The organism is Paenarthrobacter sp. AT5, assembly GCF_032764245.1.
In the GTDB taxonomy this organism is placed as follows: domain Bacteria; phylum Actinomycetota; class Actinomycetes; order Actinomycetales; family Micrococcaceae; genus Arthrobacter; species Arthrobacter ureafaciens.
The window spans coordinates 170,256-628,892 of the sequence record NZ_CP136441.1; the positions used below are offsets into that span (position 1 = coordinate 170,256).

The following is a 458,637-nucleotide window of genomic DNA, read 5'->3' on the forward strand; positions in this document are numbered from 1 at the left end:
TTCGCGGAGCACACTCCTTCGGGTGTGCAGCCCTGATCGACGGACACCGAGCCGGGGTACAGCGCCACGTCACCTTCCGTGCACACTCCGTCCTGGCAGGCTTTGAGGTAGAGCTTGCCCACTGAAGCCGAGTACCCGGACGACACCGCCACTGATACTCCGGCAACTTGCGCCATGGCAGGGCAGGCAACAGGGCCTTCCCAGCAACCGTGCAGCAATCCCACGGTTCCCGCCAGCGTCAACGCCAATGTCATCCTGCCCATGGCTTCAGGGTAGGCGCACACCCCGGCGAGGACTAGGCCGGAAGCCGCAAACCGCCGTCGTGCATTTCTGCCAGACCGTCCTTCAACAGCCCGTCCAGGGCGCGCTCAAGTTGTTCGGGGGCTGAATTGAGCCGGTGCAGCGCGGCCAGCGGAACTCCGACGCCGCTGGGCGCGAACCCGAGATCCGCAGGCGCCTGCTCGAACATCTCGCGCGGAACGGGACCCGCGGCTTCGCGGAGGACGGCCATCACGGCACCGCGGACCTGCCGGTCGGTGCCGTGCCACGCCTGGCCCTTGGGGGTGTACGACGGCGGCGGCTCACCTGCCGCGAGCCACGCGCAGCCGGCGCGGACCGGGCAGTCCACGCACTTGGGATTGCGGGCCGTGCAAACCATCGCGCCAAGCTCCATGGCGGACGCGTTCCAGCGGACGGACAGCCCACGGTCCTCGGGTAGCAGCGCCTCCGCGAGGCGCATTTCCGCCGCCGTCAGGGCCGGTGCCGGGAGGGCCTGCCCGGAGATGAGGCGGGCATGCACCCGCCGGATGTTGGTGTCCACCACTGTTTCCCGTCGACCGAATGCAAAAGCCGCAACGGCGGCTGCGGTGTAGGAACCCACGCCGGGCAAGCCCAGCAGTTCCGCGTAGTTGTCCGGCACCTCACCTTTGTGCTGGTCCCGGATGGCGACGGCGGCGGCGTGCAGTCGGAGGGCCCGGCGCGGGTAGCCGAGCCGGCCCCAGTGGCGGACGGCGTCGCCCGACGGGTGGCCCGCGAGATCCGCAGGAGTTGGCCAGCGCTCCATCCAGTCGCGCCAGACAGGGAGCACGCGGACCACCGGGGTTTGTTGGAGCATGACTTCGCTGACCAGGATTCCCCACGGGCTGCAGTCAGGCTCACGCCAGGGAAGGTCGCGGGCATTGGCGTCAAACCACTGGTCCAAAGCCTCATGGAGCAGCGACAGATGGCCGGTATTTTTCGGTGTCATGCTGCCCTCTACTGTAGTTGACCCGGGGCCTCCCGTTTGGCGGCCGGGGCACCATGGCGGACGTCACATTGCCCGCAGGCGGCGTGGTGGTGAGGTCCCTTGAGGGTCAGCCGCCTAGCCTAGAAATATGGCCACCCAGGGTAAGCAGCAGTCGTCAGCGCGCTCTTCTGCGCCGACGCAAAAGCGGCGCCCAAGCCCGGCCGTGTACCGGCGTCGGCGTCTTGTTGTCCTCATCGGCCTGCTGGTGGTGGTCGCCTTGCTCGTTGCTGGTATTTCAGCCATCACCCGTGCGCTTGCCAGCGGTTCCGAGCCCGAGGCTGTGGCTACACCCTTCCAAACCACGCCGCCGTCCCCGGCTGCTGCTCCGTCCGGCGCGACCGCCACGCCTTCTGCCTCCCCAACGCCCGTTTGCGACTTCAACGGCATGACGGTGGCGGCAAAAACCGACAAGCCGGCATACGGGCCTGAGGAAATGCCGTTGCTCACCATGACCATCACCAACGGCGGATCCGCGCCCTGCGAGGTGAACGTGGGCACGTCCCAAATGGAGTACCTGGTGATGAGCGGATCGGACCGCATCTTCTCCTCCAAGGACTGCCAGACAGGCGGCGTGGACCTCATCAAGACCATCCAGCCAGGCAAGAGCGAAACCGCGAACTTCCCATGGCAACGCAACCGGACACTGGAAGGCTGCGGTGCGATCAACGCCAAGCCGGGCGGGGGCGGTGCGTACTACACGTTCGAGGCGCGGCTGGGAAACAAGACCAGCCCGAAGGCCGTGTTCCAGCTGAACTAGGCCCGTCTCCGGTTGTTTAGAGGAACCTGTCCAGCAGGCTTGCCTCTGCCATGCGGCTCAAGCCTTCACGGACGGTGCGGGCGCGCTGGTCTCCGATGCCGTCCACGGTCATGAGGTCCTCAATGGTGGCTGCCATGAGGTTCTGGAGGCCGCCGAAGTAATCCACCAACCTGTCGGCCACGGCCTTGGGAACGGACTTCAAACCGGACAGAAGCCTGTAGCCGCGCGGCTGGACCACGGCGTCCAGCTGCTCAACGCCACCGGCGAAGCCGATGATGTGGGCGATCTTGCTGAGGTCGATGAGTTCGGTGGGGCCGAGGTTCAGAAGCGCTTGAACGGAGGCCTCAATGTCTTCGGGCGTTGCGTCCGGATCGGCATAATCGCGGATGATGACGTCGATGCCCGGGCCGCGGCCCATGGTGAGTTCCTCCACCTGGAGGGACAGAAGGCGGCCGTCCTCGCCCAGTTCCAACACGTACTGGGCGATTTCCTCGGAGATCCGGCGGACCATTTCCTGGCGCTGCAGCGTCACCGCAACATCCCTGACCGTGACTAAGGCTTCAATTTCCAGGGCCGAAAGCGAGCTGGTGACCTGGTCCAGGCGGGCGCTGTAGCGTTCCAGCGTGGCGAGGGCCTGGTTGGCGCGGGCCAGAACCTTTTCCGAACCCTCCAGAACGTGGCGCAAACCGTTCACGTAGAGGGCGATGATCTGCATTGACTGGCTGACCGAAATGACCGGTACACCGGTCTGGATGGCCACGCGCTCGGCCGTGCGGTGCCTGGTGCCTGATTCCTGGGTTTCGATGCTGGAATCAGGAACCAGCTGGACAGCGGCCTTGATGATGTTGCTGGCGTCCTTGTCACAGACGATTGCGCCGTCCATCTTGGCGAGTTCACGGAGGCGGGTGGGAGAGAACTCAATGCCGATCTCAAACCCGCCCGAGCAGATCGAATCGATGGTGCGGTCCGAGCCCAGTACGATCAACGCGCCGGTACGGCCACGGAGGATGCGTTCCAAACCGTCACGCAGGGGAGTTCCGGGTGCGACTCTGGCCAGAGTCGCCTTGAGCGATTCTTCCGGGCTCCGGGCCATAGGGTTTCCCTTCGAAGGTGCAAGCCACGGCTCACAGACAAGCTGAATCCGGCATCCGGCGGCGTGGAACAAAAATGCCCTGATGACGGCTAGCACCATGATATGGCTTCCGGACACCCTTAACCGCACCAGCAAGCCCCAAAGTGGGCCATTTCGTTATGTTTGGGATGGCTCCGAAAGTGGATGGCCGGCGTTGTTTGGGGAGCGCACTTCCTGCCCAAGAGTCTGGACATCGGCTGATGCCACGTCAGCCGATGATCGGTCTTTCTTCGGGGAGTTGGTAGAGACGGGGCCGGTTGGAGAGTGCGAGGGCGGAGGCAACTGTGATGGTCCCGATGCGTCCGGCGAACATGAGTGTGATGAGGACCCATTGGGCGTCCGCGGGCAGGTCGTAGGTGATTCCGGTGCTGACGCCGACGGTGGCGAATGCCGAGATCGCTTCGAAAAGGACCCGGTCCAGGCTGTGGTCGGTGAAGATGAGCAGGAGCAGGGTGCCTGTGATGACGGCGCCGACGCCGAGCAGTGCCACCGATAAGGCCTGGCGTTGCGCCGATGAGCTGATGGAGCGGTGGGCGATGGTGACGTGCTCGCGTCCGCGGATTTCGTTCCAAATGGCGAAGGCCAGGAGAAGGAAAGTGGTGACTTTGATGCCGCCGGCGGTCCCGGCGCTGCCGCCGCCGATGAACATCAGGATGTTAGTGACCATGAGTGTTTCGGGTGATGCGACGCCGTAGTCGATGGTGTTGAACCCGGCGGTGCGCGGGAACACAGTTCCGGCGAACACGGCGAGTAGCTTTCCTCCAGTGGGCAACTGGCCAATGGTCTGGTCGCGGTTCCATTCAAAGGTGCCGAAGAGTACTGCACCGAGTATGAGTAGGCCTATGGTGCCGTAGATGGTCAGGCGTAGGTGCACGGACCAGGCTTTGGGTCGGAACCCGTCCTTGTAGAGGGCGATAAGCACCGGGAACCCGAGTCCGCCTGTGATCACAGCGAGGCAGATGGGGACGATGATCCAAGGATCTGAGGCAAATCCCATGAGGTTGTCGCTGTAGAGGGCGAAGCCGGCGTTGTTGAAGGCGGAGATCGCGTGGAAAACCCCATGCCAAAGGGCAGTGCCGGCGTCTGCGTCGTAGGCGAGCCAGAACCTGCCGGCCAGGACCAGTGCGGTGACCGCTTCGACGGTCAGCATAATCCGTGCCACACGGAAGAGGACGGAGCGGACATCACCGAAGTTCAGGGTGTGCGTTTCTGTCTGGGCTACCAGTTGTCCCCTGAGGCCGATTGTCTTGCGGACCAGCAGTGAGAGCAGAGTCGCCAGGGTCATGATCCCGAACCCGCCAACCTGAATTAGTCCCAGGATCACGACATGCCCGAAAGGCGTCCAGTAGCTGGGGGTGTCAACGGTGATCAGGCCCGTGACGCACACCGCCGACACTGACGTGAACAGGGCCGGGAGCCCGGCGTCATCACCTGTAGCTGTCCTGGATATGGGAAGAGTGAGCAGCCCTGTCCCGAGAAGGATGACGGCGAGGAAGGCCAGGGGAACGGACCGGACCGGGTGAAGAGTGGCGCGGGCCAGCTTACCGCTGTGCCGTCCTGCTTCCTTCCACCACTCATCAGTGCTTATGCCAGCGGCTCCTGGTTTCGGTGTTACCTTACGCAACCTCATGTCGCTTCAGCTGACGTGCCGCGTAGGCACCGGGAACTGTCCGGCGGGAGAAAGCCTATGGTCGTGCAAGGTGTCGTGTGCGTGCATTCGGGCGTCGCCTCGTTGTCGTTCCGCTCTGGGCCTGAGCAGCGTAGCACCGGGCTTGGCGGCATTCGGGGGGAAAGTCCGCAGCCTTTACGAATCCTTAACGCCTTGGGTAGGGAAGGCCAAAGGATGGCGGCAACGGAACGTGCTCCGCGCACTGGCAGCCGTGAACCCGGCAACTGTGTCCCGTAGACTTGGATCCAGGTGAGCCGGGAAGTCTGCTCGGCATGGTTACTTGTCGTCTTGCTTAGGAGCATCCCATGCCTTTGCCACCTGCCGGTGCCCGGCCCTCAATCCTTGGTCGTGGCAGTTATTCGGAATCGTTGCGTATCGGTGCGATCCTCCGGAAAGAGACCGTCGGCGGCGCACTGTTGGTCGTTGCCACCGTGATCGCGTTGGTGTGGGCAAATTCGCCGGCGTCGGAGAGTTACTTTGCACTGCGCGACTTCAAGATCGGGTACGAACCGTGGCATCTTGAGTTGAGCCTGGGCGCCTGGGCGGCCGATGGGTTGCTGGCGATCTTCTTCTTCTTGGTCGGTCTTGAGCTTAAGCGCGAGTTTGTTGCCGGCGACCTGCGGGAGTTCAGTAAGTCCGTCGTCCCGATCACTGCGGCGGTCGGCGGCGTGGTGGTACCGGCTCTCATCTATGCCCTCGTCAACGCAGCCAGCCCGGAAACGCTGCGTGGATGGGCGATCCCAACGGCAACAGACATCGCCTTTGCGGTCGCCGTCTTGGCGATCATCGGCTCCCACCTTCCCGGCGCTTTGCGGATATTCCTGCTGACCTTGGCCGTGGTCGATGACCTGATCGCCATCACCATCATCGCTGTCTTTTACTCCACCGACATCCAACCGGCCCCGTTGTTATGGCACTCATACCACTTGGGGTCTACGCGTTCCTGGCGCAGAAGTACCGTCGATTCTTCGGCACCAGAGCTGCCGCTGCGTGGCTGATCCTGCTGCCTCTGGGCGTTGTGACTTGGGCGCTTGTCCATGCCTCGGGAATCCACGCCACAGTCGCTGGTGTTTTGCTGGGCTTGGCCGTACCGGTCATCCGCTCCAAAGCAAGCGGCGGCCCAACCGCCGGTCCGGGGTTATCCGAGATCTTCGAACACCGCTTCCGGCCCATCTCCGCCGGTATCGCTGTGCCGGTCTTCGCTTTCTTCTCCGCAGGGGTGGCCCTGGGAGGATGGGACGGACTGGCATCGGCCATGACCGACCCGGTCGCTGCGGGCATCATAATCGCCTTGGTGGTCGGAAAACCCGTCGGGATCCTGACGACTACATGGCTCCTGACCAAAGCCACCCGGGCCGCACTGGACAAGTCACTGGCGTGGATCGATGTGCTGGGCGTGTCGATGCTGGCCGGGATTGGGTTCACTGTCTCCTTACTGGTTGCAGAGCTAAGCTTCGGGCAGGGCAATCCCCATGATGACCACGCGAAAGTTGCGATCCTTGCCGCATCCCTCGTGGCAGCGCTGCTCGCTGCGGCAGTGCTCAGCACCAGAAACCGCTACTACCGCATGGCTGAAGCCGAAGAAACAGCTGACGCCAACAATGACGGCATCCCCGACGTCTACCAGCAAGACAAACCACAGAACAACGTTGGTGGCGCCGCTAACCAGCCAAAACCGTGACCTTTGTAGTGCCTGGGCCGGCTCTTCCGCGCGTTGTACGGCGATTGTAGTATGTCGCTTGGAGAGCCGGGAAGCCTGGTCGGCCCACACGCGTGACGGCGTGCGGTTCGCTGCGGCTACCGCCGGGGCGTGATCACTGCGACCCAAAGGAACGTGTCCGGCCATGCGCACACATCCCTCTTCTGTCATCCAGATTTCCCGTCTCGTCAAGAACTTCGGCAGTACCGTTGCCCTTTCAGGGCTGGAGCTGTCCGTCCGTGCCGGCGAGGTTCACGGCTTCCTCGGTCCCAACGGCGCGGGAAAATCGACGACCCTTCGCATCCTCCTCGGGTTGATCCGACCCACTTCCGGTTTGGTGCATGTTTTCGGGACTGACCCATGGGTTGATCCCGTAGCAGTGCACCGGGACATTGCCTACGTCCCGGGAGATGTGACGCTCTGGCCTAACCTGACCGGCGGGGAAGTGATAGACCTGCTCGGCGGGCTCCGCGGCGGAGTCGATGAGGCCCTGCGCCGGGAGCTCATCGACGAGTTTGAGTTTGATCCTTCGAAGAAGGCGCGAACTTACTCAAAGGGAAACCGACAGAAGGCGGCCCTGATCGCTGCGTTTTCCCGCCCGGCCAGGCTCTATCTTCTGGACGAACCCAGTTCCGGGCTGGACCCCGTCATGGACGCTGCGTTCCGGCGGCATATCCGCCGGGTCAAAGCGGATGGGGCTACGGTCCTGCTATCGAGCCATGTTTTGGCCGAAGTGGAACAGCTCTGTGACCGAGTCACGATCATCCGGTCCGGGGCCGCGGTCGAAACCGGAACCCTCACGGAATTGCGGCACCTGACCCGCACCAGGTTCCAAGTCACCACGACCGCAGACCCGCACTCGCTTGCTGCGTGGCCGGGTATCCGGGACTTGCATGTTGACGGATCGACCATTGTTTTCGACGCCGACACTGCGGATCTGCACTCTGTCCTGGATGCCTTGGCGTCAGCCGGAATCACCGCGATCACGGCCGCGCCTCCGTCTTTGGAGGAGTTGTTCCTGCGCCACTACGGCGACCAAATCCGGGCAAGGAAAGTGAGGCACGGTGATGAGCGCTGTCGGCACACTGGCCCTGCTTCAAGCACGCAGGGACCGTTGGGAACTAGCTGTTTGGATCGGAGGCATCGCAGGGCTGGGATTCGCGGCAGCGACCGCCATATCCACCCAGTTCGGGGCGGACAATGAACGCGCTGCCCTGATCACGGTTGCGGCTGCCAGCCCGGCTTTCCTGTTCCTGCGCGGACTGCCGGACGGCATCAGCACCGGGGCGGTCACCTTTTTTCAGGGCTATTCCTTTATGGCGGTCCTCGCGGGGCTGATGAGCACGTTCCTGGTCATCCGCCACACCCGCGATGACGAAGACCAAGGCCGTGCAGAGTTCATCGGTTCCACCCCAGTGCCTCGCCCGGCGCCCCTGTACGCAGCCCTGCTACTGGGATTATCAGCCAACGCCATGCTGGCTCTTACTGTCGCGGTGGGATTCATTGCGGCAGGTCTTCCTGTTCGCGGTTCCCTGCTGGCGGGAGCAGCTGTCGGAGGAGTGGGACTGCTTTTCACCGCAGCTGCTGCGGGGGTCGCGCAGATCATGCCCTCGGCCCGAAGCGCTAACGGTACGGCAGCGGCATTAGTCGGGGTGGCATATCTGATGCGTGGCGCGGGGGACTCCCTTGGCACCCCGGATCAGTCCATGTTGCGCGTTGTCCCAGGGTGGCCCTCGCTGTTCTTACCCATCGGCTGGGGCCAACGTATCCGTCCTTATACGGATACAGACCTGTCTCCCTTGCTAGTTCTCACTGGCGCCGCACTGGTTTTGGCGGCAGTTGCCGTGACACTCAGAAAAGGCAGGGACCTGGGGGACAGCTACATCCACGCACGAGATAACGGTCCCGAACGCGCAGGGCCGGGCATAAGGTCCGTGATGGGCCTTGCATGGCGGCTCCAGCGGGGAACACTGGTTGGGTGGTGCTTCACGGCGGCCGTGCTGGGTCTGGTGGCCGGAGCGCTGGGGCCGGTGATCAGGGACGCCCTCGTAGGAAACCCCTCAATCGCCGAGCTGATATCCCGGCTAGTCCCCGTCAAAGCCAACATGATCGACCTGTTCACCACCGCCATGCTTGGCCTTGGTGGTGTGATGGCAGCTGCCGCCGGTATCCAGGCCGTGCTCCGGCTTCGGGTTGAAGAAGTCGAAGGGCGGGCCGAACTGCTGCTGTCAGTGCCCACACCACGCATCCGCTGGCTTACAGGCACCTTGGCCGTCGCAGCGCTCTCCACTGCCGCCATTCCTGTCATCACCGGCGCCGTGGCTGCCACAGTGCTTGCGGTCTCACAAGCAGGCGGGAGCAGCCCGGACATAGTGGTGGCCGCGTCCCTGGCGCACGTCCCTGCAGCACTGGTGTTCCCAGCGCTCACCGCGCTCGTGTTCGCCTTCACGCCCCGATTATCCAGCCCCGTCGGGTGGGCGGCACTGGGGGTCGCGCTCGTCCTCGCACAGTTCGGCGAACTTCTCGGCCTGCCCGCCTGGCTCCGGGACCTTAGCCCGTTCCGGCATTCCTCGGCCATGCCGGTCGAAACTTTCAACCTCCAGGGCGCCCTGCTTATGTCCGGTACGGCCCTCATAGTGGCTGCGCTCGCGGGCCGCGCTATCTACCGCAGAGACCTCGCCGTCCCATAAGAGGCTTTATTGTTCGCAGTGCAGATCGTCCACGGACGATCTGCACTGCGGCGCGTTCAAGGCCGTACCGCGCAGCTCGAGCCGGCCTCGATCAGGTGCGTCACGTACGAATGCCTCAACGTGTGCAGGGAAAGTTCCTCCGGGAGCCCGGCGATTTTCCTCACCCGCTGGAAAGAGCGGTCAAATTGCGGAAAACAGTGGAGCCGGAGCGTTCCGAGGGCCACAGGCTGGCTGACCGGTCGGCGGTGGGGAAACGTTTCCGGCCGTCAGGGGAGAGCCAATACTCAAGGAGCCCGACGACCCAATCGAATTCGGGGACAGTCAGAACCGTGCGTCGGCGGGGGCCTGAGCCCTTGGTTCCCTTGGCCCAGCGCACCTGGAGCGCCCCGAACCGGCCGAAAGACTCAACGTGCGGGTTGGGCCCGAAGTCGACATATTCGAGCATCGCCAGCTCACGCCGCCGCAGCCCGTAGGCGTAAGCGACCTTGAACGCCGTCGAGTCCCTCAAGGCTGGAAGCCAGCGCTTGGATCCCTTGGCAAACTCAGTGTCCACCAAGTCGTCGGCGGCGTCGAAGAACGCCTGCAGCTCGGCCCTGGTAAACGCCCGGCGGCGTGCCGGCATCGCATCATCCGTTGTATGCCGGGGCGAGTTCCACTCGAATACGACCTGCACCGGGATGTCCGAGAAAACCCGTTCGCAGAACGCCGCCCAACCGTAGCGCCCATCAGTCAGGTATGAGCAGAACGCCCTGATAGCCCCGGAATTAGCCCGCAGCGTCGATAACGCCAAACCTTTCTCGGAGCTCCGCCGGTCCGCCAGGAACTCATCCACGTGATGCGCCGACCACGTCCACGGGTACTCATTCGCATGCTCCTGAAACCGCTGGACCGTCCCGCACGAGCTCTTGATATACGACGTCGACAGCCCGCGTGCCAGCATCTGCGCCCGCCAGCCATCTAGCATCGCTTCAAAGACGCGGTCCTCGGCACGCAGCAGCCCGACATTCACGTTGGTTAGAAAGGACGGAATCCGCCCAGGTTCGATGCTCACCGACCTAACTGTACGCAAAATTCTCTCATCTAATGAGAGATTACGTCGCCGAGCCGCACGGCCTCGCGCATTCACTCGCGACAAGCCCATGGCGCTTCAGTACTGCAACGCCTACCTGACCTGCGAAAACACGAGAAAGCGGGATGGGACGGGTTCTCTCATCTACTTCTACTCGTCCTACTTCAACGCCGATAAGCACCCATACGTCGTTCTTTCCTCGGTGGTGTCTCATGAGATAGACAGGTTAGAAGCGTTGCAGGTTCGTGTGAGGAATTGCTTCCTTAACTGAACGAGATAGATCCCCGGGCATACGACCGGTCGTGTCATCGATGAGTTCGTGTGTTTCTCCGAGCGGGACTGTGTGGTCGATCTGAAGTGATTAGCTGGACCGTCCGTGCTTGGTTATACGAATTCCACTGTTATGAGACAGAACACTCGGATGCAGCTGATTCTCTAGCCCATGAACGCCTGCTGTGTAGCTGGTCGGGGAGACACAGCAACCGGGCCTGTTGGAGCAGCTCCAACAGGCCCGGTTATGTAGAAAGTTCGAAAAGTTTGCGGCGAAGGGAGTCTAGAGACCGAGGTGCTTGTTCAACTCGTCCAGGGACTTCACTGTGAAGATGTTGTAGCCTTCCGTGAAGGGTTCAGCGCCGCGGTCCAGCATAACGAGGTCTCGGAAGCCCAGGTTGTACATCGGGATGTGGTCATACAGTGGGTGCGCGGAGACATGCAGGAAGTCCTCAGGCTTGGCGTTCAGGGTGTCCAGCATGTATTCAAACGCCTGGAGGCGTGGCTTGTAGGCCCCGGCCTGCTCAGCGGTAAAGACCGCGTGCCAATCTGCACCGAGTTTGGGAATGCTGATGTCCAGGAAGCTGTCGTCGGCGTTGGACAAAGCCACCAGCTTGAAATTGTCACCTTGGAGCTTCAGGGGCGCCGGTACATCCTCGTGGGCTACTGCGTTCCGAACAGCCTCAGCGAGGGCTGCGCCGGCACCAGGGGTCGGTCCAATGCCAAATCGCTTGCATGCGCGGTCAAAGGCATTCTGAAGGACCTGCTCGTAGGGCTTGTATTCCTTGATCTCGTCGAACCGGTATGCGCGGAAGATTTTCTTGAAGGCAAGCCACTGCTCATCCGGTATCCGGCCATCGAGCAGGCGCTGGGTTGTGGGATAGATGGTGAAATTGATCAGCGTGCCGTAGACGTCGTAAGAGATGTACTTCGGCCGGAAGTTTGTGTTTGCCATGATTAATCCGTTCGTTGTTGTTGCTGTTACTTTTCGTGGTCGAACCGGTTTTCCTCAGCTCAGAGCCAAGGAGGTGAGTCGGGTATCCGGTCCGAGGAACCTGCCGGGGTTCATGAAGCTGACGTCTGTTGCGGTTGTTCCGTCCAGCAGGAGTTCGGCTGCGATAGCTCCGAGCCCGGAAGCCATCTTGAAGCCGTGGCCGGAGAATCCAGCGGCCACGATGACGCCTTCCATCCCGGGTATTGGGCCGAACAACGCGGTCGTATCAGGTAAATGACCGTCCGCGCATGTGGCAACCCTTACGGGGTCCGGAATCAGTCCTGGCATGAATTCCCGGACCCACGCCCGGATCGTATCCAAGTGCCGGGGATCCCACGTCGGGGGCTTTTCCATGGATTCAACCTCGTCCAGGAATATGCTCGCGACGACTTTCACCGTCCAACCATCTGCGCTGGGGAAACCGTAGAATTGGGTTTTGTCCGACCTGCCCTTCTCCTCTGCCCTCCTTACGAAGACCGGCATGTCTGCCCTGCAGAACGCAGCCGGGTCCACTATGGGGAACCACGTCAGGATCTGTGGCAGGACTGAAAGGTGAACACCGAGGTCCTTGCATACTGGGCCGGCACCGTTTCCCTGCGAGAGCACTACCCGGGAAGCGATGATTTCTTCTCGATCGGTGCGCACGATGTACCGGTCACCGTAGGGTTCAACGCTGTGGGCTTTCCGGTCCCCCAGGAATTTGGCACCAAGCCGGGTAGCTTCGGTGAGTGCGGCGGTCACGGCCTTCTCTGAACTTACATACCCGCCATCAGGGTCGAAGATGGTGACGTCAGTGTCCCTGAATACATGTTCGGGATACTTTGTCCTGGCCTCGTCACCCCGGAGCACCTCGTAGTCAAGGCCATTGTTCTTTCCTGCTGCAAGGAGCGAGGCCAACCGTGGATTGTGCTCGTCGTAGATCGTGACAGCGCCGGTAGTGTTGAGCAGGCGGGTTCCGGTGTTTTTTTCAAGAATTCGCCACAGATCCTGTGACCTTTGCAAAAGTGGTGTGTAATGCCCGCCTTCGGCGTAGATCTTGCGGAACATGCGCGATTCGCCAGCGTAGGCAGAGAACGGTCCAGGGATGGAAAACCTGTCTACTCCGATAACCCGCTGACCACGGGAGGCGATTTGCCAGCTTGCCATGCTCCCTACCGAGCCGACTCCGACGATGACGACGTCCGTTTCGAGTGTACTCACGCGTTATACCTTGCTTCCCATACTGCACGCCGTAATGCCAATTCGTGGTGTCCCGTTGGAGGGCGCTACTTCGGCTGTGCTTCCAGTCAGATCAGCATAAGACACAAGAAGCTTATGATTAATAGGCCGTTAGGGAATACATTGTTTCCAAAAACGAAAGAAGTAGTCATGGACCTCACCTCGATCGACGATCTGGATTTTTTTGAACAAATCTCCCGTTCCCAGAGCCTTACTGAAGCTGCCAGAAACTGGGGAAAGTCAGTGTCAGCGGTGAGTAAACGCCTCAGTGCACTGGAAGCGCGCCTGGGGGTACAACTAATCAGGCGCAGCACCCGCCGGCTGACCCTCACTGAAGAGGGGCAGCTCTATGCGGCAGGCGCTTTGGCCATCTTGCAACAGAAGACTGATCTTGAAGAAGCACTGTCCACTCAGCATGGTGAGCTCAAAGGCAGCATCACTGTGCATTCGAGCCTGGGTATTGGACGTAAGCATATTGCGCCGCTGCTGGGGGAGTTCGCCCGGCAGCATCCGTTGGTCCGGGTAGACCTGGAGCTCTCTGCGCTGCCGTTGAACATTTCGGGTACCAACTTCGATATCGCCATTCGCGTTGGAGGCCTGTCGGACTCCAGGCTCAAGGCAAAGCTTCTTGCGCGGAACCGCAGGATTGTGTGTGCGGCGCCCAGCTACCTGGACAACGCCGCACCGCTGCGGACTACCCGGGACCTCGAAAGACACAACTGCATCGTCCTACGGGAAAACAACGGCGACTACTCATTGTGGCGCTTTGGGGAGAGGGGGCAGGAATACGTAGACGTCAGCGGCAGCATGATCAGCGATGACGGAGATGTGGTGACCGACTGGTGTATGCAAGGACATGGCCTGATCATGCGTTCCACTTGGCACGTCAACCCGTTGATTCACCAAGGAGTGCTGCAGCAGGTCCTCCCGAATGTCCCCACACCCAGCGCCGATATTTACGCCCTCTATCCCTCCACCGACAGGACCCCACGCCGGATCGGTGCAGCCATTGAGCACCTCCGACACGGCCTCGCCGCGAGAATAGGCGCATAAACATTCTTCTTGCCCTATTGGAAACAATGCCTTCTACCAAGCTCCCTTAATTGGCATCTTCTTGTGTCTTATTCTGAAAAACATGAACCTGCCCCTGAACACCATTGCCATGCTGCACACGGTGCCCGGCCTGGTACCGGACATGGAAGCCAAGGCAAAGGATGCCGTTCCCGGCCTACGGGTCATGCACTACGTAGACGAGTCATTGCTCCACGACACGATTGCCCTTGGAACAACGCCCGGACATGTTCGGCGCCGGCTGGTCAACTATGCTCGCTACGCCGAAGAATCCGGCGCCCAGGCCCTGTTGGTGACCTGCTCCTCCATCGGCGAAGCGGCCACCGCCGCCACTGACTTCGTCTCCATCCCTGTCCTGCGCATTGACGCTCCAATGGCAAAGCAGGCCGTACTGACCGGCGAGAGGATAGGCGTGCTCGCGACCCTGTCCGCAACACTGGGACCGACCACCAGACTCGTGCAAGACTCAGCCAAAGAGCAGAACAAAAAGCCCACTATCAACCCCCGGATAGTCGGGGGCGCTTTCGACGCCCTGCGCGCAGGTGACCGCGGGAAACACGACAGTTTGGTGCTCGCCGCGTTCTCTGAGCTGGCAGGGGAGTGCGACGTCGTCGTTCTCGCCCAGGCGTCAATGGCCCGGGTCCTTAACGAAACCCTGGTCTCGCCCGACGGACCCACTGTTCTTGCTTCCCCCGACTCCGGGGTGGCCCAGCTCAGTGGTCTTTTTCCTTCCAAAGACTCGTAGCACCGTCCCTACCCGAGAAGGACATCACCATGTCAACCACTCAAATGAATACGGATGCCCCATGGTTGGGAGTTATCGCCGACGACTTTACAGGAGCCTCGGATGTGGCCGGCACTCTTGCCGGCGCCGGAATGCGGGTAGTACAGACCTTCGGCATCCCCGACTCCTTGATGCAGTTGGACAACGTTGACTGCATAGTGGTTTCCCTGAAGACCCGCAGCGTTCCCGCCGCTGAGGCAGTGAAAGAGTCGCTGGTGGCGGCACGTGCCCTCAGGTCCCGAGGCGTTCAGCAGCTCTACTTCAAATACTGCTCAACGTTCGACTCAACCCCCGAAGGCAACATCGGCCCCGTAGCAGATGCCCTTCGCAAAGAGTTCGTTCCCGCAGGCCAAGTCACTGTCGTCGCTCCCGGAACCCCGGCACTACAGCGGACCGTGTACAACGGCGTGTTGTTCGCAGGCACGGACCTCTTGCAGGAATCATCCATGCGCAACCATCCGCTGACGCCGATGACGGACTCGAGCGTGCCAAGGCTGCTCCAAGCCCAAACTAGAAACGTCGTGGGGCACATCGGTTACAGCGTTCTGGAAGCCGGTACTTCGGCAGTTCAATCCCGACTCCGGAGCCTGAGCGACAAAGGTGTCCATTACGCCGTCATCGACACACTGACTGACCGCCACCTCGCCGTGCTGGGCGCCGCAGCGCTCCAGCACCCGCTTGTCACCGGCGGCTCTGGGCTCGTCGGAGGACTTGCTGTTGCCCTTGGGCTCCGCGACACGCCAGACTCGAGGCGCGACGCCCGGCCATCAGGCCCGGCCGCCGTCATCGCAGGCAGTTGCTCGGAGATGACGAACGTCCAGATCGACACATTCCGGCAGTCCCGTCCCTGTTTCCTGGTGGACCCCGTGGCCGCCGCAGAAGGACGGGACGTCGTCGGCGAAGCGCTGCTGTTCGCGCGCGAAAATCTCGCGGACGGACCCATCCTGATCCATTCAACCACCACTCCACAGGAAGTCTCGAGGGCTCAAGAGGAACTGGGCCAGGCCCGGGCGGCGCAGATAACCGAAGACAGCCTTTCCGCTATCGCCGAAGGACTCGTCGCCTTGGGTGTCCGCCAACTCATAGTCGCTGGCGGAGAAACCTCCGGCGCTGTAGTCCGCAGGCTCGGCATCACCACGGCCCGTGTCGGGAAAGAGGTCTCTCCAGGCGTGCCATGGCTGACAACGAAAACCGGGCCGGGGCTGGCCATCCTACTCAAATCCGGAAACCTCGGAACGCGTACCCTCTTCCTTGATGCGTGGGAGCACAACCGGTGACCGAAACGGAAATCCGCACTGAACTCGTTCGACTGGCCAGGTCCCTGCACCAAAGAGGCTTGACCCGAGGAACCTCCGGAAACCTCAGCTCACGCGTGGACGGAGGAATGCTGATCACCCCCACCAACGCCTCCCTCGGTGACCTCAGAACAGACGATCTGGCCAGGGTCTCCGACACCGGCGAACACATGTCCGGGGCCAGCCCCTCAAAAGAGGCATTCCTGCACCTAGCGATGTACCTAGCCAGGCCTGAGGACAAGGCCGCAGTCCACCTGCATTCCCCCTATGCCACTGCCCTTTCATGTCTAGAGGACCTGGACGAGGGTGACGTTCTGCCACCTTTGACGGCGTACTTTGTAATGAGGGTTGGACGGCTTGTCCGGTTGCCATATTTTGCACCGGGAGACCAAGGACTGGCAGGGGTAGCCGAAAAAGCCGCGGCATCGAGCCGTGCCCTGCTGCTGGCCAACCACGGACCGATCGTTTCCGCGCCTTCCCTGGCAAAGGCAGTGGACGCCGTTGAGGAAGTAGAAGAAACAGCACGACTGTTCTTTCTCCTTCAGGGCCACGCCACACGACCCCTCCAACCAGCCCATGTGGCCCAACTCCACGCGAGCAGCACCTAGGAAGGGTGCGCATCGGATCACATCTTCTGATCCGGTGGAAAGATGGCAAATTGGTTGAGGGTTATCTCAGGGGAACACTCATATGTCTCAACAACGACGACATAGCCATCGTCGTACAGCATCGTGCAGGATTGTCCGATCTTGGTGGCATCTGCTGCAGGCAGCTAGGCGATTCTTCCGTCGAAGGCGCTGGCGAAGGCATTCAGGGCCGACTGCCATCGTGCGGCTCCATGGTAGTGGTCCTTGACCTATTCGATGGCACAGGTGGTGCAGATGACCCGGCAGATTTCCACGTCTAGCCTAGTCAGGGCACGAACTCGCTCCAGGCGTTCGCCCCAGCCGATGACTATGGTGTATATCGGCCGAGATTGTGGAGAACTCCTCGAGTGGTTCTTTGCTCCTACCTCTGGGGGTGTGGTGGAAGGAGACATTTCGTCCCAGTATTGCCGGGTGGGGGTAGCGGAAGGGACCCAGTTCAGGTGAATGATGCAGGTTTGGACCGCCGCCAGGGACCAGACCGGTGATGGCCTCCGGCAGGTCCTTGCGCCCGTCGCAGACCGTGATGCAGACGTCCTCCACGCTCGAGTCTTACGGTCAGTATAGAGAGTCAGAACTTTGCCTCTTCGCCGCCGCCCCCGCCGCACCGCCAAGTATGTCCAGTTCTCCGTTGACCGTGACGCCGAAGCGACGTAGACCTTGCCGGTATGTGCGCTGCCCGTCGCAGACCTCGTGGTGCATAGCATCAACAAACATCGGGTGGCCCCGGCTGTGGCCGGTTCCACCACTCATTCATGTCGCCGATGACCTTCTCAGTGATGGGTGAGATGGCACTTTGGAATCCCGAGCGCCGAATTACCTCGGCGAAGCGTGCCGCAATTTCACCCGAAGCTGCTGCAGTCGTGTGTCCTCTGAGTTCCGAGAGGATGGTGCTGGTGAGCCGCACGACTTCGTTGATGATCAGTAGCTCGATGCGCTTGGTGTTGCTGGCAACGACACTTGTGATCCAGCCGGTGATACGTTCTGCGCAACTGCTGATCCCGGCCTGCAACTGCTGATGTCGTGCATGAGGTTTGGGACTAGGTAGCAATTGGAGCCGCCAGATCCGAGGTGGTTGGGCAGAGAAGCGATGACTTCGGCATTCGGTCGAAACTACAAAACTGGCCCCTTCACCTTGTCGGGGGTTCAGCCGCGGCTGGGCAAGACGTTTGGAGGTGCAGCCAACTGCGTTTCACGATGTCCGGCCCAAGGGGCTGTCTTGCCTTTCTTGGGCAGCAATGAGGTGCTCGGCTGCCTTTTGGATGTGTCGTCTGATGGATGCGAGGAGGCCTTCCCTGTCACCAGCTTCCAGCAGATCAAGGATGTTTTGATGTTCTTCCACCAAGACTTCCATTTTGGGGTAGGAGACTTCCAAATTCAGGATGCACATCCGTGATTCAGTTGCCAGCGACGTGTAGATGCGGTCCAGACGGGAATTCCCCGCTGCGGCAACGAAAGATGAGTGAAACTGCATGTCCAGCCCGGCGATGGCTTCCCAGTTGGAATCGGCCGCATGCTTTGCCATACCGCCTACAATCTTCTTTAGGATTTCGATGGCGTGCAGGACGCTTCCCGGGCCACGATCCAAGAGGATGCAGGCAGCGGCGGACTCAATAGTTTCCCGGGCCGAGTAGATTTCCCTAAGGTCCTCCGGTTCAATCTTCAGGACAAATACCCCGTAGTTGCGCCGATAGATAAGGATCCCTTCCTGGCACAGGCGTTGAAGTGCTTCCCGGAGGGGACCCCTGGACGTGTTGAGCTGGCTCGCCACGAGGGATTCATTGATCTGTTGTCCAGGTCGGATGGTTCCTCGGACGATTTGTTCGCGCAGGTGGTCCGCAATCAGCTGCGCCGTCGGTCTCCCTTCCAGCGCAAACCGTCTTTTCGTTGCGGCCATTGATAGCCTCCTCGTTTCAGCGAATGCGTACTGCGTTTGGTTTAACAGCCATTGCCGGGATGAACCGTTGGGCGCGGACCGCTATTCGTGGAGTCCGGCGAGCCTGCTGCCGAATTTGGCCAGGAGGGAGGTCTCTGTGGAATCCCTGCGCTCTTCCCACCGGTCCGCGAAGCCAAAGAGGCTGTACATGCTGTGGACTCCCAGCCAGCGAAGGGGCTCGGGCTCCCACTTCGGTGCGCGATATCCCACCCAGGGAAGTGAGGTTCGTTCCGTCGTCCTGTCAAAGGCCAGTTCGGCCAGCGTCCTAGCGCCCAGATAGGCCGCTGTCACGCCGTGTCCTGCGTAGCCTGTCGAGGACCCTATTCCGGATGCTGAGTCCCATTGCACACCGCCGTTCCAGTCGCGGGTGACACCCAGGACTCCGGACCAGGCATGGTCCACTTCGAAGTTGATGCCTGGGAAGAAGGCGCCAAGCTTGGTGGTCAGCAGGTCAATTGTGGATTGGGCAGTCGCGCCTGCGCCCCCCGTGCCGGAGCCGTAGCGGTACGGCCGGCCCCTGCCGCCGATGGCGATCCGGCCATCTGCCGTTCGCTGTGAATAGATGAAGGTGTGCGCGGAGTCGTTGAGGTTCTGCGGCCCGTTCCAGCCAATCTGCTGCCACGCCTCCTCTGGCAACGGCTTGGTCACGATCATCGAAGAATTGATCGGAATGAGGCTCCTGCTCCCGAGCAGCTGTCCGGAGTACCCTTCGGTGCAAACGAACGTTTTGGCGGCAGTGACCCGACCGCCGTCCAGAGTGAGACTGTGGCCGTCTATGGCTCCTATCCGGCTGCCCTCGTAGATGCTCACTCCCATGCGGGTGATGGTGTCAGCGAGTCCGTAGACGAGTTTCGCTGGATGAATCCGGGCGCAATGTTTGTAGAACATTCCGCCGTGGACTGTGGAGATGTTGACTTCCTTCTGGAATTCTTCACGGGTGAGCAGGTAGACGTCCTCGTCGGTCAATCCGTACTTGCGCTCGGCGTCCCGCCTGGCAGCCAGTCGGCCGAGCCCGGCCTTGGTGTGGGCGGCTATCAGCGCACCGCTCTTAATCTGATCCGCATCAATGCCTTCGGCGTGAAGGATTTCCATGACGGCATCGACAGCGGCTATAAACTCTTGCTGCAGTGCACGGCTCGCCTCAATGCCGCCTTCGGACGCGCGGGCGAACTTGGCACGGTTACCGGCTGGCATTGCAGAGAGCCACCCGCCGTTCCGGCCGGACGCGCCGTAGCCGATCTGTTCCGCTTCAAAAACCGCGACCGAGAGTGAGGGCTCGAGCTTCTTGGCGAAGTACGCTGCCCAGAGTCCCGTGTAGCCGCCGCCGATAATGGCCAGGTCTACTGAACCTTCCCCGGTGAAACGGGGGTATGAGGGCCTCTTGTCCGCGAGTCCGGCCATCCAAAAGCCGAGCTCTCCGTTCCGGGGTTCTGCTGCAAGGGCTGTCATTGTTGTCCTTATTGTTTGTTGAAGCGTTGAGGTGTTCAGGCAGCGGTGTATCCGCCGTCGACGGGCAAGACCGCCCCGGTGATGTAAGAGGACTCCGATGACGCCATGAAGACAACGGCGTTTGCTACCTCTTCGGGTGTGGCGAGACGATGAAGTGGAATCTGCCCCTCGCGCTGCCGACGGTAGGCCTCAGGGTCTTCCCTGCGCTGGAAGGACTCTTCAATGATCGGGGTGGCGGTCAGTCCCGGGGCGACGACGTTCACACGGATATTCCGCTCAGCCCACTCGATCGCCGCACCCTTGGCAAGCATGATCAGCCCGCCCTTAGCCGCGGAATACAGGACTTCCTCGGGCTTGCCCACCATGCCGAGCCGTGAACTGATCAGGACGAACGAACCACCGGAGGCGGGCATCAGCGGTGCGAAGTGCTTCATCACCAGGAACGAGCTCAAGAGGTTGCTGTGAAGCGTGTTCTTCGCGTCCTCATAGGACATCTCCGTCAGCGGACCGCTGACCTGCAAGCCATGGTTGAGCACGACGACGTCAACGGTGCCGTAGGTCTCGGCGGCCTCCCGCGCGAGGCTTTCTACGAAAACTTCGGTATTAAGGTCTCCAGGGACATAGAGGTCCCCGGGTTGCGCACCATCGATCTGTTCCCTGCGACCGGTGAGCAGAAGGCGTGCCCCTTCGCGTCGGAATTGGGAACACACCGCTTGTCCGATTCCGCTATTGGCACCTGTGACCAAAGCTGTTACTTTATCGAGTCTCATGTCTGATTCTCCTAGTTGGGGTTTCTCAAGTGGGGCAGACCCGGGGGAGTCGTACCCGATGTGGTTAGCCGCAGGCTTCGACGGGTCCCGCGTTCCGCGGTGGTACCTGTGCAAGACCCCGGGTGAAAAAGCGATGAAGATGACATCAAGGCCGGCCGAGGCGAACACTTCCGCACCGCCAGATTGCCCGCATTGATTCCTATGCCCCCTTCCTTGATCTCAGGTCCTTGTTGAAGCACTTTCTGGCGAACAAAGTTTTCTAAAGCCTGTTGAAGCCTTATCCAGACTCGGAAGAGCAGGTTGGGCCCTGAGAAGCGGCCGCGCAGATCATCTGGATCTCGACAGGGGTGTTCAAAGGCAGTCCAGCGACTCCGATGGCGGTGCGGGAGTGCCGTCCATTCTCGCCCAGCACCTCGATGAGCAATTCGCTCGCCCCTTCCGCGACCTTGGACTGTAGACCGAAGTCCGGCAGGCTGGCCACGAACACCAACATTTGAACCACCCGGACCTTGTCAAGGTCCCCTACTGCCTGGACAGCGGCAGCGAGGCAATTCAGCGCGGCATGACGGGCCAACTCTTTGCCTGTTTCCAGGTCAACGTCGCGGCCAACGATGCCTTGACCCAGCAGCTTGCCGTTCCTGAAGGGCAGTTGGCCCGAAATGTGTATGCTTTCCCCGACCGTGTTGTGGTCCACGTAGTACGCATTGGCAGCCACTAGGGGTAGCTCCAGTCCGAGGTTAGCCAACCTTTCCACGGCAGTGTCACCCTTGACCGTTTGCGGCAATGGAGGGCTCATGCTGTAACCACCTCTCTATGAATCATGATTGAAAGTCCTGCTCCAGCTTGGTGTAGCCGTAAGCCCTTCGGCACGAAGTCAATCGTCCGAGCAATCCTCCAGTGAAGCTGAACGAATTCGTTGGCTGGGGTTGTTACGACATGAGCCTAAAGACCCTCTCTGGCCAATCGTTCAGTCGTCTTCAGAAAGACACGCCCAAGATGATATGTATGATTGTTGACAATCTTCAATCAGCGTACCCTTATCCCAAAAGCTCCGCAAGACTGCTCAGTGCTCAAATCTGCTAGTTGTTTTCCTACCTTGAATAGTCAACAATCATACGTATTAGGTATTCCGGGCCAGCAGAGGGTGAGTAGGACATGAGCAACTTTGAGTCGCAAGGCGGCGTTCAAGCCCAGACCGCTAAGGTGCCGGGGGCGGAATGGCCTGAGACGCTTATCAGCGTGCAGGACCTCAATCAAGCTCGACAGCGTATAAGCGGAGCATGTCTGCGCACCCCGGTCCTTTCGGTGCCAAATCCGTCCACCGGGGATGCCCTCTGGGTGAAAGCCGAGGCATTGCAGCGAACGGGTTCCTTCAAGCTTCGAGGCGTCGCCAACGCCATTGCAGCACTTGACTCCAGCGAGTCAACCAAGGGCGTCATTACCTACTCCGCCGGAAACCATGGGCGTGCGCTGGCATTTGCTGCAAGGCGCGCGGGGATTCCCGCAACCGTGGTCATGCCCGAGACAGCCTCGATGCTCAAAGTCCGCCAGACCAAGTCCGAGGGTGCAACCGTCCTACTTCTGCCCCCCGACGAGATAGTGACTCACACGGAGCATCTTTCTGCAGAACGTGGGATGACCTTTATCCCTCCCTTTGACGACGCGCAGGTGATTGCCGGCCAGGGAACAATCGGACTGGAACTACTGGAGCAGGTCGAAGGTCTGGATGTAGTCCTAGTTCCCGTCGGAGGTGGCGGACTTGCCGCCGGCGTAGCAACGGCAATAAAAAAGCACCGCCCCAGCGCGAAGGTCATCGTCGTAGAGCCAGAGCTGGCGGGAGATCTCGCAGAGAGCTTTGCTGTGGGCCGCCGAGTGGCCTGGACCAGGGAACAGACGCGGCGGACAATCGCTGACGGACTGCGCTCTCCAATGGTCGGCGATCTGCCCTGGGAACACATCAAATTCCTCGTCGATGATGTGGTCACCGTGTCCGATGACTCCATCGTGTCTGCCATGCGCTGGCTGGCAGAGCACGCCAAAATAATCGTCGAACCAAGCGGCGCAGTCGCGACCGCCGCCGTTCTCCAGCACTCTCAGAAACTCCCAGCCGGGACCACCGTTACGGTGGCGACCGGAGGCAACATCGACTTAGAGACGTTCGTTTCGATAGTGGGCACCTGATACGCCACTACGGTGACCAATAGGCTTATGATCGACCACCCCAGGCGGGCGGACCGCACAAGAACACGTGAAGAGGTACATATGAAGCTCAGTGATCAGATCGTGGATCACTTGCAGCGTGCCATCGTGCGCGGCGACTACGCTGCGGACAGTCGGCTCCCAACAGAAGCGGAGCTGTGCGAGAGTCTGGGAGTTTCCCGGTCCGTTGTCCGCGACGCATTGCGCACTCTCTCATCCCTGGGGCTCATCGCAGTTCGCCAAGGTCATGGTATTTTTGTGACCAGCCCAGACGATAATCAGCTGCTCCGTGCCCTCGCACTGCGACTACACAGATCAGATCTGAAAATGGGCGAGGTCATGGAAGCCCGGCGCATGATTGAGGGGGCCATCACCGCGGAAGTCGCCCACATAGGAACACCCGACGATTTCGCGAGGATTCGTGGCTTCTTCGAGCAATTTCGAACAGCGGTTAAGAACTCCCAGTGGAAAGATGCGCACATCGCACATTCGAACTTCCACCTGGCCATCGTCAAAGCCCTCCGCCTGCCGGTCCTGGAACTCATCCTGCCCCCACTCCAAGGGCTGATCCTCGGCAGTTCACTGCCTCCCGAGACCGACAAAACCGACATGTGGGATGTGGAGGCACACGAACCAATCGTGACCGCCCTCGAATCCGGTGACGCCGAGCTTGCCCGAGCTGCGATGCGCACACATTTCGACTACATCGACACACCGGAATATGCCGATTACAAGACCCTGCTCTTCCGGGACGCTGCAACCCTGCCCAGCGTCGTTCCCCAACCGGGCCCGCTCACTAGGACCGTCTCGAACTAGTACCACAGTCGCGTGTATTGGCACGTTTGTCATTTACGGTACTGGTGTTCGCATGTCGGTGTTGGATGTTTTTGGCGCCACTGTGAGCGGTGCAGGACGGATCCCGGGTCTGGGGGATGCTTACTCAGGCAAAGTGGTACGACGCCGGAGCTTGGGCCAAGAGAGTGTTCCGAGGCCCTTCCAGTCCGATTGCGGGGCCCCTTCCTTGCCCTTGACTGCGGTGAGGAATTCTTAGGCGAGCATCGAGAAGGTGTTAGGCCGGGAGTGGCCCGTATATTGGCGGACCTGATAGTCGTCCATCCCCGCCTCGCCTTTCGAAGTCTGGAAGGTTTCCTCGATGGCCCAGCGGTTCCCGGCGAAACAGGCCATCTGGTTAGGGTGACGCGGGCGCGTGGCAGATGAAACAGGCGAGTTAGTCTCTCTTGGCCAGCGAACGGCGGACCAGTACCACTGCTCCACACCCTCGTCCTCGACATAGTTGATTCGCGCTCTGGCCCAGGCGTGGTCTTGCACGCCCTTGGATCCCTCGCCGCCCGACCGGGTCCGCCGCTCTCCATGCGAGGTCTGCCCCGGCAGAATCGGCGCGTTATTGGTACCCAGGCAAATAGTGCAGCCCTAAGGTGCACGCCTCGCGCAAACACGTATTCCAACCAAAGGACTATCGTCAATTGTTGACAATTGTTAGAATGAGAGCACTTCCGAAGCCAGCGGGTTCGGGCCCGCGTAGACGAAAGGTTTGCCATGAAGAAGCGGCCAGTGTGTGGAATGCTCGGGACACGAAGCGAGACATCGCGAACAGGGCACTATTGCCCTGTATCGGGTTGGTGGACCGCCGCTGGAAGCGACGCAATGCCCAGGCTGATAGTCAAAGGTGAGATTATGCCGGCAGTGGGTGGGACAGCTGTCCTGTGGATCCTCAAGCCCGCCCAGGCACCTGGGCGCTCCGGCGCGCTTTGACCCCGGTTTCCTTGAGCAGTTCAAGCCCGTCCTCAATACTTGTGTGATGCCTCTTCCACAAACTCGGCCATCCATGGACGGCGCCCTCGGTGGAACACCATGCCTTCAGGAGGCCCCCGTACTTCGGGCATGGAGCCGGTGATGCCGATCGCCATTCGTCCCCTCGGCTGTGGGGGGCGTTGGGTCGTGTGCAGATCGCCAAAGGGGGGTGGGAGGTGCCGCTTCATCCAGAATCTGCCGCGAGAGACGTGCGCGTTGTAGCGCATGAGACTGGTGATCAGCTGGCTGGGAGTGGTTGCGACCCACGCTTGCGGCGAGCAGGCAGGCTGGCGGGGATCCGGTTCACCGTAGTTGTCCCGACTGAAACCGCAGAAAAGTTCAGGAAGGCCGCCTGAGTAGTCGGCTGCCTCCAAATAGGGCAGTAGCGATGCGCTGAGCTTCGTTGATGAAGCCAGTTACCGGCAGCGATGACGGCGTTGTCCCGCGGCCATGCAGAGCCGTTGTGGTAGCGGCAGGATTGTGTCGCCCGAGATGTTCAGCGGATGGGGGTTCGGACCCTGGCGACGGACGTGGGGTTCTTGGAAGCGGCGGCGGAGCATCACGCAGTCGTCCGCAGGGACTAGTGTTTCAACCAGACGCTACTCCTGCAAGATTCCCTCGATTTGGGCCGGAACAGTCTAAGTGCGTGGCGCCAGGTCAAGCTCAAGATCATCCTCGATGTGGAACAACCTCCGATCCCCAAGCCGGTCTATAACCCAAATCGTGGATCCGTCCTGGGTGCGGTCATCTACGGTGCCTCGATGATGAACAAACCCGTGCATGCGGAGCAGTACGTTGTCGCCTGGTTCAAGTGAGGTCCAAAGCGCAGTTCGCCTGCTTCGGGCACTGGAAGAGTCAGAGAAAGTCACGCTTAAGACTATCGTAAATTGTTGACAATTACTAGGGCTATGCGCAGAAAAGCCTCTGCCCGGTCCATACCAGGCAGAGGCCCTTTTCAAGGCTCAGTTTGGATGCTGACGCCTCAGTGTTCCGCGGGCGGGAGTTGCTAGGCGGTAATTTCCGTCACTTCCGGCGTGGAGGTCAGGTCTTCCACGGCTTTTTTCATGTGCCGTTTGATGGCCTTTTGCAGGCCTTGGCGATCCGCAGCTTCCAGATGGTCGAGGATCAATTGGTGCTCCTGGACGAGCGCGTCTATGCGGGGGTAGGCAACTTCCAGGCTGAGGATGCACATCCGCGTCTCCGCTGCCAGGGTCTGGTAGATCCTGATGAGCCGCGTGTTCCCCGTGCCGGAGACAAAGGCAGTGTGGAATTCCATGTCCAGCCGGGCCAGCGCCTGCCAGTCGGAAGCGGCAACCTGCTTTGCCATGTTCTTGATGATTCCTTTAAGCACACGGCAGGTGTCGGAAATTTTGTCTTGTCCCGAGTCAAGAAGCGTAGTGGCGGCAGCCAGCTCAACAGCTTCCCTCACCGCATAGATTTCGCGGATGTCGTCTTCGGAAAGTTCGGCAACGAACACCCCGCGGTTCCGTTTGCTGACCAGAATTCCTTCCTGGCACAACCGCTGCAAGGCCTCCCGAAGAGGGCCCCGGGAGGTGCTGAGCTGGCTGGCCAGCGCAGATTCATTGACCTGTTGTCCCGGGCTGAACGCTCCCTGGACTATCAGCTCCCTTAATTGATCGGCGATCAACTGTGCAGTAGGCCGGCCCTCCAATACGAACATCGTCTCCGGTGCCGCCATGACATCCCCTCATCTCGTTCTGTGACACATCGAATCTACTAGACCGCTATGGCCGTGTACTTGTACTCCAGGAATTCATCGATGCCCACCTTTCCACCTTCGCGTCCGAGGCCGGACTGCTTGACTCCGCCGAAGGGAGCCGCGGGGTTGGAGACAAGCCCGGTGTTGATTCCTACCATGCCGACTTCCATACCGGCGGAAAACTTCAAGGCTTTATCCATGCTTTCGGTGAAGACGTAGCCAACCAAACCCCACTCGGTGTCGTTGGCCTGCTGCAGGACCTCTTCTTCACTGTCGAAGGCTGTGATCGCGGCGACGGGGCCGAAGATTTCGGTGCTCATCAATTGCGCGTTGCCCGGAACGTCCACCAACACGGTGGGGGAGTAGAAGTACCCCTGCCCCTCCGGGCGTCCGCCGCCGGTGAGGACGCGCGCGCCCTTTGACACGGCATCATCGACGAGGCTTTGTACTTTGTCCAAGCCCTTTTGCTCGATGAGCGGTCCCACGTCGGTCCCGTCCAGTGCACCGTTTCCGACGCGAAGTTCAGACATCTTCTTGGCGAACTTTTCGCTGAACTCGGTCAGGACGGAGCGGTGGACGAAGAACCGGTTCGCGGCGGTGCACGCCTCACCCATGTTCCGCATCTTGGCTTTCATGGCCCCTTCCACCGCTTTCTCGATGTCAGCATCGGCCAGGACAATGAAAGGTGCGTTTCCACCCAGTTCCATGGAGGAGCGCATCACATTATCTGCCGCCTGCCGCAGCAGTACTTTGCCCACTTCCGTGGAGCCGGTGAAGCTGATCTTCCGCGCGAGGCCGCTGTCCGTCCAGGTCCTGACCACGACGGAAGCGGACGATGTGGTCACGACGTTGAGTACGCCGTCGGGCAGGCCTGCCTCCTTGAACAGTTCCACCAGCGCCAGGGAGGTCAGGGGTGTCAGCTCTGCCGGTTTGAAGACCATAGTGCAGCCGGCTGCAACGGCCGGGGCGATCTTCCGGGCGCCCATCGCCAAAGGGAAGTTCCAAGGCGTGACCAGGACCGAAGGGCCAACGGGTTCCTTCGTGACCAGTATCCGGGTGTTGCCGTCCACGGAGCCGGTGGCGTCTCCGCCGACGCGTACGGCTTCTTCGGAGAACCAGCGGAGCATGTCGGCGCCGTAGGCCACCTCGCCGCGGGCTTCGGCCAAGGGTTTGCCCATCTCGGCAGTCATGATCGCCGCAAGCCTTTCGGTGTTGGCGATGACCAGTTCGAACGCCCGGCGCAGGATGTCAGCACGCTCACGCGGGGTGGACCTGGCCCACTCTGCCTGGGCCCGTCCGGCCGCTTCGATAGCACGGGCGGCGTCTTCCGGGCCTCCGTCGGCAACGTGGGCAATGACCTCGTTGGTGGCTGGGTTCTCCACCGCAAACGTGGCGCCGGAGGCAGCCTTTTGCCACGTCCCGTCAATGAACAGGTCTGTTCGCAAGCTGCTGGGATCAAAGGAGGAGTTCATGCTAATTCTTTCAGTGAGCAGGTGGTCAGGACGTGGCAGTTTTGATCGCCTGGGTAAACCTGGCGAGGCCGGTCTGGATTTCGTCAGCGGTGACATTGAGTGCCGGTATGACCCGGATGACGTTGCCGTGGGGACCGCAGGTAAGAAGCAGGAGCTCCTCGGCGACGGCCGCCTGCTGCACGGCAAGTGCAGTGGCTGCGTCGGGTGTATTGTCCGGGGCGGTGAACTCGATGCCCTGCATCAGGCCGCGCCCTCGGACGTTGCCGATGACGGCGAACTCGGTCTGCAGCTTATCCAGCCCCGCCCGCAGCTCGTTGCCTCGGAGCAGGGCGTTTTCCACGAGGTTCTCGCGCCGGATGACGTCCAGGGTTGCCACCCCGGCTGCAGCTGCGACTGCGTTTCCTCCGTAGGTGCCACCCTGGGATCCAGGCCAGGCCTTGCCCATGAGTTCGGATGACGCGGCAATGGCCGAAATAGGGAAGCCGCTTGCCAGGCCCTTGGCCGTAATGACGACGTCGGGGCGGATTCCGGCCCAGTCATGTCCCCAGAACCTGCCGGTGCGGCCGACACCGGCCTGCACCTCATCGATGATGAGCACAATGCCGTGGCGGTCGGCCCTTTCCCGGAGGCCCTGAAGGAAAGCCGGCGGGGTGGGGATGTAACCGCCGTCACCAAGCACAGGTTCAATGATGAACCCGGCCGTGTCGCTGGGGTTGCTGATGGTCATCAGCAGGTAGTCAAGTTCCTTCAGTGCGAAGTCGACGGCGGTTGCCTCGTCCCAGCCGTGCCGGTACCAGTGGGGGAACGGGGCTATATGGACGCCGCTCATCAGTGGGGAGAACCCCGAGCGGAACTTGGTTCCGGCTGTGGTCAGCGATGCCGCAGCTACAGTCCGGCCGTGGAAGCCGCCCTGAAAGGAGATGATGTTCGGGCGGCCCGTGGCCATGCGCGCCAAGCGAATGGAGGCTTCCACGGCTTCGGAGCCGGACGTGGCGTAGAAGACGCTGTCCAGCCCTTCCGGCAGGACATCGCCAAGGAGTTCGGTGAGTTCCAGGAGGGGCTTGTGCATCACGGTGGTGTATTGGGCGTGCACGATCTTGCCCACTTGCTCGCGGGCTGCGGCGACCACGTCCGGGTGGCAGTGACCGGTGCTGGTGACACCAATTCCGGTGGTGAAGTCGAGATACTTCTTGCCATCAGTAGCGTGAATCCAGCTGCCCGCCGCATAGTCGACCACCACGGGGGTCGCCTGCTTCAAAATGGGACTGAGAGTTGCCATGTCGTCATACTTTCTTAGTAACTGTAGATTGTCAACAATAGGCGATGCATGTCACAGCCTATTGCTTCGCGGGGTTTGTTCAGCGGGGGCTGAAACGCTGGGGTCGGACGAACTCCAAGCCGTTGAAGATCTGTTTGCCGAGTGCCTCAGCAGCCGCTATCTCGCCATAACCCGAGGCCATTTTGAAACCAGCGCCAGAGAAGCCTGTAGCGGCATAGACCCTGCCGGTGTCTCCCACGTATCCCAGAAGCGGGTTCCGGTCGCTGGTGAAGAGGTCGGGGAAGGCATCCGAGCGAACGATTGTGGGCACCAGGCCGGGGAAGAACTCGGCGACGGTTTCCATGGTTTCGGCGATTTCTTCTTCGGACAGTTCCCGGTTTATGGCTGCGGGGTCCAGGGCCGGCCTGCCGCGCCCGTCAAGGGTGGCCTTGACGGTGGCACCATCCACGGCCGGCGCGCCATACATGGAACGGTCTTCGTAGATGCGGCTGAAAACGGGGAAACGTTCGGGCGCGAACTCCTTGGGTTCCCGGGCTACGAACCAGGAAAGGAAAACCCGTCGGGTTTCGACGTGTTCCTTTGCGTACACCGGCAGCAGTTGCCGGGACCATCCCCCCGAGGCGACAATAACCTGCTCAAATGTCCAGGACTCCCCACCGGCTGTGATGACGACGCCGTCCTCCGTTTCGGTGATGCTGTCAATTGCCGTTTTGGTGTGGACCGTTGCGCCATTGGCCCGGGCTGCGGCAATGGCGGCGGTGACGGCCCGATCGGTTCGTAGGGCGCCGGAATTCGGGTCGAAGACGGCGACGTCGTCGGACCGCAGATTGTGCTGCGGGTAGCGTTCGGCCAACTCCCGGTGGGACAACAGATGATGCTCTGCTCCCGTTATCCCGGTCGTTTCGAGTACGCTGGCAAGGTACGCCCCTTGGGCTGCTCCGATGGAGAGCCCTCCGCAGCGTGTGAGGATGTCCTGGCCGGTTTCGGCCTCAAGTTCAGCCCAAAGTTCCTTGGAGCGCTGCATGATGGGGTAGTAGCCCGGATGCCCCTTGTAGATCATGCGGAACAGACGCGTATCACCGCCGACGGCGCTGCGTCCGTGGGCGGGATGCTTCGCTTCAAATCCGGTAACGGAGTCCGTCAGTCGGGAGGCCTGCCAGAGGGCCATACTGCCGATGCTGCCCAGGCCGATGACGGCGAGTTTTCCATCTGTCATGGTTAGAGGACCTGCTTCAGGAATGCTTGCGTGCGGGGTTCTTTAGGGTTGCTGAGGATTTCGCGGGCGTCGCCTCGTTCAACCACGATGCCGTCGTCCATGAAGATGAGGGAATCGGAGACTTCGCGGGCGAAGCCCATCTCGTGGGTGACCACCACCATGGTCATGCCCCTCTTGGCCAGATCCTGCATGACGCTGAGGACTTCACCAACCTTCTCGGGGTCCAGCGCCGAGGTGGGCTCATCAAAGAGGATGATGTCAGGGTCCATCGCCAGGGACCGTGCGATGGCCACGCGCTGCTGCTGGCCGCCGGAAAGCTCAGCGGGATAGCGATCCCCGAACTGACCCAAGCCAACGCTGGTGAGCAGCTCCTGGGCTCGCTTGGCTGATTCCTTCTTGTCCGCCCGCTTGACCAAAACGGGCCCGGACATGACGTTCTCCCGGGCGGTCATGTTCGGGAACAGGTTGAACTGCTGGAAAACCATTCCGACGCGTGTCCGCTGCTGTGCCAGCTTCTTGGGCGGCAGGGCGTGGTAGGCATGATCGGTTTCGTAGTACCCGAAGTCTTCACCATTGACTTTCAGGACGCCGGAATCAACAGTTTCGAGGCCGTTGATGCAGCGCAGGAGAGTGGACTTGCCCGAGCCCGAAGGGCCGATAATGCAGCAGATCTCACCGCTGGCGACCTCGAGGTCCACGTCTTTGAGAACCGTCTTGGGTCCGAAGGACTTTCGGATGCGGCTGGCTTGGATGGTACCGGCGGTGCTCATCGTGCGATTCCTTCCGGTGCGGTCAAAGTGACTTTTTTGGATTTGCGGGGGATCCGGACGGAGGTGTGCGAGTACTTCTGTTCGAGCTTGGACTGCGGGTAGCTCAACACCAGGGTCATGACGAGATACCAAAGGCTGGCCACAATCAGCAGCGGAATGGTCTCGTACGTGCGGGCGTAGATCAGCTGGGCGCTCTGGAGCAGTTCGGCCACGCCCAGGACGGAGACCAGGGAGGTTTCCTTGAACATGCCGATCACCTGGTTGCCCGTGGCCGGAATGATGGAAGGCATCGCCTGGGGGATGATGACCTTGCGCATCTTCATGGCACCGCTCATCCCCAACGAATCAGCCGCTTCGATCTGTCCCTTGCCCACGGCGGAGAACCCGCCACGGACGATCTCGGCCATATAGGCGGCCTCATTCAAGGTCAGACCCACCAGCGCGGCGGTGATCGGACCCATCAAGGCGTTCGTATCAATCGCGGTGCCAATATCAGTGAAGGGAATACCGATAGACAGGTTCGGGTAAAGGGCGGAGATGTTGAACCAGAAGATCAGCTGCACCAGCACAGGGGTCCCACGGAACAATGTGATGTAGGCGCCCGCGGCGATGGCGATGGGTTTGACGCTTGATGCCCTCATGATGGCCAGGAGCAGCCCCAGCAGGGTACCGAGGGCCATGCTCGCGATGGTGAGGAAGATCGTCAGCATCAGTCCGCGCAGGATGGATTCCGCCGTGAAATACTTCGCTACCGTTCCCCATTTGAAGTTCGGGTTGGTGGCAACGGAGTAGAGCATGCCGGCACCCACGAGGATCGAAACTGCCCAGGCCACGTACTCGAACGTGCTGCGCCGCTTCAGTCGCGGCTTCAACGCGGGATCCATGCCGTCCACTGTCTGTCTGCTCCGGTCAAGGGTTGCTTGCTTCATCATGAACCTGCTAGTTCAATTTGGCGTCAGTGATGGCGCCTGAATCCAGGCCCCAAGTCTTCAGAGATTCCTGATACTCCGGGGTCCCAAGGACCGACTGGATAGCCGCCTGCATAGCCGGGGTCAGCGGCGAACCCTTTTTAAGGCCGGCGGCAGATAGGTCGCTGGAGCCGACGTTGACCCGGCCCAGGAGAGTGAAGGAGTCCGGCTGCTGCCTGGCTGCCCAGCCGAGAGCGGTTGTGTCATAGAGGATGCCGTCGATGCGCTTGGAGTGCAGCTGCGTCAGAGCTTCCTGAATGTTGGGCAGCGTTACAGCGTTGATCGCGGGCTGGCCCTTGGAGGTGCAGGTCTGCTCGCTCAGTGCCGGAAGGCGCTTGAGCTGACCGGTAGAGCCCTGCGTCACTGCAACATTCTTGCCACACAGGGTCTCCATAGATAGGTTCAGCGGGTTCCCTGCCGCCACAACGACCGAGTTGCCGGCCTTGAAGTAGTCGATCATGTCCAGGACCTTCAGGCGCTCTTCGGTCTTGGCCATTGTGGTGACGGTAAAGTCGAAACGTCCGCCGTCCAGACCCGGGATGATCGTGTCGAACTTCGTGTCCACGAACTTCAGTTTCAAGTCCAGCTTCTTGGCGATGAGCCGGGCGACGTCCGGGTTCAAGCCGATCGGTGTGCTGTTGTCCTCGGCCAGGAACGTCGTGGGCGGGTAGTGAAGGTCCATGGCGACCGTCAGTTCACCCTTGTCCTTGATCGACTGCGGCAACAATGCCACCGCGGCTTGGTCAGGCTGCACACCCTCGGAGATGTCTCTGGTGTTGTTGGTCAGGCTGGTGTCCGCCGACTCACTGCTGGCGGAGTCGCTGTTGGCGGCACCTCCGCATGCGCTCAAAGCAAGCAGCAGGGCTATGCCTGCAGCCGTTGTCTGTGCCTTGAATATGGTCTTCATGATGCTTCCCTTCGAGGGTTTCAGCTGGGGGAGGATGTGACAGTCATCAGGAGAGTTATGTGCGTCCCGTCGATGTTCGATGGAGCGGGAATGTGATGAGGATCTCTCCTGTACCTAAGAGCAATGCAACCCCTAAAGAGGTCGATTGTCAACAATCCACAGATAACTTTTTGGTGATATGTTACGTTGAGATTTTGGATTGAATGTCGAAAACTGTTGACAATTGACAATTTTCCCTTCTACAGTCGAGTATCTGGCAGCAACCCCGTGGCCGCTCCAGCCCGGTCTGGTTCGCTCCCGTTGAACATGTCCATATCCAGGGCAGACCCGCCCCGCCTCCCGAATGAACGGAAATTGCCATGGCAGAGACCAACTTCCGCCCGAAGTACATCTCCTTCGATGTCTACGGCACGCTCATCAATTTCGACATCGATCCAACTACCCGTCGACTCCTGGATGGTCGCATTTCCGAGGATCAGTGGCCGGAGTTCAAGAGGCAGTTCCGCGGCTACCGGTTTGACGAGGTCCTTGGTGACTACAAGCCGTACGAGCAGATCCTGCAGGACTCCTTCGATCGCGTGTGCAAGCGGTGGGGAATCGGACCCACTGAAGGTGCAGGGGCGGCGTTTGCAGATGCCGTGCGCGGTTGGGTTGCGCACGACGACGTGCCGGCTCCGTTGAAGCTGATGGGCGACAACTACAAGCTGGTGGCTCTCTCCAACGCGGATGACAGCTTCCTGGACATCAGCATCCCCAAGCTCGGCGCCGAATTCCACGCAGTGCTGACCGCGGAGCAGGCACAGGCCTACAAACCGCGCTACCAGGCCTTCGAGTACATGCTGGACACCTTGAACGCCAAGCCTGAGGACTTCCTCCACATTTCTTCGCACACCCGGTATGACGTGCATCCGATGCACGACCTGGGCTTCCGGAACCTTGTGTTGCTCGACCGTGGCTATGACCCTGTCACTACGGGCTACGACATGTTCAGCGTGAAGTCCCTCGACGAGATCAATAAGCACCTCGGTCTCTGATCCCGATTCCCTGAGGCGAAAGGCCATCCCGTGAAACTCATCCCTTACTGGCTGGACACAGCCGAGCCTTCCGGTGACTACCGCAGCACGCCCGTGCCGGATAACGTCGACGTCGCGGTTATCGGTGCCGGCTTTACAGGCTTGTCCGCTGCGCTTGAGTTTGCCCGGCAGGGCGCGAGCGTCGCGGTCTTCGAACGCCACACCGTGGGCTGGGGGGCATCCGGCCGCAACGGCGGAATGGCCACGACCGGGCTCGCCATCGGTTTCAGCTCAGCGGTCAAGCGGTACGGCGAGGCCCGTGCCGTGGAGTACTTCCGCGAGTACAATGACGCGATCGACAGCATTGAGAAGCTGGTCCATGACTACGCGATCGATTGTGACTTCAACCGCTTCGGCAAGCTCTCGCTGGCCTACCATGAGTCGCACAACGACGGCTTCAAAAAGTCCCAGGAGTTGCTGGCCAAGCTCGTGGACCACCATGTCACGCTGATTCCGAAGGCCGATATCCATAGCGAGATCGGAACCAACTTCTACCAGGGCGCCATGATGGACCCCTTGGGAGCCGGACTCCACGTGGGCAAGTTCGCCCACGGACTGGCCGGCGCGGCAGCCAACGCCGGCGCACAGATCTGCGAGAACGCAGGCGTGACGGAACTGAAGCGGGTCAACGGCACGGTTTATGACGTGCATACGACGCGCGGCATCGCGCGGGCGAAGCAGGTGCTCGTGGCCACCAGCGGATACACGGGCAACGTCACCCCGTGGATGCAGCGCCGGGTGATTCCTGTTGGCAGCTTCATCATCTGTACCGAACCGTTGCCGGAAGACGTGGTCAACCGGATCCTGCCGAATCGCCGGATGGCTTCCGACAGCAAGATGCTGACCTACTACTTCCGGATCACCCCGGACAACAGGCTTCTTTTCGGGGGCCGTGCCAGGTTCGCGCTTTCCAGCCCGGACTCGGATGTCAAGAGTGCCGCAATTCTCCGCAAGGCCATGCTCGAACTCTTCCCGTACCTGTCCAACGCAAAGGTGGATTACATCTGGGGCGGACTGGTGGACCTGTCCATGGACCAGATGGTCCACGCCGGGGAGCACGATGGACTTTTCTACTCGCTCAACTACAGCGGGCATGGTGTCCAGATGGCGGCCCACATGGGCAAGCGCATGGCCCATTACATGGGAGGGGACAAGTCCGCGAACGTGTGGGGCGACTTGAAGAACCCCCCGGTGCCGGGCCACTTCGGCCCGCCGTGGTTCCTGCCCTTCATCGGCGCTGCGGCCAAGATCATCGACCGCGTGAAGTAACCCCGCTTCAGGCAACACAGCAAGTATCAATCAGTAAGGCTTCGGATGACGACAAAGACAACCGTGGGTGGGCTGCGGCCAAAATCCGTCGGAGAGACCGCCTACCAGCGGACACAGGTCGCAGACCTGCAGGGAGGCGCCTTCTTTGAAGGAACCTGGCAAACGACGGACATGACCGTCGAAGTCCGGGATCCTGAAGATGGGCTCCTGCTGGGAACCGTCTGTTCGTCCACCCCGGAGGACGTGCGACGCGCCGTTGCCCACATCCACCGGCATTTGCTGGAGGTTGATTGGCCCCTGCGCCGGCGTAGGGAGTCTTTGGAAAAGGCGGCTGAATTGCTTCGCGGACAGGCGGTACGTTTCGCCAACATCATTGCTGCAGAAAGCAGCAAGACCATCAACGAAGCCGAACGTGAAGTCCTCCGTTGCATCGAGACGCTCAGGCTTTCGGCTGCTGCCTCCGGAGAGCTCCAGGGCGAGACCCTGGCTTTCGAAGACAGTTTGGCAGGCACGGGAAAGCTTGGTTGGTACAACCGCAAGCCTGTGGGAATCGTTGCAGCCATCACGCCGTTCAACGATCCGCTGAACCTTGTGGCGCATAAGCTGGGCCCGGCGCTCATCGGAGGCAACGGCGTCGTGCTCAAACCTTCCGGACGGACGCCCCTGACAGGGCTGGCCTTCATTCAGTTGCTATTGGACGCTGGAGTACCCGCCGGGCGGGTGGCTGCAATCGTTGCGGGCCCGGGCGTTTCCGAGGCCCTTGTGACTGACCCCCAGGTGGACTTGATCTCTTTCACCGGGGGGCCAAAAACGGCGGACAGGATTGCTTCATCCGCCGGCGCCAAGAAAATCCTCTCGGAACTTGGCGGCAACAATGCCACGATCGTCTGCGCTGATGCGAACGCAGGAGAAGCTGCGCAGGCGATCGTGGCAGGGGCTTTCGGCGTGGCTGGCCAGAACTGCCTGTCCGTCCAGAGGGTCTACGTACACATTTCACTCTTCGAACGGGTCCTTGATGACGTTGTGCGCGGAACCAAAGCGCTGCGGTCCGGCCCGAAGCTGGAACGCACAACAGATATCGGGCCCCTCATCAGCGAAGCGGAGGCGCGGCGCGTGGAGGATTGGGTGGAAGAGGCGAAGGCCGCTGGTGCCACCGTCCACGTCGGCGGACGCCGGCATGGTGCACACTATGCGCCAACTGTCCTCACGGACGTACCGTCCGCGTGCCGTGTGATCCGGGAGGAAGTCTTCGGCCCGGTGGTTAGTGTTCTCCCATTCATCGAGGTCCAGGATGCTGTTCGTGCGGCCAACGACACGGAATTTGGCCTTCACGCCGGCGTCTTCACTGAATCGTTCAGAGAGGCCCTGGCCATCGCGGAGAAGCTGCACGTGGGATCGGTGGTTATTAACGAGACCAGTGATGTGCGGATCGACTCGATGCCCTTCGGCGGCTTCAAGCGCAGCGGCGTAGGAAGGGAAGGCGTCAAGCACACGGTTCGCGAAATGACCGAACCAAAGAACACCATCATCCAATTGCCTGAGCCATCGCCAGGCTGGCAGCAGTTCGCCGCAACCACGATCGGAGCAGTATGACCACCCACAAAATTGCCGTTATTGCCGGTGACGGGATTGGCCAGGAAGTTGTTCCGGCCGCGCTGGAGTGCCTGGAACGAATCGCCCGTCTTCATTCCCTGGACCTGCAATTCACGCACTTCGACTGGGGTTCGGACTACTACCTGCGCCACGGCCGGATGATGCCTGAGGATGGCCTTGAGCAGCTGGCCCAACATGCGGCTATTTTCCTGGGTGCTGTCGGCTCGCCCCAGGTCTCCGACGCGGAATCGCTGTGGGGTCTGTTGATCCCCATTCGCCGTGAGTTCCAGCAGTACATCAACGTGCGTCCGGTCAAAACGCTCGACGGCGTGAAGTCGCCGCTGGCGTCGAAGGAACCGATCGACATCCTCATTGTCCGTGAGAACAATGAGGGCGAATACTCGGAAATCGGCGGACGCATCTACCGCGGGCAGCCGCACGAAAGCGCCGTACAGGAGACGATTTTCACCCGCCTGGGAGTCTCCCGGGCAGCACACTACGCGGCATCCCAGGCTTCTTCACGGGGCCGACGACTGACTTCGGCCACCAAGAGCAATGGCATCATCCACACCATGCCGTTCTGGGACGAGATTGTTGAAGAAGCGGTCCGGCTCTATCCGGAAGTTACCCTTACCAGCGAACTGGTGGACGCCTTGGCCGCCCACTTGGTGTTGAAGCCGTGGACTTACGACGTGATCGTGGCATCCAACCTGCTCGGGGACATCCTGTCGGACCTCGGGAGTGCTGTGACAGGGTCCATCGGCGTAGCTCCGAGCGCCAACTTGAACCCCGAAGGCGACTTCCCGTCGCTCTTTGAGCCGGTACATGGTTCAGCGCCGGACATTGCGGGCATGGGACTCGCGAATCCTGTCGGCCAGATGTGGTCCGGGGCAATGATGCTGGAACACCTCGGCCACCCGGAAGCAGCCAGGCACCTGCAGACGGCGTTCGAGTCAGTCCTCCGTGAAGGACTCGGAACCCGCGATGTCGGCGGGACATCGTCCACCTCCGAGTTCACCGCAGCGGTCCTGGCCACCATCGACGCCATCGATGCCGTTCCGTCCGTCGACGCTGCCAACACCCCCGTGGCAGTACCGGCATCGCCATCATCGTGAGCACCGACACAGCGACCAACATCCGCCCCAACCATCACTTCGGCCAGTCCGTCAGCGGTGGTGAATCGCACGCCTGCCTGTTCGCGGACATCATCCAAGAGGGCCGCCAGCGCTTTCCGATGCAGAAAGGCTACAACCGGGGCATCACCCAGGCATCGGAGACGTGGACCCATTTGAAAAAGAACGTCGCGTGCCAGTTTTGCCGAAGCGCCAGCGAAAACGAATGCCATTGGTAAGGCACGCTTGACATGCGTGCATTTGCAACTGTGATGGCAGTCCTGGCTGTTACCGGCGGCACCACCTGCATCTTCGCGAACGGCGCACTCAATCTAGTGGGCGGGCTGTTGCTCCTGACGATCGGCGGGGGAGGACTGTCGGCGGCCTGGACCACGCATGCGGGGGAAAGGCGCGCCTCGAAGGTACCAGAAGATACCTCCAGCTGAAGGGACACCCATATGCCTTCGCAGGCCAGGGCTGACATCGTTGAGTCGCCCACCTCGCCTCGTCGTCCCGGGACCATCATCCGCAGGGATCCCGGCGATCATAAGGTGCTGACCATCCTCTACACCGGTTTCTGCCACTTCGACATTCACGCCGCACGAGGAGAATGGTCTCAGGTGCGATATCCACTGGTTGTAGGACACGAAATCGTCGGCGTCGTGGGGTCCATAGGCGCAGGGGTGACGCGGCATTCCGTTGGAGACGTCGTCGGAGTGGGATGCTTTGTAGATTCCTGCCGGGAATGGATGAACTGCCTTGCCGGAGAAGAACAACACTGCCTAAAGGGATTAACAAGCAAATATAACTCCACTGGGTCGGATGGGCTGCCGACCGCCGGCGGTTACAGCACCAGTATCCTCGTGGATGAAAATTACGTACTGAAGATCCCGGATGGACTGACGCCGCAAGCGGCTGCTCCGCTCCTGTGCGCAGGAATCACCATGTATACGCCGTTACGTCAGTGGAAGACCGGACCCGGCAAGCGGGTGGCGATAGTCGGTATGGGTGGCCTAGTACATCTGGGCCTGAAATAGCTGCCGCCATGGGAGCAGAAGTAACAGTGCTGAGCCAATCCAGGACGAAGGAAAAGGACGCACGTCGACTCGGAGCGGATCACTTCTTTGCAACGTCGGACCCTGAAACATTCGCAGCGCTGCGGGACAAGTTCGATCTCATCATCAACACCGTCTCCGCTGAGATCGATGTGGACCAATACCTTTCTCTGCTGGGTTTGGCGGCACGCTGGTCCTGGTGGGGCTTCTGTCCAAACCCCTTAGCCAACGCGCATGGTCCCTGATCTCGGACCGGCGAAACCTCAGCGGATCCAAGATGGGCGAAATCCGGCAAACCCAGGAGATTCCGGATTTTTGTGCCGCCCACAATCTTGGCGCGGAAGTCGAAGTGGCGGACGGTGCTCACATCAACGAAGCTTTCGACCGTGTTTTGGCCAGTGAGGTCCGGTTCAGGTTTGTCCTGGATGCCACCACGCGTTGACAGGGAGCCTGGGTCGCTGCCACTCAACTGCGGTCCGTGGCCTCTTCGCCTTAGAGCGCGTTATGCAGCCCGCTGGGTCTCGATACCGTAGACACAGCAAACCCCAATGCCGAACAGTCAAGGATAAGAACGCCTGCAGTGCAGAGATCCTGTGGGTAAACCCCGGAAGTTGCTGGTTCACGGGGATGGCGTTTTCGAATACGCCTCGTATAGCCGAAAGGCGATAGGGAGGACCACGGCTAAGCTTGACTCACTGCGGAACCGGTTCCTCGAAACACAGTAGTTCTCGCAGCTACTTCTACTCCCGTGTTGACCGAAATCTCACTTGCGTCATCTTCGTTTCTTTGATTTAGGGCGATGAATGAACGCGATTCGGTGCCAGGGGCCGCGGTGTGAAGTGTCGAATCGATACGGCTGAGATGGCTGCAGTCAGGGCCAGGAGAAGCCACGGTGCGCTGGCGTGTGCTGACGGAGTGACGGCGTGTTCGTAGAGCGGGGCCAGCGCGGCGTTTCCGATGACCACGGCGAGTCCGCCGGCACTGGCCAATAGCCCGTAATATGCACCTGTCGGGCGGCCTGCGGAGAACTCAAGGACGAGCCCCATCGCCACGGGCAGTACGCACATATTTCCGAGGGCAAGGCCTGTTACCAGGGCAATGGCGGGTATAACGGGGATGGCGGATGGCGCAGGGAATACGGCCATCACCGCGAGGGCAGCGAAACCCATCGCTTGAAGGAAGAATCCAAGGGGGAGTGCCAGCTTGGGCCCGTAGCGACCCATGATACCGGCGATCGGCCATTGGAGGGCAATCGTCAGGATTGAGGCGTAGGCAAAGACGACTGCCAAGGCATCTACGCCCACCCCGCTGCGCTCCATTTCGATCGGGAGCCCAAAGTACAGTTGGTTGGTTGCAAGCAGATTTACGCTGTAGAAGGCAGCAAAACCGATGAACCTCTTTTCCCGAAGGCAAGACCAAAGACCGGCGGGCCTGCCATTACTCGGTGTGTTGGCTCTGGTTCTGCAAGCACGTGGCTGGGTTCTGGGCAGAAAGAGCCAAAAGACGGCTGCCATCAACGCAAAAACTCCGGCGCCCGTCACCAGTGAGGTGTCAAAGCCAGTGTTTAGGAGTAAGGAGCCCATGAGTGGGCCGAGTACGGTGCCCACTTCGCCGCAAACCACAAGCAAAGCAAAGAGGGAGGAACGTTCGCGCTTCGGCCGGGTTGCGGATGTCTCCGTATCGACCAACTCTTTCCGATAGTCCGGTTTCCCCTGACCGCTCTCTGCGGCTGTTGCGACAAGGCTCTGCATAGCGGGGGAAAACAGCGCGCCACCAATGCCCGTGACGACAGCGCCGAAGAGAAACATCGGAAAGTCTGAGGCCCACGCAAGGAGCAAGAACCCAGAAACACGTACCAAGCAGCCCGTGATCATCGACTCTCTCGCCCCCCAATGATCGGCCAGCGCCCCACCAAAGAGAAACAGACCCTGCTGAGCGAATGTTCGCGCCCCGAGAACAACACCAACCGCCATCGCGCCCAGACCGAAATCGTTCCGCATCGCAACAGCCAAAAAGGGTACCACTGCAAAGAAACCAATGTTGAAAATCAGTTGGCTTCCTAGAAGCAACTGCGGGGCAGCCTCAACTCGACGTGTACCTAGACGGCTTGACTTGGCCTTATTTGGGAATCTCGTGTTCGAAATCACTCGTGGCTCGCAAATCTGGCAACCATAAGCGCGGCCAAGACGGCTCCCGGAGACGCTGCGCGCCGGCCATAGCCAATGCTGCGCCGAAAACCCTCCAAAAGGTGGGAATAGTGCAAGGCGATCCTCCAGGGCGTGCGATGAGATGCCCCACAGCGTATGCGATAAGAAGAAGATGATTAGCTGCACGCCAAGCAATGCAATGTTTCTTTTGCGGAAAGAAACATAAACCGGTCGATGAGTACGGTCCGGCATGCAGTGTGAGCCGCCTCCGCGGGCCCCGTGTTGATGCGGGAAAACCGACGTTCTCTTTCCTTCTGTGCCGGGAGCGGCACGTGAAGTTGAGGGCAAGCGACTGCAATGATGCGCCCTGCTGGCTTCTCCTCGCGCTTATTTCGTTGTTGGAAATATTGCCTTGCCTCTTGAAGGCCTAATTGGCGTCTTCTTGTGGCGTACGCTTGCAAATCCGAGGGCTAACCCCTTCAAAGGCCGACCGCGAGGCGGGACAACGGTGTTCAATAAAAAAAAGTAAAGAGGGAGTAGTTATGGTCAAGGCCATCGTTATGCGCAACACAACAACAGCCGATCTAGGGGAGCACACCCCCAAAAAGAATTCGGTTACACCCGGTCAGACGGATGCCGACTTCCGCCTTTGGGCCAGGGGCGACTTCAAGACGGGTATTTGGGAGGCAACTCCGGGAGTATCCAATTCCGTGCGTCAGAACGACGAGATCTGCCAGATACTGAGTGGGTCCGCAACCATTACTGAAGCGGACGGCACCAGCTTCGACATTGGTCCGGGCACTCTGTTCGTGATGCCGGCTGGCTGGGAGGGCTCGTGGACTATCCACGAAACCGTCCGCAAGATGTGGGTTGTCAACAACGTACCGACGACGACATCCTAGTCCGAAAGAGAGAAAGCCTGCCGGACTGCTTGCAGCCAACGCTGAGGTAAAACGCTCATGGCTGCTTCCTGTGGACTGCGCTTCACCAACGCGGGCCTACTAAATAGTTTATGGCCAGTGCTGAAGGCGAGTACGCTGCCTTGAATAGCCCTTTACGTTCGACGGGGCAACAGCCAACCGTGAGGACGCATTCGAGACTGGGAAACTAGGTCTGAGCGCGTCAGCATATATGCGGCCAGAAAACATACTGGAGGAGCGATAAGAAGCGATTGTTCCGACTTTATGCACGGGCTGGTGGCGTAGGTTGAACCTCAATCATTACACCAGGAGGAGGCTGTCTTTGGCGGCCTGTCATCATTGGAGAAAGAACCTCGTAATTGAACTGGACTTCCTGCAACGACGGTTCATGACGGCGCAATTCGATGCAATGGGCCGCTCGCGTGCAGATGTCGATTTTGCCGGGTTGGCTTTTCCCATTCGAACCCGACACGTTGGCTGCAATAGCATCTGTTCAAATCATTCCATTGCAGCTGAAGCAGGTTGACCCGCAAGTAAGAACTACCGTCGGCGAGGCCTCTTGGGTTCGATATGAGATAAGGAGGCCCCCAATCGTCCATGGCGGCCTGCTGAAAAGTCAAAATGAAAGGCAATCATGATTAACGATGACTTTGCGGCCCCGGCGCTTCTCTTTTACGACCCTTTAGACGGAAGTAAATCCCGCCCCCTATCGAGTACCTCATCACCAGCGAGAAGCAGAGGTTCAAGGAGAACTGAGCTCGGCCGGAAGCAACCCCAGCAAGCACGTCAGACTTGGCGCACACGGGCTCTTGCCGATGTAGCGCGCGACCTCGAGCATCTCATGGACTCGTATCGGCCGAAATTTTAAGTGCATCCCGTCGGGGTGAGTGGAATTACAGCAGAGTCTGGCTCCTAAGCCCGTTCCCTACCCGATGCTGGCTAGTGACCTCGGGGACCAGGAACTGGCTCTTATGCGTCCTGGCGCTCGTCCGAGTGCGCCCATGCGGAGGAATTACGGGGCGGCGCTGCTACCGAAGGTCGGACCTGTTCATCTGCGTCCGAGTCGGCCGCCGGAGTGCGAAGAGTCTCAGCTCCAGCTCGCGCAGTGGTGCAATGAGGGACAGCAATTCTTCGATATCGGCCTCCTCCGTTGCCTCTATCATAACCTCGCGCAGTGCTTTCCGAAGCCGCTCGAGCGCGATTGCGGCAGCCTTTGTCGGCCGGACGACGACGTTCCGTCCGGTCCGTTCGGTGCGATCGATGAGCCCTTTGGCCTCAAGGCTGCGGAGCGCAGCGCTGACATTGGGCCGCTGGAGGACGGACCGGTCCGCAATTTCGCTTGGCGTCGACCCTGGCGCGAGGTCGACAACGCGCATGACCATCTGTTCCGTCTCAGTCAAGATTGGTACCTCGCCGAGAGGTTCGACCATTCGAATAAGCCGTGCGACGTCGAGTAGCAGGTCAGCCAGCGTGCCGAGATCGTCCGCATCCTCAATCTTCATCGTTCAACCTTTAGTTGTGCGTGCATAATTATGCTGACATAATAATTCATGTCATGCTCATAGTCCACTTGAGGAAACAACAATGGATGCGCTTCTAATCGGCTTGTCGCTCGGCGCTACGGCGGGCATCAGCCCCGGGCCGCTGCTCGTTCTCGTTGTGGCACAGACACTCCGCCGCGGTTGGCGTGGAGGAATGGCGACGGCCGTGGCGCCGGTGCTTTCGGACGCGGTCGTCGTGGTGCTGGTAGTCCTCGCGCTCGAACGACTACCGTATTGGACGCTCTCGGTGATTGGGTTGCTGGGAGGTGTCTACTTGGCCGTCTCCGCCGGGCTGCAGTGGCATCGTAATGCAGCGGTCGAGCAGGTCGCGTCTGATATCGTGCCTCCGCGGACGGACGGGTGGCGTACTCTTCTCCAGGGCGCCTTGGTGAACTTGCTCAGCCCTCACCCTTGGATCACGTGGGCGACCGTGCTTGGACCACTGTTCTTGCGCGAGTGGAAATCGGCACCGCTCGGCGCGTTGTCTCTGGTTGCCGCGTTTTACCTAGCCCTGATCGGGGCGAAAGCGGTCGTGGCGCTGCTGCTCGCGCGCTTCCGCGATCGTTTCACCCCGCGGGCGTACACAATAACAATGCGCTCGGCGACGGTCGTACTCGGCGTTCTGGGGATCGTACTGACCGGGCTATACGCGGTCGAACTCGCGAGGACCGCTGCCGCGTAAATCAAACCGTGAGTCCATGTACACGATGTTCAAGTTGTTATCACCACTCCAGAGTTGGCCTGCGCTGCAGCAGAAGGGCCGGGCGACAGGTCTTTTGGTGTACTAATTAAGTCGTTGAGTTGCTTCGGTTGCGAAGTCAACGATGCGTTGTGCCCAGGCTTCCACTGTTGCTCCTGAAACGCCCTTTGGCGGGTAGAGCAGGCGCAGGATCAGCTGCGGTTCGCTTTCCGGTTGGTGAATCGGCACGGTGATGGTGGCAACGTCGTGGCTCGCCGCCTGGTCAAGCTCACCTACCGGGAAATAGCCAGCGGATTTGACAATGCGTTGACTGATCTCCCGCTGTTTGGCGGGCAGTTGATCGCCTACGCCATACTCTCCGATGGCGGCCTCGAGCAGGTCACGCCGCCCATAGCACAGCTTAGGTGATCAGCAGTTCCAGCGCCTCCGCAAGATGCCCAACCTCACGCACCGAGAAGCCTTCGGGGATGACCCCGGCTCCCGCAGGACTGGCCGGAACGATCGCGTGCGTGAAGCCGAGCCGATGGGCTTCCTGGATCCGCTGGTTGATCCCGGGCACAGGACGGACTTCACCGGCCAGCCCCACTTCGCCAAAGGCGATCAGACGCTGTGGGAGGGCCCTGCGGGACTTGGCGGATGCGACAGCGAGGGCCACCGCCAAGTCCGTTGCGGGTTCGCTCAGTTTCACCCCGCCGACTGTCGCCACATACGAATCATCCTTATGCAGCATGCATCCGGCCCGCTGCTGGAGCACGGCCAGCAGCATGGCAACGCGGGAACTCTCCAAGCCGCTGGTGGCCCGCCGCGGCTGGGCGTTGGCGCTGTCCGCCAAGAGCGACTGCACCTCTGCAAGGAGAGGGCGGCGCCCCTCCATAGTGACCGTGATGCAGGTACCCGAGACGGGTTCGCGGGTCCGCGAAACGAACAGCCCGCTCGGATCAGCCAGCCCCTCGATTCCGGCCTCGTTCAGGTCGAAGCAGCCGACGTCGTCCGTGGCGCCGTAGCGGTTCTTGACGGCGCGAAGCAAGCGAAGCCGTGAGTGGCGCTCGCCTTCGAACTGGCACACAACATCCACCAGGTGTTCAAGGAGCCGCGGCCCGGCAATGTTTCCGTCCTTGGTGACGTGGCCGACCAAGAGAGTGGTCATGTTGCGGCGTTTGGCAGCGGCGATGATTGAAGCCGCGACTTCGCGCACCTGGGAAACACCGCCAGCGCTGCCTTCGACGTCGGCACTGCTCAACGTCTGCACCGAGTCCACGATGAGGAGTTTGGGTTCCAGCTTTTCCACCTGGCCAAGCGCCTGGCCCAGATCCGTCTCTGCCGACAGGTAAAGGGTGTGCGCCACCGCATCGATCCGCTCGGCCCTCAACTTCACCTGTGCAGCGGACTCTTCACCCGTGATGTAGAGGACGTCCTGCCCGGTGCGGGCAAACTTCGCGGCGACGTCCAGCAGGAGGGTGGACTTCCCGACGCCGGGTTCCCCGGCGAGCAGGATGACGGCGCCGGGGACCAGCCCTCCTCCCAGGACGCGGTCGAGTTCGTCCACGCCTGTGGGCAGGAACGCTGCGGTTGTCCCGTCTACCTCAGCGATCCGGCGGGCCGGCTCCAGCACTGTAGCCGCCGCCGTCGTACGCGCAACCGTGGCGCCGTACTCCTCGACGGTTCCCCAGGCCTGGCACTCGCCGCACCGACCCACCCATTTGATGGCCGTCCAACCACATTCGGCGCATTTGTAAGCGGGTGTCTTGGAAGCACGGGACGTCTTGGAAGCCATGCGTTCAAGGTTAGCCGGGGGGACTGACAGGATAAGGCAGCGATCTGTTCCCGGGGTTGTTCCGGCACGGCGGCGCGGCACGGATCATAGGGCATCAGCTGATTGATTCGAGCCGCCAAGCGACGTCCAGCGGCTCCCGGCGAAGTGTGAAAGTCCGCAGTTCCGCCCCTGCCGTGGGGAGTTTGGCTTGGACTTGCCAGTGCTCGCGCGGGGTGTCACCTGCGGAGTCCTGCGTAAACCAGTGGTCGGCGTGGATGTCCGGGTCCACCATCCAGATCACTCCGTCATGGCGGATGGCCATCGGGGTGCCGCCTGGGCTGAACCGGACAGCGACCTCATGGAGTGTGCAGTTCGGGTGTTCGGGAGCCAGGGTCATGGGGGCTTCTTTCTACTTGTCAGCAGGGTCAGGCGGCTTTGACGAGGGGGAGTTCGTCCCAGTGGGTGGTGTATCTGGGGGAGAGCATGTCGCGTTTCATGGTCCAGTCGGGTCCGCCGCGGATGCCTGCGTGCCCGAGGCCGATTGTTCCGCGTCCATAGCGTTTGGAGACGTCCTCGAGCAGGGTCCCGATGCCGCGTTCTTCGTGGGGATTTTGGAACAGTTCCAGCGGCTTCTGGTTCCCGGTGGGACGCAGGTCGGTGACCATGATTCCCGCCCGCACGTACTTCACGTTTTCGTGGATCTGGGGGAGCAGTGCATGGGCGGCCCTGGTGAGCAGCACGGGGTCGGCGGTTGGTGCGGGCAGGGTCAGGCAGACCGACGGGAAGGATTTCTCGTTGGGGTTGAAGTGGGACGTAGCGGCGAACGCGGTCAGGACCTTGGCCTGCAGGTCGTGTTTGGCCAGGCGTGCAGAGGCCATCTGGGCGTAGACGCTCATGACCTGCCGCAACCCTGCCGCCGTGGTGATCGGCGTGGAGAAGGAACGGGAGAAGATCAGTTGGTCCCTGCCGACGCGTTCCTCTTCCATGGGGATGCATGGTGTGCCTTGCAGTTCCAGGACGGTGCGCATCATGACGATGGAGAATCTGTCCCGGATCGCCACGGGGTTCGCCCGGGCCAGATCCAGAATCGAAAAGATGCCCATCGCGTTCAGGCGCTTGGTGAGCCGGGTGGCGACTCCCCAAATTTCGATCACGGAAAGCCGCCCCATCAGCGCCTCGCGCTGTTCCGCGGGTACTGATTCCCACCTGCATACGCCGCGGAAGGCCGGATTGTGCTTGGCCCATTTGTTGCACAGCTTGGCCAGGGTCTTGGTGGGGGCTATGCCGACACAGACGGGCACGCCGACGTGCCGCCGGCAGGCCGTACGAATGGTCCGGCCCAACTCCAGCAGTTGCTCCGGTTCGCCTTTGACGCCCAGGAATGCTTCGTCGATTGAGTAGACCTCCAACCAGGCCGAGTAGCGGCCCAGCAATTCCATGACCCGGGCGGAGATGTCGCCGTAGAGTTCGTAGTTGCTGGAGAGGGCCACCAGACCCCATTCCTTGGCGCGGGGCCGGAGTTTGAACCACGGCTCGCCGAGGCCGATTCCCAGCTTCTTGGCTTCAGGGGAACGGGTGACGGCGCAGCCGTCATTGTTGGAGAGCACGATTACCGGTTTGCCTTCCAGGGAAGGGTTGAAGGCGCGCTCGGCCGAAGCGTAGAAGCAGTTAACGTCCACGTGCGCGATTTCCTGCATCCGGCGCATTAGTGCTGGCCTAGACATGGTGCAGGCACCTCGTGGCCACGCCCCAGATGGTGATTTCGGACAGCGCCGGAACCACGATGTCCGGAAAACGGGGATTGTCCGCCTGCAAAAGCACGGCCGTGGGAGTGATCCGGAGCCGCTTGATGGTCAATTCCCCGTCAAGCACCGCGATCACCACGGAGCCGTCCTTCGGTTCCAAGGCACGGTTGACGATCAGCTCGTCCCCGTCACTGATCCCGGCCTGCTCCATCGACTGCCCGGTGACCCGGACGATGAATGTGCTGGTCACATCTTTGATCAGGTGCTCGTTGAGGTCGATCCGGCCCTCAAAGTAGTCCTGCGCCGGCGAGGGATAACCGGCGGCCACCGCGACCGGCGCCACCAGGATCCTCACCAGAGACAGTCCCGCATCTATCACGCGGGGGCCAACTATCACGCCCACAACACACCTTTTATTCGAATTTATGTTCGAATTAACTGTACTGCAGGCGGCCGACAAAATAGCTTCTTAATCGAACGCATCCGAGGCGACTCTTCGCCGTGGCCCGGCCGGCAGTGCTACGAGGCCATCAGATCAGTGCGGAACGCCGTTCGATGAGGAGTGTGTCGCGCCATTGCCCGGCGAGTGGACCGTGCGGCATGCGGGCGATGCGATTGCGGCGTCCGACTACTGTGAAGCCGTGGGTCTGGTGGAGTTTGAGGCTGGGTTCGTTTTCGGGGAAGACGCTGGATTGAATAGTCCAGATCCCTGCGCTCTCGGTGGAGGCGATCAGTGCCTGGAGCAGGGCGGCGCCGATGCCCTGACCGTGGGCGTCCGTGCTGACGTAGATGGAGTGTTCGACCACTCCGGCGTATGCGGTCCGGGATGACACCGGCGTGACGGCTGCCCAGCCCAGAGCGGCCCGGCCTGGTAGGCCGGCGACGTGGCGGTGGCCGGGGAGCCGCGTGGTGTTGAACGCCTCCCAGTCGGGGGCGGTGGATTCGAACGTGGCGTGGCCGCCGTCGATCCCTTCCTGGTAGATCCTTCGCACCGCGGGCCAGTCCCCGGGCTGCATTGCCCTGATCGGCGCTGCGGGGCTCACAGCGTGGCGAGCGTCGCGGCGACCTCATCGAGGGCGCCGGGGACGAGGGAGAAGTAGGCCCACGTGCCGCGCTTCTCCCGGTGCAGCAGCCCGGCCTCTACCAGCACTTTGAGGTGGTGGGACACGGTAGGTTGGCTCAGTTCCAGCGGCCCGGGGAGGTCGCATACGCACGCTTCGCCGGTGGATGAGGCCTTGACGATGGAGAGCAGCCGGAGCCGGTTCGGGTCGGCCAGGGCCTTGAAGACCATGGCCCGCTGCTTGGCTTCCTCGGCATCGAGGGCAGCAGCATCGGGGGCGCAGCAGCCACGGTCGGCGGTAGTATCCGGTTCGAGGGTCAGCGGAGAAGTCATCTCCCCATTATGCCCGAATATTGACAAGCATCAATATCAAGTTGCGGTCAGGCCGTCTCTTTGGCGGGGTGCGGAACGACGACGTCGTCCGCGGCACTCCCAGCCGCGGGGAACAGGGCCAGTAGTAGGCCCAGGCCCAGTGCGGCGCCAGTGATCTGGGCGAGGATGAAGCCGGGAACGGAGGCCGGGGCGATGCCTGCGAAGGTATCGGTGAAAATCCGGCCGATGGTCACGGCTGGGTTCGCGAACGAGGTCGAGGACGTGAACCAGTATGCGGCCCCGATGTATGCCCCGACCGCCGGGGCGGCCAGCAGTCCGCGGTTTGTGCGGGCCAGGGAGAAGATGAGAAGGATGAGCCCGGCGGTGGCGACGGCTTCAGCGACCAGGTGCCCGGGCGTGGTGCGGTCCTTGGTTGAGGTCGAGGTCCCGAGGTCGAACATCACGTTGGCCAGGACGCTGCCGCCGATCGCACCAGCGACTTGCGCCACTGCGTAGATGCCGAGTTCGGTCAGGTTCAGTCCGGTGCCATGGCGCCGGCCCAGGAACCAGTCCGCCGCGGAAACGACCGGGTTGAAGTGCGCCCCGCTGACGGGGCCGAACACCAGGATCAGCACCGTGAGCCCCAGCACCGTGGCGGTGCTGTTTTCCAGCAACTGCAGGCCGACGTCGTTCGGGGACAACTGCTGCGCGGCGATCCCGGACCCGACCACGACGGCGACAAGCAGGCAGGTGCCGATCAGTTCGGCCAAGGCGCGGCGCCACAATAGCGGCTGCTGTGAAGTCATGCCACAAGCTTGACCCGGAAAATTATCTCAGTCAAAATTGAACCAATGGAAACTGAGCGAACCACCTTTGACGTTCGGCTAGCGAAGCATGCGGCCCTGGCCGACGCTGCCCGGCTGCGGATCGTGGATCTGCTCACCTTGGGTGACTACTCGCCCAGCGAACTGCAGGCCGAGCTTCGCATCCCCTCCAACCTGCTCTCCCACCACCTGCGCACCCTCGAGGTTGCAGGCCTGGTCGGGCGGCACCGCTCCGAAGCAGACAAGCGCCGCAGCTACCTCAGCCTCACCCCTGGCTCCCTGGATGGTCTCACTCCCGGTGTCGGGCATGCCGTGCGCCGGGTGTTGTTCGTGTGCACCCACAACAGTGCCCGCTCCCAACTGGCTACCGCCCTCTGGCGGCAGGCCAGCGATATCCCGGCCGCTTCCGCGGGCACCCACCCCGCCGAACGCATCGCTCCCGGGGCCATCGAGATCGCGGCCCGGCATGGGCTGGACCTCGGCCACCGTGCTCCGCAGCACCTGGATGACGTCGCCGACGGGCGCGACTTCATCATCACCGTTTGCGACAGTGCCCACGAAGAGCTCGCCGCCCCGCCAAGCAATATTCACTGGTCCGTTCCGGACCCCGTCCGGTCCGGCACCCCCGCCGCTTTCGAGCACGCCTACCAGGACATCACCCGCCGAATCAGCGACCTCGCCCCACGTTTGCACGCCGCCTGAACACCCACGCCAACCACCCAAACGCCGGGGCCAAACCTCGCCTCATCTAAATATTGACAATCATCAATGTTTTGGGAAATACTCCCTACATCGACGAACATCAATATCTGGAGGGTGTGGGTTGCGGCCCCGAATAGCCAAGCCGAACAGCTCACCCAACCCAAACCCAGGAGAACTCCTTATGAGCACCGAAACCGTCAAGAAGCCGTCCGTTCTGTTCGTCTGCGTCCACAACGCCGGCCGGTCCCAGATGGCCGCAGCGTTCCTGACCACTCTGGCGCACGGCGCGATCGAGGTCCGCTCCGCCGGTTCCCAGCCTGCGGACAAGGTCAATCCCGCAGCCGTCGAGGCCATGGCCGAACTCGGCATCGACATGTCCGCCGAGATCCCGAAGGTCCTGACCACCGAGGCCGTGCAGGCCTCGGACGTTGTGATCACGATGGGCTGCGGGGACGAATGCCCGTACTTCCCCGGCAAGCGCTACGAGGACTGGGTCCTGGAAGACCCGGCAGGGCAGGGTGTGGAGGCGGTCCGTCCGATCCGGGACGAGATCAAGAGCCGCATCGAGGACCTGATCGCTTCCCTGATCCCAGCCGCCAAATAACCCGGCCCTTCCAGTCTCTCTCTTAGGAGCAGTTTCGTGAGCACCGAACAACTGATCATCATCGGCTCCGGCCCTGCCGGGTACACCGCAGCCATTTACGCCGCCCGCGCCGGCCTCAAGCCTTTGGTCCTGGCCGGGTCCGTCACCGCCGGCGGGGCGCTGATGAACACCACCGAGGTGGAGAACTTCCCGGGCTTCCCAGGCGGGATCCAAGGCCCCGAACTGATGGACGGTCTGCAGGAACAGGCTGAGAAGTTTGGTGCGCAGGTGGTGTTCGACGACGTCACCGAAGTTGATCTCACCGGTCACCTTAAGCGCGTGGTCACGGGCGCCGGCGAGACGCATGAGGCCCCGGCTGTCATCCTCGCGACTGGCTCGGCTTATAAGGAACTCGGCCTGGCCGAAGAGAAGAAACTGTCCGGTCACGGGGTGTCCTGGTGCGCCACCTGCGACGGGTTCTTCTTCAAGGACCAGGACATCATCGTCGTCGGGGGCGGGGACTCGGCCATGGAAGAAGCGACATTCCTGACCCGCTTCGCCAAGTCCGTCACCGTCGTGGTCCGCAAGGACGAACTCCGGGCCTCCCGGATTATGGCCCAGCGCGCCAAGGACAACCCCAAGATCAGTTTCGCCTTCAATTCCGCCATCACCGCCATCCACGGCGACACCAAGGTCACCGGTGTCACCTTGACAGACACCCGCACCGGGGAAACCCGCCACCAGGACGCGACCGGGATCTTCGTCGCGATCGGTCACCTGCCCCGCACCGAACTGGTCACCGGACAGGTCGAGCTGGACAACGAGGGCTACATCAAGGTTGACTCACCCACCACGCTCACCAACCTCTCCGGTGTTTTCGCCTGCGGGGACGCCGTGGACCACCGCTACCGGCAGGCCATCACCGCCGCCGGCACAGGATGCGCGGCAGCATTGGACGCCGAACGCTACCTCGCCGCGCTGGAGGACGCAGACAGCATCGCCACCGCCCTGGTCGAAGAACCCACCCACGCCTAAGCACACGATCAGGGGGTGAACTGGATGCCCCCGCCGGACCGGCAGGCACCCCGAAACCGCCGCACCAACGGACACAGAGAACAGAGGACAGTCATGGATACAGCCACCAGCGCCCTTCCCATCGCCGTGATCGGTGCAGGCCCGGTAGGGCTCGCCGCCGCGGCGCACCTGCTCGAACAGGGCCTGGACCCGGTCATCTTCGAAGCGGGCCCCACCGCGGGCTCCGCGATCGAGCACTGGAGGCACATCCGGCTGTTCTCCCCGTGGCGGTTCAACACCGACGCCGCAGCCGTGCGGCTGCTCGAACAAACCGGTTGGGAGCACCCGCGCCCCACCGCCCTGCCCTACGGCGGCGAACTCATAGACAACTACCTCACCCCGCTGGCCGCCACGGAACCGATCGCGTCCCGCCTCCACACCAACGCACGGGTCATTGCCGTCACCCGGCAGGGCCTGGACAAAACCCACAGCAAGAACCGGGACACCACCGCATTCACCGTCCGCGTTGACCACGGCAACGGGGAGATCCGGGACCACACCGTAGCCGCGGTCATCGACGCCTCCGGAACCTGGTCCACGCGCAACCCGCTGGGCACGTCCGGCCTGCCCGCCATCGGCGAAGAACAAGCCGGTGCGCGGATCTCCTCGCCCCTGCCCGACGTGACCGGCCGGGACCGCGAAGCATTCGCCGGCCGCCGCGTGCTGGTTGTCGGTGCCGGCCACTCGGCGGCGAATACCCTGATTAACCTGGCCGACCTGGCCAAAGCGGAGCCCGCCACCCGGATCCTCTGGGCCGTCCGCGGCGCGAGCGCTGAGAAGGTTTACGGTGGCGGTGACGCCGACGGGCTCCCGGCCCGCGGCCAGCTCGGCTCCCGGCTGCGCCGCCTTGTCGAGGCAGGCACCATCGAACTGCATACCGGGTACGGGATCAGCACCATCAAAACCCTCAACACGGGTGTCACGGTCGAGGCCGTGGACGGGCGCACCCTCGAGGCCGACGTCATCGTCCCGTGCACCGGTTTCCGGCCCGATCCGGATATCCTGCGGGAACTGCGCCTGAACCTGGACCCGGCCGTTGAAGCACCCACCGAACTCGGCCCCCTCATCGACCCCGAATTCCACTCCTGCGGGACCGTCCCACCCCACGGCGCGAAGCTTCTCGCCCATCCGGAAAAGGACTTCTACATTGTCGGGATGAAGTCGTACGGCCGGGCCCCGACGTTTCTGCTTGCCACCGGCTACGAGCAAGTCCGCTCCGTCGCGGCCGCCCTTGCCGGAGACCACGAAGCCGCCGACACTGTCCATCTGGATCTGCCCGAAACGGGTGTTTGCTCCGCCGATATCGGCGCCAGCTGCGACGTCCCCGCCAACACGACCCCCGCGACCGAAGAGCAAGAGTCCCAAGGTTGCTGCTCGGCTCCGGAGCCGGCGTTCGTCGGGTTCCCGACCGGGCTGGCGCACGGGCGTTCGGGCCAAAACCAGCCCAATTAAAGTGATGAAGTGACGGCCAGCCGGCCTTGAAGCCGGCGGCGGCTGGGGGGAGAGTCTCGGTCTCAGAAGACTCTGTCGCCGCCGGCTTCGTCATGGGCCGGACCGCCCTGCGGCGGCCGGAGCACCGGTTGTGGAGACCACCGATGCGGTGTTGCGAAGTGGAATTCCGGCGATGCTTGGGGCTTGTCCGGCCTTCCATGAAACAGTTAACCGTCCGGCGGAACCGGTTACACCAGTAGTCGGTACTCGTTATATCGGTGCCTCACAGGGGCCCACTACTTGGTCCTACTCGTCGGCCGCAAGAACCTACCCGCCCCGCCCGTTCCTCGCGGCGTCCACGAACACCGCCAAGCCCAAGACACCAAGTGCAACTCCCAGTGAAGCCACAACATCGGTGAGCCAGTGATATCCCAGGTAGAGCCGGCTGTAGGCGACCAGCAGCGTCAGGACAGCGGCGGCACCATACGCCAGGACCGCCGTCGTACGCGTCCAGGAACGGGAGCACAGCAGGTAGGCGAGGACGAACGCCAGTACCGAGGCGCCGAGGGTGTGGCCGGAGGGGAAGGACAGGGCGTCGTCGGGCCCAAGCAGGAAATCCGTGGAAGGCGGCCGGGAGCGGGTCACTTCCAGTTTGACCACGGTGGCAAGCACCACTGAGACAAGCATGGCTCCCAACAGCACGGCAGGACGCCACAGCTCCCGCTTCCATACAGCCCAGACCACGGCAATCACTCCCGCGGCGATCGACGTGACCGTTGGCGAAGTCAGTCCGGAAACCGCCGCGAGGAAGCCGTTTACCTGGGGACTGCGCGAATCCACGACCAACGTGTGGACTGTTCCGTCAAGGGTTGCCAGCCCGCTGGAGGACAGGACAGCGGCAAACATCAACCAGAAGATGGCATCTCCGGCCACGAACAGGGCGCCGGCCCAAAGGAACAGCACACGCTGGCGCGGCCGCAGGGGAGGGCCGGGCCGGAATCGCGCCGGGGAACGCATTGATGACGCAGGGAGCATCGCTCCATTATCCACAGCGGACTTGGGCCTTCGCTGGGAGCGGGCGCGCAAGGCCCAAGTCAGAGCCGCGGCAAAACCGAGCGCGCCTCTTCCGGATCCAGGCCGCTGGCTTCAAGCAGGTCCACCAGGAGCGGCCTGAACAGCATCACCACGGCCTCCCCCTCCAACCGCTGCACATCGAGCATTTTCGGGTGCACGCGCGAGGCCACCATGGTCAGCTCGGTGCGGGCACGCCGCATGTGGGCCCGTCGGGCGCCGTCGTTCTGCTCCGCCAAACCGAGGGTCAATTCATCGATTGCTGCGGCGGTCTCCTGCAGGACTTCGGCGATGTTGTCGATCGCCTCATCGGAGAGCGCCGCGTGGTTGATCGCGCTGGTCAGCCTGCGGGCAAAGACCCGGCTGTTACGCAGCGCGAGGTCGATGTACTCCAGGGAATGCTCCAGCCCGGCCAGTTCATCCCTGTGCCGTCGATGCGCGGGAGCGAGCGTTGCCACCTCCCCGGATGCCCGCAGCGTCTGCCGCATACGATCCACCAGCGCCTGGCAGTTGCGGCCGCGGATCAGCGCATGCCACGCGGCGGTGGAGTCACTGTCGATCATCGCCTTCGCGCAGTCGCGCAGGATTTCCGCGAGCTCGTCCAAGATCTTCCGGATGTCCTTCCGCGGCTCCCGGCGTGGGTCCTTCGGCATGAGGACGGTCACCAGGAGCGCGAACACTCCGCCCACCACTGCGTCCAGGCTGCGCGTGAACGGCCCGCCGGCCGGCGCCGGCAGCAGCACCACCAAGAGCGACTGCAGGCCCAGCTGGGTGGTGAAGATGGTGCCGCTGTCCAGGAACCTGGCCAGCAGGATGGAGAAAAGAAGTACGACGGCGGCCTGCCAGATCCCGGCGCCCAGCCAGTGGAGCAGGAGGTCGCCTACAACGATGCCGAGCGTGCAGCCCAAACCGACCTCGATCACGCGACGCAGGCGTGGATCGCGGGAGAACCCCAGCGCAATCAAGGATGACGTTGCGGCGAACAGGGGGCCTTGGTGGCCGAGGACGTATTCGGCAAACGCGTAAGCACCCACCGCGCACACGGTCATCTGGATGGCGGGCACCAGTGAGTTCCGGCTCCGCACCAGGCCGGTCCTCAGCCGGGTACGCACAAACCTCTTGCTTGCGGAGAGTCCCTTCGTGGCGGCCATGCCTTCCAGTCTATTTGCGGAAACCTGCCACCAACCTCAAGGTGGCACGCGCCACATAACCCAATGGTCCGCCGTCGTTCACTTTCCGTTCACTTTCCGCCACAGGTCCCGTTACCTGCGCTCCATACCTTCAGTTAAGGCACAAAAGGTCCACAGATCACCCGCGCCGAAATCTCCGTTCGGCAGCATCTGAAATCCCTGGAAGGGGCACATACAAGTGAAGGCAACTCACTTCGGCCGTACCGCGGCCATCGCGGTCATCGCAGCTGGCGCACTCGCGCTCACCGCTTGTGGTTCCGACAACGCAACCGGCACCTCCGCCGGCACGCAGTCCGCCGCATCCGGTACCAAGGTCACCGGCACCCTCACGGGCATCGGCGCCTCCTCCACCGGCGCCGCCATGGACGCATGGAAGGCCGGCTTCTCTGCCGCCAACCAGGGCGCCACGGTTCAGTACTCTCCGGATGGTTCCGGTGCAGGCCGCAAGGCCATCGTCGACGGTTCGGCCCAGTTCGCCGGTTCCGACGCCTACCTGAAGGATGAGGAGCTGGAAGCCTCCAAGGCCAAGTGCGGTCCCGATGGCGCAATCAACATCCCGGTGTACATCTCCCCGATCGCTGTTGCTTTCAACGTTCCGGGCATCACTGAACTGAAGCTTGACGCCACCACCGTAGCCAAAATCTTCCGCGGCGAGATCACCAACTGGAACGATCCCGCTATTGCCGCCCTCAACGAAGGCGTCAGCCTGCCGGACCTCAAGGTCACCCCGGTCAACCGCTCTGACGACTCCGGTACCACCTCCAACTTCACCGACTACCTGGCAGCTGCTGCTCCCGAGGTTTGGACGGATAAGGCTGCAGGCGTTTGGCCCGCATCCCTGAAGGGCGAGAACGCCAAGGGCACCTCCGGCGTCGTCAAGACCGTCACCGACACCCCCGGTGCCGTGACCTACGCTGATGACTCCGCCGTCTCCGGCAAGCTGGGCACCGCATCCATCAAGGTCGGCGAGGAGTTCGTCAAGATCTCCGCTGAGGCCGCTGCCAAGGCTGTTGAAGCAGGCAAGCCCGTTGAAGGCCGCGCCACCAACGACGTTGCCATCAAGCTGGACCGCAAGACCACCGCTTCCGGCGCTTACCCGGTAGTGCTCGTCTCCTACCACGTTGTGTGCACCACGTATGAAACCAAGGACGTGGCTGACCTGGTCAAGGCCTTCGAAACCTACGTCGTCTCCGACGAGGGCCAGAAGACCGCAGCTGACGCCGCAAAGTCCGCACCGCTTTCCAAGGCGCTGCAGGACAAGGCCAAGGCCGCCATCGACACCATCAAGGCCAAAGCCTAAGGTTTCCCGGCGGGCTTGCCCGGACCGGCTGAACACTGAAGTTCCCTGTCCCGGATGCCGGTGGCCAGAAGCCACCGTTCCGGGGCAGGGAACTTAGCCATGCAAGACCAGTTCACTCCAGACTTAAGGATCGTGAAGTGACCACCAACTCCCTGACAACCTCCCAAGGCGCAGGACGCGCCGGGGACAAGGTTTTCTCCGGGGCCGCCTTGGCCGCAGGGTGCCTGATTCTCGCGGTTCTCTTCGGAGTCGCGCTGTTCCTGGTAGTCCAGGCCATCCCGGCACTGGTCGCACCTCCGGAGGACATCCAAGGCGGGCACGGCTTCTTTGCCTACATCGCCCCGATCGTGGTGGGTACGCTCATTGCCGCCGTGATCGCCCTCGTCATCGCCACGCCTGTGGCAATCGGCGTCGCACTGTTCATCTCGCACTACGCACCCCGCCGGCTTGCCGCAGGCCTGGGCTACGTGGTGGACCTCCTTGCCGCCATCCCTTCCGTTGTTTACGGTGCGTGGGGCGCGGCGTTCCTCGCCAAGGAGATCTCCCCGGCCTACGACTGGCTGGCCAACAACCTGGGCTGGGTCCCGATCTTCCAAGGCCCGGCCTCCGCTACCGGCAAGACCATCCTCACCGCAGGCATCGTACTGTCCGTCATGGTCCTTCCCATCATCACGTCCCTGTCCCGCGAAATCTTCCTGCAGACCCCCAAGCTGCACGAGGAAGCCGCGCTGGCCCTGGGAGCGACCCGTTGGGAAATGATCCGCATGGCCGTCTTCCCGTTCGGCCGTCCGGGCATCATCAGCGCCATCATGCTGGGCCTGGGCCGCGCGCTCGGCGAGACCATGGCCGTCGCTCTGGTGCTCTCCTCCGGCGCCCTGACTGCGAGCCTGATCCAGTCCGGCAACCAGACCATCGCCGCCGAAATTGCCCTGAACTTCCCGGAAGCAAGCGGCCTCAAGGTCAACACGCTGATCGCCGCAGGCCTGGTGCTGTTCGTCATCACCCTTGGCGTGAACATGATCGCCCGTTGGATCATCACCAAGCACAAAGAATTCTCGGGAGCCAACTAAATGACCGCCACAGCAGTCCGCAAGCGCTCCGCGCTCACCAGGGGCCAACTGCCGAAGTTCGCGCCCTACGTAGTCCTGGCCGTCGCGCTGATCGTTGGCGCGGCCATCCTGGCCTTGATCGGCTTCAACGCCTTCGGCTGGGGGCTTGTCTCCGCGATCCTCTTCACCGTCGGCCTGGTGGCATGGAGCGGTGTTGTTGAAGGTGCCCGCAAAGCCAAGGACAAGCTGGCCACCTGCCTGGTGGTCGGGGCCTTCCTGGTGGCGCTCCTGCCCCTGGTTTCCGTGATTTGGACCGTCCTGGTGAACGGCATCCCCGGGCTTGTCACGCCGGGCTTCCTGAGCACGTCAATGAACGGGGTCACTGGCGCCTACGACAACAAAGCAGTCGAGGAAGGCGGCGCGGTCTTCGGCGGTATCTACCACGCACTGCTGGGCACCGTACAGATCACGCTCCTGGCCACCGTCATTTCCGTGCCCGTCGGGCTCCTCACCGCCATCTACCTGGTGGAGTACGGTGCCGACCGTCCATTGGCCAAGGCGATCACCTTCTTCGTGGACGTCATGACCGGCATCCCGTCCATCGTGGCCGGCCTGTTTGCGGCTGCGTTCTTCTTCGCAGTCGTGGGCCCCGGCACCAAGACCGGTGCGGTGGCCGCCGTCGCGCTTTCAGTCCTGATGATTCCGGTGGTTGTCCGCTCCAGCGAGGAAATGCTCAAGATTGTCCCGAACGAGCTTCGCGAGGCGTCCTACGCGCTCGGTGTCCGGAAATGGCGCACCATCCTGAAGGTTGTTATTCCGACGGCGATCTCCGGTATTGCTTCGGGCGTCACCTTGGCAATCGCCCGGGTCATCGGCGAAACCGCGCCGATCCTGGTGACGGCCGGTTTCGCTACCACCATCAACAACAACGTGTTCGGCGGCTGGATGGCCTCCCTGCCCACGTTCATTTACACGCAGATCCTGAATCCGACGTCGCCGTCCAACCCCGGCCCCTCGGACCAGCGTGCGTGGGGTGCGGCCTTGGTCCTGATCATCCTGGTGATGCTCCTGAACCTCGGAGCACGCCTGATCGCCCGTCTCTTCGCTCCGAAAACAGGCCGCTGACCGGGCCCACGGCCCGTCCCGCCCCAAAACTTCCAGACCCCCAAGGAACAAAGGAACACCATGTCCAAGCGCATCGACGTCAAAGACTTGAATGTCTACTACGGCAACTTCCTGGCCGTTGAGGACGTCAACATCAACATCGAAGCCAAGTCCGTCACGGCCTTCATTGGCCCGTCAGGCTGCGGCAAGTCCACCTTCCTCCGCACCTTGAACCGCATGCACGAGGTCCTTCCCGGCGCCCGTGTCGAGGGTGAGGTCCTGCTCGACGGCGATAACCTCTATGGCCCCGGCGTGGACCCCGTGACCGTGCGCACGCAGGTTGGCATGGTCTTCCAGCGCCCCAACCCGTTCCCCACCATGTCCATCCGTGACAACGTGCTGGCGGGCGTGAAGCTGAACAACAAGAAGATCTCCAAGGGCGCAGCCGACGCACTCGTGGAGAAGTCCCTGGTGGGCGCCAACCTGTGGAACGAGGTCAAGGACCGCCTGGACAAGCCCGGTTCCGGCCTTTCCGGCGGCCAGCAGCAGCGTCTGTGCATTGCCCGCGCCATTGCGGTGGAGCCGCAGGTGATCCTGATGGACGAACCGTGCTCCGCGCTGGACCCGATCTCCACCCTCGCCGTGGAGGACCTCATCAACGAGCTCAAGGACCAGTACACCGTGGTGATCGTGACCCACAACATGCAGCAGGCCGCCCGCGTTTCGGACAAGACGGCGTTCTTCAACATTGCCGGTACGGGCAAGCCGGGCAAGCTCATCGAGTTCGCGGACACCACCACCATCTTCAACAACCCGTCCCAGAAGGCCACCGAGGACTACGTGTCCGGCCGCTTCGGATAAGGGTTGTCCAGGCTCCGGTTTCCGTAGGGGACCGGCGGATCACGACGGCGGCCGTCGCCTTGGGGGTACGGCCGCCGTCGTCTTTTCCGTACCCGCCCCCGCACCCAACTAGGTCGCATTTGTGCGCGTTTTGACCGCTTGTCATGTCTCATGACCTTGTAGACACTTCATGTCTCATGACTTCGTGGACGGTTGTTGTCTCACGACTGTGTGGACACTTCGTCTTGGGACTTTGTTTGTCGGCCTCTGCGGGGCGGGTACTTTGTTCGTTTCTTGCGGGTGCCTTGTGGGTCTGCGACGACTCCTGAGGGTTTTCCGTTGCCGACGTAGGTGGTTCCGTGCGGAGGTCTGGGGTGAGTGATGATCTCGGTGCCTTGTGCTCCGAAGAACATGATGGTGGTGTCGTCGTAGATGATGTGCACGGTGGTGCCGGTGTGTTCTTTGCCCATTTTGAAGTGGGTTCCTAGGATCGTCACGGACCCGTTCCGGTTCACTGTTCGGTGCGCGCTTTGCCTGTCCGTTGCGGGCGTGACTTGCTCAGGAACGGTTGGCGGGGGCGTTTTCGGGGTGGCGTTCCAGGCCTCATAGGGCGTCGTTCCCGCGGGTAGGCCTTGATGTTCGCGTTCGTTGTTGTAGTAGAGATCGAAAGCGTCGACCTGCAGTTGCAGGGCAGCCATTGAAGGGGCCGGGAGTTGCCTGTGCAGGTATCGGTGCAGGGTTTGGTGGAAGCGTTCGTTCTTGCCTTGGGTGGTGGGTTTGTAGGGTTTGCCCGTTATCGGTTCGATGCCTTTGGCTTTGAGGAACTCCACGAGGGCCCCGGTGCGGCCGCGGCGGGTGGGATTCAGTGCCGAGCCGTTGTCGGAAAGGAACTTCTGCGGTGCTCCGTGGCGTTCGATGGCCTGGGTAACGACGGCGATTGCGGCGGCGCTGGTTTCGCCGGGTGCGACCAGGGACGCCAGCGCCAAACGCGAATGATCATCGATGAGTTGGAAGATGGCTACCTTCTTGCCGCTGGCGAGCTGCCATTCGGTCGAGTCGATTTGCCAGCACGCGTTGGGTTGCGGATAGACGAACCTTTTGTAGGCGCTTCGAGGCTTCTTCCGCGGTTCGGGCATCACGACACCGGCCCGGGAAAAGATCCTGGCCACGGTGGCACGCGAGGGCGGTGTGAAGCCTTGTCGTGAGAGCTTCGCGATGACAGAAAGCGGACCGTGGTCCTGCCCGCTCTCCTGCAGTTCCGCCCGGGTACCGAGCAGCAACTCGATCATCGCCTGTGGGGTCAGGGCCGGCATGGTTCTTGGAATCGTGGGCTTTTTCTCCAATGCCTTCACCGGCCCCACCTCGGCAGCCGCCGCCCGGACCCGGTAGAACCAGGCCCGGGAGACATTGTGCTTCCTGCAGAACGCAGTAACCGCGCCTCTGGGCGAATCCTCGGACCACGTTGCCACAGCATGCCGGATCTTGATGTCCGGTTGGGGTTTGCTCATGCATAGCAGCAAACCCGCAAGCTAAGTGTCCACGATGTCCTGAGACAGAGTGTCTACGAAGTCATGAGACAGAACTGTCTATTAAGTCATGAGACTCCACACGCGTTTTGACCGCTCTAAACGCGCACAAATGCGACCTAGTTGGGCAGGGTCGCGAGGGGGGACAGCGCCAGCTCCAGGACAAAGGCGACGGCGGCGGTCACCAAGGGCGTGAGCACCCAGAACAGGAGAATCCTCCGGACCAGCCGGCGGTTGGTCACATGGAACCTTTGATTGGTGCCCGCGCCCAGCGCCGACGCCGTCAACGTGTGGGTGGTGGAGAGCGGGAACTGCAGGCCGATCGCGCCCACGAACAGCATCACCGACGTCAGTGTCTGGGCAACGAAGCCGCGTAACGGATCGATCCGGATCATTCTGTACCCGAGGTTGTGCGAAATACGCCAGCCCCCAAAAAGCGTGCCCCCGGTCAACATGACGGCGGTGAGCAGGAGGATCCAGAAAGGTACGCTTCCCCCGGATTCCAGTCCGGCCGCCACCAGCGCCAGGAGGAGCACCGCCGTCGTGCGTTGGCCGTCCTGCAGGCCGTGACCGAACGCAACCGCCGCCGAGGACACTGCCTGGGCCCGGCGGAAGCGCCGGTTGATGACGTCCGGCTGGGCATACCGCGCAGCCCACGTGACGGGCCAGACCAGCAGGTACGCGGCGACGAAAGCCACCACCGGGGAGACCACCAAAGGCAGGACCACCTGGGTCAGCAGGACCGAATCCACGCCGTCCACAAAGTTTCCGCCCACCAGGACGCTTGCACCGCCTGCCCCGATCAGTCCGCCCATGAGGGAGTTGGTGGAGGAAAGCGGTATGCCCCGCCACCACGAGTACACGCCCCACAGGATCGCAGCAGACAGCGCGGAGGCAAGCATGGTCAGCCCGCCCGTTCCGGACGGCAGCGTGATCCAGGATTGCGTGAAGGCGAGCACGAAGCCGCCGCTCAGCATCGCACCAACAAAGTTGAAGATGACCGCCAGCAGTACGGCAACAGAGGGCGTCAGGGCGCGGGTCCGCGTGGACAGTGCGACGGCGTTGGAGACATCGCGGAAACCGTTGAGGAACGCGAATCCCGCGGCCAACCCCACCACCAGGACCAGGACGGCAGTGGTCACGTCAGGATTCCTTGACGATGATGCTGCCTACCTGGGTGGCGATCCGGCGCATGTCCTTGGTGACTTCCACCAACTGGTTGGCGATGTCCCTGTTCCGGGCGTACTGTGCGGACTTCATGTCCTGCAGCATCTCCGCCACCCATATGCGGTGCGTCCGCTCCGCGCGTTTGGCGAGCCGCAGTATCTCGATCCAGTAGTCCTCGAGCTCGTCGAGGTCCTCGAGCTTGCGCATGGCATCGACGGTGAGCTCGGCTTGGCGGCTGATGATCTCCAGCTGGTCCGCCGCGCGCTTTGGCAAGCGGTCCAGTTTGTAGAGGGCCACCAGTTCGCCTGCCGCATCCAGCTTTTCCATGGCCTCGTTCAGGAACCGGGACAGGGTGTACATGTCTTCGCGGGGGAGCGGATTGACGAAGCTCGTGCGCATGTGTGTCAGGAGGGCAAAGTGCAGGTCCAGGGACTTCGACTCGTGCTCGTGCAGTTCCTCGCTGAGCCGTTCATGTTCGCTCGCCGGAGCGCCGAGGATTTCGGACAGCGTCCCGGTGGCAGCCACGATCACGCCGGCCATCTGCGAGAGCAGGGCAAGTCCGGCGGGCTCTTGGGGAAAAAGACGCAGCTTCATGACGCTTCCGGTTCGGGGCGGATGGGGAGTGGGCTGCTCGACGTGATGCTGCCCTTTCCGTCATAACTTTACCGGCAGCTGCAGGCCCGTTGACGGCAGGGCGGTGCGGGCGTGGGAAGTTCTCCCCATGGAAAGCCCGCTTACTTTTATGAAAGGCTGAGGGCGCCATTCAATAAATCAACTCAATGGGGGAATTGTGCGTATCAACAATGTAGTGAAGTTCACCGGTGTTGCGCTCGCCGGCCTGCTCGCGCTGACTGCCTGTGGTTCCAACGAAAGCACGACGGCGGCCGGTTCCGAGTCGTCGCCGTCCTCCTCTGCGTCGGCTTCTTCGTCAGCCTCGCCGTCTGCCTCTGCTTCGGAATCCGGGGACGCAGGCACCTCCTCCGGCGCTTACAAAGCCGCCTCCTGGGCCCTGCCCATCACTGATGCCGGCCAGAAGCTGGGCAGCATCAAGGGCGAGAGCTTCAACGTGGACATCTTCCAGGTGGCTACCGACGTTGCCAGCAAGGACAGCATGTTCGTGGACAAGGAAACCAAGGAGAACCTGCTCAAGAAGGGCGATCCCGTGGTGTACCTGAACTACGTGGTGACCAACACTTCGTCCGCTGAGATTCCGCTGAGCCACTCCTTGGTCTCGCCGAGCGCAAAGTACACGGACTGGAAGTACCTTGGCGGCATGCCCTCCGACTCCAGCAGCGACCAGTTCGAAAAGCACGGGCTCACCAGCCGCGGAACCAAGCTCAAGGAAGAGGCTCCCTTCAAGCTGGGCCCGGGTGAGTCCTTCAACATCGCCGAAAACTTCGCCTACACCGCAGGCAAGGAAGCGGAAGTGAAGGCAACGCTGACGCCGCAGGGTGCCGACGGCAAGCTCGACCACGACAAGAAGGAACAGGCCGAAACGACCATCACCCTGAAGTAGGGCATAAAAATGGTGCCGAACCGGATACGCCTCTCGGCGGTAGGCCGCTCGAAGCGGCTATAAGTTGAAGCCCGGGGGTTTCGCGGTTCGACACCAGTTTCAGTGTTCTACGTCGTGGAAGCTAAGTCAACATTGACAGTTAAGGCCGGAAGTGGGTAACTTCCGGCCTTTCTGTTGCCTGCGTTTGGGTGGGTCCGGAGGGTTAGTCCAACTCGCCCAGGCGCCACGCGTTCGCGGCATGCTCAAGGTCTTCGGCAGTTTTCACCAGCTGGTGCGAGTTCCGCGTGAGCTTGCTGGCGTGGCCCTCGTTGGCGTGTTCGGCGCCGTCGGCGAGTGTCGCCTGGCCGAGTGCCACAACCCGGCAGAAGGCCGCCGAACGTTCCAGCGCGACGTCGAAATCGCCGTCGAAAGCTCCTGAGAGGATGGCGTCCGCCATGGTCTTCATCTCGTCGGCGCCCGGTGGCTCAGCGGCTCCTGCCACCACATTGGAGACCTGGGCGGTGTCGCGGCCTGCGCGGAAGTAGACAGAGATCCGCTCCGGGTTCTGGATGGTGGCTGCGCGGAGTGCGTAGAGCCGCCACAGTGCGCCGGGCAGCGAGCGGGCAGGGCTCTCGGCCCACATCTCGGCGATGGCGTCCAAGCCTTGTTCGTCAGCGAGCTTCACCAGGCGACGGGTGACCGTGGGATCATCGCTGTCCCTGCCGCGGCGGACCAGTGCTTGGGCCGCCAAGTGGGCAGCCTCGGAGACCCTGGCCGGGTCCGCGCCGCCCGCAAACGGCTCAAAGTCGATGGGGGCGAAGGGCTTCGGCTTGTGGTGCCGGTTTGCTCCGCCGTACGCACGTGATCCTGGCTGTTCGCTCATGTGTTCACCGTACTCCTGTGCCCTGACGGGGTCGAGTAACGGTTGTCCCGGCCGGAACGCGTTCAGACGGTGTGCCGTCACGACCCACTTTGCCGCCGTCGGCCGGCCGACACGCCGCATTGGCTGCGCTCCGCCGTCGTTATCTGCCCAAAGGGGGTCGTAGCCGCACGCGAGTTACTGCGTTCTACTGCCCCGCAATCAGTGAGGTACAGTATTCATGGCTGTTTCTACAGCTGGAGGGCCTTTAGCTCAGTTGGTAGAGCATCGGACTTTTAATCCGTGGGTCGTGGGTTCGAGCCCCACAGGGCCCACCCTCGCAGAAACCCCCGGAACCACACGGTTCCGGGGGTTTCTTTGTGGCCCATCAGGCGATGGCTTGGGTGCCATCGTGGAAGATCGGATACAGCGAAAGCGGCGTAACCGTTGCGACGGCGGCAGGTTCCGCAGCCGGCGCAGGTGCAGGAGGCAGCCCATCGCGGACAATGTCCAGCGATTCCACGTCCAGGAGCCGCCGGTTGCCGCCGTCGTCCTGGAGCCAGAACAACCCGGTTCCGGAAATCGTCTTGACCACGGTTCCGCGGTGGTAGAGCCGGCCGTTGTGCCAGGCCTCGATGTGTTCGCCCTCGGTCAGCGGATGCGGTTCCTCATCGCTGCCCGGCAGCGTGCCGAAGGCCTGGGCCAAACTGGCTTGAGTCTTCAATGCTTGGAACAGGTCTGTATGTGCGATGCCCATGGTCGCTCCCCTCAGCTGGCTTCTTTGGCTATGGAGCCAGCCTCCCGCATCCATGTTGCAGACTCATTGCGGGGTGATGTTCTGCGTGTGAAGATGCGGGGTCAGGGGAGAACCGGAGTCGTAGCCGGCGGGTCAAAATCGATGGCAAAGGGAGCGCGAAGCGCGAAGGGGCCATCCGATAGTTCGTTGGCGGCCGCCGCAAGGACGTCCCGCTGGAAGGTCGGCACGGACAACAAGCCCTTCACGTAGGCTTCGACTTCCACTACCCCCAGCATCCCGCCGATGCTTACGTAGTGGAGCCATAACGACTCAGTACTGATGTGTCCTGCTGTCAGTACTTCCTGGAGCCCCCGACTCTGCTCTGGTTCGTTGCGGTCGAAGCCCATGTCCTGTGGCCTTTGGGTAGCCGGCTACCCGAGAATCGCTAGCTCCCGGGCATTTCTTCCAGACTATCCCTTATGCCCCTCAAGGCCTATAGCTTCCGGCTGCGGATACGCCAACGACGGCGGACGCGTGACCGTGGGGCGCGCGTCCGCCGTCGTGGGTGGCGGAGTTAGCCGTTGATGGGTGTTGGTGGTTGTTCGCCGCCCAGAACGGCGAGGGTGTTGGTGGCGGCGAGGACTGCCATGGCGGTGCGGGTTTCGACGGTTGCGGAGCCGAGGTGCGGGACGAGGGCTACGTTTTCCAACTCGAGGAGCCAGGGGTGGACCTTGGGTTCTTGTTCGAAGACGTCCAGTCCGGCGCCGGCGATCTGGTTTTCGCGCAGCGCCAGGGCGAGGGCGGCTTCGTCAATGATGGGTCCGCGGGCGGTGTTGACCAGGTAGGCGGTGTCCTTCATGGCAGCGAGTTGTTCGGCGCCGATCAGGTGGTGGGTGTTCGGCCCGTAGGGGCAGTGGAGGGAAACGACGTCGGAGACCGCCAGGAGCTCGTCGAGTTCCACGCGGCGGGCGCCGAGTTCATCGGCGATCGCGGGGTCGATTTCGCTGCGGGATTGGTAGACGATCTCCATGCCGAAGGCCTTGGCGCGGCGTGCGGTGGCGATACCGATGCCGCCCATGCCGACGATGCCGAGGGTTTTGCCTTGCAGGCTGGATCCGAGGAGGAAGAACATGCCCCATTTCCAGGGCTGTCCGGCGCGGATGAGCCGTTCGCCCTCGCCGAGCCTGCGGGTGGCCATGAGGATGAGCCCGAACGCGATGTCGGCGGTGGCTTCGGTGAGCACGCCGGGGGTGTTCGTGGCGATGATGCCGCGTTCTGTGCAGGCCGGGACGTCGATGTTGTCGTAGCCCACGGCGACGTTGGAGACGACCTTCAGTTGGGGCCCGGCGGCGTCGAGCAGTTCAGCATCGACGCGTTCGGTGAGGAGGCTGACGATCGCGTCGGCTCCGGCCACGCGGCGGAGGAGTTCCTCGCGGCTGATGGACCCTTCGCTTTCCCAGGCGATGACGTCGTGGTTGGCGCGGAGGTTTTCGAGGGCGGTTTCGGGGATGCGTCCCGTGACGACGACGCGGCTCATGCGTTCTCGATCCATTCACGCAGCCGGCCCAGGCCTTCTTCGATGGCGGGGGTTTCGATGCCGGAGTAGGCCAGGCGGATGTATTGGCGGTCTTCGCCGGGCAGGCGCCGGCCGAAGTGTTCACGGGTGCAGAAGGACACGCCGGTTTTGTAGAGGGCGTCGGAGGCGAAGTCGCCGACGGCGGTGTACCCGAGTTTCTGCATGGCCTCGGTGGCGTCCGGGAACAGGTAGAACGTGGATTGCGGAACAGCCACGCTCATGCCGGGGATGCTGTTGACGATCCCGCAGGCAGCATCGCGGCGGTCCTTGAGGATGTCCAGCATGTCCTGGACGGGTTCCTGGGGTCCGCGGAGCGCTTCGATGCCGGCCCACTGCACGTAGTGGGTGGTGCAGGATTCATCGTTGGTGTTCAGGGTGGACAGAACCTGCGCGATGTCGCGCGGGGCCACGGCACAGCCCAGGCGTGAACCGGTCATGGCGAACTTTTTGGAGAACGTGTAGAGGATCACGGTCCGTTCGGCCATGCCCGGGATGGAGGTGATCGAGGAGGAGACGCCTTCGTACCGGGTTTCGAAGTAGGCCTCGTCGGAGAGGACCCACAGGTCGTGCTCGATCGCGATCTGTGCGATTGCTTCGCGTTCGGCCGCAGTGGACTCGGCCGAGATGGGGTTCTGCAGATCGTTGTAGATGATCGCGGTGGTGTTCGGGGTGATCGAGGCCCGGACCTGGTCCAGGTCGATCGCGAAACCCTTGGACGTGGGCACGTAGCGGTAAGGCACGGCGGTGCCGCCAAGGTATTCGATCTGGGATTCGTAGATCGGGAAACCGGGGTTGGGGTAGAGGACTTCCTCGCCCGGGTTCATCACGGCCTGGAGGAACTTGGTGATCACGGGCTTGCCGCCGGTCATGACCACCACGTTCTCGGGAGAAAATTCGATGCCGCGGCGGGATCCGATGTCTTCGGCCAACGCTTCGCGCAGCTGGGGGATGCCGGGGCCGGGGCAGTAGCCGGTGTATCCATCGGCAATGGCCTTGTTCATCGCCTCAATAATGTGCGGGGCGGTGGGGATGTTGATGTCGCCAAGGTGGAAGGGGTAAACGAGGTTGCCCTTCGCCTTCCAAGCGGCGGCTGCCTGCGCAACGCTGAAAGCAGTTTCAGTGCCCAGGCGCTCAAGCCGGCGTGCGAGTTTCTGCATGTGCTGGTAACTCCTCATCGAGCTGATCAAAGCGGTAGCTTGAAGTACGCAACTAATATATTAGAGATGTATTAGCCTGTCTACGGTTTTCGGGAACCAACGCCGTTGTCCGGGACCTGGGTCCCCGACGCCGCTGAGCATCCGACCCCCGCCTGAGACATTCCGGAAATACAGCTGAAACCTCCGCTCCCTAGGCTGGCAATCAACCCGTCCGGATGATGCCGAAGCCAGAGGAAACCCATGCATCTTTTACCGCGTGAGCAGGAAAAGTTCATGATCGTGGTCGCCGCCGATCTCGCCCGGCGCAGGCAGGCCCGGGGGCTGAAGCTGAATTATCCGGAGGCAATCGCCATCATCAGCTACGAACTCGTCGAGGGCGCACGCGATGGCAGGACCGTGGCAGAACTCATGAGCTACGGAACCACCCTGCTCGGCCGCGAAGACGTGATGGAAGGCGTGCCGGAGATGATCCACGACGTCCAGGTGGAGGCCACGTTCCCCGACGGAACCAAGCTCGTCACCGTCCACAACCCCATCCGTTAGGAGGCTGCCATGATTCCCGGAGAGTACCGGCTTCAGGAGGGTGTGGTCGTGTGCAACAGCGGACGCGAGTCGATCGCCGTCGACGTCGTGAACCGCGGCGACCGCCCGGTCCAGGTTGGCTCGCACTATCACTTCGCCGAAGCCAACAGCGCCCTTGAGTTCGATCGCGAGGCCGCCTACGGCCGTCGCCTCGACATCCCGGCGGGCACCGCTGCGCGGTTCGAGCCGGGGGACCGGAAGACGGTCCGGTTGATCCTCCTTGCAGGCAAGCGGCAGGTCTTCGGACTCAGCAACGCCGTGAATGGAAGGCTCGACGGCGGCACTCCGGCACCGGCCGACGTCGCCGGGGAGGCTGCCCAGTGAGCTTCGAGATTCCTCGCCGGCAATACGCAGAGTTGTACGGCCCCACCACCGGCGACGCGATCCGCTTGGCTGACACGGAGCTGTTCCTGGAAATCGAGAAAGACTTCACGGCCTACGGCGAAGAAGTGGTCTTCGGCGGCGGCAAGGTGATCCGCGACGGCATGGGCCAGAACGGGCAGCTGACCCGCTCGGAAGACATCCCGGACACCGTCATCACCAACGTGGTCGTTGTGGACTACAGCGGCATCTACAAAGCTGATGTGGCCCTTAAAGACGGCCACATCTTCAGAATCGGCAAGGCCGGTAATCCGCAGATTACCGGCGGCGTGGACATTGTTATTGGATCAAGCACGGAGATCATCGCCGGGGAACGGAAGGTCCTCACTGCAGGAGGCATCGATACCCACATCCACTTCATCTCTCCGGAACAGGTGCCCGCAGCACTCTGCAACGGCATCACTACTATGGTGGGCGGTGGAACCGGCCCGGCCGAGGGCACCAAGGCGACCACCGTTACGCCCGGGGCATGGCACATCTCACGCATGCTCCAAGCGGCTGAAGGCCTCCCCGTCAACATCGGCTTGTTCGGCAAGGGCCACGCATCCGCCGTCGAGCCCCTCGCGGAGCAGATCCGCGCCGGTGCCGTCGGACTGAAAGTCCATGAAGACTGGGGCTCAACCACCTCCTCGATTGACATGTCCCTGCGCGTCGCCGACGAATTCGACGTCCAGGTTGCCATTCACACCGACACGCTCAATGAGTGCGGCTTTGTGGAGGACACCATCCGGGCGATCAATGGCCGGGTCATCCACACCTTCCATACCGAAGGCGCCGGCGGCGGGCATGCGCCGGACATCATCAAGATCGCCGGGATGCCGAACGTGCTTCCAGCCTCCACCAACCCGACTCTTCCGTACACGCGGAACACGGTGGAAGAGCACCTGGACATGCTGATGGTGTGCCATCACCTCAACCCTGACATTCCGGAAGATGTGGCGTTCGCGGACTCCCGCATCCGTGCTGAAACCATCGCCGCAGAGGATGTCCTGCACGATCTTGGCATCTTCTCCATCACCTCGTCCGATTCCCAGGCCATGGGACGCGTCGGCGAAGTGGTGACCCGTACGTGGCAAGTAGCCGATGCCATGAAGAGGCAGCGTGGTGTGCTGCGGGACCCGTCCGGCGCCGCCCACGGATCCCCGGACAACGATAACTTCCGGATCAAAAGGTACGTTGCCAAATACACCATCAACCCTGCCATCGCACAGGGCATGGCGGACGTGGTCGGCTCGGTGGAAGCCGGTAAGTTTGCCGACCTGGTGCTGTGGGATCCGGCCTTCTTCGGGGTAAAGCCCGAACTGGTGATCAAGGGAGGCCAGATTGCCTATGCGCTCATGGGCGACTCCAATGCTTCCATCCCCACGCCCCAGCCGCGCACCATGCGGCCCATGTTCGCGGCCTATGGAAAAGCACTTCGGCAGACGTCCATCACGTTCCTGTCCAAAGCCGCGATCCAAGCCGGTGTTCCGGAAGAACTGGGACTCGAGCGGATCATCAAACCCGTATCCGGTATCCGCACGCTGAGCAAAGCGGACCTGAAATTCAACGGCGAAACTCCGGACATCGCCGTCGACCCCGAAACCTATACCGTCACCGTTGACGGCCAGGAAATCACCTCCGAACCCTCCGACGTGCTGCCCATGGCCCAGCGGTACTTCCTCTTCTAGGACTCACATGATCATTGAAGAAATCCTTGGCAACCTCCACGAGCTGCCCCGGGACGCTTACGCGGGCCGCCACCAAGAGCGGGTGGTCCTCCCCGGCCCGTTGCTGGTAAAACGCATCCAACGCGTCACCACCGACCACGGCAAGGAGCTGGCAATCCGGCTCCCCTCCGGCTCCGGCCACCTTCGCGACGGCGACATCCTCGCTGCAGACGAGGCCAACCTGATTGTCGTCTCCGTGCTTCCCACCGACGTCCTGGTGATCGCCCCCGGTACCATCCATGAAATGGGCGTCGTGGCGCATTCCCTCGGCAACAGGCACCTGCAGGCGCAGTTCTTCGATACCGCCTCTGAATATCAAGCCGACGTCATGGTGTGCCAGTATGACCACACGGTGGAGGACTACCTCAAGCATGTGGGCGTGCCCTATCAGAGGCAGGAACGGGTGATGCCGGTGCCATTCCGCCATGCCGAACACACGCACTGACTACCAGCTGGCCCTCCAGCAACTCACCGATTCCGCCTTGCCCACAGGTGCGTTCGCACACTCCTTGGGTTTTGAGGGGTACATCGAACGCGGGGTAGTGCGCGATCACCGTACCTTCAGCATCTGGCTCCATGCCTACCTGGCCCAGCAGCTCACCTACTCCGACGGGCTCGCCATCCGGTTCCTGTACGAGGGCGCCGGCCTTGAGGACTTGGACGGCAGGCTCTCCGCCTGCCTCCTGGCCCGGGAAGTCCGGGAGGCCTCGCTGAAGATGGGTGGCCGGCTATTGGATATCGGGGCGGAGGTGTTTCCGTCCGCCGAACTTTCCGGGTACCGCAACCAGGTGCGGGAGGGCGCAGCGGCGGGGCATCAACCCCTGGCATTCGCCGTCGTCGCGCGTTCACTGGGGGTTCCCCTTCCGGAAGCGCTCGCCGCCTACTTCTTCGCCGCCATCACCTCCCTGACGCAAAACGCCGTCCGCGCGGTTCCGCTCGGCCAGAACGCCGGGCAGCGCGTCCTCCGAAACGCGCACGACGCCGTTGCTGCCGCCGTCCAGGATGTAGCACGGCTGTGCTGGGACGACTTTGGGGCGGTTGCCCCGGGCCTGGAAATTTCACAAATGCGGCACGAGCGGCAGCGTGCCCGCATGTTCATGAGCTAAACCAAGGAGGACACATGACAGAGCCCATCATCATCGGCGTCGGCGGACCCGTCGGAGCAGGAAAGACCCAGCTCGTAGAGCGCATCACCCGCCACATGAGCGGTGACATCTCCATGGCCGCCATCACCAACGACATCTACACCATCGAAGACGCCAAGATCCTGGCCGCCAACGGGGTCCTGCCCGAAGACCGCATCATCGGCGTCGAAACCGGAGGATGCCCGCACACCGCCATCCGCGAAGACACCTCCATGAACACAGCTGCCATCGAGGAACTCAAAGCCCGGCATCCTGACCTGCAGGTGATCTTCGTGGAATCCGGGGGCGACAACCTCTCCGCCACGTTCAGCCCGGAACTCGTGGACTTCTCCATCTACATCATCGACGTGGCCCAAGGCGAGAAGATCCCCAGGAAAGCCGGCCAGGGCATGATCAAGTCCGACCTCTTTGTCATCAACAAGACGGATTTGGCGCCGCACGTCGGGGCGAACCTGGCTGTCATGGAGCGGGATTCGAAGGAGTTCCGCGGGAACAAGCCCTTCTGCTTCACCAACCTCAAAACCGACCACGGGCTTGAAGGAGTCCTTGGCTGGATCAAACGGGACGTCCTGATGCTCGACTTGGCGTCGTGAGTAGCGCTGTCGCGGCTCCGGCGGCTTCCCCGGATCGCCCCGTGCGGGGGCGGTTGGAGCTTGGCATCACTATGTGGGCCGGCAGGTCCGTTGCCTCGCATCAATTCCATGAGGGCGCATTGAGGGTGTTGCGACCGCACTATCTGGATGGGAGCGGCCAGGTTTGCTATGTCGTGGTCAATCCTGGCGGGGCCTATTTGGGCGCCGATCTGTTCGTCATCGACGTGGAGGTCGGGGACGGGGCGGAGTTGTTGTTGACCACGCAATCGGCCACCAAGATTTACCGGACGCCGCGGTCATGGGCCGAGCAGCGCATGACCATACGCCTGGGGGAGGGGGCCAGGTTGGAGCTGGTTCCCGACCAGCTCATCGCCTACAGGGAGGCCCGCTACAGGCAGGTTTCGCACGCCAGTCTCCACCCGTCGTCGAGCCTTGTCATGGCGGAAGTCATCACTCCCGGGTGGTCGCCGGACGGAGCGTCGTTCGCGTTCCGGGAGCTGGGGCTTCGGAATCAGATCCACGTGGAGACGGAAGGCGGTTCCCGGCTCCTGGTCCTTGACAACCTCGTGATCCGGCCGCCATTGGACGATGTGACAGGCGTGGGCTTCATGGAGGGATTCAGCCATGTGGGCTCCCTCGTGGTGGTGGACCCGCGGGTGGACCAAGCGCTCACGGATGAGTTGGACCGAATTACCCGTGACTACGGTGCGCATTCGGGTGTTTCATTGACCCAGAGTGTGGGCGGGACATGCGGGCTTGTCCTGCGTTCGCTGTCGAACAGCACCGGGGAACTCAACGGTCTGCTCGACGCCTGTATCGGATTCCTCAGGGGACGCTGGTACGGGCAAGAACCCTTGAATCTAAGGAAGTACTGATGACGACGCTCACCGGGTTTGCCGCCCTGTACCGGGACCGTGAAACGCTGTCCCTCCGCACCCGGCTCTTTTTCACCTTCGGTGCGGTGGCCGCCTTGCATCTTGCCGCCGTCGTACTTCTGTTGGTGGGCACCACCGGCGGCGCCGAACCCCTGGCACTTGGCCTGGTGGCCACGGCTTACGTTGCCGGCGTCAAACACAGCTACGACTGGGACCACATTGCTGCGATCGACAACTCCACGCGAAAGTTCGTTGCGCAACGCAAAGACCCGGTGAGCGTCGGATTCGCCTTTAGCCTGGGGCACAGTTCGGTGGTGGTATTGGCCGGGATGCTGGTGGTCCTGGGCGTTACGGTGATCGGACAGTTCATGGAGGATGGCACCGCCGGGAACAAGATCCTTGGATTGATCGGAAGCGGCGTTGCTGGGCTGTTCCTGCTGATCATGGGGTTGTTCAACGGCTCGGCGTTCATCCGTGCAGCGCAGTTGTACAGGGAGGTCCGAGCAGGCGGCGAGGTCCAATCCGAGGATCTGGAGACGAAAGGTTTCGTTGCGAGGCTGCTCGCCAAGCCGCTAGCAAGGGTGGAAAGGCCGCGGAACATCTACGTCATTGGCTTCCTCTTCGGCTTGGGGTTCGACACCGCCACGACGATCGGGCTCCTGGTCATCACCACCACAGCCTCGCTGGCCGGAGTCTCACCCCTTGGACTCATGGCGCTGCCCCTCGCGTTCACTGCAGCCATGACCCTCTGCGACTCAGCCAACGGCGTGGTCATGATGAAGATGTACGCGTCGGCCATTCACGATCCCCAACGGAAGCTCGGGTTCAACGCCGTCATCACCGGCATTTCGGCGGTCTCGGCGTTGTTCATCTCCGTCATCACTTTGGGCGGGTTCCTGAACGAGGCGTTTGACTTGGAAGATCCCATAACCACCTGGCTCGTCGGGATGGACCTCGGTGACGCCGGACTGATCCTGGTTGGGCTCTTCGTGGTGGCGTGGGGATTTTCCGCATGGCGCGGCAAGAATAAACCAAATATTTCCGGCCACCTGTAACCCCCGCGGTTGAGCCGGAAACTATACGGGTATCCTGCAGGTTCCGGGCTCTACAATCAGGGGGAAATCGTGCTTTCCGAGCGCGAACTGGCGTTTATCGCCATTCACAAAGACAGCTATCCAGCGGTTTTTAGGTTTGTTGGCCGACGCGTCGAGTCGGCCGAAGCGGCAGAAGAAATAGCCGCCGATGTCTTCCGGGTGGTCTGGCAGAAATGGGCCGACGATTCACATCCGGAGTTGCCCTATTTGCTGAGCATCGCCCGCAACCTGGTGGGTAACGCTTACCGCAGCCGGGACCGCCAGCGGGCGCTCCAGGAGAAGCTGCGTACGACGGCGGTGGAGCGTGTCGGGAACGACTCCGGCAACGTTGCGGTACAGGATGCAATGTCCCGCCTCCGCGACAAGGAACGCGACATCCTCCAGTTGGCGTACTGGGACGGGCTCGGCCCCGCCGAAATCGCCCAAGTGCTCCAGTGCAGCGAATCCGCAGCCAAGGTCCGGCTCCACCGTGCACGCACAGCATTCCGGAAACAACTGCCTGCAGGTTCCGCATCCGCTACAGAAAAGTTGGGGGTCTGAACATCATGGATCCGATCAAGAACCAGATAGCCGCAATCGACCCGTTCGAACCCGGGACGGAACCAAGCGGTGAAGAAGCCCTCCACAGGATGCTTTCCGGCTCCACCGTCTACAGCGACACCAACCCGCTGCGGAACGTTTCTTCGCTCGAGGACAAACGACGCCGGAAAGCCCGGATTGCCGGCGGCCTGCTTTTGGGTGCAGCTGCCGTCACCGCCGGAGTCCTGGTGGCATCGAACTTTGGCACGGTAAGCCCGGCACCCGCGCCGGCAATATCGTCCGAGGCTGCAGCGCCGACACCGAGCACTTCAGCCACGCCATCACCCAGCGCTACCGCAACGCCTTCGGCCACCCCGACGGCGGTACCCACCCAATCGGCAACCCCCACCGCTCCCGCTGTGGCCACGACAGCACCGGTGACGCCCCCGGTCCAAGCACCCACGCTCAAGACTTTCACCTTCCCGGACGGCCACTTGTCCTTCGAATACCCGGCTGACTGGACTATCCGAACCGAACAGGGGCCATACGCTGCGCCGGAGGACCAAGCGAACTCAGTCATTGCCCGTGTCTCCGACGGTGCAGGATCCGAAGTTGCCCGGGTGTTCAACGGAAACTACGGCGATGGCACAGCGGGTCCAGTGGAGAGGACGATTCTGGACCGCGCCGTGGTTGCGGGAGTCAGGGACAACTCCGGTGAGAAGGTCGAATTTGGTTTCTCCTCGACTCAGTCCCGATACGTTCCCTACGACGGGCCGGCCTACGAGGGAATGCCAACCGCGCCAACGGCCCCGGTAAACGATCCGCCTGTTTACATCATGGATGTCAGGATCTCCTCGGAGTTGCAGGCGGGAGCTACGACCTCGGGAACCAATCAGGTGAGGGTGCCGAATGGGATCATGAGCGCCTACGTAGTGTTCGATTCCACCAAGCAGCCAACCTTCGCCACCCCCGCCGCCGCAAAGGCATGGATAGGAACCCAGCAGTACGCCCGGCTCAAGGCCATGCTGCTTAGTTTGAGCTACAAGTAAAAACCCTATGGGCAATTGCACGCCGTCACTAAAGAAGGTTGTGCAGTTGCCCATAACAAACGTCCCCTAAGTTTCATAGGCTGGAGGAGATCTGCTTCACATAGGCAGAGCCAGACCTACCCAAGGACGAGTTTCAACGATGAAGAGCATCGCCCTCCTGCGCGAACGAGCCACCCGCGTCATGCCTACCGGTTCCCACTGCCCGGCTTCTGGTTTGTGGAGCCCGGACTCCGATCCGGAAACGGTGCACGTCTTTACTGAGGGCCACGTCCTCCCGGCCCACAACGGCGTACCCACTGTGTGGCGTCGTCGCCCGGCAGCGTCATGACGGCGAGCCTTCTTAACCGGCCTGACGGCTACCGGCACGTTCCGGCGTCGGAGTGGACCGATCTCCAGTCCGGCGACCGCGTGTGGATCTATGACGTTGCGTGGGGTGTGGGTACCGGGCGCGTGGACGATGTTTCCCAGCACCAGGAACTCCTGTGGGTGATCCTCGAGCCGGGCGGCCGAAGGCTCATCTGCGGCACGGACGACGTCGAAGTCTGGGCTGCCTAGAACCAACACCGAGATGGCATTTGGTGCCAATGTTTGAGCGGAGCATTGGCACATAATGTCATCTCGGCGTCTTTAAGAGGCAGGCACCAGCACGCTCGGCGAGCCGGTTTCCACGCGGCTGACAGGGCCGTCGGGCAGGCCGGAGGCGGGGTCCAGCTTGTAGCTCACGACGTCGTTGGACCCCTCGTGCGCTACCAGCAGCCAGCCGTCGCGAACCAAGTGGTGACGTGGCCAGTCGCCACCGGTGGAAACGTCCGCCAGGGGTTCGAGGCTGGTTCCTTCGGCGCTCACCTTCAGGATGCACATCCGGTTGGAACCGCGAACCCCCACGTAGGCGAAGCGCCCGTCCGGTGAGAGCGCGATTTCAGCCGCGGCATCGCCGTCGAACGGCTTGTTCACGCTCACGGGAACCATGGCCGTGAGCTCGAAGACGCCTTGCGGTTCGGAGCGGATGGCCGCCACTTCAAGGGAGTATTCCGTGTCCACGAACACTGTCCCGCTGGAATGCCGGACCATGTGCCGGGGTCCGCTGCCCTTGGGGAGGACCACGTGGTGGTCGGCCTGCAGGCCACTGCCGGGCTGGTAAGTCCAGACGCGAACCAAGTCGTTCCCCAGGTCCGCCGTCAGGATCCGGCCGTCGGGGAGCATCAGGCTGGAATGCGCGCGGCTTGGCCGCGGCTGGTCGGTGGGTCCGTTGTGGTGAGGGACGACGGCGGCTTCCGCGCTGAAGCGCGAGGTGATGGCGCCGTCGTCGTCCAGTTCAAAGAGAATGACCTGCCCATCGCCCCAACAGGTGGCGATGATGAAGCGGCCCTGCGGGTCTGCTGCCACGTGGCACGTGGCCTCACCCGTGGGCCAGGGCTTGCCGAAGGGTTCCAGTTCGGCCACTCTGGTGCGGCGGTAGGCCTGCACCGTGCCGGCCTCCTCGGCTACCGCATAAAGGATGGGCAGTGTGGGGTGCGGTGCCAGGAATGAGGGCGAATCGGCGGAGACGGCCAGGCCCAGGGAGGTGAGGTTTCCCTGTCCGTCGATGGAGATGGCGCCGATGCCTTCGCCCTTGGCGTTGCGGTCTGCTGTGTAGGATCCGGTCCAGATCATTGATTCCACGCTCAGTTCCTCCCCTAGTGTCCTTGGACGTCGGAATCGACTCCCGCGTCTGGCCCGGCGTCGAGGGTTTGCAGGCGGTCCAGGTCCTCTCTGTCCAGTTCGAAATCGAAGACGTCGAGGTTCTCCTGCATGCGCTTCGGGTTGGCCGTCTTGGGGATGGCAACCAGGCCCTGCTGGACGTGCCAGCGAAGTACCACCTGGCCGGGGGTCTTTCCGTGCTTTTCGGCGAGACTGGCCAAAATAGGGGCGTTCAGGAGATCGCTTCTTGCGCCGAGCGGGCTGTACGACTCCGTGACGATGCCGTTGCGTTCGTTGAAGGCGCGGGCGGCTGTCCGCGGAATGGCCGGGCTGATCTGGATCTGGTTGACGGCGGGAACCACGTCCGTCTCCGCAAAGAGCCGGTCCAGGTGGGCGGGCTTGAAGTTGGAAACTCCAATGGAACGGACCTTGCCCGATGCCTGCAGTTCTTCGAACGTCTTCCAGGTGGAAACGAACTCATCGCGCCGGGGGAGCGGCCAGTGGATGAGCAGCAGGTCCACGTACTCAAGGCCAAGACGCTTCAAGGAGCCGTCCAGGCCGGCGACGGCCTTGCCGGAGCCTTGGAACTCACCGTCGAGCTTGGTGGTGATGAACAGTTCGCCGCGGTCCACCCCGCTGTTCCGGATTCCTTCGCCCACCCCGGCCTCGTTGCCGTACTTCACCGCGGTGTCGATGTGCCGGTAGCCGAGCGACACGGCTTCCTCAACGGCCTTCGCAACCTGGGTGTCATCCAGCGGCCACGTGCCAAGGCCCAGTTGCGGGATCTTGTATCCGTCATTGAGTTCTATGAGCGGGGCTGACGCCATGGGCACGATCTCCTTTGCTGAACGAAAAAGACAGATTCCTTGCTTTTCTACGCCGCGGACGTGGTGCTTGGCAACAGTGTCCGCCGCGACCAGTCGTAGAGCTGGTCAGTCAACTCCATGTAGTCATCCTTCACCACCTGCAGTTCAGGATGCCGGTCGTGCCACTCCACGATTTCCCGGGCACCATCGGCAAAAGGAATAGTGGCAGTGAAATCCGGTACAAGGGCTTTGATCTTTGAGTTGTCGAACACAACCGAGTGGGAACGATCGCCCAGCAGGTTGGGACCCAGTTCCGCGCTGTGGGCCGCAATGGTCTCCGAGGACACGTGGAACAACTCCGGCTCCGCAACACCCGCGGCCCTGGCGAAAAGCCCATAGATCTGGTTCCACGGCAGGAACTCATCCGAGGTGATGGTGTAGCTCTCGCCGATTGCCTGCGGACGCCCGAGGAGCCCGACGAATGCCTTGGCAAAGTCGCGGCTGTGCGTCAGCGTCCATAGCGACGTTCCATCGCCGTGGACCAGCACAGGCAGTCCTGCACGCATCCGGTGGATGTCCGTCCAACCACCCACCATCGCGATCTTGGTGCGATCGTAAGTATGGGACGGGCGCACCACCGTCACGGGGAAATCCTGTTCACGGTACGCCTCCCACAGGAGTTCCTCACAGGCGATCTTGTCCCGCGAGTACTGCCAGAACGGATTCTTCAGGGGCGTGGATTCCCTGATGGGCAGGGTGGTAGGCGGCTTTTGGTAAGCCGACGCTGAACTGATGAACACATACTGGCCCGTGCGTCCACGGAACAACTCCATTGCAGTCCGGGCCTGGTCCGGAGTGTAGGAGATAAAGTCCGCGACGGCGTCGAACTCCCTGCCGCCAAGTACCTCACGCACCGCTGCCGGTTCCCGGATGTCCGCATGCAACACTTCGGCGCCGTCCGGGACCGGCCGCCCGGCTGACCGTCCCCGATTAAGGATGGTCAGCCGGTGGCCCAGCGCCACGGCGCGTTCAGCCGCCGAGGTGCTGATGACGCCGGTCCCGCCGATGAACAGGATGTTCCGCGGCGAGACGGTGTCCGCTGCTTTTCCAAGGATGCCTGTGTGAAGGTCGGTCACCAGGCGTAATCCTCGGGAGCGGGGCGATGGCCCGGGAAGATGTCATCCAGCCGCTTGAGGGCGTCGTCACTGAGAGTGACGTCCAGGGCGCGGATGGCGGAGTCCAGCTGCTCCTGGGTGCGGGGACCCACAATCGGTGCCGTCACCGCGGGCTGGTGCAGCAGCCAGGCGAGAGCCACGTCGCCGGGTGCATGGCCCAGTTCGTCAGCAAAGTCCTCGTACTGGCGGATCTGGTCTTCGTGCTGGCGCAGGGTCTCCAAGGCGCGTCCTTCGGTGCGTCGGACGCCCTCTTCTTCCTTTTTGAGCACGCCTCCCAGCAGGCCGCCCTGCAGGGGAGACCACGGGATCAGGCCCAGGCCGTACTGCTGCGCTGCCGGAATCACTTCGAGTTCCAGCTCGCGGCGGAACAGGTTGTAGATGGACTGCTCGCTCACCAAGCCCGTGTAGTTCCGCCGGTGTGCTGCCTCCTGGGCCTGGGCGATGTGCCACCCGGCAAAGTTGCTGCTGCCCGAGTAAAGGATCTTGCCCTGCTGGACGGCCACCTCGATGGCCTGCCAGATCTCGTCCCACGGAGTGTCCCGGTCGATGTGGTGAAACTGGTAGATGTCGATGTAATCCGTCTGCAGCCGCTTCAGGCTGGCATCCAAGGCGCGCCGGATGTTCAGGGCGGACAACTTGGACTCATTCGGGCGGTCCGTCATGGTGCCGTAGAGCTTGGTGGCGATCACCGTGCGTTCCCGGCGCTCGCCGCCCTTGGCGAACCAGCGGCCGATGATTTCCTCGGTCCAGCCGCGATGTTCCGTGCCGCCGTAGACGTTGGCGGTATCGAAGAAATTGATCCCGGAATCCAGCGCGGAGTCCATGATCGAATGGGACGTCTCTTCCTCGGTCTTAGGGCCGAAGTTCATGGTGCCCAGGCAGAGGCGGGAGACTTTCAGGCCGGAGCGGCCAAGATGCGTGTACTGCATGCTGTTGTCCTTTGTTAGTGCCGGGCTTACATCTGGGTGAAGGAGGCGACGGCGGGATCGGAACCGATGCGCGCGCCCGCCTCAAGGGCGGTGATGGCCGCAAGTTCGGACTCGGTAAGGCTCAGGTCCGCAGCGCCGAAGTTCTCGCGCATGCGGCTGGAGTCCGCGGACTTGGGGATCACGATGGTTCCCTGGGCCAGGTGCCAGGCGAGGATCACCTGGGCGGGAGTGGTTCCGTGTGCCGCTGCGACGAGCGCCACCTGCTCGGCGTTGAGGTCCTTGCCCTGGCCGAGCGGGCTGTAAGCCTCGACGGCGATGGTGAGGTCGCGGCATTTGGCGGCCAGGTCGGCCTGTTGGTAGGTGGGGTGCAGTTCGATCTGGTTGACGGCCGGCACTACCTCGGACTCGCGCAGGAGGGTGTCCACGTGGTCGGCGAGGAAGTTGGAGATACCGATCGCGCGGATCTGCTTGTCATGGTAGAGCTTCTCCATTTCCTTCCATGCCTTGGTGTACAGCCCTTGGGACGGGACGGGCCAATGGATCAGGTAGAGGTCCAGGAAGTCCAGGCCCAACGCGTCGCGGCTGCGTTGGAAAGCGTCGTAGGCCTCGCCCTGCTCGCCGTTGCGCAGCTTGGTGGTGATGAAGACCTCGTCCCGGGAAAGTCCGGAAGCTGCAATTGCGGCGCCAACGCCGGCTTCATTGCGGTAAGCCGCGGCGGTGTCGATATGACGGTAACCGGCCTCGAGGGCGTCTTCCACTACCTTCTGGGTCTCTTCCGGAGGCACTTGGAAGACACCGAATCCAAGCTGCGGAATGGTGACGCCGTTGTTCAATGTCAACTCTGGCATGAGGGTCTCCTTCGAAAGTGGTGTGCGTTGTCGGATCTCCGGAAAACGTTTTCGGAGGCTCTGCTTTGAGCCTATTCAGTTTTGGCCACTACGTCAGCAGAAGTGCGTGATCCTGTTTTTCCTAGGTCTGCCAGTCCTACCCAAAGAGGTGGTGGCGCCGGCTGTTGCACCGGCAGAATGGATGGATGGGTCAAAGCGCTGAGTTCGGAAAGTTCCTCAAGGTCATGCGTGCGCGCCTTTCCCCGGAAGACGCCGGCACGCTCGGTTCAACCGGCTCCCGCCGGGTCCCGGGGCTTCGCCGGGAGGAAGTGGCCAGGCTGTCCGGAGTAAGCACCGACTACTACACCCGCCTGGAGCAGGGGCGGAACATCCATCCGTCCAAGGCGGTGCTGGACTCCGTGGCGAGGGCACTCCGCCTGGATGCGGGGGAGCGGGCCCACATGATGGACCTTCTTGCGCACTGCGCCAACTCGGCCGCGGGGCCGGGGCCGGTTCAGAAAGTGCGTCCGGCCGTGCGGCAGTTGCTGGACGCAGTGGGCGACGTGCCGGCGATGGTCCTTGGACGCAGGACTGACGTCCTGGCCGCCAACCGCATGGCCAACCTGCTGTTTACCGACTTCACCTCCTTGCCCGCCGCGGAAAGGAACCTGACCCGTTGGCTCATCCTGGATGCCAGCGCAGGAACGCTGTTCCGGGACTGGAAGACCGTTGCCGCCGAGGCCGTTGGAGCGCTGCGCATGGATGTGGGCCGCCACCCGAACGATCCCCAAACCAACCAGCTGGTAGGCGAACTCGCCGTTCACAGCGAACAATTCCGCCAATGGTGGGCCGGGCACAGGGTAGCTTCGCGGTCCGCCGGAACAGTCCGATTGCACCATGCCGTGGTGGGCGACCTTGAACTGAACTTCGAAACCCTGAGTCTCCCGGACGACGCCGACCAGCACCTGCGGGTCTATTCCGCAAAGGCCGGTTCGCCGTCGTCGGACGCTTTGACGCTGCTGAGCAGCTTCGGCGAGCCGGACACGGTTACTGAGGTTCCAGAACCCGCCCGCCGAGATGACAGTTAATGCCAATGTTCGCGGTGATTATTGGCATTAACTGTCAATTCGGCGAGCGGTTGGCCGTGGCTGGCGCCTAGCGCTCCAGGCGGAAGCCAAGCTTGATGGTGACCTGCCAATCGGCAACCGCACCATCCTCGAGGTGGCCGCGGATTTCCTTGACCTCGAACCAATCAAGGTTGCGCAAGGTCTGCGACGCTGTGCCGATGGCGTTCTTGATGGCGTCGTCGACGCCCTCGGTGGAAGTTCCTACAATCTCGGAAACGCTGTATGTGTGGTCAGCCATGGTGCTCCTCATCATCGTGTTACGAATCCTGGAAATCGGGCCTGCGCGCAGGCCGTCCATGCAGACTAGCCCACGGAAGTTCGTGCGGCCAGAGCTAGTTTTCGCGCCAATCGTTGCTGGTGATGTGCGAACCCGCTTGTGGTCCCATTTGCAGCATCCCGCCGTCCACGGGCCAGGAGGCGCCATTGACGTAGCTGGATTCGGGGGACGCCAGGAAAGCTACGACGGCGGCAATCTCGCGTGCGTCGCCGGGGCGGCCCACGGGTACTCCGGGACGTTCTTCCCGGTGCGGGTCCTCGTCCGTTTGGCCCGTCATGGGGGTGGCGATCTCACCGGGTGCCACGTTGTTGGCCGTGATGCCGTACTGCGCCAGCTCCAGTGCCATGGTCTTGATGAGGCCACCGAGTCCATGCTTTGAAGCGTCGTACGCTGATGCGCCTACCCGCGGCTGGAACTCGTGCACGCTGGTGATCGCGATGATGCGCCCGCCGCGGCCTGCGTCCACCATGCGCTTGGCTGCCGCCTGCATGGCTACGAAAGCACCGTTGAGATTGGTGTCCAACGTCTGCATCCACGTCTCAAAGTCCAGCTCCAGGAACTTGGTTCCGTCTCCGGTTCCTGAGTTGTTGACGAACACATCCACGCCGCCAAGTTCGTCGGCCAGCCGATCGATCGTCGCCGCCGTCTCCTGAATCCTGGTGGTATCCAGCTGCTGCACTACTGCCTTGCGGCCCAGGCCCCTGACTTCTTCGGCCGTCTCCTGGGCGCCCTGCTCATCCGAGTGCCATGTGATTCCCACGTCCATGCCTGCTTTGGCCAGCGCGACCGCCGTGGCGCGGCCAATGCCGGAATCCGAACCCGTGACGATCGCTGTCGTCGGGTTGAAAGCTTGCTGTGCCATGATCCTGCCTTTCGGTTGTGATCGAGCCGATACCGTATCCCTACCCGTTGGGACACGGCCGTAAACAAGGAGCAGCGGCAACTGGTGATCGCGTGTAAATTTCTTTGAAGTACCACCGGACCACCACCCATGAATCCATCAATGAGGAGAACTCATGTCAGAAGTGATCGTCGTCGGCGTTGACGCCAGCGAAACGGCCAAGCGGGCAGCCGTGGCGGCAGCCAAGATGGCCAAAGCACTCGGCGCGGAACTGCACGTCATCAGCGGCTTTTCTGATGACCGGATCGAAGAGTTCGGCAGTGGCAGCGATCGCATTACGGTCTCCTCGGCGGACTCCGCCGAGTACGTTGCGCGCAAGGTGGCCGAGGAACTGGACATCCCGGACAACAGCGTGAAGTACTACGCTGCCCGCGGTACGCCGGCCAACGCCCTCATCAATTACGCCGAGTCCAACAAGGCATCCCTGATCGTTGTGGGCAACAAGCGCATGAAGGGCCTTGGCCGCGTGCTGGGCAGCATCGCCAACAGCGTGGCCCACGGCGCCCCGTGCGACGTCTACATCGTGAACACGGAAGTGGACGCCTAAGACCCAAGTAGCTGGCAGCAGGGGTTGTTCTGAGGGCTCAGAACAACCCCTGCTGCCAGTCAGATGGGCTACCGCTCTTCCACGGGACCACTTTCCACCAGCGCGTAGACGCGGCTGGGGCTGCCTGTGCCGCCGACGATCGGCAGGGGAGCAACAACCAGGGTGGCGCCCGTAACCGGCAGCCGGTCCACGTTCCGGAGCGAGGTCACGCCGTACTTGTCCGCACCCAGGAGGAAGGAGTGGACGGGGAACATCGGGTCCAGGGAGCCCGCCTGGCCGGCGTCGATCCCCACGGTTTCAACGCCGAAGCCGCTGATGGAGGCGTTGCTGGCAAGCCATTTGGCACCTGCCGCAGAGACCCCGGGAGTGTGCGGGCCGGCGTCGTCCGCGTTCACGAAAGCGGCAGCATCGGCGCCCCGGGCTGCCCAGCCGGTCCGGAAGATCACCCAGCAGTTCTCCGGGAAAGGGCCATGCTCTTCCTGCCACTGTTCAAAATGTTCCGGTTCCAGGAGGAAGTCCGGGTCTGCGGTGGCTTCCGCAGTTTTGTCGAGCACCACCAGCGGACCCACGAGGCGGTGCGGCTCGATCTTGTCCACGGACTTGCCGTCCTTGCCCGTGATCCAGTGGACCGGAGCATCCAAGTGCGTTCCGGCGTGCTCGCCCACCGTGACGTCGTTCCACGCCCACGCCGGGCCGGCGTCGTCGAAGTTGCTGACCGGCGAGACCGACAACCCGACCGTGTTCGCAAAAGGCTGCGGCAGGTTCAGGATGGGGGTTTCGGGGCTGAGCGGGGTAGTGAGGTCGATGATTTTCACCGAGCCGTTGGAAAGGGCTGCAGTGAGCCCGGCCAGAACAGACATTGTTCTCCTATCGCTGGTTTCGCTTGAAAGGGTTGGATTTCCTGGTTGTCAGACGCTGTGCCACGAGGTGGCCTGAACCGCCGGAGAGGCCCGGGCCGGGGTGGGTGGAAGCCCCGATGTGCCAAAGTCCTTTGACGGTCGTGTGGTGCCCGGCGGCTTGTGGAAACGGCCGCCAGAGCAGGTTCTGGAAGAGCTCGGCCGAGCCGCCGTACGGGTCACCGCCAACAGCGTTCGGGTTGATTGCAGCGAGGTCCGTGGGGGCGATGATGTCCGAGGCCAGAACGGTAGCCTGCGTTCCCGGCGCGAACTGCTCAAGCCGCTCAAGGACACGGTGCAGGTAGGCCTGCTTCAGCTTCTCCGACCAACCCTCGGCCACGGACAGCTCACCCGCAGCGTCCCCTACCGGCTCGAACGGAACCTCCTGGAGCTGCAGCCACAGCGTCGCTTTGCCTTCCGGTGCCCTGGAGGGATCCAGGACGCACTGCTGTCCCACCACGATGGTTGGTTCCACCGGCAAGAGTCCCGCCTCAGCCTGGGCGCACGCGATGCCCGTGCTGTCCGATCCGTTGCTGATATGGACCAGCGGAACCTTGTTGAGGCGGGGATCCAACCATTGGACCGGCTTGTCCAGGGCAAGGTGGACCTGCATGGCGCCGCGGCCGTTTTGATACCTGCGGGCGGCGTCGGCCAGGTGTGCCGGGGCATCAGGCAGCAAGCGGGTGTAGAGGGCCTGGGGCGAGACGTTGGCCAGCACGGTGTCCGCTTGGACGATCCCCTCGGAGGTGCGGACCCCGGTCACCGAGCCGGACACCGAAAGGATTTCCCGGGCTTCGGTGCCAAGCATGATCCGCACTCCGTTGTCCCGGAGCAGCGATTCAAAGACCGCAACAAAGCGTGCGGCTCCGCCCTTGACCACCGGCAAGCCGAAAGTGTGCATGCTCATGGCCATCACGGGCAGCATCACGCCACCTGTTGCCTGGTCCGGGCCGAGGCCTGCGTGCAGGAGCCAGGGCGACCACAGCTGGTCCGTTTCCCAACCATCGAAGCGGCTGCGGAGATAGTTGCGGCCGCTCATCACGGCGTCCCTGAGAAAGGCCTCGTTGGCCTTCACTTTGCCGGTCCGCACAGCGCCAAAGCCCAGCCGTGCGAGCTCTTTGGGGGACCGCAATTCCGCCCCGAACGCCCCGAAGACGGTCCCGGCGTGACGGCCCAGGTCATCGAGCATGGTGAGGTAGGCCTGTTGATCCGCCGGGTGCTTGAAGGTCTTCGCCGTCTCCGCAGGATCCCGGTGGGCAAGGGCCACCCTGTGCTCGCCGGTCACAGGGTCCGCAGCCACTGACGCGGTGACGGCGCCGTCCGTGTTGCAGTACTCCAGGCCCCTCTTGTGCAGTTCACTGCCCAACACGGCGTACGCGCCCCCGGAAACAAAGAGCGGATGCCACGACGAAAACGAATCGTGGATAAACCCCGGCAGAGTCCGTTCACCCGAGTGGATGAAGCCGCCCAGCCGGTCGGATTGCTCGATCAGGCAGACCTGTTGTCCGGCGAGGGCAAGCTCCGCAGCGGCAACCAGGGAGTTGATACCGGAGCCGATGACGGCAACGTCGTTCATGGATGATGCCCTCTCAGAAGTCGGGGTGGCTGGCTGTCGCGTGGTACTTGCCGCTATGGAACACAAGGGGAGAACCGCCGTCGTTGCTGTACTTCTCCACTTCGCCAACGTAGATCACATGGTCGCCTGCGTCGTGGCGCGACACTGTGCGGCACTGGAAGGTAGCAACCGCGCCGTCCAGCACGGGCACCCCGGCAATGCCTTCGGTGGTTTCGGCACCTTGGAACTTGTCCGAGGCCGGCGTAGCGAACTGGCGGGACAGCACGTGCTGATCGCTGGCCAGGACGTTGATGGCGAAGTGCGTCGATTCCTCGAAATCCGTCAGGCTCGGGGCCCGCTTGCTGGGGCACCACAGGACCAAGGGCGGTTCCATGGACACTGACGTGAAGGAGTTCGCCGTCATGCCCACCTTCCGGCCATCCGGGGAGACGGTGGTGACTACCGTGACGCCGGTTGCGTATTGGCCCAATGCGCTGCGGAAATCACGCACATCGAAGACGGCGGAGTCCTCTTCCTTGCGCGCCTGCATGAAGTCCGCAGCCGCCGTCGGGTCGAACCACCACGGGTAGGAAGTCCGCGGATCGTCGAACCCGGCCACGATGCTTGCGGCCAGGGCCGGATGCTCGGCGGCTTCGCGCAGGAGGGTGGCCTGATGGTCCCGACGCGGCTTGAGCAGGTCATTCGTCCACGCCACCGACCACTGGCCCCACCCGCGCCAGAACTCGTCGAACGTGCGCTCCATCCATTCCCTGTTGAACGGTTGCCGGCCACGGCGCACGATCGCATCGAGGTAGTACTTGGCTGCCAGCGTCGCGTTGTTTGACCCCTGGCCGGTCAGTGGATCGTTCAGGACCACGGCGTCGCCGAGCCCGAAGACCAGGCTGCCGTTCGCCAGTTCCCCTACCGCGGACCGCACCGTCGGAGTGATGCGTCCCAGGAGCGTGGCGCCGTCGTCGGTCAGAGCGGCGCCTTCGAAAGCGGCGGCCTCGTGCGGGAAATGGTCCCGGAGCAGCTGCAGCGAACGCTCCAGCTGGTCTTCGGGACTTACGACGCCGGACCAACAGTCCATGGGGCCGCCCACCACTCCCTCGAACACCATCATGCGGCAGGGGCCGGACGCGGTGAGCCCCGGGAAAGTGAAAAACTCACCCACTCCCGGCGCCATGGACATCCGGATGGCGGCAGCCCCGCCGTCGTCCGTTCCGGTAGCGGTGACGTAATTGAGCGCCAGCACCCGCTGGGGACGGTCGAACGGCGACTTGGCCTTGTCCCGGGGGAACACCTGCCCGATTTCGCCCTTTCCGGTGCTGACGATCACCAACTCGTAGTCCCGGGCCAGTTCTTCCAGGAGGCGGGGAGTGACTTTCTCGATCCGGAAGTCGCCGCCATTCGCGACGAACCGTTCGATCCAGTGCGCGCTCTTGAGCCGCTGGTCAACGGACCTTGCCGGGCCGTCCAGGGGGGCTTCCCACTCAATCGGTTCCTGGCCCTCAACGCGCAGGTGGATGGAGCCGATGGCGGGGGCAGCTCCTGAGTCGGGAATCGCGGTTCCCATTTGTGCTTCGGCGTCCAAGGCGGGTGCGAACATGCACTGGCTGGACATGACTTTTCCGGACCTGATTTGGGCTGCCGAGCGGTCCGAGAACAGCGTGACGGCGTAGCCCTCCCGTTGCAGGCCCAAGGCCAGCTGGGCGCCGGATTCGCCGGCTCCGATGATTGCGATTGTGCGCATGGTAAATCCTTATTAGCAGGGGCGTGCTATGAAAATCCGGGGTCAGGAAACCTTGGCACCCAGGGCTGCGAGGTAGTCCTCGGCTTTGTCCGGGTACATGAACCACTCCTGGAATTCCGGCGGGTGGTTGAAGCCGTTGGCAAAGCGGTGCGCGATTTCCGGAACCTGGTTTGCCGCGCCCAGCAACTCAAGGACGTGCGGCGGGGGAGGAGCCAGCAGGGCATTGGTCCAGTGTGCAACGTGTCGGGCGTAATCCCAATAGCGTTCGAACGTGGCCTGCATGAATGCCGGGTCATAGCGGCGGTCGCCGTGCTCAATGATGCTCTGCAGGTACGACGCCGCGCACTTGCTGGCGTTGTTGGAACCCTGGCCGGTGATGGGATCGTTCAAAACCACGACGTCGGCAAGGCCAAGTACCTGCCTGCCGCTGGGGAGCGCGGCAATCGGGTGGCGGACGGTGGGGGCGAAGCGGCCCTGCAGGATGCCGTTGGGGTCGGTCAGATGGACGTCAGTAGCCCGTTCGGCTTCCCATGGAAGGAAGGTCTCAAGGATGTTCTTGGACGTTTCCAGGTGCTCGTCCGGAGTAAGGCCCTTCCACGCGTCCATGGGACCGCCCGGGACGCCTTCGAAGACCATGATTTCGCAGGGGCCGGTGGTGGTCAGTGCTGGAAAAACGAAGTACTCGCCCACGCCCGGGATGAGGTTGAAGGAGACCGCTGAGTACTCTTCGCGGGGCTTCAAGCCGGTGACGTAGGTGAGGGCCAGAGCGCGCTGGGGCGTGTCATAGGTGCTGCGTTCAGCGTCCCGGCTGAAGAGTTGGGCGATCTCGCCCTTGCCGGCGGCCACGATCACCAGGTCCGAGTTCAGTGCATAGCATTCCAGCTCATCAACGCCTGCATCCTCGAACACCAGCTCGCCGCCGCGTTTGATGAACTCCTCCATGAACCTTGGGAACTTGACGCGCTGGTCGATGGACTGGGCGTGGTTGTCCAGCCTCGAGGCCCAGCTGATGGCCTTCTCACCCGGAAGTTCGGGGTGCGGGACGGTGAACGAGATCCCGTCAACGGTGGGTGCATCGGGCCGCAAATCAAGTCCCAACGCCCGCTCGTGCTCCAGGGCGTTGTGGAAGATGCACTGGCTGGAGGCAACCTTTCCGTCCCGGATCTCTTCCGGCGTCCGGTTGGAAATGGTGGTTACCTGGTAGCCGGCGTTCAGCAGGCCGATGCCCAGCTGAAGGCCGGACTGGCCTGCGCCGACGATCGTAATGTGGCGTTGCGTCATGGTTCTTGCCCTTCTATGGTGGGGACGTTTTCGAAGCGGTCGGGTGGATTTTTGGGGGTTAGTTGGCGGCCAGGAGGGGGATGGTCTCTTCGGCGCGCTCCGGGCCCAGTGCCGAATAGCCGCCATCCACGGCCCAGTCTGCGCCGGTCACGAAACTGGCCTGGTCACTCGCCAGGAAGGCGACGATGTCACCCACTTCGCGTGGCCGGCCCACTCTTTTGAGGGCGTGGAAAGGCGCGGCAACAGCGTCCGTCTTGTCGAGGTTTCCGTTGCTGAGGGAATCCATGATGTTGCTCCATACCCAGCCGGGGCTCACCGAATTGACCCGGATGTTGTCCGGGGCGAAGTCGACGGCCATGCTGCGGGTGACCTGGACCAGCGCAGCTTTGCTGGCGGGGTAGAGCCAGCGGCCGGTCTGGGCAACGGAACTGGAAATGGAGGTGAAGTTGATGATCACACCGTGTCCGGACTTTGCCAGATGCGGCCTGGCCGCGTTGGCGGCCATTACTGCGCTGACCAGGTTGACGTTGAGGGCCTCGAGCCAGTCCTCACGGCCGGAGCCTGCGCCTTCGTCCTTGTAGGTGCAGGCCAGGTTCACCAGGATGTCCAGGCCGCCGTGGCGGACCACTGTCTCCTCGATCAACTCGTTGAGGGCGGAGTCGTCCGTGATATCCGTGTGGGAGTAGTGGATCCCTTCCCCGAGCGCCTTGGTGACCGTACCGCCGTCGGGGTCAATGTCGGCTACCACCACAGTGGCTCCTGCATCGCGCAACGCAGTGACAACGCCTTGGCCCACCTTGGTTGCTCCGCCCGTGACCACTGCGGTCCTGCCTTCGAGTCCTGACATGGCCAAACCCTCTCCTTTGTGGATTCTGCTGATGAGCGAATGTGGCGTGCTTCATATTCGCTGTGAAGTGACTCTAGGTAGCCGCCGGCCTCCCGGAATATCCACTTGGCGCGGACGTCATCCGGAATGCGCAACGGAGGCGGAATCAATCGCCGGGGTACTGGTCGTCGTCTTCCTCGAGCCACCCAACCCAAGGAGCGGACGTCACCGTTGCCTCCGGCGTGCGCAGCTGCTTTTCCCAGGCCTCAAAGTGCCGCTCCCACTCATGGCGGCGGTCGTGAACCAGCTTGATGTTCTTCACGGAGTTTCACCTCCCTTCAGTGCTGTTGCGGAAATATGACGTACGTCATACTTGGTCTAAGAGCGACTTTAGGCAGCTGCTCAGGTTCGGAATATCCGCCAGGCGTAAGGATCATCCGGAAAGCGAAATGCCGTAGCCAGACCCTAGGTAGGTGCCATGTGGTGAGGATCCTTCCCCGCGACGTCTTGCGTGGGCGGCCGACGACTGCCACCAGGGATGTTGACGAGGCGCACGCGAAAATTGCCGAGCTGTTCTGCGGCCATGAACTTGCGCCCCGTGCCAGCAAGGCTGCCGTGGACATGAAGCTGCGTTCGCTGCACCGCGGGGATGTAGGGATCGAGTTCCTGGATTACGGGGCCGATGTGCGGATCGAGCCGGAGGGCCTGCAGGATTTCCATCTGGTTCAGATCCCATTGGCGGGCCACGCCTCCATGCAGGTGGGGTCAGCCAGTGTTGAATCAACCCCGCGTATGGCTTCCGTCCCGCCTGTTGACCGCCCCTTCAGCATGTCGTGGGATGCGGGCAGCCCGCACCTGATTGTGTATGTTCGCCGGACTGCGCTTGAACGGGTGGCCGCATCACTCAACGGTGGCCTGGAGCCCAAAGGCGGGCTCGGCTACGGCATGGACCTCACAACCGCGGCCGGCAGGGCGTTCCTGAGGTCCGTCGTCGAACTTCACCATGACCTGATCAGCAAGCCGCAAGCGGCCACGCCTGCGTTCGTGCAGGGATTGCTGGCGGACAGCATGATGTCGCGGCTGCTGATGGCCATGGAAGCTCCGGAGCCGGGGATGCGGGATGTGGAAACGGAGAGTCGCTTGGTCAGGGAATGCCGCGAGCTGTTGGAGCGGCATGCCTTCGAGGAACTCACAGTGCCGGACATCGCGGAGTGCCTTGGTGTATCGGTGCGCACGCTGCAGACGGCGCTCCGGGCCGAATGCGGTGCTACGCCGTCGGAGTTGTTGCGGTCGATCCGTCTGGACCGCGCCCGCGAGATGCTCTTGGAGGCCGATCCGAGGGAGCAAACGGTGACCGCAGTGGCCGAGCTGTGCGGGTTTACCCACCAAGGACGGTTCTCGGCGCTGTACCTGCAGACATTCGGCGAATTGCCGTCGGAGAGTCTGCGCCGCTAGCCCAACTGACTGGCATTAGGGGTTGCTCTGAGCCCTCAGAACAACCCCTGCTGCCAGTCAGATCGGTGACGCGCTAGGCCTCCAGCACGTACGTCTTCAGATCGTCCAAAGTCTGCTGCATGTGCTCATCCATGGCCAGCCGGGCGTCGTTGGCGTTGCGGGACTCCAGAGCCGTGGTGATGCTGCGGTGGTGCTTGATGGCGTGTTCCTGGATCTCGGGAACCGCGGATGTCTGCGTGCGGCGGGCCTCGAGCACGCGATGCAACGGCTCGAACAGTACGGCTACGAACACGTTGCCGGAGGCGTGCAGAATGACGTCGTGGAAGGCGAGGTCGGCCTCGACGAACGCTGCAACATCGTTGATCTCATGGGCGGACTGCATCTGCTCCACGTGATCCTTGAGGACCTCGAGGTCCTCGTCCGAAATGCGGCCGGCGGCGAGCTCACAAGCGCCGGTCTCCAGCATGCGCCGGAGTTCGATGAGCTGGATGGCGGCCGCCGCGTCCTTGGTACCTTCGGACGCCGCACGCAGCACGGCCTCGAGTGAAGTCCACTGATTCAGGGGGTTCACGAACGTTCCCCGGCCGCGTTCAACACTCAGGATCTTCTGGGCTTCAAGGGTTTTCATGGCTTCGCGGACCGTCATGCGGCTCACCTCGTGGCGCGCGCTGAGCTCCAGCTCGCCCGGGACTACAGTGCCGGGCGGAAACTCGCCGGCGACGATCCTGTCCAGCAGCTCATCAGCAACGACGCCGACCAGCGACTTGCGTGCCATGGGTCCCCCTTTCCTTGCTTCCGATCTCCCATCCCGCGGTTCCCCCTTGGGCAGGATGGTTGTCAGACATCTTACGCTGGCAGTGGCCGGCTTGTTTTCCAAAACTCCATCAGCGTCACAGCGCATGCCTCCGGCTGTTCCCAGTGGACGCTGTGCCCCGCGTTCTCCACCGCTTTGAGCTGCCTGCCTGGAGCAGCCGCTGCAAAGTCAGCCATCTGGTCGATGGAACGCACGCGGTCGCCCACTCCGGCGATGACCAGCAGGGGCGCCAGGACGCGCCCGGGTATTGAAGGCCCGACGCCGGTCATGGCCGCCAATGCGCTCGGGGCAAGGACCCGGAAGGGCAGGTCAAAGCCTTTGCTGAGCTTCTCTTGATCCTCCGCAGGGAGATCCCCGTACCAGGCCCTCATGCACTTCCCGACGAACCCTGCGTCGAAGTGTCCTTGCTCCACCTGCTCCCGGATCAGGTTGCGGAAACCGGCGTTGGGCGGCGCGGGCACCATTCCCACGAGCGTCAGCGTAGCCACGAGGTCCGGCCGTGCTGCGGCCAACGTCAGGGCGATGCTGCCTCCCATGGAGTGACCCAGCAGGTGTACGGGGCCGGAAGTCATTCGCCCGATCGTGGCTCCAACCGATGCTGCAGCCGTCTCCAAGGTCCACTCAAAGTCCTGCGGAAGTTCCTGGCCGGCGTGGTAACCGGGGAGGTCCAGGATCCACACGGTCTGACCGCGCTCCACAAGCTTCGAGGCCAAGGGCTCCCAGTAAGCCGAGCCGGATGCCCAGCCATGGATCAGGACTGCAGGGGGCTGGTTGTTCGGGGCCTCGGAGGGCTCGCGAACGTCAACAAAGCAGGGCGGGACCCCGATGTCAGCCATGGTCCCTAGCCTAGCCAGCGTGATCGCCTTGCGCGGTAAGGAGCGCTGTGTCACACTGGCATTGAAATGTTAGATGTCTGACATCTTACATTCACAATCATTGCCGCTTAGATTTCCCACGATGGAGTGTTCCGTGATCCCTGAAGCCGAAGTCCTGGCCGCCTTCCCGGCGGAAGTTCAGATCCCTGCGCAGCTGGTGGCCGACGCCGTTGCAGCGTCCTCGGCGAACAGCCCCCGCATCCTGGTTGTCCTGGACGACGACCCCACGGGTACCCAGTCCGTTGCCGACCTCGCGGTGCTGACCCGCTGGGACGTGGAAGATTTCACGTGGGCCTTCGATCACATCCGCCGGAACCAGACCAAGCCCGCCGTCTACGTCCTGACGAATACCCGCAGCCTGGACCCGGCCGAGGCGGCGGCGCGTAATGAGGAGGTCGTCCGCAACGCCCTTGCCGCAGCTGCCGGCGACGTGACCCTAGGCTTCGTGAGCCGCAGCGACTCCACCCTTCGCGGCCACTACCCGCTGGAGCCTGACGTCATCGCCGCAACCGTGGCTGCAGAAACGGGCGGTGCCACGGACGGCGTCGTGATTGTTCCCGCCTTCCCCGACGCCGGCCGCGTCACCATCGGCGGCGTGCACTACATGCGCGGCTCCGGGGACGACGCCGGCTCACTCACCCCGGTTGCTGAGACCGAATTCGCCAAGGACGCCACGTTCGGGTTCTCGAATTCCCGGATGGCCAAGTATGTGGAGGAGAAGTCACAGGGACGCTTCCCCGCGGAGGACGTGATTGTCCTGGACCTGAACATCATCCGCGCCGGTGCCTCGGCACAGGATCCCGCCATCTCAGCCAAGGCGATCGCCGACGCCATCGAGCCGGCCACCGACTCCACCCCGATTGTGGCGGACATCGTCACCGAGAATGACTTCCGTGCGCTGGCCCTCGGCCTGGAAGAAGCGGAACGCCGCGGCAAGAAGCTCCTTTACCGCGTTGGCCCGCCGTTCGTCCGTGGCCGCATCGGCCAGGAGATCCGCGAGGCCCTCACTGGAGAAGAGGCCTACGCCGGCAACACACCCTCCACCGCCGGGGGCCTGATTGTGGTCGGCTCACACGTTGGCCTGACCACCCGCCAACTCAACGTCCTCACCAGCGAACACAGCAGCGCCCGCATCATCGAGATCGACGTGGAAAGACTCGTTGCCGAAACCAAAACAGCAGCGGAAGCTGAGCAGTACATCGCAACAGTGGTCAGCGACGTCGTCGATGCCCTCCGGGAAGGCGACGTCATTGTCCACACCAGCCGCCTGCTCATCAAGACCGACGATCCCGCAGCGAGCCTGAAGATCGCCCGCACTGTTTCTGCCGCCGTCGTATCGGTCGTGAACCGGACCCTGAAGACCTTCCCGCCGCGCTTCGTCATCGCAAAGGGCGGCATCACTTCCTCCGACGTTGCAGCGCACGGCCTGGAAATCCGCCACGCGATTGTCCGGGGGCCGATGCTTCCCGGAATCGTCTCCCTCTGGGAACCCGTGGACGGCCCCGCGAAGGGCATCCCGTACATCGTCTTCGCCGGCAACGTGGGCGACGACCAGTCACTGGCCCACGTCACCCGCAAACTCAGCAGCACTTTCTAGAAACACCTTCAACGGAGAACATCATGACCAGCAACTACACCGTTACCGTCCTCGGCCTGGGTGCCATGGGCCTGCCGATGGCAACCCGCCTTGCATCCGAGCTGACCGTCCACGGCTTCGACATCGCCGAAGCCCGCCTGGATCTCGCCGCCGCGGCAGGCATCAAGACCTTCAGCACTGCCCGCGAAGCCTCCGAAGGCGCGGACGCCCTGCTCCTGGCGGTCCGCAACGGCGAGCAGCTGAACGACGTCCTGTTCGGTGAGAACGGCGTGGCTCCCGTCCTGAAGCCGGGCGCCGTCGTGATCCTCGGCAGCACCGTGGGCACCGAGGCCATTCCGGCAACGGTGGCCAAGCTTGCCGAATACGGTGTGTCCCTTGTTGACGCCCCGCTGTCCGGTGGCCCGAAGCGCGCCGGGGAAGGCGACCTCCTGATCGTCGTCGGCGCCGAGCCCGAGGCGCTCGGGAAGGCCCGTCCTGCCCTTGAGCTCCTTGCCTCCACCCTCAGCATCGTTGGCGACAAGCCCGGTGACGGCCAGGCCCTCAAGACCGTCAACCAGCTCCTGTGCGGCGTCCATATTGCCGCTGCTGCCGAGGCCATGGCCCTCGCCGACGCGCTTGGCCTTGACCAAGCCAAGACCCTCGCCGCGCTCGAAGCCGGCGCTGCGGGATCCTTCATGCTCTCCAACCGCGGCCCGCGCATCCTGGAGGCCTACACTGAAGAAGGCGCCGAAGTCCTCAGCCGCCTGGACATCTTCGTCAAGGACATGGGAATCGTCGGCAAGGCCACCCGCGCCGCCGGCCTGGCTGCTCCCGTCGCAGCCGCCGCCGAACAGCTCTACCTCCTCGGCCAGGCCCAGGGCCTCGCCGCTGCCGACGACTCCGCCGTCATCAAGGTTGTGGCACCCGCCAAGCGCACCGCCTAAGCGGAGCCGCAACCCCGCCAGCGTCCGCATGGGCGCTTCAGCACCTCAGTAAAACCCGCGACGACGGCGGTCCCCCCTCCGTCGTCGTCGCCACCTTTCGCCGGTCCCCGGACCGGTATGTCATAGGAGACATTTCCCCCAATGAACCCCCTCATTAACTCCTTGATGGTTCGCGCGGCCGACGCGCCCGCCATCAAACCCGCAGTGGAGCTGGGTACTCCGCTGCTGCTGACCATCGCCGCTGCAGGCATCGCACTGCTGCTGGTGCTGATCATCCGCTTCAAGATCCAGGCATTCGTCGCACTCCTGGCCGTCAGCATCCTTGTAGGCGTCGCGGCGCAGATCCCGCTGAAGGACATCTTCACGGTGGTGACCACGGGTGTGGGCAGCACCATGGGCAAGGTTGCGCTGCTGATCGCCCTCGGTGCCATCCTTGGCCGCATGATCGAGGTCTCCGGCGGCGTGCAGTCGCTGGCCACGCACTTCACGGAGAAGCTTGGCGCCAAGCGGGTAGCCATCGCGCTGACCGCGGTCGGCTTCCTTGTTGCCATTCCCGTGTTCTTTGAAGTGGGCGTCATCGTCCTCGTCCCGATCGTCTACGCCTTCGCCAAGATCGCGAACGTGCACCCGATTAAGTTCGGCCTGCCCATGGCCGGCATCATGCTGTCCATCCATGTGGCCGTCCCGCCGCACCCGGGCATCGTTGCCGGCGCCGGCGTCTTCGGCGCCGACATCGGACTCATCACGCTTATTTCGCTCATCATCTGTGTCCCGCTCGGCTTCCTGTCCTACTGGGTTGCCAGCATCATGAACCGCAAGGAGTACGAGTTGCTCCCCGGCGTCAAAGCACAGGTGGAAGAGTTCGGCTCGGCCGAAACCCTGGTTCACGTAGGCCACGACGGGCCCGGAGCCCGCGCCATCGCTCCTCCGCGTCCCGGCCTGATCATGTTCCTGATCGCCGCTCCCATCGTCCAGATCCTCCTTGGCACCGTCGGCACGCTGACCATCCCCAAGGACAACTACTGGTACGGAGTGGCGTCGTTCATCGGCAACCCGTTCTTCGCTCTTCTGGTTGCCGTTGCTTTGTCCTTCTTCCTGCTGGCGGTCCGCCGCCACTGGTCCCTGAAGGAAACAGGAGAGATCTTCGAAGGCGCACTTCCTCCCGTCGCATCCATCCTCATGGTTGTTGCAGCCGGTGGCGTGTTTGGCGAAGTCCTCCGCACGTCCGGCATCGGTGCCGCACTGTCCCACACCCTGGACAGCCTTGGCCTGCCGGTGATCGTGCTCGGCTTCATCATCTCCCTCGCCCTCCGCGCCGCGCAGGGCTCGGCAACCGTCGCAATCGTCACGACGACGGGCCTGCTCACCTCCGCGGTCATGGAAGGCGGCTACTCGCCGGCCCAGATCGCCGTGATCGTGATCGCCATCGGGTTCGGTTCGCTCGGCTTGTCCCACGTTACGGATGCTGGCTTCTGGACCGTGGTCCGCTACTACGGCCTCACCGTGTCCGACGGACTCAAGACCTGGACCGTTCTCACCACCATCCTGGGCTTGGCCGGCTTCGCCCTGACGTACGTGGCGTGGATCCTCGTGGGCGGGCTGGGCCACTGATGCGTGCCCAACTCGACCAGCTGGTCAGCTCTGCCCTGGCCGCCAGATCCGCCGTTCCCGCTTTCACGTGCTACGACTTCACCACCGCCATGGCCGTGGTTTCGGCGGCCGAGGAAGCACGGTCAGGCGTGATCCTGCTGGTAGCCCCGAAAACCGCGGCAACGCCCAACGGGCTGCGGCTCATTACAGCCTTGCGGGGACTGGCAGACAATGCCGGTGTTCCGGTCTCCGTGCAGTTGGACCACGCCTCCGACCTGCAGGTCATCCGTGACTCCGTGAATGCCGGTGCGGACGCCGTCCTGGCCGATGGTTCGTCCCTGGCCTACGAGGACAACATCGCCCTGGTTCGCGAAGTCCGTGCCATGCTCGACGCCGACGGCCATGCCGACGTCGTCATTGAAGCGGAGCTGGGTGGCTTGGCAGGGGACGAGGACCGGGCGTTCGGCGCCTCGGGTGAAGCCCCCGACGCCGGTCCTTCCGTTGCGGGTTTGACGGATCCGGAGCAGGTGAGCGACTTCGTCGGGCGAACCGGCGCGCAGTTGCTGGCAATTGCGGTGGGTAACGTGCACGGAAAGTACACGGGCGAGCCCAACATCCGCTGGGACGTCCTGCAGGACGTCGCCGCCCGGACCGATGTTCCGTTGGTGCTCCATGGCGCGTCCGGCATTCCAGCCAGTGAGCTCTCCAAAGCGTCCGCCATGCAGGTGGGCAAGGTGAACTTCAACACCGAGCTCCGCACCGGGATCCTCGCCACGCTCGAGGCTGAGACCGCGGCGCACCGTGCGGACGGCGAGAACCTGCAAGGCTTGCTGGCGCGTTGGAACGGCTCGGCATGGTCGTTCGCCGGTGCCACGCTGGCGATGTTGAACGCCTGACGGCAAGCGCACCAACAGTCCTCAAACGGGGACGAGGGGAGGCTAGGATCAACTCATGATCCTGGCCTCCCTGATTTTTGCCCTGGTGGCAGCGTTGTTGCACGTCTACATCTTCACCATGGAGTCCATCACCTGGACCAAGCCGGCCACTTGGAAACGCTTCAGCATCACATCGCAGGCGGACGCCGTAACCACCAAACCGCTCGCGTACAACCAGGGCTTCTACAACCTCTTCCTCGCAGTCGGGGCTCTGGCAGGCATTGTTGCCGTCTGGGCCGGGGCTCCGCAGGTTGGCTGGACCCTCGTGTTCAGCTCGTGCGGATCCATGCTGCTGGCGGCCCTGGTCCTCGCGGCCAGCGGGCGGAAGTACCTTCGCGCCGCGGTGCTTCAAGGCACAACCCCGCTGCTCGCCGTCGTGCTCGGGATTGTGGCCCTCCTGCTGCCGTAGAGAAGTCCTTGCCGCTAGGACGCGGGCGGACCATCCTGGGCTGCGGCTTGGTCCATCCAAAAGACTTCCCAGTGGTGGCCGTCGAGGTCCCGGAATGCGCGGCTGTACATGAACCCGAGGTCCTGGGCGTCATAGGTTTCCGTACCGCCCGCTTCCAATGCTTTGGTGGCAAGCGCATCCACAGCTTCACGGCTGTCGGCCGAAAGCGCAACGATGGCCGCCGTCGAGTTGTGAGTGTCGGCGATGGGTTGCTTGGTGAACTGGGAGAACTTGTCGTGCGTCAGGAGCATGGTGTAAATCGTGTCGCTGAAAACCACGCAGGCTGCGGTTTCATCCGTGAAGTTCGGGTTGATGGTGTATCCGAGTGCGGTGTAGAAGGCCTTGGACGCCTCGAGGTCGCTGACAGGCAGGTTCACAAAAATGGAAGTTGTCATGGCTTTGATCCTGCCGGTTGCAGGTGGCTCCGTCCAGACTTGGTCCACGTTTTGTGGACAAGGATCATGAGCCGTCCCTCCACAACGGCAGCCCCCCGGACTCTGGTCCCACCAACCGCTCGGGCGGACAATGGTGTAGCACCACAGAGCATGCATCCTAGGGAGAGCCATGGAAAGGGCAAGGCAGAGTCAACCTGCGCAGCGCGACCCGGCAATCGACCTTGTGCGCTTTGTCTGCCTGCTCTTGGTGGTAGTGGCCCATTGCATGATGGTCAGCCCGGTACTGCACCGGGACGGAACAGTCACCACTGAGAACACCCTCATGGAGCAAGCGTGGTTCACGCCGGTGGTGTGGCTCCTGATGATTGTTCCTCTGTTCTTCGTCCTGGGCGGCGTCACCGGGCTGCAGTCATGGCGGCGCTTGAAAGCGCGGGGTGGCACAGGCTTTGACTTCGCACAGCTCCGGCTCCTGCGGTTGGTCCGGCCTGCCATGGCTTTGCTGGCCCTAATGTGGGCGGTGCTGTGGGCGGCACTGCTGCTGGGCGTCCATCCGCAAGTGATCCAGCTGATGACTACAGGCGCCGCAATGCCGCTCTGGTTCCTTGCGGCGTTCCTGACCGCGCAGCTCAGCATCCCCCTGCTGGCCCGTCTCCATGACCGGCACCCGCTGGCGACCTTCGGGGCGCTCGTTGCCCTGATCATCGCCGTCGATTCCTTGAGGGGCGCCATCCCCTTGCTGGCCTTCACCAACCTGATTTTTGTCTGGTGCGCGGTGCAGCAACTGGGCTTCTTCATGGTGGACGGCTATTTTGAGCATCGCAGCCGTCCGTGGTTGCTCGGGATGGCGGTCTTCAGCAACCTCCTGCTCGGGCTTGCCACCGGGGTGGGCCTCTATCCAGGCAATATGGTGGTGAACATCAACCCGCCCAACCTGTGCCTGCTGCTCTTGGGCGTATCCCAGGCGGCAACGCTTCAGCTGCTCCGGCCCGGTGTGCGCTGGCTCGGCTCCGTACGCTGGGTGCAGCGGGTCGTTGCTGTTGCCGGTCGCCGTTCCATGACGGTCTACCTGTGGCATCTTCCCCTCCTTGTGGGCATGTCCGCGCTCCTGTTGCTGACCGACTTTCCAAAGCCTTCAGCCGGCACTGCCGAATGGTGGTGGGCGCGGATCCCCGTGTTCTGCGCGGTCGTGGGCCTCTTGCTACCTACCGTCGCGCTTCTTGGACGCCTCGAGGACCGTCCGACGGCGGCCAGTCACGCCCGGGGCCCCTCCAGGATCGCAGTGGTAACTGCCGCCGTCGTCGTTTTTGTTCCCGTCGCTGACGCCGCGTTCAACGGCCTGACGCTGGCGCTGCTGGGTGGCGGAGCTGCCTGCTTCGCGCTCGCGGTCCTGCTGCTTGGCAGGGTTCCGACGCCGGTGCTGCCGCCGGCTCCGGTGGGAGCTTCCGGCGAGCGGAACCACCAACTCTCCGCATTGCCAGAGCAGGGTTTACGTGCCAATCTCGAATCATGACCGAGCAAACCGACTCCTTGGCAGACTCGTTCCGCGCTGGCGTGACCACAGTGCGCAACGACCAATTCCACCGCTACGAGCTGCGTGTCGACGGTGAACTGGCGGTGATTGCCCAGTTCATCAACCGGCCCGGTCACATCGATTTCACGCACACGGAGACCAAGCCCCAGTTCAAGGGCCAGGGGCTGGCCAAGGTTCTGGCGCACTTTGCGCTGGACGACGTGGTGGCATCCGGAAAGCGCATCATTCCCCACTGCCCGTATATCGCTGCCTACCTGCAGAAGCACGAGGGTTACGAGCTGGACGTCGACTGGCCGGCGGAGAAGCCGGTGGGGGAACCGGACAACGAGTAGGCCCTAACCCAACCGCCCGGGACGTCGGCGGGGCTTGAGGGAAGAACCGCGGCTGGAAGGGCGATAGGCCACCTCCGGGCGCGCTGGACCGGACATCCATCCCGTAGGCGCTCCGTTGAGCGAAACGATGGCGTCGTGTTCGTCGGCGATAATTTCGCCGCGGCATGTAGCTTGCACCTGCATCGCACTGATCAGGCTGCCTCCGTGGAGGTGGTCCGCATCAGTGACCCTGTACGAGAAAGTCCTCATCATGGTCTGGCCCGGCTCCAGGCTTGGTACCTCCAGCTCCTCGGATCCGGGGTTGGAGGTGTAGTTGAGCGAGTCCATGCCCTCGTTGGTGAAGGATCGCGGAATGAGGCGCACTTGCCTTAGGTGGCTGCGTGAGTCATTGGTGACCCATGCGGTGAAGATGACCGTATCGCCCGGGACGGCGTGCGCCCTGTCAGCCCTGTAAAGGAGCGCCACCCGGCCGGCATGCTTCTTGCGGATCAAGGCTCCGGAACGCCGTCCGGGCAGGCCTCTCGCAACCTTTTCCGGCCGTCCCGGCGTGCCTTGATTCAGGGCGCGGACGAGCTTCAGCGTGTGGCGGTTACCGCGGAGGTCCATTGATCCTCGATCCACTTGGGGGCGTGATATTCCCCTTAGTGGGCCTTAGGGGCGAATCGTGACGCAGATGACGCGATCGTATTATCCGGTTACGCATCTTGTTTCAAGTGGCCCGCAATCTGATGTAACACTATTGTTTGTGGATCAAGTATCGGAGGTCGGGGGTGACGGTGGTGCCCCGACCTTGGCGTTGGATGATTACACCGACCCCCAGGCGATCGCCCTGGTGCGGGAAGGCAGCCAGGAAGCCTTCGATGTCCTGTACCGGCGCCACTTGAACGCAGCCCTCTATGTCGCGCGGACGCAGGCTGACAATTTCAGCGATGCGGACGACGTCGTGGCAGAGGCCTTCGCTTCCATTTACCAGTCGTTGACTGAGGGCAAAGGCCCCAAAGAGTACTTCCGATCCTATCTGCTCACCGTCGTTCGGCGCACAGCCCACGACCGGAACCGCAAGTCGCGCCGAGTGCCGGTTGCGGGTGACAACGGCGTTCTGGACTCCGTCGTTATAGATGAAGACCGCATCATCAATGAATTCGAGTCAGCCGTCATGGCCAAGGCGTTCAGGTCATTGCCCGAGCGCTGGCAGGCAGTCCTGTGGCACGTCGACATTGAAGGCTTGAAACCGGCGGCTGCGGCTCCTTTCATCGGGTTGAGCCCGAACGGCGTGTCGTCACTTGCCCTCAGGGCGCGGGAGGGCCTGCGGCAGGCGTACCTTCAGTTCCACATCGGCGGATCACCCGACGACGGGTGCGCAGAGTTCTCCAGCCAGTTGGGGAAGTATGCGCGGAACGCCTTGAAGCGCACTACCCGCGAAAAAGTGGACGCGCACTTGGCCGGCTGTGCCAAATGCACCGCCTTGCTCGTGGAACTCAACGACATTCAAAGCGGCATGCGCACGCTCCTGTTCCCGCTGCTCACGGGTGTTGCCTTCACTCCCGACGTCGTGGCGGCCTACTTGTCGGGGACAGCACCCCTTCCCGGAGGGACGTCTGTAGCAGCGGCTTCCAGTGATGCCCGGAGGTCCGGGAGCCCGGGAAAGATCACCGCCGCGGTGGTGGCGGGAGCCCTCGCTATTGCCGGGCTGGCTGCTGCGCTGGTCCCCACCGGTTCCGAGACGACGGCCGCACCGGACTCCGCGACAGAAGCACCGCCCGCGGTCGTCGAGCCTTCCGCCACGCCTTCCGGCCGCGCCGAACCGCCGGCTGCCACCCCGACGTCGGTCCCTCCTGCGGCGGCCCCCACGGAACCTGCGGCGTCCCCGGCTCCGCGGCCCGCCGTCGTCGTGGTCCCGATTGCGCCCGCTGCTCCAAGGGCGGCATCGGTTGTGGACTCACCGGTTGTTCTTTCGACATCGAGGCCCGCACCTTCGAACGCGGCCTCAGCCGCGGCTGCCCGAACCGTTGACGCGACTTTCACCGCGGTTCGCGGTTCCAATCCCACGGAAAGGGAACTGAACCTCGTGTTCTCGCTGATGGACAACGGGGCTGCGGAATCCGCCGAGGCAATCTTCAGCCTGCCGGACCAAGCCACGTTTGTTGCCGGCAAGACCACCAGCCCCGCAGGGTGGACATGTTCCAGCGCGGCGGAAAACAGCCGGCAGATCCGGTGCGCAACTCCTGCTCTTGATCCTCACGGCCTTGATTTCAAACTTGTGGTCGCCATGCCGGTAGCCGCGGACCGGGGCACCCTGCATTACCAGTTCGGCGGCCAGGGCATCGTCACCAAGACATTCAGCAACGCCTTTCATTAGCCAGTGCCTCGCGAATCCGGCCGCCAGACATGCCATCACCTCGTGGGTTGGCTGAATTAACCAAAAAAACTTCGAAATTCGCGACACGAAAGCTGTCTTGCGCCCACAGATAAGTGGTGAGCCGACTGTCGGTCTCTACTGCTGAAGTATGCCGCAGCTTTCGGCGACACGAGTCTCCCGAAACCGGCGCTTGCCAGGTGGTGTGCAACCACCGCAATGCCGGAGCCGTGAAGTCCGCTCCGACCCAGCGGAGAGGACTTCTCATGGCCGGGAGAAGTAAGCGAGCCCGTGAGACATTCCTTACCCATGAAGCTGCTGGCAAGTGTGCTCGCCACAGCTGTCTTTTCGATGGGGCTGGGTGGTGCATTAGCGTCATCAGCCTTGGCAACAACCCCAGGGGCGCCGGGTGTCGCACAATCCGGCACCGTTGTCTTCAACGAGGACTTCGAAAATGGGACGGATGACACCGCGCTTGGAGCCCAGTCCTATTCCGCCTCCGGATCAACCGCCTACACCGGGGCCTCAGGACAGACGTACACGGGGTCGCCTCAACGGATCAACGGGATTCGATGCAACGGCGTCATCCTGAGCCATGACAACACCACCACACCCGCCTGGGCCGTCTCCGGAAGCGCCGGTACAGCCACGAACAACCGTTGTGCCGATTCCAGCGGTGTTCGCAGCTACCAGTTCCTGCGCATGCTGGCGCTGGCCATGGGCCAGGAATTCACGCCCAACTCGCCCGCCACGAACCATGTAAACAGCTCGTACACCGAGTGCCGGTCCACCAGCACATCGAGTGGCACGTGCGATACCCTCCCCACGGGGCCCACCGACGGTCTCATGTTCAAAACAGCGGCGCCTATCGCAGTGGCTCCCGGTCACTACTACACGTTCGGTGTGGATACGGCGTACATGAACTGTGGCTTGCCGGCGGGGGACCCCTCCTATCAATTCGCACGGAGCGACGAACTCGGAAACGTGACACTAATCGGCGCTCCCCTCAACGGCTGCCAATCGACAACGGATCCCAATGTCACCTCATCCGAGCAAGAAGTAACCAGCAACGTCGGCGGCGTCTTCGGCACTGTGACCAAGTCGGTCCGCATCAATTCCATGACCTCCGACGTTGCCTTCCAGGCAACCACCGAGTCGCTGGGCCTGGAGATGTGGAATACGAATGGAACCACCGACGGCAACGACGGTGCCTTTGACAACGTGCGCTTGGTTGATGTCACGCCGCAGTTGGACAAGTCCTTTACCCCGGGCCTTATCGGTCCGGGCGGGACGTCCACCCTCACCCTGACAGTCACCAACACCGATGAACTCAATGCCAAGAGCGACTGGACCATCACGGACACGCTCCCGGCCGGCGTCGTCGTGGCCGATGTGCCGAACCTCGGCGGAACCTGCGTCCAGGCGCCGGGAACCGACCCGTTCCTGACGACGGCCAATCCCGGCGGCAACGTCATAACGGTGACCGGCGGAGATCTGGCCTCCCGAATGGTGTCCTGCACTATCACGGTGGATGTCACCGCCGCGGCCGAAGGCACGTACGTCAACGGTCCTGCCAACATCGCGACCAACCTGAACCCGCCGGCGGACGCCAGTCTGGTGGTCCGCGCTCCCCGCCTGGCACTGAGCAAAGCACTGGGCGCTGAACGAACGGCAGCCGCAGACCAGTTCACGGTTGAAATCCGTGAGGGCTCCGCCACGGGAACGGTGGTCAATAACACAGCTAACTCAACCACCACCGGCTCGGGCGCTGCCGTCTCGGCTGGTACCGGGGTTACGGGTCAGTATGTGGCCAACGCCGGTAGTACGTACTATCTCACCGAGTCGGGCCCCAACCTGTCGGGATACGCCAAGGCCATTAGTTGCACGGATGCCAACGGTTTGCAGACAGGCCTGCCTCGCCGGGCAGCCTTCGGTGGTTCGTTGGAGTTGGTTCCGGTGGCCGGGGCGGATATCAGTTGCGTGCTGACCAACACAGCCGTTCAGGCCCCTCAGTTGACGTTTACCAAGATGGCCAACCCGTCCGGGATACAGTCCCCGTCGCAGGTTGGTGACGTGATTAGCTACACGTTCACGGCCGCGAACAACGGTAACGTCGCGCTATCGGGCGTAGTCATTGACGACCCCCTGGCCGGCCTTTCGCCGTTGGTTTACACTTGGCCCGGAACTCCCGGAACGCTGCTTCCGGGCGAGACTGTCACAGCGACGGCAACGTATGCGATCACACAGGCCGACGTCGACGCCGGTCACGTTGCCAACTCAGCGGTAGCTACTGGTAATCCTCCTACCGGGCCTCCGTTAACGACGCCGCCGTCGGGTACGGATACTCCGTTGACCAAGGCTCCGGCGTTGCAGTTCAGCAAGATGGCGGATACTTCGGCGATCCACAAACCGGCCGTTGTTGGTGACGTCATCACGTACACGTTCACCGCAAGGAACACCGGAAACGTGAAGCTGACTGATGTGACGATCGATGATCCGATGGCTGGGTTGTCCCCGTTGGTTTTCAACTGGCCGGGCAACCCGGGGGAGTTGTTCCCGGGCGAGTCGGTCACGGCGAAGGCCACGTACGCGATCACCCAAGCGGACATCGACGCTGGCCACGTGGTCAACTCGGCCACGATCACTGGTGCTCCGCCCGCAGGTCCCGCTGTGACGCCTCCTCCGGGAGTAACGGATACCCCGTTGACCTCTGCCCCGGCGATGGAATTCAGCAAGACAGCCACGGCCGCGGCATCTGATGGACCGTCCCGCGTGGGCGATCACATCGTCTACCGGTTCACGGCCAAGAACAACGGCAACGTGAAGCTGAACAAAGTGTCGATTGATGACCAAATGGAAGGATTGTCGGCTCTGACCTACGTCTGGCCGGGCACCCCGGGGGAGTTGCTCCCGGGCGAGTCGGTCACGGCAGAGGCAACGTACACGGTCACGCAGGGGGATATCGACGCCGGTCACGTCGCCAACCTGGCGACCACCACGGGAACGCCACCTACGGGTCCCGTAGTTGCACCGCCAGCTGCCGGCACCGACACTCCGTTGTCTCCAGACGCGGGTTTTGCGTTCTTCAAGACCGCTGACGGTTCCGCCATCGGAGATCCCGCGAAGGTCGGTGACATTATCACCTTCAACTTCACGGCGAAGAACACCGGCAACGTTGTCCTGACGGACGTCGCCATCCGGGACGCGATGCCCGGTTTGTCCGCGCTGGATCACCGCTGGCCTGGAACTCCCGGCGTGCTGAACCCGGGTGAGACGGTCACTGCCAAGGCGACTTATGCGATCACCCAGGCGGACATTAATGCCGGCCAAGTGTTCAATACGGCCACGGCGTCGGCAGGTTCGACAACGGGAAGTCTGGTGTCAACGCCGCCGGCAAACGTTGTGATCAACTTCCCGACGACGGAGGCGACGGGTCCGGACCGGGCTGAAGAACCGCTGGCCTTCACAGGTGTTGTCCTCACCGTGCTACCCATCAGTGTTCTGATAGTTGGCGCTGGCTTGGTCCTGTTCCTTGTGGGACGCCGTAAGAAGCAGGCAGCACGTCCATGAAGAAGTCAGTCGCGTGCATGACAGCGCTACTCATGTCGGCAGTGCTTGCCGGCTGTTCGTCTGGAAGCGGCGGCCAGTCGCCGTCGAACACTACAACGCAAGCGGCTACTACTGGTGAGGCAAAGCCGGCGAACCCGGGCACCGGGATCATCGAAGCCGCCAAGATGACTTCCTGTGATACCGCCACCGGCAAAGTGACAGCCAAGGGGATAGTGACTCCGCCGGACGGAATCAAGGGCACCGTCAAGGTCTCGGTGAGTTGGGTGGACCCGGCAACCTCGGCAGTACTGGCACGCGGCGAGCGATCGTTCACGGGTGCGCAGCCGGGGAAGGCTTTGGATTGGTCGGTTGAAGCTGAAATCGCCAAGCCAGGGACAGAGGCCAAGTGCGTCCTCGGAGCCAGCGTGCTGTAGCCGCGCTGCTCAAAAGCGCGGGCTCTTGCAGTGGGGCCTGTGCGGCGCTGGAAGCGGCTGTCCGGATCACCCTCCGGGCAGCCGCTTTTCTTTGACTTCTGAAGCAATTAGGTCACAAGAGTTTGACGTTAAGGTAAACCTAAGTAAGGTTTGCCTATGCTAACTAGTGCAACGGAAGGAAGCTGACGTGACGTCACCAACTGTCGAGGAGCGGATAGCTCAGGAGCAGGATTTCGGCTCCAAAGTGGAGCTGGCTCTCGCTGCCACCAGCCAGCTGTTCAACGCGCGAAATTCGCCCAATTATGTGGCGCAGGTTCTGCAGGGCGTCAACGCTGTTTCCACAAAAGTGCAGAGAACCGCCCGGCCGTTCACCGGCGTCGCACCTTCAGCGCTGAAGGCGAAAGTGGAAGCCGTGGACCTGGACCGTCCCCTGCCGGATACGGCTGCAGCCCTCGACGAGCTCGACGACCTCTACCTCAAGGACGCCATCTACTTCCACGACGCCCGATACGCGGCCCACCTGAATTGCCCCGTGGTCATTCCGGCACTTGTGGGCGAAGCAGTCCTTTCTGCCGTGAACTCGTCCATGGACACCTGGGACCAAAGTGCCGGGGCCACCATGATCGAACGCCGCCTCATCGATTGGACTGCTGAGCGGATTGGTTTCTCCGCAGAGGCCGACGGCGTGTTTACCTCCGGTGGAAGCCAGTCAAAATTTCCAGGCGCTGTTGATCGCGCGCAACCAGGCGGTGGCCAAACTCCGTGCGACCAGCCCCGAAGTGCGCCTGCCGCACCTGCTGGATCGCCTCCGCATCTTCACCTCCGCAGACAGTCACTTCAGCATCCAGAAGTCGGCCTCCATGCTCGGCCTCGGATTCGACGCGGTGATCGCGGTTCCCACCTCCGAAGACCACCGCATGGATCCCGCTGCGCTGGCGGCAGCCCTGGCGGAAGCGCACGATGCCGGGCTGGTGCCCATGGCGGTTGTGGCCACTGCGGGGACCACCGACTTCGGTTCGGTGGATCCGCTTGCCGAGGTGTCGGCGCTCGTCCGGGCCTACGATTCGTGGCTCCACGTCGACGCTGCCTACGGCGGAGGATTGCTCGTCTCGCGCAGGTACCGGCATCTTCTTGACGGCATCCACGTGGCCGACTCGGTGACCGTCGATTTCCATAAAACGTTCTTCCAGCCGGTCAGTTCCAGCGCGGTGCTGGTCCGGCGCGGTGCCATGCTCGGCCATGTCACCTACTACGCCGACTACCTGAATCCGGAAAGTGCGGCCAAAGCCGACATTCCCAACCAGGTGGACAAGAGCATCCAGACCACCCGCCGCTTCGATGCGTTGAAGCTTTGGCTGACACTCCGGATCATGGGGGCGGACGCTATCGGCGTGCTGTTCGACGAGGCGATCGAGCTCGCTGGCCGCGTGGGCACACTGGTGGCTGAGGATGCAGAATTCGAACTGGCTGCCGCACCGCAGCTCAGCACCCTGGTGTTCCGCTACCGCCCGTTCGTGGATGGAGTCGCCGTGAACGACGATGCCGCGGACCTTCTCAACCCGGCCATCCGCGCAGCAATCTTCGCGTCGGGTGAAGCCGTAGTGGCCGGCACCAAGGTGGCAGGGCATCACTACCTCAAATTCACCCTGCTCAATGCTGAAGCATCCCTGGGGGATATCCAGGAAATCATCGAACTCATCCGCCGGACGGGCGCCGGCCTGCTCGCGAACACGACGGAGGCCGCTGCATGAGCACCCCGGACAAAGGCAGGATCTACGACGTCGCGGGAATCGGCGTCGGGCCCTTCAACCTGGGTCTGGCCGCGCTGAGTGAACCCGTGGAGGAGCTGGACTGCGTGTTCCTTGAGCGTCGGGACTCGTTCGACTGGCATCCAGGCATGATGCTCGAGCCTGCACACCTGCAGGTCCCCTTCATGGCCGACCTCGTAACCTTGGCCGATCCGACGTCGCCGTATTCGTTCCTGAACTTCCTGAAACAGACAGGGCGCCTGTACCGCTTCTATATCAGGGAGAACTTCTACCCGCTCCGCGCCGAGTACAACCAGTACTGCCAGTGGGTAGCCGGCCAGCTCGATTCCGTCCGTTTTGGCACGGATGTGCTGGATGTGGCCTACGACGACGGCGTGTACCGGCTTTCGGTGCAGGGCCCGGATGGCGCTGAGGTGCTTCGCGCCCGACGGCTGGTCCTCGGCACGGGTACCTCGCCGTACATTCCAGCGTCCTGTGCAGGGGTAGTCGACGGCGGGGGACTCGTCCTCCACAACGCCGAGTACCTGTCGAGGAAGAGTGAGGTGCAATCCAAACGGAGCATTACGATCGTGGGCAGCGGACAGAGCGCGGCCGAGATCTACTACGAACTGCTCCAGGAAATCGACGTCCACGGCTATCAACTCAACTGGGTCACGCGGTCCGGGCGCTTCTTCCCCTTGGAGTACACCAAGCTAACGCTCGAAATGACGTCCCCGGAGTACGTGGACTACTTCCACTCCCTGCCGTCCGAGCAGCGTGACTCATTGATCAGGAACCAGAAAAACCTCTACAAAGGCATCAACTCGGACCTGATCGACGATATCTATGACCTCCTGTACACCAAGAGCCTTTCCGGGATGGTGGACACCCGGCTGCATACGCATTCTGCACTGAACGCTGCCGAATGGGATGCGGGCAGGAGGACCCATACACTTCAGCTCCGCCACGAGGAACACGGACGCGACTACCAGCTGGAGTCCGAAGCCGTGGTGCTGGCCACCGGTTATGCCTACAGGGAACCGGCATTCCTGGCCGGCATCAAAGACCGCCTCCGCCGTGACCACAAAGGGCGGTTCGACGTCGACCGTAACTACGGGACCGGCGTCGAACCCGGCGAAATCTTTGTACAGAATGCGGAACTCCACACCCACGGCTTCGTTACCCCGGACCTCGGCATGGCCGCGTACCGCAATTCCTGCATCCTGCGTGAAATCACGGGCCGGGAGATCTACCCGATCGAGCGCAGCATCGCTTTCCAGCAGTTTGGCGCACCTGCCGCAGTGCAGGCCGAAACCGTAGGGGCACGTGTATGAGGTTCACGTTCCGTCCCGTCGATCCGGTAGCCGATGCACCCGTCCTCCACAGCTGGGTGAGCCGGGAGTACGCGCGGTTCTGGGGCATGGCCGGATGCACGGAACAGGACGTTGTTGAGGAGTACTCAGGCATCGCCGCCTCCGGACACCACCAGGCATTCCTGGGGCTCGACGGCGGTGTGCCCGCCTTCCTCATGGAACGGTACCTTCCGGAAGCGTCCCCGTTGGCGGACGTCTACGAAGTACAGCCCGGGGACGTGGGAATGCACCTGCTGGTATCGCCGCCGAGCGGAACCCCTCAATCCGGCTTCACCACGTCCGTCATGCAAGCCGTGATGACAGAACTCTTCGATGATCCCGCAACCCGGCGGGTCGTCGTCGAGCCTGATGCCCGGAACCACAAGATCCATCTCCTCAACCAGAAGGTGGGCTTCCGCCCGCACGGCGTGGTGACTCTTCCCGCCGTCGACCCTGCTGAGGACCACAAGCAGGGGCTCCTTAGCTTCTGTACCCGCGAGGACTTTCTCGCCACCCTGACCCCGATTCCGGCCGTGCCCGCCGCGGCGACCAAAGGAGAAACCCAGTGACAAGCACAGCCGAGGCCGCAACAGCACAGTCGCCGGTTGCCCACCTGACGCCGGAGCGTTGGGCCGTTGCCAACAGGCACCTGGTCCGCAAAGCGCTCGCAGAGTTCTCGCATGAACGCATCCTTGTTCCCGAACTCATCCGCGAAGAGGCGGACGGAATTGGTCTCTACAAGGTGGTGAGCGACGACGGTTCAGTGGAGTACCGCTTCCGCGCCCGGGTCTTGGAACTGGAGCACTGGTCCGTGCTCCCGGACTCGATCGGCCGGCACGGGGATGGCGGGAAGCTGCCGCTGGATGCCTTGGATTTCATTGCCGAGTTCCACCAAACGCTCGGCATCGGGATGGACATGCTGCCGGTGTATCTGGAAGAGATCAGCAGCACCCTGGCCGGCCACGCGTACAAGCAGGGCAAACCCTTCGGGTCCGTTGAACTGGCCGCCGGCGTGACGGGTGGCTCGGATGTTGCGGCTGACTTCCAGGCAATCGAGCACAGCATGGCCGAGGGCCACCCCTGTTTCGTGGCCAACAACGGGCGGTTGGGTTTTGGTATTGAGGATTACCACGCTTTTGCACCCGAGGCCGGGGCTACCGTCCAGCTGCAGTGGATCGCGGTCCATCGGTCCAAGGCCGTGTTCACGTCGAGTGCCGGTTTGGACTACAAGGCGCACTTTGAAGCGGAATTGGGCCCGGCTACCGTGGCTTGGTTCAACGCGGGGCTCTCAGCCTCAGGGCTGGATCCCGAGGACTACTTCTTCATGCCGGTACACCCCTGGCAATGGGACAACAAACTCACTGTGACTTTTGCTGCGGAAATCGCACAGCAACACATCGTGCACCTTGGCCATGGCGAGGATTCTTACCAGGCCCAACAGTCCATCCGGACGTTCTTCAACGCCACCTCGCCCGGGAAGGCCTACGTGAAGACCGCGATGTCCGTGCTGAACATGGGCTTCATGCGAGGGTTGTCGCCGCAGTACATGAAGGCCACGCCGGCCATCAACGACTGGCTGCAGGAACTGATCACCAAAGACCAGGAGCTCCAGGACCGGGGCTTGGCCATGATCAAGGAAAGTGCGGCGATCGGCTACCGCAACGACTATTTCGAGGCTGCGTCGGCCAAGGATTCGCCGTACCGGAAGATGCTCTCTGCCCTGTGGAGGGAAAGTCCCCTGCCATTGCTTAAGGATGGCCAGCAGTTGGCAACCATGGCATCCCTGCTGCACGTCGATGCTTCCGGCGCCTCGATGGTTTCGTCGCTGATTGCGCGCTCCGGGCTGGAGCCCACGCAATGGTTGCGCCGCTATTTCGACGCGTACCTTGTGCCATTGGTGCACTGCCTCTACAACTACGAGCTCGCATTCATGCCGCACGGCGAGAACGTGATCCTGATCCTTGAGGACGGCGTACCGGTGCGGGCGATCATGAAGGACATTGCCGAGGAAATCGTGGTGATGGGGGACAGGCTGGAACTGCCCGGGGAAGTTTCCCGCATCAAGGCAGAGATCCCGGCCGAACAGATGGTGTTGGCAATCTTTACGGACGTCTTCGACTGCATCTTCCGCTTCCTTTCCGCGATCCTCGTTGAGGACGGAACGATGCGCGAAGACGAGTTCTGGGGGACTGCTGCATCGGTGCTGCGGGAATACCAGGCCCGCCACCCCGAACTCGCCGATCAGTTCGACAGGCACGACCTCTTCGCCCCGGACTTCGAGTTGTCCTGCCTCAACAGGCTGCAGTTGCGGAACAACCAGCACATGCTGGATATCTCCGATCCCTCCGGGGGCCTCCAAATGGCGGGACGTTTGGCCAATCCTCTGGCAAAGTTCGCCTGTACCTCGTTTCGTCCCCTCGCCCTGAGCCGAGTTGACACTTAATGACAATCCGCCGCGCCAACATTGTCATTAAGTGTCAACTCGGTGGGGTGGCGGAGGAGTTGCGGGACGCTAGGGTAGGGCCATGACCACTCGAGCCAACGAACTCACTGCCCTTGTCACCGGAGCCACCGCCGGCCTGGGCGCGGAGTTCGCCCGCGAGCTTGCCGAAGCCGGGCACCATCTGGTCCTGGTTGCCCGCGATGAAGAGCGACTCAAAGCCAAGGCCGAGGAACTCGAGCGCGACTTCAGTATCTCGGTGGAGGTGTTGCCGGCGGACCTGACCTCCGACGTCGGGGTTTCCGCAGTGGCGGACCGCCTGCGGGACGCAAGCAGGCCCGTGGACGTGCTGGTGAACAACGCGGGGATCGGGCTCTTGAAGTCGTTCGAGGACAACGATCTTGAGGAAGAGCGGGCGCACTTGCGCCTCCACGTCCAGACTCCCATGGAGCTATGCCACGCCGTCCTTGAGGTCATGTTGGCGCGGGGCAAGGGCCGGATCATCAACGTGGCCAGCGTGGCGGCCTTCGCCAACCGGGGCAGCTATTCCGCGGCCAAAGCCTGGCAGGTGACATTCAGCCGCTGGGCGAACACCGCTTATGCAAAGTCAGGCGTACAGGTCACCGCAGTCTGCCCGGGGTTCACCCACACGGAGTTTCACGATCGCATGGGCATGGATAAGTCCGTGGCGCCGCGATTCCTCTGGCTGAAGGCCGAGCGGGTGGTTCGTGAAGGCCTCGAGGACAACGCCAAAGGCAAAGCTGTGTCCATCCCGACGCGGAGGTACAAGGTGGTCACCTTCTTCGCGCGCGTCCTCCCGGCAAAGCTGACCGCAGGCCCGCCGAGGCGCCCGGCGAAGACGGAGGACTAACGGCCCAAAGCTGGTAAATGCCCCACATGAAGTGGGACATTTTGGGCATCGCCCCTTGAAGTGGTCCAGAGCATGTTGGGGCGACTGCGGGGCAGCGCCGAATAGTCCAAAGTTCTTTGGCTCTGCCTTCTCCGGAAGCGATTTCTGCAGCGCTTGAGCAGGGAACAGTGCCAGACGTCCGTGACGTGACTGACAACGGAGTCGGTTTAGCGCCGCCGCTGCACCACCACGGCAACGGCAATTCCGATGACCGCTCCCACGAACGTCTCAACGGCCCGCTCCAGCACCAGCACTCCCGGATCCATGGGTGCCGCCAGCTGCGCGATCAGCAGGATTACGGGGGTGAAGAACACCATGGCCCAGCCGTAGTGCCTGGCCATGAACAGCTCGGTGGGGAACTGGCATAACATCACGATCACCGCGAGTACCACCGGGCCGTGGCTTGGGAAGTACTGAAGCGGCGACACCGGACTCGGGAAAAGCACGACGGCGACCACCCCCAAGCCGAGGAACGTCCCCACGATCCTGTGGATGCCCCGGTGGACCCGGCTTGGCAGATCGGCACCGGCCAGCGGGACGGCCGCTGCTGCCATGGCCCAGTGCGGGTGGCCGCTGCCACTGAGTACGCCGCAAACCCCGGCCGCGCTGACTGCAAGGACGTAGCGCGTCGCATGGACCAGGGCTGACTGCCGTAGAGGCCCGCGCAACAGTGGTACGTCCCGGACCGCACCCCGTTCCCATGAGCGGGTTCGCAACCACCCCGCAAAGCCAACCACGATCGAGAACGCTGCCGAGGCAGCACCGATGAGCACCGCCGTCGTAAATGGAACGCTGGTCGGCACCGAGGCGCAGGCGCCCAAGGCAAGGATTCCGAAGAACGGTCCTACGGGCCTTAGCTTCGCGGCATCACAGAAGAAAGAGCCGGCCCCCGCGAAAAGCGTAGCCACGAGCACGAGCCACCACGAATGAATATGGTTGACGGACAGGAAGGTGCCGATGGACAACCCGCCCACCAGCAAGAGCGCCGCCTGTGCTTGGTGCCTGAGCCGAAGTTGGTGCGATTCATTGCGTCCGTACATGCCTGTCAAGGCACCGAACACCGCGTACATCATGAGCTCGGGCCGGCCGATGGCAATGAGGAAGAGTCCAGGCACAACCACGCTGAGCCCGACGCGTACGGCCGATAGCCTGTCGTTGTTCGCCGGACCGATCCGGTGAAGTTCCCGGGCGTGCGTCATGAACACGGACATGGGAACACCACCAATCATCAAGGGCTTGTGGGCTAAAGGCTCACGTCCGAAAATTATCAGGATTGCCGCGCGAGCTGCCATAAGCCCGGTCACAACGCGTAGCAAGGACTGTCAGAGGAATCTGGAAAGATCGAGATATGCCCGTAGCTTTCGTCTGCAGAACCCGCTCCACCATGTCGTGGCAGGCCCCTGCAACACCGGATCCGGGCCGATGATCCGGCTGGCGCATTCGGATGACCTCGGGCAGCTGCAGACCATTGAGCGCGCCGCGGGGGAGGCCTTCCGTTCCTTGGGCATGGACCAGATTGCCGACGACGAACCCTTTCCCGTGGACGTGTTGCAGGAGTATGTCTCTGCGGGACGGGCCTGGGTTTACGTCGACGGCCTCGACTACCCCGTGGCCTACATCCTTGTGGACGTGGTGGACGGAAACGCCCATGTGGAACAGGTGAGTGTCCACCCGGACCAGGCCCACCAAGGCATCGGCCGGGAACTGCTCCATGCCGCCCGGGTTTGGGCGAGGGGCCACGGCATGCACCGGCAGACCCTCAGCACCTTCCGGGACGTTCCTTGGAACGCGCCGTACTATCGCCGCCTCGGTTTTGAGGTGTTCGACGCCGGACGGTGGGGCCCGGAGCTCACCCGCCTGATGGAGCATGAGGCGGAGTTGGGACTGACGCGCTGGCCGCGGGTGGCGATGTGGCGCCCGGTGGTCCCGCCCGCGTAGGCTCCGCCACCGCAGGCGAATGCGCCTTGGCCACTCCTGGACGCCTCATTGCCGAGTCTATGAGTTCCGTGCCCGCTCAACGTCGGCTGCGCTGGCAGCGTCGCCTACCGACCGGAGTCCGGCGATGACGCCTTCCACATCAGCCGGCGTCCGGTTTTGGCTGAGTTTCGCTTTCGCCTCCACGCGCGTCATCACAAGTTCGACGCCGACTATCGCCTTCAGCTGCCCGGCAATGAAGCGCTGCGGTGCTTCGTCCACCGACCAGGGACGTGCCATCGCCGACTCGTGGTGATCCGAAAGCTGCCGGACGTGCTTTCCCAGCCACTCGCCGTCGTCATGGATCACCAGCCGGCCGTAGACGTGGGCGGTGGAGTAGTTCCACGTGGGAACCACCCGTCCATGCTCGGCCTTGGAGGCGTACCAGGAGGGGGAGATGTAGGCGTCCGGACCTTGAAGGATCATCAACGCCTCACCCGTCACCGGCGTTGACCATTGGGGATTGTTGCGCGCCATGTGGGTTTGCAGGGCGCCGTGGTCCCCAACGGAGGGGTCGTAGATGAAAGGCAGGAGCGTGGCGAGCAGGCCGTCCGGTGTCATGGTCACGAGGTTCGCGGCCCCGGAGTTGCGGAGCAGCGCCTCAATGGCCTCTTCGGAAGCGGCGAAGTGGGCGGGGGTGTACATGGAAGTGTCCTTTCGGCTTGGGTTAGGGGCGCGACGGCGGCGCGAGCCTCACGCGCACGGCGGCAGCTGCGCAGAGGATCACCATGAGACCGCCGATGACGGTGGTCAGGGTGAGGGACTCGCCGAGCAGGAGAGCTGCCCACGCGATGGTCATGACGGGCTGTACCAACTGGATCTGGCTGACTTGGGCCATGGGTCCGATGGCAAGCCCGCGGTACCAGGCGAAGAAGCCGAGGAACATGCTGACCACGCCTAAATAGGCAAAGGCCGCCCATCCGGCCGGCGTCGTGGAAGGGAAGCCAGACGCCAGCGACATGGCTGTCAACAGGATCATGACCGGGGACGCCACCACCAGGGCCCAGGAGATGGTCTGCCACGAACCCAGTTCGCGGGCCAACAGGCCGCCTTCCGCGTAGCCGATAGCGGCGGCTACAACGGCTCCGAGCAGGAGAAGGTCAGCCCAGTGAAGTGACTCAAAGCCGCCCGACTGCGCCAGGGCGAAAACCACTGCGGCCACCACGCCCACCCCCGTGAGCACCCAGAACAGGGGCCTCGGACGTTCGCGTCCCCGCATGACGGCCACGGTCGCTGTTGCTGCCGGGAGAAGGGCAATGACCACCGCGCCGTGGCTCGCGGAAGTGCTGGTCAGGGCAAAGGTGGTGAGTAGCGGGAACCCGGCCACGATTCCGCCGGCTACTACTGCCAGGCGCAACCACTGCATGCCTTGGGGAAAGCGTTGCTTGGTGATTGCCAAGGCAGCGGCAGCAAGGACGGCGGCTATGACTGCCCGGCCGGCTCCAATGAACAGGGGCGACATCCCATCCACGGCCACCCGTGTGAAGGGAACCGTGAAGGAGAAGGCGAACACGCCCACAAGCCCCCACCAAATTCCGGATGCGGTTGGCGTGGGTAACGCTGGCGACTGAATGAGAGTAGCGCTACTATTATGGTTCATGAACAACGATAGCAGTTCACGGATAGTCTCGCGACTGAAAGAGTGGATTGCCGCAGCCGCCCCCGGGGCCCGAATGCCTTCTACCCGCCAACTCGTGGCGGAGTACCAAGCGAGCCCTGTGACAGTACAAAAGGCACTGAGGACACTCACCGCCCAAGGGCTTATCGAGAGCCGTCCCGGCGTTGGAACGTTCGTCCGCGCCTACCGCACCGCGCGTCCGGTGGATTATGCGTGGCAGACGGCTGCCCTTGGCGCGCTCCAGGCACCCAGGCTAACCAACACCGCTGCGATGCGCAGTGCGTCCAATGATGTGATTGCTTTCCACTCCGGGTACCCGGCGCGTGAGCTCCTCCCAGAGAGGCTGGTTCGTTCGGCACTGACGCGTGCGGCGCGTGGCGAGGCCGCGTTGTCCAGGCCGCCCGTCGCGGGTCTGCCGGAGCTGCAGTCGTGGTTCGCGCAGGAGCTTAGTACCTCAACGCCGGTTGGCGTGACGCCGCCCCAGCCCGGCGACGTCGTCGTGCTTCCCGGAAGCCAAAGCGGCCTGAGCTCGATCTTCCGCGGCCTGGTGGGTCACGGCCAGCCGCTGCTGGTGGAGTCGCCCAGCTATTGGGGCGCGTTGCTTGCGGCCGCGCAGGCGGGTGTCCGCGTGGTCCCGGTACCGAGCGGGCCGGACGGTCCTGACCCCGCACAGCTGTCCCGTGCTTTCGAAGAGACGGGCGCCCGCATGTTCTACGCCCAACCCAACTTCGCGAACCCAACCGGTGCCCAGTGGTCGGTTCGGCGCGGCGAGGAAGTCCTGGACGTGGTGCGGGCCCATGGCGCTTTCCTTGTGGAGGACGACTGGGCCCACGACTTCGGGATCACCGCCCCATCCGTACCGGTAGCCGCGAAGGACGACTCAGGGCACGTTCTCTACATCCGTTCGCTAACCAAGAGCGTGTCCCCGTCCATCCGCGTGGCGGCGGTGGTCGCCCGCGGCCCGGCCCGGGAGCGGATCCTTACCGCGCAGGCCGCCGAATCAATGTATGTCAGCGGCCTCCTGCAGGCGGCCGCGCTCGACGTCGTCACCCAGCCCGGGTGGCAAACCCACCTCCGGGGAGTCTCGGCCCAGCTGCAGTCGCGGCGGGATCTTCTGGCCACCAGCCTCAGCGAACACATCCCGGAGGCCCATCTGCCGCACCTGCCCAAGGGCGGCCTGAACCTCTGGTTGCGGCTTCCGGACGGGGTCGACGCCGAACGCCTCACCAAGGATTGCGAGGCAGCCGGTGTCCTGATCGCCGCAGGTACCGAGTGGTTCCCTGCCGAACCCGAAGGGCCGTATGTCCGGCTCAACTATGCCGGGCCCAACCCGGGAGCGTTCCCGGAAGGGGTGCGAATTATCGGTGGGGCGCTGAAGCGGCAGAGGTAGTTTGGGGTCGTTTCGCGCTATCGGGTATGCAGGTCTGTATCCAGGCCAGGAAAATCCAAGGGCGATTCGAACTCCGGTTCGCCGCTCCTCAAATCAACGTCGGATTCGCGGATCGCGTACCGCATTGCGGCCTCGGCCGCTTCCGGATCACCCTTTTTGATGGCATCCAGGATGGACCTGTGGTCCGGTACCGGGTCCAGCCAGTGACCTCCCGGGTGATGCTGGATGCGGTTCCGGGCGCTCAGTGCGTGCACGATCACAACGTCGAGGCGCATCATCAGTTCATTGTGGGTTGCCCGAAGCAGGCTCAGGTGAAAGTCATGGTCCGCTGCGGCGAGCCGTTCAACATCGCGGCCTGAGGCTTCGAATTCGGCAAATGCCTTCTCAAGGGCTTCCAGGTCCTCAGGTTTCCTGAACCGTGCAGCAAGCTTTGCCGCGGCCGGCTCTATGACATCTCTCAACTGGGAGAGTTCGGCCAGGAGGCGGTCGTCATCGCGCCGGGCTGCGCGGCGCCATTTAATCACGTCGCTGTCCAGCAGCTTCCATGACTTCCGGTCATTGACGATTGTTCCGCGGCGCGGCCACGAATCGATCAAGCCCTTTTCCCGGATCACTCGCAGCGCTTCCCGCATCGCCGTTTTGCTGACTCCGAATTCCGGCTCCAGGGAGTCCACATCGATGCGCGTACCCGGAGGGTAGTCTCCGCGCACGATGCGTAGCCCGAGCATGTCTACCAGCTCGGTGTGCAGGTTTGTCATAGCGGTACCCTACCCCTTCAACCTGACTATTGCCTTTATACCTATTATTAGTAATAATACTCAAATATGTGGGCTGCGTCTCACGGAAAGATGCATACGAAGGAGTAGCTATGCCATTTCGACCCAACCGCCGCGCGAAGACCTTCTCTGTCCTCGCCACCGTTGCAGTGGGAGCCACCGTTCTTGTTGGTTGCTCGCCATCCCAGGCGAATAACTCCGGCTCCCCGCAGCCGGCGACCATCACCTTCGCCGCCTCCACCCTCGGGGACCCGGGCCGCGGACCGGGCTTGCAAAAGCTCATCGATGAGTACAACGCGAGCCAGAGTACGGTAACCGTCCAGGCTGCTTCGGTCCCTTACCCGACCTTCGGCCAGACCGTCCTGACACAAATGGGCGGTGGAGAAGGTCCGGACTTGGTGCGTTTTGATATGCCCGAGTTCTCCACGGCAGCAGCTTCTGCCCTGCTCGAGCCCCTGGACGACAAGATCGACGCGTCCAAGCTCAACTTGATTGCCGGGCCGGACAAGTACCTGAACGTCGACGGCCACCGCTACGGCGTTGTCTTCGAGAACTCCAACTACGGCATGTTCTACAACAAGGACCTCATCCCCGAGGCTCCCAAAACCTTTGACGAGTTCATGCAAACGGCCAAGGCCACCACCAAGGGTGACGTGTACGGCCTCGCCTTCCGTCAGACTCAGGCAGAAGAAGCAGGTGTGTGGCAGGACATCTACAACTACGTGCTCGGTTTCGGCGGTGACTGGTCCGACGGCGGGAAGCTCACCCTGGATTCGCCCAAGGTGATTGAAGGACTGGAAAAATACAAGGAGCTTTACGACGCCAACGTCATTCCCAAGGGCGCGGATGCGGCCACCTTCCGCAAGATGTTCGCCAACGGCAAGGTTGGAATGGAGCTCAACAACGGCGGCTACGTGACCGCTACCAAGTCAGCCAACCCGGCACTGAATTTCAGCGTTGCCCGGATCCCGTTCCCTGAGAAGAAACAGGGTTCCCTGCTGGCCCCGATCGTCATCAACGCGAACAGCAAGCACAAGGACGCCGCCCTCGACTTCATCCAGTGGATCCTGAACCCCGAGCAGCAGGTCAAGCTTCAGGAAGTGCTGGGTGCCAGCAGCGTGGCCACGCCCACCGAACGCAGCGCCGAGAGCCTGGAGAAATACCCGTTCCTCCCCGAATTGGACAAGCTGACCGAGTCCGGTGTTCCGCAGATCGTCAACGGCTTCGGTCCCCAGACCGCGGACATCCGCCGCATTGTTGTCACTGAGGTGCTTTCTTCCCTTCAGGGCCAGCAGGACATGAAGACCGCCATGGAGAAGGCCCAGAAGCAGGCCGAGGAGCTGGTTAGGTAATGAGCGGCCAAAAAGGGGGACCGCGTCTGCTGTCGCGGTCCCCGGGGCCCGGGAACACTTCCAAACCCGCTTCCCCGTCCCCACGCAAGCGCCGGCGCAGGAGCGCGGTGGGCAGTCCGTGGACACCGTATCTTTTCCTTGCCCCGGCTGTCCTCTACATCGGCATCTTCCAGCTCTTCCCGCTCCTGCAGGAAGTCTGGCTAAGTTTCACCCGGACAACGCTGCTTAACCCGACCCTGAACGTTTGGGTCGGCCTGGCGAACTACCAGTCCGTTCTCGGGGACCCGTCGTTCCGGCAGACCCTGCTCACCACCCTTCTGTATGTCACCGCTTGCGTTGTCGGGTCGGTGGGACTGGGGTTGGTAGTGGCTCTCCTGTTGAACGGCAGGTTCCCGGGCCGGGCAGTGGCCCGGTCCTTGGTCACCGTGCCGTGGGCTGCTCCCGGAATCGCCGTGGCGCTGATAGCGGTGTGGATGTTCAACCCGCAATTCGGCCTCCTTACCCGGGTGTTGAAAGGCTTGGGGATAGACACAGGCGAGAACGGCGTCCTGGATAATCCCAGCCTGGCTCTCGCGGCCATTCTCATGACCACTATCTGGCAGTTGGTCCCGTTTGTTGCCGTCGTCCTGCTCTCTGCGCTGCAAAGTGTGCCGCAGGAACTCGTCGAAGCAGCGCAAGTTGACGGCGCAGGGCGCTGGATGATCTTCCGCGTGGTCACCTGGCAGGTGCTGAAACCGACCATCGGCTTGGTGGCCGTACTTATGACCATCTGGTCTCTGCGGCGATTCGAGCTGATCTGGCTCATGACGCGCGGTGGGCCCCTGGGTTCCACCCGGACCCTTGTTATCGACCTCTATTCGCAGGCATTCGAGTCAAAGCAACTCGGCACAGCCGCCGCGATCGGGATGGTGGGCATCGTCATCTCCCTCATCGTCATTATCGGTAGTCGACTGGTCGCACGTGCGGCCGCTAAGGAGGCATGATGCGCCGCTTACACCTTGGCGTGACTGCACGCATGCTGGCCGTCCTGGTTGTCTTGGGGCTCGCTATCTTCCCGGTCTACTGGATGTTCGTCACGGCACTGACATCTGATCAAGACCTGTTCGGCCCATCGATCAACCTGCTTCCGGACTTCTCCCGACTCAACGTTTTCAGCGAAGCCCTGGCTGACGGCCAGGTTGTCGGATGGCTCACCAACAGCCTCGTCGTTGCCGCGGGCACTACCGTACTGTCCATCGCCTTGGGTGTGCCCTTGGGCTATGCGCTGTCCCGGTTTGGCTTCAGGGGGAAAGCAACTGTTGGCCTCGCCTTGCTTTTCACGCAGATGCTTCCGGAAGCGCTGTTGGTGGTTCCACTGTTCGCCGTATTCCGCAGATTTGACCTGCTGAATTCCTTGCACGGTCTTATCCTTGCGGACACAGCCTTCGCCCTGCCAGTGGTGGCTTTGATTCTGAAGGGAGCCATTGACGGAGTTCCGCGGGATCTCGACGAGGCTGCACGCGTGGATGGAAGCAACCCGCCCACGGTACTGTTCCGCATCATCCTGCCGCTCATCGCGCCGGCAATCGCCGCCGCTGCCGTCATCGCGTTCTTCAGCGCCTGGAACGAATACGTCTTTGCGGTCACGTTCGTCTTCGACAAGTCATTGCAACCGGCCTCGGTTGGCGTGGCCGGCTTCATCGGGGAGCAGGACACCTCTATCCAAAGCATCATGGCGGTCGGTCTGCTGTTCACGCTGCCCGCAGTCGCTTTTTACCTTTTTGCACAGAGATACGTCGTCAGCGGCATGACTGCCGGCGCGGTTAAGGGATAAAGACTCACTTATGAAAATAACCAACCTCGATACCGTAGTTGTCGATTTTTATCGGACAAACCTTATTTTCGTCAGGCTCAGCACCGACGAAGGAATTACTGGAGTAGCCGAGGCGACCCTTGAAGGACAGGAGCACGCCGTGGTGGGTGCCGTGGCTGTCCTCGCGGATGCGGTTCGAGGCAAAGATCCAACCCGCATCACGGAAACGATCTACCAGCTCAACAGAGATGCCTACTGGCGGGGCGGGCCCGTTTCCATGACCGCCTTGAGCGCATTGGAAATGGCAATGTGGGATGTCTCTGCCCGTGCACTCGGGGTGCCGGTTCATCGCATGCTCGGCGGCCAGGTCCGCGATAGGGTACGGGCCTATGCCAACGGGTGGTTTTCCGGAGCCCGCACCCCGGAAGACTTTGCCGAGGCCGCCGTGCAGACCATCGGACAAGGGTTCCGGGGCCTCAAATGGGATCCGTTTGAAGCAGCAGATCTCACCCTCGAACCCCGGGACCTGAAACGGATGCTGGAACCAGTGGCCGCCGTACGGGCGGCGGTGGGGGACGACGTCGAACTGTTCATCGAGGGGCACGGCAGGTTCGACGTTCCGACCGCTATCAGGGTGGCCCGCGAACTCGAACAATTCAACCCCGTGTTCTTCGAAGAACCGTGCCCGCCTGACGGGATCGATTCCCTCGTGGAGATCCGTTCCAAGTCTCCCGTGCCCATCGCTGCGGGGGAACGTTGGATCGGACGGAGCACGTTCGTGCCGGCATTGGGCCGGCACGCCGTTGACTACGTACAGCCGGACGTCACGCATGCCGGTGGACTGATGGAACTGCAATTCATCGCCACGCTTGCTGCCTCCCAGTACATTCCCTTCGCCCCGCACAACCCCAGCGGACCTCTCAGCACGGCCGCCACGTTGCAGCTCGGCGCCATGGTGCCGAACTTCCGCTACTTGGAAATCATGGCCACTGACGTGCCGTGGCGAAGCGAAATTTCCAGTGAACGGCTGACGCTGACTGAGGACGGCGACGTCCTCATCCCGGAAGGACCTGGTCTGGGCATCGAACTCGACTTCGACGCCATCGCGGAACACCCTTACACACCACACCCCATGCGCATTTTCACCGATGCGGTTGCGGACATCCGTCCTCCGGACGCGAGGTCTTTCTTCAACCTCGAAACCACCCCGGTGGGCTAGGTGGCAAGCGATTACATGCAAGCCCAAAAAGAAATCGTGGAAGGAGGGACAATGTTCACCACAGTCGAGGAAACAAACACCAGGACCACCGCCGCCCACGCGGCCTACGAACAAGCAAGGGACATCGACCCGGGCACGCGTGCCGCATGGTTAAGGGGCATCGCCGCTGCATTGGAAGCGAATGCAGATGAGCTGGTGGCCCTGGGACAAGAAGAAACCCACTTGGACGAGGGAAGGCTTTCCTTCGAGCTCAAGAGGTCCGTCTTCCAACTACGGTTGTTCGCGGAGGAGGTCGTCCGGGGAGAACACCTGGACGCAACCATCGACCACGCCGATCCGACGTGGGGGATGGGTCCGCGGCCGGATATCCGTCGCGTCTCCGTGCCTCTGGGCGTCGTAGGCGTATTCGGGGCCTCCAACTTCCCCTTCGCGTTCAGCGTCATGGGTGGAGACAGTGCATCTGCGCTCGCCGCCGGGTGTGCAGTGGTGCATAAGATCCACGAAGGCCACCTGCAGCTTGCCCTGCGCACAGGTGCGATCGTGGAGGAAGCGTTGGAATCGGTGGGTGCTCCGCAGGGGCTTTTCTCCACCATCATCGGACGGGCGGCAGCTGAATGCCTGGTGGACCACCCGTTGGTAAAGGCTATTGGCTTCACTGGTTCCACCGCCGGAGGAAGGGCGCTGTTCGACCGTGCGGCACGACGTTCCACACCCATCCCTTTCTACGGAGAACTGGGCAGCATCAACCCTGTGTTCGTCACTGAAGCTGCTTGGAAGTTGCGCCGCGATGAGATCCTGGCCGGTTTCGCGTCGTCGTTCACTATGGGGATGGGCCAATTCTGCACCAAACCTGGGCTTCTCTTTGTCCCGGGGTACTCCTCCGCCTTAACCGGCAACGGTGATGACGTCTCTGACATTCTCAATCGGGAAGTCGCAGGCAAGCCGCGCCGCCCGCTCCTTAGCCCCAGACTGCGGGAAGGCTTCGATCGGGCCGTGGAAACCGTGCGGGCCGCACCCGGCGTAGACGTGCTGTTGGCAGGGGACGATTCCGAGGCGCCCCACCCTACTATCCTGAAGACCACGGCTGATCACGTCCGCAAACATCCCGGAATCCTTGAACAGGAGATGTTCGGACCGGCTGCGGTAGTAGTGGAGTATCACCCAGGTGATGACCTGGTCTCCCTGGCAGGATTAATGGTGGGGCAACTGACCGGCACCGTTCATGCCGAACCCCACGAAGACGTCTCGGATCTGCTGTCCACTCTGCGGGAACGCTGCGGCCGGTTGCTGTGGAACGCCTGGCCCACAGGTGTGACGGTGAGCTATGCACAGCACCATGGCGGACCCTACCCGGCCACCACGGCAACCACCACGTCCGTGGGAACGGCGGCGATCGCTCGGTTCATGCGGGCTGTGGCCTACGATTCCTTCCCGCCGTCCCAACTGCCGGCACCGTTGCGTGATGACAATCCGTGGCGGATCCGGCGCCGGGTGGATGGAGCTTGGGATTCACCAATCCCGGAAGGAAAAGTCAGTGAATAAGTCAAACATGCCGGACATCCTGCCATCGGACGGCGCGGACTCCGTGCTGGTTGGGCGAATCTGGGATCCGAATAGCCAAGGCCCGCGGGTAGTGGCGGTCCGGGGTGAGGAACTTGTGGACCTGACCCCGATGTTCGGCACTGTCTCGGAACTCCTGGAAAACGACGATCCCGCGGACCTGGTTCTCAGCAGTGGCTCGAATGTTCTTCCATGGGCACTGGAAGAGGTGGTCCAAAACTCCGCGACAGGGGACCGCAACCTCCCTTTCCTTCTGGCGCCCTTGGACCTGCAGGTGATTAAAGCCTGCGGCGTGACCTTCGTGGAGAGCATGGTGGAACGTGTCATCGAGGAACGGTGCGAAGGTGACTTCAACCGTGCTGCGGAAGTAAGGAAGAGCGTCAACAAAGCCCTCGACGGCGGTTTGGCTTCTGTCCGTCCCGGATCCAAACAGGCCCTGGAGGCCAAGAAAATCCTGGCCGCCCAAGGCATGTGGTCCCAGTACTTGGAGGTGGGGCTTGGCCCGGATCCGGAGGTATTTACTAAAGCTCCTGTGTTGTCAGCCGTGGGTTACGGTTCCGGCGTTGGTATTCCCGCGTTTTCTTCGTGGAACAATCCCGAACCGGAACTCGTCCTCATGGTCGATTCCGCAGGCAGGGTCAAGGGCGCTGCGCTCGGCAATGATGTGAATCTCCGGGACGTGGAAGGGCGAAGTGCCCTCCTGTTGGGAATGGCCAAGGACAACAATGCCTCGTGCGCGGTTGGCCCGTTCATCCGGCTGTTCCATGGCGGATTCACGTTGGAGTCCCTTCGCACCGAAGAGATAGCCCTGACTGTGGAAGGGGTGGACGGTTACCGTCTTGAGGGCCGGAACAGCCTTAGCCGGATCAGCCGTCCCTTCGAGGAACTCGTAACTGCTGCGCACGGCCGGCACCACCAATACCCGGACGGTTTTGCCCTTTTTACCGGAACGCTTTTCGCCCCCACACAGGACCGCGACGCGGAAGGGCTCGGCTTCACCCATAAGAACGCTGATGTTGTAACCATTAGCAGTGCGCAGCTTGGAACGCTGGTGAACCAGGTCCATGCCACGGAAGACATGGAGCCGTGGACTTTTGGGATCGGGGCTTTGTTTAGCTATCTGGCTGGAGTGAAAAAGGTTTAGTTAACAGCCGTAGCCACCAACCTCAAGGAGAGCGCCTTGTGGTTGGTGGCTACGGTGGGCGGTTCGGTTACCGCGAACTATCGGGTACGCGCGCAGAAGTCGCAGGCAAGTAAGTCCTAAGCAGGTGTCAGGTCCTTCTTGTCCCGGCCAAAGGCCACATCGCTGACGGGCTGGCCATCGAACGGCATCTCGTTCAGGTTGATGAGCGGGTTGCTGTCCTGGGTTTCCACGAGTTCACGGGCTTCGGCCTCGGTATCCACGCTGGGCATGGAGCCCGGAAGCGGACGCTTCGCGGATTCACGCAGGAAGAAGATCGCGATCCCGCCAACAATGGACGTTGCCATCAGGTAGTACGCCGGCATCATGTCGTCACCGGTACCTTCGATCAGGCCCTGCACGATGAACGGGGTGGTGCCGCCGAAGATCGCTACCGAGAAGTTGTAGGCAATGCCCATTCCGCCGTAACGGCTGGACGTGGGGAACAGGGCCGGCAGAGCCGAGGCCAGGTTGGATACGTAGAACGTCACGGGGAAGGCGATCAGGGCGAGGCCGAACAGCGTTGACCATACGTCTCCGATGCCAATGAGCATGAAGGCAGGAATGGAGAAGACGACCGTGCTGCCTGCGCCGATCCACAGCACGGGGCGGCGACCGATGCGGTCGGAAAGCTTGCCGGTCAGCGGAATGCAGAGGGCCATGATCACCAGGACCGGGATGGTCAGCAAGGTGCCGTGGACGGGGTCGTAGCCCTTGGAGTCCGTCAGGTATGTGGGCATGTACGAGGTCAGTGCGTAGCCAACGGTGTTGGCTGCTGCGGCAAGAATCATGGCCAGCAGGATCTGGCGCCAGTAGGCCTTGATGATGCCGATCGGGCCCTTGGCCACGTGCACGTCATGCGAAGCAGCGTCCTTTGCGAGGGCTTCCTGGGCGTCCAGGGTTGCCTGGAACTGCGGGGATTCCTCGATCTTCGTCCGGAAGTACACGGCGATGATGCCCAGGGGGCCGGCTACCAGGAACGGAATCCTCCAGCCCCATTCCTCCATGGCTGCCTGTCCCAGCGTGAGCTGCAGGACTGACACCAGGGCGGCACCGAGCGCGAAGCCGATGTAGCTGCCCATGTCCAGGAAGCTCGCGAAGAAGCCGCGGCGCTTGTCCGGTGCGTATTCGCTCACGAACGTGGTTGCCCCGGCGTATTCACCGCCGGTCGAGAAGCCCTGGACGAGCTTGAGGATCACCAGGAGCGCGGCTGCCCAGATACCGATCTGCGCATAGCCGGGCAGGAGTCCGACGGCGAACGTACTTGCCGCCATCAGCATCAGTGTTGCTGCGAGTACCTTCTGGCGGCCGATTTTGTCGCCGAGCCAACCGAAGACCACACCGCCGAGCGGGCGGGCGATGAAGGTGGCGGCGAACGTACCCAGAAGGAAGAGGGTCTGGACGGACGGGTCAGCTTCCGGGAGGAAAACGGGTCCCATGGTGGTGATCAGGTAGCCGAAGACACCTACGTCGTACCATTCCATAGTGTTGCCGACGATAGTGCCGCCGAGTGCTTTCTTCAGCATCGGCTGGTTCACGACGTTCACGTCGGATTCCTTCAACCGGCGCTTCGTCCGAAGCTTCGGCATTTTGGTGCTTTTACCAACTTTCGCAGCGGCCGGTTCGTGGCCTGCCGCTACCTTGTTTCCGGAGGCGTTCCTTGCGCCGTCCGGAGAGACGGTGTTGCTTTGGTCTATGGGCATTTGGGCTTCTCCTAGGGAGGTCATTTGCTTGCGACTTCTGCTGCCCCGCTCTGGGCAGGTGTTCAATTTTACGCGGTTTTGCCCACCAATCCGAGTTGGGATCGGGTTTTGGGGCCACTTCGGGGTACGTATTGCTAAGCAAACTTACTTCTCTTTGCCCGGTTTTGCCCCGTCATAACAGGGAAGTAGGTGCCGGCCGCATGCCGTTATCAAATTGTTTAGTGAAGTACATCAAACGGCAGCTTTTTCACCGCGAAAGCTAACCTATTGCACCCTTAGGGCCACCGTCCGAGGACCACCGTTGCCCCAAGATCCCCATCGAAAAGGACGCTCGCCCGGAGCCCCACGCCGACCATCAACGCGGCGGTCGCCGACGCCTGTACGTCCGAGGTCTCAATCAGCAGTGCTCCACCGGGCGACAACCACTCCGGAGAGTCCCTCACGACGCGACGCTGGACGTCCAAACCGTCACCTCCGCCGTCGAGCGCTACCATCGGTTCGTGAAGGCGGGCCTCAGACGGCATCATGGCGATCGAGCCTGTGGGAACATAAGGGGCGTTGACCATCAGGACGTCCACGCGGCCCCGAAGTTCCGGGGGCAGTGGCTCGAACAGGTCACCCTGGAATACCTGGCCGCCACGCGGGCCGATGTTCCGGGCGGCGCATGCGGCAGCCAGGGGGTCGATGTCCGCGCCGTACAGCTGGCAACTGCCCAGCAGGTCGCCCAAGGCAGCGCCAATAGCGCCCGAACCGCAGCAAAGATCGACGACGACAGCGCCCGGCTCGGCGACCAAGGCCGCCTGACGCACCAGGAACTCCGTGCGACGCCGCGGCACGAAAACGCCCGTCTCCACCACCATGCGGCGTCCGCAGAATTCGGCCCACCCCAGGATGTGTTCAAGGGGTATCCCGCTGATGCGCTGCTGCACCATCGACGCGAAGTCTTCATCGCTCCGGGCGGCTTCCATGAGCAGCCCGGCTTCCTCTTCAGCGAAGACGCAGCCGGCGGCACGAAGCGCTTGGACGACGGCGGGATCCGGAGACATTGGGGTCATGCTAACAAAATCACGGTGCCCGGAGGGGTTCACAAACACCGGGCAAGGTAGCTAAGGTGTGACGCATGGGAACACTGATTTTTGAGTAAACCGGCCTGTGCCTTTGTGCGCCGCCGAGTTTCACCCGACAAAAATCCACGCCTGTTGAGGCCCTGCCTCCATGCCGTTCCCGTTGTCGCCTCTTTTACATCATGATCGCACCGTGACGCCGTGGTTCGTGCGCCTCTCCAGGATTGTAAAACCTTTGAGGAGTTCACTAATGACTGCCAACACCCCCGACAACAACCAAGCCGCCTCGGGCGGCATTAAGTCCAAACTGACCGACGCCCAGAGGGCCATGCTCGCCAGCAAATCCGGCGGCGGCACCCCCGATGGCTGGAAAAGCACCGGCAAGGGCCACAAGCCAACGCACGCCAGCGGAAAGCAGGCCAAGACCATGAAAAAGGTCCGCTGGTAGGCCTAAAATTGAAGTCCCTTCGTTTCATAGGAGAAAGGAAGAACCATGACCGCCAATCAAGAATCCGGCAGCATCAACCCCGAGGTAGCAAGCCATTTGGTGGAGTCCATGGACATGGCCCCCATGCCTGAGCCGACCGCCATCGTGGCAACCCTCGGCACCGGACAAACGAGGCAGTGGCCGGACGGAAACGGCAAGAAACGTCATCCCAAGGACCGCAACCAGGCCCACGGCCGGATGGGACAAGGCGCAGCTGTGACAGCGATCCACCGGACCAGCCGACCGCAGATGCCGCACTCCTCCTAATCACCACTTTCCAGCCCAACTGACTGGCATTTGTGGTTGCTCTGAGCGCTCAGAACAACCCCTATTGCCAGTCAGTTGGGCTGGTTCACGTCCTCAGGAGACTTGTCCGGCCGCCAACCCCGCCACACCGGGTGCCGCAAACGGCCCGGGCCGGTCCACTCCCCGAAAGTCACCTCAGCCACAAGCTCCGGATCCACCCACCGTGCGCCCGCGGCATCCTCGCGCGGAATATCGAGGAAGGGCGATTCCTCCGCGGCACGGGCCTCGAGCTTGCCCACGATCTCCTTCAGCTGCCAGTCCTTGAAGCCGGTGCCCACGCGTCCCACGTAATGCAGCTTCCCGTCACGGGGGACCCCCAGGAGGAGCGAGCCGAACGTTCCGCTCCGGGCTCCGGCGCCCGGACGCCAGCCTCCAACCACTACCTCCTGGCTCTGTTCGAGCTTCAGCTTGATCCACGCCCGGCTGCGCCGCCCGGGGGAGTAGCGGCTCCCGGCCTTCTTGGCCATCACGCCTTCCAGCTTGAGATCGGACGCCACATGCAGGAGGTCGTCCACATCATGGTCCAGTACCTCGGACAAATGAAGCGGGCGACCGCCAGTCAGGCGTTCGGCAAAGGCTGCGAGCCGCTCCCTCCGGCCGCGGAAGGGCAGCCCGGTGAGGTCCGCGCCGTCGTCGTACAAAAGGTCGAAAAGCATCAGTTGCACGGGAACCGAAGCCCGGGCCCGCTCAATGTCCCCGGCTTTGACGAGGTTCATGCGCTGCTGGAGCAAGCCGAAGTCGGGCCGCGAACCCTTCCCGAGGGCAACTATTTCGCCGTCCGCCACGAAGTCGCCGTCGGGCCAACAGGACCGGTCCGTCAGCTCAGGGTAGGTGGCCGTGAGGTCGTTGCCGTTGCGGCTCATCAGCCGGATTTTGCCTTCGGTTCCGGTGATGATGGCGCGGATGCCATCCCATTTGAGTTCGTAGAGCCAGTCACCTCCGTGCAGATCATCGGTGGTGCCCGACGTCGCCAGCATCGGCGCATAGTCCTGCATCGGTCCGGGTTTGGGTGGTTCTGGTGCCGCTTTGGGCGCCCTGCGGCCTCCGGGCTGTTCCTTCATGAGGTGGATGAGCCAACGGTCGCCGGTGTTGATGAGGGCGAGCCGCTTTGTTCCGCCCAAGCCACCGCCTGGTTCCCCCGTGAGGGTGGCGATCACTTCCTTGCCTTCGCGCCATTTTTCGCACGTGTATTCGCCGCGGTCCCAGATGGTCATGGTCCCTGCGCCGTACTCGCCTTTGGGGATGACACCCGCAAAATCGGCGTACTCCATGGGGTGGTCTTCGGTATGCACGGCAAGGTTGTTCCGGTCCGGCGTTTCCGGGACGCCGCGCGGCAGCGCCCATGAGGCCAGTACTCCGTCCCGCTCCAGGCGCAGGTCCAAGTGGTATCGCCGGGCATGGTGTTCCTGGATGACGAAGATACCGCCGGGCGGGGCAGGGTCTCCGGGCTTGGGCTGTTCGGACGACCTCCGGGACGCGTCGCCTACGGAAGGACCGGACGACGACGGGAAAGGTTCCGGGGTCTTGCCCGGATCACGCATTCCTACGTACTTGGACAGGCGGCCCTCCACCGTCAGCTTCTCCCGACCACCCGGGTTCGCATCCGATGACGCGGAACCCGGCCTTCCGACGTCGTCGTTTTCACCGTGCGGCGGGAGGTGCCGGCCGGAAATCGGCGCGAAGAAGTCCTCGCCAGTGCTGACCCGTTCCATCACTTCGGTGTAGTCGAGGTGGTCCAGGTCCGGGTCTTCAAGCTCCGCCCAGGTCCTCGGAGCGGCGACGGTGGGATGCGCCTTGCCGCGCAGGGAGTACGGGACAATCGTGGTCTTGTTGCCGCTGTTCTGGCTCCAGTCAACCAGGACTTTTCCCTTGCGGAGGGACTTCTTCATGTCACTCACAACCAACGCCGGGTGGTCCGATTCCAATGCCCGGGCAAGTTCGTGAGCGAAGGCGGAGACCTGCTCCGACTTCAGCGTTCCCTCCAAGCCCGTGTAGAGGTGGATGCCCTTGCTGCCACTGGTGACCGGCACCGGCTCCATGCCCATGTCCTGAAGGATGGACCGGGCCAGCCGGGCAACTTCAACGCATTCGGGCAGGCCTGCGCCCGGCCCGGGATCGAGGTCGAGGACAAAGCGGTCAGGGCGCAACGGATTGCCTGCAGGGTCCACCTGCCACTGCGGTACGTGGATTTCCAATGACGCGATCTGCGCCATCCACGTCAGCGTGGCGAGGTTGTTGACCATGGGGTAGACATTGGCGTGGTCCGAATGGTGAATGGTGACCCGCGGAATCCACCTGGGCGCCGAGTCTTCCAGGTTCTTTTGGAAGAAGACCTCGCCCGGGTTTTCTGCCGTTCCAACGCCGTTCACCCAGCGCTTGCGCGTCACGGGCCGGTTGGCTGCCGCGGGGATCAGGTACGGGGCAACCGCGGCGTAGTAGGCCAGCACTTCGGCCTTGGTGGTGCCGGTCTCCGGGTAGATGATTTTGCCCAGGTTCGTGAGGGTCAGCTCATGACCCTCAACGACGACACGCTCCTTCTGCTTTCCTGCCACCTCTTCTCCTCCGTTGCCTTGTGCTGTTGACTGGGTTCATGAGGGCCATCTGGAAGGGATCTATCGCGTTCGGTCTGGTCAACGTACCAGTCAAGCTCTACAGTGCCACGGAGGACCATGACATAAGCCTTCACCAAGTGCACAACAAGGACGGCGGACGGATTCGTTACCAGCGCAAATGCGAAATTTGCGGTGAAGTTGTGGCTTATGAGGACATTGATAAAGCCTACGAAGAAGAAGGGCGAACGGTAGTCCTTACGGCAGGGGAACTGAAATCCCTGCCTGAAGAGAATAGCCGGGAAATCGAGGTAGTGGAGTTTATCCCTGCCGAACAGTTGGACCCGATCATGTATGAGCGAAGCTATTTCCTCGAACCGGATTCCAAGTCCCCCAAGGCCTACATGCTCCTGCGGCAAACGCTGGAAGATACGGACAGGATCGCCATTGTCCAGTACGCCCTCCGCCAGAAGACGCGGTTGGGAGCACTGCGTGTGCGTGGCGACGTCCTGTTGCTGCAGGCGCTGCTGTGGGGAGATGAGGTCAGGGAAGCCAAGTTCCCCTCCCTTGAAACCGATATCAAGATTTCGGACAAGGAATTGGAGATGTCTTCCGCGCTTGTTGAATCCATGGCGCACGATTTCGACCCCGACGAATACACCGACGACTACCAGGTCCAGCTCCGAACGTTGATTGAGGCCAAGCTTGAAAAGGGTGAGGCGTTGGATACGGAGGCCACCTTCGGTGCCACGGAAGGCGAAGCCGAGGGCGGCGACGTCATCGACCTGATGGAAGCGCTGAAGCGGAGCCTGGACAAAAAGCGCGGCAAGGAAAAAGCGTCCGACGACGAGGCTGCCGCAAGCAAAACCAGCAAATCGACCACAACTGCCAGTAAGCCAAAGGCGCGTGCCAAGAAAAAGGCGTGATCCGACGTCGTTATCCCCGGCCTCTCCCAACCAGGTCGCAGTAGATGCCGTTTTGAACGCCCAAAAAGGCATCTACTGCTACTTACATGGGTTGGGGTCAGTGATTCCGGAGCATTGAAATGAGTTCGGACTTCTTCTTGTCCGAATACCCTTTCAATCCGAGTTCCTTGGCGCGGGACTTGAGTTTGTCCACGGTCCAATCGTCGTAGTCGCCGGACTTCCCGCCCTTGCGTCCCACTTCCTTCCGTCCCTTGGCGGCAGCGGCATTGGAAATCCGCGCGGCCTTTTCCTTGGAAGCCCCGTCATCGCGGAGTTCTTCGTAAAGCTCCGGATCCTTCAGGCTTGGATTCTTCTTTTCCGGCATGATGCTGATCCTTTCTTTGGGCGCGACTGCGTTTGTCAGGCGACTGCGTTTGTCAGGCGACTGCGTTTGTCAGGCACCCGTTTCGTAGTGCGGTTCGGCAACGGGTTTGGATTCGGGAGAGCCACGTTCGCGGAGGTAGGCGGAAGCTCCCACCAGTACGGCCACGGCCAGGAATTCGCTTTGCCAGTTCTGGAATGACTCGAACCAGAACTGGCTGGAGCCGAGGTACTCCCAGACGGATACAGTGGCTTGGCCATGGCTGAGTTGTTCTTCGTTATAGGCGGACGTGCCGCCGATGGCATGCAGCGTGAAGGAAGCCAGGAACAGGATGCCAAGAAGCGCCGACAGGGAGTGCTCATAGATCTTCAGTACCCAGCCACCCCGGCGCACAGGCCACGGGGTTTTGGCTGACTTTCCAGCGTCCCTGGGATCTTCATCCTGGGGAGCAGCCTTGTCCACGGGCTTTGATTCCGAGGAACCCCGTTGGAACAGGAAGACCGTGAGGACCACGTACATGGCCATCTGCAGGAACTCGGACTCCCAGTTTTCAAAGACGGCCTCAACGAAGTCGCCGGTGGTGATGTATTCAAGGATGCCTACCGGGGATCCTCCGTGGGTTTGCTGCTCTTCGCTGTAAGTCTTCGCCCCGGAGATGATCATGCCGCCCAGGAATGCGACGAACAGGCCCGCGTTGGCAAGCAGCAGGCCGTGGTCCTTCAGCCAATTCCGATTGGGACGGAGGTCGGTTGACGGTTCGGAGTGCTTGGTCGGTTTGAGCATGACTCACTCCTGAGGGGAGTTCCCGTTGTTGTTGTGCACGGCGCGTCGAAGAATCCAGAAAGGCATTCCCACAACGATGACCAGGACAATCAAAATAATGGTCCCGCCGGTGACCAGGCCTGCGGTGCGCCCTATTGTCACATCGAAAACCAGCGCGGCCGAGCCCACGATCAGCAGGGCCACGCCGCCCAGGGCAAGTTTGGTCACCAGATCCGCATTGGACACGAGGGCGGCCTTCAGGCCCCTGCGGAAGAGACGCCGATGCACACTGACGGGCATCACTATGAGGATGGTGGTCAGTGCAGCAACGAGGACGTTGCAGAGATAGAGAGTGACCTGCCACTCGTCGAGTTCCTCGAAGCGCTCCTGGAACGGCAGCGTCAGGAGGAAGCCGCCCAGGATCTGCACGCCTGTCTGCAGGACGCGCAGTTCCTGGATCAGTTCCATCCAGTTGCGGTCCATCCGCTCCTCTGTGGATTCATTCCTCCCGGTGCGGGCGACCGGATCGGACTCTGCCATTCAGGCACCTCCAGCGGGTATAGTGCGCCGGAGGACTGCCCCTGCAGTCAGCTGCGCTGCTGCTGGAACAGCCCTCGCGGTAGACGGATGTTCAAGGCTTTCCGGCATCCTGCGCCGGCGTGGATTGATGGTGGCGTACGCCTAAACGGTGTGGCCCCTGCGTCCGGACATGAAGCTGAGAAGCCACCCGATGGCTGCGACTACCAGGAGGACGATGCCCACCCAGAGGAGCCAGTTGAGGGCTGAGGAGAAACCGCCCACCAGAAGAAAAACAATTGCCACAACACCAGCAATGATCAGAAGCGTGTTCATGGTCAGCACATTCCTTTCTGCGTGAACCCGGAATGAAATTTACCGGGTTCCTGACTATGCATTTCCTGTTACTTCGATTGAGTTATGCCGGTACCTGAAAACCCCTCCAGCTCCCAAGGTGCCAGTGCCGCCGTCGAAAACCGATCCTCGCTGGTGCGAAGTTCGCCAGTTGTGAACAGCGACACTCTCCATTGTACTACTAAGCATCCTTATGAAAGTCTTATGGAAGTCGTCACCTGATGATTGACCGATTTTCCGCAGAGCGGTTGGCGGTGTCGGTTTGTCGTTCAATGGCCGTCAAAGAGAGGAACACATGAAAGCGTCACAGCAGCTCGCAGACAACCTTCAGGTCGTCCTGACAGACCTCATCGAACTCCAGCTCCAGGGCAAGCAGGCCCACTGGAATATCGTGGGGCCCAACTTCAGGGACCTGCACCTCCAGCTGGACGAGTTGGTCCTCGCCACCCGCCAGTTCGCCGACGACACCGCCGAGCGCATGCGTGCCCTGCACGCCCTGCCGGACGGCCGTAGCTCCACAATCGCCAAGGGCACCCGCCTGGAGGAATTCCCCGGCGGCCTGGTCAACACCAAGGACGCCGTCAAACTGGTTACCGAACGCGTGGAACGGGCAGTCCAGACCATGCGCGACGTACACGACGAAGTGGATGAGGAAGACCCCACGACGGCGGACCTCCTCCACGAGTTCATCGCCCGCCTTGAGCAGCTGGTCTGGATGATCAACGCCGAAATCATGGGCGCCAACGCCAGCGTGACGGACCCGGACGAAGCATAAACGACAAAGCATCAACGCGGCCCAACCGGACAGGCGGAGCAACCATGGTCAGGCTACGGCGGAGTGATCTTTCCAAGCCGGGCATCGTGCGGCGCCGCTCCGGTAAAGGGTTCAGCTACCGGCATCCCGACGGGACATTGCTGGACAAAGAGGATCGCCAGCGCATCAATGCGCTGGCGATCCCTCCTGCATGGACCGACGTCTGGATCAGCCCGTACGAAAACGCCCATATCCAGGCCACCGGGGTGGACGCGGCCGGGCGGAGCCAGTACATCTACCACCCCCGGTGGCGGGAGCGTAAGGACAACGAGAAGTTCCAACGCGCAGCCGAACTGGGCTCTGCTTTCCCGTCCATCCGCCGCGCCGTGACGTTGCACTTGAAAGACACTTCCGATCCCAGGCAGCAAACCCTGGCGGCCGCTGTCCGGCTCATGGACCTTGGAGCATTGAGGATCGGATCTGAAAGCTACATGAAGCAGAACGGGTCCTACGGACTGACAACCCTGCGGTGCCGCCACGCGCGCGTCAAGGAAAACGCCGTCGGCCTGAAGTTTCCCGGCAAGAGCGGCCAATGGTGGGACACCTCCATCAATGATCCGGCGTTGGCCGCTTTCCTTGAGCCACTCTCACGCAGGCCGGGCAAGGAGCGGCTGTTGGCTTACAAGGCCAACGGCTCGTGGGTTCCCTTGGATGGCTCCATGGTCAACGAGTACCTCCGCAGCATCGCGGGGGAGGCCTACAGTTCCAAGGACTTCCGCACGTGGAAGGGGACCGCAGCAGCGGCGCTATGCCTCTTGAAAACGGAAGGCACCATGACCCGTCCGCAGGCATTGGTGAGGGCCATGAAGGAGGCGGCCGAGTTGCTGGGCAACACGCCCACCGTGGCTCGTACGTCGTACGTGGACCCGCGGATCGTGGAGGCATATCTGTCCGGCGAACTCATGGACGTGAAGCCCACCGAGCCCTCCATTGCCGAGTTCCTCATCGCAAAGCAAACCTGACTGACTGCCGCTGTAGACAAGAAAGAAGCCTGGCAGCACCCTTCCGGGTACGGCCAGGCTTCCTGGTCAGGAGGTGTGCTTAGGCGTCGTGGTCCGTTTCGAGGATCTTCACGAGGTTCTCCAAGGCAGCATCTGCACCCTCGCCCTCTGCGCGAAGAACCACCACGTCACCGTGCTCGGCACCAAGGCTCATGAGCGAAAGGATGCTGGCAGCGTCCATGGCTTCGTCGGCAGGCTCTCCCTGGCGGGCGATGGTCACCTCAAGGTCGAGCTCGCCGGCAGCCTCGGCGAAGATGGCCGCAGGGCGGGCGTGGAGGCCCACACGGCTGGCAATGGTGGCGGTACGTTCGGTCATTTCTTACTCCTTGGTGGTTTGGGGACGTTTAGACGGTTGCGGGAACTGCTTCGGCCTCGGCCGCGGCTGGCTTGCGAACGGCCCAGCGCTTGAGGGCCACCACGATGAGGGCCGAAACCACGGTGCCTGCCAGAATCGAGATGACGAACATCGGCAGGTTTCCGATGGCGAAGAAGACGAAGATTCCGCCGTGCGGAGCCTGGGACGTCACTCCGGTTGCCATGCACAGGGCGCCGGTCAGTGCGCCGCCCACCATGCTGGCGGGGATGACGCGGAGCGGGTCGGCGGCCGCGAAGGGGATGGCGCCTTCGGAGATGAACGAGGCACCCAGCAGCCACGCCGCCTTGCCGTTCTCACGCTCGGCGAGGCTGAAACGCTTCTTGTCGATCAGGGTGGCGAGTGCCATTGCCAGCGGCGGAACCATGCCGGCAGCCATCACGGTTGCCATGATCTGCCACGGAGCCTGGTTGGCAACTGCGCCCGCACCCAGTCCGGCAACTGCGAAGGAGTAGGCCACCTTGTTGACGGGGCCGCCAAGATCGAAGCACATCATGAGGCCGAGGATGATGCCAAGGACCACTGCCGACGCGCCGGTCATGCCGGAAAGCCATGCGTTCAAGCCGTCCGTCAGGTTCTTGATGGGGCCGCCCAGCACAAGGAACATCAGGCCGGAAGCGACGATCGATCCGAGCAACGGAATGATGACCACAGGCATGAGCCCACGGAGCCAGCGGGGCACCTGCCACGTGCCGATCCAGTGCGCCACGACGCCCGCCAGGAGGCCGCCCACCAAGCCGCCGAGGAACCCTGCGCCCATGAATCCGGCCACGGCACCGGCCGTGAAGCCGGGTGCGATGCCGGGACGGTCGGCGATGCCGTAGGCAATGTAACCGGCCAGCGCCGGCACCAGGAAGCCAATGGAAAGGGCACCGATCTTGAATGCCACTGCGCCGAGGTAGATGGCCAGGCCGCCTTCGGGCAGGTTGCCGAGGTTGTTCTCCAGCACCACCTTGTCCGCCACGGCCGTGATGTCGTAGCCGCCCAGCAGGAACCCAAGGGCGATCAAAAGGCCGCCGCCTGCGACGAACGGGATCATGTAGGAGACACCGGTCAAGAGGGCACGCTTGAGCTTCTGCCCGATGTGCTCACCCTTTTCTTCGGCTTCGCGCTCGGCCTGCTCCTCCGCACCGAAGTGGGGGACGCGGCGTGCGTGCGGATCGTCGGCGGCCGCGAGGGCTTCCTGCACCATCTTGGCGGGCTCGTCGATGCCACGCTTGACTGGCGCGTTGATGACCGGCTTGCCGGCGAAGCGCTCCTTGCCGCGAACGTCGACGTCGACGGCGAAGATCACCGCGTCTGCCGCGGCAATCACCGCCGGGTCCAGCGGTTTGGCGCCGGAGGAACCCTGGGTCTCCACCTGCAGGTCTACGCCGGCCTCCTGTGCGGCGGCAACCAGCGAGTCGGCTGCCATGTACGTGTGCGCAATTCCGGTGGGGCAGGCGGTGACGGCCACGAGGCGCTTGGGTCCGGTAGCCGCCGTCGTGCTTTCAGCGGCGGCAGGTGCGGCCGCTGCAGCAGGTGCCGGAGCAGCGTGCGCGGCCGGCTTGTCAGCAAGGGCGCCGTCAACGAGCTCAACGATCTCCTGCTCAGAGGAGGCAGCACGCAGTGCGGCCGTGAAGTCCTTCTTGATGAGGGAACGGGCGAGCTTGGAGAGAAGCTTCAGGTGCTCCTGGTCCGCGCCGTCCGGGGCTGCGATGAAGAAGATCAAGTCCGCAGGGCCGTCCTTGGCGCCGAAGTCCACTTTGTGGGCCAGGCGTGCCATGGCCAGGGCGGGCTCGGTGACAGCGGCCGAACGGCAATGCGGGATGGCAATCCCGCCGGGTACGCCGGTGGCAGTCTTCTGCTCGCGGGCAAAGGCGTCGGCAAAGAGGCCCTCCACTTCGGAAGCCCGGCCGGAGGCGGCAACCTTGCCGGCCAGGACGCGGATGACGTCGGCGGGGGAGTCGCCCAGGTTCTGGTCGAGGGTGACCAATTGGGGTGTGATCAGCTGGGTCACTGTTAGTCCTTCTGGAGGGCCGTGATGGTTACGGCGTCTGGGGTTGTCTGGTGGACTGCCGGGACAGTGGAGCCCGGCAGCGATGCGGCAGCGGCACCATGTGCCACGGCTTGACGAAGGCAGTCCTGCGGGGAACGGCCTTGGGTTGCAGCCAGCAGGTAGCCGGCAAGGGACGAATCGCCGGCACCTACTGTGCTGACTGCTTGGATGGGCGGGTGCGTGGCCAGCCACGCACCCTCTGCGGTCACAAGGACGGCGCCCTTGGACCCAAGCGTTGCGAGGACAGCGCCCACACCGCTTTCGACGACGGCGGCGGCTGCTTGTGCCGCCTTGGCCGGGTCCGCTTCGAGTTCCTCAGCCGTGGAGACACTTGCGAAGCCTGCTGCGGCTGCGAGTTCCGCAAGTTCCTCGGCGTTGGGCTTGAGGAGGTCCGGCTTTCCTGCAGCGTCGGCTTTCACGGCAGCCGCCAGCGGCGCTCCTGAGGAGTCGATGGCGATGCCGGGAGCTTCCGTGCCATCGGCGCGGGAGCGAAGCCGCCGTGCAATTGTGGCGTAGTAATCGGCCGGCACTCCTGGTGGGAGCGAACCGGCGAGGACCACCCAGCTGGCGCCACGGGAGCGGTCCAGCAGCAACCCGATCAGGGCCTCCTGCTGTTCGTCGCTCAACTCCGGGCCGGGCTCGTTGATCTTTGTGGTGACGCCGTCCGGCTCGGTGAGCGTGACGTTGCTGCGCAGCGCCTGGCCGATGGGCAAGGCCGCAAACGGAACTTTTGCGTCGTGAAGTCCGGCAAGGACGGGATCCGCATCGGCGCCGGGAAGAACGGCCACCGTTTCAAGTCCCGATGCCACCAGGGCGCGGGAAACGTTCACGCCTTTGCCGCCGGATTCCTGGTGGACGTGGAGGGCGCGCTGTACCTCGCCCCGGGCAAGTGCCGCGGGAAGTTCCACGGTGCGGTCCAGGCTCGGATTCGCCGTAAAGGTGACGATCATGCGACCACCACGTCAACGCCGGCTTCTGCCAGGGCAGCTGCAAGATCGGCAGGGGGTTCGTTGTCAGTTATCAACGTGTCCACATCCTTCAGGGTGGCGAACTGGACCAGGGTCTCCGTGTCCAGCTTGGAAGAGTCGGCGAGGGCTACCACGCGGCGGGCCGAGGTCACGAAGGCGGCCTTGACGGCGGCCTCCTCCGGGTCGGGGGTGCTGAGACCGAACCCGGCGTGGAGGCCGTTGGTGCCGATGAAGGCAATGTCAGGGCGGAGGCGGAGGGCGGCCTCCACGGTGGACTGCCCGACGGCGGCCTGCGTCAGGCCGCGGACCCGACCGCCAAGAACCTGCAGGGAGATTCCGGCGACGGTGGAGAGTTTGCCGGCGATGGGCATGGCGTTCGTAATGACTACAAGCTCGTCCGAACCGTTCGCCGCGGGCTGCTGGGCCAGCAGGTCCGCCAGGGTTTCCGTGGTGGACCCTGCATCCAAAAGGACGCTGCCCGAGGAAAAGTCCGGGATCATGGCCAACGCCGCAGCGGCAATGCGCAGCTTTTCCGCCTTGCGCTTGATGGCGCGTTCCTGAATGCTTTCTTCGCGCGTGCTCAACTTGTCGGACGGGACTGCCCCGCCGTGGACGCGCCTGAGGTTGCCTGAAACTTCCAGTGCCGCCAGGTCGCGCCGGACGGTTTCGGTGGTGATGCTGAATCGGTCCGCCAGCTCAGTGACGCTCACCCGTCCACGCTCTGTAACGAGTGCGGAGATCAGTTGCTGGCGCTCTTCGGCGAACACTTACCCTCCATTGCGTAAAGCTTCGAGTCGGTTGATTCGTTGGTTCCACTGCCGTGATGACTGTCACAACTAATGTGGAATTGCTTGACTCTATCTTTGTTTATGTGGGTTCGTCAAGGGTAAAGCCACATAAACACAGATCTGTAGGTGGGAGCAGGTGGGAATGTGTGGGAACGCAGCAAGGGCATGTCGCACTCCCTGTAGTGCGACATGCCCTCTTTGGGATCCTGACTGGGGGATTTACCAGGATCCGGTCCATGGGTTGTTCTGAATGGTCATCTCAGCCGACCGGGCAAACCCGGCCGGTTGTGACCTCGTTTCTTTGGCTACTCCGGCGGCGAATCCCCGGGTTCCCGTTCCGGCGTCGGCTCAGGAACCGGCGGAGGGCCGGGCTCGGGGAGGGGAACGGGCTCAGGAGTGGGACTTGGCTCCCGCGTTGGCACGGGTGGGTCTTCCGGTCCGGGACTCCGCGCAGCAGTACCCTCTCCGTGCGCTTCACTCATGGCTTGGTGCTCCGGCCACGGACATAGTGCTGCGGCCGCAATGTCCGGGGTGTCGCTGAGGGGAAGCTGCTGGAATCCCAGCCGGCTCCAAGATAGTCGATGGGGAGGTTGTCCGGATCGGGCGGATCCGGCAGCTTGTGCTTGAGCCCTGACCGGGGTTCGGAGCTGGCAACCCGTGGCTCTGTCCTGCGCTTCTCTGTTTGCATGTCACTCTTCCCTTTTGACCGGTTTAGTCCGGAATCTCCATCCGGAAGCCACATTTGCACCCAAGGATGCGTGTGTTGAGGTGGACCTCGTAAGACTGGGGCTGGCCCTTTCCCAGGGCCAAGGTCGCCTCGATGCGTCGAAGCTCGCAACTGCGCGTTTTCATGGGCTCCCCGCAGTGGAGGTACTGGCCGCCGAACTTCAACATGCCCTGAGGTGAGCCCGGGCGGTTGACGATGATGGCTACCTTTTGGACACTGGCCAGCTGAGAGTAGATGTAGCGGCATGCAGCGCATTCGTAGCTGACATTCACCATGTTGGGCGCGGGCGGGTAGTGCGACTGGATCGAGTTGACCTGCAGGAACTGGTCGGAATCGCACCGGGAACACCACAGGGGCTCGTCAGGGGGCTGATGCGCTTCGTCGGGAACTCTCGAAGCCGGCTGGGCGGGCATGGGACGCACCTTTGCACAGTGATGCTGGGCGCCCGTCTGCATGAGCTGTGAAGCCGGGTCCGTCAACGCGGACTGTAGCTAGATTGTGCACATAGGCGCACAGCAGATGCAAGGATTTTGCCAACACCTAACCTCACGGAACCGGACACTCCTACTATGGGAGCATGGATGAAATGCAGCATGGAGCGGTGTCTTCCAACAATGTTGCGGCTCCGGATGAAGCCGGCTTCCTAGGTGGCGAAGCGGGCGTCCCCGTCGCCGAACACTTGCAGGACCTGGTGATCGACAGCGAAGACGTGAACGGGTTCCTCAATGAACTCGCGGTCTTTTCCTCCGGGGCGGTTTCGGCTGAGGTTGGCGTCGAAGTTCTGTGCGGGGTGACCCTGAGCCGACGCCGCAAAGCCCTGACCGTCGCCGGAAGCAGCCCTGAGGCGCGCCTCATCGACGAGGTCCAGCAGGCATACGGTGACGGTCCCTGCCTGCACGCCATGCGGGAGCGCAAGACCGTGATTGTCCACGACACTTCAACAGAAGAACGCTGGGCAGATTACTGCTCGGTCATCGCCCAACGAGGTCACCTCTCAGCCCTTTGCGTTCCGCTTGAACTGGACGAGGGTGCTACGGCTGCCCTGAACTTCTTCGCTCCCAAGGCCCGGATCTTCACGGACTCCATCATCCGGGGCTGTGATCTTTACGGCAGCCAGGCCGAAAAGGCTTTGCGTCTGGCCGTTCGAATCGGGACCAGGCAGCAGCATGCGGAGGACCTCCGCGAGGCGATGTCTTCGAGAACGGCGATCGACCTCGCGTGCGGAATCATCATGGGTCAAAACCGTTGCAGCCAGGAAGAGGCCTTCGAGATTCTCAAGAAGGCGTCGAACGGGCGGAATCAGAAGCTGCGCGACATCGCCGAGTCGCTCATCAAATCGGTAGCTGGTGCCGCCCCTGTGTCGCACTTTGAGCCTTAGCACCTGGGGACTCCGGACGCCATCCCTTGTGAGGCCGCGCACTGTTGAACTAAATTCATAGGTGGGTTAAGCCACCAGCCCCTGGAGCCTCATGACTTGGACCATCCGCGATGATGGTCCGCAGTGCGGCGCAATCCTTCGTTAGCATTCGCCGCCATTTCACATGCAGCTCCTACAGGAGCAATCGCTTCACCCGACGCTGTTCAGTGCGTCCCGCAAGGGACGGTTGTCGGAAACCACCGGCCCCGGTGGTGCTTGCAATAAAGGAGAATGGCAATGACGCTTGGTTCCCCGCTTCCCGCCCCGAAACGCTCTACCGGGGCGACACCCGCGATCGGAGACACCGGATCCCGTCCCTGGTGCACCGTCTGCGATACCGATTCCTACATCTTTGTTGAAACCGTGGTTGAAGCCGCGCCGAACCAGTCCGAAATTGTTGAAGTCAGCTACACCTGCAGCGAATGCGATACGTTCTACGCCCACGCTGTCCGTTTGGCGGAGCTCGCGCCCCACATCCAGGCGGAATTCCTCTCTTCCACCGCAACAGGTCTCTGGTACAGCTGCACCCATTGCGGTGAGCCCATGACCTTGGGCCGCCCGGCCGAACAATTCATCGAGGCGCCCCGGAACACTGACGATCCGGGCGGGCCAAGCTTGTTGGAGGTGTACCTGCAAACCCAGGTGCTGCACTGCCGCTGCGGCTTCCAAACGGAGGTTCCGCACGTCGGATGAGGCCGGCTCTATAGACGTATCCGGTGGGGAGGGGTGGCCATGCGTACGTTCGGCGTAGAGGAAGAGTTGCTCATTGCCGATCCTGTGGACGGGATTCCGCTGGCCCTTGCCAACGGAATCCTCGAGACCACAGGACCGGATGACGGGCCCTCGCTCAAATCGGAGTTCAAACAGGAACAGATTGAGGTGAACTCCCGCCCCTGTACCTCGGCCGTTCAGTTGCGCGAGGAGATCCACCTTGGCCGGGCGCTCGCGGATTCTGCCGCCCGGACCCTGGGCGCCCGCGTTGCGGCGCTGGCAACGCCGCCGGTATTCCATGCGACGCCCACCCTGGGAAACCAGCGGTACGCCACCATGGGAACGGAGTTCGGGCTGGTCTCCAGGGAGCAGCTCACCTGCGGCTTCCACGTGCATGTTGCCATCGAAAACCCCGAAGAAGGCGTAGCTGTCCTTGACCGCATGCGGCACTGGTTGCCCGTGCTGCTCGCCCTCAGCGCCAACTCCCCGTTCTGGATGGGCGTCGATACTGGGTTTGCCAGCTACCGGACCCAGATCTGGAACAGGTGGCCAACTGCCGGCCCCATGGACGTCTTCGGTTCCGAGCATGGTTACAGGTCCGTGCTGGAGGAGCTGCTCAAGACGGGCGTGCCTCTGGATGAGGGCATGATCTACTTCGACGCGCGGCTTTCGCGCGGACACCCGACTGTCGAGCTGCGGATCGCCGACGTGTGCCTTTACGCCGAGGATGCCCTGACCATTGCTGTCCTTGCGCGGGCCTTGGTAGAGACGTCGGCGAGGCAATGGCGCGAGGGGGTTCCGCCGTCGGGCGTTCTCACCAGCGTGCTGCGCATGGCCAACTGGCGCTCCAGCCGCTTTGGGGTTGAAAACCATTTGCTGCATCCTGCGGAACTGCGTCCGTACCCGGCAGCCGAAGTGCTCGAAGCGCTGCTGGCGCACGTCCACGAGGCGCTCGCGGACGCGGGCGACCTCGAACCCGCGCGCGCCGGAGTGTCGGCGATACTCCGGCGCGGAACGGGCGAGCGGCTCCAGCGAAAGGCCTACGGCCGGGGGATGCGGCTGGCGGACGTCGTCACGGAGGCCATTGATTCCACGCACCGGTACGGAGTGCCCGACGCCGGCCTCCTCACCGGGTGACCGACGGCCTCCACCGGATGCCCCGGCGGAAGCGGATCCCTAGCCCTGGTTAAAGCGGATCAGATTCCCAGAGGGGTCGCGGAACGCGCAGTCGCGGGGACCCCACGGCTGGTCGATGGGCTCCTGCAGGACTTCCGCGCCGGATGCGCGGAGCTTCTCGAACGTGCCATCGAGGTCATCGGTGGTGAAGACCAGCATGGGCATGACGCCCTTGGTGAGGAGTTCCTGGATGGCATCGCCGTCGGCCTGGGAGCGGCCGGCATGCGGGGGCGAGAGGACCAGTTCCAAGTCGGGCTGCGCGTCGCTGCCAAGGGTCACCCAGCGCTGCCCGTCGGAGCCGACGTCGTTCCTCACCTGCAGGCCCAGCGCGTCACGGTAGAACGCCAGGGACTCGTCGATATCAGTGACAGTTACATGTGCGTACTTCAGGGAAATGTTCATGAGGCCCACGCTATTGCAGCGGTGAACGCCGTGCTTCTTCGATCCTGCTCAGCTTTTGAGGGCTGCTGCAGGCGGGTTCCTGGCCGGGCGTGTGTGCTGCTTTGCGATGCAGTTTGGCATGGCTTTCACGGCCTCGTGTTCCAGCGCGCGGTACTCGCTGGGCGGCATTCCCACGATTTCCGTGAAACGCGAGCTGAAGGAACCAAGGGACGTACAGCCCACCTCCATGCAGGCGTCGGTGACGGTGGCACCGGCGCGGAGGAGCGCCATGGCCCGCTCAATGCGCCGGGTCATGAGGTAGTTGTACGGCGATTCACCATAGGCGGCCTTGAACTGGCGCGAGAAGTGGGCCGGCGACATGAGGGCGCCGGCTGCCATGGTGGGAACGTCCAACGGCCGCGCGTACTCGCGATCGATGAAGTCGCGGGCCCGCCGCAAGTGGGCCAGGTTGGCCAGTTCCTGCGGAGTCATGCGGTCAGTCTACTAGGCTCATGCCCATGGATTCAGTGGTTTGGTCGAAGCCGGAAAACGAGCGCGCGGGTACGCCGTTGTTGGTGATGCTGCACGGTTACGGCACCAGCGAGGAACGGATGGCGGCACTCTTCCCGCACCTGCCGCAAGAGTTCACCTGCGTTGCCTTGCGCGGACCCAAAGTCATTGGCGACCACTACGGATGGTTCCTGCTGGACTACTTCCTTACCAATGACTTCGCGGACGTTATCTCCTCCACCAACAGGGTGTTCGACTGGATCAACACCGTCCGGAACAACCACAGCAGCGTCAGCCTCCTGGGGTATTCCCAAGGCATGGCCATGGCCAGCACGCTCCTGCGCCTGAAGCCGGAGCAATTCGTGGCTACGGTTGGGCTGTCCGGTTTCGTGCTGGACAACGACCTCCTGGCCCTCAGCGAGTCCTTCGACGCCCCGCCGCCCTTCTTCTGGGGCAGGGACAAGGCCGACCCCGTGATCAATGACGAAGCGATCGAACATACCGACGGCTGGCTCAACGCCAACACCGCCCTTACGGCCCGGACGTATCCCGGGATGGGGCACAGGATCGAGCCCGCTGAATTGGTGGATGTGGGCGCCTTCCTGCGGTATTACGTCCTCGGCCCCCGCTAAACCGGCCCAACTAGGTCGCATTTGTGCGCGTTTTGAGCGCTCAAAACGCGTGTGGAGTCTCATGACTTAATAGACAGTTCTGTCTCATGACTTCGTAGACACTCTGTCTCAGGACATCGTGGACACTTAGCTTGCGGGTTTGCTGCTATGCATGAGCAAACCCCAACCGGACATCAAGATCCGGCATGCTGTGGCAACGTGGTCCGAGGATTCGCCCAGAGGCGCGGTTACTGCGTTCTGCAGGAAGCACAATGTCTCCCGGGCCTGGTTCTACCGGGTCCGGGCGGCGGCTGCCGAGGTGGGGCCGGTGAAGGCATTGGAGAAAAAGCCCACGATTCCAAGAACCATGCCGGCCCTGACCCCACAGGCGATGATCGAGTTGCTGCTCGGTACCCGGGCGGAACTGCAGGAGAGCGGGCAGGACCACGGTCCGCTTTCTGTCATCGCGAAGCTCTCACGACAAGGCTTCACACCGCCCTCGCGTGCCACCGTGGCCAGGATCTTTTCCCGGGCCGGTGTCGTGATGCCCGAACCGCGGAAGAAGCCTCGAAGCGCCTACAAAAGGTTCGTCTATCCGCAACCCAACGCGTGCTGGCAAATCGACTCGACCGAATGGCAGCTCGCCAGCGGCAAGAAGGTAGCCATCTTCCAACTCATCGATGATCATTCGCGTTTGGCGCTGGCGTCCCTGGTCGCACCCGGCGAAACCAGCGCCGCCGCAATCGCCGTCGTTACCCAGGCCATCGAACGCCACGGAGCACCGCAGAAGTTCCTTTCCGACAACGGCTCGGCACTGAATCCCACCCGCCGCGGCCGCACCGGGGCCCTCGTGGAGTTCCTCAAAGCCAAAGGCATCGAACCGATAACGGGCAAACCCTACAAACCCACCACCCAAGGCAAGAACGAACGCTTCCACCAAACCCTGCACCGATACCTGCACAGGCAACTCCCGGCCCCTTCAATGGCTGCCCTGCAACTGCAGGTCGACGCTTTCGATCTCTACTACAACAACGAACGCGAACATCAAGGCCTACCCGCGGGAACGACGCCCTATGAGGCCTGGAACGCCACCCCGAAAACGCCCCCGCCAACCGTTCCTGAGCAAGTCACGCCCGCAACGGACAGGCAAAGCGCGCACCGAACAGTGAACCGGAACGGGTCCGTGACGATCCTAGGAACCCACTTCAAAATGGGCAAAGAACACACCGGCACCACCGTGCACATCATCTACGACGACACCACCATCATGTTCTTCGGAGCACAAGGCACCGAGATCATCACTCACCCCAGACCTCCGCACGGAACCACCTACGTCGGCAACGGAAAACCCTCAGGAGTCGTCGCAGACCCACAAGGCACCCGCAAGAAACGAACAAAGTACCCGCCCCGCAGAGGCCGACAAACAAAGTCCCAAGACGAAGTGTCCACACAGTCGTGAGACAACAACCGTCCACGAAGTCATGAGACATGAAGTGTCTACAAGGTCATGAGACATGACAAGCGCTCAAAACGCGCACAAATGCGACCTAGTTGGGAGGGGGAGGGGGGTAGGTGGGCCGGGGGATTAGACGTCACCCGCGCCGTCGAATCAAGCTTTCCGTGAGATTCGCGTCACAATACAATGTTCGACCACACAGTGTTGAATGACAAAATTGTAAGCGCTTACACTTTTGGCTGCGGTGGCCGGCGGCGCCGCCCCGCAAAATGTTGCTCAAGCATGGAAAGGGTTGAGGCCGTGTTGCATGGTTAGGACTCACAGGGTGACCATACAGGACGTGGCAGTCCTCTCCGGACTGTCCATCTGCACCGTCTCCCGGGCACTCCGGAATCTCCCCAACGTTTCGGAGAAGGCCCAACGGCAGGTGGCGGAAGCCGCCAGCAAGCTCGGATTCAAGGCCTCGGCCGCTGCTTCGCGGCTGGCCGGCGGCAGCACAGGATCCGTAGCCATCATTGCTCCCACCGCCACCACCTGGTTCTTTTCCCAGGCAGTGGAAGCAGCAGAAGAAGTATTCGGCGACAGCGGCTATGACACCATGCTGATCAGCCTCCGGAACAAGAAGACAGTGAAACAGCAGGTGTTCGGCCGGCTGGAGTCACTGGCGCAAAGAGTCGACGGCGTGCTGCTGCTCAATGTTGACCTGGACCCCTCCGAGGTGGAAGCCTTGGAAGCTTCGGGGCTGGCAGTGGCCAGCGTCGGCCTGCGGAATGTTCCGTGGGACAATGTTGGAATCGACGACGAACATGCGGCCTGGCAGGCAACGTCACACCTGCTGGAGCTGGGTCATTGGGACTTGGCGGTTCTCACGAATACCGAACCCGTCCTCAGCGACGTCGCTCCGGCACAGCCGGCAGGACGCGGACAACAGGCAACAACAGCGAGGTTCCGTGGTTTCAGCCGTGCCTTGGATGACCACCACCTCACCGTCCACCCGGACCTGGTGGTTGCCTGTGCTCCCGGCATAGACGACGGCCGACGGGCCATGACCGAGCTCATTGCACGGGGTGCAAAGCCAACCGCCGTGTTCGCCCACTGCGACGAGGCGGCGTTCGGCGCGTTGATGGCGTTGCGCGAACACGGCTTCTCCGTGCCGAAGAACATGTCCGTGATTGGCATTGACGATCACCCCATGAGTTGGTTCCTTGGCCTGAGCACCGTGGCCCAGCCCGTTGCAGACCAAGGCGCCTTCGCGGCCAACCTGCTCTGCGAGCGACTTTTGAATACCGATACCCCCAACCAACCTGCAACCCACCTCCTCGACACCAAGCTCATCGAACGCAAGACCACGCGCCACCGGCGCTGAAACGGAAAACGCACATGACTGAACTTCGTACTGCCTGGACCGGCGCTTCGGCGCTGCTCTTCGACCTCGACGGCGTGCTGACGCCCACTGCCGTGGTGCACGAACAGGCGTGGCAGGAACTCTTCGACGGCTACCTTGCCGAGGCCGGCCACCCCGACGGCTACCGGGAGAGCGACTACTTCGACCACATTGACGGGAAGCCGCGCTTCGACGGCGTCAGGGACTTCCTGACCTCCCGCGGCATCACCCTGCCGGAGGGACCCGCAGACGACGCCCCCACGAATGAGACCGTGCAGGGCCTGGGCAACCGTAAGAACGCGATCTTCAACCAGATCGTGGATACGCGCGGCGTGGAGCCCTACCCAGGGTCGGTCAAATTCATCAATGCAGCACTGGAACTGGGCCTGAAGGTGGCGGTGGTTTCGTCCTCCCGCAACGCACCGGCAGTCTTGAAGGCCGCCGGGCTTGACCACCACTTCGAGGTGGTGGTTGACGGGCAGGTTGCCGCCGCCGTCGGGCTTCCCGGAAAGCCGGACCCCGCAACTTTCACCTATGCCGCCTCGCTGCTGGGTGTTCCCACGGAGGAATGCATCGTGGTGGAGGACGCCGTCTCCGGAGTGCAGGCCGGGAAGGCCGGGAACTTCATGTCGGTGATCGGCGTGGACCGCGGGGCGGGTCGGCAGACGCTGCTGGACGCTGGTGCCACTTTGGTGGTCGACGACCTCGATGATCTTCTCTAACCCTACTTTTTCGAAGGAATTCAACAGCCCATGGCACTGATCAGCTCCGACCGGCTGCGCTTCCCCTGTGAACCGTGGAAGCTCGTGGAAAACATCCACGTCCCCGGTGATGAAGGGACGCTGGAGACGCTTTTTGCGCTCGGCAACGGCCACTTGGGTGTGCGCGGCGCGCACTCCACGCGCGGGGACGGCGAACTCCCGGGTACGTTCATCAACGGGTTCCATGAGATTTGGGACATCAAGCACGCGGAGAACGCGTACGGCTTTGCCCGCACCGGCCAGCGCATCGTGTATGTCCCGGACGCCAACAACTTCACGGTGACAATCGACGGCGAAGCCCTGAGCCTGTCCGAATCCACAGTGCTGGACTACCACCGGAGCATCGACTTCTCCACGGGTGTCTACGAGGAATCAACCACGTGGGCCTGCCGCTCCGGCGCAGTGGTCACCACCGTGGAGCGGCGCGCGGTGGGGTTCGATTCCCGCGGCTGCCTCGGGCTTGAACTGTCCATAACTGCGGACCGTGACGTGTCCGCGGACATCACATCCGCCGTCGTGAACCGCCAGGACCAGCCCGTGGAGGACCATTCGGTCCACGATCCCCGGCGTTCCGGACGCCACGCCGGCCGCGTGCTCCTCCCCCTGCACCTGCACGGAGCCGATGGCTCGCTGCGCCTGGCGTGGGAGACTTCCGAGTCCCGGCAGCGCGTGGCCATGGCAGTGGACCACTGGATTTCCTCGCCCGAGCAGCCGTTCGAGACCGTCGTGGCCGAGGATGAGTCCTCGGTGCGTTACGTGCTGGCCATTACCGGCGGCGGGCCGTTCCGTTTGGAGAAGACGGTCAGTTACGTCGTGGCCGGTTCCGCGGACGACGCCGAAGACCGTGGCGAGAGCCTGGCCGCGGAAGCGGAAGCAAACCTGGTGCCGTTTTCCGACATCCTGGCCCAGAGCCAGGCCCACTACAACACGTACTGGACCACCGCGGATGTTGCGATCGGCGGACAACCTGAACTCCAGCAGGCAGTCCGTTGGGCACTGTTCCAGCTCTCCCAGGCCACGGCGCGTGCCGGTGTGGCAGGTATCCCGGCCAAGGGCGTCAGCGGTTCGGGTTACGAGGGCCACTACTTCTGGGACCAGGAGGTCTACCTCCTGCCCTACCTCACCTACACCAACCCGACCGGGGCCCGGAAAGTCCTTGAGTCGAGGCATGCCATGCTTCCCGACGCCCGTATCCGGGCCAAGGAGCTAAGCGTGGACGGAGCCCTTTTCCCGTGGCGGACCATCAACGGACTGGAAGCCAGCGCCTATTACGCCGCGGGAACGGCACAGTTCCACATTGCCGCCGCCATCGCTTTCGCGGCCAACCGCTATGAGTGGGCCAGCGGGGATGCGGCCTTCGAAGCCGAGGTGGGCGCGGACCTTCTCATCGAGACGGCCCGCATGTGGGCGTCGCTGGGCTTCTTCGGCAAGGACGGTTTGTTCCACATCCATGGCGTGACGGGCCCGGACGAGTACACGGCCGTGGTGAATGACAACCTCTACACAAACGTCATGGCGCGCTTCAACCTGCGTGCGGCAGCGGCGCTCGAGCATGAGGGTATTGCCGATACCGAGCGCCTGGTGTGGCGGCAGGCCGCGGAACGCATGTCACTGCCGTACGATCCACATCTGCAAGTCCACAGCCAGGACAACGACTTCATGACACTGGAGCCCTGGGACTGGAACACCCCCAAGTCCAAGTACCCGCTCCTGCTGAACTTCCACCCGTTGGTCATCTACCGCCACCAGGTCCTCAAGCAGGCCGATACGGTCCTGGCCATGTTCCTTCAGTGGCAGGACTTCTCCGCTGAGGAGAAGCAGCGGGCGTTCGACTTCTACGATCCCATCACTACGGGCGACTCCACCCTGTCCGCTTGCGTGCAGGGCATCATGGCGGCCGAGGTGGGTTACGGCGACGTGGCGCTGAAGCACTTCACGGAAGCGCTCTTCATCGACCTGGACAACTCCCACGGCAACACCATCGACGGCGTCCACATCGCGTCGACCGGTGGCATTTGGAGTTCGCTGGTGTGCGGTTTCGCGGGCATGCGGGACCAAGGCGAGGTGCTGCGCTTCGATCCGCGCCTGCCCACGGAATGGGACGGCCTGGCGTTCCGGCTCAAGGTCCAAGGGCGCCTGTTGTCCGTGGAACTGTCCCAGGGATCCATCGCGCTGACCTTGGTCCCCGGACCTGAGTACAGCCAGGAACCGTTGCCGGTCAACGTCCGCAACCAGGAAGTCCAGGTGGGCACGACGACGACGGTCACGGTACCGCTGGATGCGGTCCCCGTGCCGCCGCCGTCGATCTTCCCGAGTTCATTCCCGACGGCGGGACTCCCGATCGTGGGGCAGTAGCAGTCCCGCCGGGGCCGGCCGGGTGTGGTCCTCGATGAGGCCGCTGGCCGCGATTTCCCGTAGCGAATAGATCCCCTTGGCTGCGGAGTCCTTGTCATGGAAGCACATGGACAGGGCCAGTTCGATGCCGTCGGCGTCCACCAGGCGTACGCGACAGTCGCCGCCGGCGGCATCGATCAGTTCAAAATGTCCTGCCATCAGGCGGCGCTCCCCTCTCGCCGGTCCGGTGACTCCTGACGGGGCGGCGACTTCCGCGCGGCAGGGGACTCCCGCCGTGCAGTCGACTCCCGCCGTGCAGTCGACTCCCGCCTTGCTGTCGACTCCCGCCTTGCGGGGAGAGTCGGCGTTTCCGTGCGTGCGGCCCGCGGCCTGCCACTTGCGGGATGGGCCGCCATCGCGGCGTTCCTGCGGCGGTCGAGCTCCGATGAGATGAGCTCCAGCAGCGCTTTGGCAGGTTCGGAGAGATGGTGCGAGTCCGCCGAGCCCAATTGGTCGCAATGGACCAGGACGTGGCGGATGCGTTCCAATTCCCTCGTCGGGACCAGCGGCCAACGCCGGAATAGTTGGCGGACCGCGATGGCGCCAAGGAGCGCGTCGGGTTTGTTGGGCAGGTCGTGCGGCCTTGATGCTCCTCGTCGAGCAATGGGGGCCGCGAACGGCGCTACGCCATGCGAGTAGGTGGTTTTGACGGTGTTGGGGGCCATGCGGACCTCCCCGAAACGTAGAGCGAAGGAAGCCGGCTGCGTGACTATGAAAAGTAGCTTACAGAATGTGAGTTATGTCATTCAATGATTACGAAAAAGTTCGTAAAACGAGTTTATAATACCCAGCTTACTGACTACTCGCCTTGCTGATTACTCGTCGAAATGTGCGCTGTTCGTCTGCGGCGTCCCGGCAACCCTGTCAACGATTGCCTGGGCGACGTCGCGCAGTTTGCGGTTCCCGTTGCCGGAAGCACGCCGGAGGATCAAAAAAGCTTCGTCGTGTGAGCACCGGTTCTGCGACATGATGATGCCGCACGCAAGGTCAATGACGGTCCTGCTCTGCATGGCCGACTGGAGGTCGTCGCCGCGTTGGTTGGAGGCTGCCATCCGGACGGCAAGGTGGAGTGCCTTGCTGGACATCTTGACGAAGAGGACCGCGTCGGCGATCGCCTTGGTGGTGAAGACCCCGGGCCTGGGAGCGAAGAAGTTCAGGACCGCCCTGGAGTCGTCCCCCAGTTCCATGGGCACGCCCAGTGCGCTGGTGATGCCTTCGGCGAGCAGCTCCTGCGCGTACACGGGCCACCGCGGATCCTTGTGCGCGTCCTCCAGGACCTTCGGTTCGCCGGATTCCAGTGCATCCACGCACGGGCCCTCGCCAAGGCGTTGTTCGATCCGGTCAAGGATGATGGCGCGTTCGCTGTTGCCGCCGATGGTCGCTGTGCGCTTGCGGCGGCGCAGCGTCACGGCGCACTCGATGTCCACTCCGGTGGCGCGCCTCATCATGTCAGCTGAGAAGTTGGTCAGGCCATCCAGGAAATCCTTGATGTCTTCCGTGCCGGAGATAAGGTCCACCAGTTGCTCGAAGTCGTCGGACCTCTCTTGGTCACTCATGGCTCCAAATGTAGGAGCCTGCCCCTCACCTAACAAGCGAACTACCTTTCCTGCCCGCTGCGCACACGCGCAAGGGCTGTCATGGAACGGGTCCGCACAATGATCGCGGCTCCCAGGACGGCGGCTGCGGCTGCGGCTGCAGCTATGGCCGTCGGTGCGGACTCGGGAGAGTCCGCGCTCCTGCCTACAGTAATCCAAGCCAGCCCCCACGCGATGGCGGCTGCCAGTGCCAGCCGACCCTCACCTTTGACGGCCACAGCGATTCCGACGGCGGCCACCACCACCAGCACGGCGATGGACCAGACTTCCGGTCGCCAACCAAAGCCGGAGAAGCCGGCGGCCTTCAGGGCGGCGGCAATGTTCGCGCAGACGGCAACGCTCGCCCAGCCAAGGTACAGGCCGAGGGTTCCGTCAACCACCACGGCCTCCGGCACTGACGCGGGCCGCCGGGAAATGTAGCGCCGGAAAGCGACCACCAAAACCACAAGCAGGGCAACGATCACCAGCACGCTGACCGGCAGCCAACCCGCCTGGACCGACAGGATCCACGCGGCGTTCAGCAGCATGGAGCAAGCAACCACCCAGCCCAGGGACCGTTGGCGTGGATTGCTCTTCTGCGAAGGCAGCCACTGCCATGCCGTGTAAGCCACCAGCCCTGTGTAGATCACGGACCAGATGGAGAACGCAGGCGTGGCCGGCGCAAGCAACGTGGAGTCCGCGCTGAGGGCGCCGCCCGCCGCCTGGGCGATGGGAATTCCGCCAAAAACTCCGACGCCGATCATGGAACCAACAATGCAAACAACCAGGCTCAGGGTCACAAAAACCTGGCGCGCAAGGTCATTCCGGGCCGTCGAATCGGTGGATTCTGAAATATTCACTCTGTCAGCCTCTTTCCTTCCGGCACGTGCAGGGACTTAGTATCAGATGCTAGGGAAACGAGCTTCAAGCTGATCGAAGGAAACACAGGATGGACGCGGACCACCACGCAAAGGGTTATTGGTACGGAAAAGACCCGGTGCAGAAGGAAAAGGCCGTGGACGTGCTGAACGCCCTGCGCGACTACAGGGTGTCCGAGCAAGCCATGCGGCGCCGGACGCGTTCATCCATGCTGATGGGCGAAAAGGACCTGCTGGCCCTGCGTTACCTCTTCGAGGCCGAGGCCGACGGCCGCGTAATGAAGCCGAAGGATCTGGGCGAGCGGCTCGGGATAACCTCGGCGTCCATGACCACCCTGATTGACCGCCTCGTGGAGTCCGGCCACATCCGCCGCGAACCGCATCCGACCGACCGGCGGGCACTGATCCTCCGGGCCACTCCGGCTTCGGACCAGGAAGTCCGGCATACCCTGGGCGGCATGCACCGCCGCATGATGGACGTGGCCAGCGCGCTGAGCCCGGAGGAAGCTGCCGTGGTGACGGCTTTCCTGCGGGATATGCGCCAAGCCCTGGACACAGTGGACGACGAGAACACAGTGGATGGCGGGGCCGGTCACGGTGAACCGGGTGCCGCAGCGGGGGATTCGCAGCCTTCATGACGTGAGGCTCCACTGGAGGATGAGGATCAGCGTCACCAGGAAACCCGAGCCGTAATTGAGCCAAATGAACCGCCGCCACGCCACATTGGTGCGCGCCGCCGTCGTATCCGTCACGTTCCACCAACGGGCACAATTGACGATGTAGGGGATGGCGATCAGGGCCGCCAGCGGCCCGGGCCAGGGGGTGGCCAGCATGGCAAGACCGGCAAGCAGCCACAGCACGACGGCGGTACGCACGGTTCGCCGGGCACCGAAGACTGTGGCGATCGAAGCGATATCTGCCTGCCGGTCCGGTTCAATATCCTGCACGGCGCCGAACGCGTGGGCGGCCATGCCCCACATAAAGAATGCTGCCAACAGGATGACCAAGCCGGGCGTGACCGTGGCTCCGGCGATAGCCAGCCCCACCACTGCCGGGCTCACAAAGTGCGTGCTGGACGTGATGGAATCCAGCACGGGGCGTTCCTTGAACCTCAGCCCCGCCGCCGAGTAGGCAACCACCGCGAAGGCGCTCACCGACAGCGGCAGCCACGAGGCCGGGCCGCCTGCGGCAGCGAGGACCACCAGGAACGGGACGTTGGTGACGGCCGCGAGCCACAGCATGGGCCGGTGCAGCCGCGGCGCAAGGAGGGCACCCTCGATTCCGCCTTTTCGTGGATTCTTCAGGTCCGAGGCGTAGTCGAAGACGTCGTTGATGCCGTACATGGCCAGGTTGTAGGGAACCAGGAAGTAGAACGTGCCCACTATCAGGACCCAATCGACCTCGCGGGTGGTTAGCAGCATGGCCGCGGCGAACGGGTACGCGGTGTTGATCCAGCTGATGGGCCGGGACGCGACGAAGGCCTGGGGGAGCAGCCCCGTGAGCCCGTCGGTGGAACCGGCTTTGGCGTCGGCGTGCGGCGTGGTGGGGTGGCTTCCGTCCGGTGTTCGCCTGCGGCGCGTCATCCAGGCCCACAAGCCGGGAAGAGCCAACACGCCGGCCAGCGGATAAGCGAAGTCTTCAACAGGCGCCAGCCCGATGCTTGCGCCAAGCAGGTGCTGGGAATCGTAGTGGAACAACTCCATGCCGATCATGACGGAGTCGAACACCGCCGTGAGCACGGCCAAAGCGGCGAAGGCGATACCCGTGGCCTGCCAATGCCGGCGGCCGGCACCCCGGGCAAACGCGACTCCTGCCACCGCGGAAGCAACCACGAAGGCGAGGGCGAGCCACAAGTACGTCATGCGTTCTCCCGTTCGCGCGCCGGCTTTCCGTGCGAAGAGCGTGCGGCTGCTGACGCGCCGCCCGTCCCTTTCCGGTCCGCCGCCCGCGCCAGGACCTCCCGCGCGCCCGTAAAGAGGACCATGGTGCACAGGATGAGGAAGAGGAGGAACACGGGCTCTTCAAGGGGAAGCTCGGGGGCAAGCAGGATGCCGGTGGCAATGGCACTTTCTCCACGCAGGAAAATCCCCAGCCCGATTCCAGCGATGTCCCAGGCCAGGAAGAACGCCAGCCCGACGGCGGTGACCACCGTTGCCGCTTTGGCGTCATGCCAAAAGAAGAGCCGGAAACGGTGGTCCAGCAGCAGCATGCAAACGATGCCGGCAAGAAGCGATGCCAGATAGATGACTCCCATCAGCCCACCTTGCCTGAAACCCAGGCAGGATGCTGCACCCGGGTTGGTCCGGGGCTGTGATCGCCGCGGATCCTCTTGAGGACCAGCTCGGCGCTGATGAGGCACATGGGGACACCGACGCCGGGAGCCGTGGTGGCACCGGCGTAGTAGAGGCCGTTGACCTTCTTGGACGCGTTCTGGGCCCGGAACATGGCGCTTTGGCCCAGTGTGTGGGCAGGGCCCAGCATGCCGCCGCGCCACGAGTTGTAGTCCCTGGCGAAGTCGGCGGGCCCTATGGTGTGCCGGACCACGATGCGCTCGCGGAGATCCGGGATGCCCGCCCAGTCCGCGATTTGGTCAATCGCGGCATCAGCAATGCCCTCGATGAGTGCGTCTCCGCCCCCTTCTGCTCCGCCGGCGCCCAGCGAGGGATCGGCGGGAATGGGGACGAGCACAAAGAGATTCTCGTGGTCCTTCGGGGCGACGCCGGGGTCTGTTGCGCTGGGTTTGCACACATAGATGGAAGCGGGGTCCGGGACGCGGGAAGGCTTGCCGAAGATGGCCGAGAAGTTGGCCTCCCAGTCGCGGGTGAAGAACAGCGAGTGGTGGGGCAATTCAGGGAGGTTGCCCCGTACGCCCAGCATCACCAGGACAGCTCCCGGCCCGCTGGTGCGCCGCTGCCACCAGGCGCGGGGGTAGCTGCGGTCCGGGATGTCCAGCAGCTTTGTTTCCGTGTGGTGCAGGTCGGCTCCGGAGACCACGATGTCCGCGACGCTGAAGTGTTCGCCGCCCTCACTGTCGCGCCACTTGACGCCGGTAACCTCGCGGGTTTTCCGGACCCGGAGCGGGGCGGGCCTTTGGAAACGTCCGCGCGGGGTGAACCGCTCCCGGGACTTGGCTGGGGCCTCGCGCGTGGTGATCTGGAGGACCTGCGCCTCGGTCCGGATGCGTACCCCGGCTTCGAGGGCGAGTGCCTCAAGGCGTTCCACCAACTGCCAGAAACCACCCATGGGGTATTGGACGCCGTCACCGAGGTCCAAGGCGCTCATCAGGTGGTACATGGCGGGAGCATCGGCCGGGTTGGTCCCCAGGAAGACCGCAGGATAGCCAAGCACCTGACGCAGCACCGGGTCCTGGAAGCGGTTTGCGATGAACTTCTCCAGCGGCATGGCCAGCAACTTGGCCAGCTCGGGGAGGCTCCGCACCACCTCGGGCTGCATCAAGGCCTTCAGCCTGGTGAAGGGGTTGTAGAGGAAGAACCGCTCCGCCATGTCCGAGGTGTTCCGCGCGGAGGCCAGGTACGTTGCCAGCTGCTTGGAACTGCCGGGCTCCACGCGTTCGAAGGTTTCCATGACCTTGTCACTGCCCAACGGAACCGTCAGCGGGACCGGACAGCCGCCGTCGTGCGGTTCGCTGAAGACGCGGTAGGCGGGGCTCAGCGTTCGCAGGTCAAGCTGTTCTCCGGTGCTGGTGCCCAGCAATTCGAAGAAATGGTCGAACACATTGGGCATCAGGTACCAGGAGGGGCCGGTATCGAAACGGAAACCGTCCCTCTCCAGGGTGCCTGCGCGGCCTCCGACACGGGGGAGCCGTTCGAGGAGCTGGACCTCATGTCCTTCGCGGGCGAGGAGGGTCGCTGTGGCAAGGCCGGCGATGCCGCCGCCCACTACTACGGTCCTGGTGCTGCAAGTCATGCGCGGGGCTCCAACCACGTGGCGGCGACTGCGCGGGCAGCCAGGCCGGCTTTGAAGACGTCCGGAACACGGACGCGGGATTCGTAGAGTTCGGCGATGGATGTCCGCTCGAGCCGGCGGGTGAGCGCGGCAAAGAGGGCCAGGGCGCTCCTGACGGCGGCACGGGCGTCATGCGGCAACAGCGGGATGACGGCGTTGGCATCGGCCAGTTGGGCGTGGATGGTGCTGATCCATTCCATCCGGTCCCGGTCCTCGAGATGGTCCGCCGTGCCCAGGTAGCTCCTGCCGAGCCGGGCGGTGTCGTCGGAGAGGTCTCGGAGGAAGTTGATGTTTTGGAAGGCGGCCCCGAGCCTTCCCGCGCCGTACTCCAGTGCGGCGGCATCGGCGTCGTCGATTCTTTGGCCCCGCATGAAAACGCGCAGGCACATCAGGCCCACTACTTCTGCCGAGCCGTAGACGTAGCCCTGGTGGGCTGCGGAGTCGAAACGCAGAGGTCCAGCCGGGGCAGCATCCTGCCCGCCCAGGTCCGTGCGCATCGACGCGAAGAACGGATCCACCAGTGAAGCGTCGATGCCTGCCGCGCGGGCTGTCTGCGCGAAAGCGTGGATGATGAGGTCGCTGCTGTAGCCAAGCTCCAGCGCACGGTGTGTTTCGTCCACGAAGTGGTCGAGCGCTTCGCTCTGCTGCCGTCGGCTCAGGCCAGCCTCCGCGGTAACTCCGTCCACGAGTTCATCGGCCACCCGCACCAACGCGTAAATGTTGCGTACGTGCTGCCGGTGGCGCGGGCCCAGAAGGCGGGTGGCCAGCCCAAAGGAGGTCGAGTAGGCGGAAATCACCTGGTTGGCCGCACGCTCGGCCGTGCGGGTGAATTGCGTAAAGGAAGTGTCGACGTCGACGCTCATGATTGCCGTCCTTCAAGCTGTGCTGCCAGGTCCAGCAGGACGTTGCGGACCTTGTCCGGGATGGGGTTGGTTGTGTCGGCGAGGACGTCGTGGAACGCCCGCGTCTGTTGGTCGATATGGCCTTGGACGAACGTCTCCGCGCCGCATTCGGAGAGCTGGCGGCGGACATTCTCGCCGTCCTGGGTGCAGAGATCGGGCCGGCCGAACCATGGCTCGATCTCCGCCCATGCGCTGGTTTTCCGGGCGTAGGCGATGATGGCGGTTTGCTTGCCTTCGCGGAGGTCGGAAAAGGGATCCTTGCCGTGCCGGCGCGGATCCCCGAAGGTTGAAAGGAAGTCGTCCTGGAGCTGGAAGGCCAGGCCCAGATGCCGTCCCGCCGTCGCAAGCGCGGACTCCACGGAAGGTTCGACGCCGGCAAGGGTCGCCGCTGCCCGCAGCGGCAGCTCAAAGGTGTACGTTGCCGTCTTGTAGCCGCACATGGTGAGGATGGTTTCGAGCTCCGGTGCGATGATGCCGTCACCGAGTCCCACGTCCAGTTGCTCGCCCGCCACGGTTTCGTTGATGGTGTGTTCCAAGAGGTCCAGGAGCCGGATGCGCAGCGGGTGGGGAAGGTCCACGCGGGCGAAAGCCTGGTGGGTAGCGGCGAGAAGCATGTCGCCCATGAGGATGCCACCGGTTTGTGCCCAGTGCAGGGCGCTGTCCGGACGGCCGGCGTCGGGCCTTTGGTCCATCGGCGGCAGTTGGCCCGCCTCGGCAAGGAGGGCTCCCACCAGGTTCGGGCGGCCGCGGCGGACGAGGTCGCCGTCGATCACATCGTCGTGCAGCAGGAACGCGTAGTGCAGCAGCTCGATCGCGGCTGCAATGCTGATGGCTGTGCTGCGGTCCCGGGCGTGTTCGTCGAAAGCGTCATAGGTTTCCACGAGCAGCAGCGGCCGCACGAATTTTCCACCGAGAATGTTCTCGCCGGCAATGTCCCAGAGCCGGCTGAACTCCGGTCCGTAGGCCCGTGCCGAGTTGGAACGCGTAGATATGAGGCCTGTCAGTTCGCCTTCGATGGCGGAACAGAGGTGTGAGCGGGTTCGGACGACGTTCGCCATGAGCGTCATGCCCTCGCTCCGGCCTGGAGGGCCCCGGACTTTATGAGCTGGGGGAACTGCATGGCAAGCCACGGGCTGAATGCGGAAGCGGAGTGTTCCAGCGCCCCGGACAACAGGTCCGGCGTCACCCAGACCCAGTCCGCGACTTCCGTGGGGTTGGGCTTCAGTTCGCCGTGGATAAGGGCTGTGTAGACGGGGCAGATCTCGTTCTCGACAATGCCAAAGGGGTCCACCGCCCTGTAGCGGAAGTCGGGGAGCGCCAACTCAATCCGCGTCACGTCGGTGCCCAGTTCGAAGCGGGCCCTACGCATCACGGCCTCTTCTTGTTCTTCTCCGGGCCCCGGGTGGCCGCAGAAACTGTTGGTCCAGATTCCGGGCCAGGCTTTCTTTTCCGGGGAGCGTCGCGTCAGCAGGACTTCACCCGCGTGGTTCATGAGGTAACAGGAGAAGGCCAGGTGGAGCGGGGTTTCGGTCGTGTGGACCTCGGACTTGCGTGCCTCGCCGATGTGCCGCCCGGCGTCGTCTAGAAGGACCACCATCTCTACTGTGTTCATTCCTGAGCCTTCCTTCAACGCCGATAATTGCTAGACAAGCTAGAAAGAAGACTACCATGTAGGCAGATAGGTGTAACATACCCATATGCTTAAAAGGGAAGAAGTTGACGGCCAGCCCTCTTCCCGTCTCTATAACCTGGATGCCAACGATCCGTTGCATGAGCTTGTGGACCGGGAGGGGCTTAGTGAGGACGATCTGAGGCAGATCAACGAGCTGATGGCTGCCATGGGCAGGCTCAGCGAGGCCGAACAACGGTTATCCGAAGCTTCGCTCAAGTACATGCGTCTTAACGCCTCCGACATGCGGGCACTGCACTACCTCATTGTTTGTGCCAACAGTAATGTGCTGGCGACGCCCGGCGCCATAGCCGCGCACCTGCATATATCGACGGCGTCCACCACCAAATTGCTGGACCGCTTGGAGCGTGCCGGGCACATCACGCGGGAGCCCCACCCCTCCGACCGGCGGGCCCTGGCCATCTTCATCACCCCGGAAACGCATGCGGCGGCGATGCGGACGGTGGGACGCCAGCACGCGCGGAAGTTCATTGCGGCGGCTCGGTTGACCCCCGCCGAAAGGGACGTTGTGATGCGGTTCCTGGATGACATGGCCAAGGAGATCTCCTTGGAGAACACCAGCTGGGAGTAGTCCCTTCATCGCGGCTGCGGTTCCGGGGGCGCAGCAGTTCCGGGAGAGCCGCGTCCTCAATAGATGAAGATCGGAAGCCAGTCGCGGTTGTGGGCATGCACCAAGGCAAGGAACAGCACAAAGTCGAAGATCAAGTGCACTGACACCACGTAGGTGAACGACTTGGTCAGCTTGAACGTGTAGCCCTGCAGCAGAGCGAAGGGGAAGGTCAGCAGCGGCCCCCAGGCCTGGTAGCCGATCTCCCACAGGAATGATGAGAACACCACGGCCTGCAGCAGGTTCGCCAGCCAGTCCGGAAAGTGCTGCCGCAACAGGGTGAATGTTGTGCAGATGAAGAACAGCTCGTCCCAGATTCCCACAGTGTTCACGCCAAGGAACAGCCGCCAGAAGATGGTGGGGTCCGAGGCGTCCGGCCAGTTCGTGTACACGCCCGTATTGATCAGGTAGGCGGGCAGGATGAAGTAGCCGAGCGCTACTACTCCCGCCAGGTAAAGTTTTGCTGCGAGCGGCCACTTCCGGCCTGTGTTGACGGGGAACCGGATGATTTTTTCCTGGTAGATGAAGCGCGAAACAAGCCAGGGAACCAGTACCGCCAAGGCCAAAGCGCCCCCCATCAGGGCCATGTGTTCCAGGCTGAGGTCCGCGTTGAGCGGGACGAGGCTGATGATCACCACGCCTGCCGCTACCAAGGCCAGATGCCGTAGAAGCTGACGATCAATGAACGCTGCCGTCACCAGGCTGAGGGCGAGCAGTGAATACCCCGCTGCGTCATCGCGGATGGCAAACAGCGGCACTGCGGAAGCGGAGAGAAGGGCCGCGGGCAGCAGCTTCCACGTGAGGGCTGTCCGCGGCACTTCAGTCGAAAGGTTCGTCACTACTCCAGCATGTCAGGACGATCACATTTCCGGCTGGATCAAAGTGATTGACATCTCAAGTTTATTTCCAATCTGGAACTACCGTACGAAATGCGCAAGAGCTGTACGGAATGCGTACGCACAACGATGTGAATACTCCAAGAGGAACCGATAACGGTACTGGCAGAGAAGCCGCCGGGCACCGACCAGAACGGCGGACGGCGGATTCTGGGCCGCGACGGCGCCGCGTGTCAGGTCCGAGATCCTTCGCCGTGCCTTTGAACTCGTCACCGAGAGGGCGGACGGGTTCGCCCTGTTGATGACCTTGGAAATGGGCAAACCCTTGGCAGAAGCCCGGGGCGAGGTCACCTACGGTGCTGAATTCCTGCGCTGGTTCGCGGAGGAGGCCTTCCGGGACTACGGACGGTACCTGACCACGCCGGAAGGCAAGAACAAGATCCTGGTTCAGCAGAAGCCGGTTGGTCCCTGCCTGCTGATCACGCCCTGGAACTTCCCCTTGGCGATGGCCACCCGCAAAGTGGCGCCTGTGCGGCCGGTTGCACCATGGTCCTCAAACCCGCCAAGCTCACGCCCCTGACGGCTCAGTACTTCGCCCAGACCATGCTCGACGCCGGGCTTCCGGCAGGCGTCCTCAACGTCGTTGCGTCCTCTTCTGCCTCCGGCATCTCCGGCCCCCTGATGAGGGACTCGCGGCTCCGGAAGGTTTCCTTCACGGGGTCGACGCCGGTGGGCAAGCGACTCTTGGCGGACGCGGCAGGCAATGTCCTGCGGTCGTCCATGGAACTGGGCGGAAACGCTCCGTTCATCGTGTTCGAGGACGCCGACGTGGACAAAGCCGTCGAAGGGGCCATGGCCGCGAAAATGCGGAACATGGGGGAGGCCTGCACGGCCGCCAACCGGTTCCTGGTGCACGAAGCTGTTGCCGCGGAATTCACGCGCAAGTTCGCCGCGGCCATGGGGTCCCTGAGCGTAGGCCGGGGAACCGCGCCCACTACCCAGGTCGGGCCGCTGATCGACGCCGGCGCCCGCGCCGACGTGCACGCCTTGGTGACTGCCGCCGTCGACGCCGGAGCTACCGCCCTGACTGGCGGGAGTCCTGCGGACGGCCCCGGCTACTTCTACCCGCCCACCGTCCTGGCGAACGTTCCCAAGGATGCAGCGATCCTCCGCCAGGAGATTCCTCATGCAGATTTTCACGGACATTCGAGTCAAGCAACCAGCTGAGATCGACGAAAAGCTGGAAGCCGCAGTTCGCGCGGCCCAAAGGGACGCGCGAACAAAGGGGAGCGATGGAGTGCTTGTCATCCGGTATAGCTTCGAACACTATTCAGTGGCCCTGTCACCTGATGTGCCGTTCGGGCAGACCTATTAGCGCGATCAGGCAATTCGGAGCTAGCTCATCCCTGGTCGCGGAGGTACTGCCTCAACCCGGGGATTGCGAAATCGACTTTCCCGTAGCCGGCGGACTCGATCAGGCCCGCGGCAATGAGCCGTTTCCGGTACTTGGACACCACGTTGGGTTTGGCTTTCAGGATCGCGCCGATCTTGCCGGCCACGGAGGGGCCGTCTTGGGCGGCCACGGCATCCAGGAACGCGCGGTCCTCATCGAGAGCCCACCCTGCCTTGCCCGCTTCCAGCCAGAGGAAGTATCCAACGAGCTGGCAGGCCGGCGAAGATCAACCCGACGGGCAGCCCTTCGCGGATGAAGTGCTGGACGTCGGCGGCAGCTGGGTGGTGAGCCCGAACCCCGCTGCGGAGAAGGCGGTGATCTTCCGCGACGGAGGGCCATCCCCGAGCTCATCGAGAAGGTGCAGCATGTCACCAACCCCGCCCAGGAAGCCGGGAGTTGCTGTCCGGGAAATGACGGCCCACCCTTACTCGCGTGCGATGCCTTCCGCCTCATTCAACATCACGGTCTTGCCGATGCCCCTGGAGCCCGTGATGATGGTCAAAAGCCCCGGCGTCCCGGAACCCTGCTCCGGCGGCAGCTGGGTGGTCACGGTGAAACCTGCCACCCCCAAGGCCGTGATCCTCCGCTGAGCGGGGCCTTTGCCAAGTTCTTCCAAGTGCAGTCGCATGGTTTCGCCGATCCGTCCGATGAATCCAGAGGTGGCCGTCTCGGCAACGACCCACCCTTGCTGGACGGCCTTATCCTGGGCTGCGCCGAGCAGCGCTGTCTTGCCGATGCCGCGGGCGCCTGTGATGATGGTCAGCAATCCGGGCGCTCCCGAGCCAATCTGCAAGCCATACTCAAATTCATCCAGTGTGCCCTCGCGGCCAATAAGTTCAGGGGGAGTGGCGCCGGCTGTCGGCCGGAAAGGGTTCATCATCAGGGATCCTTGTGAGTCCTTGTGAGTCTACGTGACCCAAGCCATGTCTTGGCTCCTCCAACTCCGACTCTCAGACTGCTTTCGCGGCAAACTACCCAGCAGGCCGGTGTGCAGATCAATCAGACCCGGCCGCGAGCACCTGCAGGCCAGACCCGCGACGAGAGTAAACACGCCAGTCGGCACTTTCTGGCCACGGCGGGGATCGTGAAGCGCCGATAAGCACCCATATGTCGTGTGCATCTTATGTGCGTCGGGCTTGAGGTCTGGGAGCTTCTCGACCTGGCGGCCCGCATGTGACCCCTACTTTGGCGATGATGTCGGCAGCGTCTGTCGTCCGGCTGGGGTGTGCCCTTAACTGAGCCATCTCCCAGCACTCACTAAGTCCGGGAGATCACGTAGACAACGACCCGGATCAGCAGAACTTCGAACAGGGTCCTCAGATGGTTATAAGGCGCCGTTAGCTCTTGGGCCGTATTACAAGCACGCCAGTAATGGATCCTTCTATGGCATGAGCGCCTCTGGGCAACAGGTGTTTACGCCGGTCCTGTTCTGGATGCGCCTGACTACACGGTACTTACCCGTAAGGCACCGGCAAGAACCTTCATTCAACCTCGAGAGCTTGGGAAGGAACTGGGGGTGACTCCGGGAGTCCCTGCAATTCAGGGGGTGTCTTTGGTTACGTGGTCCTCGGTCTCTGTTCGCACAAGTTTGCCTGGGGTGGCTGGCTCGCGTTTGACTACGCCCCCTCATCGCTCCACCAAAATCCCATCGAGGTCGCAGTACACCATGGCGCCCGGCCTAACTACGACTCCGTAGAGGTTCACTTCCACATCAGTATCGCCTGTGCCTGCTTTCGTGCTCTTCCTGGGGTTGCTGCCCAATGCCCTCACGCCGATCGGAAGCCTCGAAATTGCCTCACGATCGCGTATGGCGCCGTTGATAACCACCCCGGACCAGCCGTTGGACGCCGCAATTTCGGCGATCACGTCGCCCATTAGTGCGCAGGAAAGCGATCCGCCTCCGTCCACGACGAGGACGGCGCCGTCGCCGGCGGACGACACGACCGATTTGAGAAGCGCGTTGTCCTCGAAGCAGCGGACTGTTCTAGCGGGCCCCGAAAAATGGGATTTTCCGCCCAGCGACATAAATTGTATGGCGAGGGATTGGAGGTTTTCTCCGCGTTCATCGTAAAGGTCCGCTGTGCTGATGGCTTCGTTTGTCATGGTCCTCCTTGATAAGCACCCTTCAGTTCTTGGCGCCAACTGATGTGAGGAACGTTGAACTGCCAGAAGGGGGACCTACCCGCCAGGCGGATCCGCACTCGAAGGGGTTAGGCTCCTTTGAACCACTTTCCAGCATTTGAGGCCTTCTTTTAGCGGAGCATTCGGAATTATGTCTTCTTCTCTTCATAGTGAAAGCACTAACTCGGGGCACTTAGTCACATTTTCATTGGTCGGGAATTCCTGATATTCCAAGCCAATTTAAATCCAAAATCTTCATTCAACCCGACACGCCGCCGCTATTACATACTGGAAATCTTCATCCATGCGTCATTCTCCTGCACTTCCCACGGCGGCACCTTTCCGCTGACCGCAAGTGTGAAGGTATGTGTTTCATGCCGCGTAAGGGAGAGACCGCAATGATGATGGCGGCTTGCTCTTTCTAGTTCCGCCTCGATTATCCAAGTGAGTTCGTGATCCAATTGCGATGCGGTTTCGACGTCGAATCTGTATGTTGCGATTTTTCCGTAGGACGGCGCAGAACTCATCTGCTTGTGGCTACTTGTGCCCAAGAGTACCCGTTTTGCTCTACTTGACCTCTCTGGCAACGGGTCAGATGTCAAAATTCTTCCTAGTCCTAATTTGAACGGCGACGCGTCCCGACAGCGATGAAGCACAGAGTCCAGGGCACGTTGCGCCGCCGCATCCAGAACGGACCATGCTGGGATCCTCGCCGGCAGGGGCGCTTAACTGGCACATCAGGACGTGTTCACCCTTGTCGATCTGCGGATTTGGGACTTCTTCTTCTCGCATGTTTGCCTCCAAAGCTCGGAAGAACTTGAAACTGGGGACGCCGAAATGCATAGGGCGTCGTCTGTGAGACAGGGTTTGGTAAGCCAGGCCAGATGGTGGTCGGAGAGTGATGCTCGCGTGCGAGCACCACTCTCCAAAGGCTGGTAATTAGGAGTTGGCCTTAGTCCAGCGAAGGTAGCGGCTCGTCCGACATGAATCTGCGTATAACGTTCTCAGTCATCTTGGAGACGTTGTTGTTGCAATCGTTTTCCAGCAGCGAGCCGCACCAGGCGATGGAGCTGGAGGAGAACATTCCACCTCCTTCTTTGGTGGTGAAGTAGGTGATGTCGGCCCGTACATTCGGGTCCATGGTTCCACCGACCATGGGGATGTTGAAGAGGATTTCCTCTACCACCCTTGGATAGTTGTCCGAGTGGCCCTCGCTGTACGCAAGAAGCAAGGTCTGCGGTGGAGTCCCTAGCGACAGATCGTACCGGTCGAGCTCACTTCCTCCTGCGCCGCCACCAACGAGACCAAAATCGCCGATCTTCTCATCAGGGGCAATGCCCTCCATGATGAAATCAGCCCGCGGGTCGCGGGCGTCCGGCATCTGGACGTAGTACGAGGATTCGTCGAACCCCTCTGATGTGAACCCGGTCCCAAATACCTTTTGCGGGTGGCGAGCCCGGCCACGCCACAGCCCGGACCGCTCAGCATTGGTCTGAAGGTAATACTCGCCAGGCTCTGCCTGCCAGGCGCGTGAACCAAACTCCGCCTTCCGAACTTCCATGAGGTGCTGTTTCTCGGGGTGCCAGTTAGCTATCCAGTAGAAACCGTTGGCGCCCAGGTACATGCCCCTTCCGCCCGAGGCCAGATAGCTCTCCCAAGCATCAAGCATTGGTCCCGAATAGTATTCCGGGTGCGAACCGGTGAGAACGACCTTGTAGCGCTTCAGAAGTTCAGCGCCTTCATCATGAAGTTCGCGGTCAGTTGCTACATCAAATTCGATGCCTTGTGCATGGAGCCACGCTGAAAGGTGGAGATCAGCTGGGAATTGCCACGGACCGCCGGATGCCGTACGGAACTGTGGCCGCAGATTGACGATGGGACGCAAATACGACGAGTAGTGGCAGCCGCTGCCATCTGTGTGGGTGTCGTAAGTGGAGAGACCGAACTCGTTGTGTTCATGCAACCAGAAATCGAGCTCGTTGATGATTGCAGTGCGTCCAAAGATGGACTGCGCGACCGAAATGTCATTGAAGTGCTCGTTGGCGTAGGCCAAGTAACTGGTGGTGGGAACGAGCATGAGCACTCGGGCTTTCGCCGTGCCCCGCGGTGCGAGGATGAAGAACGGGATCCAGTCCTCGGCTTCTTCCTGGACAAGCCTCAGGGCATAGATGCCTGATCGGAAATCCTCGGGAACCTGCCATGCGATGTCCGTGTCCCACCGGCAATCCTCCAGGTCATCATCATGGAAGTGGATTGCGCCGTACTCCTCTGGTGCATGAGCGAAGTTTTCTTCGCGGCCTTGCCAGTTCCACCCGGTCATCGCCCGTGCAGGGAAGTTGACGCATTCACCGTGCAGGTTGAACGGACCGATATCCGATGCTTGGTCTGTAGTGATTCCATCAGGACCTATGCCATCGCTGAAATCCCAGTGGGCGACGAGACCGGCAGTGGCCGGAGCACCACCGTTGGTAATCGAGTCGAGCTCCTCAACGGAAAGTACCCTATCCCAAACTTTGGGGGAGTCGATCTTTCCGTTGTAATGAGAGTCAATGGTTGATGACGTACTTGAAACCGGGCAACCCGCGATCACGAACGGACCACCGCTGTGGGCAGGAGCCGCGTCAAGTGTTCCATTGGTGACTCCCTCCCCTGTGATGGGCACGATCGGCGACAAGAGGCTGTTGACGGAGTTGACCACCGATCGAACGTACAAAGTAGTCTGGCGGGAATCTGGGTCATAGCTCACCGCGACGGAATACCAACACTTGCGATGAAGTAGTGAGTTGCTCTGGAACACTGAGGTCTTTTCGCCATCTCCCACGAGGAGAGACAACTTGCCGCTCTGAATGGCCAAAGCATAGCCGGCATGCTCTCGTTCCGAGAAACGGCCCATCACGATCTGGTTTTCGTTCTGGGGTGTCGTGGGGCAGATGAAAGCGTGCAGCGTGAACGCGCCGCTAAAGCTCAGGCGTCCATCGTCATTGACCACCACATATGACCCGGGGTCGGTCTCCTGGAACCTTGCCTGATACTCGCCATTGAGAGCTGCCGCGGTTACCTCCAAGAGGCCGGGACCTTCTGGGTTAATGTCTCCGTTGATCAGTTCAACGATATCGGCGCGATAGGTACCGGGCTTGACACTGCTCACCTTAAATTCAATAGTCTCGCCGGGGGCCACGGAGAATCGGTCGGCGTAGCCCCGTATCGAAGTGTCTTTCAATATGGTCATGTCAATCACCCTTCATCAGGTCACGTATGCGGCGAAGAAAGATGCCGTGAAGAACGGCCTCTTCAGTGGGAAAACTCTCGTCCATGAGAATCTCCGCGGGCTGACCTCGCACTCCTGAGAGCACACCGATGCGATATTCTTCCCACGGTTTGGTCATCACGCCGATGTACTTCCCCTCCTGGGGTTGGCGCCGAAAGTACTGCAGTACCCGTTCCAAATTATCGGAATGCTGACCCAACGGTTTGGTGCGGTGCTCTTCGATGAGGCTGTCGGATATAAGTGCCCGGATAGCTTTACGTTGCTTTTTTCCCCAGTTCTCATAAACCTGCAATTGCCTGTCTACGGGCTGGGATGTTGTGTCTGCCATGGTTACAGCTCCTTTCGTTGATTACACTCTGGTGCCAAGGAAAGACAGGATCAATACGTCAGTTGACCCACGTCCGGAAAGTGCATCAAGTGGTCGTCGCGCGTAAGCCCGGCGACCGCAGCTGGTATCCGGACACAGGGTCGGGCAGCTTACGATGGCCGACGAAGCGCGATTGTCTGCTCGGTGCAGCGGACTCAGAATTATTGACGAAGGCATCGGGTGGTTTGATGGGATCGCCGGCCGCCCAAAAAGCCGTCGGTCGCAAGCCTCCAAGACGCGATCTTTTTCTTCAAGCCAGAGTCTTACGCTGTGGGGTCCTCAAGGAGCAGCACGTTCGCTCTCACAGCGGTGACCGCAAGTTGAGACCTTGAAACACAATTCAACTTTTCAAGCAGATGCTCAACGTGTGTGGACACGGTCCGTGGACTAATGCGGAGCGCGGCCGCGATTTGAGGATTCGATAGGCCGCTTGCCACCAAGTGCAGGACCTGCGCCTCGCGAACAGTGAGACCAAACGGCCAGGGGATTACCGTCTCAGTCACAAGCGCAGTGCCGCCGTAGCATGGGAACGTGTCAATTCGGTGACAGAGGCCATCTGGGTCCGCCCAAAGGTATCGGCGGCGTCCGGGTTTCTTGCCGTGCCTGCTTACGAGACGCCCCACCAAACCGTCCGGACCCAGAAGAGGCCCGGAGGATCTACCGGGCATCTCCATTACCTTGCCATCAGTAGTGATCAAGGCGGCATGCCCTTGGGGGCCGATGCGCTCGACGTTCAGCTGCGGAGCACCGAGCAGGTCGCAGACAAGGGCAAGTATGGGGCGGAAGCCTTCTATAATGTCGCGAACCTCATCGCGCGCGTCTCTCTCAGACTCCCAGCTCACATGTAAAGACCCCGTGTATCGCCCGTCGGGCAACCTCAGGCACATCGTAGTTCCCTCACGGTAACCGGAAGGGATCAGGAACTCCTCAGCCGCGGCCGTGACAGGAAAGTCAATATCCCAGTCTCGTCGAAGATCCGACCACCTCAGTGCTCGAGGCACTCGAAGGTGCAGCAGGTTAAAGGCGGGATTGTTCTCGACGAATTCGCCGTTCATGTGGTCCAACACCGCCGCTGAGTAGCCTTGGCTGGCTAGTGTCACATGCCGGTGGTCACCGGAACCGGCATCCCAGCCGCAAAGGGCGTAGCCCGCCCATGGAATCAGATTGCTCAAGGTCCGGGTAGCAGCTGCTGCTCGAGCAAGTATGTCGTCCTGGACGTTGTGAGTTTCGCCCCAGTCCCCAACCATGCTTGGCAGAACGGCCTCGATAGTCAACGCATTGCCTCCAACCGGGTACTAGCGGTGCTCCCCCGGACGGCTTGACGCCGCGACACCATTGCTCAGGATGACGCCACTGGACTTGGCCAGATGGCATCGCTGTCGATCAAAATATTGCTCCGTCAGGGCATGCCAACCACGGGTCTGAAGTCAAGACCGCGGCGTACCGCTGCCCTCAAGCAGGCAAACAAAAAACGGAGGTTGCTGCACCGGGGCGAATGGGACGACGAGCCACTGGCCGCCGTAAAACTCCACGTACGACCCTTCAGGCATCGCTCATAAGCTTCATCCCTGGTCATGGGCTTCCCTCAGTCATGGTGACCTGCTGATCACATGGCAAGTTTATTTTCGAGTTGGCCACATGGTCAAGAGTTTTTCACGATACGTGAGCATGCCAGACCCCGCAATTGTCCAAGGTGGCGAACGACAGTTTGTAGTCCAAGGTCAGCTGGCTTGGCCAAGAGCCCCGCATGGTATCCACAGGCCGGTAAGCAGCCCTCGCCAGAATACGGACCGACCGCGGAGCAGACATAGCGAAAGCCCAGGCCTTCAGGAAGCCCGGGCGCGGCGGCGCCGCAGATTGAAGAACCAGAATAAACTCGCGAAGATGGCCATCTGATCAAGTACACTGGGCAAGAGGAGTTCAAGTAGTTGACGCAACCTTGGTTCGAGGACGATGACAAGGAGACCAAAGTGCGCCAGGAGCATCAACCGATCAGCTATCGCCGCAGACAGTTCGTAGAGGCGGCAATCCTCGTGATAAGCAGGGAGGGTGTGGCGCGGGCGACGACCCGCCGTATCGCTGAAATGGCAGATCTTCCCACTGCCAGCCTTCATTACTGCTTTGCAACGAAGGAAGATCTGTTTCATGCCGTCTACGAAGCCATAACCGGTGCAGGCTTCGCAGAAGTTGGCGCCAGCGTCCGGCAGGACGTCGGCCTCCACCAAGGTGTCGCCGACATCACGCGCTCCTTCGCAAGATGGTTCCAAAGTAGCCGTGACATGCAACTGGCAACCTATGAACTTACAGTATGGTCTCTGCGAAGTTCAGACTCCCGCCACCTGGCTCGCCGCGTCTACCGCAGGTACCTGGACGGTTGCACTCAACTGCTTCGGGAAGTCAGGACTGACAAAGAACTGGACGTCGACATCCAGACCCTTTCGCGGATGCTGATCGGCGTTCTGGATGGTCTCATGCTGCAATGGCTGTCCTTTGATGACGATCCAAACGAAGGAATACTGACCGAGGAATCAGTGAGGATGCTGCAGAGCGCCCTTCCCACCATGAAATACGATGGCCTCCCCTTGACTGCCGACGCGTAGGCACGCTCCCTCGTTTTTCAATGTCCAAGCCCAGCATGGCGCAAGACCCCGGGACTGAAGCGGACGGAAAAAGTGGACTGCTTCGCCCTGTCGGGAGAGTTCGCTCACCTGCGTAGGCAAATGCGTCAGGATCTCAGAATCCTGCCAGGATATGGCAAAAACTCCCTTGGGTCAGCCGTTCCCTTGATAAACGGAAAGCCCCGCTCGGAGGTGTTAGAGGCTTGCCGGCCCGGACGCTCTCGCATGCGCTAACCTTACCTCGCGCTGCCTTACCCGCACTTGCACGAAGGAAGCTTCACCGTCTCAAGAGGATGAGTGTTTGGATTTCGAGCTAACTTGGTCCCCCTCCCATAGAAGGGTGCCGGCCGCCACAGACGTTAATATCGCTCTTGGCCAAGCCGTTTAATACTGGACCCGCTGGCTAGCCACTGCCGCCAGGACGGAATATGCGGACAAGCAGTAAAACCTTCCTTGCATTGTTGCCGTACCGAACGCAGACGGGCGTTGACAGACTGGAACCCGGCTAATATCCGTTCCTTGCCTGCTCACTTTGACTTGTTGAGCAGTATGCTCATTCAGGTCGAACGGCCGAAGCAAACGCTGATCAGCTAGTAAAGTTCTCCAACCAACTCGATCTACTAAGCGAAGACTACGCGTCCGGGAAAACCGGATGCCCCAGCAGCTTTTCGCAAGAATTCCAGCATCTTGCGTTAATGAGGGCTGCCGACGCTGCACACGGAGCTGATCGCCTAAGTCTGCAGTTCATGCTGAATGATGACGGCACGCCTCATCTGGGCCTCGGAAGGCCCGGCCTTTCCCTGCTCCATCATCACCATCGGCACCCGTCGGATGCTGATACTGACGTCTCACAGGACGTCATCAACTCCACGTCAATCCGACGCCATATGTCTTTACCACTCCAATAGGATGACGCACGTACGTCAGTTGACGGATTTTCCAGAGGCAATTGGAGTCATAAGATCATTGATGTCCTCCAAGTATCCGAGGACATCCCGGAACCTGGCCGATGGAAAGTTCATGAACCTCAGGCAATTCTAATGATTGTCTTAAGGTCTTTGAATCTAGGCCGCATCGAGTAACCCAAGACCGCGGATTTCTGTTTTCATGTGGATATTTTGTAATCGTACCTCAATGATGAGGCATTCCAGATTCAGGAGAAAGAATGACTGTTTATGCACAGCCAGGTGCAGAGGGTTCGAAGGTCACTTTCAAGGACCGTTACGAGAACTGGATCGGCGGGGAATGGGTTGCGCCGGTCAAGGGCGGCTACTTCGAGAACATCACCCCCGTGACGGGCAAGGCTTTCTGTGAGGTTGCAAGGGGAACGGCCGAGGACATCGAGCTGGCGTTGGACGCGGCACACAAGGCCGCGCCGTCCTGGGGCAAGACCTCAGCGGCCGAACGTGCTGCCATTCTGAACAAGATCGCGGACCGCATCGATGAGAACGTCGAGCTGCTGGCGGTGGCGGAAACCTGGGATAACGGCAAGCCGATCCGCGAAACCCTCAACGCGGACATTCCGTTGGCCGCTGACCACTTCCGCTACTTTGCCTCGGCCATCCGCGCCCAGGAAGGCCACCTCTCACAGCTCGATGACGACACCACGGCCTACCACTTCCACGAGCCGCTGGGCGTTGTAGGGCAGATCATCCCCTGGAACTTCCCCATCCTCATGGCGGTGTGGAAGCTCGCCCCTGCTCTCGCTGCCGGCAACGCCGTGGTCCTCAAGCCTGCGGAGCAGACGCCGTCGTCCATCCTGGTCCTGATCGAACTCATCGGTGACCTGCTGCCCGCGGGCGTGGTGAATGTGGTCAACGGGTTCGGCGTAGAGGCGGGCAAGCCGCTCGCTTCCAGTTCCAGGATCCGGAAGATCGCCTTCACCGGCGAAACCACTACGGGCCGGTTGATCAGCCAATACGCCTCCAACAACCTCATCCCCGTCACGCTGGAACTTGGCGGCAAGAGCCCGAACATTTTCTTCGACGACGTTGCCGCGCAGAACGACGCCTTCTATGACAAAGCCCAGGAAGGTTTCACGCTTTTCGCCTTCAACCAGGGTGAAGTGTGCACATGCCCCTCCCGTGCGTTGGTCCAAGAAGGCATCTACGACACCTTCATGGCGGACGTCGTCGCCCGGACCAACAAGATCATCCAGGGCAACCCGCTCGACACCGACACCCAAGTGGGCGCACAGGCCTCCAACGACCAGTTGGAGAAGATCCTTTCCTACATTGACATCGGCAAACAGGAAGGCGCCAAGGTCCTCACCGGCGGCGCCCGGGCCGAGCTGTCCGGTGACCTGGCCGGCGGTTACTACGTCCAGCCCACCATCTTCGAAGGCCACAACCGGATGCGGATCTTCCAGGAGGAGATCTTCGGTCCCGTGGTGTCCGTGACGAAGTTCAGCGACTACAACGATGCGATCGGCATCGCGAACGACACCCTTTATGGCCTAGGGGCCGGGGTGTGGTCCCGCAACGGCAACGTCGCCTACCGCGCCGGGCGGGAAATCCAGGCAGGACGTGTGTGGGTGAACAATTACCACGCCTACCCTGCGGGAGCGGCGTTCGGCGGGTACAAGTCATCGGGCATCGGCCGTGAGAACCATGCCATGATGCTGGACCACTACCAGCAGACCAAGAACCTGCTGGTCAGCTACAACGAGAACAAACTCGGCTTCTTCTAAGCCCTCTTGGACACGGTGGGGCCCGACGCGTCCGGGCCCCACCGCACCAATTCTTTACGTTGACCACGCCACATCAAGCATTTGCCACAAGCGATCAGGGGGTTCACCCATGACAATGACTCGGATCGAGGCCTCAGCGACTCTCCCTGGGGAGCATTTCTCCAGGGTGGCGCTCACCGCAGAGTCAGTGGCGCTGCTGAGGAAACTGTGGGAGCAGCACGGACCCCTCATGTTCCATCTGTCCGGCGGTTGCTGCGACGGCTCAGTTCCCATGTGCTATCCCGCTAGCGACTTTCTGACCGGGGAGATAGACGTACTACTGGGACGGTTCGACATTTCCATCCGCGATGGCCGCTCTAATCCTGCTCCCCAATTCGTGGATTTCTGGATGTCCAAGGAGCAATTCAGCTACTGGAGCCACACCCACCTCACAGTCGATGTGGCGGTAGGTCGAGGAAGCGGATTCTCGTTGGAATCACCCCAAGACAAGCGCTTCCTCATCCGTTCTCGGCTGATGGACTGGCCCGCCTAAAGAAGCGCTCACCAACACCAACGCTCTGCCAAAGAGATGCAGCTTACGAACCCGCCTACCGGCATATGTCAAGGAGAAAGACATGACCCTCAACAGTGAAGCCCCGACGTCTGTCAGCATCACCCATCCCTTGGACCCGCTTTCCCGGGACGAAATCTCCCAAGCGGTATCGATCCTGAGGGAAGGACCCGCCGCTGCCCAGACCTTCCGATTCGTGAGCGTTGAACTGCGTGAACCCTCCAAAGAGACACTCCGATCCGGCACCCTTCCTGCCCGGGAGGCCGACTCCGTCCTCATCGATCGGGCAACAGGGCTGGCTTATGAAGCTGTAGTTGACCTCGAGTCAAATACCGTCACCCAATGGACGGAACTCAGCCACGGCGTCCAACCGCCGATCATGCTGGACGAATTCGAAGAATGTGAAGTCAACTGCAAGAAAGACCCCCGCGTCGTGGAGGTACTCGCAGACCGTGGCATGACAGACCTCGACCTGGTCTGCATTGAACCATGGTCCGCCGGCTACTTCGGTGCCGATGCCGAAGGCAGACGACTGATGCGCTGCCTGGTCTTTACGAGGCTTGACGCGGACGACAACCCGTATGCACACCCCGCCGAGAATCTCGTCCTGATCTATGACCTTAACTCCGGAGAGGTCGTAAAGATCGAAGACAACGGCTTCATCGACGTGCCCAAGGCTGCCGGCAACTACCTTCCCCAACACGTTGGACCTGCCCGTGACGACATTAAACCCATCGAAATCACCCAGCCGGAGGGGCCATCGTTCGCTGTCACCGGAAACCACGTCCAATGGGCCAACTGGTCATTCCGCGTTGGTTTCACACCGCGTGAGGGACTCGTCCTTCACCAGATGAAGTTCCGGGATAAGGATCAGGACCGTTCCGTCATCAACAGGGCCTCCCTCGTTGAAATGGTTGTGCCCTATGGGGACCCCTCACCGGTGCAAGCCAAAAAGAACGCCTTCGACGCCGGCGAGTACAACATCGGCGTCATGGCGAACTCGCTGAGGCTCGGCTGCGACTGCCTGGGCGAAATCCAGTACTTCGATGGCATCGTTTCGGACAGTTACGGAAATCCCATGACTATCAAGAATGCTGTCTGCATGCACGAGGAAGACGACAGCATCATGTGGAAGCACTTCGACTTCCGTAACAACTCTGCTGAGGTCAGGCGTTCGCGCAAACTCGTCATTTCGTTCATCGCCACTGTCGCCAACTACGAATACGGCTTCTACTGGCACCTCTACCTGGATGGCACAATCGAATTCCTGGTAAAGGCCACCGGCATCCTTTCAACCGCCGGCCAGGCGGCAGGATCAAAGAACAAGTACGGCCAGACCCTGAACAACGACGGTCTCTACGCTCCGATCCACCAGCACATCTTCAACGTCCGCATGGACTTCGAACTCGACGGCCCGCAGAATGCGGTCTATGAAGTCGACACCGAAATCCCTACCGACAACCCCACTCTAAGCGCCTTCTACACGGTAGATCGCCTTCTCGAAACGGAGCAGCAGGCCATTCGGAAAGCCGACAGCTGCAAGCATCGCTTCTGGAAGATCGTCAACCACAACAGCCGAAACCTCGTGGACGAACCCGTTGCCTACCGGCTTATGCCTACCGATGCGATCACGCTCGCCGCCGATGAGAACTCATACGTAAGCCAGCGGGCCCAGTTCGCCCGTAACAACCTGTGGGTCACAGCCTACGAGCGTTCTGAACGATTCCCCGCAGGTGAGTATCCGAACCAAAGCACCGGGGGCGACGGCCTGCCGATTTGGACCGCGGCAAACCGCAACATCGCCGACCAAGACCTGGTGGTCTGGTACACCTTCGGGATGCACCACGTGGTACGCCTGGAGGACTGGCCCGTTATGCCACGCCAGCACGTCGGGTTCATGCTCCAGCCGCATGGATTCTTCGATCAGAACCCCACACTGGATCTCCCACGCACTGAAGCCCGAGCGCAGGAAACCCCCACGCACTGCTGCAAAGCGGACTAAATGTGTTCTCCGGCTTCGTCTCGTGCGCCATCCTCGGCTGCCCGCAGGACGGCGTGCGAGCAAGCTGAAACAGACATTAGGAGACTGATCTCCGCATCAGTTGGCGCGGGAACAGGATTCAGTCACGGGCGCTGGAAGGCCAAGCCGAGTTGGATAATCAAATCTTCAATTGGACGCTGACAGGAATCCTGTTGGTTACCGGAACGTACCACGCGGTCGGTGTGTTACTTACACCTAGTTTGGTGGGCAAAACGAACAGTGCCCTGCACACAATGATGAGCCTTTCTATGGCAGCAGTATTCTGGCGCCAAGGGCAATGGGTCACACTGGGGACGGTGCTGCTTCTCTCCTCCGGAGCGTTCTGGTTCATTGTCCAGGCGGTTGCCCGTCCGGAATTCAGGAATCTCTGCACCGGAGGGAAGGATCGGGCCAGATGCATATATCACGGAATAACAATGGTTTCCGGTGCGTACATGGCCACAGTGATGGCCACGCCAGCTGCCGCTTCATCCAATATGAGCGCTGCAGCTCCGACCCATGCCCACCACGCAGCAAGTACGATCGCCCCCAATGCCACATGGGGGATCGACCTTGGACCGGCTCTCAATGGGGGAGCAGTGCTTTTTTTTGGAGCAGCGACACTGTTCCTGGTGGTCGTTATTGTGGCCCCTTCCCGTGTTGAAGCATCCAAGACGCCAAACAAGATGACGCTAAATGCGATCGAGGCGCTGGGTGCAGGTGCGATGGCCATGATGTTTCTGGCCATGCTGCCGTAAAAGGAGCGATAGCCCTCGCTGCTTTAGGGCGGGGCAAAGTCACAGTCCCGCAGTCCATGTCCGCCTCTTCAAAGGAGAAGAATTGAACACCAACCACATCCAACCTCAGCCTGATACTCGCGAGAATCTCCTTCAGGAGAACCGTAAGTTTGCGCCGTCTGCGGAGTTCGCGGCGAATGCGGTGGTAACGGCTGATGAGTACGCTAAAGCTGATGCGGACCGGCCTGCGTTCTGGGCGAATAAGGCGCGTGAGCTTCTGACGTGGAGCAAGGACTTCGATCAGGCGCTGGATTGGTCCAACCCGCCGTTTGCAAAGTGGTTCGTTGGCGGGGAGGTCAATGCCGCTTACAACGCCCTGGACCGGCACGTGGAGAATGGCCTGGGCGACCGGGTAGCGATCTACTTCGAGGGCGAACCGGGCGATACCCGCACGTACACGTACGCGGAGCTCACCGAAGAGGTGAAGAAAGCCGCGAACGCTTTCGAGTCCCTGGGCGTTGCCAAGGGCGACCGGGTGGCCGTGTACCTGCCGATGATTCCCGAGGCCGTCATCACCATGCTTGCCTGCGCCCGGATCGGCGCGGTCCACTCCGTGGTCTTCGGAGGGTTCTCCGCTGATGCTTTGCGGTCCAGGATCGAGGACGCCGAGGCCAAGCTCGTGGTCACCGCCGACGGCACGTACCGCCGCGGCAAGCCCTCCCCGCTCAAGCCCGCCGTGGACGAAGCACTCTCTGCTATGGAAAACGGCGACGGCCACTCAGTGAACAACGTGGTTGTGGTTAAGCGCAACGGCGAAGACGTCAACTGGGTGGACGGCCGCGACCTCTGGTGGTCCGAAACGGTTGATAAGGCACCCAGCGAGCACACCGCCGTCGGGCACGATTCCGAGCACCCGCTATTCATCCTTTACACCTCCGGCACCACGGGCAAGCCCAAGGGCATCCTGCACACCACCGGCGGCTACCTGACCCAGACCGCCTACACGCACAGGGCCGTATTCGATCTGCACCCGGAAACGGACGTGTACTGGTGCACCGCCGACGTCGGCTGGGTCACCGGGCATTCGTACGTAACCTACGCCCCGCTTATCAACGGCGCCACCCAGGTCATGTACGAAGGCACCCCGGACTCCCCGCACCAGGGCCGCTGGTGGGAAATCGCCGAAAAGTACAAGGTCTCCATCCTCTACACCGCCCCCACGGCCATCCGTACGTTCATGAAGTGGGGACGCGAGATCCCTGCCAAGTACGATCTCTCCGCCATCCGGGTCCTGGGCTCCGTGGGCGAACCCATCAACCCCGAAGCCTGGATGTGGTACCGCAAGGTCATCGGCGGCAACGGCGGCAAGAAAGCCAATCCAGCCCCGATCGTGGACACCTGGTGGCAAACCGAAACCGGTGCCCAGATGATCGCCCCGCTTCCCGGGGTCACCTCCACCAAACCCGGCTCCGCCCAGGTTCCCCTGCCCGGCATCGCCGTGGACGTCGTGGACGAAAACGGCGCCTCGGTGGCCAACGGCGAGGGCGGCTACCTCGTGGTCCGCGAACCGTGGCCCTCCATGCTCCGCGGCATCTGGGGCGACCCGGAACGGTTCAAGGACACCTACTGGTCCCGGTTCGAAGCCATGTACTTCGCGGGGGACGGCGCCAAGAAGGACGAAGACGGCGACGTCTGGCTGCTGGGCCGCGTGGATGACGTCATGAACGTCTCCGGCCACCGTCTCTCCACCACCGAAATCGAATCGGCCTTGGTCTCCCACCCCGCTGTTGCTGAAGCAGCCGTGGTCGGTGCCGCGGACGACACCACCGGACAGGCCGTCGTCGCGTTCGTCATCCTTCGCGGTGACGCCACCAACAAGGGCGACGAAACCGTGCTGGAACTGCGCAACCACGTGGGCAAGGAAATCGGTCCCATCGCCAAGCCCAAGCAACTGCTCATCGTGCCGGAACTGCCCAAGACCCGCTCCGGCAAGATCGTCCGCCGCCTCCTCAAGGACATCGCAGAAGGCCGCGACACGGGAGACGCCACCACCCTGGCCGACAACACCGTGATGACAAAAATTGCGGAGAGTCTGGCTGGGGCGAAAACCTCCGGATCCTCGGTGCGGCCTTTCGTGTCGACCAGATAGGTTCCACTGCTTTTCGGAAGGCCTACCGAAGGGACTTTCCGATAAGAACACTACTGCCACGAATTGTCCGGCAGCGTTGGTCGACCAGAAGCTTCATGACTAATTTCGGCCAGGTTCGAATTCCACGGTCTCGTCACAATGCTCTAAATGAAAGGCTTTGCCATGATCAAAATGATCCTTATGGGACCTCCCGGCTCCGGCAAGGGCACCCAAGCTGCCCGAATCGCGGAGTGGCTTGGAGTACCCGCAATTTCTACGGGTGATATTTTTCGGCAAAATATGGCCAAACTTACATCACTGGGAATTAAGTCCAAGCAATATATCGACAACGGGGACCTCGTTCCCGACGCCGTGACAAACCAGATGGTGCGCGAGCGGCTCGGATATCCAGATGTCAAGAACGGGTTTCTGCTCGATGGCTATCCACGTACGCCCCAACAAGTGGGAGAGCTGGACAGCATGCTTGCAAACGGGAATGAGCATCTCAACGCCGTGCTACTGCTGACGGCAGACGATGGAGAGCTCGTAAAACGTCTGCTCGACCGTGCGAAAGTTACCGGACGCAGCGACGATACCGAAGTGGTTATCCGCCACCGCCTGGATCTCTACCACGAGCAGACCCAACCGGTCGTGGCCATGTACGCTGAGCGCGGCCTCCTGCTTTCAATAAACGGAGTTGGAGAAGTGGATGAGGTCACAGAGAGGATCCTCACCCAACTGCAGAAGCCATCAATCGCCCTTGTTAGGCGGTGACGGGTTCTCTAGGATCCTCGGTGAAATTCTCCTGAGGTGGGACGGGGTATCTGGCGATGATCCACAATGTTGACGAAGGTGGCTCGGGTGCCCGGTGACTGGCTCTAAATGAACCACTTATGTGGTTACTGAGAATCGGGATCTTGGGTTCTCAAAGTGGAGCCCGACAGTTTCAGCGCCCCTCCTTGGCTTAGCCCTGGTCTGTCATCTCGGTGGGTCGGAGGCCATCAGGAGTTAGGCACGGTATTTTCGGACAGCGAGTCCAACCCGTGTGTGACAGGGAAACGCCTCCGTCCTGTGGCTCGCGCATAGATACGGAAACGCTGAGCGATCAGGTTGCGCTCCTTCGGACATCTGCCTCCCCATGAATTTCCGCAGCCTTCCCTTGTTAACGCCCATATCCGCGATGCGGGTGCCCTGCCGGCGGCCCTTCGGCAGTTAACGAGCCGCTCACTTCGACGCCTGGGGTTCAGCGAGAGCTCCTCAACCACAGGTTCCTAACGCACCACACCCAACTTCCCTTCAGCGCCGCGCCAGCCTCCGCCCCGTCGTGGACGGCGGAACCCGGCACTACGTCAGTTGACGGATTTTCTAGATGTGATCTACGACATAGCATCGATTCACATTCCCTGCTATTCACTCGCCTGGAAAGGGTGCCAAATGAGCGCCGAGAAAACAACAGTTAGTCCGAATGCCACACCCAAAGTAGTGGTGTTTGGTGGCTTGATCGTAGTGGCTTATGTCATTGCTCTCGCACCACCTATTTACATTTCGCTCAGCGCCGTTCACGACGTGGTCGCCGGCCTGCCACTTTCCGTCTGGTACATGTTCGGCGTCTGCATTTTCGCAGTCCTAACCTGTAGCGCCCTTTATATCTATGAAAGCGTCCGAAAGGAATTGGACTGATGGAAATCACATTCACTGTTCTGGGGGCATTCTTCGCCGTCATCATTGGGGTGTTGCACGTCGCGAACAAAAAGAGCTCCCTGTCCACCTTCTCCAACTACGCGGTTGGTGAACGTTCTTTCAGCAGTTGGTTTGTTGCAATGGCTTACACCAACTCGTGGTGGCCCGGGGCGACGTTCACCGCATTCTTTGGTCTCGGCATCGCCGCCGGCGTCATCGGGCTGTACGCCTTGGTCTACACTGTCCTGGGCGTCATCGCCATGTACTTCATCGCCAGGCCTGTTTGGAAATGGGGCAAACGCTTCGACCTGCGTACCCAATCCGACCTTCTTGCCCTCCGATACGGCAGCCAAGGAGTAAAAACTCTCTCCAGTTGTATCAGCGCCCTCGCACTCTTTCCCTGGCTGGTATTGGGGCTCCAAGCAATGGGCGCCCTTGTGCAATGGGCATCCCTGGGCCAACTGGACGTGACTACTTCTCTGCTCGTTGGTGTAGGCGTCATCGCTGTGCGTCAAATTTGGACTGTGCAGATGGGCATGCGAGGCCTCATCATCTCCGACATGGTGCAGGGAATCGTGGCATACGTTGGATCGTCGGTGCTCTGCATTGGCCTCCTCCTGTTCCTTTTTGGAGGCTTCAAGAACATCCAGGAACTCCCCGCTGCAAACCTGACACTCCCAGGGTTCGACTCTCCCGTAGGAGGCTGGTACTACTTCAGCTTGGTCGCCGCGGGCATCATCGGCAGCCTCTGCTGGCCGATGATCTTCACCAGGATCTATACGGGTGGAAGTGTAGGAGAGGTTAAAAAGGGTGTCATCCAAACGATGATCATCAGCCTCATTTTCTATGGCTTGCTGATTCTTGTTGCAATGGCCGCTATTCCGATGCTCGGCGTTGCCGCGAATCCAGAGGAAGCGTGGTTTGTGTTGACGCAGTCAGCCGGTGGAACATGGCTCCTGGCAGCTGCCTTGTTGATCGTATTCGCGGCGACAATGGGGTTCGTCGATGGAGTCGTCCAGTCCTTGGGAACACAGGTCGCTAACGACATAGTTGGAGTGATCCGACCCCTACGCGATAAACAAGAAATCATCGTTGCAAAGGTCGCCATGGGAGTCTTCGTGGGGCTGGCTTTGGTCGTTGCCTACAACACCTACAACTGGCCAAACCTGGTGAATCTTGCCCAGATCTCCTATCAGGTGATCATTCAGCTCTCGGTGCCGATCTTTGCAGGGCTCTTCTGGAAGCGCGGCAACAGAATCGCCGCAATCGCAGGAATGGTTTCAGGAACGGTTATCGCGGTCGGCATGTCCATTCCATATTTTGCAGAAGCAGGTACGATTCCCTGGCTGGCAGGTATTAGCTCCGGTTTAGTGGGGGTTGCTGTCAACCTTGTCGTCTACGTCGCATGCAGCTACACCTTCCCGTCAACCACGCTTGAGCGGACACGGGTCAGCGATCTTTTCGATCGCGCCAAGGCACGTACTTTGGTTGACGTCGACGTTGAATCATCCAACACACCGGTCGCACCCGAGACCGCGCCGTCGTCCAGCTCCTAGCATTCTCCCAGTGCTGGTTTGGCGGGCCTGCACCAGCCCTTGGGGTGCCAGCACCATCTCCACATGAGGCGGAGGCCCACTGGTTCTTCCAGGGGCCTCTGCCACGCGAAATTCGTCTAAGAACGGCCACCTGGCGTGGCCTTGGCAGCGGTAAAGACCTGCTAAGGCTCCTGAGCTACAGGCCCTACGCATGTCCCCACTTCATGGATACGCACGGAGTATCGCAATCTGAAACCCGGTCGAAGGAACTGGGGCCCTTCAGCCCATCCAAGCAAGGAGAAGCAACGTAATGTCCCAGACCTATTACCCCGCTCAGGACTGGACTGAACTGGAAGCAAAGGACATCGTCCGTGTCATCGAACCTGGCAGAGCGGCCTACAGGGCAACAATCGATACCAAGACCCCTGACTCGTCCGTTGTCTGGGTCATTACCGCCACAGGCTATCGCCGGGCCTTCGACGCTAGAGAAGGTGTTCTAATTATCGCGCCTTCGACCAAAACCGAGACGACTACTCCTTTGATTTCCAGTGGCACGCGGAAGGCATGAAGGGCCGGATGCGAAAAACACTGGCCTCCCAGCGGTGCCAACAGAATGGTCCTGTCAGAAACGCCTGTGCCCGACGAGTGCACTCCCTACCCGACCACTCCACTGGAAGGCCGCTGAAGGCAGCGCATTTATCCACAACGGAAAGAAGTGCAGAAAGTAAGTAATGCAAACCCCTCCCCGAACCGCTGGTCACCTGCAATGGTGCGGACGAAGCCGGGATCGGAATCATCACCCAGACAGAATTCCCAGACACCTAGCAAGGAAACACACAATGACTGCAGCATTTGAGCCCAACCAGCAGATGCCCGAGGAACAGACTGCCGCACTGGAGAGCGATTGGTCCGCCAACCCGCGCTGGGAGGGCGTCACCCGTGATTTCTCGGCCTCCGACGTCGTCCGCCTCCGTGGTCGCGTCTCCGAAGAGCACACCCTGGCCCGCCGCGGTTCCGAGAAGCTTTGGAAGCAGCTCACCGAGGAAGCACCCAGCGGTGGTTACACCAACGCGCTCGGTGCGCTGACCGGCAACCAGGCCGTGCAGCAGGTCAAGGCCGGACTCCGGGCCATCTACCTGTCCGGTTGGCAGGTGGCCGCCGATGCCAACCTTTCGGGCCACACCTACCCGGACCAGTCGTTGTACCCGGCGAACTCGGTGCCGCAGGTAGTCCGCCGGATCAACAACGCCCTGCTGCGCGCAGACCAGATCGAATACGCCGAGGGCATCAAGAGCGTGGAGGACTGGCTGGTCCCGATCGTGGCCGACGCCGAAGCCGGCTTCGGCGGCCCGCTGAACGCCTATGAGCTCATGAAGTCCATGATCACCGCAGGCGCCTCGGGCGTTCACTGGGAAGACCAGCTCGCTTCCGAGAAGAAGTGCGGACACCTGGGCGGCAAGGTCCTGATCCCCACCCAGCAGCACATCCGGACCCTGAACGCAGCCCGCCTGGCAGCCGACGTCGCCGGTACCCCGACCGTCGTAATTGCCCGCACCGACGCCGAGGCCGCAACCCTGATCACCTCCGATGTCGATGAGCGCGACCGCGAATTCATCACGGGCGAAAGGACCCCCGAGGGCTTCTACAAGGTCCGCAATGGCATCGAGCCCTGCATCGCCCGTGCCAAGGCCTACGCCCCGTACTCGGACCTGATCTGGATGGAGACGGGCACGCCGGACCTGGAGCTGGCCCGTAAGTTCGCCGAAGCCGTCAAGGCCGAGTACCCGGACCAGATGCTTTCCTACAACTGCTCCCCGTCCTTCAACTGGCGCAAGCACCTGGATGACGACACGATCGCGAAGTTCCAGCGCGAACTCGGTGCCATGGGCTTCACGTTCCAGTTCATCACCCTGGCCGGCTTCCACGCCCTGAACTACTCGATGTTCGACCTCGCCCACGGCTACGCCCGTGAAGGCATGAGCGCCTACGTCGAGCTCCAGGAGAAGGAATTCGCCTCCGAGTCCCGCGGCTACACCGCTACCAAGCACCAGCGCGAAGTCGGCACCGGCTACTTCGACGACATCGCCACAGCGCTCAACCCGAACGCTTCCACCCTCGCCTTGGTCGGATCGACCGAAGAAGGCCAATTCCACTAATCCCCAGCCGCCCCCTCCGCTCGCAAGCTCGCGAGGGAACCCGGCGGCCGTGGGCCCACTTTCCCAACTAGATGGCAGTAGTGGTTGTTCTGAACGTTCAGAACAACCACTACCGCCAGTCAGTTGGTTCCTGAAGGGACAACTCCAATGAACAGCTTCACCGACAACTTCACCATCAACGGCATCACTTTGACTGCGCAGCCCATTTGCCGGCAGGGCGAGGTCCTGACTCCGGACGCGCTTGAGTTTGTCGGCAAGCTGCACCGGGCCACCGCCGAGCGCCGGCACGAACTCATGCAGGCACGGCACGCACGCCGCAACGCAATCTCCTCCGGCCAGGATCCGCGCTTCCTGCCGCAGACCGAGGGCATCCGGAATGACCCGTCGTGGCGGGTGGCTCCCCCGGCCCCGGGCCTGGAGGACCGTCGCGTGGAGATCACGGGTCCTGTGGATAAGAAGATGACCATCAACGCGCTGAATTCCGGCGCGAAGGTGTGGCTGGCGGACATGGAAGACTCCTCCACTCCGACGTGGCGCAACGTCATCCAGGGCCAACTCAACCTGACCGATGCGCTGGAACGCCGCATCGACTTCACAACCCCCGAAGGCAAGGAATACAAGCTCAAGGCCGCCGAGGACATGCCCACCATCGTGGTCCGGCCCCGTGGCTGGCACCTGCCGGAGAAGCACATGCTGATCGACGGCAAGCCGATCGCCGGCGGCATCGTGGACTTCGGGCTGTACTTCTTCCACAACGCCCGCCGCCTCCTGGCCCAGGGCAAGGGCCCGTACTTCTACCTGCCCAAGATCGAGAACCACCTCGAAGCACGGCTCTGGAACGACATCTTCATCCTGGCCCAGGACCTGCTCGGCATCCCGCAAGGCACCATCCGCGCCACCGTACTGATCGAAACCATCACCGCCGCGTTCGAGATGGAAGAAATCCTGTACGAACTGCGGGATCACGCGAGCGGTTTGAACGCCGGACGTTGGGACTACATCTTCTCCCTGATCAAGAACTTCCGCACCCGCGGCCCGCGCTTCGTGCTCCCGGACCGCGGCCAGGTCACCATGACCCAACCCTTCATGCGCGCCTACACCGAACAACTGGTCCGGGCCTGCCACCGCCGCGGAGCCATGGCAATCGGGGGCATGGCAGCAGCAGTACCCAACCGCAAGGACGAGGCAGCCAACACAGCGTCCTTCGAGAAGGTCCGCGCGGACAAGACACGCGAAGCCAACGACGGCTTCGACGGTTCCTGGGTGGCCCACCCCGACCTGGTTCCCGTGTGCCGCGAAGTCTTCGACGCAGTACTTGCGGAGAAGCCGAACCAGCTGGACCGAAGCCGCGAGGACGTCACACCGGACGACCGCGCCCTGATCGACATCTCCACCACCGAAGGCTCCATCACCGAGGCCGGCATCCGCCAGAACATCGAAGTAGGCATCCGCTACATCGAGTCCTGGCTGAGGGGCAACGGTGCAGTGGCTATCCACAACCTCATGGAAGACGCCGCCACCGCAGAGATCTCCCGGTCCCAGCTCTGGCAGTGGATCCACTCCCACGCGATCACCGAGCACGGCGACAACATTACCCGCGAGTGGGTCCAGGACATGCTGGACGAGGAATTCGCCCGCTTGGAACGCTTCGACGGAGACCGCTTCGCAGACGCCCGCAGCATCTTCGAAGAGGTCACCCTCACCGAGGAATTCCCGACCTTCCTGACCATCCCCGCCTACGCCCGCTACCTACAGGAGTCCGACGAACCATACGTAGCTAAGATCTCAAGCTGAGACCCAAAGATTCCGTTGGCTGGGCTGCCTGCACTCTTCGCAACAAGTGACCCCGAAGGCCGGGGAGGCAGCCCAGCAAACGGACCATAATTGCACGGCGTGGCCAGCACTGGCTCAAGAAAACGGCTGCCGCATCGATCGACCCATTGACCTCAATGGGGCTGAGGGTCGTAGGGCTTTTCGTGTTCCGCAGAACGAAAGTGAAGAAGCGGTCTTTGCGTAAGCTCTGAGACTGCTTATGTGGCCAGCCGGCATCTTCCTACGCGTCAGAAGCATCGAGATCTACTCGACGCCAGCTCAGGCTGGGTGTCCTCCATGCCCACGTCCCCATGGCAGCGTAGCGCTCAGCCCACCGTTTGGCCGTCGGCCAGGAGCAATAGAACTGCTCGGCGGCCCGAGTAACCGGCCAGCCATGGTCAACGATCAAACGCGCAACGCGTAAACGTTGGCGTGGAGTCAATGCAGCATAAGCGTGAGACATCGGGACCTCCTGGTCGCCTCAGCGGTTATCTAAGCAACTCCACTGTGCAACCGGAGGTCCTCACCCAGGAGTCAACGACTCCAGCGAGTCATCACATTCACCAAACCTACGTCCCTAGGCAAGTACATCCAGTCGCCGCAATTGGTCTAGTCGGGAGCACTGCCACCACTTTCATTCCCTGTGAGGACGGCCTGTTGATTTCCGGATGATGAGATCCGTAGCCAGGTTCGAAGAAGTCTCATCCTTCGTGCCCTTGAGCGATCGAACGAGCTGTCTGAATGCTTGTTCCCCCGCCTCGCCCAAACGTGGCCGAATGGTAGTCAGCGACGGTGAGGTGAACTCAGTGGCGAAAATGTTGTCAAATCCAATGATGCTGAGGTCGTCTGGTATCGACATACCAGCTTCTTCGCAGGCGGTCAGCAGGCCCATGGCCATCACGTCGTTGAATGTGAGAACGGCAGTTGCGCCTGATGCCCTGACACGCCGGAGGCCTTCTGCGCCGCCTTCAAAAGTGGGGTTGGTAGGCCCTATTTCCACGACGTTCATTCCCGTTTCGAGTGCCTCAGTCAATATTGTTTCCCATCTCTGGGCACTGAGCCAGGAGCTTGATGGCCCTGAAAGGAAAGCAATGGAATGGTGGCCATACTGAGCGAGATGGGCGATGGCGGCTTTGATGCCAGGTTCAATGTCCGGAATGACGTGGGGGAGTGATGGGACTGTCCTGTTGACCAGCAATATTGGTTTGCGTTCGGCCACCGCGAGTATCTCGTCGTCGTCCATTCGTGTTTCGACAAGTACTAAACCGTCCACCAGGCTTAGGAGCCGTTCGGTCGCCTGCGATTCCAGGCCGAGTTCCGCTTGCGACTCGGCTAGGACCAGAGTGTAGCCTTCATGGGCGGCGATGCGTCCGGCGCCTCTGACCAGTTCGAAGTAGACGGGGTTGGTGATGTCCGAAAGCAGGAGTCCCAAGGTATTGGTCCGGCCGGTCGGCAGCGCGCTGGCTAACGGATTGATTCGGTAGCCTAAGGCTGTTGCCGCCTCTTGAACGCGTTTTACTGTTGCGACGCTGACTCGTTCGGGTTTGCTGAACGCGCGCGAAACGGTTGAGGTGCTTACGCCAGCTTCCCGAGCAATGTCGTAGATAGTCACTGGATGTCGTCGTTCGGTGGGTTGGAGAACTTTTACGCCGGAGTTCTCGTCGCTCACTTGTACCTACCTTCATCCGATCATGGACCACCTGCGACCGCGCCTATGCGTCGAACCAAGCGGTTGCAGTGTTCTCAAAGGTTACATGTTCCAATGTATTTACTGTCCTGTTGCCACGGGGTTTGTTTGGTTGGTTGGAACTACTGAGGCGTAATGCAGGCCGCTGTTCGAGGCCGCGTTGGGAGCGGTTGTCGTACATTGAGGGGACTCTCCTCGTGTCGACTTCGGTTGTGTCATCATTGGACTTGTGCCTAAAGCCTGTTGTCGGAAGATCTGAGGAGTATGGTGTCCAATAGTGCCACTACCGGTCTCCCGGGGGGCAAGCCGGCAGCAACCATCTATGACATCGCGCGAGTCACCGGTTTCAGTCCTTCCACTGTTTCCCGGGCCCTGCACAAGCCGGGTCGGGTCGGACCCGATACAGAGAAGGCCGTCAGGGCTGCAGCTGCTTCATTGGGGTACCGCATCAATCCCATGGCGAGGTTTGTTACTACCGGTCGGACGGGGACGATTGCGTTGGTGCTTTCCGATATCACCAATCCCGTCTTTTTTGATCTGGTCCGGGGGGCGGAGCGGACCACTGCTGAGCTCGGGCAAACGTTGGTGGTCGCCGAAACTCTGAGTTCCAGTGAGATCGAGCAGACGACAGTCGAAAGATTATTGCCGACCGTTGACGGGGTTATTCTTGCCTCATCCCGTTTGGATGAGAATCTGGTTCGTCGATTCAGTGAAGTGAAGAATGTCGTGTTGGTGAACCGGCGTGTGGATGATGTTCCTTCTGTGGTTCCTCAGCTCCTTCCAGGCATTCGAGACGCCGTTGATCACTTGGCCGAGCTGGGTCACAAGCACATTGTCTACCTTTCGGGGCCGTCTGCTTTATGGATGAGCCGTCGACGCTTCAAGCTCCTTGCCGCGGAGTGTGACAGGGCAGGCCTTTCTGTTGTTTCCACGAGTTCAGCTGAGCCAACGATGGAGGGTGGTCGCAGCGCCGTGGCTGAGGTCATGGCTAGCGGAGCCTCCGCTGTGGTGGCCTATAACGATCTGATGGCCATCGGTCTCCTTCTTGCGTGCGCGGAGCAGAACCGGGCAGTTCCGGGCGACATAAGCATTATAGGATTCGATGACATTTTTGGTTCCCGATTCACATCTCCTCCTCTGACGACCATTAGGACACCGCTGTCGCTTGTTGGTGCGGAAGCGGTCCGCCAGTTGGCGGAGCCTAAGGGTTCCCTCACCCAGGAAACGGACGATGCATTAGCCACGGAATTTGTTCGTCGCAGGTCCACAGGCCCCCGCGCGTTGTCCTGACTCGGCTGCAGCTAGCACCGTGGAATGGCTAGGGCATGCCCTCGGACGAGGCCATGTTTTATTGACGTCAGTGCAGTGCCTTCCCTGTCTTGGGCGTGAAAAAGTGGCATGCGCTCCCTCGAACGTGACCGGCATCAAGCACAAGAACGCGGTCAAGAGCAAACGAGGCTGAACCGGCGGTTGTTGCGCCTAGTGACACTGCCTGAACAGGGCACGTTGGAGTGCCGTTCCCGCAGCGGAGCGCAGAACGGCCGCTTTAGGCTACTCTCTTGAACCGCTGCGGGGAGTTGCCGGTGAGCATCTCCCCGCACTCGGACTGTTTTTGGTGTTTGTTGGTCAAGACGACGCTCGCTGACGGGGGTTCCGTCTTTAGCGCGCGGGCGCCAGGTTGTTCAGTGATGCCAGGACAGCCAGGCCGATCTCGGCGTCCTGGTCCGGCGTTCCGCCCGCGATTCCGAGGCCACCGATGAAGTGTCCGTTGAACTGGAGAGGGAATCCACCACGGATGTTGGTGAGCAGGTTGTTGGTACCCATGGGTAATGCGACGGCGAAGTCGCCCTGCATCCATCCACTCGGTTTTTTTGAAGATGCTGAGGTGTTGGCCTTGCGGCGGCTTGTTTCCACGCTATGAGGCATGGATCCGTCTGCCCGGCCGAAAGCGACGAGGCCCATTGTAGGGTCGACGACAGTTGCAGATACCGCGACGTTACGCCGTTTGCCTTCTTCCAAGGCAAGAGCGACCGCGGCCGCCGCGGCCTCGTAGCTGATCGTTTGTGTTTCGACATAGTGTTGCACGGGTTCTCCTCAACTACTCAGCGCGCGGGTGACGGGACGGGGGGTGGATTGTTTGTACGCGGCTTTGGCTGAGCGCCGGTAGGCGTGAAGCAAAGGTTCGGTGTAGCCGTTTGGTTGTTCGCTCCCCTTGAAGATAAGGTCGGCTGCACATTGGAATGCGATGCTGCCCTCGACGTTGGGAAGCATGGCCCGGTACAGCGGGTCGTTGGCGTTCTGCGTGTCAACGACGGCGGCCATGCGCCTCATGCTTTGGCGCACGTCAGAGGCGCTGACGACGCCATGATGAAGCCAGTTTGCGATGTGCTGGCTTGAGATCCGGAGCGTGGCACGGTCTTCCATCAAGGCGGTGCCATTCATGTCAGGAACCTTGGAACATCCCACACCCTGATCGATCCAGCGAACGACGTACCCGAGCAGGGACTGCATGTTGTTGTCCAGTTCCGCTTCGCGTTCGGCCTGGGTCCACGATTCAGCGGAAACGATCGGCACTGTTAATAGATCGTCCAGGGTGCTCCTGCGTCCGGTTTCGGCAATGGCCCGCTGTCGGGACGGAACGTCAATGTGGTGGTAGTGAAGGGCATGAAGGGTCGCTGCCGTGGGTGATGGGACCCAGGCCGTGGTTGCACCGGACATGGGATGGGCGATCTTTTGTTCAAGCATCGGCCCCATGAGTTCAGGCATCGCCCACATGCCTTTGCCGATCTGCCCGCGGCCAGGCATCCCGGCGGCAATGCCGATGTCGACGTTCTGGTCCTCGTAGGCCTTGATCCACGCTTGGTCGCGCAAGTCGGCCTTGCGAACGAACGCTCCTGCATGCAGTGATGTGTGGATTTCGTCGCCGGAACGGTCCAGGAAGCCGGTGTTGATAAAGACCAGCCGTTCGACGGCTTCGGCGATGCACGCCTGAAGATTGACGCTGGTCCGGCGTTCCTCGTCCATCAAGCCAAGCTTGAGTGTATTCGTGGGCAAGCCGAGCAGTTCCTCGACCCGCCCGAACAGCTCAACGGTGAAGGCAACTTCCGCGGGGCCGTGCATCTTGGGCTTGACGACGTAAATGGATCCTTCGGTGCCGTTGCGCTTCCGGTTTTTGGGGTCGCGTGCGGGCAGGGCTGTAAGGGCCGTGAGTACGGCGTCCATGATGCCCTCGCCGATGTCATTGCCGTCCGCGTCCAGGATTGCGTCAGTGGTCATGAGGTGGCCGACGTTGCGGACGAACAACAGAGCCCGTCCGGGCAGCACGATCTCCTCCGCACCTGTAGCCGATGTGTACGTCCTGTCGGCAGCAAGCCGGCGTACAACCGCTTGCCCTGCCTTCTCGAAGCTGTAAGCCAGGTCGCCTCGGCTTAGGCCAAGCCAGTTGCGGTAGCAGCCAACTTTGTCCTCCGCGTCCACCGCGGCCACCGAATCCTCAAAGTCCATGATCGTGGTGAGGGCCGACTCGATCAGGACGTCGGTAATACCGGCCGGGTCCGTTCGTCCCACCGGAGTTGATGAGTCAATCACCAGTTCAAAATGGAGCCCGTGGTGCTCCAACAGGAAGCTTGCCGGAGAACTTACACTGCCGGTATAGCCGACGAAGAGGTCGGGCCGGGCCAACCCAGTACGGGTACCATCGGCCAGTTCGACCATCAACGCCCCGTTCTGGATCAGGTATCCCACGGCGGCGGTGTGCCTGCCGTCCGTGAGGGGGAAGAAGTCATCAGGCAGGCCACGTACGTAGCTGACCACCATCTGGGCGCGGGCCGGATCGAACCTTCGGGAACCGGAATCCGGCTCCAGCGCGTCAGTTCCGTACAGTGCGTCGTAGAGCGAACCCCAACGGGCGTTCGCAGCGTTGAGTGCGTATCGGGCATTCGAAACAGGCACCACCAGTTGCGGCCCGGCCACGGAAGCCACTTCCCGGTCAACACCGCAGGTCACTACATGGACGTCATCGGGTTCGGGAACGATGTACCCAATGTTTTCAAGGAACAAACGGTACGCGGAGGTGTCAATAGGTGCGGGGTTCTCGGCATGCCACTGGTTGATCTTTTCCTGCAGCTCCTGACGTTTGGCAAGCAACTCGCGGTTGCGCGGCCCGAGATCATCGATGATCCTCCCGAAGCCCTGCCAGAACAGCCCGGGATCGATACCTGTCCCGGGAAGGGCCTCGTCCTGGACAAAACGAAAGAGCTCGGGGTGAACCGAGAGGCCCCCGGCAAAGATGCGATGGTGTTGGGTCATGCTTGTCCATTCTGTACATGGGCGCCTTGGCCCGGTGCGGTGAAGATTGTTCCAGGGTTGAGGATCCCTGCCGGGTCGAGTGCTTTCTTCACTTTGTGGGAAATCTCAAGCAGGTCTTCACCGATCTGGTCCACCAGCCATGGGCGCTTGAGTCGCCCTACACCGTGTTCACCGGTGATGGTTCCGCCCAATTCAATGGCCAGGTCCATGACTTCACCGTAGGCGCGGTAGGCGCGTTCTTTCATGTCCGCATCGTCGGGATCGAATGCAATGAGCGGGTGGGTGTTGCCGTCTCCAGCGTGCGCGATGAATGCTATGGTCACACCACGATTCGTGGCGATTTCCTCCACCCCGCGGATAAGGTCGGCAAGCCTGGGTATTGCTACGCCCACGTCTTCGAGGAGCAGATTTCCCGTACGCTCAACGGCCGGAATGGCGATCCTCCGGGCATGAGCGAAACGTTCTCCTTCCTCTTGGTCTGCGACTTCAAAGGCCTCGAACGCGCCGTGGCGGTGGAAGGCCTCGAGCATGGTCGCCACCTCGGATCCGCTGGGGCTTTGATCATCGGACCGGGCAACTACAAGCGCACCGGCATGCCGGTGCAGACCCATGCCGAGCATGTCCTCGACGGCGTTGATGGACGTGGAGTCCATATATTCGAGCATTGAGGGTCGGATGCTGGAAGCGATGTCCAAAATCGCTGCAGATGCTTCCTGGCTACCTGCGAACCAGCCCACCACTGTGCGTGCAGGGGGAGCGGGAGGCAGCAGTCGGAGGGTGATCTCCGTGATGATTCCGAGTGTTCCTTCGCTACCGACGAAGAGTTTGAGCATGGACAGGCCCGCAACGTCTTTGAGGCGGGGTCCCCCAAGGCGCACGGCCCGGCCGTCGGCCGTCACCACTTCCATGCCAAGAATGTAGTCCGATGTCACACCGTACTTCACACAGCACAAACCTCCGGCGTTGGTTGCCGCGTTGCCCCCAATAGTGCAAATCTCGTACGAGGCAGGATCCGGCGGATACCACAATCCAGCCTCCGCGGCCGCGGCTTTGACCTCAGCATTGAGCAGGCCGGGCTGAACAACAGCGGTTCGTGTGACCGAGTCGATTCGGATGCTCCGCATCCGTTCCGTACTGATGACGATGCCGCCTCCTACCGCCGTAGCACCTCCGGAAAGACCGGTTCCTGCCCCTCGTGGCACCATTGGCACGTTGTGCCGGGCAGCCCATTGAACAGCCAGTTTTACGTGTTCGGTACTCCGTGGCAGAACGACGGCCCGGGGGACCCCGGCGTCGGGGTCAAAGGCGCGGTCCTGCCGATAAGCTTCCATGGCGTGGGGATCGGTGATGACTGCCTCGGAGGGCAAAAGCGAGAGGAGTTCATCCAGGGCCGGGTCACCGGAGCCTGGGAGGGAAGAAGCCGACGGGGGTGGGCTGGGTAGTACGGCGTTCAGGTCAGCAGCGTTGGACACGTGCTCATGCTCCTTTGGTGTGGTCGGGAAGCCAGGATCTGGCAGCTTGGGTTGGTCGGCGAAAGTTCAACGCGCTGCGCCGATGCCTAAAGGGCCGGTGGGTGTTGGGCATTGCTGAACTGGACTACTTCGAAAAGTTCGATCGTGGGTAGATCGACCACCAGGTCGGGCCCATCCGTCCTGGTCTCCAGTGCTGTTCCTGCAACGAGGGCCCTGACAGCCGATGGTGTGGCCGCGGCACCTCCTAGGCGGAGTGTCCCCCCGGAGTAGGGCAGGTGGGGGCCGTAAGAGCGCCGTCGGACGCCCGAGTGGTTAATGAGGTGGACGACCCTGCCTTGGGTATTGGCCCCCGCAATGACCTCGATGCTTTCGTGCACTTGGGCGGTCAATTCTGGACGGACCATCAGCTTCACGCGTTCCACGAAGTGGTCGCGTACGTCGGTTTTGCCAAATTCGCGGTAAGTGCGGCCGATGGTCCACGGGATATGCAGTACCTGGCCTGCCCCATAGCTTCCGCACACATAAGCGGGGTCGCTGCTGCCCTGATGGCCATAAGCCAGTTCCGGCGGGCCAAAGGGTGCCTGAGGCAGGATAAACCCTGATGCCTGCGCCCCAGGCTTCCAGACGTAACGCTGATAACGGCCGTAGACCGGCAGGATTCCGGGGCCGTATCCGTATTCGGCCATGGCCGGTTGGGGCTTGTCGCTGATGTACGTTGAGCGCAGGTCGTGTCCTTCAGCCGCCGGGCTTAGGGCCTGGAGCGCAAGGGCGCTGTCCAGCTCGATGTCCCCGTCCCGGCCAACACCGGCCGAACCTGTGCAGATGAGGTTGCCCCCACGGTCCACGAACCCGTCAATGGCTGCGGCGGCAGGGCCGAGGTTGCTCATCTCCGGGAGGACGATGAGCTTGTAGCGTGAGAGTGTCTGGTCGGCTTCCACACCGGGTAGCGCATTAACGGGCAACACGTCGAAGGGCAGGCCCGCCTCAAGCAACGACAGGTACAGGCCCCTGAATTCTTCTGTCAGGTCCCAGTAGTTCCGGCCGTTGGCGGAAGAGAAACCCGGCCGGACAAGGGCGATTTCGGCCGCGGGCCGGAGTCCTTCATAGACTGCCGCGTTGCGTTGCCGGAAAGCCATGGCATCCCGTGCTTGGGAGATGGTCCATTCAGTGGGCAACCGACCCGGGGCACCGAAATAGTAAGCCGAGGGGTTCCCGCCGCGCGCCATTGTTTGCACCACGTACTGAGCGAAGTGCTCGGGCTGCTCAGCTCCCATCCGATAGGCGGAATCAATGAAACCGACACAGTTGACCATCAGGGAGGCACCGGGCCGCGAAGCAATGTGCGCGCTGACGGCCTCGGCGGTAGCGTGTGGCCACAGCTCCTTGCCGGGCATGGACTTGAAGGCATTGCTGCCCTCGATGTAGACCATGGGGGCGCCTTCACGCAGGAGCACACCAATGTCCCTTTCCCGGGCGGCAACATGGTCGGCGATCCGGGCGGTCAGTGCCTTAAGCGTTGTCTCGGTGTATTGGCGCCAGAGCCCGAACGATGGCGAAGTCATGTCTACCGGGAGTTCAGCTCCGCCGCTGAACAGCGCGAAACCTTTTCGGCACGCCTCACAGTGGCATGGCCCGTGGACGACTTCGTCATAGTCGCGGACGTTGAAATTGAACCAGTTGAAAAAGACGGCGTCGACGTCGTAACGGTCCAGGACTTCGTCGAGGACTTCGAAGGTGCGGGACTGGTAGTAATCACCGGAAGGGCACACGCTGTAGAGCGTGTTGTAGATCTGGGGTTTGCCTTCGGCCGATTGGAAAAGCCATTCGGGGTGCTCCCGCGCTAAGCGGGCGGTTATCTTCGACATGTCGAACCGTGCGATGACTTTCAGGCCTCTGGCTTTGGCCGCGACGAGTGCATCCCCGAACAGGTCCCCTGAGGCACGCAACCTCAACAAGGGGTTGCGGGTCTGGAAAGGCAGATCGGTGGGATAGAAGGACATGATTCCGCCGGCGTTCAGGAGCCAGGTGTCGGCGCCGAAGTCGACGGCGGCCTGAGCTGCGGCCTCCACGTCCATGGACGCATCAATCTCTTGGAGATTGGTTTGGAGAACGTTGAAGGGCTTGCGCCACCGGCTGTCGGGGGGAAGGTCGCGTTCGTAAGCTGTCAATGTTTGTTCCATGATTTCCTGTCTGAGACGTCGTCGGCTAAAGGGCGTGGGCGGGCCCGACGGCCTTGCGCTCAGCGGCCAGGCGCAACCGTTCGATCCGTCGGGTCTTCTGCTGAACCGGGTCCGCCACGGGAGCTGCGAGCAACAAGGACTGCGTGTAGGGGTGCTCGGGGGAGGAAGTGACGATCCCGGCCGGCCCTGTTTCGACGATGTCCCCCTTATAGATGACTGCAACGCGGTGGCTGACGTATCGGACGACGGCAAGGTCATGGGAGATAAACAGGCTTGCCACGCCCGTACGCTGCTGAATCTCAAGCAAGAGCCGCAGAACGGTCGCCTGGGTGGACAGATCCAGCGCTGAGACCGGCTCGTCGCAGATGATGAGCTTGGGTTCGGGGGCCAGGGCGCGGGCAATGGCGATGCGCTGCCTCTGCCCGCCGCTGAACTCCCGCGGCAGTCGTTCGGAGGCATCGGCCGGTAGTTCCACCTGATCAAGGAGACCGCGGACCCTTTGACGGGCGTCAGTGCGGGTTGCTCCTTGCACCATGAGCGGCTCCGTGAGGATGTCCCCGATCGTGAGGGCGGGGTTCAGGGATGAATATGGGTCCTGGAAGACAACCTGAATGTCTTTGGCCAGCTTCCGCCTATGTCCGGGCGTGACGTGGGTGATGTCTTCACTGCAGAATTTGATGGTCCCCCCGGTGGGCTTGACGAGCCCTAGGACGGCCCTGCCGATGGTTGTCTTGCCGGACCCTGATTCTCCGACCAGTCCCAGGACCTCCCCCGAGGCGACGGACAGTGACACCCCGTGGAGGACCTCATGCATTTTTCTGCGGAGGCCGTGACCGGGGAAAGCGACCCGGAGATCCTCGATCTGAAGAAGTGCATCAGTGGTCATTGTTGCTCCTTACCGGTAACCACCAGGGTTTCCGGATCTTCCCGCAGCTGAGTTTCATCAAGGATGGAGTTCAGAAGTTTCTGCGTGTAGGGGTGCTGTGGTTGATGGAAGACCTGCATGACGTCCCCTTCCTCAACGACCACGCCATGGCGCATGACTGCGATGCGGTCACAAAGGTCGGCGACGACTCCGAAGTTGTGGGTGACCAGAAGAATGGCCATTCCCATTTCCTGTTGCAGGTCGCGAAGGAGGTCCAGGATTTCTGCCTGGATAGTGACATCCAGTGCCGTGGTTGGCTCATCCGCTATCAGGACGCGTGGACGGCTGGCCACGGCCCCGGCGATCAGGACTCGTTGAGCCATGCCACCGGAGATCTGGTGGGGGTAGAGGTCGAACGTTCGGCGGGTGTTGGGAATTCCCACCCTTTCCATCAGTTCCAGGGCGCGCTCTTTAGCTGCGGCCTTGGACATCCCGGCGGAGGTCCTGATGCCCTCGACGAGCTGGTAGCCGATGGTGAACGAGGGATCGAGGTTGGACATAGGTTCCTGAGGAATGTATGCGATGTCCTTACCCCGGATCTGACGGAGTTCCTTTTCGCGAAGATCAAGGAGTTCACGGCCGTCAAGAAGCACCGAACCACTGGTGATGACCGCCTCCGGCGGGAGCACGCCCAGGACCGAGAAGGCTGTCTGGGTTTTTCCTGACCCGGATTCGCCAACCAGCCCCAACGTTTCCCCGGCCCTCAATTCCAGGGAGACGCCCTTGAGCACCTGCTTGGGTTCGCTGGCGGGGTTGGGGTATTCCATTGTCAGGTCGGTTACGTTCAGCAGGGACGTGGCGTCGCCGGGTTTCACCGGTGCCTTTGGACGACGTACCTTGGTGCTTCCCAACTTTGCCGGCTTGGGGCGGGCGCCTTCGAGTGCGTCACGGAGGGCGTTTCCCAGCAGTACCAGCGAAGCGGTGGAAGCGCCGAGCAACAGAGCCGGCCACAGGAACTGGAGGGGATGAACGTACAGGTTGAGGAATCCCGTGGCGATCATCGCCCCGAAGCTGGGAACTTCCGTGGAGCCAACGCCGAGGAAGGCCAGGCCGGACTGCAGGTTGATGGCTGCGCCCATGAGAAAAGCGCCGGAGATAATGACCGGGCCTCGCACAACCGGCATGACATGCCGACCGAGAATCCTCAGGGTAGAAAGGCCCGAGACTTTCGCCGCATCGACGTACAGTTCGTTTCTGACACCGGCAGTGACGTTGCGGACGATGCGGTAAATGGACGGTGCCAGCAGCACACCAAAGATCAGCATCGTGATGCGGAAGTCCCCCTTGGTCAGGGGCATCAGGACGATGAGGAGCAACAGTCCCGGGAACGTCATGATCAGGTTGAAGATCCACTCAATCACTGTGCGGACGCGACCGCCGAAATAGCCGCCCACCAGGCCAAAAGTCAAACCGACTGCGCAGGCGACTCCGGTTCCAATGGCTGCTGACACTGCAGCGGTCTGAATCGAGTAAAGCAACCGGGCAAAGATATCGCGTCCGCTCTGGTCTCCGCCGAGAAGATAACCCGGAGTTCCCATCTCCGCGTTGACTGCGTTAAGGGAGGACTCGTTTGGTCCGTGCTGGGCGATCAACGGTGCAAGCAGACCTACTGTGAGAACCAGAAGCAGGAAGGCTATGGTGATGACGGCCTGCGGGTCCTTTAGCAGGCGCTGTAATGCAGAACGTCGGACGGCGGTTTCCGTCTTGTCCGTCTCCAGGAGCGCGACTTCGGTGCTCAAAAGAGCCTCGCTTTCGGGTTAAGCCAACCGTTGATGACGTCTGTCAGAAGGTTGATGGATACAACAAGCAGGACGCTGAATACGGTGACGCCCATGATGACCGGGATGTCACCCTGCAAGGAGGAATTGAAGGCAAAGGAGCCAAAACCGGGCAGTGCGAAGACGTTTTCGATGATGAGGGCACCGCCGAACATGGCGATGAATTCCAAGGACAGCACCACCAGGGCCGGCGCTGCGGCGTTTCGCAACGCGTGACGGTAGACAATGGAGCGCGGGGAAATGCCGCGTGTCCGCAGGGTGCGCACGTAGTCCTTCTGCAGTTCACCGATCATCGTGCCGCGGATCTGTGCAGACATATTGGCCACACCATTAATCACCAAAACGATGACTGGGATGGCAATGGAAGCAGCCCAGCGACGGGGGTCTTCAGCGAACGGGGTAAAACCGGTGGCCGGCAGCCACCGGAGGTTCAAGGCGAACACCACCACCAGAGCGATCGCGATGAGCAGGTTCGGAAATAGATTGCCAATCAGGGAAGTGCCTTGGGCAATGCGGTCCACCGCACCGGCTTTCGATGCGGCCAGAACGCCGAGGAACACGCTGACCACGACGCTCAGTGCCAACGCCACCAGGACTATGGAAAGTGTGACGCCAAGCCTGATTGTGACTGCCTTCCCTACTGATTCGCTGGTGAAGTACGAGACACCGAAGTCTCCCCTGAGCGCGGACCAAAGCCAGTCAAAGTACTGGACCAGGACCGGCCGGTCCAAACCCAGCTGGTCCTTGAGGGCCTCCACTGCCTCAGGCGAGGAAGCAGGACCAAGAATGTTGGAAGCCACCCCAGTGAAGGAGAAGCTCAATAACCAAAACGTTATGAGGGTTACGAGGACTGCCAGGACCACGCCTGTAGCCAGCCTTCGTAGGATGTAGGGAATCATCGGGGACCTTAATCAGATAGAACGGGAACCGTAGTGGTCTGCAATCGATGACAACTCAGTCATTCGAAGCAGCCCGTGGACCGGAACCGCAAGAACAAGCCGTGGCAGCCGGGAAAATGAGCTGGCACCTGGATGGCCACCTCGCAACCGGTGCATGGGCTGCAGACGCCGTTCGGGCAGCTGCAGCCGGTCCGCCCGGAATTCTCCGGACTTGAGTCTGTGAGCTGAAAGATCAATTTCACACATCACGACCTCGTTGTCGGCGTTGGACAGTTCCGCCATCAGGTGCTGGCGTCCGCGGCTCCACCGGCAAGACCGCTGTAACCCGCGTCACTTGAGTAAAGCATGCAATCGGCCCGCTTGACAACCGCTTGCCGCAAGATTCTGTCGGCATCCTCTCGGATGCCCGATGGTTCGTATACAGCCCTAGAAATCAGGACTTTTGTTGCCCATAATCCAAGCTCGGACAGCGCGTCCATGGCCGAAGGATGGAAGCGAGATGCCTACTGCATGAGCTTTAGGCAACCGGTTGACACGGGAGGTGCGGATTGTGATACTGGGCGTCAGGCGGGCATCCACGAAACGGGGTGCATCGGCCGTGAACAAAGGAGTTTGAACACATGGATGATGCGTCTCAATCGCGTGAAATCCGTAGCGTATTGGCAACGGTGCTCTACCAGCCCGATGAAATCGAACAGCTTCGGCGTGCGTTCTCGCCGGCCGAATTCGTGCACGTCCACCCTAGGGAGTCTGCTGCCATTGAGGCCGCCCTCGAACATGCGGATGTTGCCATTCTTCCAATGGACCTTGATGAGCGTTATATCGCAGCCCCAAACCTTAAGTGGGTGCACTGCGATCATGCCGGGCTGACGAAATCAGCCAGGAGCGAGGTATTCGAAAAGGGCTTGATAGTCACAGGATCCGCGGGTCGATCAGCCCCTGCGTTGGCCCAGCATGCGTTTTACTTGGCCCTTGCTCTGACCTTCGATGCGAGGCGGCTTTTTGAACTGCAGGCCGCTCGCACGTGGACCAGGATCCCCGGGTACGAGAACAGGCTTGCCCTCTGGGGCAAGACTTTGGGAATCGTGGGCTTCGGCAACACTGGCCAGGAGATGGCGCGTCTTGGCAAAGCCTTCGGCATGCGGGTGGTGGCCTACCGTCGGAGCGCGGCGGGTTTCTCTCCGGACGTGGACGTGATGCTTTCCAAAGACAATGGTGACCCCCTGCAGTCACTGATTGAGGAGTCGGACGTCATTATGTTGGCCACACCGCTGTCGGACGAGACACGCCATCTGTTCGGGGCAGCGGAATTTGCCACCATGAAAGACACTGCCTATCTGATCAACATGGCACGCGGGGGAGTCGTAGACCAGGACGCGCTGATTGAGGCGTTAAAGACTAGTCAGATTGCGGGAGCAGGGCTGGATGTAACAGACCCTGAACCCCTGCCTGCGGACTCGCCTCTCTGGGGGTTGGAGAACGTGGTGATCACCCCTCATGTGACACCGAAACTTCCGGACCGCACCCAACGGTCCATCAACACCATTGTGGATAACATCGGGCGCTACCGCCGTGGGGAACAGATGCTCAACGCCCTGACCCCGCGCGATATCTTCACCCCCCTGCAACCTTCTTCGCATCTCTGACCACCCTCCGGCACCACGAGTCAAAGGAATTTCCAATGCCACAACTACGCTTTTACCGAGCTGCGATGGGCAGTGCAGCCATCGCTCTCGCCGCAAGCCTGAGTCTCACCGCGTGCGGGGGAGATGAGCCGTCTTCTTCAGGGGATGCAGCTCCTACAACCCTGACGTTCGGTGTGCAGGCCGCGCCGAATTCCATGGATCCTGCCCAGCTACATGACGGACAGCAAAGGTATGTCTGGGGCGCGGTCTATGACACGCTGATCTACAGCGACAACGCCGGAGTTCTTCAGCCCGGGGCCGCCAAGAGCTGGGAGTTCTCCCCGGACGCGCGTTCCCTGACCCTGAAACTGCGCGATGACATGAAGTTCAGCGACGGAGACCCCGTCACATCCAAAGCCGTCAAGACCAGCCTTGAGCGCACCATGACCACTGCAGGTCCTCAGCAAAGCAACCTTTCCGCGGTCGCTTCGGTGGACGCACCTGATGACCACACAGTGGTCCTCGGCCTTAGCCGCCCCGACCCCAACCTGCTGGTGGCCCTGTCCTACGGTGCAGGAGCCATCGGTGACCCGGATACCATCAATGACGCCCGGACCGCGTTGGACCCTGTCGGATCAGGACCCTACATCCTGGACCGCAGCGCCACCGTTGACGGCACGAAGTATGTTCTGAAGCGCCGCGATGACTACTGGAACGTCAAGGCCTATCCGTTCAAGACCGTCACCGTTCGTGTCATTCCGGACCGTACAGCCCTGTTCAATGCCCTGCTTACCAAAGAACTTGACGCCGGGACCACCGTGGACGCCGCCCAGTCCAAGCAGGTTGAGTCCAATGGCTTTACCATCACCCGCGTTGAGGATGTCACCACCGCCGGTATCGTGATTGCCGACAGGGCCGGACAGGTGGCCAAGCCCTTGGCCAACGTCAAGGTCCGCCAAGCCATCAACCACGCCTTCGACCGCAAGAAGATGCTGGAGGCGCTGGTCTCCGGCAAAGGCCGGCCCACTGAGCAGATCTTCAACAAGCTCTCCCCGGCATACGACGCCGAGTTGGACAATGCCTACAGTTTCGACCCTGAGAAGGCTCGCAACCTCCTGAAGGAAGCAGGCTACCCCGACGGTTTCAGCCTCACGATGCCGGCAAACGTTGTGGTTCAGCCTTACCAGGCCAGCATCACCCAGGCTTTGGCCGATATTGGAATCAAGGTGGAATGGGAACCTGTGCCTGCACAAAGTTCCGGCCAAACCACCAAGTGGGGCATGTACTTCAACGTCGGCAGCACAGCGGCACCGTCACGCACGACCGCACTGTACTTTAGCAAGAGCGGCTCCCAGAATCCCTTCCGGTATGAAGACCCCAAAATGAACGAACTCCTGACAAAGGTCGCAGCTGAGACCGACGCCACCCGCGCGGGCGAGATTTACAAGGAAATCAACAACTACGCCACCGACAATGCTTGGCTTGCTCCTTTCTTCTCCCTCGAAACCAACTGGGCAACGAAGAGCGGCCTCGAATACCGGGGGACCGGCAGCGCCGTACCTGACCTTCGTGTCTTCGGAGTCGCAGGCCAGTAACCGATACTGCCACCTTCAAAGGACGCTGGCCGGTGATGGCTCTTGCAGCCGTCACCGGCCAGCGGCCGTTTCCCGCACGCAGGAATGCCCTGCCCACAATTCTTCCGAAAAGTTCTACTTCTGGACCTCGGACCCGTGACCTATTCCGATAAGGAGATCCAGCCCATGAGTGGCGGTAGCTTTAATGTCCTAGTCGAGCGCAACCGAGGTGCCGTGCGCCCCCTTGGCACCGTTGTTTTCGTCAACTCCCTGGCGACTACCGGGCGTATGTGGGACCGGGTGGTTGCCAGGATCGATGAGGGCTTCGACGTTGTTCGTTTTGATCAGCGGGACCGGGGAGGCCCGAAGGGACACTCCCCGTTCACGCTGGATGATCTTGTCAGCGACCTTTTCGATGTCCTCGACGCCGAGCACATCGAGGAAGCCCACATTGCAGGAGTCTCCTTGGGGGGTCTGGTGTCTTTGCGGGCTGCGGCTCTTGAGCCGGGGCGGACGAAATCGGCCACGGCGATGTGCTGCGCTGCACGATTTTCACGGGATGTGTGGATCCACAGGGGCAAGCAGGTTCGGGAATCCGGCATCTCCCCTCTGGTACCCCAAGTGATTGATCGCTGGTTCACCGCGGAGTTCCAGCGGCGCCAACCTTTCGTGGTCGAGCAGCATCGAAAGATGCTCGCTTCCACCGATCCCACCGGCTACGCGTTCGCCTGCGATGTGCTCGCTGCAGCTGACGTTACCGCTGATCTGCCCGGCATTAGGGTTCCGTTGCTGGTCCTGAGCGGTGAGGCTGATTCCGCCAACCCGTTGGCGGATCAGGACCTGATCGTCCGGAAGGTCCCCTCAGCCCGGCACGAAGTCCTGCGCAACACAGCCCATCTCGCGCCGGTAGCCGAACCCGAACTTGTGGCCCGTCTGGTCTCTGAACATGTCCGCGCGTATAACTGAGGCCGCGCCGGTAGGCGTACCCGCGGAACAGGCCCCGCGCACCAGCCGTAAGACACGCATCGGCGCGCCTGTGGGCTCCTGCGCGGAGCTTGCCTGCGGCGACTTCATTGAAGCCCGTTCCGGATCGAGCAGCCTGCGTGGAGAGGTCGTAGCCGTCCACGCATCGATGGAACTTTTTTGGGTGCTTGGACAGGACGGGGGGCGGCGCATCGTTGAACTTTGCGATTCGAAAGTCTTCATCACTCCCCGCCCGCCCTATGAGGGAAAGCGAGCCGGTCGCATCGGCCTGTCTGACCACTACCGATCCAGCCCGCCTATCTCTAGGGAAAATTGATGACCATACAGACCCCCGTCCACGGGCTCTCACGCCAGCGTGCCTTCAAGGGGCGGAGCAGAATCGTTGTGGTGTTGGCTTTCGCTGGCATTGTGGTGTCGTTGATGCACTCCTTGGTCGTTCCATTGCTGCCCCGTCTCCCCGAGTTCCTTACAGCGTCGGCAGCTGATGCCACGTGGGCTGTGACGGCGACGTTGCTTGCAGCCGCGGTTGCTACTCCCACGATCGGCCGGCTCGGAGACATGTACGGTAAACGTCGAATGTTGCTGATCAGTCTGGGCCTGCTGATCGCGGGCTCGGTGGTTGGTGCAGTGAGCTACAGCCTGGCACCTCTGATCGTGGGAAGGACGTTGCAGGGCCTGGCTGCGGGCGTCATCCCCTTGGGTATCAGCATCATGCGAGATGAACTGCCACCCAACAGAGTCCCGGGAGCAACTGCTGCCATGAGTGCCTCTCTTGGTGTTGGTGGCGCCTTGGGATTGCCGGTAGCGGCCGTGATTGCCCAGGCCCTGGATTGGCACACGTTGTTTTGGGTGGCTGCGGCACTGGGAACACTCTCCTTCGTCCTGGTTCTGGCCCTTGTGCCTGAGTCGCGAGTTAGGTCCGGAGGTCGCTTCGACGTCGTCGGTGCCTTGCTGATGTCGGCAGCTCTTGTCGTGCTGCTGTTGGTAGTCTCCAAGGGTGGCGTGTGGGGTTGGTATTCTGCCGTGACGATCTCGCTGGGCGCCGGATGCCTGGTTTTGTGGATCGCCTGGACCCTCTGGGAACTGCGCATTGGTAAACCATTGGTTGACCTGAGGGCCAACAGCGGCCGGCAGGTGCTTTTGACTAACGTCGCGTCCCTGATCTTCGCGTTCTCCATGCTGTGCATGTCATTGAGCCTGCCGCAGATTCTGCAACTGCCGGCAGAAACCGGGTACGGTTTGGGCCAGTCGATGCTGGTCGTGGGTTTGGTGATGGCTCCATCGGGTCTGGTAATGATGGCCGTATCACCCCTCTCGGCCAGGATTACAGCTTCAGCGGGCCCTAAATGGTCGCTGATTTCAGGAGCCGTACTAGTTGCCGGTGGCTACGGCGTTGGCTTCTTCCTGATGGGTGCGTTGTGGCAGCTGGTGCTTGTCTCGGTAATGGTCGGCGCAGGCATTGGCCTTGCCTACGGAGCCATGCCGTCTCTAATCATGGGTGCGGTACCTCCCGAGGAATCTGCTTCTGCAAACGGCCTGAACTCGCTGATGCGCTCAGTTGGGACGTCCCTCTCTGCTGCCTTGGCGGGGTTGGTGTTCGCCCAGATGAGCGTGGACCTGAACGGCACCCCGGTCCCTTCACGGGAGGCGTTCCTGATGATGATGGCGGTGGGAGCTGCCGGCGCCCTGGGCGCGCTGGGTGTGGCAGCTTTCCTTCCGCGCCGGAAACCCATCCGGTCATGAACAGCACGACGGCGTGAAGCCCGGACTGGATATTCAGTCCGGGCTTCAGGCGTTGTACCGCCTTCGGGGATCTTTCACCGATGTGTGGAAATGTGTGCGGCGTTGCTCAGTTCCAGGTCTGCGATCAGGTCATCAATACGTTTGCGTGCGCGCTCTGCCACACCCTGCCCGGGTGCGACATGGACGATGCTGCCCTCCACGGCGGCAAGGGCAGCTTCAGCGACTTCGGCCGCTGTCAGGAACGGTAACCCCATCTCGCGGATGCTCGTGGTCGGGTTATCCTCAATGACTCCTAGTTCTGCCGAGTTGGCGCCTATGGCGGTGTCCACCAGTCCAGGGCATAGCACCGTCGCTCCCACTGCCGGGGCTGCCTGCCTGAGTTCGAGGTTCAATGTTTCGGTGAGACCAACGACAGCGTGCATGGTCGCCGTGTAGGGGGAGCGCCCCGGCAATGGGGCCAAACCGCCCGAGGAAGCCGTGTTGAGGATGTGTCCGCGCTGCTGTTCGATGAAATAGGGGGCAAAGGCACGCACGCCGTTCACGACACCGAGTACTTTGACTGCGATCATCGTGCTCCAGGTCTGTGCACTTTGGCTCCACATCGGTGCTGCAGGGGAGACCAGTCCTGCGTTGTTGCACAGCAAATCGACCCGGCCGAAAGCTTGAAGAGCCGCATCCGCCAAGGCTGCCACTGATTCCGGGTCGGCTACATCGGCCGGCACTGCCACCGCTTCGGCCCCGGTTCGGCGAAGGGCAAGAGCTGCCGCTTCGGCTGCGTCGGCGCGTATGTCGGAAATGACAACGCGCCCGCCGCGGGCAGCCATTGCCTGGGCGAGTCCTAAACCGATCCCGCTGGCTCCCCCCGTGATGACGGAAACGTCACCGCGTTCAATCTTCATGTGTGCGTATTCCTATTCTTGTGTGCTGCACGGTTTTGTTGGCTCCGCCCTTCAGTGTTCGAAGGACGGTGTTGGATGGTGTGCGCCCTGGTTAAGGTCCAAGGGAAAAGGGCAGGGGTGCCGCTGCAGTCAACGGCACCCCTGTTTCTTGGCTTATCGCTGCCCGGGTTTGTCAGTTCCCGTCGCAGTCCACCGGCCGCGGAGGAAGAAGGCCGAGCCCTTGGGCCGCCGGTCCCGGGTGAAGATGCCCTTCTTGTTCCCATCCACCCGGTGGATGCCCGGCGTTGTTCTGAAGTCGGCGAAGTTCCAGACCTGTTCGCCGACGAAGGAGGGAAACTTGTCGAAGACCCGGTGGTTCATTTCCAGGTAGGCGATTTGGTATTCCTCCGACCAAGGGATGTCTTGGAGCGAGTGCAGGCCGGCCATGGTGTCGGCTCCGTACTCGGTCATCATGATCGGCTTGTCGAATTTCTCGGTCCATTCCCGGATGTCTGTTTCCAGCTTTACTTCGGCCGATGCAAGATCTCCGTTGTCGATGTACCACCCGAAGTAACGGTTGATGCCTATGACATCAAACAAGGTAGCGATCTGGTCATTCCTGGCGTTTGCCAGAAGCCAGGCAGTGTAGGTGATGGGGCGGCTCGGGTCTAGCTTCCGCGCGAGTTCCGCCAGGGGAGCGAAGTACTCATATGCTCCGTCTTCCTGGCTTGCCGGTTCGTTGGCGATGCACCACATGACAACGCTGGGATGGTTCTTATCGCGTCCGATCAGTTCGCGCAGGTGCTGCGCGTGGGTTTCCTGCATTTCATCGCCAAGTGTCTCCTGCGAGAACGTGGGCGGTGGATTCTTAGCCGTCATGCCGCCCGAGACCCCCAGGTTGAAACCGACCGCGGCAGTTTCATTGATGACGACGATTCCGTGCCGGTCCGCGTACTCGAGGACCTCCTCAGCGTAGGGATAGTGCGAGGTGCGGAAGGAGTTGGCACCAATCCATTTCATCAGCTCGAAATCGTGGACCAAGTACGCGTTGTCGTGGCCCTTGCCTCGGACCGGGGTGTCTTCATGTTTGCCGAACCCTGTGAAATAGAACGGCTTGCCGTTGATGAGGAATTGGTCCTTTGTGACCTCAATGGTTCGCACTCCGACCGTCTGGGCGTAGGAATCAACCAGGTTTCCCTCCTCGTAAAGGGCGACCTCAAGGTTGTACAGGTAGGCGGCCCCCGGCTGCCACAGCTTCACCTCGTCGATGCGAAGGACTCCTCCGGGGCCTTCTCCCCGAGCGACTTCGGCGCCGTCTTCATCACGAAGTACCACGTGGACCTCTGAAGGCGCAGTAGTAGCCACTGTGTAGCGTACGAGCCCTGCGTTGCCATCAAGGTCCGTTGTGACGGTGATGTCGTCCACTCGTGTTTCCGGGATGCCTGTGAGCCACACGGAACGGGCCAGCCCGGCGTAGTTGAAAAAGTCGTGATGGTAACTTTGCCTGCGCTTGCCCGAATCCACGACGTTGACATGTCCAGGGGGGATGGTATGGATCGATAGTTCGTTGTCCACACCTACGGTCAGCCGGAACGAGGTTCCCGGCTCAACGTGGTCGCTGATATCCGCCTCGAAGGGGGTGTAACCCCCGACATGCTCTACAACAAGGGCGTCGTTGACGTAGACCTTGCCGTGGTGAGTAGCCGCATCGAAGCGAATGACCGTCCTCTTGGTGTCCCAACCCTGCGGCACGAAGACGTCTCGCTGATACCAGACCCACCCGACATGGTCGCGGATTGCGGGATCGAGGAAAAGGTCGTTGTAACTGGATGGAACTGCCACGTCGAGCGAGCCGGGAAGCGGCGCGCACCACGGGTCCCGCAAGTCGCTGTCATCCAAGGCGAACCGCCAAATCCCGTCCAGATTGACAAGATCGCGGGTACCTGAGGCTTGGGGTTTCAACATTGATTGATTCCTGACTGTTGGTTGTCATCGGTTGCCGTAGGCAAATGCAAGCGGTTGCCAGAAGCATAGCCGAATTTAGTTTACTGTTTCGAGAGCGGGTTGATGTGATTCACATCACATTGATGCTGAACCCGAAGAAGCGGCCTCTTAATGCGACTAGGCAGAAGAAACCCGCCCAGAGGCAAGCTGCATATGCGCGAGCCGACCAACTGCAAGCGGTTGTCCAGCGAACATGTCGTGACCTACGGTTTGAACAGCGTCCTGACCGGCCGTGAGGTCCGGCGCTGGGTGGGTATTGCGGTCAGGTTGTAAGTTTCCCGGTGGAGCCCCTGACGACGAGTTCGGTGTCGATGTAGTGCGTCGAGGGGCCTTTCTCGGTTCCTTTTAGGGCCCTCAGCAACAGGCTTGCGGCCTCCACTCCACACGCTTCCATTGGTGCTCGCACCGTTGTTAATGCAGGGGTGGTGAAATCGGCGCCGAAAATGTCGTCAAAGCCTATGATGCTAACTTGGTCCGGAACGACGTAGGCAGCGGCTTGAAGTTCGTGCAACAGCCCGATGGCGAGGAGGTCGTTGTAGGCAATGACTGCTGTCGTCCCGCTGCCGACTATGGTTCGTGCTGCCGCGCGTCCGCCTTTGATTGTTGGACTGGCCGAGTTCAGCTTCACTGCTTCAATGCGGGACCATTCACAGGCCTGTTTCACACCCAACCAACGTCGGCCGGACATCCAGGAAGCTTCCGGGCCGGCGATGAAAGTAACCTTCTGATGTCCGTTCAGGGCGAGGTGACGCACTGCTTCCCCCAACCCTTTCTCCACATCCGGTACAACGCACGTGATTCCCTGAACATCGCGATTGACTACTATGACGGGCTTCTCTTCGGACAACTGCCTGATGTGATCGTCATCCATCCGCGGGCTCGCCAGAATCAGGCCATCCACACTCGCCAGCATGCGCTGGGCCGCGGACCTCTCCTTCCGAGCCGACTCGGCTGATTCAGCCAGAATCACCGAATAGTCATGATCCGCAGCTGTGAATTCGGTCCCTCGTATCGTTCCGAAGAACGTCGGGTTGGCGATGTCGGTGACAATCAAGCCGATGGTACTAGTCCTCCCGGTAGGGAGCGCTTTCGCAAAAGGATTTGCTTGGTAATTAAGCTCCGCCGCAGCCTCCTCGACCAGCTTGCGCGTATGAACACTGACCCTCCCAGGTTTACTAAGAGCCCTGGACACCGTTGAGGGATTGACTCCCGCCAGCTTGGCGATGTCGTAGATGGTGGCGTTGGCCTTCTGCGGCCTGGTCTCGGCATCGCCGCCTAACGTCTTCAATTCCGCCGCGGGGGGTGATAGTTCAGTCACATCTACAGCATGGACAAGAGAAGCTCGAAAATCAAGCGGTTGCCAACCAGCCCCCACACCACACGCGGACGCGTTCACTGGCAGTCCAGTAACCCCGCGTCTGTATGTGCAAATGTGCGGGTCTTGACGAAGACTCGCGTATTTCGACTGAATGGCAACCGGTTGACACGGTGGGTCACCCTGAGCAAGCATGGAAGCATGTCCACGCCTCTTACACACCCTGACCGGCTTCTTCCGGCTGATTCCGGTGTGCGCCGCATCGCTAGGTCGCTTCTGGAGTTGGTCCAGGACCTGCCCATCATCTCGCCGCACGGCCACGTTGACGCCGCCGTCATCGAACAGAACACGCCGTTTCCCGATCCCGCCGCGCTGCTGGTGAGCCCGGACCACTACGTCACCCGCCTGATTCATGCGGACGGTGTGCCCATGGGGGAGCTCCACGCCGGTGACTCCCAGGATTCGCGCGGAGTCTGGCGCCGGTTCGTGGAGGCCTGGCCGCTCTTCGATGGCACCGCCTCCGGATACTGGCTCCGCACCCAGTTCGAGCAGGTGTTCAAGCTCGGTGCAGACCTGGGCCAGCTGTCCGCCGATGCCAGCTATGACGCGATTTCCGCCAAGCTTGTGGAGCCGGACTTCCGCCCCCGGCAGTTGTTCAAGGACTTCAACATCGAGGTCCTGGCCACCACCGATGACCCCCTGGACAATCTGGCCAGCCACAAGGCCTTGACCGAGGATCCAACCTTCAACGGCCGCGTCCTACCCACGTTCCGTCCGGACGCCTACCTCAACATCGCCCACCCCTCGTGGGCCTCGAACGTGGAACGGCTGATCGAAACCGCAGCCGACGGCGGCACTGGCTACGCCGGCTACATCGCAGCCCTGGAAAACCGCCGTCGTTATTTCGTGGAGCATGGCGCGGTGTCCGCGGACCATGGCGTCCGCACCCCGGCGACGCTCAAGCTGGACGATGCCGAAGCCGAGGCCCTCTTCGAGAAGGCCCGCGCCGGCAACGCCACAGCCGAGGACCGCGACGCATTCGAGGCCCACATGATGTATCAGATGGCGCGGATGTCCGTGGAAGACGGCTTGGTGATGACCATCCATCCGGGCTCCTACCGCAACCACCACGGCCCCACTTTCGAGGCCTTCGGCGCCGACACCGGGCACGACATCCCGTTCGCCATCAACTACACCGAGGCCATCCGCCCGCTGCTGCAGGATTTCGGTACCGCCAAGGACTTCCACTTGGTGCTGTTCACCCTGGACGAGACAGTGTTCTCACGGGAATTGGCGCCGCTGGCAGGATTCTACCCGTCCGTATACCTGGGCGCGCCTTGGTGGTTCCTTGATGCCCCGGATGCCATGTTGCGGTTCCGCTCGGCCGTCACCGAAACCGCAGGCTTCTCGAGGTCTTCCGGCTTCATCGACGACACCCGGGCGTTCTGTTCCATCCCCGCCCGGCACGATGCATCGCGCAGGATCGAAGCGTCGTTCCTCGCCCGCCTCGTTGCCGAGCACCGCATTAGCGAGGACCGCGCCCACGAACTGATCCTCGACATCGTTGACGGCTCCCCACGGCGGGTGTTCAAACTATGAGCATCGACTACCAGATCACGGCGCCGGGGGCAAACCAGCCAGCACCTCGGCTTACTCGAAAACTAGACGGAGCCCCAACTGCGGCCCCCGTACGAATTGTCCACCTGGGCCTCGGCGCGTTCCACCGCTCCCACCAGGCCTGGTACACCCAGCACGCCGGCGACGCGGGGGAGTGGGGCATCGCCTCCTTCACCGGGCGCAGGCCCGACGCCGCGGACACGTTGTCAGCCCAGGACGGCCTCTTTACGCTAGTGCGCCGTTCCTGTGAGGGAGACGACTTCGAGCTAGTCGCCAGCATCACCGAGGCCATCGACGGGGCAGACCTGCAACGTCTGATGCAACTGGTGGGATCCCCACAAACGGCAGTAATCACCTTGACCATCACCGAGGCAGCGTATGCCATCGACCCAGCCAACGGCGGAGATCTGGAATCTTCCTCTGCACTGGGACGCCTCGTCCTGGCGCTGAACGCCCGTAGGAAAGCAGGTGCGGGACCACTCGCCGTTGTCTGCTGCGACAACCTGGCCCACAACGGCGAGGTCACCCGCAACGCTGTCCTCCTCCTCGCCGCGTGGCCTCCGGGACAAGATGGTCCATTCGCCGGGCTGGCGGAATGGATTGACGCGAACGTCAGCTTCGTCAGTACCTCCGTGGACCGCATCACCCCACGGACCACTCCGGAAGACATCGCCCTGGTAGCCGACTCCTGTGGATACCTCGACGCTGCGCCCGTAGTCACTGAGCCGTTCCATAACTGGGTGCTCAGCGGCTCGTTCCCTGCCGGGCGGCCGCGATGGGAAGACGCCGGGGCCCTGTTCGTGGACGACATAGAACCGTACGAGAACCGCAAACTGTGGCTGCTCAATGGCGCGCACTCCATCCTGGCGTACTCAGGGTTGTCCCGCGGACACCAGACCGTGGCTCAGGCGCTAGACGACCCAATATGCCGAGTTGCAGTTGAGGAATTCTGGGACGAAGCCTCCCGGCACCTCCCGGCAAGCTTAGATGTTTCCGCCTACAGGGCCGCGTTGCTGGAACGATTCGGCAATAGCCGCATCGCGCATCACCTTGCACAGATCGCAATGGATGGCACCACGAAACTGCGTATGCGGGCCCTGCCCGTTCTGAACGCCGAACGAGCCGCTGGCCGACCCGGGTACGGAGCAGCACGAGCGATTGCCGCTTGGCTCGGGTACCTCTCGTCAACAACCAGCGGACCCCAGGACCCGCTCGCTGCTGAGATCAACTCCGTCAATGCCCTCAAAGGCAAAGAACGTACCACCGCTCTGGTAGCGCTACTAGACCCGGAGCTTGCCACCAACACTGAGCTCGTTGCATCGATCGATGCTCTGCAAACCGCTTTTGCTACTGCTTTCCCCGCGGATGATTCCGCTTTTGACCACGCGGGCCGCTAAGGCGGCGACACGCACACGGAAGGAACCATGCCATGAAAATCATCGCTGCTGATGTCTTTGTGACCAGCCCGTCCCGCAACTTCGTTACCCTGCGGATCACCACCGAAGACGGTGTGACCGGCATCGGTGACGCGACGCTCAATGGCCGGGAACTCGCCGTCGCCGCTTACTTGAACGAGCACGTTGCCCAGTTGCTGATCGGCAAGGACCCGCACCGGATCGAGGACACCTGGCAGTTCCTGTACCGCTCCTCGTACTGGCGCCGTGGCCCGGTGACCATGGCCGCGATTGCCGCCGTCGACATGGCGTTGTGGGATATCAAGGGCAAGATGGCCGGAATGCCGGTCTACCAGCTCCTGGGCGGCGCCTCGCGTAATGGGTTGCGGGCGTACGGGCACGCGTCGGGTTCGGACATCCCGTCGCTCTTTGATTCGGTGCGCGAGCACTTGGAGCTGGGTTACAAGTCCATCCGTATCCAGACCGCTGTTCCCGGTATCAAGGCCGTGTACGGTGTAGCCGCCCAGGCCCAGGCCTCCGGTGAACGCTACGATTACGAACCCGCCGGCCGTGGAGCGTTCCCGCAGGAAGAAGACTGGGACACCCGCGCGTACCTGCGCCACCTGCCGTCCGTCTTCGAAGCCGTGCGGAACGAGTTCGGCCCCGAAATCCCGTTGCTGCACGATGGCCACCACCGCATGACCCCCATCCAGGCGGCCAAGCTCGGCAAGGCCTTGGAACCGTATGACCTGTTCTGGCTTGAGGACTGCACCCCGGCCGAGAACCAGGAAGGACTGCGACTGGTCCGCCAGCACACCACCACCCCGCTGGCCATCGGCGAGATTTTCAACACCGTGTGGGATTACCAGACCCTGATCAAGGAACAGCTGATCGACTACGTCCGTGCCGCGTCCACCCACTTCGGCGGCATCAGCCCGTTGAAGAAGGTCATGGACTTCGCCGCCCAGTACCAGATCAAGTCCGGCTTCCACGGCCCCACGGACATCTCCCCGGTCGGTTTCGCCGCGCAGCTGCACGTGGGCCTGGCCATCCACAACTACGGCATCCAGGAATACATGCAGCACTCGGACAAGACCAACGAGGTCTTCCAGCAGTCCATGACCTTCAAGGACGGCTACCTGCACCCGGGCGAGAACCCCGGCATCGGCGTCGAATTCAACGAAGAAGCCGCCGCGGCCTACCCATACCAGCAGGCCTACCTGCCCTACAACCGCCTCGTGGACGGCACCGTTCATGACTGGTAAACCGACTCACGTGGTGGTCATGGGCGTCGCCGGGTGCGGCAAGAGCACCATCGGCGTTGCCTTGGCCGAACGGCTCGGCGCGGAATTCCTGGACGGCGACTCCCTCCACCCGCAGGCGAACATCGACAAGATGGCCGCCGGCACACCCCTGAACGATGCCGACCGGGCACCGTGGCTGGCCGAAATCGGCAGGCGATTCTCGACGTCGGACGCTCCGCTTGTGATCGCGTGCAGCGCCCTCAAACGTGCCTACCGCGACACCATCCGCCAAGGCGACCCGACCGTGGCATTCGTACACTTGCACGGAACCCGCGAACTCCTGAACGAACGCATGAACAACCGGCCCGGCCACTTCATGCCGCCGTCGCTTCTGGATTCCCAACTCGCAACTCTGGAGCCTTTGGAAAACGACGAGAACGGAATCCTGCTAAGCACCGCAATCTCTTTTCCTCAGGTCGTCGACGAAGCCTTCGCGTTTTCATCGACACAACCGAATTAATCTAATCCCCTTCAAAGAAGCCACGATCTTTCATAATCAAAGGAACACTGTTGAGCAACGTTGCAGTCATCGGCCTCGGAATCATGGGCCTGCCCATGGCCATCAACCTCGTCAAGGCAGGCCACACGGTCACCGGTTTCAACCGCAGCCAGGACAAGATCGACAAGCTCGTCTCCGAAGGCGGCCAGGGTGCCAGCAGCATCGCAGACGCAGTCAAGGACGCCGACGTCGTCATCACCATGGTCCCGGACTCCCCGGACGTTGAGGGTGTAGTCACCGGCAAGGACGGCGTCTTCGCCAACGCCAAGAAGGGCACCTTGTGGATCGACGCCTCCAGCATCCGCCCGGACGTGGCCAAGCGCCTCTCCGACGACGCCCGTGAAGCCGGCATCCGGCCACTGGATGCCCCCGTGAGTGGCGGCGAACAGGGCGCCATCGACGCCGTTCTCTCCATCATGGTCGGCGGCGACGCAGCAGACTTTGAGGCAGCACAGGATGTCCTCAACGCAGTGGGCAAGACCATCGTCCACGTGGGCCCGTCCGGCTCCGGCCAGACCGTCAAGGCAGCCAACCAGCTGATCGTGGCCGTCAACATCCAGGTCCTCGGCGAGGCCATCGCCTTCCTCGAGGCCTACGGCGTCGACACCGACGCAGCATTGAAGGTCCTCGGCGGCGGCTTGGCCGGCTCCAAGGTCCTGGACCAGAAGGGCCAGAAGATGCTCGACCGCAACTTCGACCCCGGCTTCCGCCTCGCCCTCCACCACAAGGACCTGGGCATCGTCACCTCCGCAGCCCGCGAAGCCAACGTCGCCGTCCCGCTCGGCGCCGTCGTCGCGCAGCTCGTCGCCGCAACCGTCAACCAAGGCGACGGCGGCCTGGACCACTCGGGCCTCTTCAAGCAGGTCCTCCAGCTCAGCGGCCGCAACCAATAAAGAACTCTCAAAGGTCGCGGACGATACGAATCGTCGCCACCTTCTTTAGGAACTCGTATGGCACTCGCCCCGACGACAGCAACACGCCTTGTGAATGAGGTTCTGGACCTTCAGCGCGCTGTCCGCTGCATTGCCGCTACAAACTTCAGCTCCCGCAGGGAAGGTCTGGGAGCCGCTCTGCACTTCGTCCTTCGCCTCGTAGGCGAGGGCGAGTGCCGGGCAACCGGCCTGGCATCGAGTCTAGGTATTGGCAATCCGGTCCTCAGTCGACACATTGCCGAGCTGGAGGACCAAGGCCTAGTGACCCGGAGGAGGGATCCCAAAGATGGACGGGCCCAGCTCGTTGCCATCACGCCGAGGGGTGCCAGCAAACTGCAGCTCATTGAGGAAGAGCGCTCTGCGATCTTCAAAAAACACCTTCAAGATTGGGAGGAAGATGAGGCTTTGCAAACGATCGAGAGGTTGAATCACTTAACCGGATCACTACTGAAACCCGCCTACGCAGGGGCAAGACACAATGCCTAGCGCTGACGCCTCCGGGGAAACAGCCACAGCAATAAGTACAATCCAATGAACAGGGTGCTGTGTCTTAAGAACAACAGTGACATAACCATTCAGCAATACATCAGCATGGACGACAAATCCCGCGCCCTACACCGGGGAAAATTGGTATGTATAGCCTGCGGCGCCAAAGCCAGATTCCGCATAGTATCCGCAAAACGAAAGCCAACCTTTAGCGCCAGACATAACGATGACTGCATCTTGACGATCAAGCGGTGGACTGCATTTCGTTACTTGCTGTGAGCCAATGGGCTGAACGTCACTCGGCAATGTTCATGTTTCACATGGCCGGTCACGCTTGCGGCAAACTCGGAATCGTGGACGGACGGGTGTCCGTTGTCAGTTAATCTGGCAGTGTTCACGTGGGAAAATGCCGGTTCTTCTGGCTGTATCCGCTGCGTTTTACTGTCACTCGATCTGGCAGTTCCGTTCGCGTGGGCTGTATCGTTTCCGCCAGGCAGGCCAGCCGGGGCATCCGGTACCGGGTCAGGACCTTGCCGACGGTGGAGCGGGCCAAGCCCAGGTGGGCCGCTATCCGGTGCGGTCCCCACCGCCGATTGAACCTCAACCCCACAATGCGGCGTTCGGTGCGTACGGGGGTGCGTTTCGGGCTCCGCCGCGGGCGGGAGGACGCGTCAGCCATGCCGTCCTCACCACGGACCCTGTAGCGGTCCACCCACTTCTTGGCCGTCGCTGGTGAGCATTGAAAACGTTCCGCGGCCCGGCGCAACGTCCAGCCCTCCTCAACGACCAAACGGGCCAGCTTCGCCCTGGCCTTAGGTGTCAGATCGGCGTTGGCATGGGTAACGTAGGACAACGAGAGCCTCCTGGCGTCGAGATGAGTGTGGTAACCCAAATCGATACCGGAGGCTTTCGCCTTTTACATCACGCCACGCTGTTCACAACCTCCATGGGAACTACACCTAGCTACCGATCGGCGCCTGCAGGAAGACCTCCTGCAGGCGCGGCGCGGGACCGCGTTCTTCGCCCGTAAGCTCAACGAACTTTCCGATGAAGAGCTCGACGGCGGTACCCGCCTTCCGGGCTGGACCCGCCGCCACCTTGTAGCACACGTAGGCTATAACGCCAGGGCCATCGCGCGGCTCATCGAATGGGCCGGCACCGGCGTTGAGACGCCCATGTACTCGTCCCCCGAAGCGCCCGGCGAGGAAATCCAATTCGGCGCCACGCTCTCCCCGATTGCCCTGCGGAACCTGTTCGACCACTCCGCTGTGCACCTGTCCGTGGAGTGGCGGGACCTTCCCGACGCCGACTGGTCCAACGAGGTCCGCACCGCGCAAGGGCGCACGGTTCCGGCGTCGGAAACGGCATGGATGCGAACCCGCGAAGTGAGGATGCACGCCGTCGACTTGGACAACGGCGCCACCTTCAATGACATCCCCGCCCCCGTGCTGGAACGACTCCTGAAGGACATCACGTCCGCTTGGCGGACCCGAGGATCGGACACCGGCCTGCTCATCAAAGTGACCGGCACCGCTGAGAACGGCACCGGCCTCACGTTCGGCGACACAATGCCGCCGACCCCACGATCGTCACGGGGCCGCTGCCCGCCGTCGTCGAATGGGCCGCCGGGCGCGGCAGCAGCGGTGTGGCCGCCGCCCGGTCCTGCTGCCGCCGGTCCTGCTGGATCAGGCGGTTCAGCGCCTGTTGCGCCCAAGTGGATCTAGGACGGTACGGCATATAGGCACTTCCAGGCTCGTTTCTCCGGCGCGGGGGAATAGTTCTTACAGCAAGACTGTATGGATGGCCGGCCTCGGAAGTGTCTGCGCCGGGACGCCTTAGTCAGGGTCTTCTGCGGTGGTGGGTGGAATGCCTTCCGGCGTCGTCCATTCACCACCATACGATGGCTGCAAGGAAGAATTTGTCGCAGCGGTCTTTGCTTTTGGGGACTGGGGCCGGCGGTCCGCTGGCGAAGATATTATTTTGCCAGCATGCCTACGACCCGGCGTTGAACGTTGAACATGCCTAAACTGGCTGCTCCACCTAGTGGACAGGCTGCGTATCAAGTCCGCGCGTATTCGGCGGGTATGAGACCCGGTGAGACCGGCGGCTAGCATCGCCCAGTGCCTATCGAAGTGGTCGCGTCCTCGCCATCGTGGCCTGCGCAGTTTGCGCTGGTCGCAGGCGACCTGAAGCAGGCTCTCGCTGGACTGGCGACCGCGCGAGTCGAGCATGTGGGCTCAACCTCAGTGCCAGGGCTGGCGGCCAAGCCCATCCTCGATATCGACGTCATCGTCGACGGAGCGGAGATGTCGGCAGCGGTCGCCGCCCTGGGTTCGGCCGGGTACGTTCACCGCGGCGATCTGGGAGTTGTCGATCGGGAGGCCTTCCATGCTCCTGATGCGAACCCGCGGCGGAACGTCTATGTCTGCCGGGCGGGCACGTTGAACGTCCGCAACCACCTCGCGGTTCGCGACGTCCTTCGTGTGCGGGAAGATCTGCGTGACGAGTACGGAGCCGTGAAGCTGGCGCTTGCAGCGGAGCCCGACATGGACATCGATACCTACATCGCTCGAAAGTCTGCGGTTCTCCAGAAGGTCCTCGCGGAGTCCGACCTCACCTCCGACGAGTGCCTTCAGATCTTGCGCCTCAACGACCCTGCCGCCTGACCCGACTACAGCTCGCCAGGCGGGCTGGCCGCCTCAGTGCGAACGAGCTCAGACGCCTGTCGGACGAGATCGACCAGGTTGTCGGGGAAGACCTGTACGTCCGCGCTTGTGAGGTCGTCGGTCGACCACCATCGCCACGTGGTCACGGCTCGCTGTTCCAGCTCGGTCCATCCGTGGGCGCTCAGCGCGCTGTTGTTCGTCCTTGCGGCGAAGAAGTGCTCGATCTGATGCTGTGGCTGACCGTGGTTTAGAAAGTCGAATTCCCGGCGATGGAAGGGCCCGATCAGAGTCAGTCCTGCCTGGCCGGTCTCCTCGAGCAACTCGCGCTCCGCGGCTTCCGCGAGCGACTCGCCCGTGTCCACTCCGCCGCCGGCCGTGAACCAGAATCGGACCGTGTCACCGGTGTCGGAGAGGTCCCGGCCTTCGAAGAGGAGCACGCGGCTGGACTGGTCCAGGAGGACGATCCGAACTGCGACTCGCGTGTCTTCAGGCATCGCGCTCTCCCGACTGCGCCATCCGTCCCAGGGTGACGAGGAGGTTGGCGTATCCGAGAGCATCGTCGATCGCGCGGTGCGTGTGCGGTACGTCGCCGAACCACTCGGTCGGCAAGCTCGCTGGCGAGATCTCCGACGCAGGGCGACCGGTCACGGCTGCTGCGTAGCTCCGAAGGCAGAGGCCAGTGCCATCGAAGACACGGTCGTCCTCGTATGGGCCCTGGATGATGCCGTAGCGAGTGAACCGGCGAAGGTAGAAGTCGATCCACAGGCCGTCGAAGGCCAAGGGCGAGGCAGCGAAGCACTTCTGGCCGGGCAGTGATTTCACCCAACTCGCGTATCTGGCCATCACATCGGGCGCTGGTTCCGGATCGGTCGTGGCGGCCTCCCACACGTCGGGAATCGACTGGAACCACGCGAGGGTCTGCTGGTTCGGTGCGGCTCCGGGCAGTTCTTCGAGAACGGCTTCGAAGCGCCCGTGCTCCGTGCCGTCGAGGGTGATGGCGACGGACGCGAACGATCGCATCGAGTTCGGCCCTGGCCACGGTCCGTCGACCTCGATGTCCGTGACGACATAGACCCAGTGGTCGGGCGATTCGCTAGACACGACGAGGATCCTCGCATTCCGGGTGACGGCGGCAAAGAGCGGCGTGTGCCAACGGTCAAGTGGCCTTGATGGATCGGCCGGCGTACCGGGCCCACGGCTCGCCCGCCTTGTCGGCGTGGAGGAACGCGACCTGGGCGCTGTAACCGAGCGCCTCTGCCACCAGGGAGGGCGGGCATTCAAGGACGAGCTCACCGATGGCACGGTTGCGGGCACCGAGGAGGTTGATGCCCACGTCGCGGAGGCGGTCCATGACAGTGTTGGGGTGTAGGTGGCGGCCGGCAAGCGTGCTCGGGAACAGCCACGGGCTGTCGGATCCGGCGCCGGTGCGTAGGTTCGGCCGTGCGGCAAGGTGCTCCCTGATGAGCGAGGCGAACGGCTCGGGAACATCGGTCGGATGCGTGCCGAGAACGATGCTCATCCCAGAGTCGGCGTCGTCGACGATGCTGGTCGGGAAGGTGACGACCTTGACCAGCGGCTGGGCGTAGAGCAACAGGAGCATCCCGGCGACGCGGTAGGGGAGTGACTCGCTGGTGCCCGTGAGGAGCTCGTGGATCCAGGCGAGCCGTTGGTCCTGACTGAGAGATGGGCTGCTCTTCGCGGATCGGTGCTGAACAGTCACCGCCGTGTTGAGACGCGCCTGCTTCGCGACCACGAAGAACGTCCTGATCGCACTGCGCGTCGTCGGTCCGGCCGCGAGCCACTCGTCGACGTCCTGCTGAGTGCAGGTGGCCGCGGTGCGCTGATACGTCTCGTGGAGCCACACGAGGAACTTCACCGTTTCGGTGATCTCCTGCTTCGCGGAGTGAATTGGCCCGCGAGTGGGTGCGCCAGCCCCGGTCTTGGCGCGGATGCGCCGCAGGTGGTGCCACGTGGCGAAGTGCTGAACTGGCTGCCGTACCTCGTCGGGGAGTCCGTCGAGCTTGGCGTCGATCCATTGCTCGAAGCGCGGCAGGTAGGGGTCGCGAGGGGGGAGTAGACCGTGGTGCTGCATCAGTGCCCGGAGATGCTCGGCGGGCTTGCCGGGCACGGAGTCGAGACCCTCGTGCGACGCGGCGATGGCGCCGTTACCGAGCCCGCGAAGCAGTTCCTGGACCTTGGCCGACCGCTTCCAAACGAGGATGGACTCGGGCCTGTCTGACGCGCAGAGAGCATCGACAAGGCCGAGGAGTGCGGGATCGCTTGGCGCGCCGCCGAGCAGCGCGTGGAGGTCGTCGCGGAGTGCGCAGCGGACGCAGAGCCGTCCGCGATGTCGCGCTGCTTCGACGTCGCAGCGCTCGCAGTGGAAGTCGACGGGGATCTCAGCGCATGTCGAGCAGATCGGCTGGCGATCGGTGGCGCGCAGGCCCGGCAGGAGCCGATCCTGGAGGCACTCTGGGCAGGTTCCGCGGGTGTGCACGGCGTCGTAGTAGCAGATGTTGCAGAGTCGGCCTTCTGGCCAGTTGGCTGCGAGCCTGGGGATGTTCCGGCCGCAGCGAGCACACGGATCGTCGCGAGTGCTCGTCGCGCGCGGACGACCCTGGACGGTCGAGCGAGGGGAGAGGCCCGCCGGCTTCGGATCCATCGATGCTCCTGGCGCTACTCGTCGAGGATGTTTGCGCGCCGCGGCCGCACGCTGCGGTCGAGCGAGACAACGTTCGGCGGGGAAGCGGTGCCCGTCTTGCGCACGCGTACATCCGTCGCCGTCGTCGTGAACAGGTCCGTCGACTCGCACTCGAAGATGTCGCACAGCGCCGCGATCAACATCAGGGAGACGCGCTCCGGCCGCTGGTTCACCAGCCGGTACACCTGCGGTCGAGACAGATTGATGTCGCGCTCGGCCAGCAGGGGAATGAGATCCGTGGTGTTGTGCAGGCCTCGGGCGGCCATCAGCTCGGCCAGGCGCCACGTGTAGTCGACCTTGCGCTTCATGATGTTCCGTCCTCGGTCTTGCGGGCCATGGCTTCCTTCACCGTACGGTCCAAGGCGCTCCTGAGCGTGGAGCGCCTGAACTCGTCGGACACGAAGTGATAGATGCCGGTTGTCGCCCCGTGCTCATGGCCCATCTGGTCCTGCACGAACCGCGGGTCCCATCCAGCTTCGAGCAGGTGAGTGGCGTACGAACGACGGAACGAGTGGAGATCGAGCCCATCGGAGAATCCCAACTCCTCGCAGTAGCGCCGGACCCGTCGGATCAGAGTCGATTCGACGACCAGTCCGCCGCGTTCGCTGGGGAAGAGATCCAGGGTGCCCGGATCACCGCGGCCGTTGGCGAGCCAGTCCTCGATGATGCCGGGCGTCCACCGCCAGACAGTGAGAACGCTGCGCGGCTTGTGCGGCGAGGACCGCTTTGCCTTGCCGTAGCGGACCTTGCAGACGCCGAACGCGCCGAACTCTCGGGCGTGTGGGTTGCGGGCGAAGTCGACCGTTTGCAGGTGCCTCAACTCGTTGAACCGGAGCCCGTAGCCGTACGCGATCTTCATCATGACCGCGTCCCGGTAGGCGGCCTGCCAGCCCTTGCGGCCCGACTTGCCGATCCGTTCAACCTCGTCGTCGGCGTGGTCGAAGAGTTGACTGATCTCATCACGGGTGTACGGACGTTTCTTCGGGCGTCCGTCGTACTCCTGGACGTGGGGAGCGGTGTTCCAGTCGAAGAACACCTGCGCCGGGTGGGTGCCAAAGAACCGCTCGCACACGACGTCGAACCCGTAGTCGGGATTGCTGATGTAGCTAGTGAAGGCACGCAACGCGGAGTGGTAGCCGCGCAGCGTCGAGTGGGCAACGTGCTTCTGGGTGCGTAGGTCCGCCGAGAACTCCTCGACAAGCGCGGGCGTCCAGTTCCACGGGTCTTCGTTGACGTGGCTGATGAAGCGCTCGACCATCCGGAGCCGTTGGTCGATGGTCGCGAACTGCAGGTTGCGTGACAGCTGCTGGTTCCGCCAGCCCTCGAGCATCTTCTGGAGCACCTGCTCGTCGGGCCGGAGGACCGGCACCGACTCGACCAGGCGGACCCGTCCGGAGCCATCAACCTGCATCAAATCCTCCCGAGAATCCGGTTTCATCCAGTGATTCCATGATGCATCTGATGAGACGCCATCTGTGTTTGCGCAGGTCAACGGCGTGTCGCGGTGGCCGCGCAACGCCTGATCGTTCCGCCGCCACACACGGTTTGACGCCGTTACGACGACGTTCGGTGCTGCGTTTCCGCTGGTCAGAGCTGGGTTAAGTACGGCCAGCGGGGCAGTGAGTCAGCCGCCCGCGATTGATTCATCCGATGCAATACGCAGACTAGTACCTTACATAAGCATTGTTATCGGCGGTCAATCGGGACGAGTCGAAGCAGATGAGAGAGCCCGTCCCATGGAGTCGGTGACCCGCGACCTCCCCGTAGCACTCACACACACGCGCCCCCAGATCGCCGAATTCGCGCGGGCCAACAGCAACTACAGTTCGGCGGCATGGGGCGCGTCCAGGGGCATTACGAGTGGGCGCGCAGGGACACGCCCCCCGTTGCTCGGACCGCCGCCGATCTTCCGCCCGGCCGGCGCGAGACGCTCGCGTGGCGCCTCAGCGATCGCGATGGCTTCCACCTGGCTCAGGCACTCGACCACCTGGAGGACACCTGTGGGGCGAGCCTGCTGCAGTTCGAGCAATTGCCGCCGTTTGATCGCGCTGTCGCGGACCGATCCGGCATCTACCATCTCTTCGCTGGCTCACGCGCGGCCTGCCTCGGACGGTTCACCGAGTCACGCTGGTGCGAGGCGCAAGTCTCGCGATCAGGCGCAGAGCCCGTCTCCAATGTGGCCAATATCCCGCTCGAGCTTCGCTGCGATCGCGCAGCTGGCCGCTGGCCGCCCCAGATCGACGGCAAAGGGCCGCGCGCAAAGATCCGACGCCGGCTTGTCGAAGAGCTCGGGTGTGGGTGCGCGACGTGTCCGGATCCATGGGCGACCAAGATCGATCATGACCACCTGACCGGACTGGTCCGTGGCTACCTATGCGGAGCCTGTAACACGGTGGTCGACCTGTGTCGACACCTGTCGGGCTGCCGATTTGCCGACTACCTCGCCAACCCTCCGGCCGCGCCTCTCGGCATCGAGTACCCCGGTTGGAGGGCCCAGCTCGCGAGTCCGAGATACGTCGCCCGCTGTCGGCGGCCACGAGAAACTGCCCGGAGACGGCCACGAAGCTGCCCGGTGGCGGACATGAGAACTGCCCACTGACGGTCATGGGATCTGCCCGACACGACGTCGTCTGCCTCACCGGTTCCCACGGTTGAGGCCCCTCCTCAGGTGCGGTTGGCGTGCTGATGCGCCGTTCGCCCCTGAGGAGGGACATGTGAAGTCTGCCGAGGAGATCATGGAAATCTTGGATGCCTACGACCTGACTGGGTCGTTTCGTGATGCCGGTGAGTTGGCCGGCTGTTCGCACCACACGGTGAAGCACTACGTGGACCGCCGCGCTGCCGGCGGGGAGCTGGACCAGACCGCAGCCCGGCTGCAGTTGATCGATGAGTACCTGCCCAAGGTCGAGGAGTGGGTCGAGCGGTCGTTCGGGAAGGTCCGTGCCGATGTCGCCCACGAGAAGCTCGTGGCGTTGGGCTACAAGGGTTCGGAACGCACCACACGCCGCGCGGTCGCTAAAGTCAAGGCGTCCTATCGCTCTGGTCGGGTGCGGGTGCACCGGCCCTGGGTCACCGAGCCGGGGATGTGGCTGCAGTACGACTACGGCGACGGCCCGGTCGTCGACGGCGTCAAGACGGTGCTGTTCGTGGCGTGGCTGGCGTGGTCGCGGTTCCGGGTCGTGCTGCCGTTGCGTGACAAGACGATGCCGTCCGTGTTCGCCGCGCTGGACGTCACGTTCCGCCGACTCGGTGGAGTGCCGACCTACGTGCTGACCGACAACGAGAAGACCGTCACGGTCGAGCACATCGCCGGGATCCCGGTCAGGAACCAGCAGTTGGTCACCTTCGCCGAGCACTACTCGGTCGTGGTGCACACCTGTGTGCCCGCGGATCCGGCGTCCAAGGGCGGCACCGAGGCGTCGGTGAAGATCAGCAAGGCCGACCTCGTCCCCAAGGACACCAACCTGCGGGAGGAGTACGCGAGTTTCGCTGAGCTCGAGGCGGCCTGCGAGGCGTTCTGCGAGAAGGTCAACACCCGTGCCCACCGGACGACGAAGCGGCCGCCGATCGAGATGCTCGCCGAGGAACGAGCTCGGCTGCACCCCGTTCCGGCGCGAGCGCACACGGTCGCGTTCGGCACCACCCGCATGGTGCCGGCGAACACCCCGATGGTGATGTTCGAGTCCGGCCAGTACTCGGTCCCACACACCCTGCTCGGTGCAACAGTGTGGGTCCGCACCCACGGGGTCGGTGAGGACGAGTGGGTCGTCATCGTTCATGTCGGCGACGACGGTCCGATCGAGGTCGCCCGCCACCGTCGCGCCACGCCGGGAACGCCGAAGATCGATGACGGGCACTTCCCGCCCCAGCCGTCCGGCCCGCTGGACCGCCAGCCCCGAGCGAAGAACGCCGCGGAGTCGGAGTTCCTCGACCTGGGTGAGGGGGCCCGGCTGTGGTTGGTCGAGGCGGCTGCCGCGGGCACGCCGCGGATGCGGGTCAAGATGACCGAGGCGCTCGCGTTGGCCAAGTTGTTCGACCCCGTCGAGGTCGACTGGGCACTGGGCCACGCCGCGGTCCATGGCCGGTTCGCCGAGGCCGACCTCTCTTCGATCCTGGACCACCACGCCCGGCAGCCCGGCACAGGTGAGCATCGTGCCAGCGAGGACTCCTCGCTGACCCAGGGCACCGCCGCGTGGGCACGGCTCGGCCAGCGGTCCACCGCGGACGGCGACGGCGAGGTGACCCGATGACGACGAGGAGCCCCATCAGCACCGCGCCGCCGTTGCCGGTCGAGTTGGAGGAGCTGCTGCGCAAGCTGCGGCTGCCGCACATCCGTCGCCACGCGCCCGAGGTGGTCGCGACCGCGAAGGCCCAACGCTGGGAGCCCGCCGAGGTCCTCAAGGCCCTGTTCGCTGAGGAGGTCGCCGGCCGGGAACGCTCCGCCTTGGCCACGAGGCGGGCGGCCGCAGGGTTCCCGACCGGCAAGACGTTCGATGCGTGGCAGCCCGAGATCTCCTCGATCCCGGCCCCGACCCAGCAGGCGCTGCGGACCTTGGAGTGGGTCCACCGGCGAGAGAACCTCGTGGTCTGCGGGCCATCCGGGACCGGGAAGACGTTCCTGCTCGAAGCGCTCGGACAACAAGCCGTCGAGCAGGGACTCAAGGTCGCCTGGTTCACCCTGGAAGACCTCGGCGTCCTGCTGCGCCGGCACCGTGCGGACGACACCGTCACCAAGGCCATCGCCCGAATCCTGCGGGCCGACCTGGTCATCGTCGATGACATCGGGCTCCTGGCCGTCGCCGCCGACGCCGCCGAAGGCCTCTACCGCCTCGTCGACGCCGCCTATGAGAAGCGCTCGGTCGCGATCAGCTCGAACCTGCACCCGTCCGGGTTCGACGAGCTCATGCCCAAGACGCTGGCCACCGCCACAGTCGACCGGCTGCTCCACCACGCCCACGTCTGCCAGACCAGCGGCGACAGCGTGCGCCTGACCCAGGCACTCGCCGGCCAGGGGGTGAGCCCGTTGAGCTGAGCACCCCGGTCGGTGGTGGCCACCGCCCCCTTGGGCAGATCCCGTGGCCACCACCGGGCAGTTCTCGTGGCCGTCAGCGGGCAGGTTTCATGTCCGCCCCTGGGCAGTTCCTACTGTCCCTTGACACGCTACCACGACTCACCTCAGCCTTTGCTGTCGATTGGGAGTCACGGCAAGCGCAGACCCCATCTGAGAACTTCGTTCATTGGAGTTAGACTTTCACACAGCGTAAGCCGTGCCGTCCCAAGGTGCGCGGCCGACGACGGATGGCGGGCAACTCCGCCGCCCAAATCACCGGGTCGGATGGCCCGAGACCGACCGAAAGGGTCAACATGGAGTCGATGACTCGGCAGAATATCTCGTCTGGGTCTCACCTCGAGAGCCTCCGGGGCTACTCGCGGGCCGTCTGCAAGGGGCCGTTTGTGTTTGTTGGTGGGATGACCGCAGGGTCGAGTGAGGGAGCCGTTGGCGGCGACGACGTCGTCGCACAGACGCGTGAGACTCTTACGCGAGTCGAGTCCGCGCTGAAAGAAGCGGGCGCGTCGATCGCGGACGTGGTCCGGACTCGGATCTTCGTCACGAATATCTCGGACTTCGAGGCGGTGGCCGCCGTCCATGGTGAGGTGTTCGGGGAGGTACGGCCAGCGAATGCGCTTGTTGAGGTTGGCGCACTGGCTCTTCCCGACCTACTCGTCGAAATCGAGGCAGACGCCATCATCGGCTAGCCGCCACCGGACCAATGTATGGTCCGTCCGGCTTGCCGGAACCAAACTAGGCATCGGCTCTGCGGTTCGGTGCCTACCTTCACAGGCCATACCCACGAAAGACCAGCGCCCCAGTCAGATTGTCTGGGGCGCTGGTCGTTTGAGCGATCGGCTCAGCCGATGGCACGTCCCGCAGGCAGTTGCGCCTGCCTGCCGTCGTGCGGGCTCCCCAATCCAGAGCGCCTCCTGCAGGAGCCGCCGAGCCGACGGACAGTCCTCACGGCGCGATGGTCAGATCCACCGACTTCTCGACGTCGATCGGGTGGTCGACGTAGTCGCCGTCCTCAAGAATCTTGGCCGTTTCCTCGTAGTTGTCCATGGGAATCTGGCCCCAGTTGTCTGGAGGCGTGTCTCCATCCCAGAGGACGTCCTTCATCGCGTCCAGCGCAGAGGTTTCGACTGGTCGGCTGGCGCTGGGCTCCTCTGCGAGGATGGCGTCAACAGCCTCGTCGGGATGCGCGAAGGCGTAGGTCCACCCCTTCATCGTTGCCTCGACGAAAGCGGTGAGCGCGTCGGGGCTGGACTGGATGGCGCTCTCGTTGGCGATCAGGCACCCGTGGAGAATGCCGACGTCATAGTCAGAAGGCTTGAAGAAGACAAGGTCCTTGTCTGTGTAACCAGCGTGATAGACCTCCTGGAGCTGCCCAAACGATGTCATCTCTGCGACGGGGTACTCGTCGTTGAGCCACGGATCCATCGTGAATCCCTGGTAGAACGTCTTAACATCGCTGGGGTCGACGCCCATCGCTGTGAGGAGGGCGTCGGCCTGGAACTCGTCGTCTGCGAAGATTCCTACCTTCTGCCCGACAAGGTCATCAGGTGAGTTGATTCCGCTGCTCTTCTTGGCCACGAGCCAGAATCCGGACTTCTGATCGAACTCCGCGATGCCCTTGATCGGGATGCCCTTGTCACGCGACAGGAAGAGGGTGCTGACGCGGTCGACGGTGAGGTCGGCCTGACCGCTGGTCAGTTGCTGAACGTTGTTGACGTTCGGCCCGCCGTAGAGAAGGTCTACATCCAGGTTTGCGTCCTCGTAGAAGCCCTGCTCCTTAGCCATCATGTATCCAGCGAACTGTGCGTTCGCCACCCAGCTCAGCTGCATCCGTAGCCTCGTCGGCGCGCCGTTTGATGTGGTGGTGCCGCCTTCGCTGTCCTTGCCGCATCCCGCGATGGAGGCAATGATCAGGAGTGCGACCGCGAGCGCGGCTGAAACCCGTCGAACTGCCATCGATATCGATCCTTTCAAGTGGGAAATCCGTATCAATTCGCCCGAGCGGGCATCGACGGCGAGCAAGAGCGTCGATGACGTGCGTGTGGCAAGGAACTTGGGAGCACAGATGCTCGGCGTCCAGTACCGCCGTGACCCCTACTGCAGGGGGCGCAGGGCACTACAAGTTCTTGGGAATGAGTGCTGTCGTATTCGCGACGATGCGTTCGAGATCTGCCAGAACGGGTCGTTCGTTCTCGACGAGCACCTGACCATTCACGACCACCAGGCTTGCCCGGTCTGAAAGACCAGTCATGATCAGGCCGATCGCCGGGTCGTGCACACCAACCCGGTCGACTCCATCGAGGCGCCAACAGGCGATGTCCGCAGCACGACCCTCCTCGAGGACGCCCAGGTCGGGCCTGCCGAGGCACTCCGCTGATCCCCTGGTTGCCATTCGGAGCAGCTCGCGTGCCGACAGCCACTTCTCGGGCTCGTTGGGGTCAGCGGGGCGGTGCGCCAGCGCAGCCAGGCGCAGATCGCCAAGCAGGTTCCCGCCATCGTTGCTGGCGGACCCGGTCGTTCCAAACCCAACCGTGATTCCGGCGTCGAGGTATTCCCGGATAGGCGCGAGTCCCCAGCCCAACCGAAGGTCCGGCGCAATGAGATGCGCGATCGCGACGCCTGCGTCGGCGAACTCGGGGATCTCCTCCCGTGGAGGTACCACAGCGTGAGCCAGCCATACTCGGTCGCTGGCCCAGCCGTGCTTCTCAAGGAAACGCCACGGCGTCATACCGTAGAGGTGGTCGCTCATTCCCGCGTCGAGCGGTTCGTAGAAGTGGGTGTGGAGGCGCACGTCGTAGTCCGCCGCCATCTGTGCGAACGCTTCGAAGAGTTCGGGCTTGTCGTAGGGGACGCCGCAGGGTCCAAGAGCGATTCGAACCATTCCAAACGGTTCCGGCTCGTGGTACTGGTCGATGAGACCCAGACAGTGCTGGACGACTCTGTCGACGGGCTCGACGAACAGGTCGTCGCAGAAGCCACCTTCGCTCTTGCCGAGCGTCATCGATGACCTTGCCGCATGGAACCGGATCCCGAGGTCGGTGGCGGCCTCGATGGTTGCGTCGATATAGCTATCGACATAGCTATCGGCCGTGGCACCGGGGAAGAATGGGTGCTGGTCGGCGACCGTGGTGATGCCACCGAGGAGCGACTGGAGGAGGACGGCGCGCGCAACCTCCCGGATGACATCTGGACCGAACTTCCCGTCGCGCCACCATCCTGTGCTTCTGGTCAGGACGCCTTCGAGCCAACTGGCCATCGTGACCCGCTCGAGTTGGGGAATCGCCCGCATTGCGCCTTCGAACAGGTGCTGGTGCGAGTTGATGAGACCTGGCAGCGCAATCATTCCACGCCCGTCGATTGTCCGTGAAACGCTGCGATCCGACAGGTCCTTTCCGACGGCGACGATCTTCGGCCCGTCGATCAGAATGTCGGCGTCTTCCAACTCGCGTTCTTGATCGTCGAAAGTGATGACACGTGTCAGTCCGCGGATCAGGATCATTCTCTCTCCTTCGTGCAGGGCTCTTACGCCCGGGTACGACTTGCTGACGGCGTCGACCTCGAGCAACGGCGCGTGGCGGTCTTCGGTCCGTCCTAGGTCCGGTGCTACTTGCGTCATGTTCCCTCGCGGAGGTCTTGTGTGCGGTGCGTCACCCCACTTAGCGATGGACCCTAGACGACATCCGAAGTTGGATGCAATACTACCCGCCACGACGATCAGAGTCAACAGACTCTTGACCGTCTCCTTGCCGGGCTCGGCGCGCTGTTCCCACGCCATCCGAACGCCGCCGATGATGACGGACACGACGGCGGCCGCGCCCATGTACCACCACAGCGACGACTGCAGAAACAGCACGGCACCGCCCGCGCCCTGCGGCCCGTTCGGGAGCAGACCAGACACCAGCGCGGTCGCGCCGCTGATGAGGAAGATCGCACCGAGCACGATCCCCAGTCGGCCCGCGGCCTGGAAGCCCTCACCGCTGCGCATCCGCGTAGCGATGAGAGCACCGAGGAGGATGATCGAGATAGCCGCGAGCACGATCGCAATCCAGGTCACCCAGCCGAGCACCTGAATGATGCCGTCAGAGTTCGGAGCGGTCGCACCCGCAGCGATCGACGAGCCACCGCCCGTCCCGGTCAGGTTCGGCGTGCCGACGTTCACCCAGAGCGTGCCGAGCGAGGCGACAGCCTTCCCGAACGCTTCCATGACGGCATCCGCCATGTTCTGGATGGCATCGCCGACGACACTGTTTGCCCACTCGCCGGCCTTGCAGCCGAAGTCGAGCGGCGCACATTCACTCGCGGCCATGTTCTACCCCTCCGTCCAGCTCACATAACCCGAGAGGTCCGGCAACTCAGCGAGGCGTGCAGGCTCAGGGTTCGAGGCGTCGAGCTTCCAGTCCCCGTCCGCCCAGACGAGTTCGAGAACGGCGGAGCCGTTGACGCTCTGGCCGTTGCTGCTGCCGCGGAACGCGATGTCGACACGAGCGGACTCGCCGTCGTACGCGAGCATGCGAAAGCCGGCGATAGATGCCCGCACGTCGGATGGCGCAGCCGCTCCCTGAGCGTTGAGCAGGGTGTCACGGTACGGGCCATCCGTCAGGGCGTACTCGAGAAATGCCTGTCGCTGCTCGGCGGGTCCGAAACCGATGATCGTCACGTTCGCGGCTGCGAACAGTGCACCCTCAGGCGAGTGCTGGAAGCAGTACGGGTAGCCCTCTGGGGCCGTGTCCCCCGGCCCCGCCGTGGAAGAGGTCGGGAAGGCGTAGACGTCCTGGAACCGCCATTCGGCGGCGGGAGCTGTCGTCACCGTCCCGGATAGCTCCTCGCCCGCCAGGCCACAAACGCTCGCGCCGCCCGCGACCCCGGAAGGCTCCGGGGAAGGGGCGGCGCTGCTTGTGGCACTGGACGACGGGTCGGGAGCCGGCGGCGCGGCGTCGTCGTCTCGGTTCAGGTTGAGAACCGTCAGAACGATGCCCGCCACGATGAGCGCGACCACCACGACCGCCCCGACGATGAAGCCGGGGCGCGTGAACGGGTTCTGCTGCGTGTCGTCGTCCTCAGCCATGACGGCTCCTCTCAGGCCCCGGCGAGGATGCCGACGAGAGCGGCACCACCACCGATCACGATCGCTCCGGCCATCGGCCAAAGGATCTTCGGCAGAGCATCGTGACCCTCACCGCGGCGGAAGCTGACGGCGATGAGGATGCCGCCGACGATGATCGCGCCGCCGACGACGACGTAGCCGATCCACTTCAGCCAGGACAGGATGATGGTCACGCCTTCGGTGCCCGGAGGCTGTACGGGGTCCGGGTCAGGAATGACGCCGGCGAGGTTCACGGCGGTGTCGGCCGCCGCGTGGAACACGTCGATAACGGACATGCTGTTGCCTTTCAGTTCGAGGTGCCGGCGGCACCGAGGATTGCGGTCAGCTCGTCGACGAGACGCTGAGCTTCGCGCGGAGAAGATGAGAGAGCCGGCGGCTCTCCCACGCGCCATGCATCGACCCACGGCACCGACCAGGTGCGCGGGACTCCCCCGCTGACGACCTGCATCAGGTCGCGCAACGAGCGAGGCAGTCGACCAGGTGCGTCAGCCATGACGACCAGGCCCAAGACTTCAACAGACGGGACGAGGCCCGCGGCCCACTGCCGCATCGCGGCCTGCGCCGCGCGCAACCCGCGAGCGTCTGAGCGGGCGACGAGAACCGTCCGTGCGGGCGTCGTGGAGGCGGTGCGCGGCCACGAGTGGCCCGCCGCCTGCGAGCCCGGCATCAGCGCCGCCAGCGTGGACTCTCCCGCGCCGCCGTGTGCGCCTACCCACCACAGCGCAGCCGTGGTGTTGCGGTCGTAGATCGGCAGCTGGTCGACGCGATCCGGTGCGGGGATTCCTCGCTGCGGAGCCACCGGGCCGAACGTGTCGGGCACGGCCGCGATCGGGGCCGCCTCGGTAGGCGGCGGCGTCGTCGGCCGAGAAAGCCACGGGTTGAGCGGGTCGCTCATGTTGCCCCCCTAGGTACAGTGAGATTCACCCTAATAAGGGAATCCTACGCCCAAGCGCCCAAACAAGGAAGGGTGAACCCGAATGAACCCGAACCTATACAAACATGCCCTAACCGGTACACTAGGACCGTGGAGCCAACAGGAGGTCTCACCGTGAGCAGCGACAGCGGTGCGTGTGACGCGCTCGATCGCCTATTCGAGCAGAGCCCTCCGACCCTCGGCCCCACCGAAGTAGCAGAACGACTCGGAGTCTCTAACAAGAGCGTGTACACGTGGCTCCGCGAGGGACTGATCCCCGGCTACAAGGTCGGCTCGACGTGGTTCATCATCCGCGACGAGCTGAAAGACACCTTGCGCCGGGGTGCGAATGTCCCTCGCGACACCGGCCCGGTCGTCGTCATCAACTCAGAACGGCACGAAGGGGACTGACATGCGGAAGATCGGGACGGCGCTACTCATAGTCGTCACCGCGGCGGCCCTGACCGCCTGCACCGGCCAGAACAACGCGCCAGCGCCGACCCCCAGCGCCAGTAGCACCGGCCCGATCTATCCCGACCTCGACCAGTTCACCCCCGCCCCCGAAGGCCTCATCGACGAGGACAGCGGAGAGACGCACGGCCCGCGGCCCGTGCCCACGTGGGATGACGAATCGCGCGAGAGCGCAACGGCGGCCGCGGTCGCCGTGATGACCGCCTACGCGCGCCCCGATCTTCCGTTCGAGCAGTGGTGGGCCGGCTTGCAGCCCCTCCTCGACAACAAGGCCACCCAGGACTACGCCTACATGGACCCGGCACGCATCGTCGCGACGAGCGTCACCGGCCCCGCCGTCATCACCGACGACACGAGCGCTTACGTCGCGTTCGTCGACGTCCCCACCAACGCCGGCACCTACGGCGTCGTGCTCAGCCGTGCCGACGCTGACTCCCCCTGGCTCGCGGGGCGCTTCATCCTCCCCGAAGGGGTGAACTGATGGCAGCGCCCAAGGGCAGCGCCGCCTACGCGATCGCGGCGGTGCCGCTCCTCATCGTCGGCTCCCTGTTCGGGCTCCTCCTCATGGGCGAGGACGAGTGCGGCCCGAGCGCCGGCAACGGCGGATCGAGCGTCTCGATCGACCCCGCATCCGTCCCCGAGACGGAGATTGCCGGCTACGGCCACGAGCAGCTTGTGAACGCCGCATATGTCATGCAGGCGGGCAAAGACCTCGGCCTGAACGCGCGGGATCAGACCATCGGCGTCATGACTGCGATGGGTGAATCCAGCCTCCGGAACATCGACTACGGCGACTGGGAAACCGGCGGGGTCACCAACCCCGACGGCACCCGCACGACGTCGATCGGCCTGTTCCAGCAGCAGGACGGATGGGGCACCCGCGAGGAGCGGCTGGACCCCTACATCTCGTCGACGAAGTTCTTCAACGCGATGACCACGAAGGTTCCCGACCGCGAGTCGCTGGAACCGACGATCGTCGCCCACCGCACTCAGGTGAACGCCGACCCGTACCACTACACGAAGTTCTGGGACGGCGCGGTGCAGATCGTCGAGGGCCTGAGTGGTGTCCGCACCGGCCTCGACTCCGGCGACGGCAGCGCCAGCGGCGGCGCATGCGAGGGCCTGCTTCCCGGCGAAGTCAGCGCCGAAGGCTGGGCCTCCCCCGGCGCCGGCCCGGTCAGCAGCCCCTACGGCATCCGCGTGCACCCGATCTACGGCACGCAGCGACTCCACGCCGGCACCGACCTTGCCGGCGGCGGCTGCGACGGCCCGATCTGCTTCTGGGTGCGTAGGTCCGCCGAGAACTCCTCGACAAGCGCGGGCGTCCAGTTCCACGGGTCTTCGTTGACGTGGCTGATGAAGCGCTCGACCATCCGGAGCCGTTGGTCGATGGTCGCGAACTGCAGGTTGCGTGACAGCTGCTGGTTCCGCCAGCCCTCGAGCATCTTCTGGAGCACCTGCTCGTCGGGCCGGAGGACCGGCACCGACTCGACCAGGCGGACCCGTCCGGAGCCATCAACCTGCATCAAATCCTCCCGAGAATCCGGTTTCATCCAGTGATTCCATGATGCATCTGATGAGACGCCATCTGTGTTTGCGCAGGTCAACGGCGTGTCGCGGTGGCCGCGCAACGCCTGATCGTTCCGCCGCCACACACGGTTTGACGCCGTTACGACGACGTTCGGTGCTGCGTTTCCGCTGGTCAGAGCTGGGTTAAGTACGGCCAGCGGGGCAGTGAGTCAGCCGCCCGCGATTGATTCATCCGATGCAATACGCAGACTAGAGGTTGACGAAACGTCCATTATCGGCGTTTAAAGTACGGGAGTAGAAGTAGCTGCGAGAACTCCCGTGTCCGTTGTCAGTGGAGCGCGCCGCCACCTACCCGGCATGGCTCCACCATTACAATCATCACCGAACCCATACCGGCATCGGAGGCAAAACCCCCATCAGCCGCGTTCACAACCTCAGTGGGAATTACAGCTAGGTCGTGACGGGCGACCATCAGGCTTCCTTGACCACGCGGTTGTTCAACTGGCCGAGGCCCTCGATGGTGGTGGTCAGCAGTTCGCCTTCCTGCAGGTAGCGCTTGGGCTCCTGCGCGTGGCCCACGCCACCGGGGGTGCCGGTGGCGATCACATCGCCGGGGTACAGCGTGATGATGGTGGAGATGTAGGAGACCAGGAATTCCGGGGTGAACACCACGTCATTGGTGGGGGTCTGCTGCTGGATTTCGCCGTCGACTGGGCACCGGCATCCGCTGGCCCATGTATGACCGCGATCCGGTGGAAAACAGGGTTGCCGGCCGCATGGTCCTGATGGGCGACTCGGCCCCCCCCAATGCTCCAGTACCTCGCCCAAGGCGCATGCCAGGCCCTCGAAGACGCCGCAGTATTGCAGGATGCCAGTGCCGGAACGGTTTTCACTGACGATGGCATCAACCCGGCAGGTTGGGACGAAGCGATCCGTGCCTTCAACGAAGCCCGCGCGGAGCGCACCGCCCGGGTCCAGCGCACAGCCCGTGTTTGGGGCGAATCGTGGCACGTCTCCGGCATAGGCCGTACCCTCCGCAATCTGCTTTTCAAGAGCCGCAAGGACAACGACTTCCAGTACAACGACTGGCTCTACGCCCAGGGCGTCCCCGGCGGACCTGCCGCGGAAGCGCCCAAGGTCATCGCGGCCGGAAAGGTCCCTGCCTGACGCCCTGACGCGGCGCCCAAACGCGAAAGCCGCCTGCCGCCGTCGTACTTCACGGGAAGAGTACGACGGCGGCAGGCGGCTTTTGTGCGTCAGGCGCCGGTCTCGTATCCGCTGTCAACTCGCCCGTCACGAACGCACTTCCGGATTGACAGGATCCTTAGGGGTTACGATGTGCTTGCTGGGACACGAGTCGAGTAAACGGCCGTTGGTTTGAATCATGGGGAAGGTCTCCCGTTTTCCCTCCATGATCAAGCGCATCTGACGGTGGCTTACCCGACTCATATTTTTTGTGGGCAGTTGCAGGAGCGGGCACAACAGAGGGTTGCTCATGCAGCTGTTCTTCTCAGCCTCGGGAGGTAATTGATGAGCAGCAAACCCAGCCCCTACATCCGTTGCGCGGTTGTCACGTCCCTAAGCCTGTGTCTGTGGGTTACTACAGGCTGCACCAATGGATCCGGCACCGCCCCGCAGTCTTCGCCACCGACAAGCAGTCCAACCTCTACGCCCACCGAAAGCGCACCGACCACTTCGACCACGGCGACGAGTACAACTGCCGCCGCGTCGCCGAGTGCGTGGCCTGAGGTCGTCTCGGATGTTCAATCGGGGGTGGGCCAACTCTTCGTCACCACATGTGAGTACGACGGTACGGGAACCGGGTTCCTTATCGAACCGAACCTGGTGGTCACTGCAGCGCACGTTGTGCGGGACGCTGCCGCGATCAGCGTAGCTTTCGGCAGAACCTCAGTGAACGCCACCGTTGTAGGCACCAATGACATAGCGGACATCGCTCTTGTCAGAACCGACCAACCGGTCCAAGGACATGAGTTCCAACTCAGAACCAGCGAACCTCCGGTAGCCACCGACATTGCAGCACTGGGATTTCCGCTAGGCCGCCCGTTCACCTTCACCAAAGGAACAGTCAGCGCCCTCGATGCCGAGCAAGATACCGGAGAGGGAGTTCTCAGGAACCTCATCCAGACAGATACCGCAGTCAATTACGGCAACAGTGGAGGCCCGCTCATCACCCAGGATGGACAGGTAGCCGGCGTCGTCGTCACAGCCGAAATCAGGGGCAACTTCCGAGCCGAAGGCATCGCTTACGCGGTAACGGCGCCCCGTGTTGCCGCGGCTGTGAACGAGTGGAAATCACGGTCCACGCCTGTGGCCTTCAGGGACTGCGGAAACGCGCCGGCGCCAGATTCCGGGTTCTTCCCCTTCACCGTCTCGGCGGACCATGACCAGGCCCGCAGCATAGGTCAAAGCCTGCTCCTTCACGGTCAAGGCATCAATCAAGGCGCATACACCGCGGCGTTCAAACTCCTCGCCCCCGAGCTGCAGGCCACTTTCGGGGACGCTGCTACATGGAGCAAGGATCTTGGTTCCTCCTACTGGACAAAAGCAGAGCTCACTAAGGTCACCGGTGCCCCGTCAGCGGACGATTTGAGCGCCGATGTGAACCTTCAGACCATCCAAGACGCGGCCGATGCCTATCACGGGACGGACCAAACGTGCTCGAACTGGAGGATCCGGTACTCAATGCACTGGGACGGTACACGCTGGCTCATCGCCGGAACCTCCTTGCCGTTCGGCGATCCAACCGCTTGCTAGGACAAGTGGGCCCCTTTGGGAAAGAATCTCAAATCCAGTACATGGCCACGTTAGCGGCCACTTGGCCCGATGGGGCAATTGTGCGGGAGGCTGCTGCACAATTGCCGTGGGGTCACATCATGGTCCACTCGGACAAGAAGCTCAGGCCTATGATTTCGAATTCCTCGGCCTTTCCGAAGCACTGATTCCACCCAAGAGGACCTTCGGGGTGTGGACTTGCCCAGGCAAGCGCTGGCCCCAAAGATCCTCGATTCTTTAGGACCCTTCCCTCAACCGGGCCTCTCCCTCCGCGTAAGCATCCAACAGCTTCCGGGCATGGGTGCCGTCCGCACCTTCCTCGTCCAAGGCCGACTGCATGCCTTCGAGCTTCTGCTCACCGGCGGGGAAGGGCGGCAGCAGGGGAGTGTTGGGATCCGTCAGCACTTCCAGCACGGCCGGCCTGTCCGCTGCCAGGACTTCGTCCCACGCGGCGCCAAGCTGTGTGGGGTCGTCCACAGAGACACCCTTCAGGCCAAGCAACTCCGCATATGCGGCGAACGGGAAGTCCGGGAGCTCCTGGCTGTCGTTGAAGCGGGGTTCGGTTTCCGTTTCGCGCTGCTCCCACGAAACCTCGGCGAGATCCCGGTTGTTGAAGACGCACACCACAAAACGGGGATCCGCCCAGTCCCGCCAGCGGTGCGCCACGGTGATCAGCTCAGCAACGCCCAGCATCTGCATGCCGCCGTCACCCGCCAATGCCACCAGGGGCCGGTCCGGGTGGGCGAGCTTCGCAGCCAAGCCGTAGGGGATGGCGCAACCCATGCTGGCGAGGGTTCCGGAAAGGTGCGCCGGGACTCCCTGCGGGAGGGTCAGCTGGCGCGCGTACCAGTAAACGCAACTTCCGACGTCGACGCTTACTTGTGCGTTCTCCGGGAGCCGGCCGTTCAACTCGCGGACCACCAGCTCCGGGTTGACCGGGCTCGCGGCAATCCCGGCGCGTTCCGCCGACAACTTCCGCCAGGCGCGGACTTGGTCTTCGACGTCGGCACGCCACCGGGCGCGTTCGGCCTCCTTTTCGTGCCCCCTGGCAGCCAACCGGGAAGCGAGCTGTTGGAGTGTCTCGGCGGCGTCGCCTGCCAAGCCGACTTCGACGGGGTAGCGGTTGGCGATCTTCCGCCCGTCAATGTCGATCTGCACCGCTCTGGCCTGCCCGGGCTTGGGGTAGAACTCCGTCCAGGGATCGTTGGATCCGACGATCAGCAGGGTGTCGCAGTTTTCCAGGAGATGGCCGCTCGCCGTGGTCCCGAGGTGCCCCATGGTGCCCGTGGCAAAGGGGAGCGTTTCGTCCATATAGGGCTTGCCGAGAAGGCTGGTGGTAATGCCGGCATTCAGTTGTTCCGCCAGTTCCACCACCTCCTTCTGTGCCTTGCGGGCGCCCTGGCCCACCAGGAACGCCACCCGTTCGCCTTGTGCGAGGATCTCCGCTGCGGCATCAAGGTCCTCGTCCCGCGGCACTACCCGGGCCGGGCGCCAAACGGGGGCAGTGACCACAATGCCGTGCTCGGGTTCGAGCTCCGGGGCTTCGGCTGTTTGGAGGTCGTGGGGAACGATCACCACGCAGGGAGTCCGCGTTTCCAAGGCGGTGCGGAACGCCCTGTCGATCAGCATGGGGACTTGTTCGGGGGAGCTGGCCAGCTGGGCAAACTGAGCGGCGACATCCTTGAACAGGGTCAGGAGATCGATCTCCTGCATGTACGCAGAACCCAGGACCGTGCGGCTTTGCTGCCCGATGATCGCGACCACCGGCACGCCGTCCATCTTTGCGTCATAGAGGCCGTTCAGCAGGTGAACTGCGCCGGGGCCCTGGGTGGAAGTGACCACACCCACCCCGCCGGTGTATTTGCCGTGGCCCACCGCCATGAAGGCCGCAGCTTCCTCGTGCCGGGCCTGGACGAATTCCACCTCGCCCTCGGAGCGGCGGAGTGCTCCCATGAAGCCGTTGATGCCGTCCCCGCTGTAGCCGAACACCCTGTCCACGCCCCAGGCCTTGAGGCGTTCCACGATCAGATCCGAAACCGTTCGCTGAGTCATGAGGCTATGGTAAGCATACTTATTGATTTGGCGGGAGGGCCCCCAGGTGCCACCCGTCCCGGGCGGCGTCACCCCTCCCGGGGCGCGTCCCCCGAGGACCCACGCACCTGCAAACGGGACGGCACCTGATGCAGGCGGGCCGGAAGATCGGGCGTCGTCAGCCGTTCGAGGATGAACTTTCCGGCCTCGACGCCCACCGCGAGGTTGCCGTTGTCCACGGAGGTCAGCGAAAGATGGCGGATCTTGGCGAGGTAGGTGTTGTCGTAGCCAACCAGTGAGAGGTCCCCGGGTACAGCCAACCCTTGGTCATCCGCGGCCGATAATGCGCCGATGCAGGCGATGTCGTTGTATGCGAAAATCGCGGTAGGGCGTCCCGGCCTCGAAAGCAGGCGGGTTGCGGCCGCGTAGGCCGACTCCTCGCTTACCCCGCCGGACACGACCACCGGTTCCAGTCCGGCGTCGAGCATTGAGCGCTCGAACGATTCCCGCCGCAGCCTGCCAACGATGCCAGGCCCTTGCAGGTGCGCGATTCTCCGGTGACCCAAGTGCAAAAGGTGCTCGGTGGCTTGCCGGGCGCCGGCGTCGTCGTCATTGACCACAATGTCCACCCCGGGAAGTTCAGGTTCGCGCGTTCCGGCAAGTACCACCGGAATGTTCCGCGAGGCATCTTCGATCGCAGCGGACTCGAGGGTTGTACCCACCACCACCAAGCCATCGATGCGCTGTTCCAGCAGCGTCTCCACGGAGCTCCGGCCCACGCGGTTATCCGTGTACGAGTCGGCCAGGACCGGAGAGACCCCGGCCGCGTGCAGCGATGCCGTGAGCCCTTCCAGCAACTCCACGAACCATGGATTCCGGATGTCGTTGAGCATCACGCCAACAGTCCCGCTGCGCGGCCCGGACAGGCGCTGGGCCAGGCGGTTGGGTCGGTAACCCAGTTGCTCCATGGCCTCCAGGACAGCACGACGGCGGCTCTCGCTCACGTTCGCGGATCCCTGCAGGACCAGCGACACCAGGGACTTGGAAACGCCGGCAGCACTCGCCACATCGCGGATGGTGGGTTTTGGTGCCGCCACGTTTGGCGTGTCAGTCACGGTGCTGCTTCCTCTCGGTCCGGCGGAATCGGCTCGACCTTCAAGCTTAGGGGTTGACGGGCCCCTGCTTATGACTCCATTATGGACCGGTCCAAGTAAATTCCAAAGAGTCAATGAGGATCTTCAATGAGTGCACCGAATTCGCGGCAGTTGGTCGCCGGGATGGTAGGCGGCGGGCCGGGGGCGGACATCGGCAAGACCCACCGCTACGCCATGCGGCTGGACGGCCACTACGACCTGCGGGCCGGGAGCTTCGGCCGTGACCGGAGCAATTCCCGGCAGGTCGCCGTCGAACTTGGCGTGGCCGCGGACCGCAACTACGCTGACGTCGCGGAGATGGCAGCCGCTGAGGCGGCCCGCGAAGACGGCGTGGATGTGGTGGTGATCGCTACGCCCAACGACAGCCACTTCCAGCTCGCCAAAGCCTTCCTGGACAAGGGCATCTCAGTGGTGTGCGAGAAGCCGTTGACCCAGGACTCCGCCACGGCTGCGGAGCTCGTCCGGGTCGCGGACCAAAACCATGCAATCCTCGCGGTCCCGCACTGCTACTCCGCCTACGCCATGGTCCGCCAGGCCGCGCGGATGGTCCGCAAGGGCGAGCTGGGCGCCATCCGGTTTGTCGACGTCGAACACGCCTCCGGCTGGGCGGCGACGCCGCTCGAAGAACTCGGCCACAAGCAGGCCGGCTGGCGCACCAACCCGGACATCGCCGGTTTCCCGAGCGTGGTGGGCGACCTGGGTACGCATGCCTTCCACCTCCTGCGCTACATCACGGGCCTCGAAGCCGAGCGCCTGTCCGGGCGGCTGCAAACGTTCGTGCCCAACCGTCGCGTCTTCGACAACGCCACCGTGGAACTCGAGCTGACCGGCAACGTCCCCGCACGGCTGTGGGCCAGCATGGCTGCCACCGGCCACAACCACGGCCTCCGCATCCGCGTTTACGGCGAAAAGGGCAGCCTCGAGTGGCTGCACGAGGATCCGCACCACCTCAAGGTGCAGGACCTCGCTGGTGCCACCACCATCCTCACTCACGGTCTCAGCACACTGCACGACGACGCGTCCCGGCTCACCCGGGTGGGCCTCGGCCATCCGGAAGGCTTCCTTGAGGCCTTCGCCAACTTCTACTCAGACCTCGCCGAGTCCCTGCGCGCCCGCCGCGACTCCACGCCACTCCCGGAGCGTGATCTCTCCTTCCCGACCGGCATTGACGGCCTGGTCGGTGTCCAGTTCGTTGAGGCCGTCGCAGCCTCCCACCACGACGATTCCGCGTGGAAAGTCCCCGCGTTCGCGCTAGAGAAAGCAGTTGCCTGACATGCCCCGTTTCGCCCTTCTGGGAGCCGGCTTCATCGGTTCGGTCCATGCCGCCAACCTGGCCGCCCACCCCGGCATCGATTTCCGCCTGGTGTACGACGTCGACCAGCAGCGGGCGGAGGCGCTCGCCGTCGCGCACGGAGCCGTAGCCGCTCATTCGCTTGAGGAAGTCTTCGACCCGTCCCGGATCGATGCTGTCTTTATCGCCTCCTCCACCGATACGCACGCTGAACACCTGCGCCGGGCTGCCGCCGTCGGAATTGCCGCTTTGTGTGAGAAGCCCATCGACCTGGACCTTGACCGCGCCCGGGAAGCCGCGGCGTTCGCGCAGCAGAGCGGCGTGGCCGTGATGGTGGACTTCAACCGCCGCTTCGATCGCGACTATGCCGAACTCAAGCGCGTGGTGGACTTGGGGGAGATCGGCAAGGTGGAGCTCATCCAGCTCACCTCCCGCGGACCGTCCATGCCGCCGCTGTCCTACGTGGCCGTCTCCGGCGGCCAGATGCGCGACCAGACCGTCCACTTCTTCGACCTCGCGCGGTGGCTTTCAGGCTTGGATCCGGTGGAAGTCTTCGCAACGGGTTCGGCTCTGGCTGAGCCGGGAATCGCGCAGTACGACGACGTCGATACCTCCGCGGTCACGTTGCGGCTCCCCGGAGGGGCCTTGGTCCAGATCGATTCCGTGCGCCGCACCGGTTACGGGTACGACGAGCGGATCGAGATCATGGGCTCCGAGGGAATGGTGGAAGCCCGCCGGCACCGCAACGGCGCAGTCTCCCGGTACTCCGGTGCGTCCGTGGTGGACGATGGCCTCCACCCCGGCTGGTTCGAACGCGTCCAACCGACGTATGCCGCAGCGTTGGCGGCGTTCGTGTCCTCCCTCGAAGGCGGTGCCGCCCCGATCCCGACCCTGGACGACGGACTGAAAGCCCAAGCCATCGCCGGGGCCGCCACGCTCTCCCTGCGCTCCGGCCGCATGGAACCCATCAAGTACTAACCCAACTAGGTCGCATTTGTGCGCGTTTTGACGGCTCAGAACGCGCACTGCTGCGACCCAGTTGGGAGGGGGTGGGGGCAGGGTTAGGCGAACGCGGCGCGGAAGGCCGACAGTGCTGCGTCGCCTGCCTCGACTCCCTGGCCGCCGATCGCACCCGCCTCCATGCCGATCACTCCCGCATACCCGGCGTCCCGTAGTGCCTTGGCGATGGCCGGGTAGTTGATTTCTCCTGTCCCGGGCTCGAATCGACCGGGAACGTCCGCCACCTGGATCTCCCCGATGTCCGGCCCGGCCGCACGGACCAGTTCGATCAGGTTCCCTTCGCCGATCTGTGCGTGGTAGAGATCCAGCATCATCTTCACGTTCGGATGGTCCACTGCCCGCACCAACGCAAGGGTGTCCTTTGCCCGCGCCAACGGGATACCCGGGTGGTCAAGGGTGGTGTTGAGGTTCTCCAAGGCGAACGTGATGCCATGCTGTTCGCCCAAGGCGCCGAGCTTCTCCAACGTGCGGAGCCCGGTCAGCCACATTTCTCCCGTGGACCGGTGGGTGGGCCGGACGGCACGTCCACCTTCGCCCAGTTCCGCCGGGTGGACCACCATTCGTTCCACCCCCAGCTCCAATGCGGTGGGGATCAGCTTCTCTGCCGAGGCCAGCACTTCATGGGCATTTAAAGGATCGACGACGCTGCCGCCGAAGTAGCCACTCATCGACGAGAACCGGGCTCCCGTCGCGGCGAGGGCGGGGATGTCCTGTCCCCGGGTGTCCCACAGTTCCACGTCGAAGCCGTGGTCGTGGATCCTGCGCACCCGGTCGATCAGGGGCAGCTCGCCGTAGACCATCTCTGCGCAGACTGCCAGGCGGAAGCTCATGCTCCCTGCAATTCCACGGCACCTTCGGCGGCCCGCAACTCTGCAATGTCGGAGATCTCCACAGGCAGGCCGGTTTCCGCGGACTTGAACGCAGCAAGCGCTACAGCCAACGCGTTCCGTGCGTCCACACCACCCGGCGCTGCGACGGCGGCAGGCGCGGTGGCCGCCGTCGTACCTTCCGGTGCATAGCCCCGCCGGACGGCGACGTCGTGCACAAAGTGCGCAAGTTCGGCCGTGTATGCGTCATGGAACAGATCGATGTTCAGCCGCGTGGTGTCCGAGGCGATGCCGGCGGCCGTAAAGCTGGTGGCGTTCGTGGCCTGCGGCGAACCCGCCGTGACCATGCCGGCGGAGCCGAAGACTTCGCCGCGGACGTCGTAGCCGTAGAGGGCGTTGAAATTGGCTTCCGCCACGGCGATTGCGCCGTTGCTGTATGTGACGGTCACGACGGCGGTATCCAGCAGGCCGCCCGGCTTCGCCTCGGGTGCCACCAAGGCATCCGCAACGGCATGGACCTTCACGGGCACGGCGCCCGGGTTGAGCCAGTTGAGGGTGTCGAAGTCGTGAATGAGGGTTTCCAGGAAGATGGTTCCCGGCGCGATGCGTTCAGGGTTGCTGATGCCGGCCTCTGTCCCGGGGTCGCGCGTCAGCGAGCGAAGCAATTGCGGGGTCCCCACTGTGCCGCTGTCGATCAGTTTGCGGGCGGCCGCAAAGTCGCTGGAGTAGCGCCGGTTGAAGCCGAAGCGGAGTACGACGCCGGCACTCGCCGCTGCGTCGATGGCGGCGTCGAGTTCATCCAGGGTGGCGCCGCCGGGCTTCTCGCAGAAGACGTCCTTGCCGGCGCGCGCAGCGGCCGTGATGAGGTCGGAGTGGAAGCGCATGGGTGCGGCTATGAGGACCGCATCAACGTCCGGATCCGCGAGGACATCCTGGACGTCGGTGCTGATCTTCCGCACTCCCAGCCTCGAAGCGAGTTCCTGGACTGCGGGAAGCACTGGATCGGTAATTGCTTCAAGGTGTGCTGTTGGAATGCGCGTGGCAATGGACTCGGCGTGGAATTTGCCGATCCAACCAGCGCCGATCAAGGCAACGCGTACGGGCTGGTCTGCGGCGACGGGGTGGTGGAGGTAGCTCAACGGGACTCCTGTGGGATGGCTTCTAGATCGTTCTAGTCCATCTATGGTGGCACTCGCTGATGGTTCTGTCTAGATCGTTCTAGTAGTTTTCTTGGTCCACCGCGATGCGCGCCTCAAAGGCATCCGCAGTAGGTAGCGGCCGGGCCTTGGTGGTTAGAGGTAATCCCCGGCGTGCTTGTTCGCCAGTTCCATAAGCGTGGATTGGAACGCCACTTCTGCCGGGGCGTAAACCTTGTCTTGCCGTTGTGCCAGCAGGACCCGGCGCAAAGGCGCGTCATCCCCCAAGGAGATGACCTTGACGTCGGGATGTTGCAGGGCCACAGCGGTCCGGGGGACCATCGCCACGCCCATGCCGACGCTGACCATCGCCTGCGCCTCCTGGTAGTCGTTGGCGAGGAATCCAATGGATGGCTCAAAGCCGGCGTCGTGCGCCGAGCGTTTGAGCACTTCCACGACGGGGTGGGCCTCGGCGCGGACAATCCAGGATTCCTTGCTTAACTCCTCCATGCGGACTTCATCCCGGTCGGCCAAGGGGTGACTGCGGGAGACGAGAAGGACTGTGCTTTCCTGGAAGACTTCGGTGACGCGGATCGCGTCGTCATGGAAGCGGTTCCAAGGGTAGTCCCACAGCAGGCACAATCCCGTGACGCCTGACTGAAGGTCGGAGACGAGCTCGTCGAAGCGCGCGCTCCGGACTGATAGCCCGATTGCCGGGTAGCGCTTCTTGAAGACCCGGATCACCAGGGGAAGGAAGGAACCGGCCAAGGTGGGAAAGGTCCCAACCGCCAGTGACCCGCGCTTGAGTCCGGCTATCTGGGCAAGATCGGCCTGGGCGGCCAGCATCTGTTCCACGATCTTCCGGGCGTGACCGGCCAGGACCTGCCCCGCCTCCGTGGGGACGACGCCCCGGGAGCGGCGGTTGAGCAATGGCTGTCCGACTTCCTGCTCGAGCTTCCGGAGTTGCTGCGAGACCGCCGAGGGCGTGTACATCATCAATTCCGCCGCTGACGTGATGGAGCCCTGCTCAACCACTTCCACCAAGAGGGCCAGGCGCCGGATATCAAAAAGACTTTGGGAATCATCGTTAAGCAATGCTTTACCCCTCCTCAGGATTGGTTCATTCTATGCATTCACGGGGTTGATCCCGGCACTTAGGCACCGTTTCTGAGCAAATGGCGGGGTTCGCTGCCGGGGTTTTGAGCTTTCCTGACAGTGAATGAAGTGTTGCTACATCCCCATCAAGATATCCAACATTGTCTTCATTTGTGATCTGGCTCATTCTCGAAATATCCCCTCAACACCTGGGGCGTCGAGAAGCAAGGAATAGACCATGAAGATCCAAGCAGAATGGATGCGCGGCGGCACCAGTAAGTGCTGGGTGTTTGAATCAGCACAGCTGGAGAAGACCCAAGCAAGCCCGGATGTCTTGCTTCCGCGCCTCTTCGGCAGTCCGGACCATCGCCAGATTGATGGCGTGGGCGGAGCTACCTCTACAACCAGCAAGGCGATGATCCTGCACAGGCCGCAGGCCGGCGATGTAGATGTCGAGTTCACTTTCGCCCAAGTAGGCATCGAGGAAGCGGCCGTGGACTGGGGCAGCAACTGCGGCAACTGCTCGGCCGTGGTTGGCCTGTACGCGATTGAGAAAGGCTGGGTGGTTCCACGCGGTGACGTCACCCGGATCGTCACCCGCAATACGAACACCGGGCAAATCATCATCCAACGGATAGCCACCCCGGATGCCGGCCTTCCTGCCGAGCCCCTGGCGGAAATGCCCGGAGTGCCGTTCCCCGGACACCAGGTGGGGCTTGGGTTCCTGGATCCCGCAGGCAAGACCACTGGCCGCCTCCTCCCGTCCGGCGCAGCGACTGATGCCCTGACGGTGGGCGGCACCACGTGGAACGTCTCGATGGTGGATGCCGGCGCTCCGGTGGTCATCATCAGGGCCGAAGACCTTGGCCTGGATCCGGAGGCTTACGATTCCTGGTTCGGCGGCGTCGAACTTCTGCTGCAAACCCTGGAACGTATCCGCCGCCAAGCAGCCGTGCGCATGGGCCTTGCCGCAACGGCCGGCGAGGCGGCCAGGGCCATTCCGAAGGTCGCCATCGTTGCTCCGCCGTCGTCCACCGATCAAGGGAGCGACGCCGGCATCATGATGCTGTCCATGGGTAAGCCCCACCCCGCGCTGGCGATCACGGGAAGCATTGCGCTCACACTCGCAGCCAGAACGCCGGGCACGGTAATGCACCGGTTCCTGGGTGGCTTCGCATCGCCGACGCTCCGGCTGCGCACTCCGGCGGGCGTCATCGAAACATGGAGCGAGGAACGGGACGGTTCCCTGCTCGTCGGCGTGGACCGGACAGCCCGCACCATTGCCTCCACCACCATCCATCTCCCCGAAACCCTCGATATCAAGGCACCCGAGGCAGGGGCTTCCCTTGCCGGCGCTACTCGATGACGAGGCAGCTGCTCAATGAAGAGAGAGCCATCATGACCACAAAGATTGCAGAAAAGACCACCCCAACCACCGCGTCGCAGGACCAAACTGCGCCACCCAAGCGTCGCCGTCGTATTCTTCCGGTGACGGCAGCCGTCATCGCCATTCTGGGCATGGCCGCCCTCCTGTTCGGGGGTGTCCCGGGCACCCCTTCGGCCGCCTCGGATACGGAGCCGACCATGACCATCACCCAGATCATTCCCTTGGTCATCCTCGTCGTGATGTTCGTCGTAGCCACCAAGTGGCCGCTCAACATCGGCGTCATGGGCCTGGTTGCCTCGTTCGGCGTGGGCTACTTCGTCCTTGGCATGACGGACAAGCAGATCCTGGAGGAATTTCCCGCCAGCATCGTCCTGACCATCATCGGTGTGACCTACTTCTTCAGCATGGCGCAACGCAACGGGTCCATCGACATCATTGTGCAGAGCTGTGTCCGCCTTGTCCGCGGCAAGACCATGATGCTTCCGTGGGTGTTCTTCCTGATGGCCGCTGCCCTGACGGCGCTGGGAACCTTCTCTCCTGCAGCGGTGGCACTCCTGGCGCCTGCTGCCCTCGGCCTCGCTTACGAGTCCCGCCTCCACCCCGTCCTGATGGGGGCCTTCGTCATCAATGGTGCCCACGCCGGCGGTTTCTCGCCGCTATCCGTGGCCGGCGTGCTGGTCCACGACATCGCCAACAAGAACGGTTTCCCCATCGACCAGGGTGCGCTCTTCCTGGCCAGCTTCGCCCTTAACTTCATCCTGTCCGCGCTGACGATCGTGCTGTTCGCGCTCCTCGGCAAGCTCCGGGACAAGCATTCCAATGAATACACCGCCCTGGACACTCCCCGCATCGGACGGCCCACGGGGCAGCAGTTCTTCACGCTGGCCCTGATCGTCGCCATCCTCGTTTGCACCTTGGGCTTCCACATGCCGATCGGGTTCGTGGCCCTGTCCGCAGGCCTGCTGCTGGCGTTCGTCAACATCAAGGAACACCAGACCTTCATCGGTGGCGTCTCGTGGTCCACCGTCCTGCTGGTCGCCGGCATGATCACCTACGTCTCCTTGCTCCAGCACGTCGGCGTGATCGATACGCTGGCCGAGATGGCCCTGGCTCTTGGAGCGCCGCTGCTGATTGCCCTGGTTCTTTGCTACGTCATTGGCGTCGGCTCGGCGTTCGCATCGTCCACCGCCCTGTTGACTGCATTCATCCCCATGGCGGGCCCGCTGCTGGCAACCAGCTCCCTCAGCGCGTCGGGCACGGTGGCGGCCCTTGCCATCGCTGCAACCGTTGTGGATGTATCGCCCTTCTCCACTGACGGAGCCCTGGTGGTGGCGAACGCCCGGGAAGCAGACCGCCAGCGCGTCTACCGCCAGCTGATGATGTACGCCGGCGGAGTTGTCCTCGCCGCTCCGGCCCTCGCTTGGGCGCTGCTGGTTCCCACGGGAATCATGTAGCAGCCACAGCCCGCCGGACCTCCGTCCGGCAGGTGCCAAGGGGACCTGCGTTCCCACGCAACAGGAAACCCGACGGTCGGGTGCAGGTCCATCATCGGCACAAAACGAAGGCAAGGCGACCCCTGGCCGTCTTGCCTTCGTTTTGCCCTGAGACCGGCCCGGCGCTCCCTCCCTCTGGTCCCGGCCAGGAACACAGAATCCTGCCCCTCAAGTGCCGTCCGGAGGCAGCGCCAAAATATTGCTCAGAACCCAGCGTCACGATCCCGCGAAGGTGCACACATAACCAGTGCCCTAGTCGTTGAACCGCGTGCTGCGCCGTCGCCCTTTTCGGCCCATGCCGCGTGATCAACGCTGAGTTAGCAGTGAGGGATGTGGCGGGTTCTGGGGCCCGCCCGGGGCGCCGTCACTGCGTATAACCGGGCTAGTGCGGTCGGTCGTCTGAGTCGCGGCCGGCCGCACGTCTATCCTTGAACGCAGACCTGCGGGTTGAGTCTTAGATCGTTCTATAGACTGGCTCTCCGAGCAGAGGAGGGCCATGACCGGCAAGCGGCCAACGTTGATGGACGTCGCGGAAGCGGCGGGTGTCTCCCGCGCCCTCGTATCCATCGTCATGCGGGACGCCCCCGGTGCATCCGAAGCCACGCGGCGCAAAGTCCAGGAAGCAGCCCGGCTGCTGGGCTACCGCCCGGATAGCCGCGCCCGCCTCCTGCGGAGCAGCCGTACCAGGCTCCTGGGGGTGACGTTTTCAACCTCGCACGCCTTCCACGCCGAAATCGTGGACGCGGCGTACGCGGCGGCTGGTCAGCGTGGCTACGAGCTTGCCCTGAGTGCCGTTACCCGGGACCGGACGGAAACCCACGCTGTTGAGGCGCTTGTGGACTTGGGCTGCGAAGCCTTGATCATGATCTCGCCCACCCTGGATGAACAGGAACTTGCCGGGTTTGCCGCGCGGCTTCCCGTGGTCAGCCTCCTCCGTGACGACGTAGGGGAGTCCCTCGACTCAGTCAGCAGTGACGACCGCGAGGGAATCCGCATCGCCCTGGGGCACCTCACCTCGCTGGGCCACACGCGAATCGCCCACGTCGACGGCGGCAGCATGGTGAGCGGTCCGCAGCGCCGGGAGGCCTACCTTGCCGAAATGGCCGGGCTGGGCCTGGAACCAAGGGTGATTCCGGGCGGTCCCACCGAAGAGGACGGAATACGGGCCGGACGCGAACTGCAGGACAATCTGCCCACCGCCGTGCTCGCGTTCAATGACCGCTGCGCACTGGGGATCCTGGAAAGCCTCCGCGCATCCGGACTCCGCGTTCCGCAGGATGTTTCCGTGCTGGGCTATGACGACAGCCAGTTCGCCCGTTTGAGCTACATCCGGTTGTCCTCGATCAGCCAGGACGCGCCGCTCCTGGCGAGTGCCGCCGTCGACCGTGCCATCCAGCGCTTGGAAAGTACGACGCCGGCCGCCCACCTTGTCCGGATCCCTCACCTGGTGGTTCGTGGCACCACCGGGCCGGTGCCAAGCGGCGGGACCCGCTAGCGCCGTTGCCCCTGGTTGCGGGGCAGGTGGGCTAAGCCTCCGACGGCGGTGTCTCGCCGTCGTCTCCTGCCTCGCCGCCTTCAGCGGGGTCCTGGGTGTGCGCGCCTTCGTCCTCGGGCTTCCAGCCTTCGGGCTGTCCTTCGGCCGGTGCGTCGGTGTGGTGGCGGGGCTGCTGTTCTTCGGGCGTATCGGTCGGGTTCACGGGGGTGCTCCTTCGATCGGACCAAATCAGGCTCAAAAAATTTATAAGTGTCCTTAGTATACGCCCGGGGTGGTGGGTGGCTTAGGCTGTGAAGATGCCAAAGCGATCCAATCCGGCGGTGCGAATCGCCCAGAAAACTGCCCACAATGCGGTGTTCGACGCCGAAGGCAACACCAAGCCCGGCGTGCACAACGTGCTGCTGAAAGCCGTCGAAGTGCAACGGCCCCTGGTCCTGGCCAACCTGCGGCGGATGCAGCGCCGGCACCCGAACGCCACGCCGGCGCAGCTTGCCGCGAAACTGGAGCGCGACTACCTGACCGCCGTCTCCGGTGGGGGAGCAGGCGTAGGTGCCATCGCCGTCGTACCGGGCCTGGGAACCGCGGCGTCGCTGGGTCTTTCGGCGCTCGCGACCGTTGGATTCCTGGAAACCACGGCGCTGTACGCGTCCTCGCTGGCTGAGCTGCACGGTATCCGGCTGACCGATCCGGAACGCGCCCGGACCATGGTCATGGCCATCATGCTTGGCGAAGAAGGTACGTCGCTGCTGGGTGCGTTGAGCGGCCAGTCCCTCGGCCGGAGCAAGGGTGTGACCAATGCCTGGGGCACCACGCTGACCAAGAAGATCCCCGGCAGCGGTTTCGGCGTGATCCGGGACGCCATCCAGCGAGCGTTCCTCAAGAACCTCATCAAGCGGCAAGGCACGGCCTTCCTGGGCAGGGCCCTTCCGTTCGGCGTCGGCGCGGTGGTGGGCGGTGCCGGCAACCTCATGATGGGACGGGCAGTAGTCGCAACGGCCAAGGAAGCTTTCGGTGCCTTGCCGGACACTATCCCCGGAGAACTGCTGGCCAATCCCAAGGCGCGCGTCCTGGAGGACGTTCCTGTCATGGAAGGAGGCGCTCGTGGACCTCAACGCTGACGTTGGACAGTCATTCGGCTCGTGGTCGATGGGCGATGATGCTTCCATGCTCCGGCTCGTCAGCAGCGCCAATGTGGCCTGCGGCTTCCACGCCGGAGATCCACTCACCATGTTGGACAGTTGCCGCGCGGCCTTCGACCTTGATGTCCGGGTCGGAGCGCATGTTGGCTACCCGGACCTGGCCGGGTTCGGCAGTCGTGCGCTGGACATGAGCTTCGACGAACTGTTCGGCGACGTGCTCTACCAGTTGGGTGCCCTGGACGGAGTGGCCCATGCCGTGGGCGCTTCCGTTGACTATGTCAGGCCGCACGGCGCCCTCTATGACCGGCTGGTCCGGGACACAGAGCAAGCCGAGGCCGTGGTTGCCGCCGTTCATGCCTACGACCCCGGATTGCCGGTCCTGGGGCTGCCGGGCTCGGCGTGGCTGACCCTGGCGGAAGAAGCCGGACACCCCGTGTTCCGCGAAGCGTTCGTTGACCGCGCCTACAACCCGGACGGAACTTTGGTGCCCCGTTCGCAGGAGGGCGCAGTCCTGCAAGACTCCGACGATGCAGTGGCGCAGGCCGTCCGGCTGGCCACCCGCGGGGAAGTCGTCGCCCACGACGGCACTGTTGTGGCGGTCGAGGCTGATTCGCTGTGGATTCACGGCGATACGCCCGAAGCCTTGGCGATGGCCGGGGCAGTCCGCAAAGGCTTGGAACGGGCAGGTGTGGAGATCCAAGCGTTCGCCTAAACTGTGGTTCCCGGTTCAAAGGAGGCCCGAGTGAGCGCGATTGTGATGGACGCCGGTACCCAGGGTTTGGTGGTGTCCCCGGACCGGGCGCTGGACCGGGCCTCGTTGCAACTGGCCAACGCGTTGCTGGGCAATGCCGCCGAGGCGCCGGGACTTGAAATCCTTGTGGGGGGCCTGCGCCTGCGGTTCGTTACCGGCTCGGCCATCGCAGTTTCGGGTGCTGAGGGCATGGTCAGGCTCAACGGCTCGGAACTGCCCCAAAACAAGGCACTCAGGGTGGCTCCTGGCGCGGTGGTGGAGTTCGGCAGGGCCCACTTCGGAATCCGATACTACCTCGCGATCCAAGGCGGCATCGTGCCGCAGCCCGACGTGCTCCGTACCGGGCGGACGTTGGCTTTCGGCCGGCGGCACGGCCAAGGTTTTCCCGCCGTGGGACTGCCCGCGCGGCGGGCCCTGGACTCTGAACGCCCCGTAGTTGCCAGGGTTGCCCCCGGCCCGGATGCGCAGGATTACGACGCCGGAACCTGGCTTCGTTTGACAAAGGAACCGTGGATACTCTCGCCGGAGTCGGACCGGGTTGGGGCACGGCTGGCCGGCCGGCCACTTTCCAGCGCCACGCCCGGCGACCATCAACCCGGCCCGCCCCGCTCCCGACAGTTGGTGACAGGCTCGGTCCTCCTGCCGCCGTCGGGCTTTCCCGTGATCGCCCTCGCCGACCACCCGGCCACGAGCGCATCCCCGGTCATAGCCACGGTGCGTGACGAGGACCTCGACGCCCTCGGCCAGGCGCGGCCGGGGCAGATGGTGCACCTGCTGGGCTGAGAAAGCGGCGCCCGGATTTTCTCACCGGGGGCCGATTCTGAGAAAATTGCTGGCCGAACCGCAGGCGCTAGCCGAACAACAGGTGCGCCACCGTGAAGATCAGCAAACCGGCCAAAGCTCCCACCACGGTGCCGTTGATCCGGATGTACTGAAGGTCCTTGCCTACCTGGAGCTCGATCTTCTGCGAGGTTTCCTCGGCATCCCAACGGGCCACGGTGTCCGAGATGACTCCGGCGATGTCCGAGCGGTACGTGTTCACCAGGTATCCGGCGGCATCACCGATCCACGCGTTCACCTTGCCCGCCAGTTCGTCGTCATTGACCAGCCGCGAACCGAAGTCGCGGACGGCTCCCTTGAAGCGCTGGCTGAGTTCGCTGTCCGGATCGTCGACGGCGGTGAGCAAGGCGGTCTTCACCGTTCCCCAGGTGCGGGAGGCAAGTTCGCGGACCTCGGGGTCGCCGAGGATCTGTGCCTTGATGGCCTCGGCACGTTCGATCATGGCGGGATCATGCTGCAGGTCCTGCGCCAGGTCGGTGAGGTAGGAGTCGATGGACTGGCGGACCTGGTGGTTGGGGTCGTTCTGAACGGCGCGGACGAACTTCAAGAGCTCCACATAGACCTTGTCTCCCACCATCCCATCCACGAACGTGGGCACCCAGACCGGAGAGCGGTCCGAGACCAACCGGTTCACTGTGTTGTGGTTGGCGTCCACCCAGTCGGCGGCACGATCCACCAGGAGGTCCACCAGTTTGTGGTGGTGTCCGTCCGCGAAGATCCGTTCAGCCATCCGGCCGACGGGTGGTCCCCACGGCGGCGTCAGCAGGTGCTTGCGTACCAGTCCCTCGATGACGGCCTGGACGTCGTCGTCGTTGAGGACGGTGAAGGCGCCACGGATCATGGCGCCGCCTTCCTTGGCCACGCGCTCCGCGCCGCCCGGGGCGGAAAGCCATGTTCCGGCCTTGCGGGCGATGTCGATGCTCACCAACTTGTCCTGCACAACCTCCTGGGAGAGGAAGTTGCTCTCCACGAAGTCGCTGAGGGATTCGCCGATCTGGTCCTTGCGGCGGGGAATGATGGCCGTGTGCGGAATCTTCAGCCCCATCGGATACCTGAACAGGGCCGTCACCGCGAACCAGTCAGCCAGTGCTCCCACCATGCCGCCCTCGGCCGCTGCGCGCACATACTCAAGCCACGGGTACTGCTTCTGCAGGGCAAAAGCGAACAGGAAGATCACGGCCATGACGATCAGCAGGGACAGCGCCAGCCGCTTCATCCGGCGCAGCGCGGCAGCCTTTTCCAGGTCGCCGGCGGAAAGCCCGACGACGGCGGAGCGCGCCTTGCTTCGCCGGGCACCTTGCGCTTGGGTTGGCTGTGGCTGGTTGGTGACGTCTTCGGCGGGGATTTGTTCAGAGTTCACCTGCATTAGCCCAGACTAGCCCGGTGCGTGCAGCACTGTAGGTTACGGTGTCTGCATGAGCAGCGAATCCTTCGCCCCTGCGCGTCCCAAGGTCTATGCACATCGAGGGGCCAGCGCTACTTACGCCGAGCACACCAGGGCTGCGTATTTGAAAGCGATCGCGGACGGCGCCGACGGGGTTGAGTGCGATGTCCACCTCACCCGCGACCAGCATGTGGTGCTTCTCCATGACGCCACCCTCGACCGCACCTCCACAGGAACCGGACCCGTCTCGGAGCGGACGCTGGAAGAGCTCCGGTCCCTTGACTTCTCCTCTTGGAAAGGCGCAAGGATCCCGGATGCTTACGGTGGAATAGCCGAGCAATTCCTGACGTTGCCCGAACTGCTGGACATCCTCAGGGAAGCGGGACGCGAAATCGGCCTGGCCATTGAACTGAAACACCCCAGTCCCTACCAACTCAAACTTGAGGACCGCGTACTGGAACTTCTCGCCGGGGAAGGCTGGACCGCGGACGATTCCCGGCTGGGCAACATCCACATCTCCTTCATGAGCTTTGATACGGACTCCATACAGCGCTTGTTGGAAACGGTCCCGCCGGAGCATGTGTGCCAACTGGTGGACAACTTTACGGTTCAAGAGATCCGTGAAGGGCTGGGATTGGGCCCGATCACCGCAGGAGCCGTGGCCAATGTCATGCGTGCCACCCAAGAGGAAGCTGAACGCGTCCTGAATGAGGGCGAGGTGGGCATAGCCGGTCCGGGAATAGACTACGTTCGCGAACATGCGCTCAACGTCCAGCGTTGGTTGGAAGCCGGTCGCATCTTCCGGGTGTGGACCGTGGATTCGGAAAACGACGTAGCCCTGTGCCAAGGGCTCGGCATCCACGAGATCACCACCAACAACCCGGCCCGGGTCCTTGCCCAGCTCAGCGTCCCCAGCACGTAGCCGCAGCAGAGAAATTTTTGGCGGGCGTGCCAAGCGTTGTGATTGAGTGGTCTCATGTCGCATCGAAGGTTACCCAAGGCAATACATACGCTCTCGGCCATGGGTATGAGCGGTCTCCTGCTGGCCAGTGCCATGAAGCACTTCCGGGACCCTGCCTTCTATGCTCCCGTGGTTCCCGACTACCTTTGCCGCGAGGATGAGCCCGCAGCGGGACCACGTGGGCCCTTGGCTGTTATGTCCCGCGAGGAATGGATCGCTTCCTCCGGCCTGCTCGAAGCAGCAGCCGCCGTCGGACTCATGATCCCTGCCACCCGCAAAGTGGCCGCCGACGCCACCACAGCCATGTTGCTCGCATTCCTTGCAGGGCATATTGACGCGCTGCGCCGGGCCTACGGTCCGCGCGGAACGCAGAAGCAGCGACGGGTGCATACTCTGCGTCTGCCACTGCAAGTTCCGCTGATCGTGTGGTCCTGGAGCCTGCGGAAGTGAAGCTGAAGAACTCACCCGCCTTCAAGATCGCGGTCTCGCTGAGTATTGCCACGGGGCTGTACGGCATATCCTTCGGGGCTTTGTCCGTGGCTTCGGGGTTTGATTTCTGGCAAACCATGGCACTGAGTCTGTTGCTGTTCAGTGGCGGTTCGCAGTTTGCCTTCATTGGCGTGGTGGCCGGCGGCGGCTCGGGAGTCGCAGCGATGACAGCGAGTGCGCTGCTCGGCCTGCGTAACGGAATCTATGGCATGCAAATGAATGCGATGCTGCGCCCGGGCGGGTGGAAACGTTACGCCGCGGCCCATCTCACCATTGATGAATCGACCGCGACGGCGTCAGGACAGTCGGATGCGGATGAACAACGCCGCGGGTTCTGGACTGCCGGAATCGGAATAATCATTCTTTGGAATATCTTCACGGCCATAGGAGCCTTGGCCGGTGACGCCATGGGGGACCCCAAGCAGTGGGGCCTTGATGGTGCCGCGGTGGCTGCTTTCCTTGCCCTGCTGTGGCCGCGGCTGAAAGGCCGGGAACCGTGGGCCATCGCCGCCGCCTGCGCCTTGGCTACCATCCTGGCCGTTCCCTTCGTTCCTTCGGGTGTGCCCATCCTCGTAGCAGCGGTGGTGGCGGGCGTTATCGGCTGGTTCAGCCATGCCCGGCTCGATGAAGGGTTGGAGCCGGACATCGACCCGTACGCCGCGGACCACGGACACCGCGTTGGTGAGCATGGCGCCCACTATGAAGGAGGTACAAAATGAACCTCTGGGTGTGGATACTCATCGCCTGCGGACTGGCGTACCTGACCAAGCTGGTGGGCTACTTCGTTCCCGCCAAGCTGTTGCAAAGCCCGCGAATCATGCACATCGCCGGCACTATGACCATCGGCCTGCTGGCATCCCTCACCGTGGTCAATGCGGTGGCTTCCGGGCAAGGCCTGGTACTCGATGCCCGCATCGGCGCGCTGGTGGCTGCCGCCGTCGCCCTCTGGCTCCGCGCGCCGTTCCTGGTGGTGGTGATTTCCGGTGCGGGGGCTGCTGCCCTGCTGCGGCTTCTCGGCTGGGGTTGACCGGGGGTAGAGATGATGGCCGGGCCGGATTGATGATGGCCGGGCCGGAATCGTGCGGTTAGCCCCGCCCGCTGAACGAGAAGCCCGGAATGTCCGATTGCTCCGGAAGCGGCCTCGGCAGGCGTTCGGTCCGGATGGCGTCTTCCGCCAAAGCCACGGGGCGTTTCCATGCCTCGGAGCCGGGTTCCATGGTGTCCACGGCGCCGATGAGCATCGCCACCAGCCGGACCATGTCCTCAATGGTGATGTCGCGGCGAAGGGAGCCCTGGCCCTGGCCGCGCTCCAGCAAGGTGGCCATGGCTTCGATGAGCCCCTGCGTAATGCCGAGCAGGAGCCCGCGGCGGCCGGCGACAGCGCTGAGCAGGTTCGCTTCGTCGCTGGCAACCCGCATCAGCGCATCAATCAGGTTGAAGAGGCCTTCGGCGGCGTCCATGCCGTCCAAGCCGGCTTGGGCTACGGGGTCGACGTGCTGGCGCAGCTCCCTGGAAAGGGCGGACAACACCAGTTGTTCCTTGTCGGAGAAATTGCGGAACAGCGTGGCCGGACCAACCCCCGCGGTGGCGGCAATGGTCTGCAGGGGAACGTCGGGACCTTGTTCGCGGAAACATTGACGGGCCGCAGTGATGATCTTGTCCACATTGCGTGCCGCGTCAGCCCTGAGGGGCTTGCGTTCTGAGGGCTGTTCCATGCTGCCCAGACTAGCAACGCGGCACTGATCCCCAGTGGTTACGCGGGAGTAGGCCGTTAATATGACAAACCGGCACATGAAACACTGGTTTTATGTTGCTTGCATTCTCAGTCGCGCCTTCGGGCCAACCCGCATCCGCCCCTGCCGGTGAGCCCTCGGCAGACGCATCGGTCCACGACGCCGTCGCGGCCGCCGTCAAGATCGTCCGTGAATCCGGATTGCCCAACCAGACCGATTCCATGTTCACCACCATCGAGGGTGAGTGGGACGAGGTCTTCGACGTGGTCAAACGCGCCACGGAGGCAGTGGGCCGCTTCGGCAGCCGGGTCTCCCTGGTCATCAAGGCTGACATCCGCCCCGGCTACGAGGGTGAACTGACCGGCAAGGTGGAGCGCTTGGAACAGGCTATTTCCAACGCGGAGTAGCACCTTCCGTCCCTGTGCCCCGGGTGCCAGACTGGGGCAATGATTGAACACGTAACCGAGCACGGATGGGAAGACGTGGAGCGGTACCTGACCGACGTCGTCGTACATCCCGGCCCGGCTCATCAGCGCGCCCTGAAGTCGGCAACCGAAGCCGGCATGCCGGCCATCGAGGTGGCGCCGAATGCCGGGAAGCTGCTCAAGATGCTGGTGCAGCTTTCCGGTGCGCGGCGGGTTCTGGAGATCGGTACGCTGGCCGGTTTCAGCAGCATGTGGATGGCGCAGGGACTTCCCGACGACGGGCGGTTGGTGACGTGCGAATACCTTCAGAAGCATGCCGACGTTGCGCGGACCAACCTCGACGCCGCGGGACTGGGCCACAAGGTGGATATCCGGGTGGGGCCGGCCCTGGATACGCTTCCGACGCTGGTCTCCGAGGAGTCGTTCGACTTCGTGTTCATTGACGCGGACAAGGAGAACGATTCCAACTACCTCGATTGGGCCATTCGCCTGGGCCATCCGGGCACAGTAATTGTGATCGACAACGTCATCTGGGATGGTGCCATCCTTGATCCCCAGCGCGACGTGGTGAACGCCCCGGGGATTGTGGCGGTACTGGAGAAGCTCGGTCAGGATCCCCGGCTTGACGCTACCGCCATCCAAACAGTGGGCACCAAGGGCTGGGACGGCTTTGCCATGGCAAGGATCCTTTGAGGGCTTACGCGTCAGCGCGCGGAATGCGCGCGGACTCTTCGCCCGGTTCGACGTCGACCGGCGCGTCCTCCAGGAGGCTTGGTGGTTTGGGCACTCGGGCTATCAGCAAGCCCACTACCGTCAACCACGCGACGACCACGGAGAACACTTCTGCCCACATCGTCGCTTCCACTTCCATGAAGTGATCTTATGACCGATCCCGCTTAAATGGTAAGCAGCCTTAGCAATCGTTGCAGTGTTCAGCTGTCGGGCGATGTCAGCTACTAGTCTTGAAGCATGACTGAGGCGGTGCGGAACTAGTGGCCAGGGGAAATAAATCCGGCAGATCCGGAAAGGAGCCGAAGTCGGCCCGCTTCGGGCGTTCGACGGCGGCAGTCATCGAAGTGCCTGAGAGCACCCGGCCTGACGGCCCGGTAGCCGGCGTCTATTACATCGATACCGGGGACTGTGAACTGCTGCCGGATCCTGACAATTCAAACGGCTGGCTCCTGAAAATCAACGGGGTGCTGAGTTCGCACATAGACCTCGCTGACCCCCTGTTCCTGGACTTCGAGTACATGCGCTGGATTGCGGCGCTGGTGGAGTCCCGCTGGCCCCGTGAATCCAGGCCCAAGTTGCGTGCCCTGCACCTGGGCGGCGGAGCGTGCTCCATGGCGCGCTACTTCAACGCGGCCTACCCTGAAGCCCGGCAAGTGGTGGTGGAGCTCGACGGAAAACTGGCTGAGTATGTGCGGGGCTGGTTCGATCTCCCCAAGGCGCCGCTCCTGCGGATCCGCGTGGGCGAGGCCCGGCAGGTAACGGAATCGCTCACCCCTGACACGCGGGACCTCATCATCCGCGATGTGTTCGCCGGGGCCTTCACGCCCCGGGCCCTCACCACGCGGGAATTCAACGCCCACGCTGACGCGGTGCTGGCCCCTGACGGGCTGTATGTGGTGAATTCCGGAGATGCGCCGGACCTCAAGAACGCCCGGGCCGACGCAGCCGCGATTGCGGATACCTTCGAGCACACGCTGATCATCGCCGACCCGCCCATGCTCAAGGGCCGGCGCTACGGGAACATGATCATGGCAGGCAGCCACGTCCCTTTCGGCGACGATCCCACACTGGCCCGCAGGCTCCTGGGCGGAGCAGTCCCCGCGCACATTTGGAATGACGCCCAAGTCCGCGCCTTCGCGGCCGGGACCCCCGTTCGGCACGACCCCACCCCCGAGCCCACCCCCTGACTCCCCGCGAGATGGCAATTAATGGCAATGTTTCCTCGAATTATTGCCATTAACTGTCATCTCGGCGGCCGGTAGGGCGGCCCAGCAGCTCTTCGCGCCGGTTTGCTGTCTCGGCCTTGAGAGCGTGTACGACGGCGGCTACCGCAGGGCGGCGCATGGAGTCCGGCCGCAGGACCATCCAGTAGGGGAGCAGCTCGGCAAAGTCTTCTGGCAGCAGTCGGACCAGGTCGGCGTGGCGATCGGCCATGAAGCACGGCAGGAAGCCGATCCCTGCCCCCGCCCGGGTGGCTTCCACGTGGACGAACACGTTGGTGGAACTCAGGCCGTCACGCATTGCCGGGACCAGCCTGCGGGGAGCGTCGAGGTCATCCACTTGCAGCATTGAGTCCACGAAATACACCAGCTGGTGCTGGGTCAGCTCTTCGACGCTGGCGGGTGTTCCATGGCTGGCCAGGTACGCCCGCGACGCGTACATCCCCAAGCGGTAATCGCCAAGCCTGGTCGCTTCCGCCCGGTGCACCTGCGGCGTTCCAACCACCACTTCGATGTCCAGGCCGGATCGCTGCTGCAGAGCCCGCCGGGTCACCGTAACGATCTCCACGCTCAGCCCGGGGTGTTCCTCGCGCAGCCGCGCCACTGCCGGTGCCGCGATGTAGGCGCTGAAGCCGTCGGTTGCGGTCATGCGTACGACGCCGGCAATGGGGTCGGGTGCGCGGTCGTCGGGTCCCAGCGCACTGACGGCGGATTCGATCCGCTCGGCCACATGGACGGCCTCGGCTCCGAGTTCCGTGACCTCCCAGCCGCCGGCAGCCCGGGCAAGGACACGGCCGCCGAGCGCCTTTTCCAGCGCCGCTATCCTGCGCGAGACCGTGGTGTGGTTGAGCCCCAAGGCCTGTGCCGCCGTCGTGAACTTTCCTGAACGCGAGACGGCCAGGAGGATGAGCAGATCATCCGGATTTGGATTCATATCTGCAATTTTGCACATAGTAAGTGCCTCTTTGGTTATTGAGGCGCGCCGAATGTGCAGCAATACTCAGTGGAGCATTTCGTGTTGTGGATCACAGCGCGAACCAAGATAGGGCACTGTCAAAGAGGACACTGAGGAGATGGATATGAGCGTAGAGCAACGCTCCACATCAACGGCCGGGAACAACGGCAAAGGATCCGGGCTGAAGAAGATCGTGGCCGCGTCCATGGTGGGCACGGTGGTGGAATGGTACGAGTTCTTCCTGTACGCCACAGCGGCCACCCTGGTTTTCGGCAAGTACTTCTTCCCCAGCACCGGCAACGAGCTTGACGGCATCATCCAGGCCTTCATCACCTACGCCGTCGGCTTCGTGGCCCGGCCCCTGGGCGGGATTATCTTTGGGCAAATCGGCGACAAACTCGGCCGCAAGCCCACGCTGCAGCTGACAATCGTGATCGTCGGCGTCTCCACGTTCCTCATGGGCTGCCTCCCCGGCTTCATGGACATCGGCTACTGGGCCCCCGCCATGCTGGTGGCGCTGCGCTTCATCCAGGGCTTCGCGCTGGGCGGCGAATGGGGTGGCGCCGTACTGCTCGTCGCCGAACACAGCCCCAACAACTCACGCGCCTTCTGGTCCTCATGGCCGCAAGCCGCAGTCCCCGTTGGCAACCTCCTGGCAACGCTGGTCCTCTTCATCATGTCCACCACCCTTAGCAGCGAGGCGTTCCTGGGCTGGGGTTGGCGCGTAGCGTTCTGGCTCTCCGCCGTGATCGTGTTCGTTGGCTACTACATCCGCACCCACGTCAGCGAGGCACCCATCTTCCTCGAAGCCAAGGCGCAGGTGGAGGAATCCAAGGCCATCAGCTACGGCGTCGGTGAAGTCATCCGCAAGTACCCGAAGGGCATCCTGCAGGCCATGGGACTGCGTTTTGCCGAGAACATCATGTACTACCTCGTGGTGAGCTTCGCGATCGTCTACCTCAAGAGCGTCCACAAGTACGACACTTCATCGTTGCTGCTGGCCCTGCTGATCGCCCATGTCATCCACTTCCTGGTCATCCCGCAGGTCGGCCGCCTGGTGGACTCGTGGGGACGCAAGCCCGTGTACCTCGTGGGTGCCATCACCGGAGCTGTATGGCCGTTTTTCGCCTTCCCCATGTTCGACACCAAGAACGCCGTGATCATCGTGCTCGCCGTGACAATCGGGCTCTGCCTGCACGCCTTCATGTACGCGGGGCAGCCGGCCATTATGTCCGAACTCTTCCCCACCCGCATGCGGTACTCCGGTGTTTCCCTCGGCTCGCAGGTGACGTCCATCTTCGCCGGCTCGCTGGCGCCGCTGCTGGCAACCCAGTGGCTCAAGGACACCGGCTCCTGGCTGCCCACCGCCATCTACCTGGTGGTCGCCTGCGCCATCACCGCCGTCGCCGTCGTGTCCTTGAAGGAAACCAAGGGCATCGCACTTCAGGACGTGGACGCAGCGGACGCTGAGCGCCACGGACTGGCCACCGCTACTTCGAAGGGCTGATCTGATGGACAACACCTTGAATGGCCGCAAAGCTCTGGTGACCGGGGGCGCGAGCGGAATCGGGGCCGCCTGTGCGCGGGCACTCGCCGCCCGCGGGGCCAAAGTAGTAGTGGCCGACGTCGACGCCTCCGGGGCAGGGAAACTCGCCGACGAGCTGGGCGGTACCGCGTGGGAAATCGACCTGCTCGACACCGACGCGCTCGCCGCGCTCAGCATCGACTGCGACATCCTGGTCAATAACGCCGGGATCCAGAAGGTTGCGCCCATCGAGGAGTTCGACCCCGCAGAGTTCCGGCGAATTGTGGCCCTGATGCTGGAAGCGCCGTTCCTGCTGATCCGCGCAGCCCTGCCGCACATGTATGCCAACGGTTTCGGGCGGATCATCAACATCTCCTCGGTCCACGGGCTGCGGGCCTCGGCGTACAAGAGCGCCTACGTTTCGGCCAAGCACGGGCTCGAAGGGCTCAGCAAGGTCACTGCCCTGGAGGGCGGGGAGCGCGGGGTGACGTCCAACTGCATCAACCCCGGCTACGTCCGCACGCCCCTCGTGGAGCGGCAGATCGCCGACCAGGCGAGGCTCCACGGCATCCCTGAAGCCGAGGTGCTCGCCAAGGTGATGCTGACGGAGTCCGCGGTGAAACGGTTGGTGGAGCCTTCCGAGGTGGCGTCGCTGGCGGCCTGGCTGGCCTCCGACGACGCCGGAATGGTCACCGGCGCGAGCTACACCATGGATGGCGGCTGGTCAGCGAGGTAACGCACCCGCACCCCCGCCCTTCACTCCCCGCGAGGTGACAGTTAATGCCAATGTTCGCGTCGAACATTGGCATTAACTGTCACCTCGGCGCGGGGAAGATGGGATCACACAGCCTCGTCGACCAACTCGGCCCGGCGGAGGCCACCACCGCGGACCCACAGCTTGTAGGCCACGAACAGGAGGCCCAGCCAGGTGGCGCCTACGTAGAGGGCAACGCGGGTGTCCTCGAAGACACCAAGGATCACGATCACCATGGCCATGAAAGCGATGGTCAGGATCGAGGCGACCGGCCACAACGGGGAACCGAATTCCGACGCCGGCAGGTCCTTCCGCTTGATCTCACGCTTCATGGCCACGTGTGATGCCAGGATCATGACCCACACCCACACCGTGGCGAACGTGGCGATGGAAGCGATTACCACGAACACGTCCTCGGGAATCATGGCGTTCAGGACGACGCCCACCAGCAGGATGCCACCCATCATCACCACGGTCATCCAAGGAACGCCATGCCGGGAAATCTTGCCGAAGCTCTTGGGCGCGTGGCCCTGCTGGGCCAGGCCGAAGAGGATGCGTCCGGCTCCGAAGATGTCGCTGTTGATAGCGGACAATGCTGCCGTGATCACCACGGCGTTGAGGATATGGGGTGCGGCCGGAATGCCAAGTCCGTCGAAGATCTGGACGAAGGGGCTGCCGCTGCTGCCGATCTCGTTCCACGGGAAGATGCTCATCAGCACTCCGAGGGTGAGGACGTAGAAGAGCAGCACGCGGACGGGAACGGTGTTCACTGCCTTCGGGATGACCTTCTTGGGGTCTGCGGCCTCGCCCGCGGTAATGCCGATCGTTTCGATCCCGCCGAAGGCAAACATCACGACGGCGAACGCGGCCAGGAGGCCCTCGAAACCGTTCGGGAACAAACCGCCGTGCTCCACCAGGTTCCCCAACCCCGGTGCCACGCCTCCGCCGTCGTTCCCTGACTGGAAGCCGAAGGCGATGATGGCTGCGCCGCCAACGATCATGGCGATAATCGCCACAACCTTGATGAGCGAGAACCAGAACTCGAGCTCGCCGAAGACCTTCACGCTCAACAGGTTCAGGGCACCGAGGAAGAGAATGATCGCCAGGATCCAGATCCATCTATCCACCTGCGGGAACCAGAAGCCCATATAGATGCTGAAGGCCGTGACGTCGGCGATGGCAACGATGGCCATCTCGAAGACGTATGTCCATCCCGTCACGAAGCCCGCGAACGGTCCGAGGTACCGGCTGGCGTACTGGCCGAAGGAGCCGGAGACCGGGTGCCGGACGGCCATTTCGCCCAGGGCCCGCATCACCATGAACACCGCGGCACCGCCGATGATGTAGGCGAGGAGGACGGCGGGTCCGGCTTTTTGGATGGCCGAGGCCGAACCGTAGAAGAGCCCGGTGCCGATGGCTGATCCGAGTGCCATGAAGCGGATATGGCGGACGTTGAGGCCACGGCTGAGTGCCGAACCTGCAGCTTGGAGGGCAGGGGTCTCCACAGCCAGCTTGGTTTGTTGCATGGTAAAACCTTCTCGTCTTTGGGAGGGGATCGCTATCCAGCAGATCACTTTTGGCCCGCTTGTGATCGGATTCACGGCGGTTTGCTGTCTTCGATCGCAGACACTTGGGTGAATCCGCACATAGTCTGGTATCCCGGACGTATCCCGGCCCCCACTGCTGGCCACGATGTTCGGAAGGGGAGCATCCTTAAGTACGGGATACCGGACAAGCAGGAACTTTCGCCTCCTGAAGGAACCCCAAAGAACACCCGAGCAATGAGGCAACATGACATCCACGCCACTGGCAACCGGCAAATCCAAGGTCCCGGCCGCAGAGAACACCTTGCGCATCCTCAAACTGCTGGCTTCCCGCCGCGGACCCATGGCGGCGTCGAACATAGCCACCGCTCTCGGCCTGCCGCGTTCCAGCGTGTACCACCTGTTGGGCGTCATGGAGGCCAACGGGTTCGTGCTGCACCTCCACGAAGAACAGCGCTACGGGCTGGGGATCAGCGCCTTCGAGCTCAGCTCGGCCTACTCCCGGCAAGAGCCCTTGTCCCGGCTCGGACGGCCCATGTTGGCCTCCCTTGTTGACGCCATTGGCGAGAGTGCCCACCTTGCCGTCCTCCACGGCCGCGACGTGCTGTACATCGTTGAGGAACGCGCCAAGAACCGCCCCAGCCTGGTGACCGACGTCGGGGTCCGGTTACCCAGCCACCTCACCGCCAGCGGGCGGGCCATCCTGGCTGCGCTGCCGAAATCGCAGGTTCGTGCCCTGTACCCGAACGCTGCCGCCTTCACTTCGCGGCACGAAGTGGAATTTCCCATCATGAAGTACTCGGCCCTGTCCTCGCACTTGGACCAGGTCAGGCAGCGCGGATATGCCACCGAAAACGGCGAAGTGACACCGGGTTTCGGGTCCATCGCGGCTGCTGTTACGGACCATTTGGGATGGCCGACTGCGGCAGTCGCCGTGACGTTCCTGGAGGACAAAGTGCCGGCGGAGCAATGGCCGGTACTCGCTGCCCGCATCCGCAAGGCGGCCGACGAGTTGTCCGTCCGCATCCACGGCCGTCCGGCCGGTTGAGCTGAGCTGGCTAGCTCCGTGCTTCGCGTTCCACGATCTCCCGGAACGCCTCCAGTTCGCCGCGGAAGCTCCCGCGGTACGAGCCCAGGGAAAACAGCCGCCCAAAGATTCCCGCGATGAATCCCCGGGTCACGAACTCCTGGTTCAGCCGTGTGCCCGCACCTTCCGGCAGGAATGTCACATCCGATTCGCCCTTGAGGATCGCGTTTCCGAAGCGCGTCCGCAGGTGTTTGGGGCGCTCGACGGCAAGGACCTCTGTGGGGCTTGCCATCCGCCCGAACCACACCGTGTACCGGCTGCCGGGCTCATCAACTGAACCAACACGGTCTGTCACGCGGGTAACCCCTCCGATCCACTCCTTGAAGCGGTCCGCATCCGTCCAGGTGGCAAAGACCTGCTCCGGCGGCGCTGCGATGAAGGTCGAAACCTTGTAAGTTCCCATGCGTTCAGCATGCTCTTCTTCACCCCTGAATTCGAGATCCCCCGCACAACCCAACTGGCTCGCATTAGTGGTTGTTCTGAGCCCTCAAAACAACCACTAATGCGAGCTAGTTGGGTCTGTAATACCGGACAGCACCCATCCAAAAGCCGTTCCACGAGCGGAACGGAGGGGCTCTACTGGATACAGAAGATCTTTCAATCACAAAGTTCCACCGAGAGAAGGAGCCACCATGGCACCCGCCGATTTCACAACAGGAGCCCGCCCGGTCAAAGCCGCCCGCGGCACGGAGCTCACCGCCAAGTCCTGGCAGACCGAAGCACCGCTGCGCATGCTGATGAACAACCTCGACCCCGAGGTCGCCGAGCGCCCTGACGATCTGGTGGTTTACGGCGGCACCGGCCGGGCCGTCCGTTCCTGGGATGCCTTCGACGCCATCACCCGGACCCTGGAAACCATGGAGAAGGACGAGACCCTTCTGGTCCAGTCCGGCAAGCCGGTGGGCGTGTTCCGCACCAACGAATGGGCGCCGCGCGTGCTGCTGGCCAACTCCAACCTGGTGGGGGACTGGGCAACGTGGCCGGAGTTCCGCCGGCTCGAGGCCGAGGGCCTGACCATGTACGGGCAGATGACTGCCGGTTCATGGATCTACATCGGCACCCAGGGCATCCTGCAGGGCACCTACGAGACCTTTGCCGCCGTCGGACGCAAGCTCGCTGAAGAGGGCCGCGTGGCCGCGGGGGCCGAGTCCGAGGGGCCGCTGGCCGGAACGCTGACCCTGACCGGCGGTTGTGGTGGCATGGGCGGCGCCCAGCCGCTCGCCGTCACGCTGAACGACGGCGCGTGCCTGATCATCGACGTCGACGAGACCCGCCTGCGCCGCCGCGCCGGCAAGCGCTACCTCGACGAGGTGGAAACCGACCTGGAGACCGCCATCGCCAAGGTGCTCAAGGCCAAGGAAGAACGCCGCGGCTGGTCCGTGGGCTATGTGGGCAACGCCGCCGAGGTGTTCCCGGAACTGCTCCGCCGCCACAAGGCAGGCGAACTGACGATCGACATCGTCACTGACCAGACCTCCGCCCACGATCCGCTGTCCTACCTGCCCGAGGGCATCACGGTGGAAGAGTGGCACACCGAGGCTGCAGCCGACCCGGAGGGCTTCACCAAGAAGGCCCAGGCCTCCATGGCCCGCCACGTACAGGCCATGGTGGAATTCCAGGACGCCGGGGCCGAGGTCTTCGACTACGGCAACTCCATCCGCGACGAAGCCCGTAAGGGTGGCTACAGCCGGGCCTTCGAGTTCCCCGGATTCGTCCCGGCCTACATCCGGCCGCTGTTCTGCGAAGGCCTTGGCCCGTTCCGCTGGGTGGCGCTCTCCGGAGACCCGGAAGACATCCGCGTCACTGACGAGGCCATCAAGGAACTGTTCCCCGAGAACAAGCACCTGCACAAGTGGATCAACGCCGCCGCCGAGCGCGTGGAGTTCGAAGGCCTCCCGGCCCGCATCTGCTGGCTTGGCTATGGCGAGCGCCATAAGGCCGGCCTGCTCTTCAACAAGCTCGTGGCCGAAGGCAAGGTCAAGGCCCCGATCGTGATCGGCCGCGACCACCTGGACTCCGGTTCCGTCGCGTCTCCGTACCGCGAGACCGAGGCCATGAGGGACGGCTCGGACGCGATCGCCGACTGGCCGCTCCTGAACGCACTCACCGCGGCGTCCTCGGGCGCCACCTGGGTATCCATCCACCACGGCGGCGGCGTGGGAATCGGTCGCTCCATCCACACCGGCCAGGTCTCCGTGGCCGACGGCACCGAACTTGCTGCGGCAAAGCTGACCGCACTCCTGACCAACGACCCCGGCATGGGCGTCATCCGCCACGCCGACGCAGGCTACGAACGCGCCATTGAGGTAGCCAAGGAACGCGGCGTCCGCATCCCCATGAATGAAGGTAAGTAAATGACTATAACCTCGAACGAACAACTCACGGTGACCCTCGGCTCCAGCGGGGTAACCCCGGAAGACGTCGTCGCCGTCGCACGCCACGGCGCCAAGGTGACCGTGTCCCAGGAAGCCCTGGACACCGTCGCCAAGGTCCGTGCCCACATTGACGGGCTCGCCACCAGCGACGTCCCCGCCTATGGCATCTCCACGGGCTTCGGCGCGCTGGCCAACCGCCACATCCCCAACGACCTCCGCACGCAGTTGCAGAAGTCGCTGATCCGCAGCCACGCTGCCGGCATGGGACCCGCGGTGGAGCGGGAAGTCATCCGCGGCATCATGTTCCTCCGCGCCAAGACCCTCGCGTCCGGCCGGACGGGTGTCCGTCCCGTGGTTCTGCAGACCATGGTGGATGTCCTCAATGCAGGCATCACCCCGGTGGTCCGCGAGTTCGGTTCGTTGGGCTGCTCCGGCGACCTCGCACCGCTGTCCCACTGTGCGCTGGTTCTCATGGGTGAGGGCGAAGCAACAGGGCCCGACGGCGAACTGTACGGCGCCGAGGGCAAGGCACCTGTTGCTGAGCTGCTCGCGCAGCACGGCATCGAGCCGGTCACGCTCGCTGAGAAGGAGGGCCTGGCCCTCGTCAACGGCACCGAGGGCATGCTGGGAATGCTGCTCATGGCCATCGCCGATCTCCGCGTCCTGCTGGCGACGGCCGATGTCACCGCAGCCCTCAGCGTGGAGGCCCTCCTTGGCACTGACCAGGTATTCCTTCCCGAGCTGCACGCAGCCCTGCGTCCCCACCCGGGCCAGGCTGCCAGCGCGGACAACATGCTCCGGGTGCTGTCCAACTCACCGATCGTGGCTTCCCACCGGATCAACGACACCAAGGTTCAGGACGCCTACTCGCTCCGTTGCGCACCGCAGGTTGCCGGAGCAGTCCGCGACACCGTGGACCATGCCGCCTTGGTGGCTTCCCGCGAACTCGCCGCAGCCATCGACAACCCGGTGGTCCTTCCCGACGGCCGTGTAACGTCCAACGGCAACTTCCACGGCGCACCCGTGGCCTACGTGCTGGACTTCCTTGCCATCGCTGTTGCTGACCTCAGCTCCATTGCCGAGCGACGCACGGACCGCATGCTGGATCCGGCCCGTTCCCACGGCCTCCCGGCATTCCTTGCCGCGGATCCGGGCGTGGATTCGGGCCTGATGATTGCCCAGTACACGCAGGCCGGCCTTGTTTCCGACAACAAGCGGCTCGCTGTTCCGGCGTCGGTGGACTCCATACCGAGCTCCGCCATGCAGGAGGATCACGTCTCCATGGGCTGGCACGCGGCGCGGAAGCTGCGCAAGGCCGTGGAGAACCTCCGGCGGGTGCTCGCCGTCGAACTGGTCACCAGCGCACGCGCCCTGGACATCCGGACGCAGCTTTCCGACGGCGAACTCACCCCGGGTCCGGCGGGTACGGCCGTGATCGGGGTGCTTCGGGAAGTGGTGCAGGGGCCGGGCACGGACCGGTTCCTGTCGCCCGAACTGGAAGCGGCTGACCGCCTGGTTGGCTCCGCTGCGGTCCGCGCGGCCGCCGAATCCGCCGTCGGGGTTTTGGCCTGACGTCGAATAAAACGCTCATTTGAGCGGCAAATTTGTCACGCCTCGGAAATTGTTCGCAACGCAACGTCCGGGGCGTGGCAAATGTAGTAATACTTATGGTGTACGTCACGTCCGGCGACAACGGTGTCCCGGGCTTGACGGTCAAGTGAATAACTAACAGAGAACATCCACAAAGGGGTAGAAGTTCAATGAAGGCACGGGGAGCAGTACTTTCCAGAAGAAGCGCACACGCGGCAACGGTTGCCGACTGGAGGCAGCTGAAGGTCGGGGAGCGGGTGGAAGTCATCAAGTACGCCCACGTGATCGCAGCCGGTCTGGTGGAAGAAGTCTCCCTGAGCGGCAACGTGTTGTGGCTCGAGCATTCGGGACCCGGCGTCACCGAAGAGGGCAAGGAACTCTTCATGAAGTCCGACGGCGTGATCCTCCGCCGCGCATAAGCACCCTCCTTCACCCAAGCACCCAACTAGGTCGCATTACCGCGCGTTTTGAACGCTCAAAACGCGCGGTAATGCGACCTGGATGGGTGCCGCTTAACCGACAAACCGGGGCCTGTCCCTTCCGCGGGTAGTAGTGCGGAAGGGACAGGCCCCGGTTGTGTTTCGCTGCGAGCTGCTGAAGAGCGGCTCAGGCAGCGAGGACTTCGTGGGTCTGACCGAAGGGAACGGATTCGTCCAGGGCCACGGTGTAGGTGCCGGGCTCGTGCCGGGTCACCAGGATGCCGCAGTTGGCGTCTGCAGCGGCGCTCTCAATGAGGGCATCCACGGCACGGTCAAGTCCGTCGTGGATTTCGTCTGCCTTCGAAAAGGACAGGCGAATCTCGCGTTCTACTGTCGTAGCAGTGGTCATTTGGGGGCCTCCTCTTACTTGTCGCATGCGAGGGCGACCCGACAATCATAAAACCTTCAAGCCAATTATTTGTAAGATGACTGGCAACCATGTGATCCGTGTCTCATCTCCGGACCATTGCCCGGAGCAGTTTAACGGCCACTGACAGGGCTGCGATATCCATGGGTCCGGGCTTGATCGCCTCTTGGATGGTCTCCTGGATCCGCGTCAGTTGTTCGATGTTTCCGCGCTCCCAGTCCATGATCCGCTCCACGGGGTCATGGGCAGCAGCCGGGGAACGGGGTGTGTGGCGGACAACCGCCCGGGTCATGTCCGCCAGCACGAGGTACATGTCGTCCCGCAGGGCAGCACGCGCAAGGGATTCCCAGTGGGTGTCACGGGGGAGCCGGGTGATGTGCTGCAGCAGACGGATGGCCGAGATCCGCTCGAACACGGCAAAGTACACCTCGGCCACAGCCTCTGCGGGTTCCTGAAGCTCTTCGGCAATCGCCGCGATGTCCAGCAGCCCGTAGCTGACCAGCAACTCGGAGGCACGGAGCCCCAGCTGATGAGGCAGCCCCACGGCGTCCGAGTGGGCAAGAAGGTCCAGCGAAAAGCTCAAGTTGAATCCATGCAGGAAGCGCGTGAAGTTTGACCGCATCAATGCCATGGGGCTTTCCAGTCGGGCAAACGCATCGGCTACGGGCTTGTCGCGGAAGTCGTGGGTGACGTACCAACGCACTGAACGGTCCAGCAGGCGTCGCATGTCCAAAGCGACCGCCGCTCCATGCTCAGTGGGGATGTTCGCTGGAATTGCCGCTATTGCCTCTGTCACCGCATCAAAATCCCAGATCCGGCGCATGACGACGAATCCACGGGCCACTGCCGCAGCGGACACGGTGGTTTCCTCCATGGCCCTGAAGGCGAAGGAAATCCCGCCCATGTTGATCATGTCGTTGGCTACCACCGTGGCCACGATTTCCCGGCGGAGGGGATGGGTGGCAAGGTGCTCGCCGAACCTTTCGGAGAGCTGCTTGGGGAAGTAGGAATGGAGGGTTTGCGAGAACCACGGATCATCGGCCAGTCCACCGTCGGTCAGCTCCCGGGCGAGCTCGATCTTGGCGTAGGCCGCCAGCACTGCCAGTTCCGGGGTGGTCAGGCCCTTGCCCGTAAGGACCCGGGCGCGCAGCTCTTCGTTGGACGGCAGGGATTCCAGTTTCCGGTCCATGTCCGTCACCGATTCCAGCCAGTCCATGGTCCGTTCGAAGCTGGGGCTCCACTCCAGGGCCAGCTGTTTGTCGTTGACCAGGAGGGTGTTCTGGTGGTCGTTGGTTTTCAGGACGAGCCGCCCTACTTCGGTTTGGAGGTCCTGCAGGAACGCCGTGCGTTCGGCCGCGGGCATCCTTCCGGCGGAGATCATGCGGTCAAGGAAGATCTTGATGTTCACCTCGTGGTCCGAGCATTCAACCCCGGCGGAATTGTCGATCGCATCCGTGTTCACGAGGATCCCGGCCAGGGCAGCTTCGATCCTGCCGCGCTGGGTCACGCCAAGGTTCCCGCCCTCGGCGATGATGTGCGTGCGGAGCTGCGTGGCATCCACGCGGATAGCGTCGTTGGACTTGTCTCCCACGTCCGCGTTGGTTTCCGTGGAAGCCTTCACGTAGGTTCCGATCCCGCCGTTGTACACGAGGTCCACCGGTGCCGTTAGTACGGCGCGCAGAAGCTCCGGCGGGGTCATCGCCGTCGTGTTTTCCTGCAGGCCCAAGGCAACGCGCACTTGTTCGCTGATCCGGATGGACTTTTCCGAGCGGGCGAACACGCCACCGCCGGGGCTCAGTTTGCTGGCATCGTAGTCCGCCCAGGACGAGCGGGGCAGTGTGAAGAGCCTCTCCCGTTCCGCGTAGGAAGCAAGCGGGTCAGGGTTGGGGTCCAGGAAGATGTGCCGGTGGTCGAACGCTGCCACCAGCTTGATGTGGTTGGACAGGAGCATGCCGTTGCCGAAGACGTCACCGCTCATGTCCCCGATCCCCACCACGGTGAAGTCTTCTGCGCGGGAGTCGATCATCAGCTCGCTGAAGTGGTGGCGTACCGATTCCCAGGCGCCCCGGGCGGTGATGCCCATCTGTTTGTGGTCGTAGCCCACCGATCCGCCCGACGCGAAGGCATCACCCAACCAGAAGCCGTACTCCGCTGCTATGGCGTTGGCGAGGTCGGAGAAGGCAGCCGTCCCCTTGTCCGCGGCAACCACAAGGTAGTAGTCGTCGCCGTCGTGCCTCACCACCCGGGGCGGCGGCACGACGCGGCCGGCCGGTCCGCCGTCGGGGTCCGGCACCAGGTTGTCCGTCACGTCCAGCAGGCCACGGATGAAAGTGCGGTAGCTTTCCTGGCCCTCGGCGAGCCACGCGGCCCGGTCTTCTGCCGGGTCCGGGAGCCGTTTGGGGAAGAACCCGCCTTTGGCGCCGGTAGGGACGATCACCGCGTTCTTCACGGTCTGTGCCTTCACCAGTCCCAGGACTTCCGTGCGGAAATCCTCCCGCCGGTCCGACCAGCGCAAACCTCCCCGCGCGATCGCTCCAAAGCGCAAGTGAACGCCCTCGACGCGTGGCGAGTACACCCAGATCTCAAACTTCGGCCGCGGTGCCGGCGCAGCAGGGATACCGGCGGGGCTGATCTTGAAACTGAGGCAGGGCCTGTCCAGGTAGAAGTTGGTCCGCAGGGTGGCCTCCACCAGGCTGGCCAGGGAACGCAACAGCCTGTCCGCATCAAGGACGGGGACGGCGTCGATGGCTTCGGCGAGCCTGGCCCGCGCTGCGTGGACGGCCTGTGTCCGGTGGCTCAGTTCACTGCTGCCCTCTTCAAACACATCCCCGTCGCCCGTGTGCGCACCCGGGTCCGGTTCGAACAGGTCAGCCGCGATCAGGTCCGGGTTGAATTTGGCTTCGAACAGTTCCAACAGCGCGCGGGTTGCCGCCGGGTTGGTCCGGAGGGTCTCCGCCATGAAGCTGTACGAATTGGCACTGCCCAATTGCCGCAAATACTTGGCATAGGCCCGCAGCACGGCAACATGCCGCCAACCCAGGCCCTCCCGAATGACCAACGCATCAAAGGCGTCCGACTCCGAGTCCCCGCGCATCGCCGCCTGGAACGCCACGGCGAGCAAATGACCCGTTGCGACGGGATCCACGCCCCGCGGGTACTTCAAGCCCAGGTCGTAGAGGAAGAACTGCCTTCCATCGGCCCGCTGGACATCGAACGGCCGTTGGTCCAGCACTTGGAGACCCAGATTGTGGAACAACGGGAGGATCTGGGTGAGGCTCTTGGGCCGAATCAGGTAAAGGCGCACGCGGGCGTCCTCAGCCAGGACTGCGGTGCCCGGACGGGTGTACACGGACAAGATGGGGTCCTGTTCATCCTCGCCGGGAAGGAAACTCTCAAACCGCGCGATGTCCGCTACCGCGTCCTCCACTTCATAGTCCGCTTTGTAGCTGGCTGGAAAAGCAGCGGCCCACAGCCCGGAAAGCCGGCCGGCCTCCTCCCGCGGGTAGGCGGCCTGAAGCGCCTCGTCCAGACCTTGGGCCCAGGAACGCGTGGCGGCAATGATGCGCTGCTCCAGCGCGGCGGAATCGACGACGGCGGATGGCGCCTCGTGCGGGCCGGCGCCAGGTGGGGGTGTGCCGGCGTCTGCTCTGTGCTGGCTGGATCCTGACGGCGCCGCCGGGAGCAGGATCCGGAAGAAGACCCTGGCCATTGCGGATTCGCCCAAGCGCAACTCGAACTCGATGTCATCCGAGCCGAACGCTTCACGCAGTTCCCGTTCGATGTTCAGGCGAACGGCTGTGTTGTAACGACGGCGCGGTAGGAACACCAAAGCAGTCATGAACCGGCCGAACGAATCGGGACGAAAGAACAGCCGGGTGCTGTGCAGCTCCTGCAAGCGGAGAATCTCCCGGGCGTGCAGGGCCAACTGCGATGCCTCTATGTGGAACAGCTCGTCCCGTGGGTAGGCGTCCATCACGGCCAGGAGTTCCTTGCCGTGATGCGATGAGGCCGGGTAGCCCAAAGTCCGCAACGCCTCGGACACGGTGTCCCGGATGACAGGGATCTCCAGCACCGGGTGGGCCGAGGAGTTGGGCGAGAACAAACCCACGAAGGTGTGTTCCCGGGCGGCGGGCGTCCTTACCGTTACTTCGTCGAGGTAGGCATGACGGAGGACCGTGGAACGTTTGGTGGACTTGGTGAGCGTTAGGAGTGGGCCCTGCACCGTGGTGGGACTGTTGGGGTCTCCGGGCTCGCGCAGGATCCCCAGGCCGCCGCTCTGCCCGGTCGATCCGCCGGACCCGCCGGAGCCGCCGGCCCGGTAGCCCAGGAAGACGAAGTTTCCCGCGTCCAACCACCGCAGCAGCTGCTGTGCTTCACGGGAATCCTTCACTGCATCTTCGCCCGAGCCAGTGCCTGCTTCCAGTTCCGCGAGTGTCCGCTCCAAACCTGCGTGCATGGCGTCGGCATCTTCCGCGGCGGCCTGCACATCCTTCAACACGGCATGTATCCGGGCAATCAGGAGTTCGGTGCCGTCCTCGTCCGCCAAGCGCGGGATGTCCAGCGCCATCCACGCTTCGGTGCGGTCGCCGTCGTCGTGCGTTGCCGGGGAAGGCGCCACCCCGGTGGGCAATCCCGTGCGGTGCGGACCGCTGCGGATTCGGGTGAGCCGGTGCGTTGCAGGGTCCCGTTCGACGCGGAACACCGGATGGACCAGGAGCCGGATGGACGAGGTGTCCCGGGCAATCTCGGCCGTGACGGAGGGGAGAAGGTACGGCAGGTCGTCCGCGACGATCGCCACCACGCTGGAATCGGTCTCGTGGAGGATGCCTACCAGGGCCTGCCCGGGCTCGCGGCGCTCGGCCAGTGTCCGATGGTAGCGGGCCCGCTCAAGGAGTGTCTCCGGAGTGTAATTGCGGACGTCGTCGTCCGATACGTGTTCGTAGTAGTCGGTCAGGAACCCATCGGCCGGCTCATTCCCGGGTGCCATGCTTTCATGATCGCCCTAAACCCCGCGAGATGACACTTAATGGCAATGTTTGGGCCGGACATTGCCATTAAATGCCATCTCGAGTTGCGGGACGACGTACGGGCCTGTGACCCAGCTTCGCCACGCCTGCGCCAATCAGCAACGTGAGAATGGCCGCGGCGGCGTGGGTGTAGAGCATCAGGTCCGCCCCGTGGACGGCGCCGCCACCGGACACTGCGGCAGGGAGGTCCGCGGGGATCTGCCCCGTGCCGTGCAGGTGGTCCAGGGAACCGAGGCCGGGAAAGGAACCACCCAAGGCATCGAAGCCGAAGAACAGCACTTGCTGCGCCGCCCCGGAGATGAGCAGCAGCAAGATGGGTCCGTGGATCCAGTGTGTGATCAGCTGGGCCGCCAAGGCAGACAAAGCCACGAATCCCAGCAGGATGGGGATGGCCGGGGCGCTTCCACCGGAAACAACGTGGGCGCCCAGACCCAGGGCAACGGCCACCGGTCCGGCCACCCAGGACCACTTATTCCGGACAGTGCCCTTTCGCGGAACATCCACAGGAGTCGTGCTCATCGCCATCCTTCCCTCCACAAGGCTATGGGGATGATGTGCCCAGCAAAAGGGTTAGCCAAACACAGTTAGGCCAGCAGCGTGTTCACCAACCGAGCAGCCACCTTGGCGGTACGCCCGTCAATGTCGAACTCAGGATTCAATTCCGCCACATCAAGATGCACAAGCTTCCCGCTGGCGGCCACTTGCTTGCAGACGGCGCTGATCACCGGCAGCGGCACTCCGTACGCGGCCGGAGCGCTGACGCCGGGCGCCACCGCTGCGGGCATCACATCAAGGTCGATCGTCAAGTAAAGGACGTCGATGCCTGCCAGGAAATCGGCCACGAACGTCTCCACGACCTCCGGCGCGCACCCCTCGTCCAATAGATACTTCACGCCCAGCCGCTCCGCTGTGTCGAACAGGGTCCGCGTGTTGTTGGGTTCGGAAATACCGACGACGGCGTACTGCAGTTCCCGGCCAGCGGCGGCTTCCTCCTGGGCCATCTGGAGGAACGGCGTTCCCGAGCTCGGGACGGGCTCGTCGCGCAGGTCAAAGTGGGCGTCAAGGTTCAGCACACCCAGCCGTTTGCCGCGCAGGACTTCGGAGCCGGCCACCCCCAGGTAGCTGGCGAACGCGGTTTCGTGGCCCCCGCCAAGCACAACGGTGAGGTTGCCGGCGTCGAGCAGTCCGGAGATGGCACGTCCGGCGCGTGCCTGGCCGTCCTCCAGCTGGTCGCCCTCCACCACCACGTCACCGGCGTCGAACACCTCCCGGTCCAGGTGGAACGCCAGCGGACCAAGCGCCGCACGGATCGCGGCCGGAGCCGCGGCAGCACCCACCCGCCCCTTGTTGCGGCGAACCCCTGCGTCGCTGCAGAAGCCCAGTACGACGGCGGAGCGCACGCCGGCAGCGGCGGTCCCGGCAGCGTGGGGAGCCACAGCTTGCCACCACCGGCGGTGCTCGGGGCCGTCGCCGTCGAAGCGGCCGGTCCACGCGGTGGGGGTGACGTCTACGGCGGGGGCGCTGGTTTCCATGGTTTAAGCACACCGGACCCGGACTGCCAATGCCAGCAGTTCCGGGTCCGGACTGTCTGAAATTCCGGATCATGGTCCCCGGAGACGCCGCGAGATGGCATTTGATGACAATGTTTGCGCCGAACATTGTCATCAAATGCCATCTCGGCGAGGAGTTACTTCACCCCGAGCAGTTCCTCCACGGTGCCGATGCCGAAGAACAGCAGGAATGCCGCAGCCACAGCCCACATCAAGGGGTGTACCTCGCGGGCGCGGCCCTGGAACGTGCGGATCAGGACGTAGGAGATGAAGCCTGCGCCGAGGCCGTTGGCGATCGAGTAGGTGAACGGCATGAGGGCGATGGTCAGGAACGCCGGGATGCCGACGCCCCAGTCCTGCCAGTCGATCTTGCCCACCTGCGAAACCATCATGAAGCCCACCACAACAAGGGCGGGCGCAACGGCTTCGAAGGGAACCAGGTTGATCAACGGCGTAAAGAACATGGCCACCAGGAACAGGACACCGGTGACGATCGAGGCCAGGCCGGTCCGGGCGCCTTCGCCAATGCCGGCGCCGGATTCGACGAAGATCTGGTTGGAGGACACCGAAGCTCCGCCACCCACAATCGCGCCGAGCGCATCAACCTGGAGAACGCGGTCCACATTGGGGATGTTGCCGTGCTCATCCACGGTTCCGGCCTCATTGGCCAGGCCCACCATGGTGCCCATGGCGTCGAAGAAGATGCTGAGCAGGATCACGAAGGCCAGCAGGGCGGCACCGATGAAGCCAAGGTGTTCGAAGGCGCCAAAGGGGTTGGCCTTGCCGATCAGGGAAAGGTCCGGAGCGCCCCACTCGGACACTTTGGGCGCCACGAGCGACCAGCCACGGGGGTTGATGGTGGTGCCGTCGTTGCTCGGGCCGATATGCAGGGTGAATTCAAGGATCGCAGCCAGCGCGGTGGAGACGATGATGCCGATCAGGATGGCACCGCGTACCTTGCGCACCACCAGCGCGATGGTGAGGACCAGGCCGACCGCGAACACCAGCGTCGGCCAGCCCAGGAGTTTGCCGTCCACGCCCAGGCCCAGCGGAACGGTGGTTCCGGCGGCGTCGGGGATGCGGCGCACGAAGCCGGCGTTGACCAGGCCGATCAGCGCAATGAAGAGACCGATGCCCACCACGATCGCGGTCTTGAGCGCCTCGGGGACGGCCTTGAAGACCGCGGTCCGGAACCCGGTGAGGACAAGGATCAGCATGGTCAGGCCGGAGAGGACCACCAGGCCCATCATGTCCGGCCATGTCAGGCCCGGGTGCGAGGCGACGGTGACGGCCACGAACGCGTTGACGCCCAGGCCTGTGGCTACGGCAAAGGGATGCTTGGCCCAAGCACCCATGAGGATGGTCAGGATGCCTGCCACGAAGGCCGTGGTGGCGGCGACGGCCGTGAAGCCCAGCGATGCCCCGCTCGAGTCAGCCCCCGACAGTATGAGGGGGTTCAGGACCACGATGTAGCTCATGGCAAAGAAGGTCGCGAAGCCGCCACGGATTTCCCGCGAATACGTGGATCCACGTTCGGAGATCTTGAAGTAGCGGTCGATTGCAGAACCCTGTTTAAGCATGGATGTCTCCGGGGATCGTGTGAGTGTGCTCTCAAATCCTATGCCCGCCCGTGCGGGGAGGCCTGACGATTCGCCTAGTCTGTAAGGAAGCCAACATTAGGAGAAACCGCCCCATGCGCACCATCCGCCCGCTCCTGGCCGCCGTCGTTGCTGCCCTCGCCTTCGCCTCGGCGCTGCTTTTCGGCGCCGCCCCGGCATCGGCGCACGACGCCGCAGAATCCACGAGTCCGGCCAGCGGAGCCACGGTTGCGGAAGTTCCGGCATCGGTCTCCGTCACGTTCAATAACCGGCCGCTGGCTATTGGTTCGGGCATGTCGGTGACCGCGGGCGGGGAGAACTGGGCGGACGGCGCCGTGCAAATCATCGACAACCAGGCGGTCCAAAAACTGCGCCCCGGCGCTCCGGCGGGCCAGTACACGGTGGTTTGGCGCGTCGTCAGCTCCGATTCGCACCCCATCGAGGGCACCTTTACGTTCACGGCAACAGCAGGAAGCACGACGTCGGAGGGGGCCACCGCGGGAGCCTCGCTGTCCGCGTCGGGCCAGGCAGGTTCGGGCACTGTTCCGAGCGCAGGAACTGCGGCCCCCGGAACCCCCGTCAGCGAACCGGCTCCGGACGCCTCCCAGCCGTTCCCGTGGAGCATCGTGGCGTTTGCTGCATTAGCTGTTGCGCTCGTTATTTTCCTGGCCGTTACAGCCCGTCGGAAATTGGCTGCCTCCAATGATGCCGAGGGCGATAAATCCGCGGAATGACGGGGTTTTCTACATACCTGCGAAAATCTCGAAACGGTTACTGCGACACGCTCGACGCCCACTTCTCGTTACTTAAATGTGACTTTGCCGTGATCATCGCGTACGGTAGTACCTGTGCCCGATCCGCATTCGGCGCACTTCCGGCCTGATTGCCTAGCTCTGCCGCAGGTCGGAATCCGTTCGCAGACATACCTACGGCAGAGACGGGGAACCCATTTTAGGCCGCCAATGAGCGCGCCTTGGGGTGAAGCCACGAAGCTTCCGCTGAACAGCGGTGGATAGTGGCCGGGTGACTCCCATCCGAATCCGACAGCTAACCTCGCAGGCATCGGGAGAGGCTCTTTCATGTCTTCACGCATTCTTCGCGGCCGTCGTAAGGCGGACAGCGTACGCCCCAATCCGTTCATCTCCATCTCCAAGGCAGTTGCCAGCAACGCTTCAGGCGCTGGCCGCCAGGCAGCCGTCATCGCTGCAGCTTCGGGTCTTGTCCTGACCGGTTCCATTGCTGCGCACGCTGCCGAAACTCCGGCACAGGCTCCGGTCCAGCGGGACTCCAGCCCCGCCACGGTTGCTGAAACCGTTGCCGAAACCCCCAACAAGGTTGTCACTGCCGCAGCAACGGCCACCGTCAACTTCGAGCGTCCCGCTGTTGCTTCCGTGGCAGCACCGGTCATCGAGAAGCCGGCTCCGGTTGTTGAGGCTCCCAAGAAGGCCGCAGCCAAGGCTGCTGCTCCCGCCGCTACCGCCACGGTTGCTGCTTCCGCACCTGCCGCTGCTGCTCCCGCAGCACCTGCCCCGGCACCCGCTGTTGGCGGCGTCAACGCAGCAATGGTTGCCTCGGCTTACGCCCAGATCGGTGTCATGCAGGACTGCACCGCCATGGTCGAAAAGGCCCTCGGCTCCGCAGGTATCCCGGTGGGCGACCTTGCACCCATGCAATTCATGAACTACGGCAAGGTTGTCAGTGATCCCCAGCCCGGTGACATGATCGTCCAGTCCGGCCACGTTGCCATCTACATCGGCAATGGCCAGGCCATCTCCGGTGGCATCAACGGTAACCAGACCGGCATCCACCCGATCAGCTGGCTGACCGCAACCGGCCCGCTCACGTACGTCCGCGCCGGCGCATAAGCTTCACGCTTCACAAAAAGGCCGGCACCCCGGAGGTTTTCTCCTCCCGGGGTGCCGGTTTTTTGGTTTAAGGCTTTTGGTCTAAGGCCCCTGCTCCAAGAGCCCTGTTTCCGGGCTGCCTTGGTGCCGCTGTGGGGGTTGCCGGGCTTAGGCGATCGCGAGGCCGGGCGCTGCTGGAAGTGCCACCTTCGAAGAGATGGCCTGCCCCACCGCCTTGGCCTGGCGGAGGACTTCCTTGGGGGTTGGCGTGATGAGTTCTCCCACTCCCACCAGATGCATGCCCACCGCGCGCATGGCGGCCACAAGGTTCTGACCAACGGCAATCCCCAGCTCGGCCAGCATCTTGCGTAGCTGGCTCTGCGCGCAACGCGTCACTACAACGTGGTCGGCAAGGAGAATGCCGTGCGCCGTGTGGACGGCCCATTGACGAGGGGATGCGAGGGGAGTTTCTGCAGCCGTGAGCAGGTCCAGCCGGACCGCCTTGGTGGTGTTGCGTACATCCAGGTGGTGACTGGCCGCGTAGTTCCGCAGGTGGCGGAGGATCTGGTTCCGTTCCAGCATGGAAGCGGGATCGGCTACCTCGCAGCGTTGCAGCATGCCGGTATGCACGGAAGGACCCGTCTGTGCGAGTGGGCCGAAGCCGTCCACCACGATCGAGCCCACGCCGTAGCGGCTGAGTTCGCTGGCCACGGCGAGGCCTGAGAGTCCGGCTCCGATCACCACGGTGGTGGTTCGCTCCGTGGCGGAATCAGGCATGAGTGACACTGCGTGGTTCCTCCTTGACGTACGTGCCCAAAGGCAGGATTGGACGCTTCCGGTTCCCCCAAACGGTCGCAAATAAATGGCCGGTATGTGTTCTGGAACACTCTCACCGGCCATTCGGTGACTCGAACACTACAGAACTTTTGGGGCGTTGGGTAGCCTTCCTGACAGCGTGTTATTACTTCTTCCCGGGGCGTCCCGGGAGGGCCTTGAAACCGAGCCCGGACCGTTATGCAGATAGCGGAAAAGCCGCCTTGATTCGCTATAAGCAAACGAGAATAGTTGGCATTGGACGAGGAAGTCCCGTGGCTTCCTCGTTCACGGACATTAGCGCACAACGTGAGGTGTAACACCCCTACGTTGAACCTCTGGCAGAATGGCCGGAACATCAAGCAGCAGGTGGAGAGGCGGGCCCCAAATGGACCAGCACGGTAGTCACGTTGAACATCCCCGCGGCGGTGACGCGGAAGCAGTAGCACCGGGCGGCATCGTGGTTGGAGTGGACGGCTCCGAACACGGACAATGCGCTTTGGTGTGGGCAGCGCGTGAAGCCGAACGCCGGCAACTTCCCTTGCACATCGTGACCGCTTATTCAGTGCCGATCTTCGCCGCCTCAGGGTTGGACGGCGGATACGCAACGGTGGACGACTCGATGATCCGGGAAGGCGCCGAAGCCATCGCCAAACAGGCCATGGAGAAGGTTTCCGGCTACAACATCGACGTTGACGCCTCGGTGGAGAACGGGGATGCCGCCGGTGTCCTGCTGGATCTCTCCGCGGAAGCCGCCCTCTTGGTTTCGGGCAGCCGCGGACGCGGTGGATTCGTCGGCCGTCTGCTGGGCTCCGTCAGCAGCGCGCTGCCGGCCCATGCGAAGTGCCCCACAGTGACGGTGCCGTTGTATTGCGCCGACCGCCTGGGCCAGAGCACCGAGGACAAGCACATCAAGGCCGAACACGCGAAGGCCGGTCCCCGCACTGTGGAGAACATTGTTGTAGTTGGTGTTGACGGCTCCGAACAGGCGCGAGTGGCGGTCCTGGAGGCTGCTGAACAGGCAGAACGCATGGGCGCGAAGCTTCGGGTAGTCTGCGCTGTGCCTCAGTACAGCGGCTCGCTGGCCTGGGTGCCGGCCCCCTTGGACAGGGATGCCCTGTTCGCGGATATCAAGGTCCAACTGGATGCCGGCGTTGCCTGGCTCCGCAGCCATTTCCCGCATCTCACGGTGGAAACCCAGCTGACAGACGGCTCTCCCGTGGACGTCCTGGTGGAGGCCAGCAGGGGAGTTGAACTGGTGGTCCTGGGCACCCGTGGACGCGGCGGGTTCGCCGGAATGCTCCTCGGTTCAACCTCGGACGGCGTGCTGCACCACGCCAAGGGACCGGTCATGGTGGTCCCGGATCGCGAAGACTCCAGGCTTGCGGACAGGCCCAAGTTCGGCCCCATGCTGGGCAACGACTAGGACCTGACGCTTCACGGCGGCATGGACGGTGAAGCGGCGGAAGGGCCGCAGCAGGGCGGGCAAACCGGGAAGGCTTCAACAGCCGGGTACGGTTTCATCCTTCCGTTGGACCGGATTCGTTCAGGCATGCTGGCGGAGGTTGGCGGCAAGGCCGCCAACCTTGGTGAAATGGCCACCGCCGGTTTGCCGGTGCCGCCCGGATTTTGCCTGACGACGGCGGCCTACCGCCGGGCGCTTGACGGCGCAGCGTTGGGTGAGGTGCTGGCTGCCCTGGACGGGACCGACGTCGTTGATTCCTCCCTTGACGAACTCGCCTCCCTTGACGAACTCGCCGTCCGTGCCCGCTCGGTAGTGCTGGCTGCCGGTGTTCCTCCAGAGGTGGCCGAAGAAGTCCGCACGGCGTACAACAGGCTGGGCCCGGATGTCCCGGTTGCTGTCCGGTCCTCGGCCACGGCGGAAGACCTGCCTTTTGCGAGCTTTGCCGGCCAGCAGGACACTTTCCTGAATGTGGTTGGCGTGGATGCCGTGCTGGACGCAGTGAGCCGGTGCTGGGCTTCCCTGTGGACTGACCGGGCGGCGAGTTACAGGACTGCACACGGGATCCGGCATTCGACGGTGGCGCTCGCCGTTGTAGTGCAGCAGATGATCGACGCCGCCACCGCCGGCGTCATGTTCACGGCCAACCCGCTGACCGGGCGTCGGCAGGAGGCGGTCATCGATGCGAGTCCCGGCCTGGGCGAAGCAGTGGTCTCCGGCGCGGTGAATCCCGACCAGTACGTGGTGGATATCCGGAGCCTGCAGATCCTGACGCGCACCATCGGTGACCGTAGAGTCGAGATCCGGCCCCTGCCCGGTGGCGGGACTGAACGGGTTGAACACTCCGGACAGCTTGGAAAGACCGGGCTTGACGCTGCGGCGATCGGGACTGACGGCGAAGTTTCGCGGGTGGAACCTTGCCTCACGGACCACCAGATCCGGGCGCTCGCGGCCTTGGGCGACCGCGTGGAACAACACTACGCAGCTCCGCAGGACACCGAGTGGGCCATGGACCGGGACGGGAAGCTGTGGTTGACGCAGGCGCGGCCCATCACCACCCTGTACCCGCGACCAACAAGGACACCGTCTTCCGAGGGCGAGCATGCGTTCTTGAACTTCAGCCTGGCCCAGGGCCTCACCCGGCCCCTGACGCCCATGGGGCTGGCGGGAATCAGGCTGATTGCTTCCTGCGTCGCCCGCCGGGCCGGCTTTGACGTGCCGGACCCGCGCACGGGCCCTTCGCCGTACTACGAGGCTGGCCAGCGGATCTTCTTCGACATCACTTCAGTGCTTCGGAGCAGGGTGGGCAGGGCCCTTGCGCCCAGGATTTTCGACATTATGGAGGCCCGGTCCGCCGCTTTGATCCGGCGCCTCAGCGAAGACCCCCGGTTCGCCATGACCAACAAGACTCCTTTCAAGCTGATCCGCCATGTGGCTCCTGTTGCAGCGAGATACCGGGTGCCGGAAACGGTCCTTCGGGGTCTGTTCAGGCCCGCAGCGGCCATGAGGCAACTGGATAAGGTCAGCCAAGACTTGAAGGACGCCTTCGATCTTCCCGTCTCCGCCACGAGCCATCAGAGGTTGCAGCATGTGGAGCGAATCCTCGGAGAGCGGATTTTTGCCACAGTTCCCCAGGTCCTGCCCCTTCCGGCACTTGGCTTTGCCCTGCTGGCACTGGTCCGGAAATTGCTGGGTCCCGACGTTTCCTACGACGAACTTCAAACAGTTATTCGTGGCCTGCCCCATAACGTCACCACCGAGATGGACCTTGCGCTCTGGGAGTTGGCGAGCAAGATCGGACAGGACCCGGAAGCAGTTGAGTTCTTCGTTTCCCGTGGCGCCGCAGAACTGGCGGAGGCCTACAAGGCAGGTGGGCTTCCGGCACGTCCGCAAGCCGGTCTTGAGAGGTTCCTTGCCGAATACGGGGACCGGGCCGTCGCGGAGATAGACATCGGGATGCCGCGCTGGTCGGAGGAACCCACCCACATTCTTGGAGTTCTTGGGAACTACTTGCGGCTTGGGCAGGGCGGCGGTGCTCCCGGGGCCGGAGGTTCTCCACGGCAGCCGGAACCCACGCCGCAACCCGACCCGCCCCGGCAGTTTGAAAATGCCGCCACCGAAGCCGAAGACCAGGTTGCACGCCTGGTGGCCCGTGGCAGGACCAAGAGCGCCCTTCACGCCGCGGTGATCCGCTTCGCCCTCGATCGCACGCGCCGCTACGCGGGCCTGCGGGAATTGCCCAAATACAACCTGGTCCTTGGTCTGGCCGAGGTGCGGAGGCACATGGTGCGGATCGGCCGGGAACTGGCAGAAGCAGGGCGTTTGGACGAGGCCGATGACGTCTTCTTCCTGGACTTCGAGGACGTGGAACTCGCCTTGGCCGGAACCCGCTTCCAGCCGGTGGTGGCGGAACGCCGCCAGGATTACGACCGTGAGCTGCAGCGCCGCCACATCCCGCGGATGCTGCTCTCGGACGGAACAGAACCCGAAGCCGTGGTGGATCCCGGAGCCAAAGAGCCAGCGGCCAACGCGTCCGCGGGAGTACTCACCGGCAGTGCGGCATCGACCGGGACAGTGACGGGGCTGGCGAGGGTGGTCATGGACCCGGTAGGAGCCCACCTGGAGCCCGGCGAAATCCTGGTGGCGCCTTCAACCGATCCGGGCTGGACGCCGCTCTTCCTGACGGCAGGAGGCCTGGTCATGGAAATGGGCGGTCCCAACTCGCACGGGGCCGTGGTTGCGCGCGAGTACGGGATTCCCGCCGTCGTGGGCGTCCCCGATGCCACCGTGCGGATCGCAACCGGCCAGCGCATCACGGTAGACGGCGCCTCCGGAACGGTAACGCCCGCCTGAACAGGCACTTCAAAGCCCGGCACGGCACAGCGAATGCAGCTATGCGTGCTGGTGGGATTCGTGCTCCGAGTGGCTCACCGGTTCAAGCTGGAAGGTGCAGTGCTCGGTATCGAAATGACTCCCCAGGCAGGACCCCAGTTGGTCAAGGATGCTGTCCGCGCCGGCGGCGTTGAGAAGTTCGTCTTCCACCACCACGTGGGCCGAGAACACCGGCACTCCCGAGGTAATGGTCCAAATATGGATGTCGTGGGCCTCCACCACTCCGTCCACGGCCAGGATGTGCTCGCGGATCATGTTGACGTCCACTCCCTTGGGGGTGGCTTCAAGCAGCACGTCCACTACGTCGCGGAGGAGGTGCCAGGCGCGGGGGATGATCATGACCGCGATCAGCATGGAGGCGATGGGGTCCGCAGCGCTGAAGCCCGTGGTCATGATGACGACGGCGGCCACAATGACGGCGATCGAGCCGAGGAGGTCGCCCAGGACTTCCAGGTAGGCGCCGCGTACGTTGAGGCTTTCCTTCTGCGCGCCTTGGAGGATCAACAGTGAGACGAGGTTGGCTGCGGCACCCAGAATTGCGGCCCACAGCATGATGTCGGTGTGGATCTCCGGGGTTTCGCCGAACCTGCGGATGGCCTCGATCATGATCACCACCGCGATGACAATCAGGACCAGGGCATTGGCCAGGGCGGCAAGCACTTCGGCCCGTTGGTAGCCGTAGGTGCGTTGATCGCTGGCGGGGCGCGTCGCGATCCAGGCCGCCATGAGCGCGATGAACACGCCGGCGGCATCGGAGAGCATGTGTCCGGCGTCGGCCAGCAGCGCAAGGGAACCGGAGATAATGGCGCCGACCACCTGGATACCCACCACGCCCAGGGTGATGCCCAGGACGGCTATGAGTCTCTTGCGATGCCTGCCGGTTGCAGTGAGTCCGTGCGAGTGGTTGTGGTCGTGCCCCATGCTTCTAAGGCTAGCCCCAGCCGAGTTCGTGCAGGCGGTCGTCGTCGATGCCGAAGTGGTGGGCGATCTCGTGTACCACCGTGATGGCCACTTCCTCGATGACTTCGTCGCGGGTGGTGCAGATGTCCAGGATGGGCTGGCGGAAGATGGTGATGCGGTCCGGGAGCGACCCCGCCTCCCACCATGAATCGCGTTCCGTCAGCGGGACGCCCTCGTAGAGGCCCAGCAGTACCGTGTCCGGGTCTTCGCCGGGGCGCGGAACGTAGGTGTCCTCAATGAAGACGGCCACGTTGTCCATGGCGCTGGCTGCCTTGGGCGGGATCATGTGCAAAGCATCTTCGACGGCGGCCTCGAACTCCTCCGGCGTCATCCGGAAGGGGGCGGCCCGGCCCCGCAACGGGGACGAAGGAAGGTCGCCGTCAGGGATGATAGGCAGGCCTGGAGGAAGATTTGCGGGCATGTTCCGACTGTAACGCCCGCGTGCGGCATTGACGCGGGGTGTGATGAGAGTTACTGTTTTCGAGGCCCGGTTATGCGTATAACTGAACCCCTGAATCAAGCCGGAGCCGCACGACAGACAGGCTTCCATGACCCGGCCCGGCACCAGCGGCAAGTCCGGCCCCACGATGCACCACGTGGCGGCCGCTGCGGGCGTTTCCCAAGCCACGGTATCGCTGGTCCTCAACGACGTGGGGGGAGCCAGGGTCTCGGAGGAAACCCGGCGGCGCGTCCATCAGGCCGCCAAGGAGCTGGGGTACCGCACCAACGCCCACGCGAAGGTTCTCCGCGAAGGCGTTGCTGAAATGATCGGTTTCGTGGGGGACCACGTGGCCACCGCACCTTTTGCCGGGAAGATCATCGAAGGCGCACAAGCCCGGGCATGGGAGGCCGGGATGTTGCTGCTCACGGTGAACACGGGCGGAGACCGCGGGCTGGAGGCTGCGTCCCTCGAAGCCATGCTCTCGCACAAAGTGGCCGGGGTGGTCTACGCCTCGATGTATCACCGGAAGGTGGATGTTCCGGACGTCCTGGGTGAGCTGCCCGCCGTCGTGCTTAACGCGCAGGACCGCAGCGGCGCCTTCGCGAGCATCGCGCCGTCGGAGGTGCTCGGCGGGTACACCGCCACCCGGACCCTCATCCGGGCAGGGCACCGAAGGATCGGTTTCATCAACATCGGTGCGGTGGAGGACGGACTGCCTGCCGTCGTCGGGCGGCTTGAAGGCTACCGGAAGGCGCTCGCAGAGGCGGGTATTGCGTTCGACGGCGGACTGCACCTCGCGGGGGACGGCGACGAAGCCGGCGGTTACCGGAGGACGCTTGAGCTGATGGCCGGGGATCGCCCGCCCACAGCGATTTTCTGCGGTAATGACCGCACGGCGTGGGGCGCCTACCAGGCGCTGGCGTCGAAAGGGCTGGCCGTTCCGGATGACGTGTCCGTGGTCGGCTTCGACAACCAGGAGTCACTCGCACCCCATCTGCGGCCAGGCCTGACTACCTTGGAACTGCCCTTCATTGACATGGGAAGGCGTGCCGTGGAGTTGATCCTTGCCGGTACGCCAACCCCGGGCCACACTGAATTGTTCGAATGTCCCCTTGTTGAACGTCATTCCGTGGCCGCACCTCCACACCTCCCCAACCAACGAACAGGAACCGCATGACCGCCACTCCCTCCCTCGCACCCGAACCCCTCGACGTCGTCGTGGTGGGTGAGGCGCTGATCGACATCGTGCAGTCTCCGGATGGGCAGATCGAGTATCCGGGCGGTTCACCTGCCAATGTGGCCTACGGCCTGGGGCGCCTGGACATCAAAGCCGGCCTGTTGACGGCGATCGGACGCGACGACCGCGGTGACGCCATCACCGAACACCTCCAGAGCGCGGGGGTGGTTCTGCTTCCCGGTTCCAGGTCGTTGGGGAAGACGGCCACGGCTACGGCGCAGATCGGCGACGACGGGTCCGCTGAGTACACCTTCGACATTGACTGGTCCTTGCCTCCCGTGGTGCTCCCTTACGCGCCCAGGATCCTGCACACCGGTTCCATCGCCACGTTCCTGCAGCCGGGAGCAAGCGTCGTGCGCGGCATGCTTGAACAGGCGCAGGGCGGATGCATGGTCACCTACGACCCCAACATCCGCCGCGACCTCCTGGGCAGCCACCACGAGGCCCTCTCCCTCTTTGAGGAACTGGTGCCGTTGACCGACGTCGTCAAGATGAGTGAAGACGATGCCCGCTGGCTGTATCCGGGCAAGGACCTGGCGGAAACGGCCCGCCACCTGCTGTCCCTGGGGACCGTGCTGGCCGTGGTGACGCAGGGGGCGAACGGATCCCTCATGGCCACGCGGGAGACCCAGCTGAATGTCCCGGCCATCCCGTCCACGGTGGCCGACACGATCGGAGCGGGGGATTCATACATGTCCGCGCTGATCCTGGGGCTGCTCCTTCGGGGAAGCGATGGCTTGGCTCCGACAGTGCTGGAGAGGATCGGCACCACCGCCTCCATGGCGGCATCCATCACTGTGGGCCGCTCCGGGGCGAACCCGCCCACCCACCGGGAACTGCTGGCCGGAATGGCCCGCTGACTTTTCGCTGAAACCTAACCTTTGGCTGCGCGCGTCCTCGACTTGGACGCGCGCAGTACTGCTGTGCGCTCCGCCTTGGGGGTCCTGCGGGTCAGCGCTACGCCGAGCAGGCACACCACGCCGCCCAGCAAACCCCAGATCGTGGGCACTTCCTGCAGGACGGCCCAGGAAATAAGAATGGTGGTTCCCGGGACGAGGTAAGTCGTGGCGGCCATCTTTCCGGCAGGAATCAAGGACAGCGCGTAAGCCCATGTGGTGAAGGCAATCGCCGTCGGGAAAACGCCGAGGTAGACCAGGCCCAACGTGGCTGCTATCGGCGCCAACTGAATTTCGCTGATGAGCTGGCCTGTCCAGGGCAGGCAGCACACGGCGCCAACCATGATGCCGAACCAGGTGGCCTGCCCCGCGGTAAACGTGCGCAGGACGGGTTTCTGCAGGATGGCGCTGACAGACGCGAGCACAGCGGCCAGCAGGCACAACAACACGCCGGCCACGTCCGCCGTCGACCGTTGCCCGGAGCCCAACGCGATCATCGCAACCCCGCCAAAGGCCACCGCGCTGCCGATCAGCAACCAGCGCGGAAAGCCTTCCTTCAGGATGAAGCCGGCCATGACCGCTATCAGGATCGGTGAGACGTTGATCAGCATGGCGCTGGTACCGGCGTCGAGCATGTGCTCGGCGGCGTTCAGCGCCACGTTGTAGCCGGCGAACCACATCACCCCGTAGGCTGCGATAGGCAGCCACTGGCGGCCTTTCGGCCACACCTTCAGCGTCGGCAGCACCACCAGTCCAAGCACGACGGCGGCAACGGCCAAGCGTCCCAACGTCAAGGAGCCGGGGGAGAAGCTGGGGCCGACCGCCCGGATGCCGACGAAAGCCGAAGCCCACAGGACTACGGTGACCACGACGGCGGCTATGCCGGCTTTGCTGATGGTTGCCGCGGCGACCGGCGCGGGGATGCTGCGCTCCTGGTCGCCGGAGGGCTGACCGGATCCGGCCGGGGTGGGGGTTGTCATAGGGCAAATCTAGCGCGGCATCCGACCGTGGGGCTGGCGGATTTCGGACGCGTCAGGGCAAAAAACTGCCAATGTCCTGTGCGCTGTTTTTGGACGTGTCCGAGGTCACGCTCCTCTCGATTTTGGATTATCGCCATCCATGCTCTAAGGTTTTAGAGTCCAGTTCGGACGAGCGAGAGCGGAAAAGAACGCATAAAGCGTTGTCTTCTGCTGCGAGTTCGAATTGAGTTCAGGCCCCCATCGTCTAGCGGCCTAGGACACCGCCCTTTCACGGCGGCGGCACGGGTTCGAATCCCGTTGGGGGTACGCAAGGCAAGTGGTAAATCGGACTAAAAAAGTCTGGTAAGCTGGAAGCCTTGAAAAAAACGCGGTAGAGATACTGCAAAGCGCGGTAGAGATACCGCAAAGCAAGGCCCTGTAGCGCAGTTGGTTAGCGCGCCGCCCTGTCACGGCGGAGGTCGCGGGTTCAAGTCCCGTCAGGGTCGCTCTGAGCGCCGGAAGGAATTCCGGTTCTCAAGGTGACATGTCACCTAGGCTCTGTAGCTCAGTTGGTAGAGCGTTCGACTGAAAATCGAAAGGTCACCGGATCGACGCCGGTCGGAGCCACCAGCTAAACCCCGCATTTCCAGTCGTCAGGACTTTGGAAATAGCGGGGTTTTTGCGTTGGGGAATTTCGTTGCCGCATTGGCCCTATGTCTTATGGGCTACGGCAGCGGCGGTCCCGGCCTTTTGTTCCGGTGGCCGGGCGCCGCCGTCGAGCATTTCCCAGTCAGTTGTCCGCCGGTAACCCGCAGCCTGTCAGCGGAAGGCGGGAATGCCGGTCAGCTTGTTGCCGAGAATGAGGGTGTGCACTTCGTCGGTGCCCTCGTAAGTGCGGACCGACTCCAGGTTGTTCGCGTGCCGCAGCGGTGAGTAGTCCAAGGTAATGCCGTTGCCGCCAAGGATGGTCCGGGCCTCGCGGGCGATCTTGATGGCTTCGCGGCAGTTGTTGAGCTTGCCCACGGAGATCTGGTCGATCTGCAAGGTTCCGGCGTCCTTCTTCCGGCCAAGGTGCAGCGCGAGCAGGAAGCCCTTGTTGATTTCCAGCGCCATGTCCACCAGCTTCTGCTGCGTGAGCTGGTAGCCCGCAAGGGGCTTGTCGAACTGCAAGCGCTCCTGTGAATAGGCCAGGGCGGCCTCGAAAGAATCACGGGCCGCGCCCATGGCACCCCAAATGATCCCGTAGCGTGCTTCGTTAAGGCAGCTGAAAGGACCCTTCAACCCCACCACGTTCGGCAGCACCGCGGACTCGGGCAGGCGCACGTCCACCAGATCGATGTCGCATTGGATGGAGGCGCGCATGGACAGCTTCGGCTCGATCGGCGTCGCGGTAAAGCCCGGGGTGGACGTGGGAACCACGAACCCCCTGATGCCTTCTTCGGTCTGGGCCCAGATAACAGCAACCTGGGCTACCGATGCCAGGCCGATCCAGCGCTTGGAGCCGTTAAGGACCCAGTCGTTTCCGTCGCGACGCGCAAAGGTCTTCATGCCGCTGGGGTCGGAGCCGGCGGTGGGCTCGGTCAGTCCGAAGCAGCCGATTGCTTCGCCCTTGGCCATGGCGGGCAGCCACTCCTGCTTCTGCTCTTCGGAACCGTGCTTGTAGATGGCACTCATGGCCAGCGAGCCCTGCACTGAGACGAAGGTCCGTAGGCCGGAGTCGCCGGCCTCGAGTTCGGCGCCTGCCAATCCGTAATCGACCGCGGAGCCCCCGGCGCAGCCGTAGCCCTGCAAATGCATTCCCAACAGGCCCAGCCGACCGAGTTCCGGAACTATCTCCAACGGGAAAGTGGCCGATTCGTACCATTGCGCAATGTTCGGCCTGATGTCCGCGTCCACGAAGGCGCGCACTCTGTCCCGCAGCTTCCGTTCTTCCGGGGTGAGCAAGGAATCGAAGTCAATCAGATCGCTGATGCTGTTCATGCGGAACCTCTCGTGTTCGGGGAAATGGAAGTGAAGGTGCTGCCTTGGTGTTCACCAAGGGTGGGCGGTGCCTGCCGGTACGTGGCGGGGGAAGCGGACAAACGGATGGGATTGGCCAGTTGGACTGATGAGCGGCCGGTGATTGGGTCCGTGAAGTGAACGGAAGGTTCAAGACCCAGGGAGTGACCGAGCGCCAAAGCTTCGCCGATGTCATTGACTTTGCCGGCCGGTACCCCGGCTTCGAGAAGCTTGGCCTGCCAATGAGCGGCGGAATCAGTTTCCAGTGCCTGTTCGAGGATCCTCTTTAAGGGGACGCGTGATGCCACCCGAAGTTCATTGGTGCGAAAGCGGGGGTCCTCGGTCAGGCTGTTCAACCCAAGGGCTTCAGTCAACGCACCGAACTGCCTGTTGTTGCCGACCGCGATGGCAAGCAGGCCGTCTCTGGTCCGGAAAGTTTCATAGGGGGCGATGCTTGGGTGTGCGTTGCCAATGCGGGCCGGGGAGTTCCCAGTAGCGAGCGTTGCTGTTCCCTGGTTGACGGAAGCGGCAAGAAGCGATGAGAGCAGATTGACGTGGACTTCCTGACCGTGGCCGGTGGTGTCACGGACGCGCAGTGCCATGAGGATGCCCGTCAAGGCGTTCTGTCCGGTGAGTACGTCAACCAGTGCGACGCCGGCTTTGGTCGGTTCCGTCTCGGGCGACCCGGTGATGCTCATCAGGCCGCCGAGCGCTTGGACGAGGAGGTCGTACCCGGGGAGTGCGGATCCGGCGCCCGTTCCAAACCCGGAGATGGAGCAGTACACCAGGTCGGGCCGCCCGGCGGACAAGGTCTGGTAGTCCAGCCCAAACTTGGCCATGACGCCCGGCCGGAAGTTCTCCACCACTACGTCGCATTCCGCAGTCAGTTCGCGGGCGTAAGCCAGGCCGTCGTCCGTATTAAGATCCACGACCACCGATCGCTTGTTTCGGTTGACACTGGCAAAATACGTTCCCCGTCCGTGATGGTCCACGGGCGGTACCCATGCCCGGGTGTCGTCGCCGGCCGGGCTTTCGATCTTGATGACCTCGGCGCCAAAGTCCGCCAGCATCATGGTGCACAGGGGACCTGCCAACACACGGGAGAAATCCGCGATCCGGATTCCGGCCAGCGGTTGGCTCAGGGGGGACTCGGAGGAGCTGGGGGATGCCACTTCGCATCCTTTCGCTTGTATGTTGCATGCTACTGAGGTTGCATGCAACTGTAGGGCACTTTCGGAAGGCTGTAAATACCCGTGGAGTCAGCGGGAGAATTTGGTGAGCTGCTCGAGCTGAGAGAGGTACTGGTCTGCTGACAGGCCAGGCGTCCGGGCGCAGACCCCGCTGATCAACAAGTGAGCGGTCCGGGTGACATGGTCCTGTACGGCTCCGGCTGCTGCCCGGGGATCCCTGCGCTCCAACGCGGCCAGGATGTCCTTGCGGTCACAGGCCAGGTCCTGGCTGCTTCGGGCCGACGGGATAGTGACCAGCCCATGGGCCAGCACCATATTGCGTAGTTCGCCGTCCAAGGCCAACAGGCGGGGGTTGCCCGCGAGCTCCATCAGGAACAGGTGAAAGTCCTTGTCAGCCTGTAAAGTTGCCGGCCCGTCCTCGCGGGCGGCAGCGTCAAGGATACGGCCGTGCAGGGTTCGGAAGTTGGCCAAATCTTCGTCGGTGGCCACCTCCGCCGCGCGGGCTGCCGCAGGCGGCTCGAGGATGATGCGGATTTGGAAGATCTGCACGATCTCATCCAAGGACATCTGAAGCACCCGCACACCGCGGTTCTTCTCGATGCGGACGATTCCCTCTTTTTCGAGCAATTGAAGCGCTTCCCGGACCGGCGTTCGGGAGACTCCCAGCTTCTCCGCCAATCCGATTGCCGAGAAGTGTTCTTCCGGGCCCATCTCGCCGGAAGTGATGGCTGCACGCAGCATGTTGGTGACCTGAACCGTCAGGGATTGGCCATGGTCGATCTGTTGCATGCTACTCATGCAGGCATTCTACGGTCTGGGTTCTGCGGTGCAGAGATTACGACGTCGGCACCCGGCCGGGTGCCGACGTCGCCGTCGTCAGGACTTCAGCTTCGGCTTCACGTCCTTGTTGTAGATCGATTCCAAGGATGCTTTGAGTTCCGACATGGTGGTTTTCACGTCGGCCTTCTCGTTCATGATTTTGGTCGCTGCCTTGGCCAGCTCCTGATCCCCACCCGGCAGGAAGGTGCGGGCGTAATCCTGGTTCCGGGTCTGCTTGAGCTGGTCAACAACCACCTGGAACTCCGGCGTTTGGGCGAGGATTGCCGAAACGTCCGCAGTTTGGGTAACCGGTGCGTACCCCGTGGCAGCGGACAGTTTGGCAGTATTCCCGGCATTGGTGACGTGGGCGATGAACATGGCGGCTGCGAGTTGACGCTCAGGGGTGGATTTGTTGGCAATGACCAGCCCGGACCCGCCGGTTGGTGATACTGGAGACTTGCTGACGTCTCCGCCGGGGAGGACGCCCACACCGATGCGCATGGCGGACTCCTTCGAGGCTTTCATGACGGTGGCGAGGTCGGCCGAGGAACTGATCGTTGCGCTGACCGCGCCGGCCTGGAGGTCGGTGAGGGCATTCTTGGAGGAAACGCCTGCCCATGAGTCCTTGATGATGGAATCCTGCACCCACTGCATGGCAGCGACTGATTCCTCGGAGTCGGCAGTGATTTCCCACTCCTTGGACCACGCACCTCCGCGTCCCCACAGGAGGTTCTGGAGTGTCCAGCCCGCGTACCCCGCAATCGCAGGGTACTGGTAGGCATTCTGGTAGCCGGACGCGGAAGCGTTGGCGGCTTTGATCTTCGGTGCCCACTCCGCGAATTCTTCCCAGGTAGCCGGAGCCCCTTCGGGTACCCCGGCTGCCTTGAAATGGTCCTTGTTGAAATAGAAGAGCGGAGTGGAGCGGGCGTAAGGGATGGCCCATTGTTTCTGGTCGTACTCATAGTCGCTGACCAGTCCAGGGACATAACCGGAGATGTCAGTGTTGGTGGCCTTCAGAAGTTCGTTGAGGGGCAGAATCGCACCCGAGAGTGCGTACCGGAACCACCAGACGTCCGATGCGAGCAGAACATCGGGGACGTCGTTGCCTGCTTGCGAGGTCTGGAACTTCTGGGCAACCTCTTCATAGTTCGCCCCACCGGTAACGAGGTTCACTGTGATTCCGGGGTTTTCTTTTTGGAATGACTCGATCAGCAGCAGCTCCGTATCCCGGGACTTGCCCGGGTGGCTGGACATGTAGCTGATGCTGCTGGCCGGCTTGATGGTAGACCAGTCCACCGCCACGGCTTTGGTGTCCGGACCGCCGCCATCCGTTGAGGGGCCGGCGCAAGCTCCCAATGCCAGGGTGCCGAGGCCCGCGCCGGCTACGGTGAGAAACTGCTTGCGGGTGAATGTAGTGGACATGACGATAGGTGCCTTTCATTGGGTGCTGAAAAGTTGATGGCAAGTTCGAACGGAGCGTTAGCCGGTTACAGAGCCCTGCGTCAGGCCGGACACTATGTACCTCTGGAGCGCAGCGAAGACGATCAGGATCGGCAGCAGGACGATCACCGAGCCGGCCATGAGCATGCCCCAGTTCTGGGTGCTTCCTTCGCTGTTGACGAGCTGCGTCAGCCCCACTGGCAGTGTCATCATGTCCGGGTGGTCAGTGACGATCAGCGGCCAGATGTACTCATTCCACTCGGCCACGATCGTGACCAGCGCGACCGTGGCGATGCTGGGCATCGAGACTGGAACCACGATCTTCCAGAGCTTGCGCCAATGCCCGGCCCCGTCGATTTCCGCAGACTCCAGAATGGCCGGCGGGAGTGTAAGGAAGTGCTGGCGCAGCAGGAATGTGCCAAAGGCTGTGCCCAGGGAGGGAACAATGATTCCCCAGTAAGTATTCAGTCCGCCCATGCCGGCGATCAGGACGTAGTTGGGCAGCACGGCTACCTGCGGCGGAACCATCAATGCGACCAGGATCAGGAGAAAGATCACCCTCTTGAAGGGGAAGCGGATGAAGACCAGCGCGTAGGCGGTGAAGATGGCCAGTACACACTTCACCGTTGAGCCGATTGCCGTCACGATCACGCTGTTGAGGAAGAACCTCGGAAAGGGAACGGTGGACGTGGCCTCCGCATAGTTTTGGAAGCTTGGCTCTTTTGGGAGGAGAGCCAGTTCGGTGGTGACAATTTCTTCCGGTGCCTTCAACGACGAGAGCATCATCCACAGGAGAGGAACGAATACCACAAGGGTGGCGAGGGCGAGTGGTACGTAACCAGTGGCAATCGTCCGGCCAAGGTTCCGCCAGGACAAAGGCTTTGCATCGGCTGGAAGGGGCTGAACGGGAGTAGTGCTCATGAGTAGTGAACCTTTCGTTCCACGAACCGGAGTTGCACAGCCGTCATGACCAGCAGACCTGCGAACAGGACCACCGAAATGGCCGCGGAGTAGCCTGCCCGGTTATATGACCCGAAGGCTTGGAGATAGGAATCGAAGATGAGCGTGCTGGTGCCATTGCCCGATGGCGTCATGATCCGGATGATGTCGAACGCCTGAAGCGAGCTCAGCAGGGATGTAATCAGCAGGAAGAACGTAGTGGGAGAAAGCAGGGGCACCACGATCGTCCAGAACCGGCGCAGGCTCGAGGCCCCATCCAGGGCGGCCGCTTCCATCAGCTGGGGCGGGATGGACTGCAACCCGGCCAGGTAAACGACGGCGCAGTAGCCCAGGTTTTTCCAGACGTAAACGATGATGACCATCGTCAGCGCCAGCTTGGGGTCGTTGACCCACTGAGGACTCGCCTGCCCCACGGAGCGGAGGAGCCAGGACAATGCTCCGTAGGTCGGATCGAAAATGAAGAGCCAAACCAATCCGACCCCGACGCCCGAAAGGACATAGGGGGCAAAGACAACTGCCCGGGCGAAGGTCCTGCCCTTCAGCTTTTGATTCAAGACGAGCGCCACCACCAGGCCGAGCGCCATGGCGCCACCTACCGTCGTGGCGGTGAATACTGCCGTGGTTCCCAGGACGTTTGCGGCATCAGCCGATGAGAAGAACTCGACGTAGTTCGCAAACCCCACGTTTGTGGCGGTTGCTGCTCCCAGCGTCCAGTCCAGGGTGGAGTAATAGAAATTCGTGAGCAGGGGTCTGTAAGTGAAGAGGAGGATCAGGGCTACGTTGGGTGCGGCGAACAGGATAAAGAACCATGCGTCCCGGCGTGTGCGTCTGTTCCACCGGCTGTTCCGCTTGAGGCCGGGCGGTTCTCCGCGTCCACCGGACGGGCTTCGCATGCCGGGGTTGCTTGGCTCCCGGGCAGTCTCCGGACGATTGGTGCCTACAGCGCTCACCACAGACCTCTGACTTCTTAGTCATGTTGTCTGGGGGCAACGCTCATCGTGGCTGATCGGGTCTTTGGGCGGTTGACCTGACAATCTGCCTTACTTCTGCTGCTAACCTACCGCCCAGACTGTCCCAACGCAATAGCTCGGAAGTGCCGCTTGCGTGACTTGTGCTAACGTCCTTACAAATATCCTGCACTGCCCGATCGGGCGGCCCGAGCGAGAGTTCCAGACCTCCGCTCAGAATGGACCGGCAATGCCGGAAAGCTTGAGGACTTTGTTCATGGTCTTCGGTGTCCCCGCCCCAGGGATCCCGAGCTGACCATGGGCTGTTGGGGACTCCCAAGCGCAGAACTGGAACTGGAGCAACGGCTTGATCTTTGATGGGGATACGCAATGGTGGCAGATGTGTGTGGCGCTCGCGGTGGCGTTGGTTCTATCCACGGCTATCGGGTTTGAACGCCAAAGCAAGAATAAATCGGCCGGAATGCGGACCCACGCAATGGTCGGTCTGGGTGCTGCCCTCTTCATGGTGGTCAGCAAATATGGTTTTAGCGATGTCTTGATGGCTGACCTTGTCAGGCTGGACCCGTCGAGGTTGGCGGCCCAGGTCGTTTCCGGCATCGGTTTCATCGGGGCCGGGCTCGTGTTCGTCCGGAGGAACCAAGTACGAGGCCTCACCACCGCGGCCTCGATTTGGATTACGGCCGCCGTGGGGACGTCGGCCGGCGCCGGATTGGCGCTTCCCGCGGTCTTCGTAACGGCCGCCCATTTCCTCATCGTTTATGCCTACCCGGTTCTATCGGCCAAGTTGCGCTCCGGACTCCCGCAGCAGTGGGTCCTCCGAGTGACTTACGACGACGGCGTTGGGGCTTTGCGGGACGTCCTCACCACGTGCACGGAGGAAGGGTTCCGCGTCCAGGGTTTTGCGACCATCAGGGCCTCCGACGAAACGAAACGCGTGGTGGAAAGACTAATGAAGCATGAGGACGCCTCGACCACCGGGTCCATTGAGATCGAACTGGAGATCGAAGGCACCATGGCCGCGTCGAACGTCGTCAGCAGGCTTTCGCAACTCGCAGCGGTCACCGAGGTGTCCATCGTCGATGACGCCGAGTAGCTGCAACCTTCAACCCACACAAGGAATCACTTCATGATAGAAATCCAGGGCCACAGGGGTGTCCTTGCAACGCACCACGGGAACACCTTGGCCAGCTTCGTCGAGGCGCTGACGCTTGGCGTCGACGCCATCGAAGTGGACATCTGGCTTACTTCTGATCGCCAACTGGCGCTCCGTCACGACGCCGTCGTCAATGGACGCGATATTCGTGATGGCCGACTTCGGGAGGCTGCCGTGGAAATGCTGCCCGAAGCCGTGCATCGCATCGGCGCTGAGGCAAGGACTCCCACGTTGGAAGAGCTCTTGGCGCTGATGCGTTTCGCAGGCGCGGACGACGTTGTCCTGGACATAGAGGTCAAAACCGATCGAGCGAAGGGGCGGGAATACAGCCATTCGATCGTGTGGTGGCTGGCCAACATCCTGAGGGTTCACGAGTCCGGGCAGGCGCTTCGTGTGCGCAGCTTCGATCCCCTCGTCATCAAGGCCATGGGGGAGGAGATTCCCAGTGTTCCCAGGGTGGCGCTGTGCCGCTACCCTGTGGTTCCGGACCCGGGCCTGTACCCGTCCGACACTTACGCGCTGATCGAAGCTGCGCTCGCCGCCGGGGCAGAGGCAGTGGCCCCCGAGGTCAACCTCCTGGACGAAAAGCTCGTGGCTCAGGCGCACGCTGCCGGGCTGAAGGTATACCCGTGGACTTTGGTCACGGCGGAGCAGATTGCGAACGCAGTCAGTCTGGGTGTGGACGGAGTATGCGTCAACGATGTTGCCTTGGCCCGGACCACCTTCGCGGGCTTGGGGCGGGAGGTCCCTGTTCCCAGGCCCATAAGCCTGCCCATGCTGCGGTGATGCGAAGTCCGGTGGTCAGCCTTCACATTCCGTGCAGTAATACTGTCCGCCCTTTTCGCGTGCGATCTGCGACCGGTGGTGAACCAGGAAGCAGGAGGAACACGTGAATTCGTCCTCCTGAGGCGGAACGACGGCGACTACCAGCTCCTCGGCGATGAACTCGCCTGCCGGTGTGCTTGAGTCCGGCTCATCGCTTTCTTCCACCTCAAGGACGGCAGTCATTGCTGTGGGGGCGCTTGCTGTCTGCAAGGCTTCCAGCGACTGTTCCTGGGCTTCTTTGACCTCCGGGCGAAGGTCGTCGTAATCCGTTGCCATGGCTGCGCTCCTTCACGAAGTATGGGTGAGCCGATGCGGCCCCGGTGTCCCATTGTAAGCATGCTTATGAATTGTGCAACCTCATTTGTCTCTTGGCTGTGCCGTTGCGACCTTCTTTGATGCCGCAGTGTGCGGTTTTCCGTCGATTTGGGTGGGTTTTGCCGTCGATGTGGGTGGTGGCGGTGCGGCTGTGTTTCTGGTGCCCGGGTTGGTGGTTTTAGTCGTTGGTGCCGGGGCAGCCCCAGGAGTGGGGGTTTTGTTCGCAGGTGTCGGCGACGAGTGCTGTTTCGGTTTTCCAGACGTGGATGGTTTGGGGTGTGGTGGTGAGGTTGAGGGTTCCGTTGATGGGTAGGGGTGGGCCGTTGTTGACGGTGTAGGTGCCGGTGTAGGTGGTGGTGAGTGTTGCGGGGTAGTTGCCGGTGGTGGTGTAGGTGTGGCTGGTTTGGGTGGTGGTGGTGAGCCATTGGGTGTCGGGGATGGGGTGGCCGGTGGTGGGTGTGGGTCCGAGGGTTTGGCCGTCGCCGTAGGTGTAGGTGTAGGTGGTGGGGGTGGCTGTGAGGTGGACGTTTTGTCCGAGGATGGTGAGGTTGAAGGTTTGGGGTGTGGTGGTGGCGTAGAAGTTGGTGGGTGCCCCGATGAGGGTGTTGGGGAAGGGTTGGGTTGTGAGGGTTCCGGGGTTGAGGGGTAGTTGGCGGAAGTCGGTGAGGATGCGGGCTGCGATGTCGTCGAGGATGTTGTGGGGTTCGGGGCCGTAGAGGCAGGTGGGGCCGGTGACGGGGATCCAGTCGGTCCAGCCGGGGTTGGTGATGGCTTTGGGGGCTTCTTTCCAGATCACGGGTGTGCCGGTGGCGCCGTTGGGTGATGGTGGGCAGGCGAGGGTGAGGCAGCCGGGGTCCACGGTGTCTGGCCCGTCGGCGCGGCAGTGGGTATCGGCCATGTACTGGTTCGGGTCCTCGGATGCAGCAGCGGCTCCGTTTCCGCTGGAAAGCTGAGACGCCAACTGGCCGGTTTCAGGGTCAATAGTGAAGTGGGCAGCTACCTCCACCCCACCGTTTCCACTGTTGTTGGAAGCCCAGATGTCATCTGCTTTTGCATGCGCACCTGATAACAGCAGGGAGCAGACCGCAAATGCGCCGATGGCAGCAACCCGCTGCATAGCCATGCAGGACGATTTATGAAAGGAGGCCAAGGTCCACCGCGATCCATGCACCGTTGACGTGATTGGCAATCAGCACAAACGCGTCATTGCTCTTTTCGTCTGACTCTCTGCCTTTGGTTCCGTCTGCGTTGTAGTAGTCAATCGACTCTTGGATCACCTGCACCTTGGACCACTGGGTCCCACCCGACTCTTGCCATTGGACCTCGACGGAGGGAATGCTGATCCTGCCACCTACGAGCCAGCGGTTACGAACGTATCCGTCCTCGCCGGATTCCCTAAGCCGCATGCATAGCCTGCAGTCAGGTGTGAAGAGCGGAAGCCAGCCGGACATGTCGCCTGTTTCGTCCACGTACGACAGCTGCGCGTACCAGTACCGGATAAACGCCTCCAGCCCCTCCTTCGAGTTCTCCTTCGCCAGCTCAGGCATGACGGGCACGGGTACGTTCTCGGCCTTGCCTTTCGCGTCAGCCGGCTTGTACTCGCCTGCGGAAGGAGCGCCAGCTGCCCCGGACTCAGACGCTCCGGGCACAGGGGCACCGGTCGCTGTCGCGCTGGAGGCGGGTTCCGCCGTCGTCGTGTTTGGTGGGGAGGGCGTGCCGCCTTGGCAGCCCGTCAGCAACAGCGCCGCAGCCAGACCAAGGCCGGCGCCGCGAAGGCGGGCAGGGGTGAACGAATCGGTTGGGCGGTATGGCATGCGGAATCCCCCGGAAGCAGGTTGGCGTAGTGTCGGCCAGTCTAGGCAGCAGCCCCCGATGGAATCACGGCGAAATTTCCCATATGTGGATAACTCGGACTCTGTTCAGGGCGGGGCGTCGGGCGCAGTCTTGCCCTCGCCTGCTCGTCATCGCAATAGTCCAAACGGGGTGCATCATGGCCGCAACGAGCCGTTCAAGAAAGTCCACGCTGGCGGGGATTCTGGTGGCAGCGGCCATGGCGCTCGGGGCGTGCGCCATCCCCTTACCCCTTCCGCAGGGAACTCCTGCGGCCGCGGAGTCTGCCGCGTCCAGTCCGGCGCCGGCGGCTGACCTGCCCTCTGCCGCGCCCTCTGCTGTGCCCTCTGCGGAGGCCAGTGCTGCCGGCCCCGGGGTAGACGGGAACTACGGCCAGTTCTCGTCGTTGGCCGAGGCATGCCTGGCAGTCAGCGCCACCATGCTCAGCGTGACGCTCCTGCCGTTGGCGGCACTCGCGGGTGGAAATCCCGATGACTTGCAGAAGGCCCGGCAGAAATTGTCCCAATTGGAGGACAAGGTGCCCGGGGAATTGAAGCCGGCATTTGAAAAGCTGCGTGATTACACGGAATCTGCAGGTAGTGATTTCAGCAAATTCGGGGAGCCGGAATTCGAGGAGCTTTTGAAGCCGATCGAGCACTGGATGGACAAGAACTGCAAGTAGAGGCGCCGCGCACATACTTCTCTCACAAAGCGTCGGGGGCAGGCGCTAGGGTGGTATCCAAGAGAAGGGGAGTGCTCATGCCAGACCAGAGCGTGCCCGGTCAAAGCGTGCCGGAACACAACGTGCCCGATCACAACGTCCAGATGAATCCCGTGCCTGAAGGCGCCATTCCCGGTACGGGCCGCACCATCATCTCCGAGGCCGCCGTCGCCAAAGTGGCCGGCATCGCCGCCCGCGCGGTGCCGGGCGTGTACTCCTTGGGCTCAGGTCCCTCCCGTGCGCTCGGTGCCATCCGTGATGCCGTGGGCAGCTCGGACCACGCCGCCGGCGTCCGCGCCGAAGTGGGCGAAACCCAAGTGGCTGTGGACATCAACCTGGTGGCCCTCTACGGGCACCCGCTCCACGGCGTAGCCAACCAGGTACGCGCGGCTGTATACCGTGCCGTCGAGGAACTGGTGGGCCTGCAGGTCATAGAGGTCAACGTTGAAATCACGGACGTCTATATAGCCCCGCCACAAAAACCAACCACTACCAAGGCGGTCACGGTGGATAAGGAGGTACTCCAATGAGCATGACAGTTGTGGGTATCGCTATTGGCGCTTTCGTGGCGTTCATGTCATTCCAGTTCGGATTCTGGGGATTTGTCATTTCGCTGCTGTTCATGGGCATTGGTGCCCTCTTGGGGCGTGCAGCTGACGGCAAGTTGGATCTCCGCAGCGTCCTCGATGCCATCACCGGCCGGCGCTCCTCCTCATGAGCGTGGCTGAGGCTGTGGAAACCACCACCAGCCTGGCCGGCCACAACCGGATCAGCACCCAGGCTCTGACATCGTTGGCGCAGGCGACGGCCGCCGAGGCTCTCGGCGTCCCTGCGTCGGACATCCGCGCTGATTGGGCGGACGACGACGGCCTGCTGGCTTTGTCCATCGTGGCACCGATCAGCGTCCCCGCCTTAAGCGAAGTTCTTCGCCAACCCCAGCGGGTCCAAGGGTTCGGCGGTTCCATCTGGGACCGGGCAGTCGCCGCCAAAGCGAGCATCCTGGACAGTGTCATGCGGCTCAGCGGCTCGCAGCTGAGCCGTGTGGACATCAGGATCAGCGGAGCCCACGTCACGGAAGGGGGCCGGGTCAAGTGACCCAGGATCAGGAAACGGAAGCGCCCACGCTGGCAAACCAACCTCCGGAAACACCGCCTGTAGCCGGTGAAGACGCAACAATGAGCCAGATCCTGCGGAGGGAAACGCACTCATCGAGGGCCGGTGCGTCGGGAATCGCAGCCGTGCTGGTGATTCTGCTGTGTGTCTACGCGTTGCTGGAAGCGGGCGTTCGCGCAGTAGGCCAACCGCCGTGGCTGGTCGATCCCGGTACGGCAGCCGAACGCATCATCGCACTTCCCGCCGGCATCTCTCCACTCCTCCTGGGCGCTGGCGGGGCAGTTGTCGCCATGGTGGGCCTGTACTTCTTCCTCCACGCAGTTCTTCCCGGCCGACGCGCCAGGCACCTGTTACGGGACCCGAGGATCGCCGTCGTCGTTGATGATGAGGTGCTGGCCTCCGCCCTGGCGCGCCGCGCGCGGCTGGCAGCGAACGTCACCCAGGAACAAGTGATGGTGGTGGTCTCGCAGCGCCTGGTGGTGGTTAATGTGCGTCCGACGTCGGGCAGCAGGGTCAGCGAGGAAGCCGTCCTTGCCGCTGTCCAAGCTGAGTTGGAGGAAATGTCTCCCGTGCCCATGCCCGCCGTCCGGGTTAACCTGGGCACCTCGGGGGTGATCGGCGCATGAACGGAACACCCCGGGCCCTGAACCGCATCCTGCTCTTCATTATCGGTGCGAAATTGTTGGCTATCGGCGTGCTGCTGGTGCTGTTGGCCACCGTCCCGGCGGTCGCCGAGTGGTGGCACGGCTGGGCCGGATCCGTGTGGGCCGGAACTGAGGATGCCTTCCGGCGGACGCGCTTCCCTGGCCGCGAGGAGAGCTGGCTCTGGATTGTGGCGGGCTTGGTGCTCGTTGTGGTGATCGTGGGGATGGTCGCCTGGCTTGCGCAGCAGGGCAAGGGACGGGCCAACCTGTTGGTAGCCGGCGACGACGACGACAGCCAGGTTGCAGGCGAAGTCCGGATCGGCGGTGGCGTGGCTGAGCAGGCACTCCGGGCCGCGTTGTCGGACCGTCCGGACCTTGCCGGGGCCTCGGTTGCCACCTACGAGTACAAGGGGCAGCCGGGTCTGCGCATCCGGGTTCAACCGAGGCAAGGGGTTGCTCCGCACCTTCTGGCCGCGGAGATCTCGCAGATGGTTGAGGCGTTGGACCTTGTGATCGGCAAGAAGACGCCTGTCTTGGTCCACATGGTTTCCGGAGCACGCGCTAAGTTCACCAAGGCTGAGCGCGTGCGCTGAATCTTGCCCCGAGTTGCCCTGCCCCACGTCGCCTGGGTGAAGCGTTACCGGGGCATTCCCTTAAGTTTGGCGGCCAGGTAGACAGGAGGTTCCGATGGCTGTGAGTTCCGCTGGAACAGCGGCTAAAACCGTTCCCGACGCCCCGGTGTTGTCCGATGTCATGGCGGAGTTGGCTGCGCTGGAAGAACCGAGGCACCGCGAAGTCAATGTGAAACACGGCGACGATCACGGGGTCAATCTCAGCAAATTGCGGGCCGTTGCAAAGCGGCTGAAGACCCAACAGGATCTTGCCCGGGAGCTATGGGCTACCGGCGACACCGCGGCCCGGTTGCTGGCATTGTTGATCTGCCGGCCGAAGGCTTTTGACCGCGGGGAACTGGACCGGATGCTGCGGGAATCCCGCACTCCCAAGGTGCAGGACTGGCTCGTGAACTATGTGGTGAAGAAGAGCCCGCACGCCGAGGACCTCCGCAGCGCCTGGTTCGCTGACCCGGATCCTGTGGTGGCAAGTGCCGGGTGGGCGTTGACCTCCGAGCGCGTCGTCAAGAAACCTGAAGGCCTGGATTTGGAAAGTCTCTTGGACATCATCGAGGCACGCATGAAGGGCGTTCCGGACCGGTTGCAGTGGGCCATGAACCAGTGCCTCGCCCAGATCGGCATCGAACACCCGGAGCACCGCGCCCGGGCCTTGGACATCGGCGAACGCCTGGAGGTCCTGAAGGACTACCCGACTCCGCCCAACTGCACGTCGCCTTTTGCACCCGTTTGGATCAACGAGATGGTGCGCCGCAAGTCGCTGTAGCCCCCGCGGAGAGCCAGCCTTGCCGGGTCAGCCCCTGTTGCGTTGCATCATCCGGTACGTCAGTTCAGCCAGGAGTTCCTCGTCGGAGAGGTGCGAGGCCCGGGCGTTCGAGGCTGCCGGAACGGCCATCCGTGGGCTGGATGCCTGCCGGGAACCGTCAGTGGTCCGCATGTCGTCGGGAGTGATTTGGTCCGGCGCGAAGGTGGATTTGCCCTTGAGGACCTCCGAAACCGACCCGGCACGCCACCCCAGGGCGTTCTCCAGCTTGCGCTGATTGATCTCCTGGGTCCGGCGGGTGCCCGACTCCAGCGTCCTGACGGTCTTGATGGCAGTACCGGCCTGCTTGGCCAATTGCACCTGGCTTATCCCTTGGGCCAACCGCTCTTCCTTGATGAGTCGTCCGATGGTTTGCAGTGCTTCGAGTTCATCCACACTTCCCACTGTTCCATAGGCAACCATGGGCAATCAAATCGAGGGGCCGCTTCAATGCCTGGATCAAGGGCCGTCCAAGGTGCTAAATCACGCCCGGGAAGATACCAAAAAACTAAATAGGCAGGTTGCTTGGTATCAGTGTGATTAACTTAGGTGTAAGCGCTTGCATTCGATACGGGCACCTCGCTAGTGTGAGGCTCACCACATCAACCGCACCGCGGAAATCACCTGGTCCACTCACTGAGGAGTTCCCAGCATGAAATCGAAGAAGTACCTTCTTCCGGCAGCGATCGCCGGAGTCTTGGCTATGTCCCTCACTGCATGTGGCGGCGGGGGCGGGGGCGGAAGCACCAACGGCGGCGGCGGTGCAAGCGGCGACGCGGCCAACAACCTTGACGGCCGTGGGCCGATCACCTACGTACAAGGCAAGGACAACAGCAACGTTGTTCGGCCCCTGATCGAAAAGTGGAACGCCGAGCACCCGGACGAGAAAGTAACGTTCAAGGAGCAGTCGGACCAGGCTGACCAGCAGCATGATGACCTCGTCCAGAACTTCCAGGCAAAGAACCCGAACTACGACGTCATGAGCGTTGACCTGATCTGGGTAGCCGAATTTGCTGCCAAGGGTTGGCTGCAGCCGCTCAAGGACAAGACGGCTATCTCAACCGACGGCATGCTGGAGTCGACGGTCAAGAGCGCCACCTACAACGGCACGCTTTATGCAGCCCCGCAAAGCTCTGACGGCGGCATCCTCTACTACCGCGGCGACTTGGTGCCCAATGCGCCCAAGACGTGGGACGAGATGATGCAGATGTGCGACATCGCCAAGCAGAACAACATCGGTTGCTACGCCGGTCAGTTCCAGAAGTACGAGGGCCTTACGGTCAACGCCGCGGAGGCCATCAACTCTGCCGGCGGCAAGATCGTTGACGATTCCGGCAAGGCCGCAGTTAACTCCGCCGAGGCCAAGGCAGGCCTGAACAACCTGGTACAGGCTTACAAGGACGGCAACATCCCCACCGAGGCCATCACCTTCCAGGAAGAGCAGGGACGCCAGGCATTCGAGGCCGGCAAGCTCCTCTTCCACCGCAACTGGCCGTACGTTTACAACCTGGCCAAGACTGATGGTTCCTCCACCGTGAAGGACACCTTCAAGATGGCTCCGCTTCCCGGCAAGGACGGCCCTGGCGCTTCCTCGCTGGGTGGCCACAACATTGCCATGAGCGTCTACTCCAAGAACAAAGCAACGGTTACTGACTTCATCAAGTTCATCACCAGCGAAGAGACCCAGCGGTTCTACGCCACCCAGGGTTCACTCGCCCCGGTGCTGACCAAGCTGTATGACGATCAGGAACTTGTCACCGCGCTGCCTTACCTGCCGGTGCTGAAGACGTCCATCGAGAACGCCGTGCCGCGTCCCGTAACGCCGTTCTACCCGGCCGTCACCAAGGCTGTCCAGGACAACGCTTACGCAGCACTCAAGGGTGAGAAGACCGTTGATTCGGCGATCTCCGACATGCAGGCGGCAATCGAGTCGGCCGGAGCCAAGTAACCACCCGGGCCCACGTCCGGCCGTTCGCCCTCCAGGCGGACGGCCGGACTCGGCTACGGCCTTCTCCCTGACAGGAGTCTTGCCATGTCAACAGAATTGCAAAAACAGCAGTCGACGGCGGATGCCGGCCACAAGATGCCAGGGCGCGAAAGCGCCGACCGTAAGCAGGTGACCCAGGGTCGCTGGGCGTACACGCTGCTGGCACCCTCGCTGGTACTGCTGGCAATCGTCATCATCTACCCGGTTATCAACGCCATCATCATGTCCTTCCAGAAGGACTCGGGACTTGATCCGGCAACGGGTTTCTTCTCCGAAGGCGGCCCCGCCGGCTTCGACAACTACGTACACTGGCTGGCCCAGCAATGCACCGCCCCCGGCGGCGGCGCGGTGGCCTGTCCTCCGGGAACCCTGGGTGCGCAATTCTGGGACGCCATGGGCACCACGTTCTTCTTCACCGTAGTTACGGTGGCTTTCGAAACGGTCCTCGGCTTCTGGATGGCCATCATCATGGCCCGCGCTTTCCGTGGCCGGAGCATCATCCGCGCAGCCGTCCTGGTTCCGTGGGCCATCCCCACGGCAGTGACGGCCAAGCTGTGGTTCTTCATCTTCGCTTTTGAGGGCATTGCCAACAAACTCTTCGGCACCCAGATCCTGTGGACCGGATCGGAATGGCCTGCCAAGTGGGCGATCGTCATTTCGGATGTTTGGAAGACCACTCCGTTCATGGCTCTGTTGATCCTTGCCGGCCTGCAACTGATCCCGGATGAGGTCTACGAGGCAGCGAAGGTGGACGGCGCGTCCACGTGGCAGCGTTTCCGCCTCATCACGCTTCCGCTGGTCAAGCCCGCACTGATGGTTGCGATCCTCTTCCGCGTGCTGGACGCCCTCCGCATGTACGACCTCCCGGCCATCATGACCCAAGGCGCCAACGGCACCACCACTCTCTCCATCCTGGTAGTGCAACAAATCCGGCAAGGGTTCAATTCGGCCGCGGCGCTATCGACCATCACGTTCATAGTCATCTTCATCGTCGCCTTCATCTTCGTCAGATTCCTGGGGGCAAACGCGGTCGATGCCGCTTCTTCGTCCGGAAAGGCAAAGTGACATGGCCACAGCCACAGCTTCAAGGACTTCCACTGCTCCTGCAGAGCGGCCGAAGCGCCCGTTCAACTGGGGATCGTTCCGCACCTACATCAGCGCAATCGTCATCCTGATCTGGTGTCTGGCACCCTTCTACTGGATGATCGTCACGGCGTTCCGGGACGTTGGGTTCACTTTTGACACAACGCCGTTCTTCACACACTTCACGTGGGATAACTTCGCTACGGTGTTTGACGAGAGCCTCGGCAACCACTTCGGCAAGAACCTGCTCAACAGCCTCTTTGTTGGTGCTGTCACCACGCTGATCGCCTTGATCGTCGGCGTCTTTGCAGCCTATGCGCTGGCACGACTGAACTTCCGGTTCAAGTTCGTGGTGCTCGGATTCATCCTGGGTGCCTCGATGTTCCCGGGTGTTGCTTTGGTGACCCCGCTGTTCCAGCTCTTTACGAACATTGGCTGGATGGGCACCTACCAGGCGCTGATCATCCCGAACATCTCCTTCGTGCTTCCGCTGACGGTCTACACGCTGACCTCGTTCTTCCGTGAAATGCCGTGGGAACTCGAAGAAGCGGCCCGGATCGACGGTTGCACCCAAGGGCAGGCATTCCGCAAGGTGATCCTGCCGCTCGCGGCCCCGGCCACGTTTACCACGGCAATCCTGGCTTTCATCTCCGCATGGAACGAGTTCCTGATTGCCAGCCAGTTGTCCAACGATGACACCAGGACGGTTACGGTGGCCATTGCCTACTTCGCAGGTTCCCAGCCACAACAGGAGCCGTACACCGCGATCATGGCAGCCGGCACCATCGTCACCATTCCTTTGGTCATCCTGGTGCTGGTGTTCCAACGCAAGATCGTCGCCGGCCTGACGGCAGGTGCAGTGAAGTGAGCAGCTCAGCAAACCGACGCCAGCAAGCCGCCGCAGCCCGGAAGGTCGATCCCCACACAAAGCGCGTGCGCTCCGGGGAGGACTTCGACATCATCATCGGACTCCTTGGCTTCTGGGCGCTGGTTCTCCTGGCAGTCACCATCTATATGGAAGTCACAGCCCAGCCAGCCTTGGGTTGGGCCTTGGGCCTCCTGGCCACGGTACTCGCGCTGTGGGGCATGATCAGGCTCCGCCGCAAACTCCCTGAAAGGACTTCGCGTCGCCTCAGCTGAGGCCCCCGCAACAAGGCGGCACCTCAACTTAACAGCGGGTCGAAACAATCCCTGCGCGAAATGAAGAAGGGCTCCCGGGACAGATAGGCTTTAACGCGCCGTTCGGGAAGGAGCCCTCGGCCTTCGGCATGCACCTTTGAGGGGGCTAAAGTGGCAAAAACTAACGAACGGTCCCAGCGTGGCGGTCATACGGGGGTCAGCATCGAGGATGTCGCGGCGGCCGCGGGGGTCTCGACGGCGACCGTTTCCCGGGCCGTCCGGGGGCTGCCGCGGGTATCTCCGGCAACACGCGAAAAGATCCTGGATGTCGCGGCTTCCCTGGGATACGTGGCATCGTCCTCGGCGTCGGGCCTGGCTACCGGGCGGACCCGTACCATCGGCGTGCTGGCCCCGTTCGTGAGCCGCTGGTTCTTCTCGAAAGCGATCGAGGGGGCGGACAGGGAGCTGCATTCCAGGAAATACAACCTCTCCCTGTTCAACCTCGGCGGCCACGGCAGCAACCGCGAACGGCTGTTCAGTTCCACCATGGTCTACAAACAGATCGACGCCCTGCTGGTGCTCTGCATGGCGCTGAGCGAGGACGAACAGGAGCACCTCCATAAGCTGGATATCCCGCTGGTGGTGGTGGGTGGCCACGTTGAGAACTGCCCCTATATAGGGATCAACGATTACGACGCCGCCTCCACCGCCGTGCGGCATCTTCTGGACCTGGGGCACAAGGACATCGCCCTGCTCCACGGCGACGACGAGACGGACTTGAACTTCGATGTTCCCCGGGTGCGGATCCGGGCCTTTCAGGAAGTGATGTCCGACGCCGGACTGGAGGTCCGCCCCGAATGGGACCAGTGGGGTGACTTCACAGTCGCCAGTGGGCAACAGGCGTTCACCCGCCTGTGGAATCAGCCCGGCCGCAAGCCGACGGCGATCTTCTGCTCCTCGGACGAGATGGCCATGGGCGTAATTTTCGAGGCGTACCGGCACGGCGTCCGGGTTCCGCAGGACCTCTCCGTGATCGGCATCGACGATCACGACTTTTCTGCTTCACTCGGGCTGACGACGGTGGGCCAGAGACCGGACAACCAGGCTGAACTGGGCACCAAGATGCTCTTGGACGAGCTGGACGGCCATCACGGCGCTGTCCGATCGCAGGTTGCTCCGCATGAACTGATCATCAGGGAGACCACGGCCCCGCCTTGCCGCTGACCTGCCCCGCGATCCGCTGAGCGGCCCGCCCTGCCGCTGAGCGGCCGGTAACTACGAAGCCCGTGCCAGTTGCCTGATGGGGATCCACCGCGAGGCAAGACGACGGTAGGCCGCAGCCGCTCCCGTCATGTCCCCTTCCGCGAGGCACTCAATTCCGAGACGAACATCCATGGGTGACTCGTCGGGATAGACCTTGTCTGCCACGGCACCGTAATCCAGTTCAACCATGGATTGGACGTGGAACAGCTCCAGCCATTCGGTCAACTGGGTGAGATCGTCCAGCATGTCCAGGTCCGGGGCAGCCAGAGCCAAGTGGGCCACCGCGAAACGTGCCCGTTCCAGGGCCTCAGTCAGGGGAGTCCACACCCTGACGGTCTGGATATGGCCATCGGACTCCACCACTTCCTTGCGGTCCGATTCGGCGAACAGGGAGAACCAGCTGAAGGGGATCCCCCAGGTGGAAGCCCGCGTATGCACACGCTTAGCATCGTCACCTGCGTTGATGCGGTCGATCCGCTGCTGGTGTTTGTCCCGCTGGGAAACCGGGATGAGGAGATCAGCCAACGGTCCGTGAACGCCGTCCATCAAGGCATTCGCTGCCAAACCGGCCCGAATCACCAGCTGGCTGGGGCAGTAGAGGAGGCGTCCGGCGTCGTGCGCTGCTTCTTCCTGTCCCGGACCGGGGGCGGCATGCCGCCCGCCCGGAACCCGCGTCATACGCACGAGGTCCGTTCGGCCGGTAGGGAAGGGGTCGCCGCCGGAACGCGTGATGCGTCCCAGGGACGCCTGCAGCTCCGCATTCTCGACGGCGGCCCTGGAACCTATGCGGTCACCGTCGGCGACGAGTTGGCGCTGCTGTTCCGGCGGAAATGCCTCGAGGGGTTCGTAGATGCGGAGGGAGGAAGAGAAGGGCAGGCCGGCCTGGCCTCGGTACAGCTTTCCACCCATGTCAGCCAGCCCCTTTCTTGTCCGGTTCGGTGCCTAGTCTGCGAGTTCCACGATCACGGGTGCGTGGTCCGAGGCGCCCTTGCCCTTGCGCTCTTCACGATCAATGGAGGCACCTGTGACGCGGGCGGCCAACGGTGCCGAGGCGAGGCAGAAGTCGATCCGCATGCCTTCCTTCTTGGGGAAGCGCAGCTGGGTGTAGTCCCAGTAGGTGTAGACGCCCGGGCCGGGGGTGTAGGGGCGGACGACGTCGGTGAAGCCTGCGGTCTCGAAGGCGTGGAACGCTGCCCGCTCCGGTTCGCTGACGTGGGTGAAATTGTTGTCGCGGAACAGTTGGATGTCCCACACGTCCTCGTCGAAGGGCGCGATGTTCCAGTCGCCCATGAGGGCGATCTGGGCGTTCGGGTCAGCCTGGACCCATTCAGCCGCCTGGCCACGGAGGACCTCAAGCCACTTAATCTTGTAAGGCATGTGTTCGTCGTCCAGTGAGCGGCCGTTGGGGACGTACAGGCTCCAGATACGCATGCCGGCACAGGTAGCTGCGATGGCACGGGCTTCCTGGGCCGGATCCTTGCCGGCTTTGCCGAAGGCCGGCTGATCCACGAAGGTCCGCTCGACGTCTTCCAAGCCGACGCGCGAGGCGATGGCGACGCCGTTCCACTGGTTGACGCCGAAGTGCGCTACCTCGTAGCCCATGCGTTCGAACAGCTCCCACGGGAAGTTGTCGTCCTTGCATTTGGTTTCCTGGATGGCCAGGACATCGCAGTCGCTGCGCTCAAGCCAGGCTTCAACGCGGTCGGCGCGGGCGCGGAGGGAGTTCACGTTCCAGGTAGCTATCTTCACAGCCACTAACTTACCGAACTTGGCGCAGAGTGCATCCCCAACCGGAGGATTGCTGCTGCGGGGACGCTGCGGCGGGCGGAGGTCAGTGCGCGTAGATCAGGGGGCTGGTGGAGCCCCGGCGCATTTTGAAACCGCAGACAATCAAGAGCAGTCCGGCAACCACTGCGAAGGCGGCCAACATGCCCACCATGCCCAGGAAACCGAGACCAGGATTGACCAGTACCAGCAGGCCGAAGAGGGCAGTGACCACGCCGGTCAGCAACCACACGGGCCAGCCGTTCACGGAGTTCCTCGCGGCGAAGGCCAGGACAATCTCGGACAGTCCAAGGACCAAAGCCCACAGGCCGATCAGCACTCCGAGCGCAGCGGCGGTCATACCCGGCCACGCCAGCGCCACAATGCCTGCGGCGATGGAAATGAAGCCGCCCACCATGGTCCAGCGGGAATGGCGCGACGGATCGTAGAAGTAGTGCGCGATGTTGGTGAGGCCGTCCGTGATGGCGAAAATCGCGAACACGAAAATAAGCGCGAACACCGTGGCCACCGGCAGCGCCGCCACCAGAAGGCCAAACAGCACGGCAAGGACTCCCCGGAACAGCAAAGCCGTACCGGAATGCTTGAACATCTTGCGACCAACGGCCTCCGACATAGCGTCAGTTTAATCCCGGCTCAACGCAGGAGGTATAGGGAGAAGCCGGGAATTTCACCGCATTCCTTCCCGGCGTATGGCCGTGGCGATGGCTGCCGCCCGTGTGTCCACTCCGAGCTTGGCGTAAATGTGCGCCAAGTGGGTCTTGACAGTGGCCTCGGAGATGAAGAGGCGTTTGCCGAGATCGCGGTTGCTGAGTCCCTGGGTGAGGAGGCTGAGCAGCTCGGCTTCCCGCGGCGTGAGGACTTCATCGGGGTTGCGGAGCTGCTGGAAGAGCCGCGATGCCACCGGAGCGCTCATGACGCTCTTGCCCAGGACCGCGCCGCGCACCGCGGAGAAAATCTCGTCCGGTGCTGCGTCCTTGAGCAAATAGCCCATTGCGCCGGCGTCCACGGACCTGACGATGTCGGCGTCGGAGTCGTAGGTGGTGAAGACGATGATCGCCTGCCGGGGGCGGCGTTCGCGCAACTGCTTGATGGCCTCGATGCCGTCCATGCCCGGACCCATCGCGAGGTCCATCAACACAACGTCGGGAGAATACTCTGCCGCGGCAATAAGCGCTTCCTCGCCGGAAGCGGCTTCGGCGACGACGGCGATGTCCGGTTGGGTGCCCAGCAGCGCCTTGAGCCCGCTCCGGACCACGGTGTGATCGTCCACGAGGAGCACGGAGATGGTGGTCATGGCGATCCCTTTGTCTCGGAGTTGGAACCGGTGCTGGAGTTGGAACCGGTGCTGGATCCGGTCAGCGGCAGCTGCGCGGCGATGATGGTGCCCTCGCCGGGACTGCTTTCCACGGACAATTCTCCGCCCAACCGGTGAACACGCTGCCGCATGGCCCGCAAGCCGTACCCTCCGGCCGCCGACGGGGGAGGTACCGCTGCGGGATCAAAGCCGCGACCGTCGTCGTACACGTCCAGGGTGACCGCGTCCGGCAAGAAGCCCAGTGTGACGCTCGCGTTCCGCGCGCCGGCGTGGAGTTTGATGTTCGCTGCCGCGCTCTGGGTGACGCGCAACAGGGTGTGCCGGACCTCCGGCGGGACGGGGCGGGGGTCCCCGGTGACGTGCACGGCAATCGACTCCACATACTGCCGGGCCGCATGCTCCAGCGCTTCCGCCAAGGGGCCAGTCTCGAGGCCGGGCGCCGACAGTTCATGGACCAGGCTGCGCGTATCGGCGAGATTGTGGCGCAAGAGGTCCGTGGCTTTGAACAGATCGTCCCTGGCCGACGCCTCGGGCCAAGATCGTTGCGCGGCCTCAAGGAGGAGCAAACTGCTGGCCAGCCCCTGCGTCACAGTGTCATGGATTTCGCGGGAAACCCGTTCCCGCTCGGCGACAATCCCCGCAGCGCGCTCACTGGCTGCCAGTTGTTCCTGCGCCTGCGAGACATCAGCCAGGAGCCGGCGTTGCAGGGCGGCATCGCGTTCGATCTTGTCGTAAATCAGCGTGAGGAGCGCAGCGGCGGCCAGCGGACCCAGAACCATGGCGACGTCGGTCCAGTCGCTCATCCGGAAAAGCCCGACGGCGGTGGCGGCCGCGGTCACGCCGCCCGCCACATATGCGGACCAGCCGCTGAGGGCGCTCCTGCCGAGGAAGAAGATCGCGAAGGAGCACCAGGCGAAGCTGGGGGCGGCCACTACGAGCACTGCCCAGGCTCCGAGCAGAGCCACGGTCCACGGGAGCCATGGTGTGGGCTGCGTCCCCGGGCGGTCCCGAGCCGGGCTGTAAGCGCCAGATCGGCGGGCGAGGAGTGCCGTGGCTGCGTAGAGGACGCAGACCGCACCCGCCAGAGCCATGGTCCAGAGGTTGTCCGCGGGGGAGTGGCGCATGACGTAGCGGACCCCCGAGGCCACCATGAGCACAGCGAACCCGCAATGCACCACAACATCGATGCGGCCATCCCCCTGGAGTGGGGCCGGAGGCGTGGTGTCGGGCCTGGGACGGGCGGGTTTCATGGGAGTTCCTGGTGTGTTGAGGGCGCTCTTTCCATGCTAGATCCCGCGCCCCCGCTGGTCTCTCCACCTTTTGGCTGATACGGCCGCCCAAAAGGCCGAGCGTGCGAGCGGCGACCGGCCGATGTGGGCGTCGGTTGACCCCGGGAAATATGGAGAGGTACCCATTGGCCGTCCTGAGGAGAACCATGAAGAAGTCGAACAAGATGATTGCCGCTGCTGCTGCCGGAGCGTTGCTGCTCACCGGCGGTGTCACCGCTGTGGCCAACGCCGTCGCCCCTGCTGCACCGGCGACCGTTGCCGCGAAGGTGCCGGCCGATGTCCAGCCTGCCCCGGAGAATGTGGTTGCACAGAACCGCATCACCGTGGGCGCTTCGGGCAAGGCAGTCACTGCGGCGCTCGCCAAATGCCAGGCGGACAAACTGCCGTTCGTGACCGTGGCCTTGGTGGACCGCTTCGGGACGGTCCAAGCCCTCCTCCGCGGTGACAACGCCGCCGAGCACACCATCGAAGCAGCGAAGCAGAAGGCCTACACGGCCGCTGCGTTCGGTGCGCCCACCAGTGAACTGGCCAAGCGCGTCAACGGCAACGGTCCGTCCATCGCAGACCTTCCCGGCACCCTCTTCCTGGCCGGGGGTGTGCCGCTCAAGGTGAACGGCGCCTCGGTGGCGGGCATCGGCGTCGGGGGCGCTCCCGACGGCGCCCTCGACGAGGCCTGCGCAGCCGCCGGAGCCGATGCGCTGGCCGCGGCCGCGAAGTAGCCTCGGAGCATGGGTGCGTGGAACGGGAGCGGCCGGGCTGGTGGAACCGTGCTGATGACGACGGTGCTGATTGCCGGGCTCGTCGCCGGCTGCGCCCCGACTGCGCCACCTGAACCGACAAGCCCGACGGCGACCGCCTCGCCGAATGCCTCCCAAGCAGCCCCCGCCCAGGCCGGGCCGTCGAGCGCAAGAGCGGGTCCGGCGTCGTCGGCTGCTGCCCCGGCGAAACCACCAACCCTGTCCGCGGAGGCACAGATGGAAACCGACCGGCAGCTGATACTTGCCGCGAAAGCCAACGATCCCGTCCGGGTTCGGGAGCTGATCGCTGCCGGCGGCAACGTGAACGCCAAGGACGCAATCCAGGACTCGGCATTCCTGTACGCCGGTGCGGAAGGGTTCAACGAGGTCCTGCAGCTGACCTTGGAAGCCGGAGCCGATGTCCGCAGCACCAACCGGTACGGCGGAACAGCGCTGATCCCCGCCAGCGAGCACGGGCATACGGAGACGGTGCGGATCCTGATCGCCGCGGGCGTTCCGGTGAACCACGTGAACAACCTGGGCTGGACTGCCATGCAGGAAGCGGTCCTGCTCAATGACGGCGGGCCGAGGCAACAGGACGTCGTGCGGCAACTCCTTGAGGCCGGAGCAGACCCGGACATCCGGGATCGGGAGGGCCGGACTGCCCTGCAAAACGCGGAGCGGCTGGGGTTCACGGAGATCGCTGAGCTAATCCGGGACCGCCCAACTGGGTCGCAGTAGAGCGCATTTTGGACGTCCAGAACGCGCTCTGCTGCGACTTACTTGGGTGCTACAGCGCCTCGAGGATGCTCACGTAATTGGCGATGCCGACGCCGCCCATGTTCTGGACTGCGCCGCGACGGGCATTGGCCAGCTGCATGTCCCCGGCGGTGCCACTGAGCTGCATGGCAGCGATGACGTGCTGCGATACACCGGTGGCACCCACCGGATGTCCCTTCGCCTTCAGGCCGCCGGACACGTTGACCGGCAGCTTGCCGTCCTTGTACACCCAGCCTTCCTTGATGGCCCGGGCACCCTGGCCGCGGGGGACCAGGCCCATGGCTTCGTACATGATGAGCTCGGCGATAGTGAAGCAGTCGTGGACCTCGGCGAAGTCCAGGTCATCCACCCCGGCTCCTGCCATGGTGAATGCCCGCTCCCAAGAGACGCGCGTTGCCTCGAACTCGGTTGGGTCGCGTTTCTCCGCGGGTAAGAAGTCGTTGGCATGCCCGAAACCGGCAAGGCGAACAGCTGCGGTTGCGCCGTTGGTTTCCCGGGTTGAAAGTACGACGGCGGCGGCACCGTCGGAGACGGGCGAACAGTCAGTGCGGCGCAAGGGATCGGCCACCATCGGGTTCTTGTCCGAGATGGTCCGGCAGAACTCCACGCCGAAGCCGCGATGCATCTGGGCGTATGGATTGCTCATGCCGTTGTGGTGGTTCTTGGCGGAGATGGAGCCGAGCACATCGCCCAGGCCATTCTCGAAGCCCGGACCGGCGATGCCTGAACCTGCCGTACCCGCGCCGTACCGCTTGTCGTAGTGCTTGGCCACTTCCGCGAACAGGCCGGTGAATCCCGTAGTGGACGGTTTTCCCGCCATCTCGTACGAGGCACCCAGGAGTGCGGCCCCCACGACGTCCGCGCCGGCGTCGGTCATCTTCTCCGCACCAATCACCAGCACATTCCTTGCCGTCCCGGCGAGCAACGCCTTGACGCCCTGTTGGAACGCTGCCGAACCGGAGGCGCACGCGTTCTCCGTCCGGGTGGCGGGGACGTTGGCGAGATCTGCCGAGAGTTGCAGCGCGAGGGACGACGTGAACCCCAGGGGCTGCATGCCTGAGTTGAACTGGCCCAGGTAGATCTCGTCGATGTCCTTGGGCTCAAGTCCGGAGTTCGCGATGGCTTCACCGGCCACCTGGACGATCAACGTTTCGAGCGTCTGGTCCGTGAGCTTGCCAAACTTGCTGTGGCCCCACCCCGTGAGCAGGATGTCCTTGCCAAACCGGTCTTTGAGGCTCATGCCGTAGCTCCTTCGAGGGTCTCTTCAACAGCGGTGTCCATAAGCGCCACAGCGAACTCTGCCTCGGTCTTCCCGCGGATCTCTTCCACAGTGACGCCCGGGGCGAGACGGGTCAGCACAAGGCGCGTGCCGCCGTCGTGCGTCTCATCCGGCTCAATGTCGAAGACGGCAAGGTCCGTGATGATCCTGTCCACGCAGTTCAAACCCGTGAGGGGAAGCGTGCATTCGCGGACGATCTTGGCTGAACCGTCCTTGGCGTTGTGTTCGGTCAGGACCACGACCCGGGGTGTTCCGGCGACGAGGTCCATGGCGCCGCCCATGCCCTTGACCATCTTCCCGGGGATGGTCCAGTTGGCGAGGTCGCCGCTGCCGGACACCTGCATGGCGCCCAGGATCGCGACCTTCACATGCCCGCCCCGGATCATGCCGAACGAGGTGGCGGAATCGAAAATGCTGCCGCCGGGATTGATGGTAACAGTCTGCTTGCCGGCGTTGATGAGGTCGGCGTCCTCCTCGCCCTCGTAAGGGAACGGGCCCATGCCGAGCAGGCCGTTTTCGCTCTGGAGGACCACCCGAACGCCGTCCGGGAGGTTGTTGGCTACCAGTGTGGGGATGCCGATGCCGAGGTTGACGTAGTCGCCGTCGTTGAGTTCTTCGGCCGCGATGGCGGCCATCTGGTCACGTGTCCATGCCATGGTGTGTGCTCCTTTTCTGCTTGGACGGCCGCTTAGACGGCTGCCGGCACGGCCGGGGCTTCGAGCCGCTGACGGACCGTGCGCTGCTCAATGTCCTTGATCCTGTTGCTTGCCTGGACCAGCCTCTGAACGTAGACGCCCGGGGTCACGATGTGGTTCGGATCGAGTTCGCCCAAGGGCACGATCACCTCCGCCTCGGCGACGGTCACCTTGCCTGCGGTGGCCACCACCGGGTTGAAGTTCCGGGCGGTGTAGCGGTAAATGAGGTTGCCGTCGGTATCCGCGGTGTGGGCGTGGACCAGGCTGACATCGGCGGTGATGGCGCGCTCGCGGACGTAAGTGACGCCGTCGAACTCTTCATGGGGCTTGCGTTCGGCAACCAAGGTGCCCACACCGGTCCGGGTGTAAAAGGCGGGGATACCGGCGCCACCGGCGCGCAGGCGTTCGGCCAGCGTGCCCTGCGGAGTGAACTCGACCTCGAGCTTTCCGGCAAGGTACTGCTCGGCGAAGAGTTTGTTCTCGCCGACGTAGGAAGCGATGACCTTGCGGACCTGGCCGGCCTCAATGAGGACACCCAATCCCTTGCCATCAATGCCCATGTTGTTGGACACAATGGTGAGGTCCTTCGCGCCTGAATCGCGGAGGGCCCCGATAAGGTCCGCCGGGATACCGCTGAGGCCAAAGCCGCCGACGGCGATTGTCATGCCGTCCGTCAAAAGGTCCTGCAGCGCTTGGGGCGCGTCGGGATGGATCTTGGACATTCCGGACTCCTCTTTGAGTGGGTGATCCACTTTGTGGACGTTAGCGTTGTGGCTTTCGAGCCTAGGAGCGGTGCCTTTATGTGGCAATAGCCGGAAGCTTGAGCACCTCACGCTGTGGACGCTAGACTGAAAGCTGTCCATAATGTGGACGAAATCTCAAGGAGAGTCCCCATGGCCGCACACACCGTTCCCGCCGTTCCCGTTCAGGGTGCCCAGGTGGTTGGGCGGGTCGCTGCCCTGTTAAGGCTCGTCGGCCGCAAGCCGGAAGGCATGTCCTTGGCAGGGCTGGTCCGCGAGTCCGGGCTGACCCGGCCAACTGCGTACAGGCTGCTGACGTCCCTGGCCGCGGAGGGGTTGGTGGAACACGAGGAAGCCACCGGAAAATGGGTCCTGGGACCTGAAGTTTTCCTGCTTGGGTCCGTGGCCGCTACCCGTTTTCCCATGGAGGACATCGCACGGCCGTCCCTGCGGCGGCTCGCGGCCGAGACGGGGGAGAGCGCGTTCTTCTCCATCAGGCGCGGCAACGAGACGGTGTGCGTCCTGCGGGAAGAAGGTTCCTTCCCTGTTCGGTCATTCGTTTTGCATGAAGGCGTGCGGTTCCCACTGGGGGTGGCCTCGGCCGGGACGGCGATCATGGCATTCCTGCCGGAGGAGGAACAGGACGTGCTGCTCACGGACTGGGAAGCGCACGCCGGCGACTTTGCGGCCGGACATCCTGCCGGGGTGGTTCGGGAGAACCTGGAGAAGACCCGGTTGGCTGGTTATTCGGTAAACCCGGGGCTGGTCCTTGAGGGGAGCTGGGGGATGGGCGCCGCTGTGTTCGACCCCCAGGGACGTCCGGCGTGGGCGCTTTCCCTGACCGGAATCGAACCCCGGTTCAGGGGCGACCGCCAGGAGTTCCTGGGCAAGCTCCTGCTCGAGGAAGCCCACAGGATGACGTCACGGTTGCAGCGCTCAGCCCCCAACTAGGTCGCATTAGTGCGCGTTTTGAGCGGGTGTCATGTCTCATGACCTTGTAGACACTTCATGTCTCATGACTTCGTGGACGGTTGTTGTCTCACGACTGTGTGGACACTTCGTCTTGGGACTTTGTTTGTCGGCCTCTGCGGGGCGGGTACTTTGTTCGTTTCTTGCGGGTGCCTTGTGGGTCTGCGACGACTCCTGAGGGTTTTCCGTTGCCGACGTAGGTGGTTCCGTGCGGAGGTCTGGGGTGAGTGATGATCTCGGTGCCTTGTGCTCCGAAGAACATGATGGTGGTGTCGTCGTAGATGATGTGCACGGTGGTGCCGGTGTGTTCTTTGCCCATTTTGAAGTGGGTTCCTAGGATCGTCACGGACCCGTTCCGGTTCACTGTTCGGTGCGCGCTTTGCCTGTCCGTTGCGGGCGTGACTTGCTCAGGAACGGTTGGCGGGGGCGTTTTCGGGGTGGCGTTCCAGGCCTCATAGGGCGTCGTTCCCGCGGGTAGGCCTTGATGTTCGCGTTCGTTGTTGTAGTAGAGATCGAAAGCGTCGACCTGCAGTTGCAGGGCAGCCATTGAAGGGGCCGGGAGTTGCCTGTGCAGGTATCGGTGCAGGGTTTGGTGGAAGCGTTCGTTCTTGCCTTGGGTGGTGGGTTTGTAGGGTTTGCCCGTTATCGGTTCGATGCCTTTGGCTTTGAGGAACTCCACGAGGGCCCCGGTGCGGCCGCGGCGGGTGGGATTCAGTGCCGAGCCGTTGTCGGAAAGGAACTTCTGCGGTGCTCCGTGGCGTTCGATGGCCTGGGTAACGACGGCGATTGCGGCGGCGCTGGTTTCGCCGGGTGCGACCAGGGACGCCAGCGCCAAACGCGAATGATCATCGATGAGTTGGAAGATGGCTACCTTCTTGCCGCTGGCGAGCTGCCATTCGGTCGAGTCGATTTGCCAGCACGCGTTGGGTTGCGGATAGACGAACCTTTTGTAGGCGCTTCGAGGCTTCTTCCGCGGTTCGGGCATCACGACACCGGCCCGGGAAAAGATCCTGGCCACGGTGGCACGCGAGGGCGGTGTGAAGCCTTGTCGTGAGAGCTTCGCGATGACAGAAAGCGGACCGTGGTCCTGCCCGCTCTCCTGCAGTTCCGCCCGGGTACCGAGCAGCAACTCGATCATCGCCTGTGGGGTCAGGGCCGGCATGGTTCTTGGAATCGTGGGCTTTTTCTCCAATGCCTTCACCGGCCCCACCTCGGCAGCCGCCGCCCGGACCCGGTAGAACCAGGCCCGGGAGACATTGTGCTTCCTGCAGAACGCAGTAACCGCGCCTCTGGGCGAATCCTCGGACCACGTTGCCACAGCATGCCGGATCTTGATGTCCGGTTGGGGTTTGCTCATGCATAGCAGCAAACCCGCAAGCTAAGTGTCCACGATGTCCTGAGACAGAGTGTCTACGAAGTCATGAGACAGAACTGTCTATTAAGTCATGAGACTCCACACGCGTTTTGAGCGGGCAAAACGCGCACAAATGCGACCTAGTTGGGTAGGTGGGATGATGGGGGTGAGCGGGGCGGGGTTGTTAGGCGGAGTCGAGGTTCAGGCGCATCAGGACCCTCGGGAAGCCGTTAAGGACGGACGTGGTTTCAGCGACCTTCGTGAAGCCCGCCTTCTCGAAAAGCCTTCGTGTGCCGACGTACGCCATGGTGAGGTCCACTTTGCTGCCCCTGTTGTCCACGGGGTAGCCCTCGATCGCGGGAGCGCCATGACTTCTGGCCAGCTCGACGGCGCCGCGAAGCAGGTGATGGGAAATTCCCTTGCCCCGGTGGCCTGGCCGCACCCGGATGCACCACACGGACCAGACCTCGGAATCGTCCACATGGGGGATCTTCCGGCTCGTTGCGAAACTGGTGTCCGCACGCGGGTGGACGGCCGCCCATCCAACTACCTCGCCGCCGTCGTACGCCAACACGCCGGGAGGCGGGTCTTCGGCAACCAGTTTTTCCACGAACTTGCCGCGCTCTTCCCGCTGGAGGCTCTGGTTCAGCTTGGACGGGATGCGGTAACTCAGGCACCAGCACACGTTTGAGCCTGGATTCTTGGGGCCGACCATGGTTTTGACGTCGTCGAACACCGTAGCGGGCCGCACTTCGATTGCCATCCGCCCATCCTGTCACCGGCATGGGGCATTTAGCCATAGTCAGGCGGGATGGGGGAGAGGGCGCCGGGCCCGGACCTGACGTGGGAAAACAGGTGAAAGAAAGTAACCTTTGAAATTTTTTCAATCCACACCCATCCACCCGGACATCACCTCCGAATAGCTGATGAGACACAAACAAAACCGGAAGAGCGGAAGCGACGCCGGACCGCCCGTGTCCCACACCCGAATGGACCCAGCACCAGGTTCCTCAGAGCAAGGAGAATGACATGTTGTCCACCAAGCGCCCTGCCCTCGCCTTCGTTGGCCTCACCGCAGCCGCCCTCATGGGACTGACGGCCTGTGGTGGTTCGAGCACCTCCAGCTCCCCCTCGTCCTCTGCGGCCCCGGAGACCTCCTCCATGGCACCGTCGCCATCAGCCTCCGCCAGCGAATCGATGGGTTCCAGCGCAGCCATGGATCCCGCCAGCAACCTGGTCGGACCAGGTTGCGCCGGCTACGCCGCCCAGGTTCCCGACGGCGCAGGTTCGGTTGCGGGAATGGCGCAGGATCCCGTTGCCGTGGCCGCCTCCAACAACCCGCTGCTCAAGACCCTGACCGCCGCAGTATCCGGCAAGTTGAACCCCAAGGTGGATCTCGTCTCCACGCTGAACGGCAGCGAGTTCACGGTCTTTGCTCCCGTTGACGACGCGTTCGCCAAGATTGACCCCGCTACGATCGAAACGCTCAAGACCGACGATGCCCTGCTGAGCAAGATCCTCACGTATCACGTTGTCCCCGGACAGCTGACCCCGGACCAGGTAGTGGGAACCCACAAGACCGTCCAGGGCGGCGAAGTGACGGTGGGTGGCAGCAAGGACGCCCTGACCGTCAATGACGCCAACGTCATTTGCGGTGGCGTGCAGACTGCCAATGCCACGGTCTACCTGATCGACTCCGTGCTGATGCCCAAGTAAACCCCTCCACGCATGAACAGGGCGGGTGCCGGAAATCCGGCACCCGCCCTGTTGCTGTCTCTATGTTGGCCCCGGGCTTATGTCCCGGGGCAACGGCCTACCTTCCCAGGTCGCTGTCCACGTAGGAACCTGGCCGTGAGTGTTCCGAGCCGCACGGGCACCCGCCGCTGAGCTCGATGCGCACCGTCACGGGGTTGGCTGAATCAACGGTGAACGATACCTGGTCCTTGGAATCCTTGATGACGTGGAGGGTGCTGTGCGCCGGGGAAGCGCCGGAGGCCACGGAGGCGTCTGAAGCCACGGAGGCCACGGAGGCCACGGAGGTTGAGGTCATGGTGTGACACCTTACTGCTGGTGGTTGGGGGAGTGTTCGCTACTTGTCTTCAGGAGACCGCGGCGTGCTGTCAACGGTTGGGATGCTGCCGGTAGGCGTACCGCCGGGACAGTCCGAATCCGGGCAGGTCTCCGCGCATTCGTGCTTGGTGACGAGGTCGAACTGGACACCGCGGTGCTGTTCGACGCCGGTGCGGATGGCCCGCTCCACCACGGAGGTTGCCAGCCGACGCCGGAGCGACAGGGGATCGCGCCTGAGGTCCTTGGCGAGCGCGAAGCAAAGCAGCAGCATGACCAGGATGAACGGCAGGGCGGCCACGATGGTGACCCTTTGGAGGCCGGACAAGGCTTCCGAGGGTTCATCACCGCCGGCAAGCAACATGACAGCTGCAACTGCACCGGTGAGGGTTCCCCAGAAGATCACTACTCCGCGCCGCGGGTGTTCGGCACCGTTGGAGCTGAGGGATCCCATGACGATGGAAGCGGCGTCCGCACCGGTGACGAAGAAGATCGCCACCAGGACCATGGCCAGCGCGATGACACCCACAGTGAGCCACTCGGGCATGCCCAGGTTCTTGACCAGATCGAAAAGAGCGCCGTCGAAGTTGATGGAGGGGGCGCCGTCGACCATTGTCACCAAGCCGGGAGTCCCCGCCTTGTCTGCTTCCTGCTGGACGTGGAAGGCAGCGCCGCCGAAGATGCAGAACCAGATGACGCTGACGATGCTCGGTACCAGCAGGACGCCGGTGACGAACTGGCGGATGGTACGGCCACGGCTGATGCGGGCGATGAACAAGCCAACGAAGGGCGTCCAGGAGATCCACCAGGCCCAGTAGAAGATGGTCCAGCTGGTCATCCAGCTGCGCAGGGCGTCATCTCCCACTGCTTCGGTCCGGGAGGACATCTCGGCCAGGTCGCGGGCGTAGTCGCCTACGGCGGAGGGAATGAGGTTCAGGATGAAGAGCGTGGGGCCGGCAACGAACACAATCAAGGCCAGGACAACTGCCAGGACCATGTTGATGTTGGACAACCACTGGATGCCGCGGCTGATGCCGGACACGGCCGAGGCCACGAAGCAGAACGTCAGGATGGCAACGATGACTACCAGGACTGGGGTGCCGACTTCGCCCATCCAACCGTTGGACGTCAGGCCGCTGCCGATCTGGAGGGCACCGAGGCCCAGGGAAGCTGCCGTTCCGAAGAGCGTGGCAAAGATGGCCAGGATGTTGATGAACTTCCCGAGGGGTCCCTCCACCATCCGGATGCCGAACAGCGAGGTGAAGGCCGCGGAGACCAGTTGCTTCCTGCCAAGGCGGTAGGTGCCGTAGGCCATGGCGATGCCGACTACCGCATACATCGCCCAAGGGTGGAGCGTCCAGTGGAAAATCGAGGTGGCCATGGCGGTCTGGATGGCATCGGGCGTACGGCCATCCACCGTGCCGGGCGGAGGCGAGATGTAGTGGAACAGCGGCTCGGCAACTCCATAGAACATGAGCCCGATGCCCATGCCGGCTGCGAACATCATCGCTACCCAGGAGATGGTGCGGAACTCGGGCTTCTCGCCGTCCTTGCCCAGCGGGATGTTGCCGAACTTGCCCAAGGCAAGCCACAGCACGAAGATCACGAAAAGCGAGGCGAGAACCATGAACAGCCATCCCGTGTACTCCATGACCCAGTTGAGGGCCCCCTTGGAGGTTTCAGAGAGGCTGTCCCTGCCAACAAATCCCCAGACCACGAAGGCGACGGCGATGGCGCCTGTGATTCCGAAGGTGACTTTGTCGAGGGTAAGTTTGCGGTTCCGGCGGGCTGAGACGGCCTGCTCGGTCTTGGCGTTGCGAAGCTCCTCCAGGATCTGTTCGTACTCTTCAGAGTCGGGGAGGGTTTCTGCCGTGCCTTCCTCGGGGTCGAGGACTGCGGGGTTTGATTCATCGGGGGAAACGCTGATGACTTCATCAAGCGTTTCCCTGGTGGAGGGCTCCTTGTCAGCCGGAGTTTCAGCCGGCGTATTGTCTGCCGGTAACTCTTCTGGTGTCAGGGATTTTGTGTCACTGCTTATAGCCATGAGCGGGTCCTTTGCTCGGCGAGTCATGGGCTTGCGTTTCTACGAGGCCCGGTTGTGGGACCGATTCCGGATAACGGGCGGATTGCTACCGGACTGGGGCCGGTGAGCGTTCCGCAAGAATCAACAACATTCGCGTTATGCAACAGAGTGCGCCCCGTCACACCCGAAAGTCAAGCACTTTCGCTTCTTTGACGCACATTGATATACCAGTTGGCTTTGAGCTGGACTTATGCAAAAAGGCGTTACGGACGGCCGAAATTACTGGTGCCGGTAGCCCATCTTGGCGCTGATGGCGAGGCCTGCCTCGCGGAGCCCCTCGATGAGGCCGGGCTGGTCTTCGGGAGCGAAGCGGAATGCGGGGCCGGAGATGCTGACGGCCGCAATGACGGTCCCCAAATGGTTGAAGACAGGCACGGCAATAGCGGTGAGGCCAATTTCGAATTCCTCATGCACTATCGCGTAGCCCTGGCGTGCAACATCGTGGAGCTGCTTCTCGAGATCTCCACGGTTGGTCACGGTCCGGGGCGTGCGGGCAGGCAGGCCCACTGCTTTGAAGACCTGGGTTCGCTCGTCCGCGGTCAACGCAGCCAGGAGCACCTTCCCGCTGGACGTGGCATGGAGGGGCGTGAGGCTGCCAACCCAGTCGTAGGTGGCCAGGGTGGAGGGACCCATGGCCTGGTCCACGTTGACGGCGTAGTTGGAACGCAGCACGGCAAGATTGACGGTTTCCTTGTACTCGCCGGCGAGGGCTTCCAGGACTTCGCGGGCCTCGTGCACCACGCTCAGCCTGCCGGGAATGGAGGAGGCCAGGCGCAGGATGCCGAATCCAAGCTGGTACTTGCCGCGTTCGCTGTTCTGGCGAACCAGCTCCCGGGTGACCAGCGAACCCACCAGCCGCGACACCGTGGACTTGTGCACGCCCATTTCCTCGGCGATCTCGCTGACGCCGGCATCACCCTTGCGGGCGAGGATCTCCAGGATTTGGAGCGCGCGGTCTACAGACTGGACGCCTCCGCTTTGGGTCTCTGCGTCATTGTCGATGTCCGGGTTGCTGCGTGCGGCCATGGTCACATCCTAGACTGGCCCGTCACGGGGCCGGCGTTGGGGCCCGTCCCGGGTCTAGGGGATCAGGGACTCACGGTGGCCTCCTCAAGGCCCGTGCGGAGCGGGAGGCCCACCCGTTCCCTGCCGGCGTACACGTTGAGGCTGCGTCCACGGCTGAAGCCCACCAGGGTCAGTCCCGTTTCGGCCGCGAGTTCCACTGCCAGGCTGGACGGGGCGCTGACCGCTGACAGGACGGGGATTCCCGCGAGGGCGGCCTTCTGGACGAGCTCGAACGACGCCCGCCCGGAGACCTGCAGGACCAGGCCGGACAACGGCAGCAGGCCCTGCCTGAGCGCCCAGCCCACCACTTTGTCCACCGCGTTATGACGGCCCACGTCTTCACGCAGGCACAACAGTTCCGGCCGGGAGCCGTCCACCTTGAAGAGACCTGCGGCGTGGACTCCGCCGGTCCTGTCAAAGACGGCCTGTGCGTCCCGCAGCCGTTCGGGCAGTTCGGCGAGCACGTCCACAGGCACCTGGAGGGCGTCCTGCGATGTGTCGAAATGGATGGTCTTCCGGACAGCTTCAATGGAATCAGTGCCACAGATGCCGCATGAGCTGGAGGTGTAGACGTGCCTCATGGTGTCCGGCAAGGGAACGTCCGGTCGGAGCTGTGCTTCCACCACGTTGAAGGTTTGGATGCCGTCCCGTTCGCCCGCGCAGAAGCGCAGGGACACGAGTTCGGCCTGGTGGCGGATGATGCCTTCGGACACCAGGAACCCCGCCACGAGGTCGAAGTCGTCGCCCGGAGTCCTCATGGTCACGGAAAATGACGTGCCGCCCAAACGGATTTCCAGCGGCTCTTCGGCGGCCAGTACGTCTTCCTTGAACCGGATGGGGTGTTCGGCGCCGGTCCCGTCCAGTTGGAAACGGTGGATCTTCCGGCGTTGAGTCATGCGTGCCACGGGGCGTGCCTTTGTTCGTTGGTGACAGGCCTGTCCGTGAACTGCGGTGGTTGGACCCACGGCAGTGGCATGACCTGCACAGCGTGGCCGGCCTCGACCCCCTGGGGCGGCACCGCCATGATTCCGTCCGCCCATGCGAGGCCACGCATCATGCCGGGGCCGGTGTGGGAGGCCGGGATGGCCAAGCCGTGGACAAAAGTGCAGGGGACAAGCCGGGTCCTGCCGGGATCCGGCTCGAAATCCGCGCCGGAGGTCATGATCACGGTGTCGGGCGGCTGGCGGTTGCCGAGGGCGGCCAGCAACGGTTCGCCGATGGTGATGAGGGCAACCATGGCCGCCAGCGGATTTCCCGGCAGTCCGATGATGAAGCGGCCATCCGGGAGCGCGGCCAGCACGGCGGGGTGGCCGGGCCGCATGGCGATCCCGTCAAGCAGCAGACGCCCACCCAAGGCCTCAACTACAGTGCGGAAATGATCGGTCCCGGACTTGCCGGTGCCGCCTGTGGTGATAATGACGTCCGCCGGTTGGCCGCCGCCTGCAACAGCCGCGCTGCCTGAACCGCCCAGGGCGGCCAGCCATTCTTCATAGGAGTCGCCGATCCTGCGCTGCCCGGACGGAACGCCGCCAAGCCGCGAAATGACGGCGCCAAGCTGCGGCCCGAACGTATCGCGCACCTGTCCCGGCGCGGGCTCACCCGAAGTGACCACTTCCGAGCCGGTCAGCACGACGGCGACCAGCGGCTTGCGCTGCACGGCCACCTCGTCGTGGCCTGCTACGGCGGCGAGGGCAATGTGGGCGGGGTTCAAAAGGGTTCCCGCGGGAATGAGGACATCACCGGCGGCTGCTTCTTCACCAGCCGGACGGATGTGGCGGCCGGCAGATACCTCACCCGGTTTCGCTTCGGGAATGAGGACGAGATTCCGGGCGCCTGGGGCGTCCCCGGTCAGCATTCCGCTTTCCTTCCGGAGGATGGACGTTGCGCCCTCGGGGACAACGCCACCTGTGGCAATTGTGCTTGCCTCGCCCGGGAATAGCCGGGTGCCGCGTTCAAGCCGGGTGCCGCGCTCAACCAGAATCCAGGGGCCGGAGCCGCTGACCGCCCACCCGTCCATGGCCGAGGACGCATAATGCGGAATGTCCTGGCGGGCCCTCACCTCCAACGCCAGGGCATTCCCGATGGCCTCTGCAAGCGGTACCAAAGCAGCTCCGAGGGGACGGGCACAGCCAAAGGCTGCCTGGCGCGCTGCGGACCACGTAGCTCCGTGGTTCTTGTCGCAGGACCCGTTGGCCGTAGAAACGTCGGAGACTTCCCGGACAAGCATGGATCTCCATCTCCTGGGTTGGATCAAGGGCGGTGCCTGACGACTCCCTGAAAGTCGTTGCCTGACAACTGCCAAAACCGTTAAAAAATGCCTTAAAAACGGACGCCGGGGGCGGCCGGCCTTCCCGTTGTGCCGTGCCGCCCCCGGTATCCGGGCTGACGTACTGGTGCTAGGCCTTTACGTAGCCGTTGGGGTTCAGTACGAACTTTGTTGCTGCACCGGCGTCGAATTCGGCGTAGCCGCGGGGTGCGTCTTCGAGCGGGATGGCCTTGGCGTTGACTGCCTTGGCGATCTGTACCTTGTCATGCAGGATGGCCATCATGAGCTGGCGGTTGTACTTCATGACCGGGCACTGGCCCGTGGTGAAGGACAGGGACTTGGCCCAACCGGTGCCCAGGGACAAGGACAGGGAGCCGTGCTTGGCTGCCTCGTCGATTCCGCCGGGATCGCCGGTGACGTACAAGCCCGGGATACCGAGGGCGCCGCCGGCCGTCGTGATGTCCATGAGCGAGTTCAGCACCGTGGCCGGAGCCTCGTGCGAGGCGTCCTTGCCGTGTCCGCGGGCCTCGAAGCCCACGGCGTCAATGCCGGAATCGACTTCAGGAACGCCGAGAATTTGCTCGATCTGGTCCTTGGGATCGCCTTGGGAGACGTTGACGGTTTCGCACCCGAAGGAGCGCGCCTGCGCCAGGCGCTCTTCGTTCATGTCGCCCACAATCACGACGGCGGCACCGAGCAGTTGGGCGCCGACGGCAGCAGCGATGCCCACCGGACCGGCACCTGCAACATACACGGTGGAGCCAACGCCCACGCCCGCGGTGACGGCACCGTGGAAGCCGGTGGGAAAGATGTCCGAGAGCATGGTGAGGTCCATGATCTTCTCAAGGGCCTGGTCACGGTCCGGGAAGCGCAGCAGGTTCCAGTCCGCGTAGGGGACCAGGACGTATTCTGCCTGGCCTCCCACCCAGCCGCCCATGTCCACGTAGCCGTAGGCGCTGCCGGGGCGGTCCGGGTTGACGTTGAGGCAGATGCCGGTTTTCCGTTCCTTGCAGTTCCGGCAACGGCCACAGGAAATGTTGAACGGCACCGAAACGATGTCGCCCACCTTGATGAACTCGACGTCGGGTCCCACTTCAACCACTTCACCGGTGATTTCGTGGCCCAGCACCAGGTTCTTCGGCGCCGTGGTGCGGCCACGGACCATGTGCTGGTCCGATCCGCAGATGTTGGTGGTCACGGTGCGCAGGATGACGCCGTGGGGCACCTTCCTGCCGACGTTGGCCGGGTTGACGCCCGGTCCGTCCTTGAGTTCGAACGTCGGGTACTCGGTGTCGATGATTTCAACGACGCCGGGTTCCTTGTAGGCGACTGCTCTGTTTCCTGACATGAACACTCCTTGGACAGTTGGTGTTGCGGGAACTATGGGGTCCAACTGCCCGAAAGCGATGCTTCGATGAGGAATACCTCCCCAGGTTTCAGGCCACCGAAGCACCGTTCACGGGCAATTGGACTACTACAGGGCCGGCTAGGCGACGCCTTGGAGTTGGAGGGCAGCGGCGGCGGAAGCTACCGTGTGGTCGTTTTCCACAGTGCTGCCGCTGACGCCGATTGCGCCGATCACTAAACGGCCTCAGCGTGGGCTTGGGTGATATCAGACAATGCTTCTCCTTTGATTCATGTCTGGTGGCACGGGCGAGGTACGGAAAGTCCGGTGATATCTTTTTCTAATCCAAAAGATATATCAGTCACATACTATGACAGTGGTCACAGCATGTACAGCTTTTCCTAACTCCTTTCGAGCCTGATGATGACCGACTTTGACGTGGGCGTGCCGCTGGTGTCGGCCACCGAGTCCAAGGGAACCAGAACGTTGGTTTCCGGGTAGTAAGCGGCGGCGCAACCCTTGGGCGTTGAGTAGGAAACGATGCGGAAGTTCTCCGCGAGTCGATCGACCCCGTCGAACTCGGAAATCAGGTTCACCATGTCCCCGTCCGCGAAGCCGAGTTCCCTGATGTCGGCTTCGTTGATGAGGACCACCCGGCGGCCGCCGTGGATGCCACGGTAGCGGTCGTCCTTGCCGTAGATGGTGGTGTTGTACTGGTCATGCGAGCGGAGGGTCTGCAGGACCAGGCGGCCGGCCGGAATCTTGATGTATTCCAACTCGTTTCCCGTGAAGTGGGCCTTGCCCGAGGCAGTATCGAACTTCCTGGCATCGCGGGGCGGGTGCGGCAGCACGAAGCCGCCGGGGTGCTGGATGCGGTCCTCGAAGTTCTCGAAGCCGTCAATCACGCCTTCGATGTGCTTCCGGATCAGGGTGTAGTCGTCCCTCATGGAGAGCCATGCCGCGCGGGGTGCGCCCGGCAGCGGGTGGCCTTGGGCATCGGTGAACAGGCGGTGCGCAAGGTTGCAGACGATCGCCACCTCGGAGTGCAGGTGCTCGCTGGCGGGCTTCAGCCGTCCACGGGAGGCATGCACTGCGCTCATGGAATCTTCCACTGTGACCCGCTGGTCGCCCGTCACCTGCGTGTCCTTCTCCGTCCGGCCCAGCGTAGGCAGGATGAGTGCGCGGCGCCCGGTGGACAGGTGGGAGTGGTTCAGCTTGGTGGAGATCTGGACGGTCAACGCCGTGTTGGCCAGCGCGTCCTCTGTTACCTGTGAATCCGGGGCTGCGCGGACGAAGTTACCTCCCATGCCCATGAAGAACCGGACCTTGCCATCGCGCATGGCCCTGATGGCCGCGACGGTGTCGTAACCGTGAGCGCGCGGTGAAAGGAACTCGAACTCATGGTCCAGGCGGTCGTGGAACTTCTCCGGCATCTTCTCGAAAATGCCCATGGTCCGGTCGCCTTGGACGTTCGAGTGCCCTCGAACGGGGCAAACGCCGGCGCCCGGCTTGCCGATGTTGCCTTGGAGCAGCAGGACGTTCACCACGTCCCGCAGGGTGGGCACGGAGTGCTTGTGCTGTGTCAGCCCCATGGCCCAGCAAACGATCGTGGCGTTGGAGGCGAGGAGCCGTTCGCCGGTGGCCCGGATTTGCTCCAGGGGCAGGCCGGTCGCTTCGACGATGTCGTCCCACTCAACCTTCTCGAGGTAGCGCAGGTATTCGTCGATGCCCACCGTGTAGTTGTTGATGAAATCGTGGTCCAGCACGGTGTCCAGGCCGGGAGTTGCGCGGCCTCCCGCTTCGGCTTCGAGGAGGTATTTGCCGAGACCCTGGAAGAGGGCCTGATCGCCGCCCGCGCGGATCTGCAGGAAGTCGTCGGTGAGCTTGGTGCCGGAAACGACGCCCTTGACATGCTGCGGGTTTTCAAAGTGCAGCAACCCGGCTTCGGGAAGCGGGTTGACGGAGACAATGATCGCTCCGTTCTTCTTGGCCTTTTCCAGCGCGCTGAGCATGCGCGGGTGGTTGGTGCCCGGGTTCTGGCCCGCGACGAAGATCAGCGACGCTGTTTCCAGGTCGGCTAGGCTCACGGAGCCCTTGCCGATGCCGATTGTCTCCACGAGGGCGGAGCCGGACGATTCGTGGCACATGTTGGAACAGTCCGGCAGGTTGTTGGTGCCCAGGCCGCGGACCAGGAGCTGGTAGACGAACGCCGCTTCGTTGGAGGTCCGGCCCGAGGTGTAAAACACCGCTTCGTCCGGGTTGTCCATGCCGCGGAGTTCCTCGGCCATCAGGTCGTAGGCGTCGTCCCAGCTGATGGGCTTGTAATGGGTGGCGCCTTCTTCCAGGACCATGGGGTGGGTCAGGCGTCCCTGTTGTCCCAGCCAGTAGTCGTCGCGGGTCTTCAGCTCAGCGACGGAGTGCTTGGCGAAGAATTCGGGCGTGACCCTGCGCCGGGTGGCTTCCTCAGCCACTGCCTTGGCCCCGTTTTCGCAAAACTCCGCCGCGTTGCGCTTCTCGTGCTCCGGCCAGGCGCATCCCATGCAGTCGAAACCATCCAGCTGGTTCACAGCCATCAGCGTCTGCGCGCTGCGGATCGGTCCCATCTGCTCGAACGAGATCTTCAAGGCATTGGCAACGGCCGGAATACCAACGGCCTTGGTCTTGGGTTTGGTGACGGTCAGCTTCGACTCGTCGATGTTTTCACGGGGGGCTTTGGAAGCCATGTGATCTTCCCTCCAGATCAGGAAATGGTCAGGCGGCGCCGGCAGGTACAGGCTGGACGGCGGGTACGGTGCCGCCGGTAACACGTGCCTGCCGACGGGCGGCTTCGGTGGTGTGCAGCAGCAACAATGCCGTGGTCACCGAGCCTACGCCACCCGGAACAGGCGTCAAGGCCGCTGCGACGCCGCTGACGCTCGCCTCGTCCACATCGCCCACCAGGGAACCGTCGGGCAGGACATTCGTGCCGACGTCCACCACCACGGTCTTTTCCGTCACGTGGCTGCCGGTCAGCAGCCCGGTGCGGCCGGCGGCCACCACCACGACGTCGGCGGGCCGCGTGAACGGCTCCAGCGCACCTGAGCGGGAGTGGCAGACGGTGACGGTGGCATCCTTGGCGAGCAGCAGCAGCGACAACGGCTTGCCCACCACGGCAGAACGTCCGACGACGACCACGTTGCGTCCCGCCGTCGGAACCTCGAAGTGGTCCAGAAGCTCGACGACGGCCCGCGCTGTTGCGGGCGCGAAGGCCGGCTGCCCCACGGCAAGGCGGCCGAGGCTCAGCGGGTTGGCGCCGTCGATGTCCTTTTCAGGGGCGATGAGCCCGACCAGGCTGTCCGCACGGACACCCGAAGGCAGGGGAGTCTGGAGGATGATGCCATGCACCGAGGCCTCCGCGCTGAGGTCACGGAGCACGGCGGCCAGGACCTGTTCGGTGGCGTCGTGGCCGAGGTCCACAATCCGGCAGTCGATCCCTGCACGTTCCGCGGCGCGTTCGATCGACCGGACGTACCAGTGGGTTGATTCGTCGTCGGTAGCGACCACGACGGCCACCGTGGGACGGACTCCCTGGCTATCCAGGGCGTGGGCCTCTTCCTGGGCGCGTTGCCGGATGAGGCCTGCAAGCCCCTTGCCGGACAGCACTTCTGCACTCATGCGAGGATCCTTTCGCGGACGCGGCGGGACAGGGTGTCAGCGGCGAGGACCACCTTCTCTTCCAGCCCGTCGGTCTGCCCGGCAAGGCGGGTCCGGGTGGCATCGTCCTTGATGGCCACAAGGTTGATGTCGATGTTGATGCGTGCGGTGGTGGCAGCCGCCCGGGCTGCGTCGGCGGCAGCGGCGACGTCGCTGATGACGTTCGGGTTGGCCGCTTCGAAAAGTTCCGTGGCGAGGTCCACGATCTCGCCGGCAAGCTTGATGAGCTGGGCGGGCGTTTGCGCGGCCTGGACCAGGGCAGCGTCGATCGCCGCTTTCTTCGCGGTCTTGAGCTCCGGGGTGTCGGAAGGAAGCTTGTAGGAATCGATGACCCCTTGGAAGGCGTGTTCGTCGGCATCGGCCAGCCGGAGCGCTTCGGTGCGGTGGTGATCGGCGCTGTTGGTGATACGGGCAACCAGTCCTGCATGCTCCGCGTACTTCTCACCCGTGGTGTAACGGGCCACCATGGCCACCAGTGCGGCACCTTGGGCAGCATGCAACGCCGCAGCCGCTCCGCCGCCCGGTGTGGGTTGGCGGGCGGCGAGCCTGGCCAAATAATCGTTGACTGTTTCTGAGCTGATCATGTGTCTTCCTGGGCTGGAGAAAGAAAGGGGACAGACAGCGGCCCGGACCCGGTTGCGAGGGATAGGGTCCGGGCCGCGTGTCTTGGAAGCCGCGGGTGCGGCGGGGGACTAGCCCCGGAGCCGGCTCATGCTGGGGTCGTACAGCGGATCCTCGGTGACGGTCGCCTGGATGCGGCGGCCGAAGTACTCGATCTCCACCGAATCACCCAAGGACACTGCGGACGGGAGGTACGCGTACGCGATCGGCTTGCGAACCGTGTAGCCGAACGCCGCGCTGGTGACGTAACCCACCGGCTGGTTCTTGTAGAACACCGGTTCCTTGCCCAGCACCAAGCTGCGGCCGTCGTCGACCGTCAAGCAGCGCAGGCGGCGGGCGGAGCTTTCCTCGCTGCGGCCCTCCAGGGCTGCCTTCCCGACGAAGTTCTCCTTGGCCATCTTGACCGCGAAGCCGAGGCCGGCCTCGAAGGGGTCGTGCTCCGTGGTCATGTCCGTGCCCCACGAACGGTAACCCTTCTCGAGGCGCAGCGAGCTGAAGGCGGCGCGGCCCGCGGCGATGACGCCGAACGGCTGGCCGGCCTTCCACAGCGCATCCCACAGGCGCTGGCCGTTGTCCGCGCTCGTGTAGAGCTCCCAACCGAGTTCGCCAACGTAGGACAGTCGCATTGCCGTGACGGGAACGCCACCGATCACCACGTCCTTGGCGCGGAAGTAGCGCAGGCCGTCGTTGGAGAAGTCGTCGCTGCTGATGGTGCTGACCAGGTCGCGGGCCAGCGGACCCCACAGGCCGATGCAGCAAGTGCCGCCGGTGGTGTCGCGGACCTGCACCCAGTCGCCCGCGCCGCCGTTCTCCGTCTGCTGGCGGGCAGCACGCTCAAAGTAGGCGGTGTCGATGTTGCCGTTGGCGCCCAGCTGGAAGGTGTTCTCATCCAGGCGTGCAACGGTGATGTCGCTTCGGATGCCGCCGGCGTGGTCCAGCAGGAGGGTGTAGGTAACTGCTCCGGGCTTCTTGGCGAGATCGCCGGTAGTGAGTTCCTGGAGCAGCTTCAAGGCGCCGGGGCCGGAAACTTCCAGGCGCTTGAGCGGCGTCATGTCGTACATGGCCACTGCCGTACGGGTCTTCCAGGCTTCAGCAGCCGCGATCGGGGAGCTGAACATTCCGGACCAGGCATCGCGGGCCGGCGGCTGCCACTCGTCCGGCATTTCCTTCAGCAGTTCGGCATTGGCCTCGAACCAGTAAGGACGCTCCCAGCCGGCACCTTCCAGGAAGTAGCCGCCCAGTTGCTTGTGGCGGGCGTGGAAAGGGCTGACGCGGAGGTTGCGCGGAGAAAGCTTGGGCTGGAGCGGGTGCAGGACGTCGTAGATCTCCACGAAGTTCTGCTGCGAGGTTTCGCTGACGTACTCGGGGGTGAGCTGGACTTCCTCGAAGCGGTGGATGTCACAGTCGCCCAGGTCGATCTGCGACTTGCCGTCAACCAGGACCTCGGCAACGGCGCGGGCGATGCCTGCGGAGTGGGTGACCCACACGGCCTCAGCCACGTAGAAGCCGTCCAGTTCCTTGGACTCGCCCACCAGGGAACCGCCGTCCGGGGTGAAGGAGAAGATGCCGTTGAAGCCGTCTTCGATTTCGCTTTCACGCAGGGCCGGAAGGATCTGCTTGGTTGCTTCCCACGCCGGCAGGAAGTCCTCAAGGGTGAAGTCGAGGCGGGAAGGCATGTTGTGTTCGCTGATGCTGGAGGGCTCGTACTTGCCGAGTTCGTCCAGGTCCACGGGCATGGGCTTGTGGGCGTAGGAACCGATGCCGTAGCGCTCGCCGTGCTCGCGGTAGTAGAGGTCCTGGTCCTGATGACGGAGGATCGGCAGCTGTGCACCGTTGGGCAGTTCGTTCTTGCCCTTCTGGGCGGGAACCGGGGTGGTCTTGACGTACTGGTGGGCCAGGGGGAGCAGCGGAACTGCCATGCCGATCATCTCGCCGATCTTGGCGCCCCAGAAGCCTGCGCAGGAGACGACGATGTCGGCCTGGATCACGCCGTCGGCGGTCTGGACGCCTGTGACGCGGTGGCCGGACTGTTCAATGCCGGTCACTTCCGTGTTGCCGAGGTACTTCACGCCGGCAGCTTCGGTGCGCTTGATGAGCAACTGGACGGCACGGGCGGCCAAGGCGAGGCCATCGGAGGGAACATGGAGGCCGCCCAGGATGTCGTCCTGGTTGATCAGCGGGTAGAGCTCCTTGCATTCCTCGGGGGAGAGGATGCGGCCCTCAATGCCCCAGGACTGCGCGTAGCCAAGCTTGCGCTTGAGGTCGGCAAGACGGGTTTCCGTGGTGGCTACTTCAAGGCCGCCTACCTGGTTGAAGCAGCTCTGGCCATCTTCGGTCAGGGACAGCAGTTTCTCCACCGTGTACTTGGCGAAGAGTGCCATGCTCTTTGACGGGTTGGTCTGGAAGACCAGGCCCGGAGCATGCGAGGTGGAGCCTCCGGGCATGTTGAGCGGACCCTGGTCCAGGACCGTGATGTTGTTCCAGCCGCGTTGGACGAGTTCGTCGGCGAGGTTGGTGCCGACGATGCCGGCTCCGATGATGACAATGCGGGGCGTCGATGCCATGAAAGTTTTCTCCTGCTGTAATTCGGGCGTGGGCGGGCTGGTTAGCGGAAGACGACCGTGCTGGTCCGGTCCAGAAGCACGCGGTGTTCGCAGTGCCAGCGGACGGCGCGGGAAAGTGCGAGCGCTTCCGCGTCCTGGCCCACGGTGGAAAGTGCCGTGGGGCCGTAGCTGTGGTCCACCCGGATGACTTCCTGCTCGATGATCGGGCCCTCGTCCAGGTCTGCGGTGACGTAGTGTGCCGTAGCGCCTACCTGCTTCACGCCACGGTCGTAGGCCTGGTGGTAGGGGCGTGCGCCCTTGAAGCCGGGGAGGAAGGAGTGGTGGATGTTGATCGCACGGCCTTCCAACTTGCGGCACAAGTCATCTGACAGGACCTGCATGTAGCGGGCAAGGACCACGAGGTCAGCCTCGTATTCCTCCACCAGTTCCAGCAGCCGCGCCTCGGCCTCGGCCTTGGTGTCCGGGGTGACCGGAACGTGGATGAAGGGCAGGCCGGCTGCCTCCGCCATGGCACGGTGGGTCTCGTGGTTGGAAACAACAGCCACCAGCTCGCCGCCGAGGCTGCCTCCGCGCCAACGGAAGATGAGGTCGTTCAGGCAGTGGCCGAACTTGGAGACCATCACCAGGACGCGCTGTTTGGTCTGGTCATGGAAGCTGAACTTCATGTCGAAGCGCTCTGCGATGGAGCGGAACTCTTCTTCAAGCTGCTCCGGTGAGTAGCTCTGCGGGCCGGAGAACGCAGTGCGCAGGTGCAGCGTCTGGCGAAGGCTGTCATCGAACTGCTGGTGCTCTTCGATGTTGAAGCCGCGCTCGAACAGGAACGTGGTGACCGCATGCACGATTCCGGGCTGTTCGACGCACGACAGTGTGAGTACGAACTTCTGCGCTTGCTCGTCCTTGAGCTGCCCGCGTTCCGCCGGAAGGGTGCTGAGGTGAGAGTCTGAAGCCACGAGGGTCATATGTCCTCCTTAGGTAATTCCCTAGATATATTCCTGAATTACGTACTGATATATTAGGATTGGATTCAGCGTATACTGGACCTTGGAACGAGGTCAATAGGTTTTTTCGGAACTGTGGAAGGAGCTCGGCACTGTGGCAATTCAAACCTTGGCGACTGTAGAAGACGCAGGCAGGAAGTCGCTTGCGGACATCGCTTACGAAAGCGTGCGCGACCGCCTCCTGACGCTGGACATCAAGCCGGGCGACCTCCTCAATGATGACCAGCTGGCCAAGGAGCTCGGCATCGGGCGCACGCCGGTGCGCGAGGCCCTGAAGCGGCTGGAGCTTGATCGCCTGGTGGTGACGTACCCGCGACGCGGCACTTTCGCCACCCGGGTGGAGGTCACGGACCTTGCGTTCATTTCCGAGATCCGGGTGCAGTTGGAGCCGGTCGCCGCAGCGCGGGCGGCCCGCGTGGCTACCCCCGCGAGCAGGGATTACCTGCGCCAAGTTGTCCGGGAAGTTGAAGCCTTCGACATCAAGGCCGCCTCCGTGGTGGAGACCTTGAAGCTGGATGCCCGCGTGCACCAGGGCATCTACGCTGCGGCAGCCAATCCGCACCTGGAAGACGTCCTGATCCGCTACGACAACCTGGCCACGCGGATTTGGTGCATGGTGCTGGACCGGCTGCCCAACCTTGAGCGGCACGTGCATGAGCACGTGGATCTACTGCAGGCAGTGATCGACGGCGACGAGCACAAGGCGGCAGAGTTGGCGCGGACGCACGTGAGTGAATTCGAGCAGGCGGTGCGTGAGGCGTTGTTTGCAGCCTGACGTGAACGGGTTGTCCGCCCGGCCGCAAAGCGCCTTGTTGACGCGTGCGATTTCCTCCTTGCATACTTGGGACCTAGCTAATATATCTATCGGATATCACGCGACGTCGGCGCTCTGCCGGTGAGTGGATACCGGCGCCTGCGTAGGCATGCAGGCTTCATTCCCCTTGGAGTATCGCGTGAACATAAGACCGCTCCCTTTCGACAACATTCCCCTGACCGGCACAGGCCGCGTTAAGCGGGGTATGGCTGAGATGCTCAAGGGCGGCGTCATCATGGACGTCGTTAACGTCGAGCAGGCCCGCATCGCCGAGGACGCCGGCGCCGTCGCCGTGATGGCCCTTGAGCGTGTTCCTGCCGATATCCGCGCCCAGGGTGGCGTGTCCCGTATGTCCGATCCGGACATGATCGATCAGATCATTGCCGCGGTGTCCATCCCGGTGATGGCCAAGGCCCGCATCGGCCACTTCGTCGAAGCGCAGGTCCTGCAGTCCCTGGGTGTGGATTACATTGACGAGTCCGAGGTCCTGACCCCGGCCGATTACATCAACCACATCGATAAGTGGAACTTCACCGTCCCGTTCGTGTGCGGTGCCACCAACCTGGGTGAGGCCCTGCGCCGGATCAACGAGGGCGCGGCGATGATCCGTTCCAAGGGCGAGGCCGGCACCGGGGATGTTTCCAACGCCACCGGTCACATGCGCAAGATCCGTGCCGAGATCGCGAAGCTCTCCTCCCTGCCCGAGGACGAACTGTACGTTGCTGCGAAGGAACTGCAGGCCCCGTACGAGCTGGTCAAGGAAGTTGCTGCCACGGGCAAGCTCCCGGTGGTGCTGTTCACCGCCGGCGGCATCGCGACCCCGGCTGATGCTGCGATGATGATGCAGCTAGGCGCTGACGGCGTGTTCGTTGGTTCGGGTATCTTCAAGTCCGGCAACCCGGCCCAGCGTGCCGCCGCCGTCGTGAAGGCCACCACGTTCCACGATGACCCCGACGTGATCGCGAAAGTCTCCCGCGGCCTCGGCGAAGCGATGGTCGGCATCAACGTCGACGAAATCCCCGAACCCCACCGCCTGGCCGAACGCGGCTGGTAAAGCAGCGGCCGCCCGAGGGCGGGCCCCTTTAACGCACGCTGCCGGACCACAGGCCGCCGTCGTCTGCAACCGCTCAGGACTCGTCTTCCAGCCTGGTCTTAAGGAGCCGTTGCGCCGTGCCCTGAAGGATCTCCAAGGATTCCTTGATCAAGGGCGAGCCGATGCTGCCCCGTCGCGCCGCTGCCACAATCCGGCGGGCCGGTTTTCCCTTGCCCGTGATGCGCAGTCGAACGACGTTCTCCGCGTTGTGCAGGGGTGCCAGCCGCGGAAGCAGGCCGACGCCCAGGCCCGCCCCCACAAAAGCGATCTGTGTCTCCCATTCAACGGCTTCATGGGCTATCCGCGGCGTGACTCCCACTGCGGTGAAGGCGGCGGTAAACAGTGCGTGGTAGGTGGATCCGGCAGTTTCGGTGATCCACGGCTCCGATGCCAGTTCTTCCAAAGTGACTGTTTCCCGGGAGGCCAACGGATGGTCGCCGGGAATGATGACGTCCAAGGGGTCGTCCAACAGGAACGTTTGCTCGAAGCGCGGATCGTCCTCCCCGTAGCTATCGGATTGCATGGCGACGATTACGGCCAGGTCGATCCGTTCGGCCACGAGCAAATCGAAGCAACGCGACGGGTCTGCCTCGAGTACCTGGACTTCCAACAGCGGCCGCGTCGAGCGCAATGTCGCGGCGAGGGGCGCCAGTAACTGGGCTGCCGCCGTCGAAAACCCCCCGAGCCCAAAATGGGCCTGGACCTGGTCGCCGGCGGCCATGGCGGCGGCACGCAGGCTTTCCCACTCGGCAACCAGGCCATCCGAACCGGCAACCAGGAAGCGGCCTGTGGCGGTGAGGCGCACTCCGCGGCCGTCCTTCGTTAGGAGCTGCATTCCCAGTACGCGCTGGAGCTCCCGCAGCTGTGCGGAGACGGCGGAAGGGGAGTAGCCGGTGAGTTCGGCAGTAGCCCCCACGGTGCCGCAGCGGGCAAAGACGCGAAGGGTGTGGAGGCGCGGATCGATCATGAATCAATCATGCACAGATAGTGCACGGTTATCTCCTAAATATTGCGCTTTTGTTGCAGTTCAATCGTCCCTAATCTCGTACTACGAAGACTTCGACAAAGGCGGTTGCGATGACGCACCGCGGTCCCCATGAACTACTTAATGACCCAGCCTCCCGGGAGGAAACCCATGACTGCTCCAGTGAACGTCGCTCCTGCATCACGCGGAAAGATCGTTTCATCATTGCCTGCCGATCAGCTGGCTGAAATCAGCGCGTTGTTTGAGTTCCGCCGCACGGGCTATTCCCTTGATGCCCCGTTCTACACGGACCCGACCATCTTCAAGGTGGACATGGAGGCCATCTTCGGCCAGCACTGGATCTACGCGGGCAGCGTTGCCGAACTGCCCGAGCCGGGCGACTACATCACCGTGGACTACGGACCCTACTCGTTGATCGTTCTCCGCAACGATGACGGCGAAGTCAACGTCCTGCACAACGTGTGCCGCCACCGCGGTGCGCGCGTCCTGACGGAGTCGGCTGGTTCCACCGGAAACCTGGTCTGCGGCTACCACTCCTGGACCTATTCGCCCGAGGGCAACCTGATCCACGCTTCCGCTCCCGGCGAGGCCAAGTTCGACAAGAACTGCTTCGCGCTTAAGCGCGCCCACAGCCGCGAGGTTGCCGGACTCATCTTCGTCTGCATCGCCGACGAGCCGCCAACAGACTTTGATGAGACCTCCAAGATCTTTGAGCCCTACCTGGCGCCGCACGATCTGTTCAAGACGAAGATTGCCTACCAGCAGAACATCATCGAAGAGGGCAACTGGAAGCTCGTCATGGAGAACAACCGTGAGTGCTACCACTGTGACGGCCACCCGGAACTTGCCTGCTCCCTGTTCCCCACCTGGGGCCTGACCGAGGGCCTTATCCCCACCCACCTCGAAGACGTCTGGGACCGCAACAAGGAAGCCCAGGCCTCCCTCGAAGAGCGTTGCCGCCGCTACGGCCTGCCCTATGAGGTGGTGGAAGAGCTGGACACCCGCATTGCAGGTATCCGCATCTCCCGCGAATCCCTCGACGGCGAAGGCGAATCGTTCTCGGCCGACGGACGCCGCCTTTCCAAGAAGCTGCTCGGCGACCTGCCCGACTTCCGCCTGGGCCGTTGCTCGATGCACCTGCAGCCCAACAGCTGGTTCCACTTCCTGGGCGACCACGTCATCACCTTCGGCGTCTTCCCCATCAACGAACACCAGTCCCTGGTCCGCACCACGTGGCTGGTTGCCGACGACGCCGTGGAAGGCGTGGACTACGATCTGGACAAGCTCACCTACACCTGGAAGCAGACCAACCTCCAGGACAAGGCCTTCGTTGAGCTGTGCCAGACGGGTGCAGGCAGCCCCGCCTACGAACCCGGCCCGTACATGAAGAGCGAGTACCAGGTTGAGGCCTTCATCAACTGGTACGTGCAGCGCGTCCAGGAGCACTTGGCATGACGGAACTCCTCACCGAAACGGCCGTCCAGGAGCCACAGCGCATCCGCGGACTCGAGATGCCGTGGAACAGGGTTATGGGCAGCAGCGACACCCCCGCCCGGGCAGCCCGCGCCTTGGGTCCCTGGCACCCCCAGGAGTTCACGGCCGAATGCGTGGAGACCATCCCGGAAGCGGGCGGCCTCATGACGTTCGTGTTCCGACGCTGCGACGGCGCACCCCTTGCGTTCCGTGCCGGGCAGTACGTCAACATCGCGTTCCCCGTGAACGGCGGGGAACACGAGCCTGTGGACCGCAGCTATTCGCTGTCCAGTTCGCCTACCGAGCCGTGGACCTTCAGCATCAGCGTCAAGCGCGACGCCGGCGGCCTGGTCTCTCCGTGGGTGCATGAGAACGTCCAGCCGGGCACTGTGCTGGAGATGCTCGGGCCGGTCGGCGCCTTCCACTTGCCGGATGCGGACCGGCGCGCCCGTTACCTGCTGCTCGCAGCCGGGGCCGGCATCACGCCCATCATGTCCATGGTGCGGACCATCCATTCCCTGCCGGGACACGCGGATGTCGTGGTGCTCTACCACGGTGCGGAAGCGGGCGGCTTCGCCTTCCACCGGGAGCTCGCCTACATCGCTTCCGTGGACTCGCGGATCCGGGTCTTCTACTCCCTGGGTGACCGCAGCAAGCCCGATGGTTGGGACGGCCTCACCGGACGGCTGACCTCGGCCATGATTGACGAGGTGGCCCCTGACGCCAACGGACGCCAGGTCTACGCCTGTGGTCCCGAGGGCTACCTGAACAACGCCACGGAGCTCCTGAAGAAGGTCGGCGTCGACGACACCTCCATCTACATGGAGTTTTTCTCCGGTGACCGCCAGACGCTCCTTGAATATGCGGCCGAAGTGGCCCTCGCCACGGACATCGCAGAAGAAATTGCCGAGGAAATCGCCGACTCCGCCGAGGATTACTTCGAGAGCCAGCCTGCGGCTTTCGGTCTCTACGAGCCGAGGTACGACGCAGACGGCACCTTGGAAGCCACGGGCCTGCCGCTCGAAGCGGTCGACGCCGACGCGACGTCCGGTGCGGAAGCCAACGACGGCGGTTCGGGCACCTCGCCGGAGGCTGAAGCGGAGACTCCCGATGCTTCGAGCTTCAACACGGTGGGGACCGGGAGCCTCACGTTGTCCTTCATGCGCACCGGCATCAACGTGCGGATCGACCCCACGGAGCCCATCCTCGAGGTGGCCCAGCGTGCGGGTGTCAGGATCGGCGCCAACTGCAAGGAAGGAATGTGCGGTTCTTGCAAGGTGGTCAAGTTGTCGGGCGACATCGACATGAACCACCAGGGCGGGATCCGGAAACGCGAAATCGATGCGGGCAAGTTCCTGCCCTGCTGTTCCACGGCCAAGACGGATATGGTGATCGACGCTTAGAGGGCTTGTCTCCTCAAGCTAGGCGGGTGCATCGCCCCGGTTTGCCGCATCACCGGGGCGATGCAGCGTGCCCGGCCGCCACAGTTGCGGCTGCTCAACCAATTCGGACATCCAGGGGCGTTGTCCGCGATAGACAGTGAGGCCCTCGGGGATGCCGCGGACCGTGGCGTCGGTGCCTGAAGCATCGATCGTGATCCGCGCATCCCCCATGGGGGCGTTGCTGATGTGGACATCCCCGAAGTCGGGTGGCAGGACCGGATCCAGCCATATGCCGCCCAACGAAATGTGGGTGTCGTACCGCATCAGGCTGGTCACTACGTGGATAGGCGTGGTCGCGGCCCAGGCTTGGGGTGAACAGGCGGTGGGGTAGGGCACCGGCTCGGTGAACCTGGCCCGGTCGAAGCCGCAGAAAAGCTCGGGAAGCCTGCCGTCCGAATACTCCGCGGCTTCCAGGAGTGCCGTGCCGATCCTCTGTGCTTCTTCGATGTAGCCGTAGCGCAGGAGCCCGGACATGATGATCGCATTGTCGTGCGGCCACACTGAGCCGTTGTGGTAGCTGGCCGGGTTATAGGCGGCCATGTCCGTGGCCAGGGTCCGCACGCCCCAACCGCTGAACATCTTCGGAGACATCAGGTGCTCCACGACCGAGGGAACCTTGTCCTCGTCCATGAGCCCGAACCACAGGCAATGGCCCATGTTCGAAGCGCAGGCATCCACTTGGCGCTTGTCCTTATCGAGGGCAACAGCGTAGTAGCCCTTGTCCGGCATCCAGAAGTCCTCATTGAATTTCTGTTTGAGCCGGTCAGCGCGTTCCCGCAGCTCCGAGGCCAAGGCGAGGTCGCCGTCGTCGTAAGCCATCCAGGCGCGCGCCACGTAGGCGCCGTGCACGTACGCCTGTACCTCGGCCAAGGCGATAGGCGCCTCGGCGAGGGTACCGTCAGCGAAGTTGATGCCGTCCCAGGAGTCTTTCCACCCCTGGTTGATGAGGCCGTGCTGGTTGGGGCGGCCGTACTCCACGTAGCCGTCGCCGTCCCGGTCGCCGTAGTGGCGGATCCAGTCGAGGGCGCGGTCGGCGTTGGGCAGGAGTTCGGCGATGGTGTCCTTGGCGAAGCCCCAGCGGCTCACGGACCCCACCGCAACCATAAAGAGGGGAGTGGCGTCGACGCTGCCGTAGTAGGCGGAACTGCCGCGCAAGGCCTGGCCGCTGCTGACGTCCAGGCGGACCTCGTGGAGGATCTTCCCGGGTTCCTCTTCCGTGTCTGTATTTACTTCTTTTCCCTGCCGGTCGGCCAACGTGCGGAGCGTGCCCAGAGCGAGGGAAGGATCCACCGGCAACGCCATCTCCGAGGCCCACAAGGAGTCCCTGCCGAACAACGTCATGAACCACGGAGCTCCCGCGGCCACCACCACCCTTTCCGGGTGGTCCGGGTCCTGGATGCGCAGGGCTCCGAGGTCTTCATAGCTCCGGCGCAGGGTGCGCTGGATGGAACGGTTGCCGATCTGCAGGACGGGAATCTTGGCCACCCATTCCTGCCGGCGCCGGTCGCTGGGTGACAACTCACCCCGTGACGGGTGGCTGAAAGGTTTGCCCTCTGCCGCCGGGAGCACGCTGACCCGGGTGTTCCATTGCCCGAACGCCGGGATGGTGACCCTGAAGCCGAGGGCCTTGGAACCGGCCCCGGCGCCTTCGCCCCGAATGATCACCGACTTCCGGAATCCTTCCCACTGACCCCTGATCTCCAGGGAGTCGTTCTCCACCCGCCGGGTTTCCTTCCATACTCGGGTAATACGGGCTTCCTTGACTTCGAAGAGGTCTGCGAAGTCCGCCTCTGCGGTGAGGGTGATGGTGCAGCGGGCAGGTTGCCTCGAGTAGTTCCGGACGGTGATTTCTTCCAGGATCCCCGCCCCCACTTCGCGCAGACGTTCCACCAGGAGCGGGCTGTCTGCGTAGCCGTCCGGACGGGGAACCCGGCAGGCGAAGAGGGCGCGGTACGGTTCCTTCAGTTCGGCCGCCAGCGGCTCCAACGGTTGGTCGTTGATGCGGAGCTGCCAGCGGGAAAGGATCCGGGTGTCCAGGTGGAAGACGCCTTGGGGCAGGTCGGGGTGGATGTCCCCGTTGGGTCCGGAGATGCAGAAGGACGAGCCTTCCACGAGCGTGATGGTCCCGGCGCCCAGCGGTCCGGCAGCCGTTTCCGTATTCCAACCGGTCATGGGATTGTCCTTCGAACAGCGCGGGCCGGGATGTAGTTGACGGTACGCCGGAGGGCTGTGGGACACCAGAGCCTGGAATGTCCGGCGCCGGTTGCGGCATCCACCCTGATGCCCGTCAGGCACCCGATCGGGCACCCGTCAGCCACCTGAAGTAAACCCGGAGTTCACCGTGAACCCTCTTATCCGAAGCGAATGGCGGTTACAATGAGAGTTGCAGTATTCGCTGATGCAGACCGGCGGTTGTAAAGAAGTACGCCGGAGGACTCTGTAATGACGGACACCCAGATCGGCGCGTTCCTTCGCGAATGCGTTATATACGAAGAAGACAGCGAAGAAGGCTTGGACTTCGAGGCCTTGTACGGCCTCTACATCAGTTGGTGCGTCCTTGGAAACAAGGTTCCCGTTCCGGACAGTGCATTCCGCACGTCCGTGCGCACCAGCGGAGTAAAACACGAGAAGCGCGATGGCGTGCGGTATTACCCGGGGCTCCGGATGATTGGCGACGCCGCCCGCGACTACGTACTCAACAGCATCCCGGACGAAGTAGTGGAAGTAGTCGTTCCGCCGATTCCCGTGACGGAAGTCGAGGATGGCGGGGACGTCGTCCTGCCTGCAAAGGCCGTCTAGGTTTATCTTCAGCTGATGCCCTTAGGATTCGTTCCTAAGGGCATCAGCCATTTAAGCAGCCGGTGTACCGGCGGTAAGGGGCGCAAGTGAAACCATCCATCGTCTGGTTCCGCGACGACCTCCGGGTCAGGGACAACCCGGCCTTGCGGGCCGCCGTCGACGATGGAGCGGCAGTGGCGCTCTACGTCCTGGACGAGGAGTCGCCGGGCATCCGGCCGCACGGCGGGGCAGCAAAGTGGTGGCTGCACCATTCCCTCCTCGCCCTCCGGGAGGACCTGGACGCGTTGGGAATACCCCTGCTCTTGCGCCGCGGGCCCGCTGCTGAGGTGGTGCAGAAAACCACGACGGCGGTGGGTGCGGGCGCGCTGTTCTGGAACCGGCGGTACGGCGAGGTGGAACGGACCATCGACGCCGGGATCAAGGGCTGGGCGGTTGAGGCCGGGCTGCACGTGGAGAGTTTCCAAGCCACCCTGCTCCACGAGCCCTGGAAGGTCAGCACCAAGACCGGCACCCAGTACAAGGTGTTCACCCCGTTCTGGAAGGCGGTGTCTGCTCAGGAATTCCGCGAACCACTGCCGCTTCCCGCTCGTGGCCATGGGTTCACCGGCACGCTTCCGCGGTACGACTCCCTGGAGAGTTGGCAGTTGCTGCCCACCAAACCGGATTGGTCCGGAGGGTTGGCCGCCCGGTGGACTCCCGGGTCCGCAGCCGGCCATGCCCGCTTGAAGGAGTTCGTGGGCAACGGGTTGGATTCCTACAGTGAAGGGCGGAACCGTCCGGACACCGATGGCAGCAGCTCCCTGTCGCCGTACCTGCGCTGGGGTGAACTCAGCCCCTTCGAGGTGTGGCAGGCAATATCTTCCAAGAGGTCGGAAAGTGCCACGATCTTCGCGTCGGAGTTGGGCTGGCGCGAATTCTGCTGGCACCAGTACTTCCACAACCCCACCTTGGCCACGGCCAACCTGCGCAGCGAATTCGACAGGTTCCCGTGGGCCTGGCCCGGCGCTTCTGTCGGAGCGTCTGCCGGCGCTTCTGCCGGCGACGACGGTCGGCACCCCGGGCACGAGTCGGCCCCGGAAGAGCTCCGGGCATGGCAAAAGGGGCGAACGGGGTTCCCCCTGGTGGATGCGGGACAGCGGCAACTGTGGGAAACGGGCTGGATGCACAACCGGGTGCGCATGGTGGCCGCGAGCTTCCTCGTGAAGAACCTGGGGATCCATTGGCAGCTGGGCGAGCAATGGTTCTGGGACACGCTGGTGGATGCGGATCCGGCGTCCAACCCTGCCAACTGGCAGTGGGTGGCAGGCTCGGGGGCTGACGCCTCGCCCTTCTTCCGCATCTTCAACCCGGAGGCCCAGCGCGTGCGGTTCGACCCGCAGGGCAAGTACATCGCGCAGTGGATTCCGGAGTTCGGCACCCCGGATTACCCGGCGGAAATCGTGGACTTGAAAGCGTCAAGGCAGGACGCACTGGATGCCTACAAGGAGCTGCGCGAGGTGCATTAGGCGGCCTTCAAGCCAGCGTCAGCCTCCCGCATTCCTTCCGCAGCGGCCCTCTGGAAATTAGTAGGAAGTCCGAGTATATTCGGCTGCAGAGATGATCTGGATCACATGCATGCACGTGTTCCGGACGTGTTGTGCGGTATTGATCGGCACGGCAGTCACTAATGATGCAAAGGAGCATTTCCACTATGGTGCGCGAGCTTTCACACTACGTAGGCGGCCAAAGGATCGACGGCACGTCCGGCCGGTTCAGCGATGTCTACGATCCCTGCACCGGCGAAGTCCAGGCCCGCCTGCCGCTGGCCAGCGCCGAGGAGGTGCGCAACGCCGTCGCGAACGCCGAGAAGGGCCAACTCGAATGGGCTGCCATGAATCCGCAGCGGCGGGGTCGCATCCTGCTGAAGTTCGTGGACCTCGTCAATGACAACATGGACGAGCTGGCCAAGCTCCTGTCCTCCGAACACGGGAAGACGTTCGCGGACGCCAAGGGTGATATCCAGCGGGGCATCGAAGTGGTGGAGTTCTCCGCCGGGGCGCCGCATCTGCTCAAAGGCGAATTCTCGGACAGCGCAGGCCAGGGGATCGATGTCCACTCCCTGAGGCAGCCGCTGGGTGTTGTTGCCGGCATTACGCCCTTCAACTTCCCTGCCATGATTCCGTTGTGGAAGTCGGGACCGGCGCTCGCTGCCGGCAACTCCTTCATCCTCAAACCGTCCGAGCGGGACCCCTCCGTGCCGCTGCGGCTCGCCGAGCTCTACAGCGAAGCCGGCGTTCCGGACGGCGTCTTCAACGTCATCAACGGGGACAAGGAAGCCGTGGACGCCCTTCTTGAGGACCCGAGGGTCAAGGCAATCGGCTTTGTCGGTTCCACGCCGATCGCCCAGTACATCTACGCCACGGCCGCCGCGCATGGGAAGCGCGCACAGTGCTTCGGCGGGGCGAAGAACCACATGGTGATCATGCCCGACGCCGACCTGGACATGGCCGCGGACGCCCTGATTGGTGCCGGGTACGGTTCCGCTGGAGAGCGGTGCATGGCTATCTCCGTAGCCGTCCCGGTGGGCCAGGAAACAGCGGACGCCCTTGTTGCCAAGCTCACCGAGAGGGTTAAGGAACTCCGGGTCGGGCACAGCCTGGACAAGGACGCGGACTTCGGGCCGGTGGTCGCGGCGTCTGCGAAGGAACGGATCGAGGGCTACATCCAGTCCGGCGTGGACGAGGGCGCCACCTTGGTGGCAGACGGCCGCGGCCTCACCGTTGAGGGATACGACGGCGGCTTCTGGGTAGGCCCCACCCTCTTCGACAACGTCACCAAGGATATGAAGATCTACAAGGAGGAGATTTTCGGTCCTGTCCTGAGCGTCCTCCGGGCGGCCGACTACGACGAAGCGCTCAGGCTCTGCAGCGAGCACGAGTTCGGGAACGGCGTCGCAATCTTTACCCGCGACGGCGACTCCGCCCGCGACTTCGCCAGCCGCGTGGAAGTGGGCATGGTGGGCATCAATGTTCCCATCCCCGTGCCGATTGCCTACTACACGTTCGGCGGGTGGAAGGCGTCCGGGTTCGGCGACCTCAACCAGCATGGCGCGGATGCCTTCCGCTTCTACACCAAGACCAAGACCGTCACCTCGCGGTGGCCCTCCGGTATCCGCCAGGGCGCCAGCTTTGTGATGCCGGCAGGCAGCTGATGGGAGAGCAGATCATCGAAGAAGTGCAGCAGGAAGAAGTTCTTTTCGAGCGGCGCGGCCACCTCGGCATCGTGACGCTCAACCGGCCCCGGGCAGTCAACGCCCTCAATGCCGGCATGGTGAAAGCCATGTTGCAGCAGCTGGCTGCCTGGGCTGACGACGAATCGGTTGCTGCGGTGTTGGTGCGCGGCGCCGGCGATCGGGGCCTCTGCGCCGGGGGAGATATCGTGGCCATCTACAAGGACATGCTGCACGGGGGCTCGGAAACCGCTGATTTCTGGGCTGACGAGTACCGCCTCAACGCCCTCATCGCCAACTATCCCAAGCCGTACGTCGCTTTCATGGACGGGCTGGTGCTGGGCGGTGGCGTAGGAGTTTCCGCGCACGGCTCAGTTCGCATCGTCACTGAACGGACGCGGACGGGGATGCCGGAAACCACCATCGGGTTCGTGCCCGACGTCGGCGGAACCCTGCTGCTCTCCCGCGCCCCCGGGGAAACCGGGACCCACGCCGCGCTCACGGGCGCGCACCTGTCCGGGGCGGACGCCCTGTTCCTGGGACTCGCGGACTACTTCGTCCCGTCCGAAAGCCTCCCGGCACTCACTGAAGCGCTGGAAGGCTCGACGCCGGAAGACGCCGTCGTGCGCTTTGCCCAAGCCGCGCCGGACTCGGCTCTCGCGGCGCAGCGGGAGTGGATCGATTCCTGCTACGCAGCAGAGGACGCGGAAGAGATCGTGCACCGCCTGCGAGAGGCCGGAGGTGAGGCCGCCGACGCCGCGGACACCATCACGGTAAAGTCGCCGACGTCGGTGAAGGTCACCTTGGCGTCCCTGCGGCGGGTGCGGGGGCTGTCCCTGGAAGAGGCGCTGGACCAGGAATACCGCGTCGGTCTCCGCTGCCTCTCCGGCCCCGATTTCCGCGAGGGCATCCGGGCGCAAGTGGTGGACAAGGACCGGAATCCACAGTGGAAGCCGGCCACCCTCGCCGACGTCCACGAGTCCGACGTCGAAGGCTACTTTGCCTCGCTCGGCGAGCATGAGTTGGGGCTTTCCGCGACGCCGGTCCAGTCGGGTTGAAAAGCCGGGCCGATCACGTTGAGGCTACTGCCGTCCAGTTGGAGGAGACGATCATGACAGAAAATGCAGCATCGGCAACGGGACTCATCGCCTTCCTGGGCCTTGGGCATATGGGCGGCCCCATGGCTGCCAACCTGATCAAGGCCGGGCATGAGGTGGTGGGATACGACCCCGTTCCAGCAGCAGTGGAGGCTGCGGTGGCACATGGCATCCCCATGGCTGACACGGCAGCCGACGCCGTGCGGGGGGCTGCCGTGGTCCTGACCATGCTGCCCAGCGGGAAGCACGTCCTGGACGCCTACCGGGGCGTGGGAGGGCCGGGGCTGCTCAGCGTGGCGCCACCGGACACGCTGTTCCTGGATTGCTCCACCATCAACGTTGACGAGGCCAGGGAAGCTGCGGCCCTGGCCGTGGCTGCAGGACACCGAAGCGTGGACGCGCCGGTGTCCGGAGGCGTGGTGGGTGCCGAAGCCGGGACGCTGACGTTCATGGTGGGCGCACTGCCCGGGGACTTCGAGACCGTGAAGCCGATCCTGGAGTTCATGGGCAAGCGGATTGTGCATTGCGGTGATCACGGCGCCGGCCAGGCTGCGAAGGTGTGCAACAACATGATCCTGGGAGTCTCCATGATCGCCGTGGCCGAGGCTTTCGTCCTCGGCGAGAAGCTGGGACTGACACACCAGGCGTTGTTCGACGTCGCGTCCAACGCGTCCGGCCAATGCTGGGCCCTCACAACCAACTGTCCTGTTCCGGGTCCTGTTCCCACCAGCCCTGCCAACCGCGATTACCAGCCCGGGTTCGCGGGGGCATTGATGGCAAAGGATCTCCGGCTGGCGGTGAATGCCCTGGAAAGTACGGGCGTTGCTGCCGAAATGGGGCCACTGGCCTCCAGGATTTACGACGCCTTTGCCGCCGGGGAGGGTGCTGCCCGGGACTTCTCCGGGATCATCACGGATATCCGGGAGAAGTCGCAATCCCCGGGTGCTGCCGGCGGCGACGGTCCGGCGGGGGAATAGGGTGGCATGACGACTACTACGGAAACTACGACGACTACGGAAACTACGGAAGAAGGACGCGGAGTGACCCAGCACCACCAGGACGTAGCCCAGTATCGGAACATCATGGTGGAGCGCCGTGGCCGCGTTGGCCTGGTAACGCTGAACCGGCCTTCGGCGTTGAACGCGCTGAACACGGCCTTGATGAACGAACTCGTTGAAGCCGTGACTGACATGGACCGCGATCCCGGGGTGGGGGCCGTGGTCATCACCGGTTCCGCCAAAGCCTTCGCAGCGGGGGCGGACATCAAGGAAATGTCCGCCAACACCTACATGGACATGTACGCGGCGGATTGGTTCCGGCATTGGGAGGACCTCACGCGCTTGCGGATCCCGGTCATCGCCGCCGTGTCCGGGTTCGCGCTCGGCGGCGGGTGTGAGCTGGCGATGATGGCTGACTTCATCATCGCCGGGGACAACGCCAAGTTCGGGCAACCGGAAATCAACCTCGGTGTTATCCCGGGGATGGGCGGTTCCCAGAGGCTTACCCGCGCAGTGGGCAAGGCCAAAGCCATGGACATGGTGCTCACAGGGCGTTTCATGGACGCGGAGGAAGCCGAACGCTCCGGGCTCGTTTCCCGGGTGGTTCCCGCTGCGGAGGTCGTTGAGGAGGCACTAAAAGCCGCCGAGACCATTGCATCGAAGTCGAAGCCGGCCGCCATGGTGGCCAAGGAAGCAGTCAACGCGGCGTTCGAAATGGGGTTGGCCCAGGGCGTGCTCTTTGAACGGCGGGTGTTCCACTCCCTGTTTGCCACAGAGGACCAAAAGGAAGGCATGGCAGCCTTCACGGAAAAGCGGGAACCGGAATTCAAACACCGCTAAAGGCCTGATTCGATCGTGTGGGGCCCTGGTCCGATCGTGTGGGGCCCTGGTCCGATCGCGTGGGGCCGGCGTCATTTTCGGGTGCGGGGCGCGCAGGCCCGGGCCCGCAGCGCGGAATAGGTGGGGCGCCCGGATAGACTCCTGTTCACAAGAGGGCCTGCAACAGACCACATGGGGAGAGAACATGTCAACGGAGAACGTTCGCGCCGAATCGGTGGACCCTGCTGAGTCATCCGAAGCGGGGACACCGGTGAATACCCTGGCTATTGTGTCAGCCGGTATTGCAGCCCTTGCCGTGGTTGGGCTGTTCCTTGCCGGCATGGCCATCATCGCCGTCTTCGCCGTTGGCGCCGGGCACGTGGCCCTGAACCAGATTGGGCAGCGGCAAGAACGCGGGCGGGCGCTCGCGGTTTCTGCATTGGTGATCGGCTACGGAATTGCCGCCCTTTCGCTCGTTTCGGCGCTGATCTATACGCTCACGCGCTAACTTTCCGGCCACTGCGGCGACACGAATTGCCGCCGAACCCTTCTTCATAGACGGATTATCCCGACGACTGGAAGAAGGACGGCTGTGTCCTGGCAGTTCTGTGACAATTTTGCCTGCCCCAAAGAATGGCATTGGACCGACTTTTCGGAGGTCCCCGAAGCATGTGTGGGCGAGAAGTGGTTGATTACTAAGCATGCTGATAATATGGTCGTGCCGTGACGGAGAAAGAAGCAAAGCTAGCCAATGGGGGTGGCGGTATGGCAGAGCGGAAGGTTCCGGAAGTGATCGATCAGGAAGTAATCCGGCGCGAGGCATCAAGTGTCCTCGCCGCCGGAGACGTGTCGCTTACCGAGTTGTGGATTGAGTTCTTCGCCCGGGGAGGGATGGCAGGCCTCGAGGAATTCGAGGCCTTTGTGCGCGGACTCATGACTGTGGCCAACACCGACCTCCAAATTCTGGACCTGACGATGGACGAACTCCGGAATCCCTAGGCCCTTCGCTGGCCCGCACTCCGGATTCCGTCGTATGCTCTGGCCATGACGGACTCCAAACAAATAGTGGTTGGCTATGACGGTTCCACGGAAGCGAAGCAGGCCGTAACGTGGGCTGCCCGCCAGGCCGTGCTGCGCGGGTGCCATCTTCACCTGATCCACTGCTCGCTCTGGATCCTTGTGAGCTCCGACCTTGGCCCGGTTCCCGGCGTCGCTGACAGCGGGCTGGAACGGGCCGCCGAACGAGTCCTTGAAGAGGGCCTGGCGGTGGTGAAAGAAGCCGAACCTTCCGTGGATGTGACCACCACCCTCCTTCACGGCATGCCTCGGGACCACATGGGCAAACTGTCCGTGGGCGCGGAGATGCTGGTGCTGGGGAGCCGCGGACTCGGCGGGTTCCTTGGCTTGCTTGTGGGTTCTGTCAGCCTGGAGATGGCGGCCACCGCGTCCTGTCCGGTGGCCGTGATCAGGTCCGTTGACCACCCGGATGGCCCCGTTGTGGTGGCTATCGACGACGCCGGCTCGCCCGAAGCGCTCGAGGACGCATGCACCATGGCATCAGTGACAGGAGCGGACCTAAAGGTAGTCCATGTGGTTCCCGAGCCTGCTGGCTTGCGGCGGTTGCGCGACCCGATCGACGCCTACCCGGCGGCCGAGGCCGTCGTGGATTCCGCCGTCCGCAAGGCACGTGAACTGGCACCCCAAACCACTGTGACCGGAGAACTGCAGGTTAACCACTCAGTTCCCCGGGCCATCCTGCAAGCGGCGCCGGATGCCCGGATAGTGGTGGTTGGCACCAAAGGGCGCGGCCTCATCAAGGGGACCATCGGCTCCACTGCACACGCAGTCCTGCATCATGCTCCCGGCCCGGTCCTGGTGTCGCGGCGGAACGCCGGCTAGGACTTACCCGTCCGTGAAATCCCCGGCGTCCCTGCGGAAGGTTCCCAGTACGCGGATGAGGTGATCGACGTCGTCGTCGGTAAAGCCCGACTTGCCGAAGACCTCGGCGTTCAGTGCCGCCGTCGCCCTTTTCGCCAGCGTCCGGCCTTCTGCGGTGAGTTCAATCAGCGTGGTGCGGCCGTCGGTGGGATGCGGCGACCGCGCCACGAGCGCGGCCTTCTCCAAACGGTCGACGGCGTTTGTCACCGACGTGGGATGCACCTGCAGCAGCGCGCTCGCTTTGTTCATGGGCAGCGCGCCGCTGCGGGCGAAGCTGAGGAGTGCCAGTAGCTCGTACCGCGCGAAGGTCAGGCCGAAGGGCTTGAGGACCGTCTCGATGCGTGCGAGCAGTATCTGCTGGGTCCGCATGATGGCGGTGATGGCTGCCATGGGCGCCGCGACGTCGCCCCAGCCGTGCCGTTCCCAGTTGCGTTGGGCGTCGGCGATGGGATCGCGGGGGAGTGGATTGCCCATGGTCCTCCTTCAAGCTCTGAGAGGCTAATCTTTCAGGTTCGGGAATTCTTCCTCCGTGTATTCAACCCCAAGACCTGCCGGGAGCGGACCGTCACTGTGCCTGGCCACCTCCGTGCCGCGCAACTCCACGCGGCGGATCTTGCCGGAGATGGTTTTTGGCAGCTCGCCGAATTCGAGCCGCCGGATGCGCTTGAACGGTGCCAGGTGTTCGCGGCAGTACCGAAGGATATCTTCCGCGATCTCCGGTCCCGGCTGGTAACCCGCAGCAAGGACCACGAACGCTTTGGGAACAGACAGCTTGACCGCGTCAGGGGACGGAACGACGGCGGCCTCCGCCACTGCGGGGTGCTCGATCAGGACGCTTTCAAGCTCGAAGGGTGAAAGCCGGTAGTCCGAGGACTTGAAGACATCGTCGTCCCTGCCGACGTAGGTGATGACGCCGGCCTCGTCCCGGCTGGCCATGTCGCCGGTGTGGTAATAACCGTCCCGGAAGGCCTCCGCGGTTTTTGCTTCGTCGCCGAAGTAGCCCTTCATGAGCCCCACGGGCCGGGGGTCCAAACGCAAGCAGAGCTCGCCGTCGTTGGCTTCCTGCCCTGTGAACGGGTCCACCAGAACGACGTCATACCCGGGCAGCGGACGCCCCATGGAGCCGATCTTCACGGGCTGGGCCGGGGTGTTGGCGATCTGGACCGTTGATTCGGTCTGGCCGAAGCCGTCCCGGATGGTGACGCCCCAGGCTTCCTCCACCTGGCCGATGACCTCGGCATTAAGCGGTTCGCCCGCCGATACCACCTTGCCTGGCGGGTTTTTGAGCTGCTGGAGGTCGGCCTGGATCAGCATCCGCCACACGGTGGGAGGGGCGCAGAAGCTGGTGACGCCCTCGCGGTCCATTTGTGCCATGAGGGCCGAGGCGTCGAAGCGTTCGTAGTTGTAGATGAAGACGCACGCCTCCGCGATCCACGGCGTGAAGACGTTGGACCAGGCATGCTTGGCCCAGCCCGGTGAGGCGACATTGAGGTGCACGTCTCCAGGCTCGACTCCGATCCAATACATGGTGGACAGGTGGCCCACCGGGTAGGAAGTGTGGGTGTGCTCCACGAGCTTGGCGCGGGAGGTGGTGCCGGAGGTGAAGTACAGCAGCAGCGTCTCGTCCCCACGGGTGGGGGCGTCGGGCGTGAAGTCCGTACCGGCGTCGTACGAATCCGCATACTGCCTGCCGTCCGCAGTGGTGCGTTGCGCGCCGATTTCGATAAGCGCGTAGTTACCCTCGACGGCGGCAAACTTGCCGATGTTGGCGCTGCCGACCGCAACCCAGGCGGCTCCGCCACGCTCCACGCGGTCCTGCAAGTCGCGGGGACCCATGAGCGTGGTGGTGGGGATCATGACGATGCCGAGCTTGATGCCGGCCAGCATGAGTTCCCAGAGTTCCACCTGGTTACCGAGCATGATGATCATGTGGTCACCGCGCCGGACGCCTTGGCTTCGCAGCCAGTTGGCGAGCTGGTTGGAGCGCTGTGAGAGTTCCCGGTAGGTACGGCGGGTGGAGCTGCCGTCCTGTTCGACGATTACCAGTGCGGGCTGGTCCTGGCGTGCCGGGTCCCGGGCGAGTTGGTCGAACCAATCCAGGGCGAAATTGAAGTGTTCAAACCGGGGCCACTGGAACTCGCTGTGCGCTTGTTTGTAGTCCTCGCGGAGTTCGAGAAGGCGGTTCCGGGCCGCGCGGAAGTCATCGGTGACTGTCATAGTCCGCCTTTCGTGGGGCAGTCTGCCCGCGTCTGGTAGAGGCATTTCTGCCACCTAGTGATCCACATCACCTTGCAATATACTAGGACATCCAAGGGTTTGGAAGAGCCCGCGCCGGACATGACGAAGGGGTCACATGCTCGACGAGAAAGCCGCATCCACCACAAGTGGAGCCGCTCCCGCTAACGCCCTCCCTCCCTACCCGGAGGCGGACCTGATGCACGTAGTAGACCTGCTTCCCGATGAGGAGCGGGCCCGCTACCGGGAGGTCCGGGAGTTCCTTCAAGCAAGCGTCAGGGCTGCCAGCATCGAATACTGGAACCGGGAGGAATTCCCGTTCGGGCTGCTGGCCGACATGGCGAAATTCGGGCTCGGAGGACTGCAGACCGATGGCTCCTCCACGCTGTTCAAAGGGCTCATGTACACCGAGATTGCGCGGGCCGACGTCTCCCTGTCGGCACTGGTCGGGATCCATAACGAGCTCATCGTCGGCATGATCCATGAGCTGGGTTCGGCCGAACAGAAGCAACGCTGGCTTCCCGGGCTTGAGGCTTTTTCCGTGTTGGGAGCCTTCGCCCTGACCGAACCCGACCATGGCTCGGACATCGCCGGAGGGCTTTCGACGACGGCGCGGCGCGACGGCGGAGAATGGGTCATCAACGGTGCCAAGCGCTGGATCGGGGCCGGAACCATCGCGGACTTCGCGTTGGTATGGGCCCGGGATGAGGCTGACGGCCACATCAAGGGGTTCATCGTGGAGACTGACCGCGCCGGATACGCCGCTACCAAGATCTCGAACAAAATCGGTCTCCGGATCATGCAAAACGCGGACATCACCCTGAACGAAGTCCGCGTTCCCGCTTCGAACCTCCTCCCGGGCGCCACCGAGTTCTCCCGGGCCAATGAACTGTTGCGGGATTCCCGGGCGTGGGTGGGTTGGCAGGCTTCGGGTATTCAACTGGCGGCGTTCGACATCGCGCGTTCCTACGCTCTTGAACGCCTGCAGTTCGGCAAGGAACTTGCCAGGTTCCAGCTGGTTCAGCAGCAACTCGCGGACATCCTGGGCAACGCCCACGCATCTTTGTCCCTGATGGTTGAGCTGGCCCGCATACAACAGGCGGGAAAACTGGAAATGGTGCAGGCCGCCATGGCCAAGGCCACAACGACGCGCCTTGCCCGGTCTTCCGTGGCGATGGGCCGGTCCTTGCTGGGCGGTAACGGCATCACCACGGATTACGAGATGGGGAAGCTCTTCGGTGACGCCGAGATCCTCTACACCTACGAGGGCAGCTACGAGATCAACTCCCTCATTGTTGCCCGGGCGGTCACCGGGAAGTCGGCGTTCGTGTAGGGGCACGTGGGTGTAGTCAAGCACCGTTACTGATATCGGTTCTGAGTGACAGGATCCTTCGTGATTGCGGAGGGTCCTGTTGTTTTGTTGTCCCAAGGCGCCCAGGCTCCCTGGCTGGGGGCGCGGAGGGGTTGCTGGAGGCGCGGAGGGGTGGCTGGGGGCGCGCCAAGTGACCGGGGTGTGCCGGGCGGCCGTGGGTGTTTCCTGTTTTGGGGCAGGGTGTCATGTTCGGTTGGGTGTGTGGTGGTGGTTTCGTTGGGGTGTTTGGGTGGGGTCGATGTGGGGTGGTGGTGTGAACCATGGGATGCCTTGGTGGGTGGTGATTTTCCATTGTTCTTTGTGGATGAGGTGGTGGTGGTGTGAGCACAGGAGGGTGCCGTTGTTGGTGCTGGTGGTGCCTCCTTGTGACCAGTAGGTGATGTGGTGGGCTTCGCACCAGGGTGCGGGGATGGTGCAGTCGGGGAAGGTGCAGCCTTGGTCTCTTGCGGCGATGGCTTTGCGGATGTGGGGTGGGAAGATCCGGGTGGTGCGGCCGATGTTGAGGACTTGTCCGTTGGTTCCGAGGAGGACGGGCAGGATGTCGGCGTCGCAGGCGATTTTGCGGATGGTGCTGGCGTGGATGGGGCCGGTGAAGGTCGCTGTTGCGCTGCCCGGCCGGGCTGAGGAGCCGCCCTTGTCTGGCCGGGCTGGCCGGGTTGGCTGGTCTGGCTGGGTTGGCTGGTGTGGTGGGTTTTGGAGTTGGGGGTAGAGGTCGTTGGCGTTGATGGTGACGGTGAGTTGGGGTTTGAGGCCTCCGTTGGCGGGGAGTTTGCCGGTGCGCAAGGCGTAGTTGCAGCCGGTGATGAGACCGTCGAGGAGTTTCTGGGCGCGGGAGCGGCGGTCCAGTTCGGGCCCTGGTGTGCTGTGCCCGGTGACCCTCGCGACACTGACCGTGCTGACGGTGTTGGCGTTGCTGACGCTGGTGGCAGCGCTGACGGCGCTGACGGTGCTGGGGCTGGCAGTAGTGCCCGCGCTGGTGGTGTTGGGGTTGTTGTGTGGGGTTAGGCGTGGGTTGGTGGCGGTGTTCATGGTGGTGATGAGGGTTTCGTATTGTTCGTCGGTGGCGAAGATTTCGATGTGGTGGAGTCCGCGGCGGGGTTTGCGGATGAAGGCTCCTTGGATGGTGCGGAGTTCTTCTTCGGTGGGTTCGGGTCCGTCGTGGTCGATGCGGTTGATCCAGTGTTGGGCGGTTTTGGCCAGGAAGTCGGGGTCGTTGTGGGTGGCGGTGCGGGTCAGGGCGTGTTCCATGGTGGTGAGGGTGTCGGGGTGGGCGATGAAGGCGACGCGTTCGAGGGCTGTGGTGATGATGGTCGCTGAGCGGGAGGGCACGTCGGTGGCGGCGAACGCGGTGGCGAGGTGTTCGTGCCGTGGGGTGGTGGTTTCTCCGGTGAGGGAGGTTCCGGGCAGCAGGAGCGCGGCTTGGGTCAGGCGGCGGCGGGCTTCGCGGATATCGATCCGGAGCCTGGCGCGCAGGAACTCGGCGGCGTTGCGGTACCCGTCATCAAGCACCGAACCCGCCCCCGCCACAGAAGACCGAACAGCACCGGACCCCACAACGGCCCCAACCACAGCACCGGCACCGGCACCGGCACTGGAGACGGGACGACCAGCCCGGGCACATGCTTCCGTCCCCGCCCCGGACGACAGGACACTACCGGACCCCGCCCGGGTGTCGGGTGCGGTAACACCGGGGGCCGGTACGGCAGTGGTGCCGGGTGTGTGCGCGTGGGCGGTGTGTGGGGTTTCGGTCCAGCCGGTCCGCCAGCCCGGGACGGGCTTTGCGGGGTTGTGTTTGGCTTCGGTGCGGGTGCGTTCGACCGCGTGGGCTGCGATGATCTGCAGGTAGCCGATGCTTCGGGAGAGGTCCTCGACCCGGGCAGCGAAGTCTGCCGCTTCCTGAACATCGAACACCCGTCCTGCCGGTAACGCCAGGGCACGCGCAGTCTCCAACACCGCCGCCCCGTCCTCCAACGCCTCCATCACATCCTCAACGACCCCACCGCCGCCGGAAGGGTATTTGCTGGGAAGGTCACCGGCGCCGGGAGGTCCACCGCCGTTGGCAGCCGCAGCACCGGGCGCACCCGCCCGTTCCACCACATCCTGCCCGCTCAAACCCATAAACCAAGCCTTCCACCCCACCCAGACCCTGTAACCAGCCCCCATCCTGTATGTGGAAAAACCAGCCGGGAAACTGCGGGCAGGGTGCGCGAAAGAGTCCTGCCCCCGGTCAGAAACCCCGAAGGGTTGTGTACCGGAGGCAGGATGTTTCGTCGAAGGCTTACTTTTCGCAGGCCACTCCGTCTTTATCTCCGTCCAATCCCGCCCTGTAGCCGGGCTGTCCGGCGTACAAGGGTGCGGCACCGGCAGCCCTGGCCGCCGCGCAGTTGGCGTAATACGCGGGCGCGGGTGCCGGGGGCACGACAGCAGGGGCAGGTGCAGGTGCAGGTGCCGGGGCTGGGGGTACAACAGCCGGGGCAGGGGGCACGACAGCGGGCGCAGGTGCCGGGGCGGCAGGCGCAGGCGCAACAACAGCCGGGGGAGCAGGCGCTGCCGGAGCCGGCTCAACAGCTGCGGGTGATGCCGGAGCCGGTGTCTCAACCGGGGCCTTCTCATTCGTGGGCGCAAGCTGTCCCGGGCAGCCCGTCAGGATACCGACCATGGCGTCGTGCTCCGCCTGTGTCACCCAGAGGCTGTAGGTGGCTTTCACAGAAATCTGACGGGCGACGTACTCGCACCGGAATGACTTGTGTGGCGGCAACCAGGTCGCTGCGTCGCCGTCGCCCTTTTGCTGGTTCGTAGGCCCGTCGGTGGCCTGCAGGTTCAGCGGATCATTCGCCAAAGCGGTGCGTTGTCCGAGGCTCAGCTGCTGGGCGCCTTTCTGCCAGGCGTCGCTCAGGGCAACGACGTGGTCGATCTGAACGGCAGCGCTGGTGCTGGCACCGCGCACAAAGCCAATGGTCCTGGCCGTGTACGGATCCGCGAGAGTACCGCTTTGGACTTTGCAGGGAACGCTGTTGGCGTACGCGATCTGTGTGAGGTCGCGCTTGAGGATGTCGTTGCGGGTGTCGCATCCGTTGCGGTCGACGTCGGCCCAAGCCTGCCCGAACTCATCGCGGTCGTAGCCGGTTTTCGGGGCGCGGCCCTTGATGGGCAGCGTGGCCAGGACGTCCAGCGCCTTTGAGGCGTACGCCGGCTGTGCATGCGGAGGTTTGTATGACGCTCCGGCGGCGAGAGCCTTGGTGACGTCGGGATCCAAGGGGGCTCCGGCGTCGGACGCGCTGGACGTTGGCGTTGGCGTGGCTGATGCCGACGGCGAAGCGGAAGCGTCCACCAGCTTCTGCGCCTCGGCAGCAGCTTTGGAAGCCTCCAGCGTTTCCCTCGGTTGAGCAGGGCTCAACGCGCCGCCGGCAACGAAGAAGACCAAGGCGCCGGTCAGGACGATTGCTCCGGCGCGGCGACCGCCGGGCAACAACGCCCAGGAAGGCCGGCCTGTGGCTACCACGTAGATTCCGGTCAGCAAGGCCAGCAGGCCAAGCATGATCAGCATGCCGCCGAGTCCGGATGCGAAGGCGCTGATTATCAGCAAGAGAACAGCGATGATGCCCATGCAAATTGTTGACGTGGGCAGCCGGAATGAACCCGTCCCGGGCGGGATGTGATTGGACACGAAGAAATCCCCATTTCGATATCGAACCGTGAGTCAGCGGCCGATGATGAGAGCGCTTGTGGCTGAACGCCCTCGGGGATTCTAGTATTCGAATTACAGGTTTGTGATTCCGCCCGGATTATGACGCCGGCCGAAGTGCAGGCGGGCCGTCATGGCCCGCCATAACCCGGGGATCGGGGCGCTTGCCGTCCCGGACGTGCGTTGCTCAGAGATTCGCCTCCGCGTAGATCCGCAAAGCGTCGCGGACGAACATCGCCCCTGCTTCTCCGCCGTAGTTCGCGGCGAACCGGGGGTCTGCCACATACATCTCGCCGAGGCCGGTAACGTAGCCCTTCACATCTCCGCCCGGGGTGGCGGATGGTGTTCCCGGAATGCCGCGAAGCCATTCAACATGCCGCTGCGCGAGGTCCTGCGCTTCCGGGCTCTCCGGCGATATGCCGGCGGAGGCCGCCGCTATCCAGTCGCTTCCCAGTTTCCCGGCCCGGCCCTTCCAGTCCTGCTTTTCTTCCGGGCTCATGCCACGCCACCAAGAGTCGCTCTTGGCGTAGGCGTCCTTGCCCCATCGCTCCTCCACCTCGTCTTTGTATTGAGTGTGGTCGAAGCCGTCAAACATGTCCTGTGCCATGTAGTTTCCATCCCCTTTCAATGTCTTGATGGTTTGCTGAACGGAGGCCATCTGCCGGGCCAGTCGATCCCGTTCTTGGCCGAGCCACTCCAAATGGCTGCTGAGGGCCCTGACGGTGTCTGTCTCCCGAGCCAGCACTTCCGCGATTGCGGGAAGGCCAAGCCCGAGCTCCCGGAGCAACAGGATGCGCTGGAGCTGAACCAAGGCCGGACCGTCGTAGTAGCGGTAACCGTTATGTCCGGTCCGGCTTGGTTTGAGCAGCCCGATATCGTCGTAGTGCCGCAGCGTCCTGCTGGTGGTTCCGGCCATCTTGGCGATTTCCTGGATCGACCAGTCCATCCGTCCTCCATCCTGTGCCTGTTCTTCGACAGTAGGCGTTGACGTTACGTCAAGGTCAACATCTCAAGGTCAAGGGATGGATCACTGTTAGTCAGCGAGGATCAGGTAAAGCGCCCGACGGGTTTCGTCGAGCTTCGCGATGGCTGCCTGCCGCTGTTCATCGGAGACTCCCGAGCGGAACTGGTGGATGACTCCCATCAGCTTGCCCACGCTCTGGTGGAAGGCGGCGCCGCTGGCGTCGGCTTCGGTGTTCCAGGCGTTGGCCAATTCCTCTTCGTGCTCGGCGACGTAGGCACGGCCTTCATCGGTGAGCGTGAATTCCGTGCGCTTGCCTTCGCCCACAGCAGCAATGAGGCCTTCGTCCACCAGTTGCTGCAGGGTCGGGTAAACGGATCCCGGGCTTGGCCGCCATGCGCCGGAGGTCTTCTCCGCGATGGTCTTGATCAGGCCGTATCCGTTGGAAGGAGTTTCGGCCAGCAGCGAGAGGATGGCTGCCCGGACGTCGCCGCGGTTGCGGCGCGGGCCGCCCGGTCCGAAGCCTCGGGGCCCAAAACCGCCCGGGCCGAAACCCGGACCAAAGCCTGGACCGAATCCACCGCCATGACCACCAGGGCCACGGCGTCCCCTGCCGCGGTTGAAGCGGCCGCGGCCGCCCCCGTGCTCAGGGTGCCCATGGCCGTGTTCTGGAAATGCGTTGTTGTCGTGTTCGTGGATGCCTTTCATCGCAGCATCTTCCTTTCGGTTGTAAAGGTCGCCGAAGGATTATCGGCGATACTTAACGATATATCGGTGAAGATCAAGTCGTCAACGGGAGGTGATAGAGCGATCGGCTGTCGGGGGTGGGGCGTGATAGAGCGATCGGCTGTCGGGGGTGGGATGTGATAGAGCGATCGGCTGGAGGGGGTGGGGCGTGATAGAGGGTTAAAGAACGACGGCGGGTGCCGACTTCCGTATGGAAGCCGGCACCCGCCGTCGTACTAGAGGCTGTCTGCCTAGGGTGCGGTGACGCTGGTCAGGCCCGGTGGGCTATTTCCACCACGTGTCGAAAATGGTGACCGGGACAGTCCGCTTGTGGCGGGTCCGCAAGTACCTCTGCTCAATGATTTCGGCGACGCCCTCGGGTACGTCGCGGCCTTCGAGGTAGTCATCGATCTGGTCGTAGGTGATGCCCAGTTCGTCCTCGTCGGTCCGGCCCGGCTTGTCATCCAGCAGGTCTGCCGTGGGAACCTTCTGCCACAGGCGCGCGGGTGCGCCGAGTTCGGCCAGCACTGCACGGTTCTGGCGTTTGTTCAGTCCAAACAGCGGCAGGATGTCCGCACCGCCGTCGCCGTATTTCGTGAAGAAGCCCGTGACGGATTCGGCGCCATGGTCGGTGCCGATCACCAGATAGTTGTGTTCGCCCGCAAGGGCGTACTGCGCGATCATGCGTGCGCGGGCCTTGGTGTTGCCCTTGTGGAAGTCTGAGATCTCCGCGCCCGTGGTCTTTTGGAACTCGTCCTCGAAGCCGTCCACGGCGGCGGCGATGTTAAAGGTCCACTCGGTCTTGGCGTTGATGAAGTCCATGGCTGCCTGGGCATCATCTTCGTCGTGCTGCACGCCGTAGGGGAGCCGCACGGCCACAAAGTTCGCGTCCACGCCTTCTGACTGGAGTTCTTCCACCGCCAACTGGGCGAGCCTGCCCGCCAGCGTGGAGTCGAGCCCGCCGGAGATGCCCAGGACGAACCCCTTGGTACCGGTCGCCTTCACATACTCCTTCAGGAATTCAACCCGTTTGCGGACCTCCCCCGCGGGATCGATCCGGGGCTGTACGCCCATTTCCTCAATGATTGTGGCCTGGAGTTCGCGCATGGGTTCAACACTAGTCAGCGGGATCGCAAAGCCTCAACCATCATGAAGCGGCGTGCCCAAGTAAGTCGCAGTTGTGCGCGTTCTGAGCCCGCTAAACGCGCTCTGCTGCTACCTACTTGGGTGCCTGGCCGGTGGAGCCGCGGACCGTGAGGTGCGTGGGCATGACGGAGCGGCTCCGGCTTCCGCCGCCGGCCAGGGGGTTCAGCTGGGCCAGCAGCATGGACACGGCCATCCGCCCGGCCTGTTCAATGGGAGAGCTCAGCGTGGTGAGGGGAGGGTTGCAAAAGTCCGCCCCGAAAATGTCGTCGCAGCCTACGATGCTCATGTCCTCAGGGACGCGGATGCCCCGTTCCCGCAGCCTTTGCAGCATGCCGATCGCTATGAGGTCATTGAACACGATGCATGCGCTCACCCCGCTGTGTACGGCGGCATCGGCTGCGGCAGCGCCTGACTGGGTCTTCGGAACAAACGGACCCAGCAGCCGGACCTCGATCCCACGGTCCTCGGCAGCGGCTGACAGTACCGCCCAGCGTCGGGAACCCGATTGGGACACGACAGGCCCGGAAACGTAGGCCACCGAGGTATGTCCCAGGGAGATGAGGTGGTCAAGTGCCTGCGTCATGGCCGAGGGGGTGTCAATGATGACAGCCGGTACACCCTCTACATCGCGGTTGACGGTGACCATGGGCATCCGCGTCGCAGCTTCCGCGAGGGCGGCGTCGTTCAGGCGGGAGGCTGCCACAATTACTCCGTCCGCGCTCTTGCGCAGCTGATCCAGCGTGCTGGCCTCCACCTCATCAGACTCCTCGGTATCCACCAGGAGCTGGGTGTAGCCGGCGGCCTTCAGTTGCAGTTGGGTGCCACGGATCAGGTCGAAGTAGAAGGGGTTGGTGATATCCGGGACAAGGACGCCAACAGCGCCCGTTTTGCCGGAGCTCAGGGCTTTTGCTTGGGAGTTGGGCGTGTAGTTAAGTTCGACGGCGGCAGCCCGGATCCGCTCGCGGGTGCGGATATTCACGCGCTCGGGATTGGTCAGGGCACGTGAGACTGTTGACGCCGCAACGCCGCACAAGGCGGCAATGTCATGGATGGTGGCAGGGCGCTCTGCTGCCACGGGTTGCGTCGCCATGGGCGTTCCTCTCTGAACGTCGAAAACGGTTGTGACCACTGCCACACCGTTGGTCAAGATTGCCATAGTTGGCAGCAAATGGCAATCGGTTGTCAACGGTGTGCCAGACTCGCTAGACTCAGTCGGGAAGCAAGCCCTGTGAACCCCATCACTCCTGCTGGCCCGCGGCCCCGCGGTTCCGCACGGGCGAGCACCCGCAACCGCCTCCGGTGCTGGCGTAGCCGACGCAACCGCCGGCAACGCCAGCAGATTCACCGGTACCACCAAGGAGATATACGTGACTCAACCCAGCGCCGTGTGGAGCCTGTCCGGTTTCGGCGACGAAGTAGACCCCGACCCCGCTATCCAGGCAGCCGTCCTCCTGGCGTTGGGCGCCAGCCACATTGAAGTCCGCAGCGCCTGGGGGACCAACGTCTCGGAACTGGAACCGGCCGACGTCGAACGCCTCAAGGCGATCCTCGACGACAAGGGTCTCAAAGTCTCCGCTGTCGCGAGCCCCATCGGCAAAGTGGATGTCAGCCTTCCGCTGGAGCACGAACTCGGACGCCTCCGGCAGATCATTTCCGTGGCCAAGGCCTTGGATACCAAGTATGTGCGGATCTTCTCCTTCTACAGGGCCGAGGGGCAGAGCCAGGAAGACATCCGCGACGCAGTGATCGAGCGGATGGGCGCCCTGGCTGCCGAAGCCGAGGCGAACGGGATCATCCTGCTCCATGAGAACGAAAAGGGCATCTACGGAGACACCCCGGAGCGCGTCCTGGACATCATGGAGGCAGTTGGTTCGCCGGCTCTTCGCGTCGCGTGGGACAATGCAAACTTCGTGCAGGTGGGCGTCAAGCCATACACGCAGGGCTACACGCTCCTGCGCCCCTACCTCGAGTACTTCCAAGTCAAGGATGCGCTGGCCACCACCGGAGAAGTTGTCCCCTCCGGTGAAGGAGACGGCGAGCTGGATGAAACCATCGCCGCGCTTGCCGCAGACGGCTACGCAGGCTTCGCTTCGCTTGAGCCGCACCTGGCCGCGGCGCACGAGCTGGGCGGCTTTTCCGGGCCGGTCGCTTTTGGCGTGGCTGCCCGGGCCTTCGCAGGCTTGGCCGCAAAGAACGGCGTCCGCCTGGCCTGACCAGGCACGGCACAGCCAAGAGCACTACACCAAGCAAGGGATCCTTCAAAGGAGCAGGAACATGCCCACAGCAGCAATCATCGGTTGCGGAGACGTCTCCAGCGTCCACTTCGCGGCACTGGCCGGAACCCCCGACGTCGAATTGGTGGCGGTCTGCGACGCCGATCCGGACAGGCTGGCTGCGGCCGTAGCCGCCCACGGGGTACCGGGGTACGCGAGCCATCTGGACTTACTGGCGAAGGCGAGGCCCGACGTCGTACATATCTGCACGCCGCACCACCTCCACGCGTCGCTGGCAGCGGACTTCCTTGAGGCGGGCGTGAACGTGATCGTGGAGAAGCCGCTCGCGCACACGCTCGAAGAAGGCCGCCGCCTGGTGGACGTGGCCGAACGGAGCCCGGCGAAGATCGGTGTCTGTTTCCAGAACCGCTACAACGCGACATCGCAAGCCATGCGCGAACTGCTGGACGGCGGTTCGCTGGGGCAGGTGCTGGGCGCCTCCGCAACCGTGATGTGGCACCGTTCGGGTGACTACTACCGCGACCGGCCGTGGCGTGGAACGTGGGCCGAGGGTGGCGGCGGCTTGATGATGAACCAGGCCATCCATACCGTGGATCTCCTGCAGTGGCTGGTGGGGGATGTGGCGAAGGTGGAAGGCCGTGCCGCGACCCGTGCTTTGGCGGGAGTCATCGAGGTGGAAGACACCGCGGAGTTCGTGGCGGAGCATGAGAACGGTGCCCGGAGTGTTTTCTATGCGACGCTGGCCAATGCCGTCAACGCGCCGGTAACGCTGGACATCGTCACGGAGAACGCCACCCTCAGCCTCCGCGGCGACCTCACCGTGACATACGCGGACGGCTCCGTGGAGGTCATCAAGGAGCAGCTGCAGGAAACCGGGGGGCGTTCGTATTGGGGGGCGTCCCATGAACTCCTGATCAAGGATTTCTACGCAAAGCTGGAGGCCCCCGGGCCGTTCTGGATCAACCCGGCCGAAGCGTCGAAGTCGTTGCGGATCGTTAAGGACATCTACGCGCAGAGCTACCCGGACCTCGCGGACCTCGTCGCCTGACCCGATCCCGCCCCACCCTGAAACGCCCGCCCCGCCCTGCCCCAAGTAGGTCGCATTTGTGCGCGTTTTGAGCGTTCTAAACGTGCACTAATGCGACCCAGTTGGGTGCGTGGGCAGGGGCTGGAAAACGCTCTGGCAACAATTCCAGAAACTTTTGACAATCGGTTGCCAAGAAGCGACAAAGTCCGTACTGTGAATCCCACACCCAGAAACATGTGGCCTATGCCACACTCCTCAGTTCTGATCCGGATCCTGTTCGCATCAGGCAAAGACTCATTAGGAGCCGACAATGAAGTTAGGTCCCAAGGCGGCAGCAGCTGCCATCGTCCTGAGCGCCTCACTGGCACTTACGGCCTGCGGCGGAGGCGCAGGCGCAGGAGCCGGCTCGAACGCAGGCGGTGGAAAGACCGTCACGGCGCTCACGTTGGGAACCCTCCGCGACCTTACCTCGTGGGATCCCGCCCAGGCCCACGTCGGCCACGCCCTCCAGCCTTACCAGGTGGCCTACGACTCCCTGATTCTCCGCGAGCCGGACGGCAAGCTGAGCCCCATGCTGGCCACGGAGTGGAAGTACAACGAAGCCCGCACCAAGCTGACCATGGACCTGCGCACGGATGTGACGTTCAGCGACGGTGCGAAGTTCGACGCTGAAGCTGCCAAGGCCAACATGGACCACTTCAAGAAGGCAAACGGCCCGCAGATGGCCCAGCTCAGCTCCGTGTCCGACATTGCCGTGGTGGACGCGGACACCATCGACATCAACCTGACGGCCCCCGAACCCGCACTGGAGTACTTCCTCAGCCAGGCTGCCGGCCTGATGGGAAGCCCCAAGGCCCTGGGTACGGACGCCATCAAGACCGAACCGGTCGGCTCGGGCCCGTACGTCATGGACAAGGCCGCTTCGGTCAAGGACTCGCAGAGCGTCTTCAACGCCCGCGAAGGCTACTGGAACAAGGACCTCCAGAAGTACAAGAAGATCACCCTGAAGGTCCTCCTGGATCCGACGGCCCGCACCAACGCCTTGGTTTCCGGCCAGATCGACGCCACCCTTCTGGACCCGAAGAACGGCAAGCAGGCTGAGGGCGCCAAGATGAAGCTCGAGGCCAACCAGGTTGACTGGTCTGGACTGCTCCTGCTGGACCGGGAAGGAACCAAGAACCCGGCCCTGGCCAACGTCAAGGTCCGCCAGGCCATCAACTACGCCTTCGACCGGAAGACCATCCTGGACCAGGTGATGCTTGGCCAGGGAACCCCCACCTCGCAGCCGTTCGGCAAGGACAGCGGTGCGTGGACTGAAGAGCTGGAGAACTACTACACCTACGATCCGAACAAGGCCCGGCAACTCCTGAAGGAATCCGGCTTTGAAGGCAAGGTCAGCATCGACGTTCCCACCCTTCCCGGTGCGGAAACCCTGATCTCGGTGCTCAAGCAGCAGCTTGCCGACGTCGGAATTACCCTGAACCCGGGTGCGGCGATCACCAACACCTTTACAGCGGACGTGGCAGCCCAGAAGTACCACGCACTCTTCTTCAACCTGTTCCAGGGTGAGCCCACGGTGGCCATCGACCAGATTGTCTCCACCAAGGCCCTGTACAACCCGTTCAAGACCACCACGCCTGAGCTCGAGGAAAAGATCCAGGCAGTGCGGACCGCCGGTGAAGACGCAGGAACCAAGGCACAGGAAGTGAACAAGTACGTGGTTGAGCAGGCTTGGTTCGCACCACTGTTCCGCGTGAACCAGATGTACTACCACAACGACAAAGTGAACGTAGTCCCGCAAGCACAGCAGGCCGTTCCTTCCATCTACAACTACTCGCCTGCCAAGTAGGACGCCATGATCAAGTTCATTGCCAAGAGGCTGGGCAGCGGGGTGGTGGTGCTGTTCGTCGTCTCGGTACTCACCTTCACCCTGCTGTACACCTCAAGCGGGAGCATTGCCCGGAACATCCTGGGTGACCAGGCCACCCCTGAACAAGTTGCCTTGAAAGAGCAGGAGCTTGGGCTCGACCAGCCCTTGTTCGTCCGCTACTTCGCCTGGCTGGGCGATGCCCTGGCCGGAAACCTTGGAGCCTCATGGTTCACTTCCGAGCCGGTGGCCAACTCCCTGGCCACCCGGATTCCCGTGACCATGACCATGGTTTTCGCCGCAATGATCCTGATCGCCATCTGCGCAGCACTGATCGGTGTTGCGGCAGCCGTCAAGCGCGGCTGGGTGGACAGGGTGGTCCAGATTGGCGCCATCATCGGTGACTCCATCCCGGGGTACGTGATCGGTGTCTTCCTTGTGACCTTCCTGGCCATCCAGCTGGGCCTCTTCCCGGCCACCAGCACCATCTCGCCCGAGGTGGGACCCGAGGCCTGGGTCATCTCGATGACGCTCCCCGTCATCGCACTGCTGATCAACGGCGTTACCGGCGGAGCCCAACAGATCCGCAGCGCCGTGATCAAGCAACTCGAACGCGACTACGTCCGCACTCTCCGCAGCCGCGGTATTGGAGAACGGGAGATTCTCTTCAAGCACGTTCTCCGCAGCGCAGCACCGGCAGGCCTCACCGTCTTGAGCCTCCAGTTGATCGGCATGCTGGGCGGCGTCGTGATTATCGAGCAGATCTTCGCCCTTCCCGGCATGGGTCCGCTCGCTGTCGCAGCCACCAGCCAGACCGACCTCCCGGTGGTCATGGGCGTCGTGATGTACACCGTGGTGGTGGTCATCGTGGTGAACCTCCTGGTGGACATCGTCAATGGTTGGCTCAACCCGAAGGTACGTGTGTCATGAGCGACTCCATGAATTCAGCAACAGCAACAGCAGCCGCCGACGTGGCCGGCGAAGGCCAAAGCGGCACTGTGGTCCGTTCCACCGTCATGCGGCGGCTCTTCAAGAACCCCCTGGGCATCGCCTCGATCGTCATCCTGGGAACCATAGCCCTGTTGGCCATCTTTGCGCCCGTGATTGCTCCTTTCGAGGAGAACTTCGCGAACATCTCCAAGACCCTCGCGGCGCCCGACTCCACGAACATCCTGGGCACTGACAGTGCGGGCCGTGACAACTGGAGCCGCCTGCTCTTCGGTGCCCAGCTGACGCTCCTGTCGGCACTGCTGTGTGCCGGCGTCGCGATCGCCATCGGCCTCCCTGCCGGCCTCATCGCCGGATACTACGCGGGCAAGTTCGAGGCCGTATCCAACTGGGTGGTCAGCATCCTCATGAGCCTTCCGGGCCTGATCGTCCTGCTCACCATCCGCGCGGCCTTCGGCCCCTCGGTGTGGATCAGCATGATCGCTTTCGGCATCCTCATCAGCCCGTCCTACTTCAGGCTCACTCGGGCCGCGGTACAGTCCGTCCGCAACGAACTGTACGTGGACGCCGCCCGTGTCTCCGGACTCTCGGACCTCAGCATCGTGGCCCGGCACATCTTCTCCGTGGTCCGCGCACCCATCATCATCCAGACCGCGGCCATTGCCGGCGTGGCAATCGCCATCCAGTCCGGACTCGAATTCCTGGGCCTCGGCGATCCCACCAAGGCCACGTGGGGCGTCATGCTCTCCGAAGGCTTCAAGAACGTCTACATGACGCCAACCCTGCTCCTCTGGCCGGCACTGGCCATGGCGCTGACAATCGGCGGACTGGTCCTGCTGGGCAACGCGATCCGCGATGCCTTGGAAGACGGCGAAAAGATCAAGCACCGCAAGAAGCGCACCCCCGCTTCAGCAAAGGCCGCTGCCATGGCAACAGCCACCGGGGCAGAACGCACGACGGCGGAACCCGCCAAGGCGCGCCAGTCACGGAAGGCTGTTGCCGCCGTCGAGCGTGGAACCGAACACCACTTGGTCAAGGTGACCAACCTTGGAGTCGGCTACCCGCAGGCGGACGGTTCCATCAAGAAGGTAGTGGACGACGTCTCCTTCCACGTGGACCGCGGCGAGATCCTGGGAATCGTGGGGGAGTCGGGCTCGGGCAAGTCCCAGACCGCGTTCTCCATCCTGGGATTGCTGCCGGACAACGCACGGATCGTTGCAGGTTCCATCCAGTTCGACGGCAACTACACGGTGGCGCCGGGTGAGGACCGGGTCAACCAGGAACGGTTGTCCAAACTGCGCGGCAAGCGGATCTCCTACATCCCGCAGGAACCCATGAGCAACCTGGACCCCGCATTCACCATCGGCTACCAGCTGGTCACGCCCATGGTCCGCGTCCTCGGCATCAGCAAGGCAGAAGCCCGCACCCGGGCACTCAAACTGCTGACCGACGTCGGGATCGTCAATCCGGAACGTACCTTCAACGCCTACCCGCATGAAGTCTCCGGCGGCATGGCGCAACGCGTGCTGATTGCCGGTGCCATCAGCTGCGAACCGGACCTGGTGATCGCAGACGAACCCACCACCGCATTGGACGTCACCGTCCAGGCCGACGTACTGGACCTGCTCCGCGAACTGCAGCAGCGCTTGAACATCGGCGTGATCCTCGTGACGCACAACTTCGGCGTGGTGGCCGACCTCTGCGACCGCGTAGCCGTCATGCAGAACGGCCGGCTGGTGGAGGAAGGCACCGTGCGCGAGATCCTCCGCAACCCCAAAGAGCAGTACACGCAGACCCTCCTGGGGTCCATGCTTGAAGGTAAGGAGCCCATGACCATGCTCGTTTCCCCGCCTGAAGGTCCCGTTTCCCACACTGATTCCGGTTCGGGCCGCGTAGCAGAAAAGGAGCCTGTGGCATGAGCACCGTTACTCGTCCGGACGCACCCCTGCTTTCCGTTGAAAACCTGGTGGTCGAATACCCGAGCAAAAGGTTCCGGGCCAAGCCGTTCCGGGCGCTGGCGGACATCAACATCACCATTGGACAGGGCGAGACCCTGGGCCTGGTGGGGGAGTCCGGCTCCGGAAAAACCACCCTCGGCAGGGCCGTCCTGGGCTTGGCTCCTGTCACCCAGGGCAAGGTGGTCTTCGAAGGAAACGACATCAGCAACGCCTCCCGCAAGGAGCGCAGGACCCTCAGCCGGGACCTGCAGGTGGTTTTCCAGGATCCCTACACATCCCTCAACCCTGCCTTGGAAATCGGTGACATCCTCGCCGAGCCCCTGGGCGTCCAGGGCATGGCGAAGGGGGCCGCAAAGAAGCGGGTCAAGGAACTGCTGGACCAAGTGGGCCTGCCATCGGATGCCATCCACCGGTTGCCCCGCGAGTTCAGCGGCGGCCAGCGGCAACGCGTGGCGATCGCCCGCGCGCTGGCACTGTCTCCCAAACTGATCGTCTGCGACGAACCCGTCAGCGCGCTGGACCTCTCAACGCAAGCCCGCGTGCTGGACCTGTTCCTGCAGATCCAACGCGATACCGGGGTTTCCTACCTCTTTGTCTCGCACGACCTCGACGTCGTCCGGCACATCAGCCACCGCGTGGCGGTCATGTACCGCGGCGGGATCGTGGAGCAGGGGCCGGCCGACATCGTCACGCGGGAACCCGGGCACCCCTATACGCAGCGGCTCTTGCTGGCGTCCCCGGTACCCGATCCGGACCGCCAGGAACAGCGCCGTGCGGACCGCCACCGGCTGCTGGAACAGCAGCGCCAACAGACCGAACAGGCTGGCGCCGCGGCCTAGCAGCCCGGACCAGCTGCACCAAGTGGCCTTCACGGGCCGGAAACCACGGAGGAAAAAGTGGCCAAGATAGGCGTACAGGCGATGATGCTCAAGGAGAGCTTCGCCGACATTGGAGCATTCGAGACCCTGCGGAAAGTCAGCGCGATCGGCTACAACGCAGTGGAGATCTCGCAGATCCCCATGACCCCGGAGAACGTGGGTGAACTGGACCGTGCACGCACTGAACTGGGCATGGACATCGCCGCGTTGTCCGTCAATGTCGAGGGCCGCAAAGGCATGCCGGTGGAGTCGCTGGCCGACAACTTCGACAAGATCGTCGATGATGCCAAACGCCTGGACAGCAGCCTTCTCCGCATCGGAATGCTGCCGTTCCCGGCCATGAAGTCGTTGGAGGCGGTAGTGGACTTCGCCAAGCAGGCCAACGGATACGCGGAGCGGTTGCAGGAACACGGCATCAGCCTCTACTACCACAACCACCACGTGGAGTTCGCGAAGTTCGACGGCAAGTACATGCTGGACATCATTGCGGAAAACTCTCCGGCCATGGGCATGGAAATCGACGTCCATTGGGTTCAGCGCGGCGGCCTGGACCCGGTCCGGACCCTTGCCAGGTACGCAGGCAAGACGGCCATGGTCCACCTGAAGGACTACCGGATCGGCCAGATGCCGGAGTCGTCCTTCGGCTTCCTGGAATCCGGTGATTTCGCCGGCTTCATGGCGGAGTTCAAGAACGTCGTGCAGTTCGCGGAGGTGGGCGAAGGCAACCTGGACTTCCCGTCAATCGTTCCGGCCGCCGTCGACGCCGGTGCCCGCTACCTCCTGGTGGAGCAGGACGAACTTTACGGCCGCACGGTGTGGGACGCCCTCCAGACTTCCTACGACAACCTCGTGGCCATGGGCCACAGCGACCTTTTCTAGATTCTTCAACTGACGGAGATTGATTTCATGAGCAAGAAAGTACGCCTCGGCATCATCGGCCTTGGGCAGCAGGGCGGCGCCTACGCCAAATTCATCAAGGACGGCATGGTGCCGAACATGGAAATCGGCGCTATCTGCGACGTCGACCACGCCAAGAAGGAACTCGCAGCTTCCCAGTACCCGGAGGCACCGTTCTTTGACGACTACATCGCCATGCTGGAAAGCGGGTCCGTGGATGCTGTGGTGACGTGTGTTCCGCACTACCTGCACCCCGAAATTGGCATCCAGACCCTCAAACGTGACATCCACGCGCTGGTGGAGAAGCCCGCGGGCGTCTACACCAAGCAGGTCAAGGAACTGAACGATTTCGCGGCCACCAAACCCGGGCTCACCTTCGGCATCATGTTCAACCAGCGCAACAACCCGCTGTACAAGAAGCTCAAGGAAATCGTCGACGGCGGCGAAATAGGCACCATCCGGCGCACCAACTGGATCATCACCAACTGGTGGCGTCCGCAGGGCTACTACAACTCCAGCGAGTGGCGCGCCACCTGGGGCGGCGAAGGCGGCGGCGTCCTCGTCAACCAGGCACCGCACCAGCTGGACCTGTGGCAGTGGATCTGCGGCGTCCCCAAGTCCGTCTACTCGAAGGTGGCGTACGGCTTCCGCCGTGACATCGCCGTCGAAGACGAGGTCACCGCCGTCGTTGACTATGGCGACGGCGCCACGGGCGTTTTCGTGACCGCCACCCACGACATCGTGGGAACCGACAGGTTCGAAATCCTGGGCGACCAAGGCAAGATCGTGGTGGAGGACAGCAAGGTGGCCACGGTGACGCGACTGGTCAAGCCCGAGCGCGAGATCAGCGATTCCATGGGCATGGACGATGTCCGCAAGCTTTTCATGGGCCAGTTGAACCGGGAGGAGCTCTACTCCACGGAAGTCATAGAGTTCGAGTCCGTCTGGGGCGGCCAGCACGCCGGCGTCCTGGAGAATTTCGCAGCCAACATACTGGATGGGACCCCGCTGCTTGCCCCCGGCTCCGACGGCATCAACGGCGTCCGCCTGGCCAACGCCATCCACCTCTCCAGCTGGACCGGCAAGGAAGTTTCCCTCGACTTCGATGAGGACGAATTCCTGCAGGAACTCAACAAGCGCATCGCTGAAGAAGGCACGTTCCCGGAACGCGCCTGACCCCTGGACGCTCTCTCACCTAACCCCGCTTTTCCGCCGACGCTCTATCACTTTCTTCAAGAAATCGAGAGAGGAGCCGGCTCATCGGGACGGAAGGTGAGAGAGCGTTTTTGGCAACCGTCCTGCTTTTTGTTGCCAAACCGCACTACGATGGAGCGGTGACTGAAGCGACGAACACCGGAACCTCCACTGCCCCTGCCAAGCGCGGACGCGGAGAGAAGTCCTCACCCACCATCTACGACATCGCCAAGCTGGCGGGCGTCAATCCTTCCACTGTTTCGCGCGCCCTCAGCAAGCCGGGCAGGGTCAGCGCCAAGACGCAGAAGATCATCGAAGATGCGGCTGCTGAACTGAACTACCAGGTCAACCCCTTTGCCCGGGCGCTCCCCACGGGGCGGACGCAGACCATCGGACTGATCGTCGCGGACATCACCAACCCCACGTTCTTTGACATCATCCGCGGAGCGGAAACCACCGGCGCTGCCCGCGACTACACGCTGGTCCTCGCAGAGTCCTCGGAGTCGCCGGAAACCGAAGTCACTGCCGCCCGGCGCTTGCTGAGCACAGTGGATGGCCTCATCCTCGCCAGTCCGCGCATGGACGACGACAACATCCGGTCCTTGGCCGGGGACAAACCTGTGGTGGTCATCAACCGCGAGATAGAGGGCGTCCCCTGCGTGGTTCCTGACGTCAACAAGGGCATCGGGGAGGCTGTCAGGAGCCTGGCTGCCAACGGTCACGAGCACATCGCCTACGTCGCGGGGCCGCAGCAATCATGGATGACTGCCCGGCGCTGGGAGGGTGTCAAAGCCGCCTGCGAGTGGTCCAAGTTGAGCGCCGTTCGCTTGGAATCGTCCAAACCGACCGTCGACGGCGGCAGGAAAGTAGCGCGCGACGTCCTGGACAGCAGTGCGACGGCGGTCATCACCTACAACGACCTCCTGGCCATTGGCCTCATGCAGGAACTCCAAGCCGGTGGGATGCAGGTTCCGGACCAGATCAGCATCGTGGGATTCGATGACATCTTTGGCGCGGACTTCACCACGCCGGCGCTGACCACCGTGCGGTCCCCGCTGCGCGAGTGCGGCACCCGCGCTGTGACCATCCTGCTTGACGTGCTGCATGGCCACGACGCGCCGGCCGGCCCGGTGAGCGTCGAGACGGAACTCGTGGTGCGGGGTTCCAGCGGCAGGTTGCTTAGCTAACTCTTTTCCGCGATGCAGGGCCCCTGCAGACCTCAGGCAATGCTCGGTGCAATCGAGTGGCAATTTTTGGCAACCGGTTGACAAAACCTCATCGGGAAACCGAAGATTGACCTATGTCACAGTCCCTTGCAGCCCATCCTGACCGGCTCCTGCCCGCTGATCCCGGGACCCGCAGCATTGCGCGGTCCTTGCTGGAGCGCGTCCAGGACCTGCCCATCATTTCTCCCCATGGCCACGTTGACGCCGCTGTCATCGAGCAGAACACTCCGTTCCCGGATCCCGCTGCATTGCTGGTGAGCCCGGACCATTACGTCACCCGCCTGATCCACGCCGACGGGGTGCCCATGGATCAGCTTCATGCCAGCGACTCCAAGGACTCGCGCGGAGTCTGGCGCAGGTTCGTTGAAGCCTGGCCCCTTTTTGAGGGAACGGCCTCCGGTTACTGGCTCCGGACCCAGTTCGAGCAGGTGTTCAAACTTGGCGCCGACCTCTCCGGGATGTCCGCCGACGCCAGCTATGACGCAATTTCCGCCAAGCTCACCGAACCGGACTTCCGTCCGCGGCAGCTTTTCAAGGACTTCAACATCGAGGTCCTTGCCACCACGGACGATCCCCTGGATGACCTGGCCAGCCACAAGGCGCTGACCGCCGACGCCAGCTTCAACGGCCGCGTCCTGCCGACGTTCCGCCCGGACGCGTATTTGAACGTTGCCCACCCTGCCTGGGCCGCCAACGTGGAGCGCCTGATCGAAACCGCGGCCGACGGCGGCACTGGCTACGCCGGCTACATCGCCGCTTTGGAAAACCGCCGTCGTTATTTCGTGGACCACGGTGCCGTGTCCGCGGACCATGGCGTGCGGACGCCGGCAACCCTGAAGTTGGATCAAGCCGACGCGGAAGCGCTCTTCGAGAAGGCCCGCGCCGGCAAAGCCACAGCCGCGGATCGCGATGCGTTCGAAGCCCACATGATGTACCAGATGGCGCGGATGTCCGTGGAAGACGGATTGGTCATGACCATCCACCCGGGTTCCTACCGCAACCACCATCAGCCGACGTTCGAGGCTTTTGGCGCGGACACCGGCCACGACATCCCGTTTGCCATCAATTACACCGAAGGGATCCGGCCCCTGCTGCAGGATTTCGGCACGGCCAAGGACTTCCACCTGGTGTTGTTCACTTTGGATGAGACTGTTTTCTCCCGGGAACTGGCGCCGTTGGCGGGCTTTTACCCCTCGGTCTACCTTGGTGCCCCGTGGTGGTTCCTCGATGCGCCGGATGCCATGCTGCGTTTCCGCTCCGCCGTCACCGAGACAGCAGGATTCTCGCGTTCGTCCGGCTTCATCGACGACACCCGCGCTTTCTGCTCCATCCCCGCCCGGCATGACGCCTCACGCAGGATCGAAGCTTCCTTCCTTGCCCGCCTGGTGGCCGAACACCGGGTTTCCGAGGACCGTGCCCACGAGCTCATCCTCGACATCGTCGACGGATCCCCGCGCCGGGTGTTCAAACTATGAGCACTCCGCGCGCGCGGCTGAGCCGCACCACCCCGGCGGCGCCCGTCCGCATTGTGCACCTGGGACTCGGCGCCTTCCACCGCTCCCACCAAGCCTGGTACACCCAGCACGCCGGCGATGCAGGGGAGTGGGGCATCGCTTCGTTCACCGGACGCAGGCCCGACGCGGCAACTGTCCTGGCCGCCCAGGATGGCCTGTTCACTGTCGTGGAACGCTCCGACGCCGGGGACTCCTTTGAAGTGGTGGGCAGCATCGTCGAAGCCGTCGACGGTGCTGATGTGGCCCGCTTCGTTGACCTCCTCGCCGCTCCGTCCACCGCCGTGGTGACCTTGACCATCACGGAGGCTGCGTACGGATTGGGCGCCGCGGACTTGCCCGTACTGCTGTCCGGAGGTGAACCCACGACGCCGATCGGCCGCCTGGTCGCGGGCCTCGCCGCCCGTAAGGACCACGACGCCGGGCCGCTCGCCGTCGTCAGTTGCGACAACCTCTCGGACAACGGAAACGTAGCCCGGAACGGGGTGCTTTCACTGGCCCGCGAGGTTGATGCCGGGCTGGCCGAATGGATCGGCGCGAACGTCAGCTTCGTCAGCACCTCCGTTGACCGCATCACACCCCGGACCACTCCCGAAGACGTGGCCTTGGTGGCCGAGTCCTGCGGCTACCTCGACGACGCGCCCGTGGTCACCGAGCCTTTCCACAACTGGGTTTTGTCCGGAGACTTCCCGGCAGGCCGGCCTCGCTGGGAGGACGCCGGCGCGGTGTTCGTGGACGACATCGAACCGTACGAGAACCGCAAGCTTTGGCTCCTGAACGGGGCCCACTCGATCCTCGCGTACGCCGGGCAACTCAGGGGCCACGCCACCGTGGCCGAGGCTTTGGAAGACACCGCGTGCCGCCAGGCCGTCGAAGAGTTCTGGGACGAGGCGGCCCGTCATCTGCCTGGAGAAGAATTGCAGGTGCCGGAGTACCGGACCGCGTTGCTGGAGCGCTTCGGCAACTCGCGGATCGCCCACCACCTTGCCCAGATTGGTGTGGATGGCAGCACCAAACTCCGCATGCGAGCGGTGCCGGTGCTCCGGGCCGAGCGCGGGGATGGCCGCACGGGTGCTGCGGCGGCGCGGATGATCGCTGCGTGGTCGGCGTTTGTGGCCGCGCATCCCGGCGGGCAGGACCCGCAATCGGAAGCGATCGCCCAGGCGGACCTGCTGTCCGGCGCTGCGCGGACCCAGGCACTGCTTGCCCTTTTGGATGACGAGTTGGCCCGTGACGGCGCCGTTGTGCAGCTTGTGCACGGGCTTAGCGGACCTTTCCGGGATGGTGCTCCACCTGCTGCTGCCGCAGCCGGCGCAGGTGGAGTCCGGTCCGGCACCGCGGCCTAGCAGCAGGTCTTCCGCGGCCGGTCCCGCGCCGTCCGCGGGTTTGGCCACGCCGAAGAATTTGCCCGGTCGGGCGGGGGTATTCCCTGCCCGCCCGGGCTTTCTTGTGCGTCCGCCCTCACAAAAACAGTTTAAGGAAATTTGCGGCAACCGATTGCCAAACTCTTGCCAACGTGACTAGAATTACAACAGCTGCACAATCCGGGTTCGCCACTCCAGTCGCCAAAGCACTGCTCAGAGTACGTCCGGTCCGCAATGACGCGAAGGGTAAAGGAGCCCGCATTGAAAAAGCTCAGCAAGCTCAGCATCCTCGGCTATGGAGCCGGCGATGCCGCGAATAACCTGGCCTTCACCACGGCCACCATGTTCCTCCTCGTCTACTACACGGACGTCGCCGGCATATCTGCTGCCGCTGCAGGCACGTTGCTTCTGGTCGTGAGGATCTTCGACGCCTTCGCAGACGTGTTTGCCGGCCGGCTCGTGGATCGCACCTACAGCAAGCGCTTCGGCAAATTCCGGCCGTTCATCATGTTCGGTTCCATTCCCCTGCTCCTCCTGAGCGTTGCCACTTTCTCGGTGCCGCAGCTTGGTGAAACCGGAACTCTGCTCTACGCCTACGTCACGTACGCGGCGCTGGGCCTGGCATACTCCTTGGTGAACATCCCCTACGGGTCCCTGGCCGGGGCGATGACCCAGGACCCGGGCGACCGTGCCAAGCTTGGCTCAGCCCGCATGGTGGGTGCGCTGCTGGTAGGTTCCGCTCTGGGTATCTTCGTGGCACCGTTGATCAAGCCCGGGGCCGACCTGCAAGGAACCTTCACCACCATCACGTTGATCTTCGTGGTGATAGGCGCTGCCCTCTACTTCTTCACCTTCGCCACGGCCAAAGAGCGGGTCCATCGGTCGGTGCCCAAGGTTTCCTTCAAGCAGAGCATGGACACGCTGAAGACCAACCGTCCACTGTTGATGCTCTGCCTGAGCTCGTTCCTTTTCCTGACCGGCTACATGGCGCTCTCCTCCGTCCAGCTGTACTACCTCCGCGATGTTCTCGGCCGGCTGGACCTGTATGCCGTGATGTCCATCGTTCAACTGGTGATGACGTTCGTCCTCGCGGCGTTCATGCCCAAGCTGGTGCACAGGTTCGGCAAGAAGACGGTATACGTCGCAGCAGGTGCGCTCAGCGCAGTAGGCGGTGCCATGATCTTCTTCACCCCGGCAGCCCTGACCTGGATCGGCTTTTCCGGCCTGCTGGTCAGCATGCTCGGCGTGATGGCCGTGAGCATCGTGGTGTGGGCGCTTGAGGCTGACACCGTTGAATACGGTGAGTGGAAGACCGGTGTCCGTACCGAAGGCATCACTTACGCGCTGTTCTCCTTCACCCGCAAGACCGGGCAGGCTGTTGGTGGCGCCCTCGCTGCCTACGCCCTCGCCATGGGCGGTTACAAGTCCGGCGCCACCCAAAGCCCGGAGGCCCTGCAGGGAATCCAGTTCGCCGCCGGTGCGCTGCCTGCCATCATGGTGATCCTCGCCATCGCCGTTATGGCCAAGTACAAGCTGACCGACGCCATGCATGCCCAAATCGTCAACGAGATCAAAGCGCGGCGGGCCGTCCAGGAGGGTCGCCGTCCGCAGGAGGGCGGCGCTGAAGAAGCCCACGACGACGGCGGTCCGGTGCCCGGGCGCGGCGCGGACGGGGCCATTGGCAGCGTGGAAGCCCCCGCGCCGGAATCCGTGCAAGCATCCCGCGGCAAAGGCTCGCTCAGCCAGGGGTCGCGTTAGCCGGGATCCGCGTCAGCTGGTAGCCGCGTCAACTGGTGCCCTGCCCCGACTCCACTCTCCATCCCGCGCGACTTGGCAACCGATTGCCAAAAGCGCGCAATCATCCTAGACTCGTTTCAACTTCGCCGAGGGGTGAGATCCCGGCACTTACACCCCTGCTTTCCGCCGAGAGCTAACCCTTCGTTCGCCACCAGCACTGTCCCGAAAGGAAAAGCTGTGAAAATCATTGCTGCTGATGTCTTTGTGACCAGCCCGTCCCGTAACTTCGTCACCCTGCGGATCACCACCGAGGACGGTGTGACCGGTATCGGTGATGCCACGCTGAACGGACGCGAGCTGGCGGTCGCCGCGTATCTGAAGGAGCACGTGGCCCAGTTGCTGATCGGGAAGGACCCGCACCGGATCGAGGACACCTGGCAGTTCCTGTACCGGTCCTCGTACTGGCGCCGCGGCCCCGTGACCATGGCCGCGATTGCCGCCGTCGATATGGCGTTGTGGGATATCAAGGGCAAGATGGCCGGAATGCCGGTCTACCAGCTCCTGGGCGGCGCCTCGCGCAACGGGCTCCGCGCCTACGGCCACGCCTCCGGTTCGGACATCCCTTCGCTGTTCGACTCCGTGCGCGAGCACCTGGAACTTGGGTACAAGTCCATCCGTATCCAGACCGCCGTCCCGGGGATCAAGGCCGTGTACGGTGTTGCCGCGCAGGCCCAGGCCTCGGGGGAGCGCTACGATTACGAACCTGCAGGCCGGGGCAACTTCCCGCTGGAGGAGGACTGGGACACCCGCGCCTACCTGCGCCACCTGCCCACCGTCTTCGAAGCCGTGCGGAACGAGTTCGGCCCCGAAATCCCGTTGCTGCACGATGGCCACCACCGCATGACCCCGATTCAGGCCGCCAAGCTCGGCAAGGCCCTGGAACCGTATGACCTGTTCTGGCTCGAGGACTGCACCCCGGCCGAGAACCAGGAGGGCCTGCGCTTGGTCCGCCAGCACACCACCACCCCGCTGGCCATCGGTGAAATCTTCAACACCGTGTGGGACTACCAGACCCTGATCAAGGAACAGCTGATCGACTACGTCCGTGCCGCGTCCACCCACTTCGGTGGCATCAGCCCGTTGAAGAAGGTCATGGACTTCGCCGCGCAGTACCAGATCAAGTCCGGCTTCCACGGGCCCACGGACATCTCCCCGGTGGGCTTCGCCGCGCAGCTGCATGTGGGCCTGGCCATCCACAACTACGGCATCCAGGAATACATGCAGCACTCGGACAAGACCAACGAGGTCTTCCAACAGTCCATGACCTTCAAGGACGGCTACCTGCACCCGGGCGATGAGCCCGGCATCGGCGTCGAATTCAACGAAGAAGCCGCCGCGGCCTACCCGTACCAGCAGGCCTACCTGCCCTACAACCGCCTCGTGGACGGCACCGTTCATGACTGGTAAACCGATTCACGTGGTGGTCATGGGCGTCGCCGGGTGCGGCAAGAGCACCGTCGGTGCGGCCTTGGCCGAACGGCTCGGCGCCGAGTTCCTGGACGGCGACTCCCTCCACCCGCAGGCGAACATCGACAAGATGGCCGCCGGCACACCCCTGAACGACGCCGACCGGGCACCCTGGCTGGCCGAAATCGGCAGGCGATTCTCGACGTCGGACGCGGCCCTGGTGATCGCGTGCAGTGCGCTCAAGCGCGCGTACCGCGACATCATCCGCGAAGGCGACCCGACCGTGGCATTCGTGCACCTGCACGGAACCCGCGAACTCCTGGGCGAACGCATGAACAACCGCCCCGGCCACTTCATGCCAACCTCCCTCCTGGACTCACAACTGGCTACCCTTGAACATCTCCAATCCGACGAAGACGGAGTAATGGTGGACATCGAAAATCCCGTGGACCAGATCGTGGACCGCGCCGCGGAGTTTCTGCTCGGAGCCCAGGGCGGCAATATCCAGGACGCCGCGGCCCGGTTCCCAGTGGACCTGAAAGCCGCCCCCTTCAACCTGGATGACGCCGCTGTCCAGTGGGTGGAATCCACCATCGGCACAATGTCGCTGGAGGAGAAGATCGGGCAGCTCTTCATCAACCACAACAATGACTACTCCCCGGAGTACCTTGACGAGGTGCTGGAGAAATACCATGTGGGCGGCATGCGGTACAGGCCAGGCCCCTCCGGCGCGGTGCAGGAGCACATCAGGTACGCACAGTCGAAGACCCGGATTCCGCTGCTGGTCGCCTCCAACCCGGAGATGGGCGGCGCTGGAAGTTGCGACGACGGCACTTTCGTTTCAACGCACCTGCAGGCTGGTTCGCACCCGGACAAAGGGATCGCGCGGCAGATGGGCCGGGTTGCCGGCGTCGAAACCGCCGCCCTTGGCTGCAACTGGGCGTTCGCGCCGATCGTGGACATCCACTACAACTGGCGGAACACTGTCATCTCCACCCGTGCCTTCGGCAATACTCCGGAGATCGTGGTGGAGCGTGCCAAGGAGTACTTCGACGGCATCAGCGAATCACCCACCGTCTGCGCGATGAAGCATTTCCCCGGCGACGGCATCGACGAGCGAGACCAGCACGTGGTCACCTCTTACAACACGCTGGGCTACGAGGAATGGAGCCGGACGTACGGTCACGTGTACCGCGAAATGATCGGGCACGGCGTGCAGTCGATCATGGTGGGACACATCGGAGCCCCGGAGGTGTCGCGACACTTCCGGCCCGGAATGACTGATTCCGAAATCCGTCCCGCCACCCTTGCCCCTGAGCTGCTGCAGGACCTGCTCCGCGGTGAACTGGGCTTCAACGGCCTGGTGCTCACCGACGCCTCGCTGATGGTTGGCCTGACCCAGGCCATGAAGCGCCGGGACCTGGTACCTGCGACGATCGCTGCCGGTTGCGACATGTTCCTCTTCTTCCGTAACCCGGAGGAGGACTTCCAGTTCATGCTGGACGGCTACAAGTCCGGCGTCATCACCGAGGAGCGATTGCAGGATGCGCTCCGGAGGATTCTCGGCATCAAGGCGAGCCTTGGGTTGCACACGGCTTCCCGTGAATCACTGGTTCCGTCGGCTGATGCGCTGTCGGTCATCGGAAGTGAAGCCCATAAGGCTGTGGCCGCCGAGATCGCGGACAAGACCGTCACCCTGGTCAAAGACACCGCGAACAACCTCCCGATCAGGCCCGAAACCCACAAACGTATCCGGCTCTACGGGATCTCCGGAGGTGCGGACTTCACCCGCGCTGACCCGCTCGCCTACCTGGACACCGTGAAGGAGGAACTCGAAGCTGCGGGCTTCTCGGTTGACGTGTTCAAAACGGCTGAGCAGCGTTCAGCCGCGGGGGAGACCGGGATGAACTTCATGCGGGTCCTCTCAGAGGAAGCCACGGCGGATTACGCTGAACGCTACGACGCTGCTTTCGTCTTTGCCAACGTCAAGGGGTTCGCGCAGGAAGCGGCCATCCGCATCAAGTGGTCATCACCCATGGCAGCCGAAATCCCCTGGTACGCCACGGAAGTTCCCACTGTGTTCGTCTCGCTGAACCAGCCCAACCACCTGATCGACGTGCCCATGGTGAAAACCGCCATTCACGCCCACGCAGGAACCAGGGAGGCCATCCGCGCGACGATCCACAAGATCCAAGGCAACTCGGAGTTCCAAGGGACGTTCAACGACAACGTGTTCTGTGACTCCTTCGACACCCGGCTCTGATTTCCCGCTCGCAGCACTTCGATTTCCTGCTCCCGGCCTTACGTAGAATAGAAGCCATGACTTCCTCGCCTGAGACCTCAGTTGCCCGCGCCCGCCTTCTTGAACTCATCAAAGAACTGGCGGTGGTCCGCGGAAAGGTGATCCTCTCCAGCGGCAAGGAAGCTGACTACTACATCGACCTGCGCCGGATCACCCTCCACCATGAGGCATCCAAACTGGTGGGTCAGGTCATGTTGGCAATGATCGACGACGCCGGGATCCCGGTTGAGTGCGCCGGCGGCCTCACCATGGGTGCCGACCCCGTCGGTACCGCTGTGATGCACGCAGCCGCCGACGCCGGGCGCGCTGTTGACGCCTTCGTGGTCCGCAAGGCCCAGAAGTCCTATGGCATGGGCCGCCAGGTGGAAGGTCCGTCCGTTGAAGGCCGCAATGTTGTGGTCCTCGAGGACACTTCCACCACGGGCGGATCCGCACTGACCGCCGTCGAGGGTGTCCGCAAGGCCGGCGGCAACGTGGTTGCCGTTGCCGTGATCGTCGACCGCGACACCGGCGCGAAAGAGAAGATCGAAGCCGAAACGGGTGTCCCGTACCTCTTCGCTTTCGGCAAGGATGAGCTGGGACTCGACTAAGCGTCCGGGCGCGTCAAAAAACGTTGCCGCCCGCTGCCCTGAGGTACTACAGTAGTACCTCAGGGCAGCGGGAAGGACTCTTTGTGGAGGTCAAAAACAGCGTCACGAGCCGGGAGTTTAATCACTCGTCCAGCGAGATCCTCCGGCAGGTACGCGAAGGCAACGTCATACCTGTAACTTATGGCCGGCGCGGGGACGTCGTGGCGTACGTAGTTCCGGCGTCTGTCCTGAGAAATCACGACGAAGTTGAAGCCGTCCACCGAGCTGTCACGGCTCAGCGCCGGTCGGCGAGGGACGTCGTTATGGCATCCACGGTGACCTTTGACTCCGAGGCTACCCTTCATGCAATGCGCGAAGGAGAGCGCTACTGATGCCGATCGTCAGCGCGGGATGCTATTTGGACACATCTTCACTGATCCGGCTCCTTACGCCTCAGCATCCCTCCCGTCAATCGCTCTTGGATTACCTTGACCAAGCGGACCTCTGGAACCAGCTATGCACCAGCAAACTCACGCAGTTGGAGGCGGCACGTGTAGCCGTGAGGGACGGCAACCATAACCTCGGCGCGCAGGTCGATCTCTTCTTGAAGCAGATAACAGTGATGCCTATCTCCAGTGCCATTCTGGACCGGGCCATGGAAATTCCGTTCCACGTCAAATCCCTTGACGCTATACATGTGGCTTCTGCCGCGGCTGCGACCGTCGTCATGACGTCGGATAAGAACATGACTGACGTCCTGAACAGGCTTCAGCAACACCCGGATTGGTCGTCGGCATACTCGTTCAAAGAAATCTTCGGTTAAGGGCAGAAGCAGGCAAAATCATCGGGTCGGGAGGGACGAGGGCAATCCTCCGAGGGCGCATCCTAAGGGCATCGGCGGTGCGGTTTCCACAGGGCTGTAAGGGAGTGCGTTCGAAGCCTATGCTGGCTGCGTGGGCGTTCAGGTAGGGAAGCTTCCGGTACCGCCGGAAGTGGAAGAAGACCTCCCGCGGCCCGCCAAGCCTGAGCCGGGCCGTGGGCCCGGGGCAGGGACGGAGCCAGCGGAGGATCCGGGTTCGTGGGCCCGGATCCTGCCTTACGCTGCCCGACTGAAGAAGTCGTCCCGCCGTAACTTCCTGGTGGCTGCGGGCGCGTCGGCGGCCCTGGCGGGCGACATGCTTTTCACCCGCCACGTGCAGGCTGAGCGGCGCGCACCAAAAATCCTCCGCATCCCGGATCAGTTCTCCGATTTGTACTTCCCTAAAGCCAGCTGGATCCTCTTTCCGGGCTACAAAACCAGCTGGGAAGAAGCGCAGTGGATCCTTAATTCGTTGCGTCCGGCACTCCACCAGCGGGGCCGCCTGGCTGCCGTGGGATATTCCAACCTGGGGCTGGACGTTGACGAGGTGGTCCGCGAGGTAATCCTCTACGTCCGTGAGCTGGGCCTCGAGAAGCTCTATTTTTACGGACACAGCTTCGGCGGAATGCTCGCGACGCAAGTGGCTGCCCGCCTCCTGGAGTTGCATGGCGTTGAGACGGAACTCATCGTCCTCGATTCAAGCCCGTTCAACCGTGCCGACGTGTTGGATAAGAGCTGGTTCGACGGTGTGGTGTTCCTCTACGAGAACGGTTTCAGGATTCCCTCGGTACTTCGCGGCGGCTACGAGCTGGGGGAGCGGGTGGTTCACAAAGATGAGCGTTCCTGGCGGCAGATCCTCGACCAAACGGCCGAGCAGCTTTCTCCGATCGCGCCGTCCAGCGTTCTGATCCAGACCGAATCTGCCTACATTTACCACTTTGATGGCTTGCGCTTCGTCGGGAAGCTGGGTCCGGCCAAGATGGCGTACATGGGCAACTCGGCCGACGGGACGGTCAACTACCTCACTGCACGGGCCGGGTGGAGCAAAGTATTTGCGCAGAACATGAAGCTTCCGATCCTGAGCACCGCAGGCGCCCGGCCGGCCCACGCCAGCCCCCAATGGAATCCCGACGTCTACCGGCCGCTGATTGAGCACATTCAGAACCAGCTCGATCCGTTACCGCCGGCACCCGAAGAACCGTCCTACCGGACGCCGGACGGGCGCATCATCCGGCCGGCTTGAGGTGACCGGCGTCGGCTGAGCTGGGCTGGTTGGGGCTGTTCCGGTTGGGCTGGGTCCGGTTGATCTGAAGGGAGCCGTGCCTCAGGAACCGTCGCGAAGCCTCTCAACCTCGACGGCGGTCAGGCCGGCCTCATTGAGGAAGGCGCGGGCATCACCGAATTCCCTGGCGAATCCCATCAGGAAATGCCGGATGGCCGCTTCCGGGCTTTGCAGGATCATGAGGTCCGGACTGAAGTACTGGGCCGGGGTGGACGGAACGTGCAAGCGCCAGGTGTCCGCCATGACTTTCAAGACGTCGGGGAGGTTTGCTGTTGTGGCGGTGTAATCGTTCACGACGGCCTCATCCGACGCGCCTGCAGCCATGAGCGCCACTGCCGAGACCACCCCGGTCCGATCCTTGCCCAGGGAGCAATGAACCAGTGTGCGCCGGCCCTGTGCCACAGGCCGGAGGGCGTCGGCCACCCACTGCGGGCGGACCCGGAGCCAACCCAGGTAGAGCTCACCCAGATCCTCGGGTGTTTCCACTGCCTGCAAGGACCCTGCCACCGCATTAGGGTCCAACGGGTTATGAATGACTTCGACGCGGGACGGCGCCCCTGTTCCGGCGCGGGACGGCGTCCCTGCAGGGGGAACACTGCCGTCCGCGCCCGAATCCACCAGCCAAGGCACAATGCTGCGCTCGAGGTCGCTGCGGAGGTCCATGATGGCTTGGATCCCGTGCTGCTCCAGGAAGTTCGAAGTGCCGGCAGCATCGAGGCCGAAGGGCTGGCTCCCCCTGAGTATCCGGCCTCCAGCCAAGGGACGCAGATTGAGCACAGCCATGGTGATCTCCTAGATCTGACTCTTGAGATCGGCCACCGAGTTCAGGATTTGGTTGGGCCTGAACGGGAAGGACACGATTTCCTCGCGCTGGGTGATGCCGCTCAGCACCAGGACCGTATGCAGGCCTGCTTCCATGCCGGCAACAATGTCCGTGTCCATGCGATCGCCGATCATTGCAGTGGTCTCTGAATGGGCATCGATCTGGTTCATGGCGGATCGGAACATCATGGGATTCGGTTTTCCTACGATGTACGGTTCACGACCCGTCGCCTTGGTAATCATGGCAGCTATTGCCCCGGTCGCGGGAAGGGGGCCGTCCTTGGAGGGACCCGTGGCATCCGGGTTGGTGGCGATGAAGCGGGCACCGGCCAGGATGTGGCGGACGGCCATGGTGATGGCTTCGAAGGAGTAGGTGCGGGTTTCGCCGAGCACCACGAAATCGGGATCGGTATCCGTAAGGATGAAGCCGGCCTCGTGCAGGGCGGTTGTGAGGCCTGCTTCGCCAATGGTGTAGGCGCGGTTTCCGGAGTCCGAGGAATGAACTTGGTCTTTCAGGAACTGGGCGGTGGCAAGGGCGGACGTCCAGATGTTTTCTTCCGGGATCTCAAGGCCCGAGGCACGCAGCCGCGCCGCGAGGTCACGGGGAGTGAAGATGGAGTTGTTGGTCAGCACGAGGAAGCGCTTGGAGGTATCAACCCAGCGCTGGATAAGTTCGGCAGCACCGGGAATGGGTTGGTTTTCATGGACCAGGACGCCGTCCATGTCCGTCAGCCAGCACTCAATTTCCTTGCCGCTGCGGTACACCGATTTGGTTGTGGTGGGCACGGTTTCATCTGCCATATTCGCCTCCGGCTGGGGTTGGTCATTCACTGCATCCCAGTCTTCCATTTTTGGGGCGGCCAGACACCTTTGAATCTTTCTATGTGGGTAGAAGTACCCATCTGTGAAAGCCGTTTTGACTTGCGCGCAACACCTTGGACCTACCTACTGTTGGGAGGGCTCAGGCAATCCGGGGCCGGTCCCAGCGCTTGAAAGGCCTTGCATGAGCAACAACGGAACACCCCAGCCGCCGTACAACCCGGAGGGCGTTCCCCAGCCCCCGTACAACCCCGACGGCGTTCCCCAGCCGCCGCACGCGGCCAACGCTGCCCAGCACGGCCAGCCGGCCCAACCCAACTACACCGCGCAGCCCGGATATCCAGCACCCGGCGCCCCGTTCGACGGCAACCAATTCGGAGGCAACCAACCCGAACGCAACCCCAACAAGAAGCCGCTGTTGTTCATCCTCGGTGGCCTCGCCGTCGTCGTCATTATTGCCCTGGTGGTGGTCTTCACGTGGCTGGTCCCCTCGATGACCAAACCCGTAGCCGCCGGGGATCCGACGTCGACGGTTGAGCCGTCCCCGGCCGAATCGGCGCCCGCAAGCGACCAGCCGGCCAGCGACGAGGCTGCAGCAGAGGAACCATCGGAGGACTCGGACGCCTCGGGCATGCCCGATGGCGCCATTGCCCTCCCTTCGGTGTGGGAAAGCTTCGATGGCCCGTCCAACGTCCCCGCGGACGGCGACCCGCAGTTCAGCAAGTGGGTCACGGGGGAGTCGTCTTTCCAGTACTTGGCTGAGTGGACGCACGATGAGTCCTTCGGCATCACGAAGGACCCCACCACGGGGGCTGAGATCCAGAAGAGGGCGCAAGGCACAACGGAAACGGACGGCGATGGAATTGCGCTCGCCTACGCGTTCTTCGCCGAGTCCGAAGAGGGCAAATACGGCAAGGACCCGGCAAAGGTAAAGGCCGCCATTGAGGAGATCGAAGCCAGGTTCAAGGGCATGACCGCAACGGAGCTGCCGCAGAACCTGGTTGGCCATAAGTGCGCCTCGGACTTCACAACCAGCATGCCGGAGATCCGGGAATTCCGCCGTGGCGCTGCTGTAGTCATTGGGTTCACGTGCACCAACGCCCGCGGTGAAGAGATCCAGGCCGTCAACCTCTTTTCGGTCACGCCCTGGGGAACGCCGCAGATGCTCGGAGTCAGCGGACACAAGGAGTACTGGGACGCCCACCCGGGACTGATACAGCAGCTGGCCAATTCTTACCGCATCAACAAGTGGAAGCTCGGTTAGGAGCGCCGAAGGGCGAAGCTAAAGTTGAGGGGTGACTGACCTTCCCCCCGAAGCAACCGAGCCCACCCCTGCAAGCGCCGCCACCGACGGTGAGACGGAGGCGAAACCGGAGGTCGGCGTCGGGCCTTGGGAAGGTGAGTGGCCCGAAGGCGACCATTGGGACCCGGACCTCCTGCGGGACGGCGACCGCCGCAACGTGGTGGACCAGTACAGGTACTGGAAGCACGAAGCGATCGTCGCGGACCTGGATTCCAAGCGCCACTCCTTCCACATCGCCATTGAGAACTGGCAGCACGACCTCAACATCGGAACCGTCGTCCGTACGGCCAATGCCTTCCTCGCCAAGGAGGTCCACATCATTGGTCGACGGCGGTGGAACCGTCGCGGTGCCATGGTCACCGACCGCTACCAGCACGTCCGGCACCACCCCACGGTGGAGGACTTTGTGGAGTGGGCCAAGGGGGAGGGGCTGGCGATCATTGGGATCGATATCTTCCCGGATTCGGTGCCGCTGGAGACCTACGACCTCCCGAAGAATTGCGTCCTCGTGTTTGGCCAGGAGGGGCCGGGCCTGACCCCCGAGGTGCACGATGCCGCAGTCGCAACCCTTTCCATTGAGCAGTTCGGCTCGACGCGTTCCATGAACGCAGCATCCGCCGCCGCAATCGCCATGCACGCGTGGGTCCGGCGCCACGTGTTCAGCCAGCCCGTCTAGCCCTCCCCGAGATGACATTTGATGACAATGCAGGGCGGGCGGATTGTCATTAAGTGCCATCTCGACGCGGGGTGAGCAGTGCGAACTGTGGATAACCCGATCGAGGCACAGCTTGGGTAGCCAGAATGGGGCATGCGCAGAAAAGAACTACCGGAACATCTCACAACTGGTTCATTCTCTGTGCGCGCTTCGGATAAGGCGGGCGTGCCGCGGTCGCGGACCCATGCCAAGGATTTGGTGCTTGTTTCGCGTGGCATACGCGTGCCCGCCGCGTCCGGTGCCGCCGGAACTGCCGCCCTGCGCGCTTATACGGATCTGGATGACACCTCAGTGCTGGCTTCGCTGAGTGCGGCGAGGATCTGGGATATGCCTTTGCCTGCCAACGTCAGTGGTGATTGGCGCATCCACCTCGCACGACGCAGGGGATTCAGTTTTCCGCGGAGGACCAACGTAGTCGGTCACCTCCTCACGCTTCTTCCCGGGGAGGCGGTCGAGTACGACGGCGTCAGACTCACCTCGCCTGCGCGGACATGGCTGGACTTGGCCGCCGTCCTGAACGTGGAAGACCTCGTTGCCGCCGGCGACCACCTGGTGTGCTCCCACGGTCCCGACTTCCCTGTTCCTAAAGCCGCCATATGCTCTACTGATGAACTGGCGGAGATCGTGCGCCGCCACCCGGGCATGCGGGGAGTGCGAACGGCCCGGGCAGCTTTGGAACTCATCCGTGTGGGGGCTGATTCTGCTCCGGAAACCCCCATGCGGCTGGCACTGGTCGACGCGAAGCTTCCCGAGCCAGAGTTGAACCTTGTGGTGCGCAATCACCTTGGGCAAGGTGTGCTGTGGCCTGACGGAGCGTACCGGGAGTATAAGATCTCCCTTCAATACGACGGGCGGCACCATGGCGGCCTTGAGCACCATCTGAGGGACATCGAACGCCAGGAAAAGTCGCTGGCCCATGGCTGGCTGGAGGTCCGGATTTCCAAACGCGACCTTGAAGGCGACAGGCCCGCCGTCGTTCACAAGGTGCGTCGCGCGCTACTGAGCCGAGGCTGGGCACCGAGATGACATTTAATGGCAATCCCAATGGTCGGGATTGCCATTAAATGCCATCTCGCGCCATCGAAGCGGAAGTGTTACCAGCCCAAGTGACCCGAAACACGGCGCCCGGGCGGTTGTCGCTAGGATGGTGCTAGCCGTAAGCGGTCTACTCCAGGGTTACCCGCCCACAGACGAATTCAGCATAGGAGTCACCATGCCCATTGCAACCCCAGAGATTTACTCCGAGATGATCGATCGCGCAAAGGCCGGCGGCTTCGCCTTCCCTGCGGTCAACGTGACGTCGTCGCAGACTCTGAACGCTGCGATCCGCGGTTTCGCCGAGGCCGAATCGGACGGCATCATCCAGGTTTCCACCGGTGGCGCAGCCTACTGGTCCGGCGCTTCGGTGAAGGACATGGTGGCCGGTTCGCTGGGCTTCGCAGCGTTCGCCCGTGAAGTTGCCAAGAACTACAACGTCAACATCGCCCTGCACACGGACCACTGCCCGCAGGACAAGCTCGAAGGTTTCGTCCTGCCGCTGCTGGCCGCTTCCGAGGAAGCAGTGAAGGCCGGCAAGGACCCGATCTTCAACTCGCACATGTGGGACGGCTCCCACGAGACCCTCACGGACAACCTGCGCATCGGCCGGGAGCTGCTGCAGCGCGCTGCTGCCGCGAAGATCATCCTCGAGGTTGAAATCGGCACGGTCGGCGGTGAAGAAGACGGTGTGGAGAACGAGATCAACGAGAAGCTTTACACCACCACCGAGGACGCCCTGGCCACCATCGAAGCCCTGGGTGCGGGCGAGAACGGCCGCTACCTGACCGCCTTGACCTTCGGCAATGTCCACGGCGTGTACAAGCCGGGGAACGTCAAGCTCCGCCCGGAACTGCTCAAGCAGATCCAGTCCGAGGTCGGCGCCAAGATCGGCAAGGAAAACCCGTTCGACCTGGTCTTCCACGGCGGTTCCGGTTCCACCGAGCAGGAAATCGCGGACGCTGTTTCCTTCGGCGTGATCAAGATGAACATCGACACCGATACCCAGTACGCGTTCACCCGCCCTGTGGCCGGCCACATGTTCTCCAACTATGACGGCGTCCTCAAGGTCGACGGCGGGCTGGGCAACAAGAAGACCTACGACCCCCGCGTCTGGGGTGCTTCGGCCGAAGCCGGCATGGCAGCACGCATCGTCGAGGCCGCGCAGCAGCTCGGATCGGCCGGCAAGACGTTCTAATGTCCGACGAATTCCGCAAGAACCTGATGGGGCCGGAGCCTACCCTCCTGCCCGCCGAAACCGACGTGTACCAGCACCTCGCCCTCGGCAAGGAAGCGTTGGACCTGGTTGCCCGGAATCCGACGTCCTCCCTGTTGTGGGCCATCCTCGCCGAGGAAGCATGGGATGAAGGCCGGACCATCGAGTCCTACGCGTTCGCCCGTGTCGGTTACCACCGCGGGCTGGATGCCCTGCGCCGCAACGGTTGGCGTGGAGTAGGCCCTATCCCGTGGGAGCACGAGCCCAACCAGGGTTTCCTGCGCGCACTGTACGCGCTGGGCCGGGCGGCTGCCGCAATTGGCGAGGCTGACGAGCCGGAGCGGATCGAGAAGTTCCTGAACGACTCGGACCCGAACGCGAAAGCGGCTTTGGAAGCCCGCTAAGGCGCGTCAACAAAGTACAAACGACGACGGCGACCCTCACCTACATGGCGAGGGTCGCCGTCGTCGTTAAACCGCCCAAGTAGCTGGCAGTAGCGGTTGCTCTGAGCGCTGAGAACAACCCCTGCTGCCAGTCAGTTGGGGGGGGGAGACTAAGCCTTGCGGGGGATGCCCGTGCGTGCCATGGCCTCGGCGTAGGCGGCGTGGATGGCGTCCAGGTATTCCTGCTGGCGCTCGGGGGTTCCGGCGAAGGAACGGCCGCCCAGGGAGCGGACCTTGAACGTCTTGAAGCCACGGCGGGCGATGCTGGCCGGAGCTGCCTTCATGAGCTGGTCGGCAAGCCGGTGGGCCTCATTGCCGTGCGCCACCAGCGCGGAAGTGCGCGGGAGCAGCTGCAGGAGGCGCAGCAGCGGCTTGAGGCCTTCGGTGATGTTCGCGGGGGTGAGCTTGCCCGGCTCTTCGTTGGGTTCGATCCACGGGTAAGCGTTCCACGGAATGACGTACTCCGGACGCAGGCCAAGCTGCCACTGCATTCCGAGCATGCGGGTGGTGGCTTCCTCGTCGCCGGGACGGATGAAGCCCTCGCCGGAGGTGGTGCGCTGGTTGGAGAAGAGGCTCACGATGCGGCAGTCGTCGATGCTGTGCGCGGGGTCGATGTAGAGGACCTCGCTTCCGGGCTTCTGTTCCTTGAGCGAATCGCACAGCGAGTTGACCTCGGCGATGTGGTCTTCGTAACGGCGGTTCCAGAGGAGTTGTTCGGGTGAGTCAGTCGCCAGGTCTTGCATCGGAAGTTAGGTCTCCTAGGTGTTACAGCGCGCACACAAGAGTGTCGGCTGCGGGCATGCCGCTGCCGATGCTCAAAGGGTGCTGGTGGGGGCTGGTTAACCTTACCGGACTGTTGGACGACCGGTGATATCCACCGGCGCGCCGTCCGTTCGCAACGGGGCGGCCTGCGCCGCGGGGTGTCCCTTAAAGCCGGACTTTGTATGCTGATCGGCTAAACTTGGCTGGTAAGAGCCCCGAACCTCTTGCGTATGCCGCCGTACGCGGCAGGCTGTGCCAAGTACTGTCGGGGCGTTCTCATGTACGGCGCCAGGCCCTGCGGCCCGGCCCGAAAGAATGGGGGAGGATCCCATGCCCGCAATCGTGATCGTCGGAGCCCAGTGGGGCGACGAAGGCAAAGGCAAAGCAACCGACCTGCTCGGTGGCCGCGTTGACTACGTGGTCAAGCCCAACGGCGGCAACAACGCCGGGCACACCGTGGTGGTGGGCGGCGAGAAGTACGAGCTCAAGCTCCTCCCCGCAGGCATCCTGAGCCCCAACGCCATTCCGATTATTGGCAACGGCTGCGTGGTGAACCTCGAGGCCCTGTTCCAGGAAATCGATGGCCTCGAAGCCCGCGGCGCAGACACCTCCCGCCTCCGCGTCTCAGCGAACGCCCACCTCGTGGCTCCGTACCACCAGGTGCTGGACAAGGTCACCGAGCGTTTCCTCGGCAAGCGCGCCATCGGCACCACGGGCCGCGGCATCGGCCCGGCCTACATGGACAAGGTGGCCCGCCTGGGCATCCGCGTCCAGGACGTCTTCGACGAATCCATCCTCCGCCAGAAGGTGGAAGGTTCGCTCCGCCAGAAGAACGAACTCCTGGTCAAGGTCTACAACCGCCGGGACATCGAGACCGAAGAGATCGTTCAGTACTTCCTGTCCTTCGCCGAGCGCCTGCGCCCGTTGGTGATCGACAGCACCCTCGAACTCAACAACGCTTTGGATGAGGGCAAGGTTGTGCTCATGGAAGGCGGCCAGGCAACCTTCCTGGACGTGGACCACGGCACCTACCCGTTCGTGACCTCCTCCAACCCGACGGCAGGCGGCGCCTCGGTGGGCTCGGGCATCGGCCCCACCAGGATCTCCCGCTCCATCGGCATCATCAAGGCGTACACCACCCGCGTTGGAGCCGGCCCGTTCCCCACGGAACTCTTTGACGAGATGGGCGTCTACCTGCAGAAGACCGGTGGCGAGTTCGGCGTGAACACCGGCCGTCCGCGCCGCTGCGGCTGGTACGACGCCGTCCTGGCCCGCCACGCCTCCCGCGTCAACGGTTTCACGGACTACTTCGTCACCAAGCTGGACGTCCTGACCGGCATCGAGCAGATTCCCGTCTGCGTGGCCTACGACGTTGACGGCGTCCGCCATGACGAGATGCCCATGACGCAGACCGAGTTCCACCACGCGGTGCCGATCTTCGAGTACTTCGACGGCTGGACCGAGGACATCACCGGTGCCCGCACCCTGGAAGACCTGCCCGAGAACGCGCGCAACTACGTGCTGGCCCTCGAGAAGCTCTCCGGTACGCGCTTCTCGGCCATCGGCGTCGGCCCGGACCGCGACCAGACGATCGTTGTCCACGACTTGATCAACGACTAACCCTCGCTGAATTACGACGACGGCGGGTCGCCCTTGGGTTCGAAAGGAACCTTGGGGGCGGCCCGCCGCTGTTGCGAGTGTCATGTACCTTGGGGACTTCTGCCCATTTCCGGGCCCGGGCTGACCCCAATAGGGTGAAATGCACGAGCAATCCAAACAGGGGGTAAAGATGAAGAAGTTCCGTACTGTCCTTGCAACTGCGGCGGTAGGGCTTTCTCTGGGTGCAGGGACGTTGGTGCTCGCCGCGCCGGCGCACGCCGACTACAACACGTACCAGGTAGTCCAGAGCACCAACTCTGCATGCGCGACGAAGCTCCGTGCAGCGATTCAGGCTTATGGCGGCAAAGTCACCAATGTTACCGCGTGCCATTGGAACAAATATCAACAGAAGTACATCGGCAGCTTCGGTTACAACTACTGAGCCTGCCCGAATAGAGCGTTGTCTCCGAAAAAGACGGCCGTCACGTTGGCGGCCGTCTTTCTTATTTCCAAACCCGGGACTAATTCGGCCACCCGCGGGGTTACCTCTTCTTGGGGAACCAGCACGCTTGTGGAGCACCAGCACGGACGCGACGAGTTGAGGACGGTTGAAGGGGTATGAGCACGGAGATCGAGGACGGTGTCGGCTTCCGTTCCAAACGGGGACCGATTCTCATTGCGCTGATGCTGGCTACGGGCTTGGTGGCCATTGACGCAACGATCGTGGCTACGGCGGTCCCGTCCATCGTGGAAGACATCGGCGGCTTCTCTTCTTTCCCTTGGCTGTTTTCGGCGTACTTGCTGGCCCAGGCAGTGTCGGTCCCGGTCTACGCGAAGCTCTCCGATGTCCTGGGCCGGAAGCCGATTATCCTTGCCGGCATCGGGCTCTTCCTGCTCGGCTCCATCTTGTGCGGCCTGGCGTGGAGCATGCCCGCGCTCATCGGCTTCAGGGTGCTGCAGGGCTTGGGTGCGGGTGCGGTGCAGCCGGTGGCGATTACGATTGCCGGCGACATCTACACGTTGGCCGAGCGGGCGAAGGTCCAAGGCTACCTTGCCAGTGTGTGGGCCGTTTCCTCCGTGGTGGGGCCAACGCTCGGCGGCGTCTTCGCATCCTTGGAGATCTGGCGCTGGATCTTCTTCATCAACATTCCCCTGTGCATCCTGGCGGGCTGGGTGCTAGTCCGGACGTTCCACGAGAACGTCGATCGCACCAACCATCGGATCGACTACCTGGGTGCTGCGCTCCTCACCACGGCACTGAGCCTCCTCATTCTCGGCGCACTCGAGGGAGGCCAGGCCTGGGCGTGGAACTCTCCCATCAGCATTGGTGTCTTCGTCGTCGGCGCCGTCCTCTTCTCCGCCTTCCTGCTCGTTGAGCGGAAGGCTGCGGAACCGGTCCTTCCGCCGTGGGTAGTCTCCCGCAGGCTGCTCGCGACGACGGCGTTGGTCGCTTTCGGGATCGGTGCCGTGATGCTGGGCCTCACCACGTACGTGCCGACGTTCCTTGAAGGTGCCCTTTCCACCTCGCCGCTCCTGGCCGGGCTGGCATTGGCGGCGCTGACGCTTGGGTGGCCCATCAGCGCATCCCAGGCAGGCCGCTTCTACCTCCGTATCGGGTTCCGGAACACGGCGATCATCGGGATCTTCATTACTGTTGCCGGCACCGGAATCCTGGCCCTCACGGCGTCTTCGCCCAGTGTCCTGCTGGTGGCAGCGGCCTGCTTCGTGGTGGGACTTGGTCTGGGGCTCGTTGCGACTCCGAGCCTCATCGCGGCCCAGACGAGCGTTGAGTGGAATGAACGCGGCGTGGTCACGGGCACCAACCTGTTTGCCCGATCCATCGGCAGTTCCATCGGCGTCGCGGTTTTCGGCGCCGTTGCCAACGCCATTTATGCCAGTAGCGGCGGGCCCAACCCGCAAAGTACCGGGGCGGCTTCGACGGCAGTCTTCTTTGCAGTGCTCGTCAGCGCTGCGTTGACCGTCGTAGCGGTCCTGGCCATGCCACGGGAAGCTGCGAAAGGCCGGCAAACTGCGGAAGCCTCCGACCATGACTCAGTGCCTGCGGATATTGGGGCGAAAGCAACCGAGTCAGAACGCTAGACCGAAACCATTGAAAGGACACCGCGTGGAAGAGCTGATCACGGGCACCTTGGAGAAGTTGTTCGAGGGCACTATTTGGGCAGAAGGGCCCGTCTGGATCCCGGCAACCCAAACCGTCCGCTGGAGCGACATCCCCAACAACCGGATCCTCGAATTCCACTCTGAAACCGGCCAAACCCGGGAGTATGCCACCGGCGTCGAGTTCACCAATGGACGGACCCTGGACCGCGACGGCAGCGTCGTCCAGTGCAGCCACGGGAGGCGGCGGGTGGAGCGGGACCACGACGGCGTGGTGACGCCTTTGGTGGATTCGTTCGGCGTGCACCGGCTCAATTCGCCCAACGATGTGGTGGTGGCCAGTGACGGCACGGTGTGGTTCACGGATCCGCCGTACGGCATCTTGCCCGGAACCGTGGAAGGCCATGAGGGCGATCAGGAGTATGGCGGTTGCTACGTTTTTCGCTTCGACCCGGCCACCCGTGAATTGACCCCTGTTGTCACCGACTTGATCCATCCCAACGGTTTAGCATTTTCCCCGGACGAGTCGATCCTTTATGTCGCGGACACCGCCGGCCCGGACCGCGGATCGCCGTACCGCATTGCGGCCTACCCCGTTGAGGACGGGACCTGCGGAACTGGACGAACGTTCGTCGAGCTGGAGGACGACCGGCCTTCGGATGGCTTCCGGGTGGATGTTGAGGGCAGGGTCTGGACGTCCGGTGGAGCCTCGGTCCGTGTCTACGCCCCAGACGGCGGTCTGCTGGCCGCCGTCGAACTTCCCGAGAAGGTGTCCAACCTCTGCTTCGGCGGGCCCGACGGGCAGGATCTCTACATCACGGCTACCACTTCGCTCTACCGCCTTCGGACGGGAACGACGGACTGCACGATCAGTCGCAAGCAAGCCTGATCACATTCCATGGACAGGGTGCTGAGGGGAGGAGCATAATAGTTAGCGGAGCTAATTAGCACTGCTAACTATTATGCCGACCTCAGGAGGCGCCTCCCCTTGACCGGAACCAACGCGAGCGAAACCAACGCGACCGGATCCCATTTGACCGGAGCCATAGCACCAGCCGATCCAATAACCGATCCGGGCGTCCAGCCGGATCTCCTTGCCATCGACCTTCGAACAGCTGTGATGCGCACGTCCCGGCGCCTGCGCATCGAAGCCACGGGTGACGTCATCACTCCGGGTCAATACACCGTGCTCGCCCACCTCAGTGCGGGATCGCAGACGCTGAGGGAGCTCGCTGAGCGTGAGCACGTCCAGGCGCCCTCGATGACCCGCATCGTCAACGCGCTGACGGACCAGGGGTTCGTGTCCCGGCAAGCGCATCCCGGCGACGGCCGGCAGGTGCAGGTCAGCATCACGCAAGCGGGAAGGGAAGCCCTTGCCGAGGCCCGCAGCCAGCGAACGGCATGGCTTGCCCGGCGCGTTGCCGGGCTTAGCGAAGAGGATCGGCTCACGCTGAGCCGGGCGGCCCTCATCATGCAGGAGATGAGTGCCAAGTGAGTGCCATGTTCAAAGCCTTGGAAAACCCCAACTACCGGGTCTGGGCAGGCGGCGCGCTGGTCTCCAACATCGGTACGTGGATGCAACGTGTGGCCCAGGACTGGCTGGTCCTGACCATCCTCACCGACCATTCGGGTACGGCGGTAGGCATCACCACGGCGCTGCAGTTCCTTCCCATGCTGTTGTTCGGTCCCTATGCCGGCGTGCTCGCCGATCGCTACCGCAAGCGCGTCATCTTGCTGTGGACACAGGCTGCCATGGGCATCTGTGGACTCATCGTCGGACTGCTGGTGGTCACCGGAGTGGCTGAACTATGGCACGTCTACATCGCCGCGGCCGCTTTGGGCCTGGCTGCAGCCATGGATGCTCCCGCCCGGCAAGCGTTCGTCTCAGAACTCGTCGGCCCGGAGAAGCTCTCCAACGCCGTAGCCCTCAACTCGGCGTCCTTCAACAGCGCCCGCCTGACCGGTCCGGCGATCGCGGGCGTCCTGATTGCGTGGATCGGCACCGGGCCGGTCTTCATCCTCAATGCTGCGAGCTTCGTTGCCGTCATCATCTCCCTGCTCCGGGTCAAGGTCTCCCAACTGGAGCCGGCCACGCCGGTGGCACGCGGAAAGCACCAGTTCCTCGACGGACTGCAGTATGTGCGCCAACGCCCTGACCTCACGCTGATCATGGTGATGGTGGGCCTGCTGGGCGCTTTCGGCATGAACTTCCCGGTGACCAACTCCCTGATGGCCACAGCAGAGTTCGGCATGGGCCCGGAGGAGTTCGGTGCGCTGGGATCCATTATGGCCATCGGAACCCTGGCCGGTGCGTTGCTGGCAGCGAGGCGCTCGGGTCCCCGGTTGAGGTTCCTGCTGGGAGGGGCCCTGAGCCTGGGCATCTTCACCTTGGCAGCAAGCGTCGCGCCAAGCTTCTGGGTCTACGCAGTGGTGCTGATTCCTGTGGGCCTTGCCTCCATCACATTCCTCAATAGCTGCAACACCACCATCCAGCTGTCCGTGGAGCCACAGTTCCGTGGCCGCGTTCTCGCGTTGTACCTTGCGATCCTGCAGGGCGGCACGGCGATCGGGGCGCCCCTGATGGGATGGATCGGTACCGAATTCGGAGCACGGTGGTCGGTTGCGGCGGGCGGCGCGGTGGTCCTGGTGACCGGTGTGGCGTGCGTGATCCTGGTCAGCCGCCGCAGTGAGAAAACCCTCCGGCAGCACGTCCGCAACGTGTGGACGCGGCGGCGCCCTGCCGAGGCTTCCTAGGCGTGCCGAGCCCCAAAGTGAAGCCGGGTAACGGAACGCATCGCCTGCCCGTGCCAGACTAAAGCCATGCGTTCACGTTCCCAGGCACCGCGCACACCGTCCGATTCCCTCGAAACCGGCCACCCGGCGTCGTCCGTCAAGGAGGGCAGCCGCCACTTGGCTGCAAGGCTCGACGACGCGTGGTTGCGGTTCCAGACCCGCCTCGCCATCCGGAGGGGTCACGTAGTGACGGTCGTTCCGCATACGGGATATGGAACGACGTCCTGGGTGCGGGTGCTCGCCAGGGTGGTGCGAAGCGATCCACGGGACATCGGCGATTCGGAAAACGGGTCTAAGCGGCCCCTGACGGAGGGGATGCGCGGTTGGCGCAATTTCACGAGCGCGCCGGTGGCCCACGCTGCTGTCCGCATCACGGTGGGCGGGGAAGTCCACGACGTCGAGGCGGACCGCGGGGGAGTGGTGGACGTCCGGATTCCCGCTAACCTGGCGGCTGGTTGGCACAAGGTAAGCCTCCAATCGGGCGAATCCGACGTTGTGGAAGCTCCGGTGCAGATCGTTCCGGACGACGCTGATTTTGGACTTATTTCCGACATTGACGACACCGTGATGGTGACCGCCTTGCCCCGCCCCTTCCTGGCCGCCTGGAACACGTTTGTGCTCAACGAGCACGCCCGCACCCCGACTCCGGGCATGGCGGTGCTCTACGAGAGAATCGTGCGGAGTGCCCCGGAAGCTCCGGTGTTGTATTTGTCCACGGGTGCCTGGAACGTAGCCCCTACCCTTTCCCGCTTCCTCTCCCGCAACCTTTATCCTGCCGGGCCTAAGCTGCTCACGGACTGGGGACCCACGACGGACCGGTGGTTCCGCAGCGGAAGGGAGCACAAGGAGGGAAGCCTGGAACGGCTGGCCGAGGAGTTCCCGCACATCAAATGGCTGCTGGTGGGCGACGACGGCCAGCATGACGTTGCCATCTACACCGAGTTCGCCCAGCGGCATCCGGAGAATGTGTGCGCCATTGCCATCAGGCAGCTGTCAGTCGGTGAGGCGGTCCTGGCCGGTGGCCGGTCATCCGACGCCGGACCGACCCCCGGTGTCCCGTGGATCTATGCACCCGACGGTGCGGGTATGTCCGACCAGCTGGAAGAGCTCGGCATCATTACCAGCGGCCCACGGCCAACAGAGCTGCCGGGCGAGGACGTCCCGGGAGGCGCCGACTAGTCCTTGTGCCGCAGTACTGCCGTCCGCTTCACTTCTGCGCTATCATTTAGTAAGGATACTTACTTTATGGAGGTGGAGGCGATGGGAAAGGCAGACGGTTTATCGGACGGAATGTCCCTGCCCCAGGGAGAGCGCATGTGGTGCTCCCGCTGCCAATCGGACGAGCATCTGGTGCTGCACTCCATTGATTCGGTCCACGCGCACAACGTCGGCCTGTTGGTGGCTGTTGCTTACACCTGCGCCGAATGCGGCTTTGCCCAGTCCCACGTCACTCCTTTGCGCGAAGTGACTTCGAAGCTGAACACGAAGGAAAACCTTCAAGGGCTGATTGTTTTCGAAGACAGCTACCTTCATTGTGGCGATCCCATGGTTCCCCTTCCCGTCGAAGTCCGGCGGAGCATCACCGCCAAGCCTGTTGGAGCGGAAGAGCTGGTGCTGCTGGACGTTCGGCTCGGCACCAAAGTCCTGCAGTGCATGGACTGCGGGTTCCGGCTGGAGTTGCCGGCGTAAGCACACACCATGAAAGGAGCCCCGGCGTGTTGCCAGGGCTCCTTTCATGTCCAGTCCGGGTCAGGATGACCTGCGAACAGCCGCCCTAAGAGAAGCGACCCGGGCGGAACGTGGCCAGCATCGGGTGCTTCCGGCCCGTCAGGATCTCCCCGGAGAGCAACTCACCGGCGATCAGCCCCAGCGTCGCCCCTGAGTGCGTGAACGCAACAAAGCAGCCGGGCACCTGTCCCAGTTCGCCGAACACCGGCTCGCCGTCGCCCGGGATCGGCTTGTAGCCGATCTTCCACGACGCTGGCTTCAACTCCGGGTTGCCGTCGATCAGCTTGGACGATTCATCGGCCAGTTCCTGCACGATGTCATCCGGGATGCTGAAGGAACCGTCGGCGTGCTCGGTAATGTGCTCCTCGTACCAGTCATGGTCCAGCGCGAACGTCCGTCCGGGGTTGGGGCGCACCGCGGCGCGGGGGGTGTTCATCACAGCGGTCACACGGTGCTCCACCGGTTTGGTGACAACCAGCATGGACACAGGCGAACCATTGGGGATTTCCACCCCGAGGGGCTTCACCACGCCGGGAGTAGCCGCGCCGCACGCCACGAGGACCGCGTCCGCTGCGTAGGTGGCACCGCCGGAGGTTTCGACGCCGGCGGCCTTGCCGCCGTCGACCGTCACCGAAACCTTGCCCGCGTTAAGGACCAGCCGGCCGCCCAAGGAGTGGAACTCCTCCATGAGGAAATTAACCAGGTCCGGGAGGCTGACCCACCCCTCACCGGGGTTGAAGATGGCGTTCTCAGGAACGGCGCCGGAATCGATGCCAGGGGTGACCTTGGCGATGTCTTCCGGTGCCAGGAGCTTCGAGTCGTAGCCGATCGACTCCTCGTAGGCGTGGCGTGCCTCGGTGGCTTCCTTGTGACCGGCGGCGTTCCACATGAGGCCCCCGCCGAACTGCAACCATTCACGGGTGGGGTCGGCCGCGAACAGGGTGCGGTAGCGGTCCACGCCCGCCACGCGCAGCTGGTGGTACGGCGTTGAGCGCTCGCCGGCCGAATTGAGCCAGGACAATGAGCGTCCGGTGGCTTCGCTGGCCAGGCCCTGTTCGGTCAACAGGGTGACCGAAGCGCCCCCGCGGAGCAGGTGGACAGCGGTGGAAACACCCAGGATGCCGCCTCCGATGACGGCAACGTGCTTGGTGGAGGACATGGTTCTCCCTTTCATCTCAAGGTTGGAAAACTTGCGGGGTCAGGCGTAGGCGTGGATTGACTCGATGACCCGCAGGGTCTCAAGGGCTTCAGCAGCCTGGACAGGCAGTGGGCCGCGGCCGCGCAGCGCAGCGGCGAGTTCGGAATAGAACCGCGGGTAGCTGCCCTTTTCGGGCGGAACAGGCGCGGCGGAGCCGTCCACTCCCAGAAGCCCCCAAGACTCCTGGGGTTCGCTTCCGTAGGAAGGGTCCGACGGCGTGACGCCCGCTGCCAGGGCGGGTTCCTGACCGTCCAGTCCCCACTTGGTGTACCCGGCCTTTGAGCCAAGCACATGGAAGCGGGGGCCCACTTGGGCGGCCATGCCGTTCATCCACAGCCGGGACCGGATGCCCGATTCGTGCCGCAGGGACACAAAAGCTTCAGTGTCGGCGGCCTCTGGATGCGGGCCGTGGTTGGCAGTTTCGCCGTAGCTCTCCGCAACGGGGCCGAACAGCTGGATGGCTTGGTCGATCACGTGCGCTCCGAGGTCATGGAGGATTCCGCCGCCTTCGGCCAGCGTTGCCGAGTCACGCCAATTGCCGAAGCCTTCCGGGCGCCACCACTCGAACCGGGACTCAAAAGTGCGGACTTCTCCGAGGGCTCCCTCGTCCAGCAGCTTCCGCAGCGTCAGGAAGTCGGCGTCCCACCGGCGGTTCTGGAAGACCGTCAGCTGCACCCCGGCGTCGGACGCCCGTGCCAGCAGCTCCTCGCCGTGGGCCGCTGTGGTGACAAAGGGCTTGTCCACCACCAGGTTGAGCCCATGCGCGATTGCCGTAGCCCCGAGTTCCATATGGGTCAGTGGCGGGGTTCCGAGGACCATCAGGTCCAGCTGCCCGGACAAGGCGAACAATTCCTCAGACGTCCCGACGATCCGTGCTTCCGGGTAGAGCCGTGCTGCCTCCGCAGCGCGCCGGGGATCCGCCGTCACGATCACATCCAGCGAATAGGCAGGGTCCGCCGCAATCAGCGGTGCGTGGAAAACCTTGCCGGAGACGCCGAACCCGACGACGGCGGTGCGGATAGGTGCGATAATCGCGGCGCCCATCACAGGACTTCCGAAAGGAACCGCTGCAGGCGTTCGCTGCGCGGGTTGTCGAACAGTTCAGTGGGCGGGCCCATCTCCACAACTTCTCCTTCGTCCATGAACACCACCTGGTCCGCAACCTTGCGGGCGAAGTTCATCTCATGGGTGACCACCAGCATGGTCATACCGCGTCGTCCAAGTCCGGCCATCAGGTTCAGCACGCCTTTGACCAGCTCCGGGTCCAGGGCGCTGGTTGCTTCGTCGAAAAGCATCACCTCGGGTTCCATGGCCAACGCGCGGGCAATGGCGACGCGCTGCTGCTGGCCGCCGGAAAGGTCCCTCGGACGGTGGTCCGCACGTTCAGCCAGGCCTACTTCGGCAAGCCGGCGCCGCGCCCGTTCCCTGGCCTCCGCCTTGGACGTGCCCTTGACGCTCCAGAGCGCCAAGGCCACGTTGTCCAACGCCGTATGGTCAGGAAAAAGGTTGAAGTGCTGGAACACCATGCCGATCCGGGCCCGGAGAATGTCCGGTTTGACCTGCAGAGCGCTTTCTCCGGCCAAGAGGACATCGCCGCTCTTCGGCTCATGCAGGCGGTTCACGCCCCGCAGGAGGGTGGACTTGCCGGAGCCGGAGGGGCCGATGATGCAGGTGGTGGTTCCCGGCGCGACTGTAAGGCTGACATTGCGGAGGACGTCCACATCGCCGTAGGCCATGGTCAGGCTTCGCAGTTCCAGGCTGGAACCGTGGAACTTTTCGATGTCCGGCGCGGTGGTGGCGCTTTTGCTGGTGCCGGCGCTGGTGCTGCTGGTGAGGTTCACGTGTTGCTCCCGGAGATGAGCGGCGAAGCCGCATCGAGTTCCTTGACTTCCTTCAGGCCGCTGGTCGGGGCTGTGGGACGACGGCGGCCGGTCCGGAACTTGTTGTCGAAGTAGTTGACGAGGTGGGTCAGCGGCACTGTGATCACCAAGTAGAAGATGCCTGCCATGACCAGTGGTGAGAGATTGCCGGACAGCACTGCGGCGTCCTGGCCAACCCTGAACAATTCGCGCTCGCTGACCAGCAGCCCCAGGAAGTACACCAGGGAGGAGTCCTTCACGATGGCGATGAACTGGTTCACCAAGGCAGGGAGTACGCGGCGCACACCTTGCGGCACCACAACCAAGGCCATGGACTTGCTGTAGCTCATGCCCAGGGCGCGGCAGGCTTCGCCTTGGCCCTTGTCCACGCTCAGGATGCCGGCGCGGAAGATTTCCCCGATGTAGGCACTGGCGATCAGGCTCAGGGCGATGATGCCCAGGGGATAGGGGGAGGGCCCGAAGACCGATTGGCTCAAACGGGCGAATCCCTGCCCGATCAGGAGGATGGTGAGGATGGCGGGCAGGCCGCGGAACAGGTCGGTGTAGATCCGTGCGGGAATGCGGAGCCACTTTGAGCGTGAGATGCCCATGACGGCCACCACCATGCCCATCACGACGCCAAGGATGGTGGCTGCGATGGAGATGATGAGGGTGTTGAGGAGGCCAACTCCGAGGAGTTGGGGCAGTACTTCGACCATGGCGTTGAAGTCGAAGAACGTGCGGCTGATGGTATTGAGCCAATCCATTGAATGCTCTCAGTCGGTAGTTGGATTTGTGTTTCTGCCGGGCGGGCCGCCGGTAGGGTGCATCGTGGCGGCCCGCCCTGTTGGATTACTTGCTGCTGGCAGCGGGGGAAGGGCTGGAAGTCTGCTCTGCCTTGGGCAGGTACTGCTCCGGCATGGGAGATCCCGGGAACCACTTCTGGTAGAGCTTCTTCCACGTGCCGTCTTCCATGGCTTCGGCGAGCCCCTTGTTCAGGGCCTCCTTGAACTCCGGCTTGTTCTTGGCGATCGCAAAACCGGCAGGGGCATCGAAGGAAGGGATGTCCGCGGCGCTGACCAGGCCAAATTGGTCCTGGTAGGACTTGGCGGCTTCGTAGTCCAGGAAGTGCGCGTCCACTGCTCCGCTGTTCACTGCCGAGATGGCCGTGTTGTTGTCGGGGAAGCGGACCAGCTGCGAGGAAGTGAAGTTCTTCACCGCGTAGGCTTCCTGGAGCGTTCCCTGGACTACGCCGAGGCGCTTGCCGTTGAGCCCGTCAACGTCCTTGATGCCCGAGGTCTTGGTGGTGATGACCGTGAGGTAGCCGGCCAGGTAGCCCTCGGAGAAGTCGACCGTTTCCTTGCGCTTGTCGGTAATGCCGATTGCTGCAACTCCGACGTCGAATTGGCCGTTGGCGACGGCGGCGAGCAGCCCGGAGAAGTCCTGTCCGGTGAAGACTACGTTGTCCACTCCGGCGCGATGTGCGACGTCCTTGAAGAGTTCAACATCGAACCCCGTGAAGTTTCCGGAGCTGTCGGTGAAGGTGTAAGGCTTTGAGTCGCCAAGGCTTGCGACCCGGATGGTGCCGGGTTCGATCAGGCCGTAGGGGTTGTCGGCGGAAGGGGAGCTCCCCGCGGAGGAGCCTCCGCAGCCGGAGAGGGCAATGACGGCCGCCATTGCTGCGGCTGCGAACGCAGCGGGGCGGAACTTCAGTTTGATCACAGCGTGTCCAATCGTGGGAGGGATGCGGTGCTGTCGGAGGCAGCCGGGAGATCTTGCTCGATGTTGAGTCTTGTTGAGTCCGGTCTCACCGCCTAGGATTGAGACCGGACTCACATCGTTTGAACGAATGTAGCGGAACTCACAAAGCCGCGTCAACACCCCCGTGAAAGGTGAACATGAGCACTGAAGGATCCCGACGGCGGGACGTAACGGTTGCCGACGTCGCCAAGGCCGCGAAAGTGTCCAAAGCACAAGCAGCGCGTGCTTTGGGGAACTATGGAGCCGTCAGCGATGACGTCCGCGAGCGTGTCCTTGCAGCTGCCGAAGAGCTCGGCTACCGTCCCAACGAGTTGGCCCGGAGCATGAACACGGGACGCTCGAACACCCTTGGGGTGGTGGTAGGTGACATCGAAAACCCGCACTTCGGCCTCGCCACCCGCGGCATCACGGACACGGCAAAAAAGAGTGGTTACAACGTCATCCTCATCAACACCGACGAGGAGAAGCAGGCCGAAGTGGATGCCGTCCGTGTACTGCTGGACAAACGAGTGGACGGACTGATCGTCGCGCCCGCTTCCTCCACGGATTTTCCGCACCTCCGGGAGGTCCAGGAGTCCGGGCGTCCGCTGGTCCTCCTGGACAGGGCGGCGGAGGGGTTGGAGGTTGAGACCTTCGCCGTGGATATGGGTCCGGTTTCCTATGAATCCACCAAGCAACTCATCGGGCTCGGCCACCTGCGGATAGCGTTCGTTTCCACCCTCAAATCGGAGCAGCCCTACCGGGAGGGAATGGCGCTGGAGTCTTCGCAGATCGCGGACCGCGTGGACGGTATGCGCCGTGCGTTCCAAGAGCAGGCGCTCCCTTTCCCCGCTGACTTGGTCCGCCTCAACGCCGGGGACGCCGGGTCCATCAAGGCCGTTGCCCGCGATCTGGTCACCGGTCCGGACCCCGCCACGGCCATCATCGCCTCAGACGGCCTGATCGCACTCAGTGTTGTTGAAGCAATCCAGGAATCAGGCCTCCGGATTCCGGATGACATCTCCTTCATCATGTACGACGACTTCGCTTGGACCCGGCTCATCTCTCCGCCGCTCACCGTGATCGCCCAGCCGGTGTATGAGATGGGCAGGGCTGCTGCCTCGGCGCTGATCCGGAAAATTGAGGGGAGGCCAGCGGCGGCATCCGGCCCGGAGCTGCACCCGCGGCTCATCCAGCGCGGATCAGTTGGAGCTCCCCGAACGGCTTTGGAGGGGACTCTGTCCCTTGGTTGAACGGGCAGCGCCATCGGTGTGGAAGCAGCTTTTGCTTCCACACCGATGGCTTTGTCAGCGGACGTCTTTGTTACTGGGCTTCCTGGTTACCGGGCTTCGAGGTCCTCAAGGGTCTTGCCCTTGGTATCGGCGGAAAGCATCGTGGCGACGGCGGCAACAGCGCAGATGCCCAGTGTGGTCAATCCGATGACCATGGGGATGTTGCTGGAACCCGGAGGGGCGATTGCGGTGAAGAGGCTCGGGAAGAACGAGGCAATCATGAGTCCGATGTTCTGGGAGACAGCGAAACCAGTGACACGGATCCGCATGGGGAACTGCTCCTGGAAGAACGTGGCGAACGTGCCGTTCCACATCTGGAAGAAGATGCCCTGGACAATAACGACGCAAACGAAGACCAGCGGCAGGCTGCCCAGCTGGATCGCATACAGGTAGCCCATGGTGAGCAGGCCGCCCGCGAGTCCGCCGGCAACCATGAGGGTTCGGCGGCCGATGCGGTCGGACAGTGCGCCGAAGAGCGGAATGGTGACGACGGCGGCGACGTTGGCGGCCAGGGTGACCCACAGGAACTCGCTGCTGGAGAACCCGATGCCGTAGCCCTTTTGCGTTGCGTAGGAGACACCGAAGATGAGGGTTGCCATGCCGATCACGTTGGTAAAGGTCATCGCGATGCATCGGACCAGTACCCACGGGTGCGTGCGGAGCAGGTCAACCAGCGGGAAGCGGCGCTTGGCTGTCGCGTCGCCTGACTGCGCCACGTAGGCGGGGGGCTCCTGCACGCGGCGGCGAATGACGTAGCCCGCCACGATCACTAAGGCGCTCAGAAGGAACGGCAGGCGCCAACCCCAGGAGTGGAACTGCTCTTCGGGAAGCAAGGCAGCCAGCGGAATCAGGACTGCCGTGGCAAGGATGGAGCCCACCTGGGTGCCTTGGAGGCTGAAGCTGGCGAAGAAGCCGCGTTTCCCATCAGGGGAGTGCTCCACAATCATGGCGCTTGCGCCGCCGAGTTCGCCGGCTACCGCGAAGCCCTGGATGAGGCGCAGGATCACCAGCAGCAGCGGCGCAAGGAGTCCAACCTGTCCATAGGTGGGAAGCAGGCCCACGGCGAAGGTCGCGAAGCCCATGAGCAGCATGGCGAAGACCAGAACCTTCTTGCGCCCTTGCTTGTCGCCATAAGCGCCCAGGACTACGGCTCCGAGCGGCCGTGAAACATAGCCGACGGCGTAGGTGGCAAGGGAGGCGATGATGCCCACGGTCGGGTTCTCCGTGGGGAAGAAGATGGTGGGGAAGAGGAGTGTGGCTGCCAGGGAGTACAAGGCGAAGTCGTAGTACTCCAGGGCGCTTCCGATCCAACCGCTCATCGCGGCCTTCTTGGGATCTTTCCGGCCCGGGGTGGTGTCGATCGGGGTCTCTCCCGGGGTGGGAATTGTTTCCCTTCGGTGCATGACGCTCACGTGGATCTCCTTAGTCGTCATTGGCAAGGATGCTGCGGTTGAATCGATTCATAAATCATAGTTCGTGATCTGCGTTACGTCAAAAGGTGGACTCCCGGCAGCCGGCCCCCCGGATTCCGTGTAACCTCGTTAAACCGGATAAACCTTGATTCGCGAAATACACGGCTAGCTAGGAAAGTGGACATGGACCCGCGAAGTGTTTTTCAGGAAGACTGGTTCGACCTTGGAAACCAGAAGGTGACGGGCGCGCATGCGGTGGCCTCCCTTCATGACCTTCAGCGCGCCATTAATGAATGGCGTCGTCGCAATCGCTCGCAGAGCGGCGTTGGAGACACGGACATCGTTGCCCTCCAGATCGTCTTCGACGCCGAAAAGGAGGGGCTGGCTGTCAGCCCCCGCGACTTGAGTGAGCGTCTGGGCATTACGTCTGCGGCCACCACTATGCTGATCGACCGGCTTGAAGCCTCGGGCCACATTCGACGCGAAAGGCATCCGAGTGATCGCCGTTCGGTTATTCTGCGTCCGGTTTCCCTCGCTCTTGAGCCGTACCCCGCACTTGCTGCGTTGAGTGACCTCATAGCCGCTGAAGCTGACTCCCTGACCCCGGACGAGGCGGAGGCGGTTGCATCCTTCCTGGGCAGGCTCGCCGAAGGGGTGGGCAAGCTCGGCGTTGCGGAGCTTCGTAAATCCTGAATGGACACCCAGCTAAAAAAGCAATATAACTAGTTTATCGAGTTACTTTGCAGCTTAGCGAGATTGGGTGGTTGTTATGACAGCAGTACTGCATGGCCCCGGTGCGAACGAACGCCCAATGAATGAAGGTGGCGACGCCGTGGACGGTGTCATCGAACTGGTTTCCTTGGCGGAGCAAGCTGCCGAGGTGGAAACGTTGACGGAATCTTCGAACGTTTCCGGCGCGGAGCCTGCTGCCGAGGTCGGTTCCAGTCTGGTTCGCGAGGCGGGGCTGAGCCAAATGGCTGAGATGGGCCACGTCCCGGCGGCCGGAAGTCCCATGCACTGTGGAGCCGCAATGTCCCTCTCGGTGTCGCCCGGGCCCGTCACGAGCGGTCGCTCCGATGGTGAGGTCTGGCCGGCTTGGGCGTGCTCCTGCGGTTTCCGGATGGACGCGGAGGCCAGTGATTTCGTGGGCAGCGTCTGGACGGCTGCTGCCCTGGTGGAGTCGCTGCAATGGGAGATGGACTCTGCAAAAGAGTCGCTGGGTCATGCGGTCCGGCAGGCCACCTTGGCCGGTGTTGAGGGCCGGGACCTCCAATTGGCTTCAGGCTTGACCGAACCTGACCTCAAGGAACTCCTGGGCTAGCAGGACTACAAGGATACTCGCCTATCCAATGGCGATTTCAGTTTGTTGCTTCTAGGATCAATGCTGTGGAAACCGACGAGCAGAATGAAGATTTCCAACGCCTTCATCAGTTGATTGACGGCAAGGAAGACCTCAAGGGTTTCTTGGATGGAACCACCAAGTACGCTGCACGGGCCCTAACGCGGGCCACTGGCGTGCAGGTCGAGTGCGCAGTGACGCTGCACCGCCGGAAGCGGGCAGCAACAATAGCCGGCAGCAGTGATGACGCCATCCTGCTTGACGGGATTGAACAGAGGCTCGACGACGGCCCGTGCATGGAGGCTTTGAGGACCGGTGTGCCTGTAGTGGTGATCGACGCGGCCACTGAGACTCGATGGCCGGAGTATGCGCGCAACCTGACTGTCGCCGGTGCACGCAGTGCGCTCGGCGTGCCGATGGAACTGGGCGATGATGCCTCCGCAGGACTGAATTTCTTCTCCGACGTCGCCGACCTCTTTACGGAGGGGATCATCGAAGAAGCGGTGACTTTCGCTGACATGGCGAGCCAGGCCTTGAGGTTGGCGCTGCGTATAGCTACAGCGGATCTTTTGGCGAAGGACTTGAAAGCAGCCATGGAGCGCAGGACGGTCATCGACCTCGCAACAGGCATCGTTATGTCACAGAACCGGTGTTCGCAGGAAGAAGCCTTTGCGGTGATGCTGCGGGCGTCCCAAAACCGCAACCAGAAGCTTCACGATGTTGCCCGCGACATGCTTCGCAGCCTCGCGGGCAGCACCCATGAAACCAGGACGCACTTTGATGACTAGTGCTGCACCAGCCCGGCGAGCACATTCTTAGGCCGCTGCATCTCGCCGTGCTTGGCGCCAAGTACGATGACCCAGCCTGCAAAAGCGGGGATGGCCCACTGGAGCGCTTTCAGCTGTTTCTGGGCTGCCTTCAGCTCATCTGATGCATCCGGCCGCGGCTCGGTTGCGCCCCGGGCGCCCTCGTCGGCCAGCTTGTCAACCTTCTTGCCGAGGATGCCCGCGTAGAGTGTGACCGCGGCGCCGGCTACGGTGACCGCGGTCTTCAGGACCGTGTCCCCCGCCACGCTGTCCTGCTTGGCGATCCGTCCCTTGTTTTCCCAGGCAATCGCGAGGTCGGACAACAGGTGTGCGGAGAAGGCTGCGGTCTGGATGGGTGCCCACTTCATCCAGCCCTTGCTGGAAAGGCGTGTCCGTTCGGCGGGATCGGTGGCCTCGGCGGCGGCGCCGTTCAAGCCGATGGCTCCCATGAGGGATCCTCCGAACCATGCCGCTGCTGTCAGATCATGAATCGAGCGGGCCAAGAGATTTCCTGCCATGATGACCGTCCTTGCTTCCGTGGGAAAGATGCGGGTGTGCCGATCAACAGCACGCCAACATAGTAAGCAGACTTAGTACTTTCTTTCCAGCCCCCGAACCGCTCGCGTGATGAGAAACGCTGAAGCGTGAAATCCATCACTTCAAAGAATCACACTGCTAAGATATTTTGCACCAAGGCATTCTGTGAATGCGGCTCCGGGATTACCGCTGTGATGCCTTGCTTCATCTTCGAAGCCCTCGAAACTCTAAGGATGCCCATGGACACAACGAGAGAACACGTGATGCAGGATGAGGTCAAACCTAACTGGTGGGTACTTTGCCTAACATTTGCCGCTGTAGTGCTTGATGGATTCGATACTGTCGCGTTGGGGGTGTCCATCCCATCCATGTCAAAGGCGTGGGGGGTTGAGCCCGCCCATTTCACCCCGGCCCTGGCTCTAACCAGTGCGGGGGTTGCCATTGGCTATATGGCGGTGGGGCGCCTGGTGGCAAAACTGGGCACTCGCAATGTCATCTTTTCCGCCGTTGCGCTCTTCACGATTGGCTCGCTGTTGACAGCGTGGTCAGGTTCAATAGTGGAGCTGACGATCCTCCGATTCCTGACAGGCCTGGGGTTGGGTGCGGTGCTGCCCGCGGCTGTCTCACATGCCACCGCCACCAATCCATTGCGTTTGCGCCAATCGATCGCGGTGGTGGTGATGACGGGTATTTCGTTTGGGGCCCTGATCGCCGGCCTCGCAGGTGGCGTGGTTATCAGTGCGCTCGGGTGGGGGTGGGTGTTCATCCTCGGAGCCATTGCTTCGGGTGTACTCCTGCCGTTTTTGTGGATCGGACTATCGGGCCGACATGAGTCGATCACGCCCGCAAATCATTCCGAGGCCAAGCATCACGCCGCAGTGTCCCGCCTTTTCGATAAACCCGTACGGAGCAAGACGCTTCTGCTGTGGTCATTCTCATTCCTGATATTCGCTGTTTACTACGTGTTCTCATCGTGGCTGCCCACGCTGCTCACCAGCTACGGCTTTGGACCTGGCATGGCCCCGTTGGGATCGGCGGCCTTGGGTGTAGGTAGCATTGTGGGCGCCGGTGTGCTGCTTCTCGGATCACGTCGCCGCCGGATGACTTCAGTCTTGGCCTGCACTTCAGCCGCAGCTGTCGTGTTCCTGGTGATTTCCGCATTCCTCGGTCCGGACAAGGCGTTGTTGCTGATTGTTTTCGGTGGCGTCGGACTTGGGCTCCAAGCCGGCATGATCGGCCAGGCGGCTATGGCGGTGACTCTATACCCTCAAGCAACTGTTACCGCGGGCGTGGGATGGGCAGCTTCCTTGGGCAGGCTCGGATCGGTGGTGGGTCCCATATTCGGCGGGATGCTCATTGGCCTTGGCGCAGACACCGGCACCATTGTTTTCTCTGTTTGCATACCCGTGCTCGTAGCACTGGCACTGGTGCTGATCCTGGGGAGAATAACGGCTGGAAGGAATGCGACCCCCGAAACGTCTCAGCTGGACAACGAACACCTCGCAGCCCCGCCTGGCAGGTAGTGGCTGCCAGGCCGGGAAGAGCAGTTGACACCGCGCAAACGGCGTAGCTTAGCTTTCCATCAGCCGCTTCATCTGCGCGCCGGCGTCGCTCCCCGGTGCCGGCGTGTAGACGACTATGTGCAGGTCAGGCCTGTCCGACGGCGAGACCTGGTGGTGCTCCATGTGCAGGACGCCGACGGTGGGGTGGTGAAACTGGCGCTCCCGGGATTCGAAGCCCAGAATGTCGTACCGGTCCCAGCTCTCCTGAAACTCCGGGCTGGCTTCCTTGAGCCGGCCAACCTGGTACGCGACATCCGGGTCGCCTAGGCGTTGCCCTGTTTCAGCCCTGAATTCTGCCAGGAACCGCTTGCTGGTGACGTCCCAATCGGGGAGAAGATCGCGGATGAAGGGGTCGGTGAAGACCAGCCACAGCAGGTTCCGGTCCGAGGCGTCAAACGTGCCGATATTGGGATACAGCGCCTCGTACGCCCGATTCCAGCCGGCAATTCCCCAATCCGGGGACAAAGCGTAGGAGGGGTTGGGGTCCAAGGCGTCCAAAAGGCGCTGCACATGGGCGGGAGCGTCGGCCGCGACGGGTCCCTTTGGCAGTGCAGAAGAATAGCCGCCCAAGGAAAGCACGTAGCTGAGTCCAGTGTTGGAGAGATGAAGGGCCCTCGCAATGGATTCAAGAACCTGCCGCGAGGGACTGATGTCCCGTCCCTGCTCCAGCCATGTGTACCAAGTAACACTGACGCCGGAGAGGAACGCGATCTCTTCCCGTCGAAGGCCGCGCTCGCGGGAACGCCCCACCGGCGGCAGGCCGTAGTCCGAACGAAGGGCTTGATTGCGGCGGGTCCTGAGGAAGAGTCCCAGTTCCTTGCGCCTCTCGTCTTTCACGAACTCAACACTATTACTCTGGTACTTTCACTACTAGTAGCAGCACCGTCTTCCGCCGGTCCTGGAACAACAGCAGGATGGTAGACATGCCTGCACTTCGTTCAAAGACAGTTACCCATGGCCGCAATATGGCTGGAGCCCGCGCACTGCTGCGTGCCTCCGGCGTCGCCAACTCGGATATCGGAAAGCCGATCATCGCCGTGGCCAACTCCTTCACTGAGTTCGTTCCGGGTCACACCCACCTCGCCCCCGTGGGCCGCATCGTCTCTGATGCGATCCTCGCCGCCGGCGCAGTACCCCGCGAATTCAACACCATCGCCGTGGACGACGGCATCGCGATGGGCCACTCAGGCATGCTCTACTCCCTGCCGTCCCGCGACCTGATTGCCGACTCCGTGGAGTACATGGTCAACGCGCACTGCGCCGACGCCCTGGTCTGTATCTCCAACTGCGACAAGATCACCCCGGGTATGCTCATGGCAGCATTGCGCCTGAACATCCCTGTTGTCTTCGTGTCCGGTGGCCCCATGGAGGCCGGCCGCGTGACCCTGACCGACGGTTCCGTGCGCTCCCTGGACCTGGTGAACGCCATCGCCGACGCCGTTGATGAGTCCATCTCCGATGAAGACATCAACCTCATCGAGGAAAACGCCTGCCCCACGTGCGGCTCCTGCTCCGGTATGTTCACGGCCAACTCCATGAACTGCCTCGCCGAGGCAATCGGGCTTGCCTTGCCCGGCAACGGCTCCGTGCTCGCCACACACACAGCCCGCAAAGCCCTTTACGAGAAGGCCGGTGCCACGATCGTCGAGCTCGTGAAGCGCTATTACGACGGCGACGACGACTCTGTACTGCCGCGCAACATCGCCACCGCCGAGGCTTTTGACAACGCCATGGCCCTGGATATCTCCATGGGCGGCTCCACCAACACCATCCTCCACCTCCTGGCCGCAGCCCAGGAAGCGGGCGTGAACTACGGCCTGGCCGAGATGGATGCCAAGTCCCGCCAGGTGCCTTGCCTGGCCAAGGTGGCCCCGAACGTTGCCGGGAACAAGACCTATTACATGGAAGACGTCCACCGGGCCGGCGGCATCCCCGCTCTGCTGGGCGAGCTGAACCGCGGCGGTCTCCTGCACAAGAACGTGCACTCCGTACACTCCGCAGACCTGGATGGCTGGCTGGATGACTGGGACATCCGCGGCGGCAAGGCCACCGAGGAGGCAAAGGCGCTGTGGCACGCGGCGCCCGGTGGCGTACGCTCCTCCACGGCGTTCTCGCAGTCGAACGAATGGACCTCCCTGGACACTGACGCCGAGGGTGGCTGCATCCGCTCGGTGGAACACGCCTATTCCAAGGACGGCGGCCTGGCTGTGCTGCGCGGCAACATTGCCGTGGACGGCGCCGTCGTGAAGACCGCCGGCGTGGACGAGTCCATCTGGAAGTTCGAAGGACCGGCAATTGTCTGCGAGTCCCAGGACGAAGCAGTGGAGATGATCCTGAACAAGACGGTCAAGGAAGGCGACGTGGTGGTCATCCGCTACGAAGGCCCCCGCGGCGGTCCGGGCATGCAGGAAATGCTGTACCCGACGTCGTTCCTCAAGGGCCGTGGCCTCGGCAAGAAGTGCGCCCTCATCACCGACGGACGTTTCTCGGGCGGCACGTCCGGGCTGTCGATCGGCCACATCTCCCCGGAAGCCGCTTCCGGCGGCGACATCGCCTTGGTCGAGAACGGTGACATCATCAGCATCGATATCACGCAGCGCTCTTTGCAGCTGCAGGTGTCCGAGGAGATCCTCGCCGAACGCCGCGAAAAGCTGCTGGTCAACGGAGGCTTCAAGCCCAAGAACCGGGACCGCCAGGTATCCCCGGCCCTGCGTGCCTACGCCGCGATGGCTCTGTCCGCGGACAAGGGCGCAGTGCGCGACGTCTCGCTGGTGGAAAACCTCTAGCGGAATACCCGCGCCGCCCCACCCGTTGGCACTAACCATGAAAGCAATCACCTACAGCAAATACGGAAATCCGGATGTCCTCGAGATGACGGAACAGCCACAACCGAAGGTCGGGCCGGGAATGGTCTTGGTCAAGGTCAAGGCAGCTTCGGTCAATCCCGTGGACTGGAAGATCATGGCCGGTTACCTCGACGGTGTAATGGACCTCCAGTTCCCGGCGATTCCGGGGTGGGACGTAGCGGGCGTCGTCGAGTCGGTAGGAATTGATTCGCGGAAGTTCGCTCCGGGAGATGAAGTGATTGCGTACGGGCGGAAGGATTTTGTTCACGGCGGCAGCTTCGCCGAGTACATTGCCCTGCCCGAGCGGCTCCTGGCCCGCAAGCCGAAGTCCCTGGACTGGAACGAGTCCGCGGGGCTTCCGCTGGCCGGGTTGACGGCGTTCCAAGTGTTGCGGCGCTTGGAAGTGAAGGCCGGGGAGACCGTCCTGATCCACGGCGGCTCCGGTGGCGTTGGTTCCTTGGGCATCCAGATCGCCGCCTCCTGGGGTGCCAGGGTCATCGCTACTGCGTCGGAGAAGAACCACGGGTTCCTGCGGTCCTTGGGTGCCGAGCCGGTGGCTTACGGTGAAGGACTTGCCGGGCGGGTCCGTGCGCTGAGCCCGGACGGGGTGGACGTTGTTGCTGATTTCGCGGGTGGAAACCTCGAGGCGACTCTGCAGGTACTGGCCGACGGCGGACGACACGCCTCGATCGCGGACAGCGACGTCGAGGAGCACGGCGGTACGTGGATGTGGGTAAGCCCTGTGGGTGCCGACCTGCAGGAACTGGCCGACTTGGTTGATGACAAAAAGTTCCGCGTCGAGGTGGCCAAGGTCTTCGCCTTGGCAGAGGCCGCGGATGCTTTCAGGCTGAACATGGAAGGCCACACCCGCGGCAAAATCGTGCTTTCCGTGGACTGAAAGCTTTCCGTGGACTGATTGCGGACCATTCCGGCAAAGTCCGGGTGTTTTGACTGCTGCAGGGCTGGGTACGGGACAACGTAAGCCGTACCCAGCCCAAGCTGCAGCAAGGGAGAACCAATGTCAGGCGCCAATCCGGATCCGTACGAAGAGAACATCACAGGCCTGGAGCCCGGCGGGGGAGTTCCTCCGGGAGAAACCCCGCCCGGGGAAGCCTCCACTGCCGGACCGCAGGGGCACGAGGAACACGGAACCAGGAAATCCACGCAGGTCTTCTGGATCGCCGTGATCGGCGTCGTGGTCCTGATGTCGTTGCTCTACTTCATTGGCTACATCGTGGGGTTCTTTGACTGATTGGATCACCCGCGCTCAGATTGGATTCCCGAACTCCTTGATGGTGATGCCGGAGAACGTCGCCGGGCCGCCGTCGGCGTAGAAGGAAATGCCCGTGTCGCCGTCGTCGAAGTGCACTTGCTGCGACAAAACCGTGTGGCCGGCGTTGATGAACACCTCCACGCTTTGGGTGTCCACGAAGATGCGCAGATGCACAGACTTCGCGTTGGCATCGATCGGGGCGGCCGCCCGGGTGTAGGGGACCAGCGAATAGCCGGCCAGATCGGATGGAGCCCGGTCAACATAAAGGTCCCCGCCGTACTTGCCGATGTTGGTGTGCCGGGATCCGTCGGCGGACCGCCCCACTGACACCCCGACGTTCGCGGCGGTGTCCCAAGCAATGTCCAGCTCCAGCTCGTAGGCGCGGCCGCTCCACGGCAGCACGAAGCTGCCGTTCACGGTTTGGTTGGGAATGCTCGTGGTGGCAGTGACATAGCTACCTAGCGAGGAGATGGGAGTGCTGAGGAGTGAGTACCAGCCGCCGCCCTGTCGTTCCAAAGTAAGCTCCCGGGTGATGGAGTTCTGGCCGTTGTAGCCGTCAGTGGCGTCGGTGGGAACATCGCGCGCGGCGTACTTCCAGTTGTTCATCCACGCTGTGGCGAGCCGTTTGGTTTCCGGCGCATCCAAGGATGGCCAAGTCACTGCCGCGTACCAGTCCCAGCCCCAGTCAAGCCACTGCGGGGTCAGATCGTCCGCCAGGAATTCCGTGCCGTTCCAGTTGCCTGTCCAGTATGCGTAGGTCATGGGCAGCCCGATGCTGTAGGCGTCCATACTGGCCGCGAAAATCCAATGCCGGGTGCCGTCGTCGGCGGTCATCTCGAAGAGGTCCGGACATTCGATGCCCCCGAGTGCGTGGTTCGGGTAATCGAAGTTGGACCGCCACTGCCAATCACGGAGATTCGCGGAGGTGTAGAACGCGGCGTACCGTGCCCGGCCAATTACGCACACCCATTCCCCGCGCGCGGCATCCCAGTGGATCTTTGGATCACGGAACCATTCGGCGTTTTCGATCTCCGCCGCAGTGACGGCCGTCCGGCCGTCGGTGTTGACGATCACGGGATCCTGCAGGGAAGTGAACGTATACCCGCCGTCGACCGACCAGTAGAGGTACTGCTCCTGGTACTTGCGGATGCCCTCGGTCGGCTTGGTGGCCAGTACGACGACGGCTCCCGCACCAAAGCCTGCCGTGTTGGCTGAGTCGATCACGGCGGAACCGGACCATACGGGAAAATTCGGCGTCAGCGGGAGCACGGTTCCGTGGTGGGTGAACGAAACACCGTCCGTGGTGGTCGCGTGGTCCCAGCCACCCTGGCCGTTGTTGATATCCGAGTGCAGGTAGTAGAGCTGGTACGCGCCGTTGGTGTAGACGGGTCTTTGCGGATCACACAGCCATCCTGAGGGCGGCGTCATGTGGTAAACGGCCCGCAACGACGGTGAAGCGTGCGAGGCTCCAACGGCAGTGCCGGACATCAGGAGCGCCAAAGCGCCGGCACCGGTTCCTTGCAGGACTGCCCGTCGTGAGAATTCGAGGGTCATGAAGTGGTTCCTCTCAAGCATTCATTGGTTGAGACCGCGGTGGTGGCTGCACACAAACGGCAGCGGAAGGCGTCAAAGGACGCGGCGGATGGAAGGGACACTAACCTCATCCGCGAGGGATGGTCAAGCGTTTTAGCGCAATTATTATTTTCTTGCTAAAACGCTTGACCAACGGAGCTCCGCAGAGCTACCTTCATCGTGATCAAACGCTTTAGCAGAATGTAGGTCAGCGCAGATGAAACGCTCAGTGTTCTTCCAACCCGAAGGTGCGTGGGTAGGGGACCTTATCCCTTTCGAGAAAGACGGAGAGTTCTGGCTCTTCTACCTCCACGAGGAGCGGGTTACCCCCAAACCAGGTACGTCCTGGCACCTGGTCACCACCAAGGACCTCACCCAGTTCGAGTATCACGGTGCTGCGCTGCAGCACGGCAGCACGCAGGAGCCGGACTTCAACGCCTACACGGGCAGCGTGGTGGTTGACGACGACGGCACCCACCACCTCTTCTACACAGGCCAGAACCCGCACCGGCTGGGTCCGGACGGGCTGCCGCTCCAGCTGGTCATGCGCGCAACCAGCAGCGACGGGATGCGCACCTGGACCAAGCACCCGGAGGATACGTTCGGCGCTCCGGAAGGGTACGAATCCGGCGATTGGCGCGATCCCTTCGTCTTCCGGGACGAGTCCGATCCGGCGCGGCCTGTGTGGCGCATGCTGGTCGCCGCCCGGCACGCAACCGGTCCGGACCGCCGTCGTGGAGTGATTGCCCAATGCGTTTCCACTGACCTGGTGACCTGGGAGTACACCGATCCGTTCTGGGATCCCCGACGCTACATCACCCACGAATGCCCGGACGTCTTCCAGTGGGGTGACTGGTGGTACCTGGTGTACTCCGAGTTCTCGGAGTCCTTCACTACCCGCTACCGCATGGCCAAGAGCCCGGACGGACCCTGGGAAGTTCCGGCCCTGGACAGCATCGATGGGCGCGCGTTCTACGCCTCCAAGAGCGCTTGCCGCGACGGCCGCCGCTTCTTCTTCGGATGGATCGCCAGCAAGGAAGGAAACCGCGACGACGGTCCGTGGCAGTGGGCGGGCACCATGTCCGTCCTGGAAGCCCGCCAAAACCCGGACGGGACGCTCGGCTTCGGGTTCGCCGATGAACTGGTGGACAGTTTCTGGGTAGAAGTCCCGGTATCGCTGGCCGAGGCACTTCCGGCTGAATTGAGTGCGCCTGACAGCTACTCCGCGATCATTTCCACGGCGGACCTGCCCTCCCGTTTCTACGCCAAAGCAGTCCTGGACATCGCCCCCGACACCACCGAATGCGGGCTCCTGCTCCGTTCCAGCGACGACGGCGACGCGTCCTATGTTCTCCGGCTGGAGCCGCGGCGCGGGCGCCTCGTCTTCGACCGCTGGCCGCGCGAGCTGACCGGCGACGCGCAGTGGCACGTCTCCGGCGACGTCCCTTACGACGTCGAGCTGGAACGGCCCTGCCACCTCGCCCCGGGCGAGCACACGCTCGAGGTGATAGTCGACGGCGACCTGTGCGTCGCCGTCGTCGACCGCCAGGTGGCGCTGAGCGCAAGGATCTATGACCGCCCCAGCGGGCGCATCGGAATTTTTGCCGGTGAAGGTTCCGCCACCGTCGTCGAATTCGACGTCCGCCAACGGACTGACAACTGATTCACATCCCCGTCCCATACCCAACGAGTCAAGGGAGACAAATCCCCATGAAGAAGCTATTCCGCGCCGCGGCGGTCGCTGCTGCAGCAGCTCTGGCACTGACGGCCTGCGCAGGGGGAGGCGGCGCCGGCAACCCCACCGACGTGAGCCCCACCGGCGAGGTCAAACCCCGGGAAATCTCCTGGCTGCTGTCCAGGCCCGCCGACGGCGCAGTCATCAACATCATGAAGAAACTGGCCGATGACTACGCCAAGGACCACCCCGGGTTCTCCTTGAACCTCATCACCACCCCGGACCGCCCTTCCTACATCCAAAAACTCGAGACCCTGGCCGCAGCCAACAAGCTTCCGGAACTGTTCGACACCGATGCCACCCCGTTCGCGCAGCAGTTGGCCAAGCAGGGCAAGATGCTTGACGCTGACAAGCTGCTCAAATCCCTGGACCTCTACGACGATTACCGTCCGGGAGCCTTGGACTACCAACGCTTCGACGACGGTTCGCTGTACATGATTCCGTTCCAGTTCGAGCTCGAATTCATCTGGTACAACAAAGCCCTGCTGGAGAAAGCAGGAGTTTCCGTGCCGACGTCGCTCGACGACATTCCGGCCATGTGCACGGCACTGCGGAACGCCGGGATCACCCCGATCGCTATCGACGGGCAGGACCAGTGGCCGCTGGAGAGGTACGTGGCCTACCAGCCCTTCCGGGAGGCCGGCCCCGACTTCGTGCAGAAGCTCAAGAAGGGCGAAGCCAAGTTCAGCGATCCCGCCGGGCAGAAAGCCGTGATCTGGATGTCCGGGCTGGGCAAGGCCGAATGCTTCCAGGACGGCTTCTCAGCCCAAGGCTACTCAGACGCGCAAAACCAGTTCACGTCCGGGCAGGCTGCCATGTACAACATCGGCACGTGGGAGCTTCCCAGCCTGGCGACCGACAAACTGAACCCCGCCGTGCGGAACGACATCGACTTCTTTACGCTGCCCACCACCGCGAATTCCGTGACGGCCGCCAACGAGTATGTTTCCCCCTCCGGCATCGGCATGGCCGTGAACTCCAAGACCTACGATCCGCTGGTCAGCGACTTCCTGAAATTCGCCCTGCAGAAGTACCCGGCGGAATACGCAGCCACCGGCGCACTGTCACCCACCACCAATGTGGAAACCACCGTCCCGGCCAACGCCACGCCGTTGTACAAGAAGGCCTTGGACGCTGCCAGTGACCTGGGGTCGAAGCAGGCCATGCCGTGGGACACGCAGCTGGACCCAACCACCAACGGAAGGCTCCAGCAGGAACTCGTGCTCCTGGTGCAAGGGAACATCACGCCCGAGCAGTTCACCAGCACCATGGACCAGACCATCGCGCAGAACGCGCCGAAGTTCTTCAAGTAAGCAGTTCTGCACATAGATCCCAGCGGCGGGGGACCGGCCGGTTCCCCGCCCGAAAGGCCACACCATGCTTCCCAACAGGTCCAAGACCTCAGTCCTGGTCTTCCTGCTTCCGCCGTTGCTTCTCTACGGCGCGGCAGTGCTCTTCCCGATCCTCCAGTCCCTGTTCCTGAGCTTCTTCTCCTGGAACGGCATCAGCGACATGGAGTTCGTGGGTCTCGAAAACTACATCCGGATGCTGACGGCGGATGACATTTTCTGGCGGTCCTTTGGGAACGCATTGATTTACCTGGCCATCTGCCTGGTGCTCCAGCTCGGCGGAGCGCTGGTCGTGGCGAGCCTGCTGCTGTCACTGACGCGGGGCAGGGAACTCATCAAGACCCTCTACCTTCTCCCTGCCGTCATCTCCACCGTGGCCATCGCCTTCCTCTTTGTCCGTATCTACTCGATCGATCCGGTAGGCCTGCTTAATCAGCTGTTGCACTGGATCGGGCTGGGCAGCCTGGAAAAGGCATGGTTGTCCGACGTGAACACCGTCCTGGCCGCAGTTTCTGCACCGGAAGGGTGGCGGTTCACGGGCCTCTACATGCTGATCATCTACGCGGCCTTGATTGCCGTCCCCAAGGAGCTCGAGGAAGCCGCGGTCCTGGACGGGGCCTCGCGGTGGACTCTCTTCACCAAGATCCGCTTCCCGTACATCCGTCCGGTGTGGATCACCACCACCATCATGGCCACCACCTACGGGCTGCGCGGCTTCGACATTCCCTACCTCATGACCAACGGCGGCCCCGGCCAATCGTCCGAGCTGCTGACCACCTACATGTACAAGACCGCCTTCACCAGTACCGACTTCGGCTATGCCAGCACCATCTCGGTATTCATCGTGATCGAGTGCCTGGTGGCCGTCGGCCTCATTCTGTTCATGCTCAAGCGGAAGGCTGACTCATGATCGCCCAGACAGCACCTGCCTCCCGACCGACGGCCACCAAACCGCCGTCGCCGGTTCCAACACGACGGCGGCGCAAGCCGAACCTGTACCGGACGCTCTCCCGGGTGCTGATCATGCTGATCGTGATCGTCCAGGTTTACCCACTGGCCTGGCTGTTCCTTACCAGTTTGCGGACCGAGCACGACTTCGCGACGGGCGATCCGTTCGCCTTGCCGGGCGCGCTGACCTGGGACAACTATGCCCGGGCGTTCCAGACCGGAGACCTTGGCAGGAACATCCTCAACAGCTTCATCGTGACCATGGGCGCCAACGTGCTGATCGTTCTCTTCGGCATGATGGCCGCCTATGCCATCCAGGTCCTCGGATTCAGGTTCAGCAGCTTCGTCCGCGGCCTGTTCCTGATCGGCATCATCGTCCCGGTACAGATCGCTTTGGTTCCGTTGTTCATTGATTACTCAGCGGTGAACCTGCTGGATACGTACCAGTCGATGATCATTCCGCTGGCCGGGTTTGCCCTGCCGATGTCCATTTACCTGTTTTCCTCCTTCTTCGAATACATCCCGCGCGAAACCTATGAGGCTGCGTCCCTCGACGGCGCCGGGCCGTACCGGATCTTCGGCCTCATCACGTTGCCGTTGTCCTTGAACACAGTGGTTACGGTGGTGCTGGTCAACAGCATCTTCATTTGGAACGACTTCATCTTCGCCAACACGTTCGTCCTCTCCGAAGAGCTGAAGACCATCCCGCTCGGTCTGCAGAACTACATCGGCGCCATGGGCAAGGTGGACTGGACCGCCACCTTCGCCGCTGTCTGCGTCACCATCACGCCGCTGCTCCTGGTGTTCCTCGTCCTGAACAAAGCCATGATCCAAGGCTTGGAGAGCGGGGCGAACAAGGGATGACGCCTGCAACGCATGGATATACTCCTGATGGAGGGCAGATGATTTCGCAGGAGAAAGATCCAGGCACGCCGGCAACCCCCGACGCTCCTGTCGGAACCAGCCGCGCACATCCGGTGACCCTCCGCGAAGTAGCAGAAGCTGCAGGCGTTTCCACCGCCACGGTCTCCCTGGTCATCAACAAAAAGAAGAACGCCCGCATCGCGGAGGAAACCCGGGAACGCGTCAAAACGGCCATCCGCACCCTTGGTTACCGCCCCAATGCCATGGCCAAGACCCTGGTGAGCGGAACCTCGAAGTTCATCGGACTGGTGGCCGATGGTGTCGCCACCACGCCCTTCGCCGGACAAATCATCCACGGAGCACAGGACGAGGCCTGGAAACACGGTTACGCCCTGTTGATCGCCAACACCGAGGGCAACCTCGACCTCGAGAACGACGCCATCAACATGATGCTGGAGTACAAGGTCCGCGGCATCCTGTACTCCACCTGGTTCCACCGGACCACCGACATTCCGGAGACGCTCCGCGAAGCAGACTTCGTGCTTGTCAACTGCTTCTCGCCCGTGCCCGGCGCGGCACGGGCAGTGGTGCCTGACGAAGCCCAGGGCGGACAATCGGCCACCGAAATCCTCATCCGTGGTGGACACCGGCGCATCGCCTTCATCAACGCCACCACTCCGGCGCCGGCCAGGGACGGACGGTTGGAGGGCTACCGGGCTGCGTTGGAAGCGGCCGGAATCGCGTTCGATCCTGACCTCGTCCTTGAGGCGTACCCGGACCAGGAAGGCGGCTACGGCGCCACGGCGGAACTGCTGAAACGCGGCGTCTCCGCCGTCTACTGCTACAACGACCGCATGGCCATGGGTCTCTACGACGGCCTCCGGGAGCAAGGACTGTCCATTCCGGGCGACATCGCCGTAGTGGGCTTCGACAACCAGGAAGTCATCGCCGCCCACCTCCGGCCACCGCTCTCCACCGTATCCTTGCCGCATTATGAACTCGGCGCGGCGGGCGTGCGGCTCCTGCTCGGCCTGGATGAAGCGCCGGTGGACTCAGCCCTCAAAATCGAATGCCCCGCCATCGAACGCGCCTCGGTGGCCGTGCCGTCGAAGGCTTAGTCCCTCCAGTCCCAGGTTCACAACGCACGACGGCGGCTGGTCACCCAAGGTGGCCAGCCGCCGTCGCGCTTCACTTTAGTTTCACTGCCGCCTTCCTAGGTCACCGGCGGTTCCCCGAACGTGGGATCCGGATGGGGCGGGGGAGCAGCCGGCCCGGGATCCGGAATGGGCAGGGGGCCTGGCTCCGGACCCGGGTCCGGCATGGGTGGAGGGAACGGCTGCGTCGGGTCCGGCGGCGGCTGTCCCGGGCCGGGCTCCGACGGCGGCTGGGTGGGCCCGGGCTCGGGCGGGAACGGATCGGGTTCATGCTGTGGAGGAAGGGTCATCATCTCTCCTGGAACTCGTTGTTTTCGGTCCTCTTGCTGGAGGGGCCAGCCTACGCCTCTATAAAGCGCGAGGCCATGGCAGCGGTGCGGGAAACCCCTTGACCGGTCCCCGAGAACCGGCAGATGCTGGTGTTACCGCGCGTTTTCAGTGAGGGACACGCATGCATCGGGGCGGGAGAGAATGACGGATCACGAGCACACACCGGCCGGTGACGTCGCCGACCACGAGGCAGCGGCGCCCGGAGGCATTGATCTGACACTCCGCACGCCGGCGGAACGATCCAGGACCTTCATGGGAATCCTGGTCAACACCGCTGCGGCCAACATCACCACCAGCTACCTGTGGTTTGCGCTGACGTTCTGGGTCTACCTGGAAACCCGCAACGTCATAGCCACGGGTGTAGTGGGCGGTGCCTACATGCTGCTCATTGCCCTTTCCAGCATCAGCTTCGGCACCTTTGTGGACCGCTACCGCAAGCTGACCGTAATGCGTTTCGCCGCCGCCTTTACGCTGATCATGTTCACCATCTCCGGCGTCGTGTACCTCCTGGTGCCCACAGCGTCGTTGCTGGACCTCGGACAACCTTGGTTCTGGGCGTTCACGCTGATCATCCTCATCGGCGCGGTGGTGGAGAACATGCGCAACATTGCCCTGTCCACCACGGTCACCATCCTCATCGAACCCGACCGCCGGGCCAACGCCAACGGTTTGGTGGGCATGGTGCAGGGGCTGATGTTCATCGTCACCTCCGTGCTTTCCGGCCTGTCCGTCGGGCTGCTGGGAATGGGATGGACGATCGTGGTGGCCCTGGGGTTCACGGCGCTCGCCTACGTGCACCTGCTGACCCTGCGCATGCCGGAAGAACGTAGACCGGCCGCGACCGACGCGAAGGGCAGTTTCGACCTTCGGGGCTCCTATGCCGCCGTGCTTGCCATTGCGGGTCTCTTCGCCTTGATCATCTTCTCCACCTTCAACAACTTCGTTGGTGGCGTGTACATGGCGCTGATGGATCCTTATGGCCTCGAGATGTTCCCGGTGGAGCTCTGGGGCACCTTCTTTGCCGTCGGTGCTACCGGCTTCATTGTGGGCGGCGCGTTGGTGGGCAAGTTCGGCCTTGGCGCCAACCCGCTCAAGACCATGCTGATTGCCGTCGCCGTCATGGGACTCCTGGGGGCACTCTTCACCATTCGCGAGTGGCCGTGGCTGTACGTCCTGGGCATCTGGTTGTACCTGGCCCTGGTACCCATTGTGGAAGCAGCTGAACAGACCGTCATCCAGCAAGTGGTCCCCTTGCCGCGGCAGGGAAGGGTGTTCGGGTTTGCCATGGCCTTCGAGTCGGCTGCCGCACCCATCACGGCCTTCATCATTGCCCCCATCGCCCAGTTCTGGATCATCCCGTACGCCCGTTCGGAGGAAGGCTCTGCCCAACTGGCACCGCTCCTGGGCGAAGGAACGTCACGTGGCATCGCGCTGGTCTTCCTGGTGGCCGGCGTCGTCATGATTGTCGCTTCACTCCTGGCCTTCCTCACCCCCGTGTACAGGCGTGTCACGGAGTCCTACAGGGAGAAAGCTGTTCAGGAGCGGGCAGCAAAGGAGGGCTAGATACTCCTTTTGTCGCAGCCCTTCGCGCCGGGCGCACCCCCTGGGCACACACGTCGCCACCGTTCGCGCGGGGCGCACCCGGTGCTACAGGGGCGCCGGGCGGGTTCGGGTACGGCACGGGTTGAGGTGCCCGCGAACAGCGCGCCAAAAAACTTTTCCAAAAAAATGTGAACCCTGCGTAACCCTTTGGGGTGGCCCGACGATTACGTCTTTGAAAGGGCCGAGCTGGAATTTGTCCCCCATCATGTTCCAGCCCGGTCCTTCCTTTTGTCCAAGGGCCGTTCCGACCACGCAGATCCGGGTATCGGAAGGTTCCTGACGACATGCCGGTCCTGCCCTACAGGGGACCCGGACGAGCAGATACCCTAGGTGGGGATCGTTCGCTGAGCAGTGTGCGGATGATCCGGCTTCCAGCCAAGGACCTGCCGCCGATCGAAAGTCTCTTCAGTGACCGACGCATTGACCGACGAAGCGCTCCATGCGCTCAGGGGCAACAGCTCGGCACTGTTCGGCGCCGTGTACCAGGCCTACGCCGGCCCGGTGCTCGGGTACCTGACGGCCAAGGGTGTATCCGACCCGGAAGCTGTCACCCAGGACGTGTTCCTGGCTGTGTTGCCCCGGCTTGATGACCTCAGCGGGGGAGCCGACGGGCTACGGACTTTCGTGTTCTCGGTGGCACACGCCCGCATGGTTGACGAGCATCGAAGGCAGAGCCGGACTCCGGAACAGCACGAGTTCGAACCGGAACGGGACACCAGGGAATCAGTTTCGGCCGAGTCCGAGGCGATGGACCGGTTGGCTCCGCAGGAACTCCTCCGGTTGCTTGACCACCTTGGAGGAGATCAAAGGGAGGTCCTGGCACTTCGGATCGTGGCTGGACTGACGGTTGAGCAGGTGGCCGACATCATGGGGAAGTCCGCCGGAGCAGTCAAACAACTGCAGCGGCGGGCGCTGATTACGCTCCGTGAGCACTCGGTAGTAAAGGAATATGTGTCGCCATGACATACAGGGACAGGCCATCCAGGGAATCGGAGAGCACAGCTGCCGTTGACGAACTCTTGCTCGAGGCGGATCTCTCCGATGACGCTGACATGCGGGCGGTACTTCTTTCCCTGCGGACGCTCGGGAACCTTCCCGCTCCCGCCCCGGGTCCCGAACTGGCAGCGATGCTGGCCGGGCCGCATGACCAGCTTACCAAGCGACGTTGGCAGCGTAAGCATCGCGCCGCCCTCGCCGGCGTTGCGGTTGTTGCCGCCATGGGACTGGGCGTCAGCGGTGTGGCTGCCGCCAGTTCCGGTTTCACGAAGACTCCCACCATTATCAGCGGGCTCTTCGGAAACCCGTCCCGGCAGGGGGACGCAGCACCTCGGGAATTGCCCCGCCCTGACGCCCCGAGGGTCATCACAGAGCCTGCACCCACGGAAGAAAACGTACCGGGCGGAAGCCTTGCCGGGAGCGGCGGGTCGAGTAGCCCATCCGCCCTGCCCGAAGCTCCCCGAACAACAGCACCCCAGCAATCCACCGCGCCGACGCAGGCCGCGCCGAAGCAGGCTCGGGCCGACCGGGCCCCGGATGACCAGGCCCAGGGAACGACTCCTGGTTCAAAAGACCTTCCTGCTGTGGCTAACCAGGCAGCCAAGGACGCGCACAACAGCAAAATCGACCAGGGCGTCGGCACCAGCCAGAAGGGGAAGCCAGGGGACGCACGCTGGACGGCACCCGGCAATATCGGCAAGCCCGGCAAGACCCCGGGAATCGACATTGCCAACCCCTGGGGCACCGCCGAAAAGCTCCTGAGGCAAGCACCTGCCGTTTCGAGGAAATAACCCCAGCATGAACAAAATTCGGCCCGAGGCGCTCCTGAGGGTGGGGGGTAGGCTTGGTGAATGATGCATGTGAACGATCCGGCCGTGGTGGAGCGGTTGATGCGAACAAAAGGCACTTGGGCGATCGTGGGGCTCAGTACCAACGAATGGCGCTCCGCTTACGACGTCTCCCTTTACGTGCGGGACAAGATGGGCATGGAAATCATTCCGGTCAATCTCAAGGGCGAGGATGTCCACGGCGAAAAGGGCTACAAATCCCTCGCCGATATTCCCGCTGATAAGCACCCCATAGACGTCGTGGACTGTTTCGTGAACTCCGGGCGCGTGGGCGCCGTCATTGACGAGGCCATCGCGGTGGGCGCCAAGGCGGTCTGGCTCCAGTTGGGAGTCTTTGACGACGATGCCTGCCAGCGCGCCCGGGACGCAGGGCTCGACGTCGTGGTCAACTCCTGCCCGGCACGTGAAGGCTGGCATTACGGCCTGTAAGGCGCGCGCCGGTTCTGCTGCTACCCTGCAGCTGGACCATTCACTAATCCATGGGGGATAACGTGCCGAAACAGCCTTCCGCTGTGCCATTTTTCTCGCCCGGCAGGAGGGCCGTCCTCGGGGCCTTCGGGGCGTCGGTAGTCGCTGGACTATCGGCGTGCAGCGCAAGGGAAAGTACGACGCCGGAGCTGCCGCCCGGTAGTGCGTCCGCCTCCCCGGCGGGGCCGGCCGGCAACGGAGCGATGGCGGCGGCCGGCGAGGTGCCGCCGTCGGGCACCCCCGCTCCAACCGCGACGCCGAAGCCCTCCAAGCGCATTCGCCGCAGCTTCATCCCCGACTACCAACTGCCGCCCGTAGTGGGTGGCCTGGCTCCCGTGATCACCAGGATTCCTACGCAGCATCCGGTGGTCTTCCTGACGATTGACGACGGCAACATCAAGAGCCCTGAATCCGTGAAGCTCATGGCTGAGTACGACTACCCGGCCTCGCTGTTCCTTACCAAGGACACCATCGCCGAGAACCCCGCCTTCTTTGACGCCTTCAAGGCCCAGGGCAGCCTGGTGGAAAACCACACGGTCACGCACAACATCAACATGGTTCGGCAGTGGGGTTATCAGCAGCAGCTCGCCGACATGGTGGGCATGCAGGAGTACGCGCTGAAGCAGTACGGGCGGCGCCCAACGCTTTTCCGTCCCCCGGGCGGCGCCTATTCAAACGTGATGCGCCAGGCTGTGGCGGATGCCGGCATGAAGGCGATCGTCACGTGGGAAGCGAAAGCCAACGCGGGAAAGATGGACTACCAGGTAGGAAATTCCCTACGCCCGGGGGATATTGTGCTGATGCATTTCCGGGCGGAGTTCGCCGCTGACCTGGCCGCTTTCCGTGCTGCCCAGCTCGCGGCGGGGTTGGAAGTGGTGTTGCTGGAGGACTTCCTGGGCGTCGCGTAGCTGATGGTCCGGGACGCCGGCAGCGGTACCCTCGAATCATGGACGTGCCACGCCTCCGTGAGATCTGCCTCGGCTTTCCGGGTGCTTTTGAAGACTTCCCGTTCGGCCCGGAGTTGTCCGTCTTCAAGGTGAGGGCTGCGGTGTCCGGTGGCGTACGCCACGAGGCCAAGATGTTTGCCCTGTCGGCCATGGATCCCGGCAACTGGTCCGTCAGCCTCAAGTGCGAGCCTGCGCTTGCCGAGCAGTTGCGCGCTGCCCATCCTGAAATCACCGGCGCCTGGCATCTGAACAAGAGGCACTGGAACGGCGTGCGGTTGGACGGCGGGCTCCCGGACGACATGATCCGGGACATGGTGGAGGACTCCTACGACCTGGTGGTGGCGAGCCTGAGCCGGCGGCAACGGGAGCAACTCGGATGGGCGGGACTGCTCTAAAAAGATCACACTTTGACAAAAGTTGATCGAAACTACGGGGAAATATTGATTTCCAATCACTCTTAGTGAAGTATGTCACACGAAGGTTGGTGCTGTAGGGCGTCAACCCAGACTGTCGGCTCAATGGTGCCCCAGACGCCTGAGTCGGCCTATACGAGTCACTTAAGGGGTATGAAAATGACCATTCAGCACCAGTCCCTTGGCCGCCGCGGATTCCTGCGCGGAGCACTTGCTGCAGCTGTGCTCGTCCCGATGGGCGGCACCATCGCGTCCTGTGCAGCCGGCGGAGGGGGAACCACGGCTGGTCCTTCCGGCACAGTGTCGGACACCAACCCGTTCGGGATGGCGGACAAATCCACCGTTGACGCAGTCATTTTCAAGGGTGGCTACGGCATCGACTACGTTGAATTTGCCGGTAAGGCGTTTGAATCTGCACACGCCGGTTCCACGGCGAAGATCGCCCCGTCAACGGACATTGCGCAGGAACTGCAGCCACGCTTCGTCGGCGGCAACCCGCCGGACCTGATCGACAACTCCGGTGCCAAGGCAATCGGCTTCAGCACCATCCTTGCCCAGCTCGAAGACCTCACCAGCGTTGTGGAGGCCAAGAACCTGGAGGGCAAGGTCATCAAGGACACCCTCTACACCGGTGTGCTCGCACCCGGCACTTTCGACGGCAAACTGGCCGCCCTGAACTACGTCCTGACGGTCTACGCGATGTGGTACTCCGATTCCCTCCTGAAGGAGAACGGTTGGACCGTGCCCAAGACCTGGGATGAGATGTATGCCTTGGGCGAGCAGGCCAAGGCCAAGGGCAAGTACCTGTTTGTGTGGGGCAAGGAAGCCGCCACGTACTACCAGGAGATGGCAATCGCCTCGGCCATCAAGGAAGGCGGCGACGAGGTTCGGCTCGCCTTGGAAAACCTTAAAGCCGATTGCTGGTCCCATCCGGCCGTCCAGTCCGTGTTCACGGCCATGGACAAGATCGTGAAGGCAGGCTTCTTTAAGCCCGGCGGGTCCGGCACCCAGTTCACGGCAGCTCAGGCGCAGTGGAGCAACGCACAGGAGGCAGTGTTCTACCCGTCCGGTTCCTGGATTGAGAACGAGATGAAGGACCAGACCAAGGCTGACTTCAAGATGACGGGGGCGCCCGTTCCCGCAGTGAGTTCCAGCCCCAAAATGCCCTACGAGTCCTTGCACAGCGCGGCCGGTGAACCGTACATCGTCCCGTCGCAGGGCAAGAACGTGGCCGGCGGCAAGGAACTGCTCCGCGTCATGCTCTCCAAGGAAGCCGCCACCAACTTCGCGAAGACCAAGCTCGCCCCCACGATCGTCAAGGACACTGTCCCCGAGGACGGCTTTGGTTCAACGGCCCTGGTGTCCCAGACCAAACTCCTGAGCGATGCCGGCGAGAACATCTACACCTGGAACTTCATCGACCTCTACGGAACCAACAAGGACCAGCTGGTTGTGTGGAACACCTTCCTCGACGGCAAGTCGGACGTTGCCACGCTGACGTCGTCCCTGCAGAGCATCACGGACAAAGTCCGCAACGACAGCTCGGTCAAGAAGATTGAAGTGAAGTGACCGTAGTGGAACCACAGCAGAGCCGGAGCGGCGACGGTTTGGCCGCCGTCGTTCCGGCCATGGCTCCTCCGCCGCCGGCGTCCGCCAAGCGGCGGCGCAAGCCCCTGACGTGGGACAAGGCCAGCTTCTTCCTCGTCTTCCTGGGCCTGCCGCTCGCTATCTATATCCTGTTCGTGATCTGGCCGTTCATCCAGGCCTTTGGCTACTCCCTGACGGACTGGTCCGGCTTCTCGCCGAACCAAAACTTCATCGGGCTGGACAATTACGCCAAAATTTTCACGGACGATATCTTCATGAAGGCCATGGGGAACAACATCCTCCTGGTCATCTTCCTGCCCATCATCACCATTGTCCTGAGCCTCGTCCTGGCGACGATGGTCACGGTGGGCGGCAGCAGCAAGGGCCAGATCAAGGGCTTGCGGAACTCCAGTTTCTACCGCGTGGTTTCTTTCTTCCCTTACACGATTCCTGCCATCGCCATCGGCATCATGTGGGGACAGATCTACGATCCTTCCGGCGGCTTGCTGAACGGGATCCTCACCGGGCTGGGCATGGAGCAGTTCAAGGACTTCGCCTGGCTGGGGAACAAGGACACAGCCATGATCGCCACCATGTTCGTGATCGTGTGGGGCTTCGTGGGGTTCTACATGGTGCTGTTCGTGGCCGGCATCAAGGGCATTCCCGCCGAACTGTTCGAAGCTGCCCGCATCGACGGCGCCGGGAGGTTCCGGACGGCGGTGTCCGTGACCATCCCGCTGATCCGCGACAACATCCAGACCGCCTACATCTACATGGGCATCCTGGCGCTGGACGCTTTCGTGTATATGGCGGCCCTCAACTCGGGCGGCGGGCCGGACAACTCGACGCTTGTCATGTCCCAACAGCTGTTCTTCACGGCGTTCAGCAAGGGCCAGTTCGGGCTCGCCAGCGCCATGGGCGTGGTCCTGGCAATCACCACCCTGATCTTCTCCGGGCTGGTGTTCGCTGTTAACAAGCTGACCGGCGGCGACAAGGATGTGAGCAACTGATGTCCACCAAGACAGTTATGCCGGAAAGGAAGTCCCTGCACTTCCAGCCGCGGACACCCGCAACTACTCCCGGCGACAAAGTGGTGGGGGCCATTTCCCACACCGCCCTGACCATATGGTCGCTCATCGTCATCCTGCCGCTCCTGTGGACGGTGATGTCATCGTTCAAGACCTCCAGCGAGATCTTCGCTTCTCCGTTCGCCCTGCCGTCCGAGTGGCGTTTCGACAACTACGTCAAAGCCTGGAGCGATGCCGGGATTGGAAGCTACTTCCTGAACTCGGTGATCGTGGTGGGCGGCGCGTTGGTGATCGTCATGGTGCTTGGAGCCATGTGTGCCTACGTCCTGGCAAGGTATGTCTTCTTCGGCAGCAGGGCCATCTACTACCTGATGCTCGCCGGGCTGACGTTTCCGATCTTCCTGGCCATGGTCCCGTTGTTCTTCGTCATGCGGAACATCGGGCTGCTCAATACACTGCCCGGGTTGATCCTCGTGTACGTCGGCTTTGCCCTGCCGTTCACGGTGTTCTTCCTGTTCTCCTTTTTCAAGTCCCTACCCCACGAGATCACGGAGGCCGCGGCCCTGGACGGGGTGGGCGAGTGGCGGACCTTCTTCCAGGTCATGCTTCCCATGGCCAAGCCGGGCCTTGCCTCCGTTGCGATCTTCAACTTCCTTGGCCTGTGGAACCAGTTCCTCATCCCGGTCTCCATCAATGCGGCCGGACCGCGCGTGCTGTCCCAAGGCCTCGCGGCTTTCGCCGGGCAGATGGGGTATGCGGTGGACTTCGGCGCCTTGTTCGCGGCGGTCACTGTCACCGTGGTGCCGGTGCTGATCGTGTATGTCATCTTCCAACGCCAGCTCCAGGGTTCGGTGTCGCAGGGAACCATGAAATAGCCCCGGCCAGGCGGGACGTACGACGGCGGTGCGCGCCTTTCGGTGCGGGCCGCCGTCGGGCTTTAACTCTGAAAGGATGGAACGGCAACCGGTGCCGGGGCAGTACAGTCCCGGCAAGTGATCGAAAGGCCGAATTACATGATTTTCATTGTGGTCAAATTCGAGGTGAAACCCGACTGGTCGGAGCGTTGGCTGGACCTGGTGGCCGACTTTACCCAGGCCACGCGCGAAGAACCGGGCAATCTGTGGTTCGACTGGTCCCGCAGCGTGGAAGACCCGAACGAGTTCGTCCTGGTGGAAGCGTTCCAGGACGACGCCGCCGAGGCCCACGTGAACAGCGCGCACTTCAAGAAGGCGATGGCTGACATGCCCCAGGCCCTCGCCGAAACCCCGCACATCATCAGCCGCCAGCTCGAAGGCAGCGGCTGGGACCGCATGGGCGAGCTGACCATCGACTAGCTAGTCCTCGCTGTGGATTTCCCGCTGCCTGGCGCTGAGCAGCTCAAGCTCGGGCCGGGCAGCGACGAACCGTTCCACGGCGTCGAGTACTTCCCTGAGGTGCCCGTGGTCCGGAGCCACCAGTGCCGCGCCAATCAATGCCCGGCGGTGCTGGTCCTGAAGCCCGGTCTCCGAGGCCGATACGTCAAAGCGCCGCTTCAGCTCAGCCACCACCGGGCGCACAAGCGAGCGCTTCTCCTTGAGGCTGTGAACATCGCCCAGCAGCACATCGAATTCGACCCACCCAATCCACATACGCCCATTAAACAGGCGCAGGCGGCGATCTTGATCGAATCTTGAGGGAATGCCGCGAGGAGGTTGAGCGAGCCGGATCACACTGGAGTCACGATCATCCACGGGGGGAGACGAGCAGCATGGGCACATTGCGCGGCAGCACGGAAGAAACCTGCTTTGACAAGCATCCAGCCATGGTGGAGATTTGCGGGGGACCCAATGGCAGGAGCGAACCGTGATACTCGATGCGTTTTCCGCCAGGATGTCCCTTGGAGTCGTTACCCTCACGCTTTTCCTGCTGTTCTCAGCCTCCTACGGCAAGACCAGGTCCCCCTACACGGGGTGGTGGGCGCTGGCCCTCTTCGAATTCATGCTCGGCAATGCCGGCTTCCTGCTGAACGGAACTCCGCACCAGGTGTGGGCCAACCCCCTCGGCAACGTGCTGGTGGTAGCCGGTGCGTTCAGCATCTGGGCAGGCGCCAGGACCTTGCGCGACCTCAGGGCAGCCCCCTGGCTGCTGGCTTTGGGGCCCCTGGTCACGGGGGTCGCTTCCACCCTGGAGGACCCGGCAAACAACATCTGGTCGGGTGGCGCAGTGTATCTGGCCATGATCACGGTTGGTGTTGGTCTGGCAGCCAGGGATCTCTGGCACTTCAAGCCCACCCATCCACAAATATCCAAGGCGATGTCGATCGTTGCCTGGTTCGCCACCCTGTACTTCTTTGCGCGGTTTATCTTCTACGTGACTCATGGTCCTGACAGCACCCTGTTCAAAGGCTATTTCGGTGCAGGACCGCTGGGCCTGGTGACCACTGTCCTGCTGGTCGCCGCCTCGTTCACCATGACGACGCTCAGCAACGATCAACTGATCAGGGGGCTCCGCGAACGGGCCAGCCGCGACCACCTCACCGGGCTCCTCAACCGGGGAACCTTCATGGACCTGGCAGGGGCGGAGCTCAAGCGCCTGCGCGCCAGTGGTTCGGGTGCCGCCGTCGTCCTTGCCGACTTGGACCACTTCAAAGCCGTCAATGACGAACACGGCCACCGCGCGGGAGATGCAGCACTGAAGGCCTTCGCGGAGGCCTGCCGGGAAAGCGTCAGGTCCACGGACCTGGTGGGGCGCTACGGCGGGGAAGAGTTTGTCCTCTTCCTGCCTGGTGCCACGCAGAAAAGGGCAGAAGACATTGCCCTCGAAATAAGCAAACGGATGGCCACCATGGAAGTGCCCGGAGGCGGCGCTTTCCCCACGGTCAGCTACGGAGTCACATCCAGCACTCCAGCTACCGCAGACCTCACCTTCATGATCGAAGTTGCGGACGCAGCCCTTTACAGCGCCAAAGCGCAGGGCAGGAACCGGATTGTCGGAGCCAACCGCCTTGAGGCGGCAACTATCGCGGATGAGGCACGATCATGACCATCAACCAGCTGACCACCAAGATCCAGATCCAGCACAACCAGGAACTGGCCGCGTTCCGTCAGGACATCACCAGCCCGCCCTACCAGGCCGGCACGTCCACCACCCTCAACACGGCCAGGCGCTCGGTGCGGATGAATCCCGTCCACTCCGTAGAGGATGCCAGCGCCAACCTGACCATCGTCGCAGATGTTCAGGGACTCGCCTGGCTCACGGCGGACAAGGGGCTGCAAGGAAGCTGCATCACTCTCTCGATCGCAGGCCACCGGCGCACCACGGGAACCCGGGTCCCGCTGCCCCTGGGGGAATGCGACGCATGGGTCGAAGCCATCCTCGGACGCTCCTGGCTGCCTCAGGTCTACCGCGCCGGGACACCCGCGCAGCCCGACGGGAAGCTGGACATCGCTTCCTACCGTTTGTTCCTTGACGAACGGAACAACCCGGTCGCCAAGCCGAAGTCCGTGGTTGACGACACTTTGCGGTACCTGGACCTCTCTTGAAACAACCCCGCACGGCCGCGAGCCACCACCCTGAAACCGACCCTATAACGGGCCTCGGCAACCGGCTGGTGCTCGAGGACGCCTTGCGGGATGCCCAAGCGGCCGCGTCAAACGGAACATCGCCGGCTGCCCTGCTGCTGCTGAACCTGGACGGGTTCAAAGCCGTCAAAAGCTCGGTTGGCCACGCCGCCGCGGACCTTATCCTGCAGACCGTCGCCTCGCGTATCAGGGCGGCAGTGCAGGAGAACGACGTCGTCACCCGCCTGGGCGGCGACGAGTTCGGAATCCTTTTGCCGGCAACACCGCTGGCCCGGGCCGTGTCCGCGGGGAACCGCATCCTGGCTGCGGTCGAACCCGAGATCAATCTCGGCAGCGCGAACGTGCGCTGCACAGCGAGCATGGGGTTGAGGACCGCCGATCCCAGCCGCACTCCTGCCGAGCTGCTGATGGAAGCAGACCTTGCCCTGGGGGAGTCCAAAGCCGAGGGCCGGAACAAGGTCAGGACGTTCGATCCTGCCACCCTGCTGGCGCGCCAACTCGAGCGGCAGATCGTCAGCGAACTGGGTCATGCCATCGGGTCGGACCAGCTTGTGCTCTTCTACCAGCCGATTGTGGAGCTGGCTACCGGCCGGCTCCAAGGCAGCGAGGCCTTGGTGCGGTGGAACCATCCCGAACGTGGACTCATCATGCCGGACAAGTTCATTCCCGTTGCCGAGGCCACGGGTTTGATTGCGGAACTGGGCCGTTGGGTGCTGCGCAATTCCGTGGCCCAGCTTGCCGCGTGGCGGCGCGACCCGGCCACCGCACACCACGATTTCTCCATGCGGATCAACGTATCGGCACCGGATCTGCAGAGCCTGGAGTTCGTCGATGATGTCCGGGAAGCCCTGTCCACGGCAGGCCTTCCGCCGGAGTCGCTGGTGCTGGAGCTGACAGAAAGCGCCATCATCCAGAACAACGAACTGGACCGCTACACGCTGATGAGCCTCCACCGGCTGGGTGTGGGCCTTGAGATAGATGACTTCGGCACCGGATACTCATCCATCGGCTACCTACGCAAGCTGCCGGTGGACCACGTCAAAGTGGACCGGGAGTTCGTCCGCGACCTGGGTAAGGACGACACCCAGTTGCAGTTCCTCGCCGCCATTCAGAACGTGATCCGCTCCTGCGGACTGGACGGCATCTGGGAGGGAATAGAGACCGTCGAACAGGCCGAAGCGCTGCGGAGCATCGGTTGCACCAGCGGGCAGGGCTATTACTTTGGCCGCCCGGTTTCCGGGACCGAGTTCACAGCACAGCTGAAGCGGCAGGAAACCTGGCCGTCTTAAACACAAAACGCGGGACCACATGAGTGGTCCCGCGTCTTTTGCGTGCTAGCCGAAGTACTTCGGCAGAGTGCCTTCGTGGGCTTCGCGGAGGGCCTCCAAGGAGAGCTCGTCCACGCCGTTGATCTCCAGCTTTCCACCGGCTGCGTCCACGACGCCGATCCGGAGGTGCGCGAAACCGCGGGCCGTGCACATGTCCTTGAATCGGACTTCCTCGGAGCGCGGAACGGACACGATCGCACGTGCCTGGGACTCGGAGAACAGCGCGGTGAAGAGGTCCACACCGTCGCGTTCCATGAGTTCTTCCAGCGCGATGCGGGCACCGACGCCGTAACGCAGCGAGGACTCCACGAGTGCGGCTGCGAGGCCACCTTCGGAGAGGTCGTGTGCGGCATCAACCATGCCGTCGCGGGACGCGTTGATGAGGATCTCACCAAGCTGGCGCTCAGCTGCAAGGTCGACCTTCGGGGGCTGGCCACCGAGGTGTCCGCGCAGGTTGGACCATTCGGAACCATCCAGCTCAGCCGCGGTGGTGCCCAGCAGGTAGATGGCCTGCCCGTCCTCGCGCCAGCCCGACGGCGTACGGCGGGCGACGTCGTCGAGCTTGCCCAGGACTGCCACCACGGGGGAGGGATGGATCGGTGTGGTGCCGGTCTGGTTGTACAGGGAGACGTTGCCGCCGGTCACCGGGACGCCCAACTCCATGCAGGCATCGGAGAGGCCGCGAATGGCTTCGGCGAGCTGCCACATGACGTCCGGGTCCTCCGGGGAGCCGAAGTTAAGGCAGTCGCTCACGGCCATCGGAACGGCACCGGAAGTGGCGACGTTGCGGTAGGCCTCGGCCAGTGCCAACTGTGCGCCCTTGTACGGGTCCAGGTAGGTGTAGCGGCCGTTGGCGTCGGTGGCCAAGGCCACGCCCAGGCCGGTTTCCTCGTCAACGCGGACCACGCCGGCATCATCCGGGAACGCCATGGCAGTGTTGCCGCCAACATAGCGGTCGTACTGCTTGGTGATCCAGGACTTGCTGCACATGTTCGGGGAGGAAACCAGCTCGGTGACCGCCGCTGCCAGCTCCGAGGGAGCGGACGGACGGTTGGCGTCTTCAACGGAACCCGTGAAGGCGTTGGCCTGGACCGAGTCCTGCCACTCCGGGCGGGCGAACGGGCGGTCGTAGACCGGGCCGTCGTGCGCAACGGTGCGGGGATCGACGTCGACGATTACTTCGCCTTCCCAGGTGATGATGAGGCGGCCGGTATCGGTCACTTCACCCAACCAGGAGTACTCCACGGCCCACTTGTCCATCACGGCCTCGAACGCTTCCACGTTCTCCGGCGTGACGATTGCCATCATGCGTTCCTGGGACTCGGACATGAGGATCTCGCCCGGGGTCAGCGTGGGGTCGCGCAGCAGGACGGACGTCAGCTCGACCTGCATGCCGCCGTCGCCGTTGGAAGCGAGCTCTGACGTCGCACAGGAGATGCCCGCGGCGCCGAGGTCCTGGATGCCCTCCACCAGGGAACCCTTGAAGAGTTCGAGGCAGCACTCGATGAGCACCTTCTCCGCGAAGGGGTCGCCAACCTGGACTGCGGGGCGCTTGGACGGCTTGGAGTCGTCGAAGGACTCGGAGGCAAGCACCGAGGCACCACCGATTCCGTCGCCACCGGTGCGGGCGCCGAAGAGGACAACCTTGTTGCCCTTGCCGGAGGCGTTGGCCAGGCGGATGTCCTCGTGGCGCATGACGCCCACAGCCAGCGCGTTCACCAGCGGGTTGCCCTGGTAGACGGAGTCGAAGACCATTTCGCCGCCGATGTTCGGCAGGCCGAGGCAGTTGCCGTAGCCACCGATGCCGGCAACGGCACCGTGCATGACGCGTGCGGTGTCCGGGTGGTCGATTGCGCCGAAGCGGAGCGGATCCATGACGGCAACGGGGCGGGCACCCATGGAGATGATGTCGCGGACAATGCCGCCGATGCCGGTAGCTGCGCCCTGGTAGGGCTCAACGAACGACGGCGAGTTGTGGGACTCGATCTTGAAGGTCACGGCCCAGCCGTCGCCGAGGTTGGTCACGCCGGCGTTCTCGCCGATGCCCACCAGCATGTCCTTCTTCATTTCTTCCGTGACCTTCTCGCCGAACTGGCGGAGGTGGTTCTTGGAAGACTTGTAGGAGCAGTGCTCGCTCCACATGACCGAGTACATGGCCAGTTCCGCACCGGTGGGACGGCGGCCAAGGACCTTGACGATCTCGTCGAATTCGTTCTGCTTCAGGCCCAGTTCGGCCCACGGGAGTTCCGTGTCCGGGGTCTTGGCGGCGTTCTCAACGGTATCGATGTTGAACTTCTTGGTGGTTTCCGTGGTCACTTGTCGCCTCCCACAATCTTGGTCAGTACGGAGGTGAAGAAACCGAGTCCGTCGGTGTCGGACGCTGCTCCATCGAGTGCTTCGGGACCAAAGCCTGCCTCAACGGCGTGCTCGGGGTGGGGCATGAGGCCCACCACGTTGCCGGCGGCGTTGGAGATCCCGGCGATGTCACGGCGGGAGCCGTTCGGGTTGAAGCCCACGTAGCGGAAGACGACGCGGCCCTCGGCTTCAAGGGCGTCGAGGGTCTTCTCGTCGGCGATGTACTGGCCGTCCTGGTTCTTCAGCGGCACAGTAATTTCCTGGCCCTGCCGGTAGTCCACGGTCCAGGCGGTGTTGGCATTTTCGACGCGCAGCACCTGGTCGCGGCAGATGAACTTCAGGTGGTCGTTCTTGATCATGGAGCCGGGCAGCAGGTGCGATTCGGTCAGGATCTGGAAACCATTGCAGATACCGAGGACCGGCAGCTTTGCGTCGGAGTTTGCTGCATCGATGATCTTGGACATCAGCGGCGCGAAACGCGAAATGGCACCGGCGCGCAGGTAGTCGCCGTAGGAGAAACCGCCGGGAATGATGACGGCGTCAACGTCACCGAGGCTTTCGTCTGCGTGCCACAGCGACACCGCCGTGCCGCCTGCAAGCCGTACTGCACGGGCGGCGTCGCGGTCGTCCAAGGTACCGGGGAAGGTGACGACGCCGATCTTGGCGCCTGCCAAGCGGGGTTCCGCGGCGACAGCCACCGCCTCGCCAATCAGGGGGATTGAAGTCATGTCAGGCCTCGACGACCTCGACGTTGACTACGTCTTCGATGACAGGGTTGGAGAGCAGAGTCTCGGCAGCTTCACGGGCCTGGGCCAGGATAGCGTCGGTCACCTCGCCGTCAACCGTCAGTTCGAAGCGCTTGCCTTGGCGGACTGCGCTGAAGCTGTTGAAGCCAAGGCGGGGCAGTGCACCCACAATGGCTTTCCCCTGGGGGTCCAGAATCTCGGGCTTGGGCATGACGTCAACGACGATCCGGGGCATCCGGTAACTCCTGTGCGTGAGTTGGGTGAACCTTTAAATAAGGCTGCCGCGGAGGGTGCCGTCTCACGCCGGTCAGCCGCGTTCGAACTGTGTCCTGAAAACGGTGTCCTGAAACGGTGTGGGGGCGCTCCGCGAGCTTGCACATCTATCCTACCGGGAGTCGCGCGCATACCCTATTCAGCGCAATTGCGCGAGGAGCCCGGGCCGTTTCGGTGGAAATTCCCTGCGTTGGAGGGCCCGACGGCGGTATGGCAGCAGGTGCCGGGCGTCACTAGGATGGCGGCATGGCTGAGAAACCGAAGTCGATGGTGTTGGGCATTGTGGGTGCCGCAGTCTTTGCCGGGCTGGGGCGCATGGTCCTCCAAAAAATCAAGGCAGACAAGGCTGCACGAAGCCAGCGGGTCACCACTGCACTGGACAAGGAGACGCGGGAACGGATCAGCCGGGCGATCAGGACGCCAGGCAAATAATGTCCGTTGGGCAGCACCGGCGGCTTACGGGTAGCGCACCGCAGTAATAGCGAACGTACAAATGCGCTAATGCAACGGGTTAAACTCTTGGATTCCGGCGTAGTTTAGGTCCTACACGCCGGTCCCTTGCCGGGGCCACCAAGACCCGACCAGGAGGAACAATGACGGACCACATTGCAGAAGTATCCGCCTGTAGCGTTGGCAGTTGCGGATTCAATCATGACGGATGCACGGCATTCGGCATCACCATCGGTGGCACCCAGGACCACGCTTCCTGCGCCACGTTCATTGACACGAACGCCATGGGTGGACTTCCAAAGGTCCTCGCCCACGTCGGCGCCTGCCAACGTTCCGAATGCGTGCATAACAACAACCTCATGTGTGAAGCACACGACGTGAAGGTGGGACCCGGCGCAGATTCCGCGGACTGCCTGACGTACGAGCACACGTGATCCTTCGTCAAAAGAGCGGGTGCGCCCTTGCCGGGCGCGCCCGCTCTTTTTGCGTCAAACGCAGGGTTGAATCAGCGAACCAGGTTCTTCAGCTCACGGCGCTCGCGGAGCGCTGCGATGTTCGACAATACGAGGGCTGACCCGCCCTTGGGCCGGTTCCCGGCGACGTGCGGAGTGATGATCAAGTTGGGTGCGGACCATAGTTCCGACCCGGCCGGCAGGGGCTCTGTCTTGGTGACGTCCACTGCCGCTGCGCGGAGGCGGCCATCGCGTAGGGCGGCCAGCAGGGCGTCTTCGTCCACGGTGGCGCCGCGTCCTACATTCACGAACACAGCCGTATCCGGCAGGGCATCCAGAATCTCTTCGTTCAGCGAATTTTCCGTCTCGGGGGTGGCCGGGAGGATGGAAATGAGCACGTCCGTTGTGGCCAGGACCCCGGGGAGATCCCCGGTTGCGACCACGGGAAAGCCGTAGCGCTCGCCCGCAGAGTTCGCGACGCCGGTGACCTCCGCACCCAGCGCGGCCAGCAGGGGAGCGAGGCGTCCTGCGATCGAGCCGAACCCCCAAATGGTGACTTTGGCGCCGTCGAGCGTGTAGAGCTGTTCTGTGTCCGGGGCGGACTGGGCCGCGTTGTACTCCCGGTCCCAGAGTGCCGACTTCTGCCCTTCGAACAGCACGTCCAAGCGGCGCACGGCTGCCAGCACCAATGCCAGTGCGTGTTCCGCCACCGGACCGTCGTGGAGCGAGCGGCCTGAGGTGACCTGCACATTGTCCGGGAACCCGGCTGCGAGCACCGAATCGGGGCCGGCTGCCAACGTCTGGACGAGCCGCAGGTTTGTGAGCCGCCGGGCAGCGTCCTCCAGGTTGCCGCTGGTGTTCTGCCACGTCACCAGGACCTCGGCGTCGATGTGTTCGTCCGGAATCGGTTGGTCCACTTGGTAGGACGCGACCTCTTCGCCCGAAGTTCCGAGGTCCAGCTCGATGGTATTGGGGACGAGGATCTTCAAGGCGGAACTCCGTTACTGCTCGCGGGTCATGGTCTTTGCTCTGGTGGAGGGCTTGTGCTCGACGTTATCTGCTTTGGCGGACAAAAACTTGATTCAGCGTCATCGCTAGCAATGTGACGGCCAGCACTTTATGGTTGTAGGACGTTCGACGTGGCACGTAATACGAGGTATCTAGTCTGCGCGAATGATCCACCAGCACCTCCGCAGTGAGCGTAAAGAGGAAGGAACACGGATTTGAGATCCAACAGCACCTCCGCACCATCGCTAGTCCGAAGAGCCGCAACCGGCGTACTGACCTGCGCGGTCAGCATCGGCTTGCTGGCCGGCTTGGGACTGCCCGCCCAGGCGGCCCCCACTCCGCCCAATTCGCCCACGCTTCCACCTGGCAGCTTCTCTGAAACCAATCTGGCGGCCGACCGCACGGCGGCGAATTTCTTCTACCGGATTCCCGCGCTTACCTACCTTGGCAACGACGTGGTCCTTGCAGCGTGGGACGGTCGCCCGGGTTCGGCGGCGGACGCCCCGAACCCGAACTCGATCGTCCAGCGCCGAAGCACGGACGGTGGCAAGACCTGGGGGCCGGTCCAAGTGATCGCCGCAGGCCACGTCGCCGATGCCAGCGGCCCTCGATACGGCTACAGCGATCCCTCGTACATCTACGACGCGGAAGCCAACAAGGTCTTCGCTTTCTTCGTGTACTCGAAGGACCAAGGCTTTGGCGGCAGTCAGTTCGGCAACGACGACGCGGACCGGAACGTCATTTCCTCCGCTGTCATCGAGTCCTCCGACGCCGGCCTGACATGGAGCCAGCCCCGCCTCATCACCTCCGTCACCAAGCCGGGTACCAGCAAGACCAACCCGGCAGCCGGCGACGTCCGCTCCAACTTTGCCTCCTCCGGTGAGGGCATCCAGCTCAAATACGGCCCGCACAAGGGCCGTCTCATCCAGCAGTACGCCGGCGACGTGCGGCAAGCTGACGGAAGCAACAAGATCCAGGCCTACAGCGTCTATTCAGACGATCACGGCGTCACGTGGCACAAGGGTGCCAACGTGGGCGACCGGATGGACGAGAACAAGACTGTGGAACTGTCCGACGGTCGGGTCCTGCTCAACTCCCGGGACAACGCCAACCAGGGCTACCGCAAGGTGGCCGTCTCCACGGACGGCGGAGCCACGTACGGCCCCGTCAGCCAGGACACGGAATTGCCGGACCCTGCCAACAACGGTGCAATCGCCCGCATGTTCCCCAACGCGGCGCAGGGCTCCGCAGACGCGAAGAAACTGATCTTCACCAACGCAAACTCCAAGACCGGCCGCGAAAACGTCTCGGCCCGGGTCTCCTGTGACGACGGCGCAACCTGGCCGGGCGTGCGCACCATCCGTCCCGGCTTCTCGGCCTACTCGACAGTGACACGGCTGGCGGACGGAAAATTCGGTGTCCTCTACGAGGGCAACTACACGGACAACATGCCCTTCGCCACCTTCGACGACGCGTGGTTGAACTACGTCTGCGCTCCCTTGGTAGTACCGGCAGTCAACATCGCCCCGAGCGCAACGCAGGAGGTTCCGGTGACCGTCACTAACCAGGAAGCAACCACGCTTTCCGGCGCGACCGCAACTGTCTATACGCCGTCGGGGTGGTCTGCCACCACGGTGCCCGTGCCCGACGTCGCCCCCGGTGCGTCCGTCACCGTGACCGTTGCACTGACCGCACCGGCGGACGCCAGTGGCCCGCGCAGCCTCAACGCGGCATTCACGACGGCGGATGGCCGGGTTTCGCAGTTCACCTTCACCGCCACCACGCCCGTGGCTCCGCAAGTGGGCCTTACCATCACGGGCTCGGCTCCGGCACGTGACGTAGCGGCCAACCCGTACCAGGCCGGTGACGTGCTGGGGTACACGCTCAACGTCAAGAGCACCGCGAATGTGGCGGCCAACTCCGTGCCGTTGACCGGAACGTTCGACTCCGGCTTCCTGCCTCCCGCGGCCCCCAACTGCCGCTATAACAACCTTGCAGCCGGAGCCAGCTACAACTGCACCACGGCCAAGCACACCATCACGGCCGCCGATATGGAGAGGGGCTACTTTGTTCCGGAGGCCACCTTCAGCATCACTTCCACAACGACGCCGTCACTCACCAAGACGGTGCAGTTCACCGGCGCTGCGGTCGCCCTGCGGGATGGCCTGATTTCGGCGGACATAAGCGGTGCGCGCACCGACGTCGGACGCGACCTCGCAACCCGGCCGTACGCGGCAGGCGAGCTGGTTCCCTACGCCTTTACGGTCAAGAACACCAGCCCGTTCGTGGAGCAGGTGGTTCCTACAGCCGGCAACTTCAGTCCGTTCCTTCCTGCCGGGGCCGGAAACTGCCGCTACCTGTCCCTCCCGGCAGGCCAGAGCTATGAGTGCGCGACGCCCCGTCACGCGGTGACGGCTGAAGAAGTGGAGCAGGGCTTCTTTGTTCCCGACACCACCTGGGAGGTCAGCGCAGCGGGCCAGAGCACCAGGACGTATCGGATCAATGGGGGAGAAGTGGACCTGTTGGTCCGCGATGCTGCCTTGTCCGCCACAGTGGTGGCCGAATGGAAGGATGCTGACGGAGACCGCTTCGCCAGCGCCGGAGACCCTGTAACTTTCACCTACACCGTGGGCAACGCGGGCAATGTAGCGTTGACGGGCCTTGAAGCGCCCGACGCCGGGATATCGCTGCCCTTCCTTGCCCCCGGAGACACTGCCACGGCAACACGCGAGCACGTCCTGACCGCTGCCGACGTTGCAGGTGGATCGTTGGCTGCCTCCGCTTTTGAGGCCACGGCCCGCAACGGATCCAAGGAAGTGACCGCAACTGCGGAAGGTCAGCCCCTGGAGCTGAAGGTGCAGCCGGTACAGCCAAGCAAGGAGCCCGAACTGACAGTTCAGGACCTTGAGGACCAGACGCCGCCGTTCGATCTCGGCACGGCCTTCAAGTACCGGACCGGACAGAAGGTGTCCCTCGCCGGGCTTGAGTACGGTCAGTGGTATTACGTGTACCTCAATAAGACGGGCTACCGCCTCGGCTGGATGTTCCCCACCACCGGGGACACCGTGGAGTTCATCCTCCCGCCCGAGGTCAGGAATGGCCGGGATGACGTGGTGGTGCTGGACAAGGACGGCCGCCAGGTTTCCTTCGACCGGCTCCAAGTAACGCCGAAGGGGGAGAAGATCTAGCGTCCTGATGCTGGGGAGGACGGGCCCGATTGTGACAAGACAAAAACACAAAAATGTGCCTTATGTCATATGTCGCTCTCACTCTGTACTCTGTGACTCGGTTGGTAGTGCGCTTTTGACAGGAACTGTCAATGCCGCAACCGGCCCCCGTTTGAAAGGTCCAGGCGATGGCGCCCGGTCCTCCCCAGTGAAAGGTGCACTCACTCGTGAAATCCCAAGGAAAGAGCTTCGTCAGAAGCGAGGGCCTTCGGAAGGCGGCGGCCTTGGCTGTCGGTCTGCCGTTGGTGCTCTCTTCCGTGGCGTTGCCGGCCCAGGCGGCTCCATCGGCGGAAAACGTTCCGGCTGTGGCCAAGAAGAACCTTGACCCTGCTGCCTATAAGGACGGCCGTTACATGGTGGTCCTCGCGGAGAAGCCCGCTGCGACCTACGACGGCGGCACGCCCGGCTTGGCGCCTACCAAACCGGAAGAGGGCAAGAAGCTAAAGGCCGACAGTGCCGAGGTCAAGCAGTACCAGTCGCACCTGCAGCGCAAGCAACAGGAAATCGCGAAGCAGGAAAACGTCAAGATCCAGCGCGATTTCACCACCGCTGTCAATGGCTTCAGCGCCAACCTCACGGCAGACCAGGCCATCAACCTGGTCAAGGACCCCGACGTCCTGCTGGTGGCGCCGGACACGCAACAGGCCCCTGACTACTCCACCACCGATTTCCTGAAGCTCAGCGGGCCCAATGGCACCTGGGCAACCCAGTACGGCGGGGTGGACAACGCAGGAAAGGGCACCGTGGTTGGCGTCATCGACACCGGCTACACCCCCTCCAACCCGTTCTTCGCCGGTGAACCCGTAGGACCCCTCGTTGGCAACCCCCAAGTGGGCGTTCCCTACCGCACCGACGACGGCAAGATTGCGATGCTCAAGGCCGACGGAGACACCTTTGTAGGTGAGTGCCAGCCCGGTACCGGCACAGGCGCCGACTACGACGGCAGCGCCTGCAATTCAAAGGTCCTCAGCACCCACTACTTCGCGGACGCTTTCCTGGACACCGTTCCTCCGGAGAACCGCGCCCCTGAGGAACTCATTTCTCCCGTGGACGTGGACAGCCACGGCACCCATACCGCAAGCACCGCAGCCGGCAACGCCAATGTTGAGGCAACGGTTGACGGCCGCAGCTTCGGCGTCACCAGCGGCATAGCACCGGCCGCGAAACTCTCCATCTACAAGGTTTGCTGGGAAGACACCGACCCCTCCACAGGCGGCTGCTACGGATCGGCTTCCGTTGATGCGATCGAGCAGGCAATCCTGGACGGCGTGGACGTACTGAACTACTCCATTTCCGGCTCTGCCACGTCCACCACGGATCCTGTTTCCCTGGCGTTCCTTTCCGCCGCTTCGGCAGGCATCTTTGTGGCCACGTCCGCCGGCAACTCCGGCCCGACGCCCAGCACCGTCAACCACGGAGCACCCTGGCTGACCACGGTAGCCGCAACCTCGTTCTCGCAGGAACTGCAGGGAACCGTGGAATTCTCCGATGGCAGCAAGTTCCGCGGAGCGAGCATCATGAACAAGGAGGTGACCGGTGCCGGCGTCGTGCTTTCCACCGATGCCGCCAGCGGCAACGGTGACGCTGCCCTCTGCGCTCCGAATTCGCTGGACCCGGCCAAGGTGGCGGAGAAGGTAGTTGTCTGCGACCGCGGCGTAGTTGACCGTACCGCCAAAAGCGCCGAAGTACTGCGTGCCGGCGGCGTGGGCATGATCCTTGTGAACCTGACTGCCTCCTCGCTGGACACCGACAAGCACGCGGTCCCCACCGTGCACGTCAACCCGCCGGCTACCGCCACCATCAAGGAGAAGGTCGCAGCCAACCCGGCCATCACCGTCTCCCTGCTGAACCGCGACACCACGGGTCTCCCGGCCGAAGCCCAGCCGCAAATTGCCGGGTTCTCCTCGCGCGGCCCGCTGCTGGCTACTGACTCCGACCTCCTGAAGCCGGATGTTTCCGCTCCCGGTGTCGCCATCCTCGCCGGCGTTTCCCCGATCGGAACCGGAGGGGACAACTTCGGCTTCCTGTCCGGTACGTCCATGGCCTCCCCGCACGTGGCAGGCTTCGGAGCCCTGATCTTGTCCAAGAACCCAACATGGTCCCCGGCAGCGGTCAAGTCCGCCATGATGACCACTGCAGGCCAAGTGAAACTGGCGAACGGTGCTCCGAACACGGACGTCTTCGCAACCGGAGCCGGCCAGGTGGATCCTGCCAAGGTCCTTTCGCCGGGCCTGGTCTACGACAACACCACGGAGGACTACCTCAAGTTCGTCCAGGGAACGGGCATGGACCTGGGCATTCCGGGCCTTGGCACCACGCAGGCCCGTGACATGAACGTGCCCTCCTTCGCGCTGGGCAACCTCGCCGGCAAGATCGAGGTCACCCGTACCGTCACTGCCCTGACGCCGGGTCTGTACCGGGCAACGGTCAACGTTCCCGGAGTCGACGTCAAGGTCACCCCGTCCGTCCTCAACTTCAGCCGCGCCGGTGAGAAGCGGACGTTCAAGGTGAGGTTCGAGAACAAGAACGCAGAACTGGGCAAGTTCGCCATGGGTTCGCTGAGCTGGCAGGGTGCCAAGCAGACCGTCACCTCACCCATCGCGGTCCGCCCACAGTCGGTGATTGCTGACAAAGCGCTCGCCTTCACCGGTACAGGCCCCAACGGCTCGGGAACCATCAACATCACCTCCGGCACCAACCTTCCGGTGGGCGTCACGGTTGACGGCCTGTCCAGGGCTGACTCCTCTGCCGTGGAACTGGTCCCCGGCCCCTTCGCGGGCGAGACCAACGCATCCAACTTCGTGAAGAAGGTGACGGTGGGTGAAGGCCGTGCGCTGGCCAAGTTCTCGGTCATTTCCTCCGACGAGGCCGCAGACTTCGACATGCTGGTCCTGACACCCTCCGGGCAGCAGCTCCCGTCCGCCACGGCCTCGGCCAGCGAGTCTGTGACTGTTACGAACCCGGCGCCGGGTGACTACTACGTTTTCGCCAACCTGTACGCGAGCCCCAACAACCAGCCCACCAAGGCAACTGTTGATGCCGCCGTCCTCGGCGCGAACGAAGGCAACGCCACACTCACCCCCAACCCGATCAAGCTGGCCAACGGCAAGAAGGGCACCATCGCGCTGAACTGGAAGAACCTGGAACCGGGTTCCTACATCGGCCGGCTGACCTTCGACGGGACCAGCGAGCCCAGCTTCGTCACCGTAGTGGTGAGCCCGGGTGGGGCAGTAGTTGTTCCTGACAATGAGAATCCCAAGAAGGACAAGAAGCACCGCGGCAAGATCCGCAGCGACGAGCCGACACAGGAGAACAACGCAGGCTAGTCCGTGTTCTCCCTGTAACAACTGTGGCCGGTGGGTTTTCCCACCGGCCACAGTTGTCACGGACCGCCGATTGGTGGCTGGGCAGCGTCCTTCGTTGGCGGTCTAATAGTCCGCCGCCATCACTGGGCCGTGACGCGCTTGTGCTGCTCAGCGCCGGTGGCGTGCTCGCAGGACATCAGCAATTGCAGCGCTTCTGCCGCGGGCGTACCCGGGTCTGCGGCGTACATGAGGACGCGGTGACCGGATTGATCGGGCGGAGACAGGACTTCGAAGTTGAGTTCAATATCGCCAACCTCGGGGTGGTGCATGTACTTCACACCGGACATGCAGTTCTCCACGGGATGACGGGCCCACAGGTTGGCAAACTCCTGGCTGTTCATGACCAACTCCCCAATTAGCGACGCAAGTTCCGGGTCATCCGTGGCACGGCCGGCTACCAGCCGCAGCGAAGAAACAGCACGTGTGGCCTCCTCCTGCCAGCGTGTGTAGAGCTCACGTGTGTGGCGGTCCAGGAACAGCAGCCGCGTCATGTTGGGCCGCGTGGATGGAGAGTCAGGCGAGGCGAAATCCTAGTGGCCGGCCACCAGCCTGTGGCCGATGCGGTTCCACGCCAGGACCTCGCTGCGGCGTCCAAGGACGACGGCGGGCGTCGTGGCCAGCGACTGGATGAGCCGGAGTGTGCCTGGCCTGACCTTGTCCGGCTTGGTCAGGGTCCGTCGCTTGCTTGTTCCGGGCCGGGCAAGGTTGAAAAGGTGTGCCCGCTCATCGGTGTTCAAGTTCAAAGCCCGCGCGATGGCGTCGATCACGGCCTCGGACGCATTATTGCTGAGCCCCTGCTCCAGCCGGGTGTAGTAGGTGCTGCTGACACCGGCCAACATCGCCAGCTCTTCCCTGCGCAGGGTCGCCGTCGCGGTTCTCATCATCGCCCCGATCGTCCTCGGTGAGAGCAAGCCAGCTGCCAAACTGAAGCTCGACGTCCCCGGAGCAATCACGGTGACCCTGGGCCTTCTGGCGCTCGTCTTTGGCTTGACCAACGCCGCCGAACATTCCTGGACCGATCCGTTGACTTTGGGGTCGCTCGCCGCAGCCCTGGTTCTGTTCTTGGCTTTCGTGGCGGTGGAGCGCAAGGCGTCGTCCCCGTTGGTTCCCTTGGACATCTTGAAGCGCTCCGCAGTCGCCTGGGGAAACATCGCCGGCATTCTTGCCTTCGTCACCGAGACGTCCCTTGTATTCCTGCTGACCCTGTACTTGCAGCAAGTGCTCGGGTACACCCCGCTTGGCGCCGGTCTTGCCTTCGCGGTCCTCGGCCTCGGCACAGTGCTCGGTGGAGTTCTTGGCCCCAAGGTCATCGGAAAGATCGGCAACAAGAAGGCCATTGTTTACGGATTCATTGTCCAAGCCATCGCCACCGGCGCGCTTGTGCTGCTCAGCGAACACCCGGCGTCGATTGCTCTGCTTCTGATTGCCACGTTCATCGGTGGTGTGGCAAACCTCGTCGTCATTGTTGGTTACATGGTCACCGCCACATCTGGCTTGCCTGATGGAGAGCAAGGCTTGGCTACGGGGTTGGCAACAATGAGCCAGCAAATCGGCATCACCATGGGTATTCCGATCATGAGCGCCATCTTCACCGCACAGATCCTGTCTATCGGTAACAACGCCGCTCCGGCCGTCCTCAGCGGTGTCACTACGGCAATCTGGGTGAACGCAGGCCTGTGCCTGGCCACGGCTCTGGCAGTGGGCTTGTTCCTCCGCCGTCCGGGCCTGCTTGCGTCGGAAATTTCACACGTTGCCCGTTGAGCCCCCGAGGCCGCCGAATAGGGGAGCCAGGCTGCGCCACCGGGCGATTTCGCAGCCGTCGGTCCGGCTGAATTGGCTGTTGACTTGCCGTCCGCGGAACGTCCCCTCGACCACCGCGATTTGCGGTCCACCGTACTGCTGCGTGCAGAGCCGGTCCGGACGCGGTACCGGGAAGAAGGCTTCCTCGCCGAACTGCTCGACGGCGGCAAGTGCCGCATGCGCGTCCGGCAAGTTGGATTCCACCGAACCTTCGGCCGGGGAGAGGACGCCGTCAGCGGAACGGAGGCGGAACGTCCTCGGTTCCGCGCCGGGTGCCTCTGTCAGCGTGACTGTCAGGTCGACGTCGTATTCGGTCTTTTCGGAAGAAACCATGGTTACCTTTCGCTGGTGCGGC

At 62.9% G+C, this 458,637-nt stretch carries 428 protein-coding genes, 4 tRNA genes, 11 pseudogenes and 1 riboswitch (1 of these 444 cut by a window edge); of the genes and pseudogenes, 244 read left to right on the top strand and 199 right to left on the bottom strand.

Going from position 1 to position 458,637, the window contains the following annotated elements:
- Both RI444_RS00815 and RI444_RS00820 read right to left on the bottom strand, forming a co-directional pair.
- Positions 1–263, bottom strand: partial view of a hypothetical protein gene (locus tag RI444_RS00815; protein WP_062094575.1) — the 5' portion only. The gene continues 220 nt to the left of window position 1, outside the view; 263 of the gene's 483 nt are visible here — the first part of the coding sequence; its start codon is at positions 261–263; its stop codon lies beyond the left edge, outside the window.
- Between the two features lie 32 nt (positions 264–295).
- Positions 296–1,246, bottom strand: coding sequence for an A/G-specific adenine glycosylase (locus tag RI444_RS00820; protein ID WP_207605259.1), 951 nt, complete (start codon positions 1,244–1,246; stop codon positions 296–298).
- A gap of 127 nt (positions 1,247–1,373) precedes the next feature.
- On the opposite strand from RI444_RS00820, the gene RI444_RS00825 reads away from it, so the two are divergent.
- Entirely contained in the window at positions 1,374–2,042 is a 669-nt protein-coding gene (locus RI444_RS00825) for a hypothetical protein (protein ID WP_021471339.1), read from the top strand.
- Positions 2,043–2,058: 16 nt separating this feature from the next.
- Here RI444_RS00825 and disA read toward each other — a convergent pair whose 3' ends face one another.
- Both disA and RI444_RS00835 read right to left on the bottom strand, forming a co-directional pair.
- Positions 2,059–3,135, bottom strand: coding sequence for a DNA integrity scanning diadenylate cyclase DisA (disA, locus tag RI444_RS00830; RefSeq protein WP_021471338.1), 1,077 nt, complete (start codon positions 3,133–3,135; stop codon positions 2,059–2,061).
- A 247-nt stretch (positions 3,136–3,382) separates the two neighbouring features.
- Positions 3,383–4,804: a TrkH family potassium uptake protein gene (locus RI444_RS00835; protein WP_082694544.1), complete on the bottom strand. Its 1,422-nt coding sequence runs from the start codon at positions 4,802–4,804 to the stop codon at positions 3,383–3,385.
- 344 nt (positions 4,805–5,148) lie between these two features.
- Between RI444_RS00835 and nhaA the strand changes: the two are divergent.
- The 3 genes and pseudogenes from nhaA (at position 5,149) to RI444_RS00850 (ending at position 9,232) form a co-directional block, all read left to right on the top strand.
- Positions 5,149–6,524, top strand: a pseudogene (gene nhaA, locus RI444_RS00840) (Na+/H+ antiporter NhaA).
- 163 nt (positions 6,525–6,687) lie between these two features.
- Entirely contained in the window at positions 6,688–7,746 is a 1,059-nt protein-coding gene (locus tag RI444_RS00845) for an ABC transporter ATP-binding protein (RefSeq protein WP_316963858.1), read from the top strand.
- The gene (locus RI444_RS00850; protein WP_316963910.1) at positions 7,634–9,232 is read left to right on the top strand and encodes a polyketide antibiotic transporter; all 1,599 of its coding nucleotides are present in this window, start codon (positions 7,634–7,636) and stop codon (positions 9,230–9,232) included. Before RI444_RS00845 ends, RI444_RS00850 begins: the two co-directional genes overlap by 113 nt.
- 160 nt (positions 9,233–9,392) lie before the next feature.
- Here the strand turns inward: RI444_RS00850 and RI444_RS00855 are convergent, their stop codons facing one another.
- The 3 genes from RI444_RS00855 to solA (RI444_RS00865) form a co-directional block, all read right to left on the bottom strand.
- Positions 9,393–10,283, bottom strand: coding sequence for a site-specific integrase (locus RI444_RS00855; RefSeq protein ID WP_242703176.1), 891 nt, complete (start codon positions 10,281–10,283; stop codon positions 9,393–9,395).
- Between the two features lie 571 nt (positions 10,284–10,854).
- Positions 10,855–11,526, bottom strand: coding sequence for an HAD-IA family hydrolase (locus RI444_RS00860; RefSeq protein WP_144648895.1), 672 nt, complete (start codon positions 11,524–11,526; stop codon positions 10,855–10,857).
- 54 nt (positions 11,527–11,580) lie between these two features.
- Entirely contained in the window at positions 11,581–12,765 is a 1,185-nt protein-coding gene (gene solA / locus RI444_RS00865; RefSeq protein WP_144648894.1) for an N-methyl-L-tryptophan oxidase, read from the bottom strand.
- A 168-nt stretch (positions 12,766–12,933) separates the two neighbouring features.
- On the opposite strand from solA (RI444_RS00865), the gene RI444_RS00870 reads away from it, so the two are divergent.
- From RI444_RS00870 to otnC, 4 genes are all read left to right on the top strand, one after another.
- Entirely contained in the window at positions 12,934–13,836 is a 903-nt protein-coding gene (locus tag RI444_RS00870) for a LysR substrate-binding domain-containing protein (RefSeq protein WP_144648892.1), read from the top strand.
- Between the two features lie 82 nt (positions 13,837–13,918).
- Positions 13,919–14,599 carry an aspartate/glutamate racemase family protein gene (locus RI444_RS00875; protein ID WP_144648890.1) on the top strand — a complete coding sequence of 227 codons (681 nt, stop codon included), beginning with the start codon at positions 13,919–13,921 and terminating at the stop codon, positions 14,597–14,599.
- Between the two features lie 29 nt (positions 14,600–14,628).
- The gene (gene otnK, locus RI444_RS00880) at positions 14,629–15,915 is read left to right on the top strand and encodes a 3-oxo-tetronate kinase (RefSeq protein WP_207605258.1); all 1,287 of its coding nucleotides are present in this window, start codon (positions 14,629–14,631) and stop codon (positions 15,913–15,915) included.
- Positions 15,912–16,541, top strand: coding sequence for a 3-oxo-tetronate 4-phosphate decarboxylase (otnC, locus tag RI444_RS00885; RefSeq protein WP_144648889.1), 630 nt, complete (start codon positions 15,912–15,914; stop codon positions 16,539–16,541). Before otnK ends, otnC begins: the two co-directional genes overlap by 4 nt.
- 742 nt (positions 16,542–17,283) lie before the next feature.
- Here the strand turns inward: otnC and RI444_RS00890 are convergent.
- From RI444_RS00890 to RI444_RS00910, 5 genes are all read right to left on the bottom strand, one after another.
- Positions 17,284–17,589, bottom strand: coding sequence for a hypothetical protein (locus RI444_RS00890; protein WP_144648887.1), 306 nt, complete (start codon positions 17,587–17,589; stop codon positions 17,284–17,286).
- Positions 17,590–17,769: 180 nt separating this feature from the next.
- The gene (locus RI444_RS00895) at positions 17,770–18,474 is read right to left on the bottom strand and encodes a GntR family transcriptional regulator (protein WP_144648885.1); all 705 of its coding nucleotides are present in this window, start codon (positions 18,472–18,474) and stop codon (positions 17,770–17,772) included.
- A gap of 81 nt (positions 18,475–18,555) precedes the next feature.
- A complete protein-coding gene (locus RI444_RS00900) occupies positions 18,556–19,962 on the bottom strand; it encodes an NAD(P)/FAD-dependent oxidoreductase (RefSeq protein ID WP_242703175.1) in 1,407 nt (468 codons plus the stop codon).
- Between the two features lie 35 nt (positions 19,963–19,997).
- Positions 19,998–20,732: an SDR family NAD(P)-dependent oxidoreductase gene (locus RI444_RS00905; RefSeq protein ID WP_144648883.1), complete on the bottom strand. Its 735-nt coding sequence runs from the start codon at positions 20,730–20,732 to the stop codon at positions 19,998–20,000.
- A 277-nt stretch (positions 20,733–21,009) separates the two neighbouring features.
- Positions 21,010–21,528: a RidA family protein gene (locus RI444_RS00910; RefSeq protein ID WP_144648881.1), complete on the bottom strand. Its 519-nt coding sequence runs from the start codon at positions 21,526–21,528 to the stop codon at positions 21,010–21,012.
- A 359-nt stretch (positions 21,529–21,887) separates the two neighbouring features.
- On the opposite strand from RI444_RS00910, the gene RI444_RS00915 reads away from it, so the two are divergent.
- From RI444_RS00915 to RI444_RS00930, 3 genes are all read left to right on the top strand, one after another.
- The gene (locus RI444_RS00915) at positions 21,888–22,913 is read left to right on the top strand and encodes a threonine/serine dehydratase (RefSeq protein WP_144648879.1); all 1,026 of its coding nucleotides are present in this window, start codon (positions 21,888–21,890) and stop codon (positions 22,911–22,913) included.
- A 27-nt stretch (positions 22,914–22,940) separates the two neighbouring features.
- Positions 22,941–23,747, top strand: a complete 807-nt coding sequence (locus tag RI444_RS00920) for a FadR/GntR family transcriptional regulator (RefSeq protein WP_207605257.1) — start codon at positions 22,941–22,943, stop codon at positions 23,745–23,747.
- 1,619 nt (positions 23,748–25,366) lie between these two features.
- Positions 25,367–25,558, top strand: coding sequence for a hypothetical protein (locus tag RI444_RS00930; RefSeq protein ID WP_207605256.1), 192 nt, complete (start codon positions 25,367–25,369; stop codon positions 25,556–25,558).
- Between the two features lie 191 nt (positions 25,559–25,749).
- Here the strand turns inward: RI444_RS00930 and RI444_RS00935 are convergent, their stop codons facing one another.
- The 7 genes from RI444_RS00935 to RI444_RS00965 all read right to left on the bottom strand — a co-directional run bounded on the left by RI444_RS00935 (position 25,750) and on the right by RI444_RS00965 (position 33,075).
- The gene (locus tag RI444_RS00935) at positions 25,750–26,442 is read right to left on the bottom strand and encodes a GntR family transcriptional regulator (protein WP_144648874.1); all 693 of its coding nucleotides are present in this window, start codon (positions 26,440–26,442) and stop codon (positions 25,750–25,752) included.
- A 38-nt stretch (positions 26,443–26,480) separates the two neighbouring features.
- Positions 26,481–27,935: an NAD-dependent succinate-semialdehyde dehydrogenase gene (locus tag RI444_RS00940; RefSeq protein WP_207604652.1), complete on the bottom strand. Its 1,455-nt coding sequence runs from the start codon at positions 27,933–27,935 to the stop codon at positions 26,481–26,483.
- A 25-nt stretch (positions 27,936–27,960) separates the two neighbouring features.
- Positions 27,961–29,214, bottom strand: coding sequence for an aspartate aminotransferase family protein (locus RI444_RS00945; protein WP_144648872.1), 1,254 nt, complete (start codon positions 29,212–29,214; stop codon positions 27,961–27,963).
- A gap of 79 nt (positions 29,215–29,293) precedes the next feature.
- On the bottom strand, positions 29,294–30,430 hold the full coding sequence (gene solA, locus RI444_RS00950) for an N-methyl-L-tryptophan oxidase (protein ID WP_207604653.1): 1,137 nt from the start codon (positions 30,428–30,430) through the stop codon (positions 29,294–29,296).
- Positions 30,431–30,432: 2 nt separating this feature from the next.
- Positions 30,433–31,200, bottom strand: coding sequence for an amino acid ABC transporter ATP-binding protein (locus RI444_RS00955; RefSeq protein WP_207604654.1), 768 nt, complete (start codon positions 31,198–31,200; stop codon positions 30,433–30,435).
- Entirely contained in the window at positions 31,197–32,132 is a 936-nt protein-coding gene (locus RI444_RS00960) for an amino acid ABC transporter permease (protein WP_242703073.1), read from the bottom strand. Before RI444_RS00960 ends, RI444_RS00955 begins: the two co-directional genes overlap by 4 nt.
- A 7-nt stretch (positions 32,133–32,139) precedes the next feature.
- The gene (locus RI444_RS00965) at positions 32,140–33,075 is read right to left on the bottom strand and encodes an ABC transporter substrate-binding protein (protein WP_144648869.1); all 936 of its coding nucleotides are present in this window, start codon (positions 33,073–33,075) and stop codon (positions 32,140–32,142) included.
- Positions 33,076–33,434: 359 nt separating this feature from the next.
- Here RI444_RS00965 and RI444_RS00970 point away from each other — a divergent pair, with 359 nt between their 5' ends.
- The 7 genes and pseudogenes from RI444_RS00970 (at position 33,435) to RI444_RS01000 (ending at position 39,619) form a co-directional block, all read left to right on the top strand.
- A complete protein-coding gene (locus RI444_RS00970) occupies positions 33,435–34,109 on the top strand; it encodes a haloacid dehalogenase type II (protein ID WP_144648868.1) in 675 nt (224 codons plus the stop codon).
- Positions 34,110–34,139: 30 nt separating this feature from the next.
- On the top strand, positions 34,140–35,417 hold the full coding sequence (locus RI444_RS00975; RefSeq protein WP_207605255.1) for an NAD(P)/FAD-dependent oxidoreductase: 1,278 nt from the start codon (positions 34,140–34,142) through the stop codon (positions 35,415–35,417).
- Between the two features lie 45 nt (positions 35,418–35,462).
- The gene (locus RI444_RS00980) at positions 35,463–37,010 is read left to right on the top strand and encodes an aldehyde dehydrogenase family protein (protein WP_207605254.1); all 1,548 of its coding nucleotides are present in this window, start codon (positions 35,463–35,465) and stop codon (positions 37,008–37,010) included.
- Complete coding sequence (locus RI444_RS00985; RefSeq protein WP_207605253.1) at positions 37,007–38,125, top strand: tartrate dehydrogenase; 1,119 nt, start codon at positions 37,007–37,009, stop codon at positions 38,123–38,125. The genes RI444_RS00980 and RI444_RS00985 overlap by 4 nt, the downstream gene beginning before the upstream one ends.
- Positions 38,122–38,361, top strand: coding sequence for a hypothetical protein (locus RI444_RS00990; protein ID WP_144648864.1), 240 nt, complete (start codon positions 38,122–38,124; stop codon positions 38,359–38,361). Before RI444_RS00985 ends, RI444_RS00990 begins: the two co-directional genes overlap by 4 nt.
- Positions 38,362–38,373: 12 nt before the next feature.
- Positions 38,374–38,568 carry a hypothetical protein gene (locus tag RI444_RS00995; protein WP_144648863.1) on the top strand — a complete coding sequence of 65 codons (195 nt, stop codon included), beginning with the start codon at positions 38,374–38,376 and terminating at the stop codon, positions 38,566–38,568.
- A gap of 12 nt (positions 38,569–38,580) precedes the next feature.
- Positions 38,581–39,619, top strand: a pseudogene (locus tag RI444_RS01000) (NAD(P)-dependent alcohol dehydrogenase).
- Between the two features lie 349 nt (positions 39,620–39,968).
- On the opposite strand, the gene RI444_RS01005 reads toward RI444_RS01000, so the two are convergent.
- On the bottom strand, positions 39,969–41,576 hold the full coding sequence (locus tag RI444_RS01005; protein WP_144648862.1) for an MFS transporter: 1,608 nt from the start codon (positions 41,574–41,576) through the stop codon (positions 39,969–39,971).
- A 290-nt stretch (positions 41,577–41,866) separates the two neighbouring features.
- Between RI444_RS01005 and RI444_RS01010 the strand changes: the two genes are divergently transcribed.
- Positions 41,867–42,226 (top strand): cupin domain-containing protein, encoded by a 360-nt coding sequence (locus RI444_RS01010; protein WP_144648861.1) that lies wholly within the window; start codon positions 41,867–41,869, stop codon positions 42,224–42,226.
- 1,046 nt (positions 42,227–43,272) lie between these two features.
- On the opposite strand, the gene RI444_RS01015 is transcribed toward RI444_RS01010, so the two are convergent.
- Entirely contained in the window at positions 43,273–43,746 is a 474-nt protein-coding gene (locus RI444_RS01015) for a MarR family winged helix-turn-helix transcriptional regulator (RefSeq protein WP_144648860.1), read from the bottom strand.
- An 82-nt stretch (positions 43,747–43,828) separates the two neighbouring features.
- Between RI444_RS01015 and RI444_RS01020 the strand changes: the two genes are divergently transcribed.
- Both RI444_RS01020 and RI444_RS01025 read left to right on the top strand, forming a co-directional pair.
- Entirely contained in the window at positions 43,829–44,467 is a 639-nt protein-coding gene (locus RI444_RS01020; protein WP_242703174.1) for a LysE family translocator, read from the top strand.
- 231 nt (positions 44,468–44,698) lie between these two features.
- Positions 44,699–44,893 (top strand): hypothetical protein, encoded by a 195-nt coding sequence (locus RI444_RS01025; RefSeq protein WP_179015142.1) that lies wholly within the window; start codon positions 44,699–44,701, stop codon positions 44,891–44,893.
- Here RI444_RS01025 and radA read toward each other — a convergent pair.
- The 7 genes from radA to RI444_RS01060 all read right to left on the bottom strand — a co-directional run bounded on the left by radA (position 44,886) and on the right by RI444_RS01060 (position 50,161).
- A complete protein-coding gene (radA, locus tag RI444_RS01030) occupies positions 44,886–46,259 on the bottom strand; it encodes a DNA repair protein RadA (RefSeq protein ID WP_179015145.1) in 1,374 nt (457 codons plus the stop codon). The genes RI444_RS01025 and radA overlap by 8 nt on opposite strands.
- A gap of 94 nt (positions 46,260–46,353) precedes the next feature.
- Positions 46,354–46,635 (bottom strand): hypothetical protein, encoded by a 282-nt coding sequence (locus tag RI444_RS01035; RefSeq protein ID WP_021471332.1) that lies wholly within the window; start codon positions 46,633–46,635, stop codon positions 46,354–46,356.
- 28 nt (positions 46,636–46,663) lie between these two features.
- Positions 46,664–47,962: a Y-family DNA polymerase gene (locus RI444_RS01040; protein ID WP_179015151.1), complete on the bottom strand. Its 1,299-nt coding sequence runs from the start codon at positions 47,960–47,962 to the stop codon at positions 46,664–46,666.
- On the bottom strand, positions 47,955–48,386 hold the full coding sequence (locus tag RI444_RS01045) for a LexA family protein (RefSeq protein ID WP_207605252.1): 432 nt from the start codon (positions 48,384–48,386) through the stop codon (positions 47,955–47,957). The genes RI444_RS01040 and RI444_RS01045 overlap by 8 nt, the downstream gene beginning before the upstream one ends.
- 127 nt (positions 48,387–48,513) lie before the next feature.
- Complete coding sequence (locus RI444_RS01050; protein WP_207605831.1) at positions 48,514–48,999, bottom strand: GNAT family N-acetyltransferase; 486 nt, start codon at positions 48,997–48,999, stop codon at positions 48,514–48,516.
- Positions 49,000–49,022: 23 nt separating this feature from the next.
- Positions 49,023–49,376, bottom strand: a complete 354-nt coding sequence (locus RI444_RS01055) for an ArsR/SmtB family transcription factor (RefSeq protein WP_062094581.1) — start codon at positions 49,374–49,376, stop codon at positions 49,023–49,025.
- 47 nt (positions 49,377–49,423) lie between these two features.
- Positions 49,424–50,161: an aquaporin gene (locus tag RI444_RS01060; protein WP_207605251.1), complete on the bottom strand. Its 738-nt coding sequence runs from the start codon at positions 50,159–50,161 to the stop codon at positions 49,424–49,426.
- Positions 50,162–50,206: 45 nt separating this feature from the next.
- Here RI444_RS01060 and RI444_RS01065 point away from each other — a divergent pair, with 45 nt between their 5' ends.
- The 4 genes from RI444_RS01065 (at position 50,207) to RI444_RS01080 (ending at position 53,990) form a co-directional block, all read left to right on the top strand.
- Entirely contained in the window at positions 50,207–50,881 is a 675-nt protein-coding gene (locus RI444_RS01065) for an ArsR family transcriptional regulator (RefSeq protein WP_207605250.1), read from the top strand.
- A gap of 181 nt (positions 50,882–51,062) precedes the next feature.
- Positions 51,063–51,485: an arsenate reductase ArsC gene (locus RI444_RS01070; protein ID WP_021471325.1), complete on the top strand. Its 423-nt coding sequence runs from the start codon at positions 51,063–51,065 to the stop codon at positions 51,483–51,485.
- Positions 51,486–51,521: 36 nt separating this feature from the next.
- Positions 51,522–52,499 carry a thioredoxin-disulfide reductase gene (gene trxB, locus RI444_RS01075; protein ID WP_021471324.1) on the top strand — a complete coding sequence of 326 codons (978 nt, stop codon included), beginning with the start codon at positions 51,522–51,524 and terminating at the stop codon, positions 52,497–52,499.
- Between the two features lie 93 nt (positions 52,500–52,592).
- A complete protein-coding gene (locus RI444_RS01080; protein ID WP_207605249.1) occupies positions 52,593–53,990 on the top strand; it encodes an FAD-dependent oxidoreductase in 1,398 nt (465 codons plus the stop codon).
- Positions 53,991–54,296: 306 nt separating this feature from the next.
- Here the strand turns inward: RI444_RS01080 and RI444_RS01085 are convergent, their stop codons facing one another.
- Both RI444_RS01085 and RI444_RS01090 read right to left on the bottom strand, forming a co-directional pair.
- Positions 54,297–55,004 carry a phosphatase PAP2 family protein gene (locus RI444_RS01085; protein WP_031216176.1) on the bottom strand — a complete coding sequence of 236 codons (708 nt, stop codon included), beginning with the start codon at positions 55,002–55,004 and terminating at the stop codon, positions 54,297–54,299.
- A gap of 59 nt (positions 55,005–55,063) precedes the next feature.
- Positions 55,064–56,191 (bottom strand): FUSC family protein, encoded by a 1,128-nt coding sequence (locus RI444_RS01090; protein WP_021471321.1) that lies wholly within the window; start codon positions 56,189–56,191, stop codon positions 55,064–55,066.
- Positions 56,192–56,408: 217 nt separating this feature from the next.
- On the opposite strand from RI444_RS01090, the gene pstS reads away from it, so the two are divergent.
- From pstS to pstB, 4 genes are all read left to right on the top strand, one after another.
- Entirely contained in the window at positions 56,409–57,530 is a 1,122-nt protein-coding gene (gene pstS / locus RI444_RS01095; RefSeq protein ID WP_062094596.1) for a phosphate ABC transporter substrate-binding protein PstS, read from the top strand.
- 137 nt (positions 57,531–57,667) lie between these two features.
- A complete protein-coding gene (gene pstC / locus RI444_RS01100; protein ID WP_021471319.1) occupies positions 57,668–58,600 on the top strand; it encodes a phosphate ABC transporter permease subunit PstC in 933 nt (310 codons plus the stop codon).
- Positions 58,601–59,704, top strand: a complete 1,104-nt coding sequence (gene pstA, locus RI444_RS01105) for a phosphate ABC transporter permease PstA (RefSeq protein WP_021471318.1) — start codon at positions 58,601–58,603, stop codon at positions 59,702–59,704.
- 60 nt (positions 59,705–59,764) lie between these two features.
- Positions 59,765–60,544, top strand: a complete 780-nt coding sequence (gene pstB, locus RI444_RS01110) for a phosphate ABC transporter ATP-binding protein PstB (protein ID WP_021471317.1) — start codon at positions 59,765–59,767, stop codon at positions 60,542–60,544.
- 200 nt (positions 60,545–60,744) lie between these two features.
- Here the strand turns inward: pstB and RI444_RS01115 are convergent, their stop codons facing one another.
- The 3 genes from RI444_RS01115 to RI444_RS01125 form a co-directional block, all read right to left on the bottom strand.
- The gene (locus tag RI444_RS01115) at positions 60,745–62,031 is read right to left on the bottom strand and encodes a DDE-type integrase/transposase/recombinase (RefSeq protein WP_062095146.1); all 1,287 of its coding nucleotides are present in this window, start codon (positions 62,029–62,031) and stop codon (positions 60,745–60,747) included.
- Positions 62,032–62,168: 137 nt separating this feature from the next.
- Positions 62,169–63,191, bottom strand: coding sequence for an inorganic phosphate transporter (locus tag RI444_RS01120; RefSeq protein WP_201433987.1), 1,023 nt, complete (start codon positions 63,189–63,191; stop codon positions 62,169–62,171).
- Position 63,192: 1 nt separating this feature from the next.
- The gene (locus RI444_RS01125; protein ID WP_021471315.1) at positions 63,193–63,810 is read right to left on the bottom strand and encodes a DUF47 domain-containing protein; all 618 of its coding nucleotides are present in this window, start codon (positions 63,808–63,810) and stop codon (positions 63,193–63,195) included.
- Between the two features lie 196 nt (positions 63,811–64,006).
- Here RI444_RS01125 and RI444_RS01130 point away from each other — a divergent pair, with 196 nt between their 5' ends.
- The gene (locus tag RI444_RS01130; RefSeq protein WP_021471314.1) at positions 64,007–64,732 is read left to right on the top strand and encodes a hypothetical protein; all 726 of its coding nucleotides are present in this window, start codon (positions 64,007–64,009) and stop codon (positions 64,730–64,732) included.
- Positions 64,733–64,934: 202 nt separating this feature from the next.
- Here the strand turns inward: RI444_RS01130 and RI444_RS01135 are convergent, their stop codons facing one another.
- Entirely contained in the window at positions 64,935–65,594 is a 660-nt protein-coding gene (locus tag RI444_RS01135) for a hypothetical protein (protein WP_021471313.1), read from the bottom strand.
- A gap of 238 nt (positions 65,595–65,832) precedes the next feature.
- Between RI444_RS01135 and RI444_RS01140 the strand changes: the two genes are divergently transcribed.
- Positions 65,833–65,905, top strand: a tRNA-Lys gene (locus RI444_RS01140).
- Positions 65,906–65,958: 53 nt separating this feature from the next.
- Here the strand turns inward: RI444_RS01140 and RI444_RS01145 are convergent.
- From RI444_RS01145 to RI444_RS01160, 4 genes are all read right to left on the bottom strand, one after another.
- The gene (locus RI444_RS01145; protein WP_021471312.1) at positions 65,959–66,327 is read right to left on the bottom strand and encodes a hypothetical protein; all 369 of its coding nucleotides are present in this window, start codon (positions 66,325–66,327) and stop codon (positions 65,959–65,961) included.
- A 101-nt stretch (positions 66,328–66,428) separates the two neighbouring features.
- Positions 66,429–66,713: a hypothetical protein gene (locus RI444_RS01150; RefSeq protein ID WP_062098934.1), complete on the bottom strand. Its 285-nt coding sequence runs from the start codon at positions 66,711–66,713 to the stop codon at positions 66,429–66,431.
- Between the two features lie 167 nt (positions 66,714–66,880).
- A complete protein-coding gene (locus RI444_RS01155) occupies positions 66,881–67,843 on the bottom strand; it encodes a 2-hydroxyacid dehydrogenase (protein WP_021471310.1) in 963 nt (320 codons plus the stop codon).
- Positions 67,840–69,039 carry a pyridoxal phosphate-dependent aminotransferase gene (locus RI444_RS01160; protein ID WP_207605248.1) on the bottom strand — a complete coding sequence of 400 codons (1,200 nt, stop codon included), beginning with the start codon at positions 69,037–69,039 and terminating at the stop codon, positions 67,840–67,842. Before RI444_RS01160 ends, RI444_RS01155 begins: the two co-directional genes overlap by 4 nt.
- Positions 69,040–69,279: 240 nt before the next feature.
- Here RI444_RS01160 and RI444_RS01165 point away from each other — a divergent pair, with 240 nt between their 5' ends.
- The 12 genes from RI444_RS01165 to RI444_RS01220 all read left to right on the top strand — a co-directional run bounded on the left by RI444_RS01165 (position 69,280) and on the right by RI444_RS01220 (position 77,541).
- Positions 69,280–69,582 carry an urease subunit gamma gene (locus RI444_RS01165; protein WP_031216174.1) on the top strand — a complete coding sequence of 101 codons (303 nt, stop codon included), beginning with the start codon at positions 69,280–69,282 and terminating at the stop codon, positions 69,580–69,582.
- A 9-nt stretch (positions 69,583–69,591) separates the two neighbouring features.
- A complete protein-coding gene (locus RI444_RS01170; RefSeq protein ID WP_069696008.1) occupies positions 69,592–69,945 on the top strand; it encodes an urease subunit beta in 354 nt (117 codons plus the stop codon).
- A complete protein-coding gene (ureC, locus tag RI444_RS01175) occupies positions 69,942–71,672 on the top strand; it encodes an urease subunit alpha (protein ID WP_207605247.1) in 1,731 nt (576 codons plus the stop codon). The genes RI444_RS01170 and ureC overlap by 4 nt, the downstream gene beginning before the upstream one ends.
- Positions 71,673–71,679: 7 nt before the next feature.
- Entirely contained in the window at positions 71,680–72,156 is a 477-nt protein-coding gene (gene ureE / locus RI444_RS01180; RefSeq protein WP_207605246.1) for an urease accessory protein UreE, read from the top strand.
- Positions 72,137–72,817: an urease accessory protein UreF gene (locus RI444_RS01185; RefSeq protein ID WP_021471304.1), complete on the top strand. Its 681-nt coding sequence runs from the start codon at positions 72,137–72,139 to the stop codon at positions 72,815–72,817. Before ureE ends, RI444_RS01185 begins: the two co-directional genes overlap by 20 nt.
- 14 nt (positions 72,818–72,831) lie before the next feature.
- Entirely contained in the window at positions 72,832–73,449 is a 618-nt protein-coding gene (gene ureG / locus RI444_RS01190) for an urease accessory protein UreG (RefSeq protein WP_207605245.1), read from the top strand.
- Positions 73,446–74,324 carry an urease accessory protein UreD gene (locus tag RI444_RS01195; protein ID WP_242703173.1) on the top strand — a complete coding sequence of 293 codons (879 nt, stop codon included), beginning with the start codon at positions 73,446–73,448 and terminating at the stop codon, positions 74,322–74,324. Before ureG ends, RI444_RS01195 begins: the two co-directional genes overlap by 4 nt.
- Complete coding sequence (locus tag RI444_RS01200) at positions 74,324–75,379, top strand: HoxN/HupN/NixA family nickel/cobalt transporter (RefSeq protein WP_207605244.1); 1,056 nt, start codon at positions 74,324–74,326, stop codon at positions 75,377–75,379. Before RI444_RS01195 ends, RI444_RS01200 begins: the two co-directional genes overlap by 1 nt.
- Before the next feature lie 69 nt (positions 75,380–75,448).
- A complete protein-coding gene (locus RI444_RS01205) occupies positions 75,449–75,958 on the top strand; it encodes an RNA polymerase sigma factor (protein ID WP_021471300.1) in 510 nt (169 codons plus the stop codon).
- Positions 75,959–75,963: 5 nt separating this feature from the next.
- A complete protein-coding gene (locus RI444_RS01210; protein ID WP_021471299.1) occupies positions 75,964–76,986 on the top strand; it encodes a hypothetical protein in 1,023 nt (340 codons plus the stop codon).
- A 139-nt stretch (positions 76,987–77,125) separates the two neighbouring features.
- A complete protein-coding gene (locus RI444_RS01215) occupies positions 77,126–77,314 on the top strand; it encodes a hypothetical protein (protein ID WP_079941604.1) in 189 nt (62 codons plus the stop codon).
- Positions 77,287–77,541: a hypothetical protein gene (locus tag RI444_RS01220; RefSeq protein WP_316963859.1), complete on the top strand. Its 255-nt coding sequence runs from the start codon at positions 77,287–77,289 to the stop codon at positions 77,539–77,541. Before RI444_RS01215 ends, RI444_RS01220 begins: the two co-directional genes overlap by 28 nt.
- A 72-nt stretch (positions 77,542–77,613) precedes the next feature.
- Here the strand turns inward: RI444_RS01220 and RI444_RS01225 are convergent, their stop codons facing one another.
- Genes RI444_RS01225 through RI444_RS01245 form a run of 5 tightly spaced genes read right to left on the bottom strand, consistent with a single transcriptional unit; the run spans position 77,614 to position 82,424 of the window.
- Positions 77,614–78,639, bottom strand: a complete 1,026-nt coding sequence (locus RI444_RS01225) for a lactonase family protein (RefSeq protein WP_207605830.1) — start codon at positions 78,637–78,639, stop codon at positions 77,614–77,616.
- A gap of 23 nt (positions 78,640–78,662) precedes the next feature.
- On the bottom strand, positions 78,663–79,493 hold the full coding sequence (locus tag RI444_RS01230) for an aldo/keto reductase (protein ID WP_021471296.1): 831 nt from the start codon (positions 79,491–79,493) through the stop codon (positions 78,663–78,665).
- 47 nt (positions 79,494–79,540) lie between these two features.
- Positions 79,541–80,608: an SDR family oxidoreductase gene (locus RI444_RS01235; RefSeq protein WP_021471295.1), complete on the bottom strand. Its 1,068-nt coding sequence runs from the start codon at positions 80,606–80,608 to the stop codon at positions 79,541–79,543.
- Positions 80,605–81,576, bottom strand: a complete 972-nt coding sequence (locus tag RI444_RS01240; protein ID WP_021471294.1) for an aldo/keto reductase — start codon at positions 81,574–81,576, stop codon at positions 80,605–80,607. Before RI444_RS01240 ends, RI444_RS01235 begins: the two co-directional genes overlap by 4 nt.
- A 26-nt stretch (positions 81,577–81,602) precedes the next feature.
- The gene (locus RI444_RS01245; protein ID WP_021471293.1) at positions 81,603–82,424 is read right to left on the bottom strand and encodes an aldo/keto reductase; all 822 of its coding nucleotides are present in this window, start codon (positions 82,422–82,424) and stop codon (positions 81,603–81,605) included.
- A gap of 185 nt (positions 82,425–82,609) precedes the next feature.
- Here RI444_RS01245 and RI444_RS01250 point away from each other — a divergent pair, with 185 nt between their 5' ends.
- On the top strand, positions 82,610–83,491 hold the full coding sequence (locus RI444_RS01250; protein ID WP_021471292.1) for a helix-turn-helix transcriptional regulator: 882 nt from the start codon (positions 82,610–82,612) through the stop codon (positions 83,489–83,491).
- Between the two features lie 67 nt (positions 83,492–83,558).
- Here RI444_RS01250 and RI444_RS01255 read toward each other — a convergent pair whose 3' ends face one another.
- On the bottom strand, positions 83,559–83,768 hold the full coding sequence (locus RI444_RS01255; RefSeq protein ID WP_031216171.1) for a dodecin: 210 nt from the start codon (positions 83,766–83,768) through the stop codon (positions 83,559–83,561).
- 94 nt (positions 83,769–83,862) lie between these two features.
- Positions 83,863–84,669 carry an SDR family oxidoreductase gene (locus RI444_RS01260; RefSeq protein ID WP_021471290.1) on the bottom strand — a complete coding sequence of 269 codons (807 nt, stop codon included), beginning with the start codon at positions 84,667–84,669 and terminating at the stop codon, positions 83,863–83,865.
- Between the two features lie 154 nt (positions 84,670–84,823).
- Here RI444_RS01260 and RI444_RS01265 point away from each other — a divergent pair, with 154 nt between their 5' ends.
- Positions 84,824–85,255, top strand: coding sequence for a universal stress protein (locus tag RI444_RS01265; protein WP_062094639.1), 432 nt, complete (start codon positions 84,824–84,826; stop codon positions 85,253–85,255).
- A 68-nt stretch (positions 85,256–85,323) separates the two neighbouring features.
- Here RI444_RS01265 and RI444_RS01270 read toward each other — a convergent pair whose 3' ends face one another.
- The 6 genes from RI444_RS01270 to RI444_RS01295 form a co-directional block, all read right to left on the bottom strand.
- Positions 85,324–86,115 (bottom strand): cyclase family protein, encoded by a 792-nt coding sequence (locus tag RI444_RS01270; protein ID WP_021471288.1) that lies wholly within the window; start codon positions 86,113–86,115, stop codon positions 85,324–85,326.
- Positions 86,116–86,122: 7 nt separating this feature from the next.
- Positions 86,123–87,727, bottom strand: a complete 1,605-nt coding sequence (locus tag RI444_RS01275) for a phytoene desaturase family protein (protein WP_062094642.1) — start codon at positions 87,725–87,727, stop codon at positions 86,123–86,125.
- Between the two features lie 13 nt (positions 87,728–87,740).
- Complete coding sequence (locus tag RI444_RS01280) at positions 87,741–89,459, bottom strand: flavin reductase (RefSeq protein ID WP_207605243.1); 1,719 nt, start codon at positions 89,457–89,459, stop codon at positions 87,741–87,743.
- Between the two features lie 42 nt (positions 89,460–89,501).
- A complete protein-coding gene (locus tag RI444_RS01285; RefSeq protein WP_207605242.1) occupies positions 89,502–90,740 on the bottom strand; it encodes a styrene monooxygenase/indole monooxygenase family protein in 1,239 nt (412 codons plus the stop codon).
- Positions 90,741–90,798: 58 nt separating this feature from the next.
- The gene (locus tag RI444_RS01290) at positions 90,799–91,587 is read right to left on the bottom strand and encodes an SDR family oxidoreductase (RefSeq protein ID WP_207605241.1); all 789 of its coding nucleotides are present in this window, start codon (positions 91,585–91,587) and stop codon (positions 90,799–90,801) included.
- A 145-nt stretch (positions 91,588–91,732) separates the two neighbouring features.
- The gene (locus RI444_RS01295) at positions 91,733–91,888 is read right to left on the bottom strand and encodes a hypothetical protein (RefSeq protein WP_021471283.1); all 156 of its coding nucleotides are present in this window, start codon (positions 91,886–91,888) and stop codon (positions 91,733–91,735) included.
- 161 nt (positions 91,889–92,049) lie between these two features.
- Here RI444_RS01295 and RI444_RS01300 point away from each other — a divergent pair, with 161 nt between their 5' ends.
- Positions 92,050–93,021, top strand: a complete 972-nt coding sequence (locus tag RI444_RS01300; RefSeq protein WP_242703172.1) for an AraC family transcriptional regulator — start codon at positions 92,050–92,052, stop codon at positions 93,019–93,021.
- 73 nt (positions 93,022–93,094) lie between these two features.
- On the opposite strand, the gene RI444_RS01305 is transcribed toward RI444_RS01300, so the two are convergent.
- The gene (locus tag RI444_RS01305) at positions 93,095–93,796 is read right to left on the bottom strand and encodes a FadR/GntR family transcriptional regulator (protein ID WP_069696024.1); all 702 of its coding nucleotides are present in this window, start codon (positions 93,794–93,796) and stop codon (positions 93,095–93,097) included.
- 71 nt (positions 93,797–93,867) lie between these two features.
- Positions 93,868–94,671, bottom strand: coding sequence for an alpha/beta fold hydrolase (locus RI444_RS01310; protein WP_207605239.1), 804 nt, complete (start codon positions 94,669–94,671; stop codon positions 93,868–93,870).
- A 121-nt stretch (positions 94,672–94,792) separates the two neighbouring features.
- Here RI444_RS01310 and RI444_RS01315 point away from each other — a divergent pair, with 121 nt between their 5' ends.
- The 5 genes from RI444_RS01315 to RI444_RS01335 all read left to right on the top strand — a co-directional run bounded on the left by RI444_RS01315 (position 94,793) and on the right by RI444_RS01335 (position 100,164).
- Positions 94,793–96,307: a four-carbon acid sugar kinase family protein gene (locus tag RI444_RS01315; RefSeq protein WP_410510794.1), complete on the top strand. Its 1,515-nt coding sequence runs from the start codon at positions 94,793–94,795 to the stop codon at positions 96,305–96,307.
- Between the two features lie 23 nt (positions 96,308–96,330).
- Positions 96,331–97,230: an NAD(P)-dependent oxidoreductase gene (locus RI444_RS01320; protein WP_021471278.1), complete on the top strand. Its 900-nt coding sequence runs from the start codon at positions 96,331–96,333 to the stop codon at positions 97,228–97,230.
- 141 nt (positions 97,231–97,371) lie between these two features.
- Complete coding sequence (locus RI444_RS01325; protein ID WP_021471277.1) at positions 97,372–98,841, top strand: GntP family transporter; 1,470 nt, start codon at positions 97,372–97,374, stop codon at positions 98,839–98,841.
- A complete protein-coding gene (locus RI444_RS01330) occupies positions 98,841–99,716 on the top strand; it encodes a class II fructose-bisphosphate aldolase (protein ID WP_021471276.1) in 876 nt (291 codons plus the stop codon). Before RI444_RS01325 ends, RI444_RS01330 begins: the two co-directional genes overlap by 1 nt.
- Positions 99,717–99,771: 55 nt before the next feature.
- The gene (locus RI444_RS01335) at positions 99,772–100,164 is read left to right on the top strand and encodes a DUF1304 domain-containing protein (RefSeq protein WP_021471275.1); all 393 of its coding nucleotides are present in this window, start codon (positions 99,772–99,774) and stop codon (positions 100,162–100,164) included.
- Between the two features lie 14 nt (positions 100,165–100,178).
- Here the strand turns inward: RI444_RS01335 and RI444_RS01340 are convergent, their stop codons facing one another.
- Positions 100,179–100,598 (bottom strand): VOC family protein, encoded by a 420-nt coding sequence (locus tag RI444_RS01340; protein WP_031216166.1) that lies wholly within the window; start codon positions 100,596–100,598, stop codon positions 100,179–100,181.
- A gap of 169 nt (positions 100,599–100,767) precedes the next feature.
- Here RI444_RS01340 and RI444_RS01345 point away from each other — a divergent pair, with 169 nt between their 5' ends.
- Together RI444_RS01345 and RI444_RS01350 are read left to right on the top strand one after the other, a co-directional pair.
- Positions 100,768–102,108, top strand: a complete 1,341-nt coding sequence (locus RI444_RS01345) for an acyltransferase family protein (protein WP_207605237.1) — start codon at positions 100,768–100,770, stop codon at positions 102,106–102,108.
- A complete protein-coding gene (locus RI444_RS01350) occupies positions 102,105–102,461 on the top strand; it encodes a GNAT family N-acetyltransferase (protein WP_021471272.1) in 357 nt (118 codons plus the stop codon). The genes RI444_RS01345 and RI444_RS01350 overlap by 4 nt, the downstream gene beginning before the upstream one ends.
- Before the next feature lie 3 nt (positions 102,462–102,464).
- Here RI444_RS01350 and RI444_RS01355 read toward each other — a convergent pair whose 3' ends face one another.
- Positions 102,465–103,067, bottom strand: a complete 603-nt coding sequence (locus RI444_RS01355) for a hypothetical protein (protein WP_021471271.1) — start codon at positions 103,065–103,067, stop codon at positions 102,465–102,467.
- A gap of 139 nt (positions 103,068–103,206) precedes the next feature.
- On the opposite strand from RI444_RS01355, the gene RI444_RS01360 reads away from it, so the two are divergent.
- From RI444_RS01360 to RI444_RS01395, 8 genes and pseudogenes are all read left to right on the top strand, one after another.
- Positions 103,207–104,820: a sigma-70 family RNA polymerase sigma factor gene (locus RI444_RS01360; protein WP_031216163.1), complete on the top strand. Its 1,614-nt coding sequence runs from the start codon at positions 103,207–103,209 to the stop codon at positions 104,818–104,820.
- 381 nt (positions 104,821–105,201) lie between these two features.
- Complete coding sequence (locus tag RI444_RS01365) at positions 105,202–108,387, top strand: hypothetical protein (protein ID WP_242703171.1); 3,186 nt, start codon at positions 105,202–105,204, stop codon at positions 108,385–108,387.
- Entirely contained in the window at positions 108,384–108,800 is a 417-nt protein-coding gene (locus RI444_RS01370) for a hypothetical protein (protein WP_021471268.1), read from the top strand. The genes RI444_RS01365 and RI444_RS01370 overlap by 4 nt, the downstream gene beginning before the upstream one ends.
- 187 nt (positions 108,801–108,987) lie before the next feature.
- Positions 108,988–110,551 (top strand): annotated as a pseudogene (locus RI444_RS01375) (pyridoxal phosphate-dependent decarboxylase family protein).
- Positions 110,548–111,882: a lysine N(6)-hydroxylase/L-ornithine N(5)-oxygenase family protein gene (locus RI444_RS01380; RefSeq protein ID WP_207605236.1), complete on the top strand. Its 1,335-nt coding sequence runs from the start codon at positions 110,548–110,550 to the stop codon at positions 111,880–111,882. Before RI444_RS01375 ends, RI444_RS01380 begins: the two are co-directional and overlap by 4 nt.
- Positions 111,879–112,469 carry a GNAT family N-acetyltransferase gene (locus tag RI444_RS01385; RefSeq protein WP_069696034.1) on the top strand — a complete coding sequence of 197 codons (591 nt, stop codon included), beginning with the start codon at positions 111,879–111,881 and terminating at the stop codon, positions 112,467–112,469. Before RI444_RS01380 ends, RI444_RS01385 begins: the two co-directional genes overlap by 4 nt.
- A complete protein-coding gene (locus RI444_RS01390; protein ID WP_207605235.1) occupies positions 112,466–114,343 on the top strand; it encodes an IucA/IucC family protein in 1,878 nt (625 codons plus the stop codon). Before RI444_RS01385 ends, RI444_RS01390 begins: the two co-directional genes overlap by 4 nt.
- Before the next feature lie 82 nt (positions 114,344–114,425).
- Positions 114,426–115,211 (top strand): SDR family NAD(P)-dependent oxidoreductase, encoded by a 786-nt coding sequence (locus tag RI444_RS01395; protein ID WP_021471263.1) that lies wholly within the window; start codon positions 114,426–114,428, stop codon positions 115,209–115,211.
- Positions 115,212–115,417: 206 nt separating this feature from the next.
- On the opposite strand, the gene RI444_RS01400 is transcribed toward RI444_RS01395, so the two are convergent.
- On the bottom strand, positions 115,418–116,461 hold the full coding sequence (locus RI444_RS01400) for an FUSC family protein (RefSeq protein ID WP_021471262.1): 1,044 nt from the start codon (positions 116,459–116,461) through the stop codon (positions 115,418–115,420).
- A 211-nt stretch (positions 116,462–116,672) separates the two neighbouring features.
- Between RI444_RS01400 and RI444_RS01405 the strand changes: the two genes are divergently transcribed.
- Positions 116,673–117,188: a GNAT family N-acetyltransferase gene (locus RI444_RS01405; RefSeq protein ID WP_207605828.1), complete on the top strand. Its 516-nt coding sequence runs from the start codon at positions 116,673–116,675 to the stop codon at positions 117,186–117,188.
- A gap of 57 nt (positions 117,189–117,245) precedes the next feature.
- Here RI444_RS01405 and RI444_RS01410 read toward each other — a convergent pair whose 3' ends face one another.
- Positions 117,246–117,869, bottom strand: a complete 624-nt coding sequence (locus RI444_RS01410) for an FMN-binding negative transcriptional regulator (protein WP_207605234.1) — start codon at positions 117,867–117,869, stop codon at positions 117,246–117,248.
- Positions 117,870–117,891: 22 nt separating this feature from the next.
- Positions 117,892–118,824: a DMT family transporter gene (locus RI444_RS01415; protein WP_207605233.1), complete on the bottom strand. Its 933-nt coding sequence runs from the start codon at positions 118,822–118,824 to the stop codon at positions 117,892–117,894.
- On the opposite strand from RI444_RS01415, the gene RI444_RS01420 reads away from it, so the two are divergent.
- Positions 118,823–120,232, top strand: coding sequence for a PLP-dependent aminotransferase family protein (locus RI444_RS01420; RefSeq protein WP_207605232.1), 1,410 nt, complete (start codon positions 118,823–118,825; stop codon positions 120,230–120,232). The two genes, RI444_RS01415 and RI444_RS01420, sit on opposite strands and share 2 nt — an antisense overlap.
- Before the next feature lie 17 nt (positions 120,233–120,249).
- On the opposite strand, the gene RI444_RS01425 is transcribed toward RI444_RS01420, so the two are convergent.
- Positions 120,250–120,990 carry a FadR/GntR family transcriptional regulator gene (locus tag RI444_RS01425; protein ID WP_021471257.1) on the bottom strand — a complete coding sequence of 247 codons (741 nt, stop codon included), beginning with the start codon at positions 120,988–120,990 and terminating at the stop codon, positions 120,250–120,252.
- A gap of 110 nt (positions 120,991–121,100) precedes the next feature.
- On the opposite strand from RI444_RS01425, the gene RI444_RS01430 reads away from it, so the two are divergent.
- From RI444_RS01430 to RI444_RS01455, 6 genes are all read left to right on the top strand, one after another.
- A complete protein-coding gene (locus tag RI444_RS01430; protein WP_207605231.1) occupies positions 121,101–122,360 on the top strand; it encodes an ABC transporter substrate-binding protein in 1,260 nt (419 codons plus the stop codon).
- Between the two features lie 107 nt (positions 122,361–122,467).
- Positions 122,468–123,343 (top strand): carbohydrate ABC transporter permease, encoded by an 876-nt coding sequence (locus RI444_RS01435; protein WP_062094684.1) that lies wholly within the window; start codon positions 122,468–122,470, stop codon positions 123,341–123,343.
- Positions 123,340–124,173 (top strand): carbohydrate ABC transporter permease, encoded by an 834-nt coding sequence (locus RI444_RS01440; protein ID WP_069696039.1) that lies wholly within the window; start codon positions 123,340–123,342, stop codon positions 124,171–124,173. The genes RI444_RS01435 and RI444_RS01440 overlap by 4 nt, the downstream gene beginning before the upstream one ends.
- Positions 124,174–124,183: 10 nt before the next feature.
- Positions 124,184–125,371 carry a mandelate racemase/muconate lactonizing enzyme family protein gene (locus tag RI444_RS01445; RefSeq protein WP_062094688.1) on the top strand — a complete coding sequence of 396 codons (1,188 nt, stop codon included), beginning with the start codon at positions 124,184–124,186 and terminating at the stop codon, positions 125,369–125,371.
- Between the two features lie 51 nt (positions 125,372–125,422).
- Positions 125,423–126,913: an aldehyde dehydrogenase (NADP(+)) gene (locus RI444_RS01450; RefSeq protein ID WP_021471252.1), complete on the top strand. Its 1,491-nt coding sequence runs from the start codon at positions 125,423–125,425 to the stop codon at positions 126,911–126,913.
- A gap of 7 nt (positions 126,914–126,920) precedes the next feature.
- A complete protein-coding gene (locus tag RI444_RS01455; protein ID WP_062094690.1) occupies positions 126,921–128,075 on the top strand; it encodes a fumarylacetoacetate hydrolase family protein in 1,155 nt (384 codons plus the stop codon).
- Positions 128,076–128,191: 116 nt separating this feature from the next.
- Here the strand turns inward: RI444_RS01455 and RI444_RS01460 are convergent, their stop codons facing one another.
- On the bottom strand, positions 128,192–129,814 hold the full coding sequence (locus RI444_RS01460) for an MFS transporter (protein ID WP_021471250.1): 1,623 nt from the start codon (positions 129,812–129,814) through the stop codon (positions 128,192–128,194).
- Between the two features lie 275 nt (positions 129,815–130,089).
- The gene (locus tag RI444_RS01465) at positions 130,090–130,860 is read right to left on the bottom strand and encodes a putative protein N(5)-glutamine methyltransferase (RefSeq protein WP_021471249.1); all 771 of its coding nucleotides are present in this window, start codon (positions 130,858–130,860) and stop codon (positions 130,090–130,092) included.
- A gap of 268 nt (positions 130,861–131,128) precedes the next feature.
- Here RI444_RS01465 and RI444_RS01470 point away from each other — a divergent pair, with 268 nt between their 5' ends.
- Positions 131,129–131,326, top strand: coding sequence for a hypothetical protein (locus RI444_RS01470; RefSeq protein ID WP_062094694.1), 198 nt, complete (start codon positions 131,129–131,131; stop codon positions 131,324–131,326).
- A gap of 45 nt (positions 131,327–131,371) precedes the next feature.
- Complete coding sequence (locus RI444_RS01475; protein WP_207605230.1) at positions 131,372–131,632, top strand: hypothetical protein; 261 nt, start codon at positions 131,372–131,374, stop codon at positions 131,630–131,632.
- Positions 131,633–131,703: 71 nt separating this feature from the next.
- Here the strand turns inward: RI444_RS01475 and RI444_RS01480 are convergent, their stop codons facing one another.
- The gene (locus tag RI444_RS01480; protein ID WP_207605229.1) at positions 131,704–134,223 is read right to left on the bottom strand and encodes an ATP-dependent DNA ligase; all 2,520 of its coding nucleotides are present in this window, start codon (positions 134,221–134,223) and stop codon (positions 131,704–131,706) included.
- 38 nt (positions 134,224–134,261) lie between these two features.
- Between RI444_RS01480 and RI444_RS01485 the strand changes: the two genes are divergently transcribed.
- Positions 134,262–135,146 (top strand): Ku protein, encoded by an 885-nt coding sequence (locus tag RI444_RS01485; protein WP_062094697.1) that lies wholly within the window; start codon positions 134,262–134,264, stop codon positions 135,144–135,146.
- A gap of 97 nt (positions 135,147–135,243) precedes the next feature.
- Here RI444_RS01485 and RI444_RS01490 read toward each other — a convergent pair whose 3' ends face one another.
- From RI444_RS01490 to RI444_RS01505, 4 genes are all read right to left on the bottom strand, one after another.
- Positions 135,244–135,510, bottom strand: a complete 267-nt coding sequence (locus tag RI444_RS01490) for a Rho termination factor N-terminal domain-containing protein (RefSeq protein ID WP_021471244.1) — start codon at positions 135,508–135,510, stop codon at positions 135,244–135,246.
- Between the two features lie 69 nt (positions 135,511–135,579).
- The gene (locus RI444_RS01495; protein WP_316963860.1) at positions 135,580–136,290 is read right to left on the bottom strand and encodes a DUF6766 family protein; all 711 of its coding nucleotides are present in this window, start codon (positions 136,288–136,290) and stop codon (positions 135,580–135,582) included.
- Between the two features lie 3 nt (positions 136,291–136,293).
- On the bottom strand, positions 136,294–136,809 hold the full coding sequence (locus RI444_RS01500) for a DUF6328 family protein (RefSeq protein ID WP_021471242.1): 516 nt from the start codon (positions 136,807–136,809) through the stop codon (positions 136,294–136,296).
- A gap of 141 nt (positions 136,810–136,950) precedes the next feature.
- Entirely contained in the window at positions 136,951–137,121 is a 171-nt protein-coding gene (locus tag RI444_RS01505) for a hypothetical protein (RefSeq protein WP_164888678.1), read from the bottom strand.
- 313 nt (positions 137,122–137,434) lie between these two features.
- Between RI444_RS01505 and RI444_RS01510 the strand changes: the two genes are divergently transcribed.
- Positions 137,435–137,914: a Dps family protein gene (locus RI444_RS01510; RefSeq protein ID WP_021471240.1), complete on the top strand. Its 480-nt coding sequence runs from the start codon at positions 137,435–137,437 to the stop codon at positions 137,912–137,914.
- Between the two features lie 44 nt (positions 137,915–137,958).
- On the top strand, positions 137,959–138,915 hold the full coding sequence (locus tag RI444_RS01515; RefSeq protein ID WP_021471239.1) for a DNA topoisomerase IB: 957 nt from the start codon (positions 137,959–137,961) through the stop codon (positions 138,913–138,915).
- Between the two features lie 79 nt (positions 138,916–138,994).
- On the opposite strand, the gene RI444_RS01520 is transcribed toward RI444_RS01515, so the two are convergent.
- The 6 genes from RI444_RS01520 to RI444_RS01545 form a co-directional block, all read right to left on the bottom strand.
- Positions 138,995–139,270 (bottom strand): HPr family phosphocarrier protein, encoded by a 276-nt coding sequence (locus RI444_RS01520; RefSeq protein ID WP_021471238.1) that lies wholly within the window; start codon positions 139,268–139,270, stop codon positions 138,995–138,997.
- Positions 139,271–139,298: 28 nt separating this feature from the next.
- Positions 139,299–141,326 (bottom strand): fructose-specific PTS transporter subunit EIIC, encoded by a 2,028-nt coding sequence (locus RI444_RS01525; protein WP_021471237.1) that lies wholly within the window; start codon positions 141,324–141,326, stop codon positions 139,299–139,301.
- Positions 141,327–141,328: 2 nt separating this feature from the next.
- Positions 141,329–142,315 carry a 1-phosphofructokinase family hexose kinase gene (locus RI444_RS01530; protein WP_069696044.1) on the bottom strand — a complete coding sequence of 329 codons (987 nt, stop codon included), beginning with the start codon at positions 142,313–142,315 and terminating at the stop codon, positions 141,329–141,331.
- Positions 142,312–143,100, bottom strand: coding sequence for a DeoR/GlpR family DNA-binding transcription regulator (locus RI444_RS01535; protein WP_069696045.1), 789 nt, complete (start codon positions 143,098–143,100; stop codon positions 142,312–142,314). The genes RI444_RS01530 and RI444_RS01535 overlap by 4 nt, the downstream gene beginning before the upstream one ends.
- Before the next feature lie 499 nt (positions 143,101–143,599).
- Positions 143,600–143,809, bottom strand: coding sequence for a hypothetical protein (locus RI444_RS01540; RefSeq protein ID WP_069696046.1), 210 nt, complete (start codon positions 143,807–143,809; stop codon positions 143,600–143,602).
- Positions 143,810–143,832: 23 nt separating this feature from the next.
- Positions 143,833–144,261, bottom strand: a complete 429-nt coding sequence (locus RI444_RS01545) for a hypothetical protein (protein ID WP_021471234.1) — start codon at positions 144,259–144,261, stop codon at positions 143,833–143,835.
- 164 nt (positions 144,262–144,425) lie between these two features.
- On the opposite strand from RI444_RS01545, the gene RI444_RS01550 reads away from it, so the two are divergent.
- The 3 genes from RI444_RS01550 to RI444_RS01560 all read left to right on the top strand — a co-directional run bounded on the left by RI444_RS01550 (position 144,426) and on the right by RI444_RS01560 (position 147,113).
- Positions 144,426–145,226: a GAF and ANTAR domain-containing protein gene (locus RI444_RS01550; RefSeq protein ID WP_079941601.1), complete on the top strand. Its 801-nt coding sequence runs from the start codon at positions 144,426–144,428 to the stop codon at positions 145,224–145,226.
- Between the two features lie 276 nt (positions 145,227–145,502).
- Positions 145,503–145,958, top strand: coding sequence for a hypothetical protein (locus tag RI444_RS01555; protein WP_207605227.1), 456 nt, complete (start codon positions 145,503–145,505; stop codon positions 145,956–145,958).
- 39 nt (positions 145,959–145,997) lie between these two features.
- The gene (locus RI444_RS01560) at positions 145,998–147,113 is read left to right on the top strand and encodes a glutamate--cysteine ligase (RefSeq protein WP_021471231.1); all 1,116 of its coding nucleotides are present in this window, start codon (positions 145,998–146,000) and stop codon (positions 147,111–147,113) included.
- A gap of 39 nt (positions 147,114–147,152) precedes the next feature.
- Here the strand turns inward: RI444_RS01560 and RI444_RS01565 are convergent, their stop codons facing one another.
- Positions 147,153–147,554 carry a VOC family protein gene (locus RI444_RS01565; protein WP_021471230.1) on the bottom strand — a complete coding sequence of 134 codons (402 nt, stop codon included), beginning with the start codon at positions 147,552–147,554 and terminating at the stop codon, positions 147,153–147,155.
- A gap of 48 nt (positions 147,555–147,602) precedes the next feature.
- Entirely contained in the window at positions 147,603–148,025 is a 423-nt protein-coding gene (locus tag RI444_RS01570) for a helix-turn-helix transcriptional regulator (protein WP_021471229.1), read from the bottom strand.
- Between the two features lie 26 nt (positions 148,026–148,051).
- On the opposite strand from RI444_RS01570, the gene RI444_RS01575 reads away from it, so the two are divergent.
- The 5 genes from RI444_RS01575 (at position 148,052) to RI444_RS01595 (ending at position 154,610) form a co-directional block, all read left to right on the top strand.
- Entirely contained in the window at positions 148,052–148,675 is a 624-nt protein-coding gene (locus tag RI444_RS01575; RefSeq protein WP_031216152.1) for an alpha/beta hydrolase, read from the top strand.
- A 151-nt stretch (positions 148,676–148,826) separates the two neighbouring features.
- A complete protein-coding gene (locus tag RI444_RS01580; RefSeq protein WP_062095146.1) occupies positions 148,827–150,113 on the top strand; it encodes a DDE-type integrase/transposase/recombinase in 1,287 nt (428 codons plus the stop codon).
- A gap of 322 nt (positions 150,114–150,435) precedes the next feature.
- Complete coding sequence (locus RI444_RS01585; protein ID WP_021471227.1) at positions 150,436–151,476, top strand: LacI family DNA-binding transcriptional regulator; 1,041 nt, start codon at positions 150,436–150,438, stop codon at positions 151,474–151,476.
- A gap of 14 nt (positions 151,477–151,490) precedes the next feature.
- Positions 151,491–152,216 (top strand): HAD family hydrolase, encoded by a 726-nt coding sequence (locus tag RI444_RS01590; protein WP_069695560.1) that lies wholly within the window; start codon positions 151,491–151,493, stop codon positions 152,214–152,216.
- 30 nt (positions 152,217–152,246) lie between these two features.
- A complete protein-coding gene (locus RI444_RS01595; RefSeq protein WP_021471225.1) occupies positions 152,247–154,610 on the top strand; it encodes a glycoside hydrolase family 65 protein in 2,364 nt (787 codons plus the stop codon).
- On the opposite strand, the gene RI444_RS01600 is transcribed toward RI444_RS01595, so the two are convergent.
- The 4 genes from RI444_RS01600 to RI444_RS01615 form a co-directional block, all read right to left on the bottom strand.
- Positions 154,572–154,808 (bottom strand): YegP family protein, encoded by a 237-nt coding sequence (locus RI444_RS01600; protein WP_021471224.1) that lies wholly within the window; start codon positions 154,806–154,808, stop codon positions 154,572–154,574. The two genes, RI444_RS01595 and RI444_RS01600, sit on opposite strands and share 39 nt — an antisense overlap.
- Complete coding sequence (locus RI444_RS01605) at positions 154,808–155,314, bottom strand: hypothetical protein (protein WP_242703169.1); 507 nt, start codon at positions 155,312–155,314, stop codon at positions 154,808–154,810. Before RI444_RS01605 ends, RI444_RS01600 begins: the two co-directional genes overlap by 1 nt.
- A gap of 150 nt (positions 155,315–155,464) precedes the next feature.
- Positions 155,465–156,205 (bottom strand): GAF and ANTAR domain-containing protein, encoded by a 741-nt coding sequence (locus tag RI444_RS01610; protein ID WP_021471223.1) that lies wholly within the window; start codon positions 156,203–156,205, stop codon positions 155,465–155,467.
- A gap of 41 nt (positions 156,206–156,246) precedes the next feature.
- Positions 156,247–157,083 carry a tryptophan-rich sensory protein gene (locus tag RI444_RS01615; RefSeq protein WP_021471222.1) on the bottom strand — a complete coding sequence of 279 codons (837 nt, stop codon included), beginning with the start codon at positions 157,081–157,083 and terminating at the stop codon, positions 156,247–156,249.
- Positions 157,084–157,172: 89 nt separating this feature from the next.
- On the opposite strand from RI444_RS01615, the gene RI444_RS01620 reads away from it, so the two are divergent.
- Entirely contained in the window at positions 157,173–157,739 is a 567-nt protein-coding gene (locus RI444_RS01620) for a MarR family winged helix-turn-helix transcriptional regulator (protein WP_021471221.1), read from the top strand.
- Here RI444_RS01620 and RI444_RS01625 read toward each other — a convergent pair.
- Genes RI444_RS01625 through idi form a run of 6 tightly spaced genes read right to left on the bottom strand, consistent with a single transcriptional unit; the run spans position 157,734 to position 163,581 of the window.
- Positions 157,734–158,963 (bottom strand): prenyltransferase, encoded by a 1,230-nt coding sequence (locus RI444_RS01625; RefSeq protein ID WP_207605226.1) that lies wholly within the window; start codon positions 158,961–158,963, stop codon positions 157,734–157,736. The genes RI444_RS01620 and RI444_RS01625 overlap by 6 nt on opposite strands.
- Positions 158,960–159,355, bottom strand: a complete 396-nt coding sequence (locus RI444_RS01630) for a lycopene cyclase domain-containing protein (RefSeq protein ID WP_021471219.1) — start codon at positions 159,353–159,355, stop codon at positions 158,960–158,962. Before RI444_RS01630 ends, RI444_RS01625 begins: the two co-directional genes overlap by 4 nt.
- Complete coding sequence (gene crtI, locus RI444_RS01635) at positions 159,355–161,028, bottom strand: phytoene desaturase family protein (RefSeq protein ID WP_207605225.1); 1,674 nt, start codon at positions 161,026–161,028, stop codon at positions 159,355–159,357. Before crtI ends, RI444_RS01630 begins: the two co-directional genes overlap by 1 nt.
- Positions 161,025–161,930: a phytoene/squalene synthase family protein gene (locus tag RI444_RS01640; protein ID WP_062094722.1), complete on the bottom strand. Its 906-nt coding sequence runs from the start codon at positions 161,928–161,930 to the stop codon at positions 161,025–161,027. The genes crtI and RI444_RS01640 overlap by 4 nt, the downstream gene beginning before the upstream one ends.
- Positions 161,927–163,036 (bottom strand): polyprenyl synthetase family protein, encoded by a 1,110-nt coding sequence (locus RI444_RS01645; RefSeq protein ID WP_069695564.1) that lies wholly within the window; start codon positions 163,034–163,036, stop codon positions 161,927–161,929. Before RI444_RS01645 ends, RI444_RS01640 begins: the two co-directional genes overlap by 4 nt.
- Positions 163,033–163,581 (bottom strand): isopentenyl-diphosphate Delta-isomerase, encoded by a 549-nt coding sequence (idi, locus tag RI444_RS01650; protein WP_021471215.1) that lies wholly within the window; start codon positions 163,579–163,581, stop codon positions 163,033–163,035. Before idi ends, RI444_RS01645 begins: the two co-directional genes overlap by 4 nt.
- 85 nt (positions 163,582–163,666) lie before the next feature.
- On the opposite strand from idi, the gene RI444_RS01655 reads away from it, so the two are divergent.
- On the top strand, positions 163,667–164,230 hold the full coding sequence (locus RI444_RS01655) for a MarR family winged helix-turn-helix transcriptional regulator (protein WP_062094727.1): 564 nt from the start codon (positions 163,667–163,669) through the stop codon (positions 164,228–164,230).
- A gap of 56 nt (positions 164,231–164,286) precedes the next feature.
- Here RI444_RS01655 and RI444_RS01660 read toward each other — a convergent pair whose 3' ends face one another.
- On the bottom strand, positions 164,287–165,105 hold the full coding sequence (locus tag RI444_RS01660) for a CPBP family intramembrane glutamic endopeptidase (protein ID WP_179015267.1): 819 nt from the start codon (positions 165,103–165,105) through the stop codon (positions 164,287–164,289).
- A 208-nt stretch (positions 165,106–165,313) separates the two neighbouring features.
- Here RI444_RS01660 and RI444_RS01665 point away from each other — a divergent pair.
- Positions 165,314–166,284, top strand: a pseudogene (locus RI444_RS01665) (aldehyde dehydrogenase family protein); the annotation flags it as partial.
- A gap of 218 nt (positions 166,285–166,502) precedes the next feature.
- Here the strand turns inward: RI444_RS01665 and RI444_RS01670 are convergent.
- The 7 genes from RI444_RS01670 to RI444_RS01700 all read right to left on the bottom strand — a co-directional run bounded on the left by RI444_RS01670 (position 166,503) and on the right by RI444_RS01700 (position 173,585).
- Positions 166,503–166,685, bottom strand: a complete 183-nt coding sequence (locus RI444_RS01670; protein ID WP_069695567.1) for a hypothetical protein — start codon at positions 166,683–166,685, stop codon at positions 166,503–166,505.
- A gap of 96 nt (positions 166,686–166,781) precedes the next feature.
- Complete coding sequence (locus tag RI444_RS01675; protein ID WP_168529485.1) at positions 166,782–166,922, bottom strand: hypothetical protein; 141 nt, start codon at positions 166,920–166,922, stop codon at positions 166,782–166,784.
- A 57-nt stretch (positions 166,923–166,979) separates the two neighbouring features.
- Positions 166,980–167,435, bottom strand: coding sequence for an ATP-binding protein (locus RI444_RS01680; RefSeq protein ID WP_242703168.1), 456 nt, complete (start codon positions 167,433–167,435; stop codon positions 166,980–166,982).
- A gap of 746 nt (positions 167,436–168,181) precedes the next feature.
- On the bottom strand, positions 168,182–168,658 hold the full coding sequence (gene rraA, locus RI444_RS01685) for a ribonuclease E activity regulator RraA (RefSeq protein ID WP_207605224.1): 477 nt from the start codon (positions 168,656–168,658) through the stop codon (positions 168,182–168,184).
- A gap of 970 nt (positions 168,659–169,628) precedes the next feature.
- The gene (locus tag RI444_RS01690) at positions 169,629–171,905 is read right to left on the bottom strand and encodes a LamG domain-containing protein (protein ID WP_207605223.1); all 2,277 of its coding nucleotides are present in this window, start codon (positions 171,903–171,905) and stop codon (positions 169,629–169,631) included.
- A 1-nt stretch (position 171,906) separates the two neighbouring features.
- The gene (locus RI444_RS01695; RefSeq protein ID WP_207605222.1) at positions 171,907–172,272 is read right to left on the bottom strand and encodes a hypothetical protein; all 366 of its coding nucleotides are present in this window, start codon (positions 172,270–172,272) and stop codon (positions 171,907–171,909) included.
- Between the two features lie 302 nt (positions 172,273–172,574).
- The gene (locus RI444_RS01700; RefSeq protein ID WP_242703167.1) at positions 172,575–173,585 is read right to left on the bottom strand and encodes a helix-turn-helix transcriptional regulator; all 1,011 of its coding nucleotides are present in this window, start codon (positions 173,583–173,585) and stop codon (positions 172,575–172,577) included.
- Between the two features lie 654 nt (positions 173,586–174,239).
- On the opposite strand from RI444_RS01700, the gene RI444_RS01705 reads away from it, so the two are divergent.
- From RI444_RS01705 to aceB, 12 genes are all read left to right on the top strand, one after another.
- Entirely contained in the window at positions 174,240–174,911 is a 672-nt protein-coding gene (locus RI444_RS01705) for a TetR/AcrR family transcriptional regulator (protein WP_207605221.1), read from the top strand.
- 1,183 nt (positions 174,912–176,094) lie between these two features.
- Positions 176,095–177,618, top strand: coding sequence for an aldehyde dehydrogenase family protein (locus tag RI444_RS01710; protein WP_207605220.1), 1,524 nt, complete (start codon positions 176,095–176,097; stop codon positions 177,616–177,618).
- Between the two features lie 109 nt (positions 177,619–177,727).
- A complete protein-coding gene (locus tag RI444_RS01715; protein ID WP_207605219.1) occupies positions 177,728–178,150 on the top strand; it encodes a DUF779 domain-containing protein in 423 nt (140 codons plus the stop codon).
- 82 nt (positions 178,151–178,232) lie between these two features.
- Positions 178,233–180,170, top strand: coding sequence for a primary-amine oxidase (locus RI444_RS01720; RefSeq protein WP_207605218.1), 1,938 nt, complete (start codon positions 178,233–178,235; stop codon positions 180,168–180,170).
- Between the two features lie 149 nt (positions 180,171–180,319).
- Complete coding sequence (locus tag RI444_RS01725) at positions 180,320–180,946, top strand: DUF5134 domain-containing protein (protein WP_207605217.1); 627 nt, start codon at positions 180,320–180,322, stop codon at positions 180,944–180,946.
- A gap of 82 nt (positions 180,947–181,028) precedes the next feature.
- The gene (acs, locus tag RI444_RS01730) at positions 181,029–183,074 is read left to right on the top strand and encodes an acetate--CoA ligase (protein ID WP_242703166.1); all 2,046 of its coding nucleotides are present in this window, start codon (positions 181,029–181,031) and stop codon (positions 183,072–183,074) included.
- A gap of 171 nt (positions 183,075–183,245) precedes the next feature.
- The gene (locus RI444_RS01735) at positions 183,246–183,827 is read left to right on the top strand and encodes an adenylate kinase (protein WP_207605825.1); all 582 of its coding nucleotides are present in this window, start codon (positions 183,246–183,248) and stop codon (positions 183,825–183,827) included.
- Positions 183,828–184,487: 660 nt separating this feature from the next.
- On the top strand, positions 184,488–184,733 hold the full coding sequence (locus RI444_RS01740) for a hypothetical protein (protein ID WP_207605216.1): 246 nt from the start codon (positions 184,488–184,490) through the stop codon (positions 184,731–184,733).
- On the top strand, positions 184,733–186,289 hold the full coding sequence (locus RI444_RS01745) for a sodium:solute symporter (protein ID WP_207605215.1): 1,557 nt from the start codon (positions 184,733–184,735) through the stop codon (positions 186,287–186,289). Before RI444_RS01740 ends, RI444_RS01745 begins: the two co-directional genes overlap by 1 nt.
- Positions 186,290–186,578: 289 nt before the next feature.
- Positions 186,579–186,836, top strand: coding sequence for a hypothetical protein (locus RI444_RS01750; RefSeq protein WP_207605214.1), 258 nt, complete (start codon positions 186,579–186,581; stop codon positions 186,834–186,836).
- A gap of 271 nt (positions 186,837–187,107) precedes the next feature.
- The gene (gene aceA / locus RI444_RS01755) at positions 187,108–188,424 is read left to right on the top strand and encodes an isocitrate lyase (protein ID WP_207605213.1); all 1,317 of its coding nucleotides are present in this window, start codon (positions 187,108–187,110) and stop codon (positions 188,422–188,424) included.
- 147 nt (positions 188,425–188,571) lie between these two features.
- Positions 188,572–190,218 carry a malate synthase A gene (gene aceB, locus RI444_RS01760; protein WP_207605212.1) on the top strand — a complete coding sequence of 549 codons (1,647 nt, stop codon included), beginning with the start codon at positions 188,572–188,574 and terminating at the stop codon, positions 190,216–190,218.
- A 337-nt stretch (positions 190,219–190,555) separates the two neighbouring features.
- On the opposite strand, the pseudogene RI444_RS01765 reads toward aceB, so the two are convergent.
- Both RI444_RS01765 and RI444_RS01770 read right to left on the bottom strand, forming a co-directional pair.
- Positions 190,556–190,699: pseudogene (locus tag RI444_RS01765) on the bottom strand (helix-turn-helix domain-containing protein); the annotation flags it as partial.
- A 171-nt stretch (positions 190,700–190,870) separates the two neighbouring features.
- Complete coding sequence (locus tag RI444_RS01770) at positions 190,871–191,905, bottom strand: LacI family DNA-binding transcriptional regulator (RefSeq protein ID WP_207605210.1); 1,035 nt, start codon at positions 191,903–191,905, stop codon at positions 190,871–190,873.
- A gap of 282 nt (positions 191,906–192,187) precedes the next feature.
- On the opposite strand from RI444_RS01770, the pseudogene RI444_RS23035 reads away from it, so the two are divergent.
- Together RI444_RS23035 and RI444_RS01775 are read left to right on the top strand one after the other, a co-directional pair.
- Positions 192,188–192,310 (top strand): annotated as a pseudogene (locus RI444_RS23035) (LacI family transcriptional regulator); the annotation flags it as partial.
- A gap of 114 nt (positions 192,311–192,424) precedes the next feature.
- A complete protein-coding gene (locus RI444_RS01775) occupies positions 192,425–193,213 on the top strand; it encodes a LacI family DNA-binding transcriptional regulator (RefSeq protein ID WP_242703165.1) in 789 nt (262 codons plus the stop codon).
- A 369-nt stretch (positions 193,214–193,582) separates the two neighbouring features.
- On the opposite strand, the gene RI444_RS01780 is transcribed toward RI444_RS01775, so the two are convergent.
- The 7 genes from RI444_RS01780 to RI444_RS01810 form a co-directional block, all read right to left on the bottom strand.
- The gene (locus RI444_RS01780) at positions 193,583–194,008 is read right to left on the bottom strand and encodes a GlcG/HbpS family heme-binding protein (RefSeq protein WP_207605208.1); all 426 of its coding nucleotides are present in this window, start codon (positions 194,006–194,008) and stop codon (positions 193,583–193,585) included.
- 9 nt (positions 194,009–194,017) lie between these two features.
- Entirely contained in the window at positions 194,018–196,231 is a 2,214-nt protein-coding gene (locus RI444_RS01785) for a malate synthase G (RefSeq protein ID WP_207605207.1), read from the bottom strand.
- A complete protein-coding gene (locus tag RI444_RS01790) occupies positions 196,228–197,703 on the bottom strand; it encodes an FAD-binding oxidoreductase (RefSeq protein WP_242703164.1) in 1,476 nt (491 codons plus the stop codon). The genes RI444_RS01785 and RI444_RS01790 overlap by 4 nt, the downstream gene beginning before the upstream one ends.
- A gap of 86 nt (positions 197,704–197,789) precedes the next feature.
- Positions 197,790–199,883 carry an alpha-amylase family protein gene (locus RI444_RS01795; protein WP_207605206.1) on the bottom strand — a complete coding sequence of 698 codons (2,094 nt, stop codon included), beginning with the start codon at positions 199,881–199,883 and terminating at the stop codon, positions 197,790–197,792.
- 25 nt (positions 199,884–199,908) lie between these two features.
- Positions 199,909–200,769 carry an ATP-binding cassette domain-containing protein gene (locus tag RI444_RS01800; RefSeq protein ID WP_179015281.1) on the bottom strand — a complete coding sequence of 287 codons (861 nt, stop codon included), beginning with the start codon at positions 200,767–200,769 and terminating at the stop codon, positions 199,909–199,911.
- The gene (locus tag RI444_RS01805; RefSeq protein ID WP_242703163.1) at positions 200,766–202,547 is read right to left on the bottom strand and encodes a dipeptide/oligopeptide/nickel ABC transporter permease/ATP-binding protein; all 1,782 of its coding nucleotides are present in this window, start codon (positions 202,545–202,547) and stop codon (positions 200,766–200,768) included. The genes RI444_RS01800 and RI444_RS01805 overlap by 4 nt, the downstream gene beginning before the upstream one ends.
- On the bottom strand, positions 202,544–203,485 hold the full coding sequence (locus RI444_RS01810) for an ABC transporter permease (RefSeq protein WP_207605205.1): 942 nt from the start codon (positions 203,483–203,485) through the stop codon (positions 202,544–202,546). Before RI444_RS01810 ends, RI444_RS01805 begins: the two co-directional genes overlap by 4 nt.
- Before the next feature lie 620 nt (positions 203,486–204,105).
- On the opposite strand from RI444_RS01810, the gene RI444_RS01815 reads away from it, so the two are divergent.
- The 4 genes from RI444_RS01815 (at position 204,106) to RI444_RS01830 (ending at position 209,411) form a co-directional block, all read left to right on the top strand.
- Complete coding sequence (locus RI444_RS01815) at positions 204,106–205,131, top strand: D-2-hydroxyacid dehydrogenase (protein WP_179015284.1); 1,026 nt, start codon at positions 204,106–204,108, stop codon at positions 205,129–205,131.
- 35 nt (positions 205,132–205,166) lie between these two features.
- Complete coding sequence (locus RI444_RS01820) at positions 205,167–206,705, top strand: ABC transporter substrate-binding protein (RefSeq protein WP_207605204.1); 1,539 nt, start codon at positions 205,167–205,169, stop codon at positions 206,703–206,705.
- Positions 206,706–206,870: 165 nt separating this feature from the next.
- Positions 206,871–207,650 (top strand): alpha/beta fold hydrolase, encoded by a 780-nt coding sequence (locus tag RI444_RS01825; RefSeq protein WP_179015288.1) that lies wholly within the window; start codon positions 206,871–206,873, stop codon positions 207,648–207,650.
- Between the two features lie 333 nt (positions 207,651–207,983).
- Positions 207,984–209,411 carry an MFS transporter gene (locus RI444_RS01830; RefSeq protein WP_179015290.1) on the top strand — a complete coding sequence of 476 codons (1,428 nt, stop codon included), beginning with the start codon at positions 207,984–207,986 and terminating at the stop codon, positions 209,409–209,411.
- A 74-nt stretch (positions 209,412–209,485) separates the two neighbouring features.
- Here RI444_RS01830 and RI444_RS01835 read toward each other — a convergent pair whose 3' ends face one another.
- The 3 genes from RI444_RS01835 to RI444_RS01845 form a co-directional block, all read right to left on the bottom strand.
- Positions 209,486–210,310 (bottom strand): SDR family NAD(P)-dependent oxidoreductase, encoded by an 825-nt coding sequence (locus tag RI444_RS01835; protein ID WP_179015293.1) that lies wholly within the window; start codon positions 210,308–210,310, stop codon positions 209,486–209,488.
- A gap of 153 nt (positions 210,311–210,463) precedes the next feature.
- Positions 210,464–212,254 carry a beta-glucuronidase gene (gene uidA / locus RI444_RS01840; protein ID WP_207605203.1) on the bottom strand — a complete coding sequence of 597 codons (1,791 nt, stop codon included), beginning with the start codon at positions 212,252–212,254 and terminating at the stop codon, positions 210,464–210,466.
- A 301-nt stretch (positions 212,255–212,555) separates the two neighbouring features.
- A complete protein-coding gene (locus RI444_RS01845; protein WP_242703162.1) occupies positions 212,556–213,611 on the bottom strand; it encodes a LacI family DNA-binding transcriptional regulator in 1,056 nt (351 codons plus the stop codon).
- A 198-nt stretch (positions 213,612–213,809) separates the two neighbouring features.
- Between RI444_RS01845 and uxaC (RI444_RS01850) the strand changes: the two genes are divergently transcribed.
- The 6 genes from uxaC (RI444_RS01850) to RI444_RS01875 are packed head-to-tail and all read left to right on the top strand — an operon-like array spanning position 213,810 to position 219,840.
- Positions 213,810–215,207, top strand: a complete 1,398-nt coding sequence (uxaC, locus tag RI444_RS01850) for a glucuronate isomerase (protein WP_179015299.1) — start codon at positions 213,810–213,812, stop codon at positions 215,205–215,207.
- Positions 215,204–216,622 (top strand): mannitol dehydrogenase family protein, encoded by a 1,419-nt coding sequence (locus RI444_RS01855; RefSeq protein WP_179015300.1) that lies wholly within the window; start codon positions 215,204–215,206, stop codon positions 216,620–216,622. Before uxaC (RI444_RS01850) ends, RI444_RS01855 begins: the two co-directional genes overlap by 4 nt.
- 32 nt (positions 216,623–216,654) lie before the next feature.
- Positions 216,655–217,884, top strand: coding sequence for a D-mannonate dehydratase ManD (gene manD, locus RI444_RS01860; RefSeq protein ID WP_207605202.1), 1,230 nt, complete (start codon positions 216,655–216,657; stop codon positions 217,882–217,884).
- Positions 217,874–218,383 carry a gluconokinase gene (locus RI444_RS01865; protein ID WP_242703161.1) on the top strand — a complete coding sequence of 170 codons (510 nt, stop codon included), beginning with the start codon at positions 217,874–217,876 and terminating at the stop codon, positions 218,381–218,383. The genes manD (RI444_RS01860) and RI444_RS01865 overlap by 11 nt, the downstream gene beginning before the upstream one ends.
- Before the next feature lie 50 nt (positions 218,384–218,433).
- The gene (locus RI444_RS01870; RefSeq protein WP_179012052.1) at positions 218,434–219,315 is read left to right on the top strand and encodes a 2-hydroxy-3-oxopropionate reductase; all 882 of its coding nucleotides are present in this window, start codon (positions 218,434–218,436) and stop codon (positions 219,313–219,315) included.
- A gap of 57 nt (positions 219,316–219,372) precedes the next feature.
- Positions 219,373–219,840, top strand: coding sequence for a MarR family winged helix-turn-helix transcriptional regulator (locus RI444_RS01875; protein WP_179012050.1), 468 nt, complete (start codon positions 219,373–219,375; stop codon positions 219,838–219,840).
- Between the two features lie 454 nt (positions 219,841–220,294).
- Here RI444_RS01875 and RI444_RS01880 read toward each other — a convergent pair.
- Positions 220,295–220,693: pseudogene (locus tag RI444_RS01880) on the bottom strand (helix-turn-helix domain-containing protein); the annotation flags it as partial.
- A 67-nt stretch (positions 220,694–220,760) separates the two neighbouring features.
- Here RI444_RS01880 and RI444_RS01885 point away from each other — a divergent pair.
- Together RI444_RS01885 and RI444_RS01890 are read left to right on the top strand one after the other, a co-directional pair.
- Positions 220,761–221,564: pseudogene (locus RI444_RS01885) on the top strand (maleylpyruvate isomerase family mycothiol-dependent enzyme).
- Positions 221,565–221,960: 396 nt separating this feature from the next.
- The gene (locus RI444_RS01890) at positions 221,961–222,506 is read left to right on the top strand and encodes a GrpB family protein (protein WP_071416677.1); all 546 of its coding nucleotides are present in this window, start codon (positions 221,961–221,963) and stop codon (positions 222,504–222,506) included.
- Positions 222,507–222,511: 5 nt separating this feature from the next.
- Here the strand turns inward: RI444_RS01890 and RI444_RS01895 are convergent, their stop codons facing one another.
- From RI444_RS01895 to RI444_RS01920, 6 genes are all read right to left on the bottom strand, one after another.
- Positions 222,512–223,000 carry an NUDIX hydrolase gene (locus tag RI444_RS01895; protein ID WP_071416678.1) on the bottom strand — a complete coding sequence of 163 codons (489 nt, stop codon included), beginning with the start codon at positions 222,998–223,000 and terminating at the stop codon, positions 222,512–222,514.
- Positions 222,993–223,607, bottom strand: coding sequence for a hypothetical protein (locus tag RI444_RS01900; RefSeq protein ID WP_071416679.1), 615 nt, complete (start codon positions 223,605–223,607; stop codon positions 222,993–222,995). The genes RI444_RS01895 and RI444_RS01900 overlap by 8 nt, the downstream gene beginning before the upstream one ends.
- Positions 223,608–223,662: 55 nt before the next feature.
- Complete coding sequence (locus RI444_RS01905; protein ID WP_242703054.1) at positions 223,663–225,003, bottom strand: recombinase XerD; 1,341 nt, start codon at positions 225,001–225,003, stop codon at positions 223,663–223,665.
- 179 nt (positions 225,004–225,182) lie between these two features.
- Positions 225,183–225,515, bottom strand: coding sequence for a helix-turn-helix domain-containing protein (locus RI444_RS01910; RefSeq protein WP_071416681.1), 333 nt, complete (start codon positions 225,513–225,515; stop codon positions 225,183–225,185).
- Positions 225,512–226,645, bottom strand: coding sequence for a tyrosine-type recombinase/integrase (locus RI444_RS01915; RefSeq protein ID WP_242703055.1), 1,134 nt, complete (start codon positions 226,643–226,645; stop codon positions 225,512–225,514). Before RI444_RS01915 ends, RI444_RS01910 begins: the two co-directional genes overlap by 4 nt.
- 714 nt (positions 226,646–227,359) lie before the next feature.
- On the bottom strand, positions 227,360–227,548 hold the full coding sequence (locus tag RI444_RS01920) for a hypothetical protein (protein ID WP_225740199.1): 189 nt from the start codon (positions 227,546–227,548) through the stop codon (positions 227,360–227,362).
- Here RI444_RS01920 and RI444_RS23040 point away from each other — a divergent pair.
- From RI444_RS23040 to RI444_RS01935, 4 genes are all read left to right on the top strand, one after another.
- Positions 227,471–227,806: an endonuclease domain-containing protein gene (locus RI444_RS23040; protein ID WP_225740194.1), complete on the top strand. Its 336-nt coding sequence runs from the start codon at positions 227,471–227,473 to the stop codon at positions 227,804–227,806. The two genes, RI444_RS01920 and RI444_RS23040, sit on opposite strands and share 78 nt — an antisense overlap.
- Before the next feature lie 115 nt (positions 227,807–227,921).
- Positions 227,922–229,457 (top strand): IS21 family transposase, encoded by a 1,536-nt coding sequence (istA, locus tag RI444_RS01925; protein ID WP_021473522.1) that lies wholly within the window; start codon positions 227,922–227,924, stop codon positions 229,455–229,457.
- Positions 229,454–230,239, top strand: coding sequence for an IS21-like element helper ATPase IstB (gene istB / locus RI444_RS01930; RefSeq protein WP_021473521.1), 786 nt, complete (start codon positions 229,454–229,456; stop codon positions 230,237–230,239). Before istA ends, istB begins: the two co-directional genes overlap by 4 nt.
- Before the next feature lie 332 nt (positions 230,240–230,571).
- Complete coding sequence (locus RI444_RS01935) at positions 230,572–230,964, top strand: RidA family protein (protein ID WP_192551697.1); 393 nt, start codon at positions 230,572–230,574, stop codon at positions 230,962–230,964.
- Positions 230,965–231,220: 256 nt separating this feature from the next.
- Here the strand turns inward: RI444_RS01935 and RI444_RS01940 are convergent, their stop codons facing one another.
- The 5 genes from RI444_RS01940 to RI444_RS01960 all read right to left on the bottom strand — a co-directional run bounded on the left by RI444_RS01940 (position 231,221) and on the right by RI444_RS01960 (position 236,274).
- Entirely contained in the window at positions 231,221–232,231 is a 1,011-nt protein-coding gene (locus tag RI444_RS01940; RefSeq protein ID WP_043426253.1) for an ABC transporter substrate-binding protein, read from the bottom strand.
- A gap of 160 nt (positions 232,232–232,391) precedes the next feature.
- A complete protein-coding gene (locus RI444_RS01945) occupies positions 232,392–234,581 on the bottom strand; it encodes an amidohydrolase (protein WP_316963861.1) in 2,190 nt (729 codons plus the stop codon).
- 3 nt (positions 234,582–234,584) lie between these two features.
- On the bottom strand, positions 234,585–235,340 hold the full coding sequence (locus RI444_RS01950) for a hypothetical protein (RefSeq protein WP_071416682.1): 756 nt from the start codon (positions 235,338–235,340) through the stop codon (positions 234,585–234,587).
- 11 nt (positions 235,341–235,351) lie between these two features.
- Entirely contained in the window at positions 235,352–235,654 is a 303-nt protein-coding gene (locus RI444_RS01955; protein ID WP_071416683.1) for a hypothetical protein, read from the bottom strand.
- Positions 235,655–235,665: 11 nt separating this feature from the next.
- Positions 235,666–236,274: a DUF6668 family protein gene (locus RI444_RS01960; RefSeq protein ID WP_071416684.1), complete on the bottom strand. Its 609-nt coding sequence runs from the start codon at positions 236,272–236,274 to the stop codon at positions 235,666–235,668.
- A 129-nt stretch (positions 236,275–236,403) separates the two neighbouring features.
- Here RI444_RS01960 and RI444_RS01965 point away from each other — a divergent pair, with 129 nt between their 5' ends.
- The 4 genes and pseudogenes from RI444_RS01965 to RI444_RS01980 form a co-directional block, all read left to right on the top strand.
- Positions 236,404–236,703, top strand: coding sequence for a helix-turn-helix domain-containing protein (locus RI444_RS01965; protein WP_231941996.1), 300 nt, complete (start codon positions 236,404–236,406; stop codon positions 236,701–236,703).
- A 1-nt stretch (position 236,704) separates the two neighbouring features.
- On the top strand, positions 236,705–237,244 hold the full coding sequence (locus tag RI444_RS01970) for a hypothetical protein (protein WP_071416686.1): 540 nt from the start codon (positions 236,705–236,707) through the stop codon (positions 237,242–237,244).
- Positions 237,244–238,323, top strand: a complete 1,080-nt coding sequence (locus tag RI444_RS01975) for a M23 family peptidase (protein WP_197521504.1) — start codon at positions 237,244–237,246, stop codon at positions 238,321–238,323. Before RI444_RS01970 ends, RI444_RS01975 begins: the two co-directional genes overlap by 1 nt.
- A 301-nt stretch (positions 238,324–238,624) precedes the next feature.
- Positions 238,625–238,747 (top strand): annotated as a pseudogene (locus tag RI444_RS01980) (IS481 family transposase); the annotation flags it as partial.
- A gap of 17 nt (positions 238,748–238,764) precedes the next feature.
- Here the strand turns inward: RI444_RS01980 and RI444_RS01985 are convergent.
- Positions 238,765–239,004, bottom strand: a pseudogene (locus RI444_RS01985) (fumarylacetoacetate hydrolase family protein); the annotation flags it as partial.
- A 96-nt stretch (positions 239,005–239,100) separates the two neighbouring features.
- Between RI444_RS01985 and RI444_RS01990 the strand changes: the two are divergent.
- A complete protein-coding gene (locus RI444_RS01990; protein WP_310649537.1) occupies positions 239,101–239,460 on the top strand; it encodes a hypothetical protein in 360 nt (119 codons plus the stop codon).
- A gap of 363 nt (positions 239,461–239,823) precedes the next feature.
- A complete protein-coding gene (locus RI444_RS02000; RefSeq protein WP_179012682.1) occupies positions 239,824–241,068 on the top strand; it encodes a S1C family serine protease in 1,245 nt (414 codons plus the stop codon).
- 255 nt (positions 241,069–241,323) lie between these two features.
- Here RI444_RS02000 and RI444_RS02005 read toward each other — a convergent pair whose 3' ends face one another.
- Together RI444_RS02005 and RI444_RS02010 are read right to left on the bottom strand one after the other, a co-directional pair.
- Entirely contained in the window at positions 241,324–243,138 is a 1,815-nt protein-coding gene (locus RI444_RS02005; protein ID WP_207605201.1) for a thiamine pyrophosphate-requiring protein, read from the bottom strand.
- A 68-nt stretch (positions 243,139–243,206) separates the two neighbouring features.
- Complete coding sequence (locus RI444_RS02010; RefSeq protein WP_069696408.1) at positions 243,207–244,232, bottom strand: LacI family DNA-binding transcriptional regulator; 1,026 nt, start codon at positions 244,230–244,232, stop codon at positions 243,207–243,209.
- Between the two features lie 126 nt (positions 244,233–244,358).
- Between RI444_RS02010 and RI444_RS02015 the strand changes: the two genes are divergently transcribed.
- Together RI444_RS02015 and RI444_RS02020 are read left to right on the top strand one after the other, a co-directional pair.
- Positions 244,359–245,543 (top strand): Gfo/Idh/MocA family protein, encoded by a 1,185-nt coding sequence (locus RI444_RS02015; protein ID WP_207605200.1) that lies wholly within the window; start codon positions 244,359–244,361, stop codon positions 245,541–245,543.
- Position 245,544: 1 nt separating this feature from the next.
- Entirely contained in the window at positions 245,545–246,540 is a 996-nt protein-coding gene (locus RI444_RS02020; protein ID WP_207605199.1) for a Gfo/Idh/MocA family oxidoreductase, read from the top strand.
- An 83-nt stretch (positions 246,541–246,623) separates the two neighbouring features.
- Here the strand turns inward: RI444_RS02020 and RI444_RS02025 are convergent, their stop codons facing one another.
- The 3 genes from RI444_RS02025 to RI444_RS02035 all read right to left on the bottom strand — a co-directional run bounded on the left by RI444_RS02025 (position 246,624) and on the right by RI444_RS02035 (position 249,640).
- Complete coding sequence (locus RI444_RS02025; RefSeq protein WP_069696101.1) at positions 246,624–247,412, bottom strand: TIM barrel protein; 789 nt, start codon at positions 247,410–247,412, stop codon at positions 246,624–246,626.
- Entirely contained in the window at positions 247,409–248,548 is a 1,140-nt protein-coding gene (locus RI444_RS02030; RefSeq protein ID WP_207605198.1) for a Gfo/Idh/MocA family oxidoreductase, read from the bottom strand. Before RI444_RS02030 ends, RI444_RS02025 begins: the two co-directional genes overlap by 4 nt.
- 153 nt (positions 248,549–248,701) lie before the next feature.
- Positions 248,702–249,640, bottom strand: a complete 939-nt coding sequence (locus RI444_RS02035) for a LysR family transcriptional regulator (protein WP_179012679.1) — start codon at positions 249,638–249,640, stop codon at positions 248,702–248,704.
- A 238-nt stretch (positions 249,641–249,878) separates the two neighbouring features.
- Between RI444_RS02035 and RI444_RS02040 the strand changes: the two genes are divergently transcribed.
- The 3 genes from RI444_RS02040 (at position 249,879) to RI444_RS02050 (ending at position 254,015) form a co-directional block, all read left to right on the top strand.
- Positions 249,879–251,006: a PrpF domain-containing protein gene (locus tag RI444_RS02040; RefSeq protein ID WP_021471169.1), complete on the top strand. Its 1,128-nt coding sequence runs from the start codon at positions 249,879–249,881 to the stop codon at positions 251,004–251,006.
- A gap of 32 nt (positions 251,007–251,038) precedes the next feature.
- Positions 251,039–252,481: an SLC13 family permease gene (locus RI444_RS02045; RefSeq protein ID WP_207605197.1), complete on the top strand. Its 1,443-nt coding sequence runs from the start codon at positions 251,039–251,041 to the stop codon at positions 252,479–252,481.
- A gap of 535 nt (positions 252,482–253,016) precedes the next feature.
- Complete coding sequence (locus RI444_RS02050; RefSeq protein ID WP_207605196.1) at positions 253,017–254,015, top strand: LacI family DNA-binding transcriptional regulator; 999 nt, start codon at positions 253,017–253,019, stop codon at positions 254,013–254,015.
- 31 nt (positions 254,016–254,046) lie between these two features.
- On the opposite strand, the gene RI444_RS02055 is transcribed toward RI444_RS02050, so the two are convergent.
- Positions 254,047–254,217 (bottom strand): hypothetical protein, encoded by a 171-nt coding sequence (locus RI444_RS02055; protein ID WP_021471166.1) that lies wholly within the window; start codon positions 254,215–254,217, stop codon positions 254,047–254,049.
- A gap of 94 nt (positions 254,218–254,311) precedes the next feature.
- On the opposite strand from RI444_RS02055, the gene RI444_RS02060 reads away from it, so the two are divergent.
- The 3 genes from RI444_RS02060 to RI444_RS02070 are packed head-to-tail and all read left to right on the top strand — an operon-like array spanning position 254,312 to position 256,688.
- Positions 254,312–255,133: a hypothetical protein gene (locus RI444_RS02060; RefSeq protein WP_069696095.1), complete on the top strand. Its 822-nt coding sequence runs from the start codon at positions 254,312–254,314 to the stop codon at positions 255,131–255,133.
- Positions 255,117–255,866 carry a LamB/YcsF family protein gene (locus RI444_RS02065; protein WP_021471164.1) on the top strand — a complete coding sequence of 250 codons (750 nt, stop codon included), beginning with the start codon at positions 255,117–255,119 and terminating at the stop codon, positions 255,864–255,866. Before RI444_RS02060 ends, RI444_RS02065 begins: the two co-directional genes overlap by 17 nt.
- A 30-nt stretch (positions 255,867–255,896) precedes the next feature.
- Positions 255,897–256,688 (top strand): biotin-dependent carboxyltransferase family protein, encoded by a 792-nt coding sequence (locus RI444_RS02070; protein ID WP_207605195.1) that lies wholly within the window; start codon positions 255,897–255,899, stop codon positions 256,686–256,688.
- Between the two features lie 67 nt (positions 256,689–256,755).
- Here RI444_RS02070 and RI444_RS02075 read toward each other — a convergent pair whose 3' ends face one another.
- Positions 256,756–258,111 carry a DUF445 domain-containing protein gene (locus RI444_RS02075; RefSeq protein WP_062094788.1) on the bottom strand — a complete coding sequence of 452 codons (1,356 nt, stop codon included), beginning with the start codon at positions 258,109–258,111 and terminating at the stop codon, positions 256,756–256,758.
- Between the two features lie 49 nt (positions 258,112–258,160).
- Between RI444_RS02075 and RI444_RS02080 the strand changes: the two genes are divergently transcribed.
- The 4 genes from RI444_RS02080 (at position 258,161) to RI444_RS02095 (ending at position 260,606) form a co-directional block, all read left to right on the top strand.
- Positions 258,161–259,051, top strand: a complete 891-nt coding sequence (locus tag RI444_RS02080; protein WP_069696091.1) for a glycerophosphodiester phosphodiesterase — start codon at positions 258,161–258,163, stop codon at positions 259,049–259,051.
- A 105-nt stretch (positions 259,052–259,156) separates the two neighbouring features.
- Positions 259,157–259,540, top strand: coding sequence for a hypothetical protein (locus RI444_RS02085; RefSeq protein ID WP_021471160.1), 384 nt, complete (start codon positions 259,157–259,159; stop codon positions 259,538–259,540).
- Entirely contained in the window at positions 259,537–260,298 is a 762-nt protein-coding gene (locus RI444_RS02090; RefSeq protein ID WP_021471159.1) for an AzlC family ABC transporter permease, read from the top strand. The genes RI444_RS02085 and RI444_RS02090 overlap by 4 nt, the downstream gene beginning before the upstream one ends.
- Positions 260,295–260,606, top strand: coding sequence for an AzlD domain-containing protein (locus tag RI444_RS02095; protein ID WP_021471158.1), 312 nt, complete (start codon positions 260,295–260,297; stop codon positions 260,604–260,606). The genes RI444_RS02090 and RI444_RS02095 overlap by 4 nt, the downstream gene beginning before the upstream one ends.
- A 58-nt stretch (positions 260,607–260,664) precedes the next feature.
- Here the strand turns inward: RI444_RS02095 and RI444_RS02100 are convergent, their stop codons facing one another.
- A complete protein-coding gene (locus RI444_RS02100; protein WP_021471157.1) occupies positions 260,665–261,294 on the bottom strand; it encodes a TetR/AcrR family transcriptional regulator in 630 nt (209 codons plus the stop codon).
- Positions 261,295–261,386: 92 nt separating this feature from the next.
- On the opposite strand from RI444_RS02100, the gene RI444_RS02105 reads away from it, so the two are divergent.
- Positions 261,387–261,719, top strand: a complete 333-nt coding sequence (locus tag RI444_RS02105) for an MTH1187 family thiamine-binding protein (RefSeq protein WP_021471156.1) — start codon at positions 261,387–261,389, stop codon at positions 261,717–261,719.
- Between the two features lie 39 nt (positions 261,720–261,758).
- On the top strand, positions 261,759–262,430 hold the full coding sequence (locus tag RI444_RS02110) for an O-methyltransferase (RefSeq protein WP_062094793.1): 672 nt from the start codon (positions 261,759–261,761) through the stop codon (positions 262,428–262,430).
- Between the two features lie 4 nt (positions 262,431–262,434).
- On the opposite strand, the gene RI444_RS02115 is transcribed toward RI444_RS02110, so the two are convergent.
- A complete protein-coding gene (locus RI444_RS02115; protein WP_164888680.1) occupies positions 262,435–262,608 on the bottom strand; it encodes a hypothetical protein in 174 nt (57 codons plus the stop codon).
- 205 nt (positions 262,609–262,813) lie between these two features.
- Here RI444_RS02115 and RI444_RS02120 point away from each other — a divergent pair, with 205 nt between their 5' ends.
- Complete coding sequence (locus RI444_RS02120) at positions 262,814–263,656, top strand: spermidine synthase (RefSeq protein WP_242703158.1); 843 nt, start codon at positions 262,814–262,816, stop codon at positions 263,654–263,656.
- 49 nt (positions 263,657–263,705) lie between these two features.
- Here the strand turns inward: RI444_RS02120 and RI444_RS02125 are convergent, their stop codons facing one another.
- On the bottom strand, positions 263,706–264,623 hold the full coding sequence (locus tag RI444_RS02125; RefSeq protein WP_021471152.1) for a LysR family transcriptional regulator: 918 nt from the start codon (positions 264,621–264,623) through the stop codon (positions 263,706–263,708).
- 145 nt (positions 264,624–264,768) lie between these two features.
- Between RI444_RS02125 and RI444_RS02130 the strand changes: the two genes are divergently transcribed.
- Both RI444_RS02130 and RI444_RS02135 read left to right on the top strand, forming a co-directional pair.
- Positions 264,769–266,151 carry an MFS transporter gene (locus tag RI444_RS02130; protein WP_207605194.1) on the top strand — a complete coding sequence of 461 codons (1,383 nt, stop codon included), beginning with the start codon at positions 264,769–264,771 and terminating at the stop codon, positions 266,149–266,151.
- Positions 266,152–266,155: 4 nt separating this feature from the next.
- Positions 266,156–266,905 (top strand): 3-hydroxybutyrate dehydrogenase, encoded by a 750-nt coding sequence (locus tag RI444_RS02135; protein WP_021471150.1) that lies wholly within the window; start codon positions 266,156–266,158, stop codon positions 266,903–266,905.
- Positions 266,906–267,009: 104 nt separating this feature from the next.
- Here the strand turns inward: RI444_RS02135 and RI444_RS02140 are convergent, their stop codons facing one another.
- Positions 267,010–268,449, bottom strand: a complete 1,440-nt coding sequence (locus RI444_RS02140; protein WP_207605193.1) for an amino acid permease — start codon at positions 268,447–268,449, stop codon at positions 267,010–267,012.
- Positions 268,450–268,714: 265 nt separating this feature from the next.
- Here RI444_RS02140 and RI444_RS02145 point away from each other — a divergent pair, with 265 nt between their 5' ends.
- On the top strand, positions 268,715–269,515 hold the full coding sequence (locus RI444_RS02145) for an IclR family transcriptional regulator (protein ID WP_062094797.1): 801 nt from the start codon (positions 268,715–268,717) through the stop codon (positions 269,513–269,515).
- Positions 269,516–269,525: 10 nt separating this feature from the next.
- On the opposite strand, the gene RI444_RS02150 is transcribed toward RI444_RS02145, so the two are convergent.
- A complete protein-coding gene (locus tag RI444_RS02150; RefSeq protein WP_021471147.1) occupies positions 269,526–269,957 on the bottom strand; it encodes an SRPBCC family protein in 432 nt (143 codons plus the stop codon).
- A gap of 229 nt (positions 269,958–270,186) precedes the next feature.
- Here RI444_RS02150 and RI444_RS02155 point away from each other — a divergent pair, with 229 nt between their 5' ends.
- The 3 genes from RI444_RS02155 to RI444_RS02165 all read left to right on the top strand — a co-directional run bounded on the left by RI444_RS02155 (position 270,187) and on the right by RI444_RS02165 (position 273,938).
- Positions 270,187–271,908 carry a urocanate hydratase gene (locus tag RI444_RS02155; RefSeq protein ID WP_207605192.1) on the top strand — a complete coding sequence of 574 codons (1,722 nt, stop codon included), beginning with the start codon at positions 270,187–270,189 and terminating at the stop codon, positions 271,906–271,908.
- Complete coding sequence (gene hutH, locus RI444_RS02160) at positions 271,909–273,501, top strand: histidine ammonia-lyase (protein WP_207605191.1); 1,593 nt, start codon at positions 271,909–271,911, stop codon at positions 273,499–273,501.
- A gap of 188 nt (positions 273,502–273,689) precedes the next feature.
- Positions 273,690–273,938: a hypothetical protein gene (locus RI444_RS02165; RefSeq protein ID WP_021471144.1), complete on the top strand. Its 249-nt coding sequence runs from the start codon at positions 273,690–273,692 to the stop codon at positions 273,936–273,938.
- 187 nt (positions 273,939–274,125) lie between these two features.
- On the opposite strand, the gene RI444_RS02170 is transcribed toward RI444_RS02165, so the two are convergent.
- The 5 genes from RI444_RS02170 to RI444_RS02190 all read right to left on the bottom strand — a co-directional run bounded on the left by RI444_RS02170 (position 274,126) and on the right by RI444_RS02190 (position 282,522).
- Complete coding sequence (locus RI444_RS02170) at positions 274,126–274,347, bottom strand: hypothetical protein (protein ID WP_021471143.1); 222 nt, start codon at positions 274,345–274,347, stop codon at positions 274,126–274,128.
- A gap of 103 nt (positions 274,348–274,450) precedes the next feature.
- Positions 274,451–279,352 (bottom strand): NAD-glutamate dehydrogenase, encoded by a 4,902-nt coding sequence (locus RI444_RS02175; protein ID WP_207605190.1) that lies wholly within the window; start codon positions 279,350–279,352, stop codon positions 274,451–274,453.
- A gap of 67 nt (positions 279,353–279,419) precedes the next feature.
- Positions 279,420–279,911 (bottom strand): hypothetical protein, encoded by a 492-nt coding sequence (locus tag RI444_RS02180; protein ID WP_021471141.1) that lies wholly within the window; start codon positions 279,909–279,911, stop codon positions 279,420–279,422.
- Between the two features lie 65 nt (positions 279,912–279,976).
- On the bottom strand, positions 279,977–280,924 hold the full coding sequence (hutG, locus tag RI444_RS02185; protein WP_069696085.1) for a formimidoylglutamase: 948 nt from the start codon (positions 280,922–280,924) through the stop codon (positions 279,977–279,979).
- Between the two features lie 155 nt (positions 280,925–281,079).
- Positions 281,080–282,522, bottom strand: a complete 1,443-nt coding sequence (locus RI444_RS02190; RefSeq protein ID WP_021471139.1) for an NCS2 family permease — start codon at positions 282,520–282,522, stop codon at positions 281,080–281,082.
- Between the two features lie 113 nt (positions 282,523–282,635).
- Between RI444_RS02190 and RI444_RS02195 the strand changes: the two genes are divergently transcribed.
- Together RI444_RS02195 and RI444_RS02200 are read left to right on the top strand one after the other, a co-directional pair.
- Complete coding sequence (locus tag RI444_RS02195; protein ID WP_207605189.1) at positions 282,636–283,274, top strand: copper resistance protein CopC; 639 nt, start codon at positions 282,636–282,638, stop codon at positions 283,272–283,274.
- Between the two features lie 179 nt (positions 283,275–283,453).
- Positions 283,454–283,616, top strand: a riboswitch (cyclic di-AMP (ydaO/yuaA leader).
- Positions 283,617–283,619: 3 nt separating this feature from the next.
- Positions 283,620–284,405 (top strand): NlpC/P60 family protein, encoded by a 786-nt coding sequence (locus tag RI444_RS02200; RefSeq protein WP_021471137.1) that lies wholly within the window; start codon positions 283,620–283,622, stop codon positions 284,403–284,405.
- 147 nt (positions 284,406–284,552) lie between these two features.
- Here RI444_RS02200 and RI444_RS02205 read toward each other — a convergent pair whose 3' ends face one another.
- Entirely contained in the window at positions 284,553–285,161 is a 609-nt protein-coding gene (locus RI444_RS02205) for an FAD-dependent monooxygenase (RefSeq protein WP_021471136.1), read from the bottom strand.
- Between the two features lie 424 nt (positions 285,162–285,585).
- On the opposite strand from RI444_RS02205, the gene RI444_RS02210 reads away from it, so the two are divergent.
- A complete protein-coding gene (locus tag RI444_RS02210) occupies positions 285,586–286,623 on the top strand; it encodes a universal stress protein (protein ID WP_062094812.1) in 1,038 nt (345 codons plus the stop codon).
- 21 nt (positions 286,624–286,644) lie between these two features.
- Positions 286,645–289,512, top strand: coding sequence for a PEP/pyruvate-binding domain-containing protein (locus RI444_RS02215; protein WP_207605188.1), 2,868 nt, complete (start codon positions 286,645–286,647; stop codon positions 289,510–289,512).
- 39 nt (positions 289,513–289,551) lie between these two features.
- Here the strand turns inward: RI444_RS02215 and RI444_RS02220 are convergent, their stop codons facing one another.
- On the bottom strand, positions 289,552–290,472 hold the full coding sequence (locus RI444_RS02220) for a cation diffusion facilitator family transporter (RefSeq protein ID WP_062094816.1): 921 nt from the start codon (positions 290,470–290,472) through the stop codon (positions 289,552–289,554).
- Positions 290,473–290,482: 10 nt separating this feature from the next.
- Positions 290,483–290,932, bottom strand: coding sequence for a metallopeptidase family protein (locus RI444_RS02225; protein WP_021471132.1), 450 nt, complete (start codon positions 290,930–290,932; stop codon positions 290,483–290,485).
- Positions 290,933–291,059: 127 nt separating this feature from the next.
- Here RI444_RS02225 and RI444_RS02230 point away from each other — a divergent pair, with 127 nt between their 5' ends.
- Entirely contained in the window at positions 291,060–292,130 is a 1,071-nt protein-coding gene (locus RI444_RS02230) for a LacI family DNA-binding transcriptional regulator (RefSeq protein WP_242703157.1), read from the top strand.
- On the top strand, positions 292,127–293,050 hold the full coding sequence (locus tag RI444_RS02235) for a carbohydrate kinase family protein (RefSeq protein ID WP_069696083.1): 924 nt from the start codon (positions 292,127–292,129) through the stop codon (positions 293,048–293,050). Before RI444_RS02230 ends, RI444_RS02235 begins: the two co-directional genes overlap by 4 nt.
- Positions 293,051–293,064: 14 nt before the next feature.
- On the opposite strand, the gene RI444_RS02240 is transcribed toward RI444_RS02235, so the two are convergent.
- Positions 293,065–294,066 carry a DMT family transporter gene (locus RI444_RS02240; RefSeq protein ID WP_207605187.1) on the bottom strand — a complete coding sequence of 334 codons (1,002 nt, stop codon included), beginning with the start codon at positions 294,064–294,066 and terminating at the stop codon, positions 293,065–293,067.
- Positions 294,067–294,299: 233 nt separating this feature from the next.
- Here RI444_RS02240 and RI444_RS02245 point away from each other — a divergent pair.
- From RI444_RS02245 to RI444_RS02255, 3 genes are all read left to right on the top strand, one after another.
- Positions 294,300–294,372: transfer RNA gene (locus RI444_RS02245), tRNA-Glu, on the top strand.
- 105 nt (positions 294,373–294,477) lie between these two features.
- Positions 294,478–294,551, top strand: a tRNA-Asp gene (locus tag RI444_RS02250).
- Positions 294,552–294,599: 48 nt separating this feature from the next.
- Positions 294,600–294,675 (top strand) — tRNA-Phe (locus RI444_RS02255).
- A gap of 189 nt (positions 294,676–294,864) precedes the next feature.
- Here the strand turns inward: RI444_RS02255 and RI444_RS02260 are convergent.
- From RI444_RS02260 to RI444_RS02285, 6 genes are all read right to left on the bottom strand, one after another.
- A complete protein-coding gene (locus RI444_RS02260; protein WP_021471128.1) occupies positions 294,865–296,025 on the bottom strand; it encodes an acyl-CoA dehydrogenase family protein in 1,161 nt (386 codons plus the stop codon).
- The gene (locus RI444_RS02265; protein ID WP_410510795.1) at positions 296,022–297,215 is read right to left on the bottom strand and encodes a CaiB/BaiF CoA transferase family protein; all 1,194 of its coding nucleotides are present in this window, start codon (positions 297,213–297,215) and stop codon (positions 296,022–296,024) included. The genes RI444_RS02260 and RI444_RS02265 overlap by 4 nt, the downstream gene beginning before the upstream one ends.
- 87 nt (positions 297,216–297,302) lie before the next feature.
- Entirely contained in the window at positions 297,303–298,031 is a 729-nt protein-coding gene (locus tag RI444_RS02270; RefSeq protein ID WP_207605186.1) for a GntR family transcriptional regulator, read from the bottom strand.
- Between the two features lie 78 nt (positions 298,032–298,109).
- Positions 298,110–299,474, bottom strand: coding sequence for an ABC transporter substrate-binding protein (locus RI444_RS02275; RefSeq protein WP_207605185.1), 1,365 nt, complete (start codon positions 299,472–299,474; stop codon positions 298,110–298,112).
- Positions 299,475–299,531: 57 nt separating this feature from the next.
- Complete coding sequence (locus RI444_RS02280; protein WP_021471124.1) at positions 299,532–300,413, bottom strand: carbohydrate ABC transporter permease; 882 nt, start codon at positions 300,411–300,413, stop codon at positions 299,532–299,534.
- Positions 300,410–301,345: a carbohydrate ABC transporter permease gene (locus RI444_RS02285; RefSeq protein ID WP_021471123.1), complete on the bottom strand. Its 936-nt coding sequence runs from the start codon at positions 301,343–301,345 to the stop codon at positions 300,410–300,412. Before RI444_RS02285 ends, RI444_RS02280 begins: the two co-directional genes overlap by 4 nt.
- 454 nt (positions 301,346–301,799) lie before the next feature.
- Between RI444_RS02285 and RI444_RS02290 the strand changes: the two genes are divergently transcribed.
- Positions 301,800–302,513 carry an MgtC/SapB family protein gene (locus RI444_RS02290; RefSeq protein ID WP_062098959.1) on the top strand — a complete coding sequence of 238 codons (714 nt, stop codon included), beginning with the start codon at positions 301,800–301,802 and terminating at the stop codon, positions 302,511–302,513.
- A 33-nt stretch (positions 302,514–302,546) separates the two neighbouring features.
- Positions 302,547–303,359, top strand: coding sequence for a glycerophosphodiester phosphodiesterase (locus RI444_RS02295; protein WP_021471121.1), 813 nt, complete (start codon positions 302,547–302,549; stop codon positions 303,357–303,359).
- A 15-nt stretch (positions 303,360–303,374) separates the two neighbouring features.
- Here the strand turns inward: RI444_RS02295 and RI444_RS02300 are convergent, their stop codons facing one another.
- From RI444_RS02300 to RI444_RS02310, 3 genes are all read right to left on the bottom strand, one after another.
- Complete coding sequence (locus RI444_RS02300) at positions 303,375–303,674, bottom strand: DUF4193 domain-containing protein (protein ID WP_021471120.1); 300 nt, start codon at positions 303,672–303,674, stop codon at positions 303,375–303,377.
- Between the two features lie 217 nt (positions 303,675–303,891).
- Positions 303,892–304,836 (bottom strand): hypothetical protein, encoded by a 945-nt coding sequence (locus RI444_RS02305; RefSeq protein ID WP_242703156.1) that lies wholly within the window; start codon positions 304,834–304,836, stop codon positions 303,892–303,894.
- A gap of 10 nt (positions 304,837–304,846) precedes the next feature.
- A complete protein-coding gene (locus tag RI444_RS02310; protein WP_242703155.1) occupies positions 304,847–305,527 on the bottom strand; it encodes a DUF6318 family protein in 681 nt (226 codons plus the stop codon).
- A gap of 176 nt (positions 305,528–305,703) precedes the next feature.
- Here RI444_RS02310 and RI444_RS02315 point away from each other — a divergent pair, with 176 nt between their 5' ends.
- The 7 genes from RI444_RS02315 to RI444_RS02345 all read left to right on the top strand — a co-directional run bounded on the left by RI444_RS02315 (position 305,704) and on the right by RI444_RS02345 (position 309,416).
- Positions 305,704–306,225: a hypothetical protein gene (locus RI444_RS02315; protein WP_242703154.1), complete on the top strand. Its 522-nt coding sequence runs from the start codon at positions 305,704–305,706 to the stop codon at positions 306,223–306,225.
- 143 nt (positions 306,226–306,368) lie between these two features.
- Complete coding sequence (locus RI444_RS02320; RefSeq protein WP_207605819.1) at positions 306,369–306,794, top strand: Asp23/Gls24 family envelope stress response protein; 426 nt, start codon at positions 306,369–306,371, stop codon at positions 306,792–306,794.
- Positions 306,791–306,982, top strand: a complete 192-nt coding sequence (locus tag RI444_RS02325) for a DUF2273 domain-containing protein (protein ID WP_021471114.1) — start codon at positions 306,791–306,793, stop codon at positions 306,980–306,982. The genes RI444_RS02320 and RI444_RS02325 overlap by 4 nt, the downstream gene beginning before the upstream one ends.
- Entirely contained in the window at positions 306,979–307,359 is a 381-nt protein-coding gene (locus RI444_RS02330) for a hypothetical protein (protein WP_207605183.1), read from the top strand. Before RI444_RS02325 ends, RI444_RS02330 begins: the two co-directional genes overlap by 4 nt.
- Positions 307,356–308,003, top strand: coding sequence for a DUF6286 domain-containing protein (locus RI444_RS02335; protein ID WP_021471112.1), 648 nt, complete (start codon positions 307,356–307,358; stop codon positions 308,001–308,003). Before RI444_RS02330 ends, RI444_RS02335 begins: the two co-directional genes overlap by 4 nt.
- The gene (locus tag RI444_RS02340) at positions 308,000–308,614 is read left to right on the top strand and encodes a hypothetical protein (protein WP_021471111.1); all 615 of its coding nucleotides are present in this window, start codon (positions 308,000–308,002) and stop codon (positions 308,612–308,614) included. Before RI444_RS02335 ends, RI444_RS02340 begins: the two co-directional genes overlap by 4 nt.
- A gap of 94 nt (positions 308,615–308,708) precedes the next feature.
- On the top strand, positions 308,709–309,416 hold the full coding sequence (locus RI444_RS02345) for a DNA alkylation repair protein (protein ID WP_021471110.1): 708 nt from the start codon (positions 308,709–308,711) through the stop codon (positions 309,414–309,416).
- Between the two features lie 27 nt (positions 309,417–309,443).
- Here the strand turns inward: RI444_RS02345 and RI444_RS02350 are convergent, their stop codons facing one another.
- Positions 309,444–309,848 carry a multiprotein-bridging factor 1 family protein gene (locus RI444_RS02350; protein ID WP_031216108.1) on the bottom strand — a complete coding sequence of 135 codons (405 nt, stop codon included), beginning with the start codon at positions 309,846–309,848 and terminating at the stop codon, positions 309,444–309,446.
- A gap of 256 nt (positions 309,849–310,104) precedes the next feature.
- Here RI444_RS02350 and RI444_RS02355 point away from each other — a divergent pair, with 256 nt between their 5' ends.
- From RI444_RS02355 to RI444_RS02375, 5 genes are all read left to right on the top strand, one after another.
- Positions 310,105–311,400: an ABC transporter substrate-binding protein gene (locus tag RI444_RS02355; RefSeq protein ID WP_021471108.1), complete on the top strand. Its 1,296-nt coding sequence runs from the start codon at positions 310,105–310,107 to the stop codon at positions 311,398–311,400.
- 84 nt (positions 311,401–311,484) lie between these two features.
- Positions 311,485–312,504, top strand: a complete 1,020-nt coding sequence (locus RI444_RS02360) for a carbohydrate ABC transporter permease (RefSeq protein ID WP_021471107.1) — start codon at positions 311,485–311,487, stop codon at positions 312,502–312,504.
- Position 312,505: 1 nt separating this feature from the next.
- Entirely contained in the window at positions 312,506–313,390 is an 885-nt protein-coding gene (locus tag RI444_RS02365) for a carbohydrate ABC transporter permease (protein ID WP_021471106.1), read from the top strand.
- A gap of 65 nt (positions 313,391–313,455) precedes the next feature.
- Positions 313,456–313,662, top strand: coding sequence for a hypothetical protein (locus RI444_RS02370; RefSeq protein WP_043427213.1), 207 nt, complete (start codon positions 313,456–313,458; stop codon positions 313,660–313,662).
- A 150-nt stretch (positions 313,663–313,812) separates the two neighbouring features.
- On the top strand, positions 313,813–314,865 hold the full coding sequence (locus tag RI444_RS02375) for a LacI family DNA-binding transcriptional regulator (protein ID WP_021471104.1): 1,053 nt from the start codon (positions 313,813–313,815) through the stop codon (positions 314,863–314,865).
- A gap of 51 nt (positions 314,866–314,916) precedes the next feature.
- Here RI444_RS02375 and RI444_RS02380 read toward each other — a convergent pair whose 3' ends face one another.
- The 5 genes from RI444_RS02380 to RI444_RS02400 form a co-directional block, all read right to left on the bottom strand.
- Complete coding sequence (locus RI444_RS02380) at positions 314,917–315,813, bottom strand: hypothetical protein (RefSeq protein ID WP_021471103.1); 897 nt, start codon at positions 315,811–315,813, stop codon at positions 314,917–314,919.
- A 33-nt stretch (positions 315,814–315,846) separates the two neighbouring features.
- A complete protein-coding gene (locus tag RI444_RS02385) occupies positions 315,847–316,653 on the bottom strand; it encodes an exodeoxyribonuclease III (RefSeq protein WP_031216106.1) in 807 nt (268 codons plus the stop codon).
- Positions 316,654–316,735: 82 nt separating this feature from the next.
- Positions 316,736–317,302: an HdeD family acid-resistance protein gene (locus RI444_RS02390; RefSeq protein WP_021471101.1), complete on the bottom strand. Its 567-nt coding sequence runs from the start codon at positions 317,300–317,302 to the stop codon at positions 316,736–316,738.
- A 54-nt stretch (positions 317,303–317,356) separates the two neighbouring features.
- Positions 317,357–317,983, bottom strand: coding sequence for a response regulator (locus RI444_RS02395; protein WP_069696073.1), 627 nt, complete (start codon positions 317,981–317,983; stop codon positions 317,357–317,359).
- A complete protein-coding gene (locus tag RI444_RS02400) occupies positions 317,980–319,254 on the bottom strand; it encodes a sensor histidine kinase (protein ID WP_207605182.1) in 1,275 nt (424 codons plus the stop codon). The genes RI444_RS02395 and RI444_RS02400 overlap by 4 nt, the downstream gene beginning before the upstream one ends.
- Positions 319,255–319,439: 185 nt before the next feature.
- Here RI444_RS02400 and RI444_RS02405 point away from each other — a divergent pair, with 185 nt between their 5' ends.
- Together RI444_RS02405 and RI444_RS02410 are read left to right on the top strand one after the other, a co-directional pair.
- Entirely contained in the window at positions 319,440–320,012 is a 573-nt protein-coding gene (locus RI444_RS02405) for a GlcG/HbpS family heme-binding protein (RefSeq protein WP_207605181.1), read from the top strand.
- 9 nt (positions 320,013–320,021) lie between these two features.
- Positions 320,022–320,771: an ankyrin repeat domain-containing protein gene (locus RI444_RS02410; RefSeq protein WP_242703153.1), complete on the top strand. Its 750-nt coding sequence runs from the start codon at positions 320,022–320,024 to the stop codon at positions 320,769–320,771.
- Between the two features lie 49 nt (positions 320,772–320,820).
- Here RI444_RS02410 and RI444_RS02415 read toward each other — a convergent pair whose 3' ends face one another.
- From RI444_RS02415 to RI444_RS02425, 3 genes are read right to left on the bottom strand one after another with little or no spacing between them, the layout of a single operon-like run.
- The gene (locus RI444_RS02415; protein ID WP_207605180.1) at positions 320,821–322,050 is read right to left on the bottom strand and encodes an acetyl-CoA acetyltransferase; all 1,230 of its coding nucleotides are present in this window, start codon (positions 322,048–322,050) and stop codon (positions 320,821–320,823) included.
- Positions 322,047–322,745, bottom strand: a complete 699-nt coding sequence (locus tag RI444_RS02420) for a CoA transferase subunit B (RefSeq protein WP_062094843.1) — start codon at positions 322,743–322,745, stop codon at positions 322,047–322,049. The genes RI444_RS02415 and RI444_RS02420 overlap by 4 nt, the downstream gene beginning before the upstream one ends.
- A 32-nt stretch (positions 322,746–322,777) precedes the next feature.
- On the bottom strand, positions 322,778–323,506 hold the full coding sequence (locus tag RI444_RS02425; RefSeq protein ID WP_207605179.1) for a CoA transferase subunit A: 729 nt from the start codon (positions 323,504–323,506) through the stop codon (positions 322,778–322,780).
- A gap of 171 nt (positions 323,507–323,677) precedes the next feature.
- On the opposite strand from RI444_RS02425, the gene RI444_RS02430 reads away from it, so the two are divergent.
- Positions 323,678–324,475 (top strand): IclR family transcriptional regulator, encoded by a 798-nt coding sequence (locus RI444_RS02430; protein ID WP_207605178.1) that lies wholly within the window; start codon positions 323,678–323,680, stop codon positions 324,473–324,475.
- 88 nt (positions 324,476–324,563) lie between these two features.
- On the opposite strand, the gene RI444_RS02435 is transcribed toward RI444_RS02430, so the two are convergent.
- Together RI444_RS02435 and RI444_RS02440 are read right to left on the bottom strand one after the other, a co-directional pair.
- On the bottom strand, positions 324,564–325,850 hold the full coding sequence (locus RI444_RS02435; RefSeq protein WP_062095146.1) for a DDE-type integrase/transposase/recombinase: 1,287 nt from the start codon (positions 325,848–325,850) through the stop codon (positions 324,564–324,566).
- Positions 325,851–326,031: 181 nt separating this feature from the next.
- Positions 326,032–326,610: a GNAT family N-acetyltransferase gene (locus RI444_RS02440; protein WP_021471092.1), complete on the bottom strand. Its 579-nt coding sequence runs from the start codon at positions 326,608–326,610 to the stop codon at positions 326,032–326,034.
- Between the two features lie 266 nt (positions 326,611–326,876).
- On the opposite strand from RI444_RS02440, the gene RI444_RS02445 reads away from it, so the two are divergent.
- Positions 326,877–327,563 (top strand): fasciclin domain-containing protein, encoded by a 687-nt coding sequence (locus RI444_RS02445; protein WP_062094849.1) that lies wholly within the window; start codon positions 326,877–326,879, stop codon positions 327,561–327,563.
- 97 nt (positions 327,564–327,660) lie between these two features.
- On the opposite strand, the gene RI444_RS02450 is transcribed toward RI444_RS02445, so the two are convergent.
- The 12 genes from RI444_RS02450 to purU form a co-directional block, all read right to left on the bottom strand.
- On the bottom strand, positions 327,661–327,897 hold the full coding sequence (locus tag RI444_RS02450) for a hypothetical protein (protein ID WP_069696068.1): 237 nt from the start codon (positions 327,895–327,897) through the stop codon (positions 327,661–327,663).
- Positions 327,898–327,936: 39 nt separating this feature from the next.
- Positions 327,937–329,958 carry a BCCT family transporter gene (locus RI444_RS02455; RefSeq protein WP_242703152.1) on the bottom strand — a complete coding sequence of 674 codons (2,022 nt, stop codon included), beginning with the start codon at positions 329,956–329,958 and terminating at the stop codon, positions 327,937–327,939.
- A gap of 258 nt (positions 329,959–330,216) precedes the next feature.
- On the bottom strand, positions 330,217–331,023 hold the full coding sequence (locus RI444_RS02460) for an IclR family transcriptional regulator (RefSeq protein WP_021471088.1): 807 nt from the start codon (positions 331,021–331,023) through the stop codon (positions 330,217–330,219).
- A 62-nt stretch (positions 331,024–331,085) separates the two neighbouring features.
- Positions 331,086–331,967 (bottom strand): formate dehydrogenase accessory sulfurtransferase FdhD, encoded by an 882-nt coding sequence (fdhD, locus tag RI444_RS02465; RefSeq protein ID WP_207605175.1) that lies wholly within the window; start codon positions 331,965–331,967, stop codon positions 331,086–331,088.
- A complete protein-coding gene (locus tag RI444_RS02470; RefSeq protein WP_207605174.1) occupies positions 331,955–333,289 on the bottom strand; it encodes a molybdopterin molybdotransferase MoeA in 1,335 nt (444 codons plus the stop codon). The genes fdhD and RI444_RS02470 overlap by 13 nt, the downstream gene beginning before the upstream one ends.
- 169 nt (positions 333,290–333,458) lie before the next feature.
- Entirely contained in the window at positions 333,459–334,676 is a 1,218-nt protein-coding gene (gene fdhA / locus RI444_RS02475) for a formaldehyde dehydrogenase, glutathione-independent (RefSeq protein ID WP_021471085.1), read from the bottom strand.
- Positions 334,677–334,814: 138 nt separating this feature from the next.
- The gene (locus RI444_RS02480) at positions 334,815–334,910 is read right to left on the bottom strand and encodes a heme-binding protein (RefSeq protein WP_207605173.1); all 96 of its coding nucleotides are present in this window, start codon (positions 334,908–334,910) and stop codon (positions 334,815–334,817) included.
- A 164-nt stretch (positions 334,911–335,074) separates the two neighbouring features.
- A complete protein-coding gene (locus RI444_RS02485; protein ID WP_062094853.1) occupies positions 335,075–337,396 on the bottom strand; it encodes an FdhF/YdeP family oxidoreductase in 2,322 nt (773 codons plus the stop codon).
- A 28-nt stretch (positions 337,397–337,424) separates the two neighbouring features.
- The gene (locus tag RI444_RS02490; RefSeq protein ID WP_021471082.1) at positions 337,425–338,327 is read right to left on the bottom strand and encodes a bifunctional 5,10-methylenetetrahydrofolate dehydrogenase/5,10-methenyltetrahydrofolate cyclohydrolase; all 903 of its coding nucleotides are present in this window, start codon (positions 338,325–338,327) and stop codon (positions 337,425–337,427) included.
- Positions 338,324–338,950 (bottom strand): cyclodeaminase/cyclohydrolase family protein, encoded by a 627-nt coding sequence (locus tag RI444_RS02495; RefSeq protein WP_021471081.1) that lies wholly within the window; start codon positions 338,948–338,950, stop codon positions 338,324–338,326. Before RI444_RS02495 ends, RI444_RS02490 begins: the two co-directional genes overlap by 4 nt.
- 108 nt (positions 338,951–339,058) lie before the next feature.
- The gene (locus RI444_RS02500) at positions 339,059–341,551 is read right to left on the bottom strand and encodes an FAD-dependent oxidoreductase (RefSeq protein WP_207605172.1); all 2,493 of its coding nucleotides are present in this window, start codon (positions 341,549–341,551) and stop codon (positions 339,059–339,061) included.
- Between the two features lie 41 nt (positions 341,552–341,592).
- A complete protein-coding gene (gene purU, locus RI444_RS02505; RefSeq protein WP_069696062.1) occupies positions 341,593–342,510 on the bottom strand; it encodes a formyltetrahydrofolate deformylase in 918 nt (305 codons plus the stop codon).
- Between the two features lie 133 nt (positions 342,511–342,643).
- Here purU and RI444_RS02510 point away from each other — a divergent pair, with 133 nt between their 5' ends.
- Together RI444_RS02510 and pdxS are read left to right on the top strand one after the other, a co-directional pair.
- Entirely contained in the window at positions 342,644–343,324 is a 681-nt protein-coding gene (locus tag RI444_RS02510) for a GntR family transcriptional regulator (protein ID WP_166186690.1), read from the top strand.
- Positions 343,325–343,568: 244 nt separating this feature from the next.
- Positions 343,569–344,417: a pyridoxal 5'-phosphate synthase lyase subunit PdxS gene (gene pdxS, locus RI444_RS02515; RefSeq protein ID WP_021470636.1), complete on the top strand. Its 849-nt coding sequence runs from the start codon at positions 343,569–343,571 to the stop codon at positions 344,415–344,417.
- A gap of 73 nt (positions 344,418–344,490) precedes the next feature.
- Here pdxS and RI444_RS02520 read toward each other — a convergent pair whose 3' ends face one another.
- Positions 344,491–345,423 carry a LysR family transcriptional regulator gene (locus tag RI444_RS02520; protein ID WP_207605171.1) on the bottom strand — a complete coding sequence of 311 codons (933 nt, stop codon included), beginning with the start codon at positions 345,421–345,423 and terminating at the stop codon, positions 344,491–344,493.
- A gap of 168 nt (positions 345,424–345,591) precedes the next feature.
- Between RI444_RS02520 and RI444_RS02525 the strand changes: the two genes are divergently transcribed.
- Together RI444_RS02525 and RI444_RS02530 are read left to right on the top strand one after the other, a co-directional pair.
- Positions 345,592–346,896 (top strand): aromatic ring-hydroxylating oxygenase subunit alpha, encoded by a 1,305-nt coding sequence (locus RI444_RS02525; protein WP_207605170.1) that lies wholly within the window; start codon positions 345,592–345,594, stop codon positions 346,894–346,896.
- A complete protein-coding gene (locus tag RI444_RS02530) occupies positions 346,893–348,317 on the top strand; it encodes a ferredoxin reductase (RefSeq protein WP_069696058.1) in 1,425 nt (474 codons plus the stop codon). The genes RI444_RS02525 and RI444_RS02530 overlap by 4 nt, the downstream gene beginning before the upstream one ends.
- An 18-nt stretch (positions 348,318–348,335) precedes the next feature.
- Here RI444_RS02530 and RI444_RS02535 read toward each other — a convergent pair whose 3' ends face one another.
- Positions 348,336–350,528: an amylo-alpha-1,6-glucosidase gene (locus RI444_RS02535; protein ID WP_179014026.1), complete on the bottom strand. Its 2,193-nt coding sequence runs from the start codon at positions 350,526–350,528 to the stop codon at positions 348,336–348,338.
- 270 nt (positions 350,529–350,798) lie between these two features.
- Between RI444_RS02535 and RI444_RS02540 the strand changes: the two genes are divergently transcribed.
- From RI444_RS02540 to RI444_RS02580, 9 genes are all read left to right on the top strand, one after another.
- A complete protein-coding gene (locus RI444_RS02540) occupies positions 350,799–351,155 on the top strand; it encodes a hypothetical protein (protein ID WP_021471062.1) in 357 nt (118 codons plus the stop codon).
- A gap of 86 nt (positions 351,156–351,241) precedes the next feature.
- Positions 351,242–352,660 carry a cryptochrome/photolyase family protein gene (locus RI444_RS02545; RefSeq protein WP_021471061.1) on the top strand — a complete coding sequence of 473 codons (1,419 nt, stop codon included), beginning with the start codon at positions 351,242–351,244 and terminating at the stop codon, positions 352,658–352,660.
- 185 nt (positions 352,661–352,845) lie between these two features.
- Entirely contained in the window at positions 352,846–354,345 is a 1,500-nt protein-coding gene (locus RI444_RS02550; protein ID WP_021471060.1) for a CoA-acylating methylmalonate-semialdehyde dehydrogenase, read from the top strand.
- Positions 354,345–355,421 carry an enoyl-CoA hydratase/isomerase family protein gene (locus tag RI444_RS02555; RefSeq protein WP_021471059.1) on the top strand — a complete coding sequence of 359 codons (1,077 nt, stop codon included), beginning with the start codon at positions 354,345–354,347 and terminating at the stop codon, positions 355,419–355,421. The genes RI444_RS02550 and RI444_RS02555 overlap by 1 nt, the downstream gene beginning before the upstream one ends.
- Before the next feature lie 53 nt (positions 355,422–355,474).
- Complete coding sequence (gene mmsB / locus RI444_RS02560; RefSeq protein ID WP_207605169.1) at positions 355,475–356,437, top strand: 3-hydroxyisobutyrate dehydrogenase; 963 nt, start codon at positions 355,475–355,477, stop codon at positions 356,435–356,437.
- A 105-nt stretch (positions 356,438–356,542) separates the two neighbouring features.
- Positions 356,543–357,298 (top strand): enoyl-CoA hydratase, encoded by a 756-nt coding sequence (locus RI444_RS02565; RefSeq protein ID WP_031216081.1) that lies wholly within the window; start codon positions 356,543–356,545, stop codon positions 357,296–357,298.
- A gap of 184 nt (positions 357,299–357,482) precedes the next feature.
- Entirely contained in the window at positions 357,483–357,785 is a 303-nt protein-coding gene (locus tag RI444_RS02570; RefSeq protein WP_021471056.1) for a DUF4190 domain-containing protein, read from the top strand.
- Between the two features lie 215 nt (positions 357,786–358,000).
- Positions 358,001–358,276: a hypothetical protein gene (locus RI444_RS02575; RefSeq protein ID WP_128397167.1), complete on the top strand. Its 276-nt coding sequence runs from the start codon at positions 358,001–358,003 to the stop codon at positions 358,274–358,276.
- A 45-nt stretch (positions 358,277–358,321) separates the two neighbouring features.
- Entirely contained in the window at positions 358,322–359,176 is an 855-nt protein-coding gene (locus RI444_RS02580; RefSeq protein ID WP_207605168.1) for a universal stress protein, read from the top strand.
- A gap of 3 nt (positions 359,177–359,179) precedes the next feature.
- Here the strand turns inward: RI444_RS02580 and RI444_RS02585 are convergent, their stop codons facing one another.
- Together RI444_RS02585 and RI444_RS02590 are read right to left on the bottom strand one after the other, a co-directional pair.
- The gene (locus RI444_RS02585; RefSeq protein WP_021471053.1) at positions 359,180–359,689 is read right to left on the bottom strand and encodes a MarR family winged helix-turn-helix transcriptional regulator; all 510 of its coding nucleotides are present in this window, start codon (positions 359,687–359,689) and stop codon (positions 359,180–359,182) included.
- Positions 359,690–359,713: 24 nt separating this feature from the next.
- Positions 359,714–361,432 (bottom strand): AMP-binding protein, encoded by a 1,719-nt coding sequence (locus RI444_RS02590; RefSeq protein ID WP_207605167.1) that lies wholly within the window; start codon positions 361,430–361,432, stop codon positions 359,714–359,716.
- A gap of 136 nt (positions 361,433–361,568) precedes the next feature.
- Here RI444_RS02590 and RI444_RS02595 point away from each other — a divergent pair, with 136 nt between their 5' ends.
- Complete coding sequence (locus RI444_RS02595; protein WP_021471051.1) at positions 361,569–362,783, top strand: acyl-CoA dehydrogenase family protein; 1,215 nt, start codon at positions 361,569–361,571, stop codon at positions 362,781–362,783.
- Positions 362,784–363,005: 222 nt separating this feature from the next.
- Here RI444_RS02595 and RI444_RS02600 read toward each other — a convergent pair whose 3' ends face one another.
- The 6 genes from RI444_RS02600 to RI444_RS02625 all read right to left on the bottom strand — a co-directional run bounded on the left by RI444_RS02600 (position 363,006) and on the right by RI444_RS02625 (position 370,430).
- On the bottom strand, positions 363,006–364,940 hold the full coding sequence (locus RI444_RS02600; RefSeq protein WP_316963862.1) for an HNH endonuclease signature motif containing protein: 1,935 nt from the start codon (positions 364,938–364,940) through the stop codon (positions 363,006–363,008).
- Between the two features lie 160 nt (positions 364,941–365,100).
- Positions 365,101–366,429, bottom strand: coding sequence for a DUF1524 domain-containing protein (locus tag RI444_RS02605; protein ID WP_021471750.1), 1,329 nt, complete (start codon positions 366,427–366,429; stop codon positions 365,101–365,103).
- 265 nt (positions 366,430–366,694) lie between these two features.
- Positions 366,695–367,453, bottom strand: a complete 759-nt coding sequence (locus RI444_RS02610) for a MerR family transcriptional regulator (protein WP_021471749.1) — start codon at positions 367,451–367,453, stop codon at positions 366,695–366,697.
- Between the two features lie 87 nt (positions 367,454–367,540).
- Positions 367,541–368,176 (bottom strand): PadR family transcriptional regulator, encoded by a 636-nt coding sequence (locus tag RI444_RS02615; protein ID WP_207605166.1) that lies wholly within the window; start codon positions 368,174–368,176, stop codon positions 367,541–367,543.
- A gap of 303 nt (positions 368,177–368,479) precedes the next feature.
- Positions 368,480–369,301: an ammonia-dependent NAD(+) synthetase gene (nadE, locus tag RI444_RS02620; protein WP_207605165.1), complete on the bottom strand. Its 822-nt coding sequence runs from the start codon at positions 369,299–369,301 to the stop codon at positions 368,480–368,482.
- Positions 369,302–369,413: 112 nt separating this feature from the next.
- The gene (locus RI444_RS02625) at positions 369,414–370,430 is read right to left on the bottom strand and encodes a LacI family DNA-binding transcriptional regulator (protein WP_207605164.1); all 1,017 of its coding nucleotides are present in this window, start codon (positions 370,428–370,430) and stop codon (positions 369,414–369,416) included.
- A gap of 277 nt (positions 370,431–370,707) precedes the next feature.
- On the opposite strand from RI444_RS02625, the gene RI444_RS02630 reads away from it, so the two are divergent.
- From RI444_RS02630 to RI444_RS02710, 17 genes are all read left to right on the top strand, one after another.
- Entirely contained in the window at positions 370,708–371,553 is an 846-nt protein-coding gene (locus RI444_RS02630; RefSeq protein WP_207605163.1) for a sugar phosphate isomerase/epimerase family protein, read from the top strand.
- 61 nt (positions 371,554–371,614) lie between these two features.
- A complete protein-coding gene (locus tag RI444_RS02635; RefSeq protein WP_207605162.1) occupies positions 371,615–372,622 on the top strand; it encodes a Gfo/Idh/MocA family protein in 1,008 nt (335 codons plus the stop codon).
- Positions 372,623–372,911: 289 nt separating this feature from the next.
- Complete coding sequence (locus tag RI444_RS02640; RefSeq protein ID WP_021471743.1) at positions 372,912–374,450, top strand: ABC transporter substrate-binding protein; 1,539 nt, start codon at positions 372,912–372,914, stop codon at positions 374,448–374,450.
- A 6-nt stretch (positions 374,451–374,456) separates the two neighbouring features.
- Positions 374,457–375,398: an ABC transporter permease gene (locus tag RI444_RS02645; RefSeq protein ID WP_021471742.1), complete on the top strand. Its 942-nt coding sequence runs from the start codon at positions 374,457–374,459 to the stop codon at positions 375,396–375,398.
- Positions 375,395–377,335 (top strand): dipeptide/oligopeptide/nickel ABC transporter permease/ATP-binding protein, encoded by a 1,941-nt coding sequence (locus tag RI444_RS02650; protein ID WP_021471741.1) that lies wholly within the window; start codon positions 375,395–375,397, stop codon positions 377,333–377,335. Before RI444_RS02645 ends, RI444_RS02650 begins: the two co-directional genes overlap by 4 nt.
- Positions 377,332–378,213 (top strand): ATP-binding cassette domain-containing protein, encoded by an 882-nt coding sequence (locus RI444_RS02655; protein ID WP_021471740.1) that lies wholly within the window; start codon positions 377,332–377,334, stop codon positions 378,211–378,213. The genes RI444_RS02650 and RI444_RS02655 overlap by 4 nt, the downstream gene beginning before the upstream one ends.
- Before the next feature lie 57 nt (positions 378,214–378,270).
- Entirely contained in the window at positions 378,271–379,131 is an 861-nt protein-coding gene (locus tag RI444_RS02660; protein ID WP_225740062.1) for a sugar phosphate isomerase/epimerase family protein, read from the top strand.
- A gap of 27 nt (positions 379,132–379,158) precedes the next feature.
- Positions 379,159–380,325 carry a Gfo/Idh/MocA family protein gene (locus tag RI444_RS02665; RefSeq protein WP_207605161.1) on the top strand — a complete coding sequence of 389 codons (1,167 nt, stop codon included), beginning with the start codon at positions 379,159–379,161 and terminating at the stop codon, positions 380,323–380,325.
- Positions 380,326–380,483: 158 nt separating this feature from the next.
- Positions 380,484–381,530 (top strand): LacI family DNA-binding transcriptional regulator, encoded by a 1,047-nt coding sequence (locus RI444_RS02670; RefSeq protein WP_031216309.1) that lies wholly within the window; start codon positions 380,484–380,486, stop codon positions 381,528–381,530.
- Positions 381,531–381,643: 113 nt separating this feature from the next.
- The gene (gene uxaC, locus RI444_RS02675; RefSeq protein WP_207605160.1) at positions 381,644–383,044 is read left to right on the top strand and encodes a glucuronate isomerase; all 1,401 of its coding nucleotides are present in this window, start codon (positions 381,644–381,646) and stop codon (positions 383,042–383,044) included.
- Positions 383,041–384,426 carry a mannitol dehydrogenase family protein gene (locus RI444_RS02680; protein ID WP_207605159.1) on the top strand — a complete coding sequence of 462 codons (1,386 nt, stop codon included), beginning with the start codon at positions 383,041–383,043 and terminating at the stop codon, positions 384,424–384,426. Before uxaC (RI444_RS02675) ends, RI444_RS02680 begins: the two co-directional genes overlap by 4 nt.
- 279 nt (positions 384,427–384,705) lie before the next feature.
- Positions 384,706–386,202: a glucuronide transporter gene (gene uidB / locus RI444_RS02685; RefSeq protein WP_207605158.1), complete on the top strand. Its 1,497-nt coding sequence runs from the start codon at positions 384,706–384,708 to the stop codon at positions 386,200–386,202.
- A 216-nt stretch (positions 386,203–386,418) separates the two neighbouring features.
- Positions 386,419–387,648, top strand: coding sequence for a D-mannonate dehydratase ManD (gene manD, locus RI444_RS02690; RefSeq protein ID WP_021471733.1), 1,230 nt, complete (start codon positions 386,419–386,421; stop codon positions 387,646–387,648).
- Entirely contained in the window at positions 387,638–389,911 is a 2,274-nt protein-coding gene (locus tag RI444_RS02695; RefSeq protein ID WP_207605157.1) for a gluconokinase, GntK/IdnK-type, read from the top strand. The genes manD (RI444_RS02690) and RI444_RS02695 overlap by 11 nt, the downstream gene beginning before the upstream one ends.
- A gap of 56 nt (positions 389,912–389,967) precedes the next feature.
- Positions 389,968–390,540 carry an orotate phosphoribosyltransferase gene (pyrE, locus tag RI444_RS02700; protein WP_021471731.1) on the top strand — a complete coding sequence of 191 codons (573 nt, stop codon included), beginning with the start codon at positions 389,968–389,970 and terminating at the stop codon, positions 390,538–390,540.
- Positions 390,541–390,910: 370 nt separating this feature from the next.
- A complete protein-coding gene (locus tag RI444_RS02705; protein WP_062094998.1) occupies positions 390,911–391,342 on the top strand; it encodes a type II toxin-antitoxin system VapC family toxin in 432 nt (143 codons plus the stop codon).
- 130 nt (positions 391,343–391,472) lie between these two features.
- The gene (locus tag RI444_RS02710) at positions 391,473–392,621 is read left to right on the top strand and encodes a Tat pathway signal protein (RefSeq protein ID WP_062095000.1); all 1,149 of its coding nucleotides are present in this window, start codon (positions 391,473–391,475) and stop codon (positions 392,619–392,621) included.
- Between the two features lie 81 nt (positions 392,622–392,702).
- Here RI444_RS02710 and RI444_RS02715 read toward each other — a convergent pair whose 3' ends face one another.
- Complete coding sequence (locus RI444_RS02715) at positions 392,703–393,443, bottom strand: tyrosine-protein phosphatase (protein WP_021471727.1); 741 nt, start codon at positions 393,441–393,443, stop codon at positions 392,703–392,705.
- 9 nt (positions 393,444–393,452) lie between these two features.
- Entirely contained in the window at positions 393,453–394,283 is an 831-nt protein-coding gene (locus tag RI444_RS02720; RefSeq protein ID WP_031216301.1) for an HAD-IIA family hydrolase, read from the bottom strand.
- A 202-nt stretch (positions 394,284–394,485) separates the two neighbouring features.
- Between RI444_RS02720 and RI444_RS02725 the strand changes: the two genes are divergently transcribed.
- The 5 genes from RI444_RS02725 (at position 394,486) to RI444_RS02745 (ending at position 398,974) form a co-directional block, all read left to right on the top strand.
- A complete protein-coding gene (locus tag RI444_RS02725) occupies positions 394,486–395,565 on the top strand; it encodes a hypothetical protein (RefSeq protein ID WP_069696284.1) in 1,080 nt (359 codons plus the stop codon).
- 31 nt (positions 395,566–395,596) lie between these two features.
- The gene (locus tag RI444_RS02730) at positions 395,597–396,280 is read left to right on the top strand and encodes a TrmH family RNA methyltransferase (RefSeq protein WP_207605156.1); all 684 of its coding nucleotides are present in this window, start codon (positions 395,597–395,599) and stop codon (positions 396,278–396,280) included.
- 237 nt (positions 396,281–396,517) lie between these two features.
- Complete coding sequence (locus tag RI444_RS02735) at positions 396,518–397,345, top strand: hypothetical protein (protein WP_316963863.1); 828 nt, start codon at positions 396,518–396,520, stop codon at positions 397,343–397,345.
- A gap of 187 nt (positions 397,346–397,532) precedes the next feature.
- Positions 397,533–398,552, top strand: a complete 1,020-nt coding sequence (gene fbaA / locus RI444_RS02740) for a class II fructose-bisphosphate aldolase (protein ID WP_021471722.1) — start codon at positions 397,533–397,535, stop codon at positions 398,550–398,552.
- Positions 398,552–398,974: a DUF3151 domain-containing protein gene (locus RI444_RS02745; protein ID WP_021471721.1), complete on the top strand. Its 423-nt coding sequence runs from the start codon at positions 398,552–398,554 to the stop codon at positions 398,972–398,974. The genes fbaA and RI444_RS02745 overlap by 1 nt, the downstream gene beginning before the upstream one ends.
- A 149-nt stretch (positions 398,975–399,123) precedes the next feature.
- On the opposite strand, the gene RI444_RS02750 is transcribed toward RI444_RS02745, so the two are convergent.
- The gene (locus RI444_RS02750; protein ID WP_021471720.1) at positions 399,124–399,756 is read right to left on the bottom strand and encodes a hypothetical protein; all 633 of its coding nucleotides are present in this window, start codon (positions 399,754–399,756) and stop codon (positions 399,124–399,126) included.
- Between the two features lie 349 nt (positions 399,757–400,105).
- Here RI444_RS02750 and RI444_RS02755 point away from each other — a divergent pair, with 349 nt between their 5' ends.
- From RI444_RS02755 to RI444_RS02790, 8 genes are all read left to right on the top strand, one after another.
- Entirely contained in the window at positions 400,106–401,395 is a 1,290-nt protein-coding gene (locus RI444_RS02755; RefSeq protein ID WP_069696286.1) for an adenylosuccinate synthase, read from the top strand.
- A 139-nt stretch (positions 401,396–401,534) separates the two neighbouring features.
- On the top strand, positions 401,535–401,816 hold the full coding sequence (locus tag RI444_RS02760; protein WP_128397175.1) for a hypothetical protein: 282 nt from the start codon (positions 401,535–401,537) through the stop codon (positions 401,814–401,816).
- Between the two features lie 176 nt (positions 401,817–401,992).
- Complete coding sequence (locus tag RI444_RS02765; RefSeq protein WP_207605154.1) at positions 401,993–403,474, top strand: MFS transporter; 1,482 nt, start codon at positions 401,993–401,995, stop codon at positions 403,472–403,474.
- Positions 403,475–403,499: 25 nt separating this feature from the next.
- The gene (locus RI444_RS02770; RefSeq protein ID WP_207605153.1) at positions 403,500–404,381 is read left to right on the top strand and encodes an SMP-30/gluconolactonase/LRE family protein; all 882 of its coding nucleotides are present in this window, start codon (positions 403,500–403,502) and stop codon (positions 404,379–404,381) included.
- Between the two features lie 99 nt (positions 404,382–404,480).
- Entirely contained in the window at positions 404,481–404,987 is a 507-nt protein-coding gene (locus RI444_RS02775) for a MarR family winged helix-turn-helix transcriptional regulator (RefSeq protein ID WP_410510796.1), read from the top strand.
- Entirely contained in the window at positions 404,984–406,246 is a 1,263-nt protein-coding gene (locus RI444_RS02780; protein WP_062095016.1) for an MFS transporter, read from the top strand. The genes RI444_RS02775 and RI444_RS02780 overlap by 4 nt, the downstream gene beginning before the upstream one ends.
- Positions 406,247–406,312: 66 nt before the next feature.
- Positions 406,313–407,464: an App1 family protein gene (locus RI444_RS02785; RefSeq protein WP_069696290.1), complete on the top strand. Its 1,152-nt coding sequence runs from the start codon at positions 406,313–406,315 to the stop codon at positions 407,462–407,464.
- Positions 407,465–407,545: 81 nt separating this feature from the next.
- A complete protein-coding gene (locus tag RI444_RS02790; protein WP_207605152.1) occupies positions 407,546–407,974 on the top strand; it encodes a hypothetical protein in 429 nt (142 codons plus the stop codon).
- A gap of 85 nt (positions 407,975–408,059) precedes the next feature.
- On the opposite strand, the gene RI444_RS02795 is transcribed toward RI444_RS02790, so the two are convergent.
- The 5 genes from RI444_RS02795 to RI444_RS02815 form a co-directional block, all read right to left on the bottom strand.
- Positions 408,060–409,172, bottom strand: a complete 1,113-nt coding sequence (locus RI444_RS02795; protein WP_069696292.1) for an NAD(P)/FAD-dependent oxidoreductase — start codon at positions 409,170–409,172, stop codon at positions 408,060–408,062.
- Between the two features lie 39 nt (positions 409,173–409,211).
- Positions 409,212–410,255 (bottom strand): Gfo/Idh/MocA family oxidoreductase, encoded by a 1,044-nt coding sequence (locus tag RI444_RS02800; protein WP_069696293.1) that lies wholly within the window; start codon positions 410,253–410,255, stop codon positions 409,212–409,214.
- Complete coding sequence (locus RI444_RS02805) at positions 410,255–411,052, bottom strand: amino acid ABC transporter ATP-binding protein (protein ID WP_069696294.1); 798 nt, start codon at positions 411,050–411,052, stop codon at positions 410,255–410,257. Before RI444_RS02805 ends, RI444_RS02800 begins: the two co-directional genes overlap by 1 nt.
- Entirely contained in the window at positions 411,049–411,837 is a 789-nt protein-coding gene (locus RI444_RS02810) for an amino acid ABC transporter permease (protein WP_021471708.1), read from the bottom strand. Before RI444_RS02810 ends, RI444_RS02805 begins: the two co-directional genes overlap by 4 nt.
- A gap of 85 nt (positions 411,838–411,922) precedes the next feature.
- Positions 411,923–412,747 (bottom strand): ABC transporter substrate-binding protein, encoded by an 825-nt coding sequence (locus RI444_RS02815; protein ID WP_052474312.1) that lies wholly within the window; start codon positions 412,745–412,747, stop codon positions 411,923–411,925.
- 221 nt (positions 412,748–412,968) lie between these two features.
- Here RI444_RS02815 and RI444_RS02820 point away from each other — a divergent pair, with 221 nt between their 5' ends.
- Positions 412,969–414,063 (top strand): LacI family DNA-binding transcriptional regulator, encoded by a 1,095-nt coding sequence (locus RI444_RS02820; RefSeq protein WP_021471706.1) that lies wholly within the window; start codon positions 412,969–412,971, stop codon positions 414,061–414,063.
- An 86-nt stretch (positions 414,064–414,149) separates the two neighbouring features.
- On the opposite strand, the gene RI444_RS02825 is transcribed toward RI444_RS02820, so the two are convergent.
- Positions 414,150–415,514: an MFS transporter gene (locus RI444_RS02825; protein WP_410510797.1), complete on the bottom strand. Its 1,365-nt coding sequence runs from the start codon at positions 415,512–415,514 to the stop codon at positions 414,150–414,152.
- 183 nt (positions 415,515–415,697) lie between these two features.
- On the opposite strand from RI444_RS02825, the gene RI444_RS02830 reads away from it, so the two are divergent.
- The 3 genes from RI444_RS02830 to RI444_RS02840 all read left to right on the top strand — a co-directional run bounded on the left by RI444_RS02830 (position 415,698) and on the right by RI444_RS02840 (position 417,641).
- On the top strand, positions 415,698–416,207 hold the full coding sequence (locus RI444_RS02830; protein ID WP_021471704.1) for a MarR family winged helix-turn-helix transcriptional regulator: 510 nt from the start codon (positions 415,698–415,700) through the stop codon (positions 416,205–416,207).
- 118 nt (positions 416,208–416,325) lie between these two features.
- Positions 416,326–416,835 (top strand): hypothetical protein, encoded by a 510-nt coding sequence (locus RI444_RS02835; RefSeq protein WP_021471703.1) that lies wholly within the window; start codon positions 416,326–416,328, stop codon positions 416,833–416,835.
- Positions 416,836–416,900: 65 nt separating this feature from the next.
- Positions 416,901–417,641, top strand: a complete 741-nt coding sequence (locus tag RI444_RS02840) for a GAF and ANTAR domain-containing protein (RefSeq protein WP_021471702.1) — start codon at positions 416,901–416,903, stop codon at positions 417,639–417,641.
- Here RI444_RS02840 and RI444_RS02845 read toward each other — a convergent pair.
- Positions 417,638–418,177 (bottom strand): hypothetical protein, encoded by a 540-nt coding sequence (locus tag RI444_RS02845; protein ID WP_031216292.1) that lies wholly within the window; start codon positions 418,175–418,177, stop codon positions 417,638–417,640. The two genes, RI444_RS02840 and RI444_RS02845, sit on opposite strands and share 4 nt — an antisense overlap.
- Positions 418,178–418,303: 126 nt before the next feature.
- Here RI444_RS02845 and RI444_RS02850 point away from each other — a divergent pair, with 126 nt between their 5' ends.
- On the top strand, positions 418,304–419,719 hold the full coding sequence (locus RI444_RS02850) for an MFS transporter (protein WP_242703150.1): 1,416 nt from the start codon (positions 418,304–418,306) through the stop codon (positions 419,717–419,719).
- A gap of 48 nt (positions 419,720–419,767) precedes the next feature.
- Here RI444_RS02850 and RI444_RS02855 read toward each other — a convergent pair whose 3' ends face one another.
- Positions 419,768–420,595 (bottom strand): helix-turn-helix transcriptional regulator, encoded by an 828-nt coding sequence (locus RI444_RS02855; RefSeq protein ID WP_021471699.1) that lies wholly within the window; start codon positions 420,593–420,595, stop codon positions 419,768–419,770.
- Between the two features lie 86 nt (positions 420,596–420,681).
- On the opposite strand from RI444_RS02855, the gene ilvD reads away from it, so the two are divergent.
- From ilvD to RI444_RS02870, 3 genes are all read left to right on the top strand, one after another.
- Complete coding sequence (ilvD, locus tag RI444_RS02860; RefSeq protein ID WP_021471698.1) at positions 420,682–422,544, top strand: dihydroxy-acid dehydratase; 1,863 nt, start codon at positions 420,682–420,684, stop codon at positions 422,542–422,544.
- 37 nt (positions 422,545–422,581) lie between these two features.
- Entirely contained in the window at positions 422,582–423,502 is a 921-nt protein-coding gene (locus RI444_RS02865; RefSeq protein ID WP_021471697.1) for an NADP-dependent oxidoreductase, read from the top strand.
- A gap of 120 nt (positions 423,503–423,622) precedes the next feature.
- The gene (locus RI444_RS02870; RefSeq protein WP_021471696.1) at positions 423,623–423,856 is read left to right on the top strand and encodes a DUF6480 family protein; all 234 of its coding nucleotides are present in this window, start codon (positions 423,623–423,625) and stop codon (positions 423,854–423,856) included.
- Between the two features lie 15 nt (positions 423,857–423,871).
- On the opposite strand, the gene RI444_RS02875 is transcribed toward RI444_RS02870, so the two are convergent.
- The gene (locus tag RI444_RS02875) at positions 423,872–425,431 is read right to left on the bottom strand and encodes a glycoside hydrolase family 32 protein (RefSeq protein ID WP_021471695.1); all 1,560 of its coding nucleotides are present in this window, start codon (positions 425,429–425,431) and stop codon (positions 423,872–423,874) included.
- 235 nt (positions 425,432–425,666) lie between these two features.
- Here RI444_RS02875 and RI444_RS02880 point away from each other — a divergent pair, with 235 nt between their 5' ends.
- The 15 genes from RI444_RS02880 (at position 425,667) to RI444_RS02950 (ending at position 441,052) form a co-directional block, all read left to right on the top strand.
- Complete coding sequence (locus RI444_RS02880) at positions 425,667–427,112, top strand: GH32 C-terminal domain-containing protein (protein ID WP_021471694.1); 1,446 nt, start codon at positions 425,667–425,669, stop codon at positions 427,110–427,112.
- Between the two features lie 47 nt (positions 427,113–427,159).
- A complete protein-coding gene (locus RI444_RS02885) occupies positions 427,160–428,497 on the top strand; it encodes an ABC transporter substrate-binding protein (protein ID WP_021471693.1) in 1,338 nt (445 codons plus the stop codon).
- A gap of 64 nt (positions 428,498–428,561) precedes the next feature.
- Complete coding sequence (locus RI444_RS02890; RefSeq protein ID WP_021471692.1) at positions 428,562–429,443, top strand: carbohydrate ABC transporter permease; 882 nt, start codon at positions 428,562–428,564, stop codon at positions 429,441–429,443.
- A complete protein-coding gene (locus RI444_RS02895) occupies positions 429,440–430,345 on the top strand; it encodes a carbohydrate ABC transporter permease (RefSeq protein WP_062095035.1) in 906 nt (301 codons plus the stop codon). Before RI444_RS02890 ends, RI444_RS02895 begins: the two co-directional genes overlap by 4 nt.
- Positions 430,346–430,383: 38 nt before the next feature.
- Positions 430,384–431,463 (top strand): LacI family DNA-binding transcriptional regulator, encoded by a 1,080-nt coding sequence (locus RI444_RS02900; RefSeq protein WP_021471690.1) that lies wholly within the window; start codon positions 430,384–430,386, stop codon positions 431,461–431,463.
- A 507-nt stretch (positions 431,464–431,970) separates the two neighbouring features.
- The gene (locus RI444_RS02905; protein ID WP_021471689.1) at positions 431,971–433,392 is read left to right on the top strand and encodes an MFS transporter; all 1,422 of its coding nucleotides are present in this window, start codon (positions 431,971–431,973) and stop codon (positions 433,390–433,392) included.
- 447 nt (positions 433,393–433,839) lie between these two features.
- Positions 433,840–434,394: an RNA polymerase sigma factor gene (locus RI444_RS02910; protein WP_021471688.1), complete on the top strand. Its 555-nt coding sequence runs from the start codon at positions 433,840–433,842 to the stop codon at positions 434,392–434,394.
- Positions 434,391–435,218, top strand: a complete 828-nt coding sequence (locus tag RI444_RS02915) for a hypothetical protein (protein WP_021471687.1) — start codon at positions 434,391–434,393, stop codon at positions 435,216–435,218. The genes RI444_RS02910 and RI444_RS02915 overlap by 4 nt, the downstream gene beginning before the upstream one ends.
- Before the next feature lie 60 nt (positions 435,219–435,278).
- On the top strand, positions 435,279–435,704 hold the full coding sequence (locus tag RI444_RS02920) for a CoA-binding protein (protein WP_021471686.1): 426 nt from the start codon (positions 435,279–435,281) through the stop codon (positions 435,702–435,704).
- 83 nt (positions 435,705–435,787) lie between these two features.
- Complete coding sequence (locus tag RI444_RS02925) at positions 435,788–436,651, top strand: polysaccharide deacetylase family protein (protein ID WP_242703149.1); 864 nt, start codon at positions 435,788–435,790, stop codon at positions 436,649–436,651.
- 38 nt (positions 436,652–436,689) lie between these two features.
- Positions 436,690–437,085 (top strand): MmcQ/YjbR family DNA-binding protein, encoded by a 396-nt coding sequence (locus RI444_RS02930; RefSeq protein WP_021471684.1) that lies wholly within the window; start codon positions 436,690–436,692, stop codon positions 437,083–437,085.
- Positions 437,086–437,262: 177 nt separating this feature from the next.
- Entirely contained in the window at positions 437,263–438,672 is a 1,410-nt protein-coding gene (gene ngcE / locus RI444_RS02935) for an N-acetylglucosamine/diacetylchitobiose ABC transporter substrate-binding protein (protein WP_021471683.1), read from the top strand.
- On the top strand, positions 438,669–439,700 hold the full coding sequence (locus tag RI444_RS02940; RefSeq protein WP_021471682.1) for a carbohydrate ABC transporter permease: 1,032 nt from the start codon (positions 438,669–438,671) through the stop codon (positions 439,698–439,700). Before ngcE ends, RI444_RS02940 begins: the two co-directional genes overlap by 4 nt.
- A complete protein-coding gene (locus tag RI444_RS02945; RefSeq protein ID WP_316963864.1) occupies positions 439,700–440,593 on the top strand; it encodes a carbohydrate ABC transporter permease in 894 nt (297 codons plus the stop codon). Before RI444_RS02940 ends, RI444_RS02945 begins: the two co-directional genes overlap by 1 nt.
- Before the next feature lie 138 nt (positions 440,594–440,731).
- Entirely contained in the window at positions 440,732–441,052 is a 321-nt protein-coding gene (locus RI444_RS02950) for a putative quinol monooxygenase (protein ID WP_207605150.1), read from the top strand.
- Here the strand turns inward: RI444_RS02950 and RI444_RS02955 are convergent, their stop codons facing one another.
- Positions 441,053–441,346: a DUF503 domain-containing protein gene (locus tag RI444_RS02955; RefSeq protein ID WP_021471679.1), complete on the bottom strand. Its 294-nt coding sequence runs from the start codon at positions 441,344–441,346 to the stop codon at positions 441,053–441,055.
- 214 nt (positions 441,347–441,560) lie between these two features.
- Between RI444_RS02955 and RI444_RS02960 the strand changes: the two genes are divergently transcribed.
- The 3 genes from RI444_RS02960 to RI444_RS02970 are packed head-to-tail and all read left to right on the top strand — an operon-like array spanning position 441,561 to position 444,567.
- Entirely contained in the window at positions 441,561–442,739 is a 1,179-nt protein-coding gene (locus tag RI444_RS02960; protein ID WP_021471678.1) for a GGDEF domain-containing protein, read from the top strand.
- Entirely contained in the window at positions 442,736–443,239 is a 504-nt protein-coding gene (locus RI444_RS02965) for a hypothetical protein (protein ID WP_021471677.1), read from the top strand. Before RI444_RS02960 ends, RI444_RS02965 begins: the two co-directional genes overlap by 4 nt.
- Positions 443,236–444,567 carry a putative bifunctional diguanylate cyclase/phosphodiesterase gene (locus tag RI444_RS02970; protein WP_207605149.1) on the top strand — a complete coding sequence of 444 codons (1,332 nt, stop codon included), beginning with the start codon at positions 443,236–443,238 and terminating at the stop codon, positions 444,565–444,567. The genes RI444_RS02965 and RI444_RS02970 overlap by 4 nt, the downstream gene beginning before the upstream one ends.
- A 45-nt stretch (positions 444,568–444,612) precedes the next feature.
- Here RI444_RS02970 and purL read toward each other — a convergent pair whose 3' ends face one another.
- From purL to purS, 3 genes are read right to left on the bottom strand one after another with little or no spacing between them, the layout of a single operon-like run.
- Positions 444,613–446,922, bottom strand: a complete 2,310-nt coding sequence (gene purL / locus RI444_RS02975) for a phosphoribosylformylglycinamidine synthase subunit PurL (protein WP_021471675.1) — start codon at positions 446,920–446,922, stop codon at positions 444,613–444,615.
- Positions 446,919–447,689 (bottom strand): phosphoribosylformylglycinamidine synthase subunit PurQ, encoded by a 771-nt coding sequence (purQ, locus tag RI444_RS02980; RefSeq protein ID WP_021471674.1) that lies wholly within the window; start codon positions 447,687–447,689, stop codon positions 446,919–446,921. Before purQ ends, purL begins: the two co-directional genes overlap by 4 nt.
- A 1-nt stretch (position 447,690) precedes the next feature.
- Positions 447,691–447,942 (bottom strand): phosphoribosylformylglycinamidine synthase subunit PurS, encoded by a 252-nt coding sequence (gene purS / locus RI444_RS02985; RefSeq protein WP_011773385.1) that lies wholly within the window; start codon positions 447,940–447,942, stop codon positions 447,691–447,693.
- Positions 447,943–448,226: 284 nt separating this feature from the next.
- On the opposite strand from purS, the gene RI444_RS02990 reads away from it, so the two are divergent.
- Positions 448,227–448,412, top strand: coding sequence for a hypothetical protein (locus tag RI444_RS02990; protein ID WP_021471673.1), 186 nt, complete (start codon positions 448,227–448,229; stop codon positions 448,410–448,412).
- A 161-nt stretch (positions 448,413–448,573) separates the two neighbouring features.
- On the top strand, positions 448,574–448,864 hold the full coding sequence (locus RI444_RS02995; RefSeq protein WP_021471672.1) for a DUF1540 domain-containing protein: 291 nt from the start codon (positions 448,574–448,576) through the stop codon (positions 448,862–448,864).
- A gap of 71 nt (positions 448,865–448,935) precedes the next feature.
- On the opposite strand, the gene RI444_RS03000 is transcribed toward RI444_RS02995, so the two are convergent.
- The gene (locus RI444_RS03000; protein ID WP_062095049.1) at positions 448,936–449,871 is read right to left on the bottom strand and encodes an NAD(P)-dependent oxidoreductase; all 936 of its coding nucleotides are present in this window, start codon (positions 449,869–449,871) and stop codon (positions 448,936–448,938) included.
- Between the two features lie 234 nt (positions 449,872–450,105).
- On the opposite strand from RI444_RS03000, the gene RI444_RS03005 reads away from it, so the two are divergent.
- Entirely contained in the window at positions 450,106–453,078 is a 2,973-nt protein-coding gene (locus RI444_RS03005; protein WP_207605148.1) for an exo-alpha-sialidase, read from the top strand.
- A gap of 263 nt (positions 453,079–453,341) precedes the next feature.
- Positions 453,342–456,443, top strand: coding sequence for a S8 family peptidase (locus tag RI444_RS03010; RefSeq protein ID WP_207605813.1), 3,102 nt, complete (start codon positions 453,342–453,344; stop codon positions 456,441–456,443).
- Positions 456,444–456,562: 119 nt separating this feature from the next.
- On the opposite strand, the pseudogene RI444_RS03015 reads toward RI444_RS03010, so the two are convergent.
- Positions 456,563–457,366 (bottom strand): annotated as a pseudogene (locus RI444_RS03015) (helix-turn-helix transcriptional regulator).
- On the opposite strand from RI444_RS03015, the gene RI444_RS03020 reads away from it, so the two are divergent.
- The gene (locus RI444_RS03020) at positions 457,299–458,243 is read left to right on the top strand and encodes an MFS transporter (protein WP_242703148.1); all 945 of its coding nucleotides are present in this window, start codon (positions 457,299–457,301) and stop codon (positions 458,241–458,243) included. The pseudogene RI444_RS03015 and the gene RI444_RS03020 overlap by 68 nt on opposite strands.
- On the opposite strand, the gene RI444_RS03025 is transcribed toward RI444_RS03020, so the two are convergent.
- On the bottom strand, positions 458,226–458,615 hold the full coding sequence (locus RI444_RS03025) for a serine protease inhibitor (protein WP_207605147.1): 390 nt from the start codon (positions 458,613–458,615) through the stop codon (positions 458,226–458,228). The two genes, RI444_RS03020 and RI444_RS03025, sit on opposite strands and share 18 nt — an antisense overlap.
- Positions 458,616–458,637 lie beyond the last annotated feature (22 nt).

Coding starts and splice junctions, on each gene's coding strand:
- RI444_RS00820 (WP_207605259.1), bottom strand. CDS start 1,246: ATGACACCGAAAAATACCGGCCATCTGTCGCTGCTCCATGAGGCTTTG.
- RI444_RS00825 (WP_021471339.1), top strand. CDS start 1,374: ATGGCCACCCAGGGTAAGCAGCAGTCGTCAGCGCGCTCTTCTGCGCCG.
- disA (WP_021471338.1), bottom strand. CDS start 3,135: ATGGCCCGGAGCCCGGAAGAATCGCTCAAGGCGACTCTGGCCAGAGTC.
- RI444_RS00835 (WP_082694544.1), bottom strand. CDS start 4,804: ATGAGGTTGCGTAAGGTAACACCGAAACCAGGAGCCGCTGGCATAAGC.
- RI444_RS00845 (WP_316963858.1), top strand. CDS start 6,688: ATGCGCACACATCCCTCTTCTGTCATCCAGATTTCCCGTCTCGTCAAG.
- RI444_RS00860 (WP_144648895.1), bottom strand. CDS start 11,526: ATGGCAAACACAAACTTCCGGCCGAAGTACATCTCTTACGACGTCTAC.
- RI444_RS00870 (WP_144648892.1), top strand. CDS start 12,934: ATGGACCTCACCTCGATCGACGATCTGGATTTTTTTGAACAAATCTCC.
- RI444_RS00875 (WP_144648890.1), top strand. CDS start 13,919: ATGAACCTGCCCCTGAACACCATTGCCATGCTGCACACGGTGCCCGGC.
- otnK (WP_207605258.1), top strand. CDS start 14,629: ATGTCAACCACTCAAATGAATACGGATGCCCCATGGTTGGGAGTTATC.
- RI444_RS00895 (WP_144648885.1), bottom strand. CDS start 18,474: ATGGCCGCAACGAAAAGACGGTTTGCGCTGGAAGGGAGACCGACGGCG.
- RI444_RS00900 (WP_242703175.1), bottom strand. CDS start 19,962: ATGACAGCCCTTGCAGCAGAACCCCGGAACGGAGAGCTCGGCTTTTGG.
- RI444_RS00905 (WP_144648883.1), bottom strand. CDS start 20,732: ATGAGACTCGATAAAGTAACAGCTTTGGTCACAGGTGCCAATAGCGGA.
- RI444_RS00910 (WP_144648881.1), bottom strand. CDS start 21,528: ATGAGCCCTCCATTGCCGCAAACGGTCAAGGGTGACACTGCCGTGGAA.
- RI444_RS00915 (WP_144648879.1), top strand. CDS start 21,888: ATGAGCAACTTTGAGTCGCAAGGCGGCGTTCAAGCCCAGACCGCTAAG.
- RI444_RS00920 (WP_207605257.1), top strand. CDS start 22,941: ATGATCGACCACCCCAGGCGGGCGGACCGCACAAGAACACGTGAAGAG.
- RI444_RS00935 (WP_144648874.1), bottom strand. CDS start 26,442: ATGGCGGCACCGGAGACGATGTTCGTATTGGAGGGCCGGCCTACTGCA.
- RI444_RS00940 (WP_207604652.1), bottom strand. CDS start 27,935: ATGAACTCCTCCTTTGATCCCAGCAGCTTGCGAACAGACCTGTTCATT.
- RI444_RS00945 (WP_144648872.1), bottom strand. CDS start 29,214: ATGGCAACTCTCAGTCCCATTTTGAAGCAGGCGACCCCCGTGGTGGTC.
- solA (WP_207604653.1), bottom strand. CDS start 30,430: ATGACAGATGGAAAACTCGCCGTCATCGGCCTGGGCAGCATCGGCAGT.
- RI444_RS00955 (WP_207604654.1), bottom strand. CDS start 31,200: ATGAGCACCGCCGGTACCATCCAAGCCAGCCGCATCCGAAAGTCCTTC.
- RI444_RS00960 (WP_242703073.1), bottom strand. CDS start 32,132: ATGATGAAGCAAGCAACCCTTGACCGGAGCAGACAGACAGTGGACGGC.
- RI444_RS00965 (WP_144648869.1), bottom strand. CDS start 33,075: ATGAAGACCATATTCAAGGCACAGACAACGGCTGCAGGCATAGCCCTG.
- RI444_RS00970 (WP_144648868.1), top strand. CDS start 33,435: ATGGCAGAGACCAACTTCCGCCCGAAGTACATCTCCTTCGATGTCTAC.
- RI444_RS00980 (WP_207605254.1), top strand. CDS start 35,463: ATGACGACAAAGACAACCGTGGGTGGGCTGCGGCCAAAATCCGTCGGA.
- RI444_RS00985 (WP_207605253.1), top strand. CDS start 37,007: ATGACCACCCACAAAATTGCCGTTATTGCCGGTGACGGGATTGGCCAG.
- RI444_RS00995 (WP_144648863.1), top strand. CDS start 38,374: ATGCGTGCATTTGCAACTGTGATGGCAGTCCTGGCTGTTACCGGCGGC.
- RI444_RS01005 (WP_144648862.1), bottom strand. CDS start 41,576: ATGCCGGACCGTACTCATCGACCGGTTTATGTTTCTTTCCGCAAAAGA.
- RI444_RS01010 (WP_144648861.1), top strand. CDS start 41,867: ATGGTCAAGGCCATCGTTATGCGCAACACAACAACAGCCGATCTAGGG.
- RI444_RS01015 (WP_144648860.1), bottom strand. CDS start 43,746: ATGAAGATTGAGGATGCGGACGATCTCGGCACGCTGGCTGACCTGCTA.
- RI444_RS01020 (WP_242703174.1), top strand. CDS start 43,829: ATGGATGCGCTTCTAATCGGCTTGTCGCTCGGCGCTACGGCGGGCATC.
- radA (WP_179015145.1), bottom strand. CDS start 46,259: ATGGCTTCCAAGACGTCCCGTGCTTCCAAGACACCCGCTTACAAATGC.
- RI444_RS01035 (WP_021471332.1), bottom strand. CDS start 46,635: ATGACCCTGGCTCCCGAACACCCGAACTGCACACTCCATGAGGTCGCT.
- RI444_RS01040 (WP_179015151.1), bottom strand. CDS start 47,962: ATGTCTAGGCCAGCACTAATGCGCCGGATGCAGGAAATCGCGCACGTG.
- RI444_RS01050 (WP_207605831.1), bottom strand. CDS start 48,999: ATGCAGCCCGGGGACTGGCCCGCGGTGCGAAGGATCTACCAGGAAGGG.
- RI444_RS01055 (WP_062094581.1), bottom strand. CDS start 49,376: ATGACTTCTCCGCTGACCCTCGAACCGGATACTACCGCCGACCGTGGC.
- RI444_RS01060 (WP_207605251.1), bottom strand. CDS start 50,161: ATGACTTCACAGCAGCCGCTATTGTGGCGCCGCGCCTTGGCCGAACTG.
- RI444_RS01065 (WP_207605250.1), top strand. CDS start 50,207: ATGGAAACTGAGCGAACCACCTTTGACGTTCGGCTAGCGAAGCATGCG.
- RI444_RS01070 (WP_021471325.1), top strand. CDS start 51,063: ATGAGCACCGAAACCGTCAAGAAGCCGTCCGTTCTGTTCGTCTGCGTC.
- RI444_RS01080 (WP_207605249.1), top strand. CDS start 52,593: ATGGATACAGCCACCAGCGCCCTTCCCATCGCCGTGATCGGTGCAGGC.
- RI444_RS01085 (WP_031216176.1), bottom strand. CDS start 55,004: ATGCTCCCTGCGTCATCAATGCGTTCCCCGGCGCGATTCCGGCCCGGC.
- RI444_RS01090 (WP_021471321.1), bottom strand. CDS start 56,191: ATGGCCGCCACGAAGGGACTCTCCGCAAGCAAGAGGTTTGTGCGTACC.
- pstA (WP_021471318.1), top strand. CDS start 58,601: ATGACCGCCACAGCAGTCCGCAAGCGCTCCGCGCTCACCAGGGGCCAA.
- pstB (WP_021471317.1), top strand. CDS start 59,765: ATGTCCAAGCGCATCGACGTCAAAGACTTGAATGTCTACTACGGCAAC.
- RI444_RS01115 (WP_062095146.1), bottom strand. CDS start 62,031: ATGAGCAAACCCCAACCGGACATCAAGATCCGGCATGCTGTGGCAACG.
- RI444_RS01125 (WP_021471315.1), bottom strand. CDS start 63,810: ATGAAGCTGCGTCTTTTTCCCCAAGAGCCCGCCGGACTTGCCCTGCTC.
- RI444_RS01135 (WP_021471313.1), bottom strand. CDS start 65,594: ATGAGCGAACAGCCAGGATCACGTGCGTACGGCGGAGCAAACCGGCAC.
- RI444_RS01145 (WP_021471312.1), bottom strand. CDS start 66,327: ATGGGCATCGCACATACAGACCTGTTCCAAGCATTGAAGACTCAAGCC.
- RI444_RS01150 (WP_062098934.1), bottom strand. CDS start 66,713: ATGGGCTTCGACCGCAACGAACCAGAGCAGAGTCGGGGGCTCCAGGAA.
- RI444_RS01155 (WP_021471310.1), bottom strand. CDS start 67,843: ATGAGCCGCGTCGTCGTCACGGGACGCATCCCCGAAACCGCCCTCGAA.
- RI444_RS01160 (WP_207605248.1), bottom strand. CDS start 69,039: ATGCAGAAACTCGCACGCCGGCTTGAGCGCCTGGGCACTGAAACTGCT.
- RI444_RS01165 (WP_031216174.1), top strand. CDS start 69,280: ATGCATCTTTTACCGCGTGAGCAGGAAAAGTTCATGATCGTGGTCGCC.
- RI444_RS01170 (WP_069696008.1), top strand. CDS start 69,592: ATGATTCCCGGAGAGTACCGGCTTCAGGAGGGTGTGGTCGTGTGCAAC.
- ureE (WP_207605246.1), top strand. CDS start 71,680: ATGATCATTGAAGAAATCCTTGGCAACCTCCACGAGCTGCCCCGGGAC.
- RI444_RS01185 (WP_021471304.1), top strand. CDS start 72,137: ATGCCGAACACACGCACTGACTACCAGCTGGCCCTCCAGCAACTCACC.
- ureG (WP_207605245.1), top strand. CDS start 72,832: ATGACAGAGCCCATCATCATCGGCGTCGGCGGACCCGTCGGAGCAGGA.
- RI444_RS01200 (WP_207605244.1), top strand. CDS start 74,324: ATGACGACGCTCACCGGGTTTGCCGCCCTGTACCGGGACCGTGAAACG.
- RI444_RS01210 (WP_021471299.1), top strand. CDS start 75,964: ATGGATCCGATCAAGAACCAGATAGCCGCAATCGACCCGTTCGAACCC.
- RI444_RS01215 (WP_079941604.1), top strand. CDS start 77,126: ATGAAGAGCATCGCCCTCCTGCGCGAACGAGCCACCCGCGTCATGCCT.
- RI444_RS01225 (WP_207605830.1), bottom strand. CDS start 78,639: ATGATCTGGACCGGATCCTACACAGCAGACCGCAACGCCAAGGGCGAA.
- RI444_RS01230 (WP_021471296.1), bottom strand. CDS start 79,493: ATGGCGTCAGCCCCGCTCATAGAACTCAATGACGGATACAAGATCCCG.
- RI444_RS01240 (WP_021471294.1), bottom strand. CDS start 81,576: ATGCAGTACACGCATCTTGGCCGCTCCGGCCTGAAAGTCTCCCGCCTC.
- RI444_RS01245 (WP_021471293.1), bottom strand. CDS start 82,424: ATGCCAGAGTTGACATTGAACAACGGCGTCACCATTCCGCAGCTTGGA.
- RI444_RS01250 (WP_021471292.1), top strand. CDS start 82,610: ATGGGTCAAAGCGCTGAGTTCGGAAAGTTCCTCAAGGTCATGCGTGCG.
- RI444_RS01255 (WP_031216171.1), bottom strand. CDS start 83,768: ATGGCTGACCACACATACAGCGTTTCCGAGATTGTAGGAACTTCCACC.
- RI444_RS01260 (WP_021471290.1), bottom strand. CDS start 84,669: ATGGCACAGCAAGCTTTCAACCCGACGACAGCGATCGTCACGGGTTCG.
- RI444_RS01265 (WP_062094639.1), top strand. CDS start 84,824: ATGTCAGAAGTGATCGTCGTCGGCGTTGACGCCAGCGAAACGGCCAAG.
- RI444_RS01270 (WP_021471288.1), bottom strand. CDS start 86,115: ATGTCTGTTCTGGCCGGGCTCACTGCAGCCCTTTCCAACGGCTCGGTG.
- RI444_RS01275 (WP_062094642.1), bottom strand. CDS start 87,727: ATGAACGACGTTGCCGTCATCGGCTCCGGTATCAACTCCCTGGTTGCC.
- RI444_RS01280 (WP_207605243.1), bottom strand. CDS start 89,459: ATGCGCACAATCGCAATCATCGGAGCCGGCGAATCCGGCGCCCAGCTG.
- RI444_RS01285 (WP_207605242.1), bottom strand. CDS start 90,740: ATGACGCAACGCCACATTACGATCGTCGGCGCAGGCCAGTCCGGCCTT.
- RI444_RS01290 (WP_207605241.1), bottom strand. CDS start 91,587: ATGTCAGGACTCGAAGGCAGGACCGCAGTGGTCACGGGCGGAGCAACC.
- RI444_RS01305 (WP_069696024.1), bottom strand. CDS start 93,796: ATGGCACGCAAGTCGCTGGTCGGCGTCGTTGCTGATGAGCTGCTGGAC.
- RI444_RS01310 (WP_207605239.1), bottom strand. CDS start 94,671: ATGGCTGACATCGGGGTCCCGCCCTGCTTTGTTGACGTTCGCGAGCCC.
- RI444_RS01315 (WP_410510794.1), top strand. CDS start 94,793: ATGGAGTGTTCCGTGATCCCTGAAGCCGAAGTCCTGGCCGCCTTCCCG.
- RI444_RS01320 (WP_021471278.1), top strand. CDS start 96,331: ATGACCAGCAACTACACCGTTACCGTCCTCGGCCTGGGTGCCATGGGC.
- RI444_RS01325 (WP_021471277.1), top strand. CDS start 97,372: ATGAACCCCCTCATTAACTCCTTGATGGTTCGCGCGGCCGACGCGCCC.
- RI444_RS01330 (WP_021471276.1), top strand. CDS start 98,841: ATGCGTGCCCAACTCGACCAGCTGGTCAGCTCTGCCCTGGCCGCCAGA.
- RI444_RS01335 (WP_021471275.1), top strand. CDS start 99,772: ATGATCCTGGCCTCCCTGATTTTTGCCCTGGTGGCAGCGTTGTTGCAC.
- RI444_RS01340 (WP_031216166.1), bottom strand. CDS start 100,598: ATGACAACTTCCATTTTTGTGAACCTGCCTGTCAGCGACCTCGAGGCG.
- RI444_RS01345 (WP_207605237.1), top strand. CDS start 100,768: ATGGAAAGGGCAAGGCAGAGTCAACCTGCGCAGCGCGACCCGGCAATC.
- RI444_RS01350 (WP_021471272.1), top strand. CDS start 102,105: ATGACCGAGCAAACCGACTCCTTGGCAGACTCGTTCCGCGCTGGCGTG.
- RI444_RS01355 (WP_021471271.1), bottom strand. CDS start 103,067: ATGGACCTCCGCGGTAACCGCCACACGCTGAAGCTCGTCCGCGCCCTG.
- RI444_RS01370 (WP_021471268.1), top strand. CDS start 108,384: ATGAAGAAGTCAGTCGCGTGCATGACAGCGCTACTCATGTCGGCAGTG.
- RI444_RS01380 (WP_207605236.1), top strand. CDS start 110,548: ATGAGCACCCCGGACAAAGGCAGGATCTACGACGTCGCGGGAATCGGC.
- RI444_RS01385 (WP_069696034.1), top strand. CDS start 111,879: ATGAGGTTCACGTTCCGTCCCGTCGATCCGGTAGCCGATGCACCCGTC.
- RI444_RS01395 (WP_021471263.1), top strand. CDS start 114,426: ATGACCACTCGAGCCAACGAACTCACTGCCCTTGTCACCGGAGCCACC.
- RI444_RS01400 (WP_021471262.1), bottom strand. CDS start 116,461: ATGTCCGTGTTCATGACGCACGCCCGGGAACTTCACCGGATCGGTCCG.
- RI444_RS01405 (WP_207605828.1), top strand. CDS start 116,673: ATGATCCGGCTGGCGCATTCGGATGACCTCGGGCAGCTGCAGACCATT.
- RI444_RS01410 (WP_207605234.1), bottom strand. CDS start 117,869: ATGTACACCCCCGCCCACTTCGCCGCTTCCGAAGAGGCCATTGAGGCG.
- RI444_RS01420 (WP_207605232.1), top strand. CDS start 118,823: ATGAACAACGATAGCAGTTCACGGATAGTCTCGCGACTGAAAGAGTGG.
- RI444_RS01415 (WP_207605233.1), bottom strand. CDS start 118,824: ATGAACCATAATAGTAGCGCTACTCTCATTCAGTCGCCAGCGTTACCC.
- RI444_RS01425 (WP_021471257.1), bottom strand. CDS start 120,990: ATGACAAACCTGCACACCGAGCTGGTAGACATGCTCGGGCTACGCATC.
- RI444_RS01430 (WP_207605231.1), top strand. CDS start 121,101: ATGCCATTTCGACCCAACCGCCGCGCGAAGACCTTCTCTGTCCTCGCC.
- RI444_RS01440 (WP_069696039.1), top strand. CDS start 123,340: ATGATGCGCCGCTTACACCTTGGCGTGACTGCACGCATGCTGGCCGTC.
- RI444_RS01445 (WP_062094688.1), top strand. CDS start 124,184: ATGAAAATAACCAACCTCGATACCGTAGTTGTCGATTTTTATCGGACA.
- RI444_RS01450 (WP_021471252.1), top strand. CDS start 125,423: ATGTTCACCACAGTCGAGGAAACAAACACCAGGACCACCGCCGCCCAC.
- RI444_RS01455 (WP_062094690.1), top strand. CDS start 126,921: ATGCCGGACATCCTGCCATCGGACGGCGCGGACTCCGTGCTGGTTGGG.
- RI444_RS01460 (WP_021471250.1), bottom strand. CDS start 129,814: ATGCCCATAGACCAAAGCAACACCGTCTCTCCGGACGGCGCAAGGAAC.
- RI444_RS01465 (WP_021471249.1), bottom strand. CDS start 130,860: ATGTCTCCGGATCCCGCCGTCGTCCAAGCGCTTCGTGCCGCCGGCTGC.
- RI444_RS01470 (WP_062094694.1), top strand. CDS start 131,129: ATGACTGCCAACACCCCCGACAACAACCAAGCCGCCTCGGGCGGCATT.
- RI444_RS01475 (WP_207605230.1), top strand. CDS start 131,372: ATGACCGCCAATCAAGAATCCGGCAGCATCAACCCCGAGGTAGCAAGC.
- RI444_RS01485 (WP_062094697.1), top strand. CDS start 134,262: ATGAGGGCCATCTGGAAGGGATCTATCGCGTTCGGTCTGGTCAACGTA.
- RI444_RS01490 (WP_021471244.1), bottom strand. CDS start 135,510: ATGCCGGAAAAGAAGAATCCAAGCCTGAAGGATCCGGAGCTTTACGAA.
- RI444_RS01495 (WP_316963860.1), bottom strand. CDS start 136,290: ATGCTCAAACCGACCAAGCACTCCGAACCGTCAACCGACCTCCGTCCC.
- RI444_RS01500 (WP_021471242.1), bottom strand. CDS start 136,809: ATGGCAGAGTCCGATCCGGTCGCCCGCACCGGGAGGAATGAATCCACA.
- RI444_RS01505 (WP_164888678.1), bottom strand. CDS start 137,121: ATGAACACGCTTCTGATCATTGCTGGTGTTGTGGCAATTGTTTTTCTT.
- RI444_RS01510 (WP_021471240.1), top strand. CDS start 137,435: ATGAAAGCGTCACAGCAGCTCGCAGACAACCTTCAGGTCGTCCTGACA.
- RI444_RS01515 (WP_021471239.1), top strand. CDS start 137,959: ATGGTCAGGCTACGGCGGAGTGATCTTTCCAAGCCGGGCATCGTGCGG.
- RI444_RS01520 (WP_021471238.1), bottom strand. CDS start 139,270: ATGACCGAACGTACCGCCACCATTGCCAGCCGTGTGGGCCTCCACGCC.
- RI444_RS01530 (WP_069696044.1), bottom strand. CDS start 142,315: ATGATCGTCACCTTTACGGCGAATCCGAGCCTGGACCGCACCGTGGAA.
- RI444_RS01540 (WP_069696046.1), bottom strand. CDS start 143,809: ATGCAAACAGAGAAGCGCAGGACAGAGCCACGGGTTGCCAGCTCCGAA.
- RI444_RS01545 (WP_021471234.1), bottom strand. CDS start 144,261: ATGCCCGCCCAGCCGGCTTCGAGAGTTCCCGACGAAGCGCATCAGCCC.
- RI444_RS01550 (WP_079941601.1), top strand. CDS start 144,426: ATGGATGAAATGCAGCATGGAGCGGTGTCTTCCAACAATGTTGCGGCT.
- RI444_RS01555 (WP_207605227.1), top strand. CDS start 145,503: ATGACGCTTGGTTCCCCGCTTCCCGCCCCGAAACGCTCTACCGGGGCG.
- RI444_RS01560 (WP_021471231.1), top strand. CDS start 145,998: ATGCGTACGTTCGGCGTAGAGGAAGAGTTGCTCATTGCCGATCCTGTG.
- RI444_RS01565 (WP_021471230.1), bottom strand. CDS start 147,554: ATGAACATTTCCCTGAAGTACGCACATGTAACTGTCACTGATATCGAC.
- RI444_RS01570 (WP_021471229.1), bottom strand. CDS start 148,025: ATGACTCCGCAGGAACTGGCCAACCTGGCCCACTTGCGGCGGGCCCGC.
- RI444_RS01575 (WP_031216152.1), top strand. CDS start 148,052: ATGGATTCAGTGGTTTGGTCGAAGCCGGAAAACGAGCGCGCGGGTACG.
- RI444_RS01580 (WP_062095146.1), top strand. CDS start 148,827: ATGAGCAAACCCCAACCGGACATCAAGATCCGGCATGCTGTGGCAACG.
- RI444_RS01590 (WP_069695560.1), top strand. CDS start 151,491: ATGACTGAACTTCGTACTGCCTGGACCGGCGCTTCGGCGCTGCTCTTC.
- RI444_RS01595 (WP_021471225.1), top strand. CDS start 152,247: ATGGCACTGATCAGCTCCGACCGGCTGCGCTTCCCCTGTGAACCGTGG.
- RI444_RS01600 (WP_021471224.1), bottom strand. CDS start 154,808: ATGGCAGGACATTTTGAACTGATCGATGCCGCCGGCGGCGACTGTCGC.
- RI444_RS01605 (WP_242703169.1), bottom strand. CDS start 155,314: ATGGCCCCCAACACCGTCAAAACCACCTACTCGCATGGCGTAGCGCCG.
- RI444_RS01610 (WP_021471223.1), bottom strand. CDS start 156,205: ATGAGTGACCAAGAGAGGTCCGACGACTTCGAGCAACTGGTGGACCTT.
- RI444_RS01620 (WP_021471221.1), top strand. CDS start 157,173: ATGGACGCGGACCACCACGCAAAGGGTTATTGGTACGGAAAAGACCCG.
- RI444_RS01625 (WP_207605226.1), bottom strand. CDS start 158,963: ATGACGTACTTGTGGCTCGCCCTCGCCTTCGTGGTTGCTTCCGCGGTG.
- RI444_RS01630 (WP_021471219.1), bottom strand. CDS start 159,355: ATGGGAGTCATCTATCTGGCATCGCTTCTTGCCGGCATCGTTTGCATG.
- crtI (WP_207605225.1), bottom strand. CDS start 161,028: ATGACTTGCAGCACCAGGACCGTAGTAGTGGGCGGCGGCATCGCCGGC.
- RI444_RS01640 (WP_062094722.1), bottom strand. CDS start 161,930: ATGAGCGTCGACGTCGACACTTCCTTTACGCAATTCACCCGCACGGCC.
- RI444_RS01645 (WP_069695564.1), bottom strand. CDS start 163,036: ATGACGCTCATGGCGAACGTCGTCCGAACCCGCTCACACCTCTGTTCC.
- idi (WP_021471215.1), bottom strand. CDS start 163,581: ATGAACACAGTAGAGATGGTGGTCCTTCTAGACGACGCCGGGCGGCAC.
- RI444_RS01655 (WP_062094727.1), top strand. CDS start 163,667: ATGCTTAAAAGGGAAGAAGTTGACGGCCAGCCCTCTTCCCGTCTCTAT.
- RI444_RS01675 (WP_168529485.1), bottom strand. CDS start 166,922: ATGCTGCACCTTCTCGATGAGCTCGGGGATGGCCCTCCGTCGCGGAAG.
- RI444_RS01680 (WP_242703168.1), bottom strand. CDS start 167,435: ATGATGAACCCTTTCCGGCCGACAGCCGGCGCCACTCCCCCTGAACTT.
- rraA (WP_207605224.1), bottom strand. CDS start 168,658: ATGACAAACGAAGCCATCAGCACAGCGGACCTTTACGATGAACGCGGA.
- RI444_RS01690 (WP_207605223.1), bottom strand. CDS start 171,905: ATGACCATATTGAAAGACACTTCGATACGGGGCTACGCCGACCGATTC.
- RI444_RS01695 (WP_207605222.1), bottom strand. CDS start 172,272: ATGGCAGACACAACATCCCAGCCCGTAGACAGGCAATTGCAGGTTTAT.
- RI444_RS01710 (WP_207605220.1), top strand. CDS start 176,095: ATGACTGTTTATGCACAGCCAGGTGCAGAGGGTTCGAAGGTCACTTTC.
- RI444_RS01715 (WP_207605219.1), top strand. CDS start 177,728: ATGACAATGACTCGGATCGAGGCCTCAGCGACTCTCCCTGGGGAGCAT.
- RI444_RS01720 (WP_207605218.1), top strand. CDS start 178,233: ATGACCCTCAACAGTGAAGCCCCGACGTCTGTCAGCATCACCCATCCC.
- RI444_RS01735 (WP_207605825.1), top strand. CDS start 183,246: ATGATCCTTATGGGACCTCCCGGCTCCGGCAAGGGCACCCAAGCTGCC.
- RI444_RS01740 (WP_207605216.1), top strand. CDS start 184,488: ATGAGCGCCGAGAAAACAACAGTTAGTCCGAATGCCACACCCAAAGTA.
- RI444_RS01745 (WP_207605215.1), top strand. CDS start 184,733: ATGGAAATCACATTCACTGTTCTGGGGGCATTCTTCGCCGTCATCATT.
- RI444_RS01750 (WP_207605214.1), top strand. CDS start 186,579: ATGTCCCAGACCTATTACCCCGCTCAGGACTGGACTGAACTGGAAGCA.
- aceA (WP_207605213.1), top strand. CDS start 187,108: ATGACTGCAGCATTTGAGCCCAACCAGCAGATGCCCGAGGAACAGACT.
- aceB (WP_207605212.1), top strand. CDS start 188,572: ATGAACAGCTTCACCGACAACTTCACCATCAACGGCATCACTTTGACT.
- RI444_RS01785 (WP_207605207.1), bottom strand. CDS start 196,231: ATGACCCAACACCATCGCATCTTTGCCGGGGGCCTCTCGGTTCACCCC.
- RI444_RS01795 (WP_207605206.1), bottom strand. CDS start 199,883: ATGGAACAAACATTGACAGCTTACGAACGCGACCTTCCCCCCGACAGC.
- RI444_RS01800 (WP_179015281.1), bottom strand. CDS start 200,769: ATGACCACTGATGCACTTCTTCAGATCGAGGATCTCCGGGTCGCTTTC.
- RI444_RS01810 (WP_207605205.1), bottom strand. CDS start 203,485: ATGATTCCCTACATCCTACGAAGGCTGGCTACAGGCGTGGTCCTGGCA.
- RI444_RS01815 (WP_179015284.1), top strand. CDS start 204,106: ATGGATGATGCGTCTCAATCGCGTGAAATCCGTAGCGTATTGGCAACG.
- RI444_RS01820 (WP_207605204.1), top strand. CDS start 205,167: ATGCCACAACTACGCTTTTACCGAGCTGCGATGGGCAGTGCAGCCATC.
- RI444_RS01825 (WP_179015288.1), top strand. CDS start 206,871: ATGAGTGGCGGTAGCTTTAATGTCCTAGTCGAGCGCAACCGAGGTGCC.
- RI444_RS01830 (WP_179015290.1), top strand. CDS start 207,984: ATGACCATACAGACCCCCGTCCACGGGCTCTCACGCCAGCGTGCCTTC.
- RI444_RS01835 (WP_179015293.1), bottom strand. CDS start 210,310: ATGAAGATTGAACGCGGTGACGTTTCCGTCATCACGGGGGGAGCCAGC.
- uidA (WP_207605203.1), bottom strand. CDS start 212,254: ATGTTGAAACCCCAAGCCTCAGGTACCCGCGATCTTGTCAATCTGGAC.
- uxaC (WP_179015299.1), top strand. CDS start 213,810: ATGTCCACGCCTCTTACACACCCTGACCGGCTTCTTCCGGCTGATTCC.
- RI444_RS01855 (WP_179015300.1), top strand. CDS start 215,204: ATGAGCATCGACTACCAGATCACGGCGCCGGGGGCAAACCAGCCAGCA.
- manD (WP_207605202.1), top strand. CDS start 216,655: ATGAAAATCATCGCTGCTGATGTCTTTGTGACCAGCCCGTCCCGCAAC.
- RI444_RS01865 (WP_242703161.1), top strand. CDS start 217,874: ATGACTGGTAAACCGACTCACGTGGTGGTCATGGGCGTCGCCGGGTGC.
- RI444_RS01875 (WP_179012050.1), top strand. CDS start 219,373: ATGGCACTCGCCCCGACGACAGCAACACGCCTTGTGAATGAGGTTCTG.
- RI444_RS01895 (WP_071416678.1), bottom strand. CDS start 223,000: ATGCCTGAAGACACGCGAGTCGCAGTTCGGATCGTCCTCCTGGACCAG.
- RI444_RS01910 (WP_071416681.1), bottom strand. CDS start 225,515: ATGAAGCGCAAGGTCGACTACACGTGGCGCCTGGCCGAGCTGATGGCC.
- RI444_RS01915 (WP_242703055.1), bottom strand. CDS start 226,645: ATGAAACCGGATTCTCGGGAGGATTTGATGCAGGTTGATGGCTCCGGA.
- RI444_RS01920 (WP_225740199.1), bottom strand. CDS start 227,548: ATGATCGATCTTGGTCGCCCATGGATCCGGACACGTCGCGCACCCACA.
- istB (WP_021473521.1), top strand. CDS start 229,454: ATGACGACGAGGAGCCCCATCAGCACCGCGCCGCCGTTGCCGGTCGAG.
- RI444_RS01935 (WP_192551697.1), top strand. CDS start 230,572: ATGGAGTCGATGACTCGGCAGAATATCTCGTCTGGGTCTCACCTCGAG.
- RI444_RS01940 (WP_043426253.1), bottom strand. CDS start 232,231: ATGGCAGTTCGACGGGTTTCAGCCGCGCTCGCGGTCGCACTCCTGATC.
- RI444_RS01945 (WP_316963861.1), bottom strand. CDS start 234,581: ATGGCCGCGAGTGAATGTGCGCCGCTCGACTTCGGCTGCAAGGCCGGC.
- RI444_RS01950 (WP_071416682.1), bottom strand. CDS start 235,340: ATGGCTGAGGACGACGACACGCAGCAGAACCCGTTCACGCGCCCCGGC.
- RI444_RS01955 (WP_071416683.1), bottom strand. CDS start 235,654: ATGTCCGTTATCGACGTGTTCCACGCGGCGGCCGACACCGCCGTGAAC.
- RI444_RS01960 (WP_071416684.1), bottom strand. CDS start 236,274: ATGAGCGACCCGCTCAACCCGTGGCTTTCTCGGCCGACGACGCCGCCG.
- RI444_RS01970 (WP_071416686.1), top strand. CDS start 236,705: ATGCGGAAGATCGGGACGGCGCTACTCATAGTCGTCACCGCGGCGGCC.
- RI444_RS01975 (WP_197521504.1), top strand. CDS start 237,244: ATGGCAGCGCCCAAGGGCAGCGCCGCCTACGCGATCGCGGCGGTGCCG.
- RI444_RS01990 (WP_310649537.1), top strand. CDS start 239,101: ATGCTCCAGTACCTCGCCCAAGGCGCATGCCAGGCCCTCGAAGACGCC.
- RI444_RS02000 (WP_179012682.1), top strand. CDS start 239,824: ATGAGCAGCAAACCCAGCCCCTACATCCGTTGCGCGGTTGTCACGTCC.
- RI444_RS02005 (WP_207605201.1), bottom strand. CDS start 243,138: ATGACTCAGCGAACGGTTTCGGATCTGATCGTGGAACGCCTCAAGGCC.
- RI444_RS02015 (WP_207605200.1), top strand. CDS start 244,359: ATGAGTGCACCGAATTCGCGGCAGTTGGTCGCCGGGATGGTAGGCGGC.
- RI444_RS02020 (WP_207605199.1), top strand. CDS start 245,545: ATGCCCCGTTTCGCCCTTCTGGGAGCCGGCTTCATCGGTTCGGTCCAT.
- RI444_RS02025 (WP_069696101.1), bottom strand. CDS start 247,412: ATGAGCTTCCGCCTGGCAGTCTGCGCAGAGATGGTCTACGGCGAGCTG.
- RI444_RS02040 (WP_021471169.1), top strand. CDS start 249,879: ATGAAGATCCAAGCAGAATGGATGCGCGGCGGCACCAGTAAGTGCTGG.
- RI444_RS02045 (WP_207605197.1), top strand. CDS start 251,039: ATGACCACAAAGATTGCAGAAAAGACCACCCCAACCACCGCGTCGCAG.
- RI444_RS02050 (WP_207605196.1), top strand. CDS start 253,017: ATGACCGGCAAGCGGCCAACGTTGATGGACGTCGCGGAAGCGGCGGGT.
- RI444_RS02060 (WP_069696095.1), top strand. CDS start 254,312: ATGCCAAAGCGATCCAATCCGGCGGTGCGAATCGCCCAGAAAACTGCC.
- RI444_RS02075 (WP_062094788.1), bottom strand. CDS start 258,111: ATGCAGGTGAACTCTGAACAAATCCCCGCCGAAGACGTCACCAACCAG.
- RI444_RS02080 (WP_069696091.1), top strand. CDS start 258,161: ATGAGCAGCGAATCCTTCGCCCCTGCGCGTCCCAAGGTCTATGCACAT.
- RI444_RS02085 (WP_021471160.1), top strand. CDS start 259,157: ATGAGCGGTCTCCTGCTGGCCAGTGCCATGAAGCACTTCCGGGACCCT.
- RI444_RS02095 (WP_021471158.1), top strand. CDS start 260,295: ATGAACCTCTGGGTGTGGATACTCATCGCCTGCGGACTGGCGTACCTG.
- RI444_RS02100 (WP_021471157.1), bottom strand. CDS start 261,294: ATGGAACAGCCCTCAGAACGCAAGCCCCTCAGGGCTGACGCGGCACGC.
- RI444_RS02105 (WP_021471156.1), top strand. CDS start 261,387: ATGTTGCTTGCATTCTCAGTCGCGCCTTCGGGCCAACCCGCATCCGCC.
- RI444_RS02110 (WP_062094793.1), top strand. CDS start 261,759: ATGATTGAACACGTAACCGAGCACGGATGGGAAGACGTGGAGCGGTAC.
- RI444_RS02115 (WP_164888680.1), bottom strand. CDS start 262,608: ATGGAAGTGGAAGCGACGATGTGGGCAGAAGTGTTCTCCGTGGTCGTC.
- RI444_RS02125 (WP_021471152.1), bottom strand. CDS start 264,623: ATGAATCCAAATCCGGATGATCTGCTCATCCTCCTGGCCGTCTCGCGT.
- RI444_RS02130 (WP_207605194.1), top strand. CDS start 264,769: ATGAGCGTAGAGCAACGCTCCACATCAACGGCCGGGAACAACGGCAAA.
- RI444_RS02135 (WP_021471150.1), top strand. CDS start 266,156: ATGGACAACACCTTGAATGGCCGCAAAGCTCTGGTGACCGGGGGCGCG.
- RI444_RS02140 (WP_207605193.1), bottom strand. CDS start 268,449: ATGCAACAAACCAAGCTGGCTGTGGAGACCCCTGCCCTCCAAGCTGCA.
- RI444_RS02145 (WP_062094797.1), top strand. CDS start 268,715: ATGACATCCACGCCACTGGCAACCGGCAAATCCAAGGTCCCGGCCGCA.
- RI444_RS02150 (WP_021471147.1), bottom strand. CDS start 269,957: ATGGGAACTTACAAGGTTTCGACCTTCATCGCAGCGCCGCCGGAGCAG.
- RI444_RS02155 (WP_207605192.1), top strand. CDS start 270,187: ATGGCACCCGCCGATTTCACAACAGGAGCCCGCCCGGTCAAAGCCGCC.
- hutH (WP_207605191.1), top strand. CDS start 271,909: ATGACTATAACCTCGAACGAACAACTCACGGTGACCCTCGGCTCCAGC.
- RI444_RS02165 (WP_021471144.1), top strand. CDS start 273,690: ATGAAGGCACGGGGAGCAGTACTTTCCAGAAGAAGCGCACACGCGGCA.
- RI444_RS02170 (WP_021471143.1), bottom strand. CDS start 274,347: ATGACCACTGCTACGACAGTAGAACGCGAGATTCGCCTGTCCTTTTCG.
- RI444_RS02175 (WP_207605190.1), bottom strand. CDS start 279,352: ATGGCACCCGGGAATGAGCCGGCCGATGGGTTCCTGACCGACTACTAC.
- RI444_RS02180 (WP_021471141.1), bottom strand. CDS start 279,911: ATGAGCACGACTCCTGTGGATGTTCCGCGAAAGGGCACTGTCCGGAAT.
- hutG (WP_069696085.1), bottom strand. CDS start 280,924: ATGGAAACCAGCGCCCCCGCCGTAGACGTCACCCCCACCGCGTGGACC.
- RI444_RS02190 (WP_021471139.1), bottom strand. CDS start 282,522: ATGCTTAAACAGGGTTCTGCAATCGACCGCTACTTCAAGATCTCCGAA.
- RI444_RS02195 (WP_207605189.1), top strand. CDS start 282,636: ATGCGCACCATCCGCCCGCTCCTGGCCGCCGTCGTTGCTGCCCTCGCC.
- RI444_RS02200 (WP_021471137.1), top strand. CDS start 283,620: ATGTCTTCACGCATTCTTCGCGGCCGTCGTAAGGCGGACAGCGTACGC.
- RI444_RS02205 (WP_021471136.1), bottom strand. CDS start 285,161: ATGCCTGATTCCGCCACGGAGCGAACCACCACCGTGGTGATCGGAGCC.
- RI444_RS02210 (WP_062094812.1), top strand. CDS start 285,586: ATGGACCAGCACGGTAGTCACGTTGAACATCCCCGCGGCGGTGACGCG.
- RI444_RS02215 (WP_207605188.1), top strand. CDS start 286,645: ATGGACGGTGAAGCGGCGGAAGGGCCGCAGCAGGGCGGGCAAACCGGG.
- RI444_RS02220 (WP_062094816.1), bottom strand. CDS start 290,472: ATGGGGCACGACCACAACCACTCGCACGGACTCACTGCAACCGGCAGG.
- RI444_RS02225 (WP_021471132.1), bottom strand. CDS start 290,932: ATGCCCGCAAATCTTCCTCCAGGCCTGCCTATCATCCCTGACGGCGAC.
- RI444_RS02230 (WP_242703157.1), top strand. CDS start 291,060: ATGACCCGGCCCGGCACCAGCGGCAAGTCCGGCCCCACGATGCACCAC.
- RI444_RS02235 (WP_069696083.1), top strand. CDS start 292,127: ATGACCGCCACTCCCTCCCTCGCACCCGAACCCCTCGACGTCGTCGTG.
- RI444_RS02240 (WP_207605187.1), bottom strand. CDS start 294,066: ATGACAACCCCCACCCCGGCCGGATCCGGTCAGCCCTCCGGCGACCAG.
- RI444_RS02260 (WP_021471128.1), bottom strand. CDS start 296,025: ATGAACAGCATCAGCGATCTGATTGACTTCGATTCCTTGCTCACCCCG.
- RI444_RS02270 (WP_207605186.1), bottom strand. CDS start 298,031: ATGAGTAGCATGCAACAGATCGACCATGGCCAATCCCTGACGGTTCAG.
- RI444_RS02275 (WP_207605185.1), bottom strand. CDS start 299,474: ATGTCCACTACATTCACCCGCAAGCAGTTTCTCACCGTAGCCGGCGCG.
- RI444_RS02280 (WP_021471124.1), bottom strand. CDS start 300,413: ATGAGCACTACTCCCGTTCAGCCCCTTCCAGCCGATGCAAAGCCTTTG.
- RI444_RS02285 (WP_021471123.1), bottom strand. CDS start 301,345: ATGCGAAGCCCGTCCGGTGGACGCGGAGAACCGCCCGGCCTCAAGCGG.
- RI444_RS02290 (WP_062098959.1), top strand. CDS start 301,800: ATGTGTGTGGCGCTCGCGGTGGCGTTGGTTCTATCCACGGCTATCGGG.
- RI444_RS02295 (WP_021471121.1), top strand. CDS start 302,547: ATGATAGAAATCCAGGGCCACAGGGGTGTCCTTGCAACGCACCACGGG.
- RI444_RS02300 (WP_021471120.1), bottom strand. CDS start 303,674: ATGGCAACGGATTACGACGACCTTCGCCCGGAGGTCAAAGAAGCCCAG.
- RI444_RS02305 (WP_242703156.1), bottom strand. CDS start 304,836: ATGGCTATGCAGCGGGTTGCTGCCATCGGCGCATTTGCGGTCTGCTCC.
- RI444_RS02310 (WP_242703155.1), bottom strand. CDS start 305,527: ATGCCATACCGCCCAACCGATTCGTTCACCCCTGCCCGCCTTCGCGGC.
- RI444_RS02315 (WP_242703154.1), top strand. CDS start 305,704: ATGGCCGCAACGAGCCGTTCAAGAAAGTCCACGCTGGCGGGGATTCTG.
- RI444_RS02320 (WP_207605819.1), top strand. CDS start 306,369: ATGAATCCCGTGCCTGAAGGCGCCATTCCCGGTACGGGCCGCACCATC.
- RI444_RS02325 (WP_021471114.1), top strand. CDS start 306,791: ATGAGCATGACAGTTGTGGGTATCGCTATTGGCGCTTTCGTGGCGTTC.
- RI444_RS02330 (WP_207605183.1), top strand. CDS start 306,979: ATGAGCGTGGCTGAGGCTGTGGAAACCACCACCAGCCTGGCCGGCCAC.
- RI444_RS02340 (WP_021471111.1), top strand. CDS start 308,000: ATGAACGGAACACCCCGGGCCCTGAACCGCATCCTGCTCTTCATTATC.
- RI444_RS02345 (WP_021471110.1), top strand. CDS start 308,709: ATGGCTGTGAGTTCCGCTGGAACAGCGGCTAAAACCGTTCCCGACGCC.
- RI444_RS02355 (WP_021471108.1), top strand. CDS start 310,105: ATGAAATCGAAGAAGTACCTTCTTCCGGCAGCGATCGCCGGAGTCTTG.
- RI444_RS02360 (WP_021471107.1), top strand. CDS start 311,485: ATGTCAACAGAATTGCAAAAACAGCAGTCGACGGCGGATGCCGGCCAC.
- RI444_RS02365 (WP_021471106.1), top strand. CDS start 312,506: ATGGCCACAGCCACAGCTTCAAGGACTTCCACTGCTCCTGCAGAGCGG.
- RI444_RS02380 (WP_021471103.1), bottom strand. CDS start 315,813: ATGGGTGGAAAGCTGTACCGAGGCCAGGCCGGCCTGCCCTTCTCTTCC.
- RI444_RS02390 (WP_021471101.1), bottom strand. CDS start 317,302: ATGTCGGAGGCCGTTGGTCGCAAGATGTTCAAGCATTCCGGTACGGCT.
- RI444_RS02395 (WP_069696073.1), bottom strand. CDS start 317,983: ATGACCACCATCTCCGTGCTCCTCGTGGACGATCACACCGTGGTCCGG.
- RI444_RS02400 (WP_207605182.1), bottom strand. CDS start 319,254: ATGAAACCCGCCCGTCCCAGGCCCGACACCACGCCTCCGGCCCCACTC.
- RI444_RS02405 (WP_207605181.1), top strand. CDS start 319,440: ATGAAGAAGTCGAACAAGATGATTGCCGCTGCTGCTGCCGGAGCGTTG.
- RI444_RS02410 (WP_242703153.1), top strand. CDS start 320,022: ATGGGTGCGTGGAACGGGAGCGGCCGGGCTGGTGGAACCGTGCTGATG.
- RI444_RS02415 (WP_207605180.1), bottom strand. CDS start 322,050: ATGAGCCTCAAAGACCGGTTTGGCAAGGACATCCTGCTCACGGGGTGG.
- RI444_RS02420 (WP_062094843.1), bottom strand. CDS start 322,745: ATGGCATGGACACGTGACCAGATGGCCGCCATCGCGGCCGAAGAACTC.
- RI444_RS02425 (WP_207605179.1), bottom strand. CDS start 323,506: ATGTCCAAGATCCATCCCGACGCGCCCCAAGCGCTGCAGGACCTTTTG.
- RI444_RS02430 (WP_207605178.1), top strand. CDS start 323,678: ATGGCCGCACACACCGTTCCCGCCGTTCCCGTTCAGGGTGCCCAGGTG.
- RI444_RS02435 (WP_062095146.1), bottom strand. CDS start 325,850: ATGAGCAAACCCCAACCGGACATCAAGATCCGGCATGCTGTGGCAACG.
- RI444_RS02440 (WP_021471092.1), bottom strand. CDS start 326,610: ATGGCAATCGAAGTGCGGCCCGCTACGGTGTTCGACGACGTCAAAACC.
- RI444_RS02445 (WP_062094849.1), top strand. CDS start 326,877: ATGTTGTCCACCAAGCGCCCTGCCCTCGCCTTCGTTGGCCTCACCGCA.
- RI444_RS02450 (WP_069696068.1), bottom strand. CDS start 327,897: ATGACCTCAACCTCCGTGGCCTCCGTGGCCTCCGTGGCTTCAGACGCC.
- RI444_RS02455 (WP_242703152.1), bottom strand. CDS start 329,958: ATGGCTATAAGCAGTGACACAAAATCCCTGACACCAGAAGAGTTACCG.
- RI444_RS02460 (WP_021471088.1), bottom strand. CDS start 331,023: ATGGCCGCACGCAGCAACCCGGACATCGACAATGACGCAGAGACCCAA.
- RI444_RS02470 (WP_207605174.1), bottom strand. CDS start 333,289: ATGCTTGTCCGGGAAGTCTCCGACGTTTCTACGGCCAACGGGTCCTGC.
- fdhA (WP_021471085.1), bottom strand. CDS start 334,676: ATGTCAGGAAACAGAGCAGTCGCCTACAAGGAACCCGGCGTCGTTGAA.
- RI444_RS02485 (WP_062094853.1), bottom strand. CDS start 337,396: ATGGCTTCCAAAGCCCCCCGTGAAAACATCGACGAGTCGAAGCTGACC.
- RI444_RS02490 (WP_021471082.1), bottom strand. CDS start 338,327: ATGAGTGCAGAAGTGCTGTCCGGCAAGGGGCTTGCAGGCCTCATCCGG.
- RI444_RS02495 (WP_021471081.1), bottom strand. CDS start 338,950: ATGATCAGCTCAGAAACAGTCAACGATTATTTGGCCAGGCTCGCCGCC.
- RI444_RS02500 (WP_207605172.1), bottom strand. CDS start 341,551: ATGGCATCGACGCCCCGCATTGTCATCATCGGAGCCGGCATCGTCGGC.
- purU (WP_069696062.1), bottom strand. CDS start 342,510: ATGACCCTCGTGGCTTCAGACTCTCACCTCAGCACCCTTCCGGCGGAA.
- pdxS (WP_021470636.1), top strand. CDS start 343,569: ATGGCTGAGATGCTCAAGGGCGGCGTCATCATGGACGTCGTTAACGTC.
- RI444_RS02520 (WP_207605171.1), bottom strand. CDS start 345,423: ATGATCGATCCGCGCCTCCACACCCTTCGCGTCTTTGCCCGCTGCGGC.
- RI444_RS02525 (WP_207605170.1), top strand. CDS start 345,592: ATGACTGCTCCAGTGAACGTCGCTCCTGCATCACGCGGAAAGATCGTT.
- RI444_RS02530 (WP_069696058.1), top strand. CDS start 346,893: ATGACGGAACTCCTCACCGAAACGGCCGTCCAGGAGCCACAGCGCATC.
- RI444_RS02535 (WP_179014026.1), bottom strand. CDS start 350,528: ATGACCGGTTGGAATACGGAAACGGCTGCCGGACCGCTGGGCGCCGGG.
- RI444_RS02540 (WP_021471062.1), top strand. CDS start 350,799: ATGACGGACACCCAGATCGGCGCGTTCCTTCGCGAATGCGTTATATAC.
- RI444_RS02550 (WP_021471060.1), top strand. CDS start 352,846: ATGGTGCGCGAGCTTTCACACTACGTAGGCGGCCAAAGGATCGACGGC.
- RI444_RS02555 (WP_021471059.1), top strand. CDS start 354,345: ATGGGAGAGCAGATCATCGAAGAAGTGCAGCAGGAAGAAGTTCTTTTC.
- mmsB (WP_207605169.1), top strand. CDS start 355,475: ATGACAGAAAATGCAGCATCGGCAACGGGACTCATCGCCTTCCTGGGC.
- RI444_RS02565 (WP_031216081.1), top strand. CDS start 356,543: ATGGTGGAGCGCCGTGGCCGCGTTGGCCTGGTAACGCTGAACCGGCCT.
- RI444_RS02570 (WP_021471056.1), top strand. CDS start 357,483: ATGTCAACGGAGAACGTTCGCGCCGAATCGGTGGACCCTGCTGAGTCA.
- RI444_RS02580 (WP_207605168.1), top strand. CDS start 358,322: ATGACGGACTCCAAACAAATAGTGGTTGGCTATGACGGTTCCACGGAA.
- RI444_RS02585 (WP_021471053.1), bottom strand. CDS start 359,689: ATGGGCAATCCACTCCCCCGCGATCCCATCGCCGACGCCCAACGCAAC.
- RI444_RS02590 (WP_207605167.1), bottom strand. CDS start 361,432: ATGACAGTCACCGATGACTTCCGCGCGGCCCGGAACCGCCTTCTCGAA.
- RI444_RS02595 (WP_021471051.1), top strand. CDS start 361,569: ATGCTCGACGAGAAAGCCGCATCCACCACAAGTGGAGCCGCTCCCGCT.
- RI444_RS02600 (WP_316963862.1), bottom strand. CDS start 364,940: ATGGGTTTGAGCGGGCAGGATGTGGTGGAACGGGCGGGTGCGCCCGGT.
- RI444_RS02605 (WP_021471750.1), bottom strand. CDS start 366,429: ATGGGCATCATCGCTGTTCTCTTGCTGATAATCAGCGCCTTCGCATCC.
- RI444_RS02610 (WP_021471749.1), bottom strand. CDS start 367,453: ATGGACTGGTCGATCCAGGAAATCGCCAAGATGGCCGGAACCACCAGC.
- RI444_RS02615 (WP_207605166.1), bottom strand. CDS start 368,176: ATGAAAGGCATCCACGAACACGACAACAACGCATTTCCAGAACACGGC.
- nadE (WP_207605165.1), bottom strand. CDS start 369,301: ATGCGCGAACTCCAGGCCACAATCATTGAGGAAATGGGCGTACAGCCC.
- RI444_RS02625 (WP_207605164.1), bottom strand. CDS start 370,430: ATGGCGACGCAACCCGTGGCAGCAGAGCGCCCTGCCACCATCCATGAC.
- RI444_RS02635 (WP_207605162.1), top strand. CDS start 371,615: ATGCCCACAGCAGCAATCATCGGTTGCGGAGACGTCTCCAGCGTCCAC.
- RI444_RS02640 (WP_021471743.1), top strand. CDS start 372,912: ATGAAGTTAGGTCCCAAGGCGGCAGCAGCTGCCATCGTCCTGAGCGCC.
- RI444_RS02645 (WP_021471742.1), top strand. CDS start 374,457: ATGATCAAGTTCATTGCCAAGAGGCTGGGCAGCGGGGTGGTGGTGCTG.
- RI444_RS02650 (WP_021471741.1), top strand. CDS start 375,395: ATGAGCGACTCCATGAATTCAGCAACAGCAACAGCAGCCGCCGACGTG.
- RI444_RS02655 (WP_021471740.1), top strand. CDS start 377,332: ATGAGCACCGTTACTCGTCCGGACGCACCCCTGCTTTCCGTTGAAAAC.
- RI444_RS02665 (WP_207605161.1), top strand. CDS start 379,159: ATGAGCAAGAAAGTACGCCTCGGCATCATCGGCCTTGGGCAGCAGGGC.
- uxaC (WP_207605160.1), top strand. CDS start 381,644: ATGTCACAGTCCCTTGCAGCCCATCCTGACCGGCTCCTGCCCGCTGAT.
- RI444_RS02680 (WP_207605159.1), top strand. CDS start 383,041: ATGAGCACTCCGCGCGCGCGGCTGAGCCGCACCACCCCGGCGGCGCCC.
- RI444_RS02695 (WP_207605157.1), top strand. CDS start 387,638: ATGACTGGTAAACCGATTCACGTGGTGGTCATGGGCGTCGCCGGGTGC.
- pyrE (WP_021471731.1), top strand. CDS start 389,968: ATGACTTCCTCGCCTGAGACCTCAGTTGCCCGCGCCCGCCTTCTTGAA.
- RI444_RS02705 (WP_062094998.1), top strand. CDS start 390,911: ATGCCGATCGTCAGCGCGGGATGCTATTTGGACACATCTTCACTGATC.
- RI444_RS02715 (WP_021471727.1), bottom strand. CDS start 393,443: ATGGCTGTGCTCAATCTGCGTCCCTTGGCTGGAGGCCGGATACTCAGG.
- RI444_RS02720 (WP_031216301.1), bottom strand. CDS start 394,283: ATGGCAGATGAAACCGTGCCCACCACAACCAAATCGGTGTACCGCAGC.
- RI444_RS02725 (WP_069696284.1), top strand. CDS start 394,486: ATGAGCAACAACGGAACACCCCAGCCGCCGTACAACCCGGAGGGCGTT.
- fbaA (WP_021471722.1), top strand. CDS start 397,533: ATGCCCATTGCAACCCCAGAGATTTACTCCGAGATGATCGATCGCGCA.
- RI444_RS02745 (WP_021471721.1), top strand. CDS start 398,552: ATGTCCGACGAATTCCGCAAGAACCTGATGGGGCCGGAGCCTACCCTC.
- RI444_RS02750 (WP_021471720.1), bottom strand. CDS start 399,756: ATGCAAGACCTGGCGACTGACTCACCCGAACAACTCCTCTGGAACCGC.
- RI444_RS02755 (WP_069696286.1), top strand. CDS start 400,106: ATGCCCGCAATCGTGATCGTCGGAGCCCAGTGGGGCGACGAAGGCAAA.
- RI444_RS02760 (WP_128397175.1), top strand. CDS start 401,535: ATGCACGAGCAATCCAAACAGGGGGTAAAGATGAAGAAGTTCCGTACT.
- RI444_RS02765 (WP_207605154.1), top strand. CDS start 401,993: ATGAGCACGGAGATCGAGGACGGTGTCGGCTTCCGTTCCAAACGGGGA.
- RI444_RS02785 (WP_069696290.1), top strand. CDS start 406,313: ATGCGTTCACGTTCCCAGGCACCGCGCACACCGTCCGATTCCCTCGAA.
- RI444_RS02790 (WP_207605152.1), top strand. CDS start 407,546: ATGGGAAAGGCAGACGGTTTATCGGACGGAATGTCCCTGCCCCAGGGA.
- RI444_RS02795 (WP_069696292.1), bottom strand. CDS start 409,172: ATGTCCTCCACCAAGCACGTTGCCGTCATCGGAGGCGGCATCCTGGGT.
- RI444_RS02800 (WP_069696293.1), bottom strand. CDS start 410,255: ATGGGCGCCGCGATTATCGCACCTATCCGCACCGCCGTCGTCGGGTTC.
- RI444_RS02810 (WP_021471708.1), bottom strand. CDS start 411,837: ATGGATTGGCTCAATACCATCAGCCGCACGTTCTTCGACTTCAACGCC.
- RI444_RS02815 (WP_052474312.1), bottom strand. CDS start 412,747: ATGGCGGCCGTCATTGCCCTCTCCGGCTGCGGAGGCTCCTCCGCGGGG.
- RI444_RS02820 (WP_021471706.1), top strand. CDS start 412,969: ATGAGCACTGAAGGATCCCGACGGCGGGACGTAACGGTTGCCGACGTC.
- RI444_RS02830 (WP_021471704.1), top strand. CDS start 415,698: ATGGACCCGCGAAGTGTTTTTCAGGAAGACTGGTTCGACCTTGGAAAC.
- RI444_RS02835 (WP_021471703.1), top strand. CDS start 416,326: ATGAATGAAGGTGGCGACGCCGTGGACGGTGTCATCGAACTGGTTTCC.
- RI444_RS02845 (WP_031216292.1), bottom strand. CDS start 418,177: ATGGCAGGAAATCTCTTGGCCCGCTCGATTCATGATCTGACAGCAGCG.
- ilvD (WP_021471698.1), top strand. CDS start 420,682: ATGCCTGCACTTCGTTCAAAGACAGTTACCCATGGCCGCAATATGGCT.
- RI444_RS02865 (WP_021471697.1), top strand. CDS start 422,582: ATGAAAGCAATCACCTACAGCAAATACGGAAATCCGGATGTCCTCGAG.
- RI444_RS02870 (WP_021471696.1), top strand. CDS start 423,623: ATGTCAGGCGCCAATCCGGATCCGTACGAAGAGAACATCACAGGCCTG.
- RI444_RS02875 (WP_021471695.1), bottom strand. CDS start 425,431: ATGACCCTCGAATTCTCACGACGGGCAGTCCTGCAAGGAACCGGTGCC.
- RI444_RS02880 (WP_021471694.1), top strand. CDS start 425,667: ATGAAACGCTCAGTGTTCTTCCAACCCGAAGGTGCGTGGGTAGGGGAC.
- RI444_RS02885 (WP_021471693.1), top strand. CDS start 427,160: ATGAAGAAGCTATTCCGCGCCGCGGCGGTCGCTGCTGCAGCAGCTCTG.
- RI444_RS02890 (WP_021471692.1), top strand. CDS start 428,562: ATGCTTCCCAACAGGTCCAAGACCTCAGTCCTGGTCTTCCTGCTTCCG.
- RI444_RS02895 (WP_062095035.1), top strand. CDS start 429,440: ATGATCGCCCAGACAGCACCTGCCTCCCGACCGACGGCCACCAAACCG.
- RI444_RS02900 (WP_021471690.1), top strand. CDS start 430,384: ATGATTTCGCAGGAGAAAGATCCAGGCACGCCGGCAACCCCCGACGCT.
- RI444_RS02905 (WP_021471689.1), top strand. CDS start 431,971: ATGACGGATCACGAGCACACACCGGCCGGTGACGTCGCCGACCACGAG.
- RI444_RS02915 (WP_021471687.1), top strand. CDS start 434,391: ATGACATACAGGGACAGGCCATCCAGGGAATCGGAGAGCACAGCTGCC.
- RI444_RS02920 (WP_021471686.1), top strand. CDS start 435,279: ATGATGCATGTGAACGATCCGGCCGTGGTGGAGCGGTTGATGCGAACA.
- RI444_RS02930 (WP_021471684.1), top strand. CDS start 436,690: ATGGACGTGCCACGCCTCCGTGAGATCTGCCTCGGCTTTCCGGGTGCT.
- ngcE (WP_021471683.1), top strand. CDS start 437,263: ATGACCATTCAGCACCAGTCCCTTGGCCGCCGCGGATTCCTGCGCGGA.
- RI444_RS02945 (WP_316963864.1), top strand. CDS start 439,700: ATGTCCACCAAGACAGTTATGCCGGAAAGGAAGTCCCTGCACTTCCAG.
- RI444_RS02950 (WP_207605150.1), top strand. CDS start 440,732: ATGATTTTCATTGTGGTCAAATTCGAGGTGAAACCCGACTGGTCGGAG.
- RI444_RS02955 (WP_021471679.1), bottom strand. CDS start 441,346: ATGTGGATTGGGTGGGTCGAATTCGATGTGCTGCTGGGCGATGTTCAC.
- RI444_RS02965 (WP_021471677.1), top strand. CDS start 442,736: ATGACCATCAACCAGCTGACCACCAAGATCCAGATCCAGCACAACCAG.
- purQ (WP_021471674.1), bottom strand. CDS start 447,689: ATGACTTCAATCCCCCTGATTGGCGAGGCGGTGGCTGTCGCCGCGGAA.
- purS (WP_011773385.1), bottom strand. CDS start 447,942: ATGCCCCGGATCGTCGTTGACGTCATGCCCAAGCCCGAGATTCTGGAC.
- RI444_RS02990 (WP_021471673.1), top strand. CDS start 448,227: ATGGCTGAGAAACCGAAGTCGATGGTGTTGGGCATTGTGGGTGCCGCA.
- RI444_RS02995 (WP_021471672.1), top strand. CDS start 448,574: ATGACGGACCACATTGCAGAAGTATCCGCCTGTAGCGTTGGCAGTTGC.
- RI444_RS03025 (WP_207605147.1), bottom strand. CDS start 458,615: ATGGTTTCTTCCGAAAAGACCGAATACGACGTCGACCTGACAGTCACG.